The organism is Providencia sp. PROV236 (assembly GCF_033676985.1).
GTDB classification, from domain to species: domain Bacteria; phylum Pseudomonadota; class Gammaproteobacteria; order Enterobacterales; family Enterobacteriaceae; genus Providencia; species Providencia manganoxydans.
The window spans coordinates 2,879,531-3,340,903 of sequence record NZ_CP096297.1 but is presented as its reverse complement, the minus strand read 5'-3'; the positions used below and the strand labels follow the sequence as shown (position 1 = coordinate 3,340,903).

Annotated in this window: 421 protein-coding genes, 6 tRNA genes, 8 pseudogenes, 2 CRISPR repeat arrays, 1 riboswitch and 1 other annotated feature (2 of these 439 only partly in view); of the genes and pseudogenes, 241 read left to right on the top strand and 194 right to left on the bottom strand. The window is 40.2% G+C overall.

The window, feature by feature from the left end; all coding sequences use genetic code 11:
- Window positions 1-678, bottom strand: partial view of a hypothetical protein gene (locus M1E96_RS15340; RefSeq protein WP_369427198.1) — the 5' portion only. The gene continues 495 nt to the left of window position 1, outside the view; the window shows 678 of its 1,173 coding nt (coding positions 1-678); it begins with the start codon at window positions 676-678; the stop codon falls past the left edge of the window.
- The gene (locus M1E96_RS15335; RefSeq protein WP_272581072.1) at window positions 642-1,796 is read right to left on the bottom strand and encodes an ATP-grasp domain-containing protein; all 1,155 of its coding nucleotides are present in this window, start codon (window positions 1,794-1,796) and stop codon (window positions 642-644) included. The genes M1E96_RS15340 and M1E96_RS15335 overlap by 37 nt, the downstream gene beginning before the upstream one ends.
- Before the next feature lie 433 nt (window positions 1,797-2,229).
- Here M1E96_RS15335 and modA point away from each other — a divergent pair, with 433 nt between their 5' ends.
- The 3 genes from modA to modC are packed head-to-tail and all read left to right on the top strand — an operon-like array spanning window position 2,230 to window position 4,783.
- The gene (gene modA, locus M1E96_RS15330) at window positions 2,230-3,000 is read left to right on the top strand and encodes a molybdate ABC transporter substrate-binding protein (RefSeq protein WP_272581071.1); all 771 of its coding nucleotides are present in this window, start codon (window positions 2,230-2,232) and stop codon (window positions 2,998-3,000) included.
- 18 nt (window positions 3,001-3,018) lie between these two features.
- Window positions 3,019-3,708: a molybdate ABC transporter permease subunit gene (gene modB, locus M1E96_RS15325; RefSeq protein WP_070925004.1), complete on the top strand. Its 690-nt coding sequence runs from the start codon at window positions 3,019-3,021 to the stop codon at window positions 3,706-3,708.
- Window position 3,709: 1 nt separating this feature from the next.
- Complete coding sequence (modC, locus tag M1E96_RS15320) at window positions 3,710-4,783, top strand: molybdenum ABC transporter ATP-binding protein ModC (RefSeq protein WP_272581070.1); 1,074 nt, start codon at window positions 3,710-3,712, stop codon at window positions 4,781-4,783.
- 156 nt (window positions 4,784-4,939) lie between these two features.
- Here modC and M1E96_RS15315 read toward each other — a convergent pair whose 3' ends face one another.
- On the bottom strand, window positions 4,940-5,758 hold the full coding sequence (locus M1E96_RS15315) for a pyridoxal phosphatase (RefSeq protein ID WP_070925003.1): 819 nt from the start codon (window positions 5,756-5,758) through the stop codon (window positions 4,940-4,942).
- A 458-nt stretch (window positions 5,759-6,216) separates the two neighbouring features.
- On the opposite strand from M1E96_RS15315, the gene pgl reads away from it, so the two are divergent.
- Window positions 6,217-7,203: a 6-phosphogluconolactonase gene (gene pgl / locus M1E96_RS15310; protein ID WP_140186340.1), complete on the top strand. Its 987-nt coding sequence runs from the start codon at window positions 6,217-6,219 to the stop codon at window positions 7,201-7,203.
- Window positions 7,204-7,349: 146 nt separating this feature from the next.
- On the opposite strand, the gene bioA is transcribed toward pgl, so the two are convergent.
- Complete coding sequence (bioA, locus tag M1E96_RS15305; RefSeq protein WP_272581068.1) at window positions 7,350-8,621, bottom strand: adenosylmethionine--8-amino-7-oxononanoate transaminase; 1,272 nt, start codon at window positions 8,619-8,621, stop codon at window positions 7,350-7,352.
- A gap of 92 nt (window positions 8,622-8,713) precedes the next feature.
- Between bioA and bioB the strand changes: the two genes are divergently transcribed.
- The 5 genes from bioB to M1E96_RS15280 all read left to right on the top strand — a co-directional run bounded on the left by bioB (window position 8,714) and on the right by M1E96_RS15280 (window position 13,491).
- Window positions 8,714-9,751, top strand: coding sequence for a biotin synthase BioB (bioB, locus tag M1E96_RS15300; protein WP_140180645.1), 1,038 nt, complete (start codon window positions 8,714-8,716; stop codon window positions 9,749-9,751).
- Window positions 9,751-10,905, top strand: a complete 1,155-nt coding sequence (gene bioF / locus M1E96_RS15295; protein WP_272581067.1) for an 8-amino-7-oxononanoate synthase — start codon at window positions 9,751-9,753, stop codon at window positions 10,903-10,905. Before bioB ends, bioF begins: the two co-directional genes overlap by 1 nt.
- A complete protein-coding gene (gene bioC / locus M1E96_RS15290; RefSeq protein ID WP_140180642.1) occupies window positions 10,886-11,662 on the top strand; it encodes a malonyl-ACP O-methyltransferase BioC in 777 nt (258 codons plus the stop codon). Before bioF ends, bioC begins: the two co-directional genes overlap by 20 nt.
- Window positions 11,655-12,338 carry a dethiobiotin synthase gene (gene bioD, locus M1E96_RS15285; protein WP_319068720.1) on the top strand — a complete coding sequence of 228 codons (684 nt, stop codon included), beginning with the start codon at window positions 11,655-11,657 and terminating at the stop codon, window positions 12,336-12,338. The genes bioC and bioD overlap by 8 nt, the downstream gene beginning before the upstream one ends.
- Window positions 12,339-12,861: 523 nt before the next feature.
- On the top strand, window positions 12,862-13,491 hold the full coding sequence (locus tag M1E96_RS15280) for a lytic polysaccharide monooxygenase (protein WP_140180638.1): 630 nt from the start codon (window positions 12,862-12,864) through the stop codon (window positions 13,489-13,491).
- 420 nt (window positions 13,492-13,911) lie between these two features.
- Here M1E96_RS15280 and M1E96_RS15275 read toward each other — a convergent pair whose 3' ends face one another.
- Genes M1E96_RS15275 through M1E96_RS15265 form a run of 3 tightly spaced genes read right to left on the bottom strand, consistent with a single transcriptional unit; the run spans window position 13,912 to window position 21,373 of the window.
- Entirely contained in the window at window positions 13,912-14,418 is a 507-nt protein-coding gene (locus tag M1E96_RS15275; RefSeq protein WP_272581065.1) for a contact-dependent growth inhibition system immunity protein, read from the bottom strand.
- Window positions 14,415-19,673, bottom strand: coding sequence for a DUF637 domain-containing protein (locus tag M1E96_RS15270; protein WP_369427197.1), 5,259 nt, complete (start codon window positions 19,671-19,673; stop codon window positions 14,415-14,417). Before M1E96_RS15270 ends, M1E96_RS15275 begins: the two co-directional genes overlap by 4 nt.
- 23 nt (window positions 19,674-19,696) lie before the next feature.
- Window positions 19,697-21,373 carry a ShlB/FhaC/HecB family hemolysin secretion/activation protein gene (locus tag M1E96_RS15265; protein WP_337979537.1) on the bottom strand — a complete coding sequence of 559 codons (1,677 nt, stop codon included), beginning with the start codon at window positions 21,371-21,373 and terminating at the stop codon, window positions 19,697-19,699.
- Between the two features lie 971 nt (window positions 21,374-22,344).
- Here M1E96_RS15265 and uvrB point away from each other — a divergent pair.
- On the top strand, window positions 22,345-24,363 hold the full coding sequence (gene uvrB / locus M1E96_RS15260; RefSeq protein ID WP_272581062.1) for an excinuclease ABC subunit UvrB: 2,019 nt from the start codon (window positions 22,345-22,347) through the stop codon (window positions 24,361-24,363).
- Window positions 24,364-24,444: 81 nt separating this feature from the next.
- Here the strand turns inward: uvrB and yvcK are convergent, their stop codons facing one another.
- Complete coding sequence (yvcK, locus tag M1E96_RS15255) at window positions 24,445-25,353, bottom strand: uridine diphosphate-N-acetylglucosamine-binding protein YvcK (protein ID WP_070924995.1); 909 nt, start codon at window positions 25,351-25,353, stop codon at window positions 24,445-24,447.
- Window positions 25,354-25,947: 594 nt separating this feature from the next.
- Window positions 25,948-26,088: riboswitch (molybdenum cofactor riboswitch) on the top strand.
- On the opposite strand from yvcK, the gene moaA reads away from it, so the two are divergent.
- The 5 genes from moaA (at window position 26,078) to M1E96_RS15230 (ending at window position 29,110) form a co-directional block, all read left to right on the top strand.
- Window positions 26,078-27,058, top strand: coding sequence for a GTP 3',8-cyclase MoaA (moaA, locus tag M1E96_RS15250; protein WP_272581061.1), 981 nt, complete (start codon window positions 26,078-26,080; stop codon window positions 27,056-27,058). Its footprint overlaps the riboswitch before it by 11 nt.
- Before the next feature lie 26 nt (window positions 27,059-27,084).
- On the top strand, window positions 27,085-27,564 hold the full coding sequence (gene moaC / locus M1E96_RS15245; RefSeq protein WP_070924993.1) for a cyclic pyranopterin monophosphate synthase MoaC: 480 nt from the start codon (window positions 27,085-27,087) through the stop codon (window positions 27,562-27,564).
- Window positions 27,561-27,806 (top strand): molybdopterin synthase sulfur carrier subunit, encoded by a 246-nt coding sequence (gene moaD, locus M1E96_RS15240; RefSeq protein WP_070924992.1) that lies wholly within the window; start codon window positions 27,561-27,563, stop codon window positions 27,804-27,806. Before moaC ends, moaD begins: the two co-directional genes overlap by 4 nt.
- A 2-nt stretch (window positions 27,807-27,808) precedes the next feature.
- A complete protein-coding gene (moaE, locus tag M1E96_RS15235) occupies window positions 27,809-28,261 on the top strand; it encodes a molybdopterin synthase catalytic subunit MoaE (protein WP_070924991.1) in 453 nt (150 codons plus the stop codon).
- Window positions 28,262-28,402: 141 nt separating this feature from the next.
- Window positions 28,403-29,110 carry a Bax inhibitor-1/YccA family protein gene (locus M1E96_RS15230; RefSeq protein WP_070924990.1) on the top strand — a complete coding sequence of 236 codons (708 nt, stop codon included), beginning with the start codon at window positions 28,403-28,405 and terminating at the stop codon, window positions 29,108-29,110.
- A 60-nt stretch (window positions 29,111-29,170) separates the two neighbouring features.
- Here the strand turns inward: M1E96_RS15230 and M1E96_RS15225 are convergent, their stop codons facing one another.
- The 5 genes from M1E96_RS15225 to cecR all read right to left on the bottom strand — a co-directional run bounded on the left by M1E96_RS15225 (window position 29,171) and on the right by cecR (window position 34,977).
- Window positions 29,171-30,277 (bottom strand): ABC transporter permease, encoded by a 1,107-nt coding sequence (locus M1E96_RS15225; RefSeq protein ID WP_070924989.1) that lies wholly within the window; start codon window positions 30,275-30,277, stop codon window positions 29,171-29,173.
- Window positions 30,278-30,289: 12 nt separating this feature from the next.
- Window positions 30,290-31,432: an ABC transporter permease gene (locus M1E96_RS15220; RefSeq protein WP_070924988.1), complete on the bottom strand. Its 1,143-nt coding sequence runs from the start codon at window positions 31,430-31,432 to the stop codon at window positions 30,290-30,292.
- On the bottom strand, window positions 31,429-33,171 hold the full coding sequence (locus M1E96_RS15215) for an ATP-binding cassette domain-containing protein (protein WP_318706911.1): 1,743 nt from the start codon (window positions 33,169-33,171) through the stop codon (window positions 31,429-31,431). Before M1E96_RS15215 ends, M1E96_RS15220 begins: the two co-directional genes overlap by 4 nt.
- Before the next feature lie 11 nt (window positions 33,172-33,182).
- Complete coding sequence (hlyD, locus tag M1E96_RS15210; RefSeq protein ID WP_070924986.1) at window positions 33,183-34,175, bottom strand: secretion protein HlyD; 993 nt, start codon at window positions 34,173-34,175, stop codon at window positions 33,183-33,185.
- Between the two features lie 115 nt (window positions 34,176-34,290).
- Entirely contained in the window at window positions 34,291-34,977 is a 687-nt protein-coding gene (gene cecR, locus M1E96_RS15205; RefSeq protein WP_140180628.1) for a transcriptional regulator CecR, read from the bottom strand.
- A gap of 293 nt (window positions 34,978-35,270) precedes the next feature.
- On the opposite strand from cecR, the gene rhlE reads away from it, so the two are divergent.
- The 3 genes from rhlE (at window position 35,271) to M1E96_RS15190 (ending at window position 37,999) form a co-directional block, all read left to right on the top strand.
- Window positions 35,271-36,623, top strand: coding sequence for an ATP-dependent RNA helicase RhlE (gene rhlE, locus M1E96_RS15200; protein WP_140186352.1), 1,353 nt, complete (start codon window positions 35,271-35,273; stop codon window positions 36,621-36,623).
- Window positions 36,623-37,564: a tRNA dihydrouridine(16) synthase DusC gene (dusC, locus tag M1E96_RS15195; protein ID WP_070924985.1), complete on the top strand. Its 942-nt coding sequence runs from the start codon at window positions 36,623-36,625 to the stop codon at window positions 37,562-37,564. The genes rhlE and dusC overlap by 1 nt, the downstream gene beginning before the upstream one ends.
- Before the next feature lie 186 nt (window positions 37,565-37,750).
- A complete protein-coding gene (locus tag M1E96_RS15190) occupies window positions 37,751-37,999 on the top strand; it encodes a GlsB/YeaQ/YmgE family stress response membrane protein (protein WP_070924984.1) in 249 nt (82 codons plus the stop codon).
- 441 nt (window positions 38,000-38,440) lie between these two features.
- Here the strand turns inward: M1E96_RS15190 and sseA are convergent, their stop codons facing one another.
- Both sseA and M1E96_RS15180 read right to left on the bottom strand, forming a co-directional pair.
- Window positions 38,441-39,280, bottom strand: a complete 840-nt coding sequence (sseA, locus tag M1E96_RS15185; protein WP_272581059.1) for a 3-mercaptopyruvate sulfurtransferase — start codon at window positions 39,278-39,280, stop codon at window positions 38,441-38,443.
- A gap of 25 nt (window positions 39,281-39,305) precedes the next feature.
- The gene (locus M1E96_RS15180; protein WP_175442435.1) at window positions 39,306-39,467 is read right to left on the bottom strand and encodes a hypothetical protein; all 162 of its coding nucleotides are present in this window, start codon (window positions 39,465-39,467) and stop codon (window positions 39,306-39,308) included.
- A gap of 363 nt (window positions 39,468-39,830) precedes the next feature.
- Here M1E96_RS15180 and dinG point away from each other — a divergent pair, with 363 nt between their 5' ends.
- Window positions 39,831-41,948 (top strand): ATP-dependent DNA helicase DinG, encoded by a 2,118-nt coding sequence (dinG, locus tag M1E96_RS15175; protein ID WP_319068743.1) that lies wholly within the window; start codon window positions 39,831-39,833, stop codon window positions 41,946-41,948.
- Window positions 41,949-42,168: 220 nt separating this feature from the next.
- On the opposite strand, the gene dps is transcribed toward dinG, so the two are convergent.
- The gene (gene dps, locus M1E96_RS15170; RefSeq protein ID WP_070924982.1) at window positions 42,169-42,672 is read right to left on the bottom strand and encodes a DNA starvation/stationary phase protection protein Dps; all 504 of its coding nucleotides are present in this window, start codon (window positions 42,670-42,672) and stop codon (window positions 42,169-42,171) included.
- Window positions 42,673-42,933: 261 nt separating this feature from the next.
- Complete coding sequence (rhtA, locus tag M1E96_RS15165; RefSeq protein ID WP_070924981.1) at window positions 42,934-43,821, bottom strand: threonine/homoserine exporter RhtA; 888 nt, start codon at window positions 43,819-43,821, stop codon at window positions 42,934-42,936.
- 377 nt (window positions 43,822-44,198) lie between these two features.
- Between rhtA and M1E96_RS15160 the strand changes: the two genes are divergently transcribed.
- The 3 genes from M1E96_RS15160 (at window position 44,199) to M1E96_RS15150 (ending at window position 47,174) form a co-directional block, all read left to right on the top strand.
- Window positions 44,199-44,777 carry a TIGR00730 family Rossman fold protein gene (locus M1E96_RS15160; RefSeq protein WP_272581057.1) on the top strand — a complete coding sequence of 193 codons (579 nt, stop codon included), beginning with the start codon at window positions 44,199-44,201 and terminating at the stop codon, window positions 44,775-44,777.
- A 7-nt stretch (window positions 44,778-44,784) separates the two neighbouring features.
- On the top strand, window positions 44,785-45,246 hold the full coding sequence (locus M1E96_RS15155; protein WP_272581056.1) for a GNAT family N-acetyltransferase: 462 nt from the start codon (window positions 44,785-44,787) through the stop codon (window positions 45,244-45,246).
- 329 nt (window positions 45,247-45,575) lie between these two features.
- The gene (locus M1E96_RS15150) at window positions 45,576-47,174 is read left to right on the top strand and encodes an ABC-F family ATPase (RefSeq protein ID WP_070925103.1); all 1,599 of its coding nucleotides are present in this window, start codon (window positions 45,576-45,578) and stop codon (window positions 47,172-47,174) included.
- 64 nt (window positions 47,175-47,238) lie between these two features.
- Here M1E96_RS15150 and M1E96_RS15145 read toward each other — a convergent pair whose 3' ends face one another.
- The 3 genes from M1E96_RS15145 to moeA form a co-directional block, all read right to left on the bottom strand.
- On the bottom strand, window positions 47,239-47,574 hold the full coding sequence (locus M1E96_RS15145; RefSeq protein ID WP_070924978.1) for a zinc ribbon domain-containing protein YjdM: 336 nt from the start codon (window positions 47,572-47,574) through the stop codon (window positions 47,239-47,241).
- A gap of 122 nt (window positions 47,575-47,696) precedes the next feature.
- Window positions 47,697-48,449, bottom strand: coding sequence for a molybdopterin-synthase adenylyltransferase MoeB (gene moeB / locus M1E96_RS15140; RefSeq protein WP_349485653.1), 753 nt, complete (start codon window positions 48,447-48,449; stop codon window positions 47,697-47,699).
- 2 nt (window positions 48,450-48,451) lie between these two features.
- Window positions 48,452-49,693: a molybdopterin molybdotransferase MoeA gene (moeA, locus tag M1E96_RS15135; protein WP_272581054.1), complete on the bottom strand. Its 1,242-nt coding sequence runs from the start codon at window positions 49,691-49,693 to the stop codon at window positions 48,452-48,454.
- A 497-nt stretch (window positions 49,694-50,190) separates the two neighbouring features.
- Here moeA and folE point away from each other — a divergent pair, with 497 nt between their 5' ends.
- Together folE and yeiB are read left to right on the top strand one after the other, a co-directional pair.
- Window positions 50,191-50,850, top strand: coding sequence for a GTP cyclohydrolase I FolE (folE, locus tag M1E96_RS15130; protein WP_070924976.1), 660 nt, complete (start codon window positions 50,191-50,193; stop codon window positions 50,848-50,850).
- A 6-nt stretch (window positions 50,851-50,856) separates the two neighbouring features.
- Window positions 50,857-52,017 (top strand): DUF418 domain-containing protein YeiB, encoded by a 1,161-nt coding sequence (gene yeiB / locus M1E96_RS15125; RefSeq protein WP_369427529.1) that lies wholly within the window; start codon window positions 50,857-50,859, stop codon window positions 52,015-52,017.
- 43 nt (window positions 52,018-52,060) lie between these two features.
- On the opposite strand, the gene sanA is transcribed toward yeiB, so the two are convergent.
- From sanA to M1E96_RS15100, 5 genes are all read right to left on the bottom strand, one after another.
- Window positions 52,061-52,765, bottom strand: a complete 705-nt coding sequence (gene sanA, locus M1E96_RS15120; protein WP_070924975.1) for an outer membrane permeability protein SanA — start codon at window positions 52,763-52,765, stop codon at window positions 52,061-52,063.
- 93 nt (window positions 52,766-52,858) lie between these two features.
- The gene (locus tag M1E96_RS15115) at window positions 52,859-53,620 is read right to left on the bottom strand and encodes an IclR family transcriptional regulator (protein WP_081335822.1); all 762 of its coding nucleotides are present in this window, start codon (window positions 53,618-53,620) and stop codon (window positions 52,859-52,861) included.
- A gap of 117 nt (window positions 53,621-53,737) precedes the next feature.
- Window positions 53,738-55,234, bottom strand: coding sequence for a CoA-acylating methylmalonate-semialdehyde dehydrogenase (locus M1E96_RS15110; RefSeq protein ID WP_272581053.1), 1,497 nt, complete (start codon window positions 55,232-55,234; stop codon window positions 53,738-53,740).
- A 14-nt stretch (window positions 55,235-55,248) separates the two neighbouring features.
- Window positions 55,249-56,406: an iron-containing alcohol dehydrogenase gene (locus tag M1E96_RS15105; protein ID WP_180355045.1), complete on the bottom strand. Its 1,158-nt coding sequence runs from the start codon at window positions 56,404-56,406 to the stop codon at window positions 55,249-55,251.
- 12 nt (window positions 56,407-56,418) lie between these two features.
- Window positions 56,419-57,813, bottom strand: a complete 1,395-nt coding sequence (locus M1E96_RS15100; RefSeq protein WP_319068754.1) for a GntP family permease — start codon at window positions 57,811-57,813, stop codon at window positions 56,419-56,421.
- Between the two features lie 434 nt (window positions 57,814-58,247).
- Here M1E96_RS15100 and murQ point away from each other — a divergent pair, with 434 nt between their 5' ends.
- The 4 genes from murQ to M1E96_RS15080 are packed head-to-tail and all read left to right on the top strand — an operon-like array spanning window position 58,248 to window position 62,201.
- Complete coding sequence (murQ, locus tag M1E96_RS15095; protein WP_319068756.1) at window positions 58,248-59,168, top strand: N-acetylmuramic acid 6-phosphate etherase; 921 nt, start codon at window positions 58,248-58,250, stop codon at window positions 59,166-59,168.
- A 21-nt stretch (window positions 59,169-59,189) separates the two neighbouring features.
- Entirely contained in the window at window positions 59,190-60,554 is a 1,365-nt protein-coding gene (locus M1E96_RS15090; RefSeq protein ID WP_319068758.1) for a PTS transporter subunit EIIC, read from the top strand.
- A gap of 15 nt (window positions 60,555-60,569) precedes the next feature.
- Window positions 60,570-61,412, top strand: coding sequence for a MurR/RpiR family transcriptional regulator (locus M1E96_RS15085; RefSeq protein WP_319068761.1), 843 nt, complete (start codon window positions 60,570-60,572; stop codon window positions 61,410-61,412).
- 6 nt (window positions 61,413-61,418) lie between these two features.
- Window positions 61,419-62,201, top strand: coding sequence for a sulfite exporter TauE/SafE family protein (locus M1E96_RS15080; protein WP_272581050.1), 783 nt, complete (start codon window positions 61,419-61,421; stop codon window positions 62,199-62,201).
- Between the two features lie 84 nt (window positions 62,202-62,285).
- On the opposite strand, the gene M1E96_RS15075 is transcribed toward M1E96_RS15080, so the two are convergent.
- A complete protein-coding gene (locus M1E96_RS15075) occupies window positions 62,286-63,146 on the bottom strand; it encodes a rhomboid family intramembrane serine protease (protein ID WP_272581049.1) in 861 nt (286 codons plus the stop codon).
- Window positions 63,147-63,494: 348 nt separating this feature from the next.
- The gene (locus tag M1E96_RS15070) at window positions 63,495-65,192 is read right to left on the bottom strand and encodes an NAD-dependent malic enzyme (protein ID WP_070924968.1); all 1,698 of its coding nucleotides are present in this window, start codon (window positions 65,190-65,192) and stop codon (window positions 63,495-63,497) included.
- 509 nt (window positions 65,193-65,701) lie between these two features.
- On the opposite strand from M1E96_RS15070, the gene M1E96_RS15065 reads away from it, so the two are divergent.
- Window positions 65,702-66,370, top strand: a complete 669-nt coding sequence (locus tag M1E96_RS15065; RefSeq protein ID WP_272581048.1) for a hypothetical protein — start codon at window positions 65,702-65,704, stop codon at window positions 66,368-66,370.
- A gap of 405 nt (window positions 66,371-66,775) precedes the next feature.
- On the top strand, window positions 66,776-67,246 hold the full coding sequence (locus M1E96_RS15060) for a hypothetical protein (RefSeq protein WP_319068766.1): 471 nt from the start codon (window positions 66,776-66,778) through the stop codon (window positions 67,244-67,246).
- A 40-nt stretch (window positions 67,247-67,286) separates the two neighbouring features.
- Here the strand turns inward: M1E96_RS15060 and cdd are convergent, their stop codons facing one another.
- The 4 genes from cdd to metG all read right to left on the bottom strand — a co-directional run bounded on the left by cdd (window position 67,287) and on the right by metG (window position 71,937).
- Entirely contained in the window at window positions 67,287-68,174 is an 888-nt protein-coding gene (gene cdd / locus M1E96_RS15055) for a cytidine deaminase (protein ID WP_272581042.1), read from the bottom strand.
- A gap of 418 nt (window positions 68,175-68,592) precedes the next feature.
- On the bottom strand, window positions 68,593-69,288 hold the full coding sequence (locus M1E96_RS15050; RefSeq protein WP_070924963.1) for a CidB/LrgB family autolysis modulator: 696 nt from the start codon (window positions 69,286-69,288) through the stop codon (window positions 68,593-68,595).
- On the bottom strand, window positions 69,282-69,755 hold the full coding sequence (locus tag M1E96_RS15045; RefSeq protein WP_070924962.1) for a CidA/LrgA family protein: 474 nt from the start codon (window positions 69,753-69,755) through the stop codon (window positions 69,282-69,284). Before M1E96_RS15045 ends, M1E96_RS15050 begins: the two co-directional genes overlap by 7 nt.
- Window positions 69,756-69,909: 154 nt before the next feature.
- Entirely contained in the window at window positions 69,910-71,937 is a 2,028-nt protein-coding gene (gene metG / locus M1E96_RS15040) for a methionine--tRNA ligase (RefSeq protein ID WP_070924961.1), read from the bottom strand.
- A gap of 350 nt (window positions 71,938-72,287) precedes the next feature.
- On the opposite strand from metG, the gene apbC reads away from it, so the two are divergent.
- The 6 genes from apbC (at window position 72,288) to asmA (ending at window position 79,005) form a co-directional block, all read left to right on the top strand.
- Entirely contained in the window at window positions 72,288-73,400 is a 1,113-nt protein-coding gene (gene apbC, locus M1E96_RS15035; protein ID WP_070924960.1) for an iron-sulfur cluster carrier protein ApbC, read from the top strand.
- Window positions 73,401-73,736: 336 nt separating this feature from the next.
- On the top strand, window positions 73,737-74,297 hold the full coding sequence (locus M1E96_RS15030; RefSeq protein ID WP_070924959.1) for a LemA family protein: 561 nt from the start codon (window positions 73,737-73,739) through the stop codon (window positions 74,295-74,297).
- Between the two features lie 69 nt (window positions 74,298-74,366).
- Window positions 74,367-75,323 (top strand): zinc metalloprotease HtpX, encoded by a 957-nt coding sequence (htpX, locus tag M1E96_RS15025; protein ID WP_272581041.1) that lies wholly within the window; start codon window positions 74,367-74,369, stop codon window positions 75,321-75,323.
- A 323-nt stretch (window positions 75,324-75,646) separates the two neighbouring features.
- Window positions 75,647-76,291, top strand: coding sequence for a uridine kinase (udk, locus tag M1E96_RS15020; RefSeq protein WP_272581040.1), 645 nt, complete (start codon window positions 75,647-75,649; stop codon window positions 76,289-76,291).
- 45 nt (window positions 76,292-76,336) lie between these two features.
- Window positions 76,337-76,918, top strand: coding sequence for a dCTP deaminase (dcd, locus tag M1E96_RS15015; RefSeq protein ID WP_070924956.1), 582 nt, complete (start codon window positions 76,337-76,339; stop codon window positions 76,916-76,918).
- Between the two features lie 233 nt (window positions 76,919-77,151).
- Window positions 77,152-79,005, top strand: a complete 1,854-nt coding sequence (gene asmA / locus M1E96_RS15010; RefSeq protein ID WP_272581039.1) for an outer membrane assembly protein AsmA — start codon at window positions 77,152-77,154, stop codon at window positions 79,003-79,005.
- 50 nt (window positions 79,006-79,055) lie between these two features.
- Here asmA and M1E96_RS15005 read toward each other — a convergent pair whose 3' ends face one another.
- Complete coding sequence (locus M1E96_RS15005; RefSeq protein WP_337979535.1) at window positions 79,056-79,619, bottom strand: hypothetical protein; 564 nt, start codon at window positions 79,617-79,619, stop codon at window positions 79,056-79,058.
- Window positions 79,620-79,814: 195 nt separating this feature from the next.
- Entirely contained in the window at window positions 79,815-81,386 is a 1,572-nt protein-coding gene (locus M1E96_RS15000; RefSeq protein WP_070924954.1) for a TerC family protein, read from the bottom strand.
- A 244-nt stretch (window positions 81,387-81,630) separates the two neighbouring features.
- On the opposite strand from M1E96_RS15000, the gene gndA reads away from it, so the two are divergent.
- Entirely contained in the window at window positions 81,631-83,037 is a 1,407-nt protein-coding gene (gene gndA, locus M1E96_RS14995) for an NADP-dependent phosphogluconate dehydrogenase (RefSeq protein WP_070924953.1), read from the top strand.
- A gap of 91 nt (window positions 83,038-83,128) precedes the next feature.
- On the opposite strand, the gene M1E96_RS14990 is transcribed toward gndA, so the two are convergent.
- Entirely contained in the window at window positions 83,129-83,761 is a 633-nt protein-coding gene (locus M1E96_RS14990; RefSeq protein ID WP_140180580.1) for a lytic polysaccharide monooxygenase, read from the bottom strand.
- 330 nt (window positions 83,762-84,091) lie between these two features.
- On the opposite strand from M1E96_RS14990, the gene M1E96_RS14985 reads away from it, so the two are divergent.
- A complete protein-coding gene (locus tag M1E96_RS14985; protein WP_319068781.1) occupies window positions 84,092-85,285 on the top strand; it encodes a multidrug effflux MFS transporter in 1,194 nt (397 codons plus the stop codon).
- A 114-nt stretch (window positions 85,286-85,399) separates the two neighbouring features.
- A complete protein-coding gene (locus M1E96_RS14980) occupies window positions 85,400-86,032 on the top strand; it encodes a CatB-related O-acetyltransferase (protein ID WP_272581036.1) in 633 nt (210 codons plus the stop codon).
- Between the two features lie 53 nt (window positions 86,033-86,085).
- On the opposite strand, the gene M1E96_RS14975 is transcribed toward M1E96_RS14980, so the two are convergent.
- The 10 genes from M1E96_RS14975 to hisG all read right to left on the bottom strand — a co-directional run bounded on the left by M1E96_RS14975 (window position 86,086) and on the right by hisG (window position 94,106).
- The gene (locus M1E96_RS14975; protein ID WP_070924949.1) at window positions 86,086-86,328 is read right to left on the bottom strand and encodes a DUF883 C-terminal domain-containing protein; all 243 of its coding nucleotides are present in this window, start codon (window positions 86,326-86,328) and stop codon (window positions 86,086-86,088) included.
- A gap of 95 nt (window positions 86,329-86,423) precedes the next feature.
- A complete protein-coding gene (locus M1E96_RS14970) occupies window positions 86,424-86,918 on the bottom strand; it encodes a YbaK/prolyl-tRNA synthetase associated domain-containing protein (RefSeq protein WP_070924948.1) in 495 nt (164 codons plus the stop codon).
- Between the two features lie 104 nt (window positions 86,919-87,022).
- Window positions 87,023-87,634 (bottom strand): bifunctional phosphoribosyl-AMP cyclohydrolase/phosphoribosyl-ATP diphosphatase HisIE, encoded by a 612-nt coding sequence (gene hisIE / locus M1E96_RS14965; protein ID WP_272581035.1) that lies wholly within the window; start codon window positions 87,632-87,634, stop codon window positions 87,023-87,025.
- Entirely contained in the window at window positions 87,628-88,404 is a 777-nt protein-coding gene (gene hisF, locus M1E96_RS14960) for an imidazole glycerol phosphate synthase subunit HisF (RefSeq protein ID WP_070924946.1), read from the bottom strand. The genes hisIE and hisF overlap by 7 nt, the downstream gene beginning before the upstream one ends.
- Entirely contained in the window at window positions 88,386-89,123 is a 738-nt protein-coding gene (hisA, locus tag M1E96_RS14955; RefSeq protein ID WP_349485649.1) for a 1-(5-phosphoribosyl)-5-[(5-phosphoribosylamino)methylideneamino]imidazole-4-carboxamide isomerase, read from the bottom strand. The genes hisF and hisA overlap by 19 nt, the downstream gene beginning before the upstream one ends.
- A gap of 5 nt (window positions 89,124-89,128) precedes the next feature.
- Window positions 89,129-89,722 (bottom strand): imidazole glycerol phosphate synthase subunit HisH, encoded by a 594-nt coding sequence (gene hisH / locus M1E96_RS14950; RefSeq protein WP_070924945.1) that lies wholly within the window; start codon window positions 89,720-89,722, stop codon window positions 89,129-89,131.
- On the bottom strand, window positions 89,722-90,789 hold the full coding sequence (gene hisB, locus M1E96_RS14945) for a bifunctional histidinol-phosphatase/imidazoleglycerol-phosphate dehydratase HisB (RefSeq protein WP_272581034.1): 1,068 nt from the start codon (window positions 90,787-90,789) through the stop codon (window positions 89,722-89,724). The genes hisH and hisB overlap by 1 nt, the downstream gene beginning before the upstream one ends.
- Before the next feature lie 21 nt (window positions 90,790-90,810).
- Window positions 90,811-91,881 carry a histidinol-phosphate transaminase gene (gene hisC / locus M1E96_RS14940; protein WP_319068791.1) on the bottom strand — a complete coding sequence of 357 codons (1,071 nt, stop codon included), beginning with the start codon at window positions 91,879-91,881 and terminating at the stop codon, window positions 90,811-90,813.
- 3 nt (window positions 91,882-91,884) lie between these two features.
- Window positions 91,885-93,201 carry a histidinol dehydrogenase gene (gene hisD, locus M1E96_RS14935; RefSeq protein ID WP_272581032.1) on the bottom strand — a complete coding sequence of 439 codons (1,317 nt, stop codon included), beginning with the start codon at window positions 93,199-93,201 and terminating at the stop codon, window positions 91,885-91,887.
- Window positions 93,202-93,206: 5 nt separating this feature from the next.
- On the bottom strand, window positions 93,207-94,106 hold the full coding sequence (gene hisG / locus M1E96_RS14930; RefSeq protein ID WP_272581031.1) for an ATP phosphoribosyltransferase: 900 nt from the start codon (window positions 94,104-94,106) through the stop codon (window positions 93,207-93,209).
- Between the two features lie 41 nt (window positions 94,107-94,147).
- Window positions 94,148-94,276 (bottom strand) — a sequence feature (His leader region).
- 256 nt (window positions 94,277-94,532) lie between these two features.
- On the opposite strand from hisG, the gene M1E96_RS14925 reads away from it, so the two are divergent.
- On the top strand, window positions 94,533-95,360 hold the full coding sequence (locus M1E96_RS14925; protein WP_337979533.1) for an SDR family oxidoreductase: 828 nt from the start codon (window positions 94,533-94,535) through the stop codon (window positions 95,358-95,360).
- Here M1E96_RS14925 and M1E96_RS14920 read toward each other — a convergent pair whose 3' ends face one another.
- Window positions 95,361-95,984, bottom strand: a complete 624-nt coding sequence (locus M1E96_RS14920; RefSeq protein WP_272581029.1) for a glutathione S-transferase family protein — start codon at window positions 95,982-95,984, stop codon at window positions 95,361-95,363.
- Between the two features lie 159 nt (window positions 95,985-96,143).
- Between M1E96_RS14920 and M1E96_RS14915 the strand changes: the two genes are divergently transcribed.
- The 5 genes from M1E96_RS14915 to M1E96_RS14895 all read left to right on the top strand — a co-directional run bounded on the left by M1E96_RS14915 (window position 96,144) and on the right by M1E96_RS14895 (window position 101,540).
- Window positions 96,144-97,349: a serine hydrolase gene (locus M1E96_RS14915; RefSeq protein WP_272581028.1), complete on the top strand. Its 1,206-nt coding sequence runs from the start codon at window positions 96,144-96,146 to the stop codon at window positions 97,347-97,349.
- A gap of 387 nt (window positions 97,350-97,736) precedes the next feature.
- The gene (locus tag M1E96_RS14910) at window positions 97,737-98,951 is read left to right on the top strand and encodes a hypothetical protein (protein ID WP_369427196.1); all 1,215 of its coding nucleotides are present in this window, start codon (window positions 97,737-97,739) and stop codon (window positions 98,949-98,951) included.
- Window positions 98,952-99,020: 69 nt separating this feature from the next.
- Entirely contained in the window at window positions 99,021-100,229 is a 1,209-nt protein-coding gene (locus M1E96_RS14905; protein ID WP_369426974.1) for an IS4-like element ISVsa5 family transposase, read from the top strand.
- Window positions 100,230-100,427: 198 nt separating this feature from the next.
- Complete coding sequence (locus tag M1E96_RS14900) at window positions 100,428-100,772, top strand: hypothetical protein (protein ID WP_272581026.1); 345 nt, start codon at window positions 100,428-100,430, stop codon at window positions 100,770-100,772.
- Window positions 100,773-100,853: 81 nt separating this feature from the next.
- On the top strand, window positions 100,854-101,540 hold the full coding sequence (locus M1E96_RS14895; protein WP_272581025.1) for a hypothetical protein: 687 nt from the start codon (window positions 100,854-100,856) through the stop codon (window positions 101,538-101,540).
- A gap of 38 nt (window positions 101,541-101,578) precedes the next feature.
- On the opposite strand, the gene M1E96_RS14890 is transcribed toward M1E96_RS14895, so the two are convergent.
- The 3 genes from M1E96_RS14890 to ybjG form a co-directional block, all read right to left on the bottom strand.
- Complete coding sequence (locus M1E96_RS14890) at window positions 101,579-102,946, bottom strand: L-serine ammonia-lyase (protein WP_272581024.1); 1,368 nt, start codon at window positions 102,944-102,946, stop codon at window positions 101,579-101,581.
- 126 nt (window positions 102,947-103,072) lie between these two features.
- Complete coding sequence (locus M1E96_RS14885) at window positions 103,073-104,389, bottom strand: serine/threonine transporter (RefSeq protein WP_070924935.1); 1,317 nt, start codon at window positions 104,387-104,389, stop codon at window positions 103,073-103,075.
- An 848-nt stretch (window positions 104,390-105,237) separates the two neighbouring features.
- Window positions 105,238-105,846, bottom strand: coding sequence for an undecaprenyl-diphosphate phosphatase (gene ybjG, locus M1E96_RS14880; protein WP_070924934.1), 609 nt, complete (start codon window positions 105,844-105,846; stop codon window positions 105,238-105,240).
- Window positions 105,847-106,155: 309 nt separating this feature from the next.
- Here ybjG and M1E96_RS14875 point away from each other — a divergent pair, with 309 nt between their 5' ends.
- On the top strand, window positions 106,156-106,575 hold the full coding sequence (locus tag M1E96_RS14875) for a secondary thiamine-phosphate synthase enzyme YjbQ (RefSeq protein WP_272581023.1): 420 nt from the start codon (window positions 106,156-106,158) through the stop codon (window positions 106,573-106,575).
- A 242-nt stretch (window positions 106,576-106,817) separates the two neighbouring features.
- Here the strand turns inward: M1E96_RS14875 and M1E96_RS14870 are convergent, their stop codons facing one another.
- On the bottom strand, window positions 106,818-107,081 hold the full coding sequence (locus tag M1E96_RS14870; RefSeq protein WP_070924932.1) for a GrxA family glutaredoxin: 264 nt from the start codon (window positions 107,079-107,081) through the stop codon (window positions 106,818-106,820).
- A 293-nt stretch (window positions 107,082-107,374) separates the two neighbouring features.
- On the opposite strand from M1E96_RS14870, the gene M1E96_RS14865 reads away from it, so the two are divergent.
- From M1E96_RS14865 to rlmC, 3 genes are all read left to right on the top strand, one after another.
- A complete protein-coding gene (locus M1E96_RS14865) occupies window positions 107,375-107,704 on the top strand; it encodes a YbjC family protein (RefSeq protein ID WP_272581022.1) in 330 nt (109 codons plus the stop codon).
- Between the two features lie 131 nt (window positions 107,705-107,835).
- On the top strand, window positions 107,836-108,333 hold the full coding sequence (locus M1E96_RS14860) for a YbjN domain-containing protein (RefSeq protein WP_070924930.1): 498 nt from the start codon (window positions 107,836-107,838) through the stop codon (window positions 108,331-108,333).
- 10 nt (window positions 108,334-108,343) lie between these two features.
- Complete coding sequence (gene rlmC / locus M1E96_RS14855; RefSeq protein ID WP_140180535.1) at window positions 108,344-109,474, top strand: 23S rRNA (uracil(747)-C(5))-methyltransferase RlmC; 1,131 nt, start codon at window positions 108,344-108,346, stop codon at window positions 109,472-109,474.
- Between the two features lie 53 nt (window positions 109,475-109,527).
- On the opposite strand, the gene M1E96_RS14850 is transcribed toward rlmC, so the two are convergent.
- From M1E96_RS14850 to M1E96_RS14820, 7 genes are all read right to left on the bottom strand, one after another.
- Window positions 109,528-110,649, bottom strand: a complete 1,122-nt coding sequence (locus M1E96_RS14850) for a hypothetical protein (RefSeq protein ID WP_272581021.1) — start codon at window positions 110,647-110,649, stop codon at window positions 109,528-109,530.
- 329 nt (window positions 110,650-110,978) lie between these two features.
- A complete protein-coding gene (artM, locus tag M1E96_RS14845; RefSeq protein WP_337979531.1) occupies window positions 110,979-111,647 on the bottom strand; it encodes an arginine ABC transporter permease ArtM in 669 nt (222 codons plus the stop codon).
- Window positions 111,644-112,384 carry an arginine ABC transporter permease ArtQ gene (gene artQ / locus M1E96_RS14840; RefSeq protein ID WP_272581019.1) on the bottom strand — a complete coding sequence of 247 codons (741 nt, stop codon included), beginning with the start codon at window positions 112,382-112,384 and terminating at the stop codon, window positions 111,644-111,646. Before artQ ends, artM begins: the two co-directional genes overlap by 4 nt.
- Before the next feature lie 12 nt (window positions 112,385-112,396).
- Complete coding sequence (gene artJ / locus M1E96_RS14835) at window positions 112,397-113,140, bottom strand: arginine ABC transporter substrate-binding protein (RefSeq protein WP_070924926.1); 744 nt, start codon at window positions 113,138-113,140, stop codon at window positions 112,397-112,399.
- Between the two features lie 18 nt (window positions 113,141-113,158).
- Window positions 113,159-113,887, bottom strand: coding sequence for an arginine ABC transporter ATP-binding protein ArtP (artP, locus tag M1E96_RS14830; protein WP_070924925.1), 729 nt, complete (start codon window positions 113,885-113,887; stop codon window positions 113,159-113,161).
- A 129-nt stretch (window positions 113,888-114,016) separates the two neighbouring features.
- Complete coding sequence (locus tag M1E96_RS14825; protein WP_140180530.1) at window positions 114,017-115,492, bottom strand: DUF2867 domain-containing protein; 1,476 nt, start codon at window positions 115,490-115,492, stop codon at window positions 114,017-114,019.
- Window positions 115,493-115,611: 119 nt separating this feature from the next.
- The gene (locus tag M1E96_RS14820) at window positions 115,612-116,511 is read right to left on the bottom strand and encodes a lysine exporter LysO family protein (RefSeq protein ID WP_070924924.1); all 900 of its coding nucleotides are present in this window, start codon (window positions 116,509-116,511) and stop codon (window positions 115,612-115,614) included.
- 397 nt (window positions 116,512-116,908) lie between these two features.
- Here M1E96_RS14820 and M1E96_RS14815 point away from each other — a divergent pair, with 397 nt between their 5' ends.
- From M1E96_RS14815 to M1E96_RS14785, 7 genes are all read left to right on the top strand, one after another.
- Window positions 116,909-118,573 carry a DUF2813 domain-containing protein gene (locus M1E96_RS14815; RefSeq protein ID WP_272581018.1) on the top strand — a complete coding sequence of 555 codons (1,665 nt, stop codon included), beginning with the start codon at window positions 116,909-116,911 and terminating at the stop codon, window positions 118,571-118,573.
- 76 nt (window positions 118,574-118,649) lie between these two features.
- Window positions 118,650-119,753, top strand: coding sequence for a macrolide transporter subunit MacA (gene macA, locus M1E96_RS14810; RefSeq protein WP_070924922.1), 1,104 nt, complete (start codon window positions 118,650-118,652; stop codon window positions 119,751-119,753).
- Between the two features lies 1 nt (window position 119,754).
- Window positions 119,755-121,698 (top strand): macrolide ABC transporter ATP-binding protein/permease MacB, encoded by a 1,944-nt coding sequence (gene macB / locus M1E96_RS14805; protein ID WP_140180528.1) that lies wholly within the window; start codon window positions 119,755-119,757, stop codon window positions 121,696-121,698.
- A gap of 600 nt (window positions 121,699-122,298) precedes the next feature.
- Window positions 122,299-123,645: a cytosine permease gene (locus M1E96_RS14800; protein WP_070924921.1), complete on the top strand. Its 1,347-nt coding sequence runs from the start codon at window positions 122,299-122,301 to the stop codon at window positions 123,643-123,645.
- Between the two features lie 11 nt (window positions 123,646-123,656).
- Window positions 123,657-124,502, top strand: a complete 846-nt coding sequence (locus M1E96_RS14795; protein WP_070924920.1) for a nitrilase-related carbon-nitrogen hydrolase — start codon at window positions 123,657-123,659, stop codon at window positions 124,500-124,502.
- Window positions 124,499-125,248 carry an IclR family transcriptional regulator gene (locus M1E96_RS14790; protein ID WP_070924919.1) on the top strand — a complete coding sequence of 250 codons (750 nt, stop codon included), beginning with the start codon at window positions 124,499-124,501 and terminating at the stop codon, window positions 125,246-125,248. The genes M1E96_RS14795 and M1E96_RS14790 overlap by 4 nt, the downstream gene beginning before the upstream one ends.
- A 295-nt stretch (window positions 125,249-125,543) precedes the next feature.
- Window positions 125,544-126,476, top strand: coding sequence for a DUF1177 domain-containing protein (locus tag M1E96_RS14785; RefSeq protein WP_369427195.1), 933 nt, complete (start codon window positions 125,544-125,546; stop codon window positions 126,474-126,476).
- A gap of 205 nt (window positions 126,477-126,681) precedes the next feature.
- On the opposite strand, the gene cspD is transcribed toward M1E96_RS14785, so the two are convergent.
- Window positions 126,682-126,933, bottom strand: a complete 252-nt coding sequence (cspD, locus tag M1E96_RS14780) for a cold shock-like protein CspD (protein ID WP_140180524.1) — start codon at window positions 126,931-126,933, stop codon at window positions 126,682-126,684.
- Between the two features lie 384 nt (window positions 126,934-127,317).
- Between cspD and clpS the strand changes: the two genes are divergently transcribed.
- Both clpS and clpA read left to right on the top strand, forming a co-directional pair.
- Window positions 127,318-127,638: an ATP-dependent Clp protease adapter ClpS gene (clpS, locus tag M1E96_RS14775; RefSeq protein WP_070924917.1), complete on the top strand. Its 321-nt coding sequence runs from the start codon at window positions 127,318-127,320 to the stop codon at window positions 127,636-127,638.
- 30 nt (window positions 127,639-127,668) lie between these two features.
- On the top strand, window positions 127,669-129,954 hold the full coding sequence (gene clpA / locus M1E96_RS14770; protein WP_272581017.1) for an ATP-dependent Clp protease ATP-binding subunit ClpA: 2,286 nt from the start codon (window positions 127,669-127,671) through the stop codon (window positions 129,952-129,954).
- A 202-nt stretch (window positions 129,955-130,156) separates the two neighbouring features.
- On the opposite strand, the gene infA is transcribed toward clpA, so the two are convergent.
- The 6 genes from infA to trxB form a co-directional block, all read right to left on the bottom strand.
- Window positions 130,157-130,375, bottom strand: a complete 219-nt coding sequence (gene infA / locus M1E96_RS14765) for a translation initiation factor IF-1 (protein ID WP_004244560.1) — start codon at window positions 130,373-130,375, stop codon at window positions 130,157-130,159.
- 140 nt (window positions 130,376-130,515) lie between these two features.
- Entirely contained in the window at window positions 130,516-131,217 is a 702-nt protein-coding gene (gene aat, locus M1E96_RS14760; RefSeq protein ID WP_272581016.1) for a leucyl/phenylalanyl-tRNA--protein transferase, read from the bottom strand.
- Between the two features lie 8 nt (window positions 131,218-131,225).
- The gene (gene cydC, locus M1E96_RS14755) at window positions 131,226-132,968 is read right to left on the bottom strand and encodes a cysteine/glutathione ABC transporter ATP-binding protein/permease CydC (RefSeq protein WP_140180522.1); all 1,743 of its coding nucleotides are present in this window, start codon (window positions 132,966-132,968) and stop codon (window positions 131,226-131,228) included.
- 2 nt (window positions 132,969-132,970) lie between these two features.
- Complete coding sequence (gene cydD / locus M1E96_RS14750) at window positions 132,971-134,737, bottom strand: cysteine/glutathione ABC transporter permease/ATP-binding protein CydD (protein ID WP_272581014.1); 1,767 nt, start codon at window positions 134,735-134,737, stop codon at window positions 132,971-132,973.
- Between the two features lie 364 nt (window positions 134,738-135,101).
- Entirely contained in the window at window positions 135,102-136,766 is a 1,665-nt protein-coding gene (locus M1E96_RS14745; RefSeq protein ID WP_272581013.1) for a DUF4153 domain-containing protein, read from the bottom strand.
- Window positions 136,767-136,954: 188 nt separating this feature from the next.
- The gene (gene trxB / locus M1E96_RS14740) at window positions 136,955-137,917 is read right to left on the bottom strand and encodes a thioredoxin-disulfide reductase (protein ID WP_337979530.1); all 963 of its coding nucleotides are present in this window, start codon (window positions 137,915-137,917) and stop codon (window positions 136,955-136,957) included.
- A gap of 544 nt (window positions 137,918-138,461) precedes the next feature.
- Between trxB and lrp the strand changes: the two are divergent.
- The 5 genes and pseudogenes from lrp (at window position 138,462) to serS (ending at window position 146,629) form a co-directional block, all read left to right on the top strand.
- A pseudogene (gene lrp / locus M1E96_RS14735) lies at window positions 138,462-138,956 on the top strand (leucine-responsive transcriptional regulator Lrp).
- A gap of 465 nt (window positions 138,957-139,421) precedes the next feature.
- Entirely contained in the window at window positions 139,422-143,051 is a 3,630-nt protein-coding gene (locus M1E96_RS14730) for a DNA translocase FtsK 4TM domain-containing protein (RefSeq protein WP_369427194.1), read from the top strand.
- 46 nt (window positions 143,052-143,097) lie between these two features.
- On the top strand, window positions 143,098-143,718 hold the full coding sequence (gene lolA / locus M1E96_RS14725) for an outer membrane lipoprotein chaperone LolA (RefSeq protein WP_140180871.1): 621 nt from the start codon (window positions 143,098-143,100) through the stop codon (window positions 143,716-143,718).
- 9 nt (window positions 143,719-143,727) lie between these two features.
- Window positions 143,728-145,071, top strand: coding sequence for a replication-associated recombination protein A (locus tag M1E96_RS14720; protein WP_070924910.1), 1,344 nt, complete (start codon window positions 143,728-143,730; stop codon window positions 145,069-145,071).
- A 268-nt stretch (window positions 145,072-145,339) separates the two neighbouring features.
- The gene (gene serS / locus M1E96_RS14715) at window positions 145,340-146,629 is read left to right on the top strand and encodes a serine--tRNA ligase (RefSeq protein WP_272581008.1); all 1,290 of its coding nucleotides are present in this window, start codon (window positions 145,340-145,342) and stop codon (window positions 146,627-146,629) included.
- Between the two features lie 74 nt (window positions 146,630-146,703).
- Here the strand turns inward: serS and M1E96_RS14710 are convergent, their stop codons facing one another.
- From M1E96_RS14710 to ycaO, 5 genes are all read right to left on the bottom strand, one after another.
- Window positions 146,704-147,549 (bottom strand): BPSS1780 family membrane protein, encoded by an 846-nt coding sequence (locus M1E96_RS14710; RefSeq protein ID WP_070924909.1) that lies wholly within the window; start codon window positions 147,547-147,549, stop codon window positions 146,704-146,706.
- Window positions 147,550-147,910: 361 nt separating this feature from the next.
- Entirely contained in the window at window positions 147,911-148,705 is a 795-nt protein-coding gene (gene pflA / locus M1E96_RS14705) for a pyruvate formate lyase 1-activating protein (RefSeq protein WP_070924908.1), read from the bottom strand.
- Between the two features lie 208 nt (window positions 148,706-148,913).
- Window positions 148,914-151,196, bottom strand: coding sequence for a formate C-acetyltransferase (pflB, locus tag M1E96_RS14700; protein ID WP_369427193.1), 2,283 nt, complete (start codon window positions 151,194-151,196; stop codon window positions 148,914-148,916).
- A 70-nt stretch (window positions 151,197-151,266) separates the two neighbouring features.
- Window positions 151,267-152,124, bottom strand: a complete 858-nt coding sequence (gene focA / locus M1E96_RS14695) for a formate transporter FocA (RefSeq protein ID WP_070924906.1) — start codon at window positions 152,122-152,124, stop codon at window positions 151,267-151,269.
- 344 nt (window positions 152,125-152,468) lie between these two features.
- Window positions 152,469-154,223: a 30S ribosomal protein S12 methylthiotransferase accessory factor YcaO gene (gene ycaO, locus M1E96_RS14690; RefSeq protein ID WP_272581007.1), complete on the bottom strand. Its 1,755-nt coding sequence runs from the start codon at window positions 154,221-154,223 to the stop codon at window positions 152,469-152,471.
- 180 nt (window positions 154,224-154,403) lie between these two features.
- On the opposite strand from ycaO, the gene ansB reads away from it, so the two are divergent.
- Window positions 154,404-155,453 (top strand): L-asparaginase 2, encoded by a 1,050-nt coding sequence (ansB, locus tag M1E96_RS14685; RefSeq protein ID WP_369113975.1) that lies wholly within the window; start codon window positions 154,404-154,406, stop codon window positions 155,451-155,453.
- Between the two features lie 56 nt (window positions 155,454-155,509).
- Here the strand turns inward: ansB and M1E96_RS14680 are convergent, their stop codons facing one another.
- The gene (locus M1E96_RS14680) at window positions 155,510-156,931 is read right to left on the bottom strand and encodes an MFS transporter (protein WP_349485652.1); all 1,422 of its coding nucleotides are present in this window, start codon (window positions 156,929-156,931) and stop codon (window positions 155,510-155,512) included.
- Window positions 156,932-157,582: 651 nt separating this feature from the next.
- Between M1E96_RS14680 and M1E96_RS14675 the strand changes: the two are divergent.
- Together M1E96_RS14675 and M1E96_RS14670 are read left to right on the top strand one after the other, a co-directional pair.
- Window positions 157,583-158,908: pseudogene (locus M1E96_RS14675) on the top strand (OprD family outer membrane porin); the annotation flags it as partial.
- Between the two features lie 74 nt (window positions 158,909-158,982).
- Entirely contained in the window at window positions 158,983-161,661 is a 2,679-nt protein-coding gene (locus M1E96_RS14670) for a beta-N-acetylhexosaminidase (RefSeq protein WP_272581005.1), read from the top strand.
- Window positions 161,662-162,117: 456 nt separating this feature from the next.
- Here the strand turns inward: M1E96_RS14670 and fur are convergent, their stop codons facing one another.
- From fur to M1E96_RS14570, 20 genes and pseudogenes are all read right to left on the bottom strand, one after another.
- Window positions 162,118-162,567 (bottom strand): ferric iron uptake transcriptional regulator, encoded by a 450-nt coding sequence (gene fur / locus M1E96_RS14665; protein ID WP_070924902.1) that lies wholly within the window; start codon window positions 162,565-162,567, stop codon window positions 162,118-162,120.
- 172 nt (window positions 162,568-162,739) lie between these two features.
- Window positions 162,740-163,267 (bottom strand): flavodoxin FldA, encoded by a 528-nt coding sequence (gene fldA / locus M1E96_RS14660; protein WP_070924901.1) that lies wholly within the window; start codon window positions 163,265-163,267, stop codon window positions 162,740-162,742.
- 141 nt (window positions 163,268-163,408) lie between these two features.
- A complete protein-coding gene (ybfE, locus tag M1E96_RS14655; RefSeq protein WP_140180859.1) occupies window positions 163,409-163,702 on the bottom strand; it encodes a LexA regulated protein in 294 nt (97 codons plus the stop codon).
- Window positions 163,703-163,872: 170 nt separating this feature from the next.
- Window positions 163,873-164,097, bottom strand: a pseudogene (locus M1E96_RS14650) (type I secretion system permease/ATPase); the annotation flags it as partial.
- Between the two features lie 39 nt (window positions 164,098-164,136).
- A complete protein-coding gene (locus M1E96_RS14645; RefSeq protein WP_163860917.1) occupies window positions 164,137-165,183 on the bottom strand; it encodes a site-specific integrase in 1,047 nt (348 codons plus the stop codon).
- 527 nt (window positions 165,184-165,710) lie between these two features.
- Complete coding sequence (locus M1E96_RS14640) at window positions 165,711-166,295, bottom strand: HNH endonuclease (RefSeq protein WP_369427192.1); 585 nt, start codon at window positions 166,293-166,295, stop codon at window positions 165,711-165,713.
- Between the two features lie 39 nt (window positions 166,296-166,334).
- Window positions 166,335-166,688: a phage protein NinX family protein gene (locus M1E96_RS14635; protein ID WP_369427191.1), complete on the bottom strand. Its 354-nt coding sequence runs from the start codon at window positions 166,686-166,688 to the stop codon at window positions 166,335-166,337.
- Window positions 166,689-166,835: 147 nt separating this feature from the next.
- A complete protein-coding gene (locus M1E96_RS14630; RefSeq protein WP_369427190.1) occupies window positions 166,836-167,390 on the bottom strand; it encodes a hypothetical protein in 555 nt (184 codons plus the stop codon).
- 158 nt (window positions 167,391-167,548) lie between these two features.
- On the bottom strand, window positions 167,549-167,842 hold the full coding sequence (locus tag M1E96_RS14625) for a hypothetical protein (RefSeq protein WP_369427189.1): 294 nt from the start codon (window positions 167,840-167,842) through the stop codon (window positions 167,549-167,551).
- Window positions 167,842-168,129 carry a cyclic-phosphate processing receiver domain-containing protein gene (locus tag M1E96_RS14620; RefSeq protein WP_272689643.1) on the bottom strand — a complete coding sequence of 96 codons (288 nt, stop codon included), beginning with the start codon at window positions 168,127-168,129 and terminating at the stop codon, window positions 167,842-167,844. Before M1E96_RS14620 ends, M1E96_RS14625 begins: the two co-directional genes overlap by 1 nt.
- A complete protein-coding gene (locus M1E96_RS14615) occupies window positions 168,129-168,449 on the bottom strand; it encodes a hypothetical protein (protein WP_369427188.1) in 321 nt (106 codons plus the stop codon). Before M1E96_RS14615 ends, M1E96_RS14620 begins: the two co-directional genes overlap by 1 nt.
- 312 nt (window positions 168,450-168,761) lie before the next feature.
- The gene (gene ssb, locus M1E96_RS14610; RefSeq protein ID WP_369427187.1) at window positions 168,762-169,217 is read right to left on the bottom strand and encodes a single-stranded DNA-binding protein; all 456 of its coding nucleotides are present in this window, start codon (window positions 169,215-169,217) and stop codon (window positions 168,762-168,764) included.
- Window positions 169,211-169,903 (bottom strand): lambda exonuclease family protein, encoded by a 693-nt coding sequence (locus M1E96_RS14605; protein ID WP_369427528.1) that lies wholly within the window; start codon window positions 169,901-169,903, stop codon window positions 169,211-169,213. Before M1E96_RS14605 ends, ssb begins: the two co-directional genes overlap by 7 nt.
- Window positions 169,903-170,829 carry a RecT family recombinase gene (locus M1E96_RS14600; protein WP_349480936.1) on the bottom strand — a complete coding sequence of 309 codons (927 nt, stop codon included), beginning with the start codon at window positions 170,827-170,829 and terminating at the stop codon, window positions 169,903-169,905. Before M1E96_RS14600 ends, M1E96_RS14605 begins: the two co-directional genes overlap by 1 nt.
- Window positions 170,826-171,032: a hypothetical protein gene (locus M1E96_RS14595; RefSeq protein ID WP_369427186.1), complete on the bottom strand. Its 207-nt coding sequence runs from the start codon at window positions 171,030-171,032 to the stop codon at window positions 170,826-170,828. The genes M1E96_RS14600 and M1E96_RS14595 overlap by 4 nt, the downstream gene beginning before the upstream one ends.
- Complete coding sequence (locus tag M1E96_RS14590) at window positions 171,029-171,238, bottom strand: hypothetical protein (RefSeq protein ID WP_369427185.1); 210 nt, start codon at window positions 171,236-171,238, stop codon at window positions 171,029-171,031. Before M1E96_RS14590 ends, M1E96_RS14595 begins: the two co-directional genes overlap by 4 nt.
- Window positions 171,239-171,304: 66 nt before the next feature.
- Window positions 171,305-171,502 (bottom strand): hypothetical protein, encoded by a 198-nt coding sequence (locus M1E96_RS14585; protein WP_369427184.1) that lies wholly within the window; start codon window positions 171,500-171,502, stop codon window positions 171,305-171,307.
- Window positions 171,503-171,566: 64 nt separating this feature from the next.
- Window positions 171,567-172,511: a hypothetical protein gene (locus M1E96_RS14580; protein WP_369427183.1), complete on the bottom strand. Its 945-nt coding sequence runs from the start codon at window positions 172,509-172,511 to the stop codon at window positions 171,567-171,569.
- 110 nt (window positions 172,512-172,621) lie between these two features.
- Window positions 172,622-172,861, bottom strand: a complete 240-nt coding sequence (locus tag M1E96_RS14575; protein ID WP_180312434.1) for a hypothetical protein — start codon at window positions 172,859-172,861, stop codon at window positions 172,622-172,624.
- 57 nt (window positions 172,862-172,918) lie between these two features.
- The gene (locus M1E96_RS14570) at window positions 172,919-173,221 is read right to left on the bottom strand and encodes a regulator (RefSeq protein ID WP_163885754.1); all 303 of its coding nucleotides are present in this window, start codon (window positions 173,219-173,221) and stop codon (window positions 172,919-172,921) included.
- A gap of 129 nt (window positions 173,222-173,350) precedes the next feature.
- Here M1E96_RS14570 and M1E96_RS14565 point away from each other — a divergent pair, with 129 nt between their 5' ends.
- Window positions 173,351-173,869, top strand: a complete 519-nt coding sequence (locus M1E96_RS14565) for a super-infection exclusion protein B (protein ID WP_369427182.1) — start codon at window positions 173,351-173,353, stop codon at window positions 173,867-173,869.
- 15 nt (window positions 173,870-173,884) lie between these two features.
- Here M1E96_RS14565 and M1E96_RS14560 read toward each other — a convergent pair whose 3' ends face one another.
- The 4 genes from M1E96_RS14560 to M1E96_RS14545 form a co-directional block, all read right to left on the bottom strand.
- Window positions 173,885-174,166 carry a hypothetical protein gene (locus M1E96_RS14560; protein WP_369427181.1) on the bottom strand — a complete coding sequence of 94 codons (282 nt, stop codon included), beginning with the start codon at window positions 174,164-174,166 and terminating at the stop codon, window positions 173,885-173,887.
- A gap of 404 nt (window positions 174,167-174,570) precedes the next feature.
- The gene (locus M1E96_RS14555; protein WP_369427180.1) at window positions 174,571-175,599 is read right to left on the bottom strand and encodes a hypothetical protein; all 1,029 of its coding nucleotides are present in this window, start codon (window positions 175,597-175,599) and stop codon (window positions 174,571-174,573) included.
- A gap of 60 nt (window positions 175,600-175,659) precedes the next feature.
- Window positions 175,660-175,995, bottom strand: a complete 336-nt coding sequence (locus tag M1E96_RS14550; protein ID WP_369427179.1) for a DUF3024 domain-containing protein — start codon at window positions 175,993-175,995, stop codon at window positions 175,660-175,662.
- 30 nt (window positions 175,996-176,025) lie between these two features.
- The gene (locus tag M1E96_RS14545; protein WP_369427178.1) at window positions 176,026-176,439 is read right to left on the bottom strand and encodes a hypothetical protein; all 414 of its coding nucleotides are present in this window, start codon (window positions 176,437-176,439) and stop codon (window positions 176,026-176,028) included.
- 134 nt (window positions 176,440-176,573) lie between these two features.
- Here M1E96_RS14545 and M1E96_RS14540 point away from each other — a divergent pair, with 134 nt between their 5' ends.
- Complete coding sequence (locus M1E96_RS14540) at window positions 176,574-176,708, top strand: hypothetical protein (RefSeq protein ID WP_369427177.1); 135 nt, start codon at window positions 176,574-176,576, stop codon at window positions 176,706-176,708.
- A gap of 32 nt (window positions 176,709-176,740) precedes the next feature.
- Here the strand turns inward: M1E96_RS14540 and M1E96_RS14535 are convergent, their stop codons facing one another.
- Window positions 176,741-177,421, bottom strand: coding sequence for an XRE family transcriptional regulator (locus tag M1E96_RS14535; RefSeq protein WP_369427176.1), 681 nt, complete (start codon window positions 177,419-177,421; stop codon window positions 176,741-176,743).
- A gap of 114 nt (window positions 177,422-177,535) precedes the next feature.
- Here M1E96_RS14535 and M1E96_RS14530 point away from each other — a divergent pair, with 114 nt between their 5' ends.
- The 16 genes from M1E96_RS14530 (at window position 177,536) to M1E96_RS14455 (ending at window position 185,509) form a co-directional block, all read left to right on the top strand.
- Complete coding sequence (locus M1E96_RS14530; protein ID WP_369427175.1) at window positions 177,536-177,721, top strand: Cro/CI family transcriptional regulator; 186 nt, start codon at window positions 177,536-177,538, stop codon at window positions 177,719-177,721.
- A gap of 110 nt (window positions 177,722-177,831) precedes the next feature.
- Window positions 177,832-178,179, top strand: a complete 348-nt coding sequence (locus M1E96_RS14525; protein ID WP_349492855.1) for a hypothetical protein — start codon at window positions 177,832-177,834, stop codon at window positions 178,177-178,179.
- Window positions 178,180-178,268: 89 nt separating this feature from the next.
- Window positions 178,269-178,877 carry a GIY-YIG nuclease family protein gene (locus tag M1E96_RS14520; protein WP_369427174.1) on the top strand — a complete coding sequence of 203 codons (609 nt, stop codon included), beginning with the start codon at window positions 178,269-178,271 and terminating at the stop codon, window positions 178,875-178,877.
- Window positions 178,867-179,817 carry a replication protein gene (locus tag M1E96_RS14515; protein ID WP_369427173.1) on the top strand — a complete coding sequence of 317 codons (951 nt, stop codon included), beginning with the start codon at window positions 178,867-178,869 and terminating at the stop codon, window positions 179,815-179,817. Before M1E96_RS14520 ends, M1E96_RS14515 begins: the two co-directional genes overlap by 11 nt.
- Window positions 179,814-180,488, top strand: coding sequence for a replication protein P (locus M1E96_RS14510; protein ID WP_369427172.1), 675 nt, complete (start codon window positions 179,814-179,816; stop codon window positions 180,486-180,488). The genes M1E96_RS14515 and M1E96_RS14510 overlap by 4 nt, the downstream gene beginning before the upstream one ends.
- Window positions 180,489-180,513: 25 nt before the next feature.
- Window positions 180,514-180,789: a hypothetical protein gene (locus tag M1E96_RS14505; RefSeq protein ID WP_369427171.1), complete on the top strand. Its 276-nt coding sequence runs from the start codon at window positions 180,514-180,516 to the stop codon at window positions 180,787-180,789.
- Window positions 180,789-180,971: a hypothetical protein gene (locus tag M1E96_RS14500; protein ID WP_318559242.1), complete on the top strand. Its 183-nt coding sequence runs from the start codon at window positions 180,789-180,791 to the stop codon at window positions 180,969-180,971. The genes M1E96_RS14505 and M1E96_RS14500 overlap by 1 nt, the downstream gene beginning before the upstream one ends.
- Window positions 180,971-181,186 carry a hypothetical protein gene (locus M1E96_RS14495; RefSeq protein ID WP_369427170.1) on the top strand — a complete coding sequence of 72 codons (216 nt, stop codon included), beginning with the start codon at window positions 180,971-180,973 and terminating at the stop codon, window positions 181,184-181,186. Before M1E96_RS14500 ends, M1E96_RS14495 begins: the two co-directional genes overlap by 1 nt.
- 101 nt (window positions 181,187-181,287) lie before the next feature.
- Window positions 181,288-181,461, top strand: coding sequence for a hypothetical protein (locus M1E96_RS14490; RefSeq protein ID WP_369427169.1), 174 nt, complete (start codon window positions 181,288-181,290; stop codon window positions 181,459-181,461).
- Between the two features lies 1 nt (window position 181,462).
- On the top strand, window positions 181,463-181,636 hold the full coding sequence (locus M1E96_RS14485; protein ID WP_369427168.1) for a hypothetical protein: 174 nt from the start codon (window positions 181,463-181,465) through the stop codon (window positions 181,634-181,636).
- Between the two features lie 157 nt (window positions 181,637-181,793).
- A complete protein-coding gene (locus M1E96_RS14480; protein WP_369427167.1) occupies window positions 181,794-182,237 on the top strand; it encodes a recombination protein NinB in 444 nt (147 codons plus the stop codon).
- 145 nt (window positions 182,238-182,382) lie between these two features.
- Window positions 182,383-182,769, top strand: coding sequence for a hypothetical protein (locus M1E96_RS14475; RefSeq protein ID WP_369427166.1), 387 nt, complete (start codon window positions 182,383-182,385; stop codon window positions 182,767-182,769).
- Window positions 182,766-182,978, top strand: a complete 213-nt coding sequence (locus M1E96_RS14470; protein WP_369110172.1) for a hypothetical protein — start codon at window positions 182,766-182,768, stop codon at window positions 182,976-182,978. The genes M1E96_RS14475 and M1E96_RS14470 overlap by 4 nt, the downstream gene beginning before the upstream one ends.
- The gene (locus M1E96_RS14465; RefSeq protein ID WP_369427165.1) at window positions 182,975-183,637 is read left to right on the top strand and encodes a metallophosphoesterase; all 663 of its coding nucleotides are present in this window, start codon (window positions 182,975-182,977) and stop codon (window positions 183,635-183,637) included. Before M1E96_RS14470 ends, M1E96_RS14465 begins: the two co-directional genes overlap by 4 nt.
- Window positions 183,638-183,705: 68 nt before the next feature.
- Window positions 183,706-184,164 carry a hypothetical protein gene (locus M1E96_RS14460; RefSeq protein ID WP_369427164.1) on the top strand — a complete coding sequence of 153 codons (459 nt, stop codon included), beginning with the start codon at window positions 183,706-183,708 and terminating at the stop codon, window positions 184,162-184,164.
- A 211-nt stretch (window positions 184,165-184,375) separates the two neighbouring features.
- Window positions 184,376-185,509, top strand: a complete 1,134-nt coding sequence (locus tag M1E96_RS14455; protein WP_369427163.1) for an HNH endonuclease signature motif containing protein — start codon at window positions 184,376-184,378, stop codon at window positions 185,507-185,509.
- 134 nt (window positions 185,510-185,643) lie between these two features.
- On the opposite strand, the gene M1E96_RS14450 is transcribed toward M1E96_RS14455, so the two are convergent.
- On the bottom strand, window positions 185,644-185,814 hold the full coding sequence (locus M1E96_RS14450) for a hypothetical protein (protein ID WP_272537011.1): 171 nt from the start codon (window positions 185,812-185,814) through the stop codon (window positions 185,644-185,646).
- Window positions 185,815-185,924: 110 nt separating this feature from the next.
- Here M1E96_RS14450 and M1E96_RS14445 point away from each other — a divergent pair.
- The 7 genes from M1E96_RS14445 (at window position 185,925) to M1E96_RS14415 (ending at window position 189,352) form a co-directional block, all read left to right on the top strand.
- A tRNA-Asn gene (locus tag M1E96_RS14445) sits at window positions 185,925-185,999 on the top strand.
- A 143-nt stretch (window positions 186,000-186,142) separates the two neighbouring features.
- Window positions 186,143-186,463, top strand: coding sequence for a phage holin, lambda family (locus tag M1E96_RS14440; RefSeq protein WP_172412302.1), 321 nt, complete (start codon window positions 186,143-186,145; stop codon window positions 186,461-186,463).
- Window positions 186,456-186,872 (top strand): structural protein, encoded by a 417-nt coding sequence (locus M1E96_RS14435; RefSeq protein ID WP_164529013.1) that lies wholly within the window; start codon window positions 186,456-186,458, stop codon window positions 186,870-186,872. The genes M1E96_RS14440 and M1E96_RS14435 overlap by 8 nt, the downstream gene beginning before the upstream one ends.
- A complete protein-coding gene (locus M1E96_RS14430) occupies window positions 186,869-187,321 on the top strand; it encodes a lysis protein (protein WP_369427162.1) in 453 nt (150 codons plus the stop codon). Before M1E96_RS14435 ends, M1E96_RS14430 begins: the two co-directional genes overlap by 4 nt.
- A 923-nt stretch (window positions 187,322-188,244) precedes the next feature.
- Entirely contained in the window at window positions 188,245-188,781 is a 537-nt protein-coding gene (locus M1E96_RS14425; protein ID WP_014657891.1) for a KilA-N domain-containing protein, read from the top strand.
- Window positions 188,781-189,197 carry a hypothetical protein gene (locus M1E96_RS14420; protein WP_369427161.1) on the top strand — a complete coding sequence of 139 codons (417 nt, stop codon included), beginning with the start codon at window positions 188,781-188,783 and terminating at the stop codon, window positions 189,195-189,197. The genes M1E96_RS14425 and M1E96_RS14420 overlap by 1 nt, the downstream gene beginning before the upstream one ends.
- Window positions 189,194-189,352, top strand: coding sequence for a hypothetical protein (locus tag M1E96_RS14415; RefSeq protein WP_318561051.1), 159 nt, complete (start codon window positions 189,194-189,196; stop codon window positions 189,350-189,352). The genes M1E96_RS14420 and M1E96_RS14415 overlap by 4 nt, the downstream gene beginning before the upstream one ends.
- 140 nt (window positions 189,353-189,492) lie before the next feature.
- Here M1E96_RS14415 and M1E96_RS14410 read toward each other — a convergent pair whose 3' ends face one another.
- Together M1E96_RS14410 and M1E96_RS14405 are read right to left on the bottom strand one after the other, a co-directional pair.
- A complete protein-coding gene (locus M1E96_RS14410) occupies window positions 189,493-189,729 on the bottom strand; it encodes a hypothetical protein (RefSeq protein WP_060561416.1) in 237 nt (78 codons plus the stop codon).
- Window positions 189,730-189,776: 47 nt separating this feature from the next.
- Window positions 189,777-189,959 (bottom strand): YodC family protein, encoded by a 183-nt coding sequence (locus tag M1E96_RS14405; RefSeq protein ID WP_060561417.1) that lies wholly within the window; start codon window positions 189,957-189,959, stop codon window positions 189,777-189,779.
- Between the two features lie 26 nt (window positions 189,960-189,985).
- Between M1E96_RS14405 and M1E96_RS14400 the strand changes: the two genes are divergently transcribed.
- From M1E96_RS14400 to M1E96_RS14325, 16 genes are all read left to right on the top strand, one after another.
- Entirely contained in the window at window positions 189,986-190,552 is a 567-nt protein-coding gene (locus M1E96_RS14400; protein WP_060561418.1) for a terminase small subunit, read from the top strand.
- Window positions 190,549-192,123, top strand: a complete 1,575-nt coding sequence (locus M1E96_RS14395) for a terminase (RefSeq protein WP_060561419.1) — start codon at window positions 190,549-190,551, stop codon at window positions 192,121-192,123. Before M1E96_RS14400 ends, M1E96_RS14395 begins: the two co-directional genes overlap by 4 nt.
- Window positions 192,123-193,493, top strand: coding sequence for a DUF4055 domain-containing protein (locus M1E96_RS14390; protein ID WP_369427160.1), 1,371 nt, complete (start codon window positions 192,123-192,125; stop codon window positions 193,491-193,493). The genes M1E96_RS14395 and M1E96_RS14390 overlap by 1 nt, the downstream gene beginning before the upstream one ends.
- Window positions 193,490-194,611 carry a phage minor head protein gene (locus tag M1E96_RS14385; protein WP_369427159.1) on the top strand — a complete coding sequence of 374 codons (1,122 nt, stop codon included), beginning with the start codon at window positions 193,490-193,492 and terminating at the stop codon, window positions 194,609-194,611. Before M1E96_RS14390 ends, M1E96_RS14385 begins: the two co-directional genes overlap by 4 nt.
- 111 nt (window positions 194,612-194,722) lie before the next feature.
- A complete protein-coding gene (locus tag M1E96_RS14380) occupies window positions 194,723-195,484 on the top strand; it encodes a hypothetical protein (RefSeq protein WP_369427158.1) in 762 nt (253 codons plus the stop codon).
- Between the two features lie 13 nt (window positions 195,485-195,497).
- Window positions 195,498-196,451: a major capsid protein gene (locus tag M1E96_RS14375; protein WP_369427157.1), complete on the top strand. Its 954-nt coding sequence runs from the start codon at window positions 195,498-195,500 to the stop codon at window positions 196,449-196,451.
- Window positions 196,452-196,453: 2 nt separating this feature from the next.
- Window positions 196,454-196,738: an Ig-like domain-containing protein gene (locus M1E96_RS14370; protein ID WP_369427527.1), complete on the top strand. Its 285-nt coding sequence runs from the start codon at window positions 196,454-196,456 to the stop codon at window positions 196,736-196,738.
- Between the two features lie 38 nt (window positions 196,739-196,776).
- Entirely contained in the window at window positions 196,777-197,256 is a 480-nt protein-coding gene (locus M1E96_RS14365) for a DnaT-like ssDNA-binding protein (RefSeq protein WP_369427156.1), read from the top strand.
- Between the two features lie 2 nt (window positions 197,257-197,258).
- The gene (locus M1E96_RS14360) at window positions 197,259-197,612 is read left to right on the top strand and encodes a hypothetical protein (protein ID WP_369427155.1); all 354 of its coding nucleotides are present in this window, start codon (window positions 197,259-197,261) and stop codon (window positions 197,610-197,612) included.
- 1 nt (window position 197,613) lies between these two features.
- On the top strand, window positions 197,614-198,195 hold the full coding sequence (locus M1E96_RS14355; protein WP_060561426.1) for a hypothetical protein: 582 nt from the start codon (window positions 197,614-197,616) through the stop codon (window positions 198,193-198,195).
- On the top strand, window positions 198,192-198,593 hold the full coding sequence (locus tag M1E96_RS14350) for a phage tail terminator-like protein (RefSeq protein ID WP_369427154.1): 402 nt from the start codon (window positions 198,192-198,194) through the stop codon (window positions 198,591-198,593). The genes M1E96_RS14355 and M1E96_RS14350 overlap by 4 nt, the downstream gene beginning before the upstream one ends.
- 46 nt (window positions 198,594-198,639) lie before the next feature.
- Complete coding sequence (locus tag M1E96_RS14345) at window positions 198,640-199,293, top strand: phage tail protein (protein WP_060561428.1); 654 nt, start codon at window positions 198,640-198,642, stop codon at window positions 199,291-199,293.
- Window positions 199,294-199,334: 41 nt separating this feature from the next.
- Window positions 199,335-199,637 carry a phage tail assembly chaperone gene (locus M1E96_RS14340; protein ID WP_369427153.1) on the top strand — a complete coding sequence of 101 codons (303 nt, stop codon included), beginning with the start codon at window positions 199,335-199,337 and terminating at the stop codon, window positions 199,635-199,637.
- Window positions 199,638-199,666: 29 nt separating this feature from the next.
- The gene (locus tag M1E96_RS14335) at window positions 199,667-199,939 is read left to right on the top strand and encodes a DUF1799 domain-containing protein (RefSeq protein ID WP_272537023.1); all 273 of its coding nucleotides are present in this window, start codon (window positions 199,667-199,669) and stop codon (window positions 199,937-199,939) included.
- A gap of 239 nt (window positions 199,940-200,178) precedes the next feature.
- Complete coding sequence (locus tag M1E96_RS14330; protein ID WP_369427152.1) at window positions 200,179-200,643, top strand: Panacea domain-containing protein; 465 nt, start codon at window positions 200,179-200,181, stop codon at window positions 200,641-200,643.
- A 4-nt stretch (window positions 200,644-200,647) separates the two neighbouring features.
- A complete protein-coding gene (locus M1E96_RS14325; protein WP_369427151.1) occupies window positions 200,648-201,118 on the top strand; it encodes a hypothetical protein in 471 nt (156 codons plus the stop codon).
- Window positions 201,119-201,121: 3 nt separating this feature from the next.
- Here M1E96_RS14325 and M1E96_RS14320 read toward each other — a convergent pair whose 3' ends face one another.
- Window positions 201,122-201,604 (bottom strand): hypothetical protein, encoded by a 483-nt coding sequence (locus M1E96_RS14320; RefSeq protein WP_369427150.1) that lies wholly within the window; start codon window positions 201,602-201,604, stop codon window positions 201,122-201,124.
- A 157-nt stretch (window positions 201,605-201,761) separates the two neighbouring features.
- Between M1E96_RS14320 and M1E96_RS14315 the strand changes: the two genes are divergently transcribed.
- The 3 genes from M1E96_RS14315 to M1E96_RS14305 all read left to right on the top strand — a co-directional run bounded on the left by M1E96_RS14315 (window position 201,762) and on the right by M1E96_RS14305 (window position 203,386).
- Window positions 201,762-202,289 carry a hypothetical protein gene (locus M1E96_RS14315; RefSeq protein WP_369427149.1) on the top strand — a complete coding sequence of 176 codons (528 nt, stop codon included), beginning with the start codon at window positions 201,762-201,764 and terminating at the stop codon, window positions 202,287-202,289.
- Window positions 202,290-202,343: 54 nt separating this feature from the next.
- Window positions 202,344-202,691 (top strand): hypothetical protein, encoded by a 348-nt coding sequence (locus tag M1E96_RS14310; protein WP_369427148.1) that lies wholly within the window; start codon window positions 202,344-202,346, stop codon window positions 202,689-202,691.
- Window positions 202,692-202,816: 125 nt separating this feature from the next.
- Entirely contained in the window at window positions 202,817-203,386 is a 570-nt protein-coding gene (locus M1E96_RS14305; protein WP_318558445.1) for a hypothetical protein, read from the top strand.
- A gap of 58 nt (window positions 203,387-203,444) precedes the next feature.
- Here M1E96_RS14305 and M1E96_RS14300 read toward each other — a convergent pair whose 3' ends face one another.
- Together M1E96_RS14300 and M1E96_RS14295 are read right to left on the bottom strand one after the other, a co-directional pair.
- Window positions 203,445-204,296 (bottom strand): phage antirepressor N-terminal domain-containing protein, encoded by an 852-nt coding sequence (locus tag M1E96_RS14300; protein WP_369427147.1) that lies wholly within the window; start codon window positions 204,294-204,296, stop codon window positions 203,445-203,447.
- A 70-nt stretch (window positions 204,297-204,366) separates the two neighbouring features.
- A complete protein-coding gene (locus M1E96_RS14295) occupies window positions 204,367-204,543 on the bottom strand; it encodes an Arc family DNA-binding protein (protein ID WP_369427146.1) in 177 nt (58 codons plus the stop codon).
- 106 nt (window positions 204,544-204,649) lie between these two features.
- Here M1E96_RS14295 and M1E96_RS14290 point away from each other — a divergent pair, with 106 nt between their 5' ends.
- The 5 genes from M1E96_RS14290 (at window position 204,650) to M1E96_RS14270 (ending at window position 209,127) form a co-directional block, all read left to right on the top strand.
- Window positions 204,650-204,940, top strand: a complete 291-nt coding sequence (locus tag M1E96_RS14290) for an Arc family DNA-binding protein (protein ID WP_233693333.1) — start codon at window positions 204,650-204,652, stop codon at window positions 204,938-204,940.
- A gap of 55 nt (window positions 204,941-204,995) precedes the next feature.
- Window positions 204,996-205,544 (top strand): UDP-N-acetylglucosamine acyltransferase, encoded by a 549-nt coding sequence (locus M1E96_RS14285; protein WP_249998948.1) that lies wholly within the window; start codon window positions 204,996-204,998, stop codon window positions 205,542-205,544.
- 65 nt (window positions 205,545-205,609) lie between these two features.
- Complete coding sequence (locus tag M1E96_RS14280; RefSeq protein ID WP_249998949.1) at window positions 205,610-205,843, top strand: hypothetical protein; 234 nt, start codon at window positions 205,610-205,612, stop codon at window positions 205,841-205,843.
- Window positions 205,844-205,912: 69 nt separating this feature from the next.
- Window positions 205,913-208,843: a phage tail tape measure protein gene (locus M1E96_RS14275; protein WP_369427145.1), complete on the top strand. Its 2,931-nt coding sequence runs from the start codon at window positions 205,913-205,915 to the stop codon at window positions 208,841-208,843.
- A gap of 11 nt (window positions 208,844-208,854) precedes the next feature.
- The gene (locus M1E96_RS14270; protein WP_004916381.1) at window positions 208,855-209,127 is read left to right on the top strand and encodes a hypothetical protein; all 273 of its coding nucleotides are present in this window, start codon (window positions 208,855-208,857) and stop codon (window positions 209,125-209,127) included.
- A 26-nt stretch (window positions 209,128-209,153) separates the two neighbouring features.
- On the opposite strand, the gene M1E96_RS14265 is transcribed toward M1E96_RS14270, so the two are convergent.
- A complete protein-coding gene (locus M1E96_RS14265; protein ID WP_004916380.1) occupies window positions 209,154-209,375 on the bottom strand; it encodes a hypothetical protein in 222 nt (73 codons plus the stop codon).
- Between the two features lie 142 nt (window positions 209,376-209,517).
- Between M1E96_RS14265 and M1E96_RS14260 the strand changes: the two genes are divergently transcribed.
- The 6 genes from M1E96_RS14260 (at window position 209,518) to M1E96_RS14235 (ending at window position 218,296) form a co-directional block, all read left to right on the top strand.
- Complete coding sequence (locus M1E96_RS14260) at window positions 209,518-209,862, top strand: phage tail protein (RefSeq protein ID WP_060561436.1); 345 nt, start codon at window positions 209,518-209,520, stop codon at window positions 209,860-209,862.
- Window positions 209,859-210,602: a phage minor tail protein L gene (locus tag M1E96_RS14255; RefSeq protein ID WP_318559233.1), complete on the top strand. Its 744-nt coding sequence runs from the start codon at window positions 209,859-209,861 to the stop codon at window positions 210,600-210,602. Before M1E96_RS14260 ends, M1E96_RS14255 begins: the two co-directional genes overlap by 4 nt.
- Entirely contained in the window at window positions 210,599-211,309 is a 711-nt protein-coding gene (locus M1E96_RS14250; protein ID WP_154611296.1) for a C40 family peptidase, read from the top strand. The genes M1E96_RS14255 and M1E96_RS14250 overlap by 4 nt, the downstream gene beginning before the upstream one ends.
- A complete protein-coding gene (locus tag M1E96_RS14245; protein WP_014657920.1) occupies window positions 211,306-211,911 on the top strand; it encodes a tail assembly protein in 606 nt (201 codons plus the stop codon). The genes M1E96_RS14250 and M1E96_RS14245 overlap by 4 nt, the downstream gene beginning before the upstream one ends.
- 52 nt (window positions 211,912-211,963) lie before the next feature.
- The gene (locus tag M1E96_RS14240) at window positions 211,964-216,859 is read left to right on the top strand and encodes a DUF1983 domain-containing protein (protein ID WP_369427144.1); all 4,896 of its coding nucleotides are present in this window, start codon (window positions 211,964-211,966) and stop codon (window positions 216,857-216,859) included.
- A 63-nt stretch (window positions 216,860-216,922) separates the two neighbouring features.
- Window positions 216,923-218,296: a hypothetical protein gene (locus tag M1E96_RS14235; RefSeq protein WP_369427143.1), complete on the top strand. Its 1,374-nt coding sequence runs from the start codon at window positions 216,923-216,925 to the stop codon at window positions 218,294-218,296.
- Window positions 218,297-218,402: 106 nt separating this feature from the next.
- Here the strand turns inward: M1E96_RS14235 and M1E96_RS14230 are convergent, their stop codons facing one another.
- The 4 genes from M1E96_RS14230 to M1E96_RS14215 form a co-directional block, all read right to left on the bottom strand.
- Window positions 218,403-220,340 (bottom strand): type I secretion system permease/ATPase, encoded by a 1,938-nt coding sequence (locus M1E96_RS14230; RefSeq protein ID WP_369427142.1) that lies wholly within the window; start codon window positions 220,338-220,340, stop codon window positions 218,403-218,405.
- Window positions 220,341-220,343: 3 nt separating this feature from the next.
- Window positions 220,344-221,672, bottom strand: coding sequence for an HlyD family type I secretion periplasmic adaptor subunit (locus M1E96_RS14225; protein ID WP_070924900.1), 1,329 nt, complete (start codon window positions 221,670-221,672; stop codon window positions 220,344-220,346).
- A 17-nt stretch (window positions 221,673-221,689) separates the two neighbouring features.
- Window positions 221,690-223,777, bottom strand: coding sequence for a peptidase domain-containing ABC transporter (locus tag M1E96_RS14220; protein ID WP_369427141.1), 2,088 nt, complete (start codon window positions 223,775-223,777; stop codon window positions 221,690-221,692).
- A gap of 329 nt (window positions 223,778-224,106) precedes the next feature.
- Window positions 224,107-224,889, bottom strand: a complete 783-nt coding sequence (locus tag M1E96_RS14215; RefSeq protein ID WP_369427140.1) for an alpha/beta fold hydrolase — start codon at window positions 224,887-224,889, stop codon at window positions 224,107-224,109.
- 288 nt (window positions 224,890-225,177) lie between these two features.
- Between M1E96_RS14215 and seqA the strand changes: the two genes are divergently transcribed.
- The 13 genes and pseudogenes from seqA to kdsB all read left to right on the top strand — a co-directional run bounded on the left by seqA (window position 225,178) and on the right by kdsB (window position 240,616).
- A complete protein-coding gene (gene seqA / locus M1E96_RS14210) occupies window positions 225,178-225,726 on the top strand; it encodes a replication initiation negative regulator SeqA (RefSeq protein WP_070924897.1) in 549 nt (182 codons plus the stop codon).
- Window positions 225,727-225,901: 175 nt separating this feature from the next.
- Window positions 225,902-227,536, top strand: coding sequence for a phosphoglucomutase (alpha-D-glucose-1,6-bisphosphate-dependent) (pgm, locus tag M1E96_RS14205; RefSeq protein ID WP_140186229.1), 1,635 nt, complete (start codon window positions 225,902-225,904; stop codon window positions 227,534-227,536).
- A gap of 286 nt (window positions 227,537-227,822) precedes the next feature.
- On the top strand, window positions 227,823-228,911 hold the full coding sequence (gene serC, locus M1E96_RS14200) for a 3-phosphoserine/phosphohydroxythreonine transaminase (RefSeq protein ID WP_070924896.1): 1,089 nt from the start codon (window positions 227,823-227,825) through the stop codon (window positions 228,909-228,911).
- Window positions 228,912-229,017: 106 nt separating this feature from the next.
- Complete coding sequence (aroA, locus tag M1E96_RS14195; RefSeq protein WP_272580923.1) at window positions 229,018-230,298, top strand: 3-phosphoshikimate 1-carboxyvinyltransferase; 1,281 nt, start codon at window positions 229,018-229,020, stop codon at window positions 230,296-230,298.
- 194 nt (window positions 230,299-230,492) lie between these two features.
- Window positions 230,493-231,176, top strand: coding sequence for a (d)CMP kinase (cmk, locus tag M1E96_RS14190; RefSeq protein WP_070924894.1), 684 nt, complete (start codon window positions 230,493-230,495; stop codon window positions 231,174-231,176).
- A 177-nt stretch (window positions 231,177-231,353) separates the two neighbouring features.
- Entirely contained in the window at window positions 231,354-233,027 is a 1,674-nt protein-coding gene (rpsA, locus tag M1E96_RS14185) for a 30S ribosomal protein S1 (RefSeq protein ID WP_070924893.1), read from the top strand.
- A 55-nt stretch (window positions 233,028-233,082) separates the two neighbouring features.
- On the top strand, window positions 233,083-233,370 hold the full coding sequence (ihfB, locus tag M1E96_RS14180) for an integration host factor subunit beta (protein WP_042846474.1): 288 nt from the start codon (window positions 233,083-233,085) through the stop codon (window positions 233,368-233,370).
- Window positions 233,371-233,848: 478 nt separating this feature from the next.
- Window positions 233,849-236,173, top strand: a pseudogene (locus M1E96_RS14175) (DNA internalization-related competence protein ComEC/Rec2).
- 35 nt (window positions 236,174-236,208) lie between these two features.
- Complete coding sequence (gene msbA, locus M1E96_RS14170; protein WP_272580921.1) at window positions 236,209-237,954, top strand: lipid A ABC transporter ATP-binding protein/permease MsbA; 1,746 nt, start codon at window positions 236,209-236,211, stop codon at window positions 237,952-237,954.
- A complete protein-coding gene (gene lpxK, locus M1E96_RS14165) occupies window positions 237,951-238,949 on the top strand; it encodes a tetraacyldisaccharide 4'-kinase (protein WP_272580920.1) in 999 nt (332 codons plus the stop codon). Before msbA ends, lpxK begins: the two co-directional genes overlap by 4 nt.
- A 379-nt stretch (window positions 238,950-239,328) precedes the next feature.
- Window positions 239,329-239,544, top strand: coding sequence for a cold-shock protein (locus M1E96_RS14160; protein WP_070924890.1), 216 nt, complete (start codon window positions 239,329-239,331; stop codon window positions 239,542-239,544).
- Between the two features lie 143 nt (window positions 239,545-239,687).
- The gene (locus M1E96_RS14155) at window positions 239,688-239,867 is read left to right on the top strand and encodes a Trm112 family protein (RefSeq protein WP_070924889.1); all 180 of its coding nucleotides are present in this window, start codon (window positions 239,688-239,690) and stop codon (window positions 239,865-239,867) included.
- A 5-nt stretch (window positions 239,868-239,872) separates the two neighbouring features.
- On the top strand, window positions 239,873-240,616 hold the full coding sequence (kdsB, locus tag M1E96_RS14150) for a 3-deoxy-manno-octulosonate cytidylyltransferase (protein WP_272580919.1): 744 nt from the start codon (window positions 239,873-239,875) through the stop codon (window positions 240,614-240,616).
- Window positions 240,617-240,704: 88 nt separating this feature from the next.
- Here the strand turns inward: kdsB and elyC are convergent, their stop codons facing one another.
- Window positions 240,705-241,532 carry an envelope biogenesis factor ElyC gene (gene elyC / locus M1E96_RS14145; protein ID WP_272580918.1) on the bottom strand — a complete coding sequence of 276 codons (828 nt, stop codon included), beginning with the start codon at window positions 241,530-241,532 and terminating at the stop codon, window positions 240,705-240,707.
- Between the two features lie 365 nt (window positions 241,533-241,897).
- Between elyC and cmoM the strand changes: the two genes are divergently transcribed.
- The 6 genes from cmoM to M1E96_RS14115 all read left to right on the top strand — a co-directional run bounded on the left by cmoM (window position 241,898) and on the right by M1E96_RS14115 (window position 251,570).
- On the top strand, window positions 241,898-242,686 hold the full coding sequence (gene cmoM / locus M1E96_RS14140; RefSeq protein ID WP_070924886.1) for a tRNA uridine 5-oxyacetic acid(34) methyltransferase CmoM: 789 nt from the start codon (window positions 241,898-241,900) through the stop codon (window positions 242,684-242,686).
- Entirely contained in the window at window positions 242,683-244,008 is a 1,326-nt protein-coding gene (gene mukF / locus M1E96_RS14135) for a chromosome partition protein MukF (RefSeq protein ID WP_070924885.1), read from the top strand. The genes cmoM and mukF overlap by 4 nt, the downstream gene beginning before the upstream one ends.
- Window positions 243,989-244,717 carry a chromosome partition protein MukE gene (mukE, locus tag M1E96_RS14130; protein ID WP_070924884.1) on the top strand — a complete coding sequence of 243 codons (729 nt, stop codon included), beginning with the start codon at window positions 243,989-243,991 and terminating at the stop codon, window positions 244,715-244,717. The genes mukF and mukE overlap by 20 nt, the downstream gene beginning before the upstream one ends.
- Window positions 244,714-249,159 (top strand): chromosome partition protein MukB, encoded by a 4,446-nt coding sequence (mukB, locus tag M1E96_RS14125; RefSeq protein WP_349485570.1) that lies wholly within the window; start codon window positions 244,714-244,716, stop codon window positions 249,157-249,159. Before mukE ends, mukB begins: the two co-directional genes overlap by 4 nt.
- A 253-nt stretch (window positions 249,160-249,412) precedes the next feature.
- On the top strand, window positions 249,413-250,126 hold the full coding sequence (gene aphA / locus M1E96_RS14120; protein ID WP_070924882.1) for an acid phosphatase AphA: 714 nt from the start codon (window positions 249,413-249,415) through the stop codon (window positions 250,124-250,126).
- 631 nt (window positions 250,127-250,757) lie between these two features.
- Window positions 250,758-251,570 carry a YadA C-terminal domain-containing protein gene (locus M1E96_RS14115; protein ID WP_369427139.1) on the top strand — a complete coding sequence of 271 codons (813 nt, stop codon included), beginning with the start codon at window positions 250,758-250,760 and terminating at the stop codon, window positions 251,568-251,570.
- Here M1E96_RS14115 and M1E96_RS14110 read toward each other — a convergent pair.
- Window positions 251,539-252,747 carry an IS4-like element ISVsa5 family transposase gene (locus M1E96_RS14110; RefSeq protein WP_369426974.1) on the bottom strand — a complete coding sequence of 403 codons (1,209 nt, stop codon included), beginning with the start codon at window positions 252,745-252,747 and terminating at the stop codon, window positions 251,539-251,541. The two genes, M1E96_RS14115 and M1E96_RS14110, sit on opposite strands and share 32 nt — an antisense overlap.
- 225 nt (window positions 252,748-252,972) lie before the next feature.
- Window positions 252,973-253,734: an IS5 family transposase gene (locus tag M1E96_RS14105; protein ID WP_113532875.1), complete on the bottom strand. Its 762-nt coding sequence runs from the start codon at window positions 253,732-253,734 to the stop codon at window positions 252,973-252,975.
- 516 nt (window positions 253,735-254,250) lie between these two features.
- Here M1E96_RS14105 and ldtD point away from each other — a divergent pair.
- From ldtD to M1E96_RS14090, 3 genes are all read left to right on the top strand, one after another.
- A complete protein-coding gene (gene ldtD, locus M1E96_RS14100; protein ID WP_337979460.1) occupies window positions 254,251-255,981 on the top strand; it encodes a L,D-transpeptidase in 1,731 nt (576 codons plus the stop codon).
- A 566-nt stretch (window positions 255,982-256,547) separates the two neighbouring features.
- Entirely contained in the window at window positions 256,548-257,096 is a 549-nt protein-coding gene (locus M1E96_RS14095) for a YcbK family protein (RefSeq protein WP_140180710.1), read from the top strand.
- A 344-nt stretch (window positions 257,097-257,440) separates the two neighbouring features.
- A complete protein-coding gene (locus M1E96_RS14090; protein ID WP_272580914.1) occupies window positions 257,441-258,088 on the top strand; it encodes an MBL fold metallo-hydrolase in 648 nt (215 codons plus the stop codon).
- Window positions 258,089-258,290: 202 nt separating this feature from the next.
- Here the strand turns inward: M1E96_RS14090 and M1E96_RS14085 are convergent, their stop codons facing one another.
- Window positions 258,291-259,481 carry an amino acid aminotransferase gene (locus tag M1E96_RS14085; protein ID WP_070924879.1) on the bottom strand — a complete coding sequence of 397 codons (1,191 nt, stop codon included), beginning with the start codon at window positions 259,479-259,481 and terminating at the stop codon, window positions 258,291-258,293.
- Between the two features lie 508 nt (window positions 259,482-259,989).
- On the opposite strand from M1E96_RS14085, the gene M1E96_RS14080 reads away from it, so the two are divergent.
- Complete coding sequence (locus M1E96_RS14080; protein ID WP_369427138.1) at window positions 259,990-261,033, top strand: hypothetical protein; 1,044 nt, start codon at window positions 259,990-259,992, stop codon at window positions 261,031-261,033.
- Window positions 261,034-261,201: 168 nt separating this feature from the next.
- On the opposite strand, the gene M1E96_RS14075 is transcribed toward M1E96_RS14080, so the two are convergent.
- The 3 genes from M1E96_RS14075 to pncB form a co-directional block, all read right to left on the bottom strand.
- Entirely contained in the window at window positions 261,202-262,338 is a 1,137-nt protein-coding gene (locus M1E96_RS14075) for a porin (RefSeq protein WP_315968970.1), read from the bottom strand.
- A gap of 530 nt (window positions 262,339-262,868) precedes the next feature.
- Window positions 262,869-264,269 carry an asparagine--tRNA ligase gene (gene asnS, locus M1E96_RS14070; protein WP_272580912.1) on the bottom strand — a complete coding sequence of 467 codons (1,401 nt, stop codon included), beginning with the start codon at window positions 264,267-264,269 and terminating at the stop codon, window positions 262,869-262,871.
- A 317-nt stretch (window positions 264,270-264,586) separates the two neighbouring features.
- Window positions 264,587-265,801 carry a nicotinate phosphoribosyltransferase gene (gene pncB / locus M1E96_RS14065; RefSeq protein WP_272580911.1) on the bottom strand — a complete coding sequence of 405 codons (1,215 nt, stop codon included), beginning with the start codon at window positions 265,799-265,801 and terminating at the stop codon, window positions 264,587-264,589.
- A gap of 518 nt (window positions 265,802-266,319) precedes the next feature.
- On the opposite strand from pncB, the gene pepN reads away from it, so the two are divergent.
- From pepN to M1E96_RS14050, 3 genes are all read left to right on the top strand, one after another.
- Window positions 266,320-268,938, top strand: coding sequence for an aminopeptidase N (pepN, locus tag M1E96_RS14060; protein ID WP_369427137.1), 2,619 nt, complete (start codon window positions 266,320-266,322; stop codon window positions 268,936-268,938).
- A gap of 294 nt (window positions 268,939-269,232) precedes the next feature.
- On the top strand, window positions 269,233-270,243 hold the full coding sequence (gene pyrD, locus M1E96_RS14055; protein WP_140180873.1) for a quinone-dependent dihydroorotate dehydrogenase: 1,011 nt from the start codon (window positions 269,233-269,235) through the stop codon (window positions 270,241-270,243).
- 276 nt (window positions 270,244-270,519) lie between these two features.
- Window positions 270,520-271,065: a cell division protein ZapC gene (locus M1E96_RS14050; protein ID WP_272580909.1), complete on the top strand. Its 546-nt coding sequence runs from the start codon at window positions 270,520-270,522 to the stop codon at window positions 271,063-271,065.
- 94 nt (window positions 271,066-271,159) lie between these two features.
- Here the strand turns inward: M1E96_RS14050 and M1E96_RS14045 are convergent, their stop codons facing one another.
- Window positions 271,160-272,272: a YcbX family protein gene (locus tag M1E96_RS14045; protein ID WP_070924874.1), complete on the bottom strand. Its 1,113-nt coding sequence runs from the start codon at window positions 272,270-272,272 to the stop codon at window positions 271,160-271,162.
- Between the two features lie 99 nt (window positions 272,273-272,371).
- Between M1E96_RS14045 and rlmKL the strand changes: the two genes are divergently transcribed.
- From rlmKL to rmf, 6 genes are all read left to right on the top strand, one after another.
- The gene (gene rlmKL / locus M1E96_RS14040) at window positions 272,372-274,480 is read left to right on the top strand and encodes a bifunctional 23S rRNA (guanine(2069)-N(7))-methyltransferase RlmK/23S rRNA (guanine(2445)-N(2))-methyltransferase RlmL (RefSeq protein WP_369427136.1); all 2,109 of its coding nucleotides are present in this window, start codon (window positions 272,372-272,374) and stop codon (window positions 274,478-274,480) included.
- 12 nt (window positions 274,481-274,492) lie between these two features.
- A complete protein-coding gene (locus M1E96_RS14035; protein ID WP_272580907.1) occupies window positions 274,493-276,400 on the top strand; it encodes an ABC transporter ATP-binding protein in 1,908 nt (635 codons plus the stop codon).
- A 34-nt stretch (window positions 276,401-276,434) separates the two neighbouring features.
- Window positions 276,435-277,709: a membrane integrity-associated transporter subunit PqiA gene (pqiA, locus tag M1E96_RS14030; protein WP_140180697.1), complete on the top strand. Its 1,275-nt coding sequence runs from the start codon at window positions 276,435-276,437 to the stop codon at window positions 277,707-277,709.
- Complete coding sequence (gene pqiB / locus M1E96_RS14025) at window positions 277,706-279,355, top strand: intermembrane transport protein PqiB (protein WP_140180695.1); 1,650 nt, start codon at window positions 277,706-277,708, stop codon at window positions 279,353-279,355. Before pqiA ends, pqiB begins: the two co-directional genes overlap by 4 nt.
- Window positions 279,355-279,912, top strand: a complete 558-nt coding sequence (pqiC, locus tag M1E96_RS14020; RefSeq protein ID WP_070924871.1) for a membrane integrity-associated transporter subunit PqiC — start codon at window positions 279,355-279,357, stop codon at window positions 279,910-279,912. Before pqiB ends, pqiC begins: the two co-directional genes overlap by 1 nt.
- A 544-nt stretch (window positions 279,913-280,456) precedes the next feature.
- Window positions 280,457-280,627: a ribosome modulation factor gene (gene rmf / locus M1E96_RS14015; RefSeq protein WP_070924870.1), complete on the top strand. Its 171-nt coding sequence runs from the start codon at window positions 280,457-280,459 to the stop codon at window positions 280,625-280,627.
- Window positions 280,628-280,768: 141 nt separating this feature from the next.
- On the opposite strand, the gene fabA is transcribed toward rmf, so the two are convergent.
- The 3 genes from fabA to M1E96_RS14000 form a co-directional block, all read right to left on the bottom strand.
- Window positions 280,769-281,287 (bottom strand): bifunctional 3-hydroxydecanoyl-ACP dehydratase/trans-2-decenoyl-ACP isomerase, encoded by a 519-nt coding sequence (gene fabA / locus M1E96_RS14010; RefSeq protein ID WP_070924869.1) that lies wholly within the window; start codon window positions 281,285-281,287, stop codon window positions 280,769-280,771.
- A gap of 86 nt (window positions 281,288-281,373) precedes the next feature.
- Complete coding sequence (locus M1E96_RS14005) at window positions 281,374-283,110, bottom strand: AAA family ATPase (RefSeq protein ID WP_369427135.1); 1,737 nt, start codon at window positions 283,108-283,110, stop codon at window positions 281,374-281,376.
- A 181-nt stretch (window positions 283,111-283,291) separates the two neighbouring features.
- Window positions 283,292-283,468, bottom strand: coding sequence for a GhoT/OrtT family toxin (locus tag M1E96_RS14000; protein WP_081335818.1), 177 nt, complete (start codon window positions 283,466-283,468; stop codon window positions 283,292-283,294).
- Window positions 283,469-283,632: 164 nt separating this feature from the next.
- Between M1E96_RS14000 and matP the strand changes: the two genes are divergently transcribed.
- The gene (gene matP, locus M1E96_RS13995; protein ID WP_369427134.1) at window positions 283,633-284,091 is read left to right on the top strand and encodes a macrodomain Ter protein MatP; all 459 of its coding nucleotides are present in this window, start codon (window positions 283,633-283,635) and stop codon (window positions 284,089-284,091) included.
- Between the two features lie 301 nt (window positions 284,092-284,392).
- On the opposite strand, the gene ompA is transcribed toward matP, so the two are convergent.
- Together ompA and sulA are read right to left on the bottom strand one after the other, a co-directional pair.
- On the bottom strand, window positions 284,393-285,466 hold the full coding sequence (gene ompA / locus M1E96_RS13990; RefSeq protein WP_319067539.1) for a porin OmpA: 1,074 nt from the start codon (window positions 285,464-285,466) through the stop codon (window positions 284,393-284,395).
- Between the two features lie 355 nt (window positions 285,467-285,821).
- Entirely contained in the window at window positions 285,822-286,343 is a 522-nt protein-coding gene (sulA, locus tag M1E96_RS13985) for an SOS-induced cell division inhibitor SulA (RefSeq protein WP_272580904.1), read from the bottom strand.
- Between the two features lie 203 nt (window positions 286,344-286,546).
- On the opposite strand from sulA, the gene M1E96_RS13980 reads away from it, so the two are divergent.
- Window positions 286,547-287,176 (top strand): TfoX/Sxy family DNA transformation protein, encoded by a 630-nt coding sequence (locus M1E96_RS13980; RefSeq protein ID WP_070924864.1) that lies wholly within the window; start codon window positions 286,547-286,549, stop codon window positions 287,174-287,176.
- Window positions 287,177-287,260: 84 nt separating this feature from the next.
- Here the strand turns inward: M1E96_RS13980 and yccS are convergent, their stop codons facing one another.
- Window positions 287,261-289,438: a YccS family putative transporter gene (yccS, locus tag M1E96_RS13975; RefSeq protein WP_272580903.1), complete on the bottom strand. Its 2,178-nt coding sequence runs from the start codon at window positions 289,436-289,438 to the stop codon at window positions 287,261-287,263.
- 122 nt (window positions 289,439-289,560) lie between these two features.
- Here yccS and helD point away from each other — a divergent pair, with 122 nt between their 5' ends.
- Window positions 289,561-291,615, top strand: a complete 2,055-nt coding sequence (gene helD, locus M1E96_RS13970) for a DNA helicase IV (protein ID WP_319067536.1) — start codon at window positions 289,561-289,563, stop codon at window positions 291,613-291,615.
- 38 nt (window positions 291,616-291,653) lie between these two features.
- Here helD and M1E96_RS13965 read toward each other — a convergent pair whose 3' ends face one another.
- Window positions 291,654-292,112, bottom strand: a complete 459-nt coding sequence (locus M1E96_RS13965; RefSeq protein WP_070924861.1) for a methylglyoxal synthase — start codon at window positions 292,110-292,112, stop codon at window positions 291,654-291,656.
- 100 nt (window positions 292,113-292,212) lie between these two features.
- Here M1E96_RS13965 and M1E96_RS13960 point away from each other — a divergent pair, with 100 nt between their 5' ends.
- Complete coding sequence (locus tag M1E96_RS13960; RefSeq protein ID WP_272580901.1) at window positions 292,213-292,626, top strand: CoA-binding protein; 414 nt, start codon at window positions 292,213-292,215, stop codon at window positions 292,624-292,626.
- A 54-nt stretch (window positions 292,627-292,680) separates the two neighbouring features.
- On the opposite strand, the gene hspQ is transcribed toward M1E96_RS13960, so the two are convergent.
- Window positions 292,681-293,004 (bottom strand): heat shock protein HspQ, encoded by a 324-nt coding sequence (gene hspQ / locus M1E96_RS13955; RefSeq protein WP_175442433.1) that lies wholly within the window; start codon window positions 293,002-293,004, stop codon window positions 292,681-292,683.
- A 219-nt stretch (window positions 293,005-293,223) separates the two neighbouring features.
- Between hspQ and M1E96_RS13950 the strand changes: the two genes are divergently transcribed.
- Complete coding sequence (locus M1E96_RS13950) at window positions 293,224-293,505, top strand: acylphosphatase (RefSeq protein WP_070924859.1); 282 nt, start codon at window positions 293,224-293,226, stop codon at window positions 293,503-293,505.
- An 11-nt stretch (window positions 293,506-293,516) separates the two neighbouring features.
- On the opposite strand, the gene tusE is transcribed toward M1E96_RS13950, so the two are convergent.
- Window positions 293,517-293,846, bottom strand: a complete 330-nt coding sequence (gene tusE, locus M1E96_RS13945; protein WP_070924858.1) for a sulfurtransferase TusE — start codon at window positions 293,844-293,846, stop codon at window positions 293,517-293,519.
- Window positions 293,847-294,028: 182 nt separating this feature from the next.
- Here tusE and M1E96_RS13940 point away from each other — a divergent pair.
- From M1E96_RS13940 to M1E96_RS13925, 4 genes and pseudogenes are all read left to right on the top strand, one after another.
- Window positions 294,029-294,116, top strand: a tRNA-Ser gene (locus M1E96_RS13940).
- Between the two features lie 171 nt (window positions 294,117-294,287).
- Window positions 294,288-294,386, top strand: a pseudogene (locus M1E96_RS13935) (DUF4102 domain-containing protein); the annotation flags it as partial.
- Window positions 294,387-294,399: 13 nt separating this feature from the next.
- Window positions 294,400-294,609, top strand: coding sequence for a ProQ/FINO family protein (locus M1E96_RS13930; protein ID WP_369097278.1), 210 nt, complete (start codon window positions 294,400-294,402; stop codon window positions 294,607-294,609).
- Between the two features lie 77 nt (window positions 294,610-294,686).
- Complete coding sequence (locus M1E96_RS13925) at window positions 294,687-295,271, top strand: YcxB family protein (RefSeq protein ID WP_272580899.1); 585 nt, start codon at window positions 294,687-294,689, stop codon at window positions 295,269-295,271.
- A gap of 132 nt (window positions 295,272-295,403) precedes the next feature.
- Here M1E96_RS13925 and M1E96_RS13920 read toward each other — a convergent pair whose 3' ends face one another.
- The gene (locus M1E96_RS13920; RefSeq protein ID WP_319067535.1) at window positions 295,404-295,625 is read right to left on the bottom strand and encodes a hypothetical protein; all 222 of its coding nucleotides are present in this window, start codon (window positions 295,623-295,625) and stop codon (window positions 295,404-295,406) included.
- Between the two features lie 1,146 nt (window positions 295,626-296,771).
- On the opposite strand from M1E96_RS13920, the gene M1E96_RS13915 reads away from it, so the two are divergent.
- The 3 genes from M1E96_RS13915 (at window position 296,772) to M1E96_RS13905 (ending at window position 300,478) form a co-directional block, all read left to right on the top strand.
- Complete coding sequence (locus M1E96_RS13915; protein WP_369427133.1) at window positions 296,772-297,803, top strand: methyltransferase; 1,032 nt, start codon at window positions 296,772-296,774, stop codon at window positions 297,801-297,803.
- 128 nt (window positions 297,804-297,931) lie between these two features.
- On the top strand, window positions 297,932-298,663 hold the full coding sequence (locus M1E96_RS13910) for an SDR family oxidoreductase (RefSeq protein WP_272580897.1): 732 nt from the start codon (window positions 297,932-297,934) through the stop codon (window positions 298,661-298,663).
- A gap of 138 nt (window positions 298,664-298,801) precedes the next feature.
- Complete coding sequence (locus M1E96_RS13905; protein ID WP_272580896.1) at window positions 298,802-300,478, top strand: alpha-keto acid decarboxylase family protein; 1,677 nt, start codon at window positions 298,802-298,804, stop codon at window positions 300,476-300,478.
- Between the two features lie 215 nt (window positions 300,479-300,693).
- Here M1E96_RS13905 and M1E96_RS13900 read toward each other — a convergent pair whose 3' ends face one another.
- The gene (locus tag M1E96_RS13900; protein ID WP_337979456.1) at window positions 300,694-301,587 is read right to left on the bottom strand and encodes a hypothetical protein; all 894 of its coding nucleotides are present in this window, start codon (window positions 301,585-301,587) and stop codon (window positions 300,694-300,696) included.
- A 562-nt stretch (window positions 301,588-302,149) separates the two neighbouring features.
- Here M1E96_RS13900 and M1E96_RS13895 point away from each other — a divergent pair.
- Window positions 302,150-302,689 carry a hypothetical protein gene (locus M1E96_RS13895; RefSeq protein WP_272580894.1) on the top strand — a complete coding sequence of 180 codons (540 nt, stop codon included), beginning with the start codon at window positions 302,150-302,152 and terminating at the stop codon, window positions 302,687-302,689.
- 71 nt (window positions 302,690-302,760) lie between these two features.
- Here M1E96_RS13895 and M1E96_RS13890 read toward each other — a convergent pair whose 3' ends face one another.
- Together M1E96_RS13890 and M1E96_RS13885 are read right to left on the bottom strand one after the other, a co-directional pair.
- Window positions 302,761-303,648 (bottom strand): PhzF family phenazine biosynthesis protein, encoded by an 888-nt coding sequence (locus tag M1E96_RS13890; protein WP_272580893.1) that lies wholly within the window; start codon window positions 303,646-303,648, stop codon window positions 302,761-302,763.
- A 253-nt stretch (window positions 303,649-303,901) separates the two neighbouring features.
- Entirely contained in the window at window positions 303,902-304,255 is a 354-nt protein-coding gene (locus M1E96_RS13885; protein ID WP_140182632.1) for a MerR family transcriptional regulator, read from the bottom strand.
- 75 nt (window positions 304,256-304,330) lie between these two features.
- Between M1E96_RS13885 and M1E96_RS13880 the strand changes: the two genes are divergently transcribed.
- The 4 genes from M1E96_RS13880 (at window position 304,331) to M1E96_RS13865 (ending at window position 308,527) form a co-directional block, all read left to right on the top strand.
- Entirely contained in the window at window positions 304,331-305,113 is a 783-nt protein-coding gene (locus tag M1E96_RS13880) for an SDR family oxidoreductase (RefSeq protein ID WP_140182631.1), read from the top strand.
- 191 nt (window positions 305,114-305,304) lie between these two features.
- Complete coding sequence (locus M1E96_RS13875) at window positions 305,305-306,234, top strand: Dyp-type peroxidase (RefSeq protein WP_140182645.1); 930 nt, start codon at window positions 305,305-305,307, stop codon at window positions 306,232-306,234.
- Window positions 306,235-306,607: 373 nt separating this feature from the next.
- On the top strand, window positions 306,608-307,984 hold the full coding sequence (locus tag M1E96_RS13870) for a sodium:alanine symporter family protein (protein ID WP_070924849.1): 1,377 nt from the start codon (window positions 306,608-306,610) through the stop codon (window positions 307,982-307,984).
- Between the two features lie 177 nt (window positions 307,985-308,161).
- The gene (locus tag M1E96_RS13865) at window positions 308,162-308,527 is read left to right on the top strand and encodes a hypothetical protein (protein WP_272580890.1); all 366 of its coding nucleotides are present in this window, start codon (window positions 308,162-308,164) and stop codon (window positions 308,525-308,527) included.
- Window positions 308,528-308,674: 147 nt separating this feature from the next.
- Here the strand turns inward: M1E96_RS13865 and M1E96_RS13860 are convergent, their stop codons facing one another.
- Window positions 308,675-309,304: a TetR/AcrR family transcriptional regulator C-terminal domain-containing protein gene (locus tag M1E96_RS13860; RefSeq protein ID WP_272580889.1), complete on the bottom strand. Its 630-nt coding sequence runs from the start codon at window positions 309,302-309,304 to the stop codon at window positions 308,675-308,677.
- Between the two features lie 139 nt (window positions 309,305-309,443).
- Between M1E96_RS13860 and M1E96_RS13855 the strand changes: the two genes are divergently transcribed.
- Window positions 309,444-310,526, top strand: a complete 1,083-nt coding sequence (locus M1E96_RS13855; RefSeq protein WP_369427132.1) for an HlyD family secretion protein — start codon at window positions 309,444-309,446, stop codon at window positions 310,524-310,526.
- Between the two features lies 1 nt (window position 310,527).
- Window positions 310,528-312,042, top strand: a complete 1,515-nt coding sequence (locus M1E96_RS13850; protein WP_337979454.1) for an MFS transporter — start codon at window positions 310,528-310,530, stop codon at window positions 312,040-312,042.
- A 40-nt stretch (window positions 312,043-312,082) separates the two neighbouring features.
- Here M1E96_RS13850 and M1E96_RS13845 read toward each other — a convergent pair whose 3' ends face one another.
- Entirely contained in the window at window positions 312,083-313,903 is a 1,821-nt protein-coding gene (locus tag M1E96_RS13845) for an FUSC family protein (protein ID WP_337979453.1), read from the bottom strand.
- A gap of 109 nt (window positions 313,904-314,012) precedes the next feature.
- Between M1E96_RS13845 and M1E96_RS13840 the strand changes: the two genes are divergently transcribed.
- Window positions 314,013-314,483 (top strand): MarR family winged helix-turn-helix transcriptional regulator, encoded by a 471-nt coding sequence (locus tag M1E96_RS13840; RefSeq protein ID WP_337979452.1) that lies wholly within the window; start codon window positions 314,013-314,015, stop codon window positions 314,481-314,483.
- Between the two features lie 73 nt (window positions 314,484-314,556).
- Here the strand turns inward: M1E96_RS13840 and M1E96_RS13835 are convergent, their stop codons facing one another.
- From M1E96_RS13835 to M1E96_RS13815, 5 genes are all read right to left on the bottom strand, one after another.
- Entirely contained in the window at window positions 314,557-315,561 is a 1,005-nt protein-coding gene (locus M1E96_RS13835) for a substrate-binding domain-containing protein (RefSeq protein ID WP_272580884.1), read from the bottom strand.
- Between the two features lie 39 nt (window positions 315,562-315,600).
- Window positions 315,601-316,608: an ABC transporter permease gene (locus M1E96_RS13830; protein WP_349481051.1), complete on the bottom strand. Its 1,008-nt coding sequence runs from the start codon at window positions 316,606-316,608 to the stop codon at window positions 315,601-315,603.
- 75 nt (window positions 316,609-316,683) lie between these two features.
- Window positions 316,684-318,186, bottom strand: a complete 1,503-nt coding sequence (locus tag M1E96_RS13825; RefSeq protein ID WP_070924841.1) for a sugar ABC transporter ATP-binding protein — start codon at window positions 318,184-318,186, stop codon at window positions 316,684-316,686.
- Window positions 318,183-319,694 carry a xylulokinase gene (gene xylB / locus M1E96_RS13820; protein WP_369427131.1) on the bottom strand — a complete coding sequence of 504 codons (1,512 nt, stop codon included), beginning with the start codon at window positions 319,692-319,694 and terminating at the stop codon, window positions 318,183-318,185. The genes M1E96_RS13825 and xylB overlap by 4 nt, the downstream gene beginning before the upstream one ends.
- A 3-nt stretch (window positions 319,695-319,697) precedes the next feature.
- On the bottom strand, window positions 319,698-320,735 hold the full coding sequence (locus M1E96_RS13815) for an NAD(P)-dependent alcohol dehydrogenase (RefSeq protein WP_070924839.1): 1,038 nt from the start codon (window positions 320,733-320,735) through the stop codon (window positions 319,698-319,700).
- A gap of 212 nt (window positions 320,736-320,947) precedes the next feature.
- Between M1E96_RS13815 and M1E96_RS13810 the strand changes: the two genes are divergently transcribed.
- The 3 genes from M1E96_RS13810 (at window position 320,948) to M1E96_RS13800 (ending at window position 323,572) form a co-directional block, all read left to right on the top strand.
- Window positions 320,948-321,496 carry a D-lyxose/D-mannose family sugar isomerase gene (locus M1E96_RS13810; protein ID WP_272580881.1) on the top strand — a complete coding sequence of 183 codons (549 nt, stop codon included), beginning with the start codon at window positions 320,948-320,950 and terminating at the stop codon, window positions 321,494-321,496.
- Window positions 321,497-321,576: 80 nt separating this feature from the next.
- Window positions 321,577-322,605, top strand: coding sequence for a LacI family DNA-binding transcriptional regulator (locus M1E96_RS13805; RefSeq protein ID WP_180737848.1), 1,029 nt, complete (start codon window positions 321,577-321,579; stop codon window positions 322,603-322,605).
- 430 nt (window positions 322,606-323,035) lie between these two features.
- Window positions 323,036-323,572 (top strand): GNAT family N-acetyltransferase, encoded by a 537-nt coding sequence (locus M1E96_RS13800; protein WP_319067527.1) that lies wholly within the window; start codon window positions 323,036-323,038, stop codon window positions 323,570-323,572.
- A gap of 46 nt (window positions 323,573-323,618) precedes the next feature.
- On the opposite strand, the gene M1E96_RS13795 is transcribed toward M1E96_RS13800, so the two are convergent.
- Window positions 323,619-324,059: a PACE efflux transporter gene (locus tag M1E96_RS13795; protein WP_140187150.1), complete on the bottom strand. Its 441-nt coding sequence runs from the start codon at window positions 324,057-324,059 to the stop codon at window positions 323,619-323,621.
- A gap of 97 nt (window positions 324,060-324,156) precedes the next feature.
- Between M1E96_RS13795 and M1E96_RS13790 the strand changes: the two genes are divergently transcribed.
- The 6 genes from M1E96_RS13790 to M1E96_RS13765 all read left to right on the top strand — a co-directional run bounded on the left by M1E96_RS13790 (window position 324,157) and on the right by M1E96_RS13765 (window position 331,197).
- Entirely contained in the window at window positions 324,157-325,047 is an 891-nt protein-coding gene (locus M1E96_RS13790) for a LysR family transcriptional regulator (protein ID WP_319067524.1), read from the top strand.
- 29 nt (window positions 325,048-325,076) lie between these two features.
- Window positions 325,077-325,400 carry a YnfA family protein gene (locus tag M1E96_RS13785; protein WP_272580877.1) on the top strand — a complete coding sequence of 108 codons (324 nt, stop codon included), beginning with the start codon at window positions 325,077-325,079 and terminating at the stop codon, window positions 325,398-325,400.
- Window positions 325,401-325,953: 553 nt separating this feature from the next.
- Window positions 325,954-329,001, top strand: coding sequence for a formate dehydrogenase-N subunit alpha (gene fdnG / locus M1E96_RS13780; RefSeq protein WP_318706569.1), 3,048 nt, complete (start codon window positions 325,954-325,956; stop codon window positions 328,999-329,001).
- Between the two features lie 12 nt (window positions 329,002-329,013).
- Window positions 329,014-329,895, top strand: coding sequence for a formate dehydrogenase subunit beta (gene fdxH / locus M1E96_RS13775; RefSeq protein WP_070924832.1), 882 nt, complete (start codon window positions 329,014-329,016; stop codon window positions 329,893-329,895).
- On the top strand, window positions 329,888-330,547 hold the full coding sequence (gene fdnI / locus M1E96_RS13770; protein WP_140182599.1) for a formate dehydrogenase-N subunit gamma: 660 nt from the start codon (window positions 329,888-329,890) through the stop codon (window positions 330,545-330,547). The genes fdxH and fdnI overlap by 8 nt, the downstream gene beginning before the upstream one ends.
- Window positions 330,548-330,738: 191 nt before the next feature.
- On the top strand, window positions 330,739-331,197 hold the full coding sequence (locus tag M1E96_RS13765; protein WP_369427130.1) for a YbaK/EbsC family protein: 459 nt from the start codon (window positions 330,739-330,741) through the stop codon (window positions 331,195-331,197).
- Window positions 331,198-331,266: 69 nt separating this feature from the next.
- Here the strand turns inward: M1E96_RS13765 and M1E96_RS13760 are convergent, their stop codons facing one another.
- Window positions 331,267-331,821 carry a GNAT family N-acetyltransferase gene (locus tag M1E96_RS13760; protein WP_180355078.1) on the bottom strand — a complete coding sequence of 185 codons (555 nt, stop codon included), beginning with the start codon at window positions 331,819-331,821 and terminating at the stop codon, window positions 331,267-331,269.
- Window positions 331,822-331,829: 8 nt separating this feature from the next.
- Window positions 331,830-332,273 carry a GNAT family N-acetyltransferase gene (locus M1E96_RS13755; RefSeq protein ID WP_070924829.1) on the bottom strand — a complete coding sequence of 148 codons (444 nt, stop codon included), beginning with the start codon at window positions 332,271-332,273 and terminating at the stop codon, window positions 331,830-331,832.
- A 284-nt stretch (window positions 332,274-332,557) separates the two neighbouring features.
- Between M1E96_RS13755 and agp the strand changes: the two genes are divergently transcribed.
- Complete coding sequence (gene agp / locus M1E96_RS13750) at window positions 332,558-333,811, top strand: bifunctional glucose-1-phosphatase/inositol phosphatase (RefSeq protein ID WP_070924828.1); 1,254 nt, start codon at window positions 332,558-332,560, stop codon at window positions 333,809-333,811.
- Between the two features lie 457 nt (window positions 333,812-334,268).
- Here agp and M1E96_RS13745 read toward each other — a convergent pair whose 3' ends face one another.
- The 13 genes from M1E96_RS13745 to ttrS all read right to left on the bottom strand — a co-directional run bounded on the left by M1E96_RS13745 (window position 334,269) and on the right by ttrS (window position 348,205).
- Window positions 334,269-334,706: a universal stress protein gene (locus M1E96_RS13745; RefSeq protein ID WP_272580874.1), complete on the bottom strand. Its 438-nt coding sequence runs from the start codon at window positions 334,704-334,706 to the stop codon at window positions 334,269-334,271.
- A 307-nt stretch (window positions 334,707-335,013) separates the two neighbouring features.
- Window positions 335,014-335,580, bottom strand: coding sequence for a tetratricopeptide repeat protein (locus M1E96_RS13740; RefSeq protein WP_070924826.1), 567 nt, complete (start codon window positions 335,578-335,580; stop codon window positions 335,014-335,016).
- Between the two features lie 526 nt (window positions 335,581-336,106).
- Entirely contained in the window at window positions 336,107-336,592 is a 486-nt protein-coding gene (locus tag M1E96_RS13735) for an AmiS/UreI family transporter (protein WP_140182595.1), read from the bottom strand.
- A gap of 3 nt (window positions 336,593-336,595) precedes the next feature.
- Entirely contained in the window at window positions 336,596-337,618 is a 1,023-nt protein-coding gene (locus M1E96_RS13730; RefSeq protein ID WP_369427129.1) for an AAA family ATPase, read from the bottom strand.
- 77 nt (window positions 337,619-337,695) lie between these two features.
- On the bottom strand, window positions 337,696-338,742 hold the full coding sequence (locus tag M1E96_RS13725) for an aliphatic amidase (protein WP_272580871.1): 1,047 nt from the start codon (window positions 338,740-338,742) through the stop codon (window positions 337,696-337,698).
- 532 nt (window positions 338,743-339,274) lie between these two features.
- Window positions 339,275-339,730, bottom strand: coding sequence for a DUF1097 domain-containing protein (locus M1E96_RS13720; protein ID WP_337979449.1), 456 nt, complete (start codon window positions 339,728-339,730; stop codon window positions 339,275-339,277).
- Between the two features lie 190 nt (window positions 339,731-339,920).
- On the bottom strand, window positions 339,921-340,331 hold the full coding sequence (locus M1E96_RS13715) for an acyl-CoA thioesterase (protein WP_070924823.1): 411 nt from the start codon (window positions 340,329-340,331) through the stop codon (window positions 339,921-339,923).
- Between the two features lie 146 nt (window positions 340,332-340,477).
- Window positions 340,478-341,272: a PhzF family phenazine biosynthesis protein gene (locus M1E96_RS13710; protein ID WP_369427128.1), complete on the bottom strand. Its 795-nt coding sequence runs from the start codon at window positions 341,270-341,272 to the stop codon at window positions 340,478-340,480.
- A 249-nt stretch (window positions 341,273-341,521) separates the two neighbouring features.
- Window positions 341,522-343,054 carry a peptide MFS transporter gene (locus M1E96_RS13705; RefSeq protein ID WP_070924821.1) on the bottom strand — a complete coding sequence of 511 codons (1,533 nt, stop codon included), beginning with the start codon at window positions 343,052-343,054 and terminating at the stop codon, window positions 341,522-341,524.
- 402 nt (window positions 343,055-343,456) lie between these two features.
- The gene (gene mdtG, locus M1E96_RS13700) at window positions 343,457-344,677 is read right to left on the bottom strand and encodes a multidrug efflux MFS transporter MdtG (RefSeq protein ID WP_140182589.1); all 1,221 of its coding nucleotides are present in this window, start codon (window positions 344,675-344,677) and stop codon (window positions 343,457-343,459) included.
- A gap of 62 nt (window positions 344,678-344,739) precedes the next feature.
- On the bottom strand, window positions 344,740-345,684 hold the full coding sequence (locus tag M1E96_RS13695; RefSeq protein ID WP_272580869.1) for a Kdo(2)-lipid IV(A) acyltransferase: 945 nt from the start codon (window positions 345,682-345,684) through the stop codon (window positions 344,740-344,742).
- Between the two features lie 133 nt (window positions 345,685-345,817).
- Window positions 345,818-346,414 (bottom strand): tetrathionate respiration response regulator TtrR, encoded by a 597-nt coding sequence (ttrR, locus tag M1E96_RS13690; RefSeq protein WP_070924818.1) that lies wholly within the window; start codon window positions 346,412-346,414, stop codon window positions 345,818-345,820.
- A 57-nt stretch (window positions 346,415-346,471) separates the two neighbouring features.
- Window positions 346,472-348,205 (bottom strand): tetrathionate respiration histidine kinase TtrS, encoded by a 1,734-nt coding sequence (gene ttrS, locus M1E96_RS13685; protein ID WP_337979448.1) that lies wholly within the window; start codon window positions 348,203-348,205, stop codon window positions 346,472-346,474.
- A gap of 239 nt (window positions 348,206-348,444) precedes the next feature.
- On the opposite strand from ttrS, the gene ttrB reads away from it, so the two are divergent.
- From ttrB to ttrA, 3 genes are read left to right on the top strand one after another with little or no spacing between them, the layout of a single operon-like run.
- Complete coding sequence (gene ttrB, locus M1E96_RS13680) at window positions 348,445-349,182, top strand: tetrathionate reductase subunit TtrB (protein WP_272580867.1); 738 nt, start codon at window positions 348,445-348,447, stop codon at window positions 349,180-349,182.
- On the top strand, window positions 349,182-350,210 hold the full coding sequence (gene ttrC, locus M1E96_RS13675) for a tetrathionate reductase subunit TtrC (protein ID WP_180355077.1): 1,029 nt from the start codon (window positions 349,182-349,184) through the stop codon (window positions 350,208-350,210). Before ttrB ends, ttrC begins: the two co-directional genes overlap by 1 nt.
- Window positions 350,203-353,289: a tetrathionate reductase subunit TtrA gene (ttrA, locus tag M1E96_RS13670; protein ID WP_319067520.1), complete on the top strand. Its 3,087-nt coding sequence runs from the start codon at window positions 350,203-350,205 to the stop codon at window positions 353,287-353,289. The genes ttrC and ttrA overlap by 8 nt, the downstream gene beginning before the upstream one ends.
- Before the next feature lie 266 nt (window positions 353,290-353,555).
- Here ttrA and M1E96_RS13665 read toward each other — a convergent pair whose 3' ends face one another.
- Entirely contained in the window at window positions 353,556-354,584 is a 1,029-nt protein-coding gene (locus tag M1E96_RS13665; protein ID WP_337979446.1) for a nickel/cobalt transporter, read from the bottom strand.
- Window positions 354,575-355,207, bottom strand: coding sequence for a DUF1007 family protein (locus M1E96_RS13660; RefSeq protein WP_349489918.1), 633 nt, complete (start codon window positions 355,205-355,207; stop codon window positions 354,575-354,577). The genes M1E96_RS13665 and M1E96_RS13660 overlap by 10 nt, the downstream gene beginning before the upstream one ends.
- 436 nt (window positions 355,208-355,643) lie before the next feature.
- Here M1E96_RS13660 and M1E96_RS13655 point away from each other — a divergent pair, with 436 nt between their 5' ends.
- On the top strand, window positions 355,644-356,690 hold the full coding sequence (locus M1E96_RS13655) for a rhodanese-related sulfurtransferase (RefSeq protein WP_070924808.1): 1,047 nt from the start codon (window positions 355,644-355,646) through the stop codon (window positions 356,688-356,690).
- A gap of 65 nt (window positions 356,691-356,755) precedes the next feature.
- On the opposite strand, the gene M1E96_RS13650 is transcribed toward M1E96_RS13655, so the two are convergent.
- From M1E96_RS13650 to M1E96_RS13630, 5 genes are all read right to left on the bottom strand, one after another.
- On the bottom strand, window positions 356,756-357,349 hold the full coding sequence (locus M1E96_RS13650) for a LuxR C-terminal-related transcriptional regulator (protein WP_272580864.1): 594 nt from the start codon (window positions 357,347-357,349) through the stop codon (window positions 356,756-356,758).
- Window positions 357,350-357,636: 287 nt separating this feature from the next.
- Window positions 357,637-357,891, bottom strand: a complete 255-nt coding sequence (gene bssS, locus M1E96_RS13645) for a biofilm formation regulator BssS (RefSeq protein WP_070924804.1) — start codon at window positions 357,889-357,891, stop codon at window positions 357,637-357,639.
- Window positions 357,892-358,102: 211 nt separating this feature from the next.
- Window positions 358,103-359,146, bottom strand: a complete 1,044-nt coding sequence (gene pyrC / locus M1E96_RS13640; RefSeq protein ID WP_070924802.1) for a dihydroorotase — start codon at window positions 359,144-359,146, stop codon at window positions 358,103-358,105.
- Between the two features lie 327 nt (window positions 359,147-359,473).
- Window positions 359,474-359,549, bottom strand: a tRNA-Asn gene (locus M1E96_RS13635).
- Between the two features lie 204 nt (window positions 359,550-359,753).
- A tRNA-Asn gene (locus M1E96_RS13630) sits at window positions 359,754-359,829 on the bottom strand.
- 221 nt (window positions 359,830-360,050) lie between these two features.
- Here M1E96_RS13630 and M1E96_RS13625 point away from each other — a divergent pair.
- Both M1E96_RS13625 and M1E96_RS13620 read left to right on the top strand, forming a co-directional pair.
- Complete coding sequence (locus M1E96_RS13625; protein WP_337979969.1) at window positions 360,051-361,766, top strand: arylsulfatase; 1,716 nt, start codon at window positions 360,051-360,053, stop codon at window positions 361,764-361,766.
- 9 nt (window positions 361,767-361,775) lie between these two features.
- Window positions 361,776-362,957 carry an anaerobic sulfatase maturase gene (locus M1E96_RS13620; protein ID WP_337979444.1) on the top strand — a complete coding sequence of 394 codons (1,182 nt, stop codon included), beginning with the start codon at window positions 361,776-361,778 and terminating at the stop codon, window positions 362,955-362,957.
- 34 nt (window positions 362,958-362,991) lie between these two features.
- Here the strand turns inward: M1E96_RS13620 and M1E96_RS13615 are convergent.
- Window positions 362,992-363,067, bottom strand: a tRNA-Asn gene (locus tag M1E96_RS13615).
- Window positions 363,068-363,189: 122 nt separating this feature from the next.
- Entirely contained in the window at window positions 363,190-363,708 is a 519-nt protein-coding gene (locus M1E96_RS13610; protein WP_070924720.1) for a YlaC family protein, read from the bottom strand.
- Between the two features lie 470 nt (window positions 363,709-364,178).
- Between M1E96_RS13610 and cspE the strand changes: the two genes are divergently transcribed.
- From cspE to mgtA, 4 genes are all read left to right on the top strand, one after another.
- The gene (gene cspE / locus M1E96_RS13605; protein ID WP_008911725.1) at window positions 364,179-364,391 is read left to right on the top strand and encodes a transcription antiterminator/RNA stability regulator CspE; all 213 of its coding nucleotides are present in this window, start codon (window positions 364,179-364,181) and stop codon (window positions 364,389-364,391) included.
- 233 nt (window positions 364,392-364,624) lie between these two features.
- Window positions 364,625-364,816, top strand: a complete 192-nt coding sequence (gene dsrB / locus M1E96_RS13600) for a protein DsrB (protein ID WP_070924718.1) — start codon at window positions 364,625-364,627, stop codon at window positions 364,814-364,816.
- A 545-nt stretch (window positions 364,817-365,361) separates the two neighbouring features.
- Window positions 365,362-366,060, top strand: a complete 699-nt coding sequence (locus M1E96_RS13595; protein WP_070924717.1) for an MgtC family protein — start codon at window positions 365,362-365,364, stop codon at window positions 366,058-366,060.
- Between the two features lie 237 nt (window positions 366,061-366,297).
- Window positions 366,298-369,000: a magnesium-translocating P-type ATPase gene (gene mgtA, locus M1E96_RS13590; protein WP_140181545.1), complete on the top strand. Its 2,703-nt coding sequence runs from the start codon at window positions 366,298-366,300 to the stop codon at window positions 368,998-369,000.
- Between the two features lie 65 nt (window positions 369,001-369,065).
- Here mgtA and M1E96_RS13585 read toward each other — a convergent pair whose 3' ends face one another.
- Complete coding sequence (locus M1E96_RS13585) at window positions 369,066-369,839, bottom strand: hypothetical protein (RefSeq protein ID WP_369427127.1); 774 nt, start codon at window positions 369,837-369,839, stop codon at window positions 369,066-369,068.
- Window positions 369,840-370,006: 167 nt separating this feature from the next.
- Complete coding sequence (locus M1E96_RS13580) at window positions 370,007-370,318, bottom strand: DUF5339 domain-containing protein (RefSeq protein WP_070924711.1); 312 nt, start codon at window positions 370,316-370,318, stop codon at window positions 370,007-370,009.
- 1,167 nt (window positions 370,319-371,485) lie between these two features.
- On the opposite strand from M1E96_RS13580, the gene fliZ reads away from it, so the two are divergent.
- The gene (gene fliZ / locus M1E96_RS13575) at window positions 371,486-371,998 is read left to right on the top strand and encodes a flagella biosynthesis regulatory protein FliZ (RefSeq protein ID WP_070924709.1); all 513 of its coding nucleotides are present in this window, start codon (window positions 371,486-371,488) and stop codon (window positions 371,996-371,998) included.
- A 289-nt stretch (window positions 371,999-372,287) separates the two neighbouring features.
- Here the strand turns inward: fliZ and putA are convergent, their stop codons facing one another.
- Window positions 372,288-376,271, bottom strand: a complete 3,984-nt coding sequence (putA, locus tag M1E96_RS13570; protein ID WP_319067497.1) for a trifunctional transcriptional regulator/proline dehydrogenase/L-glutamate gamma-semialdehyde dehydrogenase — start codon at window positions 376,269-376,271, stop codon at window positions 372,288-372,290.
- Between the two features lie 624 nt (window positions 376,272-376,895).
- Between putA and putP the strand changes: the two genes are divergently transcribed.
- Entirely contained in the window at window positions 376,896-378,380 is a 1,485-nt protein-coding gene (putP, locus tag M1E96_RS13565) for a sodium/proline symporter PutP (RefSeq protein ID WP_070924705.1), read from the top strand.
- A gap of 67 nt (window positions 378,381-378,447) precedes the next feature.
- Here putP and cycA read toward each other — a convergent pair whose 3' ends face one another.
- Complete coding sequence (gene cycA / locus M1E96_RS13560) at window positions 378,448-379,851, bottom strand: D-serine/D-alanine/glycine transporter (RefSeq protein WP_369427126.1); 1,404 nt, start codon at window positions 379,849-379,851, stop codon at window positions 378,448-378,450.
- A 252-nt stretch (window positions 379,852-380,103) separates the two neighbouring features.
- Here cycA and M1E96_RS13555 point away from each other — a divergent pair.
- Window positions 380,104-380,176 (top strand) — tRNA-Lys (locus tag M1E96_RS13555).
- Between the two features lie 1,061 nt (window positions 380,177-381,237).
- Here the strand turns inward: M1E96_RS13555 and M1E96_RS13550 are convergent.
- A protein-coding gene (locus M1E96_RS13550; RefSeq protein WP_104872948.1) for an IS1 family transposase occupies window positions 381,238-381,935 on the bottom strand; the annotation gives its coding sequence in 2 pieces (ribosomal slippage) (window positions 381,238-381,686 and window positions 381,686-381,935; 699 coding nt in all).
- Window positions 381,936-382,200: 265 nt separating this feature from the next.
- On the opposite strand from M1E96_RS13550, the gene M1E96_RS13545 reads away from it, so the two are divergent.
- Window positions 382,201-382,524: a peptidase gene (locus tag M1E96_RS13545; RefSeq protein ID WP_254679770.1), complete on the top strand. Its 324-nt coding sequence runs from the start codon at window positions 382,201-382,203 to the stop codon at window positions 382,522-382,524.
- Between the two features lie 127 nt (window positions 382,525-382,651).
- Here the strand turns inward: M1E96_RS13545 and M1E96_RS13540 are convergent, their stop codons facing one another.
- Window positions 382,652-383,020, bottom strand: coding sequence for a hypothetical protein (locus tag M1E96_RS13540; RefSeq protein ID WP_272580860.1), 369 nt, complete (start codon window positions 383,018-383,020; stop codon window positions 382,652-382,654).
- A gap of 454 nt (window positions 383,021-383,474) precedes the next feature.
- Between M1E96_RS13540 and M1E96_RS13535 the strand changes: the two genes are divergently transcribed.
- Window positions 383,475-383,708 carry a SymE family type I addiction module toxin gene (locus M1E96_RS13535; RefSeq protein ID WP_369427125.1) on the top strand — a complete coding sequence of 78 codons (234 nt, stop codon included), beginning with the start codon at window positions 383,475-383,477 and terminating at the stop codon, window positions 383,706-383,708.
- A gap of 133 nt (window positions 383,709-383,841) precedes the next feature.
- On the opposite strand, the gene M1E96_RS13530 is transcribed toward M1E96_RS13535, so the two are convergent.
- Window positions 383,842-384,381, bottom strand: coding sequence for an SMI1/KNR4 family protein (locus M1E96_RS13530; protein ID WP_369427124.1), 540 nt, complete (start codon window positions 384,379-384,381; stop codon window positions 383,842-383,844).
- 129 nt (window positions 384,382-384,510) lie between these two features.
- On the opposite strand from M1E96_RS13530, the gene M1E96_RS13525 reads away from it, so the two are divergent.
- A complete protein-coding gene (locus M1E96_RS13525) occupies window positions 384,511-384,759 on the top strand; it encodes a SymE family type I addiction module toxin (protein ID WP_369427123.1) in 249 nt (82 codons plus the stop codon).
- A 51-nt stretch (window positions 384,760-384,810) separates the two neighbouring features.
- Here the strand turns inward: M1E96_RS13525 and M1E96_RS13520 are convergent, their stop codons facing one another.
- From M1E96_RS13520 to M1E96_RS13505, 4 genes and pseudogenes are all read right to left on the bottom strand, one after another.
- A complete protein-coding gene (locus M1E96_RS13520; protein ID WP_369427122.1) occupies window positions 384,811-385,263 on the bottom strand; it encodes a hypothetical protein in 453 nt (150 codons plus the stop codon).
- Window positions 385,264-385,655: 392 nt separating this feature from the next.
- Entirely contained in the window at window positions 385,656-386,123 is a 468-nt protein-coding gene (locus M1E96_RS13515; protein ID WP_369427121.1) for a hypothetical protein, read from the bottom strand.
- A 2-nt stretch (window positions 386,124-386,125) separates the two neighbouring features.
- Window positions 386,126-386,947, bottom strand: a complete 822-nt coding sequence (locus M1E96_RS13510; protein ID WP_369427120.1) for an RHS repeat-associated core domain-containing protein — start codon at window positions 386,945-386,947, stop codon at window positions 386,126-386,128.
- A 108-nt stretch (window positions 386,948-387,055) separates the two neighbouring features.
- Window positions 387,056-387,127 (bottom strand): annotated as a pseudogene (locus M1E96_RS13505) (hypothetical protein); the annotation flags it as partial.
- Between the two features lie 17 nt (window positions 387,128-387,144).
- Between M1E96_RS13505 and M1E96_RS13500 the strand changes: the two are divergent.
- Entirely contained in the window at window positions 387,145-387,471 is a 327-nt protein-coding gene (locus tag M1E96_RS13500; RefSeq protein WP_369427119.1) for a SymE family type I addiction module toxin, read from the top strand.
- Window positions 387,472-387,552: 81 nt separating this feature from the next.
- Here the strand turns inward: M1E96_RS13500 and M1E96_RS13495 are convergent, their stop codons facing one another.
- The 3 genes and pseudogenes from M1E96_RS13495 to M1E96_RS13485 all read right to left on the bottom strand — a co-directional run.
- Window positions 387,553-387,762, bottom strand: coding sequence for a hypothetical protein (locus M1E96_RS13495; RefSeq protein ID WP_318710319.1), 210 nt, complete (start codon window positions 387,760-387,762; stop codon window positions 387,553-387,555).
- A 4-nt stretch (window positions 387,763-387,766) separates the two neighbouring features.
- Window positions 387,767-388,684, bottom strand: a complete 918-nt coding sequence (locus M1E96_RS13490; RefSeq protein WP_369427118.1) for an RHS repeat-associated core domain-containing protein — start codon at window positions 388,682-388,684, stop codon at window positions 387,767-387,769.
- A gap of 108 nt (window positions 388,685-388,792) precedes the next feature.
- Window positions 388,793-388,855, bottom strand: a pseudogene (locus M1E96_RS13485) (hypothetical protein); the annotation flags it as partial.
- 229 nt (window positions 388,856-389,084) lie between these two features.
- Between M1E96_RS13485 and M1E96_RS13480 the strand changes: the two are divergent.
- Complete coding sequence (locus M1E96_RS13480) at window positions 389,085-389,207, top strand: hypothetical protein (protein WP_369427117.1); 123 nt, start codon at window positions 389,085-389,087, stop codon at window positions 389,205-389,207.
- Between the two features lie 53 nt (window positions 389,208-389,260).
- Here the strand turns inward: M1E96_RS13480 and M1E96_RS13475 are convergent, their stop codons facing one another.
- Window positions 389,261-389,560, bottom strand: coding sequence for a hypothetical protein (locus tag M1E96_RS13475; protein WP_140181563.1), 300 nt, complete (start codon window positions 389,558-389,560; stop codon window positions 389,261-389,263).
- Window positions 389,561-389,567: 7 nt separating this feature from the next.
- Entirely contained in the window at window positions 389,568-389,882 is a 315-nt protein-coding gene (locus tag M1E96_RS13470) for a hypothetical protein (protein ID WP_369427116.1), read from the bottom strand.
- A gap of 44 nt (window positions 389,883-389,926) precedes the next feature.
- Here M1E96_RS13470 and M1E96_RS13465 point away from each other — a divergent pair, with 44 nt between their 5' ends.
- The gene (locus M1E96_RS13465) at window positions 389,927-390,247 is read left to right on the top strand and encodes a SymE family type I addiction module toxin (protein ID WP_369427115.1); all 321 of its coding nucleotides are present in this window, start codon (window positions 389,927-389,929) and stop codon (window positions 390,245-390,247) included.
- A 97-nt stretch (window positions 390,248-390,344) separates the two neighbouring features.
- Here the strand turns inward: M1E96_RS13465 and M1E96_RS13460 are convergent, their stop codons facing one another.
- From M1E96_RS13460 to M1E96_RS13450, 3 genes and pseudogenes are all read right to left on the bottom strand, one after another.
- Window positions 390,345-390,635: a barstar family protein gene (locus M1E96_RS13460; protein WP_369427114.1), complete on the bottom strand. Its 291-nt coding sequence runs from the start codon at window positions 390,633-390,635 to the stop codon at window positions 390,345-390,347.
- A gap of 2 nt (window positions 390,636-390,637) precedes the next feature.
- A complete protein-coding gene (locus tag M1E96_RS13455) occupies window positions 390,638-391,522 on the bottom strand; it encodes an RHS repeat-associated core domain-containing protein (protein ID WP_369427113.1) in 885 nt (294 codons plus the stop codon).
- Window positions 391,523-391,630: 108 nt separating this feature from the next.
- Window positions 391,631-391,693, bottom strand: a pseudogene (locus M1E96_RS13450) (hypothetical protein); the annotation flags it as partial.
- Between the two features lie 100 nt (window positions 391,694-391,793).
- On the opposite strand from M1E96_RS13450, the gene M1E96_RS13445 reads away from it, so the two are divergent.
- The gene (locus M1E96_RS13445) at window positions 391,794-392,045 is read left to right on the top strand and encodes a SymE family type I addiction module toxin (RefSeq protein WP_369427112.1); all 252 of its coding nucleotides are present in this window, start codon (window positions 391,794-391,796) and stop codon (window positions 392,043-392,045) included.
- Between the two features lie 69 nt (window positions 392,046-392,114).
- Here the strand turns inward: M1E96_RS13445 and M1E96_RS13440 are convergent, their stop codons facing one another.
- From M1E96_RS13440 to M1E96_RS13415, 6 genes are all read right to left on the bottom strand, one after another.
- Complete coding sequence (locus tag M1E96_RS13440) at window positions 392,115-392,555, bottom strand: hypothetical protein (protein WP_369427111.1); 441 nt, start codon at window positions 392,553-392,555, stop codon at window positions 392,115-392,117.
- Between the two features lie 8 nt (window positions 392,556-392,563).
- Window positions 392,564-397,402, bottom strand: a complete 4,839-nt coding sequence (locus M1E96_RS13435; protein ID WP_369427110.1) for an RHS repeat-associated core domain-containing protein — start codon at window positions 397,400-397,402, stop codon at window positions 392,564-392,566.
- Window positions 397,403-397,411: 9 nt separating this feature from the next.
- Window positions 397,412-397,768 carry a DUF4150 domain-containing protein gene (locus M1E96_RS13430; protein ID WP_140181577.1) on the bottom strand — a complete coding sequence of 119 codons (357 nt, stop codon included), beginning with the start codon at window positions 397,766-397,768 and terminating at the stop codon, window positions 397,412-397,414.
- Window positions 397,761-398,972 (bottom strand): DUF2169 domain-containing protein, encoded by a 1,212-nt coding sequence (locus M1E96_RS13425; protein ID WP_272579568.1) that lies wholly within the window; start codon window positions 398,970-398,972, stop codon window positions 397,761-397,763. The genes M1E96_RS13430 and M1E96_RS13425 overlap by 8 nt, the downstream gene beginning before the upstream one ends.
- A gap of 9 nt (window positions 398,973-398,981) precedes the next feature.
- A complete protein-coding gene (locus M1E96_RS13420) occupies window positions 398,982-401,003 on the bottom strand; it encodes a type VI secretion system Vgr family protein (RefSeq protein WP_369427109.1) in 2,022 nt (673 codons plus the stop codon).
- An 82-nt stretch (window positions 401,004-401,085) separates the two neighbouring features.
- Window positions 401,086-401,604 carry an Hcp family type VI secretion system effector gene (locus M1E96_RS13415; RefSeq protein ID WP_070926003.1) on the bottom strand — a complete coding sequence of 173 codons (519 nt, stop codon included), beginning with the start codon at window positions 401,602-401,604 and terminating at the stop codon, window positions 401,086-401,088.
- 1,325 nt (window positions 401,605-402,929) lie between these two features.
- Between M1E96_RS13415 and M1E96_RS13410 the strand changes: the two genes are divergently transcribed.
- On the top strand, window positions 402,930-403,238 hold the full coding sequence (locus tag M1E96_RS13410) for a phage holin family protein (RefSeq protein ID WP_070926006.1): 309 nt from the start codon (window positions 402,930-402,932) through the stop codon (window positions 403,236-403,238).
- Window positions 403,228-403,647: a structural protein gene (locus tag M1E96_RS13405; RefSeq protein ID WP_272579570.1), complete on the top strand. Its 420-nt coding sequence runs from the start codon at window positions 403,228-403,230 to the stop codon at window positions 403,645-403,647. Before M1E96_RS13410 ends, M1E96_RS13405 begins: the two co-directional genes overlap by 11 nt.
- Before the next feature lie 253 nt (window positions 403,648-403,900).
- Here M1E96_RS13405 and M1E96_RS13400 read toward each other — a convergent pair whose 3' ends face one another.
- The 5 genes from M1E96_RS13400 to M1E96_RS13380 form a co-directional block, all read right to left on the bottom strand.
- On the bottom strand, window positions 403,901-404,338 hold the full coding sequence (locus tag M1E96_RS13400) for a hypothetical protein (protein ID WP_140181585.1): 438 nt from the start codon (window positions 404,336-404,338) through the stop codon (window positions 403,901-403,903).
- Between the two features lie 69 nt (window positions 404,339-404,407).
- Window positions 404,408-405,391 (bottom strand): spore coat protein U domain-containing protein, encoded by a 984-nt coding sequence (locus tag M1E96_RS13395; RefSeq protein ID WP_272579571.1) that lies wholly within the window; start codon window positions 405,389-405,391, stop codon window positions 404,408-404,410.
- 61 nt (window positions 405,392-405,452) lie between these two features.
- On the bottom strand, window positions 405,453-407,825 hold the full coding sequence (locus M1E96_RS13390) for a fimbria/pilus outer membrane usher protein (RefSeq protein ID WP_319068597.1): 2,373 nt from the start codon (window positions 407,823-407,825) through the stop codon (window positions 405,453-405,455).
- Window positions 407,797-408,513, bottom strand: a complete 717-nt coding sequence (locus M1E96_RS13385; RefSeq protein WP_272579573.1) for a molecular chaperone — start codon at window positions 408,511-408,513, stop codon at window positions 407,797-407,799. The genes M1E96_RS13390 and M1E96_RS13385 overlap by 29 nt, the downstream gene beginning before the upstream one ends.
- A gap of 33 nt (window positions 408,514-408,546) precedes the next feature.
- Complete coding sequence (locus tag M1E96_RS13380) at window positions 408,547-409,023, bottom strand: spore coat U domain-containing protein (protein WP_369427526.1); 477 nt, start codon at window positions 409,021-409,023, stop codon at window positions 408,547-408,549.
- Between the two features lie 1,911 nt (window positions 409,024-410,934).
- Here M1E96_RS13380 and flhD point away from each other — a divergent pair.
- The 12 genes from flhD to M1E96_RS13320 all read left to right on the top strand — a co-directional run bounded on the left by flhD (window position 410,935) and on the right by M1E96_RS13320 (window position 423,252).
- Window positions 410,935-411,282, top strand: a complete 348-nt coding sequence (flhD, locus tag M1E96_RS13375) for a flagellar transcriptional regulator FlhD (RefSeq protein ID WP_070926015.1) — start codon at window positions 410,935-410,937, stop codon at window positions 411,280-411,282.
- Window positions 411,282-411,872 (top strand): flagellar transcriptional regulator FlhC, encoded by a 591-nt coding sequence (gene flhC / locus M1E96_RS13370; protein ID WP_070926017.1) that lies wholly within the window; start codon window positions 411,282-411,284, stop codon window positions 411,870-411,872. Before flhD ends, flhC begins: the two co-directional genes overlap by 1 nt.
- Window positions 411,873-412,106: 234 nt before the next feature.
- Window positions 412,107-412,994: a flagellar motor stator protein MotA gene (gene motA, locus M1E96_RS13365; protein WP_140181593.1), complete on the top strand. Its 888-nt coding sequence runs from the start codon at window positions 412,107-412,109 to the stop codon at window positions 412,992-412,994.
- Between the two features lie 7 nt (window positions 412,995-413,001).
- Window positions 413,002-413,919 (top strand): flagellar motor protein MotB, encoded by a 918-nt coding sequence (gene motB, locus M1E96_RS13360; protein WP_140187181.1) that lies wholly within the window; start codon window positions 413,002-413,004, stop codon window positions 413,917-413,919.
- Between the two features lie 101 nt (window positions 413,920-414,020).
- A complete protein-coding gene (gene cheA, locus M1E96_RS13355) occupies window positions 414,021-416,066 on the top strand; it encodes a chemotaxis protein CheA (protein WP_349490451.1) in 2,046 nt (681 codons plus the stop codon).
- Window positions 416,067-416,082: 16 nt separating this feature from the next.
- Window positions 416,083-416,580 (top strand): chemotaxis protein CheW, encoded by a 498-nt coding sequence (gene cheW, locus M1E96_RS13350; protein WP_070926024.1) that lies wholly within the window; start codon window positions 416,083-416,085, stop codon window positions 416,578-416,580.
- A 239-nt stretch (window positions 416,581-416,819) separates the two neighbouring features.
- Window positions 416,820-418,505, top strand: coding sequence for a methyl-accepting chemotaxis protein (locus M1E96_RS13345; RefSeq protein WP_070926142.1), 1,686 nt, complete (start codon window positions 416,820-416,822; stop codon window positions 418,503-418,505).
- 108 nt (window positions 418,506-418,613) lie between these two features.
- The gene (locus tag M1E96_RS13340; protein ID WP_139158642.1) at window positions 418,614-420,173 is read left to right on the top strand and encodes a methyl-accepting chemotaxis protein; all 1,560 of its coding nucleotides are present in this window, start codon (window positions 418,614-418,616) and stop codon (window positions 420,171-420,173) included.
- A gap of 77 nt (window positions 420,174-420,250) precedes the next feature.
- Window positions 420,251-421,087 carry a CheR family methyltransferase gene (locus M1E96_RS13335; protein WP_369427108.1) on the top strand — a complete coding sequence of 279 codons (837 nt, stop codon included), beginning with the start codon at window positions 420,251-420,253 and terminating at the stop codon, window positions 421,085-421,087.
- A gap of 5 nt (window positions 421,088-421,092) precedes the next feature.
- The gene (locus M1E96_RS13330) at window positions 421,093-422,160 is read left to right on the top strand and encodes a chemotaxis response regulator protein-glutamate methylesterase (RefSeq protein ID WP_272579577.1); all 1,068 of its coding nucleotides are present in this window, start codon (window positions 421,093-421,095) and stop codon (window positions 422,158-422,160) included.
- A gap of 40 nt (window positions 422,161-422,200) precedes the next feature.
- Window positions 422,201-422,593, top strand: a complete 393-nt coding sequence (gene cheY / locus M1E96_RS13325) for a chemotaxis response regulator CheY (protein WP_004918582.1) — start codon at window positions 422,201-422,203, stop codon at window positions 422,591-422,593.
- A gap of 23 nt (window positions 422,594-422,616) precedes the next feature.
- The gene (locus M1E96_RS13320; protein WP_272579578.1) at window positions 422,617-423,252 is read left to right on the top strand and encodes a protein phosphatase CheZ; all 636 of its coding nucleotides are present in this window, start codon (window positions 422,617-422,619) and stop codon (window positions 423,250-423,252) included.
- A 132-nt stretch (window positions 423,253-423,384) separates the two neighbouring features.
- Here the strand turns inward: M1E96_RS13320 and M1E96_RS13315 are convergent, their stop codons facing one another.
- Complete coding sequence (locus M1E96_RS13315; RefSeq protein ID WP_369427107.1) at window positions 423,385-423,690, bottom strand: CcdB family protein; 306 nt, start codon at window positions 423,688-423,690, stop codon at window positions 423,385-423,387.
- Window positions 423,690-423,929: a type II toxin-antitoxin system CcdA family antitoxin gene (locus M1E96_RS13310; protein ID WP_272579580.1), complete on the bottom strand. Its 240-nt coding sequence runs from the start codon at window positions 423,927-423,929 to the stop codon at window positions 423,690-423,692. The genes M1E96_RS13315 and M1E96_RS13310 overlap by 1 nt, the downstream gene beginning before the upstream one ends.
- Window positions 423,930-424,193: 264 nt before the next feature.
- On the opposite strand from M1E96_RS13310, the gene flhB reads away from it, so the two are divergent.
- Window positions 424,194-425,345: a flagellar biosynthesis protein FlhB gene (flhB, locus tag M1E96_RS13305; RefSeq protein ID WP_070926032.1), complete on the top strand. Its 1,152-nt coding sequence runs from the start codon at window positions 424,194-424,196 to the stop codon at window positions 425,343-425,345.
- Window positions 425,338-427,434, top strand: coding sequence for a flagellar biosynthesis protein FlhA (gene flhA, locus M1E96_RS13300; RefSeq protein WP_272579881.1), 2,097 nt, complete (start codon window positions 425,338-425,340; stop codon window positions 427,432-427,434). Before flhB ends, flhA begins: the two co-directional genes overlap by 8 nt.
- 633 nt (window positions 427,435-428,067) lie before the next feature.
- Here the strand turns inward: flhA and M1E96_RS13295 are convergent.
- From M1E96_RS13295 to flgA, 3 genes are all read right to left on the bottom strand, one after another.
- The gene (locus M1E96_RS13295; protein ID WP_140181607.1) at window positions 428,068-428,508 is read right to left on the bottom strand and encodes a flagella synthesis protein FlgN; all 441 of its coding nucleotides are present in this window, start codon (window positions 428,506-428,508) and stop codon (window positions 428,068-428,070) included.
- Window positions 428,509-428,513: 5 nt separating this feature from the next.
- Window positions 428,514-428,828, bottom strand: a complete 315-nt coding sequence (flgM, locus tag M1E96_RS13290) for a flagellar biosynthesis anti-sigma factor FlgM (RefSeq protein ID WP_070926040.1) — start codon at window positions 428,826-428,828, stop codon at window positions 428,514-428,516.
- Window positions 428,829-429,075: 247 nt separating this feature from the next.
- Window positions 429,076-429,732 (bottom strand): flagellar basal body P-ring formation chaperone FlgA, encoded by a 657-nt coding sequence (gene flgA, locus M1E96_RS13285; protein WP_070926042.1) that lies wholly within the window; start codon window positions 429,730-429,732, stop codon window positions 429,076-429,078.
- 362 nt (window positions 429,733-430,094) lie between these two features.
- Between flgA and flgB the strand changes: the two genes are divergently transcribed.
- From flgB to flgL, 11 genes are all read left to right on the top strand, one after another.
- Window positions 430,095-430,508, top strand: coding sequence for a flagellar basal body rod protein FlgB (gene flgB, locus M1E96_RS13280; RefSeq protein WP_272579584.1), 414 nt, complete (start codon window positions 430,095-430,097; stop codon window positions 430,506-430,508).
- A gap of 5 nt (window positions 430,509-430,513) precedes the next feature.
- Entirely contained in the window at window positions 430,514-430,918 is a 405-nt protein-coding gene (gene flgC, locus M1E96_RS13275; RefSeq protein WP_140181613.1) for a flagellar basal body rod protein FlgC, read from the top strand.
- 11 nt (window positions 430,919-430,929) lie between these two features.
- Window positions 430,930-431,760, top strand: coding sequence for a flagellar hook assembly protein FlgD (locus M1E96_RS13270; protein WP_272579585.1), 831 nt, complete (start codon window positions 430,930-430,932; stop codon window positions 431,758-431,760).
- A gap of 30 nt (window positions 431,761-431,790) precedes the next feature.
- On the top strand, window positions 431,791-433,005 hold the full coding sequence (gene flgE / locus M1E96_RS13265; RefSeq protein ID WP_140181615.1) for a flagellar hook protein FlgE: 1,215 nt from the start codon (window positions 431,791-431,793) through the stop codon (window positions 433,003-433,005).
- A 15-nt stretch (window positions 433,006-433,020) separates the two neighbouring features.
- On the top strand, window positions 433,021-433,776 hold the full coding sequence (locus tag M1E96_RS13260) for a flagellar basal body rod protein FlgF (protein ID WP_272579586.1): 756 nt from the start codon (window positions 433,021-433,023) through the stop codon (window positions 433,774-433,776).
- A 21-nt stretch (window positions 433,777-433,797) separates the two neighbouring features.
- A complete protein-coding gene (gene flgG / locus M1E96_RS13255; protein ID WP_070926050.1) occupies window positions 433,798-434,580 on the top strand; it encodes a flagellar basal-body rod protein FlgG in 783 nt (260 codons plus the stop codon).
- Window positions 434,581-434,669: 89 nt separating this feature from the next.
- Window positions 434,670-435,401: a flagellar basal body L-ring protein FlgH gene (locus tag M1E96_RS13250; RefSeq protein WP_070926052.1), complete on the top strand. Its 732-nt coding sequence runs from the start codon at window positions 434,670-434,672 to the stop codon at window positions 435,399-435,401.
- 37 nt (window positions 435,402-435,438) lie between these two features.
- On the top strand, window positions 435,439-436,542 hold the full coding sequence (locus M1E96_RS13245; RefSeq protein ID WP_337979424.1) for a flagellar basal body P-ring protein FlgI: 1,104 nt from the start codon (window positions 435,439-435,441) through the stop codon (window positions 436,540-436,542).
- Complete coding sequence (flgJ, locus tag M1E96_RS13240; RefSeq protein WP_070926054.1) at window positions 436,542-437,519, top strand: flagellar assembly peptidoglycan hydrolase FlgJ; 978 nt, start codon at window positions 436,542-436,544, stop codon at window positions 437,517-437,519. Before M1E96_RS13245 ends, flgJ begins: the two co-directional genes overlap by 1 nt.
- Window positions 437,520-437,652: 133 nt before the next feature.
- Window positions 437,653-439,293 carry a flagellar hook-associated protein FlgK gene (gene flgK, locus M1E96_RS13235; RefSeq protein ID WP_272579587.1) on the top strand — a complete coding sequence of 547 codons (1,641 nt, stop codon included), beginning with the start codon at window positions 437,653-437,655 and terminating at the stop codon, window positions 439,291-439,293.
- A 27-nt stretch (window positions 439,294-439,320) separates the two neighbouring features.
- Window positions 439,321-440,256: a flagellar hook-associated protein FlgL gene (gene flgL / locus M1E96_RS13230; RefSeq protein ID WP_272579588.1), complete on the top strand. Its 936-nt coding sequence runs from the start codon at window positions 439,321-439,323 to the stop codon at window positions 440,254-440,256.
- A gap of 268 nt (window positions 440,257-440,524) precedes the next feature.
- A CRISPR array of direct repeats spans window positions 440,525-441,633; the repeat unit is 28 nt; unit sequence GTTCACTGCCGTATAGGCAGCTTAGAAA.
- 7 nt (window positions 441,634-441,640) lie between these two features.
- Here flgL and entD read toward each other — a convergent pair.
- Complete coding sequence (entD, locus tag M1E96_RS13225) at window positions 441,641-442,297, bottom strand: enterobactin synthase subunit EntD (RefSeq protein WP_272579589.1); 657 nt, start codon at window positions 442,295-442,297, stop codon at window positions 441,641-441,643.
- Between the two features lie 275 nt (window positions 442,298-442,572).
- Here entD and M1E96_RS13220 point away from each other — a divergent pair, with 275 nt between their 5' ends.
- From M1E96_RS13220 to cas6f, 11 genes are all read left to right on the top strand, one after another.
- On the top strand, window positions 442,573-446,418 hold the full coding sequence (locus M1E96_RS13220; protein ID WP_369427106.1) for an enterobactin synthase subunit F: 3,846 nt from the start codon (window positions 442,573-442,575) through the stop codon (window positions 446,416-446,418).
- Window positions 446,419-447,172: 754 nt separating this feature from the next.
- Window positions 447,173-448,336, top strand: a complete 1,164-nt coding sequence (locus tag M1E96_RS13215) for an isochorismate synthase (protein ID WP_272579591.1) — start codon at window positions 447,173-447,175, stop codon at window positions 448,334-448,336.
- Window positions 448,337-448,346: 10 nt separating this feature from the next.
- Complete coding sequence (locus tag M1E96_RS13210; protein ID WP_272579592.1) at window positions 448,347-449,945, top strand: (2,3-dihydroxybenzoyl)adenylate synthase; 1,599 nt, start codon at window positions 448,347-448,349, stop codon at window positions 449,943-449,945.
- 23 nt (window positions 449,946-449,968) lie between these two features.
- Window positions 449,969-450,817, top strand: coding sequence for an isochorismatase family protein (locus M1E96_RS13205; RefSeq protein ID WP_272579593.1), 849 nt, complete (start codon window positions 449,969-449,971; stop codon window positions 450,815-450,817).
- A gap of 5 nt (window positions 450,818-450,822) precedes the next feature.
- Window positions 450,823-451,581: a 2,3-dihydro-2,3-dihydroxybenzoate dehydrogenase gene (dhbA, locus tag M1E96_RS13200; protein WP_070926148.1), complete on the top strand. Its 759-nt coding sequence runs from the start codon at window positions 450,823-450,825 to the stop codon at window positions 451,579-451,581.
- 195 nt (window positions 451,582-451,776) lie between these two features.
- Window positions 451,777-453,006: direct repeats of the CRISPR family, unit length 28 nt; unit sequence GTTCACTGCCGTATAGGCAGCTTAGAAA.
- A 231-nt stretch (window positions 453,007-453,237) separates the two neighbouring features.
- Complete coding sequence (cas1f, locus tag M1E96_RS13195; RefSeq protein ID WP_369427105.1) at window positions 453,238-454,215, top strand: type I-F CRISPR-associated endonuclease Cas1f; 978 nt, start codon at window positions 453,238-453,240, stop codon at window positions 454,213-454,215.
- Window positions 454,212-457,754, top strand: coding sequence for a type I-F CRISPR-associated helicase Cas3f (cas3f, locus tag M1E96_RS13190; RefSeq protein WP_337979421.1), 3,543 nt, complete (start codon window positions 454,212-454,214; stop codon window positions 457,752-457,754). Before cas1f ends, cas3f begins: the two co-directional genes overlap by 4 nt.
- A 231-nt stretch (window positions 457,755-457,985) precedes the next feature.
- On the top strand, window positions 457,986-459,257 hold the full coding sequence (gene csy1 / locus M1E96_RS13185; RefSeq protein ID WP_369427104.1) for a type I-F CRISPR-associated protein Csy1: 1,272 nt from the start codon (window positions 457,986-457,988) through the stop codon (window positions 459,255-459,257).
- The gene (gene csy2, locus M1E96_RS13180; protein WP_319068571.1) at window positions 459,254-460,186 is read left to right on the top strand and encodes a type I-F CRISPR-associated protein Csy2; all 933 of its coding nucleotides are present in this window, start codon (window positions 459,254-459,256) and stop codon (window positions 460,184-460,186) included. Before csy1 ends, csy2 begins: the two co-directional genes overlap by 4 nt.
- Window positions 460,187-460,188: 2 nt before the next feature.
- Window positions 460,189-461,214: a type I-F CRISPR-associated protein Csy3 gene (csy3, locus tag M1E96_RS13175; protein ID WP_319068569.1), complete on the top strand. Its 1,026-nt coding sequence runs from the start codon at window positions 460,189-460,191 to the stop codon at window positions 461,212-461,214.
- 8 nt (window positions 461,215-461,222) lie between these two features.
- Window positions 461,223-461,373 carry the start of a type I-F CRISPR-associated endoribonuclease Cas6/Csy4 gene (gene cas6f, locus M1E96_RS13170; protein ID WP_319068568.1) on the top strand. It continues 491 nt past the right edge of the window, so 151 of the gene's 642 nt are visible here — the first part of the coding sequence; it begins with the start codon at window positions 461,223-461,225; its stop codon lies off the right edge, out of view.

Sequence of the window (461,373 nt, the reverse complement as noted above, 5' to 3'; positions counted from 1 at the left end):
TACTACGGTATACGGGCTACGTCGTAATAAGGTGGCATCCAATTGGGTGTTATGATGCTTGAGAAACGGTGCGTGCTCCCCAGCCCGTCCGTCAAACAAATAGACTTGACGGCTAGGGACACTCAGATAACCGAGGGTTTTCAGTTTCTGGCGCAACTCACGATTGCTGAAATCATTAAGCGAACGAAAGCCGAGTGCATGCTCAGGAAATTCTCTTTGTAGCAGCGCCGTAACTGCTGGTAGCTCAGAGATATCCCAATCTGTGGGATAAAGATTTGTCGATAGCAACCAGTTATTCACTTGCACTAATTTGTTGATTTTTCCCGCACGTAGTAGACAAGCGACAGCTTGAATCAGCAGTTTCAAGGGCCAAGTTAGGTATGGTCTGTCGAGGCGTTTGAGCTCTTCAAGCGCATAACCGCTGTAGGCTGTTTGTGGGGATACCACATAGCAGTTGTCATCAGGTTCGTTACCTTCCGTGATACTGACAGGCAATTGCTGTGTTCCCGTATCGAGTAGCACCATTCTAGCGCTAACATTACTGATTAAACGGTCATTGGCACATGCGCGCACATAGCGTAAAGCAAGGCTATCATTAGGGCTGGTGTTCTCGCTGAGAAATTGTTCTTTAAACAATAATTTCATGGAGTGTGTTCCCTTAACGGCTGGCCGTTCCATTCGATATCAGCCGTAGACGCAGCTAATAGCCCACAGCGTCGAGATACAGCCCGAGTAATGATTTCTGTGAGACTACATGTTTGTGCTATTAGCGGCCACCAGTCACCTTTTTGAACAATGACATCGCGAGCTATGGTGTAATCACGCCAGTACTGAGGACTAAAAAGCCGTCGTGGTGCTGCAAATAGCAGCATAGCCAATGCGATCATTCGAGGCTCTAATGTCGGTTCAAGTATTTGTTCGCATGAATGACTCAAGCTATTTACTAATAATTGTCGCTGATTATCGAATAAGTGCACACCACTGGTTGCCCTTGGGTTACACTCCAGTACATGAAAACGACCGTTTCTATCCTTAATAAAATCGAACCCCACTTGCCCGTTGTAAGCGGTTTCTTGACCAAAATGTTCAAGGAACTGGCGTACTGGTTCCGGTGTGCTCGGCTGGAAATAGATCCCTGAGCCACGACCAACTCGATAGCGTGGGTGATAACAGCTATGGGCTCGTAGTTCACCATCAATCAAAATACTAAAACTGCAAAACTCCTGTCCTTCGATAAATCGCTGTGCTATCCATGGCTCAGCCTGAGTAGGTTGCACGTCGTTTAACTGTTGGGCTGACGGGCGGATCAAAGTTTGTGAGGCAAAGCGTGAGTACGCGGGTTTGAACACCCATCTCGCCGCTTCATCAGCGAATGTGAGTAACGATTGGCGGTCTGTCAGTAGATGTGTTTCGGGCGCAGTCACGGACCAACCATCCACCATGGCGGCAAAATGCCCTTTATGATGTAAACGGTGCAACAACGAAAAGTCACTGGTTAACACTCGACACAATGGTAATAGACGTTCGAGGCCATGAGCCAAATAAAACACCTCTTCACACGTTGGCAATAGCAGGTCAATACGTTGAGTTTTGATCGCCGCCGCCAGTGCTTCAATCCAAGCTACTGGATCCTTTCGTGGTTCAGGTAAACGGATATACTGCTGCACCGAGCGACTGAAACGGCTTAATGGCTGGCTCAACGAATCGCCGACGCTGACAGCCCATCCTGCCTCTTCAAAGGCTCGCGCCCATTCTAAGCAGGCAGGTGCACGTGCACCGAGAATCAGTACGTTCATAGCAATCTCTTAGGGAATTTCAGTAAATATGGAGATACACAAGCTTTTTATTGGAGAGCGAGATTTTGTCTGTCATAAGCTTGACCAGTATCGTTATTTTTGTTTTTTAGTAGATAGCTGTAAATTTTACCATCTTTTCACCTTGATCTTTAAGTAAATTAACTCAAATTATTTCAGGTGTATTTTGGTGTTTTACTCTCCATTTAACTGAGCTATCTTGCACCATAATTATAAGTAGGCTTTTAGTAACACACCTGACTCGCATCTTCCTGAACTTTAAAAAAGAATGATGGACAAATTTATTACTGGTGACAATCCTTAAAATATTGGTCAAATTGTTGCGCTAGCACACTTTTATGTAGCCTATGCCTTTAAGTTAACGTTATATCTTGGTATATATAGCGTAACTATTAATATTAGGATGGGGCATGAAATGAAAAAAAGTTTGATCAAGTTTTTAGCTGGCGCGACGATAACTTTATCTATGGCGAGTTATAGTAGTGCGGCAGAGAAAATAACTGTTTTTGCTGCGGCATCACTGACTAACGCAATGAATGAAATTTCTGAGCAGTATCAGAAAGAGCATAAAGTGGATGTTGTTTCTTCTTATGCATCTTCTTCAACGTTAGCGCGCCAAATCGAACAAGGTGCACCCGCGAATCTGTTTATTTCTGCTGACCAACAGTGGATGGATTATGCCATTGATAAGCATTTGATGGTGGATAACACACGTTATACCTTGTTAGGTAATGAATTAGTCTTGATCGCACCAAAAGATTCTAAAATTGAAAAAGTGGAAATCAACCAACAAACTGATTGGAAAAAGTTGCTTGATGGTGGTCGTTTAGCGGTTGGTGATCCGGATCATGTGCCGGTTGGTATTTATGCAAAAGAAGCGTTAGGCAATTTAGGTGCATGGGATACGGTGAACCCATTGTTAGCGCGTACGAATAACGTTCGTAGCGGCATGGCTTTGGTTGAGCGTGATGAAGCACCGTTAGGCATTGTGTATGGCTCTGATGCTGTTGCCAGCAAAAAAGTAAAAGTAGTGGGTATTTTCCCTGCTGATTCGCATAAACCTGTTGAATACCCAATGGCTATCGTCAAAGATCAAGATAATAAAGCCACTCGTGACTTTTATGAGTATCTGAAAACCCCAGCGGCTTCTGAGGTATTCAAACGTTACGGTTTCACCCCACGTTAAGGGATTATAGTATTGCCGATGTTAAGTGCTTATGAATGGGAAGCCATCTACCTAAGTTTAAAGGTATCGAGTGTGGCAGTAATGTTTAGCCTACCATTAGGGATATTAATGGCTTGGGTTCTGGTTCGCTGTAATTTCCCCGGTAAAACACTGCTTGATAGTATTATCCATCTACCACTGGTTTTGCCGCCTGTGGTAGTTGGCTATTTATTATTGATTAGTATGGGACGTCGCGGTTTTATTGGTGAATGGTTATATAATTGGTTTGGTTTCAGTTTCACTTTTAGTTGGCGAGGTGCGGCTTTAGCCTCTGCTGTGGTGGCTTTCCCTTTAATGGTACGGGCGATTCGATTAGCGCTCGAAGCGGTTGATCGTAAATTGGAACAAGCGGCTAGAACATTAGGTGCAACGCCATTACGGGTATTTTTTACGATCACCATCCCATTGTCACTTCCCGGTATTATCGTTGGCACTGTGCTGGCCTTTGCTCGCTCATTAGGTGAGTTTGGTGCCACAATTACCTTTGTCTCTAATATTCCCGGTGAAACACAAACGATCCCATTGGCAATGTATACGTTGATTGAAACGCCAGGGGCTGAAGTGGATGCCGCTCGTCTGTGTATTATCGCCATTGTATTGGCGCTCATTTCGTTGTTAATTTCAGAATGGCTGACCCGCTGGGGTAAAAAACGACTGGGGGTAGCCTAATATGTTAGAGCTGGATTTTTCACAACAGTTGGGTGACTTGCAACTTGAGGTCAAAACAGCGCTTCCTACTGAAAGTATTACCGCGGTATTTGGCCTTTCTGGCGCAGGGAAAACCTCATTGATCAATGTGATTGGCGGGTTAACCAAACCAAATCGAGGTCGTATTGTACTGAATGGGCGTACCTTGGTTGACGTCGAAAAACGTATTTGTTTACCGCCAGAAAAACGTCATATTGGGTATGTATTTCAAGATGCACGCCTTTTTCCACATTATCGAGTGAAAAGTAATTTACGCTACGGTATGGCGCCTGAAATGAAAGAGCGCTTTGGTGAAATCGTTGGGTTATTAGGAATTGAAAAATTACTGAATCGCTTTCCGATTACGCTCTCAGGGGGGGAAAAGCAACGTGTAGCAATTGGCCGTGCTTTACTGACGGCACCTGAAATATTGCTGATGGATGAGCCATTAGCTTCATTGGACTTACCGCGTAAACGTGAATTATTACCTTATCTCGAAAAGCTTTCTCAAGACGTTAAAATTCCTATTTTATATGTTAGCCATAGTCTTGATGAGATTTTACGTTTGGCTGATAAAGTGATCGTCATGGCGCAAGGGAAAGTAAAAGCGTTCGGTGCGTTAGAAGAGGTATGGGCCAGTAGTGCGTTACGTCCTTGGTTACAGCAAGATACACTGAGTAGTGTATTAAATGTGACATGCCACAGTAATCACCCTGACTATAATATGACAGCAGTGACTGTCGGCAATCAAAAGCTATGGATCCCTCGTGTTGATACTGAAAAAGGGGCTGAATTACGTTTACGTATTGATGCATCCGATGTGTCATTAGTATTAGAGAAGCCACAGGTGAGCAGCATCCGCAATATTTTATCCGCTGAAGTCGTGGAGTGGATGGAAGATGGCGAGCAAGTGGATGTTAAATTGGATTTAGGCGAACAGCACTATTTATGGGCACGTATTACTCGCTGGGCGCGCGATGAGCTGTCGATCCGTAAAGGGCGTCGTGTGTATGCGCAAGTGAAGAGTGTATCCCTTAGCCGAAACTTTTCATCATAGTTATCTATGTAATTAGAGGGCTAATGGTTAGCCCTCTATGATCACCATGCTTCAAGTTGTCGCTCTCACACTTATCAGCGTGATCTTATACACTTAGCGATTTGTTCACTTGTGAGCCTAACGACAACTTAAATCATTGAGCGTATAAATACGCGGTTACAAAACGTATTTGCGGATCACTTCCGCAATTCCCGGCTGGGTATTATCTTTAGTGACCAGTTTTGCTTGTTGCTTGATTTCATCGACCGCTTGGCCCATAGCAACACCGAGTCCAGCGGTGGTTAGCATGCTTAAATCGTTAAAGTTATCACCAAAAGCAACCACATCATTCATGGTCATCCCCTGTGATTCAACCCATTGTTTTAGGCGCTGGCCTTTGCTGTTACCTTTACGACCTACGTCGACTTGATCGGCCCATGACCATTCACATTCCAAGCCGAAATCGTTTTCAATACCACGCACAACCTCTTTCAGCTGATCAACATCTTCGGAACTGACAGCAAATTTCCAAATAGATTGATAGTCGTGCATAACGTCGGCATAGTTTTCAACAAACTGAATATTTGGGCGCTGTGCTTCTGGCAGGGTTTGAGCCCAGCTCAAGGTACGTTTGATCCCTTCTGTTGGCGCGTTATACAGCATAGCATTATCAACATACATTAAATGCTGAATATCCGTTCCTTGTAATCTATCAATCATTTGGATGGCTGATTCGGTGGTCATTGGATCGGATGCAAGTACCTTTTTACCTAAATAATCATAAAGGTAAGTTCCGTTACAGCATATTGCTGGTGTATCAAGATCCAGTTCTTGATAGAAAGGGTGGATAGCAACATGGTGGCGGCCAGTTACGATGAGAACTTTAACACCTTGTCTACGGGCTTCATTTAAGGCTGCTAGGGATTCGGGTAAAATTTTTTTTTGAGGATCAAGCAATGTTCCATCAAGATCGAGCGCAATAACGCGGTATGACATAAACGGCTCCACGTGATTTGAGGTTGCATATGCCTTAATGAGTGGCTATATGATAGTTTTTGTCGTTGTTGGCTAAACAGAAAGGGATCTGTTAGCCTGAAAATAATCCAATACTAAAATAATTTTATCATCTTAGCGGATATTGCCGATTAACTAAAGTGGCGCAGAATGAATCGAGTCAAGTTATTGGTAATCTGCTGTTTTGATCATTTTGAGATAATTTAGTGGAAGATGTGTTGAAAAAGAGGGGATTGCTTGTTACTCGCTAGTGTATCCTGAAATTAACCGTCATATACTCGTTATACTTCAAATTGCAGGGTTGTTGACTACACTCAGCTAGCCGAGTCACATAGTTTATCTATGCTCCCCGTCTATCTTCGCTTGTCGCCTACCTGCATCTCGAATTATTTAGAGTATAATGAAAAAAGCTATTTTATCATGAATCATAAGGAGACAGGATGAATCAGGTTGTCTATATTGCTAGCCCCGAAAGCCATCAAATCCACGTTTGGTCTATGAACGAAGCCGGTGAGCTCACGTTACTACAAACGGTGACAACACCAGGCCAAGTACAGCCAATGGTATTAAGCCATGATAAAAAACACCTTTATATTGGTGTCCGGCCCAATTTTCGAGTGATCACTTATCAAATTGAAGATAAGGGAACACTTAGCTTAAAAGCTGAGACGGTCATTCCAAGTACGCCGGTACATTTATCATTAGATAACACCGGCAAGTATTTGTTTGTTCCTTCATACCATCAACATAATTTGGCGGTCTTACCGATTGACGAAGAAGGTGTGCCACAAAGCGCTATCCAAGTAATAGAAGGGTTGCGTAATCCACATTCATCCCATGTTGACGCCGATAATCAACAGCTATGGGTACCTTGCTTAGGTGAAGATCATATCCGCCTATTTGATTTGCATGATAATGGTTATTTAACTGAAGCATCTGCTGATCAAATTAGCTCAGCTCAAGGTGCTGGTCCACGTCATCTGGCATTCCATCCGCAGCATAAAGTTATTTACTGTGTAAATGAATTAGATTCCACTATTAATGTTTACCATAAATTCACCCGTTATCGCCAAATACAGCATGTTAATGTTTATCCAGAAGGCAGCGAGAGCCAACGTTGGGCGGCAGATATCCACATCACTCCTGATGGTCGTCACTTATATGCTAGTGAGCGCTCAGACAGCTATATTAGCCATTTCCTCGTTTCCGATGAGGGGCGTGAACTCACGTTTGCGGGCACTTATCCGACCGAGGAACAACCGCGTGGTTTCAATATTGATGCAACAGGGCGTTTCTTGATTTCAAGTGGGCAAAAATCAAATAGCATTTCAGTTTCAGAAATCGATCCAATTACCGGTAAATTATCGCAAATTGGTCGTTACCCAGTCGGCAAAGGGCCTATGTGGGTAACGGTGTTGGCGCGCTAATTACGTTGCGCTTGTCATGTTTGTTAAGATATGGCGATAGAACCCTGCTAGTCGAGTCACTGAGTTTACCTAGGTGACTCGACTGTATTTACGGCTATGTAGCTGCGCTTTAAATTATTTAGCTCCCTTTGTTATTTAAAGGGAATTTATTGCTCGATTACTTCTCTAATCGCATTCGTCACTTTACTGAGCTGCTCAGGTAAAATGATATAAGGCGGCATCACATAAATTAATCGTCCAAAAGGCCTGACCCATACACCTTTGGCGACAAATTTTTTCTGTAATTGCGCTGTGTTTACGGGCTCTTTCATCTCAACGACACCAATAGCACCCAGTACACGGACTTGCTGCACATTTGCATGATCCTCAAGAGGAGTGAGTTCTCGGATCAGTTGTTGCTCGATATGAGCGACGGTTTGCTGCCATGGGCTTTCGCGCAATAATTGCAGACTTGCATTGGCAACAGCACAAGCTAGTGGGTTACCCATAAAGGTTGGACCATGCATAAAACAGCCTGCTTCACCATTGCTAATGGTTTCTGCAACATGTCGGGTGGTTAACGTCGCCGAGAGCGTCATATATCCCCCAGTTAGGGCTTTTCCTAAGCACATAATATCAGGAGAAATATTGGCATGATCACAGGCAAACAATTTTCCTGTTCGCCCAAAACCTGTCGCTATCTCATCGGCAATCAATAATATGCCATAACGATCACAAAGCTCACGCACCCCTTTTAAGTATTGAGGGTGATAGATGCGCATTCCACCTGCTCCTTGAACGATAGGTTCAAGGATGATCGCAGCAATTTCTTGATGATTTACCTCAAGTTGTTGTGTGATCGACTGTAAATCTAGGGGATCCCACTCGTCATAAAAACCACATTGAGGAGCATCAACAAAAATATGTGGAGGGAGATAGCCTTTGTACAGCCCATGCATTGAATTATCAGGATCACACACAGCCATTGCACCGAAAGTATCACCATGATAACCATGGCGTAGCGTCAAAATACGTTGGCGTTTTTCGCCTTTTGCTTGCCAATATTGCAATGCCATTTTCAAAGACACTTCAACGGCAACCGAGCCTGAATCAGCGAGAAAAACACATTCAAGAGGCTTGGGGGTAATTTCAATAAGTTGACGGCATAAATTCACCGCAGAGGGATGAGTGATCCCACCAAACATCACATGCGACATTTTTTGTAGTTGCTCAATCGCTGCTTGGTTGAGCACTGGGTGATTATAGCCATGAATTGCAGCCCACCATGAAGACATACCGTCAATGAGTCGCTCACCATTCGCCATTATCAGCTCTGTGCCTTCTGCCGCGACGATGGGATACGCAGGTATCGGGTGGCTCATCGAAGTGTAGGGATGCCAAATATGTTTAGCATCGAAAGCAATATCTGAACTGTCCATTTGTTTTACCGTCAACTTATTTTATTAAATCTGGTTGACATGATAACCACAATATTTAAACTGGCAACGACTTTTTACGATGGAGACCTGCCGTGAGCGAATTAAAAAAGTGGACAACTAAACAGGCTAATGAATTGTTTTCAATGCCTTTCTTTGAACTGCTATTCCAAGCTCAGCAAATTCACCGACAGCATTTTGACCCACAGCAAGTACAAGTCAGTACTTTGTTATCGATCAAAACAGGGGCTTGCCCTGAAGACTGTAAATACTGTGCGCAGAGCGCTCGTTACAAAACAGGGTTAGAAACTGAACGACTCATGGAAGTTCAGCAAGTATTAGAATCTGCGAAAAAGGCAAAGCAGGCAGGCTCAACGCGTTTCTGCATGGGAGCTGCGTGGCGTAATCCACGTGAGCGGGATATGCCTTACCTTGAAATGATGGTGAAAGAAGTCAAATCCCTTGGCATGGAAACCTGTATGACACTGGGTATGATCGATGATAATCAGGCGCAGCGTCTTGCAGAGGCAGGGCTTGATTACTACAACCATAATCTTGATACCTCACCTGAGTACTACGGCAATATTATTACTACTCGAACTTATCAAGACCGTCTCGACACGTTAGATAATGTGCGTAACGCGGGGATCAAAGTGTGTTCAGGAGGCATTTTAGGTTTAGGCGAAAAAGTGAGTGATCGTGCTGCATTATTGGTCCAACTCGCTAATTTACCCAAGCCACCTGAAAGTGTGCCAATCAACATGTTGATGAAGGTTGAGGGAACGCCAATGGCAGATAATGAAGACGTTGATGCATTTGATTTTATTCGTACTATCGCGGTTGCACGGATCATGATGCCAACCTCTTATGTACGTTTATCGGCGGGGCGCGAATATATGAATGAGCAAACCCAAGCGCTGTGTTTTATGGCGGGTGCTAACTCTGTATTTTATGGTTGTAAACTGCTGACAACACCAAACCCAGATGAAAACAAAGATCTGGCATTATTCAAAAAACTCAATATCAATCCTGAACGTATTGAGGTGAGTGATGGTGATAACCAGCAAGCAGCCCATTTAGCTGAAAAAATACTGACTGCCGATAATCAACAGTTCTATAACGCGGCTATCTAATGAGCTGGCAATCTTTTATGCAGGCGCAACTAGCACAGCGGCGACAAAATTCTGTTTGGCGCCAGCGGATCTGTGTTGAACATAACTCAGGACGTAAATTACAGGTTGATGGGCAACATTATCTAAACTTTTCAGGCAATGATTATCTAGGGTTAAGTCGTCATCCAAAGGTGATTGAAGCTTGGCAGCAAGGTGCAGCGCAATATGGTACAGGTAGTGGGGGATCTGGGCATGTAACCGGTTTTTCGCTTGCCCATCAACAGCTAGAAAATACCCTGTCGGAGTGGTTAGGTTACCCTAGAGCGCTACTGTTTATTTCGGGTTTTGCGGCAAATCAAGCGGTGATCACTGCCTTGATGAGTCAAGGGGATCGTATTTTAGCCGACAAGCTCAGTCATGCTTCGATCCTTGAAGCATCAATGTTATCGAATGCTAACTTGCGACGCTTCACCCACAATAGCCCATCATCATTAGAAAAGTTGCTAGCTCATCCAACAGAAGGAAAAACGCTGATTATTACTGAAGGCGTTTTTAGTATGGATGGCGATTGCGCTCCACTGATTGAATTACAACAACTTGCTGGACAACATAATGTATGGTTAATGGTTGATGATGCTCATGGTATTGGTGTGCGAGGGCGAGAAGGGCGTGGTAGCTGTGATGTACATGGTATCAAACCTGAATTATTGATTGTGACCTTTGGTAAAGCATTTGGTTTGAGTGGCGCAGCTGTTTTGTGTGATGAAACAACCGCAGATTATTTTATTCAAACCGCTCGTCACCTGATTTATAGCACTTCAATGCCACCGGCTCAGGCAGTTGCGTTGTCTGCGGCATTGCAACAGATCCGTGCAGCGGATGAGTCGAGGGAACAGCTCAAGCAACATATTGAGTATTTTAGAAAAAATAGTCAATTTCGGGATATGCAATTAGCGGACTCACAGATGGCAATTCAGCCTGTCATCGTGGGAGATAATGAGATCAGTTTACAACTTTCTGATTATCTACGACAAAAAGGGCTATGGGTACAAGCGATACGGCCACCAACTGTCCCACCCGGAAGTGCACGACTACGCATTACTTTGAGTGCCGCTCATTACCAACAAGATATTGATCAACTGTTGGAGGCGTTAAATGGTTTTACCATTAAGTGATGAAAAACAAAAAATCGCTTCGGCCTTTGGTAAAGCAGCAAAACGCTATGATTCGATAGCGTATTATCAACAAAATAGCGGTCATCAACTGCTGGATTTATTAGCCTCAGCACAGGTGAATTTAGCGGCTAAAAAAGTGATTGATGTTGGCTGTGGTACTGGTTTTTTCAGCCAAATAATCAAAGCACAAGGGGCTGAAGTGACCGCATTAGATTTATCGTCCGGCATGTTGGATGTTGCACGTCAAAAAAATGCGGCGAAGCAGTATATCTGTGCGGATATGGAAGCACTGCCTTTTGCCGACCAAACTTTTAATGTGGTTTTTTCTAATTTAGCGATCCAATGGTGCTCTGACTTATCACTGGCGCTGACTGAATTGCATCGAGTGACTAAAAGTGGTGGTGTGATTGTGTTTACCACGCTTGCTGAAGGCTCTCTATCGGAGCTATCGCAAGCTTGGGCTAGGTTAGATGGCTATTCGCATGTAAATGCGTTTTTAAGTTTTGAACAGATCACCGCGAGTTGCCAACCATGGCAGCATCAATTGTTGCTTCAGACCGATAAACTGCATTTTCCGGATTTAGCTCGATTATTGAATTCATTGAAAGGTATTGGCGCGACCCATCTCACCGCAGGGCGGCGTGGTGGATTGATGACAAGGCAGCGATTACATCGACTTGAGAGCGCTTATCCCATGTCTGAAAAGGGTCTTGAGCTTACTTATCAAACTGTATTTGGAATAATTTATCGTGACTAAAACTTATTTTGTGACCGGCACTGATACTGAGGTCGGTAAAACCGTGGTTAGTTGTGCATTACTGCAAGCGGCTAAACAATTGGGTTATCGAACTGCGGGTTATAAACCTGTTGCATCAGGCAGTGAACAAACAGCGCAGGGGCTACGCAATAGTGACGCACTATTTTTACAAGCGAACAGCACATTGCCATTAACTTACCAAGAAGTGAACCCGATTGTATTTGAAGCTCCGACATCGCCACATATTATTAGCGAAAAAGTTGGCCAGCCGATTGATTTTTCGGTTATGACCGATGGATTAATACATTTGCAGTCAAAGGCTCAGTGGGTGTTGGTTGAGGGAGCTGGTGGTTGGTACACGCCATTATCTGCGCAAGAAAGTTATGCAGATTGGGTGGTTGAGCAACAATTACCAGTAATTATGGTGGTTGGCATCAAACTGGGTTGTATTAATCATGCATTATTAACCGCACAAGCAATTAAACAATCAGGGCTAAAATTGGTGGGGTGGGTGGCGAATGAAGTCGAGCCAGCAGGAGACTATCAGGCCGAATATTTAGCGACATTACACCGTTCACTCAATGCACCTTGTCTTGGTATTATTCCTCATAAAAATATCGAATTGTTAGCAAATGTTGGGTCGTATATTGATGTGAGGTGTTTGCTAACCGTCTAGTGATGAAATTAAAGTGAAGGCCAAATAAAAAATAGGATATAAGAATCGACTGCCAAAAGTTTGTGATAGTATTGATTTTTATTGATTTTTATTGATTTTTTTTGCATCGGCCTCACTGTATTTTTACATCTCAGGGCGAACTTCATTTTTACTTTATCAGGTATTTTACAATCTAATGTAGTGTTGTGATAACTATTATCATTATTTTTAACAATAATATGGTTATTTTAGGGGACTAAATAGGTTTGATTAATATTATCACCTCTTTCATATTAGAATATGTATTTTATCAATGACAAATTATACTCACCAAGGAGTATTATGATGAGTCATTTCTATTTATCAAATATACATATTTTATAATGAAATAAATCTAGCGAAAGATACTGAAATTTTCAATTTACGACTTCTATTTAAATGATAAAACAGTATTAATGAAGCAATTGAATATCATTAATGAATAGTGCTCAGCTGCTTTCAGATATATAAAATATAGCTTATATTTCTTTTTCAGGAGGTTGTTATGAGTAAATTAATATTGCCGTTAATATTGTTTAGTTTATTAAGCACTGTACTTTGCTCCATATCATTCCAGTCAAGTGCTCATGGTTATGTTATTACTCCACCAAGTCGTTCATATATGTGTTTTGTTCGTGATTACAGTGGAAATCAGAAAACACCAGACAATTTGAATTGTGGAGATGGGCCTACTTACTATCCACAAAGTTTGGAAGCGTTGAAAAACTTCCCTGCATCAGGTCCTGTTGATGGAAATATTGCCAGTGTAGGTGATATAGCATTCGCCCCTCTTGACGAGCAAACCCCTGATCGTTGGAAGAAAACTGAGTTAAAAACAGGATCAAATAAGTTTACATGGTTTTTAACCGCGGCACATAAAACGACTAACTGGAGATACTTTATAACTAAAACAGGATGGGATCAGTCAAGCCCTTTAACTAGAGCATCTTTTGATTTAACACCATTCTGTCAACGTGATGACAATGGAGCGGCGCCTCCATTGGCAACTCCGATTGATTTCCAATGTACTATACCTGCTGATCGTACAGGCTATCATGTTATTTTAGCTGTATGGGATGTATATGATACTACAAATGCTTTTTATCAGGTTATCGATGTAAATCTCACTAAGTAAGCTTTAGTGTGATATATATAAAATAAATATGTCAATGGATACATAATCGTTTAATGATTAAGTTGTATTTAAATGATAAACTGTATAATTAAAAAATAACTTATTATATATTATAGCCTTTTTTATATTGTAATTTGAAGTAACCCCCAATAGTTAATTGACTAATTATCTGGGGGTTTTATGTTAAAAATAGCCTGAAAGTGAAAGTGAATTGTTTATAATCAATGTTTTTAGGTTAAATTCCTAGTGGTAATGGGCTAATTTCAAAGCTATATTAAAATAAAGCATTACCAGAAAAGTAGTAACTATATAATTTCTTGTTATTAATTAATGATTACTAAAAATAATATTATTTTATTTACTCTAAAATATAGAGAGTGCTAGTGTACTAAATACTAACCAGCACTCTCTTATATTAAATTAAAACTCTTTTGTTGTGCAACGGCTCAATGCTAATCGTAACCCTGCACCTATCTCTTCCGTTGAATGATCAAGCGATAAAATGACATGTTTTGATTCACCAAGTCCTTCCCACCCCTCCCATTTTGAATGGTTGGTAGGAGAGATGTTAAGTTGATTGTTTAACAGAAAAACAGAGCAACTTAGCATATTAGCGAGTAAATGACGTTTAGAACGATATTGATAATCCAGTTTTAGTTGATTTAGCCATCTATTCCATTTTTCTTTCATATTTTCTGGGTTAAAAAGAATATTATAATCTTCATCGTTTATTTGAGTATTACTTCGCTTAAGAGCACACAGCAATTTTTCACCAAGAACCTGCTCCGTACTGTCCAATGGCAATATAATAGAAGGAAAGTCAGGGTCAATAGTCACTAGTCCATATCCAGATTCGGTATTTATGCAAATAAATTTATCTGTCATAACGATACCAGCACAATATGCTTGATTTTGAATGAAATTCATTGTTTTACCTGTGTTGTTTTTACTTCAATGCCCATATTTTTCCCATAGGCTACAGCTCGATTGATTTCTATCCATTGAGTTCGAGTAGTAGATTTTGGAATAGCTAGCCATATCTCTCTTTTTGCTATCATGCCTGATTTTAGATTAAAGCCTGAAATTGAATATTGATCAAATTTTGCCGCACTATCAATATTTCTTTTAAGCGTACTATAAATTTGCTTTGGTTGAGACAGTTTACTTAATGTTTGTGTATCCATACTTTTGGCGCTTATCGCCAATTTCTCTTCGTGATAGAAAAAATCGAATGTTTTAAATTTTTTGGGTAATCTAGCTCGTTGAGGGAGGGTTGCCGCAATGGCATCTTCCCAAGCAATCCCCTGTTGATTTATTGAACCACCTTGTCCTACCCATTTCATACCAATTTCAGAGGCTGAAATGGTTTTTATGGCTGAATTTCGGCTAAAGTAGTTGATAGCAAAATTGCTCAGATCTCTCGCTAATAATCCACCACTGACCAGCAAGGCTTGATTGTCTGGCTCAGCAATAAAGGAAGCAAATTTCACCCAAGTTGGGGATTGTATATCGATCAGAGCTAAATCTTGAGCGTTCCAATATTGAAGATAGTGTTTTGCGAGATCATTGCGCATGACATCTGCGCCGAGATAGCTTGCCCAATAAGGGCGATCGGCTAAAGCAAAGGCATTTTCAATTTGTTGTCTTGTTACGCCTTGGGCGACTAATGGACGGTCAGCTATTTCACTCTCTAAGTTACTCGTGTTTTGATTACTGAATGCGGCATATTTATTGATGATAGTATTTTGGCAGGTTAGGTTATCACCACATCTTTGCATCTCACTGTCAAAGTCCATCGCTAATTCATGAAGCAAATGATTGAAGCGAAATGTATTTTCAGCCGCATTAGCGCCACTATAGGCACCACCTGCATCTCCAGTGAAAATAGCACCAGCAAATCCGCCTAAAACGCGAGATAATTGAGCATGTCTTTCAGTAGTTTGTTTCCACTCCTTTTCATTAATTAGATTATTATCTAAAGTTATGCCTGCTAATTGCGCTGCTAAGCTGCCAACTACCGCGCCTTTCACGTTTCCACCGGCAACTTCAGCACTAATACCAGAAACAACCGAGTGACTTAATACTTTCCCTGTATGGCCTAAAATTTCGCCATTATCGCCAATCAGTTTGGCTCCTTCGGCATGAATTTGATTGCCGATATTACTTAACAGTGCATTTTTAAAGTTATCGCTAAAATTTCCACCTTGGATAGCGGTATTGATTGTCGAGCTGATCGTTGATTGAGCGGCAACACGTTGTGCAACCTTACCCCAGTCACCATTACTTAATAACGGTAAACTGCTATTGCTAGCTGCGCCGTCGGTAAAACCCATTTTGACATCTAAGCCATTGAGGGCGCCGGAGACTACCATCTGGGCAATAATGGATTTAACGGTGTCGCTTTGTCCTAACGTTTTTAGTGTTTTTGATAAGTTGCCTTTATTTTCAGCGAGTGCAACAGCGGCTTGCGTGCTTAGTGCTGTCATTCCTGAATATGCGGCACCAGATATCATGGCTCCTGTTGTTCCCGTACTCCCTGATGCTGCCCAAGCAGAAAACTGTGTTGCTGTACCGGACGTCATTGCAGCTACCGAGATCATGATCAAAGCAGACGCAACAGGGTTTAAATGCTGGCTTTGATAATCCCAACTGTCATAGGCATCTTGAACTAAATTCCATTGCACATCTGTGCGATCTTTTAGTCCTACAAGCCATTTTGTTCCTTCAGTTTTTCCTAATGCATTTAACGCATTTTGCAGACTCAGTGCGTTTTGGGCTTTAATATCTGCGGTTATACCTTCTGTGGCTTCGACTGTTAGCTGACCACCAATATGTAATGCAGGTAGTACCCATTTATCTGCGGTATAGCCTTTATTACGCTGAGTAATATAAAAGCCATTCGACTTAGAAATTTCTTGTGCAAAGGTTGAGTTTTTGACGGTTTTAAAATTAACACTGCCTGTTTGACTGGTGATTTGAGCATTATTTTGCGTACTAATTTTTGACGCTTCTAAGGTGACATCATCTTTTGCTAATAGATTAATATTGCCACCGGCAGTAAATTCAGTGACTTTATTGGTGGTTTCATGATGAGTGTTTGTCACTTCTCGTCTAGTGATGCAAAGCGTCCAGCGGTTGCATTTTTTGTGTCGTTCTTCGTAATGGCTGGTTTCTTCCATGGCTTGTGCATAGAGATAGCCACCGTTTGCTGCGATATCGAGAAGCCCATTGGCCACTAAACGGGAAGCTTGAAATAAAATGCTGCCTTCAGAAACGATGGAAAGGTTTTTGCCACTGCTAATTGTGGTGCCTATTTGGCCATATAAATCTTCTAAACGCTTTCCTTCTTGTTTACGGTAATGAGTCTGTACTGACTCAAGGCGGGTATTTCCACCACTAGAAATAAGTATGTCATTTGATGATTGAATCGAGCTGCCTTGTGACGTAATTGCGCCATTAGAGGCAAGTGTGACACCGTTATTTCCAGTTATTGACGTGGTAAGGTGCTGAACATCTTGCCAATCTTCATTTGGTGTTGCGAGGGCGGAATAAGGTGTTGTCGTGAGTTTCATATCACGACCTGATAATGACGTGATACGAGCTGTAGATTGTAATAATGCCGATTTTAAATCGATATCACGCGCAGCATTGAGTGTGATATCACCATTAGCAATTAGTTTAGAACGAAGTTCTGGATAGCGATTGGTTTTGAATAAATGATGAACATTATCGATGGCTTTTGATGCCAATTGAATATCTTGACCTGCATTGAAGGTGAGAGAACGACCACTTGTGAAGGTTATTCCCTGTGCTTCAATATTTTTTCCAGCAGTAAACAGCATGCCATGATCGCTTTCCCATAGACCTATTTTAGGCATTAACTCCGTTGTCACTGTCGTGATATTTACTGGGTCTAAATTGATAAGATCCAATTCATTGCGATTAATAATGATATTTTCATTGGCGATTAGGTTAAATTTATTACTTTTATTTATTTGAGTATTATCAAAGGTAATATTTTTCCCTGCTTGAAACATAAGACTATTCGAGGCATTGATGGATGGGAGAACCAATTGATTATCGTTAAATGCGGATATTGGATTTAATGCATACTGAATATCACCATTTTTAGCGATAATAGTGCTATCTCTTGCGGCTAAATTGGTTTGGTTAAGATTAATATTATTATGAGCGATTAGGCTTTGTGAATTAGCTGAATTTAGGTTTGCATTATCAATATTGATATTTTGATTTGCAATGATAGAAAGGTCATTGGTTGATTGTAAATGGGTTGAAATATTGACATTATTAGCATTGAATACCATATTTTTGGCTGTAATCGCTGCTAGAGCCGTTCCTATTTGTGTTATTTTGGTTATTGGCTTTTCGGCGTTAGGTAGTTTGCTCTCAATGTTAATTGTATTTTTAAAATCAAGAACAATATTGTTTCCGGCAGATATGGATTGATAATTTAAGGCGTCAGGAGCCCAAGAATAGAATTTATCTATTAATTTGAAGTCTAAGGGTTCACTCACATAAAATATATCGTAAGTTCCATTATCATCATTTTCATCTGCAAACTTCCCTAAATCTTTATAAGAGGTATCATATTTATACCAAAGGTCTAATTTACCTGAGTTAAACGCGGAAATAGATGCATTTTGCCCCGTCAATATCACATTATTTTTTACGGTAATTTTTCCAAAATCATTCACTAAATCATTTGCATTAATATAGGCGTTTTTCCCTGATGCTATAACGCCAATACTCCCTTGGTTTATATATTGTTTTCGCTCAACATTAATGCTGTCACTGTTGATTAAATCGATTTTCCCGAACCATTTTTTATAAGGGAAACTCTCTAATCGAGGATAGAGTGAAATAATCGATACAACACCTTGCCTTTTTCCAAAGTGAGAAGAGACAAAATCTTCACTATCGTTAGTTGTTGCATTGATGTTGGAAATTTTTATGGTGGATGTATTCGCCGTATTTGCCAGTTTTTTTGTCCGAACTACCAAATCCCCCGCATTGGTCTTTATCGTCCCAGATTTATTTTCAATTAAGGTAGCTAAATCACCACTGGCATTTTTTTGCACCCACAAATTATTTTGCGCTTGAATAAGAGTATCTTTGCCTGTATTGCTCATCGTATCAGCAAAGACTCGCACATCTTTGCCTGAAATAATTTGGCCATGATTAGTTAAGGTATTTGTCGCTAGGGTTATATCTTTTTGTGCGTTGAGTTTTGTGTTTGTATTAATATGTAAGTTTTTAGCACTAACGTTTATTTCATTTTGAGATTGAAGATCACCTGCAATCGTAATTTTTCCATCAACCGTCATGGTTAGGTTATTTTGATTGGCTTGGATATGGCTAAGGTTTACACCAACTCCAGCTTCAGTACTCACTAGGCGCACTTGGTTTGCATACATACCACCAAGCGCTCTGGTATCTATAGATATATTAGGTTTAGCACCTTCACTTGTTAAAGGGGTAATCGAACCATTTTGAAAATCGATTCGGTTAGCACCTTGCATTAAAGTGAGATTTTTTGCTTTTATTTGGCCATTGAGTTCTGTCGCTCGGCTCATAATATCTGCGTAGTCTTGTGCCTCTGCATTCATGCCTTGGGGGTCAATAATCACGCTACCTTTTTTTACTTCAATAGCAAAGAGACCGCCATCGCTATTAATGATAGGGTTACCTGTGGTTAATGTAATGGCTGGGGTATTGGTAAAACTGCAACCATTACATGTAATTCCATTAGGATTGGCTATTAAAACATTGGCTTGTTTCCCAACCACTTCAAGCTTTCCTTGCAATTGGGAATGTGCATTTCCAGTGACTTCATTGATAATGAGATCAGCAGCTTTGCCATTTAAATTAGTATTTTTTGTTATCTGTCCAGCTAATTGAGAGTTAACATTATTGATAGTGTTATTAAGAACAGCACCTTGTTGATTGACGTTGAATGTTTGGAATTTATTATGAGAAATACCAATATTATTTGGTGTTGCAATATCAATAATCGGAATATTATTTTGTTGCCTAACTTGGGTATTATTATCTGCTAATGACAAAGCAGTACCCCAAGCAGGATGAAGAGGATATATAGCGGTGAGATAGATAATACTATAGCCTAACCATCGTTGTGACCGAGAGATATTTTTTTTAGGCATGAAGACTCCTATAAAATAAGATGTTAAATAGCAAACGAAATAGACCAATACATGGCCCAGTTATCAGGCTTAAGAAATGAGGGATACGACAGTGGTTTGCTGATTAAAAATCGTGAAGCAAAATGTGAATCGCCAATGAAAGAAACGCCAGTAGCCCCACCGATTAACGCGTTAGGTTCAATTTGATATGCATCAGAAGCAATCAAGCCATAATCTAGTGCGGCAAGAAGATGCCATTGACCTATAGAAGTATTTGCAATTTTGCTATTGAGTTCATTACGCCAATAAAATCCGCAATTACCACTGAGCGATTGCTCTTGATAGCCTCGAACAGAATATTGACCACCAATATTTATCCGCTCGGCACTATAGAGGTTATCTGTGGTGTATTGGCCATAAAATGAGGTCAAATAGAAGATATTTTGATTTAAATATATTTGATAACTTGAACTTAAACTGGCTTTTCGATAATGGCTACGAGGGGAATCCTTTGCGATAGTATCTGGTGAAGCACCCAAAATTGATATTCCCCACTCAAAAATAGGATTAAATGTAAAATAACCATTGCCAAGTATTGTGCTGTATTGAGGGCTTAAATTAATAGATGAAAGCGTAGGACTACTGATTTCTAATGTTTGTTGTGCTAATTGCGTATTGACGTTTTTATGTTTAAGTGAACCTTGAAGGGTGAGCCTTTGTTTGCTATCTCTATAGACTAAGCGGCTAATATCTAATTGTTGGTTAGTATTTTTTCCTTCATAAGGGTAAGACGTATTGGCGATGTAAAATGGTTGTCGTGTTTTATTTTGATATAGTTGGTAATGATAAGACCAATAGCCATAAGGGACATAAAGGCTTGCGGCATAGTAACGACTGTAATGAGAGTGGGTGATATCACGATCTGTATTAATTGAAAATGCCCATTGTTCGCCAAGCCCAAGCAATGAGTCTACAATTATGCTTCCTGTGATTAATTGTTTTCCTGTTGCTCTGATACCTGAATTATCGATGTTTAATTGCCCACTTAAAGGGACTTTTGCTGATTTCTTATAAACAAATATTCGTGAATATCCATTTTTATGGCTTGGTTGAATATCAATAGTATATTTTGCTGATGAAGAACGATTTAATTGTTCAAGTCCTTGCTCTATATCCCGTAAATTTAATATTGCACCCACATAATTTGGAAAAATCATTTTGGCTAAGCGGGGAGGCGAGTTTTCTATATCGATGGATCTTATCTTTCCTTCAATGACAGTTATGATGAGTTTTTGTTTAGTGAGATCTTGTTCTGGAATAAAGGCTTGAGAAGTGACATAACCCTGTTTAATATAATAATTAGTAATAGTGTTAGCTAAGCTTTTTATTTTACTTAAAGATAAGCAGCGGGACTGATAGGAAGAAGTTAGTTTTGATTTTATTGAGGGGGATAATAATGTGGCTCCTAATATATTTGTGTTTTCAATATAAAAACAAACATCATTAGTTTTTTCATTAACAATTTTATTATCAAGATTTAAGTTTTGCTGATTTTTAAGTTGATGACGCTGATTGAATTCGGATTCTAAACGTTGTTTTTGCTCAAACTGTACACTATCACGACTGATAGGTTTCGGTTCATTTATTGCGTGACTATGACTATATTGGCTAAATGATAATGTCAGCAATATTATTAAAAATATAACTTTTTGTTGGTGCATTTTTAGGCTCGTTAATTAATAAGAAATCAAATGAGGGTGTTATTCTTATATTGAAGGTTTGCTGTCTAACTGTTTTTTATTTTTATGTTATGTCTTTAACTATGGTTATATCAACATTAAAATGTCTGTAATTTATCTTATAATTACATGTAATTTTATTTATTGTGTTTTTATTTAATTGTTAGTTTGGATAAATCTCATAATTAGATTTTTTCTGTTATAGCTTGAGAACTTGTTAAGTAACAAAAAGTATCATTGAACATATACTCAAAATAATTCGAGTTACAGGTAGGGACAAGCGAAGATAGTCGGGGAGTACAGATAAACTATGTGGCTAGACACTTTAAAGGCTATGTTTAGCTAATCAGGTCGGGTTAGTATGTCTATCTAGTGGATCTTACTGACTAATTTGTTATGTTCCTGTTTATTCTGTGTAAAAGGCAATTTTGGATCGTTATCCCGTCATTCTTGTCAACTCGGATCGATTAAAACAGAGTAAATATTGTTTTTGGCATAAATGCTACGTAAAAATATTTTCATTAAAACATCATTTTTATGTCATATAGTCGCTAATTGTCACTTTTGTAATGGAGCGGGAACGCTCTAGGCTAAAGGGATTGCAGAGTTATCCACTATTTCTGTGGATAACCTTGTGAATTAGATCTAAAAAAGTAACCGTATCCAAGGTGACAAGCGGCTTCGCCTTTATTTGCTGTGATTTCAGGCTTATAAATAATAATCATAAAATACAATTAGTTATATAAAAGCAATACAGAAATCGAGATTTGAGATAGGATCAAAAATGGCCTCAGCATAAAATATATAAATCAATTCAGGTCAAGTAAAATTTTGGGGATAACCTTACTTTGTCGTGAGATAAATATATTAGGAGAGAATATTTAAAATAGGGGCTTGAAGCTGGTTTTTTATCCAGTATTATAGGAAGGGTAATCGGCTAAGAGGCATTATTGATGAGTAAAGAATTCAAGTTGTATTCTGATTTCCAACCCGGAGGGGATCAACCCGAAGCTATTCGTCGGCTTTCTGAAGGGTTGGAAGATGGCCTCGCACATCAAACCTTACTTGGTGTAACGGGTTCAGGTAAAACCTTTACTATTGCTAATGTAATTGCTAAAGAAAATCGACCAACGATGTTAATGGCACATAACAAAACGTTGGCTGCGCAGCTGTATAGTGAAATGAAGGCTTTTTTCCCTGATAATGCAGTGGAGTATTTTGTTTCCTACTATGATTATTATCAGCCTGAAGCATACGTGCCTAGTTCTGATACCTTTATCGAAAAAGATGCGTCTGTCAACGAACATATCGAGCAGATGCGTTTGTCAGCAACAAAAGCCTTACTGGAACGCCGTGACGTGATTGTGGTCGCTTCAGTTTCTGCTATTTATGGTCTTGGTGATCCTGACAGCTATTTAAAAATGATGCTGCACTTAACTGATGGGATGATTATCGATCAGCGCTCCATTTTACGCCGTTTAGCTGATTTACAATACACGCGTAATGACCAAGCGTTCACGCGTGGTACTTTTCGTGTCCGTGGTGAAGTGATTGATATTTTCCCCGCAGAGTCTGATGAATATGCACTTCGTGTCGAGTTATTTGATGAAGAAGTGGAGCGCCTGTCGCTGTTTGATCCGCTAACAGGGCAAATTCAGCATCGTGTACCACGCTTTACGGTTTACCCGAAAACACACTATGTGACACCAAGAGAGCGGATCCTTGAGGCGATGGAGCAGATCAAAATTGAGCTGGCTGATAGGCGCAAAGTGTTGCTAGAGAATCATAAGCTACTTGAAGAACAGCGGATAACGCAACGGACTCAGTTCGATCTGGAAATGATGAATGAGTTAGGTTATTGCTCTGGTATTGAAAACTATTCACGTTATCTATCTGGCCGTGCACCGGGCGAGCCGCCACCAACATTATTTGATTACCTACCTGCTGATGGTTTATTAGTTGTGGATGAATCTCACGTTACCATCCCACAAATTGGTGCTATGTATAAAGGCGACCGCTCACGTAAAGAAACTCTAGTTGAGTATGGGTTCCGCCTGCCTTCTGCTCTGGATAACCGCCCAATGCGTTTTGAAGAGTTTGAAGCCCTTGCGCCACAAACGATTTATGTATCAGCAACGCCGGGTAACTATGAAATTGAGAAATCAGGTTCTGAAGTTATAGAGCAAGTGGTAAGGCCGACAGGTCTATTAGATCCGGTTATTGAGGTTCGCCCTGTTACGACTCAAGTTGATGACTTGCTGTCAGAAATCCGTATTCGAGCGCAAAAAAATGAACGGGTATTGGTCACAACACTGACAAAACGCATGGCAGAAGATTTAACGGAATACCTTGAAGAGCATGGTGAGCGTGTGCGTTATCTCCATTCTGATATTGATACGGTTGAGAGGGTCGAAATCATTCGTGATTTGCGCTTGGGAGAGTTTGATGTGTTGGTGGGTATCAACCTACTCAGAGAAGGGCTTGATATGCCAGAAGTATCACTGGTAGCGATTTTGGACGCTGATAAAGAAGGTTTCTTGCGCTCAGAACGTTCACTCATCCAGACAATCGGTCGTGCTGCACGTAACTTGAATGGTAAAGCGATTTTGTATGGAGACAAAATCACGAATTCAATGGATAAAGCGATTAAAGAAACAGAGCGTCGCCGTGCAAAGCAAATGGCCTTTAATGAGGAACATGGCATTGTTCCACAAGGTTTGAATAAGAAAATTGGGGATATCTTACAGATTGGCCATAAAGTAGGTGGCAAATCCAAAGGCCGTGGTAAAGAAAGTGTCAAAACAGATAAACGTGATGATATTCAATTACTATCCACCAAAGAGCTGGAGCAACGCATTTCACAACTTGAAGCACAAATGTATCAACATGCACAAGATTTGGAGTTTGAGGCCGCAGCGAATGTTAGGGATCAGTTGCAGGAACTAAGAGAACGCTTTATTGCAAATTCATGATCAACCTGTTTTGCCGTAAAGTTATAACGATGTTAGAGGCTAATTGGGCGGCTTGTAGCAATTAGCCTTTTTACTGATGAGTTAAAACAAGCGTACAGTTTCTTCTATAGCCTGCAAAAGTAATTTACGATCATGGCGATAAGGAATATCATCGGCTTCAAGTACTCGTTGAGTTACTAAGCGATCATGGCGAATAGGTTCAATATTCGTTCTTGGACCCACGATCACCGCATTAATTTTTTTGCAGCCAATATGTTGTTCCATCATTACCAATTTTTCTTTTAAGGTTAGGCTGGCGGCTGATGTACTGAGTTCTTTACCAAGGTTGCCGATATAAATCATTGGGGCTTTACATTCACGTAATGCATTGGTGATCTCATCAAGTAACAGTAATGGCATCAGACTAGTAAAGAAGCTTCCAGGACCAATTAAAATTAAATCAGATTGATGGATTGCCTCAATCGCTTCTGCGGTGGCTTTGACTCTAGGGTATAAACGCAGTTCTTGAGGTAATTCAACGAGAGCATCGACATTCACTTCGCCATAGACTTCATTACCCATATCATCAATAGCCATTAAATCAACAGGAGATTCTGACATTGGGATCAGTTTTGCTTCCACTTTTAGCATATTGCGGATCAAATTAATGGCTTCAAGAGGTCGTACACTTAGGTGATCTAATGATTTTAACATTAGGTTACCTAAGTTGTGGCCTGAGAGCTCACCATTACCACTAAAACGGTATTCAAACATTGCTGAGGCGATAGACGGTTCTGTTATCAATTGATTTAGACAATTGCGCATATCTCCCCACGCAATTCCCCCCTCTGCACGGCGGATACGACCCGTTGAGCCGCCATTATCTGTAGTGGTTACAATACCTGTTAATCGAGAACCTAAAGAGGAGAGAGAAGACATTACACGACCAAGCCCATGTCCGCCCCCAAGAGCGACAACATGCCTAAAATCCGTCAGACTGCTATTTGGCATAGTGTTCCTATATTCGTTATTTTTCCAAAGCCACGGTCATTATACCGTGTTATTACATTATTCGGTCTAATCTAAGCGAAAATTCGTGCTATTAACCACGTTAACGATAAAGTCGCGCTAATCTATCATAAAATATTTCATTAAACGTATATACTCGTCATACTTCAAGCTGCCGAGGTGTTGACCACGCCATACCCCTTATCTATCTTCACGTGTTATCCACTTACAACTCACATTATTTGGAGTATTCATCGTCATAATTAGCGATAAAATTGAAAATTATTACTTAGAATAAATTAATTATCTGTGTTTTCTTTTTTTTGACTATTTAAAGGTGATCAAAAATTAATGTAAATATCCGCTAAGATTGTTCTTAATTAGTTACATCATTTTATTTGGCGAAACTTACTATACTATTTTCATTCTATTGATTCATCGCAAAGCTAATATATATGGCACATGTATAATATCGAATACATTGAATTTATGTTGGATTAACAAAGGGGTAACTTGTTGGTAAGTCGTTGTATAATATATTATATATCGATATTCAAATTCGCTTTTTCCTTTTTTTTACGCTAAAATCCCTACATAAAATAAGTATAACTCCTAGCCTTTGTGTCTAAGTTCGTTATGGCGAATATGATCCTCTGGCCGTGGCCTTTGAGCCACCAGGGTGCAAGATAGAAATGTCCGCATCTCCCGTATTTGGAAAGGTGTCATTATGCAGCAGCTTGTCGATCAATTTGCTCGGAAATTTTACTATCTCCGTCTATCTATCACTGACGTATGCAACTTTCGTTGCACATATTGTCTCCCTAATGGCTATAAACCGAGTGGCCGCCACGAATTTTTATCGCTGAGTGAAATTCAGCGTGTTAGCCGTGCTTTTGCCGAATTAGGTACCGAAAAAGTGCGCATTACCGGTGGTGAACCCACCATGCGTAAAGATTTTACCGATATCATTGCTGCAATAAACGAAAACCAATCAATCAATAAAATTGCCGTTACCACTAATGGTTACCGTATGGCACGTGATGTACAGCAATGGAAAGATGCGGGACTTGGTGCGATTAATGTGAGTGTTGATAGTTTAGATCCACGTCAATTCGCCGCAATCACAGGTCAAGACAAGTTCTATCAAGTCATGAAAGGGATCGATGCCGCCTTTGAAGCAGGATTTGATAAAGTTAAAGTCAATGCCGTGCTGATGAAAAATGTTAATGATATTGCGCTTAAATCTTTTTTAAATTGGATTAAACATCGTCCTATTCAATTACGTTTTATCGAGTTAATGGAAACAGGGGAAGGAAGCGAGCTCTTTAACCGCTACCATGTATCGGGTGAAACCATCCGTGAGCGCCTTGTTCAAGAAGGCTGGTACAGTATGCCTCGCGCTCGCAGTGATGGTCCCGCACAAGTGTTTAGTCACCCTGACTATCAAGGGGAAATTGGCTTGATCATGCCTTATGAGAAAGATTTTTGCCAAAGCTGCAACCGCCTACGCGTTTCCTCCCTTGGAAATCTTCATTTATGCCTATTTGGTGAAAATGGCATCCCATTACGCGATTTACTTGGTGACGATAACCAAAACGAAGCCTTAAAAGCGCGTATTCAAGGTGGATTGAAATTTAAACGTGAAACCCATTTCTTACACATGGGTGACAGCGGTATTACCCCGAATTTATCCGTTATCGGCGGCTAACTGATTTTGAGTTTTCAGGAGAAACTATGTCACAGCTGACTCACATCAATGCGTCGGGTGAAGCGCATATGGTGGATGTGTCTGCAAAAGCAGAAACCGTCCGCGAAGCAAGAGCTGAAGCCTTTATCACCATGAACCAAGAAACCTTAGCGATGATCGTTGAAGGGAGCCATCATAAAGGTGATGTGTTTGCAACTGCCCGTATCGCGGGGATCCAAGCGGCGAAAAAAACATGGGAGCTGATCCCGCTTTGCCATCCATTATTGCTGACAAAGGTCGAAGTAACCTTACAAGCACTGCCAGAACAAAATCAGGTACGTATTGAATCTTGCTGCCGTTTAACCGGTAAAACAGGTGTGGAAATGGAAGCGTTGACTGCCGCATCCGTGGCCGCACTGACAATTTATGATATGTGTAAAGCGGTTCAAAAAGATATGGTGATTGGACCGGTTCGTTTACTTGAAAAGACGGGCGGTAAATCAGGTCATTTTAAGGTGGATGCATGATCACAGTTCTGTTTTTTGCGCAAGTGCGTGAGTTGGTGGGAACCGATCGTTTAGACGTCTCAGAGCACTATCCAACAGTGGAAACATTACGTCAAGCTCTGGCTGCTAAAGGGGAGCGTTGGGCACTGGCCTTAGAGGATGGCAAGTTATTAGCCGCAGTGAACCAATCTTTCGTCGCTACGGATCATCCATTATCTGATGGTGATGAAGTGGCTTTTTTCCCTCCTGTTACAGGAGGCTAGTGATGGAAAATACCCATATTGCGGTTCAAACAGAAAATTTTAGTGTAGGTGAGCAATACCATTGGTTAGCACAATGTGATAGTGACGGCGCGGTAGTGACATTTACAGGTAAAGTGAGAAATCACAATTTGGGGGATAATGTTGCCGCATTAACTCTTGAACATTATCCAGGAATGACTGAAAAAGCGTTATCTAATATTGTGACAGAAGCGCGTCAACGCTGGGCATTACAGCGAGTCAGTGTGATCCATAGAATCGGTACCTTGCAACCCGGCGAAGAAATTGTTTTTGTTGGGGTAACCAGTGCTCACCGCGGCGCTGCGTTTCAAGCAGCTGAATTCATAATGGATTATTTAAAGACTAAAGCTCCTTTTTGGAAGAAAGAAACGCTACCTGATAATGAACGTTGGGTTGAAGCAAAAGACAGTGATGAGGCTTCCGCAGAGCGTTGGTAATCCTCTGAATTCTCCATTTAGTTTTGATTTTGTTGCATGTTAATGTCAATAAATTGTGATAAACTTTATAGGATATTGTCTGGCTACGGCACATTTACATTGCTGTGGTCGTTTCCTATTAATGTATGAAGGGTAACCATCATGGATCGATTCGATCAACGTAATGATTCTCTTGTTCAGCGCAGCAGTGCCGGCATTCAGACATTTATGTCGCAGGTTTATGGTTGGATGACCGTTGGTCTGTTGCTGACTGCTTTTGTTGCGTGGTATTCGCTGGAAAGTAGCTTATTTTATACCATAGCAACTAATAACATTTTATTCTTTGGCTTAATTATTGTTGAGCTTGGACTGGTTATGGGGTTGTCATTTTTGCTGCCAAAAATGAGTGGCATGATGGCAACAGGAATGTTTATGCTCTATTCAGTACTGACTGGGCTAACCATTTCTGTGGTTTTAGCAGCTTATACAATGGTGTCGGTAGCAAGTACATTTTTTATTACCGCGGCAATGTTTGGTGCTCTAAGTGTTTACGGTTACACCACAAAACGTAGCTTAAGTGGTATGGGTAACTTCTTGTTTATGGCACTTATTGGCTTAATTATCGCCTCTATTGTCAATATTTTCATGAAAAGCTCCGCACTATATTGGGTGATCACTTATGCAGGCGTTCTGATTTTTGCAGGTCTAACTGCATACGACACTCAGAAACTAAAAGAAATAGGTGCTAATGTTGATGAAAATGATAAAGAAACTATGCGTAAAACGTCTATTTTAGGTGCATTAACCTTATATCTGGACTTTATCAACCTGTTCCTGATGTTGCTGCGTATTTTTGGCGATCGTCGCTAATAAATAGCCAATATCAGTAAAACGAATACAGACCCTTGCTAGTAATTAGCAAGGGTTTTTTTATGCGGTTTTTTTGCGAAATAGATAATAAGCAAATGAACTCGTTATGATGGCGATGACTAACAGTGGCCATAAACTATGCCACACAACATCAAAATGAGCATCTTTCAAGTAAATCTGTTTAGTTATTTCAGTAAAGTGGCGGATAGGGTTTATCCATGTTATGTCTTGCAACCAAACCGGCATATTTTCAACGGGTGAAATATAACCAGATAATAAAACGGCTGGCATCATAAAGACAAATACACCAATAAAAGCTTGTTGCTGAGTAGAGCACAAGGCTGAAATTAATAAACCAAATCCAACCAGTGATAAGCCATAAAAAAGCATAGTGGCATAAAATAGTAACAAGGAGCCCGCAAAAGGAATTTGATAACAGAAGATACCTATCACAAGCACTAAGGTTGCTTGAGCTGTTGCAATGATCAAGGCAGGAACCGCTTTACCAATAAAAATTTGCCAAGTGGTTAATGGTGATACCAGTAGTTGGTCTAAAGTGCCTTGCTCAGCCTCACGAGCAATGGAAAGAGAGGTTACAATCAACACACCAATAGTAGTAATCAACGCGACCAGTGATGGCACGATAAACCATTTATAATCGAGGTTTGGGTTGTACCAATTGCGTACCACCAATTCACTATTATTTGCCAATGGTTTACCTGCGGTAAGCTCGCTTTGATATTGTAAAACGATCTGCTCAATATAATTAGCTGCAATTTGCGCACTATTAGAATTACGTCCATCCAATAGCAACATCATGTTAGCGGTGTGCTGACTATCAATATTGGCGCTAAAATTTTGTCCAAATCTTACCACCAGTAAGCTTTTTCGGTTATCCAGCGTCTCACGAATTTCATGTTCATTGTTAAGCAATAAGACGGTAGAGAAGGCTTCTGCTTTAGCAAGTCGTTGCGTTAATTCAATCGAGTGCTGCCCGCCATCTTGATCAAAAATCGCGATAGTGGTATTTGTCACTTCAAGTGTTGCTGCTAGAGGAAATAAGATCATTTGGAAAATAACAGGCATGATTAAAATGATCCGCGTTTGCTTCTCTTGCAGTAAGGACTGCAACTCTTTCATGATCAAGGTGTATAAGCGATAAAACATATCGAGTCCTTATCAATCGAGCCGACGACGGGTTTTCCATGCCGTTAAACCAATAAACAGTATGGCTGATGCAATGAGTAACAATAGGTCGGTCAGTAGAACAACATAGATATCACCAGCTAGAAAGAGCGTTTGCAAGCTGCTAACAAAATAGCGTGCTGGAATAAAATAAGTCACTATTTGAATAAAAATGGGCATGCTAGATATTTCAAAAATAAATCCTGAAAGCATGATAGCAGGTAAGAATGCCGCATTCAGTGCCACCATCGCCGCATTAAATTGGTTACGTGTAATAGTTGAAATTAATAATCCCATTCCAAGAGCGGTTGCTAAATAGAGGCTGGTGATCAAAAAAAGTACTAATAGTGAACCTCTGTAAGGCACACCTAGCACACCAGTGGTAACCGCCATACATAAGATCATCACAAAAGTCCCCAGTATTTGATAGGGCAGTAGTTTAGATAGTAATAATTCAGTTCTGGTAATTTGTGTAGAGAGTAGCGCTTCCATTGTGCCACGCTCCCATTCGCGGGCAACCACCAGCGATGTCAAAATGGCACCAACAACCGTCATAATGATACTTATTGCACCTGGAATAATAAAATGCTGACTAATTGCAGCCTCATTGAACCAATAGCGCATGTTCAATTCAATTAAAGGAGCGGTTGGATAACCTTTATTTTCCCCTTGTTGTATCAGCCAAGTATGCCAAACACCTTTGGTATAGGCCTGTACGAAATTAGCGGTATTTGGTTCGCTGCCATCAGTGATCACTTGTATAGCGGCATGACCTTCGGGGCGCAACAGTTGTTCTGAAAAATTAACAGGGATGACGACAATACCTCGCAGCTCACCAGCCTGCATTTTATCAATCAATTCTTGACGGTTATCACTAACGGTTGCATCAATAAATGGAGAGCCTGTAAAAGTATCAACTAGCTCTCTGGCCTCATGGCTTTGTTGATCCATAAGTATGCCAACGCGCAATTGACTGGAGTCTAGATTGATCCCGTAACCAAAAATAAATAACAGCATTAATGGGATCACTACCGCAATGAGGGCACTACTTGGATCACGTACAATTTGTTTACTCTCTTTAATACACAGGGCTTTCAACCTACGCCAAGAAAAGTGAGATGCGGTAGAGGTGCTCATTGTTCCTCCTGCTGCTTATCGTAGTTAAGGATCAACTCGATGAAAGCATCTTCCATTGATGGGTTAGGGTTATGTTCAGTCGCGATTTGCTGTTTGAGATCATCCGGTGTGCCAGCAGCAATGATCTTACCGTGATACACCAGCCCGATCCTATCGCAATACTCGGCTTCATCCATAAAATGGGTGGTGACCATAACGGTTACCCCTCTATCCACCATTCCATTTATATGCAACCAAAACTCACGACGAGTTAAGGGATCAACGCCGGATGTGGGTTCATCTAGAAATAAAATATCAGGTTCGTGCATCAATGAGCAGGCGAGAGCAAGACGCTGTTTGAAACCCAGTGGCAGCGATTCCGTTTCTTGATGAATGATTGGCGTAAAATTAAAGGCTTCCACCATTTCAGCAATTTTTTGGTTTTGATGTTTACCGTGAAGACCATAGACGCCGGAGAAGAACTTGAGATTTTGCCCAACTTTCAAATTACTATATAGCGAAAACTTTTGCGCCATATAACCAAGGTGTTGTCGAGCCTTGTCTGAGCTGGTTTTTAAATCCATTCCTAGTACTAAGGCTTGTCCTTCTGTAGGTTTCATTAAACCACACATCATTTTAAAGGTGGTGGATTTACCCGCGCCATTTGGCCCAAGTAAACCAAAAATTTCACCGCGTTTTACTTGGAAATTGACGGTATCGGTTGCTGCAAAATCCCCAAATTTTTTGGTTAGGTTACGTGCTTCAATAACTGTTTCGCTGGGATTGGCGGGGATCTGCGGCATAATGGCCGCGAGCTCAGAGCGATGCGAAGGCCCTCCACCGAGTAGGTCGATGAAAGCATCTTCAAAACGAGGCTCTGCCTCTATCAGTTTTCCATCTGGCATATTTAAGCCACGTAATAGTGAATCTTGGGATGCATTAGGCTTTAAAATAAGCCGTACATAGCGGCCCTGTATGACACCGTCTGTTGTTTCAGGTAGTACCAAGGCATTTTGTAGTGTAGTGCGTTTATGGGCAGCAGGAACTTCCAATAAAAATGAGCGTCCTACCATTTTTTTTGTGAGATCTTGTGGCTGTCCTGAGTAGAGAAGTTTTCCTTGATTGAGTAATAATACCTCTTTGCATTGCTGAGCTTCATCCAGATAAGAAGTACTCCAAAGGATCAGCATGCCTTCATCAGCCAAAGTATGCACCATTTGCCACAATTCACGACGCGCAATAGGGTCAACACCCACTCCGGGTTCATCTAAAAGTAAGACTTTGGGTTTTCCAAGCAGGGTACAGGCCAACCCTAATTTTTGTTTCATACCACCTGATAATTTACCCGCCAACCGCTGTGTGAAATGTGTTAGATCGGTAAATGTGAGCAGTTGTTGGTAGGTTTTTTTTCTGTCTTCACCCACAACGCCGCGCAAATCAGCATACAGGTCGAGGTTTTCTTGAACGGTCAAATCTTCATATAAACCAAACTTTTGCGGCATATAGCCTAAATTAGCATGCACCTGAACACTGTCTTTGATCGGGTCTAACCCCATTAAACTGATTGTGCCCGAATTTGGTTTTAATAGACCTGCCAACATACGCATTAACGTGGTTTTACCGGCGCCATCGGGTCCAACTAGGCCTGTCACAGAGCCACCGCAGATCTCTGTGGTTAAGCTTTCGACGGCAGGGGTGTCTAAGCCGCTAAATGTTTTTTCAACACCTTGTAGGTGAATACGATAATCAAATGCATCCATGATGAACTCTATTACTCAGTATGAGTAAAGCGGACAGTGACTGGCATACCTTGACGCAATGCATCATCTGGGTCGTTAACGATAATGCGTAATCGATAAACTAAATCGGTACGGAGTTCAGGTGTTTGGACACTTTTAGGCGTAAATTCAGCGGTTGGTGAGACAAAACCAATTGTCCCGTGATAAGGCGTATTTGGGCGGCTATCGGTATACAGTAAAACCTCTTTACCGGGTACCGCTAAGCCTAAATTAGGTTCATTGACATAAGCCCGCACCCAGACTGGATCCGTTAATGTGACACTGAATACGGTATTCCCTGCGCCAATAATGGTACCTGGTTCGATTGCTCGTGTGAGGATTGTGCCATCAGAAGGGGCGATTAACTGTGTGTCAGCTAAATCTAATTCAGCTTGTGCAACAGCGGCTTCCGCTTGCAGCCATTCGCCTCGTGCTGCCGCTATTTCTTCTTGGCGAAACCCGCTTTGATACTGATTGAGTTTGTCTTGTGCTGCTTTTAAGGCAGCAAGCGCTTGGTTACGATTTGTTTTGGCATTATCTAATTCATTTGCTGAAATCACGCGTGAAGCCGCTAACCCTTGTTGACGTTTATAAAAGCTTTCTGCGTATTGCCATGCAGCTTGTTTTTGTGCAACTTCGGATTCTACTTGAGCAACTTCTTGAGTTCGATAGCCTTTTTCTTTCATCGTTAGTTGGGCTTTAGCGCTATCTCTAACTCCTTTGGCTTTATTTAAGGCATTAATATATGGTGCATCATCAAGTTGCCCTAATGATTGCCCTTGGCTAATTTTAGCACCTTCATCAACGGCTAAAGCCGTAAGTTTCCCTCCAACTCGAAAGCCAAGGTTTACTGTTCGAACATCAACATTGCCATATAAGGTTAATGTTTTATCTTGTTGTGATTGATACCAATAATAACCACCTATAATGAGACCGATGACTATGACAATAAAAATGATAAAAATAGAACGACGTTTATTGTTCATAATTAGCCTTATTCGAGTCAGTGATACCTACTTCAGTCGCAATATTGATAGTGACATCTGTCTGCTATCAATACTGCGACCATAATCTATAATCATTTTTTATAGATTAATCATATCACTTTTCAGCTTCTTTGCGATGACGCAATCCTTCTAATAAAATATTGGTGTGCTCGATAAGTACTTGATTAATGATTTTGTATTCATCCTCATTAATGTGTTTCCAACCAGTTTGTCGTAGAAGGGTTTCTCTCGCAATGCGAAAAGATAGGGTTTCCCCCAAAATAGCATGAGTTTGTATTAATGTGGTTAAGTTATTAGGATCAGACCCTATATAAATAGCGATAAGCCTATTGAGTTTTGTATAAATAGGGCCAAGGGCTTGTTCATGAATAATGGTATAAGCTTCAGTAGGATTGAGTTGTTCCCTTGAAAGGATCCGTGTGAAACTCAGGTTTTTTTTCTCCAGTTGAAAATAGTTATATCCGACTAGGGTTTTTTGTAGCAGCTTGATTGCTTCATCGGGATCAGGGGAGGTCAGTTCAAGATAGGCATCAATCTCCGTTAATGTTTGGCAAAAATTCTCTTTTACCGTGTCAGCAATTAATTGGGCTACCGCTAAATACAGCCCTTCTTTTGACCCAAAGTAATAGGAAATGGCAGCGATGTTTTGACCCGATACTTGAGCAATTTTTCTGGTGGTTGCTCCGTCTAAACCTAATTCACCATAGACATCAGCAGCTGCGTATAACAACTGCTCTCTGGCGTGTTCTCCTCGATTTGTTGATGGTGTGTTTATGATCATGCAGGTTCCTTAACAGTCAAAATTAAATGTCACCTTAACTAGCTCTACACGGCTTTTAACGTAAATCGGTGACAGAAAACGATAGCTTCTAGCGTCTAATAGTTATATATACTATATTGAGGTGATTTTATATTAATTTATTTTCTAAACTAAATTAATATACTTATTAGGCTTAAATAATGTTAGAATTTTTAGCAATAGCACGGCAGTTTGCACTTTTTCTTCTCTGATATGATCCTTCCCCTCGAACTGCCTCTGATTATTCAGAGGGGTGAAGTCTGGAGCAATTTAATTTGACTACTTTTTCTGACCTCGCGTTAAACGAGGAAATCCTGCTTGCAATAAACGAGCTAGGTTATGAAGCCCCTACGCCAATTCAGCAGCAGGCAATCCCTGCCGTGCTTGCAGGTAATGACCTTTTAGCGAGTGCACAAACAGGAACGGGTAAAACAGCGGGTTTTACTTTACCTATTTTACAAAAATTAATTTCTACTCCACGAGTAGGGAAAGACAGAAAACCTATTCGCGCATTAATTTTAACACCAACCCGTGAACTTGCTGCACAGGTTGCTGAAAATGTTAAAGAATATAGCCGCCACTTAAGAGTACGTTCATTTGTGGTATTTGGTGGTGTGAGTATTAACCCACAAATGATGAAACTGCGTGGTGGGGTAGATATCCTGATCGCAACACCGGGCCGTTTACTCGATTTAGAACATCAAAATGCGGTGGATTTATCGCAAGTTGAAGTGTTTGTCCTTGATGAAGCAGACCGTATGTTGGATATGGGTTTTATTCATGATATTCGTCGAGTGATTAATAAATTACCAAAAAAACGTCAAAATTTACTATTTTCTGCCACTTTTTCAGATGACATTAAACAGTTGGCTAACAAATTATTGAATAACCCAGTAACGATTGAAGTTGCTCCACGTAATTCAGCCTCTGAGCAAGTGACTCAATATGTACATCATGTTGATAAAAAACGTAAAGCTGAATTATTGTCGCATATGATTGGTCGTGAAAACTGGCAGCAAGTGCTCGTCTTTACCAGAACCAAACATGGCGCGAATCGCCTTGCTGAGCACTTAAATAAAGATGGCGTCAAAGCAGCAGCTATTCATGGTAATAAAAGCCAAGGTGCGCGAACTCGTGCATTAGCTGATTTCAAATCAGGTGATATTCGTGTGTTAGTTGCAACGGATATTGCCGCTCGCGGTCTGGATATTGAACAATTGCCTTATGTCGTCAATTTTGAGCTACCCAATGTGGCAGAAGATTATGTTCATCGTATCGGTCGTACCGGGCGAGCAGAGGCGACAGGTAAAGCGATTTCTCTGGTTTGTGTGGATGAACTTAAACTGTTAAAAGATATTGAAAAGTTATTGAAGAAATCAATTCCCGTTATGGCAATTGATGGTTATGAACCTGACCCATCAATTAAGCCTGAGCCAATTCAAAAAGGGCCTCAACGAAATAATGATCGACGTGGTAGTGGGGAGAAACGTAGTTCCCGCTCAAATCAAGAAAAAGGTACAGGAAAGCCACGCCGTGAACGAGCTAATGCAGCAAAAGGCAAACCAGCCGCGGCGTCTCCATGGAAAAGCGCACAAAAGAAAGTGCGTCAGAGTCACGGTGAAGGTTAATGCGTGTTTTGCTTGCCCCCATGGAAGGGGTTCTTGATTCATTAGTTCGAACTCTACTCAGTGAGGTCAATAACTATGACCTCTGTATTACGGAGTTTGTACGGGTTGTTGATACGTTACTACCAGCTAAAACGTTCTATCGACTTTGCCCTGAATTGCGCCATGGTAGCAGGACGCCATCGGGTACTTTAGTACGGGTACAGCTGCTAGGGCAGCATCCGCAATGGTTGGCTGAAAATGCCAATCGTGCGGTTGAGTTAGGCTCTTGGGGCGTTGATCTCAATTGTGGGTGCCCTTCTAAAACAGTGAATGGCCATGGTGGTGGTGCGACCCTCTTAAAGCAGCCCGACCTTATCTATCGAGCAGCAAAAGCTATGCGAGAAGCTGTCCCAAAAGAGTTACCGGTTTCGGTGAAAATTAGGTTAGGTTGGGATGATAGCCAATTTTGCCATGAAATTGCCGATGCCGTACAGCAAGCAGGCGCTAGCGAGTTGACGGTACATGGGCGAACTAAAGAAGATGGTTATCGAGCAGAAAGAATTAACTGGCAGGCGATTGGTGATATTCGTCGCCGCCTTTCAATCCCTGTGATCGCTAATGGTGAAATTTGGGATCACGAAAGTGCACAACGTTGTCTAGATATCACTGGCTGTGATGCAATTATGATCGGACGTGGCGCTCTCAATACACCAAACCTTAGCTATGTCGTAAAAGAAAATCAGCCTAAAATGGCTTGGGAGCAAGTTGGTCAGTTGCTTTTAAAATATACAGAGCTTGAAAAACTAGGTGATACAGGGCACTACCATGCTGCACGTATTAAGCAGTGGTTAGGTTATTTACGTAAAGAATATAGACAGGCTGATGAGCTATTTTCGCATATTCGCGCTTTAAAGCGTGCCAGTGAGATAGCTGAGATCATCGAAAAAGAAGTAAATAATTAAGTGAGATGATTGTTTTTTAGGCAAACAATGGATTTTTAGTTGCCAAAATAGCGTATTAGATCTTTACTTAAACTGTTAATTTACTTTTAAGTGATTAAAATTGGGTTTAAGTCGAATGTCATCGTATGGCAATTTAATTGAGTTAAGCTCTATTTTACCTGATTCAATTACGTATGGAGGTCTATGATGGGGGTTATTTCTTGGATTATATTTGGTCTTATTGCAGGTATATTGGCTAAATGGATCATGCCCGGAACCTACCAGATCGGTTTTGTGATGACAACTGTCCTTGGGATTGTCGGTGCTGTTGTAGGTGGTTACATCAGTACATTCTTTGGTAAAGGTAGGGTAGATGGCTTCAACTTTGGTAGTTTTGTTGTTGCAGTAATCGGTGCCATTGTGGTGTTATTTTTAGCTGGTATTTTTGCTAAATAATAGAGTTGTCATTGTCAGACAAAATAAATTCCCTTATAAACCACAGTTATGCTGTGGTTTATTTTTTAGGAGAATTTAATATGTTCTTATATACAAGGCTGTAATATTGTTCAAAGTGAATGATGTTGTATTAATGACGGTATCTTTTGTATGTCTATCAATTAAGTCGGTTTTAATAATATTAAAAAAAATATCGCCGCAGCGTTTATGCAAATTAAATAGCGATATCATTAGTTTTTATTTCGAATCGAAACTGAATCTGAAATAACTTGCTCTATTAATATCATCCCTTTTGTTGAACCTGTTATACACGTTATATTTGAAGATGCAGGGTTATTGACTACGCTTAGCGAATTACAGAGTTTATCTATGCTCCTCGTCTATCCTCGCTTGTCGCTTAGCTGCATCCTGAATATATAAAGGGATGATTAATTATTTTGCTTACGCTTCGATAGGCAACCCGTTATCTTGACCCCATTCAGCCCATGAACCGTCATATAACCTAACATGTGTATTACCAAGTAATGTTAATGCCATAAGAACGACCGCCGCTGTCATTCCAGAACCACATGTTGTGACTGAAGGGGCATGAATATCAATACCTTGTTCAGTAAATAGGGCTTTCAGTTGCTCAGGGGATTTAAATTCGCCATTTTCAACTAAGAGATCCCAAGGCATGTTTTTACTGTTTGGGATATGTCCCATTCGTAAGCCTGGACGTGGTTCAGGTGCTTGTGCCAAGAAACGTGCGGCAGCGCGTGCATCAATAATTTGCACTTGTCCTTGTTTAACTAACTCAAGTACTTGGGTTTGATTCAATACATTTGCATCGTGGCGGTTAGCTGTATAATTTTGTGCTGGTGGAGGTGTAACTTCCCCTGATTCAGTGGCAAAACCAGCAGCCTTCCATGCCTCAATACCACCTGCAAGAATTTTCACATTTTTATGACCCATCGTGGTAAATGTCCACCATGCTCGCGGTGCAGAAAATAAATTGTTTTGAGCGTAGATGATGACTTGGCTATTGTTGCCAATGCCCATATTGCTGACTGCATGGTTAAAGGTGTCTGCATCAGGCAGCATATGCGGTAAATCAATACTTGTGTCAGCGACTTCGTCTTGATTGAAGAACTGGGCTGTTGGAATGTGCTCTTCTCGCCAACGCTGCCGGCAATCATATGGTGCAGTGGGTGGAGGAGATGAAGCATCTAGTACGATAAGGTTAGGATCTGATAAATGGTCATGTAACCATTTAGGGGTAACGAAGTGAGCGTCATACATAAATAGTCTTCATCCTGATTTAATATTATTGGGCCTGCCCCACTGATGGCAAAATTGAGGGTTGCTGTGACTGGTTTTGCTCAATAGGTGTGGTTGAGCGTGTATAAATATTCATACCCGCTAAGACAATTCCGCCAACAGAACCGAATGCACAGAGCGCAAAAAGTGCGATAACAACCATTTTCATTTTTCTAGCCTATCTATAGCTTAAGTAAAAAACAGAGTTAAAGTATAACCTGATGTTTGTTGCAGACAAGTTAAATACTCTTTTTTGTGCACAACAGTTGCTAATTTGCCAACCTGTTCCCAATTTTGTGGCATAATGGTTTTTTAAACAGTAGTTTTTGCGAAACGCTTTGCAATGACATCATTGTAAATTGCTACCTATTGGCCTACTTGGCTTATGCTATATGTGAAAACCATTTGAAAAGTAAATCATTAAAACGCTGAATGACGCGTACACGTGAGTGGTATCAGTTGTTTTTCCACATCGAGTCGTAGCTTGATAGATAGCATGCCTGCATTTTTTATTTAAATAACAGCGAGTCCTATGTCCCTGTCAAACAAAATCAAAGAACACATAACTCAATGGTACAAAGGGTTATCATTACAAATTGACGGGTTCGTTTCCCGCGCTCCTCAGCGCCAGATGATAGCAGAAGTTGCAAAAAACTTAGCGGATGAAGAGGGGCGCCATCTAGTTATTGAAGCGCCTACTGGCGTAGGAAAAACGTTGTCTTATTTGATCCCAGGGATTGCCGTTGCCCGTGAAGAAGGCAAAACATTAGTTGTGAGTACGGCTAACGTTGCGTTACAAGATCAAATTTTTAGTAAGGATTTGCCACTACTCAGTAAAATTATTCCGGATCTTAAATTTACAGGGGCATTTGGCCGTGCACGCTATGTGTGCCCTAGAAATCTTGAAGCTATTTGTGCAGCTGAAGGTGAGCAAATAGACTTAATGCTATTGGTTGAAGATAAAGCTGAGATTGCGAATAGTGAGGAAAGGGCACAATGCCAACAGCTGCGTAATGATTTTCATAGCTTTGCGTGGGATGGTTTACGAGATCATCATAAACGTTCTTTCAGTGATAGTTTATGGCGCAAAGTAAGCACAGATAAAATGAATTGCTTAGGGCGCAATTGCCAATTTTATCAGCGTTGTCCATTTTTTATTGCCCGCCGTGAAATTGAAGATGCTGATGTGGTTGTCGCTAACCATGCTTTAGTGATGGCGGCAATGGAAAGTGAGTCGGTATTGCCTGAACCCAAAAAACTGCTTTTAGTGCTTGATGAAGGTCATCATGTCCCTGATGTTGCGAGGGATGCGTTAGAGGTGGAGGGGGAAATTACTTTAGTTCAACTCACTGCACAAGTGGATAACTTTATCCATCATGTTGGGCAATATGTTGCTCAGTTTAGGCCAGCTAAGCCGCCAAAATTGGCAAATCCAGAACGACTACAACAACATGCAGAAAAATTAAGAGCTGCATTTCGTGACTTCTCATTACTTACCCAAGCATTGTTGCCAGAAACATCGAAAGAAAGTGAGTACTTATTTCCGATGGGGCAATTACCTGAAGCCATGCAGCTATGTTGTCAGGATCTGTTTAAATTAACTGATGCACTCAAGGGACTCGCTGAGTCTATTTTAAATGATTTAACAGAACAGACAGCGAAACAGGATATTGTGCGTTTACATCGTTCTATTTTGTTGACCAGCAGGGCAATGGGGTATTTTGAAAATATGGCTAAGCTGTGGCGTTTAGCAGCTCTAGATCAAACATCAGGAGCGCCTGTTTCTAAATGGCTTAGCCGCCGTTATGAAAAAAATCAGTCGCGTTTATTTATGCATTGCGCAGGGATCCGAGTTAGTGAGCAGTTACAGCAGCTTTTATGGCGTAATGTACCGCATATCGTGATCACTTCGGCGACATTGCGTTCGCTCAATAGTTATTCACGTTTCCAAGAATTGAGTGGCTTGTCAGAGAAAAGTGATGACAGGTTTGTCACTTTATCATCCCCTTTTAATCACATTGAGCAAGGGAAGCTGATTATTCCACAAATGGTCAATGAGCCAACAATGGCCAATGAAGCGGAACATTTAGCTGAAATGGCAACTTATTTTCGCAATGAATTGGAAAAAGAGACTCATCGTGGAATGTTGGTGTTATTCAGCAGCCAGAGAGCGATGGAGGGCTTTTTAGAACATGTGAAAGATTTGCGTTTGCAACTATTAGTGCAAGGCGATCAACCACGGTATCGTTTGGTAGAAACCCATTGTGAGCGGATTAATAAAGGCTTAGTCAGCGCATTAATCGGTTTGCAGTCTTTTGCTGAAGGGCTTGATTTAAAAGGTGAATATCTAACTCAGGTACATATTCATAAAATTGCTTTTCCACCTGTGACCAATCCTGTGATTATTACGGAGGGAGAGTGGTTGAAGTCACTAAAACGTTATCCATTTGAGGTACAAAGCTTACCTAGTGCATCTTTTAATCTTATTCAGCAAGCAGGGCGTTTGATCCGCAGCCATGAGTGTTATGGCGAAATTATTATTTATGACAAACGCTTAATCACTAAAAATTATGGTAAGCGATTACTTAACTCATTACCTGTTTTTCCTATTGAAAGGCCTGTAATGCCAAATAGTAGCGATAAAAAATAAGGGCTCCTTTTTATGGAGCCCTCAGACTGCTGACAAACGTATTCTGTTTGGCGGCAGTCGTTAAGGTTTTTGAAATCAACGAGGAAAATCAATTTATTGATTTTCAGCTAATAACACGAAGCGGGGAAAAACCACGCTTTTGCCCCGCTTCGTCAACAACCTAGGGCTCCTTTTTATGGAGCCCTAAAGGGTCAATCGAGGTTGACTATTTTTAACGACATTACTCAATATTTGCTTCTAAGAACCATAAGAACTTATCGAGATCACGAGATGCGGCAGTAAACATATCTGCACTGTCTTCATCTTCCACTTCATCAATTGCCTTACGAATATCATTCGCAACAACGGCATAGCGATCAGCTAACGCTTTGAGGTGATCCTGAACATCATGTATATCAATTGGGTAAGCTTCCAGTGAAGTAAACTTATTGACTTGCTGAGTAGTACCAATTGCAACACCGCCTAGTTGAACTGCGCGTTCAGCAAATTCATCAAGATGCTCTACTAAGCTGCTACGAAAGCCATCAAGCATTTCATGAACAGCGATAAAGTTACGGCCACGCATGTTCCAGTGAGCTTGTTTGGTCATCAACGATAGGTCGGTAAAATGCACGACCATCACGTTTAACATATCAATAGTTTCTAATTTAACGCTATCTTCAACGTCATTACGTGTATATAAAAGGTTTGTTTGAGGTGCGGTAACTAGTTTAGCTGTACTCATAATTTATCCTCTTATAATTAAATTATTTAGTTAATCTCTGTTTCTGTTAACTAATATAACGAAATGAATTTAAATTGTCATAATGGAATATTCTATTACTTTAATAGGCATATTCGATATTAAGAAAAAATTAATTAAATGTTATTTAAATATAGGATAGTTTTAATGAGCTAATATTTCAACAATATGAAATAAACTTTACAAGAAATTAAGGTTAATGAAAATATTAACCTTAATTCTATATTTTTTTATTTTGCTGATTTAAGAAACTTTTTCTATTTTTGTTTTAGGTCGTGCTGTAGATGTTGAACCAATTGAAGCACAAACAATACATAATAATGCTAACCATTGAGTTGCAGTTAAATGTTCTTGAAGGAAAATAATTCCCATAAATGCTCCCATACAAGGTTCAAGGCTCATTAATGTACCGAATGTTTTTGCTGGAAGGCGTGTTAAGGCGATCATTTCCAGTGTATAGGGGAATGCAGTAGAAAGAATAGCAACTGCGAGCGCTAAAGGGAGTATAGCAGGGTCAAACATGGCTTCAACACCGGTTTGCATTAACCCTATAGGGAAAAATATCATGGCCGAAATAAAAGAGCCTATTGCCACGGTTGCGGCACCATAGCCGGCGCCAGCACGTTGGCCGAAAATAATATAAATTCCCCAACACACACCCGCGCCGAGAGCATAGAGTGCACCCACAAGATCTAATTCACCGATATCACCTCTAATAGGCAATAAAAATAATAATCCAACAATAACTAAAGCGATCCACAGAAAGTCAATTGGTCTGCGTGATGAAAACATCGCGACGGCTAAGGGGCCAGTAAATTCCAATGCTACGGCTATTCCTAGAGGGATCCGTTCAAGTGACAAATAGAACAGATAATTCATGGTGCCTAATGAGATACCATAAGTTAATAGAGGAACAAGGGAGCTACGTCTAAATTTTAAACGCCAAGGCTTAAAAATAATAAACAAAATAATGGTAGCAAGTAATAGGCGCAGTCCAGTTACACCGGGAGCTCCGATAACGGGAAAAAGTGTTTTTGCCAGAGAGGCACCACCCTGAATTGACGTCATTGCGAGTAACAGCAACCCTACAGGTAATAAGGGAAACGCGCTCTTTTTGGTGTCGGCAGACATGATATAATTAAACCCCAGAAATACGTAATATACTTGTCACATATCAAATGCAGTAGTCGAATTATTTAGAGTATAGACCAGTAAAAAGACTCGTCACTTTTGAATAAATAATCTACTAAGAAATAAAATGCATAATATTTGGTGAATACCGAAAGTTGGCACGGCATTACTATGATTATCGCATAAATTAGCTCTAGTTAATATGTGTTTACAAAATATAGAGCACAATAAAACATGATTTTTTCTAAGACTCATATTGAATGTCATTGACTAGAAAGGAGGCTATATGGAATGGCCTCAATTTCGAATGTTGAGCTTATCAGGATGTGACGTATAATTATTTTCCGTTAAAAAAACACTATAACAACGAGGAAAAAATGAGAAAAATTAATAGTATTGCAGTGTATTGTGGTTCAAGCATGGGAGCGAGTGAAATATATAAGCAGCAGGCCATCCAATTTGCTGAAGAAATGGTCAGACGTGATATCACATTAGTTTATGGTGGTGCGAGTGTTGGCATTATGGGGACAGTTGCAGACACAATTTTATCACTTGGAGGCAAAGCTATTGGGGTGATCCCATCGCTTTTGGAAGAACGTGAAATTTCCCATAAAAATTTAACTGAATTGTATAAAGTAGAAACAATGCATCAACGTAAAAGCAAAATGATTGAATTAGCTGATGGTTTTGTTGCTTTACCTGGTGGCTATGGCACGCTTGAAGAGTTCAGTGAGGTGTTTACATGGAGCCAAATTGGTCTACATACCAAACCTTGCGGACTATTTAATATTAATGATTATTGGCAGCCCCTGATCGATATGACGAATAAAATGGCTGATGAAGCTTTTTTACAGGAAAAATATCGTCATATGGCGATTGTTGAAACTTCACCAGCAGCATTGATAGAGCGTTTTGAATCTTATGTTGCACCATCAGTAAAAACTTATGATAAATGAGGTTTGCATGATCCGATGTGCAGTTAAACAAGATCTAGAAGCCGTGCTTTCTTTGTATGAATTGTTATTTTCAGAAATGGCAGCACTTGATCCGGAAAGATTACAGCCAGCTAAGCAAGCGACTGAATTCGTAGAAAATGCGATTACAGATGACAAGTTTAATTTGTTAGTTGCTGAATATAAGGGAGAAGTTAAAGGCTTTTGTTTTGCACAAAGACAATCGGCAGATCCATATAATTGTATGGTTGCTCGTGATTTTGCTTATATTTTTGATCTCGTCGTTTCACCTGAATTAAGAGGACAAAAAATAGGGCACCAATTTATTGAGCAAATGAAGATTTGGGCTAAAGATAATAATTTGAGCCATTTAGAACTTTCTGTGCTAGCGCAAAACCATCAAGCCATAAAATTTTATGAAAGAGAAGGTCTTACAGAAATTACGCGTACAATGGGTATTAAATTAGATTAACAAATCGGAGTGTGGCTTAATATCGATTAAGCCACCATTGTAAAAATATTCATCATTTCAATCTCCATACAATAGCCATTTACATGGCATCTATACTCTAAATAATGCATGGTGTAGGTAGACGACAAATGTAGATAGGTGGAGCAGCAGAGATAAACTGTATGGCCTGCCAACCTCCTACAATTTGAAGCATGACGAGTATATACCGCAAAGTGCCGAGGTTATTACTAGGGGCTGCATAAACAGCACAAGATCTCATCGTCTGATTGTGGCATAATGCGCCGCTATTTGGTGGGGTATCTCGACATCGTAAACTTAAAGGCATAGAAGTGTTACAGACAAACAATATCACTATGCAGTTTGGCAGTAAGCCACTGTTTGAAAATATTTCAGTTAAATTCGGGACAGGGAACCGTTACGGATTGATCGGTGCAAATGGCGCCGGTAAATCAACATTTATGAAGATTTTAGGCGGAGATCTCACGCCAACTTCGGGTAATGTCAATACTACTGATCCTAATGAACGCCTTGGTAAGTTGCGTCAGGATCAGTTTGCTTTCGAAGAATACACCGTATTGGATACTGTGATCATGGGGCATACCGAGCTATGGAATGTGAAGCAAGAGCGCGACCGCATATACGCACTTCCTGAAATGAGTGAAGAAGATGGTTACCGTGTCGCCGATCTTGAAGTCGCTTATGGTGAAATGGATGGCTACAGTGCCGAAGCTCGTGCCGGTGAATTACTATTAGGTGTTGGGATCCCTGTTGAGCAACATTATGGCCCGATGAGCGAAGTCGCTCCGGGTTGGAAATTGCGTGTTCTATTGGCGCAAGCACTGTTCTCTGATCCAGATATTTTGTTGCTTGATGAGCCAACGAACAACCTTGATATTGATACGATCCGTTGGTTAGAGCAAGTTCTCAATGAACGTAACTGCACCATGATCATTATTTCCCATGATAGGCACTTCCTCAATACCGTGTGTACGCACATGGCCGATTTAGATTACGGTGAATTGCGCCTGTTCCCGGGTAATTATGATGAGTATATGATTGCGGCGACGCAAGCAAGAGAGCGTCTGCTCGCAGATAACGCGAAGAAGAAAGCGCAAATTGCTGAATTACAGTCATTTGTTAGCCGTTTCAGTGCAAACGCATCAAAATCAAAACAAGCGACTTCTCGTGCGCGTCAAATTGATAAAATTCAGCTTGATGAAGTGAAAGCTTCAAGCCGTCAAAACCCATTTATTCGTTTTGAACAAGAGAAAAAACTGTTCCGTAATGCATTGGAACTAGAGGGAGTTACGAATGGTTATGATCAAGCGCCGCTGTTTAAAGATCTTAACCTACTGCTAGAAGTTGGCGAAAAAATGGCGGTGATCGGTGCTAACGGTATCGGTAAAACGACATTTTTGAAAACGCTGGTGGGTGAATTACCACCAAAAAGCGGCACAGTGAAATGGTCTGAAAACAGCACTATTGGGTATTATGCGCAAGATCATGCAGAAGATTTTGAAACCGATCTGAATGTCTTCGACTGGATGAGCCAGTGGAAAAATGAAGGTGATGATGAGCAAGCCGTTCGTAGTATTTTAGGGCGTTTGTTATTCTCTCAAGATGATATTAAGAAAAAAGTTTCCGTACTGTCTGGTGGTGAGCAAGGGCGCATGTTATTTGGTAAGCTGATGATGCAGCAACCAAATATTTTGATTATGGATGAACCTACTAACCACTTGGATATGGAATCAATTGAGTCTCTTAACTTAGCGCTTGAGCTATATAAAGGGACTTTGATTTTCGTTTCACATGACCGTGAATTCGTCAGCTCATTAGCAAGTCGTATCTTAGAAATCAAAGAAGATAAAGTGATTGATTTTAAAGGTACTTATGATGAGTACCTGAAGAGTCAAGGTGTTGTAGAATAATACGTTAGTCAACAATCTAAGACCTAGCCATCGGCTAGGTCTTTTTGTTTTAACGGGTTGTTAATTAGTTCTTTTTAACAAACTCAGATTTCAGTTTCATTTGACCGAAACCATCAATTTTACAATCGATATTGTGATCGCCTTCGACCAAGCGAATGCCTTTCACTCGAGTACCAATCTTCAACATTGATGAACTGCCTTTTACTTTGAGATCTTTGATGACAGTGACAGTATCGCCATCTACCAGCAAGTTGCCATTGGCATCTTTAACGATCAATTCATCACTTTCTACAACGGGTTCGGCATCATTCCATTCATGCGCACACTCAGGGCAAATATACATATCGTTATCAGTATAGGTGTATTCAGACTGACATTTTGGGCAAGGAGGGAATTGCATATTAAATACTCTCAGTTACTTATCTAAAAAGGGTGACTGAAGGTTGTTGAGCCACCACGAAAGGGGATAGTATAAGGTTAAAGCAAAAACAATCCAGTTTTTAGGATTATTCTTAACTTTGATCAGCGAGCACACACTTCGCAATCGACATCTTTCATCAGTTTGAATTGGCGAAATTCCATCGTCATGGCATCAAAGAATAGCACTTTACCTACATTCACTCTGCCATACTGAGTTAATAATTTTATGGTTTCCATCGCCTCTAAGGTACCAATGGTACCAACCAGTGGTGCCATTACCCCTGCTTCTACACAAGTTAAGCTATTTTCGCCGAACAAGCGGCTTAAACAGTGGTAGCAAGGCTCATCATCGCGATAGGTAAAAACGGATAATTGCCCTTCCATACGGATGGCCGCGCCTGAAACTAATGGAATTTTACGTCTAAAACACAAACGATTAAGTTGTTCACGTATTGCGACATTATCAGTACAATCTAAAATTACCTGATGATTTTTAATCAGTTCATCAAGCTGCTGATCATCGAGTTGGGCATAAATAGTGGTAATATTAATATGAGGATTGATCGCAGCAAGCTGTGTTTTAGCCGAATCGACTTTAGGTTGTCCAATCGTTGCATCTCGATGCAACGTTTGTCGCTGTAAATTAGATAAAGAGACCGTATCAAAGTCTACGAGGGTCAGCTGACCCACCCCCGCAGCGGCAAGATATTGAGTTGCTGCACAGCCTAAGCCACCCAAACCAATCACCAGCACTTTACTGTCTTTGAGTTTTTCTTGCCCGTCAAAATCAAATCCACGCAAAATAATTTGGCGGTTATAGCGCAGCATTTCTGTATCAGTTAACTCTTGCACAATAGCTATTCACTTTTCAGTAAGTAATTGAACATTTCTACATCAACGGTCTCACCGGCAGCGACTCGACCTCGCTCTCTTTCCAACACAATAAAGCAGTTGGCTTGACTAAATGAGCTAAAAACATGAGAGCCTTGGTGGCCAGTTGTTGCGACTTGTAGCTGGCCATGATTATCAACACTAAGCACGCCGCGTTGGAAATCAAGACGGCCAGGGCTTTTCTTTAAAGGTGTTGTGACAGGAACTTTAAATCGCGCAGGGGCTTTCCACTGACTATGTCCTGCTAGGCGAGCAATCAATGGTTGCACTAATTGGTAGAAAGTTAATGCGGCTGAGACAGGATTTCCCGGTAGCCCGCAGAACCACGCTGAACTCAGTTTACCAAATGCGAATGGTTTTCCCGGTTTAATCGCTAGCTTCCAGAAACCAATTTGGCCGAGTTCATCTAAGATTTGTTTTGTGTAATCGGCTTCACCAACAGAGACGCCACCACTGCTGATCACCAAATCGGCTTGCTTATCAGCTTCAATAAACGTTTGCTTCAGTTTTTCAGGAGAGTCAGGGATCACACCAAGATCGATAATTTCACAGTTCAGTTTTTCAAGCATCAAGCGAACCGTAAAACGGTTGGTATCATAAATTTGACCTTCAGCTAGTGGCAAACCAACAGCTTGCAGCTCATCGCCCGTTGAAAATACGGCAACTTTTAAGCGGCGATAAACATTCACAGTGGACACCCCTAATGAGGCAATCAGCGGTAATTGTGCGGTAGAAAGTAAGGTTCCTGCTGGGATCACACTGCTACCTTTAGCAATATCTTCGCCCGCACGGCGTATGTTGCTGCCTTTTTTTACGGTCCCTGTAAACAGGATCCCTTGTGCTGTTTCTTCGGCCTCTTCTTGCATGATCACGGTATCAACCCCATGAGGAATGGGGGCACCGGTCATGATACGAACACAGCTACCTTGAGGAAGTTCACCTTGCATAGGCTGCCCAGCGAAGGATTTACCTGCTATTGGCATCGGCGTTTTGCCATCCCATTCACTAAAACGCAGTCCATAGCCATCCATTGCAGAGTTATCAAATGGCGGAACATTGATCGGAGAGATAATATCGGTTGCAGCTATGCGCTGTGTCGCGTCAGTGAGTGGAATAGTTTCTGAGCAGGTGATGGTTTGTGTTTGTGAAAAAAGTTTTTCTAATGCCTGCTCCAGTGAAATTAGCCCTGCGGTATGACACATATCCATTATTATATTACCCCTATAATTTTACTTTGCCATTGAGGCTTAAATCGTGTTGTGCTGCTTATTATGTCAGAGATAACGCATTGGGTGAATGAGTAGATATTGACGAATAATAACGTTTAGTCGGATTGTGCGATTTTGAACTATTGCTGCACTGAATAAACGAGATGACTGCAATTATGTTATTAATTATAGTTAAATAATGATATATCCATAGTGATAGCAAAAATGGTCGTGAAGAAATGAACATTTTTGCATGCAAATATTTCATATGATCGACAGATGTAACGCTGGATTATCTAGACTTGCTGTTTTAGAGTACGCGCACACCTGCAATTTTATATTTATAAAAATCGTTATGCTTTAAATAATTCAAGTTACAGTTAGGCGACCAGTGAGTCGCTAGGAGCCCATAGCAGTGGGTGGCTAGTGCGAGTGAACGAAGTCAACAACACTGTAACTTGAAGTATGACGAGTATATACCGTTTGTGGAGAATCGAATGTCATCTCTGAGTAAAGAAGCCGAGCTGGTTCATGCTGCGTTGGAAGCTAGAGGGTTAGAAACCCCATTACGCATTCAGCCTAAATCAGGCGCAGAGCGTAAGCAACTGATTGAAGGGCACATGACAGAGATCATGAAGTTACTGAATTTAGATTTAACGGACGACAGTTTAGCGGATACACCAAAACGTATTGCTAAAATGTATGTTGATGAAATTTTTTCAGGTTTAGATTACGCCAACTTCCCTAAAATTACCGTCATTGAAAATAAAATGAAGGTTGATGAAATGGTTACGGTGCGTGATATTACCCTGACTAGCACTTGTGAGCATCATTTTGTCACTATTGACGGTAAAGCGACAGTTGCATATATTCCAAAAGATAAAGTGATCGGCCTGTCAAAGATTAATCGTATCGTGCAGTTTTTCTCACAGCGCCCACAGGTACAAGAGCGTCTGACGCAGCAAATTTTAGTCGCATTACAAACCTTATTGGATACCAATAATGTCGCGGTATGTATTGATGCAGTGCATTATTGTGTGAAAGCGCGTGGTATTCGTGATGCAACCAGTGCAACAACCACGACTTCCTTAGGTGGATTATTTAAATCGAGCCAAAATACCCGCCAAGAGTTTTTGCGTGCGGTACGTCATCAATAACTTATGATGGCAGCAACAGTATCGCCTGAGTCTCAAGGGCGTATTTATTGTCTTGATGCAGTTCGCGGCATAGCAATTCTTGGTATTCTATTAATGAATATTTTTGGATTTGCGTTGCCGCAAATGGCATATATGAATCCCGTTTACACCTCATCTGTAGAGACACCTGATATCACTATTTGGGTGATTTTCAACCTGTTGGTTCAAGGTAAATTCCTAGCCATTTTCTCAATTTTATTTGGTGCCACATTAGCGTTATTGCATCAGCGAGGGCAACTATGGAATGCCTGTCGTCTCGTGATATTAGCTATTTTCGGTATTATTCATGGTGTTGGATTTTGGGAAGGTGATATTTTGCTGGCCTATGCATTAACAGGGCTGGTTGCAGTATTATTGTTTTATCAAAAAAGTGAATACAGTTTACTTAAGATTGCCTGTGCTATTTATGTCATTGGCCTGATGATTTTGTTTGTATTGGGTAGCTTAATCGATGCCAATGATTTTTGGATTGTTTCTGATGAACAAGCCCTCTTCGAGTTATTACAAAAAACAACGGGGGGGATGGTAGGGCTAACCTATAGAGCGCAATCTGTTTGGAATATGATTGAAATGTTATTCATTCAGTATGGTTGGCAATTATTGGGGCTGATGATCGTAGGATTTCTACTATTGCGTAATGGTTGGCTACAAGGGCGATTTAGTACTCAGCATTATCGACGCATGGCATTAATATTCATTTTTCCCGCCTTATTGGTACAGCTAGTGTCTCTGTATTTGCAGAGTCGATTTGGATGGAGTTATTTTTCAACATCAATCGTGGGCTATATCATTAATGAATTGATGATACCGTTACAATCCCTCGGTTATATCGCCTTAGTTTATGGTTTTTGGCAGACGATTGAAGGTCGTTTAATGGCAAAAATCTTACAATCTATTGGTCGCATGGCTCTCACGAATTACTTATTGCAAACACTGATTTGTACTACCATTTTTTATCATTTAGGCTATTTTAATTCTTTTTCACGGAGTGAATTACTGGGATTTATTGTGCCGATTTGGTTAGTTAACATGCTATTTTCTTATTGCTGGTTACGGTTTTTTAACCAAGGGCCGATAGAATGGCTATGGCGTAAGTTAACCGATCGCTTATATGTTGTTTTGCGTTAAAGTTAATCAGGTAACCAAATGATATTGGTTACCTTGAAACAAATTAAAAGTTTTTGCTTATTTCATCTGGTGAGACCGCTGGGTAGCCTTTAATCCCCTCGGGCATTTTTATCGGGGCGGGGATCGACTCTTGTTCCCCTAAAAATTTAGGTTCTCGATTTAAAATATAGAGATCTGCTAACGCACCTAAACGAGCAAATACCTCGCGCACTCTCACTTTAAACATCGCTTTTGGTGTTGGAACCGCAAGACATTGAGCATCGATCCCTTTATGTTTTGCAATAAACAATGCCCGCTCACAATGGAAACGCTGAGTGATAATAGTAAAGTTATCAGTATCAAAGACTTTTTTGGTACGTACCACTGAATCCAGTGTTCTAAACCCAGCGAAATCAAGCACAATTTTTGATGCAGGAACACCTGCGTTAATTAGGTCTTTACGCATATTGATGGGTTCATTGTAGCTATGAGCGCCATTGTCACCACTGAGTAGCAAATATTTCACTTTGCCACTGTGGTAGGCATCAGCAGCGCCTTGGATCCGATAGCTGTAATATAAGTTTTTTGCGCCAGATGCATAATATTTAGAGGTACCTAATACCATCCCAACATCACGCGCGGGAAGCTCTTCGACATTTTCATAAATATACGGAGCGGTGTCCCAAGCTATCCAACGGTCAAGTAAAATAATCGTTGCTAACGCTATCCCTAAAATGATGATCAGACCATAAAGCAGACGTTTCCGCATTGTCCTAGCCTAAATTTTTAATAGTCGTAATAGTAAGGCTACTTGACTTAAATTGGTGACGCAAGTCGAGCAACGTAAAATCCTGTCAATGGATTAACAATATTCGAGATGACTGAGGGCTTGTGCTGATTTTTGCATCACGGGCACGAATTCTAGTAGTGATTCGAGCGGTGTGCGAATTGCCGGAGCATGGGTATAAATACAAGCAATTAATCGATTTTTTTCATCTTTAACGGGAACTGCACAAGCCACCATGCCATCAATAAACTCTTCATTATCTGTACTGATTTCCATGTGTGCAATCTTATCAATTTGCGCATTCAGTTCAAACATATCAACTAATGTATTGCGGGTCATTTGATGAATAGGAAGTGCTTTTAGTAAGCTTTGCCGTTTAGATTCGCTGAGACTAGCAAGATACAATTTGCCGCTGGCGGTGCACCATAAAGGTGTACGGCTACCTTCAGGTAGATTAATTTGTAAAGGCCAATTGGCTTGAATTCTTTCGTAATACAGCATTTCTAACCCATTGGGTACGGATATCCCACAGGTTTCATTGATTTCATTGGCAAGTGTTCTGAGAATGACTTGGCGTGCGGATTTAAAGCGAACACTATTCCAAACGCCTTGTGATATTTGAAAAAAGCGGTTACCAGGTTCCCAGAGCCCACGCAAATTCATTTGCAAATAGCCATCTTGTTTCAATTGAGCAAGTAGGCGGTGAACAGTTGGTTTGGGGATCGCCAAATCATGGGCAATGTCAGCAGGTGAAAGAGGATTATCTGATTTGGCAATATGTTCAAGGATCGCCAAAACTCGTGTTACGGCTGAACTTTTATCATGCTGCGTATTCAATATGCGGTTTCTCTTAACATAAATTTTTGGTTATGTTGGCATTATCGCAGGCGCGAATCAAGAAATCTATTGGGGAAATGAGCGCGCTTCCCTTGATCAGAGAGAAGCGCAGGTAAGTTACTTCATGGTTGGCATGGAGAATTCAGCGCCTTCACGCAGGTTAGCTGATGGCCAACGTTGTGTGATCGTTTTGCGGCGAGTATAGAAACGTACACCATCAGGGCCATAGGCATGTAAATCACCAAATAGCGAATTTTTCCATCCACCAAAGCTGTGGTAAGACACCGGAACGGGGAGTGGAATATTGATCCCGACCATTCCTACCTGAATGTAATCAGCAAAGTAGTTTGCCGCTTCACCATCGCGCGTATAAATACAAGTCCCGTTGCCGTATTCGTGTTCATCAATCATATCCATCGCTTCTTGCATGGATTTAGCACGGATCACTTGTAGCACAGGGCCAAAAATCTCAGCCTGATAGCTATCCATTTGTGTCGTCACATTATCGATGAGTGTTGCGCCAACAAAGAAGCCGTTTTCATAACCACTGACTTGTGTTTTACGGCCATCGACAACGATAGTCGCACCTTGTTGCTCTGCGCTAGTGATATGTCCGAATACTTTTTGTTGATGTTCACGGGTGATCACAGGGCCAAAATCGTTATTTTTATCACTGTAAACGCCCATTTTTAGTGATGACATTCTATCTTTCAGTTGGCTAACCAACTCATCAGCAATGTCATCACCGATAGCGACAGCCACCGATAGCGCCATACAACGTTCACCAGAAGAGCCAAAAGCGGCACCTAACAGTGAATTAACCACGTTTTCCATATCCGCATCTGGCATAACAATCGCGTGGTTTTTAGCTCCACCAAGCGCTTGGCAGCGTTTGCCATTAGCGGTTGCAGTTGCATAAATGTATTGAGCAACAGGTGTAGAGCCAACAAAACTCACCGCTTTAACACGTTTATCCGTTAATAAGGTATCTACGGCTTCTTTATCACCATTAACAATATTAAATACGCCGTCAGGTAGCCCTGCTTCTTTTAATAGCTGACCGATATATAGGGTTGCACTAGGGTCGCGCTCTGAGGGTTTAAGCACAAATGTGTTACCACAAACTAAGGCGAGTGGATACATCCAAAGCGGTACCATGGCAGGAAAGTTAAAAGGTGTGATCCCCGCAACTACGCCTAGAGGTTGGAAATCACTCCATGAATTAATGCCAGGGCCGACGTTTTTACTGAATTCGCCTTTTAAGATCTCTGGTGCACCACAGGCATATTCAACGTTTTCAATACCACGTTGCAATTCACCGGCTGCATCATGAACGATTTTGCCGTGCTCTTGGCCGATTAAACGGCAAATTTCATCGGCTCTTTCTTCCAGCAATTGCTTATAGCGAAACATAATGCGTGCACGTTTCATCGGAGGCGTATCACGCCATTGAGGAAATGCGGCATGGGCTGCACTGATAGCGTCTTCTACGGTTGTTTTGGGGGCAATGGCAACTTGGCGACTGACTTCACCCGTCGCTGGGTTATAAATATCTTGCAAGCGTGAATGGGTTTCATTGCTTGCGCCATTAATAAAGTGTCCAACGATACTCATAGTATTTCTCCTGCTTAATTCCAAAGTTGGGTATAGATAGCAACCATCTCTTCAATAGTCGGGATCCGGGGGTTATTGTTAGGAGAGCCAGACGCTTCTGCTTGTTTTGCCATGGTCTCGACTACCGAGAAAAATTGCTGTTTATCAATGCCGAACTCGGCTGGTGTTGGCACGGAGAGTTCGCGATTGAGTTCGACAAGGGTGTTGATCAGTTTTTCACAAGCCACATCATCACTGTCTGTTTCTTGTGCAAATGTTAAGGTACGTGCGCAGACGGCATAACGTTGCTTGGCTGACTCTAATGAAAAACGGGTTACAGCAGGGAGCAACATGGCATTCGATAAACCATGTGGAACATGGAAAAATGCACCAATAGGGCGGCTCATGCCATGAACTAATGCAACCGAAGCGTTAGAAAATGCAATGCCAGCGAGCGTAGAGCCTAGCATCATCGCCTCTCGTGCCACTTTGTCATTACCATCATGGTAGACTTTTCGTAGGTTTGGCCCGATCAGTTTCATGGCACATAGCGCTTGGCTATCTGAATAGAGATTGGCTTTACGACTGACATAGGCTTCGATAGCGTGTGTCATTGCATCAATACCAGTGTCTGCGGTGGTTCTTGCTGGTACGCTGAGGGTTAAGTTGTAATCAACGATTGCGGCAGTAGGCATAAAACCTGTGCCCATACACATTAATTTTTCATCCGTTTTTTCATCAGTAATAATAGTCACTCGAGTACATTCAGAGCCTGTTCCTGCTGTGGTTGGAATGGCAATAATCGGCAACCCCTGTTCTTCAACTTGACGTGGAAAACGGTATTCATTGATGACACCGCCGAGTTTGCCAATAACGGCAATTGCTTTGGCACTGTCAATTGGGCTACCACCCCCTAATGCGATGACTGAATCAAAATCAGCACTTCTGACTTTTTCTATACCTGCTTGGATAGACGCCGCAGTTGGTTCAGGAACCGTATCTGAATAAACGTCACTTTCAATACCTGCTTGAGACAAAATAGTTTGTAAGTTATTGAGATAACCTAGTTTTACCATCATATTGTCGGTGACAATTAAGGGTTTTTTACTCTTTAGGCCTTGTAAAACATTTGGTAAACGTTTGATTGAGTCATGACCAATTTCCAGTGTTCGGGGTAGCACAATCGTAGACATAATGATTTCCTTTTAGAATGAGCCAAATAGTGATCCGAGGCTGATGACGACAATGAGCCCCAGCACACTGCCAACAACGGTCACCATAAAAATATCGAAATAAGATCGTTTGTGGGTCAGGCCACAAATCGCCAATAATGAAATAACAGCACCATTGTGCGGTAGGGTATCTAAACCACCTGATGCCATTGCAGCGACGCGATGTAATAATTCAGGTGAGATACCCGCAGCATCAGCCATTTGTAAGAAATGTTCGCCCATCATGCTCAATGCGATACTTAAACCGCCAGAAGCCGATCCTGTTGTACCCACTAGCATGCTGATCACAATGGATTCTGAAATCAGTACGTTACCTGCGGAAATGCTCAATAAGTAATTACTGATCACGGCAAAGGCAGCAAGAGAAGCGATAACGGCGCCATAACCCACTTCCGATGCGGTATTAAAGATAGGCAGTAAAGAACCCATAACTCCTTTGTTCATGGTTTCTTTGAGATTTTTCCAACGTGACCAATTTAAAATAATGATGGTGATGCAAGACAAAACTAATGCACCAATGATCGCCCATAATCCTAAAACGCTGTTGAGAGCCGTGTTACCGTATTTGTCTTCTGAAAGATATGCGGTATCCATTAAAGGGATCACCTTACTAAGCAAGTAGTTACAAGAAACGACTAATATGATGGGTAATAGAGCCTTCCAAAGTGCGGGTAGATGGCGATGTTCATCATCGGTAGGCTTTTCAGGAGCATGATAGGTATCACCGTATCCCTCTGCGGCATGTTTCGCCTTACGCACTCGATAGCTTAGCCAACCATAACCTGCGGCAAACATGACCGCTGAGCCAATCAACCCTAAACCTGGGGCGGCGAAGGCATCAGTTCCAAAGAAAGGCATTGGGATGGTATTTTGAATGGCTGGTGTGCCGGGTAATGCTGTCATGGTAAAACTGAGTGAGCCGAGAGCAATAGCGCCGGGGATCAAGCGTTTGGGTATAGCAGCAGCATGGAAAATAGCGGCGGCAATAGGGAAAATGGCAAAACCAACGACAAATAGTGAGACGCCACCGTAAGTTAAAATACTACAGGTGATCACAACCGCTAGCAGGGCGCGATGTCCCCCCAACTTTCTCACCAGCGAATAAGCGATGGATTGCGCTGAACCTGAGTCATCCATCAATTTTCCGAATACGGCACCCAGTAAAAATAATGGAAAATATTTTACGACGTAGCCGCCTAGCCCCGTCATAAAGACTTGTGTGTAGACACCAAATAGCTGAGAAACTTCACCGCTCATCATAACGGCAAACAGAGCCAGTATTGGCGCTAAAATCAATACACTCACGCCCCGATATGCAAAATACATCAACATCAGTAGGGAAAGAACAATGCCTAGGATACTCAACATAACTGTTTCTCCAGTGTTATTAATCTCAGCCTGATTGTCTAAATTTAATTTTTTAGGCTGCGAAATAATCTTGTTATTAATTTGTATCGTTAGTTGATATGAATTGTATTAATAGATGAGATCATTTGGTTAAGCAAATCCGTTGTGACAAAAAAGAAAAGAAAAAGCGCTTAGATCACAAAAAAATTAACAATTCATTAATAACTCGTGACTGAGATCTCAAACATTCTTAAATGAAAATTTCGGATAAGTAATAAAAGGAAGGGAGGGACAGCGTGCTTTTTCACAGCCTAATCGTTTTCCCGATATCAGGTAATGATGTGAAATTGATCACGTAAACCAATACAAATGATAACGTTGCTATGATTTTAATTGAAATAAAAATTCATTAGTAGTAATTTTTTGTGAAATTTAATTTCATTTGAGGTGATGTCATGTCAGTAACCGAAAATACACTCAGTGATTGCTTGCAAAATGAGCTCAATCAAGACACGTTGCAGTTTTCGCGTTTAGACACCTTATCCATGCTAACAGAGATTAATCAAGCTGATAGCACGGTCGCTGCCTCTCTACAGGCAGTGTTACCTGAAATCGCCAATGTGGTTGATATGATTGCAGAGCGCTTAAAGCAAGGAGGGAGGATATTTTATGTCGGAGCTGGAACTAGCGGACGACTTGCTGTCCTCGATAGCGCTGAATGCCCCCCAACATTTGGTACATCGCCTGAATTAGTGCAATCGATTATTGCGGGTGGACAGGCCGCGATGTTAAAAGCGGTTGAAAATATTGAGGATTCTGTTGAAGCCTCAGTTGAAGAGCTTAAACAGCGTGGTGCAAGCGAAAAAGATGTGATTATTGGTATTGCAGCGAGTGGACGAACGCCTTTTACCTTATCAGCGATTGAGTATGGCAATCAATTAGGTGCACTGACGGTGGCTATCACCACACGAGGTCATAGTGTGCTAAGTGAGCTTGCACAATATGCGATTGCTCCTGATGTGGGAGCTGAAGTGCTTTCTGGCTCGACACGAATGAAAAGTGGTACGGCACAAAAAATGATTTTAGGTATGCTCAGCACTTGTGTGATGGCGCGTTTAGGGCGAATTCACACTAATTTAATGATTGATGTGGTGGCAAATAATATCAAATTGCTGCGCCGTGCCGAAAGAATTGTTGGGGAAGTGTGCCAGATCGATACGCAAACAGCCGCAGAGTTGTTAAAGCAAGTGGATTATCATCCACGACGCGCAATTTTAATGTATGAACTTAATATTAATGCACAGCAAGCGACGGATATTGTTCAGAAAAATCCAAATAGTAGTTTGGATCTGATGCTGAATAGCTACCGCGAGTAACGTCAATACTGGGGAAATTATATGGCTAACAAGATAGAACATCTGGAAGTACTCGCCAAAGAAATAGAAAAACAGGCGGGTGGATTCGAAAACGTGGTGACGTTGACTCATTGTATGACACGTATTCGTTTAGTTTTAAAAGACAATAGCAAATTCAATGCAGAGGCTCTGAAACAAGTCGAAGGTGTGAAAGGCGTTGTCTTTAATGGTGAACAACAACAAGTCATTGTGGGGATGGGAACCGCGGCTAAAGTTTTTTCGGTAATGAATAAAAGAATGCAGGGTAGTGACCTGACGAATGAAAGTAGCATTGCTGCTAGTTCCGAGAAAAAACCGTTTTCAATTCGTCGCATGTTAAACACACTTGCTGCTATTTTTGTACCAACTATTCCTGCGTTGATTGGTTGTGGTCTCATTATGGGGCTGATTAATATTGTGCGTCTAGTCGCACCGGGTGTGGTGGAGCAGTTCCCTGAACTGTTTAAATTATTGAAATTGATCGGTAGCGCCGTTTTTACCTATCTCTCTATCATGATTGGTGTGAATACCGCGAAAGAATTAGGGGCATCAACCTCAATTGGTGCGGTTATGGCAGGGCTGCTAGCGATGCCTGGCTTGGCCGATATCACATTATTTGGTGAGAAATTACAGCCAAACAGTGGCGGGATCTTTGCTGTACTGATGGTGGTGGTATTCTCTTCTAAATTTGAAGTGTGGTTTAGAAGTATCATTAAAGAGAGCCTCGATCTTATCGTAACGCCATTTGTGACCATTTTAGTGTCAGCTATGGTGGCTTTGATTGTGTTCCAACCTGCGGGGCATTATCTCAACCAAATCTTGTCTCAAGGCGTTTCTGTTGCATTGCTAAACAGTGGAGGTGGCGCAGTGGTGACAGGGGGCATTTTAGGTGGCAGCTTCCTATTTTTATTACTTACAGGTTTGCATCAAGGCTTGATCCCCATTCATGCTGAAATTTTGCAAACTTTTGGCTTAAATTACCTATTCCCAATCTTAGCGATGGGAGGAATGGGGCAAGTCGGTTCTTGTTTCTGGGTATTCCTGAAAACTAAAAATCAACGCCTGAAAAAAACCTTAGTTGGTGCTTTACCTGTGGGGATCTTTGGGGTTGGCGAACCATTATTGTTCGGTGTGTCATTACCGCTAGGTAAACCTTTTATTGCTGGCTGTATTGGTGGTGCCGCTGGTGGGGCATTAATGGCCTTCTTCCATGTGGGGATTATTATTCCGTTTGGAACGGCTGGCTTATCATTAATACCGTTAGTTGGAGATGGGCAAATTCTTGATTTTCTGATTGCGGTAGCTGGCGCATGGATTGTCGGTTTCATTGCCAGTATGATAATAGGCTTCAACGATCCAGAAAAATAATAATAAGGAATAGCCATGTCAACACTGACGGTAAAATTGGAAAGTTTATTGACCAGAGGTAAAGGCACCGAGCAACGTATCGCCCATTTTTTGCTCGAAAGTCGTGATAGCATTGTTCCGATGAATGCAGCTGAACTTGCTCAAGCTGCTGGGGTAAGCAGCGCTTCAGTTATCCGTTTTGCGCGCCAAATGGGTTACCGTGGCTATCCTGAATTTAAAGTTGATTACTTATCCGATGAAAAGCAGCACAAAGCCGAGAGTTTGTATGGCAATCTGAGCCGTAATGATGATACGGCTCAGATTATCGCTAAATCAGGGCAAATGTTTATTACGGCAATTGAAAAATCAGTGGGATTACTAGAGCCGTTGACGGTGGATGCAATCGCACAAAAAATTGTTGAAGCAAAACGGGTTGTAGTATTTGGGATCGGATCTTCAGCGATTGTGGCTAATGATATTTTTCTTAAATTGATCCGTGTGAATAAACATGCGTTGTTTAGTCCTGACCTGCATGTTCAACTCGGTTATTCGGCAAACTTGAATGCAAGTGATTTAGCAATCGCTGTCACTGCAAGGGGCAATACCCCTGATATCAATTATATGCTGAAATCAGCTCATGAAAGTGGTTGTACGACTGTCGCATTAACCCGTTTTGGGCAAGATGAAGCAGCGCGCCTTGCTGATTATACTTTGCCTTATTTCTATGATGAACAGCACTCCCAGCTTGGTGTGATCACGCCACAAGTATTGCAAATGGTCATATTTGATACACTATTTTTTAAGTATTTAACCCTCGCCAATGAAGATGCAGATATTGCATTACACAAAGCACGGCAAGCCGTAACCCGGGCAGGATAAAACCTAATGATTTTAACTGAGTTAGCCATCGGAGCATTGATTGGCTTGATTATTAGCACCACAGGTGTCGGTGGTGGTGTGATTGTTTTACCGATACTGACCTATTTTTTTGGACTCAATGCATTAGCCGCGGTGGCCACAGCAAACTTCTTATCCATGTTGATGAAAGTCTCTTCGTCATATATGCATTTTCGATTAGGCAATATTCCATTAAAAGGCGCATTTATTGTATTGGCAATTATGTTGCCAAGTACATTTTTATCGAGTTTATTGGTGACTTGGTTGGGAAGCATTCCGCAATATGAAAAACAGGTTGAATGGGGGATTAATTTGTTGGTTGCGGTGGCAATTATTTTTTCTCTGTACTTATTTATTCATCGTATGTTTTTTGCCAATCCAATTAAAAAAATAGCCATTAAAGAGAGCCAATTACGTGCAATGGCAGTGCCTGCGGTTATTGCGGGTATTGTATTAGGTGCGACAGGTGTGGGGGGCGGTGTTGTGGTATTGCCGATGCTGTTACGTTATATGCAGTTAAATATTAAGCAAGCTATTGGTACGTCAATTGTTGTTACCACGGTTTTATCAGGATCTTCTGCGTTAGCTTATGCGCAGGACGGTCACACTGATTTAAAATTGGCACTCATTTTATGTGCAGGGGCATTACTCGTAATGCCATTGGCGAAACATTTGCTGGTGACATTATCTGAACGCACTTTCCAATATATTACACTGTTACTTATTGTATGCAGTGCCATCATGATGACGCTAAAAGTGTTTATGCTTTAAATATTCGAGCGAAAACGCTGCAATCTGAATGATAATGAAGAAATGCCATTAATGATCCCCTTGGTTATACCAAGGGGATATTCATTACTGATTTGCATCAGTCACTTCTTTTTGGATTTCTTGATAAATAAATTCACGTTCAAACAATAAATCTTCATCGGTTGAGAAAGAGATACTGTAGATAGCAAATATCAGCAAAGCAGCAGCTATTGCGGTAATCAACAGGTCAATAAGGTAGGATTTCTTTGCTGAAATTACATAGCCTAAGCTAACCAATGCACCAATCACGGCACCCCCCACATGCGCTGCATTATCCACTCCAGACTGCATACCATTAACTAAAGTTAACGCAATCATGGCAATAATATTGTATAGCTGGCGTTTTAGTTTGGCATTTTCGATATCAGGGACATCTGGTGAATTAATCGTTTTGAACAAATAGATCACTGATGCAGCCGCTAGCCCCATAATGGCGCCTGATGCACCTACACCGATAGTAATATACACCGTATTATTTATTGGCATATATAAACTAAATGAATCAACTGCCTTGAGTGATTCTTGGTATTGCCAGTAGGCACTAAATAAGGCTGCACCGACGCCAGAAATAATATAAATAGATAATAATTTAAATTTGCCATAAACCCGTTCGCATTCAATACCAATGACTAATAAGGCAAGACTATTAAAACCAATATGCATTGCATCTGAATGCAAAATCATACTGATGGGATAACGCCACCAATCACCTGTTAGTGAGAGTTGGTAGATATTTGCACCAAATAACAATAAGTTGCTTTCTCGCGATTCTAGCGGTGATGCAAAGGCGATTTGATAAAAATAAACAGCGATATTGAATAGCACAAGGATCAGCGTTAATGCCATGGCTTTCAATGAAATACGCGGTTTGGATGCAGGTGGTGTGTAGTTTGGTTGTTCAGACATATTAAGTCCTTATAATAATATTTATACTTGCCATACTTTAAGCTACAAGAGTTTTGACTCAATTCATTAGTTAGTGGTGCTGGATCTTTAGAGTATAAAATGTGCCAAAATTTTAGTTTATATCCAATATCTGAAAAATGAGGTCAAAAACTAAAAAGGGCGCTAAATAGCGCCCTGAGGTTGCTGACGAAGCGAGATAAAGCGTGGTTTTCCCGCTCAGTGCTATCAGCCGAAAATCAATAAATTGATTTTCCTCGTTTATTTCAGAACCCTAACGACTACCGCCAAACATGATAGGTTTGTCAACAGTCTAAGAGCGCTAAATAGCGCCTTTAACCTATTCGGAAATTAGAATGATGTCCGTTTATAAGTACGATATTCAGGTTTCCAGAAATTGCGTTCAATTGCCTCTTCCAATGCACTGTCTGAGGTCACGGTAGCGACACCCTGTACCTGCGCTTCTTTCGCAACTTGTTTCGCAATAAAACGCGAAACTTGTTGGATATCAGACAATGGTGGCAATAGTGAACCATCACCCGCTTTAGCGAGTGGAGAGCACTCAGCTAACGCGCGGCTGGCTGCCATTAGCATATTTTCAGTGACGCGTTTAGCGCCTGAAGCAATCACTCCTAAGCCGATACCTGGGAAGATATAAGAGTTATTACACTGAGCGATAGGGTAGACCTTATCTTTATAGGATACTGGTGCAAATGGGCTACCTGTTGCGACTAACGCTTTGCCATCAGTCCAGTTAATAATATCTTCTGGACGAGCCTCAACACGTGATGTTGGGTTAGACAGTGGCATGACGATTGGGCGCTCACAGTGTTTGTGCATCTCTTTGATGATTTCTTCGGTGAACAAACCTGCTTGACCTGAAACACCAATCAAGATAGTTGGCTTAGCATTGCGGACCACATCTAATAACGAAATTGAATCGCTGTTCACATCCCAGTCAGCTAAATTGCCACTGTTTTGAGTCAATTTACTTTGGAAATCTAGCAAGTTAGGGAGTTTATCGGTTAACAAGCCAAAACGGTCAACCATATAAATGCGTGAGCGTGCTTGCTCATCGCTCAAACCTTCAGATTTCATTTGCGCAACAATTTGTTCAGCAATACCACAACCTGCGGAACCTGCACCTAAGAAAGTCACTCGTTGGTCGCTCAGTTTACTGCCAGCAGCATGGCTAGCCGCGATCAAGCTACCTAAGGTTACCGATGCGGTACCTTGAATATCATCGTTAAAGCAGCAAAGCTCATCGCGATAACGGTTTAACAATGGCATTGCATTCTTTTGCGCAAAGTCTTCAAATTGCAACAGCACATTTGGCCAACGGCGTTTTACGGCTTGAATAAATTCGTCAATAAATTGGTCATATTCTTCGCCAGTAATACGTGGATGACGCCATCCCATATACAGCGGATCATTTAGACGCTGTGGGTTATTGGTTCCCACGTCAATCACGATCGGCAAAGTATAAGCTGGGCTGATGCCACCGCAAGCGGTATACAAAGAAAGCTTACCGATAGGAATCCCCATACCGCCGATACCTTGGTCACCGAGACCTAAGATACGCTCACCATCAGTGACTACAATCACTTTCACGTTTTGTTTAGTGGCATTTTGCAGCATATCATCGATGTATTCACGGTTTGGATAAGAAATGAATAAACCACGAGCACGACGATAGATATCAGAGAAGTGTTCACACGCTTCACCAACCGTCGGGGTATAAATAATTGGCATCACCTCAGTGAGGTGCGCATCAATTAGACGGTAGAATAGGGTTTCGTTGGTGTCTTGAATGTTTCTTAAATAAATGTGTTTATCGATATCTGTTTTGAAGTCGATTAACTGGCGATAAGCGCGTTCTACTTGTTCTTCGATAGTTTCAACTTGCTCAGGCAGTAAACCATACAGGTTAAAACTCGCACGTTCTTCTTCGCTAAAGGCACTGCCTTTATTCAATAAAGGAAATTCTAGCAGGATAGGGCCCGCATAAGGTATGTACAGAGGGCGTTTTGTTTCGTATTCATGTTCCATGAAATATCACTCTTTGGACGATTAAAAAACAACAGTCGGGATAGATCCTAAGGCAAACAAAAAATATGTACAGTGATTATTGATACAAAGAGTTAAAATAAATGTTAAATAATATTATTTGTATAATAAACAGCATAATAGCTAATTTAAATCAACAGAGAAACTGTACTACCTAAGAGATTGTTATCGTAAGTAAGACTATCTTCAGTATGCTGAGTCTAAGGGCGATGTGGTGGATACTTGCCATAATCCCGATTATCAGATTGATATAATTTAAAAAATAACCTAACGAATTTATTATTTAATTCCATACCTTATTATATATTGACCAGTGTTTTTATTTTTAATATTTTTATAGTATTGTTTTTTATATGTTGATAGTTTCTGATTTAATGTGTTTAATATTCCAATCGCAATTCGAAACTATTTGAAAGTTGATGAAGACAACTTTTCTTTGCTTTATCATTAATACGAATATTCTATCCTAATAATGCCTATGAGGGGGGAGAATGAGCTTTTTTCTTTATGATAAAAAAGTTATGAGGTTAATACTTATTTTTATAATAAATATATTGTTCAGTTTTATTTGTTTGGCAAAATCACGGGGTGAATTTAAAAAAACAATAAGTATTGTTGATGATTATCTCTATACACAAGAGCTAAAAAAAGAAAAGGAGGCACAATTAAATTATATGTCACCTTTTAGTATTATAATGATTGATTATTTTAAACAAGTAATGAAGGAACATAGTTTACCGGTTAGTGATAATTTAATTAATTCTATTATTTGTGCACATAAATTTGAATATATAGATTTGACTAATAAAAAAATAGATGATGATAAAGGCCTTGAGTATCATATTGATGATATCAACTATAAAAAAGCCAATGTAATATATAATAAAATAATAAATGATTATAATTTGCCTAACGATGTATGGATCTTAACTGTTCCTTTTGATTTATTAAATGATCACCAAAAAGAAGCTTATTGGAAAATCATGTTAAGTGCAAAAACAGAAAGTAAAAAATACATATTTATCGCGAATATTATTCGTATGGTTGAAGAAAAAGTAAAGTATGCATCTAAAGAAGAAAAATCCAGAATATGTAAATGGTTAAAAAGGATAAAAAGAACAACGGTATACTCAGAACATATCCTTCCTAAGAAATATTAAAATAGCAATATACTCGTCATACTTCAAGTTGCAGTGTTGTTGACTACGCTCACTCGCACTAGTCACCTACTTATGTAGGCTCCTAGCGACTCATTCACTTGTCGCCTAACTGCAGCTCGAATTATTTAGAGTATATTCTCCTTGCCTATCTTCACTTGTCGCACTTTTCGTTAGGGGATAGTGACTGCGCTACGTTTACTGAATTATAGCGTTTGTATATGCTCTCCATTTATCTTTGTTTATCGCTGACCTGCAATTCGAATTATTTAAAGTATAGGTTATGACATAGTTAGTATTTTTATCATATATTGCTACAAGATTTTATTTTATGTCATTCTATAAAAGATGTATGTTCATTTTCGATAAATAATCATTGTATGGTTATTTTCAATAAAAGGAATTTTAATGAGACGACTTACTGGAATAGCCGATTTTTTTCATTTTAAAAAACTATCATTATCCGCTGTTTTATTTCTTATATCGTTATCAGTATCTGCGAATACAATTAATAGCAATAACAATAATTACCTCAATAATCAAAATACATCAAAATATCATTTAATTAATCACCGTGAATTAGATAACCAACAGCTAACAGGATACACGGGACGTTATCCTATATTAGCCAAAAGTATGTTGGCAGAAGACAGTATCTTTTCAATGGTTGCAATGCAGTACTTTCGTGCGGTTCTTTTTGAGCATCAGATAATATTCACAGCAAAGCAACTTAAACAGATGCAGATGGACATGGCAGAAGGTTATCTTGAATTCCTTGAAGGAAAATTTAAACAAGGAAATAGTACTATTGATGGTGATATTAATTTTAAAGAAATTAGTCAGTTACATAAAAAGGTATATGCAAAATACATTAAATAATTGCCACCAAATAAATGGCGGCAATTAAATGTTTAACAAATTAATCTAAATAATTCACTTCTTTTTGCTGGCAGCCGAGTGCTTGCAAAGTGTTCTCCGTAATACACCATTGCTTAACAATTGCATCTTGCTTTTCAACTAATACCGCTTGCTCGATAGAATGCATATCTTTGCCCGCTAAATTAATCATAATTAATGCGGCTTGGAGTGGTGGCAAGCTTGGATTAAAGGCGGCGTTTTCAGCGTAGCGACCAGTAAATAATGAACCATCTTTTAACTGTAGTGCAATACCTGAATGCGATTGGCTATAAGGTGCATGTGACTGGTTTGCTGCCTCAATAGCCGCACATAACAAGCGATTACGGCTCGGTGTGCTGTAACCATGATCGACAGTATCCATTAGCAGAGTTGTGATCTCTAAATCGGATGGGCCAAATGAATCAGGTAAGTAATCATGTAATGTTGCTGGCTGACGCTCAGGGAGGTGTACTTCAATTTTACCACCACCACGTAATTCATTCATAAACTGTCGGCAGTGACCGCATGGCGTATAGTTGACCGTGATCGAAGCCAACTGTTTTTCACCTTTTAACCATGCATGGGTCACGGCACATTGCTCTGCGTGGATAGTTTGCGCGATAGCGACGCCACTGAATTCCATATTAGCGCCGAAGTAGATGTTACCACTTACACCACGGGCAATAGCCCCGACATTAAAGTGCGAAATTGGGGTAACAGCATAGGCCGCCGCGAAAGGTAATAATAAAAATGCCAGCTCGCTGTCACTATAACCGCAATCAGCCTTAATCTGATTAACTTGTTCGGCACTCAGCATCGCTTGAAAATCAGGTGTATCAATAATGGGTCTGAGCGCAACTTGTAACTTTTCTGGGAGTTGAGACCAAGCGGACTTAAATCTTGAATGCATGAGTAGTTCTCCTAGTGACTTACTTACATTTTTTATACTCAATTGCAGCGTTTTGCATTGGGGGATACTTTCTACGCTCTTCGTGAGTTATGGGGTTCCCGTTCAGCTGCATCTCAAGTGTTTAGAGTATATGTAATAAATTATCACTTAATATGTGATTAATATCTCTTTTTCTATGAAATTAATGAAACAAATTGTGTAATTGAGAGATGTATCTCAAGTTTTTGGCGGTAAGCCTCTGACTGACTGCTGACAAACGTATTTTGTTTGGCGGTAGTCGTTGAGGTTATTTGACCTAAATTAGGAAAATCAAATTATTGATTTTCGGCTGATAACACGAAGCGGAAAAAAACTGATTTCATTCCTCTTCGTCAATAAGTTGAGAGAGGCGATAAGCCTCTCTCATATTGTATTGAGTTTAGCCGAAAAGATGGAGTATGACTGGGAAGATAAACGGAGCGAGTAAAGAGGTAATGATCCCACAAGTCATTAATGCTAATGAGCTATAAGCGCCTTCAATATAGTTGATTTCTGCACAACGGGCAGTACCTAATGCGTGAGACGCAGTCCCCATTGCTAACCCTCTTGAAGCATGTGTACGAATACGTAGGGCGTCAAATAAGGAATGACCAAACATCGCTCCCAACATACCCACAAAAATTACGCAAGCAGCACTAATTGCTGGAACACCGCCAATTGAATCAGCGACAGCCATGGCGATTGGGGTTGTAACGGATTTTGGTAAGATAGAGGCGGCAATGTCGGGTGTTGCACCTAACCATAAGGCAATCGATGTACCAGTAAACATAGCCACTAAGCTGCCGGCTAAGCAGATACTAAACAGTGATTTCCATTGGGCGCGAATTTGATGCATTTGCTCATAAAGAGGAAAGGCGAGTGCGACAACCGCCGGTTGTAGCAGGTCATTAAGGATTTTACTGCCTGCAAAGTAGTGTTCATAAGGGGTATTGGTAAAAATGAGTAACGGAACAATAATCGCGATCGCCACTAATAATGGGTTTAATAGTGGTAGTTTTAATTTAATCGACAAAATCCGTGCCAGATAAAAAACGGCAATAGTTAACGGTAGTGACCACCAAATATGTTCTAACATTTTCCATCCCCCTTATCTTGCTGATTATCCGGTGATATATGAGTTGGCTCTTCAGGGGGAAGAGGAACCTCGTCTGGTTTTACACCAACAATTTGACGTTCTTTATGGATATAGTTAGAGCTGAAAGCAACCACAACCATCACTACTAACGTACTAATAAAGCAGGCAACAAGGATTGGAACCAGTTGTTCGCTTAATTGGCTATAATAATTCATGATGCCGATACCAATAGGTACAAACAATAACGTCATATTCTTTAGCAATATTGAACAACCAGGTTGCGCCCAGTGCGCAGGCACAATTTGAAGAGCGAGTAGCACAAACAGTATTAGCATACCGATGATACTACCGGGAACAGAAAATGGCAGAAGTGTTGATAACAGGTTCCCAATGATCAGGCAGAGATAAAGAATCGCAAAAGCGCGTAAATACTGCCATCCGGTTATCAGCACATGTTTTAATGACATGAGACTCGTCCTATTACGCTAAGTGCATTCATCATACAATTAACTTTATTATTGTGCTAGAGATCACAGTTAAAAGATGAAAAAAAAGCAGAGGATCAAGGATCCTCTGCTTCTCATTTAATTATTCGCTCTTTCCTAGGTAGGATCCGCTATTTTATTTTACTTGCATACCTGGTTGAGCACCGCTGTCAGGACTCAGTAGGAAAATATCTTTTCCGCCGGGGCCAGCAGCCATTACCATACCTTCTGACAGCCCAAAACGCATTTTACGCGGAGCTAAGTTTGCGACCATGATAGTCAAACGGCCTTCAAGTGCTTTTGGATCAGGGTAAGCACTACGAATACCAGAGAAAACTTGGCGAGTTTCACCACCAATATCCAGTTGCAGTTTTAGTAACTTATCAGAGCCTTCAACAAAATCAGCTTGTTTGATCAACGCGATACGCAGATCAACCTTAGCAAAATCATCAAAGCTGATGGTTTCTTGAAGAGGATCATCTGCAAGTGGGCCAGTCAGAACTTTAGCGGGTTTGATGCTTTCTTTAGACGCTTCAACCATTGCTTCAACTTTTGCCATTTCAATACGTGAGAACAGCGCTTTAAATGGCGCGACTTCATGATGAGTTAATGGCGTAGCGATTGAGTCCCATGTTAGTTCGACATTCAAAAATGCTTCGGTACGTTTTGCAAGGCCTGGCAAAATAGGTTTCAAGTAAGTCATTAACACACGGAACAAATTGATACCCATTGAGCAGATATCTTGCAGTTCTTGGTCTTTGCCTTCTTGTTTTGCAACAACCCATGGCGCCTTTTCGTCCACATAACGGTTAGCAATATCGGCGAGTGCCATAATTTCACGCACAGCTTTACCGTATTCACGGCTAGTATAGGCTTCACCAATTGACTGTGCTGCATCAATAAATTGCTGATACAGCTCAGGATCAGCTAATGTTGCTGATAATTTACCGCCAAAACGTTTAGCGATAAAACCGGCGTTACGGGATGCTAAGTTAACCACTTTATTGACGATGTCACTGTTTACGCGTTGCACAAAGTCTTCTAAGTTCAGGTCGATATCATCGATACGAGATGAAAGCTTAGCGGCATAATAATAACGCAAGCAATCTGCATCAAGGTGATCTAAATAGGCGCGAGCAGTAATAAAAGTCCCGCGTGATTTAGACATTTTTGCACCATTAACGGTGACATAACCATGAACAAATAGATTGGTTGGTTTGCGGTATTCACTGCCTTCAAGCATTGCTGGCCAGAACAAGCTATGGAAATAAACGATGTCTTTACCGATAAAATGATACAGATCGGTTTTTGAATCTTTATTCCAAAACTCATCAAAATTGAGGTCGCCACGCTTATCACAGAGGTTTTTAAATGACCCCATGTAACCAATTGGTGCGTCTAGCCAAACATAGAAGTATTTACCCGGTGCATCAGGGATCTCGAAACCGAAATACGGCGCATCGCGGGTAATATCCCATTGTTGTAAACCTGATTCGAACCACTCTTGCATCTTATTGGCGACTTGTTCTTGTAGCGCACCTGAGCGAGTCCAAGCTTGTAGCATGTCGCTAAATGCAGGTAGGTCAAAGAAAAAGTGTTCTGTTTCACGCATTACTGGCGTAGCGCCAGACACCACAGAACGCGGGTTAATCAGTTCTGTTGGGCTGTAAGTTGCGCCACACACTTCACAGTTATCGCCATACTGATCTTCTGCTTTACAGGTAGGGCAAGTACCTTTTACGAAGCGATCTGGTAGGAACATGCCTTTTTCAGGATCGTACAGTTGTGAAATAGTACGGTTTTTAATAAAACCGTTATTTTTTAATTTGCTGTAGATAAGTTCTGATAGCTGCTTGTTTTCTTCACTGTGGGTCGAGTGATAGTTATCATAACTGATAGCAAAACCAGCAAAATCTTCCTGATGCTCTTGGTTCATTGCTGCAATCATTTCTTCCGGTGAAATTCCCAGCTGTTGGGCTTTCAACATGATTGGCGTGCCGTGTGCGTCATCTGCACAGATAAAATGAACCTCTTTGTCGCGCATTCGCTGATAACGGACCCAAATATCAGCCTGAATGTGCTCCAGAATATGACCGAGATGGATTGAACCGTTAGCATACGGTAACGCACAGGTTACCAATAGTTTATTTGCGACTTGAGACATAGTAATGATCTTACTTCCATTAATAAAAAGGGACTTTGATGTTACCCGATCACAACTTTCGCTGCTAGGGTAATAGGATATTAATTGCCAAATCAGACAAAAAAGGGTTTTTTTGCTGTTGAGTGTCTTTTAGTTGGTAAGGCGCTCACTATTTTGATGGTTTCTGGTATGATGAATAGTAGTCAAAGTATCATATACCCTAAATCCTTCAAGCCGCAGCGTTGTTGACTACGTTTAGCTAGCCGAGTCACATAGTTTATCTATGCTCCCCGACTATCTTCACTTGTCGCCTAACTGCAGCTCGAATTATTTGGAGTATAGTGTTAAAAATATAACATAAAGGAGCCGGGATGAACGATAAATCCCCCGAGCAGAACAATCCAGAACTGCTGACTGAAAAAGTCTCCACTGTTTTGGCTTCATTTACACACCCAACACTGAAACGTAATCTGATATCTATCAAAGCATTACATCATTGTGCACTGTTGGATAATGTGTTGCATGTCGAATTAGTGATGCCGTTTGTGTGGAAAGGGCCATTTCAGGCTCTGATCAGCGAAAAAACGGCAGAATTGAAAAAAGTAACCGGTGCTCATGCGGTTGAGTGGAAACTGCGTCATGATATCACGACACTAAAACGTGCTAATGATTTAGCGGGTATTAATGGTGTTCGTAATATTTTGGCGGTGAGCTCAGGTAAAGGTGGGGTGGGTAAATCCAGTACCTCTGTCAACTTAGCACTGGCTTTGGCACAAGAAGGAGCGAAAGTCGGTATTCTTGATGCTGATATTTATGGCCCATCGATTCCAAACATGTTAGGAACCACCATGGAGCGACCAACCTCTCCAGATGGTCAACACATGGCGCCTATTATGGCATATGGTCTGGCCACCAACTCTATCGGTTATTTAGTTACTGATGACAATGCGATGGTATGGCGTGGTCCTATGGCAAGTAAAGCACTGATGCAGATGTTGCAAGATACTTTATGGCCTGACTTAGATTATCTGGTTATCGATATGCCGCCGGGAACGGGGGATATTCAGTTAACACTTTCACAAAATATCCCAGTAACAGGTGCTGTTGTAGTAACAACGCCACAAGATATTGCATTGGTTGATGCAATGAAAGGGATCGTTATGTTTAAGAAAGTTAACGTTCCTGTACTTGGTGTGGTTGAAAATATGAGTGCGCACATTTGTAGCAACTGTGGTCATGTTGAACCTATTTTTGGTACCGGTGGTGCTGAAAAACTGGCTGAAAAATATAATACCCAGCTGTTAGGACAAATCCCTCTACATATTTCATTGCGTGAAGACTTAGACCGTGGCCAGCCTACAGTGATGCGTGATCCTGAAGGCGAGTTTGCTGATATTTATCGCGAAATTGCTTCTAATATCTCTTCATTGATGTATTGGGAAGGTGATAAAATCCCAACAGAGATTTCATTCCGCGCAGTATAAAATCCAGTAAGCTTAAAGGATCTACTCTTTAATTATGTAGATCCTTTAATATTTATTCCTTCCAAATTATTTTTCCCTCAACTTATTCTTATTTATCGTTTACTTGTTTCGCTATTTTATTGTGATAGCGTAGAATAGTTTAATTATACTTGTCATACTTCAAGTTGCAGCGCTTTTCGTTAAGCTGCCAGTGACTGTGTTTACTGACGACAGTCACATACTGATGTATGTTCCTAGCGACTTATTTAATTGTCGCCTAGCCGCATCTCGAATTATATAGAGTATATTTGTGTTGCGTATTCGATTTTATTTATGGCGGAAGCCTAAAAGGTGACTATGAAATTTTTAATTTTGATTGTCGTATTAGTACTGATTGTTATTTACTTTTATAACCGTATTGTCGCAATGCGTGAGGCTGTTATTTCAAGCGAAACGGAGATTTCAGTGCAATTAGACCGCCGCGGAAAAGTATTTGATAGTTTGTTGGCAACGGTCAAAAAGTATTTAAGCCATGAATCTGAAGTTTTTAGTAAGATAACTGAGCTAAGAACGCAGGCACAGAATGCGACAGGAGCACAAGCACGTGAAGCGGAAGATGCGTTGTCAAAAATGGTGAGCAGCGGGGCAATTAATGTTGCTGTAGAAGCATATCCTGAGTTGAAATCGGATGCGATTATGGCGAATTTGCAAGAAGAGATAGTTTCAACAGAAAACAAACTTTCATTTGCAAAACGTGGCTACAATCGTGCATTAGAAGCATATAAAGCCTATATTGCATCAATGCCTGCGGTATTTATTGTTGGTATTATTCCTAGCCTAAAAATCGATAAAGACTATTGGCGTCTTGATGAAGAAACAATTAAAAGCGAAGAGTCTCGCCGTATTAATTTTGATTAAAAATGGCTGTTATTGATCTGTTTGCTCAAAGTGCAATGCTTTGAGCAAATTAGTCATATAGGGAATGCTATGGATTTTAGAGACATCATACGTAAAAATAATATTCGTACCCGTTTAGTGGTGATTAGTTATATTTTTATCATGCTGATTGTGGGATTATTAGCGGACACTGCCACCCATCCTGATGAACGAATTGGTTTTTTTGAAAATTTACTGGCGTTTGTCACTTTTCAACAGTTACCAGTGGCAACTTTAATTATTTTAGGGCTCACTTTTTTAGGGCTGATTTATATTCATTATCGCGGTCATAAAATGATGTTGGCGGGGATGGATGCAAAAGAAATTACGGCTGAAAATGCCAGTACACCCGAAGAAAGGCAGTTGTGTAATATATTAGAAGAGTTAAGTTTAAGTGCGACTCTGCGTTATGTTCCCCGTTTATATATTTTAGAAAGTGATGAACCAAATGCTTTTGCTGCTGGTTGGACATCAAAAAATGCCCTAGTAGGGGTGACTCGAGGTTTATTAGAGACGCTAAATAGGCAAGAAGTACAAGCCGTGATGGCTCATGAGATCGGTCATATTATTCATGGTGACTCTAAATTAACCTTATATGTCGGTATTTTAGCGAATGTGATCCTCACTATTACCAATATCTTTAGTCAGTTATTTATTCGTACAGCGGGTCGTAGCCGTAATAGTGCTTCGAACAAAGCGCAAATTATTTTATTAGTACTCAATTTTGTCTTGCCTTGGATCACGCAAATTCTTTATTTTTATCTTTCACGAACCCGCGAATATATGGCTGATGCCGCAGCCGTTGATTTAACAACAGATAATCAAGCGATGATCAGCGCATTGAGAAAAATTTCAGGGAAACATGAAAAAACAGAGTATGATCATTCGAGTACTGGTGATGCCTACCGCAGTGCCGCTTATATCTTTAATAAAGGTGATTCGGTATTTTCAACGCATCCTTCGATTGAAAATCGTATAGCGGCGTTAGAAGGGCGTAAAAAATTTTAAATATATCCATATGCTTCAAGTTGTAGCGTTGTGACTTGGTGCCGCGCTACACTCTAAACGCTTTAAAATATACACTTCTTATGATGGTTTTTATTGATATTTGGCGTTTTTTTAGCTTGTTTGCTTTGCGGTGCTGGAACCTCACGTCATTAGCCTCTATAATTTCGCCAACCATAATTTTTACTTGTCATACTTCAAGTTGTAGCGCCTTGCGTTGAGGCATGGTGATTGCGCTCATTGGTCGCTTAGTTGCACTTCGAATTATTTCGGGTATATGAAGTTATGCATTTCATTTCAGATTTATTTAACCAGGTTACCATTTTATGACTGACATAGCGCATCACTGTACCATTGTAGGTATATCGGGAGCTTCTGCATCCGGAAAAAGCCTTATCGCGAGTACTCTCTATCGGGAACTCAGGGAAAAGGTCGGTGATCATAATATCGGTGTTATACCAGAAGATTGTTATTATAAAGACCAAGCTGATATCCCTATGGAAGAGCGGTTAAAAGTGAATTATGACCACCCAAATTCTATGGATCACAGTCTGCTCTACCAACATCTCAAAGCTCTAAAAAACGGCCAATCCGTTGAAATTCCTCAATATGACTATGTTGCTCATACCCGCAAAGACACCACTATCCATTTCAGACCTAAAAAAGTCATCATTCTTGAAGGGATCTTGTTGCTAACGGATAAACGTTTACGGGAAGAGATGGATTTTTCAATTTTTGTGGATACTCCTCTTGATATTTGCTTGATGCGTCGGATAAAACGTGATGTAAATGAGAGAGGTAGAACACTGGACTCGGTTATTGAACAATATAATAAAACTGTTCGTCCTATGTTCTTACAATTTATTGAGCCGTCGAAGCAGTACGCCGATATTATTGTTCCTCGTGGTGGTAAGAACCGCGTAGCCATTGATATCTTGAAAGCGAAAATCGGCGAATTTTGCCAAGACTAGCCCAAGGGGCTTTAAGGCGACAAAATGATGAAGGGGGATTCTGTCATGCGTCTTTGTGACCGCGATATTATTCAATGGTTGGATGAAGGAAAGTTAGTTATTAACCCTCGTCCACCAATTGAGAGGATCAATGGAGCTACTGCTGATGTCCGTTTAGGAAATCAGTTTCGTGTTTTCCGAGGCCATACCGCCGCTTTTATTGACCTAAGTGGCCCGAAAGATGAAGTTAACGCGGCACTCGATCGCGTGATGAGTGATGAAATCATTCTTAAAGATGATGAGCCTTTTTTCCTTCACCCAGGCGAATTGGCACTTGCAGTCACACTTGAGTCTGTTACCCTGCCTGATAACGTTGTTGGGTGGCTGGATGGACGTTCATCATTAGCACGATTAGGGCTAATGGTGCATGTGACAGCGCATCGAATTGATCCCGGTTGGTGTGGGCAAATTGTGTTAGAGTTTTATAATTCAGGCAAATTGCCACTAGCCCTGCGTCCGGGAATGGTAATTGGTGCATTAAGTTTTGAACCATTATCAGGTAGTGCTGATCGCCCTTATAATAGTCGGCAAGATGCGAAATATAAAAATCAGCAAGGGGCGGTAGGTAGTCGCATTAGCGAAGACTGAGAAGTATAACGGAATTACTATTATGTAACTTTAAGTCATTCAAGATGCAGATAGGCGGCAAGTGAAGCTAGCCGATGAACATGGGTAAATAAAGTGATTCGAGTCGCTGGTACCTTAGTGAAAAATCTGCAACTTGAAGTATGATGAGTATAGGGTAATTCCGTAAATTGCAGGGATAGGTGTAGTGTGAGCCTTTTGTGTGGCGTAGCAGACATAATTTAAGTGAGGGAAGAATGAAACGGTTTCTGACGACACTGGTCATTTTGTTGGTTGTGGTTGTTGTAGGGTTAACCGCATTAGTGATGCTCGTTAATCCAAATGACTTCAGGCAATATTTGGTCGAAAAAGTGGAGAAAAAGAGCGGCTATCAGCTCGATTTCAAAGGTGATATGCGTTGGCATGTTTGGCCGACATTAAGCATTATTACAGGTCCTGTCTCGGTAACCGCTCCAAATGCGAGCCAGCCCGTATTGAGCGCGGAAAATATGCGTCTCGATGTGGAATTATGGCCCTTGCTTTCTCACCGCCTATCTGTAGAGCAAATTGTTTTAGATGGCGCAGTTATTCGTCAAACGCCTGAAAGCGAACCACAAATTAGTACCAATTCACCTATCGCACCTGAAGGTCATCAGCGCACTCCAAGCTCTACAGAAAAAAGCCAATGGTTGCTCGATATTAATCAAGTTGAAGTATCGAATAGTTTGGTGATCTGGAAAACCAAAAACGATGAATACAATTTACGCAATATTGATCTTTCACTGAAAAAAAGTGATGAGCGTAAAATCAAAGCTAAATTTAGCGGTAATTTAAATAAAAATCAGCAAGAGCTCCGCTTTGATGCACAAGCTGAGTTAGATCTTTCTCAATTATCGCATCAAATTAGTGGGCAATTAAGCCAATTTGACTATACCTTTACTGGCGTTGACTTGCCTGAAGGGGGTGTCACGGGGCAATTTACTGCTGATTTTGCTTATCTTAAAGATGATATTGCAACAGCAAACTTAACTAATATTATTATTAAAGCCAATGATAGCGAACTAACGGGTAAGATTAATGCCAAGTTAGGGAATATCCCTGATGTGAATGTACAGCTTTCTTCAACTATGCTGAACCTTGATAAGCTATTAGGTACGCCGCATTCCAATGAAAATACCAGTAATAATAGCGCCAATGAAACAGAGAATTCAGTTAGGGTTGGTGTGAAACCAGTTATATCTGGTAAGCAAACGCAAAAATATGATTTGTCGAATTTAAAATCCTTTACTGCCAATATTAATTTGAATATTGATAATTTGGTATATCGTGGTATGGCAGTCAATGCCGTCAAATTTGTAGCGCAAAATCAAGCGCCTCAATTGGTGATTTCGCAGTTTGAAGGTAAGGCATTTAGCGGGCAGTTTTCACTGCCAGTCACTATTGATTATACCAATGTGCCAGCACAACTCACCGCAAAACCTAATATTCAAAATATCGATCTTACGCCATTATTAAAAGCCTTTAATATGCCTGAGAAGCTCAGCGGTATTGTTACCATTAACGCAGATTTGTCTGGACCCGGTTATGATGATTATGCCGTGAAAAATTTATGGCAAGGGCCGATTAATTTTAGTCTACGCAATGCGCGATTGGCTGGGCTTAATATTCCGTTACTGATCCAGCAGTCTATTTCACGAGTGACCAATAAAATTAATGCGCCAGTGAATACCGGTAATTATACAGAAGTTGAATTGTTCACGGTTAATGGCCGTTTAAATAAAGGCATTATTAATATTGCTTCGATGCAAGCCACCTCACCGTTGATTTCAATTACAGGGCAAGGTTGGGCTAATGTGCCGGCTGAAAGTCTAGATGTTAATTTAGGTGTACAGATTACTCAAGGATGGGGCGGTGATTCACGCTTTATCCAACAGTTACAGGCGATGACTATTCCGTTACGTATTTACGGCGGGTGGAATAATCTGCAATATCAACTCAATGTTGAAAAGCTACTGCGTAATGAGTTAAGAAGCCAAGCTAAAGAGGCGATTGGTAACTTTTTGAAGAAAGAAGAAAAGCAAGGGCTAAGTGATTTGTTAAATGCGCTTTGATGATTGTATCCACACTCTGATATGTGAACAGAGTGTGGATTAAGCTAATATTATTGAGTACGCCCTAATAATTTTTGGAGTTGTTTACTCTCATACTGTTCTGTCCGAGATTTTTGCTCATTATTCGAAATTTGTTGACCCAATTTTGCTTTACTGTCTATCTCGCCTATTGAGCTGAGTAACGTCTTTGTAGTACTTATGTCACTGCTAAGTTGTTTTGCTTTACGAGCTTGTGCTTTTGTTTCATTTCCTGCAATCCGAAGCGCATAATTATCTATATCTTTTAATATATTACTTATGTTTTTTTGTATTTTTTCTAAGCGGCCTTTTTTTTCAGTACCCCAGCCTAATGGCAATGACTTATCATTGCTTTGATATTCGCTCACTAAATTTTTTAATGTTTTGATATTATCATTTAATTGTTTAAGATCACCTGTATGAGCCTTTCCTTGTTTAGCTGCTTCTACTTGAGGTTTTTCTATTGGTGAATTACTAGCATTATTTATTGAATTTACAATTGATGCTTTAGTTTCTTCTGTATTTTTTTTTGATATTTGGCCTAACTGGCTGCTATAAATTGCTAATTTATTGTGATCTGAAATAGAAGTAGTCATTCTAACCTCGAGTAATATTATTAAGTTGCTCAAATTATTGAACATCTCAATAGTAAACTCTTGCAAAAAACGCCTTAAGATTATCAATGTTAGCTGGGTATTTTATCGACAAATATTGATTGACGAAAAAACAACAAAAAAATACCGGCCAATCGGCCGGTATTGTGTTTGGCATGAACATACTATCAACAATGATTACTCTTCATCATCGGCATGTCTTTTCGGTGGAATAATCAGTACTTTACTAATACGGTGACTATTAACTTCCAACGCTTGGAAAATGCAGCCATTGATTTCAATTTTTTCACCTTCTTCAGGGATACGCTGAAGGTGTTCCATCAATAGGCCCGCAATCGTTTCATATTCACGTTTATCTTCTAAGTGAATGGGCACAAACAAAATAAGGTCTTCTAACGGCATAAAGCCATTGGCAACCCAATTGCCATCTTCCAATTTTTGAATATCGTGGCGTGAGTCATTGTCTTCCGCCCCTTCAGGCAGGTTACCTGCGATGGTTTCCATTACGTCGGTTAGCGTTACTACGCCCTCAACTGTACCAAACTCATCAACCACAAATGCGAAGTGAGTTTGTGCCTTACGGAACTGTTCAAGCGCTTTTAACAGTGATAACCCTTCAGGGAAGATAAGCGGCTGAGAAATCAGCGCACGTAAATTCAATGGCTGTCCGCTTAACTGTTGTTTCACTAAATCAAGAACATGAACAACACCTACTGGCTCATCATTAATGGTTTCATCAATGACCACAAAGCGCGAATGCGGATTTTTTTCCATCAACTGTAATAAATCACTGGCAGATTTATTGATGTCTAAATACTCCACATCGTGACGAGAAGTCATGATGCTTTCCACGTTACGTTGTGCCATCCCCAAAACACGTGCAATCATTTGGCGTTCTTGTGGGTCAAATACAGATTGATTATCAGCAATTAAGTCTGATGTGCGCGCATCTAACTCAGCGGTTTCATGTTTACCACTTAAAATACGTAATACAGCTTCAGCAGTGCGTTCACGTAGCGGACGACTGCCTTTTAAGAATTTACGGCGATTGAACTGAGCAAATTGGTTCAAAACCTCAATCATGATAGAGAAACCAATCGCTGCGTACAGGTAGCCTTTCGGTATAGCGTAACCAAAGCCTTCTGCCACTAAACTAAAGCCTATCATCAGTAAGAAGCTAAGGCACAAAATAACTATAGTTGGGTGATTATTAACAAAGCTTGTTAATGGTTTACTTGCCCATATCATCAATGCCATTGCAATGGTGACGGCTGCTACCATGACGCCAATATGGTCAACCATACCGACGGCAGTAATCACTGAATCCAGTGAGAATACCGCATCTAGGACGATAATTTGTGCAACCACAGCCCAGAAATTCGATGTTTTTCGTTGGCTATTGGTGTGTTCATCAGCCCCCTCTAGCCGCTCATTTAGCTCCATTGTGGCTTTAAACAGCAAAAATAACCCCCCGATTAGCATGATGAGATCTCGGGCGCTAAATGGGTGATCAAAGAGTGTAATTAATGGCTTGGTGAGTGTAATGAGCCAAGACAAGCTAAAGAGTAAAACAACGCGCATAACCAGTGCGAGCATTAGACCCGTTACGCGGGCGCGGTCACGCAGCTTTTGCGGTAGCTTATCGGCCAAAATGGCGATAAAAACGAGGTTATCAATACCAAGAACGATTTCTAGAACGATTAGGGTGGCAAGCCCCGCCCAAATCGAAGGATCTGCGATCCATTCCATACAGTTTGTTTTACCTTCTAATATGACGGCTTATGCCGACTGATGAATAATGCGGTTTGTTGTCGCAAATATCAATAAGAATTCACGCTTATGAGACGATAATCTATAAATTATGTTCCGTTTGCGCCAACGATTGCATCAATAACTACCCAGCGGAACAAACCTGAGTTAACATGTGATCCTGTTAACAGAATTGTCAGCAATCAGATTGCTGGCGTAGGTCTTAATCAGACAGGAGTTTTTCATGTCAAAGCAACAGATTGGCGTTGTCGGTATGGCTGTCATGGGGCGTAACCTAGCGCTTAATATTGAAAGCCGTGGTTATTCAGTCTCTATTTTCAACCGTTCAAAAGATAAAACGGATGAAGTTATTGCCGAAAATCCAGGGAAAAAATTAGTTCCCAGCTACACGATTGAAGAGTTTGTCGACTCTCTGGAAAAACCACGCCGTATCCTGCTGATGGTGAAAGCGGGTGAAGCAACGGATAAGACGATTGCTGCATTAACTCCGCATCTCGATAAAGGTGATATCCTGATTGATGGCGGTAACACCCTGTATAAAGACACTATCCGTCGTAACCGTGAATTGTCTGAGCAAGGCTTCAACTTTATCGGTACAGGTGTTTCAGGTGGTGAAGAAGGCGCTCTAAAAGGCCCATCTATTATGCCAGGTGGCCAAAAAGAAGCTTACGAATTAGTTGCGCCAATTTTGAAAGAAATCGCCGCTAAAGCCGAAGGCGAACCTTGCGTAACGTATATCGGTCCAGATGGAGCTGGTCACTATGTGAAAATGGTTCACAATGGTATCGAATACGGTGACATGCAGTTGATCGCTGAAGCGTATTCATTACTGAAAGGCTCATTAAATCTAAGTAATGAAGAATTAGCAGAGATTTTTGCTGATTGGAACCAAGGTGAACTTAGCAGCTACCTGATCGAAATCACCGCTGATATCTTCAAGAAAAAAGATGAAGATGGAAAATATTTGGTTGATGTGATTTTAGATGAAGCAGCGAACAAAGGTACCGGTAAGTGGACCAGCCAAAGTTCATTGGATCTAGGTATTCCTGTTACGTTAATCACTGAATCTGTATTTGCACGTTATATCTCTTTCCTGAAAGACCAACGTGTTGCAGCATCTAAAGTTCTAACGGGGCCAGTCCTAAAGCCAGTTGAAGGTGATAAAAAACAATTTATTGAGAAGGTTCGTCGTGCTCTGTATTTAGGTAAAATTGTTTCTTACGCACAAGGCTTCCAACAGTTGAAAGCGGCTTCAGATGAATACAATTGGGATCTGAACTATGGTGAGATTGCTAAAATCTTCCGTGCGGGTTGTATTATTCGTGCGCAGTTCCTGCAAAAAATCACTGATGCATACAACGATAACGCGCAAATTGCTAACCTATTGTTAGCGCCATACTTTAAGCAAATCGCTGATGAATATCAGCAAGCTCTGCGTGATGTTGTGTGTTATGGCGTACAAAACGGCATTCCTACACCAACCTTCTCTGCAGCGATTTCTTATTATGATAGCTATCGTGCGGCGGTATTGCCTGCCAACTTGATCCAAGCGCAGCGTGACTATTTTGGTGCTCACACTTATAAGCGTACTGATAAAGAAGGCGTATTCCACACTGAATGGATGGAATAATCGCGAGTATTGATGATTAATTAAATATTGATAAGAGCCTTAGTTTTCTAAGGCTCTTATTTATTTAAGGTATTCATTTTTTTATTAAACATTATTTACTCAAGTTAACATCAATCACTTGATAAAATGCATTTTGTGTATCTGCTATATCCCATGTGGCTAAGATGACATGGTAGCCCTCATGATCCTCAGGTATCTTACAACTAAACGGTATATCAGTTTTTAAAGGTGGTATGGCACCATAGTCATTCCGTTGACAAAATGGGGTTAGATCAAAGGTCGCGCGAGTTAATGGTGCAGATTGATCCCAACCATTTTTAGTAATAAAGAAGCGCCAATTAGTGGTTGAGTGCTGCATAGTCAGAAACCAAGTAAAAGTATTATTACCTGTTTTCATATCAATTTTGTTCCAACGTGTGGGGCTTTGTTCATCTAAGGGAAGAAAACGTTCTATCCCTCCACTGGCTATTTTTCCATCGGGAGGACCAAATTCAGGAAAACCGTTATGGACTTCAATACTTTGTGGTTCATATTCAGCACCGAGTCCACAGTTAAAATTGGTGGGGGTTTTTTGACCTTTATTAAAATCATCATTATAACTACATTGATATGAGCGGCTTTGCGGTACTCTGACATAGCCATGAGCGTTAACCTGAAATGAAGAGACGGCGAATAGTACTCCTAACACACTAGCGTATATTGATGATGCAATTAGATATCTCATAATAACCTCGAATGAAAAGATAAAAAGAAGATTACTTACTGGCGATTAACAAATGTGATGTCATAGCAATGATCTATAACGCCAGTAATCATATTTTTATCATTTTGGGTGACAAAGATATTGAATAGAACTATGCAATATTAATTAAATCTTTATTCAATAATACTTGTATATGAATTGTGCTCATTCAATAGAGGAAATATTTATCTTGTTGTGGCTTTGATTGATAATCTTGATAGAATCATCAGTCGGCTTTTTATTGCAGTAGGGCATCAGCTGCGCTGCTTCCTAACTTATTCTTTGATGCTTATTAATCTAATACTTTATTTTATGCGGAAATTTCTTGTTCTCTTACTGTTGTTGGTACTCCTTAGCCCATTAGCGATCGATTTGTACTTACCGACGATCCCTGCAATTGCCATTGCATTAGGGTCTCCTGAGTCACTGATCCAGTCAACCATTGCGCTGTTTATTCTCATTTTTGGGTTAGGGCAGCTAATCTCAGGACCATTGATTGATCGCTATGGTCGTAAGCCTATCGCCATTATTGGTATTTTTATTTATATCATAGGCTCCTCTGTGGCTGCGTTATCAACGACGGCAGAAATTTTTATTGCGGCAAGAGTGCTGCAAGGGATTGCTGTTTGCTGTACTGGCGTGGTGGCTTTTAGTGGCGTACGAGACCGATTAAATGGCACTGAAGCGGCTCGTGCATTTGGTTTTTTAAACGGCACGTTGAACATTGTCCCTGCACTAGCGCCGCTTTTGGGGGGCTTTCTGGCGGAATATTGGGGGTGGCGAGCACCTTTTTGGTTCTTAGCCCTGTATGCGTTAGTGATTTTAGTGCTAGTGATCGCGTTTTTACCCGAAACACGTCCTGAAAGTTTAAAGGGCGTTAAAAAGCTACAACTGAATCATTATCTGCATATTTTACGCCATAAAAACTTCATGATATTTGCATTGGTTAATGCAGGCAGTATGGGAATGGTATTGACGTATGTTTCTTTCTCTCCAGTTGTGTTAATGGGGGATTCAGGTCTCTCGCCGTTACAGTTTTCTTTAGCATTTGGGGCAAATGGCTTTTGGATCATGTTCGCAAGCTATGTTGCGAATTATTATATTCCGAAGATTGGTCGTCCGAACTGCTTAAAAGCAGGTAGTATTTTTATGGCTGTGGGGTGCTTAGGGCTATTATTCGGTTTAACCTTATTGCCTGCTTCATTGCAAAATCACTGGTTAGCTTATATGTTGCCTGTCGCCTGCGCCTGTACTGGCTTAGCATTTATGATGGGAACAGCGACGAGTTATGCTTTAGAGCCTTTTGAAAAGGAAGCGGGAACGGCTTCTGCGTTAGTTGGCTTTATTCAAATGGCGGTAGGTGCTGCATTGAGTTTGTTAGCAATTTACTCGATGTTGCCTGCGAAATGGGCATTGGCGGCTTTGATGCTATTAGGCTGTGTGATTGCACTCAAAGCAAGAAATACTAGCTTAAAACTAGCAACACAGACTGAGGTTAATAAATGATAAACCCGTTATTAAAGCAGCCTCGAGTGGCTAAAGGTGATGTGTTGTTGAGCGCGAATACATCACCATAGACAGCGTTCTATGGTAATAACTTATCTAATCAGGATTGTTACCATGAATCAAAAACATTGGTCAAAATACCAATTACTTCATGAAGTTGTACAGAACCCAAATATCCATATTAAAGGGCAGCATAGCTATTACAGCGACTGTTGGGATAATGGATTTGAGCAGTCGGTTGTGCGTTATTTGGTTGGAGATGAAGGCAGCCGCGATTGGCAGTTAGCTTGGGATGTCGATCAACTGTATATTGGCGATTATGTGTGCATTGCAGGTGAAACCGTGATTTTGATGGGGGGAAACCACACTCATCGAATAGATTGGTTTTGTTTATATCCTTTTCTTGAACATATTGAAGACGCTTATATCGGTAAAGGCGATACAGTGATTAGCGATGGCGTTTGGATTGGTATGCGAGCGATGATCATGCCAGGTATCCATATTGGTGAGGGAGCCGTGATCGCGGCCAATAGTGTGGTGGTTAAAGATGTAGAGCCATATACTATTGTAGGCGGTAATCCTGCAAAACCAATTGGTCAACGTTTCTCGACGGGTATTATTACTGATCTGCTTGAGATGAAAATCTATGATTGGCCAGAAGAGCAGTTCACTGCCTTAAAACCTTATTTGTGTGGTTCAGATATCGCAGCATTAAAAGCGGCACTCATTAAATATCAAACTCAATAATACGATGACTCATAGGGAATGATTATGCATCATTCCCTTTTGCGTATTTAAAATTATTTTTTACCGACTAAGTAGCCAAACACAAAACCTATACCTGCGGCAACGGTAGCAGCGGCGAGGGGGTTATTTTTTACTGTATCTACTGCACTATTTAATGTGTCACAGCCTTGAGCTGCACATTGGCGTATTGAACCTTTAATTTGATGTTCTGTGGAGCCTGTTGCTTCACCGTAGGTTTGTTCTGCTGCACCTGCGGCTTCTCTTGCTTTATTTTCTGCTTTATCGAATAAGCTCATTATATTCTCCTTAATAGTCAATAGTCGCTATTATTAAGTGTAGCAGCCTCATAATATCTTGTGTGCTTTTTACTTAAACTGAGTCAGCTTTACATTCATTCTTCAATACGGATAAATTCAACTAGCGTTGGATTTGCGACTTTTTGATAATCTTCAGTATTTAGAATAATTGAACGTTCAAGTGTTCCCGCATTAAAAGCGAGTTCATCGAAACGTACAAACAATAGAGGATCAGCAATCAATTTAAGTGATGGATGAAAGCTAAAAGGGGGGATGGCACCGAAAACGCATTGGGTCAGTTCATCGACTTCTTTTGGGCTAGCAAGTGATGCACGTGTCCCACCAATTGCATGGGCTATTTTACTTAAATCTGCTTGTTTATCAGCGGGTAAAATGGCGAGTACATGTTGGCGAATACCATTGCCTTTGACGTGGCACACGAGACCTTTCGCCCCTTGGCCCAATTGGGTTCCGCGAATTTTAGCGACTTCTTCTGATTTTCCTGCCGTTGAATGCTCCATAACACGGTATCTCGCATTATGTTGATCAAGCAATTGTGTTAATTGATTAAAAATAATGTTTTCTGACATGATGCCTCTTTTCTTTTAAATCAGACTGATAGAATGATAGCAAGTCAGAGGTTATATACAACTTGGTTTGATGAGCAGCCCGTAAAAACGAGCTGCCTTGGCGCTTATTGGTGGCGTTCTTTCAAACGGTTAATAATAGTGGATAAATCAAGCTCTTGATCTTGCAGTAGTACTAGCAAGTGATACATCAAATCTGCGGCTTCATTGGTCAGTTCGGCGCGATCGTTGACCGTTGCAGCCAGTGCTGTTTCAACGCCTTCTTCGCCGACTTTCTGAGCAATGCGTTTGGTTCCACTTGCATATAAACGGGCGGTGTACGAACTTTCAGGATCCGCTGTTTTACGTGATTTTAATAATGTTTCTAGCTCAAATAAGAAACCCCAATCTGTTTGTGCAGGTGCAAAACAGCTTTCGGTACCATTATGACAAGTAGGGCCAATTGGCTGCACTAAAGCTAATAGAGTATCACTGTCACAATCAGGGTAAATATCCACTAAATTGAGGAAGTTCCCCGAGGTTTCGCCTTTCGTCCATAAGCGTTGTTTGGTTCTTGAGTAAAAGGTGACTTTGCCACTGTTTAGGGTTGTTTGCAACGCTTCAGGGTTCATGTAGCCTAGCATCAGTACATCACCTGATGTTGCATGCTGTACCACGACAGGCATTAGCCCATCGACTTTTTGCCAAGCGAGTTGGTCACATTGTTGTTTAGTTAACATACTCTAATTTGAACTCCATTTTCTGCAAGGTACTGCTTTAATTCACCAATATTAATAATTTGCTTATGAAAAACTGATGCAGCGAGTGCGCCATCAACGCCAGCGTCGGCAAAGGCATCAAGGAAGTGCACCATTTCTCCAGCACCGCCGGAAGCAATTAATGGAACTTGGCAAACTTCACGAACTTTTTTCAGTTGTACCAAGTCGTAACCTTGGCGTACACCGTCTTGGTTCATCATGTTTAAAACGATTTCACCTGCACCGCGTTGTTGTACTTCAGTAACCCAATCTAACGTTTTCCAACGCGTTTGGGTGGTACGTTTTTCATCGCCAGTAAATTGATAGACCAAATAATCATTGGTTTCTTGATCGAACCAAGTGTCGATACCGACAACAATGCATTGTACTCCAAAGCGATCGGCTAGGCGGCTAATGAGTGTTGGATCGGACAGCGCAGGGGAGTTAATGGAGATTTTGTCGGCCCCAAAAGATAATATTTGAGCTGCATCTTCAACACTTTTTATGCCACCTGCAACACAAAATGGAATATCAATCACTTCAGCGACTTTTGATACCCAGCTTTTATCAACCACCCGACCATCAGATGACGCGGTGATATCGTAAAAAACCAGTTCATCTGCACCTTCTTGGGCGTAGCGCTGAGCTAGAGGGACGATATCTCCAATAATTTCATGGTTACGGAATTGTACACCTTTTACGACCTGCCCATCACGAACGTCCAAACAAGGAATTATGCGTTTTGCCAACATTCGATTGCCTCCGCAACGGTAAATTTGCCTTCAAGTAGTGCGCGACCGACGATCACCCCAGCAGCCCCTGATGAAGGGATCTTCGCGATATCTGCTAAACAGCCAATACCACCGGAGGCTTGTAAAGCAATATCAGGGTATTGTTGGCTGATTTCTTGATATAGGTTGACATTAGAGCCAGTCAAAGTGCCATCTTTAGAAATATCGGTACATAGCACATGTTTTAAGCCATAGGGCTGATACATTTCAATCGCTTGCTCTAGAGATAAATTGGAGTTTTCTTGCCAACCACTGATCGCAATCTCTTTTACACCTTGCTGATTGATACGGACATCCAGTGCCAATACAATCGCTTCACCGCCATAACGCTCGAACCATGTTTTCACAAGCTCAGGTTGTGTGACAGCGGTTGAGCCGATCACCACACGGGTTGCACCGGCTTCCAATAGGGCTTTGACGTCTTCTTCACTGCGAATACCCCCCCCCACTTGTACTGGGACAGAAACCCCTGCGAGTAATTTTTTTAATAGCGTTATTTGGCGCTTTTGTGGATCTTTAGCACCTGTTAGGTCAACAAGGTGTAATAACTTAGCGCCTTGCTGTTCATATTGTTGTAAACGTGGGAGCGGGTCGTTGCCATAATCGGTTTGCTTGGCATAATCACCTTGATGTAAGCGAACAACGTTGCCATTAATTAAGTCTAAAGCTGGAATGATCATCTCAATTACATCTCCAAAAAGTTTTGGATCAGGCGTGAGCCTGCGACTCCAGAGCGTTCTGGGTGAAATTGAACGCCATAAAAATTATCTTGATTTACCGCACTACTAAATGGGTTACCGTATTGGGTTTGCGCGATAGTTTGGTTAGAAATTGGCATTGAATAGCTGTGCACAAAGTAAAAATAAGCATTATCGTTGATGCCTTTAAAGAGTGGATGGCCAGCCAGCGGTTTCACTTGGTTCCAACCACTGTGTGGGACAGGTAAACCGTTTGCATCCATTTTTTGCACAGGGCTATCAATCAAGCCTAATAATGGGATCGGTTCTTTGCCTTCTTCACTGACACTGCCCATTAATTGCATGCCTAAACAGATACCTAAAACAGGTTGAGTCAGTGCTTTAATTAAAGGGACCAGCTCGCGTTGATGGAGTTGGTCCATCGCTGCACTTGCTGTGCCAACTCCGGGAAGAAAGACTTTATCCGCCTGTAAGATAGTATTGGTATCACGGCTAATTTGTGGGTTGTAACCTAAACGTTTTACCGCATAAGCCACTGATGATAAGTTGGCACAACCGGTATCTAAAATCACCACGTTCATCACAGAACCCCTTTCGAACTCGGTAATGTATCGCCTTCGACGCGGATAGCTTGGCGCAATGTGCGTCCAAATACTTTAAATAAGCTTTCTGCTTTGTGGTGATCGTTTTTACCTTTGGTTTTCAAGTGGAGAGTACAGCCCATGGCGTAGGAAAGAGAGCTGAAAAAGTGCTCGATCATTTCTGTGCTTAAATCGCCGACACGTTGGTATTTGAATTCAGCTTTATATTCAAGGTGAGGGCGGCCTGAGATATCTAGCGCACAACGTGCTTGGCACTCATCCATTGGCAAAACGAATCCAAAGCGGGCGATACCACGTTTATCACCTAATGCGAGACGCAGTGCTTCTCCAAGTGCTAAACCGGTATCTTCTACAGTGTGGTGATCATCGATAAATAAGTCGCCTTTGACTTCGACATTGAGTCGGAAGCCACCATGGGTGGCGATTTGATCTAGCATATGGTCAAAGAAGCCAACGCCAGTGTTGATTTTGCTTTCACCTTCTCTGTCTAACCAAACTTCCACATTGATATTGGTTTCTTTGGTGACTCGCTCTACCTGTGCATGGCGGTCACGTTGGGTTAATTGTTTGGTAATAGCCTGCCAATTAAGTGATTCAGGGTGATAACGCAAACCTTTAATCCCCATATTTTCGGCCAGTTGGAGATCCGTTTCACGATCACCAATCACATAACTATTCGCAGGATCGAGTTGGCCTTCCGTCAGGTACTCTTTAACTAATCCAAGTTTGGGTTTACGGCATTCGCAGTTATCAGCAGGTTTATGAGGGCAAATTAACACTTCATCAAATGTGATACCTTGCGATTCGAAAACTTGCATCATTAAGTTGTGTGGTGGTTCAAAATCAGCGGTAGGGAAGCTATCCGTACCAAGTCCGTCTTGGTTGGTAACCATGACTAAGCGGTAATTGGCTTTTTGTAATGCCAGTAAACTTGGGATCACGGCTTTTTCAAATGCTAATTTGCTGAGGCTATCAACCTGAAAATCGCTAGGTGGCTCAGTGATCAATGTTCCATCACGGTCAATAAAAAGTATTTTTTGGCTCATGAGTATTTCCTATTTTCAGATTTAGCAAAGTGCTTCGATAGCTTCAATGACACGAACATTTTCAGTTTCTGTGCCGATCGTGATGCGTAAACAGTTAGTTAATCCCAATTGTTTGCTTTGGTCACGTAAAATAATGCCTTGCTCCCAGAGGGCTTTAAATACCTTATTAGCCTCAGTAAAACGCACTAAAATATAATTGGTTTCACTTGGATAAACCTTTTCGACGATAGGTAACTCACTGAGAGCCTCTGATAGCGCAATTCGATTATCCGTGATAGTGGCAACGCGATGTTTCATGGTTGCAATACCTTCGATGCTGAGTGCTTGTGCGGCGATCGTGGCAACTGGGGTTGATAATGGATAGGGCGCAATCACTTTTAGGAGGATTTCAATCACATCAGCAGATGCTAACGTGAAACCGCAACGTAGCCCTGCTAGCGCGAAAGCTTTTGATAATGTTCTGAGTACCACAAGATTCGGGTAATTAGCTATCCAGCTAGCCACACTGTATTGTGGACAAAATTCAATATAAGCTTCATCGACGACAACTAATGCACGCTCAGCCGCCATTTCGAGCACCTGAACAAGATCTTTATTATCGATAATGTTGCCGGTTGGGTTATTTGGACTGCAAATATAAATCAGTTTTGTATTTTGTAAATTGTCGCGAATAGCATCGATATTCAGTGACCAATCAGGCATCGAAGGAATTTTTTTCTGCTCGACACCAAATGTCTCTGCGCTCACGCTGTACATGCCGTAGGTTGGCGGGCAGAACATCACCGCATCTTTGCCTGGTTCGCAAAATGCGCGGATCAGCAGTTCGATTGATTCATCAGCACCACGGCAAACTAACACTTCTTCGGGTGAAACGCCTGCATAAGCGGCATAATTAAGAATAACATTGGCTGGCTGACATTCAGGATAACGATTTAGGTTACGTTCATTAAACTGAAAGTCTGGCGCAGTAGGGTACTCGTTAGCATTAAGCCAAACATCACCGTTACCACCTAAACGACGAGCAGACATATAGGGTGTCATTTCTTTAACATTGCTGCGCGCAAGACTGGCTGCTTTAAACAGTTCGCTCATGACTTACTCCTGATTTTGTTTTTTTAGTTCGGTGACGCGTAAGGTCACAGCATTTTTGTGGGCAGTTAAACTTTCTGCCTGCGCTAAAGTTTCAATGGTGGTTGCTAGCCCTAATAGTCCTTGTGGTGACAGCTTTTGGATGGTCATGCGTTTCATAAAATCTGCCAACCCAAGGCTTGAGTATGTCGATGTATAACCGTATGTTGGTAACACATGATTAGTACCTGAAGCATAGTCACCGGCTGATTCAGGTGACCAATCTCCCACAAATACTGAGCCGGCACTGCTTATGTTATCGACTAAATCATCTGCATTACGCGTTTGTAAAATCAAGTGTTCAGGACCATAGCGATTACTAATAGCAACACATTGTTCAATTGAATCAGCGATGATGACACGGCTGGCGTTTAATGCTGCTCTAGCGATATCTGCACGCGATAGTTCCGCGAGCTGTTTTTCAGTTTCATCAATAACGCGTTGTGCAAATTCTGCGCTATCGGTTAATAAAATAACTTGTGAATCAGGGCCATGTTCGGCTTGTGATAACAAGTCAGATGCGGTGAATGCAGGGTTTGCTTGGCTGTCTGCGATGACTAAGACTTCAGATGGACCCGCAGGCATATCAATCGCAGCACCTTCATGGCTCTGGCTGACTTGGCGTTTGGCTTCTGTGACATAGGCATTACCGGGGCCAAAAATTTTATCAACCGGAGGAATACTGTCAGTACCAAAAGCCATTGCGGCGATGGCTTGCGCACCACCGACTTGATAAATATCACTGATCCCACATAATTTTGCCGCATATAATATTTCATCAGCAATCGGCGGTGGAGAGCACAAAATAATTTGTCGACAGCCTGCAATATTTGCAGGGGTACCAAGCATCATCACGGTTGAAAGTAATGGTGCTGAACCACCAGGAATGTATAAACCAACCGCATCAATGGGTCGTGTGACTTGTTGGCAAACGACACCTGATTGTGTTTCAACACGGATCACTTCAGGTTTTTGCGCTTCATGAAAGCGACGGATATTACCAATTGCAGTTTTCATCGCGACTTTTATGTCATCGCTAAGACGCGCTTCGGCTTGTTCAACGGCATCGCTTGAAACACGGATAGTTGAAATTGTCGTTTTATCAAAACGTTGGCTTAACTCAATTAAAGCGTTATCACCATCAGCTTTGACTTGTTCAATAATTTGCCTGACCGCATTTTCAATATTATCTGATGCAGCAATTGCGGGGCGGGTGAGTAAGGCTTTTTGTTCATCAGCGTTACAGTCAGACCAGCGAATTGGTTGGTTAAATCCCATTTTCATGCCGATTACTCCATCATTTTTTCAATTGGCAGAACCAAAATGGAGCTTGCTCCTAATGCTTTGAGTTTTTCCATGGTTTCCCAGAACAAGGTTTCGCTACTGACCATGTGCATTGCAACACGATTTTGATCACCGGCTAATGGCAGTAGTGTTGGACGTTCCGCACCCGGTAGCAAGGCAATGATTTCGTCTAAACGTTCACTTGGCGCGTGCAACATAATATATTTTGATTCACGCGCTTGGATAACACCTTGAATACGCGTCATCATCCGGTTAATTAATTGCTGCTTATCAGCGGACATTTCGCCATCACGTTGGATTAAGCAGGCTTTTGAACGGTAGATCACTTCCACTTCTTTTAAGCCATTGGCTTCTAATGTTGCACCTGTTGAGACGAGATCGCAGATAGCGTCTGCAAGGCCGGCACGTGGGGCGACTTCAACAGAGCCATTGAGTAAGCAGGACTTAAATTGAATGCCTTTTTCATCGAAGTAACGTTTTAGTAAGTGCGGATAGGATGTTGCAATACGTGCTCCATTTAAACATTCAGCGCCTGTATAATTGAAATCGAGAGGCGCAGCTAACGAGAGGCGACATGCACCGAAATCAAGGCGACGCAGTGTTTTATAGGAAGGGGTATTGCCCTGTGCAAGGCGGCTTAATAGTTCTTCTTCTAATACGTTTTCACCGATGATCCCCAAGTCAACTACGCCATCCATTACCAGTCCTGGAATATCATCATCTCGCACTCGAAGTAAATCAATAGGCATATTTTCTGCATAAGCAATCAGTCGTTGTTGTTGTAAATTAATTTTAATACCACAACGTGCCAACAGTTCTCTTGAATCATCGCTCAAACGACCTGATTTTTGGATGGCAATTCTTAATCGTGATTTGTCTAACATAATTTTACCCTGCTTATCTTGTAATAATTTTTTGATTAATAATAAAAAAACCCTCGGAAGTTTATCTTCCGAGGGTTTTCTCTATTTCGCATTTCAGCCACCGGAAGAGTCGTTGATCGTCTTCCAGCACACATCGCCCGAAAGACTAATCAGGATGATGGTGATGATGATGGTTGCGAGAAATACGATTCATAATAGCTTCCGTTACCTAGATTGTTAGTTTTTGTCAGTTGCTTAAACATTCACTAGGTAACAACCTATCCGATTTAGTGATCACAATGCAACCCTTTTTTTCAAAATAATCAATAATTGTTGGTAGTGAGTAGTTTCGTAGTGAATAATTGCAAAAATAATAGGTTCGGAAGTTAAAAGATTTTTCGTTATGCTAATAGCAAATAAATGCCTATGAGTGGGGAGTGGTTATAGATGAAAAAGGTCACAATTATTGGATTAGGTTGGTTAGGGTTACCGCTTGCAAGAGCCTTAATAGAAGATGGAATTGAAGTATCTGCAACCAAGACCACTTCTGACGGGGTTGCTGCGGCACGTGCGATTGGCATTGATTGCTACCCTTTGCAGTTAACCGCTGAATTAGAGTGTGAGCCTGATGATTTACAGCAATTAATGGAGGATTCAAATGCGTTAGTGATCTTACTTCCTCCGTCAAAAGTCAATGTAGAACGTTACGTTGAAGCCATTAGTTTATTGGTTGATACCGCAATCACGTTTCACATTCCTCGCGTCATTTTTACGTCATCGACATCAGTTTATGGGCAAGCCGTTGGTGAAATAGATGAATCAAGTGAAAGGCAAGCGGAAACCGCATCTGCTCAAGCACTTATCGACGTGGAAGATTGGTTACATGGGTTGCCTAATATTGCTGTCGATATTTTACGTTTAGCGGGCTTAGTTGGGGAAAATCGCCATGCTGGACGTTTCCTTGCAGGTAAAAAATCCCTCAAAGGAGCAGCCCAACCCGTTAATATTGTTCATCAAGATGATGTAATCGCGGCGATCCAATTATTGCTTCAGCAGCCTCAAGGTGGCCATATTTATAATCTTTGCGCTCCAGAGCATCCACAACGCGATCAATTTTACCATCAAGCATCGCAATTATTGAATTTAGAGCTTCCTGAATTTATTGAAGAGACTGAGGTTGATAAAGGTAAGGTGGTAAACGGCAATCTTATCTGTGAGGAGCTTGGGTTTGAATATCAATATCCAAACCCAATGCAAATGCCTATGAGTCTTTAATTACTTCAAAGGGATCAAAACAATTTTTTGAAACGCCGGACGCGTTTTTAATTGGTTAAACCAGCGCTCTAAATGAGGAAACTCAGGGCGCTCGGTAACAATTTCATGCCATGGGTAGAAAAGGGGGGCAATTGCGATATCCGCAATACCAAAATTTTGTCCATTAAAGTAAGGTTGAGTGGCGAGTGCATCATCAGCAATCGTCAGTAGCTTTTCAATATTGTGATAGATGACCCGAGCTGTTTCTGGATCGCGCTCATCAACCGGAACACGGACAATTTTATTCATCATTTGTTTGATATTATCGAATAAACTACCACAACCCCAGTCCATCCACTTATCTGCCGCTGCTTTCGCTTGAATACCTTGTGCGACTAATAAGTGAGATTGATCAAACTTTTCCGTAAGATAACGTAAAATGGCATTGGATTCCCACAGGGTAAAGTCATCATCCTGTAGAGTTGGGATGGTGCTATTGGGATTCATTTTCTTATATTCAGGTGTGTCAAGTCCGCCAAATGGGCCACCGACATCTTTTTGGTTATAAGCAACATTGAGTTCTTCAAGGCACCAAAGGACTTTTTTGACATTTGAAGAGTTTTTACGACCCCATACAGTTAACATAATTTACCCCATGATTTTATGTTTCGTTGTTTACCCCAAGTAAGATAGATGAAATCGTATGATAGCAACAATCTTTATTTGCCCCATATAGCTAAATTGGGTAAAAAGTCCTACATTAATAATGAATTAACCGTTTTCGTATTTGTAAAGGAGTAACCGATGGACAGAAAAATATTCACGCTAAAGGCGCGTTATCTAGGAAGTGGATTGGGCCTTTTGCTTGCAATAAGTAGTTATACTTACGCAGCGGAAGCGCCGGTTGCTCCACAGATTGATGCAAAAGCTTATGTACTGATGGATTACGATAGCGGCAAAATATTGGCATCAGGGAACCCTGATGAACGTTTAGATCCTGCTAGTTTGACAAAAATGATGACTAGCTATGTTGTGGGACAAGCGATTAAAGCGGGAAAGATCACGCCACAAGATATGGTCACGGTTGGCATTGATGCATGGGCTACAGGGAACCCTGTGTTGAAAGGCTCTTCTTTGATGTTTTTAAAGCCAAAAGATCGCGTTTCGGTATTAGATTTAAATAAAGGTATCGTGATCCAATCCGGTAATGATGCCAGCATTGCGCTTGCCGATTATGTAGCAGGTAGCCAAGACACATTTGTCAGTTTGATGAATCAATATGTTAAGCAATTAGGGCTGACAAATACCCACTTTAAAACGGTGCATGGCCTAGATTCTGAGGGGCAATATAGTACCGCGCGTGATATGGCCGTTCTTGCACAAGCGATGATCCGTGATGTGCCTGAAGAATACGCATTGCATAAAGAGAAAGAATTTACTTTTAATAAGATCCGTCAGCCCAATCGCAACCGTTTATTGTGGAGCCAAAACCTAAATGTTGATGGGGTAAAAACGGGGCATACCAGTGGAGCAGGGCATAATTTAGTGGCATCTGCGACTGATGGGCCAATGCGTTTGATCTCAGTGGTACTTGGGGCGCCAAGTGATAGAGTGCGTTTTTCTGAAAGTGAGAAACTACTTACGTGGGGATTCCGATTCTTTGAAACGGTTACGCCAATTAAAGCAGATCAGACATTACAGACACAACGCGTGTGGTTTGGTGATAAATCTGAGGTAGCTCTTGGGGTTGAAAAAGATACGGCTATTACTATTCCAAAAGGGCAGTTACAGAACTTGAAGGTCAGCTATACCTTAACAGATCCATCGATTGAAGCACCATTAGCGAAAAACCAAGCGGTAGGTACGGTAAACTTTATCTTAAATGATCAAGTTATTGAACAGCGTCCGCTGGTAGTAAAAGAAGCTGTTGAAGAAGCTGGATTCTTTGGTCGAGTATGGGATTATATCGTTAAAACACTGAGCGGCTGGTGGAATGCAATATTTGGTTAATTTTAAATAATTAATAATTAATATTTAATATATAAGGCGCCTACATGACGCCTTTTCTATATACTAGTCATACTTCAAGTTGCAGTGCTTTTCGTTAATATATGTTGACTACGCTCATTCGCACTAGTCACCTACTTATGTAGGTTCCCAGCGACTCATTCACTTGTCGCCTAACTGCATCTCGAATTATTTAGAGTATATATTAATTAAAAAACCAGTTGAAAAAGAGTTATATTTAACAGACAAACTTCAATTGAAATGTTTTTAAATTAACTCATAATCTAGTTATTCATTCGATAGTGAATTATTGTATTTTTCATATTCAATGATTTAAATAAATTATAGCGAATGGATTCACTTTAATTATATTAAAAAGGAATAATAATTATGGCTAAGCTAGATATAAACTCAGCTTTTGGTAGAAATAAAGTTCAAGGTGGAAATGCAGCTAATAGCGGTGCTAATTACAACCGTATTAAAGGGGGCAATGCATTTGACTCCGGTATTGGCGATGGAACAGTGAGTGGTGGGAATGCTAATAATAATAATATTAATCAAGGTAATATTTTTGGGGGGGGAGCTGATAATAAAGGAGATAATAGAGGGTATGTTCAAGGAGGCGGAGGGATTAACAATGGTTTGAATCAAGATGATGTTTTAGGAGGAAGTGCATCTAATGGCGAGGGTTATTTCAACCAATGTTATATCACTGGTGGTGTTGCGATTAGGGGGCTTCAAAAAGGCATGGCAGAATATGTAAAAAACGAAGCGATATTTGAGTTATCAATGTCAGAATTTGTTGAATTACAGTCTGAATATGAGAGCCTGAAACAAGAGAATGAACGCTTAATTCAAGAAGAAGAAAAAAACAGAGCAACAATAGAAAATAATAAAAAAACGATAGCAGAGCTTAGTGTTCAACTCGATAAGAAGCACAAAGAGATTACTGAGTTAAATGAAATAATCTTAAAGCAAAGGGATGTGATTGCTGAAAATAATGCTATTTCAGATTCAAATAAAAAAGCGATTAAAGAGCTAAAATCATTGGTAGGAACACAGAAAAAAGAAATTGATGGTTTAAAGGATAGTTTAACTAAATCAACAGAATCGTATAATTTAAAAAATAAAGAGCTTAAAGATGCTAAGGTTGAGTTGACATTCTATAAAAATAAATTAAGTAAAGCGGAAAAAGAAAGCTCAGAAAAAATTAATGAATTTAAAAAAATGATTGCTGATGCACAGAAGGTAGTCAAAACGCTTAGAAAAGAGTGTGATGAAGCCAAAGAATCAAATACTAATTTAACTGCTGATATTAATGCGAAACAAAAAGAATTGAATGAGAAAACATCAACTCTGAATGGTTTGAGAAAAATAAACAAAGAATTAAATGTAAAAATTGATACGCTAAATGTTAAGTATGATTCTCTCAGTGTTAAATTTGACAGTTATAAAGCTAAATATGATTCATTATTTATGAATATAACAAGAGTGGTTAATGAGGCCGATGATAGAAGTGATTCTACTCTATCTAACTTAGCTGAAAGTATGAGCAGCATGCTCAGCGCTGATGAATCCCCTAATGATTTTGGTAAAAATCATTAAGTTAAGGTGGATACACATCTTGTCATATGATCAAATGGTTTCGCGAAAAATCAATAATCAGACAACAAGATGTGCGAACTCGATATTTTACACGACTCTCTTTACCAATTCTGCCCCGAATTACACTTAAAACGACTCAACAGCTTAACGTTGGCTTGCCACGCATTACTTGACTGTAAAACTCTCACTCTTACCGAACTTGGCCGTAACCTGCCAACCAAAGCGAGAACAAAACATAACATCAAACGAATCGACCGATTGTTAGGTAATCGTCACCTCCACAAAGAGCGACTCGCTGTATACCGTTGGCATGCTAGCTTTATCTGTTCGGGCAATACGATGCCCATTGTACTTGTTGACTGGTCTGATATTCGTGAGCAAAAACGACTTATGGTATTGCGAGCTTCAGTCGCACTACACGGTCGTTCTGTTACTCTTTATGAGAAAGCGTTCCCGCTTTCAGAGCAATGTTCAAAGAAAGCTCATGACCAATTTCTAGCCGACCTTGCGAGCATTCTACCGAGTAACACCACACCGCTCATTGTCAGTGATGCTGGCTTTAAAGTGCCATGGTATAAATCCGTTGAGAAGCTGGGTTGGTACTGGTTAAGTCGAGTAAGAGGAAAAGTACAATATGCAGACCTAGGAGCGGAAAACTGGAAACCTATCAGCAGCTTACATGATATGTCATCTAGTCACTCAAAGACTTTAGGCTATAAGAGGCTGACTAAAAGCAATCCAATCTCATGCCAAATTCTATTGTATAAATCTCGCTCTAAAGGCCGAAAAAATCAGCGCTCGACACGGACTCATTGTCACCACCCGTCACCTAAAATCTACTCAGCGTCGGCAAAGGAGCCATGGATTCTAGCAACTAACTTACCTGTTGAAATTCGAACACCCAAACAACTTGTTAATATCTATTCGAAGCGAATGCAGATTGAAGAAACCTTCCGAGACTTGAAAAGTCCTGCCTACGGACTAGGCCTACGCCATAGCCGAACGAGCAGCTCAGAGCGTTTTGATATCATGCTGCTAATCGCCCTGATGCTTCAACTAACATGTTGGCTTGCGGGCGTTCATGCTCAGAAACAAGGTTGGGACAAGCACTTCCAGGCTAACACAGTCAGAAATCGAAACGTACTCTCAACAGTTCGCTTAGGCATGGAAGTTTTGCGGCATTCTGGCTACACAATAACAAGGGAAGACTTACTCGTGGCTGCAACCCTGCTTACTCAAAATCTATTCAAACATGGTTACGCTTTGGGGAAATTATGAGGGGATCTCTCAGTGCTCAGCGTATCTCCTGGAATTTCATACATGGAAATTGTAAAAGAGGGCATTAACCATATTGCTAATTTCACTCTAATTGATAAAAATATTGTTTAATTTTACGCTAAGTAAAAAGCCAGAATTATTCTGGCTTTTTACTATGTTAGATTATTAGGTTTTTAATTACAAGGGTAATGAACCATTATGAGTAATAATATGGAATATAAAGATTATGGTCACAATCGTGTTTTAGGTGGTAATGCAGTTAATCAAGGATATAATTACGGTAATATTATTTCTGGAAATGCAATAGATTCAGGAACCGGCTATGGAACAGTTATTGCCGGTGATGCGATTAATCAAGGTATAAATTATCATATGATAAAAGGTACAGATATTCGTAATGAAGGGGATAATCTGAGAGAAATAATGTGTCTTGCTGTTATAAATAAAGATTATCAGAATAATTTACTAACAATGAAAAATGGATTAAATACAAAAGGTACATTGGATTTTAATAGGAAGTATTTAATGATAGAGAGAGGGTGAATTATGAAATAGAGGCATTATTCTATTACTTAACTGAAAATAAAAAACAAATCATTTAATTTAACTTTTTAATAAATAGAAATGAAAGTTAGCAAGGAAGTAAATGAAATATATTTAGGATTTATACATGACATTATCTCAATGACTAATGAATCTATTATAAATAATAAAAAAGAAATGGAAAAGATAAAAATGAAAGATTCTATACAAGGTGAGAATGCTATTGATATGGATAGTGGTTTTTCTGAAATTAAAATTAAATATAAAAGGCTTGATGAAGAGTATAAAAAACTATTAAGCGATGAAAAAAATAAAATAAAATTAGTTGAAAAAAACTTTCATGAAGATGGGATGGGAACAAACGAACTAAAAAAATATTCATTTGATTATCAAAAAATTGGTAATCATGAAAATAATATGCTAATTAATCTTGCGGGAATACACGCTGACTTTATTGAATCAAGCCCTATCTATAATAAAATAACCAGAATAGAAAGCCATGGTGGAAAAGCACAAAATAGTGGCATGAATTATGGTATAATACAAGGTGGAAATGCATATAAAATCATAAAGAATATTATTAATATAAATGTATTTATCAGTTGTTTTGATTTTTCTATTTCAATGTTTGATGGATTGGTATCGATGATCAGCGGTATGATTGGGCAACGTGAAACGGCTTTTGGTGATCAAACGGCTAACAGTGTTTACGAATTAAATAAGATGTTTATCATTGGGCAAAATCATTCGGAACATCTATTAAAGTAGCAGAAAGAGGCCAATAACAGTCATTGGCCTCTTTAGGTTTACTCGCAGTGTGCTAATTTAATCGCTAAGCCACCTTGTGAAGTTTCACGGTATTTTGCATTAATATCTTTACCGGTTTCATACATGGTTTCGATCACTTTATCTAAGCAAACACGTGGATCACTGACACGACGTAGCGCCATTCTTGCGGCATTAACCGCTTTAACCGAAGCGATTGCATTACGTTCAATACAAGGAACTTGTACTTGACCACCTACAGGGTCACACGTTAAACCGAGGTTATGTTCCATTGCGATTTCAGCTGCCACACAAACTTGCTCAGGGCTACCACCCATCAATTCAGCTAGGCCCGCAGCAGCCATTGAACAAGCGACACCGACTTCACCTTGGCAGCCAACTTCAGCCCCCGAAATCGATGCATTCATTTTATATAATGAACCAATCACACCAGAAACTAAGAAATAGCGAGTGTAAGAGTTTTCATTAACAGGGCGAATAAATTTGTCATAATAAGCGAGTACCGCTGGAATAATGCCACAGGCGCCATTAGTTGGGGCTGTGACGACACGACCTCCCGCAGCATTTTCTTCATTCACTGCTAATGCGAACATATTGATCCAATCAATTACTGCCATTGGGTCGGTATTGGTGTTATCGCTAGTAACGAGTTGACGACGTAGCGCAGCTGCACGACGTGGTACACGTAGTGGGCCGGGTAATAGCCCTTCTGTCGTGACGCCACGCTCAATACCTGCTTTCATTACATTCCATATATCGGAAAGGTATTGATGAATTTCTTCTTTACTGTGTAGCGCTAACTCATTTTGCATCACCAGAGCTGAAAGTGATAACCCTGTTTCCTTGCAATGCTTTTGTAAGTCGGCTGCGTATTTATATGGATAAGGGACTTGTACAGATTGCTCATCAGATTGGCCAAAATGCTCTTCATCGACAATGAAGCCACCACCAATAGAATAATAGGTTTTTTTATAAATGCTTTTGTCTGCATTATAAGCAGTAATGGTCATACCATTTTCATGTAAAGGCAAATTGGTGGAATGAAAATTCATACCGCCTTCAGCTGGGAAATCAACTTCATGTTGGCCTTGAGCGAGTAGTAATTTACCACTTAGTTCAACATGACGAATAAAGTTGGGAATAGCATCAATATCAACAGTATCCGGCAAGTTACCTGCAAGACCCATAATAATTGCGATATCCGTCGCATGTCCTTTACCAGTCAATGATAAAGAACCATACACATCGACAGTAACACGGGTGGTTGAGGTGAGTAGGTCTTGTTGGATCAAGTCTTCAACGAATTGCTTACCTGCTTTCATTGGTCCTACGGTGTGGGAACTTGATGGGCCGATACCGATTTTGAAGATATCAAATACGCTAATCATATTCAGCGCTTCCTATATAGTAACAGTGTCTTAATTTTTAAGGCATGCTATGCCGTGTGCTCCGGCATCGTTTTTGAGGAGGGGAGGTATGACCGCCGGAGTGGTCACACCTTCCTATAAGGCTGATTAGAAGAACAGCTTGTATATTGCAGCAGAGATAGCGACTAATCCCATGATAACAATAAACACATTGCTGATTTTACCTGAGTACTTACGCATTGCCGGGACTTTACTGATAGCATACATTGGCATCAAGAACAGTAAGATAGCAATGACTGGGCCACCGAGGCTTTCAATGATATCCAGTACACCAGGGTTCAATGTAGCAACTAACCAAGTAGTCACTAACATAAAGATAGCAGTACCACGATTTAATTTGCGAACATCAATAGTTTTACCTTTTGCGCGATAAGCACGTTCAACTAAGCCATTGAAACCTTCACGAGCACCTAAATAGTGGCCAAGGAATGATTTAATTATAGCAACGAAAGCAATAATTGCGGCTGCAAACTTAATAAATGGCTGGTCAAAGTAACCAGATAGATAGTCAAGGATACTGATATTTTGTGCTTTTGCTTGAGCAAGATCAGCTGAAGACAGTGTAAATACACAGCTGAACACAAAGAACATGACAGTGAACACCATGAGGATATGTGCAGATGCTAAGATACGAGAACATTTTTGCTCGGCTTGATCGCCATATTCTTCACGTTTAGCAACAGAAAAAGCTGAAATAATAGGTGAGTGGTTAAATGCAAAAACCATTACTGGAATTGTTAGCCAAATGGTGACCCAAATGCTTTGACCGCCGCTGTGCTTAGCTGCTTCAGCGATGCCTTCCATGGTTAAGGTATCGAGTACCGCGCCATTCCAATGAGGGATCATATACAGAGAGAAAGCGAGTAGTACTGCAATGAATGGGAACACCAACATACTCATCACTTTGACAATATATTTTTCACCAAAAGAAACAATTGTCATGATCCCGCCAACCAGCACCAATGCTAATAACCAGCGTGGTGGAGCAGTAAAGCCCATCAGTTCAGTTAGGAATTTATGCACGTTATTGGTGATAGATACACCATAAACTAACAGAATTGGATAGATAGCGAAGAAATAAAGTAGGGTGATCCAGTTACCTGCGGTACGGCCAAAATGTTCTTCTACGACTTCAGTGATATCACCTTCTGGTTTTGAGCCAGAAAGCACGAATCGAGTCAGCCCACGGTGGGCAAAAAAGGTCATCGGGAACGCTAAGACCAACATCAGTAGAACTGGCAGTAATCCACTCATACCTGCGTTGATAGGTAAAAACAGTACACCAGCGCCGATAGCTGTACCGTATAAGCCCAGCATCCATACTGTGTCAGTTTTACGCCAAGCGCGAGCATCCCTAGTTTGCGAGGCTGTTTTATCGATGGAACCAACTCGAGTTGTATCCATAATAGTCTCCGAAATAAAAGTCAAAAAATAGGCACCCCGTGAAGGTAAAAACCTCACTGGTGTTTTAATCTTTTGGTACGAACAAATAATCGCCAAATATAATGTGCAGTCTTTTGTATCTACGTAACAATCTGATTGGAAATAAATATAAAATTGAGAGTAGATTTATTTTCAATCAGTTTTGCTAATTTTATATGTAAATTTGATAAACCGATTTTGAGGGTGCAAATGTACATATTTTTAGTAGAAATCACCGTGATCATACTCTCAAAAGAGAAAAATGTCCTAAATATTGCTATTTATCGATTTTTATAAAAATGTTAAAAAATTTACCTTAAGGTAAATGGAAATAGTGTTATTTATCCTGATAGAAAATAGACAGTCATAAGGAGTTATATGTTTATCTATATTTAAAGAGGGCAATGTTACTATGTTAATGAAGTGATGCTATTAAAAATAAATATAGTTAAAATAAATTAATTTTAAAAAGAATTACTGAATAAAAATGCAGGGCATAGTTTTATTGTTTGTTTTATGTTGTTGATTTTTAATTATATTTTTTCGTTTTTGGCAGTGATTCATCGGGTGATTAGTTATCATTTTTTTAGTTTTTTTATTGGAAATACATTAATGAATAATAAAGTTCATTAAACTAAAAACTAATACTTATTTCGCGAAGAAAAAAATAATTAAAAAACGTTACAAAAAATTTGTTAATTTACTGTTATTTATTTTTCGGAAAAAGTTCTTTTTTGTTCATTTTACGAATAAAAAAATAAAACAAAATGTTGATTCAACGCAAAGTTCAGAGCTGGATTAAAAATCACCAGCTCTGAATTATTGAATAATTACGCTTGAAGCCAACCTTTACGTATAAGGGAGGAGAATATGAGGTGATATAAGCGAGTCAAAGGTGCTTGGATTTTATAACCTACAATTGCCCAAAGGATTTGGCTTAATCCGCAAGCAATCATACCTAAAATAAATGCACCAGCCATGTCGAGTGGCCAGTGAACACCCAGATAAATACGGGACCAAGCAATAGCAATTGCGGGAACTAACATTAGCAAACCAACCCAAGTTCTTAGCCAGAACAAGAATGCAAATACAAAGGTGAAGACGATGGTGCCATGATTGCTTGGGAAAGAAGAAGTTGCATTATGATCAAGGAAATTAGTGCCAATACCGACCACAAAAGGGCGATCATGAGGTGCAATTAAACCGACTAGCCATGAAATAGCAAGGCCGATCACTAACGCATAAGCCGTTTTACAGACAAATGCTCTTTGGCGCTCCATATCTGGTTTTGCGCCCCAAAACCAGCAGGCAACAGTAAATAGTGGAAAGAGTAAGATCAGGCGTTTAGCTATGATTGTGGCAAATGCAATGGTGCCACTTGCAGACTCAGGGGTTGCATTGATCAGGTTAAACAAATCCAGATTGAATTGTTCCAGCACGGTAATGTACCTCGGAAAATGGGTGAAAATTAAGACTTAAAGCGAGAGAGTAGAGTTTCTCACATAACAGGTAAAGTCCCTTTGTCCTAAATACTCGTTATACTTCAAGTTACAACGTTTTACAGTGAGTGATAGTGACCGCGTCTGTTCGCAGCAGCCCTGTACTCATGTATGTGCTTGCTGCCTGAACTTTAGGCTGTCTAGCTGCACCCTGAAGTATTTAGAGTATAAAGGGGCGAATTTACTTTTTGTTAATGATTTACTCAATAGATAATTAACAAAAATATTTAGGTTTTTTAAGGAGTGCTTATGTGGATCCAAAAAGAAATAAGGTTAACAGCAAAAGAAAGAGGCTTCCATTTGATTACTGATGAAATCTTACATCACTTACCTGAGCTCAAGCAGATCAAGATAGGGCTATTGAATCTATTTATTCAACACACATCAGCCTCACTTACCATCAATGAAAATGCGGACTATACGGTGAGGCAAGATTTTGAAAGTTTTTTTAATCATGCGATCCCTGAGAACGAACTTTATTACCAACACAATTATGAAGGGAGTGACGACATGCCTGCACATTTGAAAAGCAGTATTTTAGGCGCGAGTTTAGTACTTCCTATAACAAACGGTCGATTAAATTTGGGGACTTGGCAGGGAATTTACCTTTGTGAGCATCGTAATTATGGTGGTGAGCGTAGGTTAGTCATCACTTTGCAAGGTGAGTGATACTCAGTTGAGTTTGTATAGGCAACAAAAAACCCGATAGCGATAAAACATATAGTTGGCTATCGGGCTCCTCAATATGGGGACATCAAAGAAAAGCAGTGGCATAAATTAAGACCCCTCTTATATAAGAAAGTTCGCAAGTAGGAAAAAAAAGTTGCATTATTTTTTACTTTAGGTAGGAAGTAGCACGAATTGAACAAATTAAGCGGCTCAACATGAAAAGATGAGCCGCGATGTATTGCTTATTTATACAGATCGAGGTGCTCTTTCGCGTAAGCTTCGAAATCAGTACAGCCACCGATATGTTTTTCATCAATGAAAATTTGTGGAACGGTTTGGACTTCTTTGCCAACGGTCTTTGACAGATCTTCTTTGGTTAAGCCTTCAGCGTGGATATCTACATAACGATAGTCGAAATCATCACGTTCATTTTTGAGTTTTTCAGCGAGTTCTTTAGCGCGAACACAGTATGGGCAGCCAGGGCGACCAAAAATTACAGTGTACATAGTATCTCCTATATAACAAATTCTCGTATTTTATTCACAATGCCCACTACTATGCCTATAACGGCTCAGAAATAAAAGATGATTTTTCCTTTTGTTGGTATCGGTCTGGTTTATAATCTTAAAAAAGATTATCCGATCTAAATAATTCGAGGTGCATCTAGGCGACCTGCGGAGCAAACAGTAAGCACATACATGAGTACAGGGCTGCTGCGAACAGACGCGGTCGCTATCGCTCACTGTAAAAGGTTGCAATTTGAAGTATCGTGAGTAAATGTTGAATAAAAGGATATACCATGAGTAACAAGCCTCAGCGGCAAATGCGTTCACTATCAGACTTACCGAAGCCTATTTTGATTTTAGAAGGGATTGGTATTGCGCTGTTGATTGTGGTGCTTTTAGCCATGAATAGTTATCTAGAGCTACCAGAACCTTTGATGCAAAAAGGGGCTCTGATTGCGATTGTGATGGTTGGTATTGGCTGTTTGATCCCAGCCACAATTAATATTGTTTGGCGAGCGATCCATGGATTAAGTTTTTTAGGTATCGACAATGAAAAAACAGCTAGGCCGGGTAGAAAGCAAAAACCTAGTGATAATGATAAAAAGGATGAAAAGGGGGAGTGAACATGGTTTTACTGGTGTTTTCACAGTCAATGTGTGAAAATTGCCCACTTTTCTAACTCATCTTAAAAGTGTTAGTTAGAACAGGTTCATTTTTACTGGTTATCATTTTGAGTTGAAGAAGGTTATAACCCATGGATACTATTTGTTACCCTGACATTTCACAATTACGTGAATGGCTAGATCAACTCAAAACATCCTATTTCGAGTGTGATTCTTGTGCTGCACTGCATTTACCTCATATGCAAAATATTGATGGTATCTTTGATGCAAAACTAGACATCATCAATAATGTGTTAGTCCTTTCTGCATTAGCAGAGCTAAAACCGACAGCGATCATCACCTTAGTTGCTAACATTAGCCAAATTAACGCGAGTTCATTGACTGCAAAAGTTTTCCTTGAGATCAATAATGAAAATTTGCCTAAATTAATTGTTAGCCAATCATTTTCACTTGAAGCAGGGATGACCTATCGCCAATTTAGTCATTTTTTACAGCAAGCTGAAGAACAAATATCCTCAATAGTGTTTGAAATCTATAGTAATAATTTACTTTATTCAAACCAAGATGAGTTTGAGGAAGAAATGACCGATCCTGAAGTTGATGATAATCCTTCTATAATTATTCATTAGTTTTTAAATTATGTATTGTGAAAAATATCAGGTGGGAGAATGCCATTCTTGCCAGTGGCTTGAGTTTTCGGTAGAACAACAACTTCAACTAAAACAAGAAAATTTGTCTGCGTTATTGCCTTCGTTATCTGCTTCAGTGTTTCACCCTGCGGTTGCTAGCCCACAGCAAGGGTTTCGTAACAAAGCCAAAATGGTGGTAAGTGGTAGTGTTGAGAAGCCTATATTCGGGATCATAAATTCTTCTGGCCAACCAGTTAGTTTGACTGAATGTCCGTTATACACATCGGGCTTTTTAGCTGTATTTGATGTATTGAAACCGTTTATTGCTCGCGCAGGTTTAACACCCTATAACATTGAACGTCAGCGCGGCGAATTAAAATACTTGTTATTGACTCAAAGCCAGCACACAGGGCAATTTATGCTGCGCTTTGTATTGCGTTCAGAAAAGAAAGTTGAACAGTTGAAAAACGCGTTGCCTTGGCTACAACAGCAACTTCCACAGTTAGTTGTTGTCACCGCTAATATACAACCCGTTCATATGGCTATTTTAGAGGGTGAGCAAGAGATCTTTTTCACTGCACAGCAAACGTTGCGTGAAGAATTTAACCAAGTTCCGTTATTTATACGGCCTAAGAGCTTTTTCCAAACCAATCCGATAGTAGCTGCAAAGCTTTATCAAACGGCTCGAGAATGGGTAAGGGCTTTAAATATTACCAGTCTATGGGATTTATTCTGTGGCGTTGGGGGGTTTGGCCTACATTGTGCGGAGACACATACTAAACTGACAGGGATTGAAATTAGTGCTCCTGCGATTGCCAGTGCGACACAGTCGGCTAGCGAGCTGGGACTACAGAATGTGGAGTTCCAAGCTTTAGATTCTACAAAGTTTGCAACCAATAAAGGCGATATCCCTCAGTTAGTGTTAGTCAATCCACCACGACGTGGTATTGGTGAAAGTTTATGTGAATATCTTTCAACGATGCAGCCTGACTATATTTTATATTCGAGCTGTAATGCACAAACGATGGCGAAAGATATTGAGCGATTAGCGGGATATCAGGTTGTGAAGGTACAATTGTTTGATATGTTTCCGCATACTGCTCATTATGAAGTATTAACTCTACTAATGAGAGATGGTTAGTAAAAATAAAGTCACTAATTAAATCTAAGTGACTTTATTTAATAATGATCAAATCAGATAATTTTATTTTTGGGGTTTTTATCAATAATAAATTTTCTTGTTATTTCTATTTTTCTTACGCCGTCTTTATCTATTAAGAAATTACTGTTTTTCTTATTGATGATTTTCTTTAATAACTCAAAAAAATCAGATTTATTTTTTGTGATAAATACACCTTTATTGGGGTCGAAAAGTTCAAATGTCGTTTTATTACAGTTGGTTAATGGTTTTACTGTAATGGCCATAGCATGATTTTTATCACATAGGTCACATGCAAATACTTGATTTTTTAAAATGTATTTCTCTATCATTTTTTTTAATGTATCCAATGAAACTATATCATTATTAGGCATTGAAACATAAAGATTAATAGGACTATTATCATAGGATACACCTTCCAAATTATTATTGAATTCAGTTTTTCTGATTATTTCATGAGAAAAATATTGTCCTATAAAATAAAAGAAAAGTTCTATTTTGCTTACTAATAAATATTTCTTTTTAGAGCTAAAACAATGAGAACTTATTTTTTCGGATAGTATTGAAAAGTTATCGTGGTAATTTTTTGTTGTAGATATATTGCTAATATTAGATTTAATGTATCTGTTGACTTTTTTAATCAATATTTTTATTTCATGAAAGTAAGGTGTTAATATTTTTTTTGATTTAGAGAGGTTTTTGATATTTTCATCAATAATTCTATCGATATAGTTATTGATACCTTCATTTTTATTGATAGGAGGGTATTTGAATTGATGTATAGCATTCCTTATATCAATCGAAATATCTTGATTAAATTGTGCCCTAAATATTTTATGAAATAATTGGTTAAGATGTGCATTATGATAAGAGATGAATTTTTTCTGCTGATAACTAGCGGGGTAAGAGAATCTACAGGAGGGAGCAACAAGGTTTAATATACTTATAATCTCTTGAATAAAATGAATTTCTTTGTTCTTATAAACATTAACAAGGAATCGATCAGTTAGCCCATAACATAGCCCTCCATCGGTATAATTAATATTTTCTATACCAATAATTTTTTTTGTAAATTCATTGGAGGGGGTTTTATGAAAGTATTCTATTAATTGATATTGATTAAATTTTATTGAGTAGTTTATTTTTTTGTTTGGCATAATTAAACCTTATTTGTTAAAGATATATAGGCTTAACTATAAAGCAGAATCCTTCTTCATCTTGTAGATTTCACGTAACTTATGTACATGAATTATTTAATGATATATGTTTGGATCTATAATAAAAAGACTTGTTAATACAAGCCGCAGACTGTTGACAAACATATCATGTTTGTCAACAGTCGTTCGGGGTTTTGAAATAAACAAGGAAAATCAATTTATTGATTTTTGGCTGATAACACGGAGCGGGAAAAACCACGTTTTTATCCCGCTTCGTCAGCAACCTCAGGCTTGTTAATACAAGCCTTTTAAATGATGCAGGTTCAAATTTAATTTCTATGCTCAAAAGCCAGTGCTTTGCGTTCGATAAGTCGCATAATAATGGTTAAGATTGCGTTGACCACAAGGTAAATGATACCTGCGGCAACAAACGCCATTACATCCCAAGTTTGGCCAAAGACTTGGCTGCTGTAACCCATAATATCCATCATGGTTATCGTACTGGCGAGCGAAGTACTTTTGAAAATTAATACGACTTCATTTGAGTAAGATGACAAAGAGCGCTTAAATGCGTAAGGCAAAATAATTCGCATTGTTTGTGCTTTAGACATCCCTAGTGCTTGGCATGATTGCCATTGTCCTGAAGGGATCGCTTTTACTGCCCCATGGAAGAGTAACGTTGAGTAAGCAGCACTATTAAGCGCTAGAGCGATCATCGCGCACACCCAAGGCGTTGAGATAAAGTCCCACAGCATGGGGTAATTCTGCAAAGATTTAAACTGGCTTGGTCCATTATAAATTAAGAAGAATTGAACCAGTAGTGGGGTGCCTGTGAACAACGTGATATACACTTTGACCGCTTGTGAAATAACCGGTGTTTTGAGTGACAATATTAGTGTAAACAAGATGGCTAATATAAAAGCGACAAGCAATGCACTAAAGGTCAAAGACAGGCTAGTTGGTAAACCAGGTAGTACCTTTAAAATCAAATCAATCATTGCGATCCACCTCGCTCAAAACGGGTTGTACGCAATTCAATTCGTTTCAGAATAACTTGGCTTAATAAAGTAATGGCAAGATAGATTAGCCCAACGATGGCATACCATGTAAAAGGCTCATGAGTACGATTAACAATGGTTTTTGTTTGTAACATCAAATCATTTACGCTAATTAAAGAAACCAGTGCGGTATCTTTTAATAGTACCAGCCATTGGTTCCCTAAACCGGGTAGGGCATGGCGCCACATTTGCGGCATAATAAAACGAAAGAAAATCGTTCGTTTAGTTAGACCAAGTGCGAAACCGGCTTCCCATTGACCATAAGGAACGGCTTTCAATGCACCGCGTAATGTTTGTGAGGCATACGATGCATACAGCAGGGCTAATGCCACTACACCACAGGCAAATGGGGTAAAATCAAACTGTCCACTTTCTGCAAAGAAAATACTGGGATCAATTTGTAAGGTGGTTTGCCAAAAACCTAAATTAATATCGATGCCATCGCCTAATAGATTGATCAGCTGTAATGTCCCAAAGTAGACAAATAAGACAACCAGCAGTTCTGGCAACCCGCGAATTAATGTCACCCAACAAGTACCTAAGAAGGCGATGGGTTTAAAACGAACGGATTCCCATGCGGTAAATAGCATCGCGAGGAGCAGGCCCAATATTAGAGCAGAAACAGCAAGGCCGACGGTTAAACCGGCGGCACTTGTTAGAAAAAGAAAATTGTTCATTAACTATATCGATTATTGTTCAAACCATTTTTTGTAGATAACGTCGTAAGTGCCATCAGCTTTAACTTCAGCTAATGCTTTATTCATTTTATCTAACAACTCTTTATTGCCTTTACGAACAGCAATACCTAAACCGATGCCAAAGTATTGTGGGTCAGTCACTTTCTCACCAACAGGTGCTAGGTTTTCGTTGCCTTTCGCTTTTAACCACTCATCAGCAACTGCGGTATCACCAAAAACAGCGTCGATACGGCCATTTTGCAGATCTAAGATTGCTGATTGGTAGTTATCATAAGGTACGGTTGTCATACCTTTGTGCTGTTCCATGATGTATTTTTGGTGAGTAGTCCCATTTTGCACGCCAATTTTTTTATCTTTTAGCTGATCGACTGAAGAGATTTTTTCTTTAATGGCAATAAATTCAGCTGAATTAGGATAATAAGTATCAGTAAAATCCACTTGTTTTTGACGATCTGGCGTAATATCAATACCTGCCATCAACGCTTCAAAGCGGCGGAATTTTAGACTAGGGATCAAACTATCGAACGATTGATGAGTGAATGTGCAAGTTGCATCCATTTTTGCACAAATTGCATTTGCAAGATCGACATCAAAACCAACGATTTGGTTGTTTTTATCAAACATCTCAAATGGGGCATAAGTTGCTTCTGTTGCAAAACGAATGGTTTCTTTTTCCGCGGCAGATGCAGATAGGGTTACAGCGCCAAGTAGTGCAGCTAATATAATTTTTTTCATTGCTTAATCCTATATCTATTAGTGTGACAGATAGTTTGCAAATGCTTCAGTTTGAGGTGCTGTGAAATGGCTAGCATCCCCTTGTTCTACGATATGACCGTTTTCCATGTACACCACACGGCTAGCGGCTTTACGAGCTATCTCTACTTCGTGGGTTACAATCACTTGTGTAATACCCGTCGCGGATAGTTCACGAATAATATCAACAACTTGTGCAGTAATTTCAGGGTCTAATGCGGCTGTAGGCTCGTCAAACAGTAGCACTTGTGGCTCCATCATTAATGCACGAGCGATTGCGACACGCTGTTGCTGACCACCCGATAAATGCAAAGGGAAACGCGTGGCAAACTGAGTTAGCCGTAAACGCTCTAACAACTTTTCCGCCTTTGCTTTTGCTTCTTGACGTGACAATTTTAAGACGCGACATGGTGCTTCAATCAAATTATCGATGACCGTTAAATGTGGCCATAGATTGTATTGTTGAAAAACCATTCCTACGTTTTGACGTAATGCTCGGATTGCCTTGGCATCTGGGGTAGAGGCAAAATCAAATTGCTGACCCGCAATGTTAAGTAATCCTGAACGTGGCATTTCTAGCAGATTCAGTACACGAAGCAATGAACTTTTTCCTGCTCCGCTAGGCCCAAGTAATACCATGGTTTCACCAGCAGGACAGGTTAGATTAATATCAAAAAGTGCCTGATGGGAGCCATAGAAACAGTTTATATTTTTTAATTGAATGCTCATGCTTACCAATAATACCTTGTTAAACTGACTCCGATATTAATCCCGTAAGCATATTTATGCAATAATAGATGCATAAAAATTTGTTTTTTCGCCTACTGTATCTTGAATGATCCAGAGTATAAAACCTGACTATTCAGCAGGTAATTGTTCTGCCTTTGTCTGGCTAGCGAGTTGCTTATCTCGTTCAAAAGCCAGTTCGCTAATACGTCTCGCCATCCCTTTAAAAATAAATAAGTGCGCAGGCATCATAGCGAACCAATAAAGCAAACCACTGAAACCAGCAGGATGCCACCACGCTCGCACATCAATTGAACGTCGGCTACCACTATCATGGATGGTAAAAGTAAGGCGGCCTAATCCAGGTGCCTTCATACCAAATAATAAACTAAGTTGTTTATTTGGTTCGATATTAATGACCCGCCAACCATCAATCTCATCGCCGAGTTGTAATTCTTCGCGGTTGGGTCGGCCATATTTGACCTTATTTAGCATCATGTCATCCATGATAGCGCGTGTTTTCCAAAGTGCATTCGCATAAAAATAACCATCTTTACCGCCAATTTGCTGAACAGTGTGCCATAAAGATGCTGTGCTTGCTGATGTCCCTAACGTAAAACCAGCTTGCTTCGGATAGAAGCCATACCCTGGGCGCCAGCGCTTTCTTACTTCAGGATCATAGCCCCAATCGGCATTATCAATGGCATCGGCTTCTTGAGCTAATGTGGTTTTAACAGCATCATCGAATGAAATCAGGGTTTGAGGGATCAATTCGCGCAGCGCTTTATCATCAGCAGGGAGGTCATGCTGTAAGCCTTGGATCAGCTCTTTGGCGATTGACGGCGGAACGGAGGTGATCAAACTGATAAAATGCACTGAGATCATACTGATTGGAATAGGAATTGGTATCAGTAATCGACGCTTGCCACTGACTTTAATAAAACGTTTAAATAACTCTTGGTAGCTCATGTATTCAGGGCCACCCGCATCAAAAATGCGACTTTCAGTGACAGGGAGCTTGGCGAGCTCAGTCAGGTAAAACAGGATATTACTCAGAGCAATAGGGGATGATTTTGAACGAACCCAACGTGGCGGTGTTAAGATAGCCAAGTTGTATACCATGTCACGCATAATTTCAAAGGCAGCAGAACCTGAACCAACAATGATTGCTGAACGAATTTCCGTAACAGGGGCTTTGCTTTCACGCAAAATCTCACCTGTTAATCGACGTGAAATCAGATGTTGTGAATAACTGTGGCCATGCTGAAGTGAACTTAGATAAATAACATGTTTAACATTGGAATTGTCGATAGCTTGTTGAACATGACGAGCCGCTGTACGTTCACGCTCAATCAAGTTTGCTTGATCGGCCATGCTATGAACAAGGAAGTAGACAATATCAATGTCTTCCATGGTATCTTTTAGCGTTTCTGGATCTTGTAAGTCAACATAAATACACCGCGTATCTTGCCAACCTTGTGACAGCATCCAATCTACCCGTCTGGCTGCTGCGGTCACTTGATGACCCTGCTTGATTAATTCAGGGATTAAGTTTTGTCCAATATAGCCGCTAGCACCTAATACTAAGATACGCTGTTGTTCATTCATGTCTATTTCCTGTTTTTACGCTCACCTATCGCTATTGTGACTGAAATTCTACTTATGTAAAGCGCTGTTAAATATCATCATTTTAAGACTTATTATCGATTTATCGCGATTGTGAATAACTACGTAAAGAAGGCCATCAAAATTGGTGTGATTAAACTAAGCACGAAGCCATGAACAATTGCCGCGGGTACGATGGAAACGCCGCCACTGCGTTGTAATACAGGCAACGTGAAATCCATAGAGGTAGATCCGCAAATCCCTAATGCCGTAGAACGATAACGGTTAATAATTAAAGGGATCAACATAATGGCCGCTAATTCACGTGCGAGATCATTAAAAAATGCTGCACTGCCCATCACTGGCCCATAAGCATCGGTTAATACAATACCGGTTAAGGAGTACCAACCAAAACCCGAAGCAAGCGCTAACCCCATTTTTACGGGGATCCCTAACAGGAAAGCGGCGATTGCTCCCCCAACTAGTGCGCTAGCTCCCATCACTAATGCAATCGTAGTACCTCGTCGGTTAACTAAAATTTGCTTAAGGCTCATGCCGCTGTTGCGTAACTGAATGCCAACCAACAATAGCAACAACATCAAGGCTATTTGGCTACCTTTATCCGCATAATGAAGGAATTTAAACCCAGTCAAACCCACGAAGAAGCCAATAAGGAGCACCCCACAAAGTTGTAATGATTCGAGAACCATTTTAATGCGTGAAGGGGGTTTTTCTTGTTTATGTTTTGGAATTTTCCAAGGATCGAACTTATCCAAGAGCAACAATGAAATAAGATTAAGTGAAAATATGCATACAAAGAATGTTAATGCATAAATTAAAATTGAAAATAAATGTGCACTTAAGTTTTCAAGTAATGCGAGGGTGATCCCCATTAAAAATAGAATGATATACACCATTGAGTTTAAGGCGCGATGTACAACATCTAGGATCTTTTTATTTTTGATGGAGATAAGATAACCTAGCGTTAACGGTAGTAAAATAATGAGTAATCCTGAATACATTTTGCATCCTTTAACTTATCCCATTAACAAGGGGTTATTACACTCACTACATTTCAAGTTGTAGTACCGCTAATGTCGTGCGCTAGCTACAGCTCGAATGATTTGGAGTATAAATTATTAGAATAATTTCTTTCGTTACTATTTTGATATCAATTATTGTTTGACATCAATTATTGAATCGCATTAATTACGATGTCGTTTTTTTCGCTGTCTATCGATAAAAAATAGGATAAAAAAACTAAAAAATAAAGTTTAACTATTTTATAACACTAAGAATGGATGCTCAATATGGTTGGCTATGTTGAGGTAAATATATTTAATTTTTGTTCGCTCTTATAGTCATGTAAGCAGTTAATAAGGTAAGCTTTCAAAATAGATCATAGCAAGGAGAGGGTGTATGTATCTGGAACGTGTGGAAATATACGGTTTTAGAGGGATTAACCGGCTCTCATTAGCGCTAAATAAGAACACGGTTTTAGTGGGAGAAAATTCATGGGGAAAGTCGAGCCTTTTGGATGCACTGACTATTCTACTTTCGCCTGAGCAAGAAAATTATCAATTTAATCAACATGATTTTCATCATCCAATGGGGGATGATGCTTCTCGATTTCGCTCATTACAAATCGTGCTTAAATTTTGTGAGGATCGTCCCGGTCGCCATCGCTCGTATCGTTTTCGTAACCTCACTTCTGTTTGGGTCGACAATGATGACGATTTAAAGCATATTTTTTATCGTGTGAGTGCCGAAATGAAAGAAGATGGCACGATCAGCGTGGATCGCAACTTTTTGAATGCAGGTGGTAATAAGTTATCGCTAGATAATGTGGGGAAATATATTAAAGAAATTATCCGCCTTTACCCCGTTATTCGACTGCGCGATGCACGTTTTCTTAATACCTTAAACCCTGAAACCTTGGTTGCTGGCGACAAAGAGATCCGCGATGTATTTAATTCACGTATGGAAGATTTGACGCGTGCACTGATCAATAACCCACAGCGATTGAGTGATGATGAACTGGTTGAAGGGATTGATGCGATGCAACAATTGCTTAGCCATTATTTTGCGGGGCAAAGCACTCATATATTTCAAGAACATCGCTCTACAATTAAGCAGGAACCACGGCGAAGAGGCTGGCAGGCACTCGATAATATTAGTCGCATTGTCGCTAAACCGAATGAACGTAATATCCGTTTAATTATATTAGGTATGTTTTCTTCTTTGTTACAATCAAAAGGTAACATACAACTGGATAAATATGCTCGCCCATTAGTGATCGTTGAAGATCCTGAGACACGTTTGCACCCGATTATGTTGTCAATTGCATGGGGGCTATTGAATTTGTTTTCTTTACAACGCCTCACAACCACAAACTCAGGTGAATTGCTATCTCAGGTTCCTATTGAAAATCTATGCCGTTTAGTTCGAGACTCAGGAAAGGTATCAGCTTATCGATTAGGCAAAAATGATTTATCGCCAGAAGAAGTGCGCAAAATTTCTTTTCATATACGTTTTAATCGGCCCTCAGCGCTGTTTGCTCGTTGTTGGTTACTGGTTGAAGGTGAAACAGAGATTTGGTTGATGAATGAGTTAGCTCGTCAATGTAATTATTACTTTGAGACTGAAGGAATTAAAGTCATTGAGTTTGCTCAAAGTGGTCTTAAGCCTTTATTAAAGTTCGCTAACAAAATGGGGATAGAATGGCATACGCTGGTTGATGGCGACGAAGCGGGTAAAAAATATGCAGCAACGGCACTCAGTTATGCAGAAAAAATGCATGATACAGAAAGAGACCGCTTAACGCGTTTGCCCGCACCTGATATGGAGCACTTTTTGTATCGAGAAGGCTTTAGCCATCTTTATCATGAAATCGCAGGGATCCCTGACAATGCAAAGGTTTCGACGCGTAGAGTGATTATTAAAGCGATTTCTAAAACATCAAAACCTGATCTTGCTATTGCCACCGTCAATCGAGCGGCGGAATTAGGGCCTGATTCTATACCATCACAGTTAAAAAGTATGTTCTCACGAGTGGCGTGGTTAGCGAGAGGAAAAGCTTATTAAGAGGATATATCCAGTTGTTAGAATATCAATATTTTAGAGAGAGGGCAGCCTCTCTCTTTGATCATATAGGTACAAAATGAAAACACATTCACGAAAAAAGTGGCTAGTCTCTATACTGGTTATTTTTCTGGCGCTTGGTGCTGCGTTGTTTTTTTTCGGTGGTGAAAAAAAAGAGGTTTACCAAACAGTTGCTGTAACACGTGGTGACTTAGACAAGCAAGTACAAGCGACAGGTAAACTGGATGCAGTACGTAAGGTTGATGTAGGGGCACAAGTTAGCGGTCAATTGCAGACTCTATATGTGAAAGAAGGTGACAAAGTTAAAAGAGGTGATTTGTTGGCAGTGATTGATCCTCAGAAGGCACAAAACGACGTCACTGAAGCCCAAGAAACCATCCATGAATTAGAATCAAATTTGGCATTATCCAAATCAGAGTTACGTCTGGCTGAAGTGACCTACCAGCGCCAATTAAGCTTATCCAAATTACAAGCTGTTTCTAAACAGGAGTTGGATCAAGCGCAAACAGATGTGGAAGTTAAAAAAGCGCGGGTTGCAACGTACCAAGCGCAAATTAAACGTAATCAAGCGACATTAGATACGGCGAAAACCAATCTAAAGTATACACAGATTACAGCGCCGATGGACGGTATTGTCACCTTTATTAAAACATTACAGGGGCAAACTGTGATTGCAGCTCAGGAAGCGCCAACGATTTTAACCTTAGCTGATATGAATACTATGTTAGTTAAAGCGGAGGTTTCAGAGGCGGATGTGATCTATTTAGAACCAGGGCAAGCGGCATCATTCACGGTTTTAGGTGCGCCTGATAAACGGTTTACCGGCGTTCTTAAAGATATATTGCCTACTCCCGAAAAAATTAATGATGCCATTTTTTACTATGCTAGCTTTGAAGTACCGAACCCACAGCATTTGCTGAAATTACAAATGACAGCACAAATCAAGATTGATCTAGAATCGCATAAAAATGTCCTTCTTTTACCACTGTCTGCATTGGGGGATGAAGTCTCTCCACAAGTTTATGAGGTGGAGGTACTTAATGGTGAAAAAGTTGAAAAACGCCAAGTTAAGATAAATAGCCGTAATGACGTTCAAGTCGAAGTGGTTGAAGGGCTTAAAGAGGGTGAGCAGGTCGTCACCGGTCGTATTACGGAGAGCTAATATGTCCGCTTTACTAGAGCTTAAAGGTATTACTCGACGTTATCCTGCGGGTGAAAGCGAAATCACCGTTCTGAAAGAGGTATCGCTTACCATAAATGCAGGGGAAATGGTGGCGATTATCGGTGCATCCGGTTCAGGTAAATCCACGTTGATGAACATCATTGGGTGTTTAGATAAGCCGAGTGAGGGAGAGTATTTTGTTGCACAACAAAATATTTCACAGCTGGATGATGATCAACTTGCTGAATTACGTCGCGAACACTTTGGCTTTATTTTTCAACGTTATCATCTGTTGAGTCATTTAACCGCTGAGCAAAATGTGGAAGTACCTGCTGTTTACGCAGGTGCTGGTAAAGCACAACGTCGTCAAAGAGCAATTGAACTACTTAGTCAACTTGGCTTAGGTGAACGTGTTGAATATCGGCCAAGTCAACTATCAGGTGGTCAGCAACAGCGGGTGAGTATCGCACGTGCTTTGATGAATGGTGGGCAAGTGATCCTTGCCGATGAGCCGACGGGGGCACTGGATAGCCACTCGGGTGAAGAAGTGATGAAAATCCTTAAAGACCTGTGCGCTCAAGGTCATACCGTGATTATCGTGACACATGACCCTAAAGTTGCCCAACAGGCGGAGCGTATTATTGAAATCAAAGACGGCGAAATACTCAGTGATTCAGGTACGGTTGCAGCTATTAAACCAACGCCTATACAAAAAAATACCCCTCGACGGATTTCGCTAGGCCAAGTTTATGGGCGGTTTAGTGAAGCTTTATTAATGGCATGGCGGGCGATGGTTGTAAATAAAATGCGCACGTTACTCACCATGTTAGGCATTATTATTGGTATTGCTTCTGTTGTTTCGATCATGGTTATTGGTGATGCAGCGCAAGGAATGGTGCTCAACAATATTAAAGCTATCGGCACAAATACCATTTCTGTTTACCCCGGTGAAGATTTTGGCAGTGATGACGCACAAAATCGGCAATCATTAAAAAGTGAGGATGTGGAGGCGCTTGCCCAACAACCTTATGTTGAGGCAGTTTCAGGCCAACTCTCTAAATCCACACGATTACGTCGCGGGAATTTAGACGCTTCTGCGCAATTATTAGGTGTTGGACGCGACTATTTTAAGGTATATGCAGAAAATTTCTCCGAAGGAATGAGTTTCACACCAGATATGGTCGAACGTCGGGCTCAAGTCGTGGTAATTGATGCAAATACGAAGCGGCGTTTTTTCCCTCATCAAAAAAATGTGGTTGGTGAAACATTATTGATAGGCAATATGCCAGCAACCGTCATTGGGGTACTGGCTGAGCAGAAATCTATTTTTGGCTCAACGAATTCTTTATCTGTTTGGTTACCTGATACGACGGTGAACAGCAAAATTTTAAACCGCCCTTATCTTGATAACATTATTGTGAGAGTCAAAGAGGGAGTGGATGCCAAAATTGCGGAACAGCAAATTACCCGTTTATTAACATTACGTCATGGTAAGAAAGATATTTTTACCTATAACATCGATACATTAGTCAAAACAGCAGAAAAAACGACGAGCACTATGCAGCTTTTTTTGACGCTAGTGGCGGTGATTTCATTGGTTGTAGGGGGAATTGGTGTGATGAATATCATGTTAGTCTCTGTGACGGAAAGGACACGCGAAATTGGTATTCGTATGGCAGTTGGTGCCCGCACTAGCGATGTTATGCAGCAATTTTTAATCGAAGCGATATTAGTTTGTCTGATTGGTGGATTAATGGGAATTGCGCTGTCTTATGGTATCAGTGTGATAGCTCAAATGGCGCTGCCTGGTTGGACATTTGCTTTTCAGCCAATTGCATTGATTAGTGCATTTATTTGTTCAACAGCAATTGGCGTGATCTTTGGGTTTTTACCTGCTCGCAGCGCTGCGAGATTGAACCCCATTGATGCGCTAGCAAGAGAATAATAAATTGACATCACTCCTTAACAAATTTCTGTCGAGGAGTGATTTCATTACAGCTCCTCACCCCTAAATTCTGATCAAATTGATAACCTATATACTCATTTCATGTTGAATTAATTGGATTATTTCTATGGTAAAAATTGTGGTTTCAGAGTAAATGCAACAAAAATAGGCCTTGATTAACGCTATAATGAAGGGTTTATAGTTTGTCCTGTGTTAAATGTTAATATTATTAGTAATGCAATGATTGACATGGTAAATAATGGTAATAGTACCGTTAATTTAGACCTTCCCAATCGCTTCAGAACAGAATATTAATAAAAAAATTTCCATTTTGTGAAGTATCACTAATCATTAGCTGATTAATCCAACTCACTTATTTTTATATAAATTTCACTCTTCAACAGCTAATTTTCTCGTTCTAGTATAATTTAGACATAAAAAAATGTCTGAAAATATAAATTCTACTTGCGATTTGGTATCGATCATGGATATCATTTGCCTTGTAGAATAAATGAAACCGAGTTCCATAAAATGGAACTTTAAAAAATATTAAAGCCAATATAAACTCAACAGCAAAGATCCACACAGCAGGAATACTAAATGGCGAATAAAACGGGTGAAGATTATTCTCTGGCTCGAGTACCTTTCAGTGCTCGTCGGCCGTTCTATGAAGTACTAATAATCCGAATTGGCTCACTTGCCTGTGTTTCACAGGTGATGTTAGGTGCAGCTCTCGGTTATGGGCTGACTTTTTGGCAAGCGTTTTGGGCCACAATGCTAGGTTCAGTGATTTTACAAGTTGTTAGCTGGGCACTAGGTGCGGCCGCGTGTCGTGAAGGAATGTCAATCAGTCTACTGTCACGGTGGTCTGGGTTTGGTAAGTTGGGCTCTGCTTTAATTGGTGGCGCAATCGCGATTTCACTGATGGGCTGGTTTGGCGTACAAAACGGTTTCTTTGCGGATGGAATGTATAAAGCGACGAATGTGCTAACACCAGGGACTTGGTCGCTTATTACAGGCATTGCGGTGACTGTTATTACAGTATATGGATATCGATTTTTATCTATTACTGCGAATATCTCAACGCCGCTATTTTTACTTGCATTAGTTTGGGCCACCTATAATTTGCTTTCAGGGCAGGATATTGGTGCGCTTATTAGTAGTACTGAACCATCAGGGCCTCTTATGACCATGCCCGCAGCGATTACCATGGTTGCAGGTGGGTTTATTATTTCCGCTGTTACAACGCCCGATATTAGTCGTTTTATGAAAAGCCCAAAAGAGGTTTTCTGGATGACTCTTATCGGGACTTTTTTTGGTGAGTTGTTAGTCAATATGATTTCTGTATTGATGGCACTTGCGTTGCATACTTACCAAGTATTTGATTTGATGATGACTTTAACAGGTTTGATTGGCGCATCAATTGTTATCTTTTCAACCATCAAAATGAATGATATCAACCTTTATTCATCATCATTAGGGTTTTCCACATTACTTAACGCTGTATTTAATAAGAAGTTTGATCGTCGTTATCTGACTTGGATTATTGGTATCTTGGGTACTATTGCTTCAATGTTAGGTATTTTAGATAACTTTATCGGTTTCCTAATCTATTTAGGCATCGCTATTCCACCGGTTGCTGGCATTATGGTGGTTGATTACTACTTATTGAAACGTGACCGTAAAGAGTTAGATATCACTAGAGCTAAAGGTGAACTCCCCTCAATGTGCGAAGCGTTTAATCCAATAACATTAGTTGTTTGGGGAATTGCTGTTGTAGTGGGGTGGCTAAGCTCTGCGTTAGGTCCTTTTAATACCGATTTTGGTGTGCCTGCACTTAATTCACTGTTGGTCAGCGCTGTTCTTTATTGGATTGCGATGCGTTGGCAAGCTCGAATTAAAGGCGTCGATACGGTGCAATTCCGTAAAGTTAATCATTCAGATTAAGGGTGAGGGCAATGAACCAAAACAGTGTGAAAGTTGCGCTTGCGCAGTTTAATTCAATGCTTGGTGACAAGTCAGGAAACTTACAACGGATGGCAGATTTTTGCCATCAGGCGGCAGAGCAAGGCGCTAAGCTAATTTGTTTCCCTGAATTGGCGACGACCGGCTATCGTGGTGATCTGTTGTCCACAAAACTCTGGGATCTTAGCGACAGCGTAGGTAGCGAAACCTATCAATTATTGAGTTCTCTTGCGACAAAATTAGATCTCACCATAGTGAGTGGTTTTGCTGAGCGGGGAACATACCTCGGGGAAGTTTACAATTCAGTGGGCGTTTGGACTCCCGGTTGCCATGAAATTAGTGGAGTCTTCCGTAAAGTTCATGCATTTGGTATTGAAAAACAGTGGTTTAATAGCGGAAATAGCTACCCTGTATTTGATACTCCCATTGGCAAAATTGGTGTCATGATTTGCTATGACATGGGATTCCCTGAAGTTGCACGTATTTTGACCTTGCAGGGAGCAGAAATACTGATTGCTCCTTCAGCATGGTGTATTCAGGATAGAGACATGTGGGATATTAATACCGCTTGCCGTGCGTTAGAAAATGGTTGTCATCTTCTTGCGGTTAATCGCTGGGGGAACGAAGGCGACCTACACCTGTTTGGTGGGAGTAAAGTACTTGGCCCTCGGGGACAAGTGCTGCATGAGGCAGGCTACGATAGCGAACAGCTATTGATAGGCGAAGTAGACTTTCAGGTTCAAGCACATACTCGCTTGAACATACCTTATTTGAGAGACCGAAAACCACATAGCTATCAGCAATTAGTACAAGCTCCTCAGTCTATGGGTGAACCATGAGTATTCTCTCAAGCGTTGTAGATGTCTATCGTTTATTTCTTCGTTCAGGCGATGAACTGACGGTAACGACTTTAGTCAATGAGTTAGGTATGCCTAAAAGCTCGGCCTCACGTTTATTAAAGCAAATGGCAGAGTACGGCTTACTCGAAAAGAAAAGTGATGCGCCTGTATATCGCCCAGGTTTAATTATTATGGAATTGGCTCATCGTGCTAGAGGAATGAATCCACTCATAGATATGGCACTTGAATCACTTGATCAATTAACCAAAGAAACAGGATTTACCACCTATGTTTCTTTAAGGGATAAAGACAAAGTTAGAGTGGTCCATGCACGTATTGGCAATAGTTTACTTCAAGTGATCACTCAACCGGGTACTAAATTACCTATAGCGGGTACCTCAACAGGAAAAGCATTATTAGCGCGCAACTCATTGAGTGAGCGTGAAATGATTATTTGCCAAGAGCCTCAAGATAAACAAGATAAGTTACGTCAAGAGTTAAATCAAATTGAAGAACGAGGTTGGGCTTATTCAATTAATGAATCTGTGGCGGGGGTTGCTTCTGTTTCGAGCACCGTTTATGACCCTTCACAAGGCACATTGTATGCATTGTGTTTGAGTTTGCCAGCGTCACAAATTACACCTGAATTATTAGAGCAGTTAGCTTCTAAAATATGTCATAAAGCATCCTACCTTGGCAGTATGGTGGGGGATCCTTATTGGCTGAAACGCAGTACCGAATTATAAGCCGTATCGAGTCATAAAAAATTATCAAATATAAATATTTGTAGTATGCAAATAGACTTTAAATAATTCGAGATGCAGGTAGGCGACAAGCGAAATTGTCGTAGGTGCATAGATAAACTATGTAACTCGGTTAGTTAAGCATAGTCACCGTACCTTAATAAATAGCTTTGTATCTTGAAATATGGCAGGTCTAGGCGCCTTCACCAGGAAAATAGTCAGTTCAATATCTGTCATCACTCTTTTATTAGGGTGATGGCTGGTATTGTTCTGAAAGTAGTAAAACCAAGGGAAAAATATGAGTTTAAAACAGACCCTGTGCGCTTACGAATTGATCGACAGCGCCGCTGTTAGTGGGGATGATATCGTTGCCTTGTTTAAGAATTTCACCGCAATTGAAGTATCTTCAACCACTGTACAAGATGAGAAAGGCCAAAGTGATTTTGTTCGCATTGTCATTCCAGGTTCCCAAGGGAAACGACAAGGCAAAAATGCGCCGACATTGGGTATTATTGGCCGTTTAGGCGGCATTGGTGCAAGACCCTCTCGGATAGGTCTTGTGTCAGATGCAGATGGTGCGATTGCAGCAATTGCAACAGCATTGAAACTTGCGAATATGAGAGAAAAAGGGGATATCTTGCTAGGAGATGTGGTTATTACGACCCACATTTGCCCAACAGCACCGACACGTCCTCACTCGCCAGTTGATTTTATGGATTCGCCGCTTAACGACGAGACCATGAATAAGTATGAAGCAATCCCTGAAGCAGATGCTATTTTGTCGGTTGATACAACAAAAGGTAATCGACTAATTAATCATAAAGGCTACGCGTTATCACCAACGGTCAAAGAGGGCTACATTCTGCCTGTTTCAGAAGACTTAATTCGTTTAATGGAATGGAGCAGTGGACAATATGCGGTGACTTTTCCACTGGCGGTACAAGATATTACGCCTTATGGGAATGGATTACACCACATCAATAGCATCATGCAGCCGTCTGTATCAACTCAAGTGCCAGTTGTTGGTGTCGCAATTTGCGCTCAAACAGTGGTACCTGGCTGCTCAACAGGGGCAAGCCATGAAGTCGATATTGCTGCATCCGTGAAATTTATGATTGAAGTGGCAAAAGAGTTTGGGAATGGTGATTGTCAATTCTATGATGAGGAGCAATTCGCCTTGCTTAAATCACTTTATGGCGATATCTCTTTCTTGCAAACTCATGGACTTTAACAATTTGACGGTAAGTTATTTGAAGTACAGTTAAGTGATAAACGAGTGAACGTAGTCACTGTACTTTAATAACAACTCCCAACGACAATTACCTTCATTTGAAGTGTCATCATTAAATTAAAAATAGTCACAGCTAGTCGCCCAAGTCATACAAATGTATGATTATTAAATTGAAAAGCAATTAGCTGTGCTCTATTAAACTGAGTTATTCTTGAGATGCTATCTCTGCACTTGTATTATTTACCGTACTGCTTTCAATCGGAATGATGAGATTGGCATGGTTCCCTTTAGGGCCAATATTAATACTAAAATTAACTCTCTGACCAGCCTTAAGCGTCCTGTAGCCATCCATTTGTATACAGGAGTAATGAGCAAAGATATCCTCTCCCCCATTTTCAGGGCAGATGAAACCAAAGCCTTTGGCATTGTTGAACCATTTAACTGTACCTGTCTCCATACATCGTCCTTCGTATTTACAAGTTGTGTTTGACATAAATGCGTAATTGCTACGCATCGACTAAGTATAATTACTCATGTTGACTGTCTGCAAATCATACTGTAGTGAATTGACTTAGTTCGTCAAGAGGTCAGTTTACGGATTTACAGTGAAGTGATAAAAATTTGATATGGCTAACGCTCTCTCTTTTGTAACTTTTGAAGTTGATCACAAAATATTGGGCATATGGGTTATTTTAAATTGCGTGTTACACTGTCAATATGGTGAATCAACAATTGATAGAATAAATGATTCTTACCGTGTTTTAGTGTTATCGTGATTAATAGAAATCATTGATAATAAAGACTATGCTTAATTGAACTTTAACTCTGAGCACGACAAGTAATGAGCGATTTTTTTGGTACATTTAAAACAGACATCATTTTTAAAGATGAAGTGGAGCAAGTTTTACAGCCTCCCTCAATGTATAAGGTTCTATTAAATAATGATGATTACACTCCAATGGATTTTGTTGTTGAAGTGTTACAAAAATACTTTTCTTTTGATGAAGAACGCGCTACACAGATAATGTTAGATGTCCATTTTCAGGGGAAAGGGGTTTGCGGTATTTTTACAGCAGAGGTTGCAGAAACAAAAGCAGCACAGGTGAATACCTACGCACGCGAACATGAATATCCTCTGCTTTGCACGATAGAAAAAGTGTAATTGGCTTAATATCAATTTTGGGAGGTGCTTATGCTCAATCAAGAACTGGAGCTTAGTCTAAACGTCGCATTTGCAAAAGCGAAAGACAATCGACATGAATTTATGACCGTGGAGCACCTATTGCTGGCGTTATTAAGTAATACGTCTGCTCGTGAAGCACTAGATGCTTGTAAAGTTGATCTTGTTGTCCTTCGACAAGAGCTTGAGCACTTTATTGCGCAAACCACGCCCTTATTACCAGAAAATGATAATCGTGATACTCAACCGACGTTGAGCTTTCAACGTGTTTTGCAGCGCGCGGTATTCCATGTGCAATCATCGGGTCGTAGCGAAGTGAACGGGGCGAACGTGCTGATTGCGATATTTAGTGAGCAAGAATCACAAGCTGCTTATTTATTGCGTAAACATGATGTCAGCCGCTTAGATGTGGTGAATTTTATCTCCCACGGCACGATTAAAGGTGAGGATAGCTCATCTCCAGAGCAAGATGCATCTAGCAATCAGGCTAATAATGAAGAGCAGCCTGTCTCTGATGATCATATGGATAATTTTACGACCAACCTTAATCAACTGGCTAAACAAGGGAAGATTGATCCATTAGTTGGGCGTCAAGCTGAGTTAGAAAGAACCATTCAAGTTTTATGCCGTCGCCGTAAAAATAATCCATTATTAGTGGGTGAGTCAGGGGTAGGTAAAACCGCTATTGCAGAAGGACTAGCATGGCGTATTGAGCAAGATGATGTCCCTGAAGTGATGAAAGGTTGTACGCTCTATTCATTAGATATTGGCTCATTACTGGCAGGAACAAAATATCGCGGTGATTTTGAAAAACGTTTTAAATCACTGCTAAAAATGCTGGAAAAAGACAGCAAAAGTATCCTGTTTATTGATGAAATTCATACTATTATCGGTGCTGGCGCGGCTTCCGGTGGGCAAGTTGATGCGGCGAATTTGATTAAACCATTATTATCTGGTGGGCGTATTCGAGTTATTGGTTCAACCACTTATCAAGAATTTAGTAATATTTTTGAAAAAGACAGAGCACTTGCTCGTCGCTTCCAAAAAATTGATATTGTGGAGCCTACCGCAGAAGAAACAGTTCGTATTATTAATGGTTTGAAACCGAAATATGAGTCTCATCATGATGTACGTTATACCGCTAAAGCCATTCAGGCTGCGGTAGATTTATCGGTTAAATATATTACAGATAGGCACTTACCTGATAAAGCGATCGATGTGATTGATGAAGCTGGTGCTAGAACGCGTCTAATTGCTCCTAGCAAACGTAAGAAAACGATCGGGGTTCCTGAAATTGAGTCAGTGGTTGCACGTATTGCAAGGATCCCAGAAAAAACGGTCTCTTCTAGCGACAAAGATCGTCTGAAAACGCTTGATTCTCGCCTGAAAATGTTGGTATTTGGGCAAGATAATGCCATTGCTGCATTAACTGAAGCGATTAAAATGAGTCGAGCAGGTTTAGGGCAAGAGCATAAGCCAGTAGGTTCGTTCTTGTTTGCAGGTCCAACAGGGGTTGGTAAAACAGAGGTTACCGTTCAGTTATCGAAAGCTCTTGATATTAAGTTATTGCGCTTTGATATGTCTGAATATATGGAGCGACATACGGTAAGTCGCTTAATTGGTGCACCTCCAGGCTATGTTGGCTTTGATCAAGGTGGTTTATTAACGGATGCGGTGATTAAGCATCCGCACTCTGTTGTACTGCTTGATGAAATCGAGAAAGCACATCCAGACGTATTTAATATCTTATTGCAAGTGATGGATCACGGCACACTGACAGATAATAATGGCCGTAAAGCGGATTTTCGTAATGTGATCTTGGTGATGACAACCAACGCAGGGGTGCAAGAAACACAGCGCCGCTCGATTGGTTTTGCCGAACAAGATAATAGCACTGATGCGATGTCTGAAATTAAGAAAACGTTCTCACCAGAGTTTCGTAACCGCCTGGATGGCATTATTTGGTTCAATTCGTTATCAATCGAGATCATCACGCAAGTCGTCGATAAGTTTATCGTTGAATTACAAGCTCAATTAGATGAAAAAGGTGTTTCAATTGAAGTGAGCCAAGCAGCACGCCGTTGGTTATGTGAAAAAGGTTATGATAAAGCGATGGGAGCCCGACCTATGGCTCGTGTGATCCAAGATAACTTGAAAAAACCACTCGCAAATGAATTGCTATTTGGTTCGTTAACGAATGGTGGTTCGGTCAGTATCGGGCTTGATGAAAAAAGTAATACACTGACGTATAACTTCAGTAGCGTACACAAGGCCTCTCCGGAGGATGCGGTATTCTAAACAATTCGAGGTGCAGCTAGGCGACAAGCGAGTGGAACGCTAGAAGCAAAGAAAACTAAGTGACTGGCGTGAGTCAACGTAGTCACTCTACCTTAACGAAAGCGCTGCCGCTGCAACTTGATATATGCCGAATATAGACCACAGGTGTGTTGTGCGTGCACACCACCTGTGGCTGTATCAGGCCCTGCCTGAAGTGATAGGATCAGCGGCTACGGAAAATGATACGGCCTTTGCTCAGGTCGTATGGGGTTAACTCTACAGTTACCTTGTCGCCTGTTAGGATGCGGATATAGTTTTTACGCATTTTGCCAGAAATATGAGCAGTCACCACGTGACCGTTTTCCAGTTCAACACGGAACATTGTGTTTGGCAGGGTATCCAATACAGTGCCCTGCATTTCAATATTATCTTCTTTGGCCATCTAATCCTCTAAGTCTAATAACCATGATTTTTAACGGGCAAGATAATGCCCAAAAACCCTCACTAAGTAAAGAAATGTCGCATTTTAAAGCGATTTTTCTTGAGTAGTAAGTGCATAAAATAACTAAAAACCAAAATTCATCACGTGAATAGTGGTGATATTTCAATCGATTGCGGTAACCAGCAGGCGGGATCAATCGCTTTGTTACGCCACCGATAAAGAATATGTAAAAAATCCCGACGGGATATTTCTTTTGCGCCTAATGAGGCGGTGTGGTGGTTAAGTACCTGACAATCAAAAAGCTGCCCATTATAGCGCAAAAAATGAAAATAGAATGTAATAAAAGCAACTTTAGATGCATCATCCATTCTACTGAACATAGATTCCCCACAAAATAGGAGCCCCATGTTCACGCCATATAGGCCGCCAACCAGCTCTTCACCATACCAAGCTTCTACAGAATGTGCGATACCTTGTTGGTGTAGACCCTGATATCCCGCGCGTACTTCAGGTAAAATCCATGTCCCTTCTTGGCGTATTGAGCAAGCTTCTATCACATCATTGAACGCGTGGTTAATGGTGACGCGATATTTTTGCTTTTTCAATATTTTTTTCATGGTACGGCTGATGTGTAATTCTCCGACCATTAAAACGGCTCGTGGATCAGGTGACCACCATAACGGCATTTCACCAGGGTTAAACCATGGGAAAATACCATCGTAATAGGCTGCCTTAAGACGTTCAGGCGATAAATCACCACCAATAGCTAATAAGCCATTAGGCTCCCGCATTGCCTCATGGACAGGCGGGAACAAGATAGAATCATCATCAAGTTGGTACATGATGAACCTCAAACAGCCTGTTGTTGCAAGTGACGTTGGCGAAATTGGAAATAGCGGCCTTTTGCCTCTAAAAGAGCTTGATGTGAGCCTTGCTCAACAATTTCACCGTTATCCATTACACAAATCATATCCATATTTTCTAGGCCTTGCATGCGATGAGTGATCACAACTAAGGTTTTATCCGCACATTTCTCTTTCAGTAATGTGAGGATCTGTTGTTCAGTTTGTGCATCAAGCCCTTCAGTTGGTTCATCCATTAAAATTAATGGCGCATCATGCAATAAGGCTCTGGCAATCCCTAAACGGCGCTGTTCTCCACCGGAGAGCTGTCTACCGCCTTCACCCATCCAAGCATTTAGCTTTTGTTCATTTTCCAGTAGATTACCAAGACCAACTTGTTCTAACACTTCATGAAGTTGTTTATCTGTCGCTTTATCATTTGCAAGCAACAGATTATTGCGCAATGTATCACTAAACACGTGCACCCGTTGAGGTACAACAGACATGATAGAACGCAGCGCTTGCTCGCTGTAGTCGCTGATATTGTGCCCATTAAGCTTTATTGAGCCACTGTTAACATCCCATGCACGGGTGAGTAACTGTAATAAGGTTGATTTACCGCAGCCCGTTTTTCCTAACAATGCAAGGTGTTGGCCTTGTTGTAGTGTAAGAGAAACATGATTTAACACAGCGAATGGCTGTTCAGGGTAGGTAAACGAAATATTGTCCACAACGAGGCTATCTAACTGAGTTAGCGAAAGCCCTTCGGCTGCAAAGGTCACTTCAGGTTTAGCGTCGATCAGCTGCGAAACACGCTCTGCGGAAGCAATCACTTGGCCCATATGTTGGAATGCTACGGCGACAGGCCCCAGTGTTTCGAAGGCTGCTAAGGCACAAAAAACAAATAAAGCAATAAGTGCGCCGGGGTTGGTATTACCACCGACGTGATCTGCCGCCATCCATAAAAGCAATGTTGCCGTGAAGCCTGAAGCAAACAAAATGATCGCTTGAGACAAGCCTGTAAGATCTGCTTGCTGTTGCTGGCGGACTTGCCATTGGCTCTCAATATTTGACAATGTTTGACGAAAGCGAGGTAGGGCGCCAAATAAAGTGAGTTCTGCTTGGCCCTGTAGTGCGGATGTCAGTACTGTTCGGTAGTGAGCACGTAATGCGGTTAATTCTTGACCAATAGGCTTACCTGCACGGTAAAACACAAAAGGTAGAGTAAACAAGAGAAACAGCATGACACAACCAAGTGTCCACGCTAAGCGAGGATCAAGAAAACTTAGCCCAAAAATAAGCACGAAAATAACCACAAATGCGGCAAAAATCGGCGATAAAACGCGTAAGTATAGGTGGTCTAACGTCTCAACATCGGCAACAAGGCGATTAAGAATTTCTCCTTGGCGGAACCGGCTAATCCCTCCGGGAGACAGAGGAAGAATTTTACTAAAGGCGAATACGCGTAAATGCGCCAGTACCCGAAATGTGGCATCGTGGCTGACTAGGCGTTCTGCATAGCGGCCAGCAGTACGGAAAATCGCAGCTCCACGTACGCCAGCGGCCGGTAGCATATAGTTAAAATAATACAGCCCCGGAAAGCCTGCGATTGCTGCACCCGCAAGGAACCAACCTGATAAGGTTAATAAACCAATACTTGCGAGCAAAGTTACAATGGCTAAGATCATACCTAATAAGATCAAAAACCAATGGCGGCGATAAAGTGCTAAAAAAGGTAATAGAACTCGCATTATCAAAGCTCCTCACTACGGTGAGCCAATAAACGGGCAAATGGCCCTTCACATTGACTCAATTCTGCATAATGACCACGCTGTATTATTTGCCCATTGGACATGACCCAAATTTGATCATAATTAACGGTTTCTTCAAGTAAATGGGTCACCATGATTGTGGTTTGTTGCTGGGCTAGCTGGTTGAGAGTATGCATAACACGTTGCTCACTATGAGCATCAAGACTGGCTGCGGGTTCATCTAAGAGCAGAATACGCGAAGGTTTTAATAGCGTTCGTGCAACGGCCACTCGTTGTGCCTGACCTACGGACAGCCTCGCTGCATAGTCACCTAAACGGGTGTTTAAGCCATCAGGTAACATAGGCAAAAATTCAGCAACATAGGCATCTCTTATTACTTGTGCTATTTCGGCCTCAGTTGCATCAGGTTTACCTAAACTGATATTTTCAATCAGTGTTTGCTCTGGTAAATGTGGGTTTTGACCAACCCAGCCAATTAGCTCACGCCATTTTTCGCTACAGAGCTGGTTAAGTTCATCACCGTTAATTTTAATCGAGCCTTGATAAGGTAAAAAACCTAACAATAAATTCAGTAAGGTGCTTTTGCCTGCACCACTTTGACCAACGAGTGCGATACGTTGTTGAGGTTCGATGGTGAAATCTAGAGGGCCAACCAACCGCTGCCCATCGTGAGAGAAAATCTCTAATCCCTCAGCTTGAATACGGATAGGAGCATTTTGCGGTGTTTTGTTGCCCATTTCCGTTTTTTGTTCGCTATCACTTTCCAGCAAAGTCACTAAGCTTTCAGCGGCACCAACAGCTTGTGCTTTGGCATGGTAATAGGTACCTAAATCGCGTAATGGCTGGAAAAATTCAGGGGATAAAATCAAGGCAAGGAAGCCAGCAAATAAGGTTACGGGTAAACCATAACTACCAAAGCTTAATTCACCGAGGTAGGAAAAACCAAAATAGACAGCAACAATTGCAATTGAAATCGATGCGAAAAATTCTAAAACCCCAGATGAAAGGAATGCCATACGCAGGACTTCCATAGTTCTTGAACGGAAGTCTTCAGTAGATTCACGAATTTGGGCAACTTCTGCTTTTTCCCGAAAGAATAGACGTAAGGTATCTAACCCACGTAGCCTATCTAAAAAGCTACCGCTGAGGCGACCTAAGGCGATAAAGTTGCGACGGTTAGCGTCAGCAGCGCCTAGCCCAACTAACGCCATAAAAATAGGGATAAGAGGGGCGGTAGCAAATAAGATCAATGCCGCAGCCCAGTTAAATGGGAAGATGGCAATTAAGATCATAATTGGAATGATACCAGCAAGGTACATTTGGGGCAGGTAGCGAGAGTAGTACTCCTGCATATCTTCTATTTGTTCTAGAACAATGGTTGCCCAGCTCCCCGCCGGTTTTCCTTTTACCCAGACAGGGCCTAAGTCTTGTAGCTTATTTAACACCTGTGTACGTACTTCTTGGCGTACCACTTGACCACAGCGAAAACCAACTCGCTCTCTTATCAAGGTCACCAGAGCGCGTAGCACAAACACCACTAACAGTAATATAAACGATGTTACTAACTGTTCTCGGGGAATATGTTCCATAATCAGTGCTTGTAGTATGACCGCTAAGAACCAAGCTTGCGCGATTATCAGTAAGCCACTCACAACGCCTAATAGCATAGAAATGCGTAACCAGCGTTTTGCTGACGTACTATGCTGCTTCAACCAACGTACCAATTCAGTCTGTCTTGTTTTATCCATAATGATTAGTGTGCAGGTGTAGTTTTATTGAGAATGTACCGCGCGCTAAACGTACGGCAACTTGAAGATCAACGAGCACGACGAGTATAGCAGCTTCTTTCTCATTTGTTACATAATAAAAGTCTGTTATTAAATTAGTACAGTGAGTTGTTAGTGAATTGTTTTTTAAAGGTAAAAATATGGTTGTGAGATAGGTGAAATGCATTTCTGCAAAAGGATAGATTATTTTTTAGTATGATTTCATCTTATTTAGAAATATCAAATTTCTTGAATATTATTTAAATAATAACCCATATAGATTATTTTATATTTTAGTAAAACAGGTGACCTTAATTAATAATAAGGTCACCTGAAAACGCAATATTTATTGTGGAATAATTTGTCGCCACTCTTTAGGTTTTAAATTAAATTGCCCATCTAATAATTTTTGCCAAGCTTGATCGCGTTCTTCTACTGATTGATAGTGATTAGCTTGTCTATCGACAATGGACCACGTGTCATGCTTTTCTTGCCAGATAATGCAATCAAAGCTACCACTGTCCTCTGATGCGTAGCACATAACCACATCATCTTGCCCGTCTTGGTTAGCATCAGCCATAAAACCCAGACAGTTGTATGAGTGATAAAGAGAGATACAGTAATATTCATGCTCTTTGTCTTCCATATCCCACCAACTCTTCGGTAGCTCTGCACTATTTTTAGCTAGAACCAAAACGTCTTCGAGTGATTTTTTAGGCTCATCACCATAGGAACTGTGCTCAAGTAATTTTTTGTATTCAGGATTTGATTTGAGTTTTTTAAGTGCTTGCTGACCATTAGGACCTAGCTCATCTAAATCATAGGCTAGCATCGAATCAACTTTGATTTTGCCATTGTCGATACCGGATAAAATACTGTTTAAAGTGATGCGTTTAAAATCAGCGATAGGGCTATTGATCACAAGTATTGTGCCAATTAACCCCAGTAAACCAAATTTGTTTATGGTGCCGAGTGAAAATATCCAATGCGTTCTTTTACGTAGTACGGCAATACTGTAAGCAAAGATAATAATGGCTAAAAATAGTGCAATTGTGAATGCATAGAGTCGCTCTATACTCCAGCTGTATTGGTTAACGCGAATAAGAATGCCGTAAATCGACAGTAGAGAGAAAAAATTAAGTAGCAGAACGCTAAACAGCACAAATGGATTTAACCATGCAGAGAATTGGTATGGCTGTGTTCCATTACCATACACTAAGTTAATTAAAATGATATTCAGGATCAAAAACCATAGCATAGCCGCAGAACCAAGGCCGGTGGCATTCATTCCTGTGAAATAGGAAAATATAAATCCAATCACAAAGACAATCGCGATAATATGTAAAATGATCAGGAAAAAACGAGCGATATAACTAATAAATTTACCAAATTGAAGCTCAAAGGTAGAACGTAAAAAAATCAGACCAATGTTAAAGCCAAGCGTAAACCCAGCCCATAATGTTAAATCATTACTGAGTAGCTGACTCAGTGATGACAAATTAACAATTTTGAATAAAAAATTGGCCAGTAAAATTAAGGTAACGAGTAAGCCCCCAATGGCTGAAGCAAAGATACCGAGTAGGGTGTTTTTGATGTAAAAGCCCATTAAACATGCATAATCAATTTTCCATGTTTTTTCGAGCTGACGCATTTGCATCCAAGGTAATAAAAAAAACAATAGGACAATCAAAGTCGTAAAGGCAATAAAGGGGCTCGCATCAGTACTGGACTCACTGTGTCTTGCGTGCCAAAGACTAATCCAGATTGTCAGTAAAATAATAATTAAGATATTAAGATAGAAAATCGCTGATTTAGCATTGGTAATGAGATAACTAATAGCGGAAGGAACAAATACAGCGAGCAATAATGGCAGATAAATAAATTGACCACTAAGGCCGCTTTCTTGCCTAACAGTGTAATCGGTAGAGTACAAAATAATTACGGATTGTAAAATGGCAAATAGAGCAACAACAATATAGGCATAACGGCTGATAGGCTCTTGCTGTCCCATGTGGGGTCCTTTCAAAATTGAATTGTGATAATCCCAAAATTATAGCGGGTGCAATAATAAAGCCTATAAAGTTACTCTGAAAAAGTGGAATAATTAGGAAAAGAAAAAGGCACCGTGGATGACGGTGCCTTCAGACTGCGGATAAACGTATTATGTTTGATACCTGACTGAATTAAATAGCGATAGAGCTATTTAGTATCACTTAAGCCATCAAGGTAGCGTTCTGCGTCCAGTGCAGCCATACAGCCTGTACCCGCAGAGGTAATTGCTTGACGATAAATATGATCCATAACATCGCCTGCTGCGAATACGCCTGAAACCGAAGTTTGTGTCGCATTGCCATGAGTTCCTGACTGCACAGTAATGTAACCATTTTCCAGATTTAGCTGACCTTCAAAGATGCCTGTATTTGGGCTGTGGCCAATAGCAATAAACGCCCCCATCACTTGCAGCTCTTCAGTTTCATCTGTTTTGGTGCTACGCAAACGTACACCAGTAACGCCCATATCATCGCCTAGCACTTCATCAAGGGTACGATCAGTATGCAGGACAATATTACCGTTTTTCACTTTATCCATTAAACGATCAACGAGGATTTTTTCGGCGCGGAAACTATCACGGCGGTGAATTAAATGAACTTCTGATGCGATATTCGACAGATACAGTGCTTCTTCAACTGCGGTATTACCACCGCCAACCACTGCGACTTTTTGGTTACGATAGAAAAAGCCATCACAAGTTGCACAAGCAGAAACGCCACGTCCTTTAAACGCTTCTTCTGATGGTAAACCAATATAACGTGCAGATGCACCTGTTGCGATAATTAAAGCATCACAAGTATATTCAGTTTCATCGCCAAACAAACGGAAAGGGCGCTGTTTAAGATCCACTTTATTGATATGATCTGAAATGATTTCAGTTTGGAATTTAGTCGCATGCTCATACATACGATCCATCAAGCTCGGCCCTGTAAGACCTTCAGGATCCCCCGGCCAGTTTTCAACTTCAGTGGTTGTTGTTAACTGACCACCTTTTTCCACCCCAGTAATCAGCGCTGGACTCAAATTTGCACGTGCAGCATAAACCGCCGCTGTGTATCCTGCTGGCCCTGAACCCAAAATGATTAACTTGCGATGTGTGGCTGTGCTCATGAATACCTCGTTTTTAATCCAAAAAATAGCAATAATGGGATTGTAGGAGAATTGGCTAGTTAAAAAAAGGGATTTAACGGCTAACTCGATTGTGATTAGCCTATTTTTGCGATAGACGATAGTCATTAAAGTGAAAATTTACTGTGGCAAGCATGTCCACATCACATGGCATAATTTTTAGGAATATTCTTGAAACCTGCCGGCGAAACGTTTGAATAGAAAAAAAAGCGAAATCTTGTACTGATTTTTATTCATTTGCTTTGACAATCGGCTGTGCATTTGCGAAAACATCTATGTAAGAGTTAATTATCTAGCAGGCCAATGTAAACGGTGCATTTTTGTTCTTGCCGGAAAGTTAACTTTACAACACTTATAACTTAACAAACAGGTAATCATTGTGGACAGGTTTTCTGTTCACGCCGATTTCAGCATTGCGCATAAAATTTGCTCCTGAACACGAATACCTAAATAAATAAAGTATGAGCGAGGATGGTGCTGTTTTATAGGTGTGGAAAATAACAATTAGAGAAAGAGAGATAAAGAGATGATTGACAATAAAAAGCGTCCAGGAAAAGACCTTGACCGTATTGATAGGAATATACTTAACGAACTTCAGAAAGATGGACGTATTTCGAACGTAGAATTGTCTAAACGTGTTGGTCTATCACCAACGCCATGTTTGGAACGTGTTCGTCGTCTGGAGAGACAAGGGTTTATTTCTGGTTATACCGCATTACTGAACCCTCACTACTTAGATGCATCACTATTGGTTTTCGTTGAAATTACCTTAAACCGCGGTGCGCCAGACGTATTTGAACAGTTCAATACTGCGGTTCAAAAACTGGAAGAAATTCAAGAGTGTCACCTTGTTTCTGGTGATTTCGATTATCTGTTGAAAACGCGTGTGCCAGATATGTCCGCTTACCGTTAATTACTTGGAGAGACTCTACTGCGTCTGCCGGGTGTAAACGATACTCGTACATATGTAGTTATGGAAGAAGTTAAGCAAAGTAACCGTCTGGTTATTAAAACACGCTAACAGCCTTCGATAGTCTCATTCTGCACAACATTATTTTTTGTTGTCGCACTGCAGTTTCAACGCTGAGTTTACTCAGCGTTGTTCCGTTTTAGGGGCAAACCCGATATCGACAGTGATTTTCTCTAACTAAGTTTCTACAAGACAGTGGCAAATCGCGATGACTTTTTCTGAAAACATCTCAAATAAGCTGAACTTTTGATTTCAATATATTGATATTAAAGGTATAAATAATTAAGATTTTTAACGTTAAATAGAAATTGAATCCTCTACTGTAAGATGAAATACTGCATCTTACAGTGTCTACAGTCGTTTAGTTTGCCATAGAGGCAACAAGTCACGCATAACAAGGTGATTGGTGTTAGAATGACTTTGACTATTCCGCTAATCATCATTGCGAAATTGCGAGTTTTTGTTAATTCATCTCGATATTGGTGACACCATCGGTCAGAAAGTAAAGAAACAGTAATGAGCCAAGAATATACAGAAGACAAACACATTCGGTTTAAAAAACTCAGTAGCGGAAGACGGCTACTTGAGGTCATTTTGCTTGCTATTTGCTTAAGTGCCATTTTCTTAATGGTGGCATTGGTCAGCTTTAGCCCTTCTGATCCTAGCTGGTCACAAACCACATGGAATGCGCCAGTCAAAAATTTAGGGGGAAGTGTTGGTTCATGGAGTGCAGATATCCTCTTTTCTGCATTTGGAATATTAGCTTTTGCTATCCCTATTTTATTGCTATTAGGCTGTTGGACAATTTACCATTATGAGAGCCAACGTCGTTATATCGATTTCTTTTCGCTTTCATTACGGTTGATTGGTGGTTTAGCGCTGATTTTATCCTCATGTGGGCTTGCCGCACTGAACTTTGATGATTTACCAAACTTCTCTTCAGGAGGGGTGATAGGCAGTGTCTTCAGTAATGCAATCATGCCATGGTTTAATTCATTAGGGGCTACGCTGGCGTTGCTATTTTTATGGGCGATCAGTTTCACACTATTTACGGGATGGTCATGGCTCACCATTGCCGAAAAAATTGGGGCTGCGGTATTAATCCCATTAACATTAGTGACCAATCGCGCACGCGGCGACGATAATGACGATTATGAAGTCGAAGAGGCTGAAGATGCCTTACAGCGAGCTCAAGAAGCTGAACGTCAAGCGCTGGATGACATGCAGGCTGATGATGATGTGCTCTTTTCAGCACCCACAATTAGTGAGTTAGCATCGTCACAACAAATAGAGACTGAAGAACTTCCGACAGAAACTGCCCCCGTTGAAATTGTCACACCAACAGCATCTGCAACACCAGCAAGCACCGCAGAGCCAGAAGAGGAACTACCTTCGTTCTCTGCTATTGAGCAGCAAGAGGCTTATCATTTTGAAGTGCCTGATGACTATCAGCCTGTTTTATATGACAGAGATTATCAATTTAAAAATGTTGAGCCTGAGCAACCGGTAGCTCAAGCCCAAACTGAGACTTATACTCATCAGCCAACTGCAAATGAGAGGGTAAACGAAAATGTTCGTCACCCAGTCAATGATAGTCGAGACCAAACAACGCATTGGGAGACCCCGAGCCACCAGCCATCGGCATCAATAAATAGCCAAGGTAGTGAAACTGCAACGCCTTCAATGCCAACTTCATCTGTTAGCGATGCAGTGGTACAAGCAAGTGGTCAATCGGTAGCTGATAGGTTAGCGAATCCAGCAGCATTAGCTGCCGCAGGTATCTCAGTTGCTGCACTCGAACGCCATGCACAGGTGAAACAAAACCTTGAGCCTGAATTACCTCGGCCAAATCCTGTGCGTTTACCAACGCGTAGAGAGTTGTATGGGATCCGTATTCCATCTCAGCGCGATGCGGAACTACAGCGTCGTAAAGAAGAAGCAGAACAACGTGAACAAGTTTATCAGCAATGGTCTGCGACTGATGACAAAACTCGCCAACAACAACAGGATGATGCTGAGCAAGAAAATATGCTTAGGGAGCAGTTCTTGCAACAACAGCGCGAACGTTATGGGGTAGAGGAAGATGGAGCAGAGGAAGATATACATAATGAGCTCGTTGAGCCTACATCTTCCTTTAGTGCGCAGGTTCAGCCACAATCTGAAACCATTGATCCTGTGATCCCTAGCTATACACAACCAGAAATTGAGCATCGTTGGCCTTCTGCTGCATCACCGACTGAGCAGGTAGAACCGCAAACTCATCAGTTTAAACATGTTGCACATGACTTTTCTGCACATGATGAGAACGAAGAAGCTGATTATCGCGTTGAGCCTAAGTTTGATTTTAGTGAACATATCTCTGTTTTAGATAGCTTTTCACCTGTTGATGATTTGGTTAATGATGAGCCCGCAGATCCTTTATTTATGCCATCATTTAGTGCAACGGCGGTATCTAATCCACCAAGCCATCCTCAAGAAGAAGATTTTAATAGAAATGTGACGTCTGCACTGGATACTTCAGCTAGTCAAGGTCACACTTTTGCGCCGCAACAGCCGCAACAGCCGCAACAGCCGCAACAGCCGCAACAGCCGCAACAGCCGCAACAGGATAGCTTATTCCACCCATTCTTAGTGCGTAACGACCAACCGTTGCCTAAGCCAACGACCCCGATGCCATCGCTCGATCTATTGACTAGTCCTCCTGCACAAGAAGAACCTGTCGATATGTTCAAATTAGAGCAAACGGCTCGGTTAATTGAGGCTCGTTTAAATGATTATCGTGTTAAGGCTGAAGTGGTTGGTTTCTCTCCGGGGCCAGTTATCACGCGCTTTGAGCTTGATTTAGCCCCAGGGGTAAAAGCGGCTCGTATTTCAACGCTATCTCGCGATCTCGCGCGTTCACTTTCAACCACCGCAGTAAGGGTGGTTGAGGTGATCCCCGGCAAGCCTTATGTAGGGCTTGAATTACCTAATGAAAAACGTCAAACCGTTTATTTAAGAGAAGTATTAGATTGCGAGCAATTTAGGCACAATCCATCGCCATTGACGATGGTATTAGGTAAAGATATTGAAGGTGATCCGGTTATTGCTGATTTGGCTAAAATGCCTCACTTATTAGTCGCAGGGACAACGGGGTCAGGTAAATCCGTCGGGGTCAACGCGATGATCCTGAGTATATTGTATAAATCTAAACCTGAAGACGTACGTTTTATCATGATCGACCCGAAAATGTTGGAGCTTTCAATTTATGAAGGGATCCCGCATTTGCTCACTGAAGTTGTGACGGATATGAAAGACGCGGCTAATGCATTGCGTTGGTGTGTCAATGAAATGGAACGTCGTTATAAACTGATGTCAGCGTTGGGTGTACGTAACCTTGCGGGTTACAACGATAAAATTAAAGCAGCCGAAGAAATGGGGCGTCCAATTCCGGATCCACACTGGAAACCAAGTGACAGTATGGAAATGGAACATCCAATGCTGAAAAAAGAACCCTATATTGTGGTCATGGTGGATGAGTTTGCGGATCTGATGATGACAGCGGGTAAAAAAGTGGAAGAACTGATCGCTCGACTGGCACAAAAAGCACGTGCGGCGGGGATCCACTTAGTATTAGCCACTCAACGTCCATCGGTTGATATCATTACAGGTTTAATTAAAGCGAACATACCAACACGTATTGCATTTACTGTTTCAAGTAAAATTGACTCACGTACCATTCTTGACCAAGGTGGCGCTGAATCATTATTAGGTATGGGGGATATGTTATATCTGCCACCTAACTCATCGATTCCTATGCGTGTGCACGGTGCCTTTGTGCGTGACCAAGAAGTTCACGCGGTGGTAAATGATTGGAAAGCACGCGGTCGCCCGCAATATATCGACAGCATTACAAAATGCAGTGAAGAAAGTGAAGGTGGCGGGTATGATAGCGCTGATGAAGAACTGGATCCCTTATTCGACCAAGCGGTAGAATTTGTGGTTGATAAACAGCGCGTGTCAATTTCAGGCGTTCAGCGCCAGTTCCGTATTGGTTATAACCGTGCTGCACGTATTGTTGAGCAAATGGAAGCACAAGGTATTGTTAGTGAGCCGGGGCATAATGGTAACCGAGAGGTACTTTCTCCGCGGCAAGCTGATTACTAGTCAAGGGCATAATATCAATTAGGTACCAACAAAAGGTCTTTGTTCGATGAAAAAAATGATGTTATTGGGCGCTTTAGCCTTGAGTTTACATATCGGCTCAGTACTCGCAGATGCCAGCCAAGATCTTCAGGAACGACTGAATAAGGTCAATAGTTTCCACGCGAGCTTTTCGCAAAAAGTGACCAGCCCTGAAGGTGATTTAATACAGGAAGGCGTTGGTGAGCTTTGGTTGCAGCGACCTAATTTATTCAATTGGAATATGACATCACCTGATGAAAGTGTATTAGTTTCAGATGGTAAAAACTTATGGTTTTATAATCCTTTTGTCGAACAAGTCACGGTGACTAATTTAGCTGATGCGACACAAGACACGCCATTTTTATTAATTACTCGTAACAATCCATTAGATTGGAAACAGTATTCAATCATTCAACAGGGTAATACGTTTGATTTGAAGCCTAAGCTGACCAATGGCACATTAAAACGTTTCTCAATTACCGTTTCCCCTGAAGGGACCATTGAGAAATTTGCGGCTGTTGAGCAAGATGGACAAACCAGTGCCTATCAGTTGAAAGAACAGAAAAATGGTAGCGTCGATAAAAGTAAATTTACTTTTACAGTACCGAAAGGCGTGACATTGGATGATCAACGCTCAGGTGGTAAATAAGAGGAAATAGTGGGTAACCTGTCTCTCGATTTTTCACAAAATGAATTTCAACCTTTGGCCGCACGTATGCGTCCAGAGGTACTTGAACAGTATATAGGCCAAAAACATTTATTGGCTGAGGGTAAACCGTTGCCGCGTGCGATAAAAGCGGGCCATTTACACTCAATGATTTTGTGGGGGCCTCCGGGGACAGGTAAGACGACATTGGCTGAAATTATTGGCCATTACGCCCAAGCGGATATTGAACGTATCTCTGCGGTCACTTCCGGTATTAAAGAGATACGCGAATCCATCGAAAAAGCACGCCAAAACCGCAGTGCAGGTCGTCGAACTATTTTATTTGTCGATGAAGTTCATCGCTTTAACAAAAGCCAGCAAGATGCTTTTTTGCCTCATATTGAGGATGGTACGATCACTTTCATTGGTGCTACGACAGAAAACCCCTCTTTTGAACTCAATTCTGCACTATTGTCACGTGCGCGAGTGTATCTACTCAAATCTCTCGATGTTAGTGATATCGAAGAGGTGCTATTACAAGCAATGGGTGATGCACAGCGTGGCCTTGGTGGACAAAATATCATCCTACCTGACAGTACTCGTAAACTTATCGCTGAATTGGTTAATGGCGATGCTAGGCGCTCGCTTAATCTACTCGAAATGATGGCTGATATGGCGGAAAGTGATAGCCACGGTCAACGGGTGCTTACTGCTGAATTGTTAAAAGAGGTGAGTGGTGAACGAACAGCGCGTTTTGATAACAAAGGCGACCGTTATTACGATTTAATTTCGGCGCTACATAAATCAGTGCGTGGCTCAGCACCTGACGCTGCTTTGTATTGGTATGCACGTATTATTACCGCCGGTGGTGATCCTCTGTATGTTGCTCGTCGCTTGTTAGCGATTGCCTCTGAAGATGTGGGCAATGCAGATCCACGAGCGATGCAAGTGGCTATTTCAGCATGGGATTGTTTTACTCGAGTGGGTCCTGCTGAAGGTGAAAGAGCGATTGCTCAAGCAATTGTTTATTTAGCTTGCGCACCTAAAAGTAATGCAGTTTATACCGCCTATAAAGCTGCATTATCAGATGCACAGATGCAGCCTGATTATGATGTACCGGCTCATTTGCGTAATGCCCCAACTAAACTGATGAAAGAGTTGGGTGCAGGCAAAGGGTATCGCTATGCACATGATGAAGACAATGCCTACGCTGCGGGTGAAGTGTATTTCCCTCCTGAAATGCAGCAAACTCAGTATTACCACCCAACAAATCGTGGTTTAGAAGGCAAAATAGCCGAAAAATTAAACTGGTTAGCGCAGCAGGATCAAAATAGCTCAACAAAACGCTATCGCTAATGTGGGCAATGCGGTAAGGTTATAAAGCAATATTTTTTTATAAATTTTAAGCCGCTGAAATACTATACTCTAAATAATTCGAGGTACAGTTAGGTGACAGCTAAATGAGCCGCTAGGCGCATACATAAGTATGTAACTGGCGCGAATGAGCCTAGTCAACGACATGAAGTATGACGAGTATAAACGGTTTGAAATGGTGTGAAGAGAATAACGCCGGAGTGCGTTGTATCTCATTTGGATATTTACTAACAATAATCACAGGATAAGCATGCTCGATCCCAATTTACTGCGTACGGAGCTAGACGCGGTTGCTGAAAAACTGGCTCGCAGGGGTTTTACCCTTGATGTGGAAAAGCTGCGTGAATTAGAAGAACGCCGCAAAGTTTTACAAGTTGAAACTGAATCCCTGCAAGCAGACCGTAACTCGCGATCGAAAACCATTGGTGCCGCTAAGGCACGTGGTGAGGATATTGAGCCTCTGCGTCAGGAAGTTAACCTGTTAGGCGAAAAATTGGATGCTGCTAAGCTCGCATTAGATAAGCTGCAACAAGAAATCCGTGATATTGCACTAAGTATCCCGAATATGCCTGATGATGCTGTTCCTGATGGCAAAGATGATTCAGATAACGTCGAAGTTGCTCGTTGGGGTGAGCCTCGTCAATATGACTTCGAAGTTAAAGATCACGTCAGCCTTGGTGAGTTAGCGGGTGGGTTAGATTTCCCTGCTGCGGTAAAACTGACTGGTGCACGTTTTGTGGTGATGAAAGGGCAAATTGCTCGTTTACACCGTGCATTGGCACAATTCATGTTGGATTTACATACTGAGCAGCATGGTTACCAAGAGCTGTATGTTCCTTATTTGGTTAATCATGACACCCTGTATGGTACCGGCCAATTACCAAAATTTGGGGAAGATCTATTCCATACTAAGCCACTGGAAGAAGAAGCTGAAAGTACTTATGCATTGATTCCAACAGCAGAAGTACCAGTGACTAACTTAGTGCGTGACGAAATTTTAGATGAAGATGTTCTACCATTAAAAATGACGGCACATACGCCATGCTTCCGTTCAGAGGCTGGTTCTTATGGTCGTGATACGCGTGGTCTGATCCGTATGCACCAATTTGATAAAGTTGAATTGGTTCAAGTCGTTCATCCAGAAAAATCGATGGAAGCATTAGAAGAGTTGACTGGCCATGCGGAAAAAGTGCTGCAATTACTGAAGCTACCTTATCGTAAAGTCATTTTATGTACAGGTGATATAGGTTTTGGATCTCGTAAAACCTACGACTTAGAAGTCTGGTTACCGGCTCAAAATACTTATCGTGAGATTTCATCATGTTCTAACATGTGGGATTTCCAAGCTCGCCGTATGCAAGCTCGCTTCCGTAGCAAAGGTGATAAGAAAACTCAGCTGGTTCACACTTTGAATGGTTCAGGCCTTGCTGTAGGTCGTACTTTAGTTGCGGTACTGGAAAATTACCAGTTAGCAGATGGCCGTATTGAAGTGCCAGAAGTATTACGTCCGTATATGAAAGGGCTAGAGTATATTGGTTAATTAATTCATATTGGATTAATTACAAATAAAATCGCCACTAAAAAGTGGCGATTTTTTTATATATTAAAACTCAATTAGCTAATAATTGAATTTTGTTGTGATGCTTGGTTATTGCTATGTGTTTGAGCAAAGAACAGACTGCGATAGCTAGTGTAGTAACCGACATACATAATAGGGAATGTGATTAACAGACCTAGCCCTAATGGAATTGCGGAAATGAACATAATAATTGCCAAGACAACAAAGAATAGGATACCCGGCAGAATGTTTTTGCTAACCGCTTTTAGGCTCGCAGAGATAGCTGCACCTACTTTAAAATCATGATTCATGATTAATGCAGGAGCAAACCAAGTCATTGCAGCGCCAACTAAACCAGCAACTGCCATAATAACAAAAATATAGAAGAATGAACCACTTAGAGCCATAATTGTTTCAGGAGAAACTTGGCCACCTTGACTCATTTCTAACATGATGCTAAGTAATGCTGTGCCACCAATCATAATAGCAATAATGCCACCGATTAATGAAATACCGAAATTAATCGCACCTACAGCAAATAGAGCGCCGAATTTTTGTTGGAACCCAGCAAATAATAATCCGATTTCAACTTCACCTGTTTTGCGTTGTTTTTCACTAATCGCAATAATGCCACCAATTAAAATTGGGGTGATAAATGAAACGAAAAAGTTGATAAATGGGATCATCGATACAACCAGTATAACGGCAAAGAAAATAATGTTGATAAGAACCCACATACCTAATTTTTCTTTCACCATTGCCCAAGCTTGGCTGATCCAATTAATCCCTTCGCCAGCATCTACAGCACGCGGCTCAGTAAGAAAAATTGAAGTATCAACTTGATTCGGTTGGTTTTGAGAAGGAACCGGTGCATTTTGTGAATCGAAATTTTCACTATTCATGATCTAGTATTAACCCGTAATTTATAGAGAATTAGCAATATATTATTATTGAAACTAGTTTAGTTAAAAAAACAAAAAATCAAAATATAGATAACAATTTATTATGCAAATAAATTCATATCATTCAAAGCAGACTATTCTGGTAACTGCTTTATTGTATGTATCTTCTTGTCAGACAAAAATAAATTAGGTTATCTTTTGAGAATAGGATATTGAAAAGAAGGAAATAACTATTATTTTTGAATAGATAAAATATATTATCTGGATTGATTTGTACGATGAGAAGTAGGAAGGTCAGATAAAGGAATGACTTGTTATGGAAAATCACGGCTCTATACCTTAATAGAGCCGTAATACTTAACTAATAGAGGACTTTGTGACCATAGCTCTCAAGGATGTTTTTAACGCGTTCCATCACCTCTTTTGATGGTGGTTTAACACCATCTAACTTGTACTCTTCACCCATAGTTTCCCATTTGTGTTTGCCTAATTCATGGTATGGGAGTAGCTCAATTTTTTCGATATTTTTCATGTCTTTGGTAAATTCACCAAGTAAATGCACAGAGTGATCATCATCGCTCCAACCCGGAACGACAACATAACGAACCCATGTTTTTTGATTGCGTTTAGCAAGGTAGCGGGCGAACTCAAGTGTACGATGGTTAGACACACCGACTAATGTTTGGTGGATTTCATCATTGAGTTGTTTTAAGTCGAGCATGACTAAATCAGTGACTTCCATTAGCTCATCGATAACCGGATCATAGCGGCGAACAAAGCCATTCGTATCGAGGCAAGTATGGATATTTTGTGCTTTACAAGCTCGGAACCAGTCGCGAACAAATTCAGCTTGTAGAATAGCTTCTCCGCCAGATGCGGTGACGCCACCACCTGTTGCATTCATAAAATGGCGATAGGTCACCGCTTCTTTCATTAATTCATCAACGGTAACGATTTGGCCTGTATGGGTATCCCATGTATCGCGGTTATGGCAATACATACAACGCATTAGACAGCCTTGAAAGAAGACGATAAAACGGATCCCCGGTCCATCGACGGTTCCACATGATTCAAACGAGTGGATACGACCAAGCGTCGCTGGTGGTGAGGTTGTTGAAATATCAAGAGTTGGGATGGTTGTTGTAGTTGTCGACATAGCAGGAACTCCAAAAATATCCGTCATACTTCAAACCGCAGAAGGCTGGTTATATTCAACTATCCGAATCAATACTCACGTAGACTCATGGGATAACTTTACTTGTTTTTAGTTTAGAAGAATGGCTTAAAGTATTCAGGTTTAATTCTAAAAAAGCCCCATGAGGTGGGGCTTTTTAGTTATTTTAATTGATTTACTAATCTAATTATTACATTGAACTGGTGAAAGTACGAGTAATAACGTCTTGCTGTTGCTCTTTAGTCAATGAGTTAAAGCGTACTGCATAGCCTGAAACACGGATAGTGAGCTGTGGATATTTCTCTGGGTTTTCCATTGCATCTAACAGCATTTCACGGTTCATGACGTTAACGTTCAGGTGTTGGCCACCTTCGATAGAGGCTTCATGGTGGAAATAACCATCCATTAGACCCGCTAAGTTCGCTTTACGTACATCATCATCTTTACCTAATGCATTTGGTACGATGGAGAAGGTATAAGAAATACCATCTTTCGCGTAAGTAAATGGCAGTTTAGCAACTGAAGTCAGTGAAGCAACCGCACCTTTTTGGTCACGACCGTGCATTGGGTTAGCACCTGGTCCGAATGGCGCGCCAGCACGACGACCATCTGGGGTGTTACCTGTTTTCTTACCATACACAACGTTAGAGGTGATGGTTAAGATAGACTGAGTTGGTACTGCGTTACGGTAAGTGTGCAGTTTCTGAATTTTCTTCATGAAACGTTCAACTAGGTCGCAAGCAATATCATCAACACGAGAGTCGTTGTTACCAAATTGTGGATATTCACCTTCGATTTCAAAGTCAACAGCAATGCCGTCTTCATCACGAATTGGTTTAACTTTTGCGTATTTGATAGCAGACAGTGAGTCAGCTGCAACTGACAGACCCGCGATACCACATGCCATTGTACGATACACATCACGGTCATGCAGAGCCATCAATGCAGCTTCATAGCTATATTTGTCATGCATATAGTGAATAATATTCAGTGCGGTGACATATTGAGTCGCTAACCAATCCATGAAGTGATCCATACGATCCATCACAGTATCGAAGTCAAGAACTTCATCCATGATTGGTGCATGTTTAGGACCAACTTGCATTTTCAGTTTTTCATCGATACCACCGTTGATGGTATACAGCATAGTTTTCGCTAAGTTAGCACGAGCACCGAAGAACTGCATTTGTTTACCAACAATCATTGGGCTCACGCAACATGCGATAGCGTAGTCATCGTTGTTAAAGTCAGGGCGCATCAAATCATCGTTTTCATACTGAACTGATGAAGTATCGATTGACACTTTAGCTGCAAATTTTTTGAAGCTTAGAGGCAGTTTTTCTGACCACAGGATAGTCATATTAGGCTCTGGTGAAGGGCCCATGGTATAGAGTGTGTTCAGGAAACGGAAGGTGTTTTTGGTCACCAATGTACGACCATCAAGACCCATACCTGCGAGTGATTCTGTCGCCCAAATTGGGTCACCAGAGAACAACTCATCATATTCAGGAGTACGTAGGAAACGTACCATACGCAGTTTCATCACCAAGTGGTCAATCAGCTCTTGCGCTTCTTGTTCAGTCAGTTTGCCTGCTTCAAGATCACGTTGGATATAAACGTCTAAGAAGGTTGAAACACGACCGAATGACATTGCTGCACCGTTTTGTGATTTAACGGCAGCTAAGTAACCGAAGTAAGTCCATTGAACGGCTTCTTGGGCATTGGTTGCAGGGCCAGAGATGTCATAGCCATATTTTGCAGCCATCTCTTTGATTTGACCAAGTGCGCGATGCTGTTCAGCAATTTCTTCGCGCAGTTGGATGGTCATTTGCAGATCGTCACCTTTCTCTAATTTTTCTTGCAGAGAGGTGAATTGATTAAATTTGTCTTTCATCAGGAAATCAATACCGTACAGAGCAACACGACGGTAGTCACCGATGATACGACCACGACCATAGGCATCAGGCAGACCGGTTAAGATACCTGATTTACGGCATTTTAGGATGTCTGGGGTATAGACATCGAAAACACCTTGGTTGTGAGTTTTACGGTATTCTGTAAAGATTTTTTTCAGGCTTGGATCTAAAGTACGATCGTAAGCTTTGCATGAGCCTTCAACCATTTTGATCCCACCGAATGGGATAAGACCACGTTTCAGAGGTGCATCAGTTTGCAGACCAACGATTTGCTCTAAATCTTTAGCGATATAGCCCGCATCATGGGAAATGATCGTTGATGCAACATCAGTGTCAAAATCAACGGGTGCATGAGTACGGTTTTCAATTTTGATACCTTCCATGACTTTTTCCCACAACTTATCAGTTGCTGGAGTAGAGCCTGCTAAGAAAGATTCATCACCTTCATATGGAGTATAGTTTTTCTGGATGAAGTCACGTACATCGACGTTATCCTGCCAGTTACCTTGGTTAAAACCTTGCCATGCTAAAGCGAATTTTTCATTTAATTCTGACATGATACTTTTACCTTTTAACAATGGATCTTTTAAGGATCTTAATAAATCTTTTCGTGTGTATTAGTGGCTATTAATGTTTTTGACCACTACGTAAATGCATGAACCAATAAATCAGACCAACTAACAGTGCTCCGCCAATGATATTACCGATAGTGACGGGGATCAGGTTGTCTGTAATAAAATTGCTAACGGTCAGTTGAGAAAATTGCTCTGGAGAGACGCCAATTTGAGCCCAATACTCGATAGGTGCAAATTCTTTGATCATAATACCTAACGGGATCATAAACATGTTAGCGATGCTATGCTCAAAACCGCTAGCAACGAACATGGCGACAGGGAGCACGAGTACCAATAGTTTATCGGCAAGGCTACGACCTGAATAACTCATCCAAACAGCTAAACAAACCATTAAGTTAGCTAAAATACCCAAGCAAACGCCTTCAATAAAGGTATGGTGTAATTTGTGGTCTGCGGTTTGCAGTACATTTAGACCCCATTGCCCATTTGCTGCGGTATATTGGCCGGCAAACCAAATCAGGGCAACAAAAAACAGTGCGCCAATCAAGTTACCAATATAAACATTGAACCAGTTTAGGAACATCTGTCCCCAAGTGATCCTGCCTGTTGCTTTTGAGACTATCGTCAGTACCGTGGAAGTAAATAAATCTGCACCACAAACGACGACAAGCATTAATCCAAGAGAGAAGCACACGCCACCAATTAATTTAGTAAAACCAAATGGGGCTGTTTGCGCACCGGTAGTCGCAGTAATATAAAAAACAAATGCAATGGATATAAAGATACCGGCAGTGAATGCTGACAAGTAAGTAATTGCGGGATGTTTGTTGGCTTTGTAGACACCAGAGTCATCCGCTACTTGAGCCATTACAGCAGGAGGCAAAAGATTAAAAGGGTTGTCAGCTTTCATACTAACACTCTCTTACAAAGTTGATTAATTATAGCACGCAATCATAGTAACAAACGGTATAACTGAGAAATTTGATATGGATCATGAACTCTTGCAAGTTACCGCTATTGTTTGTTAATAAAACGTAAAAAATAGGATTATCTTTTTGATTTTATTGGTTTAAATAAATTTTAAAATTTATAAAAAATTTTTATATTGTAGAGCTGAACTCAAAAAGAAAGTAAATAAATGGGATGAATTGTTATCCAAATATTAAAAAATATCGTTTACTTTTAATTAATTTAATTTATGAAAAGATAATGGCCCACAGGCCATTATCGAAAAAAGATTAAATATACGAAAAACTAAGCGTTTTCACGTTTTGCTTTTTGTAATTTTTCATAAGCAGCCAATAGGGCTTGGTGAGCTGGCAACGCTTTTAACTCATCATCAATTGACCACAAACCATAGAAACTGGCTTCTCCTACCAATGCAGCTGATGCGGCATCAACGGCCGCTTGGCCATACATACGCACAAATGCAGTGTAGTATTGTGATATGTCACGCTGTTCTTCTTGGCTTAATAACAGCAATGTTTGTAAGCAACGATAATAATTAGCACGTTCAGCCGTAAACACTGAACTATTAAAGTCTTGTGTCCATTCAACCCAAGCAAGTGCTTGGTCAAGATCACCACCAGCAAGTGCTAGCATTGATTTCAATTCACCAATACGTAGGTTGCTCCAACCGTTATCTTTACCGACTGCGAGGCCGAGTAACTCACGCACACGCGTGAAATCATCAAGACCTTCGTCATCGAGTTGCTCAATCAAAGCAAGGTAATCTTGTTTTTCCCATTGGCTGTCAGGAAGATTGATGATAGTTTCACGTAGATGTGCTCCCATCGCATTGTTTGCAATATGCAGATCCTCAACAGGGTAAATATCTGACATACCTGGTACTAATATACGGCATGCATACACACCGAGATGGTTGTAATCAGCAATATAAACTTCCGCATCTAATTGCTTGAAGATAGCCATTAATGTGGAAAACTCTTCTTGGGTAGTGCCTTTGAAGCTCCAATCAGCAAATTCATAATCGGCATCATCTTTAAATAGATCCCAACTGATAAGGCCACTTGAATCGATAAAGTGCGTTTCTAAGTTAGTATGTTCAGCCACTTCTTCGTCATCAAAAGTTGGGGCATTGAACACATCCAGATCTTTTAATCCACGGCCTTGCAGCAATTCAGTGACTGTACGCTCTAATGCAACACCAAAATCAGGGTGAGCACCAAAAGAAGCAAAGCAGGTACCATTCTGAGGATTAAATAAAACCACACAAATGACAGGGAATTGACCACCAAGTGATGCGTCATAGCAGAAAATTGGGAAACCTTCATTTTCTAATGTCTCGACCGCTTCAACAACTGATGGGTAACGTGCCATCACTTCAGCTGGGATCGCCGGTAAACTGATACTTTCTGCAATAATACGATTTTTAACAAATCGTTCGAAAACTTCAGATAGACCTTGAACTCGGGCTTCATTTGGCGTGTTACCTGCGGACATTCCGTTAGAAACATATAAATTGCCAATGATATTCATCGGAATATAGACAGTTTGATTATCAGACTGACGAGTAAAAGGTAGTGCACAAATGCCTCGTTCTTCATTACCTGATTGCAAATCAATTAATTGGCTACCTGCTAACGCATTGTCTGGATCATAAAATTTACGTAAACGTGAGTCCAAAATACCTTCAGGTAATGCGTCATCTTCAGTTAAAGGGAACCATTTTTCATTTGGATAGTGGACGAAATCACCTTCAGCGATCGATTTACCTAAATAGAAATCAGCAAAGAAGTAGTTAGTTGATAAACGCTCAAAATATTCACCAAGCGCTGAAGCCAAAGCCGCTTTTTTACTAGCTCCCTTACCGTTGGTAAAGCAAAGAGGACACTCTTTGTCACGGATATGCACTGACCAAACATTGGGTACAGGGTTCAGCCATGAGGCTTCTTCAATATCGAATCCTAGCTTTTTCAATTTAGTTTGAAATGCATCGATGGAGACTTCAAGGGCGGCATCTTTGCCAGGAATAAATGTTTGGCTCATAGGTCTATGACTTATTTAGTTTGAGGGAGGAATAAGCAACTATGATACGGATTTTTGTATTATATCTCACGCAAAATTATCTGATTGTCAGCAATTTCATCTAAAATAATAAGCGTCATCACGGAAATACTGTTCTAATTCCACATAATAACTGTAGTTTATATAAATGGGAGTTATATGATGAAACTTAACAACAAAGTATTACTGGCAACAGCTATCTCTCTTTCACTATGCACAGGAGCGGCATTTGCACTACCCAATATCACAGTGTTAGCCACAGGGGGAACCATTGCTGGTGGGGGGGATTCGTCAACATCATCGAGCTATCAAGCAGGAAAAGTGGGGATCGATGCGCTGATTAATGCAGTTCCAGAGATGAAAAAGCTAGCTAACCTTAGTGGTGAACAAGTAGTTAATATCGGTTCCCAAGATATGAATGACCAAGTTTGGTTAACGTTAGCAAAAAAAATTAACCAAGAGTGCGATAAAACAGATGGTTTTGTGATCACTCATGGTACTGACACACTTGAGGAAACGGCTTTTTTTCTTGATCTCACGATATCTTGCCAGAAACCTATTGTACTCGTTGGTGCGATGAGACCATCAACGGCACTTGGGGCTGATGGCCCGTTAAATCTTTACAACGCAGTTGTACTGGCCACAGATCAATCTGCGGGGGAGCGAGGCGTGCTGATGGTGATGAATGACAAAGTCGTTCAAGGGCGTGATGTGGTTAAAATGAGTACAACTGAAGTGCAAGCCTTTGACGCAGTTAACGCTGGGGCACAAGGTTTTATTCATGATGGCAAAGTGACATTTTATAAACCTGCAATACTACGAACCAGCAAAGCCACTTTTGATGTGAGCAAATTAGATAAACTGCCTAAAGTCGATATTATTTATAATTATTCCAATGCATCAGCTGCACCCATTAAAGCATTACGAGAAGAGGGGGTTGAAGGCATTGTCAGTGCAGGGGTTGGTAATGGCAACATGTATAAAACAGTTTTCGATGCTTTAGCTAATGCAGCGAAAGAGGGAATTGTTGTCGTTCGTTCAAGCCGTGTACCTACAGGGTATACAACGCGCAATGCTGAAGTTGATGACAATTTATACGGTTTTGTGGCATCAGAACGTTTAAATCCACAAAAAGCACGCGTTTTATTACAATTAGCGCTAACGGAAACTAAAAATCCTCAGCAAATCCAAGCATTATTTGAAAAATATTAATCTGTAATTATTTGAGCATAAATAAGGGATATCCCTTATTTATGCAGTTTAAATTTTTAAAGGTGAGGTTCCGTGATCCGATTCGCCACAATATTTGCCGTGATGAATGCAAATAATGGTACAAATGAAAATATTACAAATAACCATATTGCCGCAGACTGTGTGCCTTCAATGCCTCCCGGAGAAGAAAGACCAGCAAGGTTTGCTATCATTCCTGCTAAAGAAGCGCCAAAAGCAGTTGAAAATAGTTGTAATGTGGTGATTGCTGAGGAGGCTTTTTGAGACTCAGAACCAGAAGAAACTTGTAGTACTCTAGCTAATAAATGCGGCCATGCGGCACCAATACTAGCCCCTGTTATAAATAACATTGAGCAAATTACCCAAATTTGAGCGGATGCGATATAAATTGTTTTTGTCATAAATAGAGTCAGGATGACTAGGCTGCCCAAGGTGATTAACGGTGTAAAACGAATAACTTTAGTTGTGACAGTCGGTTTAAGCGATGAAGAAATAATTGCAGCACTTGACCATCCTGCTCCCACTAAAGCGGCTAGGTAACCAGATATCAACGGAGCAATATCATGTAACATTTGCAGAAAATAAGGGACGAATACTTCGGTTTGTACACTTAAACCTAATAATGCCATGGTGAGATAAATGGGGGCTAATTGAGCCGATAAATGGAATGTTCCACTGGGAAATAACGTATTAATACCTCGGCGTTCAATAACTGCTAGCCTTACACATAAGAGTATTGCTAGAAACATGCCACCAATAGGAATAAGTTTGTCTTGGCTCAAACTACCGATGGAAATAGCCAGTACTGCAGTAGAAAGAAGCAATAATGCTTGTAAGGGGATGGGTTGTTGTGGGCAACTCTCATTCGGATTTTTGGCTGGTAATACTTTTAGTGTTAGCCACAAATAAGGGATCCCAACCAATACTAGGCACCAAAAAGCCCCTCGCCAAATATCATACTCAGCAAAAATCCCTCCTAAAGCAGGGCCTAATAATGTTGCCATTCCCCACATACTCGACATCATCCCTAATACGCGAGACCACAAGTGCCGAGCAAAAACAATGTGCACCATTGAATAAGAAAGTGTGAGTAAAATACCACCACCAGCACCTTGGATAATTCGCCCAAGTAGCATGATTGGCATAGATGGTGTCATAGCACAAATCACGGAGCCAATTAAAAAAATGAGAGTGGCAAGCCCATAGCTTTTTTTAGGTCCTAACCGATTAAGTATTCGAGAAGTGAGTGCTGATAAAATAATTGAAGACAGGATAAATAGAGTGGTATTCCATGCATAGAAATCAATGCCACCAATATCGCGAACAACGGATGGTAGTGTTGTAATTGTAATATAGACATTAATTGCATGAAGACAAATACCACCCGATAGAGCGAGTGTTAAGCTAAGATTTTTGCCAGTAAGTAAACTACGCCAACCTTCTTGCTGATGTTTATCCATATCTACTCAATATAAATAATCTTGATTTATTTCCTTCAAGCGGCCGCTGTTGTATTTTTTATGTCCGTCATGAGGCTGTGTTTTTACTAATGGTGATATCAAACTGTGCTAAGAGATTTGTTAAGAGTCACTCACTAAGATTAAAGCTATTTTATTGAAAGACAAAATATTTACTTAGCTTATTTTAAAATAAATAACTATTTACCCACTAAAGCAGTTTTGTTGCAACTTATCAAGTTTGACTGAAACGATTACATCCAAAGAATGTTATTTTTTATATTGAAATAAGTATGTGTGGGCTTATTTCATGGCGTGTTTTATCTAAATTTAACCATTAATTTGGGATATTAATACTATTTATATAATGATTAATAACAATTAATGCTAGTAATGAACAAAAAAATTAATGTGTCTTAGCTCATGTTTTAGGAATAAATACACTTTTCACCTTGATAATTCGCGTCGCGAAAAATAGGCTAAGTAGGAATGCGTATTTTGTTTTGGCATTAATCATTACCTAATGAGCTACTACTAAGATAATAATTTAATAATAATATAAAAAATTAGAGGAAATACCGAATGGTTAATAAAAGTGTCAATTATGGCAGGGGGTTGCTCGTACTAAAAATAGCCATAGCCTTGGCTCCTATCAGTTATCCATCAATCAGTTTTGCTGAGCAATTCCTTGATGATTCAACGCTTAAAGGAGGGCTTTATTATTGGCAACGTGATCGTTCAAGAAAAGAACTGTCCCCCGATAGTGATAAATATAAAAAGTATGTCGATAACCTTAAACATTCTACTGTAAACGCTAGCCTCGATTTTTCTTCTGGCTATTTTCAAGATGTGATTGGGTTAGATTTAGCTGCGTTTACTGCCATTGAGTTATCAAATAGTGGTCCCGCAGCTCCCAATGAGATCGGCTTTAGTGACGCGAAAACGCGATGGGATGAAAAATGGACTGGCGATCGCAGTGGCGTGAGTGTTTATAAAGCCGCAGCGAAAATGAAATATGGGCCCTTTTGGGGGCGAGGAGGGTATATCCAACCAACGGGGCAAACACTACTTGCATCTCATTGGAGCTATATGCCAGGTACTTACCGTGGCTTTGAGGTCGGTGCAGCATTTGATTTCGAACAAAATGGTGCACTGAGCATGTCATATATGTGGACAGACCGCTATAAAGCACCTTGGTATCGTGACATGTATAATTTCCGTGAGGCTGATGGGCAAACAGGGATTAGCTACCTCCAGTCTATTGGTTTTAAATACGATTTCAAAAACTCATTCGTTCTTGAAGGTGCTTATGGCCAAGCAAAGGATTACATGGATCAATATTTTGCTAAGGCCTCTTATGCGCTTCCTATTGCATCCCGCGATCTTCGTATGTCATATCAATTCTATGGTGCCAAAGACAAAGTGTCCGATGGTGGTGTGAATGATGTTTACGATGGTTTAGCTTTTTTACAAGCAGTGACGTTAGGGTATACCTATGACCAATTTGATTTTCGTTTAGAAGGTACTTATTCCAAAGCAAAAGGAAATCAAGGTTATTTTTTACAGCGGATGACCCCCGGCTATGCAACGTCGAATGGGCGTTTAGATATTTGGTGGGATGGACGTTCAGATTATAACGCGAATAATGAAAAAGCGGTTTATGCGGGTGTTATGTATGATTTAGCTAATTGGGATCTTGCTGGCTGGAAAATCGGAACATCTTATATTTATGGATGGGATGCTAAACCAAGTACTAATTCTCAATATGCCCAAGATGTAAAATTAAGAGAAAGCGCTTGGAACTTTGATATTTTATATACCGTGCAAACGGGTAGAGCTAAAGACACTTTATTTAAATTACATTTTACTAAATATGATAACCATACAGATATTCCAAGTTATGGTGGCGGGTTTGGTAATATATTCCAAGATGAAAAAGATATTAAGTTTATGGTTATGATGCCATTTACTATTTTTTGATAGCAGGGTCACTGCTATCAAAAAATAATATGGCAGTGGCTGAATTTGAATTTGAATTTAATATTGAGGTCACAATGAAAAAAAATTATTTAAGTCCTTTGGCATTATTAATTTCGGCAACTTTATTTTCAACGATTGTCAGTGCTGAACAATCAGCAACTCAAGTTGTCGATGCACTCGCGAATATGGATGTAAAAATTAATGTTATTGATAACCAAGCTGGAGAGCATGGTATTGATTGCGCTGCACTAGGTGCAGACTGGGCTGCTTGTAACCGTGTTGATATCACGCTGACGAATGGTTCTGATGCGATAGAGTCTGATGATTGGGCGCTCTACTTTCACAGTATTCGACAAATATTAAAGCAAGATAATCCACAATTTAAAATTACTCATGTTACAGGGGACTTACATAAAATAACGCCGACAAGTCAGTTCAAAGGAATTAAAGCCAATGAAAAAGTGGTATTACCAATAACAGGTGAATATTGGCAGGTCAATTATTCAGATTTTATGCCTCGCTGGTATGCAACTTCAGGTGATGCGTTACCACGCAACCTCAAGAGTACCGATACTCAGGATCCTACTCAGTTTGTAGCGCCATTTGAACTCAAGAATTGGAAAAGGGTAGGTGCAGATAACAATGTACTGATGACTGCTGAAAATCGTTACCAAAAAAATACCGCTTTAAATGCCCTATCTGAACAGCAAATGCGAGGGCAAATTTTACCTACGCCACTCGATATTACGTTACAGCAAGGAGACGTTGATTTATCTAAAGGTATAAATTTACATTTAGAAGGTTTAACAAAAGAGGAACTTGCAGTCATTGATGAGCATTTACAACAAGTTAAGCTTAAACAAAATAATCAAGGTTTCCTTGTTGAAGGTAAGATTATCCCTAATCAATTTGCTATTGATAATCAAATCAGCGGTGCTTATGAATTAGTGATCACTCCCCAAAAAGCACTGATTGTTGGTTATGATCGTGTAGGGCTATTCTATGGTATGGAGTCATTACTTTCAGCAGTCAGTGAATCCGAGAAGCCAACAATTGCAACGATGACAGTTAAAGATAAGCCTCGTATGGAATATCGAGGTGTTTTCTTGGATGTAGGACGTAATTTTCATAGTAAGCAAGTTGTCATGCGTTTAATTGACCAGATGTCACGTTATAAGCTCAATAAATTCCATTTTCATCTTACTGATGATGAAGGTTGGCGGATTGAGATCCCAGATTTGCCTGAACTCACAGAAGTTGGTAGTCAACGCTGTCACGATCTTGACGAGCAAACATGTTTATTACCTCAGTTAGGCTCAGGTGCTGAAAACAATAATATGGGGAGCGGTTATTTTACTCGTGATGACTATATTGATATTTTACGTTACGCCAAAGCACGTCATATTGAAGTGATCCCTGAAATTGATATGCCTGCACATGCCCGCGCTGCGGTGGTATCAATGGAAGCTCGCTATAATAAATTGAAAGCCGCTGGAGATGAAAAAGGGGCCGAGCAATACCGCTTAGTTGATCCATCAGATACATCAGTGACAACGTCAGTACAATTTTATGATAAGCGTAGTTACTTGAATCCGTGTTTAGAGTCATCTAAAAACTTTGTTAATAAAGTTGTTAGTGAAGTCATGCAAATGCATGAAGAGGCGGGTGTACCCCTGAAGACATGGCATTTTGGTGGTGATGAAGCGAAAAATATTCGCTTGGGGGCAGGATTCCAAGACAAAAATGGTGCTATTGAATTAGGTAAAGGGATAATTGATAAACAAATTGAAGATAAACCGTGGGCGAAATCGAAAGCCTGTCAGCTGCTGATTAAAAATGGTGATGTCAGTGATTTTGATCACCTATCGAGCCATTTTGCCAAACAAGTTAGTGAAGGTTTACAGCAAGAAGGGGTTACTACCATGCAAGCATGGCAAGATGGCCTAAAAGATGCTGTGAATGCTAAAGATTTTGCAACCAAAAATGTGAGAGTTAATTTTTGGGATACCCTCTATTGGGGAGGTTTTGATTCGGCAAATGACTGGGCAAACAAAGGCTATCAGGTCGTTATTTCAAATCCTGATTATGTTTATTTCGATATGCCATATGAAGTTAATCCAAGCGAAAGTGGCTATTATTGGGCGACTCGCGCGAGTGATGAACAAAAAGTTTTCTCATTTGCACCTGATAACTTGCCTCAGAATGCAGAAACATCGGTTGATAGAGATGGAAATCAGTTTACTGCAAAAAGTGATAAGCCTTGGCCGGGGATCTATGGCTTGTCTGGCCAATTATGGAGTGAAGCAGTTAGAACAGACGACCAAGTAGAATATATGCTATTCCCAAGGATCCTACCACTTGCAGAGAGAGCTTGGCATAAGGCGGAATGGGAGAATGATTACCAAGCTGGCCGTGAATATGTTGGAGGTAAAACACAGCATGTTTCACAGCAAAATTTAGCTAATGACTGGGATCGTTTTGCAACAATCGTCGGAGTAAAGGAACTGCCGCGATTAGATAGAGCGGGTGTTGCTTACCGGATCCCTGTTCCTGGCGCTAAAATTGAAAATGGCGTGTTACTGGCAAATCTTAGCTATCCAGGTTTAGTGATTGAGTACTCATTAGGAGAGAGTGATCACTGGCAAACGTATTCAGCACAACATCCACCAAAAGTGAATGGCAGCGTGAAGGTGAGAGCGAAAAATGCACTGGGCACACGAACAAGCCGTGTCGAAATAGTGACGCAAAAATAAGGTATCAGTATTGGTGGTATTCGTTAGATACCACCAATTACAATTAGCAGTTGCACTATTGCAGAGAAATTAATTCTTCTCTAGTTAAGTTTGTGCATTCCATTAAATCTTTAAAAATTTTTTATAATAGTTGGCGGTTATTGCTCTGCATCTAATGCTTTTTTATATATCTCTGCTGCGAAGCTGTACGCAAAATGATGACTATGACGATGTCATAGCTAAGTCTATTTGGGAGTCGTTATACATAATGTATGAAAATGACTTTCGTTGGCAGCTGATATCACAATCATAGCAACGGATCATAGGATGATGATTAATCAGAAAAGATATGATGCAAGGAGAATATCTGTGTGTAGATAAAAGAAAACCCCATGTAAAACATGAGGTTATTTGGTAATTAAGAGACTGTATGAGTGCCTTATTACAATAGCTATGAGTCGTTAAAAAACAACTCAATCACTCTTTTGCTTCGTGTGCATTTGCATTTTCACGGCAATCGCCATCAGCGCAGTGGCCATAAAGATATAAGCTGTGGTTAGATAGCTTAATACCATGACGAGCAGCAATATTCGTTTGGCGTTCTTCAATTGATTTATCAGAAAATTCGATTACTTTACCGCAATCTAAGCAAATCAAGTGGTCATGATGGTGCTGTTGAGTCAGTTCAAAAACGGATTTACCACCTTCGAAGTTGTGACGGGTCACAATGCCAGCATCGTCAAATTGGTTTAATACGCGGTATACTGTGGCCAGACCGATCTCTTCACCCATATCAATCAATTTTTTGTAGAGATCTTCCGCACTGACGTGATGGCACTCAGGCTCCTGAAGTACTTCCAATATTTTTAATCTTGGAAGAGTGACTTTGAGTCCAGCATTTTTCAATGCTTTATTGTTGTCTGTCATGCGGGTTTGTCCTGTATCTTAAATCAGAAATTTAACAATAATGAGACATTTTTAACATATATTCAGTTGTCTTCGAAACTGATTTACAATTATAGGCATGGAAACAAAAAATAGAAACCATGCATTGTCTCATTATTATAATAATATCAGCAATCCTACGCTGATTTGTTCGTTAGCCGAGGATCTCAGATAGAGACATCTCTGTTGAAATTTGTTGTACCCATGCATCAACACGCTCTTCGGTTAGCTCAGGCTGGCGATCTTCATCGATGGCTAATCCAATAAAATGGTTGTCATCATACATGCCTTTAGAGGCTTCGAAATGATAGCCTTCAGTAGGCCAAGCCCCGACAATTACTGCACCACGCGGTTCAATAATATCACGGATAGTTCCCATCGCATCACAGAAGTACTCTGCATAGTCTTCTTGATCACCACAACCAAATAAAGCAACAAGTTTGCCTTCAAAATCAATTTCTTCGAGAGTTGGGAAAAAATCATCCCAATCACACTGGGCCTCACCATAATACCAAGTTGGGATGCCAAGAAGTAAAATATCAAACGCTTCAATATCTTCTTTACTGCATTTAGCGATATCATGAACTTCAGCGTTATCGTTGCCTAATCTCTTTTGGATCATTTTGGCAATATTTTCTGTATTACCAGTGTCACTACCGAAGAAAATGCCTATGACTGCCATAAAGTGAATAACCTCTTGTTTTTCCAATCTGGTTTGAAAAGAGCCAGATAGGGCTAAATTTGAATAAATAAAACTTTGGCCTTATTTTGGCGAAAAACCCTGAATAAATCTGTCGAATTTGTGTGGTTTACTAAGACGAAACTATCTGTTTGAAGGCTCGTAAACCTGCGCGAGCTGTGACATTAGCATTTCTTCTATTAGCTCGCTACGGCTCATATTTTTTTCATCAGCCAGCTGATTCAATATGGCGACAGCATCTTCATTGAGCTTTAGTTCAACGCGGCGTAACCCGTTGACTTTATCTCTTTTAAGTTGATTACGTTTATTAATTCTTAATTGTTCATCCCGCGAAAGCGGACTTGTTTTAGGTCGCCCAGGCCTGCGTTCCTCAGCGAACAAATCAAGTGTGGTGCGATCAGTTTGTTCTTTTGCCATATTTCTTTAACACTAATGGGCGTGTACCAATAATCCAGCGCGCAATCATACCTTAGCTGTCGTCCTTGTGCCAGAGCGCATATTCAGTGAAAGTCTTTGATAGTAAAAAAAAGAACTGTTTGTTGGAAAAAGCACCAAATAATATTTAATTAGTGCTTTTTTCTGATTCACTAGCGAGTTTGCTGATGCCATAGACTGGCGTAAATTCCATTTTGTTGCAGTAAATCTTGATGAGTACCTACTTCAGCAACTGCACCTTCACGGATCACACAAATTTTGTCAGCATGCATAATGGTATTTAAACGGTGAGCGATACTAATAACGGTTCTTCCTTTAGTGATCAAATGCATATTAGCCATAATGGCTGCCTCAGATTCATAATCTAAAGTTGAAGTGATTTTGAATTCTGGATGTTTGAAATTAATCCTTATATGTCAGCCAGTTAAAAGTGTTAAGTGTGGCTTTTGACTGGCTTCATTCTTCGGCTGTGTCGAAATTGTGACATGCTCACTATATTTGGTTAAATGTTGACCGCTAAAGTGAGCGTATTTCTGAACCATTTCTAATGTTTCCCATCCTCCCATTTCTTTTAACACCATGAGTGGAGTTCCACTTTGTGCGTGCCAACTTGCCCATGTGTGTCTGAGGTCGTGAAAAGTGAAATCAGTTATGCCGGAATCAATCAATGCCTGATCATAACACTCTCGATAATGACAACTCCTTCGCTTCCCATTATTGGAAAACACGTAATCACCATCCTTTTCTATTCCATTTAGAATTTCAATGGCCACATCATTTAGCGGAACAGGTCTAGCTCGTCCTGACTTTGCATTATCAGCAGTTACATGAGCAACTCTTCTAATTAGATCTACGCTCTTCCACTTAAGCGATAATATTTCGCTTTTTCTCATGCCTGTTAAAATAGCAATAGAAACAAAATCCCTCATCCACTTAATTTTGATGTTAGATAGGAGAAGCTCAGCTTCCCACTTTTCTAACCATCGAACCCTGACAGTAGGTTCTTTCATCCTTGGTATGTAGGACGATTTAAGCAACCATCCCATCTTGTGAGCAAGTGAAAAAGCACGCATAATAAAAGAACGATATCTATTCTGTGTTGCATTGGATAGCTTTCTCTTTGTTTTTGGATTGTAAACGGGCAAAGAGTTGGCTATTTCATCACTGGTTATTGTAGATATTTTCCTTCCTTTAAATACACGTTGGAAATATTCAGCGTAGGCAAGTTTTGTAGGAAATGACGCTTGTCCTTCGGCATCTTTTAAAGCCAGTAACATCATTTCCTCAAACGACCTATCCGGCATCCTGTCCAGCTTTTCCATTTGCCATAGGTCATGTTTTAACTTGTCATGATACTCTTGGGCTTTGACTTTATCCTCCGTGCCAGCAGGTTTTCTAATTCTTTCTCCGCTTGGTGCTGTAACGTCAACCCAGTATTTCTTACCTCTTTTGTAGATCGGCATGTTTTCCTCCCGCTACCGACTACAGCCAGCCGATAGACATTATTGTCGTTAAACTGCGCCTGTTCAAACTTTTTCAGGCTTTCCTTGTTTGCGCGCCATGATCCGCCAACTTTAAACATGTAATATTTTGATGGCTTTCTGTATATAGTACTTTTTGATAGGTTCAATAGCTTCGAATATTCTTCTACTGTGTAATATTGGTCATCCACTATTAATCTCCTTATCTATCGTCATAACATAGTGATTGAGCCACATGTTAGGTGTGTACTTTAGTTTCTTATCGGATGGTAAATATTTAGTGAATTCGGGAAGGTGCTTGAGTAGAGTTTTGGTTGATATCTCGTTTGTTATTTTGTCGTATTTCTTCAGTTCTTTGCGGCATTTCCTTGCCACTGCTCGCAATCCGTTTTCATGCTCCTGTGGTGTCATAATCCACCTATGCTATTTTCCATTCATTTAATATTTGATTGCCGATGTTTATCAATTCATCTCTATCGACAGTGCTAATTATCTTTCGTGGTTTGATATTAAAGCGGTCTATTTGAACCGTGATTTTCATGATACCCGCAAACTTTTTCAGCAGACTTTCTAGCGGCTACTGCTTCCGCTTTTGTATCATAGCACCCCAAATTAACCTGCTTATTTCCTATCCATATACTAGCTTGCCATTTACACTCGTTATACTTCGATACACCAGAATATCCAGATGTATTAGTTTTATGCCTTCTGGCATTTCTATTATTTTCAGTAACGCTAACACTTCTTAAATTAGATATTTTATTATCGGTTCCATCTCCATTAATATGGTCAATCATTTCAGGTTGCACATTGTGATAGATAGCCCAACAAACTCTATGTGCTAGATGAGTTTGGGTGTTGGTTTTTATTGACCTATATTTTTTTCCATTCTTATTTATCCTGATATTACCAACAACTTTTCCGGCTTTTTTATTATTAAATGATTTGGCTGCATGCTCATTCTTGAACTCAGAAACATCTCGATAATTCCAAATTAAATCTCCTGTATCTGGATTGTATGTGAATAGTTTTTTCATTTCCTCTATATCTATATATCTGGCTTTTGGCATTTTATTTACCTCTTTGTTTGCCATCTATCACGCAATTCCTTTGGTGTATGGCTACCTCCGTAATCAGCCTTCATTCTCCTCATCCTTCATTAATAGAAATAATTCCATAGCAGCGCGCAATACATTTTCATTGTATATAGTGTGGCCGTAGAACTCGCCAATTTCGGCATTAAATGCAACAGGAGTTGCTGTTTTGTATGGGCGAATTGCAATACCATTCTCAATAATAATCAGCATTGCATCGGATGGGTTGTTGCAGGGGTCGAAATATCCATGCGGTAAGAAATCACCACCATCAATACCTGCAAGGTAAACTTCTTTTTTATCTGGACACCAATCATAGTTATTCTTACCCAGCACAATGTGAGCTACTTTTAAATTAATCTCGAAGTCAGATAGTTCGGTGTATTTATTCATTGATTAACTCCAAATTATAAATGCTGCACACAACAACTAATCCCCCATCAAATATTATGCAAAGCCTTTTATGTTCATGGTTAGAGTCAGAAACGCGACCATTGCCAAAATATACATGGGAGACCTTATCGCCGACTTTAAATTTCATTATTCATCACCAACGTATTTAATTTTACCATCCATCATTGCGTCAATTATTGTTCGCAATTCCCAACACCAATAAGCAGACTCGACATATATTGATAATTTTCCGTAGTCGTGTTGCTTACGCTTGATAAATCGTTCTGCGGCTTCTTTTGTTAGATGTGAATTTACTGTTCTGTAATCCCATTTCCAGTAGTAAATATATGAATCAGATATGACATTATTAATCGCATCGGCTTTACTGTGGTCGTCTAATTCATCCCATTCGTACACTTCAAATTCATCGACATATTCAAGAACCTTACATGCCATATCTTCTTCAAGGTCATTAAATGCTTCGTCTATATCATCGTAATAATTATCTTCGCAATAAATCCCAACTTCGTCATCGTCGCTACCAGTTACTATGACTTTCTCTCTAACTGTGAATATTGGGCTTGCAGTGTAGTGATAATTAACTCCTTCACCTTGATTGTGATATTTAAGTCGCTCAATAAAGTTATTCCATGTTTCGTTATTTAAATTATCACCATCTGCCAATGATTTAATTTCGCTCATCTGAATACTTCTCCGCACTTAATCTCAACATCCCGCACCTGCATTATCTGCCACGCACGACTCTCGCATTCTTGCTGTGTGTATATTTGCTCAGACACAGGCACAGCAGAACCCTGTATTAGCATGAGTAATACATATCCGATTATTTGTATGGTTATTTACTTTTGAATTAAATCAGCACGAATATATAACGTGTCAGTTGGATGAATTCTATCTACACACCAAGTCACATCATCACTACGTAAATTAACTGGAAATTCAGGTTTATTTATTACCTCTGGTTCGGGGTCAACTTGTAGCCATATTAATTCTGGTGCGGTAGGGCAATTAATACTTTCTGGTAAATTATTAATTAAACTCTCGCGTGATGCTTGCCATACATCGAATAGATTTATCGTTGATGATTTATTCTTACTGCGCCACTCTTCAAATTGCTGCCTTGATTTATCCATCACTCCACCTTTTTAATATTTGCAATTGCTAATTCCATTTTATGACGTGCTGATGAATTAGAAGAATGAACAATAATTTCAGGCGCTTTAAATCCATTTAAATAAACTTGTTCTTCTATCCATAATAAAACGTCGTAGCCCGTGCCGCGTTCATCATCACCTAAATCATGGTCTAGGCTAATTAGCTCAACCTCGCCAGTTTCCAGTAATTTAATTGCTTCATCAGGCCAGTAAACACGCACAAATCCATCTGGCGTTATGCGCTCGTCGTCGAGATAGACTTTCATCACTCCACCTTTCTATATCCAGCTTTATATAAGCGTTCTGCGTATATATAAGCATAATCCCTAACAACATCAATTAAACCTTCTTCACCAATAGAAATAATATCAGCTATACGTTCTATTTCCCTTTTAGCTATATGCTCACGCTTTTCATCTGCCATTTCTTTCGCTAAATCTGAGCAGTCAAAGCAAATATTTGCATTCTTACCCGTAATTAAATTATCTTTGCCAACCTCTTTATCACATAAGTTACAAACATCTTTCGGGTCTGGCTCTGGTACAACAAATTTCATAATTTGTCCTTGGTACGTAAAATCATTCATATTCATCCCTCTTATTGCGTCTATTTAATCGCTAGGATTAAAACTTTTCATGGCAAATATTTAATTATCACCTACAATTAAGCCCGAAAGGTTAATAACAAGCTGTGCAACTTTCGCCGATGCTCCCTGTGTCGGCTTTTTTTATCTAAATATCTTGCCAAATCCTTCCTCGTTAACTATTCTTAAACTGCATACACAGATAAATTATAAGTTTCATTCCTACACGTCCCCTTGCCGCTATCTCTCTGGGCGGCTTTTTTATTCATTGCATCCTTGCAAATATATCCTTTGGTTAAATCACATAGGGAAGGGTCAGAATGGAATAGAGTCATCCCAATCCATCGGTGGCTCAGGTGGCTGCGCTTGTGGTGATTGTTTTGGTTGTTGCGGCTGTCCCCATCCACCTTGTTGCTGTGTGGATTGTGACTGTGGTTTCTTGTCTAGAAACTTCACGATTCCATCCATGCCTACAGTGACCTCAGTCGAATATCTATCTTGTCCTGACTGGTCTTGCCATTTTCTAGTTCTGAATTTTCCTTTTACAAAAACTAGCGAACCTTTTTTAAGATACTCACCAACGTTCTCGGCTAGTTTTCCGAACACAACAACACGTATCCATTCAGTTTTTTCTTTTTGCTCGCCCGTTTTTTTATCTCTCCAACGCTCAGAGCATCCGATAGACATAGTTGCTATGGCGTCACCGCTAGGTTGATATCTAATTTCAGGATCATTACCAAGATGACCAATAATATTTACTTCGTTTAGCATGGCTTACCCCACTGATTGCCAAATTGAATGCCTAATTTATTTAAACCCTGATCCATTACTTCAATGAACTCGGGCACTAATTCGTCGAATTCTTTCATCATTTTTTCGTCACGCTCCACAGGGAAATATGCAATTTCTTTTCCTGCTGGCATTCGTGGGTCAAAATTTGCAAAGTGCCAGATATCCTTACCTGTAACCCACATGGAATATTGAACTTGAGCCACATATTCCTTTTTCATTGCATCGATTCCGTTCAATGCTAAGTCGATAAATACGTCCGTGTTATTCGGGCATTTAAGCTCTAATCCTGAGCCATCACTGCAAATGCCGTCTGGTGAGCAAGCTATCCGTAGTTGCTCGTCTTTGAATATTATTGGCACTTCCTTTGCCGTTAATCCGGTGTAAAACTCGAATGTCATCCTTGCTTCTAATTCGTAGTTTTTACCCCATTCCAGCGTCCTTGCTGATACTTCCTTGTAAACTCCCGTGCAAACTTCACCAATTAGGGTGTTTAAATATGTTTTCTTTGTGTCTGACCATTTAGTGCCAGACCTTGGTTTGGATATGACTTTCCATGCCTCAGAGGCAGTCACAACACCTAACCTGATTGACAACCACTCTTCGCTTCCTTGATCTACTTTGGTTAAATCGATGCCTGTTTTGCTTAGAATGATGTCATTGCTAATCATTTTCCTTCTGCCTTTTTCCTTAGCATGTCGATGATTACGTTCGCTTCAAACACAGTTATTTGTTCAGGGTGGGTAATCTGGCGATTGAATTTCTTGCTTATGAATTCCATAAATGTATCGCTCCATTCACCATCAACCTTAATCATTAGGTCTGTGATATTTTCCATTTGTTGTTCGCTTGCAGGAGTAACATCACGGGGCTGCGACTGTTCGCTTTTAAAGTCGATACCTTCACAAGCTTCGGTGTTAACGTAGTCAATTGCTTGGTCTAGTCGCTCCCTGCGAGGCCAGTATTTAGCGGCTTGTTTAACAACAGTTTTCAGAATCATTTGCTCTTCATCTGTAACCCAAGGGCATTTTGCCTTTTTGGATATCCAAGCTTTCCAAGCTGATGACCTATCGCGAATAGCATAGATATCTGCTATAGCCATTGTGTGAGTTAAGTAGTCGCCGTCTTCTGTTTTAACTACCGTGTAAGCTCCGACTATTTCGCCTCTTTGCTCTTGTGTGGCAAAGGCGTTGTATTCATGGCGAGGTGCGGTATCTATTGAGGTGAGTTGGAAGTTATCATTCTGGCGTACAATGCTTGATTGACACCACTTAATAGCCCCTGACTGCTGGGCTATATGCATTAATCCCATGTAGCTAATATCTAGGCATACTTTCTTATCACGAGGCACTAAGTAAGCTAGTTTTTGCGCTGGGTTTAAGCTAATACCAATAGCCGCAATGTTCATTACAGCACTTCGAACTGAAACAACGTTATTCACTGCGACATTCGCCAGAAAATCATTATTAGCAAATATCTGCATAGCAAATTCAGACTCCCTCTTAAATGCTATGCTAGGCTCACTGCATACCTGCTCAAATTCCGTTTTGAGCGGGTTAATAATTTCATATACCTTTTGAACTGCTGTGCTCACAATAGCCTCCTTTCGCTTTTTGCAGTCTCAAAAAAAGCATTCCATGCTTCATCTGATTCTTGAGTTGTCATTTTCTGTATGACTGATGAGGGAAGGGCATCATAAAACCGCTGAGCAATTTCATTAGTTAACTCATCATCCTGATTTGCTAAATGTTCCTGATTAGCTCTGGCATCGTAATATTCATACTCTGAAATTCTCATGCCGCCTCCTTGCTATTAGCTTTGATGTAATCAACGATCCATCGTCCATCACCAGCCGCGATTGCTTCGTCCATAAAACTAGCGAGCTGGTCATTGTCCTTAATGTTTTCGTACCGTTCTTTTTCCGTGAACTGTAGTTTGCTGATGATTGTTCCGTAATCACCGTCAATCCGTTTTATGTCATTTCCATTGACACAAGTAATCATTGATCCTGCCGATGTGTGGTCGCATCCAAAATTAGATATTAAAAACTGTATGCACTTATTCATAAGTCACCTCACAAAAGCAGGGAGAAGTAGAAGGGTAAATATTGCGATTACTGCTACACAAAGTCCCGTGCTAGGCTTTGTTTTGATTGATTGCTGGCGATTTTTTAGAAGCAACTCGCTACTTCTAATCGCTTGCGGTTTGTTTGGCTTAACCATGAATCCATCTCGCATTGCACGGTTATATTTCTGATTTGTACGCATGATTAATCCTCACTTATCGATTGATAGCGATTGTTATTTAGGTTCTGGTGTTGGTGCGGTGGTATTAGTAGTTAATGGTGATATGACGAATCTTGTTTTTCTTCACTAGCTTAATAAATTCAATTGCCATCTCTTCATTAAAAAAACCGTTTTCTACTAAGTCGCTCACAGCTTCGCGATTGAATGTACGTTGGTGCTCAATATCAGCCTGACGTTTAGCATCTTCCTGACGCTTACGCTCTTCTTCTGCTAATCTCGCTTGTTCAGCTTCATGAGATTTCTTGCGCTCAGCTTCGATAGCTAATTGCTTCTCACGTTCAGCTCGTTCCTGAGCTTCTTTAGCATCACGCTCTGCCTTTTCCTTAGCTTCTTTTGCTGCTTGCTCTGCACGTTGAATTGCTTCCTGCTTTTCACGCTCTGCACGTTCAGCGGCTTCTTTTGCTTCACGCTCACGCCGTGCTGCCGCTTCAATTTCTTGCTGTGCTTTGCGCTCAGCTTCAAGTCTTGCCTGTTCCGCAGCTTGACGCTTCATTTCTTCTTCACGAGCAATGCGCTGGCGTTCCTCTTCGGCTTTGCGTAAATCAAACAACTCGTTCATTTGCAGCGCTTCTTCGTGGTCAAGCTCGATTTGCTTCTTGAGCGCCTCAGCTTCTTCACGAGCTTTTTCTTGTGCTTCCCACTCTGTTAGTGGCTTACGAATATCTGTGCTTAATGCATCTAGCTCGTCACGAAATATCTTACGGCTAGCATCAACTTTTTTGGGTAGCTCTTTTAACTTATCGACAACTGCTTTACCTTCCTTGTCGATATACGTTTTTGTTTGAGCAACTTTGTACGCCAGAGATGCAAAAGCCTTTCGGTTTTTAGCTACTGAGAAATCACTGTCGAGTTCTTTACGCTCTTCTTCTGCAAGAGATTTAATATGCTCTAGCATCTGATTTACTTTTTCTGGTGCCGTAAACAAATCTAGTGCTGTAGCTTGTTCAATTACGACTAATTCATTTGCCATTTCCTATGTTCCTTATGTGCGTATTCCTCACTATTAATAGCGATATGAATAATTAAGTGGTGGGTTACTGTTGACCGAGGGCTGTCATACTCCCTCCGTTATTAACTAACTCAATCTATTTTTTGAAACTCAATTTCTTCCAATTCATCAGAGTCAAGATAGTTATCATCACTACATGAAAAACCATATTTGTAGGCTATACCTGCTAGCTGATAGTCGATTTCACTGTTTGTCATATCAGAGTTAATCAACTGATGATATTTATCGAAGTCTTCAATGCTCATTTCCACGTTTTTGCAATACTTGACTCGATGTTCACCTGTTATTTGTACATTCACTGTTCCTGCCATCTCTATCTCCTATCTATTAATCAACTCACCACAGCCCACAGAATGGACTGTAATTAGTTAACTAAATGGTTTTCTTGGCTGAAAGTTGAATCTATGCCAACCATCGGTTAATTCTATTTCCTCGTATCCGTCATTGCCTTTATGGTCTGCTATTCCAAGTTCTACAGCATATGAGTGTAGATTGTGGCGGCGTTTTACTTGCTCCATACTTATCCAGTTCAGATCTGAGTTGTGTTTCTGTGCTTTCTTTGGTGTCAATTCCAAGCTGTTAACAGCACTTAATTTTTGCTGGCGAATAATGTCTTTTTTCATGTCTCGCAAGATGCTAATCATGCGGTCTATGCGTTCAATGTCGTTCATATAAGCCTCGTGTAAATTAGTTAACTGTGCCCGTTTATTTATCCACTTAGGGCGTCAGTGGTTTCATTGTGCCCCCACATATGAAATCGGTTATAATTAGCTTACCCCCACAATATGAGAGTTAATTACATGGAGCTATTGACCATTATTGAGCGAGTATTAAAAAACGAGCCTTTGGAGCGTATTATGTGGTTTATTATTATTTGGGGAGCATTACTAATATTCAGCCCTAATTCATGGTCTGAATATGTCAATTCAAAAGTTGGAATAGCTCATTTTTGGCAGGTGTTTGTTTTTGCTATTGCTTTTGTTACTGCCGCAAATACACAAAGATTTGTAACGATGGCAACTAAAGTGCTTTTATCTTCTATTCATAATAGAAGGGCAAAACAAAAAGAAGTCAAAATATCACAGAAAATATCAAGCCTTTCAAAGGATGAAAAAGACTGCTTGGCTATATTTATTGATATCGGAGACGATTTTCTTGCCTTCGATAAGGATGACGCAATTGTTTCATCTTTAATCGACAAAAATATTATTCATGATTTCTCTAAACACCTTAACATTAAACATGCAGGTAAGTGCACAATCAATCCTGATTATTATTTAGAGTGCGTTAAGCAGTTTACTGGACACCTTGATGACTAAGCCCATCCGTGGGCTTTATCTCGCCGTAACACTTCCATCACTCATAATCGGCTTGCGTAGCCGTGGTTGCTTGCGTTTGTCTGGTGCTGTTGGTAATTTTCTTAACTCAATCACTACTCTGGCCATTGTTTCGAATGGGCATTCTGGTTTAATGATTGAGTCAATAATTTCTTCCACTGAGCGGCTTTTAGGCTTCGCTGCATACTCCTCACGCTTTCCGTCCCAGAACGCCATTTGCTTTGCTAACCGGCGTCTCTTCGCGTTGTCTTTCTTTGGAATAACAGTAATTGTTGCCATAACTCCCTCCTAAGTGATCTTTGGTGGTGATGCCGAATGCCTCCGGTAGCTGTCTTTCGCCCACAAGGCGACTGCTTGTCTTTTCGACCATCACCCCAAAAACCACTCAGTGGTGATCTAACGCTTAGTCAGATCTGGTTCCTAATTATTAAAGAGCATGAGGCGTATATTTCATGTTGCTTGCCTTCGATGAGATAGATAATACAAGCATTACTTTATAAAAACAAGTGTTACTTGTGTTTTATTTTGCAGCAACACTGCCTTTGCTTTATATTTACTTGTATTTTCAGGCAATTTATTTTCAAAAAAATCTCAGATTGGAATGCAGATCACTTCTTTGGAGGGGATAGGACACAAAAAAGCCCTCGCTGGGAGGGCTGGACTGTGAAAGGGGCAAGGTGAGATTATTCTATTTCGGTTACCATAACTGACTCTATGATCCCTGATCGTATTTTGTATGACCCGAATAGTTTTACTGATTTGCTATCCCTCATTGAATCAAAAAGTTGGTCTATTTTTTCTTTTGAATCAGAGAAAAATTCAGTATCAACATACGCTTGGAAAGTATAATCCTGACCGTTAGGTGTGCAGGTTAATGTCAGTTTTTCAGGATGTTTTTTTATTACTTCTATATCTACCAGTATTGATTGTTCGATATGTTGCAGTTTGTCTCTAGGACTTTGTATTATGGATTTAATGTCTGAATTTGTAAGCGTTGTTTTGACTGAACCACTAAACTCAACTTTTTCTGCATCAGAAACACCTTTGAGCATTCCAATACATGCATTTTCCGCATGGTCTTGAATTCCTTCGGATATTTCTTTGGATTTATTGGATGCATTTGATGCTTGCAATATCTCTACCATACCATCTTTTAATACTCTCATTTCTTCGATACGTGACTCATTATCAGATTTTTGAGAGTCCAATTCTTGTTGTTTGATTTTTTCATCATGAGAATCCTTTTGTCTGGAACGCAGGAGCCACCCTCCAGTTAGGATTAGCATAATTAAAGTTAGGCTAATTACCTTTTCGATTCCAGTCATACCTTGTGTAACCTCATTGAATGTACCGCCTAATGCCTTAACCAGATCGGTCAAGGCAGCTATTACATCCGTGCAACCTTCCTCTACATTAAAAATAACCTCTAAACTTTCCTTATCTTCCCTGGTGAGTCTCTTTAGATTATCAGTTCCATATTTTATTAACGAAAATACTTTGTAAATTTCTGTTTGAAATTCACACATCCCCTGAGCCATTGAAGATGGGATAGAACCATTATACTTCTCCGTATCGCCAAAAACTTTGAAATTTATTGATTCTGCAAGATTTATTTTAACAGTATTAATATCTAGGTCACGATTATTTTTTGCCCGCTCTATCAGGGCAGATACATCATTTAGATTATTTATAACTATATTTTGATTTGTCATTGCTACCCTGTAATCTTTTAATGTTAGTTTTCAGTAAACACCACACCCTAAAACGTGTCGTCAGCCAAAGAAGCAATCCAAATCCTCATCTTCAACCACTCTAATTGCGTCTGAAAACGTGGGGATTAAGTCATTGAACAGCTTTTCCCATTCCCCTCTCTGATTCAATGCAAAGAGCTTCCAGCCGTTTCTAGTGCGATTAAATGTTATCTTAGCGATAGATGACTCAATTGTGCGACCCATAACATTACGAACCTCTTTGATGATGACGGATTGGTCTTGTATCTCGTACATCAAATCGATTTCATCACGGATGAATGGAGCTGGGCGGCGCTTTTCCATGAAGAATTCCATGCATCGTTTAATGTTTGCTACTTCAATATCGTTGAACGCCATGTTATTTCCTTAAAACGTGTCGTCAGGCCACTACTTGAGCTTTATTAGCTGCTGTAACTGTAAGTTTGCTTTCATCCATTCTTTATGGAGTTCTTCTGGATTACCTATTAGAGAATCAGAGCCGTTTCTAGAGTTGTGAAACATGCTCAAATATTTCCAGTAGCCATCTATGGTGTCATCTAACTTTCTTTGCTCTCTTGCGTTCATTCGCCTTCTGAGTGCTTTAAATCTTTCTCTTGGAAATTCAAGCCTTCTATCATAAACACCATCCTTGCTAGCAGAGTACTGACCCTCAAGATAAATCAGAATAGGCTCAGCTAAGTCGTTAAACTCTTTTCTTTTGTCATTGACTTTGCCTGCTCTAACGCCATTAAAGTACGTTGCAGGAATTGCAATAAATGCTACTATTGTTGCGATAGTTGTAATAATTTCACTATAAGACAAAAGAGGATCTCCTTATGTTTTTTGAATACATTATTCCTACAATCGCTCTGATATTTTCATGCACAAGCCTTGGTTACGCGATTTATACACATGTAAAAATAAGCAAGATGGAAAAATAGCTTTAAGGTATCTTCATGCAAACATTAGAATCAAAAATTGCCGCACTGGAACAAGCCAATGCAGCATTACAACTACAAACAGGTGTACTTTCAGGTATCTGTATTGGTCTTATCTGCGTACTGTTTCTAGTTGTTTATATGCAAAAATAATACGCACTTAGAAAGTGTCGTCAGGCCACTGGCTATATGAGCATTACAGACATATTGAAGACCCTGCCAACTATTCTTACTTTTTCGATATCGATAGTTTCATCAGGATAATCAATAGAGTTGTAGCTACGGATAGTCAGCTTTCCTCCTGGCTGTCTAAGAAGTATTTTTACCCTCAGAAGGTCTTCTTGCTCTATAAAATAGATCCCACCATCAACAATGGTTTTATCTCCCATATTAACAAAGACCGTTGTTCCGCTGGGGATTACTGGCTCCATACTGTCACCATGAACAGGGAATGAAGCTACATCTTTGGCTGATATTCCATATCTTTTTAATGTTGACTTAGAAAACCTTAATTTATACCCATTGTTATCACTACCGCCGTTGCTTCCATTTCCTGCCGCAAGCTCTATGCTTTTGTAGTATGGGATTTCCACTTCATCATCATTTAATGGTGTCTTACTGTCCCATGTATCAACTTCTCTTGATTTAAAGTCTTTGGTTGGTACCCCATCTTTTTTAGCAGTGCCAAATAACAACCACTCAGCATCAACGCTAAGTATTTCTGCTATTTTCATTACCCTATTTTTTCTAGGTTCAGTGCTTGTTTCCCACTGTTGAACAGATTGAGGGGTAACCCCCAATTGCTGAGCTAGTTCAGCTTGGGTCATTTTTTTTGCAAGCCTAGCCTGCTTGATTCTTTCATGCATAGTTTTCATGCCTTAAATATACAAGCTTGGCTTTTATTCTGCTAACAAGTTAAACTTGCAAAAGTAAAGTAATGCTTGTATTATTCTTGTGTTATCTAGTAAAGGGAAATTGTTATGAACGCATTGGAAACAACAATCAAAAAAGCGGGCGGAGTCCCCGCACTAGCAAAGCTGCTAAATATTAGTGATCAGGCAATTCGCCAGTGGGAGCAAAAAGGTCGCATCCCACCTTCCAGATACGCACAAATTAATGAATTATTTGGGATTCCTTTTGAGCATCTCGCCAAAGATAAAAAGTAATCCAATACTGCTCTTTAACATCGCTAAACTGCTCTGAATATGCGTTGGAGCAAAACTCAACTCACAGGATCGTGAGTCACGGACTAACTACGTCAAAAGGAATTTAACAAATGGAAAATGCAAAAAATATCAAAGTAGAGTGCTCATCAAACGAACTGATGACGTTTTACATTCAACAAATGTATTCAGTCGGTAATAACGGACTCGCTAAGGCGCTAGGAATACACCCATCAAAATCCAGTCGAGATAAAGCCAGAATATTCGATTTAGCTTGCCAGTTGGTGAGTAAGTTCGGATTGCCGCCTGATTCGGTAAACATCAGCGATAAGCCAACGAAAGTTGTTCTTGAAGGTGATTATGCAGAAAGGGTTATTCAGGCACTCGAAGGGAAGGGAAAGGTTAAAAGAAAAGCCCCAACTGCTGGAACAGGTGAGGCTCAGATCAAACTAGATATTTAACTATCAAAACAACTGTATCAATAACCAGTAATGGTGACAAGGGAAATTTACGGTTTCCCTTTTTGATACAACAACGGAATGAGGTAATTATGGCATTTTTTGAACAATGGTTACAAGAGAAACCAACAAAAGAGACAATGAATTTCCCTGATCATTACAAGCCAAATGGGTGGATTTATATTTTAAGCAATAAATCTATGCCAAATATATTTAAGGTCGGATTAACAACAACAAGCCCAAAAATGAGGGCTAGAGAATTATCTTCATCTTCAGGTGTTCCTGAAAAATTTGAAATTGAACGAGTGTTTATATCTGAATCACCATCAGATCATGAGAAATTAATTCATAAGGAACTAGGGCGGTATCGAGTTAACGACGGAAGGGAGTTCTTTAAATGCCCAATAAGTAAAATAATTTCCGTATGTGAAAGAATTATTCCAGATGGAAATGTAAAAACAGTCAATGACCTTTCTGATAAATATAACTTCATTTCTTTTGAATCACTTGGTGACCCATCTCCAAGTGAAATAATACAAACATTTGGCATTAATCATTTCGGCGATGATAAATCGACTCTAATAAGACTAGCAATGTTTGGGGCTGAATTTGTTAGGCATCTAACAAGAGATGGCGGTGCTGTTGTGCTTGATGATCATAAATTCAATATATTGTTACCGGAGGGAACCGATGAAATCTAACTTGAAACATGTTGATTTTGTTAACAAGACTATTATCCCTGACAAGTCGGAGGGCAATGTGGCTAGCCTTGATGAAGGTTATTTTCGTCTAGCTACAAGCATAGGAAATTTAAAGCCTAAGTTAAAAATGTCTGGACATGAGCACCAAGTATTTGATGCGGTAATTATGTGTACTTTCGGATGGAATAAATCAGAAGATAAGGTAACGAACACATATTTAGCAGAAATGACAGAGCTTGATGATTCAGACATCAATAAGGCGCTAAATAAGTTAGTTAATAGACGAATAATAAACTTAAGAAAATCAGGAGGTTTTAAAATTGTTAGTGTTAATAAAAACCTCAATGATTGGATTCTAAATAGACAAAAAACAGCAACTACTAAAACGCCCAAAAAGGCAGGTAAAACCTCCCATAATGTTGGGTGTTTTGATACTTTAAGTTTGGAGATACCACCCAACACCAAAGACAGTCTTACCAAAGATAATAATATTAATAACTTTTCGTCCGAGAATTCTAACGAATCCTCTGACCGACCATCTGAAAAAGTTTTAGCTGTTAAACCTGATGCGGTTGTTAGCTCGCCCAAAGGTAACAAGTGGGGAAATGCTGATGACCTGAAAGCGGCTCAATGGATTTACTCACAAGTGTTGATAGTCAACCCAACAACCAAAGAGCCAAACTGGTCAACTTGGGCTAACGATATTCGCCTGATGAGACAACTAGACGGACATACCCACCAAGACATTTGCAGAATGTTTAAATGGGCTAATCGTGACTCGTTCTGGTGTAGCAACGTGTTATCTCCCGCAAAGTTACGCGAGAAATGGGACACATTGACCATACAGAGCCAACAACCCAATCGAGGTAAGCGACAGGTTGATCCTGAACCAGCACAGAGCTGGAATACTCGTGAAGCATGGGAGAATGATTTTATATGAAGACTAATCTGGCTACTGCAATCGCTAATCGTGATGCAGGCGCATTGGCTAGAATGGCTCAAAGCAGTACGCCGCAGAAAGTAGTAAATCCCCAAGCCGAGCAACTAGTCGATGTGTTATTCCGAAACCTGAAACAAATCTTTCCAGCCTCAGTAAACACCATATTCAAAAACGAAAGCGACGAGCTAGCAGCTAAGCGCCAGTGGATCGCCGCCTTTGCTGAAAATGGAATTACTACCAGAGAGCAGCTTCAAAACGGTATGCGACATGCAAGGGCAAGTGATAACCCTTTCTGGCCTGCTGTTGGTCAATTTATCAAGTGGTGCAAACAGGAAGATCATACTTCGCTAGGCTTACCTACGGAGGCTGAACTTTATGATATGTATCGTGAATATTGCAGTATTAACGGGTGGAGACGATTTAAATGGAAATCAAACGCTTGCTACTGGATGGTTACCAAAATTTACTCTGATTCTCGAAGTAAAGGCTTAACTGATTCGGAAGTGAAAAAATTATGCGTATCTGAACTTTCAGCAATGGCAAAACGTATTAAGTCTGGAGAGAAAATACCCGATCCAGTACTGCAAATTGACCGCAAAAGCACCCCAACCAGTCGCGATAAATCGCTATCAATCATTGCCGAACTAAAGCAAAAACACGGATTCAAGTAACACACCAAATCATAAGGACTTCTAGATGAAAAAATGCGAATCAAACGGAAATCGATATGCAACACAGATTTGTGAGTTTTTAAATGCAAGAGCTGAACGGCAATTCGGGAGATCTGGTACTCGGAAGGGATTGTTTATTTCGTCAATGGTCAATATTGAATCTGGTAACTCCCTTGGTGAGCAAGTTATTTATCGTGATGGGAACAAGAACTGCACGATATTAAATTATTGCCCATTTTGCGGTGGAAAGTTAAATAGCATTGATAAACTTGAAGATTCAGACAAGCGAGGTGTTGAGTGATGAAAGGAACTGACTATAAAACTTTGATGTGGGCTTATGTAAATGAGTCTAGAAACAGAAAGCGAAAATATCTTAGACAATGCAAAGATTACAATCGCAAATTTAGCAGTAATTATCGCAGTGAAAAAGTTTTGAAAAAGTTGCTACGTCTTGATTTTCAGCGCTTAACAGGAGGTATCTAATGCAGGGAACTAATCCAACAGAGTTTGAAGAATGGTGTGCTAAAGAAATGGGGCATACAGTTGAATACATGATTATGCAGCGTAAGAAAAACATGTTTGGTGGCACTGAATACAAGCATGAAGAAATTGATAAACGATATCGTGCTTGGAGTGCTGCGACGTCATATATCAGGGAAAACTTAATATTCAGAAAACCAATGCCAGAGGGTGAATGATGAAGATAAAACGCAAAGTTCACAATAAGCTATTTCCAACTCGTAAATTGTCATTCTATCAGCATTCAAAAGTTGACGAATGGAACTCGTTAGAGTGCTACATGGACAAGTGGTTATTAGTTATTTTATTTATCCCGATTGTTGTCATTGGAACGCTAGTAGCTGGATTTCCTACTGCATTCAAAGAGGCGACGGTTTATTTCAACAATCCATGTTCAGTTGATAGCCTGACGCTTGTAGAAGTGGAGTCTATCAAGCGGCTTCATAGGAAATAACATGACCGAACTCAAGAAATGCTCTGAATGTAAATCAATAAAAGTTGGTGTCGCTAGAAAACTAAAATTCCCAATGTGGTTTGTAATTTGCCATTGCTGTACGCATCGAGGCATGGCGCAGCCATCGTGGGATGAAGCCATGGCAGCATGGAACAGGAGAGCTAACAGTGAGTGATAAGCCATGAGTATTTCATTCATCACAACGGTAAGGTGTTTTTTCACTGGTCATAAATTTGAGAAGCAAGAAAACTGCTGGAATGATGGCTCATTTTTCTTTTGCCCTCAATGTGGCATGACTCTATGGAGACATAACATTAAGTACAGGAGGGATAATGCAGAAGCAAACATTCCTACTCAGGAATACTCAGATACTAAAAAACCTTAAAGCCGTACTAGATAATTTACCCCTCAACGAAGAATTCCCCATAGAAGTAAAAATCTCAGAATCCAGCCGAACACTACCGCAGAACGACATGTTTCATGCGCTATGTGGTGATGTATCAAAGCAAATGACACTTAATAATGAACCACTGAAATTATGGCAGTGGAAGAATGTCTTTGTGTCTGGTCACTGGATGGTTACGACAGGGGCGAAAGAGTCACCGTTAATTCGTGGTATCGAAGGGGAGCTATTAAACATACGAGAGAGCACGTCTCAAATGGGCAAGAAGCGCATGAGTAGCTTAATTGAATACTCGACAGTTTGGGCGGTAGAAAGTGGCGTGAAGCTGCGTACAACTCGTTATGAATACAACTACTACGGTCACAGGGAATAAATCAAGGAGCAGCAAGAGAGATGACACCTCAAGAAAAACTAAAGCAACTAGATGAACGCTTAGATGAAGTGCATAAGCTAATTGTTTATCTAAATGAGTGCCGCAGGGAGTTAATAAATCGTCACAATCTAAACAAGGAGAAGTCATGACTACAAAAACATTTGAAGCAATAAAATCAGCTGAAATTATTAACGCCGTATCTCATTTGTCTAGTTTCACAACTAAGCAAGCTGTCGCTTTGTCAGCGGTTGAGCAATCGATAACTGTCACTCTGATTAAGAAGATGAATAAAGCTGGTGCGATCTCAGTCATCGGTAAAAAAAGAGGCGGAGTTTACGAATATAAGTTAGCTAAAAATGCTCTCGATATTATCAATGAGAAATTTAATAAACCACAGATCACTTTAGCTAAGGATAATTCAATTCAAGATTTTAAGTGTGAAATGAGAGTTGTCGAAAAAGCTAACGTTGCTGGCATGGGGTGCTTGTACTTAAAGCGGTTAGATCAACTACTGGCTGGAGTGAGGGCATGAAAAACGAAGCAGAAGCGTTTATGAGCGCATTAACAACGTTAAAACTATGTTGGGCTATTCATAAGTCTAATGAGGCCGTCAGCAGGTGTGCGGGGCTATTAAAGCACAAATTCAAAGAACACTTAGCGTATAAGTCAATGCTAACGATTGAGAGCAGTAGCAATCCGATGCTTGTGATTACGCTTGCAGAGTGGGAGCTAGGGAAATGACAGAAGAAAGAAACGGAATTTACCTCAGAATCGATGGGGATCAATATCAGCATATTTGGGCAGTTGGCGACATTCACGGATGCTTTGATTTACTAAGTGATAAGTTACAACACATTGAATTTGATAAAGGAAAAGATTTATTAGTTTCAGTTGGTGACTTAATCGATAGGGGTGATCAAAACGTCGAATGTCTCGACCTGATTAATGAGAAGTGGTTTAGGGCTGTGCGTGGAAATCATGAGCAAATGGCTATCGATGCTTTGTTTAATGGCGGTAACGTTAATAACTGGATATACAACGGCGGCAATTGGTTTTTCATGCAGGACTACGATAACGAAGTTTTATCTCGAGCCTGTTTAGCCAAAGCGGAGAAGCTACCACTCATTATCGAAGTAAATACTGATGGCAAAAAGACGGTCATTGCACATGCTGATTATCCATCCGATGAATATGAGTTCGGCAAACCAGTAGGTGAACAGTATGTAATTTGGAGTCGTGAGCGCATTAGTAACAATAACGTGCGTGAGATTAAAGGCGCTGACCTATTTCTATTTGGCCACACGCCAATGCCTAAAGGTGCTGTTAAACGAGCTAACCAAGAGTATATCGACACTGGCGCGGTGTTTGGCTATGGACTGACATTAAGGAAGATAAAATGATTAGAACCCGATACGTATTTATATTCTTTTCGATTGTTACTTTAGCGATGGGGTTTATGGGGGTATAGATGGCACTAAAACGCGATAAATACGATATTGTATTTTCGCAGTTAGTCAGGGAACGAACAGATTACGAATGCGACTACTGCGGAAGACACTTTAGACACGAACCTTCAAAACTACACTGCTCCCACTTCAAATCACGACGACACAAAGCAACTCGATATCATCCTCTAAATGCCTTCTCACACTGCGCTGGCTGTCACCGAAAACTAGGCGAAGACCCACATGAATTCAATGCTCACGCTGTTATCACTTACAGCGAGATGACTATTGATAGTGTGGCTCGTTTAGCTGGAACTGCTGTGAAGTTAAAACCATGGCAGATGGATGATTTATACCAGCACATGAAAGGTGAGCTTAAACGGCTTCAGGAGCTACGTAGCGAAGGTGTAACAGGTCGGATTGAGTTCACACTGCCTGATTGGTATCAGCACGGCATAACTTACCAAATGGGGGATATGTGATGTTTACGGATATAGACGCAGCAATAGAAGAATGCCGATACCGAGCAGAGACAGAAGCGACAGGGAAAAAGCCTAAACGTTACCTTTCCATAGTTCAGAAAAATCATGGCTTCATGGAAGTTGTAGAAACGGGGTGGGCTAGAAGAATGAATCTTCCGATCATGTACTCAGTCGGTTGCGATAGGTATCACACAGTATTGCCGGAGGTAAGATGATCACGTACCACTACGATAAGCGAATACTTCCTGATGCACATCCAGAACTAGCGATGATTAGGGAAAAGGTTAGATACAACCCTGAAACTGGCAATTTCACTAGCAACCTTCATAAAGGCGTCAGGGTCAAAGGTTACATGCGTGAAGATGGCTATATCGGGGTTAGCGTTAACTCGAAGAAGTATGCAGCGCATAGATTAGCTTGGTTCTACATGCATGGTGTATGGCCTGAAAATGATATAGACCACATCAACGGGAACACTTCAGATAATCGACTATCAAATCTAAGGTTAGCCACCTCAGCGCAAAACTCATGGAACAGGCGGATAGGTAAAAATAATACCTCTGGCGCTAGATGTATATCGTTTGAAAGGAAAACAAAACGGTGGCGCATCCAGATCAATCGACTTGGCCATAAGTTTTATCTGGGCAGCTTCAAGGATAAAAACCAAGCTATTCGAGAGGCTAATTATTTCTTAAAGCTAAATGATGGTGAATTCTTTACTTGCGTGACAGCAAGGCACGATCTACCACAAGACCAAATAGCGTTACTTGCATTGATCAAGAAGCAGAGAGACATTGACCCGACAAGAGGGCTAGAACCTCACGAAAGGGTATGGATTAGCCATATTCTAAGTGGTTGGGGTTCATGGGCTTATGACGGGCTGGAAGAAAAAGGGAAAGTAAGCCCAATCGGTCGCTTTATGGAATCTGTATCTGGTCGGGGGGCCATAACAGCAGATGGAATAACAGCGATAATCGAAGGGCTTCATTCTCGTGGCTACACTGGAAATGAGCTTATCAAAAAACTCTCGCAAATAATCGCAAATCTTAAGCATCGTTCAGTTCCAAAGTGTTCTGATGATTTAGGCGGGTATGTCGATAGTATGCTAATTAAGGTGTTTGGCGCTAACTCTCCACTCATTAGAGTTGCAGTTAACTATTATGTATATGGACACAGAATAGAAACTATCGCTCAGTTTTTAATGAAGATCACTAGCGGGGCATTAACTATTCCTCAAGCAAGAGATAGGGTTAGATGGTGCATTAGAATAATTGAGGCAAAGATGCATAAGGCAATAACTACTGACCTTAATAATGGCAAGGAGATTGATGATAAATTCGAATAAGAAAAAATAATGCAAATAGTTGCAAAAAAATTATTACCTGATATATTTATGTTATCCTCCGCTAGTTATTGCGTTCGGAGTGTTTAAATAATTAATAGAGCCTCACTTCGGTGGGGCTTTGTTGTATAAATATCTCAGTAAATCGCAATCAATCGTGACGGGTAACTATCATTAGCAGCAATGCCGACATTGCGGATGAGTAACAAACAGAACGTGGTAACAACGGGCATTAATTCCAACTGCTGCAAAATATGCAGTAGTTCAAAATATCGTTGGCCAACAGTCCCAACAGAACAATATTTCAAGAGGTCGCCTAGTTGGTCACTTCGTCTATTTGGACTGGAACTCCAACCGCATCGGCTGAGAGGTCGAAGAAAATAGAGCCTCTACTTCGGTAGGGGCTTTTCGCATTTAAGGGTTAGTCGTATAAAGGTTATTACGGAAGGCTGTTAACCTTCTTATCGTGGTTCGATTCCACGCTATCCCGCCAATTTCAAGAGGTCGCATAGTGCGGCCTTTTTTCGTATACGCCGCCACAGAATTCTAATCACACACACTTAATTGACACATAGAGATTGTGCGCGGCTATTTATTAACTAAATTCCTCCGATACGGGGGTGAGCCATGAAACGTATGAAAGAAAATCCTGAAGTATGGGTACAACTATCTGAATGGCTGTCGTCAGTCAAAGAGCAGGGAGTTGGCGCAGCACTTGCAGGAGGTATGGCTATTCTCCGCGGTCGTTATAACGGTGGGGGATGGAAGAAAACCTCCATGGACGCGGTGATGTGTTCAATATTCGCTTGGTTCGCTAAGGATATGTTGAACATTTTTGAAATGAATAATGAGTTAGTTTACTTGCTAAGCGTTTTCATTGGATACCTTGGCGTTGACTTTATTGGTCGCTTATTGCGTAGAGCGGCAGGAAACAAAGTTGGAGTATCAGATGAGTAAAGTATCCCGTGGTATCCGCAATAATAACCCCGGCAATATTGACTACAACAAAGCCAATAATTGGAAAGGTCAATTACCGCATAACCCAAGTGTTGAATCTCGCTTCTGTCGATTCGAAAGCCCTGACTATGGTATTCGTGCATTAATCGCATTACTTCGAACTTACCAGCGCAAGTACGGATTAAACACTGTATCCGGCTTGATTAATCGTTGGGCTCCGACGAATGAGAACAATACTGGCGCATATATTAATGGCGTGACTAAAGAGTTGGGTGTATCGCCTGCTGATATTATCAGTCTTGATGATAAGGCAACCGCTATCAAACTCGCCAAAGCAATCATTCGTCATGAAAACGGCTCACAACCGTATGATGAGGCTACATTCGAAAAAGCGTGGGGCTTGCTGTGAACAGCTTAAAATCATGGCTCCCTGTTCTGTTGTGGGGCGGGCTGTGTATTGCTTTGTTCTTTTCAACTAAAGAAATGATTGAGCTTGGTAAAGAGAATAAAGGCCTAAAGAAAGCAAACAGTTCTCTCGTTGCTGAAATAGCAGACTACGAAAAACGCATCAACTCCCTTCACGAACTTGACACCAAACACACAACGGAACTCACAAATGCAAAAGCTGAAATTGACCAGTTGCGTATTGCTGCTGAGCGTAATCCTGAGCGGGTGTACATCCGAGCCAGTTGTCCGAAAGGCGAAACCAATTCAACCTCCGGCATGGATGATGCAACCACCGCCAGACCTACTGACTCCGCTGTCAGAAATTATTGGTTACTCAGACAACGAATCGCAGAGTCCAAGCAAATGATACTTGGCTTGCAAGATTACATTAGAACGGAGTGTTTACAGTGAGCTTAGAGGTCGTTTTTTTACTTGCCGAAAGAAGCGAGGTGCAACGTATTCTAGATGGCATTTCGTGGAATGACATTATCGGCAAGATGACATTTACTAGTCGCTTAATGAAAGTGGAATCTCAATTGCGAGATTTAGGCGTTAGTTTTTAATGTCAGACAAGAAAGCAATACGGGAAATTGAACAACAAAGAAATGCCCCAGATATCGAGGCAAAGTAGAGAATAATAGTTCATGAATGTAACGTCACTATACGTTAATCGTGAATAACCACAACATTAAAAAGGTAGTAATCTCAAGCAGATATTACAAATCTGAGCCTCGAAAAATAGCGGGGCTTTTTAATGGAGAAATATCATGGCAACGCAGGGTTTTGATAAGCCAGATCAATTCCGGGAAGAACTGGATAAAAGCATTCCGAAAGAATAAAAAAAGCCCACACACCGCGGGCTAAAATACATATCTACAACAAATAAATATTCTATTTGAATGTAGCTAACGTATTAAAAATATGCAAGCGAATAATGAGCCTCTGAGAAGTCAGGGGCTTTCTGCCATGACAGTATAGGCATGCTGGAAATCGCCATTTAGCCCACAACGACACGTAAAGGCGGTCAATTTGACCGTGAGTAATAAAAACAATGCATTACCATCTATTTCCATTGGTCACTGATTCGATGACCAATGAGAGCCAATCTGGTTTTGTGACAGAATTAAGCATAATCAACAGGTTATATCTACATACGGGATAATCCCGTATCTACATAAATCGCATTTCACCCTGTGCACCACATGCACACACATCTAAAAACATCGAACCGTTATTTAGGAATGAGCCTTTGAGGAGATCAGTTATAGCTGGTGCTGCTTCGATGGGCTGATTTCCTATGTGGCAAGGGTTCATTACTAAGTAAGGATAGCACTATGCAATACGCAACTATTGTTATTGAGAATACTCGAGTTAGAAGCAACGAATATGGAGCTTACAACTTAAATGATCTTCATAGGGCTGCGATATCTGGCGGCATAGCTAAAGAATGGCAGCGACCAAGTCAGTTTTTAAAAGCTGATGGAGTGAAAGAATTTGTTGAAGAAGCAACCAGAGTGCTAAAAGTCACTCTGGAACAAAATCAAATACTTAAAGTTGTTAATGGCGGTAATAATCGTGGTACATGGGCGCATGAGATTATCGCGCTACGATATGCATCATGGTTATCTGCTGCTTTTGAGGTAAAGGTATACCAAACATTCAGGGAGTTTGTTCTTGGCCACCTAAGCAAGTTTGCGCAAGCCAATAAACTTGAACTTGAATACCAAAGTAAGAAGAAAAGGGTAAGCACTGCTGCAAGGATTATGAATAGGTGGGGTGTTGGTGGTGAGAAAAATCACCTTGAATCGCAACGAAAGCTACTGGCTAATGAAATTCAAATGACTATACCTGATCTATTGGAGGGTAAGTAATGAATGATCCATTATATGCCTGTGATTTTTTTTGTGGCCAAGTAGCCGAGGCTTATTTGCTTTATCTGGTATCCGTGTGGCGCAGACCTATTTATAGATATGAGACAGGCGATATAGAAGTAAGCAAGCCATTTCTTCATGGCCTACTAGATGGCTACCCAAAAGATAGAATGACTGACAGTTATCGTGCCAGATTCTATTCAAAATTACTTAAAGAGTTTGATGAGACTCCGTCAAAAGGCGTGGTTATCTGTGGTGGTAAAATACCAGAATTAAGTAAGCGCGGAATTAAATACATGAATGCTCTTGTTCATGAATACGGTGACATGCTTACTGATATTGGTGTTAGAGATGAGTACGGTACTCTAGTTCCACCTGATAATTGTCGTTACGAAAATGCAGGAGCAACTCATTGACCAAGAAAGAAAAAGACTGGCTAGATACTCTCCATCGTCAATTACAGCAATCGCTTGAATACTTACACTGTGGCAGAGTTGATGATGGCAGGATAGTTGCTGAAATCGTCGAGCGCGAGCTAGGCAAGTTAATCAACAAACAGAAAACCAAATAGGCCCTAGCGGCCTTTTTTATTTTACAAAATTCTACAAACGTCATTCTTTTGAGTGGTATTGATAAAAATGGCGGAATCACCTCCGCCCAATAAGCTATAGAAGAGGCAATATCAAACCAAAATGGAATTGGGTATGACACTTAACCTCTGGATTCCCTACCTTCTTCGTCTTCATTGACACGGTACCGCCAGTATTTATCGGGCTTTACCCAAACAACATTCAAACCACTATCAATTCTAAATCTATTGATCACTTTAGTTGATAGTGCTTGGTTACCATCTGCATTTTCTTTCAGGTGCTGTTCATTATCTACTTTAATGAGGTAATCAACGACATCCTGCTGGTATAGGCATTCGTCAGCAGCTAAAGCAGTCATCATCCACTGTACAACATCAATTACAGATAGTGGATTGGTGTTTGGGATTATGGCTTTGGGGGAGCTAACTCAATAGAGTCTGCCTTAAAGAATCCCTGCTCTAATTTCTTACCTGCAAACCATTGGCAAATATATGAATTGCCTTGAGACGGTGAAAATACTTTGATTGTCATATTAGGACCACCAGATTTTAATCTTACAATATCGCCAGATTTAAATTCATTACTCATAAAACTTTATTCCTTAAGGTATTTACATGGCACTTACAGACAAACAAGAAATGTTTTGTCGCGAGTACCTCATCGATTTAAATGCCACACAGGCGGCTATTCGTGCGGGGTACAGCGAGAAAACTGCTAACCGCACGGCATCAGAAAACCTGTCAAAACCTGATATACAGTTAAGAATATCTGAACTATTGAAGAAAAGAAGTGATCGGCTTCAGATAAATGCTGATTATGTCCTCAATAGGTTGGTTGAAATAGACCAAATGGATGTATTGGACATACTCAACGAGAGTGGCGACTTAAAGCCTGTAAGGGATTGGCCTAAAGTTTGGCGTACAACATTAAGCGGTTTAGATGTTATGTCAATTTCTACAGGTGAGGAAGGAACCGATGCTTTACTCAAGAAAATAAAATGGCCTGACAAAGTTAAGAACCTTGAGCTTCTTGGTAAGCACGTCAAAGTGCAAGCATTCAAAGAGCAAATTGAGCAAAAAGTCGAAGCTACACACAACATTATGCCTGTTCCATCCTGTGACAACGTGGATGACTGGGAAAAGGCTGCGCAACAGCAACAAGGTGAGGTATTAGGTGGATGAATTACAACGTAGTATGGAAACCTTTGCCCGGCTCTCAGTCTTTATCACTAAGTTGTCCATGCAACGAAATATTGTATGAAGGAACACGAGGCCCCGGTAAAACAGCGGCTCAATTGGCGCGTTTTAGGCGCAATGTTGGAGTGGGTTATGGCACATTTTGGCGTGGTGTTATATTTGATACAGAATATAAAAACCTTGCGGATATCATTACTCAATCGAAGCGTATGTATCGCCTATTTAAAGATGGTGCTCGTTTTCTTGCTTCTGCTTCTGAGTTGCGCTGGGTGTGGCCGACAGGTGAAGAGCTGTTATTCCGGTTTGGTAAAGAAGCAGATGATTATTGGGATTACCATGGTCAAGAGTTCCCCTTTATTGGCTTTAACGAATTAACCAAGCAAAAATCAGCCGATTTTTATGAAGCAATGTTCTCCTGTCGTCGTTCGTCATTCCGCCCCGAAGACTATCCACTTGAAAATGGTTCACTGTTAAAACCTATCCCTTTAGAAACATTCAGTACTACGAATCCATTTGGTATTGGGCACACATGGGTAAAGAAAAGATTTATAGAACCAGCTCCTCGTGGAACAGTTATTCGTGAAACGCAAAAAGTATTTAACCCACAAACTGAACGTGATGAGGAAATTACATTAACTCGCGTCGCTATTCATGGTTCATTTAAGGAAAACCCTTACTTAGATCCTCAGTACATTGCAACATTGATGGGTATCAAAGACCCAAATCGTCGCAAAGCGTGGGTAGAGGGTTCTTGGGATGTGACGAGCGGTGGGCGTTTTGACCACCTTTGGAATGCAACGCATCACGTTATTAAACCGTTTCAGATCCCCGACAGTTGGATTGTTGACCGCTCCCATGACTGGGGAGAGTCAAAGCCATTTTCTAACCTGTGGTGGGCACAATCAGATGGTACCGAAGCCACTTTACCCGATGGTCGTAAATTCTGCCCCCCTGCTGGCACTTTAATTTTGATAGGTGAGTGGTACGGCTGTCCTCCTGATGAGCTGAATAAAGGGTTAAACATGTCATCAACCAATGTTGCTAAAGGCATTAAGTGGATTGATGAGCGTTTAATCGGAGTTGATTCCGTCATCCCTAGTGAAATTAGTAAGGACGGAAAGACTCAGGGGCAATTAAATATCATGCCGGGTATTTGTAAAAAGGTAATTAAAGGGCCTGCTGATAACGCTATTTATACACCAAGCGATGATGAAGACTCTATCGCCCAAAAAATGGAAGCTCAAGGTGTTGGCTGGATGAAAGCAAACAAGAACCCAGGTTCACGTATTAACGGGGCATCTTTATTTGCTGACATGCTTGAGGCGGTGATTGAGGGTAAAAAAACAGAGGCAGGCATGCCTGAAAAACCTGCTTTCTATGTATTTGATTATTGCCGAGGGTGGATTAGCCGTGTACCTGTTTTAGTTAGAGACTCTAAAAACCCTGATGATGTCGATACTGAGCAAGAGGATCATGATTGGGATGCTACTCGCTATCGTGTATTGCATAAACCTATCCGCCCAGCATTCGAAATTAACCTAGGAACAACCTTCTGATGAGTACAACAAATGTAGATTTCACTCGACCGGAGTATAAAACGGCTGCTCCTCAGTGGGAGCTAGTTCGCGCTGTTTGCCGAGGCGGTGAAGATGTAAAAAACTATCTTCCTGAACTTGAAGAGCAAGATAGTCAGCGTAAAAAGAAGCGCAATAGAGATTATCAAGACCGTGCGGTGTTCTATCCAATAACGGGCAATACTCGCAACGGCATGATAGGGATGGCATTTAAAAAAGATCCCTTAGTTGCTATTGTCGAAAAGCTTTCGTGTTTAAAAGATGATGCTGATGGTGCGGGCTCAAGTATTTATCAACTCGCTCAGTCCTCGCTTGAGTCGGTATTAGAGGTAGGGCGGCATGGTCTGTATGTTGATTACAACAGTGATTCGAAACTCCCGTACATATTCCAATATCGTGCTGAAGACATCATTAACTGGCGCACAGCTCGTATTAATGGTCGCACTATGTTAACGCTGGTGGTATTGCGTGAGACAGTAGAAGAAGAGGACGGGTTTGGTTTTAAGGATGAGGTTCAATACCGAGTATTGTCGATAGAAGAAGGTAAGTTTGTCTGTCGTGTCTATCGCAAGCCCAGTGGAAGTAGCGTTTTTGAAATTTCTTCTGAGTATATACCTGCGCGTGCTGGTAACGGTGTGTGGAATGAAATTCCATTTACATTTATTGGTGCACAGAATAATGATCACACTATTGATGAAGCCCCACTTCTAGGATTGGCAAAAATCAACCTAGGGCATTATCGAAACTCTGCTGATTATGAAGATTCTGTTTTCTTCTGCGGGCAAATACAACCTTATCTAGGTGGGCTAAGAACAGAATGGCGTGACTATCTAGAAAAGAAAGGCGTTATGGTTGGTTCTCGCTCGCCAATTATGTTGCCAGAAAAAGGTTTCTTTGGTTACGCTCAGGCTCAACCTAACATGCTGGCAAAGGAGGCGATGGACAGTAAGCGCGATTATATGGTGGCGCTTGGTGCTCAGTTAGTTTCTGCTGATAGCAAGGTTAAAACGGTTATTCAATCTATCGGTGAGCAGAACGCACAAACCTCTATCCTGAGTATCTGTTGCTCTAACGTTTCCGATGCATGCAGTAAATCGCTAATATGGTGTGCTGAATACTTAGGTTTAGACACGAAAGATATTTCTTTTGAAATTAACAAAGACCTCGTTAATCATATTGCTGATAGTTCGATGATCCGTGAAATTGTCGCAGCATGGCAATCTGGCGCAACGCGTAAATCTGACTTAGTGAGAAGCTTGCAGAAATATGATGTTATCGACCCCGCTGATGATGTTGATGTGGTGGTGGATGAGCTTAATAATCAAGAGCCGACAATGGTAGGTGAGACATGAGATCAGTGAATGAGCGGTTGATGGATGAATTGATTGCTCACTCTCTGTTTTCTGGTCGTTATTCTACTGGTGTCGCGAGGCGGATGATAAAGGCGCTCAATGAGTTTGATGCTGAATTAACTGCTTCACTTATTGTTACCTTAGATGATACCTCTATCGATGTTAATAGCTTCACTGCAAGGCGATTGGAGTCGTTATTATCAAGCGTTAGAAGTATTAATAAGCGAGCTGTTGATGGCGCTTTTTCGCTACTGACGGAAGAAATGAGAGCGCATGCATTATATGAGGCTGGTTATTACCCATCCCTTTTTGATTCTCTACTACCTGATGTTGTTCTACGCAAATACCCACTAATGAGCATTACAGAGGAAATGCTATTTTCCTCAGTCATGTCTCGCCCATTTCAAGGGAAATTACTTTCTGAATGGGCTGATGGATTAGAGTCAGATCGCATGACACGCATAAATAACGCCGTTCGTAATGGTTATTTGAATGGTGATAGTGCGGTAGAAATTGGACGTAAAATCAGAGGACATGCAAACCAAGGTTATAAGGATGGCGTATTGCAGCTAAGCCGAGCTAATGCGACGACAATAGCTAAAACGGCCATTAGCCATTTACAAGCAACAGCGCGAGATCAGTTTGCTGATGCCAATAAAAACATTCTTGATTGTAAGCAATGGTTATCTACCCTCGATAATAAAACATCTCACGATTGCATTATTCGGGATAGGTTGAGATACACGCTGGAAGGTAAGCCTATTGGTCATAAAGTTCCTTACCTACAAGGCCCTGGAAAAATCCACTTCAATTGCCGATCAACAGAAACGCTGGTTACCAAATCATGGCGTGAATTAGGCATTGATTTAGATGAGATGGATGCAGGAACGAGAGCATCAATGGACGGGCAAGTGCCAGCAGATACCAATTTTCTTGATTGGATACAACGGCAACCTGAGTGGCGACAGCGACAGGTATTTGGAGAGACAAGGTTCAGGTTGATGAAAGAGGGCGGTATGCATCCATCCGAATTTTACACGGACAAAGGTGAGTTTATTTCTCTCGAACAACTCAGGGAGATAGACAAGCAGGCATTTAGAGAGGCTGGATATAGCTAATCAATAAACCATTTAACAAGGTCACTTCGGTGGCCTTTTTTATTACCTAAACTCAGCTTAGGGCTGAGTTAATTCAACACGCTAGGCGCATTCAATCCCAAGGGGAACTACATGTTATTTATGAATATCGAACGCAAATACTATTCACAGACTGATGATGGCTCGCAAAGTGGAGGGGGTGGAGCACCAGAAATCACCCCAGAGATTCAAGCTATCATCGATAATCAGGTCTCAGGGTTAAAGGCTAAAAACAGCGAGTTACTCGGCAAGCTCAAGGAGCAAGGCGATAACTTGAAACGCTTTGAAGGCATTGATCCTGACACCGTGAAGGGCATGCTTAAACGCTTTGAGAATGACGAAGAAGCCAAGCTCATTGCAGATGGCAAGATTGACGAGGTTCTCAATAAGCGTACTGAGCGTTTGCGTGGTGATTTCGACAAGAAGTTAAAAGAAGCAAGCTCTAAAGCTGAAAAGGCAGAGGCGTTTGCAAATAAATTCCGTGCTCGTGTATTAGGCGATGAAATTCGTTCTGCGGCAGGGAAAGCGGGCGCATTAACTAGCGCTCAAGAAGATTTAATTTTACGTGCCAAAGGCATTTTTCAGATCAACGATGAAGGTCAGGCCGTAGCCGTTGATGAAGATGGGAATCCAATCATGGGCAAAGATGGTCGTACGCCATTATCACCTATTGAGTGGATTGAATCCCTAAAAGAAAGTGCTCCTCACTTATTCCCCGCAGCCTCTGGTACAGATGCAGGGAAACATAAACAAGGTGGTGCGCATCTTAAACGTTCTCAAATGTCCGCAAGTGATAAGGCTGATTATATTCGCCGATACGGGCGTGACGCATATTTAAAACTTCCAAAAGAGTAAGGAAATATAAGCAATGGCTACGACAACTAATAGCGATTTAGTGATTTATAACGATTTGGCACAAACGGCGTTCTTAGAGCGCCGCCAAGATAATTTAGCCGTCTTTAATCAGGCATCAAATGGCGCTATCGTGCTAGATAATCTGTTTATTGAAGGTGACTTCCGTAAACGTGCTTTCTACCAAATTGGCGGTTCGATTGAACACCGTGATGTAAATTCTACGGACACCGTAGAGAACAAAAAAATCGGCGCGGGCGAATCTGTTGATGTAAAAGCACCTTGGAAATATGGTCCTTATGCAACGACAGAAGAAGCATTTAAACGCCGTGGCCGTGATGTATCGGAGTTCTCTGAGCTGGTCGGTACCGATGCGGCAGATGCTTCATTAGAGGGTTATATCAAATACTCTTTGGCTGCTTTAGGTGCTGCGATTGGTAATAACAAAGAAATGGTGGTGACTGCGGATATTGCGACAGATGGCAAGAAAACGCTGACCAAAGGTTTACGCAAATATGGTGATAAATTCAACCGCGTAAATCTGTTTGTTATGCACTCAACCACCTACTTCGATATTGTTGATCAGGCCATTGATAACAAAGTGTATGAAGAAGCTGGTGTGGTTATCTACGGTGGACAGCCGGGCACATTAGGCAAGCCTGTATTGGTAACAGATACAGCGCCAGTAGATGCCATCTTTGGTTTAGTGCCGGGAGCTGTGACCATCACTGAATCCCAAGAGCCAACCTTCCGATCTTATGAAATCAATGATAAGGAGAACTTGGAAATTGGTTATCGTGGTGAAGGCGTGGTTAACGTTGGCGTTCTGGGCTATAGCTGGGATGAATCAAAAGGCAAAAACCCTGATTTAACACAGTTAGGCACAGAAGGTAACTGGAAGAAGCATTTCACTAGCGACAAATTAACTGCTGGCGTCATGATTAAACTGACAGCAGAAGAGGGAAAGTAACCCTGTCAGCGGACAAAACGTCCGCTATCGCTGACAGTACAGATACAGTAACGATCACTCTTAATTACACCAAAGGTAGCTCTCCAGTCGAAGGAGCTACCGTTAATTGGTCTACAACAGGTGGTAAATTAAGCGTTACTTCATCTAAGACGGGCAAAGCTGGTGGTACGACAGTGAAATTAACTTCTGATGCACAGGGTGAATTTATTGTCACCGCCACTGTTGGTGGCATTGCGCAAAATACTGATGCAATTACATTCACAGAAAAAACTTCTCCAGACGAGTAATTTAAGGGGCTTTGTGCCCCTCTTTTTTTGAGGTGAGCATGATTGATCCTGATAAGAACTCTCCAACATTTAATAGCTACGCTAGCGTGGGTGATTTGAAGAAATACGCTGATGATAGAAATATCACTTTACTAGATAGTGGGTTAGAAGCATTGCTAATCACGGCAATGGATTATCTTGAGTCGCAGAAATGGTTAGGTAAACGAACCAATCCAAACCAGCCTTTATCTTTCCCACGCTCAGGGTTATCTCGTGACGGCGTTACTATCCCAAGCGATCAGATACCAAAGCAATTAATCCAAGCTCAATGCCGTTTAGCGATTGAATCAGTAGAAAATGACCTACAGCCCACGTTAGGCGCTGAAATCATTGCTGAACGCATTGAGGGCGCAATTGACTTGAAATATGCGGAAGGGACTAATACAGGTGCACCGAATTTCGCTTGGTTGAAAGGTTTGTTATCGGGCTTGATAGATATTTCTGAGGGTTTTGCCATTAATACATTTGCCATGAGGTAGCCATGAACATTTATCAGCGTGGTCATCATACAGCGTTGCGAATGCTGAAGAAATACGGTGCTTCATACCCAGTTAAACGGGATGGTAAACATTGGGTGGATGATGAGACGGGAAAAGAGCACCACGAGCCTGAAACTGAGTTTCTCGCCACAGGGGTTAAGGTGCAATACAAACCTCATGATATTGACGGGACGCTTATTCTGGCGACGGATATCAAAATGGTCTTTTCACCGGACTCGGTTATTCAAAAAGGGGATCGAGTATTCGTTGACGGCGTGTGGTTACGTGTTCAAGAGCCTAACCCGATTAAACCTGCTGACCTCGTGATTTGCTATCAATCTCAATTGAGGGCGTGACATGTCAGATCAGTTTATGAAGTCGATTAACTTATTTATCGACAAATCTAACGCAAATATTGAAACGGTTGTCAAAAATACAGGGTTTAAAATATTAGCGAAGCTTGTTGATATGTCACCTGTTGGAAATCCTGAATTATGGGAAGTTAATAGGGTTGCCTCAAACTACAATAAAGCAGTTTTTGAACATAATGAATATCTAAAACAAGATCCTAATAATTTAACACCAAAGCGACGTCAATTAAAAAAGCGTGTTCGTGTTAATGACTCTATGGATATTTATGTTCCTCCTGGTTATACAGGGGGGCGGTTTAGAGGTAATTGGCAGGTGTCATTTGATGCCCCAGCGGAAGGCGAGACGGGGCGCATAGATAAGTCAGGCAATATGACAAAGGCGTTAGGCAACGTTGTTATTGAACAATTTAAGGTAGGAATGAAAGCTATCTATTTCACAAACAATGTACCTTATGCTTACCGCCTCGAAATGGGGCATTCGAAACAAGCACCTAACGGCATGGTTGCTGTGACTGCTGAGGAATTTAGTCAGTTTTTCAACTCTGCCGTATCGGAAACTAAATCATGAATCAGTCGACAATTAATGCTGAAATACGAAAGCTGGTTGCGAGTATTGGTAAGGATTTAAACCTAAAAATCGCATGGCCCAATCTTCCTTTTAATGATATTAACGATCTCTATCTTCAACTCCATGTCATGCCTGCAGAAACGGATAACATTGGGTTATCTCTGGATATGCCTGTTTATCGTGGTGTTATCCAAATTAACGTAGTTGGGAAAGTAGGGAGTGGGGACGATAAGATATCAACTATTGCTGATGACGTTAAAAACAGATTAGAAAATGGATTAACATTAGGGGCGGGTATCTACATTAACGGAGAGCCTAATCAGCTCCCTCCAATTTCAGATGAAGCAAATTACACTATTCCTATTCGTGCATCCTATCGATGTAACGCAATCCGATAACGCCGCTTAATTGCGGTTTTTTTATACCTAAAAATAGAGGTTAACAATGGCCTATAACATTCCTAATGGCTCACGAGTCTACGTGGCAAGTAAATATGGTAAAGAAGTAGAATTTACTACAGCAAGCAACGCCGCAGAGGCGGTTCTTACCGTGGCTGCATCTAGCGGCGTGAAAGCTGGCGATATTGTTCAAGTAATATCTGGCTGGAAAAGAATGTCTGGCGTGTATCGAGTGAAGGCTGCGGCAGAAACTAGTGTCACTCTCGAGGGGGTCGATACCACGGACACAGAAAGATTCCCAGCAGGCGGAGGGAAGGGAACATTAAAAACAATCCAAGAGTGGGAGGTCATGCCGCAGGTAATGACGCTATCCACCGAAGGCGGTGAGCAGCAAACACAAGAAATTCAATTTCTTGAAGATGAGCAAGCGGAAACTATTGATACATATAAATCGGGTATCGTTCAGGTCTATACTTTTGCTCATGACGCTCAATTACCAATTCGTAAGTTACTGATGAAACTGGATGACACAAAACAGTTAACAGCCATACGATTTTATAACAAACGAGCAGGTGAAGATCGCTATTACTCTGCAAGTGTTTCATTTCAGCGCGTGCCGAACACAGCCATCAATGAGGTTGAGAATGTATCAGCTCGCTTTTCTCTCAAGTCAGATATGCAAATCTACGCGACAGCATAATAACATCCCCTCTTATGAGGGGTATTTTTTAAGGGGTAACAATGCCTAAGTTTACTTTGATTCCTGAACCAAGATTTAAAGCAGATGTAAAAATTCCTGTCGCTGGAAAAGAAAAACCTGAAGTGGTTACTTTTACATTTAACCATATGCCAATGAGCAAACTGGAGGATTTGAAAGAAGAGTCTGTAGATGGTTTCTTTAAGCAAATTATTACTGACTGGGCCATTGAAGAACCTTTCAATGAGGATAATTTGAAGTTGCTATTTGACAATTATCCATCAGCGGCGAGTGCTATTACGACAACATATTACAATGAATTGTTAGGTAATCGTGAAAAAAACTAATATCGGTCGCTGAGGCAATGTATGGAGGAATGTCAGTAAAAGAAGCTGCGGAGTTTAAACGGGCTTTTGGTTTTCCTCCAGATATTGATGATGTTGATGTGCTTCCAGATGTGTGGGATTCCTATCGAGTATTTTCAGCAATGAGCACCCAGTGGCGCACAGGCATGAATGGTGTTACAGGGTTAGATTATATGCCATTAAATCAGGTAATGGGTTTACTCAACGTCAAAGATAAAGCGGCCGTATTTAATGACATTCAACTGATGGAATCAAAAGCTTTAGAATTGATGCATAAAAAATAGGGCAGCAATGCCCTAGCATCAATGCGTACCAAGTAGGTGTCATTGTGTATGTATACAGTGGTTTGGTGATAGCAATAGTAGCGTAATGCCTATGAATACAGCATTCGATAATTGATTACCGTTCAAAGCTTGACCTAATAAATAAAATGTGGATCAAGTTATGGACAAGTGATACCGTTCTGATATCATAGTTGTAAAGAAGATACTGTATAAATACACATGATTGAGGAGGCAATAATATGGCATATTCAGCTGTAGCAGTCGCGAACGCCTTCATTCAAAGGGCGATGGACGGGCAAATTCCAGACTTGACCCCAATGAAATTACAAAAGCTTATGTTTTATGCGCAATCATGGAACCTTAAGTTACTTAACAGCCCATTGATTGATGATTTTTTTGCAAAGTGGCAGCATGGGCCTGTAATTCCGTCATTATATCATGAGGTCAAAGGTTATGGCGGCAATGTTATAACGAGCAAAATAAAAGCTTTCGCTATGTTTGACGGCAAAATGAAAGCGGTTGAGCCGATCGTTCCTATTAATGATATGAACGCAAACAAGCTTATAGATAAAATAGTTAGCATATATGGTGAACTGGATGGATTTCAGTTGTCGGCATTAACACACCAACCAAACGCGGCATGGTCCAAAACAAAAGTAAGCGGCAGCGTTATCACAAACGAGTTACTGAGATCGTGTATCTAGAATAATGGATAAGAAAGAACAGCCGTCGTTGCCATTTTTAGATGAGATGCAAATAAAGCTATCTAATGAGGATAGCAAGGCTGTGGATAGGGCATCCCAGCACAAATCACAACAAAGCAAAAAAAATAAATTCTACGTTAAGCAAATATCCGATGTTTCAGAGGAGCAATTAGACTCTATTACAAATCAGAATATTCAGGATAGAATAGCTGACAGAGCTCTCAGGGAAAAATTTGGGGACAAGGCCTATAATGTAGTTAAAAAAACATTATTTGGCTGGGCCGTTGTGTTGATTGCAACGGCTTTTTGTAAGCTTTTTTTTAATGTTGAAATATTTTCAGATACAGTATTGGTGGCTATCACATCCGCCGTGACTCTGAATACTTTTGCGGCATTCTTGGGTGTAATTAGAGGGTTATTTCCATCTAATAGGAAGTATGAAGTTGATGAGAATAACAGTTCAACAAAAAAGTGATGATTAACATTTCAATTTAAAAACTATTTTGTCAATGATTTTAACTTGCTCCAAAGGTGATACTTTTCTAATCTTCGCATCTTTCAAGCTATCCCACAGCGCTAAAATTTCGACATAATCAGCATGTGATATCTCGCTCAACACAGCAGGGAAAAGGGCGTCGTATTTATATTGCTTGCAGCAATCAATTAACTCCATAGGTGGTCTTTCGTTGCCGTAGCGATCGATATCCATTCTTTCTTTTAGCAAAGAGGATATCAGTTCGCTCTTCTGAGTGGAGTTAATGAAAAACCTATATACTCTTTTCGAGTATAGGGCCATGGTAATTAATAAAATTACAAGGCCGACAGTAGTCATAATAAAAGGTTTTAGTTCATTAAAGGCTAGAACAAATTCATGCACTTTGCTATTTACCACGGCATTACCTGCTTGTTTTTGTATCTCATCAAAAGCGTACTTAGCAATTTCATTAAATATATTATTCATTAGCTAATTTATGTAAATATTATCTGAATGAACCGATTATATATTTAGTGGGGAAATTTTGCACCATCATAAAACTAACCCACTCCGGTGGGTTTTTTATTGCCTGAACTCTGCATATATCATAGCATTCACGCACTTAACTTAAATATGGTGATGTATGAAAAAGGGAATTATCGCAGGATTGTTAATGCTAGCTTGCTTTAATGGTCATGCAGCAGAGTTAAAGACTGCAGCTAAAGCTCCGTTTGGCTTGAAGTGGGGGCAAAGCTTTGAAAGCGTCAATAACATTGAAAATATTGATCTAAGTAATTGTAAAGGTATGCGAGGGTATAAAGCGTGTGAGATAGACTTTCTTCTAGAGGGCCAAGAGCCTTTCACTCCATGGACTATAAATGTCATGCTGATATTTAAAAATAATAAACTGATTTCAGTTACAAATGGGTATCATGTGAGTGAGTCAGATGCGAATGATTGCAGTAATATACCTAAAGAAATTAATTATCTATCTAGTTTAGGTACTGATACCACGCAGCTAACCGAACTTACAAAATCATGTAACACTCTCGAAAATAAAGGGATAAAGAAAACTATCAAAACAGATTATGGTACTGTTGAATTTTTAGTAATGAAGGTTCCCTTTGGTGGGGTTATTGGTGTCACTACTTATAAATCAGATGATAAATAGAGTTTGCACTCCCGCTAAGCTAACATTACTGAAACTAATTGATGGGATGGTGAGATGAAAAGGACACTAGCAGTTATATTACTTATGTATTTCCCGCAGGCGGCAATGGCTACTACATACAGCTTAGATGAGCTACAAACAATGCTAGATAACAATAAAAAGCCTGAAGTAGTGCGGCCTTTTAAGCAACTTGTAAAAGTGAAAGAGCTAGGCGACTTCAAGTCTTGCAAAAAGTGGCAAAGAGAACAATTAGCACCGTATGCTGGATATCCACAGAAAGTAGGCGCTTCAATGGAGAAGATATATTCCATTAGAGTGCTTTTGGAGGATAGAACTCTAACATTCAATTGTATTGACCTAGATAATGTGTCTGGCACGATAAATGAAGCAATGTATAAATAATCTAGCCCGTCCTTTGGCTTGCAATCCAGATCACACATTACGCCTCTTGATTGAGGTCTTTTGCTTTGTTTTGTACCACCTTCGGGCTATCATAAGGGAAATTAATAATACAAATAGGTGATGGGATGAAGAAATTTGCTTTGACAATGGTTGGCGTTATGTTTTTGAGTGGGTGTACAGTAAATTTGCCATTCAACAATCGTCTAGCATACACGGCAATGAAAGAAGTAAAGGAAGAAAATGTCAACCCTAAGTACGAAAAAATATCTATTGATTGGGAGCCGTCAACGTTTCCATCAAGAATAGATGTTCAAGGAGCTGATGGGTTTGTTGGTGGAGGTTCAAGAACAAGAATACCAACAGGTGTGGCTCTTTCATCTAGAATAGAAGAGGCGCTGTCCGCTCATGTCGATGTTAATAAGTCTGGAATGCCGTTATTAATCAAGGTATTGGATGCTAGAAGTGGGTTCGAATATTCAGCAGGGATCTTCAATATAACTCCAACAATAGATGTTGGGACTGTTTACTTTAAGGCTATGTTTACTATTGATGGAACATCATGGGAAAATGAATTCAAATCGCAAGTGAAAGACCCTACCGTTGGCGGCACTAGTCAAACGGGAACGCTAGAGTCTGCATGGGACAATGTAGCCATTGATGTTGCTAAAGATATAATGAAACACATAAGAAAATAACATAAGCTTCTAAGTTGGTGTGGGGGTGGGATGAGAAAGGGCGTCCTTGCCCTGCCATCTATTTGATTAGTACAGGATGCTTTCCGTTAAGGCTTTCCTGTAGCATCCGAAGGAATGAATATCCATCCTTGAATCGGTCGTATAATCTTGGGGCTACTGGTGAGTCGATACTACGCAGTGCAGGATATATCTCAACTTTCCATGCTGTGTAGATTGCTTCGAAATGTTTCGCTAGCGCATTTATATTATGGATATCTCTATCCTTGTTAACGTAGAGGTGAGTAGTCTCCCTTGGATCTTCTTTGGGAATGTATTCACCTTCGAGCGGAACACGAGCAGCTAGTGATAATGCCTCTGTGAATTTATCGCTCTCAATTTCTTTGTATGTGCAGCCAAAGTGACTTTTTAACGATGACCACATAGTAATCATTGCTTTTGCTTGCTTATCTTTTGGTAATGCTTTACCGCGATTTAAAACTAGCTGCTTAATCGCTTCTTGCTGCTCTGAGGTAATGCGACCAGCGATTTGTTTAACCTGTTTGCGTGGCTTAGCCTTAACTTCGCCAGTAGTCCAATATTCGTAAAGTACATCATCACACTCTTCTTGATACTTGATTACTTTATCGCGGATCTCTGGTTTGACTTTGTTAGGGCTAATAGTGTGAAGCCAGCCAGCAAGTTTGCGCAGAGCGAGGCAAATCATATTGCGCTCTTTGCCATCTGCGGCAACTATCACGATTTCCGTGATGGTTGATTTAAATCGTTGTTTTATCTTCTCAAATTGAGATTGCCAAGTTAATCCCATACCTTCGACGATAGGTTTCATCGGTACATATGGCTGTCCGTTGTAATTCACTACATATAAATTGTTACCGTGGAATGGCACGTTAATAGTTGATATACTTGTCATGCTAGTTACCTCGTTAGTTTCTGGCAAATTAGAAGCCTCGACTGTTGCTGCAGTTGGGGCTTCGCTGTTTTTACTTAACATTATTAACTCTTTCTTCTCTTAGGCTTCTTGATAGCCTTTGAACTATTGCTGAATTTATGGATATACCATCCATGTCAGCTAACTTCTTAATTTCATCCTTCATTCTTTTAGGAAGCCTTAGCATAAAGTTATCCTTCTCTCTACGCGTATAAAGTTGGTCACTCATATAGTTATACCTCATCTTGATATCATGGTGTAATCATTACACCGTGTATCTATGAAGTCAACTATTATTTGGCTACACTGTGATATCAAATTTAATTGGGGGTTGTATGAAGGGTATGAGAAATATCGCACCATTTGGACTGAGAATGCCGGATGAGTTAAAAGAAAAAATCCAAGAGAGAGCAAAAGCCAATGGTCGCTCTATGAACTCTGAAATCATTCAGATTTTAGAGGATGCAGTGGGAGGGAATACAAGTAATGACTCTAAGTGGTTATCTGGCGTACTGGCTTTTATGCAAGTAAATAAAGGCAAGGAAGGGAACACTATACTGACAATGGATCTTGATAAAATTAAAAATATGAGTGACGAACAGCAGAATAAAGACAATAAAAAATAGCAATTAAGTTAAAATTTATTAAGCTAATAACAAATTAACTAACGAGGATGGTGTTGTGAGGAAATTATTATTAATTTGCTTTAGTATTATTGCCTTATCTGGGTGTCAATCTGTTCCACCTTTGAATTTTGTTGTTCAGGATATTCAACCATCAAAACATAAGATTGACGCTGAACTTAAATCAATTTCTGTTTCTCTAGCATCGCCTAGTGAGAAAAAAGGTGATATTGAGGCAGGGATGGAAGTTGTTCCAGCATTTTGGAAGTCAGCACTTGAAGATGCTTTAGCAAAAAACTCCATCTTCAAAGATGATGTCACAAAGAAAGTTAACTTGTCAGTTAAGGTACTAGCATTGAATGCCCCATCATTCGGTGCTGAAATGAAAACTATTTCAATAGCAAAATATCAAATTATTGACAGAGCAAATGGTGAGATACTTTATAGTAGCGAAATAACTTCAGATGGCATAGTTCCATTCAATTATGCGTTCTTAGGAGTCGTGAGAGCCAGAGAGTCAGTGAATCGCGCAGTGCAAAATAACATTAAGAAATTTTTAGAGCAGCTTGATTCATTTGATGTAAATAAAACATATTACGGATTGTAATGAATAGCATAGCTGAGCATATAAGATTTTTAGTTATCATAAAGTGAGAATCATGGGGATTTAGCGTGAAAAAAATATTATTAGCTATAATTATTTTGGTTGTGGCATTCTTGGGGTTTGGTGCATTTGTATCATCAACACCAGAAGGAAAAGAAAAATCAAAGGCTCGTGATGCGATAAAATACTGCTGGAGCGAGTATGATAAAAAATCAATAACGGATGAACAAAAGAGATTTATTGCTGGAGCTTGTGAAAAAATGGAATCTGACTTTCGCTCTAATTATGGCGTAAATCCGTAGTATTTGATGATTGATATAATTACACAATAACCACCTTCGGGTGGTTTTTTTTCGGCTGGAGAAGGGTAAATGACAGATATAGCAACTATTTCGCTTGAGGTGAGAACGTCTGACTTAGAGCGTGGAACGCAAAAGTTAAAGGAGTTCGGTAGCACAGCTGAAAAGGTGAATGATTCAACACAGGATTTAAATGAGCAATTTAAGCGAGGAGTTGATACACAGAAAAAAGCCACTCAAGCCGCAGAGAAACAGCGTAAAGAGCTTCATGAGTTATTGAATCAACTCAACCCCACCAATAAAGCATTTGAACGATTAGATGAATGGCAAGAGAAACTTTCTTCAGCCAGTAAGAAAGGAATGTTACCCACAGACCAGTTTCGTGACTACAACAATATTCTGGAACAGATGAGAGACAAATTGCATAAAATGCATATGTCTTTAACAGTTGAAGGGCAAGCCTTATTAGCTCAAGAAGCTGCAACAAACAAAGCGAAACAGGCTGCTGACGAGTTTTTGCAATCATTAAAAAATCAGACAGATGTTCTTGGTAAGACTAGAACGGAAATTCTTGAATTAAAAGCAGCTCAGATGGGCGTTTCGCAACAAGCTGCTCCTATGATTGCGAAGCTGAAGGAGCAAGAAAAAGCATTTATGAATGGATCTATTACTATAGGTCAATATCGAAATGCCATGCGTCAATTGCCTGCTCAAATGACAGATATCGTTACGTCGTTAGCGTCTGGGATGCCTGTATGGATGGTGATGATTCAACAGGGCGGGCAGATTAAAGACTCTTTCGGGGGAATTGGAAACTCATTAAAAGCACTGACATCACTTATTACCCCTGCAAGGGTTGCTATGTTTGGTTTTGCAGGTGCTGCGGCGGCAGTAGCTTTGGCGGCTTACCAAGGATCTAAAGAATTTGGTGAGTTTAACAAACAACTCATTCTAACAGGTGGATATGCGGGTAAAACGGCCTCTCAATTAGATTCATTAGCTAGAAGCCTATCTGGCAATGGCATTACTCAGCATGGAATGGCAGATGCGATATCAAAGGTTGTGGGGTCGGGTTCGTTTTCTGGTAACGCAGTTGATATGGTGTCTAAAACAGCAGCTGCGATGGAGAAGGCAGTTGGTCAGTCAGTGGATGAGACAATTAAACAATTTCAGAAACTGAAAGAAGATCCGGTAAGAGCTGTTACTGAATTAGATAAATCCCTTCATTTTTTAACTGCGACTCAGTTAGAACAAATAATGACACTGCAAGAGCAAGGTAAGGAGCAAGATGCAGCAAAGATAGCCATGGAATCTTACGCTAACGCCATGCAAGACCGAAGCCAGCAGATAAAAGATAATTTGGGGTATCTCGAATCTGCATGGGAAGGCGTTAAAGAAATGGCAAGCGGAGCGTGGGATGCGATGCTTAACATTGGTCGAGAAAGAACGCTAGATCAACAAATTAAGGAATATGAAGAGAAGCTTATTGAGTTTCAAGTAAATCCAGCAGCTAAAGGTTTACATTATAATAAAACTGGTCAGATGCCTGATGATTTAAGGCGAGAGTTGGATTTATTGAATGAAAAAAAATATCAGCGCGATATCGAAAATGCAATAAAAGAGGCTGATAGAAAACAAGAAGAGCGTAAAAAATCTCAGTTCATGGCTGATGAAGAATTAAAGAAAAAATATGAGACAGCGGAGGAAAAGCACCAGAGAACACTCAATGAGATAAAAAATAAAGCGTATGCTTCACAAGCTGCAAAAGATGAAGCCATCCGCCGAGAGAAAGAGCGTTACGAGAAAGAAAAAGCTAGAGGTAAAAGTAAAACCCCAACCTACCGACCAGATTATGGCACCCGATCCGACGAATCAGCAAATCAAGCACTATTATCCCTACAAGCTCAACTTAAGGTATTAAAAGAGCATAAAACTGTTGCTGATGTAATTAGCGCTGAACGTAAAAAGCTTTGGGATATGGAAGCGAAAATATCAATCCTTGAGGAGGCTCAGAAAACAAGGCAGTTAACCAAGGACGAAAAGGCGTTGCTTGCTAAAAAGGACTATATTCTTGCTTCTCAAGAAGCACTGGCCATAGCTGGTGATGAGGTTGAGCTTCAAAAGCAAAAAAATAGAGAGCTAGACCAACAGAACAAATGGATGGACAACCTTAATGCAAAAATAAAAGCATTGAGGGAAGGAGCAGGGCTATCTAGTCGATTACAACAAAGAAAAAGCGCATTAAACCAAGCAGACACCCCTGAAAAAAAGGACAAATTAAAGGAATGGTACGCTGAAGAAGACTCCATTCGTGCTGACTGGGAGTTAGGCGTTAAGAGAGGCTTTGCTGAATTCCAAGACCAAGCCACTGATGTTTACGGCAACGTAGCTCAAATCAGCCAGTCTGCATTTCAGGGGATGAGCGACAGTCTCTCTGATTTTGTATTGACAGGCAAAGCTAATTTTGCTGATTTCACTCGTTCATTCTTAGAAATGACCACTAAGATGCTAATGCAGATGGCGATGCTGAATGGGATGAAGGCGGCATTTGGTGGAACGGCGGTAGGTGGTTTCCTTGGGTTTGCTGGTGGCGGTTATACTGGCGATGGTGGGAAACATGACCCGGCTGGGGTAGTTCACAAGGGTGAATTCGTATTTGACAAGGATAGTACAGCAAAGCTAGGGAAAGAAAACCTGTATAGATTGATGGAGTCTGGCAAACGTGGATACTCTTCTGGCGGACTGGTTGGTGGAAGTGCATCAATGTCCGTAACGCGGCCAGTTCAACGCATGTATGGAATGCAAGGCGCTGGTGGAACCAATATCAACATTAATATGGGTGATATAAAGCTAGATAATGGCGGGCAAATTCAGCAATCGCAGTCAAATCAAATGAACACAAGCGCAGTAAAACGCGAATTCCAACAGATGATAGAGAATGGTGTTAATACACTATTACGCAATCCTGCATCTGCATTATCAAGAACAATCAAAGGCAATTAAGAGAGGTAGTTATGAAAATTGAAGTGGGGTTTCCTAGAAAAACATTTATGCACAATAACACTCCAGCTAATAGCCTGGTGTTACTTGCTAGTATTCCAGCTGTTGAAGTGGATATTTATATTCATAATGAATCAGACAATGACAACATTACTCACAGCACCCCTCATCTAAAGTTAGTATACCAGGAGAAACTTGATATGCAGGCGAGCTTTGAAGATGTTTCAGAAAGAGCCATGCAATGGGCAAAGACTGAGTTAAAAAACTTTATTACCAATGCAAGTTGAGGCACATGCGAGTGCCTCATTGTTATTTATTTTAGTAATTTCGCCAGATCATTATCTATCGCACCTCTTGAACGGGAGTCGACGTTTTTATTGATCAAGCCTGCAAGCTTTTTCTTTGCCTCGTCAGGGTCGTTAGACTCGGATATTAAAAATTCAATTATTGATAGATTTATAGCATGGTTTAAGCAAACCTTTTGATATAAAAAAGTTTCTTCTTGAGTGAAATTCATTCTATTTAATATGTTCATTTAATTCTCCACCGAAGTAAATCAGCCATTCCTTCGGTTAAATTCACAGGGCTGAACTTTTACCATAAACCAAATTTAACTATTGAAAATCCTGATATTTGATCATTAGGCGGCTTTATGCCGTCTTTTTTCGAGGTAAACCATGATTGAAGAATTTAAGTGGCGAATGCAAACGCAAGAAACGCCAACGGGTGAGTTCACTCATCGAATAAAAGAAGTCACTTTTGGCGATGGTTATAAACAAGTTGCGGGAGATGGCATCAACACGGAATCACAGTCATGGCCTTTTACCTATACAGGAATGAAAGATGAGGTGATGCCGATATTTAAGTTTATCCGTGAACACACAACGAGGTCGTTTATATGGACACCGCCATTTGGAGAAAAGGGGTTGTATCGCGTTAAGGCTGATTCAATCACGATGACCCCCATTGGTGGTCTTGCAGTCACTATCACAGCAACATTCGAGCAGGCCTTTAGCGCATGAATATTACATCTGACATTCAAAAACTAGAATCGGGCAACAAGGTTCAACTTATCGAAGTTGATGGATCTGAATTTGATGGGCCGGTGCTTAGGTTTCACGCTTACAACTTGCCTCATACACCAGAAGAGATAGAGCAATCGAATGGTGACATCAAGCCAAAATCTATCTGGTGGCAAGGCAATGAATACGGTGCATGGCCTTATGAAATTGAGGGCATGTCAAAAAATAGCGATGGCAGCCCACCAAGGCCAACATTGAGGGTTGCTAACATCGATGGGCTGATATCGTCATTATGCTTGCAATTTGACGACATGGCCTTAGCCAAGGTCACTATTTATGAAACTTTTGCTCACTATCTTGATGCTAAAAATTTCACGGATGGCAACCCAACAGCTAACCCCGACGAGTGCTTTACCCAAGTTTATTACATTGACCGTAAGACTAGCGAGGTGGCTGGTGAAGCTGTTGAGTTCGAGCTGTCTAGCCCGTTTGATTTACAGGGAATTATGATACCCGTTCGCCAGATACATAATCTGTGCTATTGGTGCATGAAGGGTGATTACCGCAGTGGTCGCGGGTGTAACTATACCGGCAATAAATATTTCAATGAGCGTGGAGAGCCGGTTGATGATCCTGCATTAGACAAATGCGGTGGGCTTATCAGTGACTGCAAAAAACGCTTTGGTGAAAATGAGCCTTTGGATTTTGGAGGATTCCCAGCAGCGGGGTTAATACGATGATCACAAAAAAATTAACTGAACTGATATTTGAGCATGTGAAAGCCGAATACCCCAAAGAAGCTTGCGGAGTTATCTGTCAGAAAAGTCGAGTTAAAAAATACTTTCCTTGTCGCAATCTTTCAGATAACCCAACAGAGCATTTTGAGCTTTCTCCAGAAGATTATGCGATTGCTGAGGATTGGGGTGAGCCAATTGCGATAGTGCATAGCCATTGTGGTGATGGCGTGACAACACAACCGAGTGAAATAGATAAATTACAGTGTGATGCAACGGGATTGCCGTGGGTTATTGCATCGTGGCCAGAGGGCGACATCCGAGTTATTCAACCTCGAGGTGAGCGCGAATTAGAAGGACGGCCATTTGTGCTGGGTTATGCTGATTGCTGGTCACTCATTATGGACTACTACCGACAAAAGCACGGCATTGAGTTGCATAACTACAGCGTCGATAGGCATTGGTGGGAAGAAGGCGAAAACCTGTATATGGATAATTACCAGAAAGCAGGTTTTGTCGACGTTACTGGTGAACCTAAAGAAGGTGACATGGTGATTATGCAAGTGCAAGCCGATGTGCCTAATCACGCTGGTGTTATCTCTAATGGAATGCTGCTACATCATCTTTATGGTCAACTCAGCAGGTTAGTACCCTACAGCGATTACTGGCGCGATCGGACGGTAAAAATAGTGAGACGCAAGGAGTTGGTATGAGTTTAAAAACAATACGGCTTTACGGCGTGCTGGGCGCAAAGTTTGGGCGTGAACATAAATTAGATATAGATTCCCCTCGTGAAGCCATAAAAGCATTATCAGTGCTTTATGACGGCTTTGAGCAATTCCTCGCGAATGCACACCTGAAAGGGCTAGAGTTTGCTGTATTTAAAGGTAAGCGCAATATTAGTGAAGATGAATTACATCTTGATACCACAGAAGATATCCGCATAGCACCAATCATTAAAGGAAGTAAACGAGGCGGATTTTTTCAGACTATTTTAGGTGTGGCCATGATTGGTGCGGCAGCATTTTTATCCGGCGGCTTATCTGTTGCATTTACTGCTGCTGGAACATGGGGCGGGGCATTGGCTATGGGAGGTGCTGCGATGGCGCTAGGTGGCGTAGTGCAAATGCTGTCACCTCAGCCGCGTGGCTTATCTGTGCGTCAAGACGCCGACAATAAACCGTCTTATGCCTTTGGTGGCACAGTCAACACCACTGCGCAAGGTAATCCTGTGCCGCTATTTTATGGGCTAGACCGACGCGAAATCGGCGGCGCTATTATCTCTGCAGGGATATATACCGAAGATCAGCAATAACAACAATGAATTTCAGAATAGCCACTTATGTGGCTTTTTTTATGGGTGAAATATGGTGAAAATTCAAGGTGCAAAAGGGGGCGGAGGAGGCGGACATACGCCCGTCGAGTCACCCGATAGTTTATTGGCGGAATCAACCGCGAAAATTTTACTGGCGATTTCAGAAGGTGAAATAGCAGGTGGGTTGGATGATACGCGGATCTTTCTTGATGATACCCCCATTGGTAATGCGGATGGTTCTAAAAACTTTGAAGGAGTGACGTGGGAGTTCCGTGCGGGTAGTGAGCATCAAGAATACATCCAAGGTATCCCCTCCGTTGATAACGAAATCGCGGTGGGGATGGAGCTGAAAGATGATCAGCCGTATGTCAGAAGCATCAATAATACGCAATTGTCCGCTGTCCGCATTCGTTTTTCTGCGCCGCAATTTATGCAACAGCATGATAATGGTGATACGACTGGCTATCGTGTGGATTATATCATTGAGCTTTCGACGGATGGTTCGGGGTATAAGGAGGTCATCAAATCGGCATTTGACGGTAAAACGACCAGTGAATACCAACGAACACATCGCATTGAATTACCTAAAGCGAATACAGGCTGGCAATTGCGTGTTCGTCGATTAACAAAAAACCAAAATAATGCACGCATTGCCGATAAAATAAATATTGCCGCCGTTGTGGAAGTGATTGACGCAAAACTGCGTTATCCAAATACCGCACTGCTATTTATCACCTTCAACGCCCGTCAATTTAATAACCGCATCCCAAAAATCAGTGTACGGCCTAAAGGTGGCTTGCTTATCAAAGTGCCCACGAATTATGACCCGATTAATCGCACCTACTCTGGTGTATGGGATGGCACATTTAAGCTTGCAGCAACCAATAATCCAGCGTGGGTGTTTTATGACTTGGTTTTAAATAACCGCTACGGTTGTGGTGATCGCATTAATGCTTCACAAATTGATAAGTGGGATCTGTATAAGATTGCACAATATTGCGATGAAATGGTGCCAGATGGACGTGGGGGTGATGGCAAAGAGCCTCGTTTCATGTGTGATGTTTACTTTCAATCGCAAGAATCAGCTTATCAAGTATTGCGTGATATAGCAGCGATATTCAGAGGTATGACGTTTTGGGCAGATAACAAAGTCAATGCCGTTGCAGATATGCCTGAACCTATATTTCGCACGTTTACCAATGCAAATATTGTTGGTGGTAAACCAGCTTATTCAGGCGGCAGCATTCAAAACCGTTATACTCAAGCATTAGTTTCCTTTACCGATATTGATAACCACAGCAATGATGATGTTGAAGCCGTCGCGGACTTAAAGCTTCAGCGTCGATATGGTGTAAGAAAAACAGAGCTATCTGCAATTGGTTGTACCCGTCGCAGTGAAGCCAATCGTCGTGGTCGCTGGGCATTATTGACGAACGCGAATGACCGCATGGTCACTTTTGCGACAGGGCTTGAAGGCGCGATACCTTCTCCTGGTCATATTATCGGGTTAGCCGATTCAACATTGGCAGGTCGTAGCACTGGCGGACGTATTTCCTCTGTTGATGGTCGCAAGATTACGCTTGATAGAACGACCTCTATTAAAGTGGGTGATCGCTTAATTGTGAACTTGCCCGATGGTAAATCAGAAGGGCGCACTGTTACGTCAGTGAATCAAAAAGTTGTCACCGTTTCAGTTGAATATTCGCAAGTGCCGCAAAAAGAAGCGGTATGGGTGGTTGATTCGGATGATTTAGCTATCCAGTTGTACCGCGCTATTAACATCAGCGATAACGGTGATAATACTTACACCATCTCAGGTGCTATCCATAACCCTGACAATTATGAGCATATCGATGCTGGTGCACGTATTGACGAAAGACCCATTACCGTTATACCACCCAAAGTACAGCCAGCGCCTAAAAATGTGCGTATTTCATCATACACACAAGTAGACCAAGGCATTGCATTTACAACTTTACGGGTTGATTGGGAAGCGGCTGAAAGTGCGATTGCGTATGAGGCGGAATGGCGTCGTGACAACGGTAACTGGATAAATGCCCCGCGTACATCAACGCTGGGTTTTGAAGTTAATGGCATTTATGCAGGCCGTTATCAAGTTCGCGTACGGGCGATTAATGCGTCTGAAATTTCCAGCGTGTGGGCTAATGCAGATGAAACTCAACTCAACGGAAAAGAAGGTAATCCACCAAAACCCTTAAATTTACGAGCCACTTCTGAGGTTTGGGGAATTACTCTCAATTGGGGATTTGATGCGAACACGAGCGACACGCTAAAAACAGAACTGCAATATTCATCTGAAAACACAGTTGAATCTATGCAGCTGCTGGCTGATGTACCTTATCCGCTAAAATCGTATCGTATGTCCGGTCTAAAGGCTGGCGTACGGTTCTATTTCCGTGCAAGGCTGGTAGATAAAAGCGGCAATCAATCCGAGTGGACAAATGTTGTTTTAGGTGAGTCATCAACGGATGTTGAGGGTATTCTGGACGCGGTTGGCGACACCTTCCTCACCAACGAAGCTGGAAAGCAGATGCAAGAGCAGATTGACTTTAGCAAAGAAGCGATTGCAGAGCTTGAGCTTGATGCTATTGATGTGAAGCAGAAAGTTGTCAGCATTGATAGAGATGTTGAAGCTGTCAACGAAGCGGTGATGATGAACACTCAGTTCACGACGGAAGTTCATTTCAGCTTGAAAGAAGAGGTTGCTGATAGAAAAGCTGAGATATTCCGCATTGAGCAAGTGCAAGTCACTGACAGAGAAGCGGCGGCGCGCTGGCAAGAGCAAATCACCGCAAAAGTCGATTATAACGCATCTGAAATCCTGAATATTAAGGATGCTCAGTCGAGTTATGAGAAAGCAACAGCGCAGCAAATCAGTCAAGTGAAAGCTGATGTCGATGGTGTTAAATCACGCGTCACAACAGTCGAAACAGCAACCGCCGATTTAAAGCAATCGCAAGCGAAGTTTGAACAATCAACTACAGCTGAATTCGGCGAGATGCGCGGCTATATCACGCACTTTGAGACGTCATTGTCAAATGTGGAGCTTGCAGTTTCAGAAGCGATTATGCAGACGACAGCTCAAGTGAATCAGCACAGCTCTGAGTTGCTACAGTCGAAAGCAGAAGTTAAGCGTATCGCGAATGCAACAGCGACGAACGAGAAAGCAACGGCTGAGCTAGCAGAGAGCGTGAAAGCGCAATTTGAAGAGGCGCAAGCTGAATTTGTTGATGTACGTAAGTCAATCGCAGAGAAAGACAAAGCGCAATCAGAGCGTACAGAGCAAGTGCGCGCAGAGCTGAAAAAAGATATTGATAAAACTAACAAAGAATTATCAGATATCAGCGCCGCAGTGACAACTAACACAAAGGCTATCGCTGAGACTGATAAGACATTGACGGAGCTTCAGCAAGTATCTTCTTCACGCTTTGATAGCAATGAAGCGACGATAGCGAACCTTCAAAACACGCAGTCTAACATCGAATCATCGCAAGCTGAAACGACGTTACAGCTCGCAGCACAGCAAAATGAGCAAGGGTCTGAGCTTTTACGTGCTAAAGCCTCTATTCGTGAGACCAACAAAATTATTGTTGATAACGATAAAGCTTATGCGCAGAAGTTCACGCAGCTTGATTCACAATTTGAACAAGTGAATGCCCGTTTTACACGCGTTGAAAGCACCCTTGCGGATGCACAGCAATCTATCACGGAAACGAAAGAGCAGCTGTATAGCGAAATCAATTCTGTCGATAGAAAAGTGACCGCTGTTGACCAAAAAGTTGACCAAACAAAGGCTACTCTCGAAGGTGCTATTGCTGAATCCAATCATACCCTTTCGGCGAAAGTGGAAGCCGCGCAAGATACCGCCAATACGGCAAAATCGAACGCAGCGGACGCTAAGCAAGATATTGATAGATACAAAAATAGTAATGACCAGCGCATGTTGCTTGCAGAGACGCAAATTACGTCTAACAAGCAAGCGATCGCGAACGAGCAAGAAACCCGTGGCAGTCAGATTAACAAAATTAATTCTGAACTTGGTGGCTTAAATGCGGCATTTGAAGCGCAAGCCAAGACCTATGTTGACCAAAAAGGCAATGCATCTTCTATCTTTGGTATCAAGAATGCCGTTGTTGTGAATGGCCAATATTATGAAGCGCAGATGATTTTAGGTGCAGAAGTCAAAAACGGCCAAGTCGTCACGCAAATTGGCTTCAGTGCTGACACGTTTGGTATCTTCAATCCAAAAAGCGGAAAGTTGGAACCGGTATTTTTCGTTGAGAATGGACAAGTATTTATTAACGATGCGTTTATTAATCAAGCGACCATTGAAAAACTGTTAATCGGTTCGACTATCAAATCCAAAAACTGGGATCCTGCAACTAAAAAGGGTCTTATGATGGATTTTGAAAAAGGGAAGCTGATTGCAAATGACGCTGAAATAACCGGTAAGATTTATGCAACTGATGGCGAGTTTAATGGGACAGTTTATGTTGAAAAGTTAATTGGCGATAATGCGGTAGCAGCAACTTACAAGTACGCCACCAAAGATGAAGTCCATGGTAATAAATATGACCAAGTCATTGAGTCAAAAATCATTTATACAGGGGGGATGCCGTATGATGTTGATTTATTAATGCCAACGATGCAGTTTGAGTCAGCAGGATCTTATTCAGACGCAATTGTCAATGCTTATGTTCAAATCATTATTGATGGGGTAACACATACACCGCAAACAACAGCAGTGATAGATGGAGGGTCATGGAAATTAGTTTGCTCATTTTACGCAACAATACCAGCTAGCAAAAAAGACGTTGTCGTTACAGTGAGATATACAACATATCATACAGGGAGGTGTACGACTAAGATACTGCCAGCAATGGTTATTGCCTGCAAACATAACTCATCATCATTTAAAATCAGTTAAAAGTCTATCGCTTAAACAACCGCTTAATTGCGGTTTTTTTGTATCTAAATTTCGGAGAATATTATGTACAACGCAGGAACAGTTACAACGACAGCAAACAGCACAAAATTAATTGGCACAGGCACAAAGTGGAAAGATAACAACTCGCGAGTATCCGCAGAGCAGGTTATTTTAATTCAAAATGGCGCAACGATTTATATCAACAGCATTGCGTCTATTCAGAGCAACACAGAGATAACACTGAGTTTCCCTGTGCCTGCATCGGTGAGCAATGCACCGTATCAAATACTGACAACGATGGTGAATTCCGTTTCAGATGCAGCAAACAAGATTGTAGCAATGAACGTTGCGAATGTGCAGTTCAGCGATATCTTAAATCGATGGGCGACAGAAAGCGGTACGATTACAGTGACGTTGCCCGATAGCACAACACAGCAACTGAGAACGGCGAAAGAGATGGATAAGCAGCTAGATGGGAAGTTTGATAAAACGGGCGGAACTATCTCTGGTGATGTGACTTTTAGTAAGAACGCAATTAAGTCGACAAAAGGGACGCATACCTTGCCTGACAAATCTGGCACGTTGATGCAAGTTGGTGATTATGGGATTGGAGCTAGCTTGGCTCAATCCTCTGAAAACTACACATCAACAACGCTTGGTTGTGGTTTTTATGCTATGCCAGGTCATACAACTAATAACCCATGGGGGGGTAATGGATTCGCATATACCATTAATGTCCGCGCAGAAGGTTATGGATTCCAAATTGGTAAAACAACAGGAAACAAAAGTTTATCTTTTAGAACTTTAGATAATGGTGAGTTTTCGCCGACTTCAGTGCTGTACTCAACGTTAAACACAACAAAAGACTCCAACGGCAACTTAAAAGCAGCATCGCCAATTGTGAAAGTTTTTGCTGATCACATCGAACTCAACGAAGAATCCGAGGGCGTTGAACTCGAAAAGCTCGGTACCGGACGCTACAAATTAAAAGGCGTACTCGGTATGAATTCCGATGCTAGCTGGGGCGGCATTCACGGCGGCATGGTCATCCCAAATGGTATCAACAATTTACCGCTGGTGTGGGGTAGCTTTGATGTATTGCCCGATGGCGACATTATCATTGAAACACGCTATCGCAAGCATGAGTTAAATGAGCGTCAAGAAGCTGAGCGTTTAATGACTTACCCTGAGTTTCTGAAAGATGAGCTTGTTGAAGTTGACACTGAAGAGGGTAAGAAAGAAAAGCTGCTTAAAGTTGAGCGCGAAGACTATGAGTATTGTGATATTCCCAACGGTCACTGGATCGACGTTCGCGTAAACATGCCTAGTAACTCTATCTACAATCTCAAGCAAGCAGAAGCAGAGCGGTTGGCGAAAGAGGAGGCGGAGAGGCAAGCGGAGGAGGAGACTGAAAAATCTGAGGAAAAATCACTGTGACGAACTGTGACGAAATTGTGACACAAAAATGAGAGGAATCGATAAAAATAGGCAAAAATAAGCAAATCGCAAAAATGCTGGCTGGCTTGTAGTGCGGCTTTGATAGCTAAAAATCATTAATCAATATTTGCACATCCCGTGATTCATAATCTAACGCAGATGTCGCTTCATCTAAAATCAGAATATCAGGTTTTGTCAGTAATGCCCTCGCAAGTGCAATACGCTGGCGTTGCCCTCCAGAAAGATTACTACCTCTTTCTGATAAGTGATAATTAAAATTATCGGGGAGTTTCATAATAAATTCATAGGCTCCCGCCAATTTTGCCGCGTCAATCACATCATCATCACTGGCTTGCGGTTTACTCAAACGAATGTTTTCGGTAATAGTGCCAACAAAAAGCATACTTTCTTGTAATACCACGCTCATGCGTCGACGCAAGGTGACCGTATCGCTGACGGCTAAATCCATTCCATCAACAATCACTTGACCATGTTGTGGGATATAGAGTCGTTGTAGCAGCTTAGTTAAGGTACTTTTTCCAGATCCTGAAGGGCCTGTAATGCCAATAAATTCTCCCGCTTTGACTGAAAGTGAAAGGTTATTGAGGACTTCTGGTGTGTCCGGTTGATAACGAAAACGAATGTTTTGGAAGTCGATACAGCCATGGATAGATGCAGAACTCACTATTCCTTTTCTTTCATTTTCAATGGGTTCATCAAGGATATCTCCCACACGACGCAGTGAGATAATGGTGTGCTGAAAGTCTTGCCAAATTTGCGCCAAGCGCAAGACTGGTTGGGTCACATGGGCACTTAGCATATTATAGGCAACCAATTCACCGGGGCTGATGCCGCCATTCATCACTTCTTTAACGCCGACCCAAAGAAGCAGCGCAGTAGTGACTTTGCTGACTAAAGTCATCAGTTGTGATGCAATTTCACTGCGCATAGTGACTTTAAAGCCTTGAATTAGCTGTTTACTGAGTAATTTCTGCCAACGATGGTAAAAATACTTTTCGGTGGCAGTGGTTTTTACTGTTTCAATACCCGTGATTGATTCAGTTAAAAAAGTTAAACCGTTTTCATCGGCCTGATAGGACTTTTCCGTTTGTCGTCGAATGATAGGGCCGAGTATCATCCATAGGATAAAAAAGACAAATAGGGAGCCTATGAGGATCCATGTCATATTGGCACTATAGTAAAATAGTATGGCGATAAATAGGCTAACAAACAGTAAATCAATAAATAACATCAATGTTGAACCGGTCAAAAATTGGCGGATATGAGACATTTCTCTGATCCGAGCAATGATTTTGCCTGTTGGCCGTAATTTAAAATAATTCAATGGTAATGCCATTAAGTGGCGATAGAGTTTACCTGATAACTCTGAACCAATTTGTGAGCTCGTATTACTGAAAATTTTATTACGGATAAATGTATATAGTGGTTCGGCAAATGCAATACTGATAATACCAATAGCCAATACATGCAAACTATCAATGCTTCTTCCTACTAGCACCTTATCAATGATATTTTGGAAAAATAAAGGATTGATCAAAGCAAATAACTGAACGATCGCAGCAAGAATAAAAATATTTTTCAGTTGTGAACGCTGACGTAATATTGAAGGGATAAACCAACTAATACCAAACTTTCTTTTTTGTTCAATTTCAAGCTGTTCTTTTATCAATAGAACAATAATCTTATTATTGTCATTAGGAATATCATTGAATGATACTATTTTATTACTTTCAGGATGAATTAAAATTAATGAGTCATCACTGTCTTTTGATAATACAAACCAGCATCCATTAATATCAACCAGTGCGGGAAGAGGGAGATGAGTAAATTGTTGCTTGTGTAATTCAAGCAACTCAGTTTCATAACCTGTAATATGAGCACATTCTCTGAGTTCCCAATTTGTTGGTGAAACAGAGTTCATGCCTATGGCATGCATTAACTGATCTTTAGTGAGGCTTTTTTGATAATGGTTAGCGACCCAAATTAATGCCTCTAATCCATAGTTGTTATTTATCGTTTCCATAGATTATTTTTCCCTCATCGCGGTGGAGGTATATTCTTGAATTGGACTTAATAAATAATCAATAACGCGACGTTTTTCCGTTTTGATCTCTGTCGTGACAGATAGACCTGGCGTGAGCTCAATAGTATTACCTTCAACCAATAAACTTTTCTTGTTAAGGCTAATTTGCCCTAAAAAAACGAGACCAAGTTGCTCATCTTGAGTGCTATCTCTTGATATTGATAAAACTTCGCCCTCTATGGTGCCATAGCGGGTGTAAGGAAAGGCATCAATTTTCACCGTCGCACTTTGCCCTTCTCGAATAAAGCCAATGTCTTTATTTAGAATTTTGACTTCAGCCAGTTGCACATCATTACTAGGGACAATGACCATTAATTGTTGAGCCGGTTGTAATACAGCGCCTAAAGTATAAGTTGCTAGTTGCTGTATTGTTCCATCAACAGGAGAACGAATAATTTCTAGTTGCTCTCTTTCTTGGTTTTTTGCGAGTTCTTGTTCGGCTGATGCATGCTTAAACTCAGCCTGTCGGTATTTTTCATACCATTCTTGGTTCTTTTGTGTTTGTAAACGATTCAGTTTTTCTTGTAATGCGTGATATTGACTATCTAAAATAGTCAGCTCGGCGAGTTTTGTTGTTTTTTCTTTTTTGGTATGCAGCAGTTCACGTTCTTGTTCTAAGAACTCTTTTTGGCTAATAAGTTTTTTTTCATTTAATGCGCTGTGAGCATCAAGTCGTTTTTTAATATTAATGATTAATAAATTGATATCTTTTAATTCAAGGTTTCTCGCTGAATAATTTGCTCTATTAATGGCTATCTCGTTATTTATTTCAGTGACTAATGCGTCATATTCATTTTTTAAGTTTTGATAAGTTTGTATAACCCGTTGTTGCTCAATAGATAATAAACTAGCAAACTCATTATTCAGCTCAGGTGATTGCTGATTTAACAAACTATGGTGAACCAATTTTTCAATTTTTTGAAAGTTAATTTGATAGGTTAGATTCAGAATATCTTGATTGATCCCTAATACATTCACACTCAATAAAGGGTCTCCTTTTTTAACTTTTTGTCCATCAGCGACGTAAATATGTTGCAAACGACTTAGTTCAAAAGCCTGAATAATTTGTGTTCTTCCAGAAACAATTAATCGGCCTTGTGCGGTGGCTTGAATATCTAATTTACCAATGTAGGACCATAAAATAGCGAATAATATACCTATACTAATAATAATCGCAGTCATCAATGCAAGATAAGAAGGTGGGCTTTTTAATAATGCCAAATGTGACGGTAAAAAACGATCATACCGTGTATTGGTTGCTGTCTGTTTCATAGCTAACATCCATGTAATTATTTAAGTGATTGCTGTAATGACCACAAGTGTTTATAGAACTGACCTTGCTCAATTAATTGTTGGTGGCTGCCTTGCTCTACGATCTTGCCTTCCTGCATGACGATAATACGTTGATGATCACGTATCGTGGAGAGCCTGTGTGCAATAGTAATAACCGTTCTACCTTGAGCGATAAGTTGCATGTTTTCCTGAATAATAGCTTGAGACTCATCATCCAAGGCACTGGTTGCTTCATCAAATATGATAATTTTAGGATCCGCAAGTAGTGTGCGTGCAATGGCGATACGTTGGCGTTGACCGCCTGATAACGATGAGCCACCTTCAGATAGAATGGTGTCGTAGCCCATTGGTAGCTTTAAAATAAAATCATGTGCACCCGCCATTTTAGCAGCATGTATCACTTGAACCATTGAGCTATTTGGACGAGTTTGGGCAATATTATCGAATACAGTTTGGTTAAACAGGTAATTCTCTTGAAGGACAATGCCAACTTGTTGTCTTAATGAATGAATATTTATCGATGTTAATGGTACTCCATCAATAAAAATACCGCCTTGTTCTGGGGTGTATAGACGGAGTAATAAACGTGCTAAGGTGCTTTTCCCTGAACCCGATGTCCCAACAATCCCTAATGTTTCACCTGAACGAATGGATAAATTAAAATCTTGAAGAATATACGGCATATTGGGTTGATAGCGAAAACAGATATTACGTAACTGGATATATCCTTTTAAGGATTTACGCTCTCCATGTTTAGTCTGCTCTGTTGGTAAATTAATTATTTGAGCTAACTTCTCAATAGCCACTTTTGTTCTTATGTAATCTCCCCAAAGTTTGACCAATTTTACTAGTGGTTGGCTGGCATGGTTGACCATCATGTGGAAAGCAATAAATTGCCCAATGGTCAGTTGTAAAGCCAATACTTCCGATGCACCAACCCATAAAATAACCGCACTGGTTAATTTCTCAATTACCATCACAAGGTGTTCTGATCGAGAACTCACTTGCCCTGCAACAAAAGTGGTGTGGCTCATATCTGAAGTTTGCTTATCCCATCGGCGAGTAAAATTTGGCTCTACAGATAAGCTTTTTGCTGTTTCAATACCATTAATGCTTTCTGTTAAAAAAGATGTATTGATTGCAATATTCGCAAACTGTTCATGAGCAGCGGCTTCAATTTTAGGGGTTAGCCACCAAGCAACGAGTAAATAAAGCGGAATAGAGCAGAGAAAGATCAGAGTGAGCGTTGAAGAAAGTAGGCTCATCACATAGATAAATACAAACAGAAATAGTACATCAACACATAATGTAAAAAAGCTCCCCGTTAGAAACTCACGAATAGTTTCTAACTCTTTGACTCGAGTAACAATTGCACCAATTTGGCGTGTTTTGAAAAAAGAGATAGGAAGGTGCAGTAAATGATTAACTAGCTTTAAGCCTAGTGTAATATCAATACGGTTTACGGTGTGATGATAAATATATTCTCTTAGTCCTTTTAAACTAACTTCAATAATAGCGACAATAATTAAGCCAAATATTAATACATCCAGAGTCGCCATACTATTATGAACAAGCACTTTATCCATAATCACTTGAATAACAATAGGAGAGATTAAAGCGAGTATTTGTAAAATAAATGAAAATAGTAAAACCCACGCAATAATATCTTTATATTTTAAAAATTCAGCTTGAAACCAAGTGATATCGAATTTACTTTGTGTGGATTTTACTTGTAGCCATTTACCGCTCCATTTTTGTTTAAATTCATCTATTGTCCAAATTTCAGGTGCATGATTACCAAACCGCTGTATAAGAACTTGCTCATGATTAAAATTAGCGAGTAGATAAGCAATGTTATCATTATCGTAGATAATTGAAGGGGATTCTATTTTCTCAATTGATCTATCACTTTGTTTTCTAAATCGACATTTAACATTTAGCAGTTTTTTTATATCAGCTAATGATTCATGAAGAGGTTTTTCTTTATCAATAACTTTATTGAATTCATTATGGTCAATATCACCCGAAAGTTTAATTATTATTCCAATGAAATATAAGGTTGATTGCGTTTGTTCATTATCCATTTTAAAAGTGAATATTCCTTTAATCTATAATTATTGGTTTTATATATTTAAGATTTTGATAAATGTATATGGTTAAATAGTAGTATAAGGCAGGGGCGTGCAATTAATATAATATAGCGATAATAATTATAAGGATATTGAAGTTTATCTGATATTACTGTTCTATTCGTATGATCTCAATAATTCAAAATACAGTTAGGCGATCAATGAACGAATACGCTGTAAGGCACCTAGGTGATTAGTACGAATAAGCGACGATAACGATAATGTAACTTGAAGTATGACGATTGTATACTGAAGAGAAATTATCCCTTCAGTATACAATCTATTTATTCATATTCAGGTAGGTCAAGAAAACGATGAATAGCCCTTAAAACATGATCAGGTTTTTCTGCATGAACCCAATGCCCTGCATCAGCAACAACCCATGCTTTGGTATTTGGGAACTGTGTCGCTATTTGCTCTCTATATTCAGCTTTAACATAAGGGGAGTTACCACCTGGGATCAGCAAAACGGGTTTATCCCATGTAAGTACTGATTTCCAGCCAATAATTAGCTCATAATTTTCTTTAATTGCGGGTAGATTAAATTTCCATTCACCTTGGCGAAAAGATTTGAGTAAAAATTGAATAACGCCATCTTCATTAAGATATTCGCGCATGATAACCGTTGCTTCTTGGCGGCTTTTTGCACCACCTTGAATAACGGCGTCAAGAGCAGCCATGATAGTATCATGTCGACGTTCTTGGTAAGCGACAGGAGCCATATCAATCGCGATGACTTTTTCAATAAAATCAGGGGCAATTTCAGTCGCAGCCATGGAAATTTTTCCGCCCATTGAGTGGCCAATCAATATCGCACTTGTATAACCCAAGGATTGTAATAGGGTAATAACATCATTGGCCATTTGCCGGTATTCCATGGTGTCAGCACGGAATGAATCACCATGATTGCGAACATCAATTTGGATAGTTTCAAAATATTTTTGCAAATCGCGACCTAAGACACCAAGGTTGTTAAGATCGCCAAATAGCCCGTGAATTAGCACAACAGGCGTTGGTGAAACGGGGTGTTCTGGTTTATGAATTGTATGGTTTAGCAGTTTAGTCATCGTTAAACGTCAATTTTTTAATTGTTAATAATTCTATGATGGCATGTATGTTTAAAAAATCCAAACTGACAAATTTGAGTGAGTTCCCGTCTATCGCAAAGAACTCTACTTAATAGTTCATTTTCTTATTAAACATAAAACGACCTAGATAGTGATAACTTACTGAAATCACGCTGAACTTAGGGTAATGTTTACTTTAAGTTATTGAAATTTTAATTGTTTTGTTTTTTTGAAATCTATCTTATAATCCCAACGCAAATTTTGGTTAAAAAAAAGTACTGGGAAAAAATGAAAACGATAGAAGTTGATGAAGAGCTTTACCGCTATATTGCCAGCCATACACAGCATATCGGTGAAAGTGCATCGGATATTTTGCGCCGTATGTTAAATTTTAAGTCCGGTCAGCCAGTACAAGTCGCTAAAGAATTCGGTAACGAACAACAGCTACCACAAGCTGTAGAGACAAAAAAAACATCTGCTGCACCGCAAAATCCTGTTCGCATTGTTAGAGAATTATTACTCTCTGATGCTTATGCGGAAAAAAATAAAGCAATAGATCGCTTTATGTTAATTTTATCGACGCTGTATAGCTTAGATTCAGTTGTCTTTGCTAATGCGACAGAGGCAATGCATGGTCGTACTCGAGTTTATTTTGCGGGTGATGAGCAAACTCTGTTAGCTGCGGGTAGGCAGTCTAAGCCGCGTCATATACCTGGAACACCTTATTGGGTGATCACGAATACAAATACCAATCGCAAACGCAGCATGGTTGAAGCAATCATGCAGGAGATGCAGTTCCCTGCCAATGTGATTGAGAAAGTTTGTCATACAATCTAATCTAAAAATCGAGGCATCACTGGGGTTGTTTATACTTTAAATAACGTAGAATGCAGTTAGGTGACAAACAAACGAATTGCTAGGTGCCTACATAAGTAGGTGACGAGTGCAAATGAGTGAAGTCAACAACACTGCAACTTGGAGTATGACGAGCCAGTGCATTGGGAGATAACAAGTGACTATACATGAACGTGCAGGGCAGCTTCCGTTTCAAACTGATTTGATAAATGTTGCACAACTAACTGCTCAATATTATCAATTGCAGCCGCAAGTCGGTAACCCTGAGCATGCCGTAAAATTTGGCACATCAGGGCATAGAGGCAGTGCGAATAGAAAGAATTTCAATGAAGTTCATATTCTTGCAATTGCTCAGGCGATTGTTAATTTGCGCAAACAGCAAGGCCTAACAGGGCCATGTTTTATTGGTAAAGACACCCATGCATTGTCTGAAGCGGCATTTATAACGGTTATTGAAGTACTTGCTGCTAATCAGGTTAGCGTTGTTATTCAAACAGATAATGGTTTTACGCCAACCCCTGCAATATCTCATGCTATTATTAGTTATAACCAATCACATCAAGATGTTGCCGATGGGATTGTGATAACCCCTTCGCATAACCCACCAGAAGACGGTGGTATTAAGTATAATCCATCCAATGGTGGTCCAGCAGATACTGATTTAACTTCTGTCATTGAGAAGCAAGCGAATCAATTGATTGCACAAAATCTTGCAGGGGTGAAACGGTTATCTTTTGAAGATGCATTATCCAGTGGTTATGTGGCAGAGCAAGACCTAATTATGCCTTATGTTGCGGCACTAGGTGACGTCGTCGATATGAAGGCTATCCAAAAAGCGGGCCTGAAATTAGGTGTTGACCCTCTTGGTGGCGCGGGTATCGAATACTGGCGTAAGATCGCGGAGTATTATCAATTAGACCTTGAGTTAGTGAACGATCAATTCGATCAAACTTTCCGTTTTATGCCTCTTGATCACGATGGTGTGATCCGCATGGATTGTTCTTCGCGTTGGGCAATGGCGGGTTTGCTAGGCATGAAAGAAAAGTTTGATTTAGCTTTTGCGAATGATCCTGATTATGACCGCCATGGTATTGTGACGCCTACTGGCCTAATGAATCCAAATCACTACCTTGCGGTAGCGATTGATTATTTATTCCAACATCGTCCCCAATGGAGCAAAGAGGTCGCAGTTGGCAAAACCCTTGTTTCCAGCGCAATGATTGATCGTGTTGTTGCTGACAGTGGCCGTGAGCTTGTGGAAGTGCCTGTTGGCTTCAAATGGTTTGTTGAAGGATTATTTGACGGCTCATTAGGTTTTGGCGGCGAAGAAAGTGCTGGTGCTTCTTTCTTAAAATTTGATGGTACCCCTTGGTCAACGGATAAAGATGGTATTATTTTATGTTTGCTGGCGGCTGAAATCACTGCTGTGACAGGTGAAAATCCACAACAGCGTTATAATAAGCTAGCTGAAAAATTTGGCTCCCCTATTTATAGCCGTATCCAAGCCAAAGCAACTCATGAACAAAAAGCAAAATTGAGTAAATTATCCCCTGAAATGGTTTCTGCGGATAGCTTAGCGGGAGATAAAATCACTCAACGTCTAACGACTGCTCCGGGGAATGGCGCTTCTATTGGCGGACTAAAAATCATGACTGATTATGGTTGGTTTGCTGCCCGCCCATCAGGCACGGAAGAAGCATATAAAATCTACTGTGAGAGCTTCCGCGGTGAAGAGCATTTACGCCAAATTGAAAAAGAAGCAATCGAAATCGTTAGCAAGGTAATTTCTTAGTTTTCGTCTTGTTTATCGATAAAAAGCGTTTTAAATCCCGATGTTGGTAATAGAGCCAAAATCGGGATTTTATTTTTTTTAGCCCCTCAATCTCTGCATAATATTACGGTGGTATTTGTTGTGGCCGAATTAACAAAATTCCTTGCTTTTCTATTAAAAAATTACCTGTCTGGTATTTCGATTCTTCTCGACAATAACCGTTGCAGCGCGCGGCGGGGGATGGTACAACCATAGTACTGAGCTAATTTAATAAACGTTTATTGAAATTAAAGATAGGGTGAGGTCAATGAGTCAGGTTTATAATTTCAGTGCGGGTCCTGCAATGTTACCCGTAGAAGTCATGCGTCGCGCGGAACAAGAGTTTTGTAATTGGAAAGGCCTTGGTGTTTCTGTCATGGAAGTGAGTCATCGCGGAAAAGACTTCATTGCTGTTGCCGAAGAAGCAGAACAAAACTTACGTGATCTGCTAAATATTCCCCAAAATTATAAAGTATTATTTTGTCATGGTGGTGCTCGCGGTCACTTTGCGGCGATGCCTATGAACCTCTTGGGTAGTAAAACAACAGCTGACTACATTGTAGGTGGTTATTGGGCGGAATCAGCAGCAGAAGAAGCGCAAAAATACTGCACTCCGAACATAATTCAAGTTAAACAAGAAAAAGACGGGGTTGTTGGTATAAAGCCAATGAGTGAGTGGCAGTTAAGTGATGATGCTGCTTATATTCATTATTGCCCAAATGAAACCATCGACGGCTTAGCAATACACGAAGAACCTGACTTCCCGAAAGATAAAATTGTTATTGCAGACTACTCATCGGCCATTTTATCTAAACCTATCGATATTAGCCGTTATGGTGTTGTTTATGCGGGAGCTCAAAAGAATATTGGCCCTGCGGGTTTAACGATTGTGATCATTCGTGAAGATTTACTAGGTAAAGCCTCAACTCAAACCCCATCCGTATTTGATTACACCGTTCTTGCCAAATATGATTCTATGTTCAATACACCACCAACATTTGCTTGGTACTTATCAGGCATGGTTTTCAAGTGGTTGAAAGAACAAGGTGGCTTGCAAGAAATGGCAAAACGTAACTATGAAAAATCTCAGCTATTGTACAACGCAATTGATGATAGCGAGTTCTATATTAACCGTGTTGCCGTTGAAAATCGCTCTTGGATGAACGTCCCATTCCAAATGCAAAATCCAGCTTTGGATGAGCAATTCCTGACAGAGGCTAAAGCTCAAGGATTATTATCACTGAAAGGTCACCGTGTATCCGGTGGAATGCGTGCTTCTATTTACAACGCAATGCCATTAGCTGGTGTTCAGGCTTTAGTTGATTTTATGGCTGATTTCGAACGTCGCCACGCGTAATTATCTTCCCACTCCAATATAATTAAGCATATTGGGGTGGGGACTCTATTTTGATACAAAACGATAATAATTAATTTAGCAAAAAGTACTGGAGAATCTGCTCGTTATGCAATCCCTGACATTACAACCTATCTCTTCAATTAACGGAACGATCAACCTGCCAGGGTCAAAAAGTGTATCGAACCGAGCTCTTTTATTAGCTGCAATGGCAAATGGCACAACGGTGCTGACTAACTTATTAGACAGTGATGATATTCGCCATATGCTGAATGCATTAAGCGCGTTAGGTGTAAAATACCAACTCTCTGAAGATAAAACACGTTGTCTTGTGGAAGGTATTGGTGGGCGTTTAAGTTACCCAAATGAGCTGGAAATTTTTTTAGGCAACGCAGGGACAGCAATGCGTCCCCTGACAGCGGCGTTGTCACTAGCAGAAAACAACATTGTACTGACTGGCGAGCCACGCATGAAAGAGCGCCCAATAGGGCACTTGGTTGACGCATTACGTGAAGGCGGCGCTGTTATTGAGTATTTAGAACAGGAAAATTATCCACCCATTCGTTTACGTGGGGGCTTTTCAGGTGGCACAATTTCAGTTGATGGTTCAGTTTCTAGTCAGTTTTTAACCGCGCTTTTAATGGCAGCGCCATTAGCTGAAAAAGATACGCTAATTACTATTACAGGTGATTTAGTTTCGAAACCTTATATTGATATTACTTTAGCCTTGATGGCAACCTTTGGTGTGAATGTTGAAAATCATCAATATCAAAAGTTTACTATTAAAGGTCAACAACAATATCAATCACCAGGTGAATATTTAGTTGAAGGTGATGCATCATCCGCTTCTTATTTTCTGGCCGCGGCAGCAATCAAAGGCGGTACTGTTCGAGTAACGGGTATCGGTAGAAATAGCCTTCAAGGTGATACAAAATTTGCCAATGTCTTAGAAAAGATGGGAGCAACCATTCGTTGGGGTGATGAATTTGTTGAATGTGAACGAGGGACTTTAACTGGGATTGATATGGATATGAATGCAATCCCCGATGCTGCAATGACGATAGGCACGGTCGCTCTGTTTGCCAAAGGCGAAACGGTGATCCGCAATATTTATAATTGGCGGGTGAAAGAAACAGATCGTCTATACGCGATGGCGACAGAGTTGCGTAAAGTTGGGGCTGAAGTTGAAGAAGGGCATGATTTTATCCGTATTGTTCCTCCCACAAAACTTCAGCATGCAGAGATTGAAACCTATAATGATCATCGAATTGCTATGTGCTTTTCATTGGTCGCACTATCCGATACCCCTGTGACTATCTTAGACCCAAGCTGTACAGCGAAAACATTCCCTGATTATTTTCAACAATTAGCGCGTTTGAGTAAATTTTAATCATTTGACTGACTGAAATAAAAGTTCTTTATTCCAGTCAGTTTCTTCTCTTATCTCTTAATCGCACGTGTAAATGACAATTTTTATCTCATTCATCAGAACCTGCTTATTTCACAAAACTGATGAGTAGGTATAATGTCGCCACTGATTTTAATTGCAGGTGAAAGATTGACTTGCAGAAAAGGAGACCTTTTATGGTGGCGATTGCCCCTGTAATAACCGTTGATGGACCTAGCGGAGCTGGTAAAGGTACGTTATGCCAAGCGTTGGCAAACGAATTTGGATGGCAACTTTTAGATTCTGGTGCGATTTATCGTGTACTTGCTTTAGCTGCATTGCATCACCATGTGGATATTCAATCAGAAGATGCATTGGTGCCTCTTGCGGCAAATTTAGATGTTCGTTTTGTACCGGAAGATAATCAGTTAAAAGTCATTTTGGAAGGCGAAGATGTTTCAAATCAAATTCGCACCGAAGATGTGGGGAAAACAGCGTCACAAATCGCAGCTTTTCCTCGTGTAAGAGAGGCTTTACTGCGTCGTCAGCGTGCTTTTAGAGCTATGCCAGGTTTGATTGCGGATGGTCGTGACATGGGAACGGTAGTTTTCCCTGACGCCCCAGTGAAAATTTTCCTTGATGCCTCCGCGGAGGAGCGTGCTCATCGACGTATGAAGCAGTTGCAGGAAAAGGGGTTTGATGTTAACTTTGAGCGACTTTTAACCGAAATACAAGAACGCGATTATCGTGATCGTAACCGTACGGTTGCGCCGTTAATTGCCGCAAAGGATGCTTTAATACTGGATTCCACAAGTATGTCTATTGAGGAAGTCATTGAAAAAGCACAAGCCTATGCGAAAAAAATTCTACAATTATCTTAATAATTGGCTGTATTTTAGCTTATAATGTAGATAGTATACGCACTTAATACTATACCGATTTTCTATATTCGGCATAGTAGCAACCTTACGACATGGAAAGTTGTGGGGTATGTGAAACAACCCCATTTGGCCGGATGCTGAGTGGACGTTAATTAAAAACTCTTGAAGATCATTAATATGACAGAATCTTTTGCTCAACTCTTTGAAGAATCCCTGCAGAATATTGAAACTCGTCCTGGTTCTATCGTCCGTGGTACTGTTGTTGCCATCGATAAAGACGTTGTCCTGGTTGACGCAGGTCTGAAATCTGAATCTGCAATCCCAGTAGAACAATTCAAAAATGCTCAGGGTGAGCTTGAAATCCAAGTTGGCGATGAAATCGATGTAGCGCTGGATGCAGTTGAAGATGGTTTCGGTGAAACTATTCTTTCTCGTGAGAAAGCGAAACGCCATGAAGCATGGCTGATGCTTGAAAAAGCTTACGAAGAAGCTGAAACTGTTACTGGTGTTATTAACGGTAAAGTTAAAGGTGGTTTCACTGTAGAACTGAATGGTATTCGTGCATTCCTACCAGGTTCATTAGTAGATGTTCGTCCAGTTCGTGACACTACTCACTTGGAAGGCAAAGAGCTAGAGTTCAAAGTAATTAAGCTAGATCAGAAGCGCAACAACGTTGTTGTTTCTCGTCGTGCTGTAATTGAATCTGAAAGCAGCGCAGAACGTGATCAACTGCTCGAAAATCTGCAAGAAGGCATGGAAGTTAAAGGTATCGTTAAGAACCTTACTGACTACGGTGCATTCGTTGATCTCGGCGGTGTTGATGGCCTGCTGCACATCACTGATATGGCTTGGAAACGTGTTAAACACCCAAGCGAAATCGTCAATGTTGGTGATGAAATCACAGTTAAAGTTCTGAAATTCGACCGTGAGCGCACTCGTGTTTCTCTGGGTCTGAAACAACTGGGCGAAGATCCTTGGGTCGCAATCGCTAAACGTTACCCAGAAGGTACTAAACTGACTGGTCGCGTTACTAATCTGACTGATTACGGCTGCTTCGTAGAAATCGAAGAAGGCGTTGAAGGTCTGGTTCACGTTTCAGAAATGGATTGGACTAACAAGAACATCCACCCATCTAAAGTTGTTAACGTTGGTGATGTTGTTGAAGTTATGGTTCTGGATATCGATGAAGAACGTCGTCGTATCTCACTGGGCCTGAAACAATGCAAATCTAACCCATGGCAGCAATTTGCAGAAACTCACAACAAAGGCGACCGCGTTGAAGGTAAAATCAAGTCAATCACTGACTTCGGTATCTTCATCGGACTGGAAGGCGGTATCGATGGCCTTGTTCACCTGTCTGACATCTCCTGGAACGTTGCAGGCGAAGAAGCAGTTCGTGAATACAAAAAAGGTGACGAAATCGCAGCTGTTGTTCTGCAAGTCGACGCAGAGCGTGAGCGTATTTCTCTAGGTGTTAAGCAGTTGGCTGAAGATCCATTCAACAACTACTTAGCTGCAACTAAGAAAGGCGCAATCGTAACTGGTAAAGTTATCGCAGTTGATGCTAAAGGTGCAACTGTTGAGCTGACTCTGGGCGTTGAAGGTTACCTGCGTGCATCAGAAGCTTCACGCGACCGCGTTGAAGATGCAACTCTGGTTCTGAACGTTGGTGATGATGTTGAAGCTAAATACACTGGTGTTGACCGTAAAAACCGTGTAATCAACCTGTCTGTTCGTGCAAAAGACGAAGCTGATGAAAAAGACGCTATCGCTACTGTGAACAAACAAGAAGATACTAGCTTCGGTAACAACGCAATGGCTGAAGCATTCAAAGCAGCTAAAGGCGAATAATTAAGGTGGGGGTAACGGGTGTTACCCCTTCGTAGCGGTAGTTTAGGGAGGTACTATGACCAAGTCTGAGTTAATTGAAAGACTGGCTAGCCAGCAATCTCATTTGTCAGCTAAAACGGTTGAGGAAGCTGTTAAAGAAATCCTTGAGCATATGGCTGACACACTGGCTGGTGGTGAACGTATAGAAGTCCGCGGATTCGGCAGTTTTTCTCTTCACTACCGTGCTCCGCGTGTTGGGCGTAACCCAAAAACTGGAGACAAAGTGGAGCTGGAAGGTAAATACGTTCCTCACTTTAAACCAGGTAAGGAATTACGTGACCGTGTAAATATTTATGGTCAATAATTGACTATAAATCTTAATTATTAGTTCAAAACGGTGCTTGTATTTTACAGCACCGTTTTTTCTTTTAGCCTCAAACAGCCAAACAGCCAAACAGCCAAACAGCCAAACAGCCAAACAGCCAACCAAACGATTGTTTATCTATTAGTATTTATACTCGCCATGCTTCAAGTTGTACGGTTTTTTGTTAAGATATAAGGGACTGCGCTACGCTCGACGAGTTATATCGTTTATCTATACTCCCCCCGACTATCTTCACTGTTCGCCTACCTGCAACTCCAATTATTTTGAGTATATATCGAGTGATATTCACTATCGATTATCAATAAACACCCTATTTGCGAAGCGTTACCCAAAAGAATGTAATATTGCAAAACAAGGCATAAATTATTGCGTGCAGGTACGAACACTGCAAATAGCGATGACAAAAATAAGGCTCGATTTCGTTATGCTTAAAATAGGCATTGCGGCTTAGGGGGCCATGATGAACCAAAAATTATTTTATTGGCTGTGGGGAGGGCAACTTTCTTATACGCAAGCTGCTATTGCTATTTTTATCGGGATATTGCCTATTTTATTTATTCATGAGCTTCCTAAAATAAGTAATTCAACAATAATTTTATTGATATTATTTTTCTTTTTAATTTTTATCAAAGTTAATAGATATATTAAATTTATTGCTTTGATTATGATGGCATTGCTATGGGCTATTTGGCATAGCAATTTTTTGATTGAAAAAATGAATGCGCTATCAAAGACACAACATCAATTAGATATTACCGTGATTAGTGTACCTTTATATGAAAAAGAGAAGGAAAAGCTTAAGGTTAGGATCAATAAGATTAATAATGTTCCTCAGTTTCCACCAATCTATGCAATGTGGCAAGTCAATCAATCGATGCATAATTTATGTTCAGGTCAAACATGGCGATTAAATGGCTTATTAAAACCATTGCATTCATCTTTAAATGAAGGTGGTTTTGACCAACAGCGATATTCCATATCTCAACGTATTATTGGGACATTAAAGGTATCAACGTCGCGGGTTATTGATGAAGAGTGTTCAGTTAGGCAAAAAGTCATCAATTCATACATTGATAATATTAGTTTATTAAAAAACGCAGGGGTTACTTATGCGCTAATGTTTGGTGAAAGGGGCATGTTATCACCGGAACTATCATTATTATTACAAACTACAGGACTAAGCCACTTAATTGCTATTTCTGGTTTACATATCGGCTTATCTTATCTATTCGGCTATTGGTTAGTTAAGTTTGTCACCTATTTCTTTCCCGTATATTTTAGTCAGTATATCGTGCCCATTGTTGCGGGGGTAGCTTGCGCATATTTTTATGCTTGGGTTTCAGGGTTCGCCATTCCAGCGGTACGGGCGTTAATTGCTTTAGTTTTATGGATTTACATTAAACAGCAAAATAGCTTTTATTTTCCGTGGCAATGGGCGATTTGGAGTATAGGACTGATCCTTGTAGCCGACCCATTAGCGATATTATCGGATAGTTTTTGGTTATCTTTTTTTGCTGTTTTCGCAATATTATATTGGCTTCGATTATTTCCATTATCATCTTATATAAATTATACCAAAGCTATTCGTTGGGGAATTGCTTTCATTCATCTACAAGCGGGTTTGTTACTTTTACTTGCACCGATCCAAATCATGTTATTTCAAGGGATCAATGTGATGAGTTTTTTTGCGAATTTATGGTTAGTTCCAATAGTATCATGGTTGGTGATCCCTCTGATCCTCTTATTATTTTTGTTACCATTTTCATTTGTTCAACACATTATTTTTAATATTATTGACGAGATTATAGAAGTAGGATTAAAGCCATTAGCATACTTAAGTGATTACTGGTTTGAAATGCAGTTCGCTCCATTATTCATTTTTCTATTTTGTTGGTTGATTGGTTTATTTATCGCGCTTGGGCTATATCGGTATTATATTGGGTTACTTGGTTGTTTGGCGGCATTATGCATAGGGACAGAAAATACAACTCGGCAAATATCAGGGAATGAATGGAGCTTAACGTTACTTGATGTTGGTCACGGGCTAGCTGTGGTTATAGAACAAAAGGGTTTAGCATATCTCTATGATACAGGGAACCGCTGGCCTGAAGGAAGTAATGCGCAAAGACAGATAATTCCTTATTTGAAACGAAAAAAAATTATACCTATTGGGGTCATTCTCAGTCATGACCATCTTGATCATACGGGAGGTGTGAGTGCATTAAAAAAATAGTATCCTTGGCTGAGTCTACGTAGCAGTTTTAGTGGAGCTGCAAGTTTGCCTTGTATTAAAGGCCAGCATTGGCAGTGGGGAAAATTAAATTTTGCCGTGCTTTGGCCAGAACGGATATCTAAAAAATCACATAACGATGATTCTTGCGTCATTATGTTAAGTGATGGGTACCATAAAATTTTACTTACAGGGGATTTAGAAAAGCAAGGCGAACAAGCAATATCAGCGAGTTATCAGCAGCAGTTACGATCAGATATTTTATTCGCACCACATCATGGTAGTAATACTTCTTCAACGCCTTTATTCATAAGAATGGCTTCACCTAACATGGTGTTAGTCTCATCAGCGAGGTACAGTCCTTGGAAAATTCCATCAGATAAAGTACATTTTCGGTACAAAAGCAATAATATAAAATGGATTAATACAGCGGAGGCTGGTCAAGTAACTATCTGGTTTAGAAAGAAAACTATTGAATTAACACGCTATCGAAAGGAAATACATCCCCGCTGGTATCATCTCTGGTTTGGTGATCCGCAATTTCCCGAGTAGAATAGTGCGCTTACATTAAGTTTGGTAATAAAAACATGATTGATAATGACTTGTCGACACGACAAACGTTCCGCCGACTATGGCCTACGATTGCGCCTTTTAAAGCGGGTTTAATAGTTGCAGCAATTGCTTTAATTATCAACGCAGCAGGTGATGCGTTTATGATTTCTTTATTAAAACCTTTACTCGATGAAGGGTTTGATAAAGCAGATAACGACGTCTTAAAATGGTTACCTCTTGCGGTATTAGGCCTAGTTATTGTTCGTGGTTTATCCAGTTTCGTATCAAGCTACTGTGTTTCATGGGTATCTGGTAAAGTCGTGATGAGTATGCGTCGTCGGTTATTTGGCCATATGATGGGCATGCCGGTGAGTTATTTTGACCAGCAATCGACAGGGACATTATTATCTCGTATCACTTATGATTCAGAGCAAGTTGCGTCATCTTCATCGGGTGCATTAATTACCATTATCCGTGAAGGTGCTTATATCGTCGGTTTATTTGCGATGATGTTTTACTATAGCTGGCAATTATCATTAATTTTAATTGTGATAGCGCCAATCGTCTCTATTACTATCCGTATCGTTTCTAAACGTTTTCGTAAGATCAGTAAAAATATGCAAACGGGAATGGGGAGTGTTACGGCTAGTGCAGAACAAATGCTAAAAGGGCACAAAGAGGTTTTGATTTTTGGTGGACAAAAAGTTGAAACTGAGCGCTTTAATAAAGTCAGTAACAACATGCGTAGTCAATCGATGAAAATGGTGACTGCATCGGCAATTTCTGATCCAATAGTGCAACTCATAGCTTCTTTTGCTTTAGCTTTTGTTCTTTATGCTGCAAGTTTCCCTGAAATTCGTGAGCACTTAACATCAGGAACGATTGCGGTTGTGTTTTCATCGATGTTTGCATTGATGCGCCCATTGAAATCCTTGACTAACGTTAACTCCCAGTTCCAACGTGGTATGGCTGCATGCCAAACTTTGTTTGCTATTTTAGATTCTGAGCAAGAGAAAGACGAAGGAACAAAAGTGCTAGCTAAAGTAAAAGGGGATATTGAATTTCAAAATGTCACTTTTACATATGCAACGAAAGAACACCCTGCATTGGATGATATTTCATTTACGTTACCGGCTGGTAAGTCCGTTGCTTTGGTTGGGCGCTCGGGGTCAGGAAAATCGACAATCGCGAATCTGATTACACGCTTTTATGATATTGATAAAGGCAGTATTCGTATTGATGGTCATGATATTCGTGAATATACGCTTGAGTCACTACGTAGCCAAGTTGCGCTGGTCTCACAACATGTTTACTTATTTAACGATACTATCGCTAATAATATTGCTTATGCAACCGATGGGCGTTATACCCGCGAGCAAATCGAAAAAGCAGCAGAAATGGCTTACGCAATGGACTTTATTGCTAAGCTCGACAAAGGGTTAGACACAGTGATTGGTGAAAATGGGGTGATGCTTTCAGGTGGGCAGCGTCAGCGTATTGCAATTGCTCGTGCTCTATTGCGTGATGCGCCAATCTTGATCCTAGATGAGGCAACTTCGGCGTTAGATACAGAATCTGAACGAGCCATCCAAGCAGCACTGGATGAGTTACAAAAAAACAGGACATCTTTAGTGATTGCACACCGTTTATCAACAATTGAAAATGCGGATGAAATCTTGGTTGTGCAAGATGGCCATATTATTGAGCGTGGCAGCCATAAGTCCTTGATAGCTGAAGATGGCGCATATGCTCAGCTGCATAAAATTCAATTTAGCAAATGATACAACGAATTTGGTCTGGCCAATCATGGCTTTATATTTTACTTCTACCGCTATCGTTTCTTTATGGCGCGATAGCACTTATTAGGCGTATTGGTTATAAAGTTGGATTGTTTCGTTCATGGAAAGCGCCAGTTCCAGTCGTTGTTGTCGGTAATTTAACTGCTGGGGGAAATGGAAAAACCCCAGTTGTGATTTGGCTAGTTGAATCATTAATGAAACAAGGTTACCGAGTTGGTGTTGTTTCCCGTGGTTATGGCGGAAAAGCTGAGCATTATCCGTTAATTATATCGTCGTCGACGACGACGTCAGAAGCGGGAGATGAACCCGTTTTAATTTATCATCGAACAAAAGCCCCTGTTGCTGTTGCACCAAAACGCAGTGATGCAGTAAAAGCATTGCTTGATAGTCACGCATTAGATGTGATCATTACTGATGATGGATTACAGCATTATGCATTGGGTCGCGATTATGAAATCGTTGTTATTGATGGCCAGCGTCGTTTTGGTAATGGTTGGTGGATACCCGCAGGTCCAATGCGTGAACGAGCAGGCCGTCTGAAAAGTGTTAATGCTGTGATTGTCAATGGTGGTAGCGCTCAACTTAATGAAACCGCCATGGTTTTAGCTGGGGATATGGTGATTAATTTACTGACAGGTGAGCAGCGACCTGTTAGCTCTCTTAATACAGTGATTGCAATGGCAGGAATTGGCCATCCACCGCGTTTTTTTACCTCTTTAGAGAAAAAAGGTTTATCGCTAATTCAAACATATGCTTTTGCAGATCATCAGTCTTATCAGCAGCAGCAGCTTTCTATATTAACCCCAAATAATGAACCACTATTGATGACTGAAAAAGATGCGGTCAAATGCCGCTCTTTTGCACAAGCTAATTGGTGGTACCTTCCTGTCGCAGCTTCTTTTGATCCTATAGGTGAAAAGCAGATTTTAAGTGAAATAAAAAATATTATAGTTAATAGCAAAAAAACTTGCCCCTAATCGTTTACTGTGATAATAATATCGCCAACGTGATGTAGATCCACTTATTATGTATATAGATGTAACTCATTAATAAGTGATACATCTACTGAGTTAAGTTCACGGCCTACTTGTTAAGTTAATCCTCACATTTCTGCGTTTACTCATCAGTTTTGTCATCTAAGTGTCAAAAAATACTGTTAAGTTACAGAGAGTCACTAGTGTGTGGAAGGTCGTTAATGAATGTGTGTAATTAAGTGATTGCACATCAAAATGGTAAAAGTTTACTTACTCTTAAAACGTTTTAATAAATCGGCAATTTATCATGGGGTAACGAATATAAGAGTACTAGTACAACAATAAATAGAATTATTGTTCTTAGAACAAAAGGAGTTTTAATATGAATTTTCAATTACATATGGGTCGTGTTAAATGGTTTGATGCAAATGAAGGTTATGGGTTTATTTCGCCAATGAATGGCGGTGATGATATCTTTGTTACTCGAAAATCAATTGCAAATAAAAAAATCAAATCATTATCTGAAGGCCAAAACGTCGAGTTTTCTGTTACTCGCAATTCTGATGGTATAACGGCTGCTGACGTTATTGCTTATTAATTAAATAGTTAACAGTAATACTTCTCCTGCACCTATCCTCTCAATTCTATGCAGGAGATGTGATCCAAAAAGATTAAAGTTAACGGTGATATCGGCTTGTGTTATCCTGACCCGAAGTGAGTTAAATCCATTTGGGAGAAAACATGGATCACCGTTTACTTGAAATCATTGCTTGTCCTATCTGTCACGGTAAGTTGAGTTACAATAAAGAAAACCTCGAACTTATCTGCAAATTTGATCATCTTGCATATCCTATCCGTGATGGCATTCCTGTTCTACTTGAAACCGAGGCTCGTCAAATCTCATTAGATGAAGGGCAGTAATCATTATGTTTACTGTTATTATTCCTGCTCGTTATGCATCAACGCGTTTACCTGGCAAACCTCTGGCTGATATCCATGGGAAGCCGATGGTCGTTCGAGTGATGGAACAAGCGATTAAATCAGGGGCATCGCGGGTAATTGTTGCGACAGATCACCCTGATGTTGCTAATGCGGTTATTGAAGCGGGTGGTGAAGCTTGTATGACAAATCCTAACCATCAATCGGGTACTGAGCGTTTAGCGGAAGTAATTGATACTTATGGTTTTGCTGATGATGAAATCATCGTTAACGTACAAGGGGATGAGCCATTAATTCCACCTGAAATTATTAGCCAAGTTGCTCATAATCTTCAAGGTAGTAAAGCTCAAATGGGGACGCTTGCTGTACCTATTCATGATGCATATGAAGCATTCAATCCGAATGCAGTAAAAGTAGTGACCGATCACGAGGGTTATGCCTTATATTTTTCTCGTGCAACCATACCTTGGGATAGAGATCGTTTTGCTACTACTCAAAATACAATTGGTGATCACTTCTTACGTCATATTGGAATTTATGCTTACCGCGCAGGTTTTATTCGTCGCTATATTACTTGGCAAGCGAGTCCATTAGAAAAAATCGAGATGCTAGAGCAGCTGAGAGTGCTGTGGTATGGAGAGAAAATTCATGTGGCCGTTGCTGAAAAAACGCCGGGTGCAGGTGTTGATACACCTGAAGACCTTGAAGTGGTGAGACAGCAATTTAAATAATACATATTCATCGTACTTCAAGTTACAGTGTAGTGTAGCGCTAAGATTGAAAAAAGTGTGACTCAGTTTTTGAGTCACACTTTTTTATTTATTCAGCCTCGATAGTTTCTGGGGTTAATATAGGGGCTTCAAGTGGTTGAGTGTTATCTGGTTTTAAGTAAAACCAAATAGAACCGATCAATTCATACCAAGCGCGTTCACTGTGGCTGAAGTAATATGCCGAGGGAATGTATTTTTCCCATGGATTAAGCGAACTTTTAATTGCGAGCTGGTTGGCTGGTGCAGGTATTGGTTCCATACCTCTTGCCGTAAACATGGTGACTGCTCTAGGCAAGTGGTTGGCTGATGTTACGAGTAAAAAAGGTTCTTTACCGATAATTTTTTCAACTTCAAACGCTTCTTCTTGAGTATCTTTTGGTTCAGTTAAAGCGATAGTATCTTCTGCCGGCACACCAAGTGATTGAGCGACCATAGCTGCTACCTCAGCACTGCTAATCGCGCTACTCGCTTTACCTCCTGTAAAAATCAGTTTGCTACCAGGATGTTTTAAATACAATCGTATCCCTTCCGTCACACGAGGTAAGCTGTTATTGAGTAAATTAGAGCTTGGGCTCCAATCAGGGTTATAAGTGAAACCACCACCAAGCACGACAATATAGTGAATGTTTTCGGGGGGATTGGTCGTAATCAACTCATAGCGTTTATCAAACTGTCCTTCAACGGGGCTAAGTAAACGGTCAGAGATTGGCTGAAGCCCTAATAGCGCAATCACAATGAAGCTGAATGTCACGCAGGTTTTCCCCACTTTTTGCCAGCGAGTGAACCATAACAATAAGATGCCAATAAACCCTAAAATGAGCAGAAGAGGGAGTGGCATCAATAATGCACCAAGGTATTTTTTTAAAAGAAATAACATAAGTGGGCCTATTTTTTAGATTTATCGTCAATTTATTGTTCAGTTTACGCTATGGTATGCCAAAATAAGGCTATTATCTGTTATCATTGAGGTTTAGTTGACTTCAGCGCCTTGGATGATGTTGATACTCATCATACTTCAAGTTGCAGGGCTTTGAGTTAAGGTATGGTGACTACGCTTACCTGCAACTCTCATTATTTAGAGCTTAAGCTTAATTTTAGCTGAATTTACCTTAAATCGTATTCTGAATTTGATCTTATTTGATTGGCTATCAAAGCGACAAGATAGATACAGTCTGATTTTAGGGAGTAAGCATGAATTTAACCGACAAAGAATAGTCTATTTTTAGGATCACCGGACAATACATGGTAGACCGCAATTTTGATGATATTGCTGATAAATTTGCAAAAAACATCTATGGAACGACAAAAGGCAAAATCCGCGAAGCTGTTGTTTGGCAGGATCTCACACACTTAATTAGCCAGCAATTTCATGGGCAAACATTACGCATATTGGATGCAGGTGGTGGTGAAGGGCATTTTTCACGCAAACTTGCCGCATTAGGGCACCAAGTCATACTTTGCGATTTATCTGAAGAAATGCTGGAACGTGCAAGTGAACTTGCCGAAGCCCAAGGGATTAGCGAAAATATGCGCTTTATTCACTGCGCTGTACAGGACATCGGGCAATATATTGACCAACCTGTTGATTTAGTCCTTTTCCATGCGGTGTTAGAATGGATTAGCGATCAAAAATATGCAATTGAACGGTTGGTCGATATAATTAAGCCTCAAGGCGTATTTTCTGTCATGTTCTATAATGCTAATGGTCTAGTGATGCGAAATGCTATTTTAGGTAATTTTCACCTTGCTACGCCGCATATTCAACGCCGCCGTAAGCGATCATTATCGCCGCAAAATCCACTATTGCCGCAGCAAGTTGATGAATGGTTATCAGATTGCAAAATGGATATTATTGGTAAAAGTGGAGTGAGAGTATTTCATGATTACCTGCAAAGTAGGCAGTTACAGCAAAAAGACTTTCCTGCATTGCTTGAATTAGAACAACAATATTGTCGTCAGGAACCCTATATTAGCATGGGGCGTTATATTCATGTCATGGCGCGAAAACCGATAATAAAGGACGATTTATGAGTGATTTTTCCCAGACCGTCCCTGAACTCGTGTCTTGGGCACGAAAAAATGATTTTTCGATCTCATTGCCAGCAGAGCGTTTAGCTTTTTTGTTGGCGGTTGCAGTATTAAACAGTGAACGTGTTAATGGTGAAATGAGTGAAGGGGAACTGATTGATGCATTCCGTGAAGTTTGCAAAGGATTTGAGCAAACGACGGAGTCTTTATCTGTTAGAGCGAATAACGCTATTAATGATATGGTTCGCCAGAAAATATTTAACCGCTTTACGAGTGAAATTGCGGAAGGCAATGCTATTTACCGATTAACATCGCTAGGCATTGGGATCAGCGACTATTATATTCGTCAGCGTGAGTTTTCGACGTTAAGATTATCAATGCAGCTATCAATTGTGGCGGGAGAGCTACAAAGATCAGCAGAAGCTGCGGAAGAAGGTGGTGATGAGTTTTATTGGCACCGCTTTGTTTTTGCACCATTAAAATATTCTGTCGCGGAAATTTTTGATAGCATCGATCTGACTCAGCGTGTTATGGATGAACAACAAAATGGTGTGAAAGAAGACATTGCGGCGTTATTAAATCAGGACTGGCAGGCTGCGATTGCCAACTGTGAGCAATTACTTTCAGAAACATCCGGTACCTTGCGGGAGCTACAAGATACATTAGAAGCTGCCGGCGATAAGCTACAGGCCAATTTATTACGTATTCAAGAAGCGAATATGAATGCGCCTGAGTTCTCCGATAGAGTAGATCGACTGGTTTATGATTTACAGAACAAACTAGACCGTATTATTAGCTGGGGACAGCAATCTATCGACTTATGGATTGGCTACGATCGCCACGTGCATAAATTTATTCGTACAGCGATAGATATGGACAAAAATCGGATTTTCTCTCAGCGCCTTCGCCAATCAGTTCAACAATATCTTGATCACCCATGGGCACTGACGTATGCCAATGCAGAACGTTTATTTGATATGCGTGATGAAGAGTTAACCTTGAATGATGAAGAAGTGATGGGAGAGCTACCACCTGAACTTGAATTTGAAGAGTTCAGTGAGGTTAATGATCGACTTGCAGAGTTGATGGAATCCGAATTGGCATTCTATAAACAACAAAAACAGCCATTAGATGTCGCGCGAGTGGTAGAAGAATACTTGAAACAGTATCCACAGAAACGTCACTTTGATGTTACGCGTATTATCATTGATCAGGCAGTTAAATTAGGTATCGCAGAGGCTGATTTGGCGGGGTTACCGTCAGAGTGGCAAGCAATTAATGATCACGGAGCCAAGGTGCAGGCACATGTCATCGACAAATATTGAACAATTTATGCCAGTTAAACTGGTACAGGCATTGGCCAACCCGATATTTCCAGAGCTAGATAGCCAATTGCGTTCAGGGCGTCACATTAGCATTGATGATCTTGATAACCACGCATTCTTAATGGATTTTCAAGAGCCATTGGAACAATTCTACGCGCGTTATAACGTTGAACTGATCCGAGCGCCAGAAGGTTTCTTTTATTTACGCCCTCGTTCAACCACATTGATCCCGCGTTCAGTGCTTTCTGAGCTGGATATGATGGTGGGTAAAATTCTTTGCTACCTCTATTTAAGCCCTGAACGATTAACTAACCAAGGTATCTTTACGGCTCAAGAGTTGTTTGAAGAGCTGTTATCGTTAGCAGATGAAAGCAAGTTATTAAAATTTGTTAACCAGCGTTCAACAGGTTCTGACTTAGATAAACAAAAATTACAAGAAAAACTAAGAACGTCATTAAACCGTTTACGCCGTTTAGGTATGGTGCACTTTATTCAAAATGACACTAACAGATTTGTGATTTCTGAATCTGTATTCCGTTTTGGCGCTGATGTTCGAAGTGGTGATAACGTACAAGAAGCTCAATTACGCATGATCCGTGATGGTGAAGCCATTTCCCTCGAAGAGGGGTTATCCTTACAGGATAACGACGATGAAGAAACAGATGATAACCAAGACGCGGCCGAAAGTGATGAGGATGAACAAGTATGATTGAACGCGGTAAATTTCGCTCACTGACGCTGATTAACTGGAATGGTTTTTTTGCGCGTACTTTTGACTTAGATGAATTAGTCACCACCCTATCAGGGGGAAATGGTGCGGGCAAATCAACGACTATGGCAGCATTTATTACCGCCATGATCCCTGACTTGACGCTATTACATTTTCGTAACACCACTGAAGCAGGAGCGACATCAGGGTCACGTGATAAAGGTTTGCATGGTAAGTTACGTCCTGGTGTGTGTTATGCCATTTTGGATGTACTAAACTCAAAACATCAACGTGTAATGGTGGGTGTTAGGCTGCAACAGGTCGCAGGACGTGATAAAAAAGTTGATATCAAACCGTTCATGATCCAAGGCGTACCAATTGCCACTGTCCCCACAGAAATACTGACTGAAGTTTTTGAAGGTCGACAAGCAAAAGTTATTCCGCTTAATGACTTAAAAGAACGAATGGAAGCTCAAGAGGGGATCCACTTTAAACAATTCAATTCGATCACTGACTATCATTCAGTATTGTTTGAATTAGGGGTGCTACCAAAACGTTTACGTTCAGCAAGCGATCGTAGTAAATATTACCGTTTAATCGAGGCATCACTTTACGGTGGTATTTCGAGTGCGATCACACGTTCATTACGTGATTACTTATTGCCTGAAAACAGTGGGGTGCGTAAAGCTTTCCAAGATATGGAAGCGGCATTACGTGAAAACCGACTGACATTAGAAGCTATCCGTGTCACTCAGTCGGATCGCGACTTATTCAAACACTTAATTAGCCAAGCAACTGATTATGTTTCGGCTGATTACATGCGTCATTCCAATGAGCGGCGCATTCATCTTGATTCTGCGATGGCTGCGCGTAGCGAACTATTTGCTAGCCGCAAACAGCTACGCCAAGAGCAAGTTCGCAGTATTGAAATTGCTCGTGAATTGAATGAACAAAATAGTTCATCATCTGACTTAGAAGCTGATTACCAAGCTGCGAGTGACCATTTAAATTTGGTGCAAACAGCACTTCGTCAACAAGAAAAAATCGATCGCTATCAGGCAGATATTGAAGAATTAACCTACCGCCTTGAAGAACAATCGGAAGTGGTTGCCGAGGCGACAGAACGTCAAGAAGAATTGGAAGCACGCTCAGAAGCTGCGGAAATTGAAGTTGATGAGCTAAAAAGCCAGCTGGCGGATTACCAGCAAGCACTGGATGTGCAGCAAACTCGTGCAATCCAGTATCAGCAAGCCTTACAAGCGTTGACGCGTGCACGTGAACTATGCCAATTACCTGAATTGTCTATCGATAATGCTGATGAATGGTTAGAAACTTTCGAAGCACGTGAGCAGCAAGCGACAGAAACTTTACTGTCGTTAGAGCAAAAAATGAGTGTTGCGGATGCCGCTCATAGCCAATTTGAACAGGCTTATCAACTAGTTAGAAATATGATTGGTGAAGTCAGCCGTAGCGATGCTTATCAACAAGCGAGGGCATTACTACGAGATTCGGCGTCACAACAACATTTAGCTGATCGTGTGCAGCCATTGCGTATGCAGCTTTCCGAGCTACAACAACGCTTAGATAGCCAGCAAAATGCAGAGCGTTTGTTAAGTGAATTCTGTAAGCGCCACAATAAGAGTTATGAACCTGATGAGCTGGATGCCTTGATGGCAGAGCTTGAAGCTCAACAAGAAGAGCTAAGTGTTGGTGTCAGCGACAGTGGCGAACGTCGCATGCAAATGCGTCAAGAGCTTGAACAAATTCGTCAACGCATTCAAGTACTCACCTCTAAAGCCCCCGCTTGGTTAATGGCACAAGAGGCATTAACCCAGCTGAATGAGCAAGCGAATGAAACTTTTGAGTCAAGTAGCGCTGTCACCGAACATATGCAGCAATTACTTGAACAAGAAAGGGAAATTACGGTTGAGCGTGATGAAGTCGCTGCTCAGCGACGTGAGTTAGAAAAGCAGATCGAACGTCTCAGCCAACCAAGTGGTGCTGAGGATGGTCGAATGCTGGCGCTAGCTGAACGACTAGGCGGTGTTTTATTGTCTGAGATTTATGATGACATCACCATTGACGATGCTCCGTATTTCTCGGCACTCTATGGACCTGCGCGCAATGGTATCGTCGTTCAAGATCTATCTGCTGTACGTAACCAATTAGAAACACTGCAAGATTGTCCTGAAGATGTCTACTTCATTGAAGGAGATCCATCTTCTTTCGATGATAGTGTCTTTGATGCTGAAGAATTTGAAAATGCGGTTTTAGTTCGTTCATCTGATAGGCAATGGCGTTTTTCTCGCTATCCAGAAGTGCCATTATTTGGTCGTGCTGCACGTGAAACACATCTTGACTCATTGACATTGGAACGCGATAGCCTAGCCGAGCGTTATGCGACATTATCGTTTGATGTCCAAAAAATTCAACGTTCGCATCAAGCGTTTAGTCGTTTTATCGGGCAGCACATTTCAGTGGCATTTGAAACGGATCCTGAAGCGGAAATTCGCACACTCAATCAAAAGCGTACTGAACTAGAACGTAGCTTGGCGCAGTTTGAAGAGCAAACTCAGCAACAACGTCAACAGTATGCACAAGGTAAGGAAAGCTTATCTGCGCTTAATCGTTTGATCCCATTAGTTGGCTTATTAATGGATGAAACGCTGGTAGACCGTGCTGATGAAATTCGTGATGAATTATCTGATGCTGAAGAAGCGGCGCATTTCCTTAACAAACATGGTCAATCACTGGCTAAATTAGAGCCAATCGTGACGGTGTTGTTGAGCGATCCTGAGCAACATGACCAGCTACGTCAAGATTATGAAACGGCAAAACATACCCAACAAACGGCTAAGCAACAGGCGTTTGCTTTAGTTGAAGTGGTTCAGCGTCGTGCTCACTTCAGTTACAGTGATTCAACGGGGATGGTTAATGAAAATGCTGACCTCAATGAAAAATTACGTCAGCGTTTGGAACAAGCAGAAGGTGAACGAAGCCGCGCTCGTGAACAGTTACGTCAGCAGCAATCGCAATCAGCGCAATTTAATCAAGTTTTAGCATCTCTACGCAGTTCATTTGATACTAAACAAGAGATGTTAAAAGAGCTCGAAGCCGAAATGCAGGATATTGGTGTTAAAGCAGATCCTGAGGCACAAGAAAGAGCACGCGTTCGTCGCGATGAGTTGCATCAATCAGTGATGGCAAATCGTAGCCGCATCAACCAATTGGAAAAACAACTTACCTTGTGTGAAGCAGAAATGGATAACCTGCAAAAACGCATTCGTAAGCTAGAAAAAGACTATTACTTGCTGCGCGAACAAGTTGTTTCGGCGAAAGCGGAATGGTGTGCGGTAATGCGTTTGGTGAAAGACAACGGTGTTGAACGTCGCTTACATCGTCGTGAGTTAGCTTACACCGATGGTGATAGTTTACGTTCCATGTCGGATAAAGCATTAGGTGCTTTGCGTTTAGCGGTTGCTGATAATGAACACTTACGAGATGTGCTGCGTTTATCGGAAGATCCAAAACGTCCAGAGCGCAAAATTCAATTCTTTATTGCTGTCTATCAACATCTGCGTGAACGTATCCGTCAAGATATCATTCGTACTGATGACCCGATTGATGCTATTGAGCAGATGGAAATTGAGTTAGCACGTTTAACGGAAGAGTTGACGGCTCGTGAACAAAAACTGGCCATTAGCTCGAAGAGTGTCGCGAATATTATTCGCAAAACGATCCAACGTGAGCAAAACCGTATTCGCATGTTGAACCAAGGCTTACAGGCGGTAGCATTTGGTCAAGTAAAAGGGGTGCGACTCAATGTTAATATTCGTGAAAGCCACTCTTTACTGTTAACTGTATTATCAGAAGAAAGTGAACTACATCAAGATCTGTTTACTAGCCAACGCTTAACCTTCTCTGAAGCTATGGCTAAGCTGTATCAACGTTTGAACCCACAAGTCGATGTGGGGCAACGTTTGCCGCAGACTATCGGTGAAGAATTACTAGACTATCGTAACTACCTTGAACTTGAAGTTGAGGTAAACCGTGGTTCCGATGGTTGGTTGAAAGCGGAAAGTGGTGCCTTGTCAACAGGGGAAGCTATCGGTACAGGTATGTCAATACTTGTAATGGTTGTACAAAGTTGGGAAGAAGAATCACGTCGCTTGCGTGCTAAAGATATCATACCTTGTCGTTTATTGTTCCTCGATGAAGCTGCGCGTTTGGATGCGAAGTCGATCGCTACTCTATTTGAACTGTGTGATCGTTTAGAAATGCAATTGATTATTGCTGCGCCCGAAAACATTAGCCCAGAGAAAGGTACCACCTATAAATTGGTTCGTAAGGTATTTGAGAATCGAGAGCATGTACATGTTGTTGGTTTAAAAGGATTTGGTCAAGAAGTAATCAATCAGCAACAGCCATCAGCGCAAGAGTAACCAGCTAACTCTTTCAGGCAAAGTTAAAACGGTGCTAAGCATAAATTAGCACCGTTTTTTTATTCTTATACTAACTGTAATTAATGAGTGACTGACTAAATAGACTATCAATATGAGATATTAGTCTCATTTTTATGATAATAAAGACATTACTATTTATTTTCTTGTGATGCATAACAAAAAATGATGCGAGATGTCTCTATAGTTTGCTTTTCGATTGCTCACTAGTTAATCAATTAATTAAGGATCACACATGAAAAAAACGACACTGACTTTAAGTGCCATTGCTTTGGTGCTCAGCTTTACCGCAACATCACAGGCAAAAGTATTAATGCCAGAAGTCGTCAGTTCTGGGGTTACAGTAGCTCAACTTGCTGAGCAGAAACCCGTTCACTGGGTTTCTATTGAGCAAATTAAAAATAGTCTTGAAGGTCAAGCTCCGATGGCAGTGGGTTTTGATATTGATGACACCGTATTGTTTTCTAGCCCAGGTTTTTACCGTGGTAAGCTAGAGTATTCACCAAATGATTTTAGCTATCTAAAAAATATTGAATTTTGGGAAAAAATGAATAATGAGTGGGATAAATTCAGTATGCCTAAACAAGTGGGTATTGATTTAGTCCAAATGCATTTAAAACGTGGTGATACCGTTTACTTTATTACTGGGCGTACTAAAACGAAAACAGAAACCGTCACCAAATATGTTCAAGAAGGGCTGGGGATCCCTGCGGATAAAATGAACCCAGTTATTTTTGCAGGTGATGAGCCGGGACAAAACAATAAAGTAAGTTGGATGCGTGATCATAAACTAAAAATTTATTATGGTGATGCAGATGCTGATATTGCAGCGGCTCGTGAATTGAATATCCGTGGCATCCGTATATTACGTGCAGCAAATTCATCTTACCAACCATTGCCTAAGGCTGGCCAATTTGGTGAAGAAGTCGTAATAAACTCGGAATATTAATTAAGCGTAAGCTAGTCCAGAAGATATCTAAGAGAAGACCCGATAGTATATAGGGTCTTTTTTTATGCTTAAGATATCAGCCTATTCTCTAAAATGTAACAAGCTTAAATCTTTTATTGATGATTGTTTTTGGATTTGTTTTTTTGGGGGATTTATTGCAATACTATTTTTCTTGAAAATTTTCATCTGAAAGTTAGCTAATTATTAACTTGATAAATCAGTAGATGCCCATTCACACATTAAATGACTAATGATCATATTTTTTGATGTATCTAAATTGATTGTTAGTTGTTTATTCTAAATTAATTGCAAATATCTTATATATTTCTTGTTCTGAGAATGAAGTTAGCTAAGTGTTGTGTGGTGATTTTAATTTAGATTATATTGACTCATCAAATCAGTTATTCTATTAATTAAATATTCTTTTTTTATGCCAGAAGAAAACGATTTTAGCATTGTAATTCTATTTATAAATATAATTTTTTGATCGAATATTATAAAATAACGTTGATTTTAAAGGAGTAAAATAAGTTGTAAGAATATGATGTATTTAAAAATATTTTGAAATAAATCCATCTTGTATGATGCCAGCCTAAATTAGTAATAATCATACTTATAGTGGAATATAAAAATGAATAAGGTTACTTTAGTTGTTACTGCTGTTTCTGTAGCATTGTTAAGTCATTCTGCAATTGCAGATGTTAGCTGGACTGGTTGGAATAATAATATTTATTCTGAAAATTCTCATGCTGATGCGACAAAAACATCAAATAATTTAAATGTACTAGCCAAAAATGTAGACTCAGTGAATGCAGACCTACAAAATAGTAAAGCTGCACAAAATAGTATTAATCAAAACCAATCATTAGTTAATCAAACTCAATCTAATATCAACCAGAGCCAAGCAGCTACAAATCAGAACCAAGCGATGCTTAATCATAAGCAGGATGTGATTAATAATGACCAAGCAGTGATTAATACTAAGCAAGATGTCATTAATAAAGATCAAGCAGTGATTAACACTAAGCAAGATGGCATTAATAAAGACCAAGCAGTGATTAATACTAAGCAAGATGGCATTAATAAAGATCAAACGGTTTTTAATAATAACCAGATTGCAGTGAATAATCAGCAAAAAGTGATTAATAAACAAGTTGATAGCAGACTTAACCAGTTAGATGGACGAGTTAACTCTTTAGATCGTCGTGTTGATTCATTAAATAATGAATTGAAAAGAGGTTTAGCATCACAATCTGCATTATCTGGTTTATTCCAACCTTATAATGTTGGTAAATTTAACGTATCGATGGCTCTTGGTGGGTATAAATCAAATACGGCTTTAGCACTAGGTTCTGGCTACCGTGTGAATGAGAATATCGCATTCAAAACAGGCGTAGCACTGAGAGATCCCCTCATAATTTCCCCAAAGCGTAACCATGTTTGAATAGATTTTGAGTAAGCAGGGTTGCAGCCACGAGTAAGTCTTCCCTTGTTATTGTGTAGCCAGAATGCCGCAAAACTTCCATGCCTAAGCGAACTGTTGAGAGTACGTTTCGATTTCTGACTGTGTTAGCCTGGAAGTGCTTGTCCCAACCTTGTTTCTGAGCATGAACGCCCGCAAGCCAACATGTTAGTTGAAGCATCAGGGCGATTAGCAGCATGATATCAAAACGCTCTGAGCTGCTCGTTCGGCTATGGCGTAGGCCTAGTCCGTAGGCAGGACTTTTCAAGTCTCGGAAGGTTTCTTCAATCTGCATTCGCTTCGAATAGATATTAACAAGTTGTTTGGGTGTTCGAATTTCAACAGGTAAGTTAGTTGCTAGAATCCATGGCTCCTTTGCCGACGCTGAGTAGATTTTAGGTGACGGGTGGTGACAATGAGTCCGTGTCGAGCGCTGATTTTTTCGGCCTTTAGAGCGAGATTTATACAATAGAATTTGGCATGAGATTGGATTGCTTTTAGTCAGCCTCTTATAGCCTAAAGTCTTTGAGTGACTAGATGACATATCATGTAAGCTGCTGATAGGTTTCCAGTTTTCCGCTCCTAGGTCTGCATATTGTACTTTTCCTCTTACTCGACTTAACCAGTACCAACCCAGCTTCTCAACGGATTTATACCATGGCACTTTAAAGCCAGCATCACTGACAATGAGCGGTGTGGTGTTACTCGGTAGAATGCTCGCAAGGTCGGCTAGAAATTGGTCATGAGCTTTCTTTGAACATTGCTCTGAAAGCGGGAACGCTTTCTCATAAAGAGTAACAGAACGACCGTGTAGTGCGACTGAAGCTCGCAATACCATAAGTCGTTTTTGCTCACGAATATCAGACCAGTCAACAAGTACAATGGGCATCGTATTGCCCGAACAGATAAAGCTAGCATGCCAACGGTATACAGCGAGTCGCTCTTTGTGGAGGTGACGATTACCTAACAATCGGTCGATTCGTTTGATGTTATGTTTTGTTCTCGCTTTGGTTGGCAGGTTACGGCCAAGTTCGGTAAGAGTGAGAGTTTTACAGTCAAGTAATGCGTGGCAAGCCAACGTTAAGCTGTTGAGTCGTTTTAAGTGTAATTCGGGGCAGAATTGGTAAAGAGAGTCGTGTAAAATATCGAGTTCGCACATCTTGTTGTCTGATTATTGATTTTTCGCGAAACCATTTGATCATATGACAAGATGTGTATCCACCTTAACTTAATGATTTTTACCAAAATCATTAGGGGATTCATCAGGGCGTAGCATCGAATACTGAAGATTTTAAAGGTGTCAGCTATAATGCCGCTGTAAATTTTGAATGGTAATGAGTTTTTAAGTAATAATTAGAGCGTGTTTATCTTTGTAGTGCATATTTCAATCGACCCACATTGGGAGCCACATGATTGAAAATGCTAAAGCAACAACACTTTCATAATTTCGGGCTAATTTGTCATACCGAGTCGCCACCGCTCGATATTTCTTTATTTTTAGGAAGGCATTTTCAACTAAATGACGATATCGATATAAGCACCAATCAATATCTTTATTCCCTTGTTTACTATTCCCTTTTCTTGGGATGACATGCTGACCCCGACGGCTTTTTATCAACTGTCGTAAGGCTTCACAGTCATAGCCTTTATCTGCAATAACAACTTCGGCTTCCGGTGAAGAGGTAACCAATGTTTCTGCATAACTCACATCATGGGCTTGCCCACCTGACAACTCAAAATGAACCGGAAGACCACTGCTATCTACCGCTAAATGTATTTTAGTTGAGTTGCCGCCTCGACTTTTGCCTATAGCCTGCTTTGAAGCATCTTTAACGTTGGCTCCATCTTGATGCGTTTTCACGATACTGGCATCAATAAATAGCCACTGAGGATCATTGAAGCGAGATAGAAATTGGAAAATTTCCATCATCACGCCTTTCTTTGACCAAAGGTTAAAACGTCTAAATACCGTATTCCATTCACCAAATTGACGAGGTAAATCGCGCCATGGAATGCCTGTTCTTATTCGGAATAAAATACCTTCAAGGGTCATTCTATGTTCTGGTTTGTTATAAATACGTCCGGTTAGGTGCATGATTTTTGATAGTAACTTCCAGCTATCATCTGTTAACATAAGTCTCGGCATTTGGGGGGTGTTTTTTTGATTTTTGGCGAAACCATTATAACAGCCCCATTTGCTGTCTGCTTTTTATACCGAAAAGATCAACACGCTCTAGTTATTATACTTAAGCTATATTTTTATGGGAGCAGGCTCAAGGCCTGCTTTTTTATGTGCAAATTAATGCCTATCCATATATAGATTGCAAATCCATTAAAAGTGTAAATGGTTCTTTTTTTCAATAATCAGAGCATTTTTTCTTTTATATATCCATTAAGCTGATTTTATGATATTTAAGTATAAAATTAGTCTATTCCTATAAAATATTTTTTAGAATTTAATACAATGTACTTTAAATAGCTTGATGTTGGATTTTCTGCAACAGGAAACAATACCTGATAAACATGAAAAGACAATGATTCGAGCGAGTAATGTCGTTGTTGTATTTCAGTGTAAAATAGCGTGACTTGAAATATGACAAAGATATGTCATCAATATAATAAAAAGAAAATTATCCATATTGTGGTCACTTAAGGTGGATTTATGGCAAATAAAAGGGCGAAAGCTCTGCGAATTTCAGTAATCTGTGGATTGTTGTCAATGCAATTTCCTGTTCTTTCTGCACAAGAGGTTGGTATTGGTCACGTGCAAACAGAGGAAGTAGTACAGCAAAATGTTATTGCAACACCTGAAATGACAATCAGTCCTAGTGAAAGCTTAGCTCAAATTACAGCAGCACTGCCCGTAGGAGTTAAACCTGTCTTTTCGTCACAGTTATCCAAAATTTATGCTGATCAACAAATGAAATTATTATGGCAAGATGAAACGGCCATTGAACAATTTCAGCAGCAGTTAGCAGAGTTAGCACTTTCTGGAGTTCAGCCTCAATTTAGTGAATGGTTATTGAGCCTTGAAAATGCTCAACTGAGTGAACTAGGACGAGATGTTATTCTTTCGGATGCCATGTTAGGGTATTTACAATACCTTTCAGGTGTTTCAGCCAATGGGCAATTTTGGCTATATCGCAAACAACCTTATAAATTAGTCGCGCCAACGGCAACACAAATAAAACCATGGCTAGACGCTGTTTCTGAACACCGCCTGAGTGAATGGATTAAAGCTCAAGCTCCACAAAATGAGCTGTATCAGCCGATGCGTAAGGAGATGTTGAAGCAGCTTAATATGAATGATGATGGTTTAGAGCTAGTCGATACTAAGACGCTAAAACCTGGCCAGTCCAGTGACGATGTGATTACGTTGCGTGAAATTTTGTATCGACAAGGTTTACTCGATGAAGCTGCGGTTGGTGAGGCATTAGATGCTTCAGCAACGGAAGCTGAAATAGCGGCAGCAACAGCAAAAGCCCGTTTATACAGTGATGAGCTGGTTGAAGCTGTTAAGAAATTCCAACTGCAATATGGCTTAGAAGCGGATGGAATGGTGGGTAAAGGGACAAAAGTTTGGCTAAATATGAAGCCTCAGCAAAAAGCTGGGTTAATGGCGCTAAATATTCAACGCTTACGTATTATTCCTGACAGTAATGGAACTGGGATTTTAGTGAATATTCCCGGTTTTTCATTAAATTTTTATCTCAACGATGAGATCATTTTAGATTCAAAAGTGATTGTTGGGCGCCCTGATCGCAAAACGCCTATTATGAGCAGTGCATTAAATAATGTTGTGATTAACCCGCCATGGAGCGTACCAACTAGCATGGCTCGTAAGGATATTGCGCCGAAAGGTAAGCAAGACCCGAGTTACTTTAGTCGCAAAGGATATACGGTTTATTCGGGTTGGGGTCAGGACTCTTTTGAAATTGATCCATATTCGATTGATTGGGAACAAATTTCTCCTGCCAACTTCCCTTATCGTATTCGCCAAGCTCCAGGTCCCACAAACTCTTTAGGCCGCTATAAGTTTAATATGCCGAGTTCTGATGCGATTTATTTACATGATACGCCGAACCACAGTTTGTTTAACCGCAGTGCAAGGGCAATTAGCTCCGGCTGTGTGCGGGTGAATAAAGCAAATGAACTTGCGTCGATTTTATTAGGGGATGCGGGGTGGGAGCAAAAGCGTATTGATGGCGCAATTAAAGAGGGCTCAACAAAGTATGTCAATATACCGGATAGGATCCCTGTTTATCTGTATTATCAAACCGCATGGGTCGATAAAGATCAACAGCCACAGTACCGAGCAGATATTTATCAATATGACAACAGCATTAATAATGCAGAGGAATATTTACCAGCGATAAAAAATATTCTGCATTAGTACATTAATTGATTTCAGGGAGACTTCTCCCTGAAATCATTCTTAAATAGTGATCAAGATGTAAACTCTAATTCATTTGAAGTATAACTAAGCGACCTGTGAACGAGTTTTTAGGCGTACACAAAATGCGGTAATTGGCGCGAGTGAATGATGTCGCTTATATCTTGATGAAAAACGAGATAACTTGAAGTTTGATATGTATATACTCAAATCTTACGTTATTTGGTTGTTATTCCCTTTCTTAAACTAAAAAAATTATTTTTCACTATCAATTAGTGATGTACTTCTCTTTTTTGATGATAATAAGTTTAATTTGCGTTTATTTACTCACTTATTTACATTTTTATACATTCAAATTAAATATCATTTGTTAGACTGGTAAATAGCGCGGGTTTTGCCCTATTTAAATAACGTATACTCTAAATAATTCGAGCTACTGTTAGGCGTCAAACGAACGAGTCGCTAGGAGCATAGAAAACTGTGTGACTGGTGCCAGTGAACGTAGTCAGTCAATAGTTCAGTAACTTGAAATATGAAGAGCATAATTAAAATCTGAGTTATTCACTATGGATATAATTGACCAAAATCGCCGCAAGTGGTTGGGTGTTGGCGCAGCAACCCTTGGGCTGAGTTTATTACCAAGTCATGTATTTGCTGCTATGACTACCCCAAGACCTAGAGTTTTGCGTTTTCAAAATATCAATACAGGTGAATTTTTGAAAACAGAATTTTTTGATGGACGTCATTATAATAAATCAGAGCTTGCTCGGCTAAATCATCTATTCCGTGATCACCGTAGTGATAAAGTAAAAACGATTGATCCTAAATTATTCGATCAAATTTATCTTTTACAGATGATGATGGGGTCAAATAAACCTATTCAACTCATTTCTGGTTACCGTTCTTTAGAAACCAATAATGCATTGCGTCGCACCAGTAGTGGCGTGGCTAAAAAAAGCTACCACACTCGCGGGCAAGCGATGGATTTCCATATTGAAGGTTTGCAGTTGAGTAATATTCGTAAAGCCGCGCTGAAAATGAAAGCGGGTGGTGTAGGGTATTATCCAAGAAGTAATTTTGTGCATATTGATACTGGCCCTGCCCGCACTTGGTAATTATTCTAATTATTCGTCATACTTCACGCCGCAGCGTTGTTGACTACGCTCGGCTACCCGAGTCACATACTTATGTATGCTCCCCGGGATATCCTCACTTGTCGCCTAGCTGCAACGCGAATTATTTAGAATAATTGTTAGCAAATTTATTTTTAGAATGATTAATTGATTTGTTTTTGTTTTACTGGTTATGTTTAAATTATTTTGAATGGCTGGTTGTGGCTGTTCCTCTTCATTTACACTCTTCTCTGACTTCGGTATGCTCCCAATAATTATTTTTATTCTTTTAGCTGTTACGCAGATGGCTTAGTGCGTATGCAGCATAAATACGGAGCAAATGTTCAATGAAATATATGATTATCCCAGTAACGCCATTTATGCAAAATTGTCACATTATTTGGGATGAAAATACGTTGGAAGCCGTGATTGTTGACCCAGGCGGTGAAGCAGAGAAACTGATCGCGGCGATTGAAAGTCGTGACCTAAAACTGACTAAAATATTACTGACTCATGGGCATTCTGATCATATTGGTGCGTCTGCAACGATTTCAAAGCATTTTTCTGTGCCAATTTATGGCCCGCAAAAAGAAGATGCATTTTGGATTGAAAATTTAGCCCAACAAAATGCGATGTTTAATATCGGCGATTGTCCTGATTTTACACCTGATTATTGGTTAGAAGAAGGGCAAACAGTAACCTGTGGTGGACTAAGTTTTGATGTATTGCATTGTCCGGGACATACGCCAGGTCATATTATATTTGTTAATCATGCAGACAAACTTATTTCAATGGGCGATGTATTATTTAAAGGTGGTGTGGGGCGTAGCGATTTTCCACGTGGAGACCATCAAGCATTGATTTCTTCAATTAAAAATAAAGTCTTACCATTGGGCGATGAATACCAATTTATATCAGGGCATGGGCCAATGTCTGATCTAGGGTATGAACGTAAAACCAATCCGTTCTTACAAGATGAGCAACCTGTTTGGTAGTAGACTAATAAAAAATGCCCCTCTGTTTGCACAAGAGGGGCATTCCTGTCATCGTAAATCTTAATCGTTATATAATACTCGTCATACTTCAAGTTGTAGCGTTACTACTGCACGATATTGACAGAGTCACTATGTATATCTATGCTCTCCGTCCATCTTTAATGGTGCTCTAACTACAACTCGAATTATTTGGAGTATAGAATTAGATTACTTTAACGATAGCGTCACACAGTGGAACCATGTTCTCAAGTGTTAGGCCTGCGACGTTAATACGTCCAGAGCTCACTGCATAGATACCAAATTCACTACGTAAACGTTCTACCTGCTCTTTTGTTAGCCCACTGAAGGAGAACATACCATTTTGGTTTATAATGAAGCTGAAGTCCTGCTTAGCGCCTTTTTCTTCAAGGGTATTGACTAGCAGTTGGCGCATACGTTTAATACGCTCACGCATCGAGGTCAATTCTTGGATCCACTCAGCTTTTAGTGCTTCATCAGACAAAATAGTCGTAACAACTGCTGCACCATGTGCTGGTGGGTTTGAGTAGTTAGCACGAATAACGGCTTTTGCTTGGCTAAATGCACGTTCTGCGTTGTCACTGTCTTTAGCGATAATCGTACAGGCACCAACACGCTCATTGTATAAGCCAAAGTTTTTCGAGTAAGAACTCGCGACGATCATTTCAGGGTTTTCTTTGGTAAAGATACGCAGACCTTCCGCATCTTCCTCTAAGCCTTTTGCAAAACCTTGATAGGCAAAATCAAATACAGGGAGTAGACCTTTTTCTGCACACAGGGTGGATAATTTAGCCCATTGCTCAGAAGTTGGATCAATACCGGTTGGGTTATGGCAGCAACCGTGCAGCACAATGACATCCCCTGCAACCGCAGAAGCAAGGCTATTAAGCATACCAGCAAAATCCATTCCATGGCTTGCTGCATCATAATAGTTATACGTGAGGACTTCTAACCCAGCGGCTTCAAAAATGTTTTTATGGTTTGGCCAAGTTGGATTACTGATCCAAACACGTTTTGCATTGGTTTGGTTAGCGATAAAATCTGCTGCGATACGCAGTGCGCCTGTACCACCCGGAGCTTGTGCAGTACGAGCACGTTTAGAGGTGACAATTTCATGATCTTTGCCAAATAGCAGCTCTTGGGTCACACGACCGAATTCTGGCATACCACTGATGGCAAGATAGTTTTTGGTGTTTTCGTTTTCTAGCAGAAATTTCTCTGCTTTTTTAACTGTGTCTAATACAGGGGTTTTACCTGATTCGTCTTTGTAGACGCCGATACCGAGGTTAATTTTATTATCACGAGGATCAGCACGGAAACTATCAGCAAGGCCTAAAATAGGGTCAGCAGGAGCAGCAGTAATTTTTTCAAACATGTTGTCGATTCCAAAGCTCAGTTGTTAAGCCGAAAATGTTGAATGCTCAGGTTAACGCGCAGAAAACAATTTGCCAACCGTTTTGCCAAAAATTGGCAAGATCTTGTGATATAGATATAAATTGTATGCAATATGACCATAAATAGCACAAAAGGCAGTGTTATTAGAAGAGCGGTTACATTTATCTAAAAATCTTATCTTGAACCCTAAAAAATGTTTATTACGAGATGCTTCTATCCATCAACATTGCTTCTTTTTATTACCAGCGATTTGTTGTGAATAGTGACTTAATCTTTGAACAACCCGTTGATTTTTTTTTAAATATCCCTTCCATTTTTCATGGTTTCTTTTCTTGCGTAGCTGGTAATACTGCTAGTGGTAGTCGCTCGGAAAATACTGAACAAGATGTTTTAGAAGATATTTTTACCAAATGTACAGGTGTTCGAATTATTCAAAGAATAATAATTCGTATAGAAGATTTCTTACTAATAAACCAGTGGGTATATTTATGAAAAATAATATCAACAATGAGTTAGATCATCGTGTTAGGGAGGTGCTAGAGCAATCAGAGGTTGTAACAGATCCAATGCACCAATTGGGTGATGAGGTTAATCCTAAATCACTATTGGTAAAAGCGTATGGTTTGGCTAATGAACAATTTGCTAGAATTGTAGGGTCACATGATGTCTCTACGAACGCTGTAATGGGTGATTGCCGAGGCTTAGTAGGGCTTCTATCTAAATTAGCAGTTCCATTTTCTGACATCAAATGCAACGACTCATTTCCTTATGGTTTTGGTGATCCTATTTCTACCAGTATTTATTACCCATCAGATATTTCAAACCTTGAAAAACTCCCCGTAATCAACTTTGTGGGAGGAATTTTATCGAATCAGGGGCATTATACCGAGATGATAACGCATTGGGCTAGCTATGGATTTATTGTGGTGATCAGCTCAAATTTTATTAATTCAACTATTGCGATGCATCTGCTTGGTTTCCTTTCTTTGAGTCAAATGAATCGAGATCCTGATTCCCCTGTCTATGGGAAGGTCGATCTGGCAAATAGTATCGTTGCAGGGCACTCCGCTGGAGGGCATGCGACATTGCGAACGGCAAGTCTATCGGACGAAGCACTGGCTATGGTTGACTCTGATATCGGTATTTCAGGGGCTCTATCTATTGAGCCTGGCCCTTTAGCTATGGGAGGAACGGTGAAGAAGCCAACACTATTATTGACAGGTTTGGCAGATGTCGTTGTTCCACCTTTTACATGGCCTAGTTTATGGTTATTGCCTTTAATAAAGAAAGTTCCTGCATGGGGAGCTACAGCGCTGACAGCAACACACTTTAGCCCGTTAAGGCCTTTGGTGGACAATGAGTTTGCTGGGATAACGACTGCATGGCTCCTTTATAGGGCTAAAGGGGATACAAGTGCCAAAGAATATTTTGTTGGTAAGAACTATAAATTAGCAAAAGATACACAATTTATTCAAAATGCGCTAAATCCATTGCGGGTTAGTCGTAATGCGTTGGCAGAAAATTTAAGCTAATCACGAAAAACAGGAGGTATGGGGATAGTTGGTTCTGAGGATGGAGCCTTATATTTAATAAACGATTGTTTACTGAAGTGCATTTAGTGAACAATAAAAAAGCAACGCCGAAGCGTTGCTTTTCAAAAACAGATTTCACTGCTATCTAAATTATTGTTTAAACAATAATTAGAATTGGTAGACTAGGCCCAGACCAACGACGTTGTCAGTATTGATGCCGTATTCTTTAGTGAAGTCATTGTCTTTCAGCAGGTTAATTTTGTAATCAACAACTGCAGACATATTTTTGTTGAAGTAGTAGTAAGAACCAACAGAAATATATTTAACTAGGTCTTGGTTGTTGTAACCGTTACCTAAGTTTTTACCTTTAGATTGGTTATAACCGATAGATGGTTTCAGACCGAAGTCGAACAGGTACTGAGCCACCAATTCAACGTTTTCAGTTTTGTTAGCGATCAGATCTAGGTCACCGTAGCGAGATGTATTCTGAGTTTGGCCATACATAGCTGCTAAGTAAACGTTGTTAGCGTCGAATTTACCACCAACGTTCCATGCTTGAGCACGATCACCCGTTGCACTGTAGTAAGTTTTTGCGCTAGTACCAGTACCGGTAGTTACTGAACCTGCTTGTTGGCTTGGAGTACGAGAAGAACTTGAGTAACCACCACCCAGTGTTACACCCCAACCTAAGTCATAAGCGGTAGACAAACCGAAACCGTCGCCGTTGTCTTTAGCCATACCAGCGCCAGACTTGTTGTTGTCGCCGTTTTTACCTTGATATTGCAGAGCAAAGCTCAGGCCATCAACATAACCGAAAGCATTGTTGTTACGGTAAGTTAACAGGTTACGGTTACGGCTAGTCATGAAGTTGTCAGTCTGAGCCATAGTGTCCGCGCCCCACAGTGGGAATACGTCGGTCCATGCGTTGGTGTCATAGACAACACCGTAGTTACGGCCGTAGTCGATTGAACCGAAGTCAGCAAATTTCAAACCAGCATATGCTAGACGGTTTTTGTTTTCGTTGTTGCTTTCAGACTTGTTAGTCTTAGTTTCCCACTCGAAACGACCGAAACCAGTCAGTTGGTCAGTGATTTGAGTGTCACCTTTAACACCTAAACGAACACGTGAATCGTCGCCATCTTCGCTTTTCTTGCCTTTGTCAGCAGAAGCAAAATAGTGACGAACGTCAACTTTACCGTAAACGTCTAATTTGTTGCCATCTTTGTTGTATACTTCAGCTGCGTTTGCTGCGCCGGCAGCCAACAGAGCTGGGATAACCATTGCAAGAATATTGCGTTTCATCATTATTATTACCCTCATTGGTGTTATTCGGACACCTGCCACTGCCAAAAATAATTCGCAAAAATAATTGGAACTATTTATGAGAGATTAGTGTCGTCTATGTCGGCGTCCAGTGTTCCATTGCTAAATAAATTTATCTACCCTCAAAGTGCTACAAAAATAAAGATTCTGAAACAAATGGTAACAAGGTGTTTCTAAATGTAAAAAATAGAATAAAAAATAACCACAGGTTTGACCAGTTTAAAAATAATTACAAAATTTAGGGAACTTTTTCAAAGGTCAAATTGAGCTTTTTTTGAACAAGTTGGAGAGGGATAAGTAATAGATTTATCCAAAGAAAACCGAAAAAATGATGAGAAAAGCAGATTTTTCTTAGCTAAGGTAAATGGCACTCACGAATAGGTGATTTATTGAACTATATAAGCAATAGTGTGATGCAGATAACAAATATAATAAAGGGAAGTCATTAATGAACTAAAATAATATCGGGCTATTAAGCATAAAACAGCCCGATATTAAATAGATGTTAAGAATTAGAATGCAGCATTTCTTGGGGTACGTGGGAATGGGATCACTTCACGAACGTTACCTACACCAGTGACATAAGCCACTAAGCGTTCAAAACCAAGACCGAAACCTGAATGAGGCACGGTGCCGTAACGGCGCAGATCACGGTACCACCAGTAATCTTCTTTATTCATACCCATCTCAGCAAGGCGTGCATCTAACATATCAAGGCGCTCCTCACGTTGTGAGCCACCGATGATTTCACCAATACCCGGTGCCAGAACGTCCATTGCTGCCACGGTTTTGCCATCTTCGTTAAGACGCATATAGAAAGCTTTAATATCTTTCGGGTAGTTTTTAACGACAACAGGCGCTTTAAAGTGTTGCTCAGCTAAATAGCGCTCGTGTTCGGAAGACATATCGACGCCCCAGTAAACTGGGTTTTCAAATTTCTGGCCACAATTTTCTAAGATCTTGATGGCATCAGTGTAGTCTACTTGAGCAAAATCTGAGCTTACAAAGCTTTCTAAGCGATTGATAACTTCTTTATCAACACGTTGAGCAAAGAACTCTAGGTCATCACGACGTTCATCCAGCGCAGCTTTGAAGACAAACTTCAGCATTTGCTCAGCGAGACCCGCGACATCATCAAGGTTAGCAAATGCAACTTCAGGCTCAACCATCCAAAACTCAGCCAAGTGACGGCTAGTATTGGAGTTTTCCGCGCGGAAGGTAGGGCCGAAAGTATAAACTTTGCTCAGTGCAGTTGCATAAGCTTCACCGTTCAGCTGACCTGATACCGTTAAGAACGCTTCTTTGCCGAAAAAGTCCTCACTGAAATCAACTTCGCCTTTATCGTTACGTGGCAGGTTGTTATAGTCCAGCGTTGAAACGCGGAACATTTCACCTGCGCCTTCGGTATCTGATGCGGTAATTATTGGGGTTGAAACCCAAAAATAGCCTTGTTCATCAAAGAAACGATGCAATGCTTGTGCAAGGGTGTGACGAACACGAGCAACAGCGCCGATTAAGTTAGTACGTGGGCGTAAATGTGCTGTTTCACGAAGGTATTCAACGCTATGACGTTTTGCTGCCATTGGGTATGTGTCAGGATCTTCAACCCAACCCACTACCTTCACTGCGGTTGCATCCATTTCAAAAGATTGGCCTTGGCCTGGTGACTCTTTGACGATCCCCGTGACCTCAACAGAACAACCTGTCGTTAAATGCAGTACTTCGTCGTTATAATTGGATAAATTATTATTGATGACAGCCTGTAATGGATTGAAGCAGGAACCGTCATAAACGGCGAGGAAAGAAAAACCAGCATTTGAATCTCTCCTTGTACGTACCCAGCCTTGAACGGTGACTTCAGAGCCAACCGCCACACGGCCTTGCAGTACATCGACTACAGGCGCTACGATCATAAAAATTACTCTCTTTTATATAAACGAAATAAATAATGATATTTTCACGGCGCTTAATAGGCATTTAATGCTTATTTATAGCCCAGTGAACGTATTTGTGTTCCTGAAATGCGATATATCAGGTTCGACTTTCTATGTTACTTGCAGTGGGGCAGGAAACAAGTAAAAAATCGCGACTTTTGCACTATCTTTTGCACTATAAAGGAACAAACAGGTTTAGCTATAACCTAATTCATATCTGAATAGCAAGAAGAAGTCTATTTTTGTGTGATGCCTAGATGGTAGTAAGAGGCATCACACAAGGAAGAAAAAAAGAATTAACAGGCTTTTTCCATTTTTGGTAGGTCAAATGCTTTACGTAGCTGATTGACGAACTCATCATCTTCACAAATGGTTTTACCCGGGCTATCAGAAAGTTTAGCGACGGGTTTGCCATTACACTCAACCAATTTAATGACGATATTCAATGGAATAACGCCGGGTATATTGCAGGTTAATCGCGTACCAATACCAAACACCAGATTGATGCGTTTGTGGAAATAACGATAAAGCTCTAAGGATTTTTGCAGATCAAGGCTATCGGAAAATACCAAGGTTTTGCTCATTGGATCGATACCCAATTTTTCATAATGGGCAATCGCTTTTTCTCCCCATTCAATAGGATCACCTGAATCATGGCGTAATCCTTGGTAGCGCTTCGCAAAATCGGCATCAAAATCGCGCAAGAACGCATCCATGGTGATACAATCGGTTAAAGCAATACCAAGTTGATCTGGATATTCATCAAGCCAGCTTTGTAAAGCTGCTATTTGGCTATTGGCTAACTCAGGGCTAATTTGTTGGTGAGCTTGGAACCATTCATGTGCTTGTGTCCCGACAGGGGAAAGTCCAAGTTCATGAGCTAACTTATAGTTGCTTGTTCCAACAAGGTAAGGGAATTCCTTTTTGAGCACAGACACGATCGCGGATTGTACATCATATGAAAAACGACGACGGGTGCCAAAGTCCATTAATTTGAAACGGCTGAGGTCGATATGATCCTCTTCCGCTTGGCTATAAAACACTGTAAGTAATTTTTTTAGCTGTTTTACAGCATCATCCGCAGTAATTTGCGGATGTCTATCGCGTTGAACAATTTCACTGACGAGAGCTAGTAGGGGAACTTCCCACATAATCACTTCGACCCATGGTCCACTGATGCGAATAGCTAATTGCCCATCATCAGTGGTCGAGATATCGACTTGCTCTGGTTTGAAATGGAATTGTTTCAGCCATGTGAGGTAGTCCTCTTTAAAGAAAGGTAGGCTACTTAAGTAATGGAACTCTTCCTTGGTTAGGGAGAGGTCTGCCATTAATTGCACTTGTTGGCGGATTTCATTGGCATAGGTGCCTAAAATTTCACTACTACGGCAACGGAACTCGGCAACAACCGGAACTTGGCTGTAATGGTGAAACACGGCCTGCTGCATATGAAGCTTATAAGCATCAGTGTCGAGCAGTGATGTAATAATCGGGGTAGCGTCTAGATTCATGGCGCGCAGGCGTCCTCGCGGAGCTATCTACTTATTAGCTAAATCGTTAAAGTTGGAAAAGTATACCCATTTTGCTAGAAGATAGAAGTCAAATTGATCATTCATTGCTGGTATCGCATTTCCAATTTCTTACCCAAACGATAATATTATTTAATAAACGTTAATATATACATATTGGGCCATTAAAGTATGAAATGATACTAACACGTAATTTTCTATTTAACAGCGTTATAGCATCAACGAACAAACCAATTTTTAACAATTGTTGATACTAGAGTCTAGAAATGATGAGTCATGCAGAAAATGGTTTTTAAAAGCCTGATCATAGGCAAGAGAGCTGTAGCAGCGTATAGTATGAATACTCGTATACTTCAAGTTGCAGTACTTTTTAAGGCATTGTTTTAAAACATAGTGACTAGATTCACCCACATATCGCCTAGCTGCATCTCGAACTATTAAGAGTATAAAAAACAAAGAGAAAACTACGATATCGAATTTACGAATTAAAAAGGTTACTTATGACCCAGTTGCGACAAGCGAAATATCGTCAGGACTATCAAGCCCCTGATTACACCATCTCAGAAATTGACCTTGATTTTAATCTCGATCCTGCAAAAACAGTTGTCACGGCAGTGAGCCAAGTCAAACGACTGAATGTGAACTCTTCCACGCTTGAGCTTCACGGTGAAGATTTGCAATTAATCAGTGTTGAAGTAAATGGCCATGCATGGGCTGATTATCAAGAACAAGATAGTAAATTGGTGCTGTCATCGTTGCCTGAATCCTTCACTTTGCGTATTGTTAATGAAATTAGTCCTGAAAAAAATACCGCATTAGAAGGGTTATATGTTTCTGGTGATGCACTGTGTACTCAGTGTGAAGCGGAAGGCTTTCGTCATATCACCTATTATTTAGATCGCCCAGATGTGTTAGCACGTTACACGACTACAATTACCGCAGATCGACAACGCTATCCTTATTTATTATCAAATGGTAACCGCATTGCGGATGGCATATTAGAAGATGGTCGCCATTGGGTAAAATGGCAAGATCCATTCCCAAAACCAAGTTATTTGTTTGCGTTAGTAGCAGGGGATTTTGATGTTCTTAGGGATACCTTTGTTACACGTACTGGCCGCGAAGTGGCGCTTGAACTATTTGTCGATAAAGGCAATCTTGACCGTGCGCCATGGGCTATGCAATCGCTAAAAAATGCCATGAAGTGGGATGAAGAGCGTTTTGGCCTTGAATATGACCTTGATATTTATATGATTGTTGCCGTTGACTTCTTTAATATGGGGGCAATGGAAAACAAAGGTCTAAATGTTTTCAACTCAAAATATGTACTCGCTAAAAGTGAAACAGCGACAGACAAAGATTATTTAAATATTGAATCTGTTATTGGTCATGAATATTTTCATAATTGGACTGGTAACCGTATTACTTGTCGTGATTGGTTCCAATTAAGTCTTAAAGAAGGGTTAACCGTTTTCCGTGATCAAGAGTTTAGTTCCGATTTGGGATCTCGCTCGGTTAATCGGATTAATAACGTTAAAGTGATGCGAGCGGCTCAGTTTGCTGAAGATGCTAGCCCAATGGCTCATCCAATTCGCCCCGAGAAAGTGATCGAAATGAACAACTTCTATACGTTAACGGTATATGAAAAAGGTTCTGAAGTGATCCGCATGATCCACACGCTATTAGGCGAAGAGATGTTCCAAGCAGGGATACAGTTATATGTTCATCGCCATGATGGTAGCGCAGCGACCTGTGATGATTTTGTGCAGGCAATGGAAGATGCCTCGAATGTCGATCTTTCTCTATTCCGTCGTTGGTATAGCCAATCAGGTACGCCAATTCTTACTGTTCGCGATGAATATTTCCCAGAAAAACAGCAATATGTCTTGCATGTCAGTCAGATGACCCCGTCAACCGCGGATCAATCAGAGAAACATCCATTACATATTCCATTAGATATCGAACTGTATGGTGAAGATGGCGAGGTTATTCCATTACAACATCTCGGTAGTCCAGTAAACTCGGTTTTAAATATCACCCAAGAGTCACAAAGTTTTACGTTTGATGAAGTCACAAGTCGTCCCGTGCCTTCTCTGCTACGTGAGTTTTCAGCACCAGTAAAATTGGACTATCCATACAGTGATGAGCAACTGGCATTTTTAATGCAGTACGCCAGCAATGAATTTTCTCGTTGGGATGCCGCTCAGCAATTGATTAGTAATTATGTGAAGATCAATGTCGAGCATTATCAAGCAGGCAAAACACTGATATTGCCTGAGCATGTGATTGATGCGTTTAGAGCTGTTCTACTGAGCGATAATATTGATCCTGCTTTAGCGGCGTTGATTTTAACTTTGCCTTCCGAAAATGAGATGGCGGAGTCTTTCCAAATCATCGACCCAGATGCGATTCATGCTGTTGCTGATTTTATTGCTCACCAATTAGCGGTAGGAATGGCTGATGAGTTTTTAGCGGTTTATCAGTCAATCCAAATTGATGGTTACCGTGTTGATCATCAAGATATTGCTAAACGTGCTTTACGTAATGTGTGCTTGCAATACATTGCGGCAGGGGATGATCAACCACTCGCAGATAAACTTGTCTCTAAACAGTTCTATGGTGCAGATAATATGACAGATTCATTAGCGGCATTGACCGCAGCGAGTGAATCTCAATTGCCATGTTTAGCTGAGTTAATGGCTGAGTTTGATGAACGCTGGCATCATGATGGCTTGGTCATGGATAAATGGTTTACCTTGCAAGGCAGTCGTCCAGCTGCTGATGTGCTGGAAACAGTGCGTAGCCTGTTAAATCACCGCTCTTTCACCATGAGTAACCCAAACCGAGTTCGTTCATTGGTTGGTGCATTTACTTCAGGCAATCCAGCGGCATTCCATGCACTGGATGGTAGTGGTTATCAGTTCTTGTATGAAATCTTAGTCGATCTAAATACGCGTAATCCACAGGTGGCTTCACGACTGATTGAGCCTCTGATCCGTTTGAAGCGTTTTGATGAAAAACGCCAAAACTTGATGCGCAATACTTTAGAACAGCTAAAAGGTCTAGATAATCTTTCTGGTGATCTATTTGAAAAAGTCACTAAAGCGCTTGAGAGCTAAAGTCGTTTAATTGCGCGCTGATATCAAACACCCCTGAGAAATTTCTCAGGGGTGTTTTCTTTTTAATCAATTCGATAATGTTGAGATGAAGATCAAGGGTATGTGGCGATTCGATTGCTTAATTCATAATAAATTGATCTTTTCATAGATTAAACAGGCTTAGATAGGGTAATCTATGTCGCGTTTTATCGGATGAAAATGTATCCCTGTTAAAATAGCCTCGGCAAATTAAATTTTGGCGGGTGTTTTGACGCGCGGAGCATTGTGTCTTTAATCGCTAATAGGTTATCAGATATGCTATATCACCTTGCCCGCAAGGCTCTATTCCAGTTTGATCCAGAAAAAGCCCATGAACTGACTTTTCGCCAGCTTCAGCGTTTGAATAATTCCCCTTTTAAATGTCTTCTGCGCCAATCTGTCGCAACTAAACCCGTTCAATGTATGGGGCTTTCATTTAAAAACCCACTTGGGTTAGCCGCCGGTTTAGATAAAGATGGTGAGTGCATTGATGCTTTTGGTGCCATGGGTTTTGGTTTTGTTGAGATTGGCACTGTGACGCCTCGTCCTCAATCAGGTAATGATAAACCTCGATTATTCAGGCTTGTAGAGGCTGAAGGGTTGATCAACCGTATGGGATTTAATAATAAGGGTGTAGATAACCTTGTTGAGAATGTTAAAAAATCAACTTACGGTGGCGTAATTGGAATTAATATTGGTAAGAATAAAGATACGCCAGTTGAACAAGGAAAAGATGATTATTTAATTTGCATGGATAAGGTTTATAGCCATGCAGGTTACATCGCAATTAATATTTCATCGCCGAATACACCGGGTTTACGTACATTACAATATGGTGAAGCATTAGATGATTTATTAAGTGGAATTAAGCAAAAGCAATTGGAATTACAATCAAAATACCAAAAATATGTTCCTGTTGCAGTCAAAGTTGCACCTGATTTAACCGAAGAAGAAATAATACAAGTGACCGACAGTTTGGTTCGCCATAATATTGATGGTGTTATCGCGACAAATACCACTTTAGACCGTTCTTTAGTGCAAGGGTTAAATCATTGCAACGAGGCGGGGGGATTAAGTGGGCGTCCAGTGCAGCTTAAAAGCACCGAAGTGATCCGGATAATTTCTCGTGAGTTAAATGGTCAATTACCAATTATTGGTGTGGGTGGAATTGATTCATTAACTTCAGCCAGAGAAAAAATGGAAGCAGGGGCTTCATTAATCCAAATTTATTCAGGTTTTATATATAATGGGCCAAAATTAATAAAAGATATTGTGAACCATATATAGTTAACTGTAAATTTACCTAAAGGGGGCTTTATTTGTGCCCCCTTTTCTTTTATATTGATATAGAGTCGATATTTTATACTCACAATAGTTCAAGTTAGGGTATGGCAAGTTAGATTTAGAATAGTAGTATTAAGTATACGTTGAAGACGCTTGATAACATTCATAGCCTCTATGTTTCAACATACCATTATTTATGTTTAGCTGTACCTCAAATTATTTAGAGTATATGCAGTTATAAAATATTTTTTACTGATACATCAAAAAAAGGGTTCGTATATGAAAATAAAACCCGATGATCACTGGCGGTGGTATTTTGATCATGACCATGATCGGGTGATGTTAGATCTCGCCAATGGCATGATATTTCGCTCATGTTTTCCAGCAAAAATGTTAACTGCGTTTGCGCGTACTGAAATGCCTTTTAGTATTGAGGATGCTGGTGAATTTTATATATTCGATGAGCAAGCGAAAAGGCTAAATCTGTCAAATGAAGAACGAGCAGAATTAGTTTTAAATAGCTTGGTCGCCTTTCGCTTTTTAAAACCACAAATGCCAAAGAGTTGGTATTTTTCGTCCTATCATGACATCACTGAGCCTACTCAAGGTCAACTTATTCAAGTCTGTTTAGAAAACACCAGCAATATTGCCACTTTTATTATTGCTGAAGCAGGCGCATCGGCGAGTTTATGTTTACTTGCAGAGTCACAATTAGAATTACCAGATCGCACATTACGCTTTTGTGATCCAATTAAGATCATGAACGATCGCATGATGCAATATAAACGTAAGTCTAGCGGGCTAGTTTATGGCAAAGTAATGTAATAGATCACTCATGATCGAATTGTATTTTTTTAGATTTTATAAGATCAATAAAACCATCATTAAAATAATAATTAATTTATGATGGTTCTTGGATTTATTTTAAAGATAATTTAATTGCACTTTTGGGGACACAACTGCATGCTAATATATAGCCATTATCTTTAATTGCACTTTGTTTTAACGGTGTCACTTCACCTTCAATGAGTTTTATTTGGCATTTACCACAAATTCCTGCGCGACATGAATAAGGTAGCGATACTCCTTTTGATTCGAGCTGCTCAAGGATAACTTCTTGATTATTTCCTTCATATTCTTGATGCTCAAAAGTTACTGTTACCGTACTTAGCGGTGTTGCCGCTACAGGATCTGCATCAGTTTCTCTTTGCCTCGGTATATATTGATTGGGTTGTTTTGTCTCAAGTACCGTCACCTTATCGCCAACACGTATAACCCCCGTATTATTGATAATCACATTCTGCCCAAAATCAACATCGCCATTTTCTTGAGTACGAAAGGTTTGCAAAGTGGCTAATGGTTCACTATTTGGGTGTTTGATGCCTTTTTCTGGACTAACGGTTGTTAGAATACAACGACTACATGAACGATCTAAGGTAAACACAACGTCACCGATCTGGATTGTTTTCCATGTATCTTCTTCGAAAGGCTTGGCTCCCGTGATGATCAAATTACCGCGAAATTGCTCTAGTTTGACACTGGCGGGGCAACGTCTCTGTAATTCTTGCACTGAAGCTTCATTGATCAATAAAAATGGATAGCCATCAGCAAAAGACATTGGCACTTCAGGCATAGTTTTAACACGACGTGATAGTTGAGGGCTTAACCAGCGAAGTTGTACGGGCTCATCAAAGTAGCCACTTAACCAAGTATTAATGGCTTCTGGGGCTATCAGTGCATGAAAATGATTGCCCCAAACTTCAGTTGGGCTCTGATTCTGATCAAAGTCCTGATACAATACCGTCACACTTTCACCATCTGGCGCTTTGAGATACAGACCATTATTTAACATTGCTGGTGTAAATAGTAACATTTGCGGGTATTTTCTTGCGGTGATGAATTTACCTTCAGGTGTTGTTACCATAAAATTACGGTCAAATATTAGCCCGCTAGTATCTGCGTAGGCATGGGATAGACGGATCCCTCTCATAGACTTGACTGGGTGTGTATAAAGGCGCGAAAGCGTTATCATTTTTTAATCCTTATAATTGTTGCTGAGCAACTTTATGACAAGTGCATAAGATTAGCTATAATGCGCAACAATTTTTCATCCAAATTGGTAAAAAATACTATGAATTCTCTGTTTGCCAGCACAGCTCGTGGCCTAGAAGAACTACTGAAATCTGAATTAGAGGCTCTGGGCGCTAGCCAGTGCAAAATTGCACAAGGGGGCGTTCATTTTCAGGCTGATGAACGGGTGATGTATCAGAGCCTGCTGTGGAGCAGGCTGGCATCCCGTATCTTATTACCATTGAATGAGTTTGATGTTTATAGCGACTTAGATCTGTACCTAGGTGTGCAGGCTATCGATTGGACAGAAATTTTTTCTGTCGATGATACTTTTTCAGTTCATTTTAGCGGAACCAACGAAGAAATTCGTAATAGCCAATATGGGGCATTAAAAGTCAAAGACGCGATTGTCGATTGTTTTGTTCGCAAAATTGATCAGCGTCCTGATGTGGCGCGTCAGCAACCCGATATTCGTGTGAACGTTTATTTAAATAAAGAAAAAGCTAGCGTTGCACTCGATCTTAGCGGTGATTCATTACATATTCGTGGTTATCGTGATCTAGCGGGGCAAGCGCCATTAAAAGAAAACTTAGCCGCGGCGATTATTAACCGTTCGGGTTGGCAAAAAGGCACACCATTGGTCGATCCTATGTGTGGTTCAGGAACATTAGTGATTGAAGCGGCAATGATAGCGGCTGATAGGGCTCCGGGTCTACATCGCGAGCACTGGGGGTTCTATGCATGGTCAAAATATAATCCTGAACTTTGGCGCGAGCTGACCACTGAGGCACAAGTCCGTTTTCGCCAAGGCTTGAAAGAAACCACTTCACGTTTTTATGGTTTTGATATAGATAAGCGTGTTCTCGATATGGCACGTGCTAACGCACGTAGAGCTGGTGTACAGGAGCTGGTTAGCTTTAATCAAGGTGATGCAGCAATGCTGGAAAACCCAGTCACAGCGGAAGTAACAGGGACCATTCTTAGCAATCCACCTTATGGTGAGCGCTTAGAAAGTGAGCCAGCACTGATTGCTTTACATAGCCAATTAGGCAGAGTTGTTAAAGCGCGTTTTCCGGGGTGGCGTTTATCTATCTTTAGTGCTTCACCTGAATTATTAAGCTGCTTACAATTACGTTCTGAACGCGAATTTAAAGCGAAAAATGGTCCGTTGGATTGCGTACAAAAAAATTACCTATTAGCTGAAACACCATCAGATACTGTCGGTGAAATCTCACCCGATTTTGCCAATAGGCTACGTAAAAACCATAAAAAACTGAGTAAATGGGCAAAACAGCAAGGTATTGACTGCTATCGCGTTTACGATGCTGACTTACCTGAATATAACGTTGCCGTTGATATTTATGGTGAGAAAGTGGTGGTTCAGGAATATGCTCCACCCAAAACAGTGGACGAACGCAAAGCACGCCAGCGCCTATTTGATGTGATCACCGCAACGATGAATGTGTTACAACTTTCATCGAACCAATTGATTTTAAAAACACGTCAGCGTCAAAAGGGTAAACAACAATATGAAAAATTGGCTCAGAAAGATGATTTCTTTTTAGTCAATGAATATAACGCAAAAATGTTGGTTAACCTGACAGACTACTTGGATACAGGGCTGTTTTTGGATCATCGCATTGCTCGTCGTATGTTAGGGCAAATGAGTCACGGTAAGGACTTCTTAAACTTATTCTGTTACACAGGATCTGCGACGGTACATACAGGGCTCGGTGGTGCGAAGAGTACCACTTCTGTTGATATGTCACGTACCTACTTAGAATGGGCTGAGAAGAACTTACAGGCGAATGGGTTAACGGGACGTCAGCATCGATTGATCCAAGCTGATTGTTTGAATTGGTTAGCGAATAGCAATGAGCAGTTTGATCTGATTTTCATTGATCCACCAACGTTTTCTAATTCAAAACGTATGGAGGGTACTTTTGATGTACAGCGTGACCATATTCAGTTGATCACACATTTAAAACGTTTGTTACGTAAAGGGGGAACTGTCATGTTTTCCAATAACAAGCGTGGTTTTAAAATGGATCTCGCAGCACTCACTGAGTTAGGGCTACAAGCAGAAGAAATTACCGCCAAAACTCGCTCAGAAGATTTTGCTCGAAACCGTCAGATTCATAACTGCTGGTTAATTCGCCATGCAGCGTAAAGGATAATATCAATGGCTTTAATTAATTTATCAGGTGCATACCTTGCGTTTAGCGATGCGCCTTTGTTGGATAACACTGAACTTCATATTGAAGAAAACGAACGCGTTTGTTTAGTGGGTCGTAATGGTGCAGGTAAATCGACGCTAATGCGAGTGTTGACGAAAGAGCAGCCATTGGATGATGGACAACTTCTTTATCAACAAGATTTGATTGTGGCACGCTTACAGCAAGACCCTCCTCGTAACGTTGAAGGGACTATTTTTGACTTTGTCGCTGAAGGTGTTGCAGAGCAAGCGGGTTACCTTAAAGACTACCATCATGTTTCTAAATTGGTTGAAGAAGATCCAAGCGAAAAGAATTTAAATAAACTGGCTGAATTGCAAGATGTGCTTGATAACCTAAATCTATGGTTATTGGACGCGCGTATTAGCGACGTGTTAAAAAAGCTTGATCTACCTGCGGATGCACAGCTTTCTTCATTATCAGGAGGCTGGTTGCGTAAAGCAGCGTTAGGCCGTGCTTTAGTCAGTAACCCACGCGTATTATTCCTTGATGAGCCGACTAACCACTTGGATATCGAAACCATTTTATGGTTAGAAAACTTTTTGAAAGATTTCCAAGGTAGTATTGTTTTTATTTCCCATGACCGCTCATTTATTCGCAATATGGCAACACGTATTGTTGACCTTGACCGAGGAAAGCTGATGTCTTGGCCGGGTAACTACGACAATTATCTGATTGCGAAAGAAGAAGCACTGCGTGTTGAAGAGATGCAAAATGCAGAATTCGATCGTAAGTTAGCTCAAGAAGAAGCGTGGATCCGTCAAGGTATTAAAGCAAGACGTACGCGCAATGAAGGCCGTGTTCGTGCGTTAAAAGCATTGCGTGTTGAGCGTTCAGAGCGTCGAGAAGTATTAGGCAGCGCCAAAATGCAGGTAGAAGAAGCGGCTCGTTCAGGCAAAATTGTTTTTGAACTAGAAAACGTTAACTACCAAATTAATGATAAAGTGCTAGTTAAAGACTTTAGTGCACAAGTTTTGCGCGGTGACAAAATTGCATTAGTCGGGCCAAATGGTTGTGGTAAAACCACGTTACTCAAGCTGATGTTAGGTGATTTAAAGGCGAGTAGCGGTAGAGTGCATTGCGGAACTAAATTAGAGGTTGCTTATTTTGACCAACATCGCGCGGCGCTCGATCCTGATAAGACGGTGATGGATAACCTTGCGGAAGGTAAGCAAGAGGTGATGGTAAATGGTAAACCTCGCCATGTACTCGGTTATCTGCAAGACTTTATGTTCCCACCAAAAAGAGCCATGACCCCAGTTCGCGCATTGTCAGGTGGAGAACGTAATAGGTTATTGTTGGCTCGATTATTTTTAAAGCCAAGTAACTTACTTATTCTTGATGAACCGACCAACGACCTTGATGTTGAGACACTAGAGCTACTCGAAGAGTTGGTGGATAGCTATCAAGGTACTGTTTTATTAGTTAGCCATGACCGTGAGTTTGTTGATAATAGCGTCACAGAATGCTGGATTTTTGAAGGCAATGGTGTGATCAACCGCTATGCAGGGGGGTATTTTGATGCCCAGCAACAAAAAGCACAAACCGTTAGTTTGAAAAATTTACAACCAAGTAAAATAGCGGACGAAGAGAAATTGCCGAAAGGAAAAGAACCTTCAAAGCGAAATAATAAGATAAGCTATCATTTACTACGTGAACTAGAACAATTACCATCGAAGCTGGAACAACTTGAAGGTGAAATTGAAGCACTGCAAAATTTGGTTGGTGATGCAGACTTCTTTAATCAGCCTCATGATGTGACCGAAAAAACCTTGAGTGCATTGGCTCAAAAAGAGCAAGAGTTAGAACAAGCATTCGACCGTTGGCAAGAGCTGGAACTATTAAAGAACGGATAGTTCTCACACTAGGAAATAAAAGGGGCGGATCACCTTGTGCTCTCATGAGTCTCACGAACATGTGTTATGTACACAGTGTGACATGCTTGTTGCGGTGCCTGAATTAGAACAGGGCACCAAAGCAACCTGTCCACGTTGCCATACGACGCTTGTTTCAAAGTGGCGATATCCGTATAAGCAACCTGCTGCATATGCATTTAGCGCATTAATAATGCTGCTGATTGCTTGCCTGTTCCCATTTGTCAAAATGGGGGCGGCAGGTATTGAAAATGAAATCTCACTTTTTCAGATTATTGAGATCATCTCTACCACTCGTTATAGCGGGTTAGCGTTATTTTTCTTATTCTTTTCATTAGTGATCCCTGCGTTTTGTATGGTAACTATCATACTGCTAGGGCTCCAAGTACACATCCCTAAGGGTCTCAAAGTTGGGATGAGCCGCATATTGTTCCAAATGAAATCATGGTGCATGGCGGAAATCTTTTTAGCGGGTGTATTAGTTAGCTTTGTTAAATTGATTGCTTATGGTGATATCGGTGTTGGATTGAGTTTTTTGCCATATTGTTTATTTTGTATGCTGCAAGTTAGGGCATTTCAATGTCTTGATAGGCACTGGTTATGGAATAAAATTGAAGCAGCCCCAAAACTGAACCAAAAACTTGAAGTAGGCAAAACAGGTATTAGCCAAAATTTAAGACTTTGTTTGGTTTGTACTGCTATTTTACCTGCTGAACAATCGCAATGCCCGCGCTGTCATGCTCGAGGCCACGTACGTAGACATCAGAGCATACAGTGGACAGTTGCTCTGTTGTTGACTTCATTCCTCCTTTATATCCCTGCAAATGTGTTACCCGTTATGACAACACATATGTTAGGCAGTGATATGGATTCTACTATTATGGACGGGGTGATTTTATTGTGGAGTGATGGTTCATATCCTGTCGCATTAATTATTTTTATTGCCAGTATTATGGTTCCATCGCTCAAAATGATCGGCATTGCATGGTTATGCCTTGATTCACAAGGCTACGGTAATCGAGACCCACATCGTATGCATTTTATTTACGAACTCGTGGAATATGTGGGGCGCTGGTCAATGATTGACGTTTTTGTGATTACCATTTTGGCCGCATTGGTTCAAATGGGCCAATTGATGAGTATAGTCCCTGCACAGGGCGTTATTTTCTTCGGTGTCGTCGTTATTTTAACGATGTTTGCTGCGATGACCTTTGATCCTCGATTGACATGGGATCGCTGCGAAAAGAAAAATGCGGTAAAAGCTGTTGAACAAGAAGGAGCCATTGGGTGAGTGAACATGAAGCACCACAGGCGAATGCCAAAGTCAGTAAACTGAAAAGTTGGTCACCTGTTTGGGTGATCCCCATTGTCACTGTATTAATCGGTGCGTGGATCCTTTTTTATCACTTTAGCCATCAAGGGCCTGAAGTTACGTTAATTACCTCTAATGCGGAAGGCATTGAAGCAGGTAAAACTAAAATTAAGAGCCGCAGTGTGGATATCGGTATTGTTGAAAGCGTGACGCTAGATGACAATTTTAGCCGAGTGGTGATCAAAGCACGCCTCAATAGTGATATGAAAGATTTGCTGCGTACAGACTCTGCTTTCTGGATTGTTAAACCAACGATTGGCCGTGAAGGTGTATCAGGGCTGGGAACCTTGCTTTCAGGGGTTTTCATTGAGTTACAACCGGGAAATGCGACAAAAGAGCACAGTGAGTTTACCTTATTAGATGCTCCACCTTTGGCGTCTCCTGATGCTAAGGGGATCCGTGTCGTATTAGTGAGCGATAGGGCTGGGCAACTAAATGCAGGTGATCCTGTATTATTTAGAGGCTATCGCGTTGGTTCGGTTGAAACGAGCGACTTTGATATGAAAAATCGCGATATGCGTTATCAACTCTTTATCAATGCGCCTTATGACAAATTGATTAGCTCAAATGTCCGCTTTTGGAAAGACAGTGGGATTGCATTTGATATGTCATCACAAGGGATCCACGTTGAGCTAGGTTCAATTACTACGCTATTAACTGGTGGTGTGAGCTTTGACGTTCCGCAAGGTTGGGTTCCAGGTGAAGGGGTTAAAGAAAATACAGAATTTAAACTTTTTGATAATCAAAGTAGTATCCAAAATTCCCTGTATACCGAGTATCAAGACTTTGTCCTGTTCTTCTCGGATTCAGTCCGCGGCCTCCAACCGGGTGCACCAGTCGAGTTCCGTGGGATCCGTTTAGGTACAGTGGCACAAGTTCCGTTTTATACCGAAGGGCTTGATCAGAAGTTAGATAATGACTTCCGTATCCCTGTATTGATCCACATTGAACCAGAACGTTTCGCTAAAGACGTTGGTGCTGATTTCAATCTAAAAAATGAATTGAAATTGGCAATGAAAGATGGGCTACGGGCTTCATTAAAATCAGGGAACTTACTCACTGGTGCGTTATTTGTTGACCTTGATTTCGTACCTAATGTGCCTGAATACAAAGGACCAGATAAGATTGCTGGCTATAAAATTATTCCTACCACTAGCGGTGGCTTAGCGCAAATTCAGCAGAAAGTGATTTCTGTATTGGATAAAGTTAATAGCATGCCAATTGAGCCAATGTTGAATCAAACAACACAAACGTTAGCTGAAGGGCAAAAAACCATTAAAGAAGCGCAGGTCATGCTCTCAGAGCTAAATAAAGTGATGGGTAGCAAAGAATTCCAAAACTTGCCGCAAGATCTGCAAAAGACCTTAAATGAGATGAACCGTGCAATGCAAGGGTTCCAGCCGGGGTCTCCTGCTTATAATAAGATGGTTGATAATATGCAGCGCTTAGATCAGGTTCTAAGAGAAGTTCAGCCATTATTGCGTACTTTGAATAATAAGAGTAATGCATTGGTATTCGAAGCTGAGCCAACGAAAGATCCTGTACCTAAAGGAGTGAAAAAATAATGCGATATTTGGTATCGATATTGGTTTTAATGCTGGCGGCTTGTAGCAGCACCCCTGAAAAAATGTATTACCAATTGCCGGTGAAAGCACCGGCAACACAAGCAGCGGTAATCATGGGGCAGCAAAACCAAGTTTGGTTACAGCGAGTGATGTTAGCGGATGTTTTGACATCGAATGGTATCACTTACCAAACCTCAGATGTGAGCTACAATAATGCCAGTTCTCATTTATGGGCTAGTCCCTTAGAACAGCAACTTGGCCAAACTATGGTAAGTGAACTCTCTTCAGCATTGCCAGGGCGTTTGGTGTCATTACAGCCATTGCAAAATTCGCCAGATATACTGGATATTACGTTAACCAGTTTCAATGGACGTTATGATGGCAAAGTGCTAGTTCAGGGATTCTGGACATTATCGCATGGTAAAGAAGTCGTTCGTCGTAATTTTGATATTCAATTAGAACAAAAAGAAGATGGTTACCCTGAATTAGTCCGCACTTTAGCCAGTGGGTGGCAGCAAGTTGCTGATGAAATAGCGAAAGAGGTTAGCAAATTGTAATCAAGACCTAATGCTATCTTCTGAATCATTTAAGATGTAGCAGTGCGACAAGTGAGCGAGTCGTTGGAAGTCTAATAACAATGTGTGGTGCGGTGAGTATCACCTCTTATACCTCAACGAAAAACGCTGTAACTTGAAGTATGACGAATATAGATAAATACACCTCATGTTTTCATTTAACTGAGGTGTATTTTTTGTCTGATTATTCAACAGGTAACTACTCATATATGAATCTTTTTACAAAAAAATAAAAATTATATTATTAATATCATATAGTTGTCTTTTTTTGAAAGCCTGAGTCACATTTATAACATTTATGACGTTTATATGAAATTCTTTACTTGATTTTCTCGTCGCCCAGCGTTATTTCTATAGTGTACCTAAATGAAATGATCCCCAACAAAACTTCGAGTGCCATTAGCGGTAAGCGAAGCTATCTATAGGACATCAGTAAGGTAACTAAGCATAATTTAACTGCTAGCTCGAAGTCTCAGGGGCATAGGTGCTGTTTTCTTTTCCATTTAATCGATGAGGGAAGTAAGGCATGAAAAGACAGAAACGAGACCGTTTAGAAAGAGCATTATCAAGAGGTTATCAAGCAGGTATTGCAGGACGTTCAAAAGAGTTGTGTCCATATCAAGCAGTGGATGCACGTTCGCATTGGTTGGGAGGTTGGCGTAAAGCCATGGAGGACAGGGCAATTCTTTCTGCATAGTCTTTTTTGAGAGTGCAGAACAACTATACTAACCTGTTAGAAAATCCGATTTAAAAACGGTTTTTTTAATCCCCTTAAACAATTTTTAAACCTCCGCAAAGGCGGAGGTTTTGGCATTGGGCGCTTAATTTGAGTATGAGATTAAAACGCGCTGGTGTCTTTAAATAAGCCAACCTTTAAATCATTAGCGACGTAAATAACTTTACCATCAACTAATACTTCACCATCGGCAAGACCCATAATCAACTTACGATTAATTACTCGTTTAAAATTAATGCGATAAGTGACTTTTTTAGCAGTTGGAAGAACTTGACCTGTGAATTTAACTTCACCTACACCAAGTGCACGGCCTTTGCCTTCACCACCAAGCCAGCCTAGATAGAAGCCAACTAACTGCCACATAGCATCAAGACCTAAGCAACCCGGCATGACAGGGTCATTAACAAAGTGACAGCCAAAGAACCACAAGTCTGGATTGATATCCAGCTCAGCTTCAACATAACCTTTATTAAAGGTGCCGCCATCTTCAGTCATTGTAATGATGCGATCCATCATCAACATATTTCCAGAGGGCAATGGAGGCCCATTCTCACCAAATAATTCGCCTCGTCCGGAAGCTTCTAAGTCAGTTTTTGTGTAGGAACTTCGTTTATCAACCATGTTCTTCTGATAGCCTTAATTATGAGTAAGGGTACAGGATAGCTTACACTTGTACGCTGAACAACTCCGATCTGATATTTTTTTCTTCAGCCGAGCCATTTTAGGAACCAAGGTAGTTTTGGCTTTTCTGGCGAATTTGCTTGGTTTATACGTTCTTGAATTAGAGCTAACAAGTGTACGTTGTCGCCTTCAACTTGTTGCTCAAAATAAGGCTGTCGAGTGAGTAAGGTAATCGCTTGAGCAACATGTTCAACAGGCCAAATATGAAATTGACCTTCTTTAACCGAATTCGTCACAGCTTCATTGGTACACAGATGGCGAACATTTGCCATTGGGATGATCACCCCTTGATTTCCCGTTAGCCCACGTTTAGCACAAATATCATAAAAACCCTCGATCTTCTCATTAACGCCACCAATCGGTTGGACATAACCGAACTGATCAACGGAACCGGTCACCGCAATTTGTTGATCGATAGGCTGAAGTGCTAGTACACTAATGAGAGCACATAGCTCAGCGAGTGAAGCGCTATCACCATCTACCTCACCATATGATTGCTCAAAAACAATTGACGCTGAGAATGGCTGAGGTTGCTCTAATTTTAGCTCATAATTTAAATAGGCTTGCATGATCATCATGCCTTTAGCATGAATATTTCCACCGAGTTCAGCTTTGCGTTCAACATCAATGAATTCACCATCACCTAAATGAGCAACACAGGTGATACGTGAAGGCTCACCTAATGCTTCTGGGTAACCTGGATACTGTAAAACAGATAATCCGTTGATTTGGCCTATGACCTCGCCTTCTGTTTTGATGAAAACTTGCTCTTGTAAGATATCATCTTGAGAGCGTTCAGAAAGGAAACTATGACGCCACAAACGGTTTTCTACGGCTTGAGTAAATGCCTCATGACCCATGATATTATCTGTCTGATAATGGGAGGCATCCGTTAATCTACGTGTTATCCAATGAGTGTCTAAGGGTAAATTAAATTTATCTTCACAAAACCGAGTGGCTTGGTGAATAAGTGCAGGCCAACCATCAGCACTAATCTCAGGAAGCTGATTTGTGACAATAATTGATTTGATGTAACGCATCCATAGCGTCAATTGTTCTTCATCATCAAAGAACATGACAGGCTCATATTCACCGTAAAGAGCGTTATCAAACAGATTTGAATGTGTATATTCAAACTCTTCGAGTTCGAGTCTATCACCAACAATGATCAATTTTAGATCAAGTGGCTGTGACTCAATCTCTATTGGAAGAGGTTGAGTATCCGAAAATGGTAGCCATTCAAGTTGGCGATTCGCAACCATGCTTTGTAATCTCTGCCACATTAGAGGTTGAGAGACTAGCGCCGCCGCCGACAAAATTAATACACCACCATTAACATGGTGTAATAGGCCTGGAATGAGTTGTCTTGATGGGGTAACGTAGCCAAACAATTGCTCAGGTTCGATCCAATGACGGTAAGCGATACTTGTACGGCTTGAAAAGCGTCCATCAAGATCAGAGCACCATTTAAATGTTTGCTCGTTATCGGTAAGCTGATAGTCACCATTAATTGGCGAAAAATGTGTCAGTAAAGGGCTGATTGCTTCGGCAAATGTCTGTAGATAACCTTCACTTTCATCGGACTTGATAAACATAAATCGAGTCCTTGCGTTTTCTTTAATAAAACGCGCAATACTGTCAAACAGTCTTGGTTGGATTTCTGACAAAGTCGTGGGTGTCAGGGTATCTGAGGAGACAAAATTAGCCTGATACGGCATTAAGTCGGGGGTTAGGCCTTGCCATGTTAGTTCTTGACTGATCACTATAATTTTTCTGCTATTAATATGATTATAAGTAAAATGCCTGTCGGTGAGCAGGGCGCGTGTGCCTGAATCCTGTTTGGATATTTTACATTGTTTTCAGGTCAATTTGTTACCCATTGGGCAAGGTTGCTATATTAGCGTTTGAAAGGCAATCTTGCAGCAATAATTGTCGAATAATCGGTTAGAATAAAGAAAATAACAGTACGACGGGAAATGACATTGGCCACGTTAAACCAATAAGTAGCGCACTGAGTAGTCTCATAAAAATATTAGGATCTTTTGTCAGGAGTAGTGTTACAAGCGCAGAGCATACACCGCCTATCCCGTATACTAGGAGTATGCATTCGAATGTGGACATGCTTAATTTATTAAATTGTTAACAGATGACGGCGGATTGTACACTATTTTGTGCTTAGTTGTTATCTTCTTTGTGGATAGTAAGTTGAATATTGTGGTTTGATTGTGCACTCTATTCTAAAATTGCTAATATAGAATTAGGATTGATATTCGTCGGGAAAATATATGAAATATCAGCAGCTTGAAAATCTGGAATGTGGCTGGAAATGGGAATATCTGGTCAAAAAATCTAGAAATGGTGAAACAATCACCCGCTATATCGAAAGAAATGCGGAAGAAGAAGCCATCAGTTCACTACTGAAAATGGAAAACCAGCCCACGGATGTTCTAAAGTGGATTTCATTGCATATGGATCCGCAATTAGATAATCGGATGAAACAAAGCATTCGAGCTAGACGGAAACGCCACTTTAACGCAGAGCAACAACATACTAGAAAGAAATCAATCGATCTCAATTTTTCAGTATGGCAGCGTTTATCTAACCTTGCCGTAAAACGTAATAAAACACTATCTGAGACGATCATCCAGTTGATCGAAGATGCTGAACATAAAGATAAGTACGAAAGCCAGATGAGTTCGTTAAAACAAGACCTTCAAGCGATATTAGGGAATAGTAAACAATAATTATTCAGATCATGATGGTGTGTTGCAACGATCGTCAATGATCAGTGGGCTTTTTATTCTATTATTGCTTCCTCCACTTTCTAATGAAGGGGTAGTATCTATACCTACCATACTTCAATTGTCGAATTTTTCGTATAGCCACTACGTGAAATTGCCTCCGCCATATAGTTTTCAATATAACGAGTGATTGATTGGATTTTTGTCTAGACGAACTGGTATATATTGAATCGTAGGGATAAAAAAAACCCCATCGAAATGGGGTTTCTGATATTCAGTCTGAAATTCAAACTAGGGCTAAGAATTAAGCACCTGGTTGAGTTACAACTTCAGTTGTACCTTGAATTTCGATTTCAACGCGACGGTCTGGAGCCAGACACTCGATCAGAGCTGCACGGCCTTTAACGTCGTCACATTTGTTACCAGTTACTGGATCTTCTTTACCACGACCTTCAGCAGCGATTGCACTTGCTGGAACGCCTTTAGATACCAGGTAATCAACTACTGACTGAGCACGTTTTTGTGACAGTGGCAGGTTGTAGTTTTGTGAACCGATACGGTCTGTGAAACCAACTACCAGTACGCGACCTTGAGTTGGGTCGATGCTGCTCAGTTCGTTATACAGTTCGTTCAGCGCTTGCTGACCTTCTGGTTTCAGAGTTGCTTTGTTGAAGTTGAACAGAACGTCTGAACGCAGAGTGAAACGCTTGTTCTCAACAACTGGAGCTGGCTCAACAACTGGAGCTGGCTCAACAACTGGAGCTGCTTCTTGGTTGAAACGGTATGCTAGACCAACGCTCAGCATGCCATTGTCAGGACGTACGCCTAGGTTGTCTTTATCACCGATGTTGCTAACCCATTGGTAATCTAAACGAGTTGCCCAGTTTGGAGTGATTGCATATTCAACACCCAGTGCGTATACAGGAGAAACGCCAGTGTCGTTTTCTTTGTATTTATCAAAGCCTTCTTGGTTAGCTTTAACGTCTGTACGCCAAACCATACCACCTAAACGAGTGTAAACGTCTAAGTCATCCATTACTGGATAGCTCAGTTTGGTAGTCAGAGACACACCCATAGATTTCAGGTCGCCGCTGTTACCAGCACCTTTGTATTTCATTTTACCAAACCAGTCATAACCAAGCTCAAAGCCCATGTACTGGTTGTATTGGTAACCTGCGTATGCACCAGCACCGAAAGTATCACGATCAGTGCTGTTACCTACAGAGTCAGTACGGTCAACTGGTGTGAATTTGGTATCTTCATAGTGAGACCAACCCAGTTTAGCACCTGTATACCAAGTGTTGTCTTTTGGAGCTGCCTGCGCAACAGTTGCGAAAGCTGCTACTGCCACTGCTACTGCGATAGCTGTCTTTTTCATTTTCTACGCCTCGTTATCATCCAATATAGGCATGGCTTCAATGAGCCTTATTATTCGCCATTGGTTTAAAATACTTGCTAGGTTTCGCTGACATTATCTACAAAAATTTATAAAAAGTAAAAAATAATGCCATAACCTTAACAAGCTAAAGTCTACAACGAACTTAAAAAGATACAAGTAGAGGCAGCAAAAATCGTTATAAAAAAACTTTTTTTAGTGGATAAATCAGAGAGATAACCGTAATCACATTCTGAGTTGATTATAATCTATCCCTTTGATCTCAATTATTTTTTCGGCGATTTCCTAGACTGATTTATCCAAATGTCAAATTTACTAAGAATATTCTTAATCTTGGCTAGTGATAATAGTTAGAGTGAATTTTTAGGTTATTTTGCTGTCCAGAATGGATACCCGCGATATTATGTGTTTTTTGTGGGCGCATAATAAAACCAATAGAATGACCTTCTTGCGCTGCATTTTGTAATCGACAAAAATCCTGCTCACTTAATTCTGGAAGCCAACCTAACACTACACTGTAATTACCACTTCTCAGTGCTTTTTCCATTGCCTCAATAGTTGTGATTGAAGCCATATTATTTAACTGCATGATTTTATTAGTAGGCAAACCAGATTGCTCTAGCCAATGACGGCTCAGCTTTTTATTCGGGCTTAACCAAAGCAACCAACGTGACTGTATACCGAACTGGCGCAACATAGGCAGTAAAATACAATCCATAATAGGATGTTTTTCATCATAGATGAGTTCACTCACCATACCTTGCTGTAGCGCATTACCCGTTTGGGTTATTGAAGACATTGTTTGAGCATAGTGGTTTACAGAATGTTCAGTTATTTTATTCCAAGAATAGATAGCCATAATTCACCTCGCCAACAAAACTGTATGTATGTACAGTAACTGTATATTTATCCAATATCAAACCTATTTTTTCAAAGCGCTTCGCAAGTTTGTTGTTTTTATCTGCAATATTCTTGGAGTTTTTGGTGGATTCTCTCAAAATATCTATTTGCTAATTGTCTGTTAAATTTAGATATTTATAGTTACAACAAGGATCAAGATGGATGAATACTCATAAGGAGTTTGGGTGTATGTCTTTAATGGAAAAAAATGATTATTGGTTAGATCAACTATTAAAACGTTTTGGGGAAATTAAACGGAAGAATCATTTTGGCGGTGATTGTCTCATTATTGATAACGCAATTATTGGTCTTATATTAGAAGGATGGTTTTATTTAAGGGGATGTTTGTTCGCGAGAAGTTACTTTGAATCTATTAACTTAGAACGCTTGATTTTCAGTAAAAAGGGTATCCCACTTGAGTTACGTTACTATCGTGTTTCAGAGCAAATTTGGCACAACGAAGAACTGTTAATGCACTGCATTGACTTAGCTTATCGTTCCGCGCTTGAGGAGAAGAAGATAAAGCTATCAATGGTAACAAGGATCAAAGATCTTCCTAATATGAATATGTCGGTTGAAAGAGCGCTCGGTAAGATAGGTATCCATAAAGCGGAGGATTTACGTGAAATAGGGGCTAAGGCTTGTTTTCTAAAATTAAAACAATTTGGGCGTTTTCCTCCAAGTATTAAATTATTAATTGGATTGGCTGGGGCGATAGAAGGTTACCATAGTGCTGTTTTACCAACACCAATTAAACAAGAGCTAATTAACTGGTACAACAGCGTAGGGTGATTTTAATCGGTATTGAAAGAGTGGGGGCCAAGATCATCATATAAGGCAATTTTGGCTCCCGCTCATCAGTTTTATTTCTATGCGTTATGCCGTATTGGTTTCACTTGAAGAACTAAGAGGCGCATTAATCTGTTTAATCATGGATTTAATTTCAGGGATGAGTTCAAGCAATAATCTTGTTTGCTCCATAATTAATCCAGTTTTTTCATCGTCACTCGCAGTAATATTGTCAATTCGGTGAGTAATGCTTTCACGTAAGCATTCCGACTTTTCTTCTGAATGGGCATCTAATGTGGCGATTTGCAGTGATGTTTCAACATAACAGATTGCATCACTTAAAATAGCAAGATTTTCTTCATTGTGTATTTGTTCTCGGTGAGCACCAAATGCGGAAATATAACTCAGCAAAGTATGATTAAGGCATAGAAGCCTAAAAGCTTGTTCCTGAGTTACTTTGTAGGATTTAGGGTCGGTTGCCATGTTAGAAACGACAGAGGCAAACTCTGCATCATTGTTATGTGCATCACGGCGTGCTACTCGGTATTCAAGGCTATTATCTTTACCTTGATAGTATTGTTGTAAGATGGCATCTAAGTAGCGACAGTTGCTATCCATGGTTTTTTGTACCACTTGTGGTAATTGGCGAAATTTCCAATCAGGCCAAATAAAGCTCACCGCCAAAAATGCGATAAAGCAACCTATTAAAGTATCGATAATGCGAGGAAGTGCGACTTCAAACCCTTCACCTAATAAATTAAAGCAAAAGAGGACTAGTAAGGTAATAAACAGTGTGGCTTGTGCATACTGACTACTGCGGAAAACAAAGAACAGTAATCCTGAGATCACGATTAGTGTCAGTTGCCCTTCCATTGAAGGGATAAAGTTTAACAGCGGTAGCCCAACGAGGATCCCAATAATGGTTCCTATAATACGTAAAGCTAGGCGTCGTTTGGTGGCGTTATAATTGGGTTGACAAACGAATAGGCTAGTTAAGAGGATCCAGTAACCTCTTTCCAAGTCAAACAATTGAATAATGCCATAACCTGTACATAGCAGTAGTGACATCCTGACTGCGTGGCGAAATAGTGCCGATTTAGGGGTTAAATGATGTTTAAAACGCGCCACAATATCACTGAAGCCAGATAGTGATTCATCTGATAGTTGTTCAAGCTGTTTTGTATTTTGTTGTCGTGAACTTTGTTCAAGACTAAGCCCTCTCAACTGTACATCAATTCCTTTTAAATTCTTGAGTAGGTTATAAAGGGCTTTTACCTCATGAAAATCAGGTGATTGTTGTTTTAAGAGCTGAAGTGAGTTTTCAAGATAGCTGAAAGTACCTTCGAAGCGCGGGTTATGTTGATAAGGTTTACGCCACAATACTGATTGTGCGACTTGTTGGCAGGCCCTTGCTTGCATGGTCAGTAAGCGCTGAAAACGAAATAGAATATCACTATGGCGCAATGTGCGACTCAATTGCTGATATTGAATATGGGATGAGCTGGCTCGCTCGTGAATATCTTGTGCAACAAAGTAATATTGTAATGTAGTACGTGTCCCTTTTTGTCCTCTATCGCCTTTTAATCGACTGAGAAGCGCTATTTTAGCTTGATTCATGGTGTTGACTAACGCGCTATTAACAATAGCTAAATCATAGATAGATTGTTGATAACCATCTTCTAAGTCTGGGTCAAATAAATTTGCTTTGGCATCTAGGTAGGCTGCGAGCTGTTGATAGCATTGAGTAATTGCATCTTGTAACGGGCGAACAGGAAAGAGAATATGACCAATTAAAGTCAATAAATTGTACCAAACTGCACCCGTTAGCAGTAAAACAGGTTGTTGATACCAAGTATCAAAAATGGGAACACCCAACATGGTATAAATAGCAATCAATAAAGCACCAAAGGCAATGGTCGCATAGCGTTGCCCCAATGCACCTAGCAATATAAAGCCGCAAGTTGAAAGTGCTAACCCAAAAAAGAACAAAATTGGGTGAGGAAAAAGTAGCTCAATTGAAACGGATGCGATAAAAAAGCATAACAGGGTAATGACAAGGTTTTTTAAACGGCCAGTTAGTCTATCATCTAAGTCAGTGAGTGCCGCGGCAACCATACCTAACGTGAGTGGTATCGTGACTTTAGGATCTTGACCTAATAACCAAGGGAACAGTGTCGTCCCTGTCAGGGCAATCAATATTCGGATATAATATAAAGCATGGCTGTTATATAAAACACGACGATAACTGGTAAGCAGCGTTAACACAAAGTACCTCAGAGGCAAACATTCCCTAGTCTATATAGGATAGCCTGTTTGCAAGTAATAAAAAACCGTCTGAAATCAAGCAGCCATCATTTTCATTATTGGATAATTCAGGTGCAAGGTGTATGGAACTGAAATCAACACAGATTGGGCAGCGCCTGGCTCAGCATCCCTATAATCGGGTACGCTTATTAAATGCAGGCATTGAGGTAAGTGGTGAAAAACATCAGTATCTCATCCCTTTTAACCAATTAATTGATATTCGCTGCAAAAGAGGGATTGTTTGGGGAGAGTTGGAATTTGAATTGGCGGACGAGCAAGTTGTCCGCTTACATGGAACGGAGTGGAAGCAAACACAGCGTTTTTATCATTATTTAAATGATAAATGGCAGCTATGGAGCCATGAAATGAGCGAAATTAGTGCTCAAGTGCTTGCAACGCTCGCAAACTCTATTCAACAACAAATACAACAAGATAAATGGTTCAGTCTACGTGAATTAGCATCATTTCGTCACAATATCACCCAACAGTTTTCATCCCTTCCTTTACCGTTGGCTCGCGTAAGCCAATTTGAAAACTGCTCTGCCGCTTATCAGTATTGCTTACAATGGCTGAATAACGGTGAAAGTTGTCGCCAACGGACTAATCAACAGTGGTGCGATTCAATACTGTCACGCTACAGTGAATTTTTCGAACATGTTGAAACATCGCCACTTAACGCTAGCCAAGCACTCTCCGTTATTAACGGTGAAGATAATGTTTTAGTTCTCGCAGGCGCAGGAAGTGGGAAGACGTCAGTACTTGTTGCAAGGGCTGGATGGCTGCTTTTAAGAGGGCTAGCAAAAGCAGATCAAATATTATTACTTGCATTTGGTCGTAAAGCCGCACAAGAAATGAACGAACGTATTCAACAACGTTTACATCAAGATGATATAGAAGCAAAAACCTTCCATGCACTAGCCTTACATATTATTCGTGAAGGTAGCAATAAATCGCCGGTGATCAGTGAACTAGAAACGGATACACAAAAACGAGGGGAGCTATTGCTTAACGAGTGGCGTGAGCAGTGCGCGAGTAAAAAAGCACAAGCAAAAGGCTGGCGTGAATGGTTGACCGAAGAGCTACAATGGGATGTGCCAGAAGGTGAATTTTGGCATGATGAAAAAATCAGTAAAAAAGTTGTTAGCCGCTTAGAACGTTGGTTAGGCTTAATGCGTATGCATGGCGGTAGCCAAAAAGAGATGATCGAATCCGCTGATGAGCAGTATAAAGATCGCTTTCAAAAGCGTATACGATTGATGTCTCCATTATTAAAAGCATGGAAAAACGCCTTAAAAGTTGAAGGTGCCATTGATTTTTCAGGATTAATTCATCAAGCAATTAATTTACTTGAAAAAGGTCGCTTTATTAGTCCATGGAAACATATTTTAGTCGATGAATTTCAAGATATTTCGCCATTAAGAGCTAAATTATTACAAGCGTTGCGTCAGCAAAATAAACAAACCGCACTATTTGCCGTCGGCGACGATTGGCAAGCCATCTATCGTTTCAGTGGCGCTGAGCTGGATCTCACGACATCTTTTGAACACAATTTTGGCGAAGGGGCTCAATGTGCTTTAGATACCACCTATCGTTTTAATGAAAGGATAGGGGAAATTGCCAATAGCTTTATTTTGCAGAATCCTACTCAGCTAGATAAACCTTTAAATAGCTTAGTAAAAGGGAACAAAAAATCAGTTATTTTATTATATGAAAACGCACTAGAACGCTTATTAGATAAAATGAGTGGCTACGTCACGGATGATGAAACTATCTTATGTTTGGCTCGTTATCATTACTTACGACCTGACATTTTAAATAAAGCAAAAACACGTTGGCCAAAACTCAACATTGAATTTATGACAATTCATGCATCTAAAGGTAAGCAAGCTGACCATGTGATCATTTGTGGGCTCAATCAAGGTAAAGATGGGTTTCCTGCTGCACCTAGAGAATCCGTGATGGAGCAGGTATTGTTACCTAAGCATGAAGAGTTTGAGCACGCTGAAGAACGACGGCTTTTGTATGTGGCAATGACGCGTGCAAAACAGCAAGTATGGTTACTTTATAACCCTGATGAACCTTCAGACTTTGTCGAAATACTGAGGCAACTAGGCGTTCCTAGACAGAAAAAGCCATAGTGATATGGTGCCGAACAGATGAGTCGGCACCTCAATTTTTATTTTGTACGTTCTTGTAGATAGTGGTGGTAGTCAGGGATCACAATATCTATTTCACCCTTAAAGTAAGGGGAGGTGATGATAAAATCTGCCGTTGCAGCATTAGTCGCTACAGGAATATTCCAAACCGTTGCTAAGCGTAATAATGCTTTAACGTCGGGATCATGAGGAACGGCGTTTAACGGATCCCAAAAGAAGATTAGCACATCAATTTTTTGTTCAGCAATCATAGCGCCAATTTGTTGGTCACCACCCATTGGACCGCTTAGCATACCTGTTACATTCAGCCCAGTGTGATGGGTAAGCAATTTAGCGGTGGTACCCGTTCCAAATAGTTGATGTGGCTTAAGTTGTTCACTATTTTTTGTTGCCCAAGCGAGTAGTGAAGACTTACAGTGGTCATGGGCAACAAGAGCTATGTTCTTAGGGGTTTTTATTGTACGAGTGGTTGATTCCATGATGTTCCCTTAAAATTAGCGTGGCTCAATCGAGCTACTATGCGGCATCAGATATATCATATTGTGAGTTAATAGTTTACTGATTTTGGGAGATATTTTGATGACTAGTCAAGAAATTGCAGAAATATTACGTAGCGTTAACACGATTGCACTGGTTGGGGCCAGCGATAAAAAAGATCGGCCAAGTTATGAAGTGATGGAGTATTTATTGGAGCAGGGTTATATCGTGATCCCTGTTAGTCCTAAATTGGCAGGTCAAACTTTATTAGGGCAAACAGTGTACGCTAAATTAAGTGAGATCCCACAACCTATTGATATGGTAGATGTGTTTCGTAATGCTGAAGCAGCGGTAGGAGTCGCCCATGAAGCGGTAGAAGCGAGAGCGAAAGTTCTGTGGTTACAAAAAGGGGTTGTTAGCGAAGAAGCTCAACAGATAGCACTTGATGCGGGTATGCAATGTGTTATGGATAGGTGCCCAAAACAAGAGATCCCAGCGTTAGGGTTAGAAAAATAACCAATATGCAGTAAAGCAGCGATATTGCTGCTTTACTGTAAGTTTGATAATCAGTTAGTTACGTAGGCGTGGTGCTTGTAATTGTGAGCGAATGGATTCTGCCAATTCGTCCATAGAGGGTTGCTCTGGATGGTCATCAGCGGCTTCATATGTAATTTGGGCTTCTGCCAAATAGGTATGAATTGCATCGCCGTTATCATCCTCCATTACAACATGATACCAAGGCAGATCACGTAATGCGCTATTTGCTGCAATATCGTCGTCATCGTGTGGTTGTTCGAGCGAGTATTCTGCATCAACATCCACGACAACACCTAGGTAGCCGAGTAGTTTATGCCTAACTTGTTGCCCTATACCATATTTACTGGTGATCATCATAGCCACCTCCTAAAAGCCTTGCTTATGCTATAACTCTATATTTGGGCAGTGTTCCGCGTTTTCAAGCCAATGTATGGACAAATACTCATAACGCAATACACTGTCTTATATGTAACATGAAAAGCAGTGCCTCAGTCTCAGATTATCTGTTCGGTGAAAAAAACACAACAGTAATAAATAGCACATTAATAATTAGAGTACTGATAATGGGGGATAAAAATGACAGCAACAGGTGGACGTTTATTTTATATCTATGGTCGCGTTCAAGGTGTAGGCTTTCGCTACCAAACCTATCATTGGGCAAATCAAAACGGCATTAAAGGCTATGTATGTAATCGCGATGATGGAAGTGTTACTTTGGCCATTAATGGCTCAGAGCAAGACATTAGTTTTGTCGAAGAATGGCTAAATGCAGGTGGCCCCCCAGGCGCAAAAATTGACCATTATTTCAGCGAAAATTGGCAAACAGATAAAATAGCGGATTTTTCAGTCCGCTATTAACTGCTGTACAATTAGATACATTTTACGGGTTTAGGGAGTCCCGCGAGCTTAGTTGCTTGCTTAGCTGGGCCTTTAGGGAATAGTCGATATAAATAGCGGCTATTTCCTTTTTCCTCTCCAAATTGTTGAGAGACAGCTTTCACTAACATGCGGATTGCGGGGGAAGTATTAAACTCCAAATAAAAGGCACGAACAAAGCGAACGATTTCAAGGTGTTCTTCTGTCAGAGTAATGTTTTCTTGCTCTGCAAGTAGAGGGATAAGCGCTTCGCTCCATTGTTGGCTATCAATAAGATAGCCCTGAGAATCAGTCTCAATTTCTTGACCGTTAAAAAGCAACATACACATTTCAACCTAAACAAAAATAGACTGCAAATTTAGCAAAAAATAGTCAATAACCCAAGCAACCCGTTAGATATGTTGATAATTTAGTCCATCAACACACTAAGCGCCTATTTTTATAGCAATTGACATGATAAGGGGTTTACATCCAACGCTCAGATGTTTATAGTGCACGTCATTGCGGAGGGGTGGCCGAGCGGCTGAAGGCAGCGGTCTTGAAAACCGCCGATGGGAAACCATCCGAGAGTTCGAATCTCTCCTCCTCCGCCATCTTCACTTCTAGTAACGTCTTCCAAAGTCTTCCAATCCCAAGTAAATCAAGCATTCCACCAAAATCTACTAACATATTTCTAAATCTATATAATTTGTTGTATAGGTTTCTGTAGAGAAATTCTCTCTACAATTTTCCTATATAATATTAATGAGTTATAAAGCGAATAGATATGGCATATCAAGCGTGCCAAGCCAAAAAAATCCTACACGCTGGCGGATGGTAATGGGCTATCTTTATTAGTTGAAATTAGCAACTCCAAAGGCTGGTATCAAGGAAGCCATGATTGCTGAGGTTAAAGAGAAAGGTTTGGATATCCGAGAGAGCCGCATTAAACAGGGATTACAGTCATACATTAGTCGCAAGGTTTATTTGAAAGTCCTTACTTTGGTTGGCAATCGGTTTGATATGAACGAGCAATCTAACGGAGAGGTTACACCAGAACAACAAGCTATAGCAGAACAAAAACTGGCGAAATGGAACAATAAATAATAAATTGCGTTTAAACATCCAGATTCATTGTTGATTCTGGTACTTACTTTCTATGATTAATTAAGGGATTAATATTGATGAAGAGCCGTTATCAAATTCAGTTTTCAGCATCGAGATTAGAAGCAGAGAAAATACGAAAATTAATACAACAGCCAGCAACTGCCATTATAGATAAAGAAAAAATGCCATACAGATTATTCACTAAGCTATGGAATTTATTTTCTATAGCATCGATTGTGCTGGGCGGCGCATTGTTAATAATTGGTTATGAGGCTTATTCGAAGTTGGATGAGTTTTCAGGTCTTAAAAATATAGGTTTTTTGTGTTTTTGTGGCTTATTAATTTCTTTGATATGTTTGTATATTACATTTCGCATAGAGCAACGTTACATAAGAAAAAATGAGGAAAAAGAACAAAGTAATCCCGATAGATTAGTCAAGGTTAAAATTAACAGGAAATATATAGACAGTATTACGAAAGAGACTCTAGTTAGAATGTTTTGGTCGAATATAGAAGAGTGCTATATCGAGGAAGAGTACATGTTTATTTTTGCTTTTGGTGGTGAAGGAACCGTTATCCCTGCAAGAGTTCTATCAGAGGGGGAGTTTAAAGAGCTACATCAGTTCGTAATGGAGCAAATAGCAAGTCATAAATCTAAATAAAAATATCGCCAACGCATAAGCCGAGGCGGCATATAGCTAGTTTTCCTACACGTTAGTCATTAACTTCCTCTTTCAACATTTTCATCCTTCACTACTTTGGACTGGTACTGGTAATACTGTCATCGCAGCATATCAGAGTTGTTCAAAATAACTAAAAGCTACCATTAGCTCATTTTCATTTTTTGGTTTATTCAAGTCTACACCTGTCGCTTTTATTGTGATTTTAAATAGCTCCTCTCGTGTTATATCAAGTCTAGCCGAAACATGATTAGCGCAGCTTCTAGCATGGGATGCTCTTTGATTTAAAGGTAATTCAGGATTGAGGACTTTTGACCGCGAGCTATTGTGTGACATACATTAACTCCAATAATTTTAGCATGAAGTATTGTAGCATGTAGCATTAAGAAGCTCTAAATCAAGGGGCGCCATTGATAAGGTATTTACTCCATAATTCAGATAACTACTCTTAATAAATATCAATTAGTTACTGTAAATAAAAAAGCGACGATCACGTAGCCTTGGTGATTCACTTTTTATCAAAAATAGTTCTTTTTAGTAATGATTTTTTAATGAAACTAATGTTAAATTTTAACTAACATTTTATTATTAATGTAATAGTTATTATATGGCTGTATTTTTATCCACTAATGAGAGCATCCTATTTATTCTCATAATATTTTTTATTCTAAGTGCTTCTAGTACTATTTTATAGGCATTAAATTTATCAGTGAATTAAAAATAATGTTAAAAGATGTCAGTAATGATGGTAGCGTACAAAGAATAAACTAGTCTCTTTTATCTTAATATGACTTATTTTTGAAACTATTTATTATTACTTCTAACAAAACTAATTGATTAATCATATCAGTGTTTTTTACCAAGCCAATTCTTGTAATAAATCCTAAATTAATAATCTTTGTAAATATTAACTCTATTTAGAGTTTCGTAGGTGAATTAATTAACTTTAAGTCATAAACTATAACTTCATTTTTATATTTTATAGATAAAACTATTATCAATATAAATAATGTCAATTTGTTATTATTGTTATGGTTAATTTTTGAATTTATTAAAAATATGAGATTGAAAGAGATTTAAATAAGGATTTATTTCTCTAATTAATTGTTTTTAAATGATTAAATTTATTTGTGTAAATTAATTTCCATTACCTTGACTTTATATGAAAATAAACCAGAATGAATGATGCCCATATATGAATATGTGAATGTTAAATATATTCATGATGATCATTCTCTAGATGAATTTATTTCAATAAGATTTGTTTCACTATGTTATTTTTTATGTTAAAGGTGTGTGTGAATGAACGATGAGCCTAATCCTCTATTTCTTTATTGAGAGTAATAAAAATAATGCTTTGTAAAGAATATTAAGCTTATTTTTAAATGTTAATGTATCTCAATGAAAATAAACGTAAACACGCATCTTTTACCGTACATTAGGTTCATCTAATTATTTTTTAATACTAAGAGGAACAATTACATGTTAAATGATGATACTTACATATCTAAAAATGAAAGTGCGGCGGTTTATTTATTAGAACAAGCAATGGGATTTACGTTTCAAGCATCATTGAGAGTAGCTACACTTTTAGATATCGCTGATAAGTTAAAAAATGGTGCTAAAACAATTGATGAGCTTGCAAAAGAAGCGGATGTTAATCCTAAACAACTTTTCAGAGTTATGAGAATGCTGGCTGCTAAGGATATTTTTGCACAAACGAGTGATGGTAAATTTGAGTTAACCCCCGCAGCTGAATTTCTTCGGACCGATCAATTTCATTCATTACATGATGCTGTTCTTATGCTGACAGATAAAACATTTTGGGAACCATTAGGTAATTTAATTCATAGTTTACGTAGTGATATTCCTTTTAGAGATATGTTTGGGGAGTCTTTTTATGAATATTGGGCAGACAAAAAAAATTATGAAAATGGCTATAGTTTTCACACTGGGATGTCTTCAATGTCTACAGTTGAAAACTATTTTCTAACTCAGCGGTATGACTTTCCTGATAATTCGACAGTTGTCGATATTGCCGGAGGGATGGGCGGATTATTATTAACGGTTCTACAAAGTAATAAGACTCTACATGGCATATTATTCGATCAGCCTGAAATTCTAAAAAAACATCGGCTTGATGACTTAGGTGATTCTACAAGATGGGGAATTCAAGCGGGGAACTTTTTTGAATCATGCCCTGAAGCAGATTTCTATCTATTAAAATATATCACTATGGATTGGCCAACGGATAAAGCACAAAAAATATTACAAAGTTGCCGTAATGCGATGAATGACAACTCTAAATTACTTATTTTAGAGCCTGTTATTCCAACTGGTAATCACTGGCATGGCGGTAATTTAATAGACCTATTACTCTTAGCAAGTTTTGATGGTGGGCAGACTCGTAGTGAAGCAGAATTGAAAGCATTACTTGATAGTGCAGACTTAAAACTTAATCGAATAATTGAGACAGGTTGTTATGTGTCGATTGTCGAGGCAATTCCTAAATAAAAATCCAAATAAATCTGCAAAATATATATAGGTAGAAATTGTAATACAATCTTACTGATATATATGCTTGGTTAATATATAACGAGCAGTAATAATCATTTACTGCTTAAATAATTAGGAGGTGCAAGATGGAAGCGATTGCAGGTAAAGTCATTATAATTACGGGAGCAAGTAGTGGTATTGGTGCATCTACGGCTCTTTATCTTTCAAGTAAAAAAGCAATAGTTGTGTTAGCAGCACGCCGAGAGGAGCTTCTAGAAAAGTTGGCACAAGCTTGTGTTGGAAAAACTCTTGTTGTGCCGACTGATGTGACTAAATATAGCGATGTTAAAAATTTAGTAAATACAACACTTTCTCAATTTGGGAAAATTGATGTGTTAATTAATAATGCCGGCTTAATGGCTATTTCTCCTCTAAACCTTAGTAAAGTGGATGAGTGGGAAAAAATGATTGATATTAATATTAAGGGACCTTTATATGGGATTGCCGAAGTGCTTCCTATATTTGAAAGACAAAAAAGTGGCCATTTTATTAATATATCTTCCGTAGCGGGCGTAAAAGTATTTAGTCCAGGAGGAACTGTATATAGTGGAACAAAATTTGCTCTACGCGCTATATCGGAAGGTCTACGAAGTGAAGTTGACAAAAATATTAGGACAACAACAATTTGTCCCGGTGTTATCGATTCCGAATTAAAATTTGGCAGTAGTGATCCTACAAGCTTACAATCAATAATTGATTTTTATAAGCAAGCTATCCCACCTGATTCTATTGCACGAGCTATTGCTTATGCTATTGAGCAACCGGCAGATGTAGATATTAATGAGATTATATTACGCCCCACACAACAAGAATTTTAACTTTATTATAAATAACCTTTTAATTGTATTAATGAAGTCAAATTTAATAGGCTGGCCTATTAAAAAGTATCAGGTAATTGTCGGATAGTTGAAATCGATTTTATATCTCATTGCACTCTCATTTTAGTAGGTATGATAATGAAGAAGAGTTATACTGTAGCAGATTATCTTTTAGATCGGCTTGCTCAAATAGGCATTCATCACTTATTTGGTGTTCCGGGCGATTACAATTTGCAGTTCCTTGATCATGTTATCAGTCATCCTCAAATTGATTGGATTGGTTGTGCAAATGAACTTAATGCATCTTATGCTGCTGATGGCTATGCTCGTTGTAAGCCTGCATCTGCGATGTTAACCACATTTGGTGTCGGAGAATTAAGTGCAATCAATGGAATTGCGGGAGCTTATGCAGAATATCTTCCTATTATTCACATTATTGGCGCTCCAGTATTACAATTCCAGCGAGATGGATTATTGTTACATCATTCCCTTGGTGATGGTGATTTCGAACATTTTTCTCGTATGGCAAAAGAAGTCAGTGTTGCCCAAGCTTGCCTAACGCCAAGTAATGCAGAATCAGAAATAGATAGATTAATTACGATTGCTTTGAGTGAGCATCGTCCTGTACATTTGGTCATTCCTTGCGATGTAGCGATATTACCGCTCGAGTCTAAACCAGCGCCGTTGGTATTACCAACAAACGTTTTATCAAACACATCGCTAAAAATGTTTATTGAATCCGCACGTAAAAAACTCACAGGCACAAAAAAAGTATCAGTACTTGCGGGTTGTCTTGCTGAAAGACTTAATGTACAACCATTGCTACAGCAGTGGATGGATGAAGTGGCACTTCCTCATTCAGCTTTGCTTTTTGGTAAAGGTGTATTCAATGAAAATCATTCTAATTATGCGGGAACTTATATAGGAGCAGCAAGCGAAGTTGAAATAAAAAATCTAATAGAAAACGTTGATGTTACAATTAACATCGGGGTGTTATTTATTGATACAGCAACTGCGGGCTTTAGTCATAAATTACCAACTGAAAACTGTATTAGTATTCACCCTAATGAAGCTAGAGTGGGGCATCAAGTTTTTACTCAAATACCAATGGAAGATGCAATTAAAGCTCTTCACCAATTAACATTATCTCTTGTGCAACAATGGTCATTACCAATAATTAATCCACCATCGTTGTCGCCTCCGTTATTTCAGAGCAGTAAATCCAAATTGGATCAGCGTTCTTTTTGGCGTGAAATTCAAAAATTTATTCGGCCAAATGATATATTATTTACCGATCAAGGCACTTCATGTTTCGGGGCGGCTGAACTCATATTACCCGAAAATTGTAAATTTGTGATCCAATCTTTGTGGGCATCTGTTGGTTTTTCCTTAGCAGCTACTTTTGGAGCTCAACTTGCTGAACCTAATCGTCGAGTCATATTGTTAATTGGTGATGGAGCGGCACAATTTACAGTGCAAGAACTAGGAACTATGTTAAGAAATGGATTAAAGCCAATAATATTTTTAATGAATAATCAAGGTTATACTGTTGAACGTGCAATCCATGGTCCTGAACAGGTATACAATGATATTACCGCATGGGACTGGACACTATTATTTAAAGCATTCGCAAATCAATATCCGGCATTCGTAAGACGTATAACGGAGACAGAACAATTGAAATGTGCTTTAGAGGAGGTGGCTAATTGTAATCAACTCGCTTTTATTGAAGTGATTTTACCTAAAATGGATACTCCGAAAATATTAGATGATATTTCTATTGCCTTAAAGAATAATATGGTGGAGCAGAGATAGATTATTGTTAATATGTTGGTCTTGTATATTCGTCTATTGATGATAATGTTTATTTTATAGGGATTAACAAAATAGGTATGATTCACTTTGGTTTATCTCTTGTTAAAACTTCACTGATTATTTCAAATACTATAATCGAATAATATCGCCAAATAAAGGCGATATTATTCGAGTGATATTTTGTGAGTTTAATCGTGCTATAATTGTTTCGGTATTTAATTAATTCCCACAATGAAAGTTACACCATGAGCATTATCGCTAGATAGATATCCGATACCAGCCTTTATCTTAAATTCTGTATTACTAATGTTTATAGGCGTTTCTAATGCTAATGATGTATTATTTATAAACCCAAATGACAAATCTCTGTAGCTATTACCATAAAAACCACCAATGTCATTAGAGACGATGATGTCAAAAGATTTCCCTTTAATATCAAAGGCATTTGCCATGGTGTATTCACCACCTGCGGACCAAATGCCTATATTATTACTTATTTTTATATTGCTTTTATTGCCGATGCTTTCCATGAACATATAGGCAACACTTGTATGAAGACTAATATTATCTCCATTGCTTAAAGTGTTTTTATTTACTATCCCTATTTTCGGGGTTATATGTAAAGTGTTTATATCCCAATCTAAGAGTTTAGCTTCACGAAGCCCCGCTTTTACATCATCTTCACCGTAGAATGATGATTTATTTTGCATATTTGAATAGCCAAGCTCAAGTTCACCTTCTAAACTATAGTTTTTATTTATGCTGTATGTTAATTGTGGAGATGTAGTCAGATTTAAGATATCCCAACGGGAACGAAGGCTATTTGATGAATCAATATCTATGACTTCTGATTTTACTTTAAGATAATTTCCTCGTATTTGAATATTGAAAGCGTAATCGCCATCAGTATAAATATTTTTGAAGGTATAGGGTAATGAATACTTACTGTAATCAAGGCCGTCTGAGTATAATGTTGAAGCGCTAATGTCATTTGTTGAAGACAAAGCAATAAGTTTAGCGTAACCCGCTGTTAAAGCTTTATCACTGAGCGCGTCTGGTGAAAACAAGGCAACAAAAGGAGAAAAGTAAGTCAATAGAAAGCGTTTCATTGTAGTACCAGTATGAGCTAATTTTTGATTATTAGACTCGATATTATAATCTTTTACAGTTGAAATTATATAATAAGTATCAGAGTAAATATGTTTTTAACACCCGCTTAAGTAGAATTATAAGTTTTACTGTCTATTTTGTAAGGTGAGACTATTAAAACCAATAGGGCTTGTTGTTAGCATGTTTTACTTAAGTTGCTAAAAAGAAAAATAATTGTTATTGATTGTTATCTGTTTTTTGGTGTGTGTCAGCAGACAAGTGTACATGAGACTGTCGATTAATTAGTAAATTTATTAATAATAATATTCTTGATTCAAACGTTTAAATTAGTTTGTTTATAGAAATTAATACATCGTTAATTAGCTTTAACATGATTTTTTAACTAATTAGTTCTGTTTTTATATATTGATTTAATATCATATTATCATAATTAAATATTATGGTTGTTTTTTTAGTCTTAAATAATTAAAGAACAAAAAATGCTAGAACAATTTTTTATTTGGGATTATCTTATGTTGATAAGTAATCCCAAGTTATTTTTATTTAAAATTAGGAGGCTTTATGCCATTACCAGAGCGTTTAAAACCAATAAAAATTAACCGTTCAATTATGAAGGATAAGCTTGATTTACTCGAGCAAATTACGATTAAGATTGACAGTGGTGCTAAAGAAGATAATACAGAACTTAATCTGATGATGAAAAACTGGAACATCCAAACAGCTAAAATTTATGAGTTTTCAGATTTTCGTGATTATAATTCATGGACAAGCGCTAAAGAGTTTACAAAGATGGCATTTAATCAAACCAAATATATAGACGACCTTACCTATGAGGAATTGATCGCTATTATTGAGTTTATATGTAACGCGGAAGGGAATGAATCTGAACAATCGTACGCTCTTGATTTACTTGAGATGAATTTTGATGCTAATCCATCAGATTTAATATATTGGCCTAATGAGTGGTTTAATGACGAAGATGTCGATGATTTATCATTTGAAGAGGTTGCCGCTTATCTTATGCATAGGTCTCAACGGATATTGCCAGATTCACCTAAAATCATATTAAGATATCCTATCCCTGAAAAAATTGATGGCTAATGATTATTAAACGGTGAATTACGACATTTCACCGTTAATCTTTATATTTGCTGTGTTGTTTTTAGAAGCTTTCAAAGCTTGATTGTTTTTATGCCAATCATAGTCGCCTGTCCACCCACGCTAACACGACTAATTTCATTTTCTTTCGTATCTATGATGACTTGGATTAAAGAGGAACAGGTCATAGCTCGACCCTGTTCAAATTGAAAATGTGTTTCTTTGGGGAAAACATTTTTAACGAGGTAGCATCCTAAAGCGCCACTAGCACTACCAGTTGCAGACTCTTCATCTATACCGTATAGCGGTGCAAAGTTTCGACAATGTGCGGTGATGGATGGATCATCGCTTAATTCAAATACATGAAAACCGATAGTATTAAACTCACGGCTTAGCTTTGCGAGTGCCTTAAAATTAGGTTGTAGTGTATCCAATTGGCCCGTTTGTATTGGGACGATAATATCAGGTAACCCCGTTGAGATAATGCTTACAGGTAAATTGGTTTCTGTAATGACATTTGGGTGCATTCCGAAAGCCGCCGCAACATCTTTTATATCAGGTCCTTGCCGCATGATAGGTAAGGTTTGTTCCATGACGATATTATTAGGTGTAATGACGACATTGAGAATACCTGCTTTCGTTTTTTGCTTGTAATTACCTGAGTTAAGTAAATTGAGTGAGTTTAGAGTAAAGAAAACAGCTAAAGTTGCGTGTCCACAAAAATCGACTTCGCCTTCAGAGGTAAAAAACTCTACGTTGAAATCGGTATCTTCGCCTGAATAAACAAATGCGGTTTCAGAGAAACCAACTTGACGAGCGATCGCTGTTTTTTGTTCGATACTTAGTTTAGGTGGATAAAGAACAACTCCTGCGGGATTACCTCCGGAATTATTACGGGTGAATGAGTTGACAAGATGAACTTTGATTTCATTTTCAGCTAAGTGTGTTAGCGCATTTGGCATCGTTTGTTCTCATATTATGCCTCGATATTGTTTAATGGATATGCAAGGCCGATTGTGGGTGATAGAACAGAATATTTCATCGTTCGGATGATTACTAAAGCCTTTCTATCATTTTTTGAATGGAAAATCACTCTATAACCTAGGCAATCTATATTTTGCACTATATAAAATGCTATATATATCAAACTGATGTAAGATAGGGTGCTTGTTAGATTGTCTAATAAGACGGCTTTATTGACTAGCTGTATTTTAGTCATATCAGATTTTGATAGTGCTGAATTTTTAATTTTAAATTGGAAAGGTGGTCATTTAGAATGTGTAATTGCTGTTCCAGATACTCATAATGTTTAATCAGTAACTCCATTCTTTGTTGCGCTGTTTTATCGCCTAATTCTCTTAAATTTGCATATTGTTTGATCTCTTTTAATGGCATTCCTGTTTCTTTCAAACGAATAATAAATTTCATCCATTCAACATCATGATTGGAATAGAAACGATGATTATTATTTTGTCTCGCAGGATTTAATATACCTTCTTTTTCATAGTAGCGTAGCGTGTATATGCTAAAACCTGTTAACTGTGAAAATTCGCTAATAGTATAGTTCATTTATTTTCCAAAAAGTGTTGACCTAGAGTTAGCTCTATCCCCTATCGTTTAGTGACTTTATCAAAAGGAGGTAATATGAAACAACAACATTATGCAGTGATAACGGGGGCTAGCTCAGGAATCGGTCGTTCAATCGCTAAGGCATTCGCGAAGAAAGGAATGAATATTATTGCCGTTGCTCGCAGAGATAACTTATTGGTTAAATTAAAGGATGAGATAGCGGGTATAAACCCAGATATTGAGGTGATAGTTAAAAAGTGTGATTTATCGTCGACGGAACAAGCGATAGCATTTTATCATTCGCTAACTCACTACCAAGTACAGGTATGGGTGAATAATGCAGGAATGGGATATTACGGCTCAGTTTCAAGCCAACCGGTTGATAAAATCCAAACAATGCTTAATTTGAATATCCAATCGCTGGTTATTTTATCGAGTTTATATATCAATGATTATCGTGATATTGCAGATACTCAGTTAATCAATATTAGCTCAGCAGGAGGGTATACGATTGTACCAAATGCTGTGACTTATTGTGCCTCAAAGTTCTTTGTCAGCAGTTTTACTGAAGGTTTAGCGAGAGAGCTTATTGCCGAAGGCGCTCAATTAAGGGCTAAAGTTTTAGCACCAGCAGCAACAAAAACCGAGTTTGGTCAAGTCGCTAACAATGTGGAACACTATGATTATGATGTTTCATTTGGTACATATCATACCAGTGAACAATTGGCTGAGTTTGCCATGGCGCTATATGACTCAGACAGCATGACGGGTTATGTCGATAGGGAAAGTTTTAATTTCCAATTAGTGGATGGCAAAATGCTGAATGCGTATAACAGCAAATTTAATCAGAAATCATAACAACCTCAAATATCGCCTGAATAATGAATCAGGCGATATTTACTGTTTTTTATCCAAATAAGAATGTCTCTTTTGGTGATTAAAAAAGTATTATCTATTAAGTGGTTAATATCAATGAAGTTGGGTGTTCATTGTATTATAGTGGAACCATTATCATGAAAATGAAAAACAATGGAAAAGGTATAACCCCTATGAAATATCAAGATGTCACTAAAACTCCAGGAGAAAATTCATATTTCCTCGTTTTCAATATTGTTGATAAACAAAAGCACCGTGATCAGTTGGTCTCGTTTTGCAATAATTTATCCGGTCTAATTCGCAGCATGAGAACGCGTTTCCCCGCACTTGAAACTAGCTGTGTGATGGGATTTGGTGCCGATGCATGGGAAAGTTTATTTCCTCAATTGGCTAAGCCACAACAACTTACTCCTTTTAAAGAAATAAAAGGTAGCCGCCATACGGCTGTTTCCACACCGGGAGATTTATTTTTCCATATTCGCGCTTTAAATGTCTCTGCTTGTTATGAATTAGCTTCCATTATTAGTCAGCAGCTCGATGGTATGGTGACACATGTCGATGAAGTACATGGATTCCGCTATATGGATGGGCGCTCGATCATAGGTTTTGTTGATGGCACTGAGAACCCTGAAATGGAAGATGAACGTGTCGATTATGCTGTTATTGGTGATGAAGATGAACAATTTGCGGGTGGTAGTTATGCATTTGTTCAAAAATATATTCATGATATGAGCGCATGGCAAAGTTTGAGTGTAGAAGAACAAGAGAAAGTAATTGGTCGCCATAAATTTAATGATGTGGAATTGACTGATGAACAAAAAATACCTAGCTCGCACAATGTTGTGACTAATATTAAAGATGAAAATGGTGATGATTTAAAAATTGTTCGTGCCAATATGCCATTTTCTAATCCTTCTAAAAATGAATACGGTACTTACTTTATTGGTTATGCAAGGTATTTTTCAACGACGCTTCGTATGTTGGAAAGCATGTTTCTTGGCAGTGAAAATGGTGCCACCGATGAGTTGTTAAAATACAGTACCGCTGTTACAGGGACACTATTCTTTGTTCCATCACCATCAATGCTAGATGATATTGAATAAGCCATATTTATTTTGTTCTGAGGTTATTTGTTAACCTCAGAACCCATTTAACAGGGATTCAACTATTACCGCTCTGAATAATTCGAGGGGGAGCTAGGTAATAAGCGAACAGATCGCTAGGAGCCTAGAAAACTAGACGACGGGTGAGGGTAAAAGTCGTTAAGAACGTTGCAACTTGCATTATAACTCGTCTGGTTTAAACCCCAATGGTAACTCGTGACATTTCTCACATTCCTTCATCTCAACTGAACTTTTAGCCGCTTTTTTCTCGCATATATTGCGTTTATCGTCTTTATTAAAGTTTATAAGTAAATGTTATCAATTTGTAACCGTTAAATAAAGAGCGATATAAATAATAAGAAGAGGGAAACGAATGGACTTGATTACGACATGGTTAGGTGAGTTAAATGGTATTGTATGGGGCGTTCCAATGCTCATTGGGATCCTCGGTGTTGGCATTTATATGCAGATCCGATTAGCCTTTTTACCTATTCGTAAGCTGGGGACTGGCTTTAAATTACTTTTCCAAAAAAATGGAGAACGAGGTGAAGGGCAGATTTCACCATTTAATGCCTTGATGACTGCTTTGTCGGCAACAATAGGCACAGGAAATATTGCTGGTGTTGCGACTGCGGTCGTGATGGGGGGACCAGGTGCGCTGTTTTGGATGTGGATCACGGCACTCGTTGGTATGGCGACTAAATATTCAGAAGCTGTACTTGCTGTGCGTTTTCGTGAAGTAGATAAATATGGCCAATATGTTGGTGGCCCTATGTATTACATCAAGAACGGTTTAGGACCTAAATGGGTTTGGTTGGGCACTTTATTTGCTTTTTTTGGTGCCTGTGCCAGTTTTGGTATCGGCAACACAGTGCAAGCTAACTCTGTCGCCGATGTGTTAGAGAGCAATTTTGGTCTACATAAATGGCTAACTGCTGGAGCGCTTGTTTTATTGGTTGGCGCTGTTTTAATTGGTGGATTACGTCGTATTTCTGATGTTGCAGGTAAGTTAGTCCCATTTATGACCGTTGCCTATTTTGGGGCTGGTTTATTGGTTTTAGGACTTAATTTTAGTGAGATCCCCACTGCATTTTCTTTAGTTGTAACTTCAGCATTTTCTCCTGTTGCTGCGCAAGGTGGTTTTGCCGGAGCCGCAGTATGGGCTGCTATTCGTTTTGGGGTAGCTCGAGGCGTATTTTCGAATGAAGCAGGTTTAGGGAGCGCACCAATTGCGCATGCTGCTGCGAGAACACAAAACCCGATCCGCCAAGGGTTAATCGCGATGTTAGGTACCTTTATCGATACTATCATTGTCTGTTCTGTCACGGGGTTAACCATCATTATTACTGGTGGTTGGCTAACGGCAGAAACCGGTGCAACATTGACGGCATCATCTTTCCAATCAGCAATACCCGGTGGTAATTATATTGTCGCGATTGCGTTAGCTATTTTTGCATTTACGACCATTTTAGGGTGGAGCTTTTATGGTGAAAAATGTGTTCAATATCTATTTGGTTTAAGGGCGATTAAGGTATTTAGAGTGTTGTGGTTGATTGCTTTACCTATCGGCGCGACGCAGTCACTGGATTTTGTTTGGTTGTTAGCTGACACCTTGAATGCCATGATGGCGATCCCGAATCTTATTGCATTGTTAATGCTAAGTCCTGTTGTATATCGACTGACTCGTGATCATATTAAAGATGTCAACGCTGATAGTATTGATATGGCAAACAAGCTATATGAGAAGTAAATAGTTAGACGAAGCTTCATAGGATTATGGAGCTTTGTTTATTTACCAAAAATAGTTCCACATGAATAATTAATCATCGGAAAATTTTGCAATTGATTGGGCAACATGTTTTTATAGAGACAATACCCTGATTTTATAAGTAAATATTGCTCACGATTTTGAATGTATGGAGCCATAATGATAAAAAAAGCGTTTACCATCACACTGCTTCTTGCTGTATGTTTTCCGGTCTTTGCGATGAAAGAGTATCAGCTTCAATGCCCTGAAGGGGAAAAAATGACGATACTCCATACTAACTATTTGATCTCAACATTGAAGAGAGGCTCACTCTTTATTCTTTCTCACCCAGCTATTCGTCATAGCGATAATAATGTTAAGTATAAAATTTACAATTTCCTAAATGGAGAGTCATTAGTCAAAACAACGGGGAATAACAAGCACTATTATTTTATTTATAAAAATGGTGATAGGGTAGAATGTAATAAGCTAAATGAAACCGAGCTAGAGATTACCAAACTACCCATTGTGCACAATATTGGTTAAATTATCGACACATTACAGTCACAGTGAACCATGAGAGCAATACACCATTGTTGCTTATTTTTTCTGTCTATAGCATTAAGTTACCCTAATTGGTGTGACAATGTGGCTTGAAGTTAGTGGCTCAATGATACTGGTGCATAATGCTATTTAACCCTTGTTCGTTAGTCCATCAATAATCAGCTTTAGCCCATCTAAAAAACGTTCGTCATAGTTATTGGCAAATAACATTTCTTTAGCTTCCCATGTATGGGGAAATTTCTCTTTGGATAACTGATCAAATTCAGATTCTTTATTAATAAAATCGCTGTCTGCTGAGAATGTAGCCGCTTGTTGTTCAATGCAGCACCCAAGAATGAAATAAAATACTGTCATGGTACTACTGGCAGCGCTTTCTACAGGTATCCCAGCTTGCATAAATGTTTTAATCAATGCGTTGTTAATACGTAATACATTGTCAGAAATAATATAAGTACCCGCAAAGACACGTGCGCCATCTCGATGCTTTAATAGAGCGTTTCTAAGTTGAGACGTTATCTTAATTAGGTTCGTTGACCAATCATCTTCGTATTGAAAATCGACAGCGACCATGGCGACAATATGGTCGGCCATTCCTTCGACGAGCGCTTGCTTATTATTGAAATGCCAATACAGTGACGCCGCTTTGATGTTAAGAGCATCAGCAAGCTTTCGCATCGTTAAGCCTTCAATTCCTTCAGTTTCTAGCAGTATTAATGCTGTTTCTAATACCTGTAAACGGGTAATTTTGGGTGTTCTCATAAAAAGTCTCATTTAGTCCTTTATTCCCTAACGATGTTAGTTTAACATATTTAAATAACCTAACGATGTTAGATTATGAATTTTTTTATTTAGGCAGAGTTGCTCAAGCTAATGATTGAGTCGTATTGAGGTTAATAAAATGACGACAAATGGATCTAAGCCTTTCTCACAGAAAATAATTTCTTTAACACCTTGGCTCAGCGTGTTATGCATTGGTGTTTTTATTCTGTTTACCACCTTAAATTGGGATAAATGGTTAGGGTCTAAACGCTATCAAGAGTCGAATAATGCGTACATTAAAGCCGATTCAGCCATATTGAAATCACGTATGACAGGTTATGTAGCTAGTCTTTTGGTCGATGATTATCAATTTGTTCGCCGTGGAGATGTGATCGCGAAAATTGATAATCAAGAAGATGTTTTCAAACAGAAAATAGCCAAAGCCAATTATCAAAAATCTGAGCAACAGTTGAGTAATTTAGCAGGAGAAATCAAGGAACAAGAGCTGATGATTGAAATGCTATTTAATCGCTACCAAGCTGCAAAAATTGAAGTTGAGCAAATGAAGCGTAGCCCCTTATTACGTAAAGCATTAATCAATAGTGGTGCAATAACCCAGCAGAATTACTTGGATGCTAACTCGGACTTACAGCGCTTAATTAAGCTAGAGCAAGCAGCAAAAGCACAATGGGAGCAAGCTAAACAATCAAAAACAATATTAAGTCAGCAAAAGGAAATACGGATTGCTGAGCGAGATATTGCATTAGCTAATTTAAAACAAGCAGATACTCAATTATCTTATGCAACAATAATCGCTCCATTTGATGGGCAATTGAATAAGGTAAAACTCAATATTGGTAGTTTTGTGACGTCAGGTACTGAAGTGGTCACGGTTACTCCCAATAAACAGCCTTACATTATCGCTAATTTAAAAGAAACACAGTTAAAGAATGTTCATACCGGTCAAGCGGTATCCGTCAAAGTTGATGCCTTTCCGGATGTTTTATTCAGCGGGGTTGTGCGTGATATAGGTGCTCAGAGTAGCGGTGAATCCGCATTAATTCCTGCTGATAATAGCAGTGGGAATTTCACTAAAGTCGTCCAGCGTATTCCTGTTTATATTAGTTTTTTATCTGAGCAAAGTGATTTAAATAGACTGAGACCCGGTATGTCTGTTGTTGTGAATATTGATACACAAAGTATAGCTCAAAAAGGTAAGTAAAATGTTCTTGAGTTTATTTTACGGAGCAAAAGAAACAAAACCACTATTTGCGGTTATTTCTGTTTTTCTTGGTGCTGTTTTATCAACATTATTTATTCGTATGTTTTCTCTTTCATTAGCAGATATTCGAGGGGTATTTGCATTCGATATGCAAGAGGGAACATGGATTAATGTTTCATTAAATTCAGCGCAGCTAATTAGTATGACATTAACGCCTTGGTTTATGGTCACTTTAGGTGCTGAAAAAATTCTAATGTCTACGAGTGCCATTTTATTGGGTATTTTTTTAAGTACACCTCTTTTAGGTGGGTATTATGGCTTTGAAGTATTAATTGTGATCCATTTTATTTTAGGCTTATGTTTAGGGGTCTACCTTCCGATGACCATTTCATTAGCTTTAAGAAGCTTACAACCTAGTGTTTGGTTAATTGTTATGGCGGCATACAGCTTAAGGGTTTCTTTGGGGATGGATGCCGGAGTTGGAATTTCCGGCACTCTTGTTGATACATTTAGCTGGCAATGGCTATATTGGGTATGTGCTTTTTTCGCTGTATTGATATTTATTTTTGCTTGGAAAGGTATACCGTTAAGTAAAGTTAATTATGCGCTACTATCTGAAACCGATTGGGGCGGTATGGCGCTGAAAAGCTTAAGTTTAGTTTTATTATATGTCGCTGTTGTTCAAGGTGAAATGTTGGGGTGGGAGAACTCTGGGTTTATTATTTCATGTTTAATTAGTAGTGTTATTTTATTCGGTATTTTTATTTGTAGAGCATTATTTTTCGATAAAACTTTTGCTCAGCCTCATTGGCTGGCAAATCGCAATCTATGTCTTTGTTTTATAATTTCGTGTTTATATGGTTTTTTAATGCTAGCGAATTCGTTATTTGTTCCTTCATTTTTATCTTCTATTGGGGAATTAAAACCACAGCAAATTGGCGAGGTCACTAATATTGCATTTATTGTATATCTACTCTTCAGTCCTATAGCTGTGTGGCTGGCTAAACGAATTGATGCTCGGTTATTGATGACAGTAGGTGTTGCACTCATAGGATGCAGCTGTATTTTAGGTATGCAAGTTGATTATCAATGGCGAGTGCATGAGTTTATTCCTTTGATGGTGATACAATCGATAGGTGAGTGTTTAGTTTTAATCGGTTTAATTGCGTCATTTGTTGTCAATATGCAACCTCAATTTGCCTTGCATTTGGGCGCTTATGTTTCTATCGCAAGGGTATTAATGCCAGCTATTTCAGGGGCATTAATGAATACCTATTTACGCATTTCTTTTGATGAACATTTTGACGCCAAAAGAGCATTTATCCAAACCGGTGAGCAAAAGTTACTTTCTGAAGACACAAGTTTGACGCTTTTATCGCTGATAAATCGGGAAGCCTACGTCGGTTCCTTTATTAATGGATTCAGTTTGACGTTTATTATTGTTATTATTGCACTGATACTTATTCTATTTTTGAAGCCGCTGCCAAAGAATAACATTGTTCCTCACAATGAGTAAATCTATTGAATAAATATAAGGTGTTATTTATTGATTAATACTAAGGCATTTTTTCATCCAACAGTTTTTTTAAATGCACTTCTAATTGAGTAAGTTCGTTGTTTCTTATCTCATTTCGTTTTAGCTTTTTAAAAATAGCCGCAATTTTTAATGGCTCAAGCCTGCCTTGTTGAATACGCCTTTCAAGTGCATGGAGTGCTCTTTTTTTCGATTCATGATACGAATATCGCTTATGTAATATCAGTAAATTTAGCCAAATTCCGTGCCGTGTTGTAAAAAACGCTAATGTCGGCTCAGGATGTTGTTCATTTTTGCGTGCCAGCAATAATCCACTAAATAGTCGATGCATAAACTGGGTGGTTGAGGCTTTATTTCCCTGAATTAATCTATTGATACCTTGTTGGAATTGTTGCTCTGCAAGATACAATAATTGTCGATAACGTTTTTTAGGGCTGGTGGGATAAATCCATGCAAAAGCAACCATTGCGACTAATGGGCCAGAAACAATCGCGATCGCGTTGCCTATACTTTGTGCAAATGATAGCGAGTAGGGATAAGTAGGTTGCAGCAAAATGAGTGAAACCATAATGTAATCAAAGGCGATGAGGATCAGCTTATTATGGGAAAAAATAATCACACCACTGATTATTACAGGGATGATGAGAAAGGTCATTTGCCATGAAGAAGAAGCAAAAGGCCATAAAAGCCACGTACAAATTAATGCGGTAATGGCTCCAAGAAATTGCCCCGTAAAGATATTTTTCATAAATTTTGCGGGGTAATCTAATGAAGCAAACAAAGCTAGCATGACCGATAGACCGAGAGTGAGATAGGCCAAGGCTTGCCATTGCGTCCATAACCATAAAAGTCCTATTACGCCAATGGTAACAAATGAACGAAAAACAGTGTGCCATGCAGAAATTCTATCTTGATGGAGTTTTAATTTATCAATTTTCTTTATTCGTTTGATGGATTTCTCTTGCGTTACATAGTAAAGCGGGATCAATAAGGTTTTTAGGAGGCCATTGGGGCAAAGAGAGAGTATTTGCTTCCACTGTGTGTTTGTAGGTTCTTGGGGTGGAAAGTAAAAAGGTGCAATCGTTAGATAATTATCTAAGTGCAGTAGTATTTGGCTTTGTGAAATCAATTTTTGACGTGCTTTAGCGACTTGTTTACGGTGGTAACGCCAACCAATTCGGTTCGCTTCTAACATCTCTTCGTAACTTGTCATAAGTTGCCACAGTTGCTCGATAACCTGTTTTTTCACTGGTTTTTTCAATTCGAGTACGTCATGAAGGATTTGGTAAAACTGAGTATTTATTTGATCTCTAAGAGCAATGATGGGTTCTTGTTGACGTTTAGGCGTAAATAAAAAGTTAAAAACAACCGCTGAAAGTACGCCAACAAGAATAGTCCAAAGCCTATCCCATGCGACAGCAAAGAGGTTATTGGTATCATGGATACTGAGCATACTGACCATGACCGCTGAATAACCGGCAAGTAATGTGCCATAAGCAACAAAGCCTTTTTGCAGTTGACCTATACCACTACATCCACCTAACCAAATGGCAAGGCCAAGAATAAATAATAAAGGGTGAATTAAATTTAAATGAAGCAAAATCACCCCTGCAAGGACACCACTGACAGTACCTGCAAAGCGCCACCAACTTTTTTCTAATAAATTTTCACGCCAAGGTTGCGCAGATGCCCAAACCGTCATCGCTGCCCATTGTGGATGAATCAATTCTAAATATTGAGCGATAAAAAGTGCCGCAATAGAGGCACATGCGGTAATGACGGCAAAACGAAAGCGCGCTGCGTTAAATCCTAAGCGGTGCAGTAAAGTTGTATTTAGTGACATAAAATATGGGTAATTTTCGGGGTGTTAAATGGGTTGTTAGTTGATAAAATCAACCAAATGCCAGCTGATTATCGACTAATTGGTTGATAAAATCAACTAAAGAGGTGTTATGCGTACAGAACAAGCCCGAGTATTTGGCGTGATAAGTCGAGCCGCTCATCATTATATGAAATGGATGGGCGAGCCATATGGAATTAATGCGATTGAATGTTTGATGATTTTACATATCCATCAAAATGATGCTTTGACTTTGGAGCAAATTTCTAAAGCAATGGTAGTGGATAAATCCGTCACGACGCGAGGTGTAGGGAAATTTATTGAAAAAAAGTGGGTTGAGAAAACGAATAGTCAGATAGATAAGCGTGCGTACCATGTTTCTCTAACGGAGCTTGGCGCAACCATTGTCAGCGAATTAAACCATAAGTTAGATAAATGGAATGATTATTTAGCCGCCGATTTATCGGAGGAGCAGGCTGAGCAACTATTCCATTCACTTGAAAGTCTCACCAAGCGAGCACTTGAAAGTTCAGTGAATGATTTTCCGTTGATATGTGCAGATACAAAAGCATTAGAGAAATAGTGGCTATACTGATGAATATCACCGCCTTAAAATCAGGCGGCGATATTGTGTATCAATGAGATATGATAACGGCTTATTTACGTGCGTCTAATAGCTGTTGAGCATTCTCTTTGGTTACGACTGTCCAAGGAATTTGGTAGCGCTGATCTTTACCATCATTCCATTGCAGTTGATCTGCATATTGTTTCCAAATCGCTGATTTTGGCTGATAGCTATCGCCTTTTACTGATTTCATTGCGATATCGATAGAGCCTTGCATTTGTGCATTAGCATCTTGCAGAATGGACACCATTTCACCGTCCTGAACCGCAAAAATCGCATCAGAAACGCCATCAACACCAGCAATGGCAAAGCTGTTTACTTCAAGGCCCGCACCTTTAATAGCTTCGATAGCACCTAAGGCCATTTCGTCATTTTGTGCAATAACACCGTTAATTTTTCCACGGTGTTTTTGTAGCCAGTTTTCCATCAGTGGCATCGCTTCTGCCCGTGACCAGTTTGCGGTTTTGCGTTCTAATACTTTGATTTTTCCTGGGCCACATTCGGCAATGGCTTTATCGTTACCTTCACCACGTTGGATTTCACCGCTTCCCCCTTTAGGGCCTTCGATGATCACTACATTGCCTTCACAGTTCATTTTTTCCAGCACTGCTTTAGCTTCCATGTAGCCACCTAGAACGTCATCAGAGACAACTTCAGCGGTCATTTTGTCGGTATTTAGGCGGGCGTTAGTGACAATTACAGGAATTTTGGCTTCATTTGCCATGGTGACCACATCAATATTGGCCTCATAATCCATTGGGTTGATAATGATCGCATCTGTTTTAGTTTGAATTGCTGTTTCAGCTTGGTTATTTTGTACCATTGGATCATAACGGCCATCGTAAACGGTAATGATGGCTTCGCCGTCTTTAACCGCAGGATGCTCTTTTGCCGCTTTCTCCATTAACTGGACGAATTCAGCCTTCATGCCATACATCAAAATGGCAATTTTTACAGGCTCTTCTTTAGCTGCGAGCGCCATGTTACTCATCAACAATGCAGTGGTAAGAGTTGCAATTTTAGTCATTTTTTTCATTATTATACCTTTCACAGTGAGGGTTCAGTGTTGTTTTAATTAATCACGTCTTTGTTTACGTGAAGGGTCGAGCAGTACAGCGATGACGATTAATGCACCTTTAATAATTTGTTGGTAATAGGATGGAACACCTAATAAATCCAAACCATTGTTCATAACACCAATAATTAATACGCCGAAGAAAGTACCGACTAAGGTGCCGACGCCGCCAGACATACTGGTTCCACCGATGACGACAGCGGCGATAGCATCTAATTCATACGCGCCACCAGCACTCGTTTGTGCAGAGCCAGTTCTGGCGGTTAAGATCAAACCAGCGATCCCTGCTAGCGCACCACAGAGTGTATAAACTAATACTTTGACTTTGATCACGCTGATCCCAGATGTTCTAGCACTTTTGGGGTTACCTCCCACAGCATAAACATAGCGGCCAAAAGTGGTCTTATTCAGCAGGATCCAAGCGAGAGCGAAGATAACAATCAGCAAGACAACAGGGACTGGGATATCAAAAATATAGCCATTACCTAGCCATCTAAAATCGCTATTCAGTTGCGAAACAGGGTTACCGTCGGTGGTTAACAGTGTTAAACCACGTGCCGCAGATAGCATCCCCATGGTAACGATAAAGGGTTGAAGGTTAAATTTAGCTAAGATAGTGCCGTTGATCAGGCCACATATGATGCCAATGCCTAATGCGATGATCATCGGCACCATAACCGCATTAGCAGTATCACCGATGGAAAGCCCTGCGTTGGTTGTGGCGAAACGCGCAGCAACAATACCACTAAGAGCAAGAACAGAACCGACAGATAGGTCGACCCCAGCGGTGATAATCACAAAGGTCATGCCAATCGCCAATATACCGTTAATAGAAATTTGGCGTAACACAATCATCATATTGTCTTGGCTAAGAAAATAGTTGTTGGTCCATTCTCCACGAGCAACTTGTACTTCGCCAATGACTGCGACGATAAGGCAAAGCACAAAGAAAGCCATGATAATTCCATACTTATGCATGTTTTTCTTGTTGCGGGCGAGTAAAGACATCCCCGGTGTTGGTGTAGAGTAAGTAGTAGTCATTGTTTTTCTCTTAATTCTTTTAGTAAAAACGATGTCGATAAATTAAACAGCAAGCTTCATTAATTCTGTTTGGGTGGCTTCAGCTGCGGATAGCTCACCGGCAAGTTCACCGTTACGGAAAACAATTATTCGGTCGCTCATGCCAATTATTTCGGATAGCTCGGAAGAAACCATGATGATCCCTTTACCTTTCAAGGCAAATTCAGACATAAAGCGATAAATTTCTTTTTTGGCTCCGACATCAATGCCTCGTGTCGGTTCATCCAATAACATCACTTCAGGATCAAGCAACGCCCAGCGACCAAGGACGACTTTCTGCTGATTTCCGCCACTGAGATTTCCTGCAAGCTGTTCAGCATCAGGAGTTTTAATATTAAACAGTTCGATCATATCGATGGAGCGAGCTTGCTCTTTCTTTTCGTTGATAAAACTGGCTTTGCTGATGGCTGAAAATGAAGCGATATTAATATTTTCACTAATCGAACGACCTAACATGAGTCCTGTTTCTTTGCGGTCTTCCGTCACATAAGCAATACCGGCTTTGATAGCATCTTGAGGTGAATGTTTGCCTAATTGAGTATCATTGATTTTTATGGTTCCAGTCGTGGCATGTTCAATACCAAAAATGAGGTCAAGGAACTCACTGCGACCAGAGCCAACTAATCCATAAATACCTAATATCTCGCCTTTTTTAAGGGTTAGATTGATCTGTTTTATTTTATCCAGCCAACTCACTTGTTCGACAGTTAACAGCGTTTCATTGGTTGGTTGATTAAATTTGGCGAATTCATCCTTAAACTCACCGCCAATAATGTGCTCAATGAGCTGTTCACGCGTGATATCAGCAATGGCACCTTCAGTAATAAAAGTCCCATCGCGGAAAATGGAAAAAGTATCAGCGATTTGAAATATTTCAGATAAGCGATGAGAGACGTAGATGATCCCTTTACCTTTTTGCGCTAAATGCGTGATCACATCGAAAATCTTTTGTGCATCTTCTTCACCAATGGCAGACGTTGGCTCGTCCATAATAATAATATCTGCATCAGCATGAGAAAGTGCTTTAGCGATTTCCACCAATTGTTGCTCGGCAACGCTGAGATTACGGACTTTCTCTGTCGGTGATAAATCAAAATGTAAATCGGCCATTAAATCAGCGGTGAGTTGATTCATCTTTTTAAAATCAACAAACCCTAATTTTTTAGGCTCACGACCTAACCAAATATTTTCAGCAATAGTCAGATCAGGGATAGAACTAAGCTCTTGTTGAACGATAGCTATACCAGCATTGAGCGCATCTTTAGGCTGTTGAAAATGGCAATGTTGGCCTTTAACAATGATGTCACCTGAATCAGGCTGAATGAACCCCATTAGGATACTTAAAAAGGTTGATTTACCTGCGCCATTACCACCACATAATGCGTGAATAGAGCCTTTTTTAAGACTAAATTGTGCATTTTTGAGAGCGACAACTGGCCCAAATGATTTTTTAACCCCGGTAATATGAAGAAGTTCATCTGCCTGAATGTCCACTGAGTTTGTCATATGGCCACCTCTGGATATTCAGTTTGTAGTAAGGAAAGATAATCTTGGTACAGCGCCTCGTAGGATGAAACATGAGTATGATCAGGTTTGACTAATGTGCTTTCATCAAGATGAACAAATCGTTGGCAAATTTGTGCTAGTAATTCTGTTTTATCATCTTGTTCCGTTAGCGTGTCACACCAGATGGCTTGTATTGCAGCGCCAAGTGCAGCGGCTTCACTGTTAGTGACACAAATAACCGGAGAATTCATGATATTGGCAACAATTTGACGCCATTTGGCACTTCTGGCTCCACCACCAGTTAAGCGAATTTCATTGGCTTGGATGCCTTGCTTACGGAATAAATCAATACCAAAACGTAAGCCATAAGTGGCACTTTCAACCACTGCAAGGCTGAGGTTATGTGCATTTAAATTATTACTATCAATATTATGGATACTGGCTTTCGCTTGAGGGAGTTGAGGAACACGTTCACCATTAAAAAATGGCAGTATTTTCAATCCATTGGCACCGGGAGCGGTTTGTTCTAACGCATGATTAAAGCCATTCAGATCCAGATTCAAAAAGTTTTGAATCGTCGTCGTCGCTGAGGTGACATTCATCGTGCAAATCAACGGTAACCAACCATTGGTTGATGAGCAGAAGCCTGCAATCATTTCAGAATCAGCAATAATTGGCGTATCTGAATAAGTAAATAATGTCCCTGATGTGCCTAAACTCATGGTGATAATACCGGGCTTTATATTCCCCGTGCCAATAGCCGCCATCATATTGTCACCGCCACCTGAAGCGACTTTGGTTTGATGAGAAATGCCAAGTCTATCCGCAATATCAGGTAATACCGTACCAATACAGGTTTCTGCCGTGACTAATCGCGGTAGTGCGTGTTGTAAGCGACCTGAATCATCAATTAAATTGATGGTATGTAAATCCCATTCACGAGAACGAATGTTTAATAGGCCAGTGCCAGATGCATCACCATATTCAGCAACACGTACACCTGTTAACCAAAAGTTAAGGTAATCATGTGGTAACAGTACGGTATCTAGCTGCTCCCACAATTCAGGGTGATGCGTTTTTAACCATAAAATTTTAGAAATGGTGTAACCCGTTTGAGGCATTAGCCCCAGCTGAGCGAGAGCACCTTGTGTTCCCCCTAACGCATCAATAATCATTTGATTTTCTACGGCTGTTTCTGTGTCACACCACAATTTCACTGGCGCAATAACGTGTCCTTGTTGATCAAGCGGCACAAAACCGTGTTGTTGGCCTGATACTGAAATCGCGGCAATCTGCTTACCATCGATTTCAGCATTATTGATGGCTTGGCAAAATGCACTTTCTAAGGCATCCGTCCACCAAGAAGCATGCTGTTCACGGCGCCCAGATGCTTCACTAATCAGCGGGTGTGACGCAAAGCCTTCGCCCAAAATTTGTGCGCTTTCGCTATCAACGATAACGACTTTGGTACTTTGTGTACCGCAATCGATCCCAGCATACAGTGTCATTGATTACTCCATTTCCAGCACAATTTTAATATCGGTTGGGCGGCCTTCAGCAGCACGCTCATAGGCTTCAACGCTATCTTTAAATTTATAGGTTGCTGATAAGAGTGGTTTTACATTCAGTTTGCCTGAACTGAGCAAGCGAATAGTGCGAGGGTACATGTTTGCGTAGCGGAAAATGGTTTTAAAGGTGATTTCTTTCGCTTGTGCGGAAACGATATCCAGTGGTGCTGGGTCAATTGGCATACCGACTAAAACGGCAATAGCACCGGGAGCCATATGTTCCGTGATATTGGCAATAACGGCTTTAGCACCACTGCACTCAAATAGTACATTTACGCCATTACCTTCAGTTAATTCACTGACTTTATCTGCGATGGCTTGTGTATCTTTACTGTTGATCGCGTGTAGCCCTGGATATTGTTTAGCAACTTCTAATTTTTTATCAAACAAATCACAGATAATGACATCAGAGCAGCCGCCTGCCAGCGCAGACAATGCCGTAATAATGCCAATAGTTCCTGCACCAATCACTAAGGCAATATCACCCGGTTTGATTTCGGCTTTAGTTGCAGCCTGCATACCAATAGCCAGAGGTTCCACCATCGCACCTTCTGCAAAACTGACATTTTCAGGTAACTTAAAGGTGAATGCAGCAGGGTGGATAACACTTTCCCGTAAACAGCCATCAACGGGTGGTGTTGCCCAGAAACGTACCGCAGGATCTAAGTTATAGAGACCCGCACGAGACTGTGTAGATTGTAGATTTGGGATCCCTGGCTCCATACACACGCGATCGCCAACTTTTAAATGCGAGACATTTTTACCGACGGCAGTAATGACCCCAGAGGCTTCATGACCGAGGATCATGGGTTTTTCGACCACGAAGGGGCCGATACGACCATGTTGGTAGTAGTGAACATCGCTACCACAAATTCCAACAGTATGAATTTTAATTTCGACATCATCCTCTCCAAGGATTTCAGGACTTTGCCAATCTTGAATAGAAATTTTTCCTGCTTTTTCGAGTACTAATGCTTTCATGATCACCTCTATCTCATTTTTATGGTATCGATATCATTTTAATGATGCGGATATTAGATCGAATTTTATTATTTTTATGTGATGTAGGTTATAGTTTCATTAAATGAGTAGCTTTTTTGTAACGATAAGCGGAAAAATGGGCTGGTTGATCACATTTTTTGTGATTTGAATACCGTTATAATGTTATCGGTATCATTAAGGAGAGTCGCAGCATGAATAAAGATAATTACCGCCAACAAGTGATAAACTTTTTACAACAGGCACACATAACTATCACTGAAGAAGAAAAAGCGCGGATTGAAATTGCCAGTTTTGGTTTACCTGATTATCCACGTTCTGGGTTGCAGTTGCTAACTTATTGTAATAATGAACGTTATTGTGCGAAAGAGCTGGTGCTATTTCCTAATCAAGTCTGTCCTGAGCATCGACACCCTCCTTTTGATGATTCAATAGGTAAGCAAGAAACGTTTCGTTGTCGTTGGGGGGAAGTATATCTTTTTGTCGATGACCCAACACTCAGATTAAATCAAAATGATTCAGGTGAACCTATTTGTGCTAAGCCTGAAGGGGATGAGCAATGGTATCAATGTGATCGCTTTATTTTATTAAAAGCAGGCGATCAGTATACGATAAAACCTAATACATTACATTGGTTTAAGGCCGGTAGTATGGGGGCGGTTGTTTCTGAGTTTTCCAGCGAAAGTCGTGACGAATTAGATATTTTTACTGATCCTCGCGTGCGGCGCTTGGAAGGTGTTTGAGTTATTGAACGGATTTTGCATGACTGAAACGATTAAATGATACTATAATGGTATAAAATGATACTTAGTTTAATGAGGAGATGAAATTGGCCGATCATAAGTCACAGAAGGTGACACTTGAAAATGTTGCGGCACTTGCAAATGTCAGTAAAATTACTGCATCCCGTGCTTTTTCACAGCCAGACAAAGTTCATCCCGAAACCTTAAAAAGGATTTTAGAAGCAGCAGATAAAATAGGCTATGTGGTAAATACAGTGGCACGTAGCCTACGTGCTAAATCATCAAAGACTATCGGTATCGTTACCCCTGATATGGGAAACCCATTTTTTGGTGGATTGGCGAAATTGATGACGCAAGAAGCTTATCATGTAGGTTATGACACGTTGGTTTTTGATTCTTATGAATCAAAAGAAAATGAAGCACGTATCATTGAAAAACTGATCGGGTATAACGTGGACGCCATTATTTTGTCTGTTGTTTCATCTGATCGCTTTTATAAGCCCGCTTATTTTAGGCAACTAGAATTATTAAATATCCCAGTTATTTTAGTGGATAGGGAAGTGGACATTAAGCAATGTAGTGGCGTTTATATTGATAATTTAGATTGTGGTTTGCAAGCAGGGCGCTTTTTGCAATCGCAAGGCGCAAAAAAAGTCGTGATCGTTTCAGGTCCTGAAGATTCGAATGTTGCTAGAGACCGAGTAACAGGTTTAAATGCAGCACTGCAAGGCAGTGTCGATAAAGTTGATATTTTATATGCCGACTTCCTGATGGACGAAGCCTATAAGGTAACAGATAATTATCTGCAACATCATAAAGCCCCCGATTATTTTGTTGGTTGTAATAACCAAATCTCTTTAGGGATTATCAAGGCTTGTATAAAGCATCAAATTTCACTACGTGATGATGTGGCTTTATTTAGCATTGATGAAGTGTCTTATTCATCAATATATGGTTTTAATTTCCCTTGTATTTCTCACGACTTACAAGAAATTGCTTGGCAAGTGATCAATATGGCGGTGAGAAGAGCATCTGATGATACGGCTAAGCCTGCTAAAGTGATTGTGCGCGGGAAATTGACAGCAATATCACCAGAACATGCTTTATAAAGAGTACAGTTTTTAACTTATACTCTAAATAATTCGAGTTGCAGGTAGGCGACAAGCGAAGATAGTCGGAGGGGGGTATAGATAGACTATGTGACTCGGCTAGCTGAGTGTAGTCACTTATACCTTAACAAAAGCCCTGCAACTTACAGGATGACGAGTATAACTTTTTATTCAGTGTCATCGTTTATATTAACCTTAAATACGCTTATCGCTTTCAGGGAATGGGGTGATTGAGGTTAATATGAACCCATTGCCCATCGAATAACTCGCTGAAATTAAATATTTCGGGTAAATGTGTGTCCATGGTAAGGCGGTATTAATCAACGCTGGCCAATTCACTGTAGATATTATCAAGGCATTTCTTTTTCATTGACGATAAGTGAAAACTTTTATAATCACTGTCTTTCTCTCCACTCCTCATAGGTAAGTTATGACTATAAAATACCGTTTTTTGCATACCTCTCAATTAACATCCAGTGAAAAAGAAATGCTATTTAGTTTACTAGTAGAAGGCTTTGATAATGATTTTAGCGACGATGACTTTCAACATACATTAGGTGGTATGCATGTTATTGCCTATGACCAACAAAAAATGATTGGTCATGTTGCTATTATACAGAGAAATATGGCCATGAATAATGAACCCATGTCAGTGGGTTACGTTGAAGCGATGGTGGTTGAGCAAACTTATCGTCGCCAAGGAATTGGTACTCATTTGATGCAACACACCAACGAGATCATTAGTTCATGTTACCAGCTAGGGTTGTTATCAGCTTCAGAAGAAGGGCAGCAACTTTATTCTTCTGTGGGTTGGAAGGTGTGGAAAGGCAGCTTATTTGAGCTAAAACAGAGACAATATATGCGCTCCATTGAAGAAGAGGGCGGTGTGATGGGGTGGTCAGCGAATGAGAGTATTGATTTCACCGCTTCATTGTATTGCGATTTCCGCGGCGGAGACCAGTGGTAAATTAGGTCATAGCCATCCTTATTCGGATGGCTATTGAATTGGCCTATTAATGGCTATGCTCTTGTTGTGGTAAAGCTGATGTAGGGAGCCCAAATATTTTGTCGAATGCCCAGTTAAAAAAGAAAGTATAAATAGGAATAAAAATAATTAGCGCAAAATCGAGTATGAGTGCTTGTAGCAAGCTAATTGATAGCCACCATGCAATTAAAGGGATCAAAAAGATCACTAAAGTTAATTGAAATAAAATCGCATGAACAAATCGACGGCGAAATGTTCGAATTCTTGATTTTTGTTTCGATTCCCAATATTCAAAAGCAACATTGAAAATAAAATTCCAACTAACGGCAATGGTAGTAATCACCAAAGCTAAGGGGCCTGTAGTGCCCGCTGAATTCCCCGAAAGAAATGCCAGTGCTAATGATGAAATAACCCAGCCAATGACTTCATAGGCGGTAATAAAAACCACTTTACGTTTGATACCTTGCATTTTATATCCATTATTCTGTGCTGTGAGAGCTGGTAAGTTAAGTCAAGATTAGTGATAATAAAAGTTAACTACTATCAGAATTATTGAAAGGTTAACGATGCCATTTAATAGTGAAAATTTAAGTATATTTTTAACGGTCATAGAAAAAGGTTCATTTTCAGCAGCAGCGCGATCGCTGCATAAAGTGCCTTCAGCGGTAAGTATGGCCATTGCTAATTTAGAAGCGGAGTTAGGTTTTTTACTATTTGAAAGGCATACACGTGAGCCAAAACCCACGGAGAAAGCACTCGCTTTAGTGCCTTACGCTCGCAATATTGTGGATAATTTGTGGCAGTTAAATATTTTTTCTCGTGAATTAACTGAAGGTGTTGAAAGCACATTAACCATTGGTGTTGCCGAAGGGATAAACCCAAATATGCTGTTTGAAGCACTAAAAATAATTAGCCAGCGCTACCCTTTAATGCATGTGGAATTAATCACTGCGGCACAAGATGATATTTTCCCCCTGCTGTATGAGCACAAAATTCAATTAGCGATGGCGTTTGGTGGGTTATCGGTGAATTCACAGGAGCAGTTTTATTGCATTGGTTATGAGTCTTTAGTTGCAACTATTAGTGCCGATCACCCATCAATTGCTCACAAAACAGGCTTGTTTATCGAAGATTTAGTGCAAACACGGCAAATTGTGATCAGCAGTTTTCAGCGTCAATTAAGTGACATTCGGTCGGTGGTTGCAACAAATTTTTGGCGGGTGGGAAGCTTTACTATGGCTCTAGGTTTAGTGAAAGCAGGTATGGGGTGGGGAAATTTACCCATTTCTTTAATCAAAGATCAACTTCAGTCTGGTGCGCTAAAACAGCTGGAGTTTAAAAATACCCCAAATGGTTTGGAACTTCCCATTCATATTACCTGTTTAAAAGGTCAGGTATTAAAACGGGGCGCACAGGAATTGATTGAGTTATTAAAAACCAATAATTCGGCAAGATAAAACACAGTAATTTGATAGAGGGTAAATTTATGTCATTAAAGATTATTGGTTTATTTTTCTTAACTGCATTGGCTGAAATAGCGGGATGTTATTTCCCTTACTTATGGATGAAAAAGCAGGGAGGAATATGGTTATTATTGCCCGCTGCATTATGTTTAATCATATTTGTTTGGTTGCTGACATTGCACCCAGAGGCAAGCGGCCGTATTTATGCAACTTATGGTGGAATTTATATCGCAACGGCATTGATATGGCTACGTGTTGTTGATGGCGTATCATTAACCACAACCGATTGGCTCGGTGCCATCGTAGTATTTATTGGCGCAGGTATTATTATTAGTGGTTGGAAGTAGCTAACACTATGAATTTATAATTTTTTATGGTGGTAGGGATTGTTTGCGGCTGACGACATACTTATATATGCACAGTACTATAAATGTTTATCGCTCAGCCTTATCTCAAATTATTTAATATACGTATAAAATATAATTATAATATTATTATTTCTTTTTAGTTAAGCTTAGGAATGATTATTTATAAATTAAGCTAAATTCTATTTTTTGATTTTAATTCCTATTTTGTGTTTTATAAATTTATGGTGGATTGATCTGTATCAATAATGAGAAATATTACCTAGTTGGTGGTATTTTAAAAAGAAAATTAACTACTCAAATAATATTAATTTACTATTTATTTTCACATTCATTGATTTTAGGCAATATATTATTATCATGCGCTGATATTCTGCGACCGATTTATACTCGTTATACTTCTAATTGCAGGGTTTTGACGACGCTCCGCTAGGTGGGTTTCATTATTTATTTTATTTCCCATCTATCTTTGCTTGTCGCTTATCTGCACCTCGAATTATTTAGAGTATATAAAACAAATATAAAGAGGGAAGCAATGAACGTCAGTCGCAGAAAGTTTTTTAAAATCTGTGCCGGCGGGATGGCAGGTACTACTGTAGCTGCGTTAGGTTTTATGCCTGCAACGGCAATGGCCAATGTACGTGAATATAAATTACTTCGGTCTAAAGAGACTCGTAATACTTGTACTTACTGTTCTGTAGGATGTGGATTATTAATTTATAGCATGGGCGATGGTGCCATGAATGCTAAATCGGCTATCTTCCATGTTGAGGGTGATCCTGATCACCCAGTCAACCGAGGTGCACTGTGTCCGAAAGGCGCTGGTTTACTTGACTATATCCATAGTGAAAACCGTTTACGCTATCCTGAATATCGCGCACCGGGCTCTGATAAATGGCAGCGTATCAGTTGGGATGACGCATTTACTCGCATCGCTAGATTGATGAAAGATGACCGCGATGCCAACTTTATTGAAACAAACGATCAAGGAACCACGGTCAATCGTTGGCTCTCCACAGGGATGCTGTGTGCATCAGCGGCGAGCAATGAAACCGGTATGCTAACCCAGAAATTCGCTAGATCACTGGGGATGCTGGCAGTTGATAACCAAGCGCGTGTCTGACACGGACCAACGGTAGCAAGTCTTGCTCCAACATTTGGTCGCGGTGCGATGACCAACCACTGGGTTGATATTAAAAATGCCGATGTGATTATTGTCATGGGCGGAAACGCTGCGGAAGCACACCCTGTTGGGTTCCGCTGGGCGATAGAAGCGAAAAACAATAATGACGCAACCTTAATTGTGATCGATCCACGCTTTACGCGCACGGCATCAGTTGCTGATCATTATGTTCCTATTCGTTCTGGTACTGACATCACCTTCTTGTCAGGCGTTTTGCTGTACCTGATTGAAAACAACAAAATCAATGCCGAGTATGTTCAACACTATACTAACGCAGCATTGTTGGTTAGGGATGATTTCAGCTTTGATGATGGTTTATTTAGTGGTTATAACGCAGAAAAACGCGCTTATGATAAAACGACTTGGAACTATCAATTTGATGAAAACGGTTATGCATTACGTGATGATAGCTTGCAACATCCTCGCTGTGTTTGGAACTTACTCAAACAACACGTTTCGCGTTATACACCTGAAATTGTAGAGCAAATCTGTGGTACGCCAAAAGATGACTTTTTAAATGTCTGTGAGATTTTGGCATCAACCAGTACAGCAGATAGAACGACCACTTTCTTGTATGCATTAGGCTGGACGCAACATACTGTTGGTGCTCAAAACATCCGTACTATGGCAATGATCCAATTATTGTTAGGTAATATGGGCATGGCGGGCGGAGGCGTTAACGCATTACGTGGTCACTCAAATATTCAAGGTTTAACCGATTTAGGTCTGTTATCCACCAGCTTGCCGGGTTATTTAACCTTGCCTTCTGAAAAATTGACTTCTGTCGACAGCTATTTGGCAGCAAACACACCGAAAGCGACGTTACCTAATCAAGTTAACTATTGGAGCAATTATCCAAAATTCTTTGTCAGCTTGATGAAGTCTTTCTACGGTGATGCGGCTCAAAAAGATAACCAATGGGGTTATGACTGGTTACCTAAGTGGGATCAGGCTTATGACGTGATGAAGTACTTTGACATGATGAGTAAAGATCAAGTCAATGGCTATATTTGTCAAGGATTTAACCCAGTTGCTTCATTCCCTGATAAAAACAAAGTTGTCAGTTGTTTAAGTAAACTGAAATACCTAGTGGTTGTTGATCCGTTGGTAACCGAGACCGCAAACTTCTGGCAAAACCACGGTGAAATGAATGATGTAGATCCTGCTGCTATTCAAACTGAAGTTTTCCGTTTGCCATCGACGTGTTTTGCTGAAGAAGATGGTTCGATCGCTAACTCAGGCCGTTGGTTACAGTGGCACTGGCAAGCTGCGGATGCACCCGGAGAAGCACGTAATGATGGGCAAATACTCACAGGTATTTTATACAAAATTCGTGAGCTGTATGAGCAAGAGGGGGGCAAAGGCCGTGATCCATTAATGCAAATGCGTTGGAACTACAAACGCCAATTCCACCCTGAATCAGAAGAAGTCGCGAAAGAGAACAATGGTGTTGCATTGGTCGATTTGTATGATGCTGATGGCAACTTGCAAGCCAAAAAAGGTGAATTACTCAGTTCATTTGCGCTATTACGCGATGACGGCTCTACGGCTTCGTCTTGCTGGATCTATACCGGCAGTTGGACAGAAAAAGGCAACCAGATGGCAAATCGTGATAACAGCGATCCATCAGGCATCGGTAATACATTAGGTTGGGCATGGGCATGGCCGCTAAACCGACGTGTCATTTATAACCGTGCATCTTGTGATACTCAAGGTAGACCGTGGGATAAAAAACGCACCTTAATTGAATGGAATGGTAAAAAATGGGTCGGTAATGATATTCCTGATTTTAATACCTCTGCGCCTGAAGTCGGGACAGCGCCATTTATTATGCAGCCAGAAGGTCTAGGGCGTTTATTTGCGATTGATAAAATGGCAGAAGGGCCGTTCCCTGAGCACTATGAGCCTTTTGAAACACCACTGGGCACCAATCCATTACATCCTAATGTGATTTCAAACCCAGCGGCACGGATTTTTGAGGAGGACAAACAACGCCTTGGAAATCACGAACAGTTCCCTTATGTCGGCACCACCTATCGCTTAACTGAGCATTTCCATACATGGACTAAGCACGCGCGTTTAAATGCGATTGTGCAACCTGAACAATTTGTGGAAATCAGTGAGACGTTAGCGAAGGCAAAAGGAATAGCCAACGGTGACAAAGTTAAAGTGAGCAGCAAACGAGGCTTTATCAAAGCAGTTGCCGTGGTGACCCAACGACTACAAACCTTGATGGTCGATGGTAAACCGATTGAAACGGTTGGCTTACCGATCCACTGGGGCTTTGAAGGTGCAACACAAAAAGGTTTTATTACCAATACGTTAACACCATCAGTCGGCGACGCAAACTCTCAAACACCTGAGTATAAAGCGTTTTTAGTTAATATCGAGAAGGCGTAAGGGAGGGAACAAATGCAATCTCAAGACATTATTAAACGTTCCGCGACCAACAGTATTACGCCTCCGCCACAGGTGCGTGATGACAAGTTTGAAGTTGCAAAACTGATTGATGTGACATCCTGTATTGGCTGCAAAGCCTGTCAGGTTGCTTGTTCAGAGTGGAACGATATTCGTGATGAAGTAGGTCATTGTGTTGGGGTTTATGATAACCCAATGGATTTGAGTGCTAAATCATGGACCGTGATGCGATTTAGTGAAACCACTGAAAACGGTAAGCTCGAATGGCTGATCCGCAAAGATGGCTGTATGCATTGTAGTGATCCTGGATGCTTAAAAGCCTGTCCTTCCGCGGGGGCCATTATTCAGTACGCCAATGGGATTGTGGATTTCCAATCTGAACATTGTATTGGCTGTGGCTACTGCATTGCGGGTTGTCCATTTAATATTCCACGGCTGAATCCGAAAGATAATCGAGTGTATAAATGCACCTTATGTGTGGATAGAGTCGCGGTAGGGCAAGAGCCTGCGTGTGTGAAAACTTGCCCAACAGGCGCCATTCATTTTGGTACTAAGCAAGAGATGTTGGAGTATGCAGATGAACGCGTCACTAAGCTTCAGAAGCGAGGCTTTAGTAATGCGGGGATCTACGATCCACAAGGCGTTGGCGGCACACATGTTATGTACGTGTTACAACATGCGGACAACCCTCAGCTCTATCATGGATTACCAAAAGATCCTCAAATAGATACACCGATTAACCTTTGGAAAGGGGTTCTCAAGCCACTTTCAGTGGTAGGCTTTATTGCCACTTTTGCCGGTCTAATTTTCCACTATGTAGGAATTGGGCCAAATAAAGAAGTGGATGATGAAGAGGAGAAAGACGATCATGAGTAAAAAGAGCAAAATGATTGTTCGGACAAAATTCATTGACCGTGCATGTCACTGGACAGTGGTCATCAGCTTCTTTTTAGTAGCTTTGTCAGGGATAGCGTTATTCTTCCCGACATTAAAATGGTTGACTGAAACCTTTGGTACACCGCAAATGGGGCGTATTCTTCATCCATTTTTTGGTGTGCTGATCTTTGTTGTTTTGATGTTTATGTTTTTCCGTTTTGTTAAACATAATATTCCAGACAAGCAAGATCTACCTTGGATTAAAAATATTGTTGAAGTACTAAAAGGCAATGAACACCATGTGGCTGATGTGGGGAAATACAACGCAGGGCAAAAAATGATGTTTTGGAGCATCATGAGCATGATTTTTGTTCTGTTGGCGACAGGGATCATTATCTGGCGTCCTTATTTTGCCCATCTATTCCCTATGTGGTTAGTGCGTTGGAGTTTATTGATCCATGCTGCTGCTGCAATTATTTTAATCCATGCGATATTGATCCATATGTATATGGCATTTTGGGTAAAAGGTTCTATTAACGGCATGATCGAAGGAAAAGTGAGTCGCCGTTGGGCGAAAAAACACCACCCGCGTTGGTACCGTGAAGTTGAAGCCAAAGAAGCAAAAGCTGAAACGCAAAAGAATAAATCTTAGGAATTAAACTGAGAGATATAAAGCCATTGCTGTCAAAATGAAGTGACCCCCAATAGTTGGACAATCAATTACTGGGGGTTTTTTATTTAATTTGATGATTTGGTGCTATTTGAAATTTTTTCAATACAAAAAAGACGGGAGGTAAGCTAAAACTAATAGTTACTTGCAAATCATAATGAAAGAGCATCACGATGAGTATTGAATCCGTTAGAAAATTTATTGCCGAACATGCCCCTGATATTGAAATTCTTGAAACAGATGGTGTGACTGCAACAGTTGAACAGGCGGCGATTGTCCATAATGTTGAACCAAATCAAATCGCGAAAACCTTATCCTTAAAAGTCAAAAATGAGGTTGTGCTGGTGGTTTGCGCTGGGAAAGCAAGGCTAGATAATCAAAAAGTTAAGCAAGCTCTCGGGGCTAAAGCAAGGATGCTAAGAGCGGATGAAGTCGTTGAGTTGACGAGTCATCCAGTAGGTGGGGTTTGCCCTTTTGGGCTACCAGAAGCATTACCTGTATATTGCGATGTATCGTTACAACAATATAGCGAAGTATTGCCGGCAGCTGGCTCAGTGAATAGTGCGTTGCGGATTTCACCACAGCGTATATTAGAACTCACCAAAGGAGTTTGGATTGATATCTGCCAATAAGGTTATCTAAAATGGCTTTAATTTGAATGACCATCGACTACCAAAGATAAATACCTTTAGGGAGCTACATTAGCTCTCTATTTCAGGATTCTGTAGCCGATATAACACATGTTCACTCAGCCAATGACCTTCCGGAAGTGCTGGGTGATTAAAATGTTCTGCGTCTTTATGCATCCCCAATTTTTTCATCACAGCCTCTGAAGGGGTATTGGACACAGCAGTAAAAGCGACTAATTCTTTCAGTTTTAGCTGTTCAAAGGCAAATTTGATCACAACTTGAGCGGCTTCGGTTGTATAGCCTTGACGCCAATATTCGGCGCGCAATCGCCAGCCAATTTCAGTACAAGGTGAGAAAGGAAACAGATATCTAGGAATATTTAGCCCAACAAATCCAATTAATTCACCCGTTAATTTTAATTCAACAGCCCATAAACCCCATCCACCTTGCGAATCGAACCTTGCCATTATTTGTGACATTAGGTGATCGCTTTGCGCTTTATCTAATACAGAAGGGAAATAGCGCATCACCTCTGTAGAGCTGTTCATTTTAAAAAAAGCAGGCTTGTCTTGTTCTGTCCAGCCCCGTAATCGCAGGCGAGGTGTTTCTAATTCAATAATTGACATGGTGCTCCTCATTTTATTGATGGATTTAGTCTTAGATGTAGGATTGGAAAAGGATTACCCTCACCGTCTTTTTCAGAGCGAGCGAATTGTTTAAACCCCATATATTGATAGAAACCAACTGCTTGAGGATTTTGTTCATTCACATCAACTTCAGTGATACCTAGTTCTTTAATGGCGAAATTCAGTAATTGTTTACCTGTTCCTTTGCCGCGATTAGCCTGAGATATAAATAACATTTCAAGCTTATTGCCATCAACACCTAAAAAGCCATCGATGCGATTATTATTGAGAGCAACATAGACTGTAAGATGTGGCAAATATTGTTCAAGGATAGCGACTTTTAATTGTTGTAGTATTTTTTCAGGCAAGAAGTCGTGTGTTGCTCTGACTGATGATTCCCAAACATCAATAATTTCATGATACTGAGAGGGTATTGCGGGTAAGATTTTCACGTAATTTTATTCTTTTGTTAATTAAAAAAACATCTTAAAGCGTCTCTAATTAATGTCAATAGCAGGCTCACTTCGTAACAATAACCTCATTTATAAATAGGCATATTAGATGTTAATACATTGATAAGTCTATTTTTGAGATATTAATCGCAGAAAAAAAAGTCAGTTACTTCATGATAAGAGGATGACATATTTATCACTGTATCGACTCTATTGGTTATTTTTCTCAGAGAGTTGCTGATATTGAATAACTGTAAAAATATTAAAATGGTAGGGGTATCTCGATGAAATATAAGGTTTTAACATTTTGTTTATCCGCCGCATTATCAGCACCGATAGCACCCGTTCTGGCAAGTACAGATAATGCTGAAAATATGCAACTCGAACAAGTCTTATTATTAAGTCGTCATAATTTACGGACACCAATTGTTAATACAGGTATTTTGACTGAAGTCACAGATAAAAAGTGGCCTGCTTGGGATGCGCAAAGTGGCTATTTAACGACTAAAGGCGGTGCACTTGAAGTGTATATGGGACACTATTTCAGAGAGTGGATTGATCAAAATAAACTTGTCTCTGATGAACTTTGCCCAACAGATAATGAAGATCTGTTTGTTTATACTAATAGTTTGCAAAGAACGATTGCCACCGCTCAATTCTTTACCGCAGGTGCATTTCCGGGCTGTGCAGTAAAAATTCATCATCAACCTGAAATAGGTAAGATGGATCCTGTATTTAACCCAATTATTACTAATGATAGCCCTGAATTTAAGCAAAAAGCACTTGCTGCAATGGCTGAGCATTTAAAAGGACTTGATCTTAAACCGGGTTATGATGAGTTAGATACTGTTCTCAATATTAAAGATTCACAGAAATGTAAGGCTGATAAGTTATGTGAGCTCTCATCACAGGATAACAGTTTTATTATTGAAGCGGATAAAGAGCCAGGGGTAGTGGGCTCACTTAAAATTGCGAACTCTGCTGTTGATGCCATTGATTTACAGTACTATGAAGGTTTTCCAGCGGATCAAGTGGCTTGGGGACTTGTTAATAGCGCTGATAAGTGGAAGAAGCTTAATACGTTAAAAAATGGCTATCAGGAAACGTTATTTACGCCAAAATTAATTGCTAAGAATGTCGCTCACCCTTTATTAAATTATATCAATAAAGGTTTTACTTCCGCGAGTAAAGGTGAAACAGCTAAGTTTATTATGTTAGTAGGCCATGATTCGAATATTGCATCGTTATTATCGGCTATGGATTTCAAACCTTATCAATTAGCGGAACAATATGAACACACACCAATTGGCGGTAAATTAGTGTTCCAACGTTGGCATGATAAGAGTGATAAAAAAGATTATGTTAAGGTGGAATATGTGTATCAAACCGCAGATCAGCTAAGAAATAATAGCTATCTCTCATTAGAGACACCGCCAAAACACGTCACTTTAGAAATGAAAAATTGCCCAATTGATAAAAATGGTTATTGTTCTTGGGAAGATTTCCAAAAGGTGATGAAGTCCGCGCTAGAGCAATAAGTGGTTTTAAATGTAGTTGTTAGCCCGCCTGAGTAATTGGCGGGCTTTTCATTGTTAGTATACAGGGAGGCACATAGACAACTTGAGGTAGTATGATGGGAACTTCAGGAAAAAAGTACCTAAAAGTCAGAAAAAACCCTGCTAGATAGCAGGGCGTGAAAGCCACGAAAATGTTTATGAGTCTCTAATCTAACCTATAATCTTATGTAATAGTCTTATAAATTGTGTGTATTTATTATCTCTCGATTTGTTCGTTTTAAGATGATCGCAAAAAGTTAAATGACTGATAATTCCGCTAAAGAGACTATTTTTAGCTATGCCGCTGACTGTTTAAGTTGCAGTATCTTTCGTAAAGTCATAGATAGCATATTTACTCATGCTCTATAACATATTGATGTACGCTCTAATCATTGCATTAACTTATTGCTTAGCTGCATATGAAATTATATGTAGAGGATTAACGGATCACTAAAACCGATGTTTTGGCATAACGTACGACTGAAGCCGCATTTGATCCCAGTAGATAGGTCGACATACTTGGATGGCGAGAGCCAATTAAGATGATGTCAGCGCTAATTTCTTCTGCAATAGCTAAAATTTCATCTTTAACTGAACCGACTGAAGAGGTCACGTGAATTTTATCAGCGGGGAGTGAGAAGCGTTTTACTTTCTCTTTTAACTCGTTAAGGATGATCTCAGCTTGTTTTTCATCATCAGGGAAGTCGCCTGGTAGTATGGTGCCACCGTAACGTAGATAGTTTGAAATGGGTGCTGTAACGGCAAGAAAATGAACGTTTGCATTGTTTAATTTTTGGATGGCTTCAACGTGAGGGATAACGAGGTCCGTCAAGGCATCTTCGGTTACATCAATCGGAACTAAAATAGTTTTGTACATACATCCTCTTTTTTGTCTTTTATTTTATACTCGTCATACTTCAAGTTGCAGGGGTGTTGACTACGCTCAGCTTACCGAGTCACATAGTTCATCTATGCTCCCCGTCTATCTTCACTTGTCGCCTACCTGCAATTTGAATTATTTAGAGTATATAAGTTTAGAACATTTCATTGTATATTGAAATTAATCATTAGTATTTTCAATATAATGAGTGTTTATAAAAAGTAAAAAAGAAACGGATTATGAGGGGAGAATGGAACAGATATAACCACCGTGATCATGGTAATCACAGTGGTCATCATCACAATTATTTTTTACAAGCTTCCTTTAGGCCACCTTTGCAGGCTTTGTCGAGGTATTCGGCCGCTGATTTATCACTTAACTCAGTGCCTTCACCGTTTTCATACATTTTACCTACTTGATATTGCGCTGGTGGATATTTTTTATCTGCTGATTTTTTAAACCAATCGAATGCCACAATGTAGTTTTGTTTAACACCAATACCTTGGTAATATATCTGTCCCATATAGTTTTGAGCCTCAGCATTACCTTGTGTTGCGGATTTTTCAAACCATTGGATAGCCGTTTCGATATTGGGCTCAACACCATGGCCATTCAAGTACATATCACCTAAAAATAGCTGCGCATCTGAGTTTCCTTTATTTGATGCCATAGTTAGCCATTTTTTGGCTTTAGGGTAGTCTTGCTTTACTTCATTACCAAGATAATAACCAATACCCAACATAACTTGGGCTTTGATATCCCCTTTTTGCGCTTCTTTTTCAATCAATTTAAGGGTTTCGTTTGATACGGCCGCAAAGCTTGAATGAATAGAAAGGATAAAAAATAGAATTAATGAGTAAATTTTATACATAGCAATATTAAAATCTTATTGAGTCCATCGATTAGCCGGTTAGTTTTATTGTTACATACGCTTGGTATTGGTATTTTTACTTAATTTCATCACGTTTCAATTTACAGCTCTTTTGATAAGGTATAGTGACTATGTGCATTCACATGGCCTCCTATCGTTCCTAGCGGCTTATTTACTTATTGCCTAGCTGCCAATATGAATTATTTAGAGCATTGCTCTGTACACTTTTAACGGATGATGACTACACCTTAAATAACTTATTAAATATATTAATATCATGTTTTAACAAGCATAGCGATGTTAACAGTAGCTAATATACCGAGTAACAACCTTATTTTGTTGTAAATACTCTACGACTACAGAGATAGAATATCAATGTGTTTTAAGCTTTTTTATATAATGTCGTTAGACTTAGTTATCTATTGTAACAATACACTATAAAAGTGTTTTTTATTGTGAAAAACATATGAAATATCTACTAATTTAAAGTGTATATAGCTTGGATTTTTTAAGTGACATATTGTTATTACCAATTATTGGTCACCATCATCAACCCTGGAATAGTGCAAGTAGCAATACCTATTATTAGGGTTAAATTTCCTAAGTATCTGATTTTTTTATTAAGTGAAAAGACGCAGAAAAATAAAAACCAAAGCACAGCCCATAGCAGCCATAATGTAACCATTCTAAGATCTGAATTTGTATAATAAGCATAAAATAAAGCATTAAAGAAAACAAATAAGCAATACCAACCAAATAATTTTCCCGATAACGAACAGATTTTTACTAAGCTGAGAAAGATATAGGTGAACGTAAATAACATAGATTGTGCAATGGCCACATAGTCAGCACTTTCTTTGGCATTTAGCATTAATACAATATTTCCAATGAGGCAGAAAAAGCCAATAATGCCATTAAAAATCCCCGTTTCTTTATCATCATATCCTTTGATTATCGAGATACCATTTACAATTAAAACACTGCCGATAAAAATGAGTAATATACCGCCCATATATCACCTCTTGAGGGTCAATTGGTTATCATTTACGGTAAACTCGATGTGTTCACTATGTTTTCCCTTCAAGATTATGTTGGCGACTAAAGGCTCTATATGCACTTTAAACACTCGCTTTATATCTCGGACACCATAACGACGATCACACATTGAATTTATTTTTAATTTTGCTGCATTATCTAATACGACGGTCATAAAAGACCGAGCGATCCTTTTATTGAGCTTTGATAATTCTAAGTCGATAATTTTGATTGCCTGCTCGGAATCAATTTTCTTAAAACTGATTTTCCGGTCAATACGATTAATAAATTCAGGCTCAAAGCGCTGTTCAAGCTGCTTAAGCATTTTTTGTTGTTGAGACTTTGAGTTAAAAAGTTCAAATAATGTTCGTTTCTCGTTCAGAATATCTTTTGAGCCTAAATTAGACGTCATAATAATAATCGCATTTCTGAAATTAATATTTTTTTGCCCATTAGCGAGACTCAGTTCACCAGTATCAAGAATGTTGAGCAACGTTCTAATCACTTCTTTGCTCGCTTTCTCTATTTCATCAAACAGGACGATACTAGGGGTACTATAACTTCCAGCTATCTTATCGCTATCAAATAAAGAATAGGATTCTTTACTGCCTGAATAGCCTGGTGGAGCACCGGATAGGGATGCGGCATAATGATCTTGGGACAAGGTATTCATGTTAATACGGCAAGATAAATTTTTGCCATTATTGAGCGCTTTTGCTAAAGCAATAACGGTTTCTGTTTTACCTACACCTGTTGGCCCCAAAAATAGCAAGGTGCTAAGTGGTCTCTCCGGATCAAATATATTGGCTTTAATACAATACAACACATCTTTCAATTGTTTTAATACATCATCTTGCCCAATAATCTGTTTCTCTATCGATTGGATAACGTTATCAGGATCAAAAGTAAAGCGGAATCCCTTTAAGTCATGTTGTGACGGCTGGGTGTCGCTATTTTTTTGAGGGGGATGATTTGATGCCAACATGTCATTGATAAAAGGCATAGTTTATTCCTAAATAACAGCGATATTAGTAGTCACTCTTTAATATATGAAGAGTGACTACTTTTCATTAATTCGTGTTAACCAACATCTTTGGTTTTATTTCCGCTGGTAGGCAAATCATAAACTTGGCATTCTGAAACCCCAACAGTATCACGTGTGATGGTTTCCACTTGCTCTCGCGTTTTTTCTGCATCTAATACCCAACTGCGATAAAATTCAAATGGACATTCAGCTAACCCTTTATCACCATCACCTGAATTATAAATACCTGTATAGCCACGATGTAAAATCTTAAAGAGATGATTTTGTGATTGGTCATATTTGCGTGCATCACGAATTTCAGTCACAGAAAGTTGAGCATATTGAATACCCATCTCTTCTTCACCACATTCGCCAAGCGTTCGACCATCAAAGCCAATGATTGCAGAGTGTCCAAAGTAGGTATATACGCCATCAAAGCCTGTTCCATTCGCGACAGCAACATAACAGTTATTTGCCCACGCCATGGTTTTTGCCATCAAAATTTGTTGTTCTTTAGCGGGATACATATAACCTTGGCAGCGAACGATCAGTTCAGCGCCTTTCATTGCGCAGTCGCGCCATATTTCAGGATAGTTGCCATCATCACAGATAATTAAGCTAATTTTTAACCCTTTTGGCCCCTCTGAAACATAGGTTTTGTCACCGGGGTACCAGCCTTCAACAGGACACCATGGGATGATTTTGCGATATTTTTGAACAATATTGCCGTTGTCATCAATTAAAATCAGTGTGTTATAAGGTGCTTTTAAAGGATGATCTTCATGCTGCTCTCCTGTAATGGAAAAGACTCCCCAAACTTTGTTGGCTTTACAGGCAGCAGAGAATATTTGTGTTTCATCACCGGGAACAGTAGCCGCTGTTTCCATCATTTCTTCATGGTCATACATGATCCCTTGGGTGCTATATTCTGGAAAAATAATCAGGTCGAGGCCCGGTAAACCTGTTTTTACGCCAGTAATGACATCTGATATTTTTTGCGCATTTTCAATGACGTCTTTACGACTATGTAAGCGAGGAATTTTATAGTTCACTACAGCAACACCGACGGAAGTAGGGCTACTCGATATATCACCATGTCTCATAATGTTTCCTTAATATACTCGTTATACTTCAAGGTGCAGCGAATGCTAAGGAACCGCGGCTACATTTTTCACTGATTAAAGTGTGATTAGTGCTCCAATTACTCACTGCCTTGTGACTTAGCTACGCCATGAGCCAGTTAAAAATAGCGTGTTTAGTAATCGTTTAAAGACTAAGTAAATATAGCTAGTTGAGAAGGTGGGGGTGAACGTAATGTATTATTATGTGATTCTGATCACTATAGAATGATATTATTAGTAACCATTTGATTATATTGCTAAATATTTTGCTTTTTAAGTTTAAACCATATTTAAATTGGTGGTAAATAAGAAAAAAGCCAGCATTAAGTATTCTAATTATGATGGTTTTATTTTGATTTATTCTATGCTGTCACAAAGAGGTAATAAATAATCTTGCCATGAGTCAGACGGGGTGATTTTTTGCAGTTATATTTTAAGCGGTGGGTTGTTGTTTGTATTGACTCAATCCTAGTTGAAATGGCTGAGTAATATTTCAAGGCAACAACCCCAGTGTTTATTTCAGCTTCTCAGATAGCCATAAGCCGCTTTTTTTCATTGAGAAACCAAATAACACGCCAATTAATAGCGATGACAAAGTCACAGGCCAATCACCCTGAGCAGCAAAGATGGCGCAGGCGCCAATAAACGTGCCGGGTATATAAGAAAGCCATATCTTTTTAGCTTGAATACACATAATAAAGGCCACAATGCCAGTGATCAGGTATTCAACAAAATTAGGGATATTGTCGAGTAGGCTATTGCTGTGGATCATGACCAGTCCCCAAACAACTCCGCTCGCAATCGTCAACAACGTAATTAATACTCCTTTGTAGCCTTCTTTTGGGTAGGCAAAATAAGAGGTACAACCTAAGAAGCCTGCCCAACCAATTAATCCTAATGAGTTTGCTAGCCACGCCCAAACAGCGGAAAGTATTGCAGTAGTTAAAGAAATAGAAAAAAGTATTTTCACAATGGCACTTACAATGATTAAGTCAAATAGAGCAATGGCGATGCCATGCTGTTATCACGTATCGAGTTCTCGAAGGGCGGGGATTCTATCATTAGCGTGTGCTGTAAAAAAAGCACTTGGATCAATATATATTCAGAATGCTAAAGAGTATGTGGGATAAACTGTTTTGTTTACCCCAATGAGATAATAGTTACTGCGGTTCAAACAGCGGGGTTGGTTTACCGTTATCATCAACAGCCACAAAATTAAATTGCCCGTGGATCACCTCTTCACGCCCTTCACAATACATATTTTCTAAAAAAATAGAGACATTCACGGTTAAACTGGTTCGACCTACACGACTGACTTTGCCTACCAGTTCGACAATCGTTCCAGAGGGAATGGGGTGAGTGAAATTAATTTTTTCTGTCGAAACCGTGACTAAACGTTTACGAGAAAAACGTGTTGCTGTGATAAAAGAAACTTCGTCCATCCATGCTAACGCTGTGCCGCCAAACAAGGTGTCATGGTGATTGGTGGTCGTCGGAAAGATAACTTTGGAGACACTGGTAATCGAATTTTCGATTTTTTGGGTGATGAGTTCATCAACTTCAGAACGCATGATGTTGCCTTAGCCTTAATAAAAAACAATAGGCCGTCAGTGTAATACGCTTTCAAAAAAATTACACTGACTAGGCTCGTTATCGTTCAAGTTACAAAGACACTCCGTTAGCCAAGCCATCGTTTTTCACCTAGCGGCACCTCGAATTATGTAAGATGGATGTAGCCAGTCAAAAACAGAGTTGCCTCTCCGGTTAACTTAACGCGTTCACCTTCAATAGAGCATCGCATCATGCCCCCACGAGCAGATATTTGATTACCTATTAATTGCGTTTTATTTAATTGGTTAGCCCAAAGAGGCGCTATCGCACAGTGTGATGTGCCTGTAACGGGATCTTCATCGACGCCTTTTGCGGGGGCAAAGTAGCGTGATACAAAATCCGCATTTTTTTCATCGCTGGCAGCGGTGATCGTTAATCCTGCTAAGGGTAGCTTTGCCATAGCCAGAAAATCAGGTTGGCAGTTAGCGACTTGAGTTGCATCATTTAAAAAACAGATGTAGCGATCTTTAGCGAGCCACAAAGAAGCAATCTCAACACCTAAGATTTCAGCTAGTTGAGGGTAATCGGAGACGGCAACTTGTTCGGTTTCCAGAAGCGGGAAATCGAGTGTAAAACCATGCTGATCTCTATAAACGGTTAATTCTCCCGAAAGGGACTGGAAGGTAAAAGGGGTAATTGGTAACTGCTTAAATTGATGGAGTACAAACGCACAGGCGAGGGTGGCATGACCACACAACTTAACTTCTTGGTTGGGGGTAAACCAACGAATATGGTCATCAACTAAGAATGCGGTTTCTGAGAGATTAATTTCTGCGGCGATCGCCATCAGTTTCTCATCGGCAAGCCACTCTTCTAATAATACGATAGCGGCAGGGTTACCTCGGAATTGTTGATTAGTAAAAGCATCGACATAGTAAACAGGAAGCGATATACCACTCATCATGGAGTTCCAAAAAAGAAAGTAGGGAAGGAAAGTATATACTTTATAATAGTTAATCGTCGAAATAAAAAAACACCCGATAGGCTCAATGGCGTATCGGGTGTTGTTATATACTCGTCATACTTCGCAGTGTATATGGTGATAGCGGGCATTCGTGCTAGTCACCGTGTTTTCTATGTTCCTAACCACTTATTCACTGATCACCTAGCTGCATCTTGTATTATTTCGAGTATCAAGAACGGCTATAAGTTATTTTGCTTTTGCTTCATTGGCATCAGCATTTTTCAGCATTTTTCTAACAGGGATAATCAATGCAGCTAGCACAATTGCACAGATAACTAATGCCATCGAAACGTGAGAGAACAGCTCTGGCATTGAATTCAGTTGTTCTTTATTGATATTCCCTCCCATGATACCTGCTGCAAGGTTACCTAACGCACTTGCACAGAACCATAGCCCCATGACTTGGCCACGCATTTTTTGTGGTGCCAATAAAGTCATTGTGGCGAGCCCAATAGGGCTTAAGCATAGTTCACCGAGCGTCAGCAACAGAATACTGGAGACTAGCCAGAAAGGTGATACACCAGATTGAGTCGCTAATACTTGGTTTGCTGCCATCATCATCACCGCAAAACCGCCCGCAGCAAATAGGATACCAATTACAAACTTAGTCATACTGCTTGGGTTTAGGTTGCGCTTAGCAAGAGAAGGCCAGAACCAGCTAAATACAGGGGCTAATAGAATAATAAACAGGGCGTTAATCGACTGGAACCAAATTGTTGGGATCTCGAATGAACCCATTTGGCGGTCAGTATAGTCACGAGCAAAGATGTTAAATGAGGTCGGTTTTTGCTCAAACGCGGACCAGAAGAATGCGGCTGCAATTAATAATATCAGACAAGCGAGTAGGCGAGAACGTTCGCTACTGTTAAGGCCTGCAAAGAAGAACATGAAAACAAAATAAATGGCAACACAGGTTGCAATGATATAAGCAGAGCTTTTGGCGATAGTGGAAGCATTAAATGGAATAGTGCCGTTATCAATTAAGATAACCAGTACTGCAAGTAGTGCCATGGCAACGGTAACCCATTTGCCAACATTTTTACGTTCAACCGTTGGGCGGTTCCAAGTGGAATCTAAGCCAACCTCTTTATCATAACGGCGCATCTGTGGAATAGCGTAAAAACGGAAAACCAGCAGGGCAATTAACATACCGATACCACCGAGGCCAAAGCCTAGGTGCCAGCCATATTTTTCATGTAATGGACCGATGATCAGCGGAGCGATAAATGACCCCATGTTGATACCCATATAGAACAGCGAGAAACCGCCATCACGACGTGTATCTTCTTTCTTATACAGTGTACCTACCATAACGGTAATACAGGTTTTAAACAGTCCTGTACCCAGAACGATTAATAGTAATCCAACGAAAAAGAAGGTATTACTCCAAAACGCAGACATAGCAATCGATAAATGGCCGAGTGCAATGATCAGTGAGCCGTACCAAACTGCTCTGCGTTGCCCTAACCAGTTGTCAGCTAACCAGCCACCGGGTAGTGATGTGATATAAACCCCACCCGCAAAGATACCGACGATAGCGGATGCTTGCTCAATAGGTAGGCCCATGCCGCCTTGCAGTAGTGCTGCGCTCATAAACAGGATGAGCAGTGGGCGCACACCATAAAACGAGAACCGTTCCCACATTTCAGTCAGGAATAGTGAGCTCAGTGGGTATGGATGCCCAAAGAAGGTTTTTGTTTTGGTCGCAGAAGTATTCATCTGTAACTCCGATATTTATTTTTGATTTGGTTGTGCTTGAAAAAACGCCTTAGAAAGTTGAAGGCGCCAAAATATATAGATATGTTAACGTCATTCTGTAAACATATTTTTAACATACATTATTATAAAAACACTTATAAACAGAATATGTTTATGGTGAAAATGGTATTTTTAAGGTGAAAAGTCGATATCAATCGCATTTCTCACGATAAGGTAGGCGAAGATACAGGAATTCTATTGACATGAAAAGAGTCGATTATAAAACTAGCATAGCGTTCAAAAACATGATGTTAAGTTATGTTTTTTGCTGTTTTTGCATAAAATGCTGTTATACCTACAATAAATGAGGGAAATGAATAAAGAACAAATAGAAAAATAACGTTTCAGCTTTTATGCAAAAAATTAAACAGAAGGTGTTTTGCTGCTGCGTGTTTGGCGTTTGATCATATACCATGAATAAATCAGGTTGAATAAAACTAAAGCCGCAGTGAAAAAGAAAACGGCTCGGAAACCATAGCTTGCCGCGACAAATGAACCCATCAACGGGCCAGTAACATTACCGACATCACGCAATGCTTGGTTGTAGCTGAAAATTCGCCCTGTTACCTCATGGGATATATTATAGATAATTAAGGTTTGTACCGCGGGCAGTAATGCGGCATTGAGTGCGCCAAGTAAAAAACGTAAAGCACCTAGCTCCCAATAGCTACTGACAAGTCCCATCGGGAACAACACAAATATGGAAGCCCCTAATACGGCTAAGAGGACTTTTTCAGGGCCTATGCGGTCACTGAGTTTCCCTAATCGCGGCGCACTGAGTAAGGCTGCAATACCGGGTATCGAGGCAATGACACCACTGATAAAGGCGAGATTCTCTATTGAATCGGATAGATCACGGATGTAGAGGGTGATCACAGGGTTAATCGACCCCATAGCAGCTTGAATGATCATGGTAGTGAAAAACAAGCTGATGACTAAATTTTTGTTTTTTAGTGAGGCAAAAACTTGTTTGGTATTGAGTGCATCTTTACGTGATACAGGGGTAAAACGTTCTCGGACGTAAAATAACGTCACAAAAAAGCAGATAAACAGTACCGTTGCCGTGATAAAGAATACGGGGCGTAAACCATATTGATCGGCAAGCAGTCCGCCTATTAATGGGCCAATAAGAGCACCACTGACGGCACCTGTAGCTAAAACACCCATTGCCCAGCCGCTTTTCTTCACCGGAACTTGGGTTGCAATTAACGCATTGGCATTGGGAACAAAACCCCCTAGCAGACCAAGTATTGCCCTGAGTGCAAGTAATTGCCAAATATTTTGTGCGAAGCCGATTAATACCATCACAATTGCCATGCCTAATGCAGAGCGTAGCAACATCAGCTTTCTTCCCTTGCGGTCGGAGAGCCGCCCCCAAAATGGCGCAGCAATGGCGGAAAACAAAAACGTAATACTGAAAACGGCGCCTGTCCACAGGTTTAATGAACTGTGATCGGTGACTCCCAGCTCCTCGATATAAAGCGGAAGAAAAGGCATGATGAGGCTAAATGCGGCACCCGTTAAGAAACAGCCAAACCACACCACATACAGATTGCGTTTCCAATAATTGTTTTTGGTTAACATAGACTCCTTACTTATTTTAAAAAACTCACGGCTGTTAGATGATTAACAGCCGTGATGTGTGATTAATGATGAATTTTATCTAAATCGCCATACAAAGAGGGTTCTCCTTTGGGACGAGTTTTAAACCGCCTATGTAGCCACATATATTGTTCAGGCGCCCTGAGAATTTCCGTTTCGATGATTTTGTTCATTTTAGTGGCAACAGCCACTTCATCTTTAATTGGGAAATCATCAACAGCGGGTTGAATTAACAGCTCGTAGCCTTTACCTGCGGGGAGACGACGAAGGGTAAATGGCACCACTAAGGGCTTGGCTAAGCGTAATAGAATGGCTGAACCATTAGTGGTTGCTGCATTCGGTACGGCAAATAAAGGGGCAAATGAGCTGTTACGTGGGCCGTAATCGTGGTCGGGAGCATACCAAACAATTTCACCTTGTTTCAAAACCCGGACCATGCCTTTCACATCTTTGCGATCGAGCATATATTTGTTAGCACGCAAACGACCGCGTGTTTGTATCCAGTCGAGTAGTTTATTGTCATTAGGGCGATACACACCGATACCAGGGTTGAGCATACCAAATGTACGGCCTCCCATTTCTAACGTTAAGAAATGAATACCTAATACAATAATACCGCGCCCCGTTTCTTGCGCAGCTAGCATATTTTCACGGCCTTCAACTCGGCACCAACGGCGAATACGCCATTCAGGCCAGAACCATGCCATACCCGTCTCAAAAAGCCCCATACCGACAGATTCAAAATTTTTATCGATATAACGTTGGCGTTCTTGTAGGCTCATTTCAGGAAAACATAATTCTAAATTGCGATCGGCAATTTGAGCTCGTTTTTTTAAGAATCGTTTTGATAGCAAGCCTAGACGAGTACCGATCCAATATATCATCGGATAGGGCAGCAGTATCAGTACGTAAAGCAGGCCGACCCCGAGCCAAGTTAGCCAGTAGCGTGGATGTAGTAAACTTTTATTAAACTTTGGCGCTTGTATCATTGTTTTCCAAAAATCAGGTTAATATTTTGATTTATCTATTTGTTGTAACAGCCATTAATACTCTGATACCAGTCACCCTTTGATGACTGAATGGATACTAAAAAGTAATCAATGGTTATCTTATTATAACAAACTATTCATTCAATAATTTGGCTGTTTGTAACGTGCTGATTAACTCAGCCATGTTTCGCACATCCATTTTTTCCATCACCCGTGAGCGATGTACTTCTACTGTACGCACTGAAACGCAAGCCACATCGGCAATTTCACGATTGATCAGCCCTTGTAAAACGTATTGGCAGATCTCTTTTTCTCTTGGCGTTAGTGTTTGATAGCGTTGCTGAATAAGATATCTTTCAGTTGCTTGAATGGTTTTAATTTTTGCTTGTTCGAGTGTTTTTGCCAATTGTTGGCTATCAATAGGTTTTTGTAAGAAATCAACCGCACCCAATTTGACCTGTTCTACCGCCATAGGAATATCACCATGGCCAGAGAGGAAAATCACAGCTAAGGTGCTTTGTTGCTCTTTAAGTAATTGATGAACTTGGCGGCCATCCAGTTTCGGCATACGCATATCGAGCAATACAACACCTTCTTCAAAAAGATTGGCTTGCTGAATAAATTGTTCGCTGTCATTCCAAACGACAACATGATAGCCGAGGGTTTCAAGTAGGAATTGGCAAGCATCTGTGACATCAGGATCGTCATCCACCAGATGAATTAGCGTCATAGTTAGTCTCATTACATTATGATTAATGGGCATTATCTCATATTAGCGCCGTAAATGTTACACCTCTAGAGTATAGGGAAAGATCAGCGTCACTCTTAGGCCATTTAAGCCTTCTTCATTGATGTTATTTTCAATGCGAATATCACCGCCTTGGCTTTGGATCAGTCGTTGGCAAATCACCAACCCTAAACCTAACCCCGCTTTTTTCGTGGTCGAAAAGGGGGTAATACCTTGAGTGAGTTGCTCTGTATCCATACCGCCCGCATCATCTTGTAGGACGAGTAAAAAACGCTCAGGCGCGAGATGAAAGCTAAATTGCAGTGTATTGGCTCCAGCCTGTAAGCTATTGCTAATCAGGTTTGATAATAACTGATCGAGCAAAGTATCAGGAAGTTTGAGTGAGATGTCCTGATTGTCAGGTAAAATCAATTTTACCTGTGGGTACTGTTGTGAAACCCGCAGTAATTGCCAAATATGTTGAATAGTGGCTAAAACAGGCTGCTGATGTAGTGGTAATGCCACTTCTTGGTGAGGTTTACCTGCCCAGAGCCGCAAATTGCGAATAATGTCCGCACCACGTTGTGCTTGGCTGTCAATTTTAGTCAACGTACCGATAAGAGGGTGCTCAGCCGATTCTTTGGTGAGGCGCAAAATACAGCCTTGTGCATAGTGGCGGATCGCAGAAAGTGGTTGATTAAGCTCATGGGCAAAACCTGAAGCCATTTCCCCTAAAATATTCAGCCGCTGCGCTTGTTCAAGATTGGCTTCTTGTTGTCGTAAACGATTATGTGCTTCTTCCAGCTGGCGGCTACGGCGGCGCACAAGAAATGCGATCCAAATGTGGTTAATACCCAATAAAATAAAAAATAATGTGACTATGGTTATGGTGATTTGATGCTGGATCACCCAACTCACGATGTCTTGCCAAATTTGCCGTTGTCGTGGATGTTGATTCACATCGCGCAATAGGGTTTCAACTTGATTAACCGAAGCGGGAGCTCCCCAACGCATTCTTAAATTATCGGAAGACAGTAAGGTTTTGGTGACTTTATCGACAAGATTATCAGGCACATCGCTAAGAGCAGCAAATGACCAATTAGGGTATAATTCAGTGCTGGTTTTACAGGGCAAGGCGCTGTCATGTTCAATCAAAGGGCGAAATTGTGTTTTATCAATTAAACCTTCTTTATCCATGTTTTCTAACAAGCAAACAGGGATAATTGCCGCGGAAAGAGAATGGTCACGTAAAGCATACAGTAGAGCATCCGCAGGGAAACCAAGAAATTGCATACGAAAATCTTTCTCTGCATCGTAACCCATATCTCTTAATACTTTATAACCTAATAGATATCCCCCAAAAGCATCAGGCGAAATTGCCCCCACTTTCTTACCTATCAGATTTTTGGCTTCAGTAATGTCGCTGTCTGCACGCACTAAAATCAAACTGCCAATAACATTGCGAGTTGCGCTATCTGGCTCTAATGAAGAGCGCAAAGAGAGTAGCCAACGTAGGTGGTAGCGACTATCGAGTTGAATAAATTGTGCAGGGTTGGTGAGCAAAAAATCAATTTTACGTTCTGAAATCGCATTGCGCATTTCATCAAGATTCAAAGGGAGTAGGGTGAAGTGTTCATCAGGTAACGATTTATTCAGTGTATCGGCCAGTATTTGCCACTGCGATTGGGTTGAAGCTGCTCCGCGTAGCGCTAGCACACCAATTTTCCATTCAGCAGCCATGGCAGGAAATGACCATGCGATGACCATAACTATCATTAATCGATACAGAGACATAGGCGTATTTGAGTTATTCGTTGCGTTAGATCAAGTTAATTACGGGTATGTGGTAAACCACAATAGGGTGGTTCTCCTGCCCCTCATACAATACAAGTAACTAAAGATAACACACCGTTTTTAAAGAAAAATAAAAATTATTGTGGTTATCACAAATAGATTGCAATAACGGCCAATAAAGCCTGTAAAACTAAAACTTACCATATTTATGTATTAGCAATGTCCTACTGGAGCCAATTATGGATCTGAGTAAACGAAAATTTCTACAACAATTAGGGGCAGTCACTGCGGGAGCATCGTTGATCCCGATTGCTGAAGCAGGGCTAAACTTCTCCCCAACTCGTCGTGAAGGCAATCCTGAAAAGCGTTACGGGATGCTGATTGACCTACGCCGTTGTGTTGGATGTCAGTCTTGTACTGTCAGTTGTGCGGTGGAAAACCAAACACCACAAGGGCAATTCCGTACCACAGTCAACCAATATCAAGTCTCCTTAAAGGGAGAGGAAGGTTTCACGAACGTCCTGCTACCACGCCTATGCAACCATTGCGATAACCCACCTTGTGTACCTGTTTGCCCAGTACAAGCAACGTTTCAACGCGAAGACGGTATTGTGGTTATTGATAATGAACGCTGTGTGGGGTGCGCTTATTGTGTACAAGCTTGCCCATATGACGCGCGTTTTATTAATCACACGACACAAACCGCGGATAAATGTACTTTCTGTGCACATCGACTTGAAGTCGGCTTGTTACCTGCCTGTGTTGAGTCCTGTGTCGGTGGTGCGCGTATTATCGGTGATTTAAAAGATCCTAACAGTACTATTCGCCAAATGCTGACGGAACATGAAGCAGAAATTAAGGTATTAAAACCTGAAAGTGGCACCTTGCCGCAAGTGTTCTATCTCGGTCTGGACGATGCTTTTGTTCAACCGTTGGCTGGTAAAGGGCAACCCGCATTGTGGCAGGAGGTGTTCTGATGAGTGAACAAGTGAGCTATATTGCAGAAATAATGGCACAACCCCAAGAGTTTTTTTGGTTACCTTGGGCGGTTCAATACTTCTTTTTTATCGGTATTGCGGCCTGTGCAACACTGTATGCCTGCTACCTTCATTGGCAAGGTAAGAGCGAAAATAGTCGCTTAGAGATGATAGCCGTGTTTATCACGATAACGATGGGGATCACGGCACCTTTAGCTTTAACCGCTGATTTACATCAAACTGCACGTGTTTGGCATTTCTATGCCTATCCAACGCTGTGGTCATGGATGTGGTGGGGTTCAGTATTATTACCTTTATTTACCACATTCACCGGTCTTTATTTTATCGCTTTGTTAGTGAAGTTTATCTGGAAAAAAGAGTTTAAAGCCACACGTTGGGTTGCTTTATTATCCGCACTTTCAGCGATTGGTTTACTGCTATACACAGGTAGAGAGGCATCAGTACTGATTGCGCGACCTATTTGGTTTAGCTGGTGGATCCCTGTCTTAATGTTCTTAAGTGCAATGCAAGCGGTTCCTGCTCTGATTGGCTTAGGGGCTCGTCGTGAACCGCAGTATCAGCAACGTTTAGCCCGTATGCAAGTGATCACCTTATTACTACTGGCGGTTTGTTTTGCGCTATGGTTATCAGGCGACACCATTTCAGGTATTGCTGTGCGCCATCAAGTTGATGTCGCGAGTCCTGGTTGGTGGATGTTAATGGGGATCTGTGCCTTGTGGTTAGTCTCACTGGTGATGTCAATCGGTAACTTAAAATCAACACGCCCGATGGTTTATATCACTATCACTGCATTAGTGGCGATGGGGCTAACGTGGAGCTTACGTTGGGTGTTCTTAATGGAAGTTCAGGCAGTGCCGAAATATAGCATTTTAGTGAATCCTTATCATTTCCCGATGGGAACAGATGGATTACTCGCACTGTTTGGAACCTTTGGTTTGTGGATCGCATTAACCATTATTATTCGTGAAGGTGTTCGTTGGTTTGCTAGGAGAGTGCAACATGGCTAAATTCTCAAGACGTCAATGGCTTAAAGGTGGTTTAGTTGTTGGTGGATTAGCACTGTTCGGCGCTGGCTACCGTGATGTAGCGAAGCGTGCTGTGGATGGCCTAGCGAACGGTACATCAGGTAAAGTGACCTTAGACCGCATTCATGGCAACTCGTTACGCCCAGAAGGCCAAGCCAACAGTGAATGGAAAGAAAACCCAGAACAAGTGGTTGCGATGACCCAGTGCTTTGGTTGTTGGACGCAATGTGGTATTCGTGCGCGTGTCGATACAACGAAAAACGAAGTTCTGCGCATAGCAGGAAATCCATACCACCCTCTGTCACATGAAAAACACTTCCCATATGGTATGCCTTTAAAAACGGCATTTAATAAAATGGGTGGGGAAAGTGGATTAGAAAATCGCTCAACGGCTTGTGCACGTGGTGCAACACTCATGGAAGGTTTGACTAGCCCACTACGCATACTTGAACCCATGAAACGTGTGGGCAAACGTGGTGAAGGTAAGTGGGAACGCATCAGTTTTGAACAATTAGTCAAAGAAGTGGTTGAAGGCGGTGATCTATTTGGTGAAGGTCATGTTGATGGCTTACGTGCCATTCGTGATCTGGAAACACCACTGGATCCCTCACAACCAAAGCTTGGTCCCAAAGCTAACCAATTATTAGTCACTAACGCGGGCGATGATGGTCGTGATGGATTTATTCGTCGCTTTGCACAAAATGCATTTGGTAGTAAAAACTTTGGTGCACACGGCTCATATTGTGGTTTGGCTTATCGTGCTGGCTCTGGCGCGTTAATGGACGATTTAGATAAAAACGCCCACGTTAAACCTGATTGGGATAACGTTCGTTTTGCGTTATTTATCGGTACTTCACCAGCACAATCAGGTAACCCTTTCAAACGCCAAGGACGTCAACTTGCTTCTGCGCGTTTACGCGATAATTTCAATTATGTGGTGGTTGCACCTGCGTTACCATTAACCACGACGCTCGCGAATGACCATGGGCATTGGGTTCCCGTGCAACCGGGAACGGATGCAGCCTTAGTTATGGGGATGATCCGCTGGATCATTGAAAATGAGCGCTACAATGCAGCTTATTTGAGTGTACCCAGTGAAAAATCAATGCAAGCCGTGGGTGAGAAAAGTTGGACGAACTCAACGCATTTAGTGATCACCGATGACAATCACCCACTAGCAGGGCAATTATTGATTGCTGCTCATCTTAATGGCCAGCCTATTGACGATGAAGCAAGTCAAAAAGCTTACATGGTTCAAGATGCAACAGGTGAATTAAAACTGGCTGATGATGTGACTAACGCCGAATTGTTCGTAACGCGTACCATCACGTTACACGATGGCAGCGAAGTGACGGTGAAATCAAGCTTCCAATGTCTAAAAGATGCCGCAGATAGAATGACGTTGGATGAATATAGCCAACGTTGCCAAGTGCCAGTGAAAACTATTGAATCTTTAGGACGTGCATTAACCTCCTATGATCGTAAAGCTGCGGTCATCTCTCATGGTGGCATGATGGGCGGTAACGGTTTTTATACGGCTTGGTCGGTGATCATGTTAAACGCATTAATTGGTAACCTGAACCTAAAAGGTGGGGTATCGGTTGGTGGTGGTAAATTTAACGGTGAAAGCGATGGCCCACGTTACAACATGGCAAGCTATGCAGGTAAAGTGAAGCCAAAAGGGGTTGTGTTATCACGCAGTAATGAAGTTTATGAAAAATCGGATGAATTTAAGGCGCGGATCGCGGCCGGTGAAAAACCGTATCCAGCAAAAGCACCTTGGTATCCGTTTGCGAAAGGGCAATTAACTGAACAGCTGGCTTCTGCTTTGATGGGGTATCCGTACTCATTGAAGGCTTGGATCACCAATATGACTAACCCTGTCTATGGTATTGCGGGGATCCGTCAGGTCATGGAAGAAAAGCTTAAAGATCCAAAGCATCTGCCATTAATTATCGGTATCGATGCCTTTATGAACGAAACCACCGCATTGGCAGATTATATTGTACCTGATACACATAACTTTGAGAGCTGGGGGTTCAGTGCTCCGTGGTCTGGTGTACAAGTAAAAGCGAGTACAGCACGTTGGCCAATTGTTGAGTCACGTACTGCGAAAACGGCGGATGGACAACCCGTTTCAATGGAAGCTTTCTGTATCGCCGTCGCTAAAGAACTTAACCTTCCGGGGTTTGGTGATAACGTCATTGAAGATATGGATGGTAATAAATATCCGTTAAATAGTGCGGAGGATTACTATCTACGTGTCGCGGCGAATATGGCATGGATGGGCGAAAAACCTGTGCCAGAGGCGGCAACGGAAGATATTCAAATCAGTGGTGTTGAACGTATTTTGCCAGCCATGAGCAAAACATTAAAGCCAGAAGAAATACGTCGTGTGGCGTATATCTACACACGCGGTGGACGTTTTGCTCCTTATGAAAAAGCGTGGGATGGTGAGGCGACAGGTCCGCAATGGAAAAAAGGATTACAAATCTGGAACCCAACAGTTGCCGTTAACCGACATGCAATTACGGGGGAACGTTACAGTGGTTGCCCAACCTATTACCCACCACGTTTAGCAAATGGTGATGATATCAACAAAGTGTTTCCACCTGCGGAATGGCCATTAAAGCTGATGTCATTTAAGTCACATGTGATGAGTAGCTCTACCACGATGATTGAGCGTTTGCGTCATGTGAAACCCACGAATATGGTTGCGATACACCCTGATGATGCGCAAAAAATGGGGGTTAAGCACGGTGATTGGGTCAAAATTACCACACCGGGTGGTTATGCAGAGGCACAAATCAGTGTATTGGATGGAGTGATGCCTGGCGTACTGGCGATTGAGCATGGTTATGGACACAAAGAAATGGGCGCTAAACAGCACTATCTTGATGGTAATCCATTGCCAATGAATGCAGCAAATGGCTCAGGAATTAACTTAAATGACTTAGGTTTTGCTGATCCAACCCGTGAAGTAGCGAATACATGGTTAGATTGGGTATCAGGTGCTTCGGTAAGACAAGGCCTACCGGCTAAAATTGAGCTAATTGGCTAATATACTCATCATACTTAAAGTTGCAGGGCTTTGCGTTATGAGATAAGGGACTACGCTCATCGAGTTATAGAGCGTATCTATGCTCCCCCGACTATCTTCACTTGTCGCTTACCTGCAACTTGCATTATTTAGAGTATATAAACAGTGATCGAAAGCAGTACTACGCCGCCGATCACTAAATAATTAAAAAGTTGACATTGCGCTTATACGATGTGGCTACCTCATCGTAGTTTCAGGAGGGGGAGCCCTCCTTTTTTTATGTCTCTTTATCGAGAGCGAGGCGCGAGCAGCGGAGAAACCACTTCATTGAGTATGAGACTTTGATACATCAATAGGCCCAATAAAATAAATATCACACCTGCGCAGAGGCTAATTGCGATCCCCCAATAGGGAGACCATGTAAAGCCCTTAGACTTTACCATCTGAGTGGCTACATTTCGCATAGAATAGACAAACAATGCGATAGCGCAAATGGTTAAAGCGGTACCCACTGCCATGGCCAATGCTGCTAGTATTCCCCATTGATACACTCCAATAACATAAGAAAACAGCAGGACTAATAAAGCTCCAGAGCATGGCCTTAATCCCATAGATAGCACCACAATAGCTTGTGTTTTGAGATTGGTGTGTAATTGATGATGAGCGAGCACATGTTGATGCCCACAACCACAGATAGGCTCTACATTGGATGGCGGTTTAATTACTGCATTTGGCTTTGTGCTGTTGAGTACGGAAACCGACTGAATTTTTAACACGGAGGCCGCTTTTTTTTGACGAATTTTCCACCCTTGTCGCAGTGCTTTAAAACAACACAATACACCGAGTAGGATCACGAATGCATAGCTGAGCTTTTCACTGTATTGGCCAATCATGTGTAAGTGGCGAGTAGATAGCTGAAAGATAATTAAAATCACTGATACCAGTACGATAGCAACGAGTCCTTGAAGTAATGAGGCCAATAGGCTTAGGACAACACTCTGTTTTAGTTGGGTCGGTTGAGTGGCAATATATGTGGTAATAATCAGTTTGCCATGCCCTGGGCCAATAGCATGCAGTAATCCATATAAAAAACTAACCCCTATTAACAGCAATCCCGCGTGAAAAGGTTGCTCTTGAGTAGATTGCAGTAGTTCAGTTAGCGATAAATTGAGCTGACGTTGCCATATCACACTCGTTTTTAACCATAATGGCCAATATTGATAAATTTGATAACTGACACCTGCAATCACAACCAGTAATAAAACTGAACCCATTATTTTTAAACGAGATGCATTAATCGTTTGAATTACTGACATTGTATTTTTACCTTCTGTGCAAACTGTAGCCCCAGTGTTTCATCCTCTTCGGGGGATTGGTCAATATCCAAAGAATAGGCATAAAAACGTAGCTCATCGGTAACATCGGGCTCATGTAAGGTGATTTTACATTGTGTTTTAGGCACTTTTGCTGAGTGGAGCGCTTTTTGATCAGGGTAAGTCATACTGACAAAAAAAGTAGGGTCGTAGGTCATAAATTCAATATTGGCACCTTCAACTGGAATGGGGTGCTTTAGTTGTGCGGTGAATGAAAAAATGAGCTGTAATCCATCTCGTTGCAAGCGGTAATTGCTAGGTAATGTTTGAAAAGCTATTTTTTTGCCTTGCGAATAGAAATCGGTGAAATAGTTTTGGGCAAGGATATTTGCCATAATAGCAGCGGCTTGGGCTCGCCATTTTGGTTCGTCTTCTTTACTATTTTTAAGCTCATAGGCGATGTCTGCGGAAGTCATCGGATCCATTTTCCATGTAAATGCCAACCCAACAAATTGATGTTCTTTGATCTCTGGAGTAACCTGCATATCAATAAAACTATGAGGGTGAGCAAAGCTTTTTGTGGTGAATATCAAACTGAAAAATAGAAAAAATATATTGAATTTCATCATCATAGATTAAACAGGTATGGCGATAATGGTATTGAAGATTAAATGTTATAATATAACTTAATTTCAATTTGAAATAAATTCAATGATTATTTATCAAAGTGTATAGGGAAAGCGTGCCAACCATAAGGTATTCATTCAATACCTACTTCAGCGCTTAAGATACGAAAATATCATCTCTATTGCCCAGAAGTGTAGCTTCTCAGCCTAGATCATATTTCAGCTCTTCGACATAAATGGTTGGAGATCCTGAAATCAGTCAATATTGCGGATACCGTTCTTCAATTAATCATTAACAAAACCATTTAATATAAAGGGTTTTTTCTTAACAAAATAACAGCGATAATATTGCTAATGCTCTAGTGTGGACACTTCGTGGACACAATATGCTTTAAAGTTATAACTATTAACTCGTTACAAAGGAAAAGAGAACACCATGCCAGTGTTACATAACCAAGTTTCAAACAAAATTCTAAAAGAACGTATGTTGGCGGAGACGGAACCACGTACGACGATTTCATTTTATAAGTATTTTAATATCCAAGATCCTGATGCATTCAGAGACAACTGGTACAAACAATTTAAAGAGCTGAATGTTTTTGGGCGTGTTTACATTGCGAAAGAAGGGATTAATGCGCAAATCAGTGTACCTGAATCTCATGTTGAAGCGCTACGTGAACTCATTTATACCACCAGTCCAGAGCTAGATAATTTACGTCTGAATATTGCTATTGATGATGATGGTAAATCTTTCTGGGTTTTACGCATGAAAGTGCGTGAGCGAGTGGTTGCTGACGGTATTACTGATGAGTCATTTAACCCTGCGAATACTGGGAAGTATCTCAAAGCTCATGAAGTTAATGAGATGATTGATGATCCTGAGACCATTTTTGTTGATATGCGTAATCATTATGAGTATGAAGTTGGTCATTTTGAAAATGCGCTTGAAGTGCCTTCTGATACCTTTAGAGAGCAACTTCCAATGGCAGTTGAAATGCTACAACAACAAAAAGATAAAAATATTGTGATGTATTGCACGGGCGGTATTCGTTGTGAAAAAGCCAGTGCTTATATGTTGCATAATGGCTTTAAAAACGTTTATCACGTTGAAGGCGGTATTATTGAGTATGCACGCAAGGCGAAAGAGCAAGGTTTGCCATTACGCTTTAAAGGTAAAAACTTTGTGTTTGATAACCGTATGGGTGAGCGGATCACTGAAGATATGCTAGCGAATTGTCATCAGTGTGGTGAGCCGTGTGACTCGCATACTAACTGTCGTAATGATGGCTGCCATTTATTGTTTATTCAATGCCCTTCATGCGCTGAAAAATATGAAGGCTGTTGCAGCAGTGCATGTACAGAAGAAATGAAACTGCCAGAAGAAGAGCAACGCGCTCGCCGTGCAGGGCGTGAAGTGAGTAATAAAATATTTAATAAATCACGTCATCGTTTATCCGATGGTTTGTTAAATAATGATAAGTAATTCATATAAATAAAAATATTTATTTTCAGCCCCAATAGTTGTTTAACCAATTATTGGGGCTTTTTTTAATATAAATATTTAAAAATATTATAAATAAAAAATAGTTCAATGCGATTTTTTACATAAACTTTTGATGCAATATGTCTTTTTTGTGAATAAACCGTACTGTTACTGATCCCCAACTTTTTTGAAATAATATGATTAGGTGTTTCATTCATCCAGCTGTTGATTATACACTGTTCTTTTAATGTAAATATTGAAGAATTCGTATTATTGGTTAATTTTATAGTTTCTTCGATTTGCTCGGATTCGTTGATCACTTTATTTAATGTCGGAATAATAATCTTCTTAGACATAATGAAGTAATTATTCTTTAATAACAATGGTTTATCTGATATTGGGTAAGTTGCGTTAATATAAATATAAAATCTTATCTCATTTGAAGTATTTAATAGTTTTTTTAAGGCTAAGCAAAAATGAGAATGATGACAATAGTAGGTTAAATTAACCAGTATAATGGTTGGCTTGCAATTGTTAATACAGTTAATCGCTTCTTTTATACAGCCTACGCTAATAAATTCTAATTTCTTATTAGAAGATAAATATTCAGTAATGCCGACACGAGTATAATAACATTCATCAATGACTAATATTTTCATAAGGAACATCCTTGTTCGAAAAGAATATTACAATAAATTGGAATGGATGCTGAAGTCAATAAGTGAATTATAAATTACGATTAATTGCTCTTATTTTTTTATAATAAAGCAATAATTTTAAATCATATCATTATAAATAGCATAAATTTATAATATGATTGAATTATATAAGAGTAAATATAATTTAAAATGAATTAATGATGTGAATTATTAGAGGGTATTGACTAAGATTGAAAAAATATTAGGTTAATGGATATTTGGTATGTACCAAATATCCATTACTTTCACTAGTGCGTCTTAAAACCTGGTTCTACATAATCGCCGGATTCTATTTTATCAATACCGGCCTGTAGAATATTAATCAGTTGTCTGGCTACATCGGTTGTTAACCACATTGTTTTATCAACAATGGCATTCTCATTTTGTTCACTTTTTTCTGGGAGGTAATGCAAACGTAACATCATTGCATTATAAGCATCAACAGTACTGATGTCCCAGCCAACAACAGGGTGGGTCTGAATTACATCATCTTTTCTATTCATGTACACCTCCTAATCATACTGCGAGATAAATATATATCGATAACTGACTAAGGGCGAAAACTCATACGCAATGAGTACTTGTTAGTATAAGGGGATTTTGCTAATTGAAAAGGGGGTTACTGACTTTTTTATGCAGAAATAGCAGTTAATGCACAAAAACTTAACATATAATAAATAAATCAACGGGGAATAAATTCCCCGTTGAAAACATTTAATCGAGATTACGTATAGTCCAGCGAGAATCTTCGCCTGCAAGGAATGGGATTAGTTTATCATTACCACACTCAATGGTTTCTGTAGTGATATTTTGCTCTTTCGTTAACTGAATATAGCCTTCATTGACAGGTAAATTATAGAATTTTGGACCATTTAATGAACAGAATGCTTCAAAGTGCTCTAATGCCCCTAATTCTTCGAATACGGTTGCATAAGCTGCCAGTGCGGTTGGCGCATTAAATACACCAGCGCAACCACAAGACGATTCTTTACGGTGCTGGGCATGCGGTGCGGTATCTGTCCCTAAAAAGAAACGATCGCTCCCTGATGCCACGGCTGTACGCAACGCTTCTTGATGAATATTACGTTTGAGAATAGGTAAGCAATACAAGTGAGGGCGAACGCCCCCGACTAACATATGATTACGGTTAAACATTAAATGTTGAGGGGTCAGTGTCGCGGCTAAAGAACCATCAGCTTCTTGTACATATTGTGCTGCTTCTTTAGTTGTAATGTGCTCAAAAACGACTTTCAATTTAGGGAATGCCTTTCTGAGCGGCTCCATCACTTGTTCAATAAAACGCGCTTCGCGGTCAAAAATATCAATATCACTGGCGGTGACTTCACCATGGATCAGTAAAGGCATACCCGCTTGCTCCATGGCTGCCAGTACCGAATAGATATTTTTAATATCCGATACACCATGACTTGAATTGGTTGTTGCGTTGGCTGGATATAATTTACATGCAGTAAATACACCCTCATTAAAACCACGGATCAATTCATCAGCATTTGTGCTATCAGTTAAATAGCATGTCATCAATGGGGTAAATTGCTGACCAGCAGGAACAGCTTGAATGATACGTTCGCGATAGGCTTTTGCCATTTCAATGGTTGTCACGGGTGGGACTAAGTTTGGCATGACAATGGCACGACCGAAAAATTGACTGGTGTAAGGTACAACTGTTTTTAGCATCTCGCCATCGCGAAAATGAACATGCCAATCATCAGGGCGGCGAATAGTTAAAGTTGTTGTCATGAAACCGGCTCCGTAAGGGGGAAATAAAATGATGAGCGAGGTGCTGCTTAAGCCGGGACAGGATCTTATACTCGTCATACTTCAAGTTGCAGCGTTGTTGGCTGCATTTATTCGTACTAGTCACATAGTTTTCTATGCTCCCAGCGACTCATTCACTTGCCGCCTAGCCGCACCTCGAATTATTTAGAGTATAAAGCGACGATGATAAAATATCTATGTTAATTAATGATTATCTTGCTAGGCAGTGAAAATGGTTGGTAACACGCTAAGGATATATAATTAAAAGGGAAATAAATGGAATAACGATATAGACGGGGATCTTTAAGTTGGCTCCTCCAGCTGGACTCGAACCAGCGACATACGGATTAACAGTCCGCCGTTCTACCGACTGAACTATGGAGGAACTCCTTAAAGCGAGACGAATATTAGCCTTACCGATGTGAAATGTCAAAGAAGAAACCACAATAAAAGTTTGATTGCCTGTTATGTGATCGAATCGATGCAAGTTTCACCGAAAGGCAATATTTAAGGTGATTAAGAGGGGGGAGAGGGAAAAGGTAAGCCCATAAAAGCAAAAAGCCTGCTATAAAAGCAGGCTTTTTAAATTTGGCTCCTCCAGCTGGACTTGAACCAGCGACATACGGATTAACAGTCCGCCGTTCTACCGACTGAACTATGGAGGAATTGCTTTGTTCCTGAGAACGAGGCGCATATTACCCATCCTGCCGTTCATTGTAAAGCATAAATATTAAAAAAAACGTCAAGTGATTGCTAAATAAGCAAATTGGTGATTATGTCAGCGAAAAGTAGTCCTATAGCTATCATACTGAAGAACGATAGCCATAGGGGGAAACAATATTTAACGTTAATATCACAAATAATTAACAACAATGGATAGGCTATGATCAAAAAAACGATGTTAGCAGTTGCATTAAGTTCAGTTATTTCAGGGGCTACATTTGGTGAAACCAATGAAAAACCTAATGTTCTCATTATTATTGCTGATGATATGGGCTATTCAGACATAAGCCCATTTGGTGGGGAAATTCCAACGCCAAATTTACAAGAGATGGCTGATCAAGGCGTTAGAATGAGTCAATATTATACCTCGCCTATGTCAGCTCCTGCTCGTTCAATGTTGATGACTGGGGCAACCAACCAGCAAGCAGGAATGGGGGGAATGTGGTGGTACGAAAACACGGTCGGCCAACCAGGTTATGAATTACGTTTAACTGATCGTGTCGTCACGATGGCGGAACGTTTTCAAGATGCGGGTTATAATACTTTAATGTCAGGTAAATGGCATTTAGGTTATACCAAAGGCGCTAGACCGACAGATAGAGGATTTAATCAAGCATTTGCTTTTATGGGAGGAGGAACTAGCCACTTTGATGATGCGATGCCTTTAGGCACCGTAGAAAGTTTTCATACCTACTACACATTAAATGGTGAAAAGACGTCATTACCAAGCGATTTTTACTCAAGCAAAAACTATGCTCAGCAGCTTGAGCAGTGGATTAAGCAGACACCTAAAGATCAGCCCATATTTGCTTACCTTGCATTTACCGCTCCTCACGACCCAATCCAAGCCCCTGATGATTGGATCAGTAAATTTGATGGCCAATATGATGAAGGATTTGGCAAAGTCTATCGCCAGCGTATCAATCGATTGAAGGAGCTTGGTATTATTAATGATAAAACGCCAATGCCCGAGCTTGATCTTGATAAAGAGTGGGAACAGCTGACTTCTGAAGAAAAACGTTATGCGGCTAAAACCATGCAAGTTTATGCGGCGATGATTGCCTATATGGACGATCAGATTGGTGGCGTGATCAATACACTCAAAGAAACAGGAAGAGATAAAAATACCATTATTATTTTTGCTACAGATAATGGCGCTAACCCTGCATCCGGCTTTTATTATGAATCTGAACCTGAATATTGGGAGCAGTTTGATAATAGCTATGAAAATATTGGCCGTAAGAATTCTTTTGTTTCTGTGGGACCTCATTGGGCTAATGTTAGCAATGCCCCTTATGCGAATTTTCATAAAACAACCAGTGCACAAGGAGGAATCAACACTGATCTGATTATCACAGGGCCGGGTATTGGCAAAGCGGGGAGTATTGATAACACCCCGATGGCCGTATATGACATTGCGCCAACGCTATATGAATTTGCCGGTATTGATGCAAATAAGCGGATTAAAAACATTCATCCACTTCCTATGTTAGGAACCAGTTTTAAATCTCATTTACTTGATAAAGCTAATATTAATTCACAATATTCATTTGGTGTCGAATTACATAATCAGGCGGCATTGGTTGACGGTGATTGGAAGTTAAGGCGCTTAGTTAAAGGTTCGCCAAAAGCAGAAATGGCACCATGGCAATTATTTAATTTAAAAGACGACCCTCTTGAAACACAAGATGTGTCAGCAAAGCACCCTGATATTGTTAAGAAACTACAACAGCAATATGAACAGTTTGCTGCGACAGGCATGATTATTGAAGCGAAGGGGGAAGCGGTTGATTATATCGGTGTTGATGAGTCGAGTGGTCATTATATTGGTATTGATCCGAAAACCAATAAACGTATTGAATCCGTACCAGTGAAATAAGGGGGGAACATGAAAATCGCATTTTATGACCCTCCGGTATTGCAGACAAAGCCATTAAGATCGGCGATCCCGTTTCATATACTGTTAAAGCCAGTTGGCGCTGGTTGTAATTTAAAGTGTGATTATTGCTACTATCCCCAATCCGAGCAACAAAAAGCGGTTCCGATGATAAAAGCGATGCTAGAGCCTTTTATCAAAAACTATGTTGCTGCTCAGCCAGCTTATAGCAAAGAAATCAATTTTGTATGGCAAGGCGGTGAGCCGTTATTGGCAGGGTTGGACTTTTACAAGCGGGCAGTATCATTACAGAAACACTATACCCCGCAGGGCGTGCGCATTATTAATACGTTGCAAACCAATGCAACATTACTGACTCCTGCTTGGTGCCGCTTTCTCAAACAACATGATTTTATTATTGGAGTGAGTCTTGATGGTCCTGAAGAGGTGCATAATCGTTATCGTCATAACCGAAAAGGAAATATCGGGAGCTACGATGAGGTCATCAAAGGTATTCGCTTGCTCCAACAATTTGAGATTGAATTTAACATACTGACTGTTATCCATGATGACGTTGCGGATCTTGGTCGGGAAATTTACCTTCATTTTGTTCAACTTGGGGGGCGTTATATTCAATTTCAGCCGTTAATGTTAGAAGGTGATGCTCTTGGGCAAGGTTTTACATTGAGCGCAGAGAATTGGGGTAAATTTTTAAATAGTGTTTATCAACAATGGCAACAACATCATCACCTTGGTAAGGTATTCGTGATGAATATTGAGCAAGTTTATAGCCAATATTTTACCCAAGTGAGTACTTCGTGTGTACATTCAGAACGCTGCGGTACAAATATGATGATGGAAACAAAAGGAGAGATTTACGCATGTGACCACCAAGCAGACCAACGCCATTATTTAGGTCTGTTTAATGGTGAAAAAGGATTGAGTGATTTTGTAAATTCATCAGTGGCATTGCCTTTTGGGCAAAATAAAAGCCGTCGTAAAGAGTGCCAACAGTGTGATGTGAAAATGGTTTGCCAAGGTGGTTGCCCAGCTCATGTTAATCAATCAGGCCGCAATCAATTATGTGAAGGCTATTATGCCTTTTTCAGTAATGTATTAAAGCCAGTAAGACAATATGCTCGCAATGCACAAGGTGTGCAGAGTTGGCGCAGAGAAGTGCTAGGTATCAGATAGCAAAAAGCCCGCTATAAAGCGGGCTTTTCAAATTTGGCTCCTCCAGCTGGACTTGAACCAGCGACATACGGATTAACAGTCCGCCGTTCTACCGACTGAACTATGGAGGAATTGCTTTGTTCCTGAGAACGAGGCGAATATTAGCGATATCACCTCAGACTGTCAACGATAAAAACACAAAAATAATTCGTTTGGTTATTGACTGTGCATTATGGTTGATTTTTATTCTATATTATTGATATTGCGCTTTATTCTGTGCCATCACTGTCGTTTGTGTTGGCGATGGAATTTCAGGATAGGCAATATGGTAAATATCATAAAACGACAATGTTCCTTTAAGTGCCATCAAACGGTTTATTTCTTGCTTAATTGCATGATTAACTTCATCTGAATCAAGGATTTTTTGAATAGAGGATGGTGAAACTTCTTCAGTGACGAACCACTCTCCATTATAGCAAACCCGCAGGTCAAGCACTCCAATATCTTCAAAACGATAAACTGGCTTAATATCAAACAGCAAAACAGCACCTAATATAATAAATAATAGAGTAAAGCCAAGCATCCAATACACGCCAAAGTAGGGCGCATAGAGGACTAAGATTGCCAATGGGATATAAGCGGCAACCATACCAATACATAGATAAGGATGGTTAGCGATGAATTGGCTGTTGAAGTAAGGTTTTCCATCACGTTTTTCATTTTTATTGATGGTATCCAAATCTTCTATAAGTATTTGTTTAATAATATCCATGATGTGACCGCTCTTTGTAAGACTTCTATGCATGAAGAGTATCATGCGTAAATGAAATTGTTATATATCAATTATGAAAAATTTTGAGTGTAATTGTTTCAGGGTAAGAATTATCTGACTGAGTGGTTGGGCGGTTTACCTTCATAAAACTTTAAATTATCAACAAAATGCAAAGTTTTTGTTAACCCAATTATCGGAAAAGTGACACAACCGAAAAAACAGCATTTTTTTAAGGGGGATCCATACAAAATAGTTGCTATTATCCTTAACTCATGAGTTAATGAGTATCGGCCTGTTTAGCAGTCCTATTTGATGTACGATTACTGAGTTATTGTGTTCGAAAGAGAGAGTTATCCCTGATAGCCTTTGACCGTTACGCTTCATCTTGGTTTTTTCCTGTTAAATAGTAGACTCCGGCCAATATATGCCGAAAAGGCAAGTTTTTTTTGATGTTATATAGGAAAAGTCAAATGTCCGACAAAATGAAAGGTCAAGTTAAGTGGTTCAACGAGTCTAAAGGCTTCGGTTTCATCACTCCTGCTGATGGTAGCAAAGACGTTTTCGTTCACTTCTCTGCCATTCAGGGCGCTGGTTTCAAAACTCTGGCTGAAGGCCAGCAAGTTGAATTCACCATTGAAAACGGTGCAAAAGGCCCAGCAGCTGCTAACGTAACTGCAATCTAAGCTTAATTGCTTAACTGATTTCTAAAGCCCGTCATTTTAATGACGGGCTTTTTCGTATCCGCTATACTCGATCCTGTATATATTCGTGACACTTCAAGTTGCAGCGCCTTTCATCAAGGTATGGTGATCACACTCATTCGCATTAGTTACTGCATTTTGTGATTCATTTGCTTACCGACTAACTGCATCTTGAATTATTTTGTGTATACATTTTTATTGGAGACTACCGCCTAATGAAAATCCATGACCGTGTTTATGTGAAAACAGATGGCCAAGAGCGCCGTGAAGGTAAAATCTTACTGATTGAGCCATTTAATGAAGGGGTTATGTATTTAGTTTCTTTGCCTGATTACCCTGGTGGTATCTGGTTTTTTAATGAAAAAGAGGGCGGAAAAGGGGTTTTTGTTACACCGATTGAAAATTAAATTTATTATACTCGTTATATTTCGAGTTCAATGGTTTGGTTGGAGTATAGCGGCTGGATTCATTCGCTGCTCATCACATGTTTATGGATATTCCTAACACCTTATTCACTTACCATCTAGCAGTACTTCGAATTATTTAGAGTATAAAAATAATATTAAGGCTTTACTTCATAAATTTAGCAATCTATACTTCTTGCAAATTTTCTTAGGAGATAATTACTTGGACAGTCAGAGTTGTAATAAAAATTTAAATTTACTGGCAAGTTATTAATTATCTATTCTATTAACTGCTTGCCACTAGTGACTAATAGGGTAGGCAGTATCCAGCGTTAACTCACTCGATACTCCTTTTTACAGTTGTTTACTATCAACAACTTAAGTTTTATTGCGAGTACAGATCATGAAGATCTACCTTTATTCATTATTTCCTCCAGGCAATAGCCAATAATTTCTGAATAATTATTTAATTATTCAAACTTAAGGTGCTATGGATTTAATTCCATATATTTTGCTATCCAAAATATCTATTTTTTGGAGGAATACTCATGTTATTTACATTCGAAATTTTAAATTTAGCTTCCGCAATGTGCTTAGGTGCTTTAATTGGCGCTGAGCGCCAATGGCGCCAACGTATGGCTGGTCTTCGCACTAATGCATTGGTTGCAACGGGGGCGGCGGTGTTTATTTTAAGTTCTGTAACGACATCACCTGATAGCCCTGGAAGGATTGCTGCGCAAGTCGTTTCAGGGATCGGCTTTCTAGGTGCAGGCGTGATCATGCGCGAAGGGATGAACATTCGAGGTCTGAATACAGCGGCAACACTGTGGTGTTCAGCGGGGATCGGCGTGCTATGTGGCTTAGGGCAATATTCTTTGGCGGTTATGGCTACACTGCTGATCCTATGCGCCAATATTTTATTGAGAGAAGCTGCACAACGTATTAATAAGCAGCCACAACAGCAAGCGCTTGATGTTGAACAGAGTTATAAGATCCGTGTTATGTGTCATCAAGGTGATGAAATACTCGTTAGGACACTGATTTTGCAAGCCATAAATGGATTACACATTCGCCTACAGTCATTAAGTAGTGCCGATACACTGAAACCTGAACAGTTAGAAGTTGTTGCTGAATTTTTAGCAACACCTGCGGAACAAAAAGAAATTGAAGCGCTGGTTTGTCGGATCAGTCTTGAACAAAGTGTCAGTGCTATCAACTGGAAAGTGGCATCAGAGTTACCAGCCTGATTGCTGAAGAACGATTAACTAAAGGAGCCAAAATGGACGATCACCCTCCGTCATGGAGAAAATATGGGAGCTATCTAACGATGAATAAAGATACTCGTCATACTTCAAGTTGCTGTATTGTTGACTTGGTTTATTACTCCAGTCACCTATCTGTACCTCGAATTATTTAGAGTCAACTTATTTTCAGTTAGATAGCGGTTATAAAAGCATCATAAGTGCTAGATAGAGATAAGTATCATGACTGAAATAAGGCATCAACGTAAAAGTGCTAAAGCACCCGTGCGCCAAAAATTCATTGTTGGTGAACAAGCAAGTAAAACAATGGAACAAGTGTTGAATGAATATCAAACTAACCTATTGGGCTTGTCTGATAATGAAGCATTGGATCGCTTAGTGACTGAAGGCGAAAATGAAGTCGCTCATGAAAAAGCACCACCGGCATGGAAGCAACTCCTTTCATCATTTAAAAATCCTTTCATTTTTGTATTAATAACATTAGCGATAGTGAGTTTCTTTACTGACTATCTGATCCCCGAGCGACAAGGTGAAGAAACTGATTTAACAGGGGTTATCATCATTGTCACTATGGTGCTACTGAGTGGATTGTTACGGTTTTGGCAAGAATATCGTACCAATAAAGCTGCGGAGGCACTGAAATCTTTAGTGCGCACAACTGCAACAGTATTTCGCCGTGATAATAAAACTGGGCGCTCCGTACGCAAAGAGGTACCGATAAAATGCCTTGTTCCCGGTGATATCGTGCTGTTATCAGCGGGAGATATGGTACCTGCTGATCTTAAATTGATTGAATCGCGAGACTTATTTATCAGCCAAGCGATACTTACCGGTGAATCAATCCCTGTTGAAAAATATGACACTTTAGGTGATGTAACCGCTAAAAGTATTGAGCCAACATCACCGACTGAAAATGAATTATTAGAGATGTCTAATATTTGTTTGATGGGAACCAACGTAACTAGCGGTACAGCAAGAGGGATTGTGGTTGCGACGGGGGGGAAAACATACTTAGGTTCATTAGCCAAGTCAATTGTGGGTAGTCGCGCGCAAACGGCGTTTGATCGCGGTGTTAACAGTGTGAGTTGGTTACTGATCCGTTTCATGTTAGTCATGGTACCGATTGTTTTACTGATTAATGGTTTTACAAAAGGTGATTGGTTTGAAGCAACCTTGTTTTCCCTTGCCGTGGCTGTTGGACTAACACCAGAAATGCTCCCGATGATTGTCAGTTCAAACTTAGCCAAAGGGGCTATTGCCATGTCTAAACACAAGGTGATAGTCAAAAGGTTGAATGCTATTCAAAACTTTGGGGCGATGGATGTTCTGTGCACAGATAAAACGGGGACATTGACACAAGATCGGATCATATTAGAGCATTATCTTGATAGTGATGGGCAGAAAGATAATCAAATTTTGCAACTGGCTTGGTTGAATAGTTTTAATCAAAGCGGTGCAAAAAATATGATGGATCAGGCGATTATCCGTCGAGGAAGAGGAAAAGATGATATCGAACATCTACGGGCGTATCAAAAAATCGATGAGTTACCTTTTGATTTTGTACGTCGCAAACTCTCCGTTACAGTCAGAACGCCGGAGGGTGACGCACTATTGATTTGCAAAGGTGCGGCAGAAGAGATGTTAGCTGTATGTACTCACTATCAGCAAAATGGTCAATCTCAACTATTGGATCAGCAAGCTAGAGAACACATCACTGAATTAGTGAGTGACTATAATCGTCAAGGTTTTCGAGTGTTATTGCTTGCTACTCGTGTATTAAATAATGATGAGGCAAGTTTACCTCTTTCTGCTTTAGCTGAGGAACAGCTCGAATTACGTGGTATTTTGACTTTCCTTGATCCCCCAAAAGAAAGTGCAATTGCTGCAATTGCGGCGCTGCGTGAAAATGGTGTGACGGTAAAAGTATTAACGGGTGATAATGCGGTTATTACCGAAAAAATTTGTCATGATGTTGGCTTAAATATCAGTGAAATTATGACGGGTCTTGAGGTTGAAGCATTATCTGATGAACAACTAAAGCAAAAAGTTGAACAGGTATCCGTATTTTGTAAGCTAACGCCGTTACAAAAATCGAGAATTTTAAAATTACTACAAGCAAATGGTCATACCGTTGGGTTCTTAGGTGATGGTATTAATGATGCACCTGCATTACGTGATGCCGATGTGGGTATTTCCGTTGATACAGGCACTGATATTGCCAAAGAGTCCGCAGACATTATTTTGTTAGAAAAAGATTTAATGGTTTTGGAGCAAGGTGTTATTAAGGGAAGAGAAACCTTTGGTAATATCATCAAATATTTGAATATGACCGCTAGCTCTAATTTTGGTAATGTGTTTTCAGTTTTAATTGCAAGCGCATTTATTCCTTTTTTACCCATGTTAGCTATCCATCTATTAGTGCAAAATCTGTTGTATGATATTTCCCAATTAGCATTACCTTGGGATAAAATGGATAAAGAATTTTTAAAACGTCCACGTAAATGGGATGCTAAAAATATTGGTCGTTTTATGGTGTGGATAGGACCCACATCGTCGATATTTGATATTACTACCTTTGCATTAATGTGGTATGTATTCCAAGCAAATAGTGTTGCACATGAAGCGTTATTCCAATCGGGTTGGTTTGTCGAAGGATTATTATCACAAACATTAGTGGTTCATATGTTACGTACACAGAAAATTCCTTTTATTCAAAGTACTGCGGCATTACCGGTATTATTAACAACAGGGCTAATTATGGCACTTGGTTTATATATTCCATTCTCACCATTCGGTGCAATGATTGGCCTACAACCGTTGCCTATTGAGTACTTCCCATGGTTAGTATTAACCTTAGTCAGTTATTGTGTCGTTGCTCAACTTATGAAACAGTTTTATATAAAACGTTTTGGAACTTGGTTGTAATATATCGATATATGATATAAGCGAAAAACAGTAAGGCAATATAGATTGTCTTACTGTTTTTATATTTATTTTTTCCTGTCTTTTAACGTGTGTCTTATGGCTTTTTCAGCCGATTTTTTAATTTCATTAATTGGTATTTCTGGAAAATAATGCTCAAAAAGGAAATCACCAATTATAGAGACACAATTACTCGCTAGCTCCATTCTAGAGTTATTATCGCTACTATTTGATTTTGCCAAATCTTGAATTTCATCATAGACTAACTTGTTACTTTTAATTGTACTGTTAATACTTGGGTTTACTAAATTTTCCGGATTGATAACTATACCTAAATTATAGCGTTTACTTAAATAGTAATATATGAATTTTTTTTCATTATAATTTATGGGAAGTTCTTTTTTCTGACTTAGGCTGATATTTTCTTCATTAATAATTCTATTTATAACAGAAAAAATATATGTATTAAATTCTTGCTTCATCATTCTGTCAATTTGATGATTTCTATCGATCCCTCTGGGAACGATGTATTTTCTTTGAGAGGATGATACGTTTGTATTGGCTTCACTGAGCGTTTTAGTCAGTGAGCTCTTTGGTATTGCATTTAAAAAGTATTCATTGGAAAAGAGAATAATTTTATTTAGATTAAAATCTACAGCTTTCTTTTCTCTGCTATAGTGAGGTAGAGGTAAATCCCCTCTGTTGGTGATACAAGTTATATTAGAGTGCAATTTATTATCGTCTGGGGCGATAGAAAAATGGACAACTAAAGTGAGATCATCAGGTCTTTTCCTGAAAAAAATATCTCTATCCATATGACATGAAGATGTATAGTTTAACATATGACCCCTGTTTATATTATTTTTCAAAAAATAGAAGATATATGATTAAGAATATATATCTTTCAAAAAACAGGGTTGGATTTATAACATGTTATGGCTTGTGTAACCTGAGGGAACTAGATGAAATGGAACCATCAAACACGGCCCCATTTCATATCATAAAGCTATTATTGTAAGCCTAACGCAGATTTCATTTGTTTCATTGCGTCAATACCTTGTTGACAAGCTTTGTCTTGCTGATCTTTAGGTAGTGCTGCAACTTGTTTTTTACCTTCTTCCAGTTGACCTTTCATAGCATCTAACTGAGCTTTTGCTTGTGGGTTTTCAGATGCTTTAGAAATCAGTGCATCAACTTCAGCGAAGTAAGCATTACAAGTTTCAGTTGCACCAGCAACTTCAGGTTTTTTCTCTTCATCTGAACATGCTGTAATAGCCAATGCCATTAAACCCATACCACAAGCTAGAATTAACTTTTTCATAATCAACCTTAAAATTATTAGTTATTGAAGTAGCAAAATCGAGTATATAAGAGTTCGCTTTAATATCAAATGTAACAAATCCTAAAAAAAAATTCGTTAAATCTCCTATAAGCCAGTATTAAATATAGATTAGGTTTGTAATAAATTTATTATTTAGTGGTTTAATCCAAAAAATGCTGTTTTTCTTATGACAAAGAATGAGAACTCATAGTGATGAAGAAATACTTTATTGATTATCATCCAGTGATAAATCTTCTTTATTAGTTTTTATATAGTGAAGAATTATTTTATGCGGATTAACCTATGTAAAATTCCCCTCAAAATCTTTTGTTGATTAAGTTATATACTTGTTCACAAATATTTTACAGAGTTCTTAACTTCTTAATGTGGATTTTCATTACAAAATAAACACAAAGTTTCTCTGGTTAATAAATATGAAATCAGTAAATATACCTAGATGGGTTGAATGATGTACTGTTTTTTATAATGGAAAATAACGTATAAGCTATGGATTGAATATAACTTTTCACCATAAATTATAACTATTTTGCATATAGTCAGAAAATAAATTCATATAATAAATCTAGCTTAGTGTGTAAAAAAAAATTTACATTTTATTTTTTATAGCTGCTTAATGTATATTTAAAAAATAAACAGCTATTGAAACAATAGTTAAATTTTAGTTATGTTAAGTGAGCTGGTTCACAATTTTACTATTTTAATGCTCAATGCCCTATCAAACTGATTTTTAAATCAAATTATTATTGAATGCATTGTTGATTATCAGGTAAAGTCTTGAGCTTAGTGGTTGGTATAGTTAGTGTCTGATAATGCTTTATTAATTTTTGTCGGTATGAAAAGACAATAAATGACTGGTTTAATAGGTTGACGCTAAATGAAATTCGTACCACACTCTAGTCTTCGCAGAAATTCGCCAAAGAGCGATAGACGCGATAGAATGCAATTCACTTAGGGAAAAACAGTACATACAGTGTATTTTTAGTATGAACTCATTCCTTAAGTAAAAGCAAAAGAACTTGATACAGAGTCATCTGTATCAATATGTCACATAGCGGATAATAATAATGTTATGGGCATATTCAGTATGTAATGTGACATGTCACATTACTATTTTAATTTTAGACTTACACACAGGGCTTTATCATCATGTCTGCTTCTATTGTTAAGAAACGGCCGCTGAGTCGTTATATCAAAGACTTTAAACACAGCCAAACTCATTGTGCGCACTGCCATAAAACACTGGATCGTATCTCTCTCGTCTTTAACGATGCTATCTTGAATAAAGAAGCTATTGCTGAGATGACAGAGCTAGTCGATGAAGGTGCTTGGCTTGATTTACAAGATAAATTTACCGCACTTTGTCGTTTTTGTAGTGAAATTTACTGCAATAGCGATACTGATTTCTTTGACATTATGTCATTTAAACAGTACTTGTTTTTACAGACTGAAATGAGCCATAGTACCGTTCGTGAATATGTTGTTCGTTTGCGCCGTCTTGATGAACTCCTCTCATCATCAAACTTTTCCATGAAAGAGTTCACAGCGAGCAAAATCCAAGAACAATTAAGCGATAGAATGACCGAATCTGCATTCAGTAATTACAATATTGCTTTACGTAAATATGAGCAATATTTGTTCTGGGAATCAGAAAAGAACTAATTATTAGCTACGAATTAAGTTAACTACTTATTCAAAGTAAAATAATTAAATTGTTTAGGGTGTCCTTAAAGGGCACCTTTTTGTTTTTGTGGGTCTCTATAATATAAAAAATCATCAATTGAGATTTTATATCTCGTTTGAATTATCATATTTAGAGTAAGTATTAACCACAATATCAGTCCATAAAAAATAACAATTTTATTTTTTATGGACTGATATTGTTATTAAGATTAGAAATAATATATTTAATAATGCCTGAGCCTAAAGATATTAGACTCAGGCTAATTGATTAACCGATAGTCATTAAGCTTGCATTACCACCAGCTGCCGCGGTGTTAACACTTAATGAACGCTCATGAACTAATCTTTCTAGCAGTAAGTTAGTTTCGCCACGTTCAAACCCTTGGACTGAAATAATAGGTCCTTTACGTTGAGCAATGGTTTCACATACCGTTTTAAGTTGATCACTGTCACCATGATAGATAACTGCCTCAATGTGTTGGCTATGCTCAGACCAATTTTTGCTTATTGAAACAGTATGACGAACTTTTTCTGGTAGTGCTTTATACAAGCGCTGATGCATTTCACTTTCCGGCCATAACGCTTGGCAACCATTTGCCAATACCCCAGCTAGCTGGATCAAACAATCTTTTTCATTGTCACTGAGACAAAGAATTACGCCTCGTGGTGTTAAAGTATAAGTGTTTCGTTCACCTGTAGGACCAGGTAATAGACGTGAAGTGCCTGCCTGAGCTTGGCGAGCAAATCGCTCTAACACGGCAGGTTCAACACCATATTCTTGCTTCTCTGACCATGTTGAGAAGGTGTCAAAGGTTTCAAGTAGAATAGGGCGAGCACTTGCATCCATAGGCAATTCATTGTCTTGTCTTTCTAATGTACGGCAGACTGCATTGTCAGGACGTTCGCTGAGTAAACGATACAAGTACAATGGACCACCTGCTTTAGGACCCGTTCCAGATAGACCTTCTCCGCCAAATGGTTGTACACCAACGACGGCACCTACCATATTACGGTTGACATAAAGGTTACCGACTTTCGCTTTCGCCACGACTTGGTTGATGGTTTCATCGATGCGTGTATGTACACCTAATGTTAACCCGTAGCCAGCAGCATTAATTTGATCGACCAATTCTTTAAGCTCTTCACGTTTAAAGCGGATCACATGTAGCACAGGGCCAAAAATTTCTTTTTTCAACTCAGAGACATTGTCTAATTCAATCAAAGTTGGTTTAACATAAGTGCCTTCTTGCTGCTCGCGATGATCATCTAAGCTATTGAATGCTGCTTGGAAAACCTCTTTACCTTTACTGCGCATTTGTTGAATGTGCTGCTCAATATTCTCTTTGGCTTCACTGTCAATAACAGGACCAATATCAGTAGAAAGATGCTCAGGATTGCCCATGCGACACTCTTCCATTGCGCCTTTCAACATACGTATGGTGCGATCTGCAACATCCTCTTGGATACAAAGGATACGTAGAGCAGAGCAGCGTTGACCCGCACTATCAAATGCAGATGCAACAACATCAGTCACAACTTGTTCTGTCAGAGCCGATGAATCGACGATCATGGCATTTAAGCCACCTGTTTCAGCAATTAATGGTGTTGGGCGGCCTTGAGCATCCAGTCTGCCTGCAATATTACGCTGTAGTAAGCCTGCAACCTCAGTTGAACCCGTGAACATCACGCCGCGAACTCGATGGTCGCCGACTAATTTCGCACCAATTGTTTCACCTTTACCGGGTAAAAATTGCAACACTTCCCGTGGGATACCCGCTTGATGCAACATTGATACAGCAATTGAGCCAATAATCGGGGTTTGTTCAGCCGGTTTGGCTAATACAGTATTACCTGCGGCTAGGGCAGCTGCGATTTGGCCAGTGAAAATCGCCAGTGGAAAGTTCCATGGGCTGATACAAACGACTGGGCCTAATGGGCGATGGGTATTGTTATCGAAATCATCTCTGACTTGTGTCGCATAATAATTAAGGAAATCCACCGCTTCACGCACCTCAGAAATGGCGTTAGCATAGGTTTTCCCTGCTTCTCGAACTAAAATATCCAGCAACGACTGTAATTGTTGCTCCATAATATCGGCAGCACGTAATAAAATTGCTGCGCGCTCTGATGGTGGCGTCGCAAACCAAATGGCTCCTGCATCGCTGGCGATGTTGAGTGCATGATCAGCCTCTTCGACGGTTGCCTCACGTACCTGACCGACAATATCGGCGTGGCAAGCAGGGTTAATGACTGGGTAAGCCGCTTCTGCCGCGATAGTGGCTTTAAATTCCCCACCTAATAATGGTTGTGCTAATTTTTCCTGCATTGCAGCGGTCAATAGCGCACTAGAGAGGGAAGCAAGGCGATGCTCATTGGACATATCTAGACCCATTGAGTTAACTCGACGTTTGCCATATAGGTCACGAGGTAGCGCAATTTTTGGATGTGGTAAGCCAATTTGCCCTTCAGTTTTAGACATTTCTAAAACATCTTTTACGGGATCAGCGACCAGCTCATCAAGAGGGATCGTCGTATCAGCGATTCGGTTAACGAAGGAAGTATTGGCACCATTTTCTAATAAACGGCGTACTAAATAGGCTAATAATGTTTCATGCGTTCCTACAGGCGCATAAATACGGCAAGGTCGATTGAGTTTACCATCCGCAACTTTACCAACGACTTGCTCATATAAAGGTTCACCCATTCCATGTAGACATTGGAACTCATATTGACCTGGATAGTAGTTTTTACCTGCAAGTTGATAAATTGCAGCTAGTGTATGTGCGTTATGAGTCGCAAATTGAGGGTAAATCAGGTTAGGAACGGATAACAATTTGCGAGCGCAAGCGAGATAAGAAACATCAGTATAGACTTTACGTGTATAAACTGGGTAGCCTTCTAATCCATCCATTTGAGCGCGCTTAATTTCGCTATCCCAATAAGCTCCTTTTACGAGTCGGATCATCAAACGGCGTTTACTACGCTCAGCAAGATCAATAATGGAGTCAATCACAAATGGGCAGCGTTTCTGATAGGCTTGAATAACGAAGCCAATACCGTTCCAACCCGCTAGCTGTGGTTCAAAACACAATTTTTCCAGCAGGTCGAGGGAGATCTCTAAGCGATCGGCTTCTTCTGCATCGATATTAATTCCTACATCGTATTGGTGTGCTTGCAGTACCAGTGATAACAAGCGTGGATACAGCTCTTCCATCACACGTGAATATTGGGCTCTGCTATAGCGTGGATGCAATGCTGATAATTTGATGGAAATACCAGGACCTTCATATATACCACGACCGTTAGAGGCTTTACCGATAGCGTGGATCGCTTGTTGATAAGACACCATATAGTCTTGAGCGTCTTTTTCAGTGAGTGCAGCTTCACCTAGCATATCGTAAGAGTAGCGGAAACCCTTTTCTTCGAGTTTTCGTGCATTAGCCAAGGCTTGAGCAATGGTTTCGCCTGTTACAAATTGTTCACCCATCAAACGCATGGCCATATCAACGCCTTTACGGACAAGTGGCTCACCACTTTTACTGATGATCCGGTTTAAAGAGCTAGAGAGTTTGGCTTCATTGTGAGTAGAAACTAATTTACCTGTAAATAATAAACCCCAAGTTGCCGCATTCACAAACATTGAGCTACTTTGCCCTAAATGGGATTGCCAATTACCCGTGCTGATTTTATCGCGGATCAAGGCATCGCGAGTGGCTTTGTCTGGAATGCGTAGCAATGCTTCTGCTAGGCACATTAGTGCAACACCTTCTTGTGAAGAAAGAGAAAACTCTTGCAATAGGCCCTGCACCAGCCCTGAACGGCCAATACCATTTTTTTGGTTACGCAGTTTTTCCGCGATAGAGTAGGCTAATTTATGTGCGGCATCGGCTTGCTCAGGAGGCAGCTGTGCTTGTTGTAATAACATAGGCAGAGCTTGAGTTTCTGGAATACGATAAGCAGATGTTATCGCTGAACGTTTAACCGATTGGGGTAAAATATGCTCAGCAAAATCCAAAAATGGCTGATAATTTGATTCAGTTAATGATTCTTCTTCTGAAATTGGATTGTCTTTGCTATCTTGTCCCGTGGAAATTTCAGGGATGAATTGCGCATTATCCAGTTGTTCAAGGTAATTGAATATAGCCTGTTTAATTAACCAATGTGGTGTGCGGTCAAGACGCTGAGCAGCAGTTTTAATGCGTTCACGAGTTGCCTCATCAAGTCTGACACCCATAGTTGTTGTACTACTCATCCCTATTTCCTCAAATGATTGATACTCTTCATCTTTCAAGCTGTAGTGCACTCACTCGCACCAGTCACATACATTGTATGCCCTAGTGGTTCGTTCATTAACGATACGTTGAATTATTTAGAGTATGTAAGAGTAAGAAAACAATAAAGTTACACCTTAATAGCATCATGTTGCAACTTTGTGCAACATTGTTAAAGTCAATTCTAACCGAAGTGTGAAATATATCGTATTTTTATTGGTTAAATTGGATGGTTGATAGGTGAATTAATAAATTTTCAATTTAAATCATTGTGTTATTTGTGATTTACCTTTAGAGCATAAGTTAATCAATCTATTGGTTAAATTATCAAAATTGTAACATTTGTGATACAGATATCGTTTATGGAACAAAATAACGTTAATTTCTTGTTAAATTGAAATGAGTTTGTCTAGCATGCAGGTGTAATCTTTTTAATTAAGAAGTGCAACACAATAAAATCACAATACACATAATATTTATTATTTAATTTGCAGATGTGCAATTAAGTGCAACAAATCAAAAAATATCACTGCTTAATAAATATAAATCCCAAATATTTTTATAAATAGGATAGGCGGGAAACAACAATTCTATGGAGAAGGCGAATGACCGTAAGCACTCCGATGATCATTATGTTCATCGTATACATTACTGGCATGTTACTTATTGGCTACTTAGCTTATCGCTCAACAAAAAACTTTGATGACTATATTCTTGGTGGGCGAAGTTTAGGAAGTGTTGTCACCGCATTATCAGCAGGGGCCTCAGATATGAGTGGCTGGCTGCTAATGGGGTTACCTGGCGCTATCTTCTTAGCGGGTATCTCAGAAAGTTGGATTGCCATTGGCTTGAGCTTAGGAGCTTATCTAAACTGGCTATTCGTAGCAGGTCGGCTACGGGTTCAAACTGAAAAGAATAATAACGCGCTCACATTACCTGATTATTTTACGAGCCGTTTTGAAGATAAGAGCAAAATCTTACGTATTATTTCTGCTGTTGTTATTCTTGTATTCTTCACTATCTATTGTGCTTCTGGCGTCGTTGCTGGTGGATTGCTATTCGAAAGCACATTCAATATTAGTTATGAAAAAGCGATGTGGTTAGGGGCATTGGCAACAATTGCTTATACCTTCCTAGGGGGCTTCTTAGCGGTAAGTTGGACTGACACCGTTCAAGCTTCATTAATGATCTTTGCTTTGATTTTAACGCCTATTGTGATCATTTTTTCATTAGGGGGTTTAGATACCGCTGTTGAGGTAATTAAAGCGAAAAACCCTGAATATTTAGATATGTTTAAGGGGCTAAACTTTGTCGCTATTATTTCTCTACTAGGTTGGGGACTGGGGTATTTCGGGCAGCCACATATTTTAGCGCGCTTTATGGCGGCGGATTCTCATCGCACCATACGTTCTGCTCGTCGTATCAGTATGACATGGATGATCTTATGTCTGGGCGGAACAACTGCGGTTGGTTTCTTTGGGATTGCTTATTTTGAGATGAACCCTGCGTTGGCTTCCTCAGTGATGGGGAATAATGAGCGGATCTTTATGGAACTTGCAGGCATCTTATTTAATCCATGGATTGCAGGTATTTTACTGTCAGCAATTTTAGCGGCCGTGATGAGTACTTTAAGTTGCCAATTATTAGTATGTGCAAGTGCCTTAACAGAAGATCTATACAAACCTTTTGTCCGTAAAAATGCCAGCCAAAAAGAGTTAGTTTGGGTAGGGCGCTTTATGGTGTTGTTAGTGGCGGCGATTGCTATCTATATTGCACGTGATCCTAACAGCAAAGTGCTTGCTTTAGTCAGTAACGCATGGGCAGGGTTTGGTGCCGCATTCGGTCCAGTTGTTCTGATGTCAGTGTTATGGAAACGCATGACGCGTACAGGTGCGCTTGCTGGTATGGTTGTGGGGGCAGTGACTGTGCTGGTGTGGATGAAATTCAAATGGTTCGGACTGTACGAAATTATTCCAGGCTTCATTTTAGCGACGATTGCGATTGTCGTCGTCAGCCTACTAACCAAAGCACCAAGTGCAGCGGCTCAGGCTCGATTTGAAGAAGCAGAAGCAGAGTATAAAACAAAGTAAATAATTACATAAATGAAAGGCCGAATGCTCATTGCGCATTCGGCCTTTTTCTTGCTATTTAAATGGATTATTGTGCTTTTTTGTGGCGTTTAGCGAAATGGTAACCGACGAACAAGATAATAAACCATATTGGCGTGGCAATTAGCGCCTGCCTAGTATCGTGCTGGAATGCTAATATGATCACCATAAATACAAAGAAAGCTAGGCAAATCCACGACATCACAATCCCTGCGGGCATTTTATAGTGTGATGCTTTATGCAGCTGCGGACGATGTTTTCTAAACTTTAGATAGCTAAGTAGGATCATGCTCCAGATAAACATAAACAAGATCGCAGACACTGTGGTAACCAGTGTAAAAGCATGCATGATATCTGGAATAAAATAGATCAGTACAATACCAAAGCTTAAGCAAATACAGGTAAAAATCAGCCCTGTTGCGGGTACAGCCTTGCTTGATAAACGGCTAAATTGCTTCGGTGCATCACCTTCTTTGGATAAACCAAACAACATACGGCTAGTCGAAAAAACACCACTGTTTGCAGAAGAGGCCGCTGATGTGAGCACCACAAAGTTAACTACACTGGCGGCAGCAGGCAAACTAATGAGTACAAACATTTCAACAAACGGGCTCTTGTCCGCTAAAATCGTGCGCCATGGTGTGACCGCCATAATTACAATCAGTGATAATACATAAAATGCAATGATCCTAAATGGGATGGCGTTAATTGCTCTTGGCAATGATTTTTCAGGATCACGAGTTTCAGCTGCTGCGGTGCCCACGAGTTCTATCCCTACAAAGGCAAAGATAGCGATTTGGAAGCCAGCAAAGAAACCACTGATCCCCATAGGGAACATCCCACCATCATTCCAGATATTGCTCAAAGAAGCGGTATGACCTGCGGGTGATTGGAAATTCATGGCAATTAATGTTCCACCAACAGCGATCAAGGCAACAATGGCAACAATTTTGATCATGGCAAACCAGAACTCAAGCTCACCAAATAATCTGACTGAGACTAAATTCAGGGTCAATAATGTTACTACACAAATAAATGAGGTAACCCATTCAGGGAAATCGGGTACCCAGAAACTGACATACGATGTGATAGCAACAATATCGGCAATTCCTGTGATCACCCAACAGAACCAATAAGTCCAGCCGACGAAAAAGCCAGCCCACGGACCAATCAGATCAGCGGAGAAATCACTAAAAGATTTGTAGTTGAGATTTGAAAGTAGTAATTCCCCCATTGCTCGCATAACAAAAAATAACATAAAGCCGATAATCATATAGACAAAAATGATTGATGGCCCAGCAAGAGAAATCGTTTTACCTGACCCCATAAACAAACCTGTTCCAATAGCGCCACCAATGGCGATCAGTTGGATATGTCGATTGCTGAGGCTACGTTTTAGCTGATTGCGATCAGCTAAAGAATGCGTTGGGATTGCGGGTTGATTTTCTTCCATATATATCGATCCAAGGCGGTTAGTAATGTGCAGTCACAGTGTATTTTTAGTTGTGTGACGGTGTTTGCATAAAATATTGTGACACAAATCTCAATTAGAGTAAGGAAAACTTAACTTACAATCATCGAAGTGGCGATATCTTAATCTAACAATAACATTGAATTAACATTAGTAACTAAAATTTAATTATCTAAGTAAAAATAGCAGAATAATATTGACTGTATGAAATTGAAGGCGTTAAATAAATTCAATGGGTTGTTAGCTCAGTTGGCAGAGCGGTTGACTCTTAATCATTAGGTCGGGGGTTCGAGCCCCCCACAACCCACTAAGTTTTTCAATGGGTTATGAGTTATTCATGTTACTAACTAGTGTCACTTGGGACATAATCGAGACAGCTATCACAAAACTACTCTATTTTTGGTGCAAGCTAGCCAAGTGTAGACCAGTATTTTCTTCCCTGAGTATTTCTTTCAATATTGATAATGCATCTAAACCAAGTGAGTCGATACTCTGATATAATAAATTTATCTAAGTTGAATGAGTTTATTAGCATGAGATTATCAATGTTGTTTATAGCTATTTTTTTGTCTACATCTGCAATTTCGGCTAATCAGTGTCAATTGGATGATATTTGTTTGTCATTTAAAACCGATAAAAATGAATTTTCTGTCTCCTGTAGAGACATAAGCTCTGTAAGTATTACTTCTAGATTTCAAAGTCGAGATTCGATATCTATTGAAATGTCTGAAAAAATTGACATGTTAGATTTTGTTAAACAAAATCAATATACTATAGCCACATTCAGTATATTAGGTTATGAATATGATAAGTTGAGATTGGATAGCTATCTTAAAAATAAAGTGAGAATACCCCTCAATAATAGCCCCAAACTTGAGCTTGTTAATAAATTAATTGATTGTGTACATTTACTAAATAAGTGATTTAAATATTATAAATCGAAAAAAATTAACTTTTTAATTAAAAACACTAAATTGTGATGGCCAGTATAGGCTTGCAATCATCGTTTAGGATAGTTTTTTATCCATTATAAAATGTTTTATAGTAATTTTACTTTTTCTATGACATGAAAGGTTAAGAAATGATGAATATTATTGTGAGTTTTTACAAGTAAGTTTCAACTAAACGTTAAGAAATACAGTTATTATTTAATTAAGATAAAAGTTTAATATCTTTTATTAAAATTAAATAGGGCTTAAATGTTATGCGTAAATTAGCTCATCATTATACGTTATCTAAAATAATTATCATCACTGAATTTTACAGTGAGCTCGTTTACAATGAGGCTACGTTAGGAATAACGTGGGAACTATCATGAACTGGAAAAGGGTAGCCCTTATTTTGGTCGTGTATTCAATATAGAGATCATCATAATAGATAGTGTTCACGTTCAATGAATGTCCCGATAATTTTGTCATGCATTTCAGGTGACTTCGAGTAACCTAACGTCTTACGGTTAAGGCGCTTCAAGCGGTTTCTCAGATTCAAATTCTCTCTTTCTATTCGTTGCGTATAAAACTTACTTGCTACATGTTTCTGCTTGGGCAATATCTCATAAGCACTGAACTTATCCGTGCACCAAAAAGCGACATTAAACCTAGACAGTAAAGCCAGTAACTGGCGAAGAGTCCTTTTGTTTCGACGACCAAACGTATGAGCAATAATCCGTTTTAGGCGGGGCTCCCACGCATACCAAAGCCAGCGTTGTTGCTTCTTATTAGTCACAAAAGACCACTGTTCATCGACCTCGCAAAGGAGTTCAATGTGCAGATTATCAAGAGGTAAAGAGGTTACCTGTCTAGGCGAGAGTTTTTTAAAGTACGAACAACCGCATTAATGCTGATATGAAGGGCCCTAGCAGTATCACGAATACCGGCATTATTCATCGTGAGGTCGATAATTTTATCTTTAGTTCCGGGTTGGCAAGCACGATATTTATAATCGAGTTGGAAGCTTCGGCAGCAATCTTGGCAACGATAACGTTGATGACCAGTGCTACCTAATCCATGTTTTTTCACTGGGGGCGTTTGTTGACAAAATGGGCACCTTACATCGACTTTAGCCATGAATATTCTCCGATAAATTACCCTATATTACAGGTTAATCACCGGATTGAATACATGACCCTTATTTTAGTTGGAGTTATGATACTAGGCGGCTTATTAAATTGGCTAATCACCGAGAATCGACAGCTAATAAATGAGAATAAATCATTAACAAAAGAACTTGCAGCATTAGAGTTAATAAGTAAAGTCACTCGGTCTACGATCATTCTTCACTATCAAGTCTCACTCCACAATATTAAAGCAAAGCAACGTGAGGACTCAGAGTATGTCAAGGTTAAGACTGTTATCAAAACAATACTCAAAGATAATGAATGTGCTAATACTGCCGTGCCTGATGATGTTATTAACGGGTTGCACAACTACAAAAGAGGTATTAGTGCCCGTTCAACCAGTACCGATCCCAGTACATCTAACCGCTGATTGTGAGCAACCTGATATTCCAGAAAAAATGAATTGGAAAGATATGCCGCTATTGCTAGTAGATGCAATGAATTCAATTGCCAAGTGCAACTTAGATAAAAAAGCAATTCGAGAAATTGAATCGGAGAGGGTAGCTAATAGTATATTTAAAAGTGATAAAGATAATTAATATCGAAGGAAGTTGATGAGATTAGGTCATTTAGATACTGATATTTCATTATTTTTCTAATCTAATCTATAAATGAAGTGGCTATAAATTAAATAAATACATAAACTTTAAAAAATACATTAAAAAATCAATTTAAAAATGAAACATTAATTCTATCTACATAAATTCTCACATATTTATTTTCATAAAATGATAACTCATACAATAAATCATGTTGTAATATTGTATTACATACAATGAGTTTGTTTTCGAATAGATATCCATTCAATTCATATGCAAATGAACTCTCAATTTGTTTTGGTAATGAATCAGTAGATAACTCAGCGCTTATTTCATCAAAAATTTCAAGCTCAAGCGTAACTAAATAAACGCTATTCAATTGTATTGGTCTACTAAGTTCACTGATAAAACATGTTAATACAATTTCACCAAGAGAAATTGTTACTTCTTCTTCAATATCTGGATTCAGTGCAATGACTTTTGCATAATATTTCATATTTTATAATTCAATAGGGTTAGGTGAGTATATGCATTCTAGTATCTATATCATAATGGTGATTTGATATAGATATCAACAGCGCTTTTTTTGAGTAGTTGTCGACCATTGGCATTGTAAAAATGGTTTTTATGGCCTTTGAGGGCTTTACGGCGAATGACCTGACTATCTTGCTGCTCCTGCACGAGTTGAAGAATGACGGTATGAACACTGTCGGGCTGGGGGCAGTTAGGTTTAAGTTCGCATCGTACTGAAAACGTTCATATTGATTACGTCGTTCAGAGCTGTATTGGGTTTCAGTGATGTCTTCATAGTTGGTCGTGGATAAACATTGATGATTGAAACCATCATCAAGCCACTCACTTTATTCAATGATCACCCCCGAAGAGTTAGCACTCCAGTTTCAGGCCATCAGGTTGATGGAGCCTGAGCAGCAGGCAGTGATTAAGCAGCTGTGTTAGGCAGCAGTATAAATAAAGCACCGAAAACAGAGCGTTATTACACCGTCGGCTATGCCCCGAGCGGCAACAAAGCCGCCCCACCGCCCGCGATAAACCTAAAAGGGCACTGGTTAAAAGAGGCCGGTTTTGAGACTGGTTTCACCTTCACCGTCAAAATTTTAAACGGCTGTTTGGTATTGATACCCGATAGCGGAGACACCCGAGCGATTAAACAACAAAACCAATAACAGCAAGCACAGCTAAGTACTATCAAACACACGATGCACTAGCTGATGGCAGAGTATATCAGCGGCTAAAAAGTACACTAAGCGACGCTTAAAAATGGAGATGCCAGAAGACTTGTATGTCTTCTGGCATCAATCACAGTTTGAAATCACTATTGTCAAATAATATATTTGATGATGGAAAATCTTTAGGGAAGCACATGCTTTTAATTTTTTTTGACAAAATACCTTCAATAAAACTGACAAGATTCATTTGATGATATTCAACATCAGGGGATCTAGATGCAATAACAGCAATATTCCATAGATCACTATTCGCAGAAGAAACAACCCAAAATACATAATCTCCATTGCCAGTGATACCAATAGGAAGAAGCCCATTACTCTCAGGGTATAAAATAAACGAGTAATAATCAGGATCAGACTCATTCAGTTCAGAAAAGTCAGAAATAATCCATTCTTTTTGCTTAAAAAAATTCCAATCATCATTATCAATAAATGGATTAAATAAAGTAAGAAAATTATCGATCCTACCTATGCCATATTTCGTTATAAATTCAATATAATCCATAGGAAATGAATAGCTATCATCAATTGATGGCCACTTAGCGTTACTTCCTGTTTCATATGTATATTTGGGTAACGGCAATATGTTATTTAAATCTTTAAAGCTCATAAGTATTACATTCCTAGAGGATTAAGTACTGTTACATATTCATAAAATCTGCCTGTTCCTTAGGCCTTAATTGTAACACCTGCGGGAATTCTAGAAACACCTTTGTAATAAGGAACTGAGCTCATTTCAATGATTTGTTCTTGTTCAGTAGCCTTTCTTACTCGGCCTGCAATTCACCTAAAAGGGTACTGGTTAAAAGAGACCGGTTTTGAGACAGGTTTCAACTTTACCGTCAAAATCTTAAACGGTTGTTTGGTGTTGATACCGGACAGCGAAGAGACAAGAGCAATAAAACAACAAAACCAACAGCAGCAAGCGCAACTGAGTGCCATCAAACACACCATGCGCGAGCTGATGGCTGAGTATGTCAGCGGCTAAAGGGTAAACTGAGCGGTTATAATATGCAAAGGTGATATTATAGCTGCTCTATCATAATCTAATTTTTTCAATAAATTGTAATGCTGACTTACGTGTTCCCATTGATGCTGAGTTTAAGTCTTCTAATTTTTCAAAAAAGAGTTTTGCATGCTCTGCCATTGAATTTAAAAACTCATATCGATCAATAGAAGTTTTTATTTCCTCATGACAGTTAACGCTAACTAAAATACGATTACCTTTTTGTGGTATAAAGCTAACTGCAATAGGTTGATCAGGAAAATAGCATTTAAACTCCTCACCTTGACTTACAATAAAAAGACCTTCTGATAAGTAACTCCATAGTTCATCAATATAATCATACATTGACTTATCAATTAGATTTTTACCATTGATAGTCAATTCAATAGCACCTTCTATATAATTACTATTTTTTATTTTTTCTTTTAAATCAAAGATATTAATGAAGTTATTATTAAATTTAATAAATGTATTTATGTTTATCATAATGTGCCTGGATAAAATTGACTAACTCTTCCATTTTTGAAACCAACAACATAGTCTTGCCCTTGATATTGTCCAGATATTTGATATTTTCCTACTGTTCCTTTTTTTATCAAAGTATCTCTATTTTATTTCATAACATTTTCAACGGCATCGGTTATGTCACCCACTTTCATGTCACGAGAAAAGAAAGTTTGTTTAGCTTTTATTGAGCCATCCCAAAATTCTGGATGATGCCTTTCGAAGATATGCTTCATCAACAACAGCAAGCGCAACTCAGTGCCATCAAGCACAGCATGCGCGAGCTGATGGTGGAGTATATTAGTGGCTAAAGGGTAAACTGAGCCGCTCTTAAAAACGACGAAGCCAGAAGATTGGAATATAAATTATTTTTATTATTCAACTTCATAAAAGGTCATACAAAAACCTTCTTCACCATACAATCCATCATCGGTTATGATGAATTCAAACGTTTTATTCGGATAAAGGCTGTATAATCTAATTCCCCAAAAATACTTAAGCACTTCACTAAATTCTGTCATTAGAACTTCATTATCGCAAGCAGCGTCAGCTGTTGTTGATAGAAAAAAGTCATTGAATGTAAAAACATTATTGACCATTTCAAGTGTTTTTTTATCTTTACCGTATCCTTCATATGGTTTTATCATGCCATTATTATTTTCACATCGATAAATAGCACCATCGATTTCAATAATTTCAGGGCAAAATAAGCCAGCGCAAGCTAAAATAGATTCCAGACCAACACAATTTGATACAAAATTAGGCAAACTATAATTCAATGGAAAAGATGTTGGAAATATTGCAATAAGATTATTAGATACTATGCTTGGATAATTCTTCATTTTCACTCCAATAATTTTTTGATTTCATCAGGAACTTCTCTATCTGCAAATTTCGTATCACTTCCAGTTCGATAATGGTATTGACCATTTGGGGCTTTATTCCATTCAACAACTTTAATTCTGTCTTTAGATATATCCACCATCCGTCTACCATCGGGTCCATAAACAATTACATGACCACCTGTTGTTTTAGAGTAAGTGCCTGGTTGTCCCATTGCAGGTAGCTTATTACCACTTCTTCCTGCATTGATTATTTGTCCATCAAATTTTAGATTTCTAACATACTCTAAATCTAAAGCTTGGCCTTTAGAGTCAACTAAGAATCTTGTATTGTTTTCACTTGCATTGTTATTAAGTTTCGACGTCCCGCTCAACCCAAACGGATCGACCCAACCCACTGGATCATGCACATACCCATACGGATTCAACCCACCCAGCAGACCGATGGGATCGGGTGAAATATACTGTCCGCTGTCTTTATCATAATAGCGAAAGCGGTTGTAATACAAGCCTGTTTCGTTATCTTCGAATTGTCCGGCAAAGCGAAAATGGCAATCAATATAGTTGGGGTCGTTTTCAGCACGGCCTTCACGGGATTCCCAAAAGGCCAGTTGCCCCCATGTGTTGAGCCGTCCTGCCCAGCTGGCGACGCCGTTTTCAGTAAACATCTCCCGCGGGGTGCCTTGGTGGTCAGTAACCACATAATGCAATTTCCCGCGCTGGTAACGTGCAGCAGGGGTTATCGCCCCCGGTTGGTATACCCACTGTATACCGGCATCGTAAGCGATAGTGCCATCGGCGTAGACGGGGGTCTCTTCAACCATTTGGTCGCCAGACCACAGATAGTGCCATGCGGTGATACGTTGTTTTGACAGCGGAAAGGCGGGGCTTTCATTGATTTTTAGAATATCAACGACTTTGGTTTTCGATAGCCGTCGACCAAAAGCATCGTAGGTATAACGCCAGACATCGCTACTGGGGGTAAAGCAGGGAATAAGTTGGTTCTGGGTATAACAAGGAGTTGACTATATCTAAGGCGCGTTCTAAGTCAGACAGCAGTACAAATAAAGCCCCGAAAACAGAGCGTTATTACACGGTGGGTTATGCCCCGAACGGCAACAAAGCCGCACCACCGCCCGCGATAAACCTAAAAGGGCACTGGTTAAAAGATGCAGGATTTGAGACAGGCTTCACCTTTACCGTCAAAATCTTAAACGGCTGTTTGGTGTTGATACCCGATAGCGAAGACACCCGAGCGATTAAGCAGCAAAATCAACAACAGCAGGCGCAACTGAGTGAGATAAAAAACTTAATGCGCGAGCTGATGGCGGGGTATATTAGCGGCTAAAGGGTAAACAGAGCAGCCCTTAAAAACGAAGAAGTCAGAAGGTTGGAAGGTTTTCTGACTTCTTTTAGATTGGTAACTTAGTCAGCAATAATAAAAGTAAATAGCGCTAATTAAGTCACCATCATCTTGACTAATTATTTTTAATCCAAAAGCATTTAGATCTGCCAATACACCTTTCACGGGCACATCATCTCTATCAATGTAATTATACATTTCATCTTTTTTATTTTTATCGACTACGTATTTATCGGTTAAATACCTAAGGTTTTTTCGTAATTCATCTTCTGTCATATAATCATTCCGGAATAATTGTAACTTTATCAAAAGTTACAGATAAATTTTTCTCTACAGGTAATAACTGGACTGCCCCACCTTTACCAAATTGAGGATACGCACTAGTGAATAGTTCAAGTTCAGGTCCTTTTCCTCCATTAGCAAGAGGTACTTTAACTTGTGGTACTCCATTTTTATAAAGTTGCAATGTATCAAATTCACCCAGTAATCGAGCATCACTCCAAGACCCAGGATTTCCTTTTTCATAAAATATTTGATAGGCATCACGAGCTTCTTTGCCGGAGCCATACTTTGTATAGCCAAAATAGCTCAATGGGGCGGTTTTATTTTCTATTGTAGCCGCAGCCCATTCAGATTGACTATCCATATATCTATAGGCTTTGGAAGGCATTGTCGCACTCGGCCCAGCAGGTCCAACATAAAAATCAGGTTTACTACATTCACCTTTATTTCCAATTCCTCCGGCAAGACCCAGCGGATCGATATATTTAGTTGGATTATGCACATACCCATACGGATTAAAACCGCCCAGCAGGCCTATGGGATCGGGTGAAATATATTGTCCGCTGTCCTTATCATAATAGCGAAAGCGGTTGTAATACAAGCCCGTTTCGTTATCTTCGAATTGTCCGGCAAAGCGAAAATGGCAATCAATATAGTTGGGGGCGTTTTCAGCACGGCCTTCACGGGACTCCCAAAAGGCCAGTTGCCCCCATGTGTTGAGCCGTCCTGCCCAGCTGGCGACGCCGTTTTCAGTAAACATCTCCCGCGGGGTGCCTTGGTGGTCAGCAACCACATAATGCAATTTCCCGCGCTGGTAACGTGCAGCAGGGGTTATCGCGCCCGGTTGGTATACCCACTGTATACCGGCATCGTAAGCGATAGTGCCATCGGCGTAGACGGGGGTCTCTTCAACCATTTGGTCGTCAGACCACAGATAGTGCCATGCGGTGATACGTTGCTTTGACAGCGGAAAGGCGGGGCTTTCATTGATTTTCAGAATATCAACGACTTTGGTTTTCGATAGCCGTCGACCAAAAGCATCGTAGGTATAACGCCAGACATCGCCACTGGGGGTAAAGCAGCGAATAAGTTGGTTTTGGGTATAACAAGGAGTTGACTATAGCTAAGGCGCGTTCTAAGTCAGACAGCAGTACAAATAAAGCCCCGAAACAGAGCGTTATTACACGGTAGGCTATGCTCCCAATGGCAACAAAGCCGCCCCACCGCCCGCGATACACCTAAAAGGACATTGGTTAAAAGACGCGGGTTTTGAGACAGGTTTCACGTTCACCGTCAAAATTTTAAACGGTTGTTTGGTGTTGATCCCCGACAGCAACGATATCCGAGCCATTAAGCAGCAAAACCAACAACAGCAAGCGCAACTCAGTGCTATCAAACATACCATGCGCGAGCTAATGGCGGAGTATGTCAGCGGCTAAAGGGTAAACTGAGCGGCTCTTATAATAAGTCAGATCAGAAGATTTTTTGGTCATTAATCACCACTGACTCGAATAAAGCTGGTTTTTGTGTTGTCAGCTTTATTCAATATTTCTTGTAGCTCAGCTTTTTTTGCTGATATTCTGCTTTTTATATCTTCTAATTCTTGTATAAAAGCAATTGCATCTTTATTTTTAAAAAGACAATCAACTTTGTAATAGTCTTTTATTTTTCGTATGTTTTTCAAACTACTCCATCTTGTTGAAGATGAAAAGATTTCAGAATGTAGTGCTTCACTCATAACAATGTGAATAATATCACCTTCAATAGTCGTAATATGTATATCAAGACTCATAGTATCCTCAAAAAATAGTATCAGTTGATTTTAAATCTCTAAATGTAGATTGAGGGAAGGCTGCCACTAAACCACCATTTGATTCTGTAACAACCCTAACTTTATTAAGAGGCACACCTTCTGGAGTAATTCCAATATCTTTTTTCAATACTTTTTCATATATAAACCGATCTCCATCACGAGTTATTCGATTTGGATTACGAAATACATCTCTTATAGTGGTTTTAACATCCGCATTATTTAGAGTCCATTTGCTTTTATGTGACCAACCAGCAACATTGAAGTAATTAAATAAATTTAACGCAAAAAGCTCGGGAGGCAACCTGAACCTTTTGCTTACCACAAGCAACTAAGAAGGAGTTGACTATGGCTAAGGCGCATTCTAAGCAAAACCGAGTGGTAAATAAAGCAACAAAAACAGAGCGTTATTACACGGTGGGCTATGCCCCGAACGGCAACAAAGCCGCCCCACCGCCCGCGATAAATTTAAAAGGGCATTGGTTAAAAGAGGCAGGATTTGAGACTGGCTTCACCTTTACCGTCAAAATCTTAAACGGCTGTTTGGTGTTGATCCCCGATAGCGAAGACATTCGAGCCATTAAACAACAAAACCAACAACAGCAAGCACAACTCAGCGCCATCAAACACAGCATGCGCGAGCTGATGGCGGAGTATGTTAGCGGCTAAAGGGTAAATTGGACGGCTCTTAACAATAGGGAAGCCAGCAGAATATTTAAACTGCTGGCTAAATATTTAATTAGTTATATAGACGAAAAAATTTATCTTATAGGAGCTCAAAATCAAAACTTTTTTTGTTAAACTTTTCGAATTCTGATATTTTTTTGAAGACAGATTGTAATTTTTCAAATTCTACTGGGTATTTACTTTTAAAAACATTGCTATTTTTCCAGGTAATAATTACCGGTTTATCACATTCATCAATTGGAACCATGAAATCATATAATGCATCAGGATTATTTCCAAAATAAGAACCAAAATCAAACTCATTACAAAATACTTTGTATACCTCTAGTGGATTGCTTTGCTGATTACCATCTAATATTATGTTTTTCATGGCTACTTCTTCCCTTTGCAATTACAAATATCTAATGATTCCGCTGTTTCATAATGATTAGATGTTATGTAAGTTAATCCATCATTAGAATACAACAAACGTGTTCCTGGCTGTTTAGCTCTAGACATTTTATTGTCCAGGCCAATGTCGGCTTCATACCATACTCTTCCAGGAGAATCAGGTAAAATACCTGTGCTATTAGCGAAAATATCCCCCCCTATTTGCCCTCCAGGGACATAATTACCAAGAGCTTTTCCTCTAGACCAACCAGCAGCTTCAGCTTGAGATTTTGTTACGTAATTATTAGGAAGCGTCCCTGTCGTCTTTAAGCTATTAACAACATCATTTGCACTTTCTGCCGTATTATAATACTGGTTAAGTAATGCGCCTTGGGCTGAGCTGGCAGCATAGGTGCCACCGGATAAAGAAGCATTTAACCCAAACGGATCGACCCAACCCACTGGATTATGCACATACCCATACGGATTCAACCCACCCAGCAGCCCGATGGGATCGGGTGAAATATACTGTCCGCTGTCTTTATCATAATAGCGAAAGCGGTTGTAATACAAGCCTGTTTCGTTATCTTCGAATTGTCCGGCAAAGCGAAAATGGCAATCAATATAGTTGGGGTCGTTTTCAGCACGGCCTTCACGGGACTCCCAAAAGGCCAGTTGCCCCCATGTGTTGAGCCGTCCCGCCCAGCTGGCAACACCGTTTTCAGTAAACATCTCCCGCGGGGTGCCTTGGTGGTCAGTAACCACATAGTGCAATTTTCCGCGCTGGTAACGTGCAGCAGGGGTTATCGCCCCCGGTTGGTATACCCACTGTATACCGGCATCGTAAGCGATAGTGCCATCGGCGTAGACGGGGGTCTCTTCAACCATTTGGTCGCCAGACCACAGATAGTGCCATGCGGTGATACGTTGCTTTGACAGCGGAAAGGCGGGGCTTTCATTGATTTTTAGAATATCAACGACTTTGGTTTTCGACAGCCGTCGACCAAAAGCATCGTAGGTATAACGCCAGACATCGCCACTGGGGGTAAAGCAGCGAATAAGTTGGTTTTGGGTATAACAAGGAGTTGACTATAGCTAAGGCGCGTTCTAAGTCAGACAGCAGTACAAATAAAGCCCCGAAACAGAGCGTTATTATACCGTGGGGTATACCCCCAATGGCAGCAAAGCCGCACCACCGCCGGCGATAAACTTAAAAGGGCATTGGTTAAAAGAGGCCGGTTTTGAGACTGGCTTCACCTTTACCGTCAAAATCTTAAACGGCTGTTTGGTGTTGATACCCGATAGCGAAGACATTCGAGCGATGAAGCAACAAAACCAACAACAGCAAGCGCAACTGAGAGCCATCAAACACACGATGCGCGAGCTGATGGCAGAGTATATCAGCAGCTAAAGGGTAAACTGAGCAGCTCTTAAAAACGACGAAGCCAGAAGATTAAAGGATCTTCAGGCTTCTGCGTTGTTAATTATACTCATATTTAGATGCGATTATCTCAATATAACTATCATTTCCAGTAACTAAATAATGTTTTAAATTGAATCTATTTAATGGGTCATAAAGTGTCTTTTTATTCTTCAATATATCTGAATTCATAATTTGATAAACTCCTGAGTCAGGGTGATATCCATTTGTCTCCCAAAAATCAATTCTATTAGTTATTATGCTTTGGTTTGCTATAGAATAATTGTTAGAATTAGCATCGAAAAAACTCATAGAAACACATTTTAATTCAGCTACCATGAGAAAGTGAATTTCTATTTCACGATATATATCATTTTTAAAATTATCAATATCTTGAATATCAATCCTTAGTTTAGCTCCACTTGATTCAGTATAAATTACTTTAAGGTCTGTAGTAGATATTTTAAACGTCAATTTCTCTGGAACAAGTTGTAGTTTCATATTTTTCCTTATTGATTTTTACAACAGATTATTTTGTTGAATCCAGTACCATCTTTATTTTGTGTAATACTTATTGATCTAGATGGCGGTCTATCTAAAATATCTTTAACTAAGTGTTTTGGCACATTTTCATATGGAACATATATTGCGTGTTGTGGGTATTTACCGGACTCAATTATAGCAGCTAATCCTCGATTATTGAGAGTTACGGGTTTACCTGTAGCAGGGTCAATTGTGTATGAGATAACAAAAGCATCGGGGCTAATGTGTCCGACTTTAATGTCATTTGCAACATCGAGAATTGGCCTTCCAGCAATTAAAGGATCAGCCTGACTTCCAATACTACTAAAATTTGGGGCTATTCTATTTTGTCCAAAGTGAAGGTCTTTAGGGAAATCAGTAATTTCTCCATGTATAAATGGATCAAAACTACTCAGTCCGTAAGGATCGATATATTTAGTTGGACTATGAACATACCCATACGGATTCAACCCACCCAGCAGCCCGATGGGATCGGGTGAAATATACTGTCCGCTGTCCTTATCATAATAGCGAAAGCGGTTGTAATACAAGCCTGTTTCGTTATCTTCGAATTGTCCGGCAAAGCGAAAATGGCAATCAATATAGTTGGGGTCGTTTTCAGCACGACCTTCACGGGACTCCCAAAAGGCCAGTTGCCCCCATGTGTTGAGCCGTCCCGCCCAGCTGGCAACACCGTTTTCAGTAAACATCTCCCGCGGGGTGCCTTGGTGGTCAGTAACCACATAGTGCAATTTTCCGCGCTGGTAACGTGCAGCAGGGGTTATCGCCCCCGGTTGGTATACCCACTGTATACCAGCATCGTAAGCGATAGTGCCATCGGCGTAGACGGGGGTCTCTTCGACCATTTGGTCGCCAGACCACAGATAGTGCCATGCGGTGATACGTTGCTTTGACAGCGGAAAGGCGGGGCTTTCATTGATTTTTAGAATATCAACGACTTTGGTTTTCGACAGCCGTCGACCAAAAGCATCGTAGGTATAACGCCAGACATCGCCACTGGGGGTAAAGCAGCGAATAAGTTGGTTTTGGGTATTCCACTGGTAGCGCCATTCTTGTGGACGATAACCATGTTGATACACCATTTTGCGTTCGAGTCGGCCGTTGGCATCGTAGAAATAATTTTTATGGCCTTTGGGGAAGTTACGACGAATAACTCGGCCCGCTTGCTGCTCTTGCGCCAGTTGAATAATCGCCGTATGCGCATCTTCCGGCAGGGTGGTGTGCTCAGTGAGATTTAAGTTTGCATCATACTGAAAACGCTCATACTGGCTACGTCGTTCAGAGCTGTATTGGGTTTCAGTGATTTGGTCGTTGGCGTTGTAGTGATATTGGGTACGTTGCCAACGTGCATCTTCGATGGCCACCACATTGTGGGCACGGTTGTAGTGAAAATCACGATGTACATCAGAACACATCGGCGGTTGATGTGGGTTATCGTACAACGACCACAAAAAGTTATCCGAGCCACGACCCGCGCGTTGGTGTGCCAGCAAGCCAGCGGCATTGTAGTGGCTGGAGTTGACAAAGCCGACGTCACTGCGACGCAGGTATTCTTGACCGACGGCGTTATAACTGAACTCTAACGGTCGATGTTGATTGACCTGAAGTTGGGTCAGTTCCCCCAGTTGCCCAAAGGCGTAATGGAGTTCTCGTTCACCAAAGCGTGTTTGGGTGAGGGCCTGTGTGGCTTCATCCCATTGATGGTGTACTTCACGGCCATTAATACGCTCACAGGTTAATTGACCGTGGGCATCGTACTCGAACTCGACGACGGAATCGGGGTTAGTGGCTTTAATCAGTCGTAAATGGGTATCGTATTCATAGGTGGTCGTGGATAAACATTGATGATTGAGACCATCATCAAGCCACTCACTTTGTTCAATCACCACACCGGAAGGGGCATAGTGCCAACGCAGTTCATGTTTATCAGGGTAACGTGTGGCAATGCGACGGCCTAAACGGTCATAACGATATTCGAGTACGCGTCCGGCAAAATCGGTTTCTCGAATGATTTGCCCTGCGGCATCGCGCTCATAGGTGTATGTCTCGCCCAATGCATTGATGACTTTTTTGAGGCGTGTTAATGCGTCATATTCAAAATGGATTGCGGTGCCATCGGGGCGTATCATGGACGTTAACAGGTCAAAGGGGCCGTAACGATAACGGGTAGTGCGTGCTTCACCGTCAGTGACCGCCACCACACGGCGTTCGCTGTCGTATTCGATCTGTTGTTGTACACCATCAGGAAGCAAGATGTTGCTAACGCTGCCATTGACCCCTGCATGATTTGGGTCATAACGGTATTGCGTGGTGTGTTTAAGAGCATCGGTATAGGCTTGTAAGCGCCCGAGTTCATCAAACTGATATTCCGTACTCTGTTGATAGGGATTGGTGCTTTTAATCAGTTGATGTGCGGCATTGTATTGGTATTGCCATTGTGCGCCGTTCGGAGCAATGGATTTTAGCAGTTCACCGTGCTTACTGTATTCGTAGGTCTGCACCAAACTTTGCGGCGTAGTGACCGTGGTTAGATTGCCTCGAACATCATAATCCAGTTGCCAAACATCACCGGTGGGCGCGATATAGCGTGTGAGTTGCCCATTCTCATTGTACTCATAACCGACTTTCCGGTTATCGGGCAGGTAAATTTGCGCAATCAAACCATCAGGGTGATAGGTGTAATGTGTGGTTTCACCCATATCATTGGTTTCACTGATTTTTTGAAAATCACGCCACTGGGTACGGGTTTCTCGGCCTAAAGGGTCAAGAGTACGTACAATGAGTTGGTCTTCATTATAATAATAGCGAAAATGCCCGCCTTCTCCGTCGACATAGGTGTTAATGAGCAACGTATCATCATAGAAGAAACGGTCGCACCAATAGCCACTGTCAGAGTGAGTTTGTATGACGCGGCCTTGGTTATCATAATCAATGCTGAGGGCGGTTTGATCGGTATCGCGCCATGAAGTCATCCACCCTTGTGCGGTATAGGTGTGCCAGAGATGGTTTTGTTGAAATGCGTCACATTCACTCAAGTAGCCATGATGATCGTATTGGCAACTGACCAGCCGTTGGCTCTGCTGAGCATGCTCATAATCGATATGGGTTAATTGATGATGTTGATAATGCAATCGAATCAAAAAACCGTCATCACGTAGCAGGTAATCGAGCTGCTGTTCATCATTATAATGAAACCGTAATGCAACCCCTTGTAAGTTAGTGATTTTGGTTAAGCGCCGATGGGATGTGGGGGATAGTTCAAAATGGTAGATACGTTGTTGGCGATTATCTTGTATTTGTAATGTTGATTGCTTATGACCTAATAGCAAATAGTGGGGAGCGCGTAAGTTACGTGAACGCACTTCATCACTTGAGGCGGTAAAGGTGTATATGCTTCCTTCTGGATCTTGAAAGTCGATGGTTTCATCATGGATTTGCAGAGACATTGACCAGTTATCGGCCCATTTTAGCCCAAAGATGCCACGAGGAGATTGAGTTGAATAATAGGTTCGAGTCAGCTCAATAGGCAGTAGGCCGGGGATATTAATGACAGGCCAAGCTTGGATTAAATCGCCTTTGACAATATCAACGGGATCACCACAGGTGTTTTTAGTTGAGTTTGGATTATTTTCACCCTTGTCGGTTTTTTTAGTATCGGGTGATTCATCTTTAATTTTTGCAGGAGGAGTATCTGGTGTTTTTACTGTGTCAGGATTGGGCTTATCGACAGATTTTACCGTACCACCAGGAGACGGCTGAGTATTTTGTATAGTTACCGCTTCAGAATTGGGTTTATCGGCAGGTTTGACCATGTTACTGGGAGATTGAGGCTCATTTTTGATAGTATTACTGACGGCATTTTTTTTAGCTGCTTGTTTAGCTGAATTCTCAGTGACTTCTTTAACTATTTTTCGACTTGCACCTTTTATCATTCCGACTGGTGTCATTGATGCAATCAAGCTACCACCTTGCTCAGCTTCACTCAGGTTAAATCTTATTGGATCAGCAATTGAATAACCTAATTGTCCTTTAACGAGCTCGGCATGCTCATTTAGGTCATTTTTAAGTTCGTCACTAAATAGCCCTAAAACAGGTGCAAGAGCTTTACTTCCACCTATCTCAATCCCTTGTGCTAGTAAATATCCTAAATCAATGACATCAGGAACAATATTCCAAAAACCTTTTATTGCACCACTCGCACCTTCAATTGGAGAGTCGATGGCCGCATTAACTTGGCCACGCATTTGGTTTACATCGTTAAGAACCTCTTGTGCTTGCTCGTCTACCCATTCGGATATTGCTGCCGCTTCTTTTTTGGAGAATAAAGAAAGTGAGTGGCGTTCAACTATCTTTTTTTCTGCGGGATTTTCAGTTTTAACTACGGTATTTGCATTTTCAATGGACGCAGAAGACGGCTTCGCTTGGTGTGTGATTGCACCTTGCGTATTGCCGTTTGCCGAAATAGGGGAACTTTTTGCGGTTTCTTGTTCTCGGCTGCTTATAAGTCCACTATCAGGATCGCCTTTTTCATCCTCATTAAGTTCAGGTAAATTCAGTTGCGGGTTTTGTTGACGAAAAGCCTCATATTCTTCGGGTAAATAAACTCCTGTCGCAATAGTTTCATCGCTATTATCGAAAAATTGCATGTAAAATACGGGTTCCCCAGTGGGGTCATATACTGCGTCACTGTAGAGCTCCCAGTTCACCACCTTATCTTTGACTTGTTCGAAGGGAGGAAGTGGTGTAGCTGCGGGGCTTGAGCTAATGACAGCCATAGAATCGTGTTTAGCTTGGTTACTTGACATGGCGTTTCCCTATTTCCCATTCATCCAAAATTTATCGTCATGACGCAGTATCGGTTTTTTTCCGATCCGCACACTTTTTGAATGCTCCAAGGGATAGCATTTTCCACCCACCGTGCCACTTTTCACGCCATTGGCGACACCCGGTTCATCACCTAATGTGGTGGGAATGTAACTTTGATCGAACACTACTACTGGATGACCATTGGCTTTAACCGATGGCACCACGGCGGCCGCAGTTTCTAATTTCGCGATAACCGGATAAGGGATAGGGGGGGTTGATGATCCCATTGGCGTTTTACAAACATCAGGCGTTAAGCTTATGACCAACCATTCGCCTTGCTGGCGAGCTAAATAATTATCAGCCATGGTTCAATTCCTCCTGAGGTTCGGCAAAACGGACGAGCGGTGCATTAGGATCCATTTCAAAGCGTGCTTCACACACCCGTATCGGTAAATCAGCCTCAAACATTAAGCGGTAGGTTAACGATAACTGTAGTTTTTCGGTATCAATCAACAGAGTATCTAAATTAAGGTGTAGGGGGATAAAAAGACCATTTTGCATACGTAATAAAACAAAAGGGCGATGTCCCGGTAATGTTGTTTTAAGTTCACCCGTTGGTGTTAAGTTTTTGAGGGTGAGCGAAAAATCCGTTGCTGGATAATCAATTTGTTGGTCTGTAGGAGCGCAATTCCAATAACTAAAATCAAAATCATGAGGAAGATAAGGATGGCGCTGATCTAGCCACATATCATCATACGTCCCAGCTAATAAACGTCGAGGTAACCATGCACGACCAACCGCGCCGAAGCCTACGGCAGGTTCAGAGGGCCGTTTATTGTTGAGCTGTGATGTCATACATTCAGCCGTAATCGGATGGGTTAAAGATTCAATTTGTGGTGCCGGTAGCGAGGTAATGTTTTTGGATTGTTGATACCAAGGTGTGATGAAACCTAGCCCTAACGGATTATATTCATAGGTATTGTGTGCGATAGGTGCTAAATCTTTTTCAGGATGCTCACTACGTAAGGCTTCAGGAAATAAAGCCTCATCAGGTATAGGCTCTGCAAGTTTCTCATCTTGATAAATTTTGCATTCACCACCAAATGCATAACGATAATCAATCGGCAACTGTCGGATCGGTTTAGGGGGGGTGAGTTGCCATGTGTTTGAATCTTCATTGAAGACAAATTGACGTTCCCCAAAACAACGTAAGGACTTCTCAATTAATACGCGATTATCTCGATTGGTCATCAGAATGGATGCTACTATCGAGTCAGTCGGTATATCGTCAGATGCATAAGCCATACCGTTAATAATGACATCACAACGCGGTTTAAATGGAGCTAAGTCACTTTCAAGACGCACGGATGAGCTATTGGGCTGATTGACAAACTGATCTTGAAATTCAAGCTTTAAGTCAGTTAATACATGTGGTGTATATTCATTATTATTGCCGGTTGGTATCAATTTATAACCCACTTTCATCGCAATAACATGGTGCTCAATGTCATCGACATTGAGCATTTTATAATTCAATACTGAAAATGGTGTTAGATTGCGAAATTCCATTTCTGCCCCCTAGTTAATATCCACATCTTTACCTGTGATTTGCACATGCTCTGATGCTTCAAAATTAAACTTCACACCATTGATGGTCACACGGCCCGCACTGTCCATGCGCAATACGCTGGCCCCGCAGCGCAGTTCAATGACACTTCCCACATTAATTGATAGCTGATCACCAACATTGATCGTTTTCTTTTGCCCAACCGTTTCGGTATTATTTTGATCAATATTTTCAGTCCGATTACCTTTAACATGCATCGCTTGGTTATTATCAACCAATTCAGTATGGTCATGTAGAACATGGGTGGTGCGATCATGTAATACCTTGGTATTCATATCCTTTTGGGCATGAATAAACACTTCTTGCTTGCCGTTTTCATCCTCAAAACGCAGTTCGTTAAATCCTTCACCTTTATGGGTTTTGGTGCGAAACGTGGTGCGGGTTTTATTTGCTGGAAACTTTATGGGGGTCGCATTGCGCCCATCGTAAGTACATCCAGTGATGATTGGCCTATCAATATCCCCATTGAGATAAGACACCTGCACAATCGAATTTATGCGTGGCACCGCTGAAAAACCATAACCATTACCACTCCAACCCATGGCAACGCGTACCCAGCAAGAAGCGCCATGATCAGGTTTACCATAACGATCCCAATGAAAATGCACTTTTACTGCGCCATATTCATTCACATAGATTTCTTCGCCCGGAGGGCCGACAACTGTCGCTAATTCGTCACCATCCGCTGTCGGTTTGTAGCGATGTGGTGGACGCCATTCGGTACGGTCAGGAATAAAGGAAACGCTATTACTGAATTGCGTGCCTTCGCCACCGCCATTGTCGGCGAGTGGTTGCACTCCATGATGCGTTACTGTAATCACTTGCCAGCGATCGTTCATGGGCTCATGGGGGTGGTTTTTTAAAGAGAAAATTTTACCCGGTCGTAAGGCAAAACAGTTTGTGGTGGCACTACCTTGCCGGCTCCCACTGCGTAGTTGTTCAAAACGTATCTTGGTCAGTGGTTCACCTTCGTCATCGAATTGAAAGCGACCATAACTTTCAAATACACTGTGTTGGCCACCATGCTCTAATTTGGCTTGATGACTAAGAGGGTAAGAAGGGCGAACATAGTTATTATCTTTTTGAATGGTTTCATCAACACACAAATATTCGCCATATTGCCATGTAGACACTGTGCTATCGGTAATATCTGTGTCTGCTTGTGGGTTATAGGTTAAATGAATTCCTGCGGTCATACCCATATGTTCATCACTATAGAACATTTGGTCTTCTTCAAACCAAAAATTAATCCCTTCTTCAAAGGCTAAACGGCACCAAAAATCATACGCAGATTCACGTTTCTGAGTTGTATAGGCTCGAATCGGATGCAGTGCTTCACGATAAAATGTGCAGTCAGATTTAACATGCGCTTCATCTAACAAAGTTTTTAAAATGGTAGGGACGTTTTGGTCTTGAAAAATGCGACTATCTTGATTGAGGGTCATAATCCACATTTCAGGGCGTATATCAAAGTGGTACCACGTTTTTACGCCATCAGTATTTCCCTGAACAGCACCTGCAAGAATACCTTTTACTGTGCGGACAATTTTACCGTCACGTTTAACCGTCAATGATGAGACTTGGCCTAAACTTGCCTGAAAATCGAGTGTTGGCAGTAAGCTAACCGCGTTGATACTTAAACTAAAAAGGGAAGATAATCCTTCAGTTAAAGAAAAGTCTGTTACCTGTAAGGTGCCTGGCAGTATTCCACCAATTTCACAGGTGAATACCAATCCACTTGGCTCAGGGTTTAGTCCTAATGCACTGAGCAGAGCAGATTGGGCCACATCGGCCATTTCACTGTAAGATTCTAAACTAGAAGCGATTGACATAGCGGTTTGTGCTGCTGCAATCGCTTGGCGTGGGGAGGATGACATGTTAGACATCGCTAGATTTTTGGCTTGGTTAAAAGCTTCATCTTGAAAACCAGCCATAGGGTCAAATGCAGGGTTTTTAGGATCTTTTGCGAACATGGTGTAGTTCCGAGTGAACGGGGAATTTAGAATTCAAGGGGATCTAACAAAAACGAGCCTCGAAAGGCTCGTTAAGGCAAGATTACGCTTCGAGTGGTGCGCGCCAGTCGTCAGCACCTGATGTGCCTGCACTGGTGTGTTCCCAATCAATTTTACGATAAGCCAGTGAAACTTCGATCAGCTGCGTGAAATCCGCTTTAGCTGGATCTTGGCAGTGTGGCATTTGGCAATCGATGTTAACGATAGTGGCATCCGTCAGTGTGGTGGTAAAGAAGTGCTCTTGTTTACCTTCCACTGAAGTGCGGTACCATTTCAGTTCTACTTTTGGCAGCATTTCACCAGAAGCCAATGCGTTGTATAACAGTGGAACAGCTTTATTGAGTGCAACTGTAAAGCGGAATGGCTTATGTGCACGTTGACCTGAAGGCTGACCTGATTGTGGATCAGTAGGTACTGTCACAACGTGAGAAAACTCTTGAACTAACATTTGGTCTTCATGACCTTGTACATAGATGTTACCCACAGATTCAGGGGTAAATGCACCAGCAGTGATGTTGCCTTGGGTTTTGCCTTCAATAGAGATATAACATGGAGTTGGCATACTCATTCCTTTAGTTAAGTGACAAATGTCAGTGTTATTAATAGCGATATAATCATTGATTAATATCCAAAAAATCAGCCAATGCGTATGCTAATTTCGGTTAGTGCGGATAATATAGGTGAGGTAATGGGTTGTAAATAACTAGGAATAATCCTATCTCGGTAGGATAAGTGACTCAGCGTAAAAACATTGAAATATCGATATTTATCACTTTAATTTGTTTTAAATTGACTTTTGAACAGGATGAAATCCTGTAAATTTTATTCATCATTTGCGTTAAAAATGCTTAACTATCGAAAATATTAGAAAAAATCTATGTACATAGAGGTAAAAAACGTTCCAGAAAAATCCTAGAAAAATTATTTTTTAACCTGTTGTTTTATAAGATAATTGATTTTAACTCTTTAGGTGCTTATTGATGGGGGTTATTAGATAAATATTTTTAATATTTATTAGGCATAAATGCATTAATCTCAATATATAATTCTTTTTGTGATTCTATATGCTTATAAAACAATTGGTTATAATGCTATTTGTCTTGAGGTTTTTAACGCAATAAATGCGAAATGAATGTGATGTCAAAATGAGAAGTGTTATGGATTTGAGGCTAAGTGAACTATTTAGTGTGGTTGACTAGTAATAGTGAATATAAACCAAACGACTTATTTATTGTAAAAGGTTACTTAATAAGTGTAAGGCTTCTACTACATAAAGCTTAAATTTTTAATAATGATTTCTATTTCTTATGACTTACTTTTATCTTTAGTCTATTTTGCATTTTAGTGATCGTTTTAGTCGCTCTTATGCAAGTTAATTGCTTTGTTTTAAAAGAAATGCATGTTATGAAAAAAATGTGGTGAGATAAATAGCATTTCACTATGTATACGCTATTTATCCAATTTATTTTTTAGAATAAAAAAGCCCCAGTGATTAACTGGGGTAAAAGGAAGAGTTGAAATACAAATAATGCATGATCTAAAAGGAGAGTCACCACCAATTAGGGCGCGCATTCTAATCATATTTGAGTCATCCGCCAAGAGAACTATTGTTACAACATACTGAAAAGATAGTACAAATATGAGCGTCGCTATAATATAGAGATGGTCTGTCGTTTGAATGTGATTTTTACAAAATGCTATGTGGCATTTTTTTCATTTTTGCTGCTTTACAATTTCATTACAGCACCTTAGTAAAGATTTAAACTTAACACATTAGAGGGGAATTGAGTGGTTACCTACTCAATATATTCACTTTAATAGAACCTACATTTTACGATCAACCACCTATAAGTACTATAAATTCAAGATTAGGGGAGGGAACGGAAAATGGCTTTCAAAGATCCTTTCAACTATTACTGGGCAAGAGAGATATTAATATTAGTTATGATCTTGCTTGGTTCGATAGCAAGCTATGCTTATAAAATGATTAATGGTGAAAAATTTAGTTTTTGGATGCTTATTTCTCAGATCCTTGTTTCCATTTTTGCAGGAGCATTTGTATACCTTGCAGCAATATATTATCAATGGTCTACGGAATATGCTGGAGGCGTTGCGGGTATTGCGGGATGGTCAGGTGCTGAATTCGTCAAGCTGATTGAAAAAAAACTAAGAAGGAAAATAGACGATGAAAAGTAAACAACCGCGAGGGATCCGTAATAATAACCCCGGTAATATTGATTATAATAAAAATAATCATTGGAAGGGGCAATTAATCTACGATCCTAGTATTGAGCCTCGGTTTTGTCGATTTGAAACGGTGGAATATGGGATCCGCGCATTAATATTGCTACTTCAAACATACCGAGGTCAATATGGATTAACAACAGTATCGCAAATTATTGGTCGATGGGCGCCAAGCAATGAAAATAATACCATAGCCTATATTCAAAGTGTTGCTGATACATTAGGGGTATCGCCGACAGAAAGAATTGATCTTAATAATAAGGCTATTGCTATTAATTTAGCCAAAGCGATTATTCAGCATGAAAATGGCCTACAGCCTTATGATACAGCAACTTTTGAAAAAGCATGGGAACTCTTATAGACGTCAATAATCAATCTTTATTTATAAACATTAGATTAATGTACGCCATTTGAGCTATTATTTTAATTTTATGAATTCATTTGCCCCTTATCATTAAAGCGATTTTACTGTGTATAGTTAAATCTACCTGCTATCTCTTATTTTTAAATGAAGAGTATAAATATAGCAGGATGGATAAATAGGGGCCTCCTATTAAAAATTAGTTCACAAAAAGTGTGACTATCAGTTAACGTAAGAGGCGATCTTACTGAGGTTAATTGCAACGTTGGTTAATTGTGAGGTTAATGTCATAACCTAATAAATAAAGGGCTTGCTCTAGAGCATCAACTTTAGAGGCATGTTCGATATCAAGTAATCTATCAATTTGTTGTGAATTTAAATTCAATTTGCGTGCTAGATCGGCTTTACGCGTATTAGTTTGGATAATGGCATTATGTAATGCAATTTTCAAACAACAGAGTATAGGTAAATGAACGGATAATGTTTCATGCTCAGCTGATCGAGAAGGTAATGGGATCGACTTTTTGGATGAAATAAAATCAGTAAGCCCTGTCATTAAGGTTTCTGTCGCTTCAAGCTCAATATCTTCTTCACAATAAGCCGTACCTTCGATATCAGGGAAATCTACAAATGAAATCTCATAGCAATCAGTTTCTTCATCGAACTCGACAGTAGCCAAATAGTTAAACATAATTTTTCCAATAGAGAGTTTAAAAGTACCATCTGGATGATCTTACTTAAACCTGAGCTGTTATCAATACTAATAGGTTACATTAATCGTGACGGTATCTTTATAGCTACCCGGTGTGAAATTGGCTGAAGGTACAGTGACATATACAGTATAAGACTTTGCGATCCCAGTACCAGTATCTGTAATCACATTGAGTAAGTCATTTCCCCACACAGAACCACTTGGATTAGAACTGAGTTGATAAGGAATTTGGTCTGTTGATGTTGTGCTTTTTAACACTCCTGCACCTTGTAAATTATTGTTTGAAGGGGATAATCCGATAGTAAAAGGTGTCGTATTCGTGCATGTCACCGAAATAGCACTATTGCCATTTATATTGGTAGCCGAACTTTTTAGGCTACCTAAATTAATATCGCCATTGCTGGAGACAGTACACTGTTTATCTACGGTGGCCATTACAGTAAAAGGAAAAGTAGGCCCAACAACCGCTCCACAGGTAGTTGGTGTACTAAAAACGCCTAGATTGATGGTGCTGCTGGCAGTTAATGTTGTATAAGTATCTAAATAGCTTCCTGGTATGATACTAGATTGATTGACTGATAATTGGCCATACAAAGTGACTGAACCTGTTATGGGCGTTAGCACTTGAGATAAGCTGATACTAATCATAACGGGGGTGCTACCTGAGACATGTTGGCTTCCCCAAACGAGGCTATTACTGGGATTTTGATATATTTGATAGCTTAAAGGGCTGCCTAACCCTAAGGCTGACATTTGTCTAGATATGACTTGGCCTGAAATACTGGAAGCGCCTATATTTAAACAAAGTGTTGCTCCAGCTAATACATCTGTTATTCCTTTGGTACAACTATAATTAAATGTAAGAGATGTTATTGCAGTATTATTGGTGAGCGGCATGATTGTACCAAAATTTAAGGTGCTAACATTGCTAATAGAGCAAGTGAAAGCCGTACTATCATAGGGCGAGCCGAGCAATATAACGCTAACTAAAGTGTAAACAATTTGACGGTAACCTGTACGATAAGTTGACATAGTATTGACTCTTTCATTAAACGTGGTTTTGGATAAAAATTTTTATATACAATCGATTCGATTAATGACTACAGCGCAACGGGCCGATTTGTGGGATCAAATCTTTAGTTTTTGGATAGATTAATTTCAGATAGCACTGCCCTTTAGGGTAGGTAATCAACAGTTGATTAGTGTCATTGAGCATTTCGAAATAGGCCATTCCATCGAAGCCTACTGTAATTGGATTATTTGTTTGGCCATTTAATTGAATTTGACTGCCTTGAGGTAAGATTTCGCCATTTGGATCAGTAATAGTCACCAGAGCGGGGTGAGTTTTGATGACGTCAAATTTAACTAAGGTGCCAGCACGATATTCAGGTACAACCTCAATACTTGTTTGTTTAACTTGAATATTGGCAGGTAAATTAGTGGAGTCGAGAGCTACGATATTCTTTTGGTAGCTATTAAGAGAAGGAATTAATAGCAAGCCATCATCATTGGTCACCCCAACAGTACTATTCTCTAATCGGATAGGGATATTGCTTAAGCCATTAGCGGAAATAACAGCGAAACTATTCGTAATAGGCTTCGACGCAAAAATATGGTCATTCATTATCGCTAGTGTTCCACTTGCTCCTAGATAACGTGAATGGTTAGAGTTTATATTATTAAAACCGGCACTGACGTTGAATTTATTCGTTATATAATTGAGATCAACTTGGTTGTTATTTGCATTATCCTGCTTACTTGCCGTGATATTCCATCCTAGACCGCCTTCAGAGGGAGCCGTCCGATTAGTATTGATTTGATAACTTTTACTATCGGAGCTTTGCTGGCTTGAAATGCTGACACTTTGATTATTATTTAGCAGCATTGTAGCGGTTAAATAAAGAATACTTTCTTTATCATCATCAAGTTGCTTATTGACACTCGCACTCAGATATAAATTATCATTTATAGGTCTATACCAATTAAGGCCGACATAACGAATGGGATCGTCATGATGGGATTGAAGTGCAAAGTAAGATAAATTAAGGCTGCCTAGATATTCAGAATTATACCCAACAATTAGGTTACCGTTAAAGGCAAATGGCATAGACGAATAGCTTGCTGCAACATCTTGATATTGAGCTGAGGTGGATATTATTGAAGTGGTAAAGTTGAAGCGATTATTTGCCCAGCGGTAACCTACATAGTAAAGCCACCCTAAATGGTCTGTATTTGAGCTAAAAGCAATGGCTGATGATACCGTTCCCCCTCCTATTTGCGGGATCCAATGACTTTCTACACCGAGATTCACTAAATCTTCCATGAATTCAGCATGAGCACTCGCGGTGAGATGATTATTGACGCCATATCGTAATGTTGTGCTGGCAATAGGTTTATTGGCGTAATCAAAAGATTTTATCGCATAATTTTCTCGTACTACACCTAACTCTGCTGACCAATCAAACAAGTACTCACGGAGTAAAGATTGGTCATTATAAAAGGAAATATTTTGAACGGATTCTCTCCCTAAAGAGTCAGTTAAAATAATTTGAGCGTCTCCTTGACCATTTACATTTGGCAAACTATTTAATGTAAAGTTGCCTATCGGAACTTCACCGCTATAACGTTTAATGCCATCAATATAGAGCTCTACATTTGAAGGGAGTGTTGCTGAACCATAAAAGGCAGCCAAGGGAGCAGTCGGAATATAAGGTTGTAAAGAGTAGTCCGTACCGATCTGGATGCCTGCGATTCGAGTCGATCTTGACCAACTGAGTGATCGAGTTTGTGTATCTCCTACATTAACAACAAGATTGTGATCAGAAAAAGCAGAGCGCCAAAGAGTATCTAGCCGTATAGGGGATTGACTAAACGTATCATGGTCTAAGTTATGCTGTGTTTGCTGAGTTGAACTCAAAAGCCCATATTGGTTAAACAGGCGAAATTCTGAAAAGCTACGGAGTGAAGTCGTAATATTTTTTGTTGCGTATAAATCGTAATTGAGGAGTGCACCAGTAGATGAATTAGTTTGTACTTTGTCTGATGGGATTAAGTTAATGGTAGTATCTTGAAGATCCAGCAAAGAGAGTGGCGCATCAATAGAGAGCGTTTGCTGGTTCGAATTATAATGATAATTTATTTCGGTAATATCATTTAAACAAATGAGATTTTCATTGTTCGAGGGAACTTTAAAGTGTAATTGTTTCAAAGTTGCTGCGCTTACCCAAACTTTTTCATCTTTATAACCAAAACGAGCAATACCAAAATGGGATTGATTGATTGTCACGTCAAGATACAGCTCTATACCCGGTAAGAGTGTGGTGTCAGTGATCATATTTTCAGACGATGTTGGATATAAGCGAGGTTCAGCCAGAGCGGATAAAGTGTAAAAAATAATAGATAGCAGGGCAAAGTCTACTAAATAGTGAGAGGGTGAGTTAGAGGGCGTAAATTTTTTGTTCACCATTAATTGTAGCTTCTAATTTATTGTTTTTTCCGGAACAAATTTCTATCGAACCTATTTTCCACTGCATTGAGGAATTAGCTAGTGCATACCCTAATAGGCCTTGGTTAATATTTGTTCGCTTCCCTTTACAATCAAGGATGTTAACAGCTGAAATTTGGGCATGTGTATTGCCCTTATTTTGAAGTGAAATCAGGTTGTTGGTGCTAGAAGATAGCTGCCATTCTAATAAAACGGTAGCAGGAGGCATATTTATAGGTTGTACAAAAATAGGTAATGAATAATGGAGAACAAACTGCAATTTGTTATTTTTTACGGAAGAGATTGGGATTTCATTGATTGATAGCCGGTACGATCTTTCCGTCTTTCCAGAAGCTAGGTTATTGCGAATGACTCTGACTAATTGTTGCTCATTTGGTGCCAGCTTTATCATGGGGGGACTGATAATAATGTCTTTTGTTGGTGCTAATTCGTCCTTAAAATTATTCTGACTCCAAAGAAATGTTCTTACTTGAGCCTGAATAGTCTCTTGTCCATTATTACTTAGCCATATTCCTGCTGAATTTTGCTGTGGACTAAACGTTAATGTTACAGGCGTAACTTGTAAACCGCTTGCACTGACCAGCTGGGGAAATAATAAGCTGGCAAGCAGGTTTACAGATGATAATAATAAAGAATATCGCCTAATCAAAATGATACCCTGATATATGCAAACTGTTTGTATTTAATAGTTAACGTTAACAGTGACGACATCTGAATAGATATCAGGTGTAAAATTAGCATTAGCGACAACGGCATATACAGTAAAAGATTGGTCTGCTCCTGTTCCTGTACCTGATATACCATTACCTGGATCTGATGATGTGGCGGTATTCCCCCAGTTGGTACCTGTTGCTGAAGTCTGCTTCAGTTGATAGGGGATTTTATCGGTATTCGTTGAGGAATTACTTACAGAGGCTAAATTACCTGCTCCTGCATCAGTTCCACTGTTTGCTGCTGATGGTGACAGCCCAATATTAAAGGGAGTACTTTTTGAACAATTAACATTCAGAGTATTGCTAGATGACACATTTGTGGTACTGGAGCTAACTGAGCCTAAATTCATATCGGAGCCAACACTTACGTGGCACGAGCTAGTTATAGTCATTAAGACTTGAAACGTGGCTGTTGCTAAGCTGGCGGTATTGGTTGTTGATGACATAAGTGCTAAGCCAGTTAGAAACAGTGTTTTTTTAATTATTGTTTGCATAGACAACCTCATAAAGTGTGTTGATTTTAGTTATTTTACATATCGATGTAATATTCTAATTTATTAGTCATAAAATGATTAATTTCAATATTAAAATGGTTATTTTTTATGTTTTGAGTGCTGTTTTTGCTATGTAATACAGTTAAATCATTATAATCAAATCATTTTTTTGTTTTTGCTAGTCAGTGGATATGCTTCAAGGGAATGTTCTAAACGCAATCTTACTCCTGAATAAAATCAATCGATTGATTTTATATTAAGCTTAGATTTAATAGAAAGAAGGAAAAGAGGGCTATTTTGGTTTGGGAGCATAAAAGATTACGGCTATTGGTGAGTCAAGTTAGAAGGGATTGTGAATTAAATACGACGAAAGCGACTTGATAACATTAGAGTGAATAAATAGTAAGCTAATCTATATCAAATTAATTGGAAAACTTTCAGAAACTAAAAAAAATTTTGTGACATTAGTAACACTTTTGGAGTTAACTTTTTAGCTTAAAAATACAGCAAATTAAGGCATTACGATATCTTAGGTTTTGAAATGAAAATTTGAAATGAAAGGTGTTAATGGTTAGGTATTAATGTTGTTACCTAGAGGGTTTTGCTTACACTGGCCATTGTTAACAAGTAAATTGTTAAAATAAAAATAGATAGTAACATAATGTAATAATAACATACTAGCACTAAGGTGTGTCTAATATGAAATCAAATTTCACATTTATTCTGTATAGGTTGCTATAGGATATTGGTTGGAGTTTTCTGTTTCTTTGAGATAACGATAATATTTAACATCAGCTAAAATTAATAAAAAGTATTTTTTCATCTTTAGAGTAGTTTGTCATAATTGTCATAGCATAAATAAGTATAGCTATGTAGGTTGATCATTTCATTAAAAAAAATACCACCTTGTTTATTCTCATTCAGAGTGAAAATACGTTTAAAAAAATAATTAAATAAAATGTTAAATAGAGTAGTGAGTCTTACATATTTTATAAATATCATTATTTCTATACTAAGAATTTTCTTCTTTATGCAGAAATAGGTTACATTTTTTTGAATAGTAGTCGACGGTTAAATTTAGTTTTAACAAGAATCATTCCCCTTCATGAATCATAAGAAAAATTAATCAAAAAATAAGTAGTGTTTATAATGCATATTATCTAATGTGGCATTTTTTTTGCGGTTTTTGATTGAGAAATTTTGAATGAACTGCATTTTAATCACTGAACTTATTGAAAATAAATGGATAAAATTCATTCTGATTTTATAGCTTATCTATTTGATGAGTACTTTGGAGGGGACTTTCTTAATAGTTTTCTTTGATATGGATCAATGTACTGTTTTGTTGGTTATGGTTGGTTGTTTGATTTGTTTTTTCAATAAATAGGCGTAAAGATATTAATTAAATCCTATCATTTGATTTAAGTTGATCTTATGTATCGCGGTTATTTGACGTAAGGAAGGAGAAGATATAGTTATAATGAAGAATTGTTTATGAATTTGTGGATTATGGCCTAAAGAAATAAAAAGAAACATAAGCATCTTGAATAGTTAGTTTTGTGGTGCATAATAAATGCCGACTGAAATTGATATCAGTAAATTCTGACATTTACTAAAATATTTCTTTTTAGTGATGGTTTATTGTTTGTGAGTGTTCAGGAAATAGATTTAATTTAAGTTTTAACTTTTGTGTATTTTATACCTCTTACTGGGTATTCGTTTCATGATTGTATGAAGCGGGAATACAAACAGTTGCCTAGTATATTTTTCTTATTATTAAAAATTAGGTTAAAGCAATACATTTAAGCTCGATGTTTGCTCTATTTGCACACAGATGTAGTTAATATTAAAAAAGGAAAAAAAATGACCTCAACAACAGATTTTCTGAAGCATATATACGATATTAATCTTTCTTATCTGCTGCTTGCCCAAAAACTTATCTCTCAAGAAAAAGCGTCTGCTATGTTCCGACTCGGTATATCTGAATCTATGGCGACTACATTAGCAGATCTTTCTCTTCCCCAATTGGTGAAATTAGCAGAAACAAATCAGCTAATTTGCCAATTTAGATTCGAAAACAGTGACACGATAGAAACGCTAACTCGTGATTCTAGAGTCGATGAATTACAACAAATCCATACAGGCATATTACTTTCAACCCACTTGTTGCAAACGCACAAGGCAAATGAAAATGAAATAGCGAGAAAATAATGAGTAGCATTACTGAAAAAAGTATTGTTAAAGAAGCTAGTGATATCCGTCTCGCGATGGAACTAATTTCTTTAGGGGCGCGTCTCCAAATGCTAGAAAGTGAAACTCAAATTAGCCGCGGTCGGTTGATCCGTTTGTATAAAGAATTACGAGGGTGCCCTCCGCCTAAGGGAATGTTGCCATTTTCAACAGATTGGTTTATGACTTGGGAACAAAATATTCACTCTTCCATGTTTTATAATGCATACCAATTTTTAATTAATACAGGTCACTGCAAAGGCGTTGATGCTATTTTAAAAGCCTATCGCTTGTATTTAGAACAGTGCATGCCATCATCAGAAGAAGAACCTCTATTAGCTTTGACTCGTGCATGGACGCTAGTTCGTTTTGTTGAAAGTGGCATGTTGCAAAGCTCTGTATGTAGCTGTTGTAATGGGTCTTTTATCACTTATGCACATATACCAGAAAACAGTTTTACCTGTAGTTTGTGTCAGCCGCCATCACGGGCAATAAAAAAACGTAAACTTTCCGAACATCCCGCCGATATTACGCTATATCGACAGGGTGGCATTACCAAAGCGGTAATGTGATTGGATTAATTCGGTATACTCTTAATAATTTGAGCTGTAGGTAAGCGAGTAGGGAATGACTGCAAAATGCAGTGAAATCACGGTAGCTAGCCCAATTGGACACTATCAACCATTCGTTAGAGTTATTCTACAACTTAAAATATAACGAGTATAAACAGGTAACGTATGTGCCTGTTATTCCCAATAATTCCCTTTGACTGCCATCTGTTATCTAACTGAGTTGAAGGGAATATTGTGTTAATACTCATCGGTTATATCATTGTTACAGCTACCGTTATTGGCGGTTATTTAATGGTAGGTGGCCATCTAGGGGCACTTTATCAACCTGCTGAATTCGTTATTATTTTAGGGGCAGGCCTAGGTGCATTCGTTGTTGGTAACAGTGGAAAATCGATTTTAGCGTTAATTAAAGTGTTACCACTGTTATTTCGTCGTTCCTCTTATAACAAAGCAATGTCCATGGATCTTATGGCACTGCTCTTTCAGTTATTAAATAAATCACGCCAAGAGGGCTTGTTGGCCCTTGAAAAAGACATTGAAAACCCTCAAGAAAGTGAAATTTTTTCTCAATATCCTCGCGTATTAAAAGATAAAACCACAACTATGTTTATTGTTGATTATTTGCGCTTAATGGTAACCAGTAACTTACAAAGCCATGAAATTGAAGCGTTGATGGATGAAGAGCTAGAAACCTTTCGTCAAGAGAGCGAGGTGCCAGCATCTGGTTTACAAATGGTCGGTGATTCTATGCCTGCATTTGGTATTGTTGCCGCCGTATTAGGGGTTGTTAATGCATTAGGCTCCGCAGATAGGCCTGCTGGTGAGCTTGGCGCATTAATTGCTCATGCGATGGTGGGAACTTTTCTCGGAATTTTAGTGGCTTATGGGTTCATTTTACCTTTGGCGGCTTTGATCCGCTTACGCAGTAGTGAACAACTAAAAATGATGGAATGTATCAAAGTTACTTTTCTTTCTGCATTGCAGGGATATGCACCACAAATTGCGGTTGAGTTTGGGCGTAAGGTTCTGTACAGCGTCGATCGTCCTTCTTTTACTGAGTTAGAAGATAAAGTTCGCGAAGTGAAAGTGGGTAATCGCTCACAAACACAGAACGAGGAGTAATTAATCCATGAGAGCAAATAACGCCCATATTATTCGTGTTAAAAAACGGGTTAGTAATCATCAAAATGGACATGGTGGTTCTTGGAAAATTGCCTATGCGGATTTTATGACGGCGATGATGGCGTTCTTTTTGGTTATGTGGTTGATTTCGATATCCAGTCCACAAGAGTTAACTCAGATAGCAGAATATTTTCGTACACCATTAAAAACGGCTATTAATTCAGGTAAAAAAAGTGGTGACGCCACCAACCCAATTCCTGGTGGAGGGAAGGATATTGTCTTTCGTGAGGGCGATATTTTGCCTGAACCAAATAATAAAATTGAGGATGCGGCAAATTATCGCTTTGAAAAATTAAAGCAATCTCTTGAACAAGCCATTCTTAAAGATCCGCGTCTCAATGAATTAAAACCTCATTTGTTAATCGACATGATTGATGATGGTTTACGTATCCAAATTGTTGATAGTGAAAATCGTCCTATGTTCATGGTGGGGTCGGCTCATGTTGAACCCTATATGCGCGATATTTTACGAGCGATAGCACCTCTGCTTAATGATGTTCCTAATCGGATCAGTATTTCTGGTCATACCGATGATTTGCCTTATGCCAATAGTGCCAATTATAACAATTGGGAATTATCAGCAGATAGAGCTAATGCTTCTCGAAGAGAATTAATTGCAGGTGGATTAAATCAAGACAAAATTTTGCGTGTGGTGGGGATGGCATCAAGTATTCATCTCGATAAAAACAATGGATTAGCGCCAATTAACCGCCGTATTAGCATCATTGTATTAAATGATACGGAAACTGCACAAATCCTGCATGAATACGAGGGGGCGACTCCTTTAAATGATGTATTGAAAAAATCGCTACAACAAGTGGATGTAGCGCCAGTTGATGATAAGAAAACTGCGGATGAGGAATAAAACTCAGCGCCGTTATCAATGTTAACAAACTGATTGTCATTGTATGCCTCGAAATGGGTATACAGCATTAAGTGAAACCTAAGCTAAATTGGATGAAAACCATGGATATTACCGAGTTTTATCAAACGTTTTTCGATGAAGCTGATGAGCTACTTAGGGATATGGAACAACATTTGCTTGAGCTCGACCCTTTTGATCCTGATAGCGAACAGCTCAATGCGATTTTTCGCAGTGCACATTCAATAAAAGGTGGTGCTGCGACGTTTGGTTTCACACAGTTGCAAAACACGACTCATACATTGGAAAATTTACTTGATAAAGCACGCCATGATGAATTGACTCTCACGCCTGATATCATTGATGTTTTTCTGGATGCCAAAGATGTTATGGCTTCGCAATTAGAGGCTTATAAAAATGACTCATTACCCGATGAAGAGACTTTTAAACGTATTTGCGAAGTCCTTGGGCGAGTTGAACAAACAGCAGAAGAGGTGATAAGTCAGGAGCTTCCATTACCGCAGTCTATGCAAGCCGAGACAGTTGCCGCGATAGCTGATGATTATTCATATTATGTCATCATCACATTGACTCAATTAAAAGCGAATGAAGTGGATTTACTTACGGATGAGTTGGCCTTATTCGGTTCTTTGTATCACACCCAAAAAACAGAAGACAGTCTAGTTGCATGGCTTGGCACGAATACCACTATTGACGATATTTGTGGGGTTCTGTGTTTTGTGGTTGATGGATCACAAATTACCCATCAGAGGGTGGATGCACAAACTTGCTTAGCTTATTTACCATCTTCAAATAATGTAGGTTCTGATGAGGTGAAAAGCGAACAAGCTGCGGAGCTTGAAGTTAATAAAATAGCAAGCACAGCCAGTAAGGAAGCATTGACTACTCCACGTAAGACTGCGCCAGCAAAAACAAAAAATGATTCAAGTAGCATTCGAGTTGCCGTTGAAAAAGTTGATCAGCTTATTAACTTAGTGGGCGAATTAGTCATTATTCAATCGATGTTGACGCAACATAGTCAGCAATTGGATCATAATGAGTATAGCGATTTATTAAGTTCCATTGTCCAATTAGAACGTAATTCACGAGCACTGCAAGAGTCAGTGATGTCGATTCGCATGATGCCGATGGATTATGTATTTAGCCGTTTCCCTCGAATGGTGCGTGATATAGCCACAAAGCTGAATAAAAAAATTGAGCTCAAAGTGGAGGGAAGTGCGACGGAGCTTGATAAAAGCTTAATTGAACGGATTGTCGATCCGCTTAACCACCTTGTTCGCAATAGTCTTGATCATGGTATTGAAAAACCAGAAGTGAGAATAGCAAACGGCAAACCTGAAACAGGGACATTAACTCTCTCTGCTTCACATCAAAGTGGCAACATCTGTATTGAAGTACGTGATGATGGTGCAGGATTAAATCGCGAACGCATTCTCGCCAAAGCACGTTCCCAAGGAATGAGTGTCCATGATGGAATGAGCAATGAAGAGATTGCGATGTTGATTATGGCGCCTGGTTTTTCTACAGCTGAAGTTATCACTGATGTTTCTGGCCGTGGCGTAGGCATGGATGTGGTTAAACGTAACATTCAAGACATGGGCGGGCGTATACAAATAGGTTTTACCGAAGGTAAAGGAACTATTATTCGTATTTTGTTACCTCTGACCTTAGCAATACTTGATGGTATGTCAGTAAAAGTTTCGGATGATGTATTTATTGTTCCACTCAGTGCAATTATCAGTACATTACAACCACGCCAAGAAGATATATATCGTCTTGCTGGCGAAGAAAAAATGTTATTAGTTCGTGGTGAGTACCTTCCATTAGTTGAATTACATCAAGTCTTTAGTATCAAAGGCGCAGAGTCAGATTTATCCAACAGCATTGTGCTGATTATTCAGCATGCAGGGCATCGCTTTGCATTGCTGGTGGATAAATTAGTTGGGCAGCAGCAAGTGGTTGTTAAAAATATTGAAAGTAATTACCGCAAAATTCCGGGTATTTCGGCTGCCACGATCATGGGCGATGGTTCTGTTGCGCTTATTTTAGATGTTGCAGAGTTACAAAAAATGAACAACAGCATTTTGCTTAAAAAAAAGCAGCAAAGTGCACAACCCGTTATGCACTAAATAGAGGCTAAACACCATGTCAATGTTGGATGATGATTTAAATAAACTGGAAGAAGAAAAAAATGGAGAAGGTTACCTTATTTTTACTTTAGGTGAAGAAGAGTATGGTATTGAGATCTTAAAAGTGCAGGAAATTCGAGGCTATGAACAAGTCACTCGGATTGCCAATACGCCGGATTTTATTAAAGGCGTGACGAATTTAAGAGGCGTGATCATTCCAATTATTGATTTACGAGTAAAATTCTCCCATCAAAATATCACTTATAACGATAATACGGTGGTTATTGTTGTAAATTTAAAAGATAGAGTTGTGGGAATAGTAGTTGATGGTGTTTCTGATGTGCTGGTTTTAAATGAAGAACAAATCGCAGCACCGCCTGATTTTGCCGTAACTTTATCCACACAATATTTAACGGGTCTTGGAACCGTAGGCGAACGGATGCTGATCCTTGTTGATATTGAAAAATTATTAACCAGTGATGAAATGGCGCTCATTGATAGTATGACAGAATAAGAACTTACGTAAAATGATGCAGTTAAAGCTTTAATATTGTGTTAGGTATAACGGTAAATATTAGTAATAACATTCACTTGTGAGGTAGGCCGTGTCCGCATGGCCTACTTCATTCATTTGTATATTAATTGAGTCGCGATAAAAGAATTCGCCGCACAAATATTCCACTCATCATGGCTAAAGTTTTTAGCCATGAGACCGATATCAAAATAACAATAACATTATGTCAGTACAACCTCATGCACAGTCGAATTAAAATCGTATCAGGACTTTTGTCCGTTATTTTTATCTTTATTCTGTTGCAATTAATATCCAGTGGATTGATGTTTAATAAGCTGGGGGATAATAGCGACAGCATTAATTATTTGAATTCACTTCAACGCCAGAGGCAACTATTAACGGAAAGTTGGGTTAATTTATTGCAAGCACGCGCTAATCTAAATCGATCCGTGAACGCTTTGCTATTAGAAGGTCGCGATTATCAAGATGATGCTAATGCAGATGATTTAATTAAAGCAGCAGCTCGTAATTTTAAAGCTGCTGATTCAGCTTATCAACGCTATAACAAGCTAGTGGAAGAGACTAGCTATGATAAAGCAAAGTTTGAGCAGTTGTTTTTAACTTACGAAACCTACCGCAATGCGCTAGTTCAACTAGGCGAATATGCGCAAAAAGGGCAGCTTGATAAATTCTACGCACATCGTACATCTGGACATCAAATTCAATTTGAAGAGCAATTTAATGCTTATTTTGCTGATATCTCATCTGATTTTCAGAGTGAAGTGCAACGTGCAGATGCCAATTATCGCCAGTCTTTATATTTAATTATTGTCTTGTCTATCATATTGGCACTGATCGGTTTCCTGAGTTACCGCTATGTTCGTAAAGGTATTATTGAGCCATTAGGGCTATTAATTCAGCGTATTAATGTTTTTGCTGCTGGTGATTTAACCCCGACAGTTGATACAAAGTCCACCAACGAAATTGGTGAGCTGGCTCGTGGTGTTGAACATATGCAGCAAGAGTTGATTAATACTGTTCGCGGTGTGCGAGATGGTAGTGAAACTATCTATCAAGGTACGAGTGAAATTGCTGCGGGTAATAATGATCTCTCCGCACGTACTCAAGAGCAAGTCGCGTGTTTAGAAGAAACGGCGGCGAGTATGAGTGAGCTGACTGCCACAGTTAAGCAGAACACAGAATATGCACATCAAGCGAGTGAATTTGCTAGCCAAGCCTCTGCAATTGCTAAAGAAGGCGGAAAAGTGGTCTCTAACGTAGTGAATACTATGTTGAATATCGCAGATAGTTCGCAAAAAATTTCAGATATCACTGCGGTCATCGATAGCATTGCTTTCCAAACCAATATATTAGCACTCAACGCAGCCGTTGAAGCAGCAAGAGCAGGGGAACATGGTCGTGGTTTTGCTGTAGTTGCTGATGAGGTGCGTAACTTAGCCCAACGTAGTGCGAATGCAGCCAAAGAAATAAAAACCCTGATTGAAGATTCTGTTTCAAGAACTGATACCGGAGCTCGCCAAGCAGAAGATGCAGGTGAAACAATGACTAAGATTGTTGAATCTGTCACTCGGGTAACAGACATTATGTCGCATATCGCTTTGGCTTCAGATGAACAAAGCAAAGGTATCTCTCAAGTGAGTATTGCTGTTGCTGAAATGGATAAAGTGACACAGCAAAATGCCTCATTAGTTGAGCAATCAGCGGTTGCCGCCAATGTATTGGAAGAACAGGTAGCCAAACTTGCGCAACTCATTGCTATTTTTCGCTTACCTGCGATGAAACAAAAAGATTTACGAATGACGGAGCCTGCGGCAAGAACGATTTCAAATATCGTCAAAACGCCAGATCTGAAAAAAATATCATCGAAGGATCACCAAGATGATGACAATTGGGAAACTTTCTAAAAACTCAGACCAACGCGGCCACGTTTTATCGTTGGCAGCGTTTCTGTGCGTACTGCGAGAGTGACAGCAGAGCATAGAAGTTCTAGCTGGCATATGTGGGGATAAAAAATGAAGAGTATTCGAATTTCAGTCAGTTTATATCTGCTCCTTGTGATGTTTTGTGGAATGCAAATTCTATCGAGCGCCCTGTCATTAGGGATCGTGTCGAGTGAGCTTTCTTCTTTAGAGCGCATAGATCTTGGTTCTAAAAAGCGTGATTTACTGGAAAAAACCTATGAAGATCTCATGCAGGCACGTAGCACACTCACTCAAATAGTGGTGCACATCAAAGTTAATTCAGATGCCACCAGTATTGAACAAGCTAAAGAGGCTTTTGATGAGTTTTTACGTCAATCAGCTGGCGATTATGAACAATTTAAAGCTCAACCATTGTTAAGTGAGCAAGAAAACTTAGCTGCGATTGAAGAAAAGTATCAAGCGTTTGTGGTTATTTTAAAACAGCTTAGAGCATTGATTGATAACAATGATATTCCAGGCTATGTGGCATTACCTGCTCAACAACACCAAGAGCAAATGGCAAAAGCACTTGATGAGTATATGGATATTTTAACCACAGATAGCCAAAACTCCCTCGATTCTGCCAATTTTTATAACAAAATTGCTTGGATTATGTTTTTTGCTGTGACATTCACCATTTTAGCTGTCTCTGGTTTCGCGCACTTTTGGATGAAGCGTAAAGTGATTTATCCCCTCATTAGCATGAGTGATCATTTTATGAGATTGGCTCAAGGGAAATTGAATCAAGATATTCGTGTTACCTCTCGTGATGAAATTGGTGAAGTTTTTGAACAGTTAAAATTAATGCAAGCGTCACTGGCCACTTCAGTGACCACTCTGAGGACCAATACGGATCAAATGTATACCGGTATTCGCGAAATTGCTTTGGGTAATAACAACTTATCATCTCGTACTGAGCAGCAAGCCGCTTCATTAGAAGAGACTGCTGCAAGTATGGAAGAGCTAACAGCAACCGTGAAGCAAAATGCGGATAACGCACGTCAAGCAAGTGAATTAGCGATATCTGCATCTAAAACAGCAACAAAAGGGGGGGACATCACCGTTGATGTGATTGACACGATGACCGCGATTTCCCATAGCTCGCAAAAAATCAGTGCAATTATTAGTGTGATTGATGGTATTGCCTTCCAAACAAATATTTTGGCATTGAATGCTGCCGTAGAAGCTGCACGCGCTGGTGAACAAGGGCGTGGATTCTCCGTTGTTGCGGGGGAAGTTCGTGCCTTAGCACAACGGAGTGCGGAAGCGGCAAAAGAGATCAAAACATTGATTGATGAATCGGTTGGTCGTGTTAATCAAGGCTCTCAGTTGGTGAATGAAGCAGGACAAACAATGAATGAATTGGTGGCCGCAGTTAATCAAGTCACTGAACTAATGGGAAATATTGCTTCTGCATCGAATGAACAAAGCCGCGGCATTGAGCAGGTTGCTACTGCGGTGAGTCAGATGGATCTCGTCACACAACAAAATGCTGCCTTAGTTGAGCAGTCAACAAGTGCGACGGCTGCATTAGAAGATCAAGCCAATAATTTAGTCGATACGGTCGCCTTTTTTGACATATCGGAATCGAAAAGTGTTCGTGTTAATTAATGATTATTGCTGGAGTTAGCCATTAAGCAGTCGGCTATCGGCTGCTTTTGGGTTTCTATCAAATAGGACAAGGTACGATGCTTTTTTCACCACAAGTAGAACCATTGACCGATGAAGAATTTGGTCGGGTTTGTCGGTTTATCCACAAAAAGTCGGGCATCGTTCTTACCATGAATAAGAAAAACATGGTGTACAACAGGCTGCTCAAACGGTTACGTGACTGTAAGGTTAATAATTTTACTGAGTATTTACGCCTACTTGAACGTGAACCTTTACATCCGGAGTGGCAAGCTTTTGTCAATGCACTAACAACTAATTTGACTGCATTTTTTCGGGAGCCGCACCATTTTGTGACGTTGAGTGAGTTTGTTCGTGCTCGTAAAAATAGCAATATCAACATCTGGTGCGCTGCTTCTTCGACCGGTGAAGAGCCTTACTCTATTGCGATGACATTAAGTGATGTGCTTGGCGCACAAGCGATGAATGCAAAAATCATTGCAAGCGACATTGATACCGAAGTACTTGATAAAGCGAAGAAAGGTATTTATCGAATTGAAGAGCTAAAAAATCTAACGGCAATTCAGCGCCAGCGCTACTTTATGAAAGGAGTGGGTGATTTTGAAGGCTATGCCCGTGTAAAACAATCACTTAGAGATATGATCGAATTTAGATTTTTAAACCTAACGGATGGTGACTGGCAGCTTCAACATCGTTTCGATGCTATTTTTTGTCGCAATGTCATGATCTATTTTGATAAAGACATGCAAATCAAACTATTAGAGCGGTTTGCTCCATTGCTTAAACCTGATGGTTTACTGTTTATTGGCCACTCAGAAAATTTATCACAATTATCACAACATTTTGTAATTAAAGGACAGACTGTCTATAGCCTACAACCGACGAGGAAGGGGTGATGGTGATGGAAAAAATTAAAGTGCTTTGTGTTGATGATTCAGCGCTGATGCGCCAAATCATGCGTGAAATTATTAATAGTCATAACGATATGATGGTTGTTGACACAGCACCTGACCCTTATGTCGCGCGCGATTTAATCAAGCAACATGAACCAGATGTGATCACATTGGATGTGGAAATGCCACGTATGGATGGCATTGATTTTTTAGAAAAATTAATGCGGTTACATCCTTTACCTGTTGTGATGGTTTCTACGCTTACTTCTAAAGGATCTGAAGTCACTTTAAAAGCATTAGAGCTAGGTGCGGTTGATTTTGTGACTAAGCCACAAATTGGTATTCGCGAAACAATGATGAGTTACCGTGATGTGATTGGTGAAAAGATCCGTGCCGCAGCGATGTCGAAGATCACTCGTCGTAGTCGTTTTGTACGTAATGATAAAACGGCTAATGAGCCAGCGAAGTTGGCGAAGCCACTTTCATCTTATGTTTGTCATAGCCGAGTGATTGCTGTTGGTGCCTCAACTGGAGGAACGGAAGCGATACGTCAATTATTAGAAATGCTACCGTCCGAATGCCCACCGATTGTGATCACCCAACATATGCCAGCAGGCTTCACTCGTTCTTTTGCTGAGCGGCTCAATAAGCTGTGTGCTCTCACAGTGAAAGAAGCGGAGCACAATGAGCCTTTACAAAAAGGTTTTGCTTATATAGCTCCCGGTGATTCACATATGTTGGTTATTGATAACGGACATGGTTACCACATTCGCTTGCAGCAAACAGAGCCTGTAAACCGTCATCGCCCTTCAGTAGATGTCTTGTTTGACTCTGTTGCCAAATGTGTAGGGCGCAAATGTGTAGGTATTTTATTGACGGGTATGGGAATGGATGGCGCAAAAGGCATGCTTAATCTGCGCCAACAGGGTGCGGTGACTTATGCACAAAACGAAAGTAGCTGTGTGGTATTTGGTATGCCACGAGCCGCGATCGAATTGAATGCGGTAGATGAAGTGCAAGATATTGCCAAAATTGCCCCAAGTGTTTTGGCTCGACTTTCAACTGTATCTGCATAGCGGCTACAGAATTTATTATTGTCTTTTTGAAGGAGTGGTTATGGCCGCTAAAGATCTGAGTTTTTTAGTTGTGGATGATTTTTCTACTATGCGACGTATTGTTCGTAATTTATTAAAAGAATTAGGCTTTAACAAAATAGAAGAAGCAGAAGATGGGGTCGATGCATTAGAAAAAATTCGTGCTGGTCACATTGATTTTGTGGTTGCCGATTGGAATATGCCAAATATGGATGGATTAGAATTATTAAAAACTATTCGTGGTGATGAAGCGCTAAAACACATTCCAGTTTTGATGGTAACGGCTGAAGCAAAAAAAGAAAACATTATTGCTGCCGCGCAAGCAGGGGCAAGTGGCTATGTGGTGAAACCATTTACTGCGGCGATATTAGAAGAAAAATTAAATAAAGTTTTTGAAAAGATGGGGCTGCAATAAACGCACCTGTCTAGGAGAGTGTGATGACTGAACAAACATTAACGGCGAACAATTCGGGTAATGAAGACCTTAAGCAAGTCATTACTCGAATTGGTACCTTGATGAGAACGCTACGCGAAAGTATGCGTGAACTGGGCCTTGAAAAAAGTGTTCAACAGGCTGTGGCAAGCATCCCTGATGGTAAAGATCGCTTACGTTATATCGCGCAAATGACGGCTCAGGCGGCAGAAAAAACCTTAAATGGTATTGATGTTATGAAGCCACTTCAGGTAAAAATGCATGCGGATGCAACGGCATTGCAGCTACAATGGAAAAACGTCAATAGCGAGAAAATTACACCTGAATTACATCAATCTACGCAAGCTTTTCTTAGTCAAGTTATTGATGATAGCAATACTACTAAGGCGGAATTGCTAGAAATCATGATGGCTCAAGACTTTCAGGATCTCACTGGCCAAGTGATTAAGAAAATGATGGAAGTGGTTGAAGAAGCTGAAAAACAGTTATTGGCTTTGTTAATGGAAAATACGCCGCCAGAAATGCGGGTGAAACAACAAAATGACAGTTTGCTGAATGGACCTCAAATCAATAAAGAAGGCGTGAATGTTATGGCTTCACAATCTCAAGTTGATGATTTATTAGATGAATTAGGCTTTTAAATAGCATATCCCCTTGCATAGGTGCTGCGAGGGGGCGCACTTCATTAAAATTAACATAAAAAAAGCACAACCTTATCGTTATCAGTAAATAATCGTTAACGTATATGATGGGTTATGGGATCTTCAGCTCTCTTAAAAACCATCTATAAGTAGGTCAATGGCTTTTTTTATGTCATCTCTTTGATCTGTAAAATCTGCAACCATTTTACCAAGTAACGAATGAGGTACTGATGCCATCTGATGCGTCATTAATACATAGGGGCGACCCTCGACTAACAGCGTTGGGTTCAGCCCTACAGGTAATGCGTGACGAACTAAACTTCTATCAAACAACGGAATGACTAGCGGAGTATTAAGCCTATCAATGAGGTCGCTTTGTATATCAAGTAAATATGGGGAATGGCTATTTTCACGGTTTTGATAGAGATTAAATTGCATTAAAACTCCTTGTATTTGTCCGACAGTAATCCGTATTCATCATTGATACGATTGAGTTCATCAAAACCCGCCGTGTTTGCTTGTTTCCACTCCAGTGCTTTTACTTTTTTCAACTCCATAATCAATGCCTTAGTTAAAATGGCTGAAAAGTTTAAGTTAGCGTTTCTTGCTTGCTGATACAGTTCAGGAGCAACGGTGACGCTTACCGTTTTTTTCATTCTATTTGCAACCGTACTCATAATCGCCTCAGATTACATGTGTATTTACCCGTGTAATATAGCATGGCCTGTTGCTTACGTTAGACTTTAACCTTCCATTTTGCTGTTTTTCAGCTCTTTTGCATTACTGTTTTTCGATTTGCGTAGCCACTCGCAATACTGATGTTGTTTTGCTCAATTGGCAAATAACCCTTGCGAACCTTATCTATTTTCCAGCATTGATTTTTTTACACTCTGTCATGCTATAGACCAAAATTGTCATCTGCTGACGAACAAGGAAACGGCGTGTCTGATGAAAGTGATGTAGAAAAAACAGAAGAGCCCACGCCTCATAAAAAACAAAAAGCAAAAGACGACGGGCAGATTGTTCGCTCCAAAGAGCTGAGTTCGTTGATGATGATGTTAGCGGGTATTAGCTTGCTATGGCTGAGTGGGGGGCATCTTGCTGATGAGTTACGGCAAATTTTCCGCCAAGGTTTTATTTTTGATGGCCACTATATTCAAAATACTGGATTGATGTTGAGTTACTTAGGACGAGTAGTGAGTGAAGCATTATTTGCTTTATTCCCTGTGATTGGTGGGTTAGCGCTGGTTGGGATCTCTGCATCATCATTGGTAGGGGGATTAGCCTTTAATAGCAAATCCATTAAGTTTGATTTGAAAAAACTTAATCCAATTTCAGGATTAAAACGCATTTTTTCAATGAATGCGCTTTCAGAGCTATTTAAGGCAATACTGAAGTCGTTATTTGTTGGGCTAGGTGCTGCCATTTTCTTATGGCAAAACTGGCCATCATTGTTACACCTAGTTACTGAATCACCGGTGACAGCCCTAGGCAATGCGATGCATAAAGTGATTTTTGCAGGTTACTTGATTGTATTTTTACTGATCCCAATGGTGGCTTTTGATGTTTTTTATCAATTTCGCTCACATCTGAAGAAGTTGCGCATGAGCCGCCAAGAAATTAAAGATGAGTTCAAACAGCAAGAAGGTGACCCACAGATAAAAGCGAAAATTCGTCAGCAGCAGCGCGCCATTGCGCGTAACCGAATGATGGCAGATGTCCCACAAGCAGATGTTATTGTCACTAACCCAACCCATTATGCTGTTGCATTAAAGTATGACGACAAAAATATGGGGGCACCTAAAGTGTTAGCAAAAGGAGCTGGGGTACTAGCACAGCGTATTAAGGAAATTGGCCAAGAGCATCGGATTTTGCAGCTTGAAGCACCACCACTTGCACGTGCTTTGTATCGTCATGCAGAGATAGGGCAAAGCATTCCTGTTGCACTCTATGCAGCAGTAGCAGAAGTTTTAGCATGGGTTTACCAATTGCGTCGTTGGCGACGTGAAGGTGGATTAAAACCAAGAAGACCGAAAAATTTACCAGTACCACCGGCGCTGGACTTTGTTGGAGAAAACAATCGCGATGGCTAATTTGGCTGCATTATTAAAATTGCCGAAAACTTTACAGGGCACGCAATGGCAAATTTTGGCTGGGCCAGTTCTCATCTTATTGATCTTATCAATGATGGTCTTGCCATTACCGGCTTTTATTTTAGACTTATTATTTACTTTTAATATTGCGTTATCCATCATGGTGCTATTAGTCGCCATGTTTACTAAACGTACCCTCGATTTTGCCGCTTTTCCTACGATCCTGCTATTTGCGACATTATTACGCTTATCACTGAATATCGCTTCAACGCGGATCATTTTGCTTGATGGTCATACAGGCCCAGATGCAGCGGGTCGGGTTGTTGAAGCCTTTGGGCATTTCTTAGTTGGTGGTAATTTTGCTATTGGTATTGTGGTTTTTATTATCTTAGTTTTGATTAACTTCATGGTTATCACTAAGGGAGCGGGGCGTATTGCTGAGGTAGGCGCTCGCTTTGTGCTAGATGGAATGCCCGGTAAGCAAATGGCGATTGATGCTGACTTGAATGCAGGGATCATTAATGATGAAGAAGCCAAAAAACGCCGATCTGAGGTAACCCAAGAGGCCGATTTTTATGGCTCAATGGACGGTGCAAGTAAATTTGTCCGTGGTGATGCTATCGCGGGGATCATGATTATGGTGATCAACGTGGTAGGTGGTTTGATTATTGGTGTTGGTCAGCATCATATGACACTCGGTGATGCAACGAGTGCTTATACCTTGCTGACTATTGGTGATGGGCTCGTGGCACAGATCCCCGCGTTAATCATTTCAACCGCAGCAGGGGTTATTGTTACTCGGGTTGCAACGGATGAAGATGTGGGTGAGCAGATGGTTACCCAACTGTTTAATAACCCACGAGTGATGTGGCTAAGTGCAGGGGTTTTAGGGCTGATTGGCCTGATACCGGGCATGCCTAACTTTGTTTTCTTACTTTTTACCGCTGCATTAGCCGGTTTAGGTTGGTATTTGGTCAAAAAGTCCAAACAACCAGAACAGAAATCAGAAGATGGCCAACTAAAACAAGTTCAAGAAGCCAATAAAGTGATGGAGGCAACTTGGGACGATGTGCAGTTGGAAGATTTACTGGCTATGGAAGTAGGCTATCGTTTGATCCCACTGGTTGATAACGATCAACAAGGCGAGCTATTAGGGCGTTTACGCGGGCTGCGGAAAAAATTTGCTCAAGAAGTAGGGTATCTGCCACCCGTTGTCCATATTTGCGATAATTTAGAGTTATCGCCATGCGAATATCGGATACTTATAAAAGGTGCTGAAGTTGGGCGTGGTGAAGCTCAACCGGGAAGAAGTCTTGCAATTGATCCTGGTAATGCTGCTGGAACATTGCAAGGTGATGCCACAAAAGAGCCTGCATTTGGCCTACCAGCGGTTTGGATTGATGATGATTTACGTGAGCAAGCACAAATTCAAGGTTATACCGTGGTTTCAGCGAGTACCGCAGTCGCAACGCATTTCAATCAAATCTTGCTGCAAAATTCAAGTACGCTATTTGGTCGCCAAGAAGCACAACAGCTGTATGAGCGAGTGAAAAAAGAAATGCCTAAATTAGCTGATGATTTGATACCAGATACGATTTCATTAACCATTTTACATCGCGTATTACAGAATTTGCTCATGGAAGATGTGGTGATCCGCGATATGCGTACCATTATTGAAACACTCGCTGAAATGGCAGGAGAAAACGGTGAACAAAAAGATACCGATTATCTGACATCTCAAGTACGTATTGCTTTGGGCAGAGCAATTACACAACAGTGGTTTGGTAATGCAGATGAAATTCAAGTGATTGGACTTGATGCAAATTTGGAACAAATTTTATTACAAGCCGCTAAAAATGGTGGAGGGTTAGAACCTAATCTTGCTCAATTTATACAAACCCAAGCTGAAGATGCCATTCGACATCAAGAAGCAATGGGGGCACCAACCGTGTTATTAGTTAACCATGGTCTACGTTTGATCTTATCTCGCTTTTTGCGCAGAAGCTTACCTCAATTGGTCGTCATGTCGAATCTTGAACTGAATGATCGCCGTAAAATTCGTATGACATCAATGATTAGTGGTAGCTAATCGACCCAATTAACTTGAGATTGATTGAGATTTAGAGCCCTTGATGAACTAATGTATATTGTGTTTATTCATTGTCCATGAGGTGGGGCAAAATGAGCATAAAACTTGAACTTCAGGTATGCTCAACCATGCTAAGACTAATTCCAAATACTGATTTTAATATTAAATTAAAAGTATTATCGAAAAATATAGAACACAGTGTCATTTATCGAAAGAGGAATAAGTCCTTTTCAAATAGATCATTTTGCTGTCCCTGATAGTTATCGATTGCTGAAGTTAAATAATAAACATCAGTATCGCATGGTGACTACCGGGGATAATCCTGAAACAGTTAATCTAGTTGAATTGAAGTTTAGGAAGGATATTGTATTTAATCATGAGTGCTGTACTTAAATTAAAGTATGGCGTTCATTTGCCGAAAGGCATCGAGTAGCAGTGTCGAACTTGCCTCGAATGTTTTTCAAATGTCTTATTGAACAATACCATATTGTTATGATTGACCAAGAGCAAACATCAACACCTCTGCAACTTGAAGTATAATGGGCATATTCCCCCTGCATTATTTATCAGTATAGGGTAAGCGATACGCAAAACAGCCTGTACTATAAAAGGTAAGTTTTGGGAGAAACTTGATTAAATCGAGATCTTTTTACCTAACACAGGGCGTTTTTGCTCTAACCCATCAGCACCATATGTCGATTGATTATTATGTTTTTTGGCGAAAGCGAGGCGTTGGCTATTGAGTTCAATGTGTAATTGCAACATTTGATGGTTGCGATAATTGAGCTCTTTTAACTCTGTTGTTAGCGCTTTGATCGCTCCCCAAAGACTTTGTAGAGCAGGGAAGTCTTCGTAAGGTGCTGAAATGTTGCTCTCTTGCTCTAAACGTAGGCGGTTTGTTTCACCGTGGCTAATCGCGGCAACCAAATAGCGCTTTTGTTCCGTGGTTTCTTGGAAAGGAGACGGTGGAACACGGTGATAGCCTAACAGCAACTCCTCATTTTTCATCACTATCTGTAGTGATTGCAAATGTGCTAGTTGCTGCTCTAGCAGTATGAGTAATTCATCGTTCATATTGGTTATCTTGCTTCATTTTTCATTGAAAGCATGGATTCATGTGCATCACGTAAAATCCCATCTGCCACTTTTCCCGCGTCCATTTTCAATGTGCCATCTTTAATAGCTTGTTTAATTTTTTCAACTTTTTCACTATTAATATCGCTTGCTTGCGGTTGTAACAGCTTCTTTTGCAATTCACTGGGTGAAAAAACGCTTTCTTTCACAGATTCAGTGGTTGAAACTTTTTTATCGCGAAGAGTTGTTGTCGCATCCTGTGGATCACGAGTGGTGACTTGAGTTAATGCTGAAATTGCAGGTGTTTGCTCGATAGCCATAATATTTTTCCTATTCCGATATCTTTCTGATTCATTTTATCGGCAATTATGTTGAATACTTTAAATGCGATGATAACCTTTCGGATAATTCTATACTCTAAACAATTCAAGATTTAGGGGACAGCTTGCTAAGCGTAGCGACCATACCTTAATGAAAAGCCCTGCACCTTGCAGTATAAAAGTAGATGATTACCTGTATTTTGAGTGCATATTATCGATATAACGATATTGCGACAATCAAAAATCGCTATTTGAGTGCTATCTGAACGCTGCCATTTTCTAATGCTTCTCCATTCACAATTTGCCCATTCACTAGGCGAACGCGTGTGTTTTGTCCCGTGACTGCATTATTAATCGCTCGACCTTCATACTTCACCGAAAAGTTATTGCCGTTGGCAAACACATACACAGTCTGTCCTGCTTTTATTGCCCATGGCCGGCGGATCATGGACTGAGTAACTATTTGGCCTGCATTAATATCACGCAACGCAATACTGCCACGAATAGCGAGTTTGTCCGTTGATACCCCTGCTGGCAGCTTATCTAACAGCCCTTTTTTAGTGCCAATATCTACAAATTCAATTTTTTCACCGCGGGTAATATTACGTGTTACGACATAATATTGACCCGTAACATTAACGATTAATTGAAGATACTGTTTTTTCTTTCCACATTGGACAGGTAATGAAACATTTCCCATATTACGTCCACCAATCGGCGGCATGATCTGCGGGTTTTCACAACTCGGCCAGCGTTCTATTGGCGTTTTAATTTCAATAGAAACTTGGTTTGGTTTGCTATGTATTTTGCGAAAATAATGATTAATATCTTGTGGTAAAGAGGCTTGGGCTGCGGTTGCCATTAAAGTTAACCCACAAAATGCAGTTGTATAAAAATAACCCATCAAGTCGCCTCTTATATTGTCATATTTCAAGTTGTAGCTAAGGCATATTGACTACGTGTATTTACGTCAGTCTCTTGTTTTCTCAAGCGTTAGCAATTCATTCATTTGTTGCCCAGTACTTCGCAAATTATTTTGAGCATATATTAAAACGAGTTTCCTAGATGCTCGCAGTTTACTCATTTGTACAATAATGAATGAGCTAAATAGGTCAATAATTTTGCCTTTATCTTGCCATTAGATTTTTTATCCGCCAGCTAATATAAGCGCGTCGAATTTTAAATTTCAGCGTTTTCTGTATTGCTATCTTCCTAGAGCAGCTTTTTCAACGAGTGCTGAAATACGTTTTATCATTGAGGTTGAACATGATTGATAAATTAGATGCTTTGTTTGCTTTTGGGCAACAAGCGTTATCAATACGCGGATCGCGACAAGCGGTGCTGTCCGCAAATATCGCGAATGCAGATACGCCGGGTTATCAGGCACGTGATATTGATTTTAATCGTCAACTGCAACAGGCGATAAATAACGGCGCCGTGAAAGGTAAGGGGGTTGCACTTGCGGTGACCTCAAAAGGACACATAGAAGGCCATGGGGTAAAACAACCGGCTTTGGATCTCAAATATCGTGTGCCTTATCAGACCTCAATGGATGGAAACACGGTCGATATGGATATTGAACGCAGTCAATTTGCCGATAACACCTTGAAGTATCAGGCAGACCTAACCTTTATCAATAGCCGCATCAAAAGCATGTTGGCTGTCTTACAGCAAGGGTAATGATTATGGCTTTACTGAGTATTTTAGATATTTCAGCTTCAGCGCTGACTGCACAATCACAGCGTCTTAACGTTAGCGCAAGCAATATGGCAAACGCTGAAAGCGTAGCAGGACCTGATGGTGAGCCATTTCGTGCTAAACAAGTGGTATTTCAGATGACACCCCAAGGTCGTCATCAAGTCGGTGGCGTTCGAGTGAGCCAACTGATTGAAGATCCGACACCACCACGTTTGGCATATAAACCCGGCCACCCATTAGCGGATGAAAAAGGTTATGTCCGTATGCCTAATGTCGATATGGTTGGCGAAATGATCAATACCATTTCGGCTTCACGTAGTTATCAAGCCAATTTAGAGGTGATGAACACAGCGAAATCGCTGTTGCAAAAAACCTTAACTATAGGCCAGTAACGGGAGGCTAAATGGGCATTGCAGCGACAATGTATGATTCTTTGGACAATACCACAGCAGGCCCTGAGCCGTTGCAAAGTAATATTCCAAAGAAAAGTCAAACAGATGACATGCGTGACACATTTTTGAAAATGATCGTCACACAAATGCAAAACCAAGATCCAACTAAACCAATGGAAAACACCGATTTGACCAGCCAGTTAGCACAAATCGCGACGTTGGAAAGTATGAACAAGTTGGGTGATAGTGTTAATGGTATTTCTCAGCAAATTGGTTCAGGGCAATCATTACAAGCGACTCAATTAGTTGGAAAAGGCGTATTGATCCCACGTAATGAAATTGTGCTTGCACCATTAAAATCATCCAATAATGACAGCAGTTCATCTGTTTCTAAACCTACCAATCCACTGCCAGAAGATGAAACGACCCGTTCCTTATCTGAAAGTAGTCATGATGGTGAAACAGCTATATCTGAAGGGGATTTTATCTCTTCGCCTTTCGGCTTTTTTCTTCCCAAAATGGCCAACAGCGTTGAAATCACTATCCGTGATAAAAATCGAACTGTGGTGCGAACCATTACCTATGACACTGATGTCAAACCCGATATTTATGATATGTCGTGGGACGGAAAAGATAACAATGGCAATGTGGTTGTCGATACAAAAGGTAAATATTTTTTCGATGTCAAGGCTATCAGTAACGGCACTGAAATCGAAGTTACCAAACTAGGCTACACCCGTGTTAATGGTGTCACGCCGGGGAGTGATGCACCTTTATTGGATGTTGGTATTGGGCAAAGTGTTCCACTTAGTAGCATTTTTAAAGTCTACCCATCCGCTTAATTTTAATTTCCCAACCGTCATGGAGAAAATATGTCATTTTCACAAGCAGTCAGTGGCTTAAATGCTGCCTCAGCAGGGCTTGATTCGATTGGTAACAATATTGCCAACTCCGCAACTAATGGATTTAAAGGTGCAACGACCTCATTTGCCGATATGTTTGCCGGCTCAGGCGTGGGGCTCGGGGTGAATGTTGCTGCTGTAACACAAAACTTTAAAGATGGTTCAATTACACGTACGGATAGACCAACGGACGTTGCTATTTCAGGTAATGGTTTTTTCCGTGTACAAGATGCTAATGGCGACATTTATTACAGTCGCGATGGCCAATTTATTCGTGATAAAAGCGGTAACTTAGTTAACAACCAAGGCATGATTGTAACGGGATACCCAGCGAGTGTTGATAATAAAGGTAATGTGGCTATTCAATCAGGGGGGGTACCTGAGGCACTTAATATCCCAACCGATATGATGGATGCTAAAGCGTCGGATATGGCTAAACTGACGATTAACCTGAATTCGGAAGACAATCCTAAAACATTTGACCCAGATAACCCAGATATACCGGGGAGCTATAACTTTAGCACTACGATGACTGCCTTTGATAGCCAAGGCAATACGCACGAAATTTCTGTTTATTTTGTCAAAACCGATGACAATAAATGGACAGCTTATGCGAAAGATGCCAATGACAAAAAAGCGGTAAAATTAGGAGATATGACATTTGATGGTAATGGTCGTTTATCTACACCAGCAGATGCAAAATTTCCTTTCGACTATAAAGGCCTTAACGGTGCGAATAATGGCACTTTACAAGTTGACCTAAATAATACTCGCCAACAAAAAGTCAGTGAATCATCAGTGAGTGCTATTGATGTAAATGGCTATCCAGCCGGTGAATATACAAACTTCAAAATCGAAGACAATGGTCTGATTGTGGCTAACTACTCTAACCAACAAAAACGTGTAGTGGGGCAGGTGGCATTGTCTGCTTTTGCGAATCCAAATGGTTTAGTGTCTCAAGGTGGCAACGTTTGGGCATCGTCGAATGCGTCAGGTAACCCTATTAATGGCGTACCGGGGGTTGGTCAGTTTGGCAATTTGACCAGTGGTGCACTTGAATCATCTAACGTTGATATGAGCCAAGAGCTGATCAATATGATTGTGATGCAACGTAACTATCAGTCGAATGCACAGACGATCAAAACGCAAGATCAGATGCTGCAAACGATGGTTAACTTACGTTAAGTATAGAGGTTGGCCATGGATCACGTTATTTATACCGCAATGGGGGGCGCACGACATGCGCTTGAAAATCAAGCGATTGTTTCAAATAACATTGCCAATATTTCTACGGCAGGTTTTAAAGCTCAGCTAGCAGCGATGCGTGCTGTCCCCATCAATGGAGATAGCGAGCAAACGCGTACATTAGTCGTTGCTTCGACTCCAGGTGCTGATATGAGCCAAGGGCCACTTAATTACACTGGTCGGCCAATGGATGTGTCGCTTAATGATAAACATTTCTTAGCGGTTGAATTGGCGGATGGAAGCGAAGCCTACACGCGCAACGGTAATATTCAGATTTCACCTGAAGGTGAGTTGATGATCGGTGAACGCCGTCTGCAAGGCGATGGTGGCCCAATTAATGTACCGCCAAATGCGGAATTAACCATTGGTCAAGACGGTACGGTAACGGCGTTATTAGCCACTGATCCACCGACGATGTTAGGCCAAATTGGTCGCTTGAAAGTGGTTGAAGCTCAGCCCCAAGATTTATTACGTGGCGAAGATGGATTATTTCATCTATCGCCACAAGCACAAGCGGCTAATGGTAATGGGCTCCCTCAAAGCGAAAATTCAATTATCACTTCAGGGGTAATTGAAGGCAGTAATGTCAATGCCGCTGAGGCGATGGTGGCGATGATTGCCAATGCTAGACATTTTGAAATGCAGATGAAAGTTGTGCGTAGCGCAGATGAAAATGCGCAAAAAGCGAATCAACTGCTTACCATTAGTTAACTTATTAGTAAGGAATTATCCATGATCCGTTCTCTATGGATTGCTAAAACAGGGCTTGATACTCAACAAACGAACCTTGATGTTATTTCAAACAACTTGGCAAACGTGAGTACTAATGGGTTCAAGCGTCAGCGTGCGGTATTTGAAGATTTACTGTATCAAAACATTCGTCAACCGGGGGCGATGAGCTCGGAACAAACCTCGTTACCATCAGGGTTGCAGTTAGGTACAGGTTCTCGCCCTGTTGCCACCATGCGCATTCATAGTCAAGGCGCTTTAAACAAAACAGGTAATTCAACCGATATCGCGATCAAGGGGCAGGGTTTCTTACACGTCCAAATGCCTGATGGGACGGATGCCTATACACGTGATGGTGCTTTGCAACCTAACCAAGATGGTCAATTAGTCACTTCAAGCGGCTATCAAATCGTGCCTGCTATCACTCTCCCTGATAATGCAGAGAGTTTAACCATTGCTCGCGATGGTACTGTTTCTATCAAGGTATTTGGTGACAGCCAGCCGCAACAAATTGGACAAATTACGTTATCGACCTTTATCAATGATGCGGGTTTGCAAAGTATGGGGGAGAACCTATACATGGAAACGGCGAGTTCTGGTGCACCAAATGAAAGTGCGCCGGGAACGAACGGTGCGGGCTTGCTATATCAAAATATGCTTGAAACCTCGAATGTCAATGTTGCCGAAGAATTAGTCAATATGATCCAAACGCAGCGTGCTTATGAAATTAACAGTAAAGCAGTTTCTGCATCAGATCAGATGTTGCAACGTTTAACGCAGCTTTAATTTCATAAATTACATCAAGTGGTTATGCCAACAACCACTTGATGAGCGCCTATTAGGTAAAACAGAAACAGCAGCAAAAGAGCATCATAATGACGAAAAGCGGTATTGCCCTTAATAATAGAAAAGTCCCATCATTTTCACCGAATAAGGCTATCGTGATTGCGATGGTATTCGTCATCAGCGGCTGCGCCCACATTAAGCCTGGCCCGCTGGTGGATACTCAAACAACAGCATTACCGACAGCCCCCACTGCACCTGCACCCAATGGAGCAATTTTTCAAAGCACACAACCTGCTTATTACGGCTATCAACCTTTATTTGAAGATAGGCGCCCACGTAATGTTGGCGATATCTTAACGATTAATCTCCAAGAAAATGTTAGCGCCAGCAAAAACTCATCAGCGAATGCCAATCGTAGTGGTAAAACGGGATTCTTAGCCGCAATTTTACCGGGCTTTATGCAAGGTTGGCTTGGCGGAAGCAATACCGAATTGGATGTGAAGGGGAATAGCGATTTCACAGGTAAGGGAGGTGCAAATGCTAACAACACCTTTAAAGGCACGATCACCGTCACGGTCGATCAATTGCTAGCGAATGGTAACTTGCATGTGGTCGGTGAAAAACGGATTGCTATTAATCAAGGAACGGAGTCGATTCGTTTTTCTGGGGTGGTTAACCCACGCACCATAGGTGCTGATAATAATGTGAGTTCAACCCAAGTCGCAGATGCTCGTATTGAATACGTCGGTGATGGTTATATTAATGAATCACAAACCATGGGTTGGTTACAACGCTTTTTCTTAAATGTTTCCCCTTATTAAGATGGAAATTGAGCTGTATATCGGTAGAGATAATCGAATGAATAAATTAGTGACCCTTTTGCTCATCTTGTTCTGTTTCACGGCGGTATCTGCACACAGTGAACGGATCAAAGATCTTACTACGGTACAAGGTGTGCGTGACAATGCGTTGATTGGATATGGATTGGTGGTAGGGCTAGATGGTACAGGTGACCAAACTATGCAAACGCCTTTTACCACACAAAGTTTAAGCAACATGTTATCTCAAATGGGGATCACGGTTCCTCCTGGCACCAATATGCAGCTGAAAAATGTGGCGGCAGTGATGGTGACCGCTAAATTACCGCCTTTTGCTCGTTCAGGACAATCCGTTGATGTCGTCGTTTCCTCGATGGGCAATGCGAAAAGTTTACGCGGTGGCACATTATTGATGACGCCATTAAAAGGCGTCGATGGGCAAATTTACGCGATGGCACAAGGCAACATCTTAGTAGGAGGTGCGGGGGCGAGTGCGGGTGGCAGTAGCATCAAAGTCAACCAATTAAATGGTGGGCGTATTTCAGGTGGTGCGACTATTGAACGTGAATTGCCAACGAGTTTTGGGCAAAGTGGTATGATCAACCTGCAATTGAACGATGATAGCTTTACATTAGCACAAGATATTAGTGATGCAATTAATCGCTTACGCGGTGCAGGGACTGCAACAGCGCTAGATTCACGTACAGTACAGTTAAATGTACCAATGAATAATGCGGATCAAGTGCGTTTCTTGGCTCAGGTTCAAGAGCTGAATGTGCGAACACCATTAGCGGAAGCGAAAGTTATCGTAAATTCACGTACTGGCTCAGTAGTGATAAACCGTAGTGTAACGTTAGAAAGTTGTGCGGTTGCGCATGGTAGCTTATCTGTAACAGTTGAAAGACAAACACAAGTCAGCCAGCCAGACACACCATTTGCCGGTGGGCAAACGGTTGTAACACGTAATACTAATATAGGCGTTCGTGAGCAAGGTGGGGCGCTGCAAAAGGTCAATGCAAGCGTACAGCTTAACCAAGTGATACAGGCACTTAATACACTGGGTGCAACACCGACAGACTTGATGTCCATTTTACAAGCAATGGAAAGTGCGGGTTGTTTACATGCTAAGTTGGAGATCATCTAATGAATGATATGCAACTGATGCAGGGGGCCGCATTTGATTTGCAATCGCTGAATGGGCTAAAGCGAGAACTGACTGATTCACCTGAAAAAGGTTTGCGACAAGTCACTCAACAGCTAGAAGCAACCTTTGTCCAGATGATGCTAAAAAGTATGCGTGATGCGTTACCGCAAGATGGCTTATTTTCTAGCGATCAAACACGTATGTTAACCAGTATGTATGATCAACAAATCGCTCAGGATTTATCGCAAAAAGGGTTAGGTTTTGGCGAAATGATGTATAACCAGCTAAAAATGCAAGGTAATACCTCACCACTAGAGCAACCGATGAAACCATTTAGTATGGAAGATCGCTTAATCGACAGCCTACCTAACCAAGCGATGGCACAAATTGTGCGCCGTTTTGCGCCATTAGGTGATGCTTTATCATCACCGATGCAAAAAGTGAAATCTCTCTCTCTAAACAGTCAAAATTTCATTAGCCAACTGATCGAACCCGCAAAAGCGGCGAGCCAAAAAAGTGGTATATCGCATTTATTAGTACTTGCTCAGGCCGCTTTGGAGAGCGGGTGGGGGCGTCGTGAAATCTTAACCGCAGAAGGGAAAAGCAGTCATAATTTATTTGGCATTAAAGCCGGTAAAAATTGGCAAGGCCCTACCACCAATATCATGACGACAGAAGTGATTAATGGCAAAAGCATTAAGATGCGTGATGATTTTCGTGTTTATGGTTCTTACGAGGAAGCGATTGCTGATTACATCAATTTATTGACAGAAAATCCACGCTATCGGGACGTGAAACATGCGCAATCACCAGAGGTAGCAGCACGTCGCTTACATCAGGCTGGTTATGCGACAGACCCGAACTATTCTGACAAGTTGATTAGTCTGATCAATCAAATTCGCGGCCATCAAACCTCTGATACGACAGCCTCTCGGGCTATTAAAGCCTATAACGTCGATTTGAGTGATATTTTTTAAAATTTCATGGCGCTAGGACTAAATTTTTTTGTCGTTTTTCCGATAACCACTACAGATTTGAAAAATTTCCGGTTGATATTGCGAAGGTTTCATCAATAACCATGGCGGTAAGCACCAGAGAAAGGAACAGCTTATGCTAAACAATGTAATGAACAACGCGCTTAGCGGGGTGAATGCTGCACAAGGCGGGTTAAGTGTTATATCAAATAACTTAGCTAACGCAGGTGTGGGCTATTATCACCGCCAAAGTGCCGTTTTCGGGGAGAATCCCGGTACAATGACTCCTAATGGCTATTTTGGTAATGGCACTTATTTCAGCCATGTGCGCCGTGAATTTGATGAATTTATCAACCAACAGTATGGTCAATCGCGCGCACGTAGCGGTGACTATGAAGCTTATGCAAAAAATAGTAGCCAAGTAGATGATTTATTAACTAATGATACGGGGGATATTTCCAATAACCTTGGTAGCTTTTTTACTGCTCTGGATGCGGCGAGCAGTGATGCCAGTGATAAAACATTGATTGATGTTTTTTTGGGTAATTCAAACTCATTAGTTAGCCAACTTAAAGAAGCGGATAGACGTCTACAAGAGATGGAGCGTGATGTTAATCGCCAAATTGAAACCAAGGTGAAAGACATCAATACCTACGCGGAAAAGATTGCAGGACTCAATCAACAAATTGCACGTATGCGCTCAGTAAGTGGCTCAGAGCCTAATGATTTATTAGATGTTCGTGATCGCCTTGTCAATGAGGTCAATTCATTGGTCGGCGTCAAAGTGATTGAGCAAAACGGTAATTACAACGTCACCTTTGCTAATGGCTTGCCATTGGTTACTGGCGAAAAAGCAAATCGACTTGAAGCAGTAGCATCTGCGCAAGACGATAGCCGTTTTAGCATTGGTTTTGTGGGGGCGAATGGACAAGTTCGTGAAATCTCTGATGAGGCGATTCGTGGCGGGGAACTGAGCGGTGTTCTCCGTTCTCGCAAAGATGTGATTGATCCTGCTTATCAAAAGCTAAATCAGCTTGCGTTAGTTTTTGCCAGTAAATTTAATGAAATTCATGCCAAAGGCTTTGACGCCAATGGCAATACAGGCAAAGACTTTTTTGAAATCGGTAAAGGTGGTGTGGTGAGCAACACTTTTAACCAAGGTAAGGCTGATTTCGATTTAAGTTATAGCGATGTTTCTAAGGTGACGGGCAATAACTATGAAATGCGTTTTGATGGTACCGATTGGAATGTCACGCGGTTACCTGAAGGCGTAAAAATTGCTGTCGATACCTCAACAGCTGACACCTTAAAATTTGATGGCATTGAAATAAAAATAAGTAATAACAATGCGCAAGCCGGTGATGCATTTCTAGTAAAACCTGTTGATGGTGTGATCAATGGAATGCAAACGCTGATCAGCAATGCAGCTGACTTTGCGGCAGCCGGAGCTAAAGGTAGTGGGCCTGGGGACAATGAAAACATTAAACAATTAGTCAAATTGCAAGATCAAAAATTGGTTGGCGGTAATTCGACTTTCTCTGATTATTATGCATCGATAGTCAATGAAGTAGGGAGCCAAACTAAGCAGGCGCAAATTGATTCTGAAGTACAAAATAAAATGACTGAAAGTTTTTATGCGCAAGAGCAGGCAGTTTCAGGCGTTAATATGAATGAAGAAAGCATTCAAATGCAGAAGATCCAACAATTCTTCAATGCGAATGCACAAGTATTAAAAACGGTCGATGACTTATTCAATGCCCTGATGAGAGCATTTTAATTTTCAGTAATTAAAAAGGATCCTGTTATGCGTTTAAGTACAAATATGATTTATCACCAGCGCCTGCAAGATATGAATAATGCTCAGTCACGCTGGATGGAGGCAGGTAGCCAATTAGCGTCGGGTAAACGAGTCAGTAAACCCTCAGATGACCCGCAAGCGTCTTCACAAGCAGTACGGATCAACCAATCAGAAAACCGTAATCAACAATATGTGTTGAGTCGTGGTTTTGCCAAAACGGGTATGTTGTTGCAGATGAGTGTTCTGACACAAATGAATGATGTGACGACTCAAATAGATACCACGATTATTCAGGCCTCAAACCAAGGCCCTTTAAGTGATAGTGATAGAGAATCGCTAGCCGATCAGATTTCAGGCTTAAAAGATCAATTGGTTGCACTGGGCAATACGACTGATGGCAATGGTCGTTATATTTTTGCTGGTTTTAAATCGGATCAGCCACCTTTTGAAGTCGACGCAAGTGGTGAGGTGATTTATAACGGTGGTGATAAAGCGATTACACAAAATGTGTCTAGCGATCGCGAAATGACGACCTATTATACGGGCAATCAAGTGTTTGCAACCGATGGTAGTAATCATGTTGAGGTATTTAAAGCACTCAATAAAGCAATTACAGCTTTAAAATTACCACAAGATACCGCAACAGAAGCCGAGCTAGCGGCTGCACAAAAAGATTTAGGTGAGGCAAATACGGCGGTTAAATCAGCGTTAGACCAAATTTCTAATATTGAGTCTAAGCAAGGTTTACAATTACAAGAAATTGATAAATTAGACTTTCTTGCAGATTCACGCAGTATCCAAAATAGCAAACGAGTCAGTGAATTGTTGGAAACAAATTGGACTGGTACGACATCAGATTATTATAAAGAGATGGCGATGTTCCAAGCTTCACAGGATATTTTTAAAGACTTAAATAGTATGTCGCTGTTTGGTGGTCGCTAAGTGATTTGCCAGCACTGATTGTTTGATAGAGGTGCTGGCTTAATTCGTTAGGGAGAATCTATTTTTCTTTATTGGTTCAATAGCAGTAGATATTGTCTTTTTTGATATTCATTTTGATTCGTTATCCTTCTTAAATTACCTTCTATTTTCCCACATTAAAAATAATAAGTTAAAACAATAGGTTAAGATACACCTTATAAAATAAGGTATTTTTAACAATTTCGGGCTAGTTTCTTGTTATCTTAGATGTTTTCTATGATAGGCTATAGTTCACTGCCGTATAGGCAGCTTAGAAAGCATCGATACATCAACCGCACCGGATATCGAAGTTCACTGCCGTATAGGCAGCTTAGAAATGTTTTGCAGAAGAGTTTTGCAGGAGTTTTGCGTTCACTGCCGTATAGGCAGCTTAGAAAAAAATAAGAAAGGGGCAAAGAGCCCCTTAGATGTTCACTGCCGTATAGGCAGCTTAGAAATACCGCCCTTTTCGCGCATCGCTAAAGCATGAGTTCACTGCCGTATAGGCAGCTTAGAAAATTACAGGGTATGCGATAACGCTATTTCACAAGTTCACTGCCGTATAGGCAGCTTAGAAAGTCATACCAATAGGTATAAATCCCATCAGAAAGTTCACTGCCGTATAGGCAGCTTAGAAAATTCCCTTGAGGTTTGATGAGATATAACCAATGTTCACTGCCGTATAGGCAGCTTAGAAAAGATGTTAAACATTGCAGCGCTAAAGGGTGAGGTTCACTGCCGTATAGGCAGCTTAGAAAGAAGCTTTTAAAAATTAAAGAGTTGCCCGAGTGTTCACTGCCGTATAGGCAGCTTAGAAACCAAGCCGAAAGCACGGCTTGTTCTGATGAGCGTTCACTGCCGTATAGGCAGCTTAGAAATCTGGATGTGCGAAACTCTCACTTATCGATTGATTCACTGCCGTATAGGCAGCTTAGAAATAGCAAATCAGGACGATGAGCTAACTAATGAAGTTCACTGCCGTATAGGCAGCTTAGAAATCTGGATGTGCGAAATCCTCACGTATCTTGCGGTTCACTGCCGTATAGGCAGCTTAGAAAATTTCATAGACAGATTGACCTATCCCAGTTGTGTTCACTGCCGTATAGGCAGCTTAGAAAAAATAGACCAGAACTTGATGATTTGCATATTACGTTCACTGCCGTATAGGCAGCTTAGAAAAAAGCTCTTTATCTATTCCAATGCTCAAATAAGTTCACTGCCGTATAGGCAGCTTAGAAAGTATGCTGGTTTCGCTTCGGATAACGCATTCTGTTCACTGCCGTATAGGTAGCTTAGAAATATGAAGGTTACGGGGACTCGTGTGCGCAACAGTTCACTGCCGTATAGGCAGCACATACAATCAGTCTTAATGACAAACCAAGGTAATGACTTGCGTACCTTGTTGTTGCCAATACAATATCCATCTTTCGCCTTTTATGTGCCCAGCGAGATCATTTGTTAGCTCAAGCGTCAGTGTATTGTGGGTAATGTTAATGATTTGTGAGCTAAAAAAATCAATACTTTGTTTTGCATCATAACAGAGTGCCTTGTATAAACTCTCTTTGGCACTAAACGCGAGGGTGACAGCGAGAGGAAAAGGCCAGCCAATCAAGCTTTGCCTTTCTGCATTATTAAGTACGACTTGCCAAATTTGCTTTGCTTCAGACTCATCAATAATGGTTTCTATATCGATGCCGACACTTGTTATGGCTTTATCAATCGTAGCAATCGCAATCGCACAACAACAATTATGACTAAGACTGCCTTTAATGCCTTTTGGCCACAAAGGCTCACCGTGTAAACCCATATCGATGACTTGGCCGCGACCCGTTAATGATTTAATCGCATAGGAAGCTGCGATACGTCCTGCTAGGTGCTCGGCTTTTCGTTTGATGACTGCATTTGTGAGTTTGCTGTGATGCGGAAGATAGAGTAAGTCATCACGGGTGAAGGTGGTGGGATCAAAGTACAAAAAGTGTAATGTTTGTTTGCCTAAGTAGCGGGTTAAATAATGAGTATCCATACTGATATGGGCCTTCAAATGAATTATCAAAGGTAACAATAAGTCGCTTGATTATTTATTGTTATTCCTTTTTTTAGCATCAGCCTAATCTTTTTTGAAAAGCCATAAAGCACCACTCCACCATTATGATAGAAGTTGAACTAGTGACGATAAAGGCTTGATATGGTAATTCACAATCCATCCAATGCTTCTGATGGGGCGTTTGATGCCTCATGTAATACACAATCAGGGTTAGTACTTCTATCAACACGGGGCATAGCGAGGACAAGCGTATAATGTGTCATAAATTACCTCTTGTTGCTGCTCAGCCCGCGATTTGGGCCGCTGAACGCTTGTATACAGAATACCCTGCTTGGAGCGTTGCACATTATGTCGAATTGGTCGGCGAACTTAATGTCACGCAGCTAAAGCAAGCCATTATTAGTGGCATGATGCAAGCGGATACATTACGTATGCGTTTTCAAGAACAGGATGGTGAAGTGGTTCAGTGGTTTGATGAGACATTACAGTTTGATCTTCCTGAATACATAGACTTACGTCACTGCCCTGAACCTCATAATACTGCGTTGACTATTATGAATGCTGATCTTCAACAAGATTTACGTGTGAACAGTGGCAATTCATTGGTAATGCATAAAATATTACAACTGGATGATCAGCGATGGTATTGGTATCAACGCTACCATCACATTCAAGTGGATGGTTTTAGTTTCTCGGCGATTACTCAGCAAATAGCGGCAATTTATCGTGCGTTACAGCAAAAACAATCAATACCAGCATCACCATTTACCCCTTTTCAAGCGGTTGTCGATGAATATCTAAAATATCAAAATAGTGAAATTTTTCATATAGATAAAGAATTTTGGAATGATTATTATCAAAAATTACCCATTCCTGCATCACTGTCCTCCAAATCATTATTGGATAAAGCCAACAATATCATACAATTACAGTATATTATTGAAAATCAATTCTTTGCTCATAAACAGGGGTGTCAGTCGATAGATTTAGCGCTTGCACTAGTGACATTATGGCTCGGAAAATTATGTGGCCGTATGAATTATTCGGCTGAATTTATGTTTATGAGGCGTATAGGATCTGTCGCACTCGCTGCAACAGGACCTGTGGTAAATATGTTACCCTTTGCTATTCAGATTGATGAAGGGGAAACATTACCTGAATTTGCACAACGGCTCGCTCAACAGCTGCAAGTGATACGCCGCCATCAACGTTACAACTCTGATTATCACTTTCGAGATAGGTGTGGGGCGGGACGAAATGAATTAATTTACGGCCCTGTATTAAATGTCAAAATGTTTGATTCTCCATTGGAGATGCCAAAACTTACCACCAAAACGCATTTGCTTGCTTCAGGCCCAGTTGATGAGCTGGAATTGGCGCTATTAGTTGATGAAACAGGACAAGTGACGATTGAGTTATTAGCTAATGGTCGCTGTTTTGAACGGAAAGAACTTGAAGAACATTTACAACGCATCTCATTGATGGTTAGGCAATTTATCCATAATCCTACATTAAGATGTGGTGATGTTGATGTCTTGCTGGAAAGCGAATATCAACAACAATTACGCATCAATCATACTCACAGAGAGTTGCCCATCACAACACTAAGTTGCCTTGTTGCTACACAGGCAGCTAAAACACCGGATGCAATTGCATTAGTCGATCAGCAATATTCGCTGACTTATGACGAAATGAGAAAACAAGTCGTTGCTCTATCTCTACAGCTAAAATCGTTAGGGGTAAAATTAGGCGATAGCGTGGCAATTGCCTTACCTCGGTCGATATTTTTAACGCTTTCTATCCATGCAATCGCTGAGATTGGGGCAGCTTGGTTGCCATTAGATATTGATTCTCCAGATAGACAGTTGGATAAAATATTGAAAGATGCTCAACCCATACTTTTGATTACGCTGGCGGAATATCTACCCCGTTTTTCCGGTATAAAAGTTTTATGTTATAACGCGTTATTGCCATATATCCCACAATGGATTGAGCCTTGTATTCAACCTGAACACACCGCTTATATTATGTATACGTCGGGCTCAACAGGGGTGCCTAAAGGAGTAATGATTGGGCAAAAAGCGATAGTAAACCGTCTACTATGGATGCAAGAGAGTTATCCATTGGCATCAACCGATGTTGTGATCCAGAAAACACCGTGTAGTTTTGATGTCTCAGTGTGGGAATTTTGGTGGCCGTTGATTGCGGGGGCTAGATTGGTGATGTTAGAGCCGCAAGCTCATCTTGATCCGCTAGCAATGATGTCATGTTTTAAGCAGCATAGGGTCACCACAGCCCATTTTGTTCCTTCTATGTTAGCGGTTTTTATTGAGTCATATATCAGACAGCCGCACAGTTTAACGCTGAAACAGGTCTTTTGTAGTGGTGAGGCTTTACCGACCGAGCTGTGTCGTCGATGGGAACGGCTAACTCATATACCGTTATATAATCTTTATGGGCCTACCGAAGCGGCTATTGATGTTAGTTATTACAAGGCTTACGGCGATGACCTTGCTGCTGTAGAAGGAAATACTGTACCAATTGGTTACCCAATATGGAATTCAGGTATGCATATACTTGATAGCCAACAGCGACCTGTTCCTTTTGGGGTCGCGGGTGAATTATATTTAACAGGAGTGCAACTCGCACAGGGCTATCTTAAACGTCCTGATTTAACAGACAATCAATTTATTTTTAATCCACTTAATGTGGGTCAACGCATGTATCGTACAGGTGACATTGCTCGTTGGCTCAGTTCAGGCGCAGTAGAATATCTCGGTAGAACTGATTCGCAGCTGAAAATAAGAGGCCAACGGGTAGAGCTTGGTGAAGTGGAGTGTGCCATGTTACAGCTTCCTGATATAGCACAAGCCGTGGCACATGCATGTATATTAGATAATACGGCGCAAATGGCAGGGGATACACGGCAGCTAGTGGGGTATGTGACTTCTATCTCAGGTCAGCAACTTGATATGGTTAGCTTAAGAGAACAGTTAAGTGAGCATTTATCACCTTATATGCTACCGTCAATGATTGTACAACTTGATGTTTTACCACTCAGTAAAAATGGTAAATTAAACCGTAAACGCTTACCTCTTCCTGAATTGCTTTCCCCTAAAACGGGCAGAAAACCGTTAACGAAAACCGAACTAATTATTGCCAAGGCTTACCAGCAATTATTAGGTTGTCATATTGAAAGCATTGATGCGGATTTTTTTGCTTTAGGAGGGCATTCTCTTCTGGCAATTCAGCTAGCGGCACAGCTAAGTCAGCAGTTACGCCAGCAAGTCACCCCTGGCCAAATTATGGTATCACCGACAATAGGCAAACTTGCTGCACGTTTAAATCCGCAACCTACATTCAAAGATCCTTCGCTATGGGGCATGGAAACGATTTTACCCTTGCGTGAACGAGATGGCCCTACACTGTTTTGTTTTCATCCTGCATCGGGTTTTGCATGGCAATTTAGTGGATTAGCTTGCCATCTTAGTGAGCGTTGGAGTATCACTGGTTTGCAATCACCACGTCCAATGGGAGCAATGATGGCTGAAACCATTGATGATGCATGCGAGCAGCATCTCAAAACGTTATTAATCCAACAGCCACAAGGCCCTTATTATTTATTAGGGTATTCTTTAGGAGGAACTTTAGCTCAAGGGGTTGCTGCTCGTTTGCGAAAGCTCGGTAAAGAGGTGTTATTCTTAGGTCTTTTGGATACTTGGCCGCCAGAAGTACTCAATTGGCGTGATAGGGCTCAGGGGGAAATAAACCCCGATATAATAGCTAAAATCGCTCAAGAACGAATCGCATTTATGTCAGTACAGACGAGTACAGAAACCAATAACCTTTTTCGAATCATTGAGCAAAATTATACCGATGCGGTCAGATTACTGACGACAGCTCATACATTACCTTATGATGGTAAGGTGACACTATTTGTGGCTCAAAAAACGCTACCTGAAGGGCTAACTCCTAAAACAGCTTGGGCGCCGTGGGTACAACACGTCGATCTTTACCCTCAAGACTGCACTCATGTTGATATTATTTCCCCAAAATCATTTACGGCAATTGGCCCTGTATTACGACAAATATTAGGTTAGCTTATTATATTACAACCGCATTAATGTAATGAAATTGTCTTGTATTTTCTTTAGTCATCAAATATTTGCTATATTTAGCTGTGTAAATAACCAAAAAGCTTTTTATATCATGGTATTAGTTAGTATTACTCTTCGGATATTAACAACATAAATTTGCATGACAAGCAAATGAGAACCCATACTTTTACATAATATTTTTCATCAAAATAGAGATAATAATTATCGTTATCCCATTTATTTTACTGTGTTAGCATGCGCGACACTGATTTAATCAAAGATAAAACGAAAAGAAGTATGAGGAGAAAACTAAGGTTACTGAGTGTAAGTTTATTAAAAAATACCCTGCATTTCGAGTCATTTTTATTGCATAACTATTAACGATATTGAGTTAATTATTTTTCGACGCATTAACACGAGTGGCTTCGATATGAAGGCTATTTCAATCTCTGGTGGTCAGTGGGTAGGGCAAGTTTTCAGCTTGAATGCGTTGCTATTGCTTTTGGTGTTGTATTGAGTGCCATTGACGACGCTGCTGGTAGTGAATTTAGGGGCTTACTAATGACTGTAGGCTGAATATTTGTTGAATTACTCAGAAAATTGAGACCGTTTCACCATAAAAATATTAGGAGTTAAAGCGGCATAGTAGGTGGTTCGTGGTGTTGCCTTATCTATTCAAAGGTGTGGCTGTTGTAACGTATCCGCTAATTATTATACCAATAATTATTTATATATTTGATGGCTTAAAGGGAACAACATGGAAGAAACGTTAATCGAATATGAAGTCGATACGCTAGCAACATTATCGCCAAATAGTTTTCTATTTACTTCACCTTATCAAAGCTTTTCAACAACAGGGTGCTTTTGCCAATTAACAACACCAGCCAAATGCGGTGAAAACTTATCAAGTATTTTTCAAAAAGACCTTATAGCTGCTTTTGACGCAGCAAAAATGGCAGGCATCACCAACCCCATCATCGTTGGTGCGCTTCCTTTTAATACTGATGAACCCTCAACATTATTTGTACCTCAAAGTATAAAAAAGATCATAGAGCCATTAGCTGAATCAAAAGGTTCAAAACCAAACATTCAGGTTAGTCAGCATCGTGAATATCCGAATCAACAGCAATTTACTTCAATGGTTGAGCAAGCAATTAGCACGATGCGAACGACTTTATTAGACAAAGTGGTATTGGCGCGTTTGTTGGATATAGTGGTTACGGCGCCCTTAGAATGCCATTATCTTTTGCAACGATTAATGTCTCAAAATCCAACTAGTTATAATTTTCATGTACCGTTGTTTGATGGTAGTAGATTGCTCGGTGCTAGTCCGGAACTATTGATCCGTAAACAAGGTCATCGCTTTTTTTCACAACCACTTGCCGGCTCGGCGCCACGAAATCTTGATGAACAATCCGATCGAGAAATAAGTTTACGCTTATACGGTTCGATAAAAGATCACTATGAGCATCAATTAGTGATACAAGCTATGAAAGCATTACTCTACCCTCGTAGTCATCGATTATTTTTTTCTGAACAACCTAAACTGGTTAGTACCCCAACATTATGGCATCTCGCGACTGATATTGAAGGTATCGCACATTCACAAGAAAATGCACTTTCATTAGCGTGTTTATTGCATCCAACGCCCGCTTTAAATGGTTTTCCATATCAGTTAGCTAAACAATTTATTTCACAGGTAGAACCGTTTAATCGTCAATTATTTGGCGGCATTGTTGGCTGGTGTGATCATCGTGGTAATGGTGAATGGGTGGTTGCTATTCGCTGTGCTCGAATAAAACAAAATTATATCAGCTTATTTGCTGGTGCAGGTATCGTACCTGATTCATCGCCATTATCAGAATGGCAAGAAACAGGGGCGAAGCTTTCAACGATGCTTAATGTTTTGGGCCTGAATTAAGGAGGCAACAATGTGCATTGCTTATACGCGTTGGCCAGAACAATTTGCTGCCCGTTATCGTTTGAAAGGCTACTGGCAAGATCTCCCTTTAACACATATTGTGACACGTTATGCTAGTAATCAATCAATAGCCATTGTTGATAGAGAGCGCCATTTTAGTTATCAACAATTTAATCAATCTATTGATAATTTAGCTGCGTATTTACAGTATAAAGGGGCGAAATGTGGAGAAACCGCACTTGTTCAGCTAGGTAATGTAGCTGAATTTTATATTGTCTTTTTTGCGTTATTACGGATTGGCGTGGTTCCTGTCAATGCATTATACAGTCATCAAAGTCACGAACTGAATGCCTATGCGCAGCAAATTAATCCAACTTTATTTATTGCGGATAGGCAGCATTCATTATTTGTTGATGACGGCTTTTTAACCACTTTTTGCGCTCGTTACTCGTCGGTACGTTTAGTATTACTGAATAATGATATAGGCGCCCGCAGCCTGAATAACATGATAAGACAAACGCATTATCAAGTTATTGCAACACCAACACCGGCCGATGAGGTTGCTTTTTTTCAATTATCAGGCGGAAGTACTGGGACGCCTAAACTGATCCCTAGAACTCATAACGATTATTTATATAGCGTTCGTCGCTGCCAAGAGATTTGTCAACTTAATCGGCATACTTGTTACTTATGCGTACTACCTTCAGCACATAATTTTTGTTTAAGTTCACCGGGAGCTTTAGGGGTCTTCATGGCAGGGGGATGCGTTGTGCTAGCAAATAACCCAAGTCCAGACCACTGTTTCAAGCTTATTGAACAGCATGGGGTCAATATCAGCGCAGTCGTACCTTCTATCGTTAATCTTTGGCTGCAAGCTCTGAGAGAGCGAGGGGGTCATAAGCAACTCTCTTCTTTGAGGCTACTGCAAGTAGGGGGAGCTAGCCTGACGTCATTACTGGCGAAACGTATTACTGGTGAAATGAATTGTCAGTTACAGCAAGTGTTTGGTATGGCAGAAGGACTTGTTTGCTGCACGCGTCTTAATGATGCATTGGATAAAATCACGCAAACTCAAGGTTATCCTATTTGCCCTGATGATGAGTTATGGGTAGCTAATGAGCAAGGTGAAAAGCTTGCTTCTGGTGAAATGGGTCATTTAATGACGCGGGGGCCATACACCATTCGAGGGTACTTCAATAGCATAGAACATAATCAAGAAACGTTTGATCATGAAGGTTTTTACTATTCAGGGGATTTAGTCTCGATCAGTATCGATGGTTATCTCACCGTACATGGACGAGTAAAAGATCAGATCAATCGAGGTGGCGAAAAAATCGCGGCGGAAGAAATTGAAAATCTGTTACTTCAACATAACGCAATCACTCAAGCAGCTCTTGTCAGTGTTGAACATGATGTATTAGGTGAAAAAAGCTGTGCCTATTTGGTGACGACAACACCATTACGAGCAGCAGAAATAAGACGTTTTTTAAATCAGCAAGGGATAGCTAAATACAAATTACCTGATTTTATTAAATTTATTAAAGCATTACCGTTGACTGCGGTCGGTAAAGTGGACAAAAGAAAATTACGTGAATGGCTAATTGATTAATCTTAAATAGGAGGAAGAAGAAAATGGCAATACCAAAGCTGCAAGACTATGATTTACCAAATATGAACAATATTCCTCCCAACAAGGTTAATTGGGAATTTAAACCAGATAAAGCGGTATTGCTTATTCATGATATGCAGTATTACTTTGTCAACTTTTGGGACAAAAACAGCCCAATGTTAGCTAAAGTTATCGATAACATTAATATACTGCGACAATTTAGCCGGCTGCATGGGATCCCCATTTATTACACTGCTCAGCCCAAAAACCAAAGTCATGAAGAACGTGCTTTACTTAATGATATCTGGGGAGCGGGTTTAGTCAACTCCCCCGAGCAACAGCCGATAATTGAAGCTTTATCTCCTCACATAGATGACATTATCTTACCTAAATGGCGTTATAGTGCATTTCAACGGTCATTACTTGAGCAGCAGATGCGAGAAGGGCATCGCAATCAACTGATCATTGTTGGGATCTATGCGCATATTGGTTGTATGGTGACCGCTATCGATGCATTTATGCATGATATTAAACCCTTTTTTGTTGCTGATGCGATGGCGGACTTTAGTCGAGATGAGCACTTAATGTCACTCAATTATATTGCGGGTCGTGCTGGTTGTGTACTCATGACCAAAGATTTATTACAAACAGCGATTTCAAAGGAAGCACTGCGTACACAGGTTCTTTCTTTGCTTGATGACTCTGATTTCCCTTTAGATGATGAAAATCTTATTGATTATGGATTAGATTCAATACAAATAATGTCATTAGCTTCCAATTGGCGAAAAACTTATCAACATATTGATTTTATTAGTTTAGCTAAGGAGCCAAGCATTAACGCATGGTGGTCATTACTGTCACAGAAAATGTGAACGCTATGAAAAGTACATTTAATTTTCGCGATAAAACGGTGTGGGTTACGGGTGCCGGACGTGGGATTGGATTAGCGACAGCACTAGCATTTGTGAACTCAGGCGCTGAGGTAACTGGGTTTGATATTGCGTTTACTCAAGGCAATTATCCTTTTGCAACAGAAGTGATTGATATTGCTGATCCTCAACAAGTTGCTCAAACATGTCACCGATTATTTGAGCTTCAACCGAGGTTGGATGTATTAATCAATGCTGCGGGTATTTTAAGGCTTGGCAATACTGATGAACTGGATGTGACAGATTGGAAAAAAGTTTTTTCGGTAAACGTAGATGGTGCTTTTTATCTATTTCAACAAACAATGGCACAGTTTCGTAAACAAAAAAGTGGAGCGATAGTTACGGTTGTTTCTGATGCAGCACATCTACCGCGTATGGGGATGAGTGCTTATTGTGCATCTAAAGCAGCATTGAAAAGTTTAGCTTTAACGGTAGGTTTAGAGCTGTCTAGTAGTGCGGTACGTTCTAATTTAGTCTCTCCAGGTTCAACGGATACCGATATGCAACGTATGCTGTGGGTGAGCCATGATGCAGTTAAACAGCGGGTTTCAGGCGCCGCAGATCAATTTAAATTAGGGATCCCCTTAGGGAAAATTGCTAAACCAGATGAAATTGCCAGCACCATTTTGTTTTTAGCTTCAGATGATGCAAGTCATATCACCTTGCAAGATATTGTGGTCGATGGAGGCTCAACATTGGGGGTATAGCCCCCAGTGTTGTATATCGATACACGATTTTATAATGTCTCTATTCCGTCTTAATCTTTATTGACCTTGTGTTTTTTGTTATCTATTGATTATTAATAAAATCAATTGGTTATAATGATAAGAAAAAAAGAAGGTGTTTTACGAAAAAATACAGTAATGAATTGTTGTCTAAGACATTTTATCTGGTAAGTTATAGTTCACTGCCGTATAGGCAGCTTAGAAATAACACACGTGCTATCTCAAATGTTGTGGTACGTTCACTGCCGTATAGGCAGCTTAGAAAGCATCGATTGAAGGATGCACTTGCATCAGGCAGTTCACTGCCGTATAGGCAGCTTAGAAAACTTGCAGGAAAAGCCGCTCCACCTGTTTTATGTTCACTGCCGTATAGGCAGCTTAGAAAATCAGGCAATGACCGCCTAACGTGATTGTCAGGTTCACTGCCGTATAGGCAGCTTAGAAATCGCACCATATCCGCAAAAGGCAATCGTAAACCGTTCACTGCCGTATAGGCAGCTTAGAAATAATCGGTCTTTTGTGATGTTGTCGTTCGAGTGTTCACTGCCGTATAGGCAGCTTAGAAATCAAAACCTGACGCGTCAAATTCTGTTGCATCGTTCACTGCCGTATAGGCAGCTTAGAAAGACACCCACCTTACCCACAAGATTAATTTGAAGTTCACTGCCGTATAGGCAGCTTAGAAATCAAAACTTGGCGGAATGGAATGCGCTAGAAAGTTCACTGCCGTATAGGCAGCTTAGAAAATTTATCGCCGTGGCGAATGTTGCCGGGGTTGGTTCACTGCCGTATAGGCAGCTTAGAAATTGAGCTTTGTATCTAACGCATCGGTTACATCGTTCACTGCCGTATAGGCAGCTTAGAAAACGGGTAAAATGAAGACAGAATCTGTTAACAGGTTCACTGCCGTATAGGCAGCTTAGAAAACACAGTTAAAAGGTTGCCTGATTATTTAGCCGTTCACTGCCGTATAGGCAGCTTAGAAAACTGGCGTATAGTCAGTTCACGCTAGGTAAGTGTTCACTGCCGTATAGGCAGCTTAGAAAAATCATAATTACAGTAAAACGTATCCCCTGAAGTTCACTGCCGTATAGGCAGCTTAGAAAAGCGCGATTCAGGTACGTCACAAGGTTCGTAGGTTCACTGCCGTATAGGCAGCTTAGAAATGATAATTCTTCAATCGCTTCAAGTTCATCATGTTCACTGCCGTATAGGCAGCTTAGAAAGCAATCACCTATCTGCATCAGCGTGCCAGAGGGTTCACTGCCGTATAGGCAGCTTAGAAACACTTGCTCAAGATGCTAATTTAGCGATGGATGTTCACTGCCGTATAGGCAGCTTAGAAATGTCACCGTAATCGACCACGTACCGCTTTTACTGTTCACTGCCATATAGGCAGCTTAATGATTGTTACCATCGAATGCTTATTTGTTTTATTAAAAAGCACATAGTAACCAATTGAAATTAGACAATCTGAATGCAATCAATGAGTTATTTTTATTCACCAACTCTGCGATCATCTTCCCAAAATTGCATAATAATGCATAACAGTAGGTTAATTGCTATAGACATTCCATAAGGTAAATTGTATTAACATAATAATGTAACTTACTAATCTAATGGAAAGGCCAAATTTACATGGATGATTTTTCCCCTTCAGATCTAAAAACAATTCTGCATTCTAAACGTGCCAATATGTACTATCTAGAGCATTGTCGAGTGATGCAGAAAGATGGGCGCGTGCTCTATCTCACCGAAGCAAAAAATGAAAATCTTTATTTTAATATTCCAATCGCTAATACAACGGTTCTGATGCTAGGCACAGGAACATCGATAACACAAGCGGCGATGCGGATGTTATCTCAGGCAGGTGTGCTTGTTGGTTTTTGTGGTGGTGGGGGAACGCCTCTTTACATGGCTTCTGAGGTGGAATGGTTAACCCCTCAAAGTGAATATAGACCGACTGAATATCTACAGGGTTGGATGAAGTTTTGGTTTGATGATACTGAACGTTTACGGGCAGCAAAATCGTTGCAACGAGCGCGTATCAAGTATTTACAGAAAATTTGGCAGAACTCGCGAGAGCTACAAAATGAAGGTTTTATCTATAATGATAGTCTTATCCAAAGTGCGCTAGACACCTTTCAAATAAGAACAGATACCGCTACAAACTCGCAAGAGTTATTACTTACCGAAGCCCAATTAACAAAAAACCTTTATAAGTATACGGCAAATAATACTGGGCAAAAGCACTTTTCACGGCAACATAAATCGATAGATAAAGCCAATGCTTTTTTAAATCACGGTAATTATTTGGCCTATGGCTTAGCAGCCAGTTGCTTGTGGGTATTAGGGATCCCTCACGGTTTTGCGGTGATGCATGGTAAAACAAGGCGGGGAGCCTTAGTATTTGATATAGCTGATTTAATTAAAGATGCTATCGTACTGCCATGGTCTTTTATTTGTGCAAAGGAAGATGCTAGTGAGCAAGAGTTTCGCCAGCAAATTTTACAATCCTTTGTTGATAACCATGCACTCGATTACCTTTTTGATACCGTAAAAGCAATCGCTTTACAAACAGGCTCAGAGCAACAAACTCAGGAGCCAACGCAATGATCGTGACCTTCGTTTCACAGTGTGAAAAATACGCTTTAAAAAGAACACGCCGAGTACTCGATGCGTTTGCAAATCGTATTGGTGATAACACATGGCAGACACTTATCACCGCTGAGGGACTAGAAACGGTCAAAAAAATGCTCCGAAAAAGTGCCAGTCGTAGCACAGCGGTTAGCTGCCATTGGATACGCTCTCGCTCACGAACGCAACTGTTGTGGGTTGTAGGCAACCGTAAAAAATTTAACTCAGAAGGATATGTACCTGTTAATCGGACAGAAAAATCCTTTCTTGGGCGCGAACATGAAAATGATTGGCAGTACCTTTCTCTCATAGAAGCTTTTGCTAAATTAGCAGCACTCCTACATGATTGGGGCAAGGCATCGCGCCTATTTCAAGATAAACTTAACCCAGAGATTAAAACGCCTTTTAAAGGTGATCCAGTAAGGCATGAATGGGTTTCATCAATACTGTTTAGCGCATTAGTGAAAAGCCAACCTAATAGTGAAAATGATGAAAACTGGCTCGATGTACTGAGTACGCAACAATGGGATGAATCACAATTACAACAGTGGGCGAAACAGAATCAACAAGCGGGATTGCCACTATCAGGGCTACCCGATGCCGCATCATTATTAACGTGGCTAATTTTATCCCATCATAGACTGCCTTTTTTAGATGTTAAACAGCAACAGGGTGATGCTAAAAATGGTGACCGTCTACTGTTAAGCCAAATAGGCCATAAAGAAGCTAATACACTGGCAGATATGATGACATTCATTGAACAGTATTGGGGTTATGAAAATAAATATCATGAGCAGGAATTTAACCAGCGGCTAGGCATGTGTTTTGAATTTCCAAATGGCTTATTAAGTACGTCACCAATATGGACTCAAGCGATTAAACAAGCTGCGATCCACTTAAAACAGCAATTGCCTCTATTTCAACAAGCTATGGCTGATGGTAGCTGGAAAATCATTGCCCATTATGCACGCCTTTGTCTCATGTTAGGGGATCATAATTACTCTTCAAAAGAAAATGACCCACAGTGGAAAAGCGATATTCCCCTTTATGCGAATACTCATTATGTAAAAGAGAATCCACTCAATAAAGGTATGCAATTTAAACAAAAACTGGATGAGCACCTCGTTAAGGTTGCTGAAATTGCTCGCGATGTGGCGGAACAATTACCTTTTTTTGAAGGGGAGCCACCTACAGCGGGCGAGGTTAAAAAATTAACTCATCAAAAAAACAGCACCGGGCCATTTAGCTGGCAAGAAGATGTCGTTAGCACAATTCATAAATACCGTGAACAACAAGACGATATAAAAGGCTATTTTATTGTCAATATGGCCAGCACAGGTTGTGGTAAAACGCGAGCAAATGCAAAAGTTATGCAAGCATTATCAGAAGATAAGCAAAGCTTACGTTTTATACTCGCATTGGGGTTGCGAACACTCACATTACAAACAGGTGATGAATACAAAGACAGTATTGGGCTAGAGGAAGATGAACTGGCTGTATTAGTCGGTTCTAAAGCTGTCACTCAATTACATCATCATGCAGCTGATGCTGATAACAGCGCGAAAGATGATGATAATGCTGAAAATAAAACTAAGCCACAAGATATAGGCTCTGAATCACAGGAAACATTATTTGATGACGACGAAGAAGTGCTCTTATGGCAAGAGGATAAGTGGCAAGGCGCTCTCCCTGAAGAAGCATTATCAACTGTATTAACCAAAGCAAAAGATAGAGCGTTGCTCTATGCGCCTGTTTTGGCTTGTACTATTGACCATATTATGGGCGCGACAGAAACCACTCGTGGTGGCCGTTATATTTTGCCAAGTTTACGTTTAATGTCATCTGACCTTGTCATTGATGAAGTGGATGATTTTAGCGATGATGATCTTATTGCTATCGGCCGTTTGATCCACTTCGCTGGCCTGCTTGGGAGAAAGGTGATGATCTCTTCGGCAACCATCCCTCCTGATACTGCTTTAGCCTATTTTCATGCTTATCAATCAGGCTGGTATATTCATGCTAAAAGCCGACAACAGCCATTACAAATTGGTTGCATATGGATGGACGAAGGTAAATATAATTCAGCGAAAGATCAGTGCCAAGCGACAACACAAATTGCGACCATCACGGCAAATGATGTGAATTCAGTGTACTTATATCAGCAATATCACGATCAATTTGTTGATAAACGTGCTGAGGTTTTACAGTCACTACCTGCTCGCCGTAAAGCGTTAATTGTACCGATGCCGATTGAGCAAGGGAAAAATAGTCAGAAGCGCTTTTTTGAGCATATTCAAGCAGCCATTTTAACGCAACATGAACATCATCATTTTGTTGATCAGCAAACGGGTATTCAACTTTCATTTGGTGTGGTACGAGTAGCCAATATCAGCCCTTGTGTTGAATTGACACGTTTTTTACTTGAATGTGAATGGCCTGAAAATATTGAAATTCGCACAATGGCGTATCACAGTCGGCAGGTGTTATTACTGCGTCATGAACAAGAACAGCATTTAGATAAGGTGCTTAAACGTAAAGAAAAAATGGGTGAACAACCTATCGCACTTGCCGATCCTATTATTCGTCAGCATTTAACTGAAACTCAAGGCAAGGCTAAGAACTTGATCTTTATTCTTGTTGCTACACCTGTTGAGGAAGTAGGACGCGATCATGACTTTGATTGGGCGGTTGTCGAACCGTCGTCATATCGTTCTATCATTCAGGTATCAGGGCGGGTACGTCGCCATCGCGAAGGCGAGGTCGAACAGCCGAATGTGTCATTATTGCAATATAATTGGAAAGGTTTTCAAGGTAAGGAGAAATATGTTTTTGTTCGTCCAGGTTATGAAAATAGTGCGATAAAACTCAAAACGCATAATTTAAGTGAACTGGTTGATGAGCAACAGTTAAGAAAATCAATTAATTCACTGCCTCGAATAAAAAAACCAACCAATGTTGAGGGCACTAAAAGTTGTAATTTCGCCAGTTTAGAGCATGCATCGATTAGTTATACGTTGAAAACCAACTGCCTTTTTCCAACTGAGCAAGTTGGAAAAACAGTCAAAACACATCAAAGAAGGCGTTCACGCGCAAATTCATCTGCTATGGTTCGAGTTAATACGGCATCTCATTTATGGGGCTATACCCACGGTTGCTGGTGGATGACGGCGATACCCGTGCAATTAGCACCTTTTCGTAAAAACTCATTATCGATTCGGCTTTCATTAGTGATTTCAAATAGAGGAAAACCTGAATTTTGGGAGTATGACCGAGTTAGCGGATGGGTCACGAAAGATAGTGTGTCAGGTGTTCAGTACGTTGATTTTCCTAAATCGTTGAAAGAAAGATTATGGCTAGTGAGGGATTATCAGCAATCAATTTATCAACATAGTCAAGATGAGGGGCAACTCACGTCGATTTCACGGCTATACGGTGAGGTTAGCTTTTTGAAGCGTGATAATGATAACCATAATTATCAATATGATGACCAGATGGGGATTTACGAAGTAGAAAGATAACTGGCACTAGGCCAGTTATCTGCTGCCTATACGGCAGTGAACATGGTTTTAGATTCTAGAGAATAATTTTCTAAGCTACCTATGCGGTAGTTTGGGAAGTTTATCAAGTTGGTACATAGTCGTCATCATCCCTAGTATAAATTAAATCTATCTTTTTAGAGTATAATGGTTGATCGTTTTTGTGTTGTCGGCTAGATTGGTATTTAACTTAAGTCACAAGGACCTCTAAATATGCTTGATCCAGCAATAGACGCTTTCTTTGCCGAGCGCAAAGAGGGCTGGCTTAAAAAGAATTTAAAAGCTTCAATGAATGAACATGAAGTTAGCCAGTTACAGCAAGAGTGTGAAAAAACTTTTTCATTAAATGAGTGGCTACCAAGTGCGGCTAAACGCGCAGGACAAATATCTATTTCGACTCACCCTTGTACATTTAGCCACCCTAGCGCCCGTAAAAATAAAAATGGTTCAGTCAGTGCAACTATTGCACATAGTCAATATGCAAATGATGGTTTTTTACGATCAGGAAATGTGACTGTTGAAGCTGATGCATTAGGCAATGCCGCGGCATTAGATGTCTATAAGTTTTTGACTTTACAAATGCAAGATCACAAAACACTGTTATCTCACATTGAAGCAGAAACTCCCCTCGCAAAATCATTATTGACGATAAATACGGGGAGCTATCAAGAATTACGGGAAGGCTTTCTGGCTATGGCTGCGACGGATGAAACCGCGGTGACTAGCTCAAAAATAAAACAAGTCTATTTTCCCGTATGGACTGATCATGAAGACTACCATTTGCTTTCAGTATTAACCCCTTCAGGGATAGTGTTTGAAATGCGTCGACGTATCGACAATATTCGCTTTTCCGAACAAACCAAAGCATTGCGTGACTTAAAACGCAAAGGTGAATATAGCGAAATGGGTTTTAAAGAAATTTATGGTATTACCACCATTGGTTTTGGGGGAACTAAGCCACAAAATATTTCGGTTCTAAATAACCAAAACGCAGGTAAGGCACATTTATTACCTTCTCTTCCTCCCGTGATAAATATACGGGAAACACGACTACCCTCAAAAAATTTCTTTGCAGATTGTATTAACACTTGGCATATAAAAGAGGCTTTTGAAGCTTTTCATGGGTTAATTACATTACCAAAAGATAAGCGAGGTAGTCGTTTTTCTGAATACCGTGATAATCGAATTCAAGAATATGTGGATCACATAATTATCATGATGTGGAAAATCCGCCGTGCATATGAACAAGAAGATGTCGTTTTACCGACCAAACTTGCTAAATACCAACAAACATGGCTATTTCCAAACATGCAGCAGCAGCGTGATGATTTGGATGATTGGCTGTTGGTGTTAATTGCGGAAATAACTCGCCAATTTATTGCGGGCTATAACAAGGTCAATGGTAAAAAGGCACTGTCATTTGGTAATGATGAGTTTAATGCCATCGCTGAGATTGTGGCTAAAAATAAGGAATTATTAAGATGAGTGAGCCTATCTATCTTATTAAACTACCGCATCTTAAAGTCCTTAATGCCAATGCCTTATCTAGCCCGTTGACAATTGGTTTCCCTGCGATGACCGCATGGCTTGGCTTTATGCATGCTTTAGAACGTAAGCTTAATAATGATTATGAATTAGATGTTCAATTTGATGCTCTGGCGGTGATCAGCCATGAATGTAATTTGCAAACTTACCGGGGTCCTGGTGATTTTGTGAATTCAATTATTGGTACAGGTAACCCTCTTGATAAAGACGGTAATCGCTCAGCTTTTATTGAAGAAGCAAGGTGCCATTTGGATGTGTCATTATTAATTAAATATGAAGATAACGAAGACTCCCCAATCAATACCGCAGTATTAAATAAAATCCATGAGCTGATCCCAACCATGAAACTGGCTGGTGGCGATATTTTGTCGGTTGAGATGCCACAACGGTATATTTTACCTGATGGGTACAATAATGCTGAAAAAATCAAATTATTTAATAGCTTAATGCCCGGTTATGCCTTAATTGAACGCCGCGACTTAATGATGGAGGCGATGCAAGAAGGGCAAGATGCCATGGATGCACTATTAGATTATGTCACCGTAAATAACCAGTGTGTTGAAATAGAAAACAGTGATGAGTCTAAAAAGAAACCATTTGAATGGAAAATGCAACGCAAAACATCGGGCTGGATTGTCCCTATAGCAACAGGGTTTCAAGGCATATCTCCATTAGGAAAAGCAAAAAATCAACGCGACCCTGAATGTTCCCATCGATTTGCAGAAAGTATGATCACATTAGGGCAATTTTTAATGGTCAATAAAGCCGAATGTCCTGATGAAATACTTTGGTGTTATGCACAGGATTTTGAAAATAATCTCTATTTATGCGAACAAGTTCAACCTAAACATTTTACAAGCGGAGAGTAAAAATGGCGAAGAATAACGATGTAGCCTCAGTATTGGCCTTTGAAAAAAAATTGGTTCCATCTGATGGTTATTTTTATGGCACTAGCTGGGATAATAAAAGCCAATTTACCCCTTTGGCTCTTCAAGAAAAATCGGTTCGCGGAACCATTTCAAATAGGTTAAAAGGCGCGGTTAAAAACGACCCGTTAAAACTAAATGCAGAAGTTGAAAAAGCCAATTTACAAACCGTTGATGCATGTGCATTAGGTACCGAACAAGATACATTAAAGCATCAATTCACCCTTAAAGTTTTGGGGGGCGTTGAATCACCTTCTGCTTGTAACAATGCACTATTCAAAGAAAGCTACACCAAAGCAGCTAAAGAGTATATTGAAAAAGAAGGCTTTCGTGAGTTAGGTCGTCGCTATGCGCATAATATTGCTAATGCGCGTTTTTTATGGCGCAACCGAGTTGGAGCCGAAAAAATTGAAGTTGAAGTCAATATATTAAACTCAGGGCAAGAGCAGCAATGGACATTTGATGCAACGCAATACAGCATTCGTAGTTTTGATAAGCAAGACAAGCAAGTTACAGAATTAGGAAATAAAATTGCTTCGGCCTTGGCAAATAGTGAAGGTGCATTATTGCTTGAAATTACCACTTATGCACAACTAGGAAAAGCACAAGAAGTTTATCCAAGTGAAGAGTTGGTGATGGATAAGGGGAAAGGCAATAAAAGCAAGATCCTTTATCATGTCAATGGTCATGCGGCGATGCACTCACAAAAAGTGGGCAACGCGCTACGCTCTATTGATACATGGTATCCTGCTTATGATGATGAGGTTAATAGCGCTGGCGCAATTGCAATCGAGCCTTATGGTGCAGTGACTAACCTTGGTACGGCTTATCGCACCCCTGGTGCTAAGCAAGATTTTTATACTCACTTTGACAAATGGGCTAGAGGTGAAAAATTAGCGCGTGTTGAGGATGAACACTATGTGATGGCGGTGTTGGTTCGTGGTGGTGTATTTGGTGAAAGCGACAAATAAGGTGAGCTATGAACTATTATCAGGAGATAACTTTATTACCTGATCCAACCATACCGTTAGATTTTTTATGGCAAAAAGTTTATCAGCAAACGCATATTGCCCTTGTTGACAACAAATCAGCCGCAGGAGATAGCGCAGTTGCGATTGCATTTCCTGAAT

What these genes read in the sequence shown, in the direction of transcription:
- M1E96_RS15315 (WP_070925003.1), bottom strand. Translation starts at nt 5,758, where the DNA reads ATGTCATACCGCGTTATTGCGCTCGATCTTGATGGAACATTGCTTGAT.
- M1E96_RS13665 (WP_337979446.1), bottom strand. Translation starts at nt 354,584, where the DNA reads ATGTCAGTAATTCAAACGATTAATGCATCTCGTTTAAAAATAATGGGT.
- M1E96_RS14530 (WP_369427175.1), top strand. Translation starts at nt 177,536, where the DNA reads ATGAACGCATTGGAAACAACAATCAAAAAAGCGGGCGGAGTCCCCGCA.
- asmA (WP_272581039.1), top strand. Translation starts at nt 77,152, where the DNA reads ATGAAACGGTTTCTGACGACACTGGTCATTTTGTTGGTTGTGGTTGTT.
- M1E96_RS13395 (WP_272579571.1), bottom strand. Translation starts at nt 405,391, where the DNA reads ATGTCAACTTATCGTACAGGTTACCGTCAAATTGTTTACACTTTAGTT.
- aroA (WP_272580923.1), top strand. Translation starts at nt 229,018, where the DNA reads ATGCAATCCCTGACATTACAACCTATCTCTTCAATTAACGGAACGATC.
- M1E96_RS14535 (WP_369427176.1), bottom strand. Translation starts at nt 177,421, where the DNA reads ATGCATGAAAGAATCAAGCAGGCTAGGCTTGCAAAAAAAATGACCCAA.
- M1E96_RS14365 (WP_369427156.1), top strand. Translation starts at nt 196,777, where the DNA reads ATGATTGATCCTGATAAGAACTCTCCAACATTTAATAGCTACGCTAGC.
- fabA (WP_070924869.1), bottom strand. Translation starts at nt 281,287, where the DNA reads ATGGTTGATAAACGAAGTTCCTACACAAAAACTGACTTAGAAGCTTCC.
- matP (WP_369427134.1), top strand. Translation starts at nt 283,633, where the DNA reads ATGAAATATCAGCAGCTTGAAAATCTGGAATGTGGCTGGAAATGGGAA.
- M1E96_RS14290 (WP_233693333.1), top strand. Translation starts at nt 204,650, where the DNA reads ATGAAGGGTATGAGAAATATCGCACCATTTGGACTGAGAATGCCGGAT.
- M1E96_RS13825 (WP_070924841.1), bottom strand. Translation starts at nt 318,186, where the DNA reads ATGACAAACTCAGTGGACATTCAGGCAGATGAACTTCTTCATATTACC.
- M1E96_RS13875 (WP_140182645.1), top strand. Translation starts at nt 305,305, where the DNA reads ATGAAATATCAAGATGTCACTAAAACTCCAGGAGAAAATTCATATTTC.
- cspD (WP_140180524.1), bottom strand. Translation starts at nt 126,933, where the DNA reads ATGGAGACAGGTACAGTTAAATGGTTCAACAATGCCAAAGGCTTTGGT.
- M1E96_RS14680 (WP_349485652.1), bottom strand. Translation starts at nt 156,931, where the DNA reads ATGGATAAACATCAGCAAGAAGGTTGGCGTAGTTTACTTACTGGCAAA.
- M1E96_RS14800 (WP_070924921.1), top strand. Translation starts at nt 122,299, where the DNA reads ATGGCGAATAAAACGGGTGAAGATTATTCTCTGGCTCGAGTACCTTTC.
- pepN (WP_369427137.1), top strand. Translation starts at nt 266,320, where the DNA reads ATGACCCAGTTGCGACAAGCGAAATATCGTCAGGACTATCAAGCCCCT.
- M1E96_RS14485 (WP_369427168.1), top strand. Translation starts at nt 181,463, where the DNA reads ATGACCGAACTCAAGAAATGCTCTGAATGTAAATCAATAAAAGTTGGT.
- M1E96_RS15060 (WP_319068766.1), top strand. Translation starts at nt 66,776, where the DNA reads ATGAGACGACTTACTGGAATAGCCGATTTTTTTCATTTTAAAAAACTA.
- M1E96_RS15070 (WP_070924968.1), bottom strand. Translation starts at nt 65,192, where the DNA reads ATGGAACATGAATACGAAACAAAACGCCCTCTGTACATACCTTATGCG.
- M1E96_RS13465 (WP_369427115.1), top strand. Translation starts at nt 389,927, where the DNA reads ATGGCTAAGGCGCATTCTAAGCAAAACCGAGTGGTAAATAAAGCAACA.
- M1E96_RS15005 (WP_337979535.1), bottom strand. Translation starts at nt 79,619, where the DNA reads ATGACTACTTCTATTTCAGATCACAATAAATTAGCAATTTATAGCAGC.
- M1E96_RS13695 (WP_272580869.1), bottom strand. Translation starts at nt 345,684, where the DNA reads ATGATACAAGCGCCAAAGTTTAATAAAAGTTTACTACATCCACGCTAC.
- M1E96_RS15075 (WP_272581049.1), bottom strand. Translation starts at nt 63,146, where the DNA reads ATGTCTGAACAACCAAACTACACACCACCTGCATCCAAACCGCGTATT.
- rpsA (WP_070924893.1), top strand. Translation starts at nt 231,354, where the DNA reads ATGACAGAATCTTTTGCTCAACTCTTTGAAGAATCCCTGCAGAATATT.
- M1E96_RS14405 (WP_060561417.1), bottom strand. Translation starts at nt 189,959, where the DNA reads ATGAGTAATGAATTTAAATCTGGCGATATTGTAAGATTAAAATCTGGT.
- ompA (WP_319067539.1), bottom strand. Translation starts at nt 285,466, where the DNA reads ATGAAAAAGACAGCTATCGCAGTAGCAGTGGCAGTAGCAGCTTTCGCA.
- cheA (WP_349490451.1), top strand. Translation starts at nt 414,021, where the DNA reads ATGGATATTACCGAGTTTTATCAAACGTTTTTCGATGAAGCTGATGAG.
- M1E96_RS14890 (WP_272581024.1), bottom strand. Translation starts at nt 102,946, where the DNA reads ATGATTAGCGTATTTGATATCTTCAAAATCGGTATCGGCCCATCAAGT.
- M1E96_RS14360 (WP_369427155.1), top strand. Translation starts at nt 197,259, where the DNA reads ATGAACATTTATCAGCGTGGTCATCATACAGCGTTGCGAATGCTGAAG.
- M1E96_RS14635 (WP_369427191.1), bottom strand. Translation starts at nt 166,688, where the DNA reads ATGAATAAATACACCGAACTATCTGACTTCGAGATTAATTTAAAAGTA.
- dinG (WP_319068743.1), top strand. Translation starts at nt 39,831, where the DNA reads ATGTCCCTGTCAAACAAAATCAAAGAACACATAACTCAATGGTACAAA.
- M1E96_RS13845 (WP_337979453.1), bottom strand. Translation starts at nt 313,903, where the DNA reads ATGTCACTAAATACAACTTTACTGCACCGCTTAGGATTTAACGCAGCG.
- M1E96_RS13650 (WP_272580864.1), bottom strand. Translation starts at nt 357,349, where the DNA reads ATGAAAATATTAGTCATTGATGAATGTTATTATACTCGTGTCGGCATT.
- M1E96_RS15145 (WP_070924978.1), bottom strand. Translation starts at nt 47,574, where the DNA reads ATGCAATTCCCTCCTTGCCCAAAATGTCAGTCTGAATACACCTATACT.
- M1E96_RS14920 (WP_272581029.1), bottom strand. Translation starts at nt 95,984, where the DNA reads ATGTTAACTGTATGGGGTCGTAAAAACTCTTCAAATGTCAAAAAAGTC.
- M1E96_RS13525 (WP_369427123.1), top strand. Translation starts at nt 384,511, where the DNA reads ATGATTTGTTCTTGTTCAGTAGCCTTTCTTACTCGGCCTGCAATTCAC.
- M1E96_RS14155 (WP_070924889.1), top strand. Translation starts at nt 239,688, where the DNA reads ATGGATCACCGTTTACTTGAAATCATTGCTTGTCCTATCTGTCACGGT.
- entD (WP_272579589.1), bottom strand. Translation starts at nt 442,297, where the DNA reads ATGGATACTCATTATTTAACCCGCTACTTAGGCAAACAAACATTACAC.
- M1E96_RS13270 (WP_272579585.1), top strand. Translation starts at nt 430,930, where the DNA reads ATGGGCATTGCAGCGACAATGTATGATTCTTTGGACAATACCACAGCA.
- M1E96_RS13475 (WP_140181563.1), bottom strand. Translation starts at nt 389,560, where the DNA reads ATGAGTCTTGATATACATATTACGACTATTGAAGGTGATATTATTCAC.
- M1E96_RS14885 (WP_070924935.1), bottom strand. Translation starts at nt 104,389, where the DNA reads ATGGATACAACTCGAGTTGGTTCCATCGATAAAACAGCCTCGCAAACT.
- M1E96_RS15230 (WP_070924990.1), top strand. Translation starts at nt 28,403, where the DNA reads ATGGATCGATTCGATCAACGTAATGATTCTCTTGTTCAGCGCAGCAGT.
- sulA (WP_272580904.1), bottom strand. Translation starts at nt 286,343, where the DNA reads ATGGCTATCTATTCTTGGAATAAAATAACTGAACATTCTGTAAACCAC.
- mgtA (WP_140181545.1), top strand. Translation starts at nt 366,298, where the DNA reads ATGACTGAAATAAGGCATCAACGTAAAAGTGCTAAAGCACCCGTGCGC.
- M1E96_RS13415 (WP_070926003.1), bottom strand. Translation starts at nt 401,604, where the DNA reads ATGCCAACTCCATGTTATATCTCTATTGAAGGCAAAACCCAAGGCAAC.
- M1E96_RS13660 (WP_349489918.1), bottom strand. Translation starts at nt 355,207, where the DNA reads ATGAAATTCAATATATTTTTTCTATTTTTCAGTTTGATATTCACCACA.
- M1E96_RS15220 (WP_070924988.1), bottom strand. Translation starts at nt 31,432, where the DNA reads ATGAGCACCTCTACCGCATCTCACTTTTCTTGGCGTAGGTTGAAAGCC.
- M1E96_RS13420 (WP_369427109.1), bottom strand. Translation starts at nt 401,003, where the DNA reads ATGTTCGCAAAAGATCCTAAAAACCCTGCATTTGACCCTATGGCTGGT.
- M1E96_RS14510 (WP_369427172.1), top strand. Translation starts at nt 179,814, where the DNA reads ATGAAGACTAATCTGGCTACTGCAATCGCTAATCGTGATGCAGGCGCA.
- M1E96_RS13765 (WP_369427130.1), top strand. Translation starts at nt 330,739, where the DNA reads ATGAGTATTGAATCCGTTAGAAAATTTATTGCCGAACATGCCCCTGAT.
- M1E96_RS14910 (WP_369427196.1), top strand. Translation starts at nt 97,737, where the DNA reads ATGGCTAAGCTAGATATAAACTCAGCTTTTGGTAGAAATAAAGTTCAA.
- M1E96_RS14525 (WP_349492855.1), top strand. Translation starts at nt 177,832, where the DNA reads ATGGAAAATGCAAAAAATATCAAAGTAGAGTGCTCATCAAACGAACTG.
- M1E96_RS13790 (WP_319067524.1), top strand. Translation starts at nt 324,157, where the DNA reads ATGCCATTTAATAGTGAAAATTTAAGTATATTTTTAACGGTCATAGAA.
- clpA (WP_272581017.1), top strand. Translation starts at nt 127,669, where the DNA reads ATGCTCAATCAAGAACTGGAGCTTAGTCTAAACGTCGCATTTGCAAAA.
- modA (WP_272581071.1), top strand. Translation starts at nt 2,230, where the DNA reads ATGAAAAAAAGTTTGATCAAGTTTTTAGCTGGCGCGACGATAACTTTA.
- M1E96_RS14375 (WP_369427157.1), top strand. Translation starts at nt 195,498, where the DNA reads ATGGCTACGACAACTAATAGCGATTTAGTGATTTATAACGATTTGGCA.
- M1E96_RS14340 (WP_369427153.1), top strand. Translation starts at nt 199,335, where the DNA reads ATGCCTAAGTTTACTTTGATTCCTGAACCAAGATTTAAAGCAGATGTA.
- M1E96_RS13260 (WP_272579586.1), top strand. Translation starts at nt 433,021, where the DNA reads ATGGATCACGTTATTTATACCGCAATGGGGGGCGCACGACATGCGCTT.
- M1E96_RS14385 (WP_369427159.1), top strand. Translation starts at nt 193,490, where the DNA reads ATGAGATCAGTGAATGAGCGGTTGATGGATGAATTGATTGCTCACTCT.
- moaC (WP_070924993.1), top strand. Translation starts at nt 27,085, where the DNA reads ATGTCACAGCTGACTCACATCAATGCGTCGGGTGAAGCGCATATGGTG.
- M1E96_RS14860 (WP_070924930.1), top strand. Translation starts at nt 107,836, where the DNA reads ATGGATACTATTTGTTACCCTGACATTTCACAATTACGTGAATGGCTA.
- M1E96_RS15110 (WP_272581053.1), bottom strand. Translation starts at nt 55,234, where the DNA reads ATGAGTATCGTTGGACACTTTATTAATGGCGCAAGCAATGAAACCCAT.
- M1E96_RS14520 (WP_369427174.1), top strand. Translation starts at nt 178,269, where the DNA reads ATGGCATTTTTTGAACAATGGTTACAAGAGAAACCAACAAAAGAGACA.
- M1E96_RS14825 (WP_140180530.1), bottom strand. Translation starts at nt 115,492, where the DNA reads ATGAATGAACAACAGCGTATCTTAGTATTAGGTGCTAGCGGCTATATT.
- M1E96_RS14260 (WP_060561436.1), top strand. Translation starts at nt 209,518, where the DNA reads ATGATTGAAGAATTTAAGTGGCGAATGCAAACGCAAGAAACGCCAACG.
- M1E96_RS14355 (WP_060561426.1), top strand. Translation starts at nt 197,614, where the DNA reads ATGTCAGATCAGTTTATGAAGTCGATTAACTTATTTATCGACAAATCT.
- M1E96_RS14870 (WP_070924932.1), bottom strand. Translation starts at nt 107,081, where the DNA reads ATGTACACTGTAATTTTTGGTCGCCCTGGCTGCCCATACTGTGTTCGC.
- mukE (WP_070924884.1), top strand. Translation starts at nt 243,989, where the DNA reads ATGTCATCGACAAATATTGAACAATTTATGCCAGTTAAACTGGTACAG.
- seqA (WP_070924897.1), top strand. Translation starts at nt 225,178, where the DNA reads ATGAAAACGATAGAAGTTGATGAAGAGCTTTACCGCTATATTGCCAGC.
- ansB (WP_369113975.1), top strand. Translation starts at nt 154,404, where the DNA reads ATGAAACTTAACAACAAAGTATTACTGGCAACAGCTATCTCTCTTTCA.
- mdtG (WP_140182589.1), bottom strand. Translation starts at nt 344,677, where the DNA reads ATGTTAACCAAAAACAATTATTGGAAACGCAATCTGTATGTGGTGTGG.
- artJ (WP_070924926.1), bottom strand. Translation starts at nt 113,140, where the DNA reads ATGAAAAAAATTATATTAGCTGCACTACTTGGCGCTGTAACCCTATCT.
- pncB (WP_272580911.1), bottom strand. Translation starts at nt 265,801, where the DNA reads ATGAATCTAGACGCTACCCCGATTATTACATCACTGCTCGACACTGAT.
- csy1 (WP_369427104.1), top strand. Translation starts at nt 457,986, where the DNA reads ATGCTTGATCCAGCAATAGACGCTTTCTTTGCCGAGCGCAAAGAGGGC.
- ttrC (WP_180355077.1), top strand. Translation starts at nt 349,182, where the DNA reads ATGAGTGAACAAGTGAGCTATATTGCAGAAATAATGGCACAACCCCAA.
- M1E96_RS14710 (WP_070924909.1), bottom strand. Translation starts at nt 147,549, where the DNA reads ATGAATAGTGAAAATTTCGATTCACAAAATGCACCGGTTCCTTCTCAA.
- aphA (WP_070924882.1), top strand. Translation starts at nt 249,413, where the DNA reads ATGAAAAAAACGACACTGACTTTAAGTGCCATTGCTTTGGTGCTCAGC.
- M1E96_RS13800 (WP_319067527.1), top strand. Translation starts at nt 323,036, where the DNA reads ATGACTATAAAATACCGTTTTTTGCATACCTCTCAATTAACATCCAGT.
- M1E96_RS14220 (WP_369427141.1), bottom strand. Translation starts at nt 223,777, where the DNA reads ATGGATAATGAACAAACGCAATCAACCTTATATTTCATTGGAATAATA.
- M1E96_RS14490 (WP_369427169.1), top strand. Translation starts at nt 181,288, where the DNA reads ATGGACAAGTGGTTATTAGTTATTTTATTTATCCCGATTGTTGTCATT.
- M1E96_RS13220 (WP_369427106.1), top strand. Translation starts at nt 442,573, where the DNA reads ATGTGTCATAAATTACCTCTTGTTGCTGCTCAGCCCGCGATTTGGGCC.
- M1E96_RS14795 (WP_070924920.1), top strand. Translation starts at nt 123,657, where the DNA reads ATGAACCAAAACAGTGTGAAAGTTGCGCTTGCGCAGTTTAATTCAATG.
- M1E96_RS14390 (WP_369427160.1), top strand. Translation starts at nt 192,123, where the DNA reads ATGAGTACAACAAATGTAGATTTCACTCGACCGGAGTATAAAACGGCT.
- M1E96_RS13595 (WP_070924717.1), top strand. Translation starts at nt 365,362, where the DNA reads ATGTTATTTACATTCGAAATTTTAAATTTAGCTTCCGCAATGTGCTTA.
- kdsB (WP_272580919.1), top strand. Translation starts at nt 239,873, where the DNA reads ATGTTTACTGTTATTATTCCTGCTCGTTATGCATCAACGCGTTTACCT.
- M1E96_RS13585 (WP_369427127.1), bottom strand. Translation starts at nt 369,839, where the DNA reads ATGTTAAACTATACATCTTCATGTCATATGGATAGAGATATTTTTTTC.
- M1E96_RS13920 (WP_319067535.1), bottom strand. Translation starts at nt 295,625, where the DNA reads ATGTCACACAATAGCTCGCGGTCAAAAGTCCTCAATCCTGAATTACCT.
- fdnI (WP_140182599.1), top strand. Translation starts at nt 329,888, where the DNA reads ATGAGTAAAAAGAGCAAAATGATTGTTCGGACAAAATTCATTGACCGT.
- ttrB (WP_272580867.1), top strand. Translation starts at nt 348,445, where the DNA reads ATGGATCTGAGTAAACGAAAATTTCTACAACAATTAGGGGCAGTCACT.
- M1E96_RS13840 (WP_337979452.1), top strand. Translation starts at nt 314,013, where the DNA reads ATGCGTACAGAACAAGCCCGAGTATTTGGCGTGATAAGTCGAGCCGCT.
- tusE (WP_070924858.1), bottom strand. Translation starts at nt 293,846, where the DNA reads ATGTTGCTTTTTAACGGTCAAGAAATTGAGACTGATTCTCAGGGCTAT.
- M1E96_RS15065 (WP_272581048.1), top strand. Translation starts at nt 65,702, where the DNA reads ATGAGCTTTTTTCTTTATGATAAAAAAGTTATGAGGTTAATACTTATT.
- M1E96_RS13725 (WP_272580871.1), bottom strand. Translation starts at nt 338,742, where the DNA reads ATGAGACATGGTGATATATCGAGTAGCCCTACTTCCGTCGGTGTTGCT.
- M1E96_RS14275 (WP_369427145.1), top strand. Translation starts at nt 205,913, where the DNA reads ATGACAGATATAGCAACTATTTCGCTTGAGGTGAGAACGTCTGACTTA.
- M1E96_RS14585 (WP_369427184.1), bottom strand. Translation starts at nt 171,502, where the DNA reads ATGCGTACAAATCAGAAATATAACCGTGCAATGCGAGATGGATTCATG.
- M1E96_RS14440 (WP_172412302.1), top strand. Translation starts at nt 186,143, where the DNA reads ATGAAAGAAAATCCTGAAGTATGGGTACAACTATCTGAATGGCTGTCG.
- M1E96_RS15080 (WP_272581050.1), top strand. Translation starts at nt 61,419, where the DNA reads ATGATTTTAACTGAGTTAGCCATCGGAGCATTGATTGGCTTGATTATT.
- M1E96_RS13915 (WP_369427133.1), top strand. Translation starts at nt 296,772, where the DNA reads ATGTTAAATGATGATACTTACATATCTAAAAATGAAAGTGCGGCGGTT.
- hisB (WP_272581034.1), bottom strand. Translation starts at nt 90,789, where the DNA reads ATGAGCCAAAAAATACTTTTTATTGACCGTGATGGAACATTGATCACT.
- M1E96_RS13865 (WP_272580890.1), top strand. Translation starts at nt 308,162, where the DNA reads ATGATAAAAAAAGCGTTTACCATCACACTGCTTCTTGCTGTATGTTTT.
- flgA (WP_070926042.1), bottom strand. Translation starts at nt 429,732, where the DNA reads ATGGGTTATTTTTATACAACTGCATTTTGTGGGTTAACTTTAATGGCA.
- M1E96_RS13950 (WP_070924859.1), top strand. Translation starts at nt 293,224, where the DNA reads ATGACAGCAACAGGTGGACGTTTATTTTATATCTATGGTCGCGTTCAA.
- M1E96_RS13870 (WP_070924849.1), top strand. Translation starts at nt 306,608, where the DNA reads ATGGACTTGATTACGACATGGTTAGGTGAGTTAAATGGTATTGTATGG.
- trxB (WP_337979530.1), bottom strand. Translation starts at nt 137,917, where the DNA reads ATGAGCACAGCCACACATCGCAAGTTAATCATTTTGGGTTCAGGGCCA.
- cspE (WP_008911725.1), top strand. Translation starts at nt 364,179, where the DNA reads ATGTCCGACAAAATGAAAGGTCAAGTTAAGTGGTTCAACGAGTCTAAA.
- M1E96_RS14265 (WP_004916380.1), bottom strand. Translation starts at nt 209,375, where the DNA reads ATGAACATATTAAATAGAATGAATTTCACTCAAGAAGAAACTTTTTTA.
- fdxH (WP_070924832.1), top strand. Translation starts at nt 329,014, where the DNA reads ATGCAATCTCAAGACATTATTAAACGTTCCGCGACCAACAGTATTACG.
- aat (WP_272581016.1), bottom strand. Translation starts at nt 131,217, where the DNA reads ATGTACCAACTTGATGATGATTCTATCTTGTTCCCGCCTGTCCATGAG.
- M1E96_RS14250 (WP_154611296.1), top strand. Translation starts at nt 210,599, where the DNA reads ATGATCACAAAAAAATTAACTGAACTGATATTTGAGCATGTGAAAGCC.
- M1E96_RS13250 (WP_070926052.1), top strand. Translation starts at nt 434,670, where the DNA reads ATGACGAAAAGCGGTATTGCCCTTAATAATAGAAAAGTCCCATCATTT.
- M1E96_RS15045 (WP_070924962.1), bottom strand. Translation starts at nt 69,755, where the DNA reads ATGTCATTAAAACATGTGCTGATAACCGGATGGCAGTATTTACGCGCT.
- M1E96_RS14075 (WP_315968970.1), bottom strand. Translation starts at nt 262,338, where the DNA reads ATGATGAAACGCAATATTCTTGCAATGGTTATCCCAGCTCTGTTGGCT.
- uvrB (WP_272581062.1), top strand. Translation starts at nt 22,345, where the DNA reads ATGAGTAAAGAATTCAAGTTGTATTCTGATTTCCAACCCGGAGGGGAT.
- M1E96_RS14540 (WP_369427177.1), top strand. Translation starts at nt 176,574, where the DNA reads ATGCAAACATTAGAATCAAAAATTGCCGCACTGGAACAAGCCAATGCA.
- M1E96_RS14270 (WP_004916381.1), top strand. Translation starts at nt 208,855, where the DNA reads ATGAAAATTGAAGTGGGGTTTCCTAGAAAAACATTTATGCACAATAAC.
- putA (WP_319067497.1), bottom strand. Translation starts at nt 376,271, where the DNA reads ATGAGTAGTACAACAACTATGGGTGTCAGACTTGATGAGGCAACTCGT.
- moaE (WP_070924991.1), top strand. Translation starts at nt 27,809, where the DNA reads ATGGAAAATACCCATATTGCGGTTCAAACAGAAAATTTTAGTGTAGGT.
- M1E96_RS14630 (WP_369427190.1), bottom strand. Translation starts at nt 167,390, where the DNA reads ATGAGCGAAATTAAATCATTGGCAGATGGTGATAATTTAAATAACGAA.
- M1E96_RS14580 (WP_369427183.1), bottom strand. Translation starts at nt 172,511, where the DNA reads ATGGCAAATGAATTAGTCGTAATTGAACAAGCTACAGCACTAGATTTG.
- M1E96_RS14300 (WP_369427147.1), bottom strand. Translation starts at nt 204,296, where the DNA reads ATGACAAGTATATCAACTATTAACGTGCCATTCCACGGTAACAATTTA.
- bssS (WP_070924804.1), bottom strand. Translation starts at nt 357,891, where the DNA reads ATGAATAGAAAAGATGATGTAATTCAGACCCACCCTGTTGTTGGCTGG.
- M1E96_RS13315 (WP_369427107.1), bottom strand. Translation starts at nt 423,690, where the DNA reads ATGCAATTTAATCTCTATCAAAACCGTGAAAATAGCCATTCCCCATAT.
- artP (WP_070924925.1), bottom strand. Translation starts at nt 113,887, where the DNA reads ATGAGCATTCAATTAAAAAATATAAACTGTTTCTATGGCTCCCATCAG.
- flgC (WP_140181613.1), top strand. Translation starts at nt 430,514, where the DNA reads ATGGCTTTACTGAGTATTTTAGATATTTCAGCTTCAGCGCTGACTGCA.
- M1E96_RS14555 (WP_369427180.1), bottom strand. Translation starts at nt 175,599, where the DNA reads ATGACAAATCAAAATATAGTTATAAATAATCTAAATGATGTATCTGCC.
- M1E96_RS13435 (WP_369427110.1), bottom strand. Translation starts at nt 397,402, where the DNA reads ATGTCAAGTAACCAAGCTAAACACGATTCTATGGCTGTCATTAGCTCA.
- M1E96_RS14480 (WP_369427167.1), top strand. Translation starts at nt 181,794, where the DNA reads ATGCAGAAGCAAACATTCCTACTCAGGAATACTCAGATACTAAAAAAC.
- ybfE (WP_140180859.1), bottom strand. Translation starts at nt 163,702, where the DNA reads ATGGCAAAAGAACAAACTGATCGCACCACACTTGATTTGTTCGCTGAG.
- M1E96_RS14615 (WP_369427188.1), bottom strand. Translation starts at nt 168,449, where the DNA reads ATGAATGATTTTACGTACCAAGGACAAATTATGAAATTTGTTGTACCA.
- htpX (WP_272581041.1), top strand. Translation starts at nt 74,367, where the DNA reads ATGGATTTTAGAGACATCATACGTAAAAATAATATTCGTACCCGTTTA.
- M1E96_RS13745 (WP_272580874.1), bottom strand. Translation starts at nt 334,706, where the DNA reads ATGTACAAAACTATTTTAGTTCCGATTGATGTAACCGAAGATGCCTTG.
- flhA (WP_272579881.1), top strand. Translation starts at nt 425,338, where the DNA reads ATGGCTAATTTGGCTGCATTATTAAAATTGCCGAAAACTTTACAGGGC.
- M1E96_RS13455 (WP_369427113.1), bottom strand. Translation starts at nt 391,522, where the DNA reads ATGGTTGAAGAGACCCCCGTCTACGCCGATGGCACTATCGCTTACGAT.
- M1E96_RS14620 (WP_272689643.1), bottom strand. Translation starts at nt 168,129, where the DNA reads ATGAAAGTCTATCTCGACGACGAGCGCATAACGCCAGATGGATTTGTG.
- M1E96_RS13520 (WP_369427122.1), bottom strand. Translation starts at nt 385,263, where the DNA reads ATGATAAACATAAATACATTTATTAAATTTAATAATAACTTCATTAAT.
- M1E96_RS14460 (WP_369427164.1), top strand. Translation starts at nt 183,706, where the DNA reads ATGGCACTAAAACGCGATAAATACGATATTGTATTTTCGCAGTTAGTC.
- cydD (WP_272581014.1), bottom strand. Translation starts at nt 134,737, where the DNA reads ATGGATAAAACAAGACAGACTGAATTGGTACGTTGGTTGAAGCAGCAT.
- M1E96_RS14550 (WP_369427179.1), bottom strand. Translation starts at nt 175,995, where the DNA reads ATGGCGTTCAACGATATTGAAGTAGCAAACATTAAACGATGCATGGAA.
- rmf (WP_070924870.1), top strand. Translation starts at nt 280,457, where the DNA reads ATGAAAAGACAGAAACGAGACCGTTTAGAAAGAGCATTATCAAGAGGT.
- M1E96_RS14915 (WP_272581028.1), top strand. Translation starts at nt 96,144, where the DNA reads ATGGACAGAAAAATATTCACGCTAAAGGCGCGTTATCTAGGAAGTGGA.
- M1E96_RS14240 (WP_369427144.1), top strand. Translation starts at nt 211,964, where the DNA reads ATGGTGAAAATTCAAGGTGCAAAAGGGGGCGGAGGAGGCGGACATACG.
- M1E96_RS14865 (WP_272581022.1), top strand. Translation starts at nt 107,375, where the DNA reads ATGAGTAACAAGCCTCAGCGGCAAATGCGTTCACTATCAGACTTACCG.
- M1E96_RS14095 (WP_140180710.1), top strand. Translation starts at nt 256,548, where the DNA reads ATGGATATAATTGACCAAAATCGCCGCAAGTGGTTGGGTGTTGGCGCA.
- M1E96_RS15280 (WP_140180638.1), top strand. Translation starts at nt 12,862, where the DNA reads ATGAGTAAATTAATATTGCCGTTAATATTGTTTAGTTTATTAAGCACT.
- moaA (WP_272581061.1), top strand. Translation starts at nt 26,078, where the DNA reads ATGCAGCAGCTTGTCGATCAATTTGCTCGGAAATTTTACTATCTCCGT.
- M1E96_RS13715 (WP_070924823.1), bottom strand. Translation starts at nt 340,331, where the DNA reads ATGCGTTCTGAAGTTGATGAACTCATCACCCAAAAAATCGAAAATTCG.
- M1E96_RS13710 (WP_369427128.1), bottom strand. Translation starts at nt 341,272, where the DNA reads ATGAGTGGTATATCGCTTCCTGTTTACTATGTCGATGCTTTTACTAAT.
- M1E96_RS13295 (WP_140181607.1), bottom strand. Translation starts at nt 428,508, where the DNA reads ATGAACGATGAATTACTCATACTGCTAGAGCAGCAACTAGCACATTTG.
- M1E96_RS14470 (WP_369110172.1), top strand. Translation starts at nt 182,766, where the DNA reads ATGAAAAACGAAGCAGAAGCGTTTATGAGCGCATTAACAACGTTAAAA.
- M1E96_RS14895 (WP_272581025.1), top strand. Translation starts at nt 100,854, where the DNA reads ATGAAAGTTAGCAAGGAAGTAAATGAAATATATTTAGGATTTATACAT.
- M1E96_RS14575 (WP_180312434.1), bottom strand. Translation starts at nt 172,861, where the DNA reads ATGGCAGGAACAGTGAATGTACAAATAACAGGTGAACATCGAGTCAAG.
- cdd (WP_272581042.1), bottom strand. Translation starts at nt 68,174, where the DNA reads ATGCATTCAAGATTTAAGTCCGCTTGGTCTCAACTCCCAGAAAAGTTA.
- M1E96_RS13930 (WP_369097278.1), top strand. Translation starts at nt 294,400, where the DNA reads ATGATTGCTGAGGTTAAAGAGAAAGGTTTGGATATCCGAGAGAGCCGC.
- M1E96_RS13830 (WP_349481051.1), bottom strand. Translation starts at nt 316,608, where the DNA reads ATGTCTTTACTCGCCCGCAACAAGAAAAACATGCATAAGTATGGAATT.
- M1E96_RS14455 (WP_369427163.1), top strand. Translation starts at nt 184,376, where the DNA reads ATGATCACGTACCACTACGATAAGCGAATACTTCCTGATGCACATCCA.
- yeiB (WP_369427529.1), top strand. Translation starts at nt 50,857, where the DNA reads ATGGCAGCAACAGTATCGCCTGAGTCTCAAGGGCGTATTTATTGTCTT.
- ycaO (WP_272581007.1), bottom strand. Translation starts at nt 154,223, where the DNA reads ATGAGCCAAACATTTATTCCTGGCAAAGATGCCGCCCTTGAAGTCTCC.
- cecR (WP_140180628.1), bottom strand. Translation starts at nt 34,977, where the DNA reads ATGATCATAAACACACCATCAACAAATCGAGGAGAACACGCCAGAGAG.
- flgM (WP_070926040.1), bottom strand. Translation starts at nt 428,828, where the DNA reads ATGGCTATCGAGCAAACACCTGCAATTTCAGCATTAACTCAAGTCACC.
- dsrB (WP_070924718.1), top strand. Translation starts at nt 364,625, where the DNA reads ATGAAAATCCATGACCGTGTTTATGTGAAAACAGATGGCCAAGAGCGC.
- apbC (WP_070924960.1), top strand. Translation starts at nt 72,288, where the DNA reads ATGAACGATAAATCCCCCGAGCAGAACAATCCAGAACTGCTGACTGAA.
- M1E96_RS14400 (WP_060561418.1), top strand. Translation starts at nt 189,986, where the DNA reads ATGGCACTTACAGACAAACAAGAAATGTTTTGTCGCGAGTACCTCATC.
- M1E96_RS14215 (WP_369427140.1), bottom strand. Translation starts at nt 224,889, where the DNA reads ATGACTAAACTGCTAAACCATACAATTCATAAACCAGAACACCCCGTT.
- cmoM (WP_070924886.1), top strand. Translation starts at nt 241,898, where the DNA reads ATGGTAGACCGCAATTTTGATGATATTGCTGATAAATTTGCAAAAAAC.
- macB (WP_140180528.1), top strand. Translation starts at nt 119,755, where the DNA reads ATGTCCGCTTTACTAGAGCTTAAAGGTATTACTCGACGTTATCCTGCG.
- xylB (WP_369427131.1), bottom strand. Translation starts at nt 319,694, where the DNA reads ATGACACTGTATGCTGGGATCGATTGCGGTACACAAAGTACCAAAGTC.
- folE (WP_070924976.1), top strand. Translation starts at nt 50,191, where the DNA reads ATGTCATCTCTGAGTAAAGAAGCCGAGCTGGTTCATGCTGCGTTGGAA.
- M1E96_RS13620 (WP_337979444.1), top strand. Translation starts at nt 361,776, where the DNA reads ATGAAAATCGCATTTTATGACCCTCCGGTATTGCAGACAAAGCCATTA.
- ldtD (WP_337979460.1), top strand. Translation starts at nt 254,251, where the DNA reads ATGGCAAATAAAAGGGCGAAAGCTCTGCGAATTTCAGTAATCTGTGGA.
- M1E96_RS15270 (WP_369427197.1), bottom strand. Translation starts at nt 19,673, where the DNA reads ATGCCTAAAAAAAATATCTCTCGGTCACAACGATGGTTAGGCTATAGT.
- M1E96_RS14640 (WP_369427192.1), bottom strand. Translation starts at nt 166,295, where the DNA reads ATGGCAAACAAAGAGGTAAATAAAATGCCAAAAGCCAGATATATAGAT.
- moeA (WP_272581054.1), bottom strand. Translation starts at nt 49,693, where the DNA reads ATGGATATGTGTCATACCGCAGGGCTAATTTCACTGGAGCAGGCATTA.
- bioA (WP_272581068.1), bottom strand. Translation starts at nt 8,621, where the DNA reads ATGGACAGTTCAGATATTGCTTTCGATGCTAAACATATTTGGCATCCC.
- M1E96_RS15050 (WP_070924963.1), bottom strand. Translation starts at nt 69,288, where the DNA reads ATGTTAGAACATATTTGGTGGTCACTACCGTTAACTATTGCCGTTTTT.
- bioC (WP_140180642.1), top strand. Translation starts at nt 10,886, where the DNA reads ATGGTTTTACCATTAAGTGATGAAAAACAAAAAATCGCTTCGGCCTTT.
- M1E96_RS14475 (WP_369427166.1), top strand. Translation starts at nt 182,383, where the DNA reads ATGACTACAAAAACATTTGAAGCAATAAAATCAGCTGAAATTATTAAC.
- M1E96_RS14670 (WP_272581005.1), top strand. Translation starts at nt 158,983, where the DNA reads ATGAAAAAAAATTATTTAAGTCCTTTGGCATTATTAATTTCGGCAACT.
- M1E96_RS14820 (WP_070924924.1), bottom strand. Translation starts at nt 116,511, where the DNA reads ATGTATTCAGGATTACTCATTATTTTACTACCGTTAACGCTAGGTTAT.
- infA (WP_004244560.1), bottom strand. Translation starts at nt 130,375, where the DNA reads ATGGCCAAAGAAGATAATATTGAAATGCAGGGCACTGTATTGGATACC.
- cas3f (WP_337979421.1), top strand. Translation starts at nt 454,212, where the DNA reads ATGATCGTGACCTTCGTTTCACAGTGTGAAAAATACGCTTTAAAAAGA.
- M1E96_RS13340 (WP_139158642.1), top strand. Translation starts at nt 418,614, where the DNA reads ATGAAGAGTATTCGAATTTCAGTCAGTTTATATCTGCTCCTTGTGATG.
- M1E96_RS14645 (WP_163860917.1), bottom strand. Translation starts at nt 165,183, where the DNA reads ATGCCGATCTACAAAAGAGGTAAGAAATACTGGGTTGACGTTACAGCA.
- M1E96_RS14505 (WP_369427171.1), top strand. Translation starts at nt 180,514, where the DNA reads ATGAAAAAATGCGAATCAAACGGAAATCGATATGCAACACAGATTTGT.
- M1E96_RS14350 (WP_369427154.1), top strand. Translation starts at nt 198,192, where the DNA reads ATGAATCAGTCGACAATTAATGCTGAAATACGAAAGCTGGTTGCGAGT.
- M1E96_RS14420 (WP_369427161.1), top strand. Translation starts at nt 188,781, where the DNA reads ATGAATGATCCATTATATGCCTGTGATTTTTTTTGTGGCCAAGTAGCC.
- M1E96_RS13900 (WP_337979456.1), bottom strand. Translation starts at nt 301,587, where the DNA reads ATGAAACGCTTTCTATTGACTTACTTTTCTCCTTTTGTTGCCTTGTTT.
- M1E96_RS14315 (WP_369427149.1), top strand. Translation starts at nt 201,762, where the DNA reads ATGAAAAAGGGAATTATCGCAGGATTGTTAATGCTAGCTTGCTTTAAT.
- gndA (WP_070924953.1), top strand. Translation starts at nt 81,631, where the DNA reads ATGTCAAAGCAACAGATTGGCGTTGTCGGTATGGCTGTCATGGGGCGT.
- M1E96_RS13835 (WP_272580884.1), bottom strand. Translation starts at nt 315,561, where the DNA reads ATGAAAAAAATGACTAAAATTGCAACTCTTACCACTGCATTGTTGATG.
- M1E96_RS14625 (WP_369427189.1), bottom strand. Translation starts at nt 167,842, where the DNA reads ATGGATAAATCAAGGCAGCAATTTGAAGAGTGGCGCAGTAAGAATAAA.
- pgl (WP_140186340.1), top strand. Translation starts at nt 6,217, where the DNA reads ATGAATCAGGTTGTCTATATTGCTAGCCCCGAAAGCCATCAAATCCAC.
- M1E96_RS13885 (WP_140182632.1), bottom strand. Translation starts at nt 304,255, where the DNA reads ATGAACTATACTATTAGCGAATTTTCACAGTTAACAGGTTTTAGCATA.
- M1E96_RS14000 (WP_081335818.1), bottom strand. Translation starts at nt 283,468, where the DNA reads ATGTCCACATTCGAATGCATACTCCTAGTATACGGGATAGGCGGTGTA.
- M1E96_RS13210 (WP_272579592.1), top strand. Translation starts at nt 448,347, where the DNA reads ATGTGCATTGCTTATACGCGTTGGCCAGAACAATTTGCTGCCCGTTAT.
- M1E96_RS14495 (WP_369427170.1), top strand. Translation starts at nt 180,971, where the DNA reads ATGCAGGGAACTAATCCAACAGAGTTTGAAGAATGGTGTGCTAAAGAA.
- M1E96_RS14985 (WP_319068781.1), top strand. Translation starts at nt 84,092, where the DNA reads ATGCGGAAATTTCTTGTTCTCTTACTGTTGTTGGTACTCCTTAGCCCA.
- M1E96_RS14380 (WP_369427158.1), top strand. Translation starts at nt 194,723, where the DNA reads ATGTTATTTATGAATATCGAACGCAAATACTATTCACAGACTGATGAT.
- M1E96_RS14515 (WP_369427173.1), top strand. Translation starts at nt 178,867, where the DNA reads ATGAAATCTAACTTGAAACATGTTGATTTTGTTAACAAGACTATTATC.
- modC (WP_272581070.1), top strand. Translation starts at nt 3,710, where the DNA reads ATGTTAGAGCTGGATTTTTCACAACAGTTGGGTGACTTGCAACTTGAG.
- M1E96_RS14395 (WP_060561419.1), top strand. Translation starts at nt 190,549, where the DNA reads ATGAATTACAACGTAGTATGGAAACCTTTGCCCGGCTCTCAGTCTTTA.
- M1E96_RS13390 (WP_319068597.1), bottom strand. Translation starts at nt 407,825, where the DNA reads ATGGTGAACAAAAAATTTACGCCCTCTAACTCACCCTCTCACTATTTA.
- csy2 (WP_319068571.1), top strand. Translation starts at nt 459,254, where the DNA reads ATGAGTGAGCCTATCTATCTTATTAAACTACCGCATCTTAAAGTCCTT.
- M1E96_RS14990 (WP_140180580.1), bottom strand. Translation starts at nt 83,761, where the DNA reads ATGAGATATCTAATTGCATCATCAATATACGCTAGTGTGTTAGGAGTA.
- yvcK (WP_070924995.1), bottom strand. Translation starts at nt 25,353, where the DNA reads ATGCCAAATAGCAGTCTGACGGATTTTAGGCATGTTGTCGCTCTTGGG.
- M1E96_RS15190 (WP_070924984.1), top strand. Translation starts at nt 37,751, where the DNA reads ATGGGGGTTATTTCTTGGATTATATTTGGTCTTATTGCAGGTATATTG.
- M1E96_RS14595 (WP_369427186.1), bottom strand. Translation starts at nt 171,032, where the DNA reads ATGAGAATTTCAGAGTATGAATATTACGATGCCAGAGCTAATCAGGAA.
- artM (WP_337979531.1), bottom strand. Translation starts at nt 111,647, where the DNA reads ATGATTGATTTGATTTTAAAGGTACTACCTGGTTTACCAACTAGCCTG.
- M1E96_RS13860 (WP_272580889.1), bottom strand. Translation starts at nt 309,304, where the DNA reads ATGAGAACACCCAAAATTACCCGTTTACAGGTATTAGAAACAGCATTA.
- M1E96_RS13310 (WP_272579580.1), bottom strand. Translation starts at nt 423,929, where the DNA reads ATGAGTACGGTTGCAAATAGAATGAAAAAAACGGTAAGCGTCACCGTT.
- pyrC (WP_070924802.1), bottom strand. Translation starts at nt 359,146, where the DNA reads ATGACAACAACTTTAACTATTCGCCGCCCTGATGATTGGCATGTTCAT.
- M1E96_RS14980 (WP_272581036.1), top strand. Translation starts at nt 85,400, where the DNA reads ATGAATCAAAAACATTGGTCAAAATACCAATTACTTCATGAAGTTGTA.
- modB (WP_070925004.1), top strand. Translation starts at nt 3,019, where the DNA reads ATGTTAAGTGCTTATGAATGGGAAGCCATCTACCTAAGTTTAAAGGTA.
- M1E96_RS13540 (WP_272580860.1), bottom strand. Translation starts at nt 383,020, where the DNA reads ATGAAATATTATGCAAAAGTCATTGCACTGAATCCAGATATTGAAGAA.
- M1E96_RS13965 (WP_070924861.1), bottom strand. Translation starts at nt 292,112, where the DNA reads ATGGAATCAACCACTCGTACAATAAAAACCCCTAAGAACATAGCTCTT.
- M1E96_RS14330 (WP_369427152.1), top strand. Translation starts at nt 200,179, where the DNA reads ATGGCATATTCAGCTGTAGCAGTCGCGAACGCCTTCATTCAAAGGGCG.
- M1E96_RS15100 (WP_319068754.1), bottom strand. Translation starts at nt 57,813, where the DNA reads ATGTTGAGTATCCTAGGCATTGTTCTTTCCCTACTGATGTTGATGTAT.
- rlmKL (WP_369427136.1), top strand. Translation starts at nt 272,372, where the DNA reads ATGAATTCTCTGTTTGCCAGCACAGCTCGTGGCCTAGAAGAACTACTG.
- M1E96_RS14970 (WP_070924948.1), bottom strand. Translation starts at nt 86,918, where the DNA reads ATGTCAGAAAACATTATTTTTAATCAATTAACACAATTGCTTGATCAA.
- M1E96_RS14500 (WP_318559242.1), top strand. Translation starts at nt 180,789, where the DNA reads ATGAAAGGAACTGACTATAAAACTTTGATGTGGGCTTATGTAAATGAG.
- M1E96_RS14730 (WP_369427194.1), top strand. Translation starts at nt 139,422, where the DNA reads ATGAGCCAAGAATATACAGAAGACAAACACATTCGGTTTAAAAAACTC.
- murQ (WP_319068756.1), top strand. Translation starts at nt 58,248, where the DNA reads ATGTCAGTAACCGAAAATACACTCAGTGATTGCTTGCAAAATGAGCTC.
- ttrA (WP_319067520.1), top strand. Translation starts at nt 350,203, where the DNA reads ATGGCTAAATTCTCAAGACGTCAATGGCTTAAAGGTGGTTTAGTTGTT.
- motB (WP_140187181.1), top strand. Translation starts at nt 413,002, where the DNA reads ATGAGAGCAAATAACGCCCATATTATTCGTGTTAAAAAACGGGTTAGT.
- hisIE (WP_272581035.1), bottom strand. Translation starts at nt 87,634, where the DNA reads ATGTTAACTAAACAACAATGTGACCAACTCGCTTGGCAAAAAGTCGAT.
- M1E96_RS14085 (WP_070924879.1), bottom strand. Translation starts at nt 259,481, where the DNA reads ATGTTTGAAAAAATTACTGCTGCTCCTGCTGACCCTATTTTAGGCCTT.
- M1E96_RS14905 (WP_369426974.1), top strand. Translation starts at nt 99,021, where the DNA reads ATGTGCGAACTCGATATTTTACACGACTCTCTTTACCAATTCTGCCCC.
- M1E96_RS13530 (WP_369427124.1), bottom strand. Translation starts at nt 384,381, where the DNA reads ATGAGCTTTAAAGATTTAAATAACATATTGCCGTTACCCAAATATACA.
- hisA (WP_349485649.1), bottom strand. Translation starts at nt 89,123, where the DNA reads ATGATCATTCCAGCTTTAGACTTAATTAATGGCAACGTTGTTCGCTTA.
- focA (WP_070924906.1), bottom strand. Translation starts at nt 152,124, where the DNA reads ATGAAAGCTGACAACCCTTTTAATCTTTTGCCTCCTGCTGTAATGGCT.
- M1E96_RS14345 (WP_060561428.1), top strand. Translation starts at nt 198,640, where the DNA reads ATGGCCTATAACATTCCTAATGGCTCACGAGTCTACGTGGCAAGTAAA.
- M1E96_RS13890 (WP_272580893.1), bottom strand. Translation starts at nt 303,648, where the DNA reads ATGCCAAATGCGCTAACACACTTAGCTGAAAATGAAATCAAAGTTCAT.
- M1E96_RS13335 (WP_369427108.1), top strand. Translation starts at nt 420,251, where the DNA reads ATGCTTTTTTCACCACAAGTAGAACCATTGACCGATGAAGAATTTGGT.
- M1E96_RS14225 (WP_070924900.1), bottom strand. Translation starts at nt 221,672, where the DNA reads ATGAAACAGACAGCAACCAATACACGGTATGATCGTTTTTTACCGTCA.
- M1E96_RS13410 (WP_070926006.1), top strand. Translation starts at nt 402,930, where the DNA reads ATGGCTTTCAAAGATCCTTTCAACTATTACTGGGCAAGAGAGATATTA.
- flhD (WP_070926015.1), top strand. Translation starts at nt 410,935, where the DNA reads ATGACCTCAACAACAGATTTTCTGAAGCATATATACGATATTAATCTT.
- M1E96_RS13805 (WP_180737848.1), top strand. Translation starts at nt 321,577, where the DNA reads ATGAAATTGGCCGATCATAAGTCACAGAAGGTGACACTTGAAAATGTT.
- flgJ (WP_070926054.1), top strand. Translation starts at nt 436,542, where the DNA reads ATGAATGATATGCAACTGATGCAGGGGGCCGCATTTGATTTGCAATCG.
- M1E96_RS15000 (WP_070924954.1), bottom strand. Translation starts at nt 81,386, where the DNA reads ATGGAATGGATCGCAGATCCTTCGATTTGGGCGGGGCTTGCCACCCTA.
- agp (WP_070924828.1), top strand. Translation starts at nt 332,558, where the DNA reads ATGAAATATAAGGTTTTAACATTTTGTTTATCCGCCGCATTATCAGCA.
- flgB (WP_272579584.1), top strand. Translation starts at nt 430,095, where the DNA reads ATGATTGATAAATTAGATGCTTTGTTTGCTTTTGGGCAACAAGCGTTA.
- M1E96_RS13785 (WP_272580877.1), top strand. Translation starts at nt 325,077, where the DNA reads ATGTCATTAAAGATTATTGGTTTATTTTTCTTAACTGCATTGGCTGAA.
- M1E96_RS14425 (WP_014657891.1), top strand. Translation starts at nt 188,245, where the DNA reads ATGCAATACGCAACTATTGTTATTGAGAATACTCGAGTTAGAAGCAAC.
- M1E96_RS13795 (WP_140187150.1), bottom strand. Translation starts at nt 324,059, where the DNA reads ATGCAAGGTATCAAACGTAAAGTGGTTTTTATTACCGCCTATGAAGTC.
- M1E96_RS15105 (WP_180355045.1), bottom strand. Translation starts at nt 56,406, where the DNA reads ATGTCTACGATTGTGCTACCCCGAACACTGGAAATTGGTCATGACTCA.
- flhC (WP_070926017.1), top strand. Translation starts at nt 411,282, where the DNA reads ATGAGTAGCATTACTGAAAAAAGTATTGTTAAAGAAGCTAGTGATATC.
- M1E96_RS14790 (WP_070924919.1), top strand. Translation starts at nt 124,499, where the DNA reads ATGAGTATTCTCTCAAGCGTTGTAGATGTCTATCGTTTATTTCTTCGT.
- M1E96_RS13905 (WP_272580896.1), top strand. Translation starts at nt 298,802, where the DNA reads ATGAAGAAGAGTTATACTGTAGCAGATTATCTTTTAGATCGGCTTGCT.
- asnS (WP_272580912.1), bottom strand. Translation starts at nt 264,269, where the DNA reads ATGATCGTAGCGCCTGTAGTCGATGTACTGCAAGGCCGTGTGGCGGTT.
- M1E96_RS14230 (WP_369427142.1), bottom strand. Translation starts at nt 220,340, where the DNA reads ATGGAAACGATAAATAACAACTATGGATTAGAGGCATTAATTTGGGTC.
- msbA (WP_272580921.1), top strand. Translation starts at nt 236,209, where the DNA reads ATGATTGATAATGACTTGTCGACACGACAAACGTTCCGCCGACTATGG.
- M1E96_RS14335 (WP_272537023.1), top strand. Translation starts at nt 199,667, where the DNA reads ATGTCAGTAAAAGAAGCTGCGGAGTTTAAACGGGCTTTTGGTTTTCCT.
- lolA (WP_140180871.1), top strand. Translation starts at nt 143,098, where the DNA reads ATGAAAAAAATGATGTTATTGGGCGCTTTAGCCTTGAGTTTACATATC.
- M1E96_RS13925 (WP_272580899.1), top strand. Translation starts at nt 294,687, where the DNA reads ATGAAGAGCCGTTATCAAATTCAGTTTTCAGCATCGAGATTAGAAGCA.
- M1E96_RS14115 (WP_369427139.1), top strand. Translation starts at nt 250,758, where the DNA reads ATGAATAAGGTTACTTTAGTTGTTACTGCTGTTTCTGTAGCATTGTTA.
- M1E96_RS13490 (WP_369427118.1), bottom strand. Translation starts at nt 388,684, where the DNA reads ATGGTTGAAGAGACCCCCGTCTACGCCGATGGCACTATCGCTTACGAT.
- helD (WP_319067536.1), top strand. Translation starts at nt 289,561, where the DNA reads ATGGAACTGAAATCAACACAGATTGGGCAGCGCCTGGCTCAGCATCCC.
- M1E96_RS14305 (WP_318558445.1), top strand. Translation starts at nt 202,817, where the DNA reads ATGAAGAAATTTGCTTTGACAATGGTTGGCGTTATGTTTTTGAGTGGG.
- M1E96_RS14875 (WP_272581023.1), top strand. Translation starts at nt 106,156, where the DNA reads ATGTGGATCCAAAAAGAAATAAGGTTAACAGCAAAAGAAAGAGGCTTC.
- pqiC (WP_070924871.1), top strand. Translation starts at nt 279,355, where the DNA reads ATGCGATATTTGGTATCGATATTGGTTTTAATGCTGGCGGCTTGTAGC.
- lpxK (WP_272580920.1), top strand. Translation starts at nt 237,951, where the DNA reads ATGATACAACGAATTTGGTCTGGCCAATCATGGCTTTATATTTTACTT.
- hisC (WP_319068791.1), bottom strand. Translation starts at nt 91,881, where the DNA reads ATGAGCGAACTGTTTAAAGCAGCCAGTCTTGCGCGCAGCAATGTTAAA.
- M1E96_RS14850 (WP_272581021.1), bottom strand. Translation starts at nt 110,649, where the DNA reads ATGCCAAACAAAAAAATAAACTACTCAATAAAATTTAATCAATATCAA.
- M1E96_RS13330 (WP_272579577.1), top strand. Translation starts at nt 421,093, where the DNA reads ATGGAAAAAATTAAAGTGCTTTGTGTTGATGATTCAGCGCTGATGCGC.
- M1E96_RS13495 (WP_318710319.1), bottom strand. Translation starts at nt 387,762, where the DNA reads ATGACAGAAGATGAATTACGAAAAAACCTTAGGTATTTAACCGATAAA.
- M1E96_RS14160 (WP_070924890.1), top strand. Translation starts at nt 239,329, where the DNA reads ATGAATTTTCAATTACATATGGGTCGTGTTAAATGGTTTGATGCAAAT.
- M1E96_RS13580 (WP_070924711.1), bottom strand. Translation starts at nt 370,318, where the DNA reads ATGAAAAAGTTAATTCTAGCTTGTGGTATGGGTTTAATGGCATTGGCT.
- M1E96_RS13430 (WP_140181577.1), bottom strand. Translation starts at nt 397,768, where the DNA reads ATGGCTGATAATTATTTAGCTCGCCAGCAAGGCGAATGGTTGGTCATA.
- hisD (WP_272581032.1), bottom strand. Translation starts at nt 93,201, where the DNA reads ATGAAAATGGGATTTAACCAACCAATTCGCTGGTCTGACTGTAACGCT.
- hisH (WP_070924945.1), bottom strand. Translation starts at nt 89,722, where the DNA reads ATGAACGTGGTGATTTTAGATACCGGTTGTGCCAACTTATCATCAGTG.
- serS (WP_272581008.1), top strand. Translation starts at nt 145,340, where the DNA reads ATGCTCGATCCCAATTTACTGCGTACGGAGCTAGACGCGGTTGCTGAA.
- bioF (WP_272581067.1), top strand. Translation starts at nt 9,751, where the DNA reads ATGAGCTGGCAATCTTTTATGCAGGCGCAACTAGCACAGCGGCGACAA.
- M1E96_RS13895 (WP_272580894.1), top strand. Translation starts at nt 302,150, where the DNA reads ATGCCATTACCAGAGCGTTTAAAACCAATAAAAATTAACCGTTCAATT.
- mukB (WP_349485570.1), top strand. Translation starts at nt 244,714, where the DNA reads ATGATTGAACGCGGTAAATTTCGCTCACTGACGCTGATTAACTGGAAT.
- M1E96_RS13810 (WP_272580881.1), top strand. Translation starts at nt 320,948, where the DNA reads ATGAATAAAGATAATTACCGCCAACAAGTGATAAACTTTTTACAACAG.
- cycA (WP_369427126.1), bottom strand. Translation starts at nt 379,851, where the DNA reads ATGGAAGAAAATCAACCCGCAATCCCAACGCATTCTTTAGCTGATCGC.
- M1E96_RS14235 (WP_369427143.1), top strand. Translation starts at nt 216,923, where the DNA reads ATGTACAACGCAGGAACAGTTACAACGACAGCAAACAGCACAAAATTA.
- M1E96_RS14320 (WP_369427150.1), bottom strand. Translation starts at nt 201,604, where the DNA reads ATGAATAATATATTTAATGAAATTGCTAAGTACGCTTTTGATGAGATA.
- cmk (WP_070924894.1), top strand. Translation starts at nt 230,493, where the DNA reads ATGGTGGCGATTGCCCCTGTAATAACCGTTGATGGACCTAGCGGAGCT.
- rhtA (WP_070924981.1), bottom strand. Translation starts at nt 43,821, where the DNA reads ATGTCTGCCGACACCAAAAAGAGCGCGTTTCCCTTATTACCTGTAGGG.
- udk (WP_272581040.1), top strand. Translation starts at nt 75,647, where the DNA reads ATGACTGACATAGCGCATCACTGTACCATTGTAGGTATATCGGGAGCT.
- pflB (WP_369427193.1), bottom strand. Translation starts at nt 151,196, where the DNA reads ATGTCAGAATTAAATGAAAAATTCGCTTTAGCATGGCAAGGTTTTAAC.
- M1E96_RS14465 (WP_369427165.1), top strand. Translation starts at nt 182,975, where the DNA reads ATGACAGAAGAAAGAAACGGAATTTACCTCAGAATCGATGGGGATCAA.
- M1E96_RS14080 (WP_369427138.1), top strand. Translation starts at nt 259,990, where the DNA reads ATGAAAAATAATATCAACAATGAGTTAGATCATCGTGTTAGGGAGGTG.
- csy3 (WP_319068569.1), top strand. Translation starts at nt 460,189, where the DNA reads ATGGCGAAGAATAACGATGTAGCCTCAGTATTGGCCTTTGAAAAAAAA.
- M1E96_RS15180 (WP_175442435.1), bottom strand. Translation starts at nt 39,467, where the DNA reads ATGAAAATGGTTGTTATCGCACTTTTTGCGCTCTGTGCATTCGGTTCT.
- M1E96_RS14900 (WP_272581026.1), top strand. Translation starts at nt 100,428, where the DNA reads ATGAGTAATAATATGGAATATAAAGATTATGGTCACAATCGTGTTTTA.
- M1E96_RS13320 (WP_272579578.1), top strand. Translation starts at nt 422,617, where the DNA reads ATGACTGAACAAACATTAACGGCGAACAATTCGGGTAATGAAGACCTT.
- M1E96_RS14105 (WP_113532875.1), bottom strand. Translation starts at nt 253,734, where the DNA reads ATGCCGAGACTTATGTTAACAGATGATAGCTGGAAGTTACTATCAAAA.
- dps (WP_070924982.1), bottom strand. Translation starts at nt 42,672, where the DNA reads ATGAGTACAGCTAAACTAGTTACCGCACCTCAAACAAACCTTTTATAT.
- sanA (WP_070924975.1), bottom strand. Translation starts at nt 52,765, where the DNA reads ATGCGGAAACGTCTGCTTTATGGTCTGATCATCATTTTAGGGATAGCG.
- M1E96_RS13730 (WP_369427129.1), bottom strand. Translation starts at nt 337,618, where the DNA reads ATGCCTTTTATCAATGACATGTTGGCATCAAATCATCCCCCTCAAAAA.
- hspQ (WP_175442433.1), bottom strand. Translation starts at nt 293,004, where the DNA reads ATGATGATCACCAGTAAATATGGTATAGGGCAACAAGTTAGGCATAAA.
- hlyD (WP_070924986.1), bottom strand. Translation starts at nt 34,175, where the DNA reads ATGAACAATAAACGTCGTTCTATTTTTATCATTTTTATTGTCATAGTC.
- M1E96_RS13855 (WP_369427132.1), top strand. Translation starts at nt 309,444, where the DNA reads ATGACGACAAATGGATCTAAGCCTTTCTCACAGAAAATAATTTCTTTA.
- M1E96_RS13440 (WP_369427111.1), bottom strand. Translation starts at nt 392,555, where the DNA reads ATGAAACTACAACTTGTTCCAGAGAAATTGACGTTTAAAATATCTACT.
- M1E96_RS14565 (WP_369427182.1), top strand. Translation starts at nt 173,351, where the DNA reads ATGGAGCTATTGACCATTATTGAGCGAGTATTAAAAAACGAGCCTTTG.
- M1E96_RS13510 (WP_369427120.1), bottom strand. Translation starts at nt 386,947, where the DNA reads ATGGTTGAAGAGACCCCCGTCTACGCCGATGGCACTATCGCTTACGAT.
- M1E96_RS15160 (WP_272581057.1), top strand. Translation starts at nt 44,199, where the DNA reads ATGAGAAAAATTAATAGTATTGCAGTGTATTGTGGTTCAAGCATGGGA.
- M1E96_RS13760 (WP_180355078.1), bottom strand. Translation starts at nt 331,821, where the DNA reads ATGTCAATTATTGAATTAGAAACACCTCGCCTGCGATTACGGGGCTGG.
- M1E96_RS15225 (WP_070924989.1), bottom strand. Translation starts at nt 30,277, where the DNA reads ATGTTTTATCGCTTATACACCTTGATCATGAAAGAGTTGCAGTCCTTA.
- M1E96_RS13405 (WP_272579570.1), top strand. Translation starts at nt 403,228, where the DNA reads ATGAAAAGTAAACAACCGCGAGGGATCCGTAATAATAACCCCGGTAAT.
- M1E96_RS13545 (WP_254679770.1), top strand. Translation starts at nt 382,201, where the DNA reads ATGTCAAGGTTAAGACTGTTATCAAAACAATACTCAAAGATAATGAAT.
- M1E96_RS15265 (WP_337979537.1), bottom strand. Translation starts at nt 21,373, where the DNA reads ATGCACCAACAAAAAGTTATATTTTTAATAATATTGCTGACATTATCA.
- M1E96_RS13380 (WP_369427526.1), bottom strand. Translation starts at nt 409,023, where the DNA reads ATGTCATCAACAACCAATACCGCCAGCTTAGCAACAGCCACGTTTCAA.
- M1E96_RS15275 (WP_272581065.1), bottom strand. Translation starts at nt 14,418, where the DNA reads ATGAATTTCATTCAAAATCAAGCATATTGTGCTGGTATCGTTATGACA.
- pyrD (WP_140180873.1), top strand. Translation starts at nt 269,233, where the DNA reads ATGCTATATCACCTTGCCCGCAAGGCTCTATTCCAGTTTGATCCAGAA.
- M1E96_RS13215 (WP_272579591.1), top strand. Translation starts at nt 447,173, where the DNA reads ATGGAAGAAACGTTAATCGAATATGAAGTCGATACGCTAGCAACATTA.
- ihfB (WP_042846474.1), top strand. Translation starts at nt 233,083, where the DNA reads ATGACCAAGTCTGAGTTAATTGAAAGACTGGCTAGCCAGCAATCTCAT.
- M1E96_RS14745 (WP_272581013.1), bottom strand. Translation starts at nt 136,766, where the DNA reads ATGGGACAGCAAGAGCCTATCAGCCGTTATGCCTATATTGTTGTTGCT.
- M1E96_RS14090 (WP_272580914.1), top strand. Translation starts at nt 257,441, where the DNA reads ATGAAATATATGATTATCCCAGTAACGCCATTTATGCAAAATTGTCAC.
- hisF (WP_070924946.1), bottom strand. Translation starts at nt 88,404, where the DNA reads ATGTTGGCAAAACGCATAATTCCTTGTTTGGACGTTCGTGATGGGCAG.
- elyC (WP_272580918.1), bottom strand. Translation starts at nt 241,532, where the DNA reads ATGTTATTTCTTTTAAAAAAATACCTTGGTGCATTATTGATGCCACTC.
- M1E96_RS13655 (WP_070924808.1), top strand. Translation starts at nt 355,644, where the DNA reads ATGCCAGTGTTACATAACCAAGTTTCAAACAAAATTCTAAAAGAACGT.
- serC (WP_070924896.1), top strand. Translation starts at nt 227,823, where the DNA reads ATGAGTCAGGTTTATAATTTCAGTGCGGGTCCTGCAATGTTACCCGTA.
- M1E96_RS14590 (WP_369427185.1), bottom strand. Translation starts at nt 171,238, where the DNA reads ATGATTACTTGTGTCAATGGAAATGACATAAAACGGATTGACGGTGAT.
- cas1f (WP_369427105.1), top strand. Translation starts at nt 453,238, where the DNA reads ATGGATGATTTTTCCCCTTCAGATCTAAAAACAATTCTGCATTCTAAA.
- M1E96_RS14435 (WP_164529013.1), top strand. Translation starts at nt 186,456, where the DNA reads ATGAGTAAAGTATCCCGTGGTATCCGCAATAATAACCCCGGCAATATT.
- ssb (WP_369427187.1), bottom strand. Translation starts at nt 169,217, where the DNA reads ATGCTAAACGAAGTAAATATTATTGGTCATCTTGGTAATGATCCTGAA.
- M1E96_RS15215 (WP_318706911.1), bottom strand. Translation starts at nt 33,171, where the DNA reads ATGGATGCATTTGATTATCGTATTCACCTACAAGGTGTTGAAAAAACA.
- M1E96_RS13980 (WP_070924864.1), top strand. Translation starts at nt 286,547, where the DNA reads ATGAATACTCATAAGGAGTTTGGGTGTATGTCTTTAATGGAAAAAAAT.
- cheW (WP_070926024.1), top strand. Translation starts at nt 416,083, where the DNA reads ATGTCAATGTTGGATGATGATTTAAATAAACTGGAAGAAGAAAAAAAT.
- M1E96_RS13705 (WP_070924821.1), bottom strand. Translation starts at nt 343,054, where the DNA reads ATGAATACTTCTGCGACCAAAACAAAAACCTTCTTTGGGCATCCATAC.
- M1E96_RS14785 (WP_369427195.1), top strand. Translation starts at nt 125,544, where the DNA reads ATGAGTTTAAAACAGACCCTGTGCGCTTACGAATTGATCGACAGCGCC.
- putP (WP_070924705.1), top strand. Translation starts at nt 376,896, where the DNA reads ATGACCGTAAGCACTCCGATGATCATTATGTTCATCGTATACATTACT.
- M1E96_RS14410 (WP_060561416.1), bottom strand. Translation starts at nt 189,729, where the DNA reads ATGACTGCTTTAGCTGCTGACGAATGCCTATACCAGCAGGATGTCGTT.
- fldA (WP_070924901.1), bottom strand. Translation starts at nt 163,267, where the DNA reads ATGGCAGTCATAGGCATTTTCTTCGGTAGTGACACTGGTAATACAGAA.
- mukF (WP_070924885.1), top strand. Translation starts at nt 242,683, where the DNA reads ATGAGTGATTTTTCCCAGACCGTCCCTGAACTCGTGTCTTGGGCACGA.
- flgE (WP_140181615.1), top strand. Translation starts at nt 431,791, where the DNA reads ATGTCATTTTCACAAGCAGTCAGTGGCTTAAATGCTGCCTCAGCAGGG.
- M1E96_RS15090 (WP_319068758.1), top strand. Translation starts at nt 59,190, where the DNA reads ATGGCTAACAAGATAGAACATCTGGAAGTACTCGCCAAAGAAATAGAA.
- M1E96_RS13815 (WP_070924839.1), bottom strand. Translation starts at nt 320,735, where the DNA reads ATGAAAGCATTAGTACTCGAAAAAGCAGGAAAAATTTCTATTCAAGAT.
- M1E96_RS14325 (WP_369427151.1), top strand. Translation starts at nt 200,648, where the DNA reads ATGGATAAGAAAGAACAGCCGTCGTTGCCATTTTTAGATGAGATGCAA.
- M1E96_RS13880 (WP_140182631.1), top strand. Translation starts at nt 304,331, where the DNA reads ATGAAACAACAACATTATGCAGTGATAACGGGGGCTAGCTCAGGAATC.
- fur (WP_070924902.1), bottom strand. Translation starts at nt 162,567, where the DNA reads ATGACAGACAACAATAAAGCATTGAAAAATGCTGGACTCAAAGTCACT.
- M1E96_RS15155 (WP_272581056.1), top strand. Translation starts at nt 44,785, where the DNA reads ATGATCCGATGTGCAGTTAAACAAGATCTAGAAGCCGTGCTTTCTTTG.
- M1E96_RS13610 (WP_070924720.1), bottom strand. Translation starts at nt 363,708, where the DNA reads ATGGATATTATTAAACAAATACTTATAGAAGATTTGGATACCATCAAT.
- ttrS (WP_337979448.1), bottom strand. Translation starts at nt 348,205, where the DNA reads ATGTCTCTGTATCGATTAATGATAGTTATGGTCATCGCATGGTCATTT.
- metG (WP_070924961.1), bottom strand. Translation starts at nt 71,937, where the DNA reads ATGTCTCAAGTCGCAAATAAACTATTGGTAACCTGTGCGTTACCGTAT.
- dcd (WP_070924956.1), top strand. Translation starts at nt 76,337, where the DNA reads ATGCGTCTTTGTGACCGCGATATTATTCAATGGTTGGATGAAGGAAAG.
- rlmC (WP_140180535.1), top strand. Translation starts at nt 108,344, where the DNA reads ATGTATTGTGAAAAATATCAGGTGGGAGAATGCCATTCTTGCCAGTGG.
- macA (WP_070924922.1), top strand. Translation starts at nt 118,650, where the DNA reads ATGAAAACACATTCACGAAAAAAGTGGCTAGTCTCTATACTGGTTATT.
- M1E96_RS14815 (WP_272581018.1), top strand. Translation starts at nt 116,909, where the DNA reads ATGTATCTGGAACGTGTGGAAATATACGGTTTTAGAGGGATTAACCGG.
- M1E96_RS14925 (WP_337979533.1), top strand. Translation starts at nt 94,533, where the DNA reads ATGAAAAAGGTCACAATTATTGGATTAGGTTGGTTAGGGTTACCGCTT.
- M1E96_RS15085 (WP_319068761.1), top strand. Translation starts at nt 60,570, where the DNA reads ATGTCAACACTGACGGTAAAATTGGAAAGTTTATTGACCAGAGGTAAA.
- M1E96_RS14045 (WP_070924874.1), bottom strand. Translation starts at nt 272,272, where the DNA reads ATGATAACGCTTTCGCGCCTTTATACACACCCAGTCAAGTCTATGAGA.
- M1E96_RS13850 (WP_337979454.1), top strand. Translation starts at nt 310,528, where the DNA reads ATGTTCTTGAGTTTATTTTACGGAGCAAAAGAAACAAAACCACTATTT.
- M1E96_RS13735 (WP_140182595.1), bottom strand. Translation starts at nt 336,592, where the DNA reads ATGGGCGGTATATTACTCATTTTTATCGGCAGTGTTTTAATTGTAAAT.
- flgK (WP_272579587.1), top strand. Translation starts at nt 437,653, where the DNA reads ATGCTAAACAATGTAATGAACAACGCGCTTAGCGGGGTGAATGCTGCA.
- cheY (WP_004918582.1), top strand. Translation starts at nt 422,201, where the DNA reads ATGGCCGCTAAAGATCTGAGTTTTTTAGTTGTGGATGATTTTTCTACT.
- M1E96_RS13345 (WP_070926142.1), top strand. Translation starts at nt 416,820, where the DNA reads ATGCACAGTCGAATTAAAATCGTATCAGGACTTTTGTCCGTTATTTTT.
- ttrR (WP_070924818.1), bottom strand. Translation starts at nt 346,414, where the DNA reads ATGACGCTAATTCATCTGGTGGATGACGATCCTGATGTCACAGATGCT.
- M1E96_RS13205 (WP_272579593.1), top strand. Translation starts at nt 449,969, where the DNA reads ATGGCAATACCAAAGCTGCAAGACTATGATTTACCAAATATGAACAAT.
- fliZ (WP_070924709.1), top strand. Translation starts at nt 371,486, where the DNA reads ATGTCTGCTTCTATTGTTAAGAAACGGCCGCTGAGTCGTTATATCAAA.
- M1E96_RS13425 (WP_272579568.1), bottom strand. Translation starts at nt 398,972, where the DNA reads ATGGAATTTCGCAATCTAACACCATTTTCAGTATTGAATTATAAAATG.
- M1E96_RS14310 (WP_369427148.1), top strand. Translation starts at nt 202,344, where the DNA reads ATGAAAAGGACACTAGCAGTTATATTACTTATGTATTTCCCGCAGGCG.
- M1E96_RS14975 (WP_070924949.1), bottom strand. Translation starts at nt 86,328, where the DNA reads ATGAGCTTATTCGATAAAGCAGAAAATAAAGCAAGAGAAGCCGCAGGT.
- M1E96_RS14560 (WP_369427181.1), bottom strand. Translation starts at nt 174,166, where the DNA reads ATGGCAACAATTACTGTTATTCCAAAGAAAGACAACGCGAAGAGACGC.
- dhbA (WP_070926148.1), top strand. Translation starts at nt 450,823, where the DNA reads ATGAAAAGTACATTTAATTTTCGCGATAAAACGGTGTGGGTTACGGGT.
- M1E96_RS13960 (WP_272580901.1), top strand. Translation starts at nt 292,213, where the DNA reads ATGACTAGTCAAGAAATTGCAGAAATATTACGTAGCGTTAACACGATT.
- M1E96_RS13515 (WP_369427121.1), bottom strand. Translation starts at nt 386,123, where the DNA reads ATGAAGAATTATCCAAGCATAGTATCTAATAATCTTATTGCAATATTT.
- M1E96_RS13740 (WP_070924826.1), bottom strand. Translation starts at nt 335,580, where the DNA reads ATGTATAAAATTTACTCATTAATTCTATTTTTTATCCTTTCTATTCAT.
- flgG (WP_070926050.1), top strand. Translation starts at nt 433,798, where the DNA reads ATGATCCGTTCTCTATGGATTGCTAAAACAGGGCTTGATACTCAACAA.
- sseA (WP_272581059.1), bottom strand. Translation starts at nt 39,280, where the DNA reads ATGTATGACGCTCACTTCGTTACCCCTAAATGGTTACATGACCATTTA.
- moaD (WP_070924992.1), top strand. Translation starts at nt 27,561, where the DNA reads ATGATCACAGTTCTGTTTTTTGCGCAAGTGCGTGAGTTGGTGGGAACC.
- M1E96_RS14570 (WP_163885754.1), bottom strand. Translation starts at nt 173,221, where the DNA reads ATGAACGACATTGAACGCATAGACCGCATGATTAGCATCTTGCGAGAC.
- M1E96_RS14255 (WP_318559233.1), top strand. Translation starts at nt 209,859, where the DNA reads ATGAATATTACATCTGACATTCAAAAACTAGAATCGGGCAACAAGGTT.
- dusC (WP_070924985.1), top strand. Translation starts at nt 36,623, where the DNA reads ATGCGTGTTTTGCTTGCCCCCATGGAAGGGGTTCTTGATTCATTAGTT.
- M1E96_RS13460 (WP_369427114.1), bottom strand. Translation starts at nt 390,635, where the DNA reads ATGAAAAACATAATATTAGATGGTAATCAGCAAAGCAATCCACTAGAG.
- M1E96_RS15335 (WP_272581072.1), bottom strand. Translation starts at nt 1,796, where the DNA reads ATGAACGTACTGATTCTCGGTGCACGTGCACCTGCCTGCTTAGAATGG.
- M1E96_RS14295 (WP_369427146.1), bottom strand. Translation starts at nt 204,543, where the DNA reads ATGAGTGACCAACTTTATACGCGTAGAGAGAAGGATAACTTTATGCTA.
- M1E96_RS14245 (WP_014657920.1), top strand. Translation starts at nt 211,306, where the DNA reads ATGAGTTTAAAAACAATACGGCTTTACGGCGTGCTGGGCGCAAAGTTT.
- artQ (WP_272581019.1), bottom strand. Translation starts at nt 112,384, where the DNA reads ATGAACAATTTTCTTTTTCTAACAAGTGCCGCCGGTTTAACCGTCGGC.
- M1E96_RS13400 (WP_140181585.1), bottom strand. Translation starts at nt 404,338, where the DNA reads ATGTTTAACTATTTGGCTACTGTCGAGTTCGATGAAGAAACTGATTGC.
- M1E96_RS15030 (WP_070924959.1), top strand. Translation starts at nt 73,737, where the DNA reads ATGAAATTTTTAATTTTGATTGTCGTATTAGTACTGATTGTTATTTAC.
- clpS (WP_070924917.1), top strand. Translation starts at nt 127,318, where the DNA reads ATGAGCGATTTTTTTGGTACATTTAAAACAGACATCATTTTTAAAGAT.
- M1E96_RS14110 (WP_369426974.1), bottom strand. Translation starts at nt 252,747, where the DNA reads ATGTGCGAACTCGATATTTTACACGACTCTCTTTACCAATTCTGCCCC.
- M1E96_RS14050 (WP_272580909.1), top strand. Translation starts at nt 270,520, where the DNA reads ATGAAAATAAAACCCGATGATCACTGGCGGTGGTATTTTGATCATGAC.
- cydC (WP_140180522.1), bottom strand. Translation starts at nt 132,968, where the DNA reads ATGCGAGTTCTATTACCTTTTTTAGCACTTTATCGCCGCCATTGGTTT.
- M1E96_RS13910 (WP_272580897.1), top strand. Translation starts at nt 297,932, where the DNA reads ATGGAAGCGATTGCAGGTAAAGTCATTATAATTACGGGAGCAAGTAGT.
- M1E96_RS13245 (WP_337979424.1), top strand. Translation starts at nt 435,439, where the DNA reads ATGAATAAATTAGTGACCCTTTTGCTCATCTTGTTCTGTTTCACGGCG.
- M1E96_RS14035 (WP_272580907.1), top strand. Translation starts at nt 274,493, where the DNA reads ATGGCTTTAATTAATTTATCAGGTGCATACCTTGCGTTTAGCGATGCG.
- flgL (WP_272579588.1), top strand. Translation starts at nt 439,321, where the DNA reads ATGCGTTTAAGTACAAATATGATTTATCACCAGCGCCTGCAAGATATG.
- pflA (WP_070924908.1), bottom strand. Translation starts at nt 148,705, where the DNA reads ATGTCGACAACTACAACAACCATCCCAACTCTTGATATTTCAACAACC.
- hisG (WP_272581031.1), bottom strand. Translation starts at nt 94,106, where the DNA reads ATGTTAGACAAATCACGATTAAGAATTGCCATCCAAAAATCAGGTCGT.